Origin of the sequence: Rhizobium sp. NZLR1 (assembly GCF_017357385.1) — a bacterium.
GTDB lineage: Bacteria > Pseudomonadota > Alphaproteobacteria > Rhizobiales > Rhizobiaceae > Rhizobium.
This window is the reverse complement of record NZ_CP071634.1, coordinates 1-456,845: the sequence shown is the minus strand read 5'-3', so window position 1 is coordinate 456,845 and position 456,845 is coordinate 1. Positions and strand designations below refer to the sequence as shown.

415 protein-coding genes, 12 pseudogenes and 1 riboswitch (1 of these 428 running past the window's edge) are annotated in these 456,845 nt (G+C 61.8%); of the genes and pseudogenes, 221 read left to right on the top strand and 206 right to left on the bottom strand.

Features of this window, described 5'->3' with window-relative positions; all coding sequences use genetic code 11:
- The 9 genes from J3O30_RS28765 to J3O30_RS28725 form a co-directional block, all read left to right on the top strand.
- Nucleotides 1-715: the 3' portion of an ABC transporter substrate-binding protein gene (locus J3O30_RS28765; RefSeq protein ID WP_207585388.1), read on the top strand. The gene continues 620 nt to the left of window position 1, outside the view; 715 of the gene's 1,335 nt are visible here — the last part of the coding sequence; its start codon lies beyond the left edge, outside the window; the stop codon is at nt 713-715.
- A gap of 126 nt (nt 716-841) precedes the next feature.
- Nucleotides 842-1,573, top strand: coding sequence for an ABC transporter ATP-binding protein (locus J3O30_RS28760; protein ID WP_207585387.1), 732 nt, complete (start codon nt 842-844; stop codon nt 1,571-1,573).
- Complete coding sequence (locus J3O30_RS28755) at nt 1,570-2,298, top strand: ABC transporter ATP-binding protein (protein WP_207585386.1); 729 nt, start codon at nt 1,570-1,572, stop codon at nt 2,296-2,298. The genes J3O30_RS28760 and J3O30_RS28755 overlap by 4 nt, the downstream gene beginning before the upstream one ends.
- Entirely contained in the window at nt 2,285-3,142 is an 858-nt protein-coding gene (locus J3O30_RS28750) for a branched-chain amino acid ABC transporter permease (RefSeq protein WP_207585385.1), read from the top strand. The genes J3O30_RS28755 and J3O30_RS28750 overlap by 14 nt, the downstream gene beginning before the upstream one ends.
- Nucleotides 3,143-3,146: 4 nt before the next feature.
- Nucleotides 3,147-4,196, top strand: a complete 1,050-nt coding sequence (locus J3O30_RS28745) for a branched-chain amino acid ABC transporter permease (protein WP_311043793.1) — start codon at nt 3,147-3,149, stop codon at nt 4,194-4,196.
- Complete coding sequence (locus J3O30_RS28740) at nt 4,193-5,206, top strand: alcohol dehydrogenase catalytic domain-containing protein (protein ID WP_207585384.1); 1,014 nt, start codon at nt 4,193-4,195, stop codon at nt 5,204-5,206. The genes J3O30_RS28745 and J3O30_RS28740 overlap by 4 nt, the downstream gene beginning before the upstream one ends.
- A gap of 24 nt (nt 5,207-5,230) precedes the next feature.
- Nucleotides 5,231-6,010 carry an alpha/beta hydrolase gene (locus tag J3O30_RS28735; protein WP_207585383.1) on the top strand — a complete coding sequence of 260 codons (780 nt, stop codon included), beginning with the start codon at nt 5,231-5,233 and terminating at the stop codon, nt 6,008-6,010.
- Nucleotides 6,011-6,071: 61 nt separating this feature from the next.
- The gene (locus J3O30_RS28730) at nt 6,072-7,298 is read left to right on the top strand and encodes an acyl-CoA dehydrogenase family protein (protein WP_207585382.1); all 1,227 of its coding nucleotides are present in this window, start codon (nt 6,072-6,074) and stop codon (nt 7,296-7,298) included.
- Nucleotides 7,295-7,909, top strand: coding sequence for a flavin reductase family protein (locus J3O30_RS28725; RefSeq protein WP_207585381.1), 615 nt, complete (start codon nt 7,295-7,297; stop codon nt 7,907-7,909). The genes J3O30_RS28730 and J3O30_RS28725 overlap by 4 nt, the downstream gene beginning before the upstream one ends.
- A 36-nt stretch (nt 7,910-7,945) precedes the next feature.
- On the opposite strand, the gene J3O30_RS28720 is transcribed toward J3O30_RS28725, so the two are convergent.
- Complete coding sequence (locus J3O30_RS28720) at nt 7,946-8,896, bottom strand: LysR family transcriptional regulator (RefSeq protein WP_207585380.1); 951 nt, start codon at nt 8,894-8,896, stop codon at nt 7,946-7,948.
- A gap of 80 nt (nt 8,897-8,976) precedes the next feature.
- Between J3O30_RS28720 and J3O30_RS28715 the strand changes: the two genes are divergently transcribed.
- The 9 genes from J3O30_RS28715 (at nt 8,977) to J3O30_RS28675 (ending at nt 18,310) form a co-directional block, all read left to right on the top strand.
- Entirely contained in the window at nt 8,977-9,837 is an 861-nt protein-coding gene (locus J3O30_RS28715) for a dioxygenase (RefSeq protein WP_164012378.1), read from the top strand.
- Nucleotides 9,834-10,898, top strand: a complete 1,065-nt coding sequence (locus J3O30_RS28710) for a maleylacetate reductase (protein WP_207585379.1) — start codon at nt 9,834-9,836, stop codon at nt 10,896-10,898. The genes J3O30_RS28715 and J3O30_RS28710 overlap by 4 nt, the downstream gene beginning before the upstream one ends.
- A 24-nt stretch (nt 10,899-10,922) precedes the next feature.
- Nucleotides 10,923-12,200 carry an ABC transporter substrate-binding protein gene (locus tag J3O30_RS28705; protein WP_207585378.1) on the top strand — a complete coding sequence of 426 codons (1,278 nt, stop codon included), beginning with the start codon at nt 10,923-10,925 and terminating at the stop codon, nt 12,198-12,200.
- Between the two features lie 90 nt (nt 12,201-12,290).
- Nucleotides 12,291-13,010, top strand: coding sequence for an ABC transporter ATP-binding protein (locus J3O30_RS28700; RefSeq protein WP_207585377.1), 720 nt, complete (start codon nt 12,291-12,293; stop codon nt 13,008-13,010).
- The gene (locus tag J3O30_RS28695; RefSeq protein WP_207585376.1) at nt 13,010-13,720 is read left to right on the top strand and encodes an ABC transporter ATP-binding protein; all 711 of its coding nucleotides are present in this window, start codon (nt 13,010-13,012) and stop codon (nt 13,718-13,720) included. Before J3O30_RS28700 ends, J3O30_RS28695 begins: the two co-directional genes overlap by 1 nt.
- On the top strand, nt 13,717-14,580 hold the full coding sequence (locus tag J3O30_RS28690) for a branched-chain amino acid ABC transporter permease (protein ID WP_207585375.1): 864 nt from the start codon (nt 13,717-13,719) through the stop codon (nt 14,578-14,580). Before J3O30_RS28695 ends, J3O30_RS28690 begins: the two co-directional genes overlap by 4 nt.
- Before the next feature lies 1 nt (nt 14,581).
- The gene (locus tag J3O30_RS28685; RefSeq protein WP_207585374.1) at nt 14,582-15,664 is read left to right on the top strand and encodes a branched-chain amino acid ABC transporter permease; all 1,083 of its coding nucleotides are present in this window, start codon (nt 14,582-14,584) and stop codon (nt 15,662-15,664) included.
- Complete coding sequence (locus tag J3O30_RS28680; protein WP_207585373.1) at nt 15,664-17,418, top strand: FAD-dependent monooxygenase; 1,755 nt, start codon at nt 15,664-15,666, stop codon at nt 17,416-17,418. Before J3O30_RS28685 ends, J3O30_RS28680 begins: the two co-directional genes overlap by 1 nt.
- A 7-nt stretch (nt 17,419-17,425) precedes the next feature.
- Nucleotides 17,426-18,310 carry an intradiol ring-cleavage dioxygenase gene (locus tag J3O30_RS28675; protein ID WP_207585372.1) on the top strand — a complete coding sequence of 295 codons (885 nt, stop codon included), beginning with the start codon at nt 17,426-17,428 and terminating at the stop codon, nt 18,308-18,310.
- A 65-nt stretch (nt 18,311-18,375) separates the two neighbouring features.
- Here J3O30_RS28675 and J3O30_RS28670 read toward each other — a convergent pair whose 3' ends face one another.
- A complete protein-coding gene (locus J3O30_RS28670; RefSeq protein WP_207585371.1) occupies nt 18,376-19,368 on the bottom strand; it encodes a LysR family transcriptional regulator in 993 nt (330 codons plus the stop codon).
- A 168-nt stretch (nt 19,369-19,536) separates the two neighbouring features.
- Here J3O30_RS28670 and J3O30_RS28665 point away from each other — a divergent pair, with 168 nt between their 5' ends.
- Complete coding sequence (locus J3O30_RS28665; protein ID WP_207585370.1) at nt 19,537-20,493, top strand: VOC family protein; 957 nt, start codon at nt 19,537-19,539, stop codon at nt 20,491-20,493.
- 10 nt (nt 20,494-20,503) lie between these two features.
- The gene (locus tag J3O30_RS28660; protein WP_207585369.1) at nt 20,504-21,148 is read left to right on the top strand and encodes a dienelactone hydrolase family protein; all 645 of its coding nucleotides are present in this window, start codon (nt 20,504-20,506) and stop codon (nt 21,146-21,148) included.
- A 171-nt stretch (nt 21,149-21,319) separates the two neighbouring features.
- Here J3O30_RS28660 and J3O30_RS33425 read toward each other — a convergent pair.
- Together J3O30_RS33425 and J3O30_RS28655 are read right to left on the bottom strand one after the other, a co-directional pair.
- Nucleotides 21,320-21,415: pseudogene (locus tag J3O30_RS33425) on the bottom strand (restriction endonuclease); the annotation flags it as partial.
- A gap of 19 nt (nt 21,416-21,434) precedes the next feature.
- A complete protein-coding gene (locus tag J3O30_RS28655) occupies nt 21,435-23,075 on the bottom strand; it encodes a hypothetical protein (RefSeq protein ID WP_207585368.1) in 1,641 nt (546 codons plus the stop codon).
- A gap of 180 nt (nt 23,076-23,255) precedes the next feature.
- On the opposite strand from J3O30_RS28655, the gene J3O30_RS28650 reads away from it, so the two are divergent.
- From J3O30_RS28650 to J3O30_RS28615, 8 genes are all read left to right on the top strand, one after another.
- Complete coding sequence (locus tag J3O30_RS28650; RefSeq protein ID WP_207585367.1) at nt 23,256-23,846, top strand: hypothetical protein; 591 nt, start codon at nt 23,256-23,258, stop codon at nt 23,844-23,846.
- 136 nt (nt 23,847-23,982) lie between these two features.
- Nucleotides 23,983-24,360 (top strand): hypothetical protein, encoded by a 378-nt coding sequence (locus J3O30_RS28645; protein WP_207585366.1) that lies wholly within the window; start codon nt 23,983-23,985, stop codon nt 24,358-24,360.
- Between the two features lie 211 nt (nt 24,361-24,571).
- Nucleotides 24,572-26,521 (top strand): DUF4384 domain-containing protein, encoded by a 1,950-nt coding sequence (locus tag J3O30_RS28640; RefSeq protein ID WP_207585365.1) that lies wholly within the window; start codon nt 24,572-24,574, stop codon nt 26,519-26,521.
- 22 nt (nt 26,522-26,543) lie between these two features.
- Complete coding sequence (locus tag J3O30_RS28635) at nt 26,544-28,160, top strand: caspase family protein (protein WP_207585364.1); 1,617 nt, start codon at nt 26,544-26,546, stop codon at nt 28,158-28,160.
- Nucleotides 28,157-30,718 (top strand): trypsin-like serine protease, encoded by a 2,562-nt coding sequence (locus tag J3O30_RS28630; protein WP_207585363.1) that lies wholly within the window; start codon nt 28,157-28,159, stop codon nt 30,716-30,718. Before J3O30_RS28635 ends, J3O30_RS28630 begins: the two co-directional genes overlap by 4 nt.
- 13 nt (nt 30,719-30,731) lie before the next feature.
- On the top strand, nt 30,732-31,919 hold the full coding sequence (locus tag J3O30_RS28625; RefSeq protein WP_207585362.1) for a serpin family protein: 1,188 nt from the start codon (nt 30,732-30,734) through the stop codon (nt 31,917-31,919).
- Nucleotides 31,920-32,015: 96 nt separating this feature from the next.
- Nucleotides 32,016-34,421: a serine/threonine protein kinase gene (locus tag J3O30_RS28620; RefSeq protein ID WP_207585361.1), complete on the top strand. Its 2,406-nt coding sequence runs from the start codon at nt 32,016-32,018 to the stop codon at nt 34,419-34,421.
- A 227-nt stretch (nt 34,422-34,648) separates the two neighbouring features.
- Nucleotides 34,649-34,960, top strand: a complete 312-nt coding sequence (locus J3O30_RS28615; protein ID WP_207585360.1) for a DUF982 domain-containing protein — start codon at nt 34,649-34,651, stop codon at nt 34,958-34,960.
- 144 nt (nt 34,961-35,104) lie between these two features.
- Here the strand turns inward: J3O30_RS28615 and J3O30_RS28610 are convergent, their stop codons facing one another.
- The 6 genes and pseudogenes from J3O30_RS28610 to J3O30_RS28590 form a co-directional block, all read right to left on the bottom strand.
- Nucleotides 35,105-35,716, bottom strand: a complete 612-nt coding sequence (locus tag J3O30_RS28610) for an ATP-dependent Clp protease proteolytic subunit (RefSeq protein WP_207585359.1) — start codon at nt 35,714-35,716, stop codon at nt 35,105-35,107.
- A 45-nt stretch (nt 35,717-35,761) separates the two neighbouring features.
- A complete protein-coding gene (locus J3O30_RS28605; protein ID WP_207585358.1) occupies nt 35,762-36,121 on the bottom strand; it encodes an SRPBCC domain-containing protein in 360 nt (119 codons plus the stop codon).
- Entirely contained in the window at nt 36,118-36,432 is a 315-nt protein-coding gene (locus tag J3O30_RS33420) for a metalloregulator ArsR/SmtB family transcription factor (RefSeq protein WP_246762890.1), read from the bottom strand. Before J3O30_RS33420 ends, J3O30_RS28605 begins: the two co-directional genes overlap by 4 nt.
- 75 nt (nt 36,433-36,507) lie before the next feature.
- Nucleotides 36,508-36,585: pseudogene (locus J3O30_RS33670) on the bottom strand (tautomerase family protein); the annotation flags it as partial.
- A 126-nt stretch (nt 36,586-36,711) separates the two neighbouring features.
- The gene (locus J3O30_RS28595; protein ID WP_207585356.1) at nt 36,712-38,481 is read right to left on the bottom strand and encodes an adenylate/guanylate cyclase domain-containing protein; all 1,770 of its coding nucleotides are present in this window, start codon (nt 38,479-38,481) and stop codon (nt 36,712-36,714) included.
- Between the two features lie 337 nt (nt 38,482-38,818).
- Nucleotides 38,819-39,016, bottom strand: a pseudogene (locus J3O30_RS28590) (4-oxalocrotonate tautomerase); the annotation flags it as partial.
- A gap of 113 nt (nt 39,017-39,129) precedes the next feature.
- On the opposite strand from J3O30_RS28590, the gene J3O30_RS28585 reads away from it, so the two are divergent.
- On the top strand, nt 39,130-40,014 hold the full coding sequence (locus tag J3O30_RS28585; protein ID WP_207585355.1) for a LysR family transcriptional regulator: 885 nt from the start codon (nt 39,130-39,132) through the stop codon (nt 40,012-40,014).
- 148 nt (nt 40,015-40,162) lie between these two features.
- Here the strand turns inward: J3O30_RS28585 and J3O30_RS28580 are convergent, their stop codons facing one another.
- Entirely contained in the window at nt 40,163-40,345 is a 183-nt protein-coding gene (locus tag J3O30_RS28580) for a hypothetical protein (RefSeq protein WP_207585354.1), read from the bottom strand.
- 287 nt (nt 40,346-40,632) lie between these two features.
- On the opposite strand from J3O30_RS28580, the gene J3O30_RS28575 reads away from it, so the two are divergent.
- The gene (locus tag J3O30_RS28575) at nt 40,633-41,079 is read left to right on the top strand and encodes a hypothetical protein (protein WP_207585353.1); all 447 of its coding nucleotides are present in this window, start codon (nt 40,633-40,635) and stop codon (nt 41,077-41,079) included.
- 71 nt (nt 41,080-41,150) lie between these two features.
- Here J3O30_RS28575 and J3O30_RS28570 read toward each other — a convergent pair whose 3' ends face one another.
- A complete protein-coding gene (locus J3O30_RS28570) occupies nt 41,151-41,921 on the bottom strand; it encodes a glucose 1-dehydrogenase (protein WP_207585637.1) in 771 nt (256 codons plus the stop codon).
- A gap of 246 nt (nt 41,922-42,167) precedes the next feature.
- The gene (locus J3O30_RS28565; protein WP_207585352.1) at nt 42,168-43,061 is read right to left on the bottom strand and encodes a LysR family transcriptional regulator; all 894 of its coding nucleotides are present in this window, start codon (nt 43,059-43,061) and stop codon (nt 42,168-42,170) included.
- A 155-nt stretch (nt 43,062-43,216) separates the two neighbouring features.
- Between J3O30_RS28565 and J3O30_RS28560 the strand changes: the two genes are divergently transcribed.
- Complete coding sequence (locus J3O30_RS28560) at nt 43,217-43,870, top strand: hydrolase (protein ID WP_207585351.1); 654 nt, start codon at nt 43,217-43,219, stop codon at nt 43,868-43,870.
- 188 nt (nt 43,871-44,058) lie between these two features.
- On the opposite strand, the gene J3O30_RS28555 is transcribed toward J3O30_RS28560, so the two are convergent.
- A complete protein-coding gene (locus J3O30_RS28555) occupies nt 44,059-44,952 on the bottom strand; it encodes a LysR substrate-binding domain-containing protein (RefSeq protein ID WP_207585350.1) in 894 nt (297 codons plus the stop codon).
- 103 nt (nt 44,953-45,055) lie between these two features.
- Between J3O30_RS28555 and J3O30_RS28550 the strand changes: the two genes are divergently transcribed.
- Entirely contained in the window at nt 45,056-45,925 is an 870-nt protein-coding gene (locus J3O30_RS28550) for an NmrA/HSCARG family protein (RefSeq protein ID WP_207585349.1), read from the top strand.
- Nucleotides 45,926-46,027: 102 nt separating this feature from the next.
- Here the strand turns inward: J3O30_RS28550 and J3O30_RS28545 are convergent, their stop codons facing one another.
- The 11 genes from J3O30_RS28545 to J3O30_RS28495 form a co-directional block, all read right to left on the bottom strand.
- Nucleotides 46,028-46,903: an FHA domain-containing protein gene (locus J3O30_RS28545; RefSeq protein ID WP_207585348.1), complete on the bottom strand. Its 876-nt coding sequence runs from the start codon at nt 46,901-46,903 to the stop codon at nt 46,028-46,030.
- 2 nt (nt 46,904-46,905) lie between these two features.
- Nucleotides 46,906-47,808 carry a type II secretion system F family protein gene (locus J3O30_RS28540; protein WP_207585347.1) on the bottom strand — a complete coding sequence of 301 codons (903 nt, stop codon included), beginning with the start codon at nt 47,806-47,808 and terminating at the stop codon, nt 46,906-46,908.
- Entirely contained in the window at nt 47,808-48,671 is an 864-nt protein-coding gene (locus J3O30_RS28535) for a type II secretion system F family protein (protein WP_207585346.1), read from the bottom strand. The genes J3O30_RS28540 and J3O30_RS28535 overlap by 1 nt, the downstream gene beginning before the upstream one ends.
- Before the next feature lie 134 nt (nt 48,672-48,805).
- Nucleotides 48,806-50,704: an ATPase, T2SS/T4P/T4SS family gene (locus J3O30_RS28530; RefSeq protein WP_207585345.1), complete on the bottom strand. Its 1,899-nt coding sequence runs from the start codon at nt 50,702-50,704 to the stop codon at nt 48,806-48,808.
- Nucleotides 50,705-50,724: 20 nt separating this feature from the next.
- The gene (locus J3O30_RS28525) at nt 50,725-51,663 is read right to left on the bottom strand and encodes an RcpC/CpaB family pilus assembly protein (RefSeq protein WP_207585344.1); all 939 of its coding nucleotides are present in this window, start codon (nt 51,661-51,663) and stop codon (nt 50,725-50,727) included.
- The gene (locus J3O30_RS28520; RefSeq protein WP_207585343.1) at nt 51,660-52,589 is read right to left on the bottom strand and encodes a hypothetical protein; all 930 of its coding nucleotides are present in this window, start codon (nt 52,587-52,589) and stop codon (nt 51,660-51,662) included. Before J3O30_RS28520 ends, J3O30_RS28525 begins: the two co-directional genes overlap by 4 nt.
- A gap of 1 nt (nt 52,590) precedes the next feature.
- Nucleotides 52,591-53,271 (bottom strand): TadE family protein, encoded by a 681-nt coding sequence (locus tag J3O30_RS28515; protein ID WP_207585342.1) that lies wholly within the window; start codon nt 53,269-53,271, stop codon nt 52,591-52,593.
- Entirely contained in the window at nt 53,243-54,886 is a 1,644-nt protein-coding gene (locus J3O30_RS28510) for a pilus assembly protein TadG-related protein (protein WP_207585341.1), read from the bottom strand. Before J3O30_RS28510 ends, J3O30_RS28515 begins: the two co-directional genes overlap by 29 nt.
- On the bottom strand, nt 54,883-55,680 hold the full coding sequence (locus J3O30_RS28505; RefSeq protein ID WP_207585340.1) for a TadE/TadG family type IV pilus assembly protein: 798 nt from the start codon (nt 55,678-55,680) through the stop codon (nt 54,883-54,885). The genes J3O30_RS28510 and J3O30_RS28505 overlap by 4 nt, the downstream gene beginning before the upstream one ends.
- 5 nt (nt 55,681-55,685) lie before the next feature.
- Complete coding sequence (locus J3O30_RS28500; protein ID WP_207585339.1) at nt 55,686-56,249, bottom strand: prepilin peptidase; 564 nt, start codon at nt 56,247-56,249, stop codon at nt 55,686-55,688.
- Between the two features lie 13 nt (nt 56,250-56,262).
- Complete coding sequence (locus tag J3O30_RS28495) at nt 56,263-56,466, bottom strand: hypothetical protein (RefSeq protein ID WP_007628054.1); 204 nt, start codon at nt 56,464-56,466, stop codon at nt 56,263-56,265.
- Between the two features lie 492 nt (nt 56,467-56,958).
- Here J3O30_RS28495 and J3O30_RS28490 point away from each other — a divergent pair, with 492 nt between their 5' ends.
- A complete protein-coding gene (locus J3O30_RS28490; protein ID WP_246762889.1) occupies nt 56,959-58,248 on the top strand; it encodes an ATPase, T2SS/T4P/T4SS family in 1,290 nt (429 codons plus the stop codon).
- Nucleotides 58,249-58,296: 48 nt separating this feature from the next.
- On the opposite strand, the gene J3O30_RS28485 is transcribed toward J3O30_RS28490, so the two are convergent.
- From J3O30_RS28485 to J3O30_RS28460, 6 genes are all read right to left on the bottom strand, one after another.
- Nucleotides 58,297-58,620 (bottom strand): type II toxin-antitoxin system PemK/MazF family toxin, encoded by a 324-nt coding sequence (locus J3O30_RS28485; protein WP_207585338.1) that lies wholly within the window; start codon nt 58,618-58,620, stop codon nt 58,297-58,299.
- Nucleotides 58,617-58,841, bottom strand: a complete 225-nt coding sequence (locus J3O30_RS28480) for an antitoxin MazE family protein (RefSeq protein ID WP_207585337.1) — start codon at nt 58,839-58,841, stop codon at nt 58,617-58,619. Before J3O30_RS28480 ends, J3O30_RS28485 begins: the two co-directional genes overlap by 4 nt.
- A 131-nt stretch (nt 58,842-58,972) precedes the next feature.
- The gene (locus J3O30_RS28475; protein WP_207585336.1) at nt 58,973-59,521 is read right to left on the bottom strand and encodes a sarcosine oxidase subunit gamma family protein; all 549 of its coding nucleotides are present in this window, start codon (nt 59,519-59,521) and stop codon (nt 58,973-58,975) included.
- Nucleotides 59,514-62,471 carry a sarcosine oxidase subunit alpha family protein gene (locus J3O30_RS28470; protein WP_207585335.1) on the bottom strand — a complete coding sequence of 986 codons (2,958 nt, stop codon included), beginning with the start codon at nt 62,469-62,471 and terminating at the stop codon, nt 59,514-59,516. The genes J3O30_RS28475 and J3O30_RS28470 overlap by 8 nt, the downstream gene beginning before the upstream one ends.
- Nucleotides 62,468-62,749: a sarcosine oxidase subunit delta gene (locus J3O30_RS28465; RefSeq protein ID WP_207585334.1), complete on the bottom strand. Its 282-nt coding sequence runs from the start codon at nt 62,747-62,749 to the stop codon at nt 62,468-62,470. Before J3O30_RS28465 ends, J3O30_RS28470 begins: the two co-directional genes overlap by 4 nt.
- 12 nt (nt 62,750-62,761) lie before the next feature.
- Complete coding sequence (locus tag J3O30_RS28460; RefSeq protein ID WP_207585333.1) at nt 62,762-64,012, bottom strand: sarcosine oxidase subunit beta family protein; 1,251 nt, start codon at nt 64,010-64,012, stop codon at nt 62,762-62,764.
- Nucleotides 64,013-64,099: 87 nt separating this feature from the next.
- On the opposite strand from J3O30_RS28460, the gene J3O30_RS28455 reads away from it, so the two are divergent.
- The 16 genes from J3O30_RS28455 to minE all read left to right on the top strand — a co-directional run bounded on the left by J3O30_RS28455 (nt 64,100) and on the right by minE (nt 79,440).
- The gene (locus tag J3O30_RS28455; RefSeq protein ID WP_207585332.1) at nt 64,100-65,059 is read left to right on the top strand and encodes a GlxA family transcriptional regulator; all 960 of its coding nucleotides are present in this window, start codon (nt 64,100-64,102) and stop codon (nt 65,057-65,059) included.
- 70 nt (nt 65,060-65,129) lie between these two features.
- Nucleotides 65,130-65,813, top strand: a complete 684-nt coding sequence (locus J3O30_RS28450; RefSeq protein ID WP_207585331.1) for a helix-turn-helix domain-containing protein — start codon at nt 65,130-65,132, stop codon at nt 65,811-65,813.
- An 89-nt stretch (nt 65,814-65,902) separates the two neighbouring features.
- Nucleotides 65,903-66,808: a glutamine amidotransferase family protein gene (locus J3O30_RS28445; RefSeq protein WP_207585330.1), complete on the top strand. Its 906-nt coding sequence runs from the start codon at nt 65,903-65,905 to the stop codon at nt 66,806-66,808.
- Between the two features lie 55 nt (nt 66,809-66,863).
- Nucleotides 66,864-67,550: a GXGXG domain-containing protein gene (locus tag J3O30_RS28440; protein WP_207585329.1), complete on the top strand. Its 687-nt coding sequence runs from the start codon at nt 66,864-66,866 to the stop codon at nt 67,548-67,550.
- A gap of 14 nt (nt 67,551-67,564) precedes the next feature.
- Nucleotides 67,565-68,893, top strand: coding sequence for an FMN-binding glutamate synthase family protein (locus J3O30_RS28435; protein WP_164015812.1), 1,329 nt, complete (start codon nt 67,565-67,567; stop codon nt 68,891-68,893).
- A 79-nt stretch (nt 68,894-68,972) separates the two neighbouring features.
- Complete coding sequence (gene glnT, locus J3O30_RS28430; RefSeq protein WP_207585328.1) at nt 68,973-70,280, top strand: type III glutamate--ammonia ligase; 1,308 nt, start codon at nt 68,973-68,975, stop codon at nt 70,278-70,280.
- Nucleotides 70,281-70,378: 98 nt separating this feature from the next.
- Entirely contained in the window at nt 70,379-71,263 is an 885-nt protein-coding gene (gene purU, locus J3O30_RS28425) for a formyltetrahydrofolate deformylase (RefSeq protein ID WP_207585327.1), read from the top strand.
- Between the two features lie 136 nt (nt 71,264-71,399).
- Nucleotides 71,400-72,533: an aminomethyltransferase family protein gene (locus tag J3O30_RS28420; RefSeq protein WP_207585326.1), complete on the top strand. Its 1,134-nt coding sequence runs from the start codon at nt 71,400-71,402 to the stop codon at nt 72,531-72,533.
- Nucleotides 72,534-72,544: 11 nt separating this feature from the next.
- A complete protein-coding gene (locus J3O30_RS28415) occupies nt 72,545-73,150 on the top strand; it encodes a dimethylamine monooxygenase subunit DmmA family protein (protein ID WP_207585325.1) in 606 nt (201 codons plus the stop codon).
- Complete coding sequence (locus J3O30_RS28410; RefSeq protein WP_207585324.1) at nt 73,147-74,112, top strand: PDR/VanB family oxidoreductase; 966 nt, start codon at nt 73,147-73,149, stop codon at nt 74,110-74,112. Before J3O30_RS28415 ends, J3O30_RS28410 begins: the two co-directional genes overlap by 4 nt.
- A 33-nt stretch (nt 74,113-74,145) precedes the next feature.
- Nucleotides 74,146-75,186, top strand: coding sequence for a DUF3445 domain-containing protein (locus J3O30_RS28405; protein WP_207585323.1), 1,041 nt, complete (start codon nt 74,146-74,148; stop codon nt 75,184-75,186).
- Nucleotides 75,187-75,295: 109 nt separating this feature from the next.
- Nucleotides 75,296-76,633, top strand: a complete 1,338-nt coding sequence (locus J3O30_RS28400) for an NAD(P)/FAD-dependent oxidoreductase (RefSeq protein ID WP_207585322.1) — start codon at nt 75,296-75,298, stop codon at nt 76,631-76,633.
- Nucleotides 76,634-76,755: 122 nt separating this feature from the next.
- Entirely contained in the window at nt 76,756-77,358 is a 603-nt protein-coding gene (locus J3O30_RS33665) for a PAS domain-containing protein (protein WP_207585321.1), read from the top strand.
- Between the two features lie 210 nt (nt 77,359-77,568).
- The gene (gene minC, locus J3O30_RS28390; RefSeq protein ID WP_207585320.1) at nt 77,569-78,288 is read left to right on the top strand and encodes a septum site-determining protein MinC; all 720 of its coding nucleotides are present in this window, start codon (nt 77,569-77,571) and stop codon (nt 78,286-78,288) included.
- Nucleotides 78,289-78,367: 79 nt separating this feature from the next.
- Nucleotides 78,368-79,183, top strand: coding sequence for a septum site-determining protein MinD (gene minD / locus J3O30_RS28385; protein WP_207585319.1), 816 nt, complete (start codon nt 78,368-78,370; stop codon nt 79,181-79,183).
- The gene (gene minE, locus J3O30_RS28380; protein ID WP_003548116.1) at nt 79,180-79,440 is read left to right on the top strand and encodes a cell division topological specificity factor MinE; all 261 of its coding nucleotides are present in this window, start codon (nt 79,180-79,182) and stop codon (nt 79,438-79,440) included. Before minD ends, minE begins: the two co-directional genes overlap by 4 nt.
- A gap of 41 nt (nt 79,441-79,481) precedes the next feature.
- Here minE and J3O30_RS28375 read toward each other — a convergent pair whose 3' ends face one another.
- The 4 genes from J3O30_RS28375 to J3O30_RS28360 all read right to left on the bottom strand — a co-directional run bounded on the left by J3O30_RS28375 (nt 79,482) and on the right by J3O30_RS28360 (nt 81,783).
- The gene (locus J3O30_RS28375) at nt 79,482-79,862 is read right to left on the bottom strand and encodes a DUF6481 family protein (RefSeq protein ID WP_207585636.1); all 381 of its coding nucleotides are present in this window, start codon (nt 79,860-79,862) and stop codon (nt 79,482-79,484) included.
- A 143-nt stretch (nt 79,863-80,005) separates the two neighbouring features.
- Nucleotides 80,006-80,230 carry a hypothetical protein gene (locus tag J3O30_RS28370; RefSeq protein ID WP_207585635.1) on the bottom strand — a complete coding sequence of 75 codons (225 nt, stop codon included), beginning with the start codon at nt 80,228-80,230 and terminating at the stop codon, nt 80,006-80,008.
- Between the two features lie 222 nt (nt 80,231-80,452).
- Complete coding sequence (locus tag J3O30_RS28365; RefSeq protein WP_003548109.1) at nt 80,453-80,662, bottom strand: cold-shock protein; 210 nt, start codon at nt 80,660-80,662, stop codon at nt 80,453-80,455.
- Nucleotides 80,663-80,994: 332 nt separating this feature from the next.
- The gene (locus J3O30_RS28360) at nt 80,995-81,783 is read right to left on the bottom strand and encodes an enoyl-CoA hydratase/isomerase family protein (protein ID WP_207585318.1); all 789 of its coding nucleotides are present in this window, start codon (nt 81,781-81,783) and stop codon (nt 80,995-80,997) included.
- Nucleotides 81,784-81,920: 137 nt separating this feature from the next.
- Between J3O30_RS28360 and J3O30_RS28355 the strand changes: the two genes are divergently transcribed.
- Nucleotides 81,921-83,153 carry a TetR/AcrR family transcriptional regulator gene (locus J3O30_RS28355; protein ID WP_207585317.1) on the top strand — a complete coding sequence of 411 codons (1,233 nt, stop codon included), beginning with the start codon at nt 81,921-81,923 and terminating at the stop codon, nt 83,151-83,153.
- 109 nt (nt 83,154-83,262) lie between these two features.
- Here the strand turns inward: J3O30_RS28355 and J3O30_RS28350 are convergent, their stop codons facing one another.
- Nucleotides 83,263-85,632 (bottom strand): DUF1989 domain-containing protein, encoded by a 2,370-nt coding sequence (locus J3O30_RS28350; RefSeq protein WP_207585316.1) that lies wholly within the window; start codon nt 85,630-85,632, stop codon nt 83,263-83,265.
- A 248-nt stretch (nt 85,633-85,880) separates the two neighbouring features.
- On the opposite strand from J3O30_RS28350, the gene J3O30_RS28345 reads away from it, so the two are divergent.
- Nucleotides 85,881-87,665, top strand: coding sequence for an APC family permease (locus J3O30_RS28345; RefSeq protein ID WP_207585315.1), 1,785 nt, complete (start codon nt 85,881-85,883; stop codon nt 87,663-87,665).
- A gap of 66 nt (nt 87,666-87,731) precedes the next feature.
- Here J3O30_RS28345 and J3O30_RS28340 read toward each other — a convergent pair whose 3' ends face one another.
- Together J3O30_RS28340 and J3O30_RS28335 are read right to left on the bottom strand one after the other, a co-directional pair.
- Nucleotides 87,732-88,763, bottom strand: coding sequence for an aldo/keto reductase (locus tag J3O30_RS28340; protein ID WP_207585314.1), 1,032 nt, complete (start codon nt 88,761-88,763; stop codon nt 87,732-87,734).
- Between the two features lie 222 nt (nt 88,764-88,985).
- Nucleotides 88,986-90,254: an NAD(P)/FAD-dependent oxidoreductase gene (locus J3O30_RS28335; protein WP_207585313.1), complete on the bottom strand. Its 1,269-nt coding sequence runs from the start codon at nt 90,252-90,254 to the stop codon at nt 88,986-88,988.
- A 113-nt stretch (nt 90,255-90,367) separates the two neighbouring features.
- Between J3O30_RS28335 and J3O30_RS28330 the strand changes: the two genes are divergently transcribed.
- From J3O30_RS28330 to J3O30_RS28310, 5 genes are all read left to right on the top strand, one after another.
- Nucleotides 90,368-91,348 (top strand): 3'-5' exonuclease, encoded by a 981-nt coding sequence (locus J3O30_RS28330; RefSeq protein ID WP_207585312.1) that lies wholly within the window; start codon nt 90,368-90,370, stop codon nt 91,346-91,348.
- Nucleotides 91,349-91,515: 167 nt separating this feature from the next.
- The gene (locus J3O30_RS28325) at nt 91,516-91,662 is read left to right on the top strand and encodes a DUF1127 domain-containing protein (RefSeq protein WP_207585311.1); all 147 of its coding nucleotides are present in this window, start codon (nt 91,516-91,518) and stop codon (nt 91,660-91,662) included.
- 602 nt (nt 91,663-92,264) lie between these two features.
- Nucleotides 92,265-93,101 (top strand): 5-dehydro-4-deoxy-D-glucuronate isomerase, encoded by an 837-nt coding sequence (gene kduI / locus J3O30_RS28320; RefSeq protein ID WP_207585310.1) that lies wholly within the window; start codon nt 92,265-92,267, stop codon nt 93,099-93,101.
- Entirely contained in the window at nt 93,098-93,862 is a 765-nt protein-coding gene (gene kduD, locus J3O30_RS28315) for a 2-dehydro-3-deoxy-D-gluconate 5-dehydrogenase KduD (RefSeq protein WP_281438271.1), read from the top strand. The genes kduI and kduD overlap by 4 nt, the downstream gene beginning before the upstream one ends.
- A 119-nt stretch (nt 93,863-93,981) precedes the next feature.
- The gene (locus J3O30_RS28310) at nt 93,982-94,725 is read left to right on the top strand and encodes a FadR/GntR family transcriptional regulator (protein WP_207585308.1); all 744 of its coding nucleotides are present in this window, start codon (nt 93,982-93,984) and stop codon (nt 94,723-94,725) included.
- Nucleotides 94,726-94,728: 3 nt separating this feature from the next.
- Here J3O30_RS28310 and J3O30_RS28305 read toward each other — a convergent pair whose 3' ends face one another.
- The 3 genes from J3O30_RS28305 to J3O30_RS28295 all read right to left on the bottom strand — a co-directional run bounded on the left by J3O30_RS28305 (nt 94,729) and on the right by J3O30_RS28295 (nt 100,560).
- The gene (locus tag J3O30_RS28305) at nt 94,729-98,016 is read right to left on the bottom strand and encodes a cellobiose phosphorylase (protein ID WP_207585307.1); all 3,288 of its coding nucleotides are present in this window, start codon (nt 98,014-98,016) and stop codon (nt 94,729-94,731) included.
- 280 nt (nt 98,017-98,296) lie between these two features.
- On the bottom strand, nt 98,297-98,905 hold the full coding sequence (locus tag J3O30_RS28300) for a DUF2026 family protein (RefSeq protein ID WP_207585306.1): 609 nt from the start codon (nt 98,903-98,905) through the stop codon (nt 98,297-98,299).
- 113 nt (nt 98,906-99,018) lie between these two features.
- The gene (locus tag J3O30_RS28295; RefSeq protein WP_207585305.1) at nt 99,019-100,560 is read right to left on the bottom strand and encodes a DHA2 family efflux MFS transporter permease subunit; all 1,542 of its coding nucleotides are present in this window, start codon (nt 100,558-100,560) and stop codon (nt 99,019-99,021) included.
- Between the two features lie 371 nt (nt 100,561-100,931).
- On the opposite strand from J3O30_RS28295, the gene J3O30_RS28290 reads away from it, so the two are divergent.
- A complete protein-coding gene (locus J3O30_RS28290) occupies nt 100,932-102,953 on the top strand; it encodes a beta-N-acetylhexosaminidase (RefSeq protein ID WP_207585304.1) in 2,022 nt (673 codons plus the stop codon).
- Nucleotides 102,954-103,267: 314 nt separating this feature from the next.
- Nucleotides 103,268-104,290, top strand: coding sequence for a class I SAM-dependent methyltransferase (locus tag J3O30_RS28285; RefSeq protein ID WP_207585303.1), 1,023 nt, complete (start codon nt 103,268-103,270; stop codon nt 104,288-104,290).
- A 77-nt stretch (nt 104,291-104,367) separates the two neighbouring features.
- Here J3O30_RS28285 and J3O30_RS28280 read toward each other — a convergent pair whose 3' ends face one another.
- From J3O30_RS28280 to J3O30_RS28260, 5 genes are all read right to left on the bottom strand, one after another.
- Complete coding sequence (locus J3O30_RS28280) at nt 104,368-105,570, bottom strand: ROK family transcriptional regulator (protein ID WP_207585302.1); 1,203 nt, start codon at nt 105,568-105,570, stop codon at nt 104,368-104,370.
- 75 nt (nt 105,571-105,645) lie between these two features.
- Complete coding sequence (locus tag J3O30_RS28275) at nt 105,646-106,869, bottom strand: MFS transporter (RefSeq protein WP_207585301.1); 1,224 nt, start codon at nt 106,867-106,869, stop codon at nt 105,646-105,648.
- Nucleotides 106,870-106,884: 15 nt separating this feature from the next.
- The gene (locus tag J3O30_RS28270; RefSeq protein ID WP_207585300.1) at nt 106,885-107,661 is read right to left on the bottom strand and encodes an SDR family oxidoreductase; all 777 of its coding nucleotides are present in this window, start codon (nt 107,659-107,661) and stop codon (nt 106,885-106,887) included.
- A gap of 25 nt (nt 107,662-107,686) precedes the next feature.
- On the bottom strand, nt 107,687-108,550 hold the full coding sequence (locus J3O30_RS28265; protein WP_207585299.1) for a MurR/RpiR family transcriptional regulator: 864 nt from the start codon (nt 108,548-108,550) through the stop codon (nt 107,687-107,689).
- Between the two features lie 21 nt (nt 108,551-108,571).
- Nucleotides 108,572-108,961, bottom strand: a complete 390-nt coding sequence (locus J3O30_RS28260; protein ID WP_207585298.1) for a RidA family protein — start codon at nt 108,959-108,961, stop codon at nt 108,572-108,574.
- 111 nt (nt 108,962-109,072) lie between these two features.
- Here J3O30_RS28260 and J3O30_RS28255 point away from each other — a divergent pair, with 111 nt between their 5' ends.
- The 5 genes from J3O30_RS28255 to J3O30_RS28235 all read left to right on the top strand — a co-directional run bounded on the left by J3O30_RS28255 (nt 109,073) and on the right by J3O30_RS28235 (nt 117,419).
- On the top strand, nt 109,073-109,555 hold the full coding sequence (locus J3O30_RS28255) for a hypothetical protein (protein WP_207585297.1): 483 nt from the start codon (nt 109,073-109,075) through the stop codon (nt 109,553-109,555).
- Nucleotides 109,556-109,584: 29 nt separating this feature from the next.
- Nucleotides 109,585-111,060 carry a M81 family metallopeptidase gene (locus J3O30_RS28250; protein WP_207585296.1) on the top strand — a complete coding sequence of 492 codons (1,476 nt, stop codon included), beginning with the start codon at nt 109,585-109,587 and terminating at the stop codon, nt 111,058-111,060.
- Nucleotides 111,061-112,161, top strand: a complete 1,101-nt coding sequence (locus tag J3O30_RS28245; protein WP_207585295.1) for a D-TA family PLP-dependent enzyme — start codon at nt 111,061-111,063, stop codon at nt 112,159-112,161.
- Nucleotides 112,162-112,661: 500 nt separating this feature from the next.
- Nucleotides 112,662-113,546, top strand: a complete 885-nt coding sequence (locus tag J3O30_RS28240; RefSeq protein ID WP_207585294.1) for a DUF2971 domain-containing protein — start codon at nt 112,662-112,664, stop codon at nt 113,544-113,546.
- 48 nt (nt 113,547-113,594) lie between these two features.
- Complete coding sequence (locus J3O30_RS28235; RefSeq protein ID WP_207585293.1) at nt 113,595-117,419, top strand: hypothetical protein; 3,825 nt, start codon at nt 113,595-113,597, stop codon at nt 117,417-117,419.
- 196 nt (nt 117,420-117,615) lie between these two features.
- On the opposite strand, the gene ugpC (J3O30_RS28230) is transcribed toward J3O30_RS28235, so the two are convergent.
- The 5 genes from ugpC (J3O30_RS28230) to J3O30_RS28210 all read right to left on the bottom strand — a co-directional run bounded on the left by ugpC (J3O30_RS28230) (nt 117,616) and on the right by J3O30_RS28210 (nt 123,027).
- A complete protein-coding gene (gene ugpC / locus J3O30_RS28230) occupies nt 117,616-118,749 on the bottom strand; it encodes a sn-glycerol-3-phosphate ABC transporter ATP-binding protein UgpC (protein WP_207585292.1) in 1,134 nt (377 codons plus the stop codon).
- A gap of 88 nt (nt 118,750-118,837) precedes the next feature.
- The gene (locus J3O30_RS28225; RefSeq protein WP_207585634.1) at nt 118,838-120,043 is read right to left on the bottom strand and encodes an extracellular solute-binding protein; all 1,206 of its coding nucleotides are present in this window, start codon (nt 120,041-120,043) and stop codon (nt 118,838-118,840) included.
- Nucleotides 120,044-120,117: 74 nt separating this feature from the next.
- Complete coding sequence (locus J3O30_RS28220; protein ID WP_207585291.1) at nt 120,118-120,975, bottom strand: carbohydrate ABC transporter permease; 858 nt, start codon at nt 120,973-120,975, stop codon at nt 120,118-120,120.
- Nucleotides 120,972-121,856, bottom strand: a complete 885-nt coding sequence (locus J3O30_RS28215; protein WP_207585290.1) for a sugar ABC transporter permease — start codon at nt 121,854-121,856, stop codon at nt 120,972-120,974. Before J3O30_RS28215 ends, J3O30_RS28220 begins: the two co-directional genes overlap by 4 nt.
- A gap of 13 nt (nt 121,857-121,869) precedes the next feature.
- Complete coding sequence (locus J3O30_RS28210) at nt 121,870-123,027, bottom strand: Gfo/Idh/MocA family oxidoreductase (RefSeq protein WP_207585289.1); 1,158 nt, start codon at nt 123,025-123,027, stop codon at nt 121,870-121,872.
- 329 nt (nt 123,028-123,356) lie between these two features.
- On the opposite strand from J3O30_RS28210, the gene yghX reads away from it, so the two are divergent.
- The 3 genes from yghX to J3O30_RS28195 all read left to right on the top strand — a co-directional run bounded on the left by yghX (nt 123,357) and on the right by J3O30_RS28195 (nt 126,953).
- Nucleotides 123,357-124,244: a YghX family hydrolase gene (yghX, locus tag J3O30_RS28205; protein WP_207585288.1), complete on the top strand. Its 888-nt coding sequence runs from the start codon at nt 123,357-123,359 to the stop codon at nt 124,242-124,244.
- Between the two features lie 322 nt (nt 124,245-124,566).
- On the top strand, nt 124,567-126,327 hold the full coding sequence (locus J3O30_RS28200) for an MOSC and FAD-binding oxidoreductase domain-containing protein (protein ID WP_207585287.1): 1,761 nt from the start codon (nt 124,567-124,569) through the stop codon (nt 126,325-126,327).
- A 401-nt stretch (nt 126,328-126,728) separates the two neighbouring features.
- Nucleotides 126,729-126,953: a hypothetical protein gene (locus J3O30_RS28195; protein WP_207585286.1), complete on the top strand. Its 225-nt coding sequence runs from the start codon at nt 126,729-126,731 to the stop codon at nt 126,951-126,953.
- A 66-nt stretch (nt 126,954-127,019) separates the two neighbouring features.
- Here the strand turns inward: J3O30_RS28195 and J3O30_RS28190 are convergent, their stop codons facing one another.
- Nucleotides 127,020-127,460 carry a DMT family transporter gene (locus J3O30_RS28190; RefSeq protein WP_207585285.1) on the bottom strand — a complete coding sequence of 147 codons (441 nt, stop codon included), beginning with the start codon at nt 127,458-127,460 and terminating at the stop codon, nt 127,020-127,022.
- Entirely contained in the window at nt 127,457-127,942 is a 486-nt protein-coding gene (locus J3O30_RS28185; protein ID WP_207585284.1) for a DMT family transporter, read from the bottom strand. The genes J3O30_RS28190 and J3O30_RS28185 overlap by 4 nt, the downstream gene beginning before the upstream one ends.
- 138 nt (nt 127,943-128,080) lie before the next feature.
- On the opposite strand from J3O30_RS28185, the gene J3O30_RS28180 reads away from it, so the two are divergent.
- On the top strand, nt 128,081-128,320 hold the full coding sequence (locus J3O30_RS28180) for a hypothetical protein (protein WP_207585283.1): 240 nt from the start codon (nt 128,081-128,083) through the stop codon (nt 128,318-128,320).
- Between the two features lie 64 nt (nt 128,321-128,384).
- Here the strand turns inward: J3O30_RS28180 and J3O30_RS28175 are convergent, their stop codons facing one another.
- Nucleotides 128,385-130,151 carry an SLC13 family permease gene (locus J3O30_RS28175; RefSeq protein WP_207585282.1) on the bottom strand — a complete coding sequence of 589 codons (1,767 nt, stop codon included), beginning with the start codon at nt 130,149-130,151 and terminating at the stop codon, nt 128,385-128,387.
- Between the two features lie 293 nt (nt 130,152-130,444).
- Here J3O30_RS28175 and ligD (J3O30_RS28170) point away from each other — a divergent pair, with 293 nt between their 5' ends.
- The 8 genes from ligD (J3O30_RS28170) to J3O30_RS28135 all read left to right on the top strand — a co-directional run bounded on the left by ligD (J3O30_RS28170) (nt 130,445) and on the right by J3O30_RS28135 (nt 140,431).
- Nucleotides 130,445-133,090 (top strand): DNA ligase D, encoded by a 2,646-nt coding sequence (gene ligD / locus J3O30_RS28170; RefSeq protein ID WP_207585281.1) that lies wholly within the window; start codon nt 130,445-130,447, stop codon nt 133,088-133,090.
- 195 nt (nt 133,091-133,285) lie between these two features.
- A complete protein-coding gene (locus J3O30_RS28165) occupies nt 133,286-134,014 on the top strand; it encodes an FCD domain-containing protein (RefSeq protein WP_207585633.1) in 729 nt (242 codons plus the stop codon).
- A 50-nt stretch (nt 134,015-134,064) separates the two neighbouring features.
- A complete protein-coding gene (gene denD / locus J3O30_RS28160) occupies nt 134,065-135,057 on the top strand; it encodes a D-erythronate dehydrogenase (RefSeq protein ID WP_207585280.1) in 993 nt (330 codons plus the stop codon).
- Between the two features lie 77 nt (nt 135,058-135,134).
- Nucleotides 135,135-136,202 carry a sn-glycerol-3-phosphate ABC transporter ATP-binding protein UgpC gene (gene ugpC / locus J3O30_RS28155; protein ID WP_207585279.1) on the top strand — a complete coding sequence of 356 codons (1,068 nt, stop codon included), beginning with the start codon at nt 135,135-135,137 and terminating at the stop codon, nt 136,200-136,202.
- A 145-nt stretch (nt 136,203-136,347) separates the two neighbouring features.
- Nucleotides 136,348-137,652 (top strand): ABC transporter substrate-binding protein, encoded by a 1,305-nt coding sequence (locus J3O30_RS28150; protein ID WP_207585278.1) that lies wholly within the window; start codon nt 136,348-136,350, stop codon nt 137,650-137,652.
- Between the two features lie 117 nt (nt 137,653-137,769).
- Nucleotides 137,770-138,702 (top strand): sugar ABC transporter permease, encoded by a 933-nt coding sequence (locus J3O30_RS28145; RefSeq protein WP_207585277.1) that lies wholly within the window; start codon nt 137,770-137,772, stop codon nt 138,700-138,702.
- Between the two features lie 23 nt (nt 138,703-138,725).
- A complete protein-coding gene (locus tag J3O30_RS28140) occupies nt 138,726-139,625 on the top strand; it encodes a carbohydrate ABC transporter permease (RefSeq protein ID WP_207585276.1) in 900 nt (299 codons plus the stop codon).
- Between the two features lie 125 nt (nt 139,626-139,750).
- Entirely contained in the window at nt 139,751-140,431 is a 681-nt protein-coding gene (locus J3O30_RS28135; RefSeq protein WP_207585275.1) for a redoxin domain-containing protein, read from the top strand.
- A gap of 14 nt (nt 140,432-140,445) precedes the next feature.
- Here J3O30_RS28135 and J3O30_RS28130 read toward each other — a convergent pair whose 3' ends face one another.
- Complete coding sequence (locus J3O30_RS28130) at nt 140,446-141,057, bottom strand: TetR/AcrR family transcriptional regulator (RefSeq protein WP_207585274.1); 612 nt, start codon at nt 141,055-141,057, stop codon at nt 140,446-140,448.
- Nucleotides 141,058-141,194: 137 nt separating this feature from the next.
- Between J3O30_RS28130 and J3O30_RS28125 the strand changes: the two genes are divergently transcribed.
- The 3 genes from J3O30_RS28125 to J3O30_RS28115 all read left to right on the top strand — a co-directional run bounded on the left by J3O30_RS28125 (nt 141,195) and on the right by J3O30_RS28115 (nt 142,839).
- The gene (locus J3O30_RS28125) at nt 141,195-141,593 is read left to right on the top strand and encodes a RidA family protein (protein ID WP_207585632.1); all 399 of its coding nucleotides are present in this window, start codon (nt 141,195-141,197) and stop codon (nt 141,591-141,593) included.
- Between the two features lie 325 nt (nt 141,594-141,918).
- Entirely contained in the window at nt 141,919-142,383 is a 465-nt protein-coding gene (locus tag J3O30_RS28120; RefSeq protein WP_207585273.1) for an NUDIX domain-containing protein, read from the top strand.
- A 174-nt stretch (nt 142,384-142,557) separates the two neighbouring features.
- Nucleotides 142,558-142,839 (top strand): hypothetical protein, encoded by a 282-nt coding sequence (locus tag J3O30_RS28115; protein ID WP_207585272.1) that lies wholly within the window; start codon nt 142,558-142,560, stop codon nt 142,837-142,839.
- A gap of 112 nt (nt 142,840-142,951) precedes the next feature.
- Here J3O30_RS28115 and J3O30_RS28110 read toward each other — a convergent pair whose 3' ends face one another.
- Nucleotides 142,952-144,277 (bottom strand): PLP-dependent aminotransferase family protein, encoded by a 1,326-nt coding sequence (locus J3O30_RS28110; RefSeq protein ID WP_207585271.1) that lies wholly within the window; start codon nt 144,275-144,277, stop codon nt 142,952-142,954.
- 100 nt (nt 144,278-144,377) lie between these two features.
- Between J3O30_RS28110 and J3O30_RS28105 the strand changes: the two genes are divergently transcribed.
- The 5 genes from J3O30_RS28105 (at nt 144,378) to J3O30_RS28085 (ending at nt 149,255) form a co-directional block, all read left to right on the top strand.
- Complete coding sequence (locus J3O30_RS28105) at nt 144,378-145,340, top strand: nitrate ABC transporter substrate-binding protein (RefSeq protein ID WP_207585270.1); 963 nt, start codon at nt 144,378-144,380, stop codon at nt 145,338-145,340.
- Nucleotides 145,341-145,400: 60 nt separating this feature from the next.
- The gene (locus tag J3O30_RS28100) at nt 145,401-146,291 is read left to right on the top strand and encodes an ABC transporter substrate-binding protein (RefSeq protein ID WP_207585269.1); all 891 of its coding nucleotides are present in this window, start codon (nt 145,401-145,403) and stop codon (nt 146,289-146,291) included.
- A complete protein-coding gene (locus J3O30_RS28095; protein WP_207585268.1) occupies nt 146,288-147,217 on the top strand; it encodes an amino acid ABC transporter permease in 930 nt (309 codons plus the stop codon). Before J3O30_RS28100 ends, J3O30_RS28095 begins: the two co-directional genes overlap by 4 nt.
- Nucleotides 147,214-147,993, top strand: a complete 780-nt coding sequence (locus tag J3O30_RS28090; RefSeq protein WP_207585267.1) for an amino acid ABC transporter ATP-binding protein — start codon at nt 147,214-147,216, stop codon at nt 147,991-147,993. Before J3O30_RS28095 ends, J3O30_RS28090 begins: the two co-directional genes overlap by 4 nt.
- Before the next feature lie 71 nt (nt 147,994-148,064).
- Nucleotides 148,065-149,255, top strand: a complete 1,191-nt coding sequence (locus J3O30_RS28085; RefSeq protein ID WP_207585266.1) for a M20 aminoacylase family protein — start codon at nt 148,065-148,067, stop codon at nt 149,253-149,255.
- 57 nt (nt 149,256-149,312) lie between these two features.
- Here the strand turns inward: J3O30_RS28085 and ligD (J3O30_RS28080) are convergent, their stop codons facing one another.
- Genes ligD (J3O30_RS28080) through J3O30_RS28070 form a run of 3 tightly spaced genes read right to left on the bottom strand, consistent with a single transcriptional unit; the run spans nt 149,313 to nt 152,106 of the window.
- A complete protein-coding gene (ligD, locus tag J3O30_RS28080) occupies nt 149,313-150,368 on the bottom strand; it encodes a non-homologous end-joining DNA ligase (protein WP_207585265.1) in 1,056 nt (351 codons plus the stop codon).
- On the bottom strand, nt 150,365-151,195 hold the full coding sequence (locus J3O30_RS28075; RefSeq protein ID WP_207585631.1) for a Ku protein: 831 nt from the start codon (nt 151,193-151,195) through the stop codon (nt 150,365-150,367). Before J3O30_RS28075 ends, ligD (J3O30_RS28080) begins: the two co-directional genes overlap by 4 nt.
- A gap of 14 nt (nt 151,196-151,209) precedes the next feature.
- Nucleotides 151,210-152,106 (bottom strand): Ku protein, encoded by an 897-nt coding sequence (locus J3O30_RS28070; protein ID WP_207585264.1) that lies wholly within the window; start codon nt 152,104-152,106, stop codon nt 151,210-151,212.
- Between the two features lie 300 nt (nt 152,107-152,406).
- Between J3O30_RS28070 and J3O30_RS28065 the strand changes: the two genes are divergently transcribed.
- On the top strand, nt 152,407-152,586 hold the full coding sequence (locus J3O30_RS28065; RefSeq protein ID WP_207585263.1) for a hypothetical protein: 180 nt from the start codon (nt 152,407-152,409) through the stop codon (nt 152,584-152,586).
- Here J3O30_RS28065 and J3O30_RS28060 read toward each other — a convergent pair.
- The 5 genes from J3O30_RS28060 to J3O30_RS28040 form a co-directional block, all read right to left on the bottom strand.
- Nucleotides 152,564-153,478 (bottom strand): SMP-30/gluconolactonase/LRE family protein, encoded by a 915-nt coding sequence (locus J3O30_RS28060; RefSeq protein WP_207585262.1) that lies wholly within the window; start codon nt 153,476-153,478, stop codon nt 152,564-152,566. The two genes, J3O30_RS28065 and J3O30_RS28060, sit on opposite strands and share 23 nt — an antisense overlap.
- A 14-nt stretch (nt 153,479-153,492) precedes the next feature.
- Entirely contained in the window at nt 153,493-154,443 is a 951-nt protein-coding gene (locus tag J3O30_RS28055) for an ABC transporter permease (protein ID WP_207585261.1), read from the bottom strand.
- Nucleotides 154,440-155,387, bottom strand: a complete 948-nt coding sequence (locus J3O30_RS28050; RefSeq protein WP_207585260.1) for an ABC transporter permease — start codon at nt 155,385-155,387, stop codon at nt 154,440-154,442. Before J3O30_RS28050 ends, J3O30_RS28055 begins: the two co-directional genes overlap by 4 nt.
- Nucleotides 155,384-156,835, bottom strand: coding sequence for a sugar ABC transporter ATP-binding protein (locus tag J3O30_RS28045; protein WP_207585259.1), 1,452 nt, complete (start codon nt 156,833-156,835; stop codon nt 155,384-155,386). Before J3O30_RS28045 ends, J3O30_RS28050 begins: the two co-directional genes overlap by 4 nt.
- 71 nt (nt 156,836-156,906) lie before the next feature.
- Entirely contained in the window at nt 156,907-157,923 is a 1,017-nt protein-coding gene (locus J3O30_RS28040) for an ABC transporter substrate-binding protein (RefSeq protein WP_207585258.1), read from the bottom strand.
- A 280-nt stretch (nt 157,924-158,203) separates the two neighbouring features.
- Between J3O30_RS28040 and J3O30_RS28035 the strand changes: the two genes are divergently transcribed.
- Both J3O30_RS28035 and J3O30_RS28030 read left to right on the top strand, forming a co-directional pair.
- Nucleotides 158,204-159,457, top strand: a complete 1,254-nt coding sequence (locus J3O30_RS28035) for a sensor histidine kinase (protein ID WP_207585257.1) — start codon at nt 158,204-158,206, stop codon at nt 159,455-159,457.
- The gene (locus J3O30_RS28030) at nt 159,454-160,176 is read left to right on the top strand and encodes a response regulator transcription factor (protein WP_207585256.1); all 723 of its coding nucleotides are present in this window, start codon (nt 159,454-159,456) and stop codon (nt 160,174-160,176) included. The genes J3O30_RS28035 and J3O30_RS28030 overlap by 4 nt, the downstream gene beginning before the upstream one ends.
- Before the next feature lie 41 nt (nt 160,177-160,217).
- Here the strand turns inward: J3O30_RS28030 and J3O30_RS28025 are convergent, their stop codons facing one another.
- A complete protein-coding gene (locus J3O30_RS28025) occupies nt 160,218-162,542 on the bottom strand; it encodes an EAL domain-containing protein (protein WP_207585255.1) in 2,325 nt (774 codons plus the stop codon).
- A gap of 568 nt (nt 162,543-163,110) precedes the next feature.
- Here J3O30_RS28025 and J3O30_RS28020 point away from each other — a divergent pair.
- Nucleotides 163,111-163,254: pseudogene (locus tag J3O30_RS28020) on the top strand (helix-turn-helix domain-containing protein); the annotation flags it as partial.
- Here J3O30_RS28020 and J3O30_RS33660 read toward each other — a convergent pair.
- From J3O30_RS33660 to J3O30_RS27985, 9 genes are all read right to left on the bottom strand, one after another.
- Nucleotides 163,220-163,348: a hypothetical protein gene (locus J3O30_RS33660; protein ID WP_259673798.1), complete on the bottom strand. Its 129-nt coding sequence runs from the start codon at nt 163,346-163,348 to the stop codon at nt 163,220-163,222. The pseudogene J3O30_RS28020 and the gene J3O30_RS33660 sit on opposite strands and share 35 nt — an antisense overlap.
- 51 nt (nt 163,349-163,399) lie before the next feature.
- A complete protein-coding gene (locus tag J3O30_RS28015; RefSeq protein WP_207585254.1) occupies nt 163,400-164,077 on the bottom strand; it encodes a YoaK family protein in 678 nt (225 codons plus the stop codon).
- Nucleotides 164,078-164,244: 167 nt separating this feature from the next.
- Nucleotides 164,245-165,843 (bottom strand): MFS transporter, encoded by a 1,599-nt coding sequence (locus J3O30_RS28010; RefSeq protein WP_207585253.1) that lies wholly within the window; start codon nt 165,841-165,843, stop codon nt 164,245-164,247.
- Nucleotides 165,840-166,283, bottom strand: a complete 444-nt coding sequence (locus J3O30_RS28005; RefSeq protein ID WP_207585252.1) for a DoxX family protein — start codon at nt 166,281-166,283, stop codon at nt 165,840-165,842. Before J3O30_RS28005 ends, J3O30_RS28010 begins: the two co-directional genes overlap by 4 nt.
- A gap of 175 nt (nt 166,284-166,458) precedes the next feature.
- The gene (locus J3O30_RS28000) at nt 166,459-168,441 is read right to left on the bottom strand and encodes an amidohydrolase (RefSeq protein ID WP_207585251.1); all 1,983 of its coding nucleotides are present in this window, start codon (nt 168,439-168,441) and stop codon (nt 166,459-166,461) included.
- Nucleotides 168,441-168,728, bottom strand: a complete 288-nt coding sequence (locus J3O30_RS27995) for a XapX domain-containing protein (protein WP_207585250.1) — start codon at nt 168,726-168,728, stop codon at nt 168,441-168,443. Before J3O30_RS27995 ends, J3O30_RS28000 begins: the two co-directional genes overlap by 1 nt.
- A 65-nt stretch (nt 168,729-168,793) precedes the next feature.
- Nucleotides 168,794-169,483 carry a hydrolase gene (locus J3O30_RS27990; RefSeq protein WP_207585249.1) on the bottom strand — a complete coding sequence of 230 codons (690 nt, stop codon included), beginning with the start codon at nt 169,481-169,483 and terminating at the stop codon, nt 168,794-168,796.
- 894 nt (nt 169,484-170,377) lie between these two features.
- On the bottom strand, nt 170,378-170,506 hold the full coding sequence (locus J3O30_RS33655; RefSeq protein WP_259669602.1) for a hypothetical protein: 129 nt from the start codon (nt 170,504-170,506) through the stop codon (nt 170,378-170,380).
- A gap of 128 nt (nt 170,507-170,634) precedes the next feature.
- The gene (locus J3O30_RS27985; RefSeq protein WP_207585248.1) at nt 170,635-171,567 is read right to left on the bottom strand and encodes a VOC family protein; all 933 of its coding nucleotides are present in this window, start codon (nt 171,565-171,567) and stop codon (nt 170,635-170,637) included.
- A gap of 117 nt (nt 171,568-171,684) precedes the next feature.
- Between J3O30_RS27985 and J3O30_RS27980 the strand changes: the two genes are divergently transcribed.
- Nucleotides 171,685-172,584 carry a LysR family transcriptional regulator gene (locus J3O30_RS27980; RefSeq protein WP_207585247.1) on the top strand — a complete coding sequence of 300 codons (900 nt, stop codon included), beginning with the start codon at nt 171,685-171,687 and terminating at the stop codon, nt 172,582-172,584.
- 19 nt (nt 172,585-172,603) lie between these two features.
- Here the strand turns inward: J3O30_RS27980 and J3O30_RS27975 are convergent, their stop codons facing one another.
- The 3 genes from J3O30_RS27975 to J3O30_RS27965 all read right to left on the bottom strand — a co-directional run bounded on the left by J3O30_RS27975 (nt 172,604) and on the right by J3O30_RS27965 (nt 175,192).
- Complete coding sequence (locus J3O30_RS27975; protein ID WP_207585630.1) at nt 172,604-173,281, bottom strand: gamma-glutamylcyclotransferase; 678 nt, start codon at nt 173,279-173,281, stop codon at nt 172,604-172,606.
- An 83-nt stretch (nt 173,282-173,364) separates the two neighbouring features.
- A complete protein-coding gene (locus J3O30_RS27970; RefSeq protein WP_207585246.1) occupies nt 173,365-174,201 on the bottom strand; it encodes an alpha/beta hydrolase in 837 nt (278 codons plus the stop codon).
- A gap of 583 nt (nt 174,202-174,784) precedes the next feature.
- A complete protein-coding gene (locus tag J3O30_RS27965; RefSeq protein WP_207585245.1) occupies nt 174,785-175,192 on the bottom strand; it encodes a carboxymuconolactone decarboxylase family protein in 408 nt (135 codons plus the stop codon).
- Between the two features lie 317 nt (nt 175,193-175,509).
- Here J3O30_RS27965 and J3O30_RS27960 point away from each other — a divergent pair, with 317 nt between their 5' ends.
- Nucleotides 175,510-176,439, top strand: coding sequence for a TauD/TfdA family dioxygenase (locus tag J3O30_RS27960; protein WP_207585244.1), 930 nt, complete (start codon nt 175,510-175,512; stop codon nt 176,437-176,439).
- Nucleotides 176,440-176,472: 33 nt separating this feature from the next.
- On the opposite strand, the gene J3O30_RS27955 is transcribed toward J3O30_RS27960, so the two are convergent.
- The 7 genes from J3O30_RS27955 to J3O30_RS27925 all read right to left on the bottom strand — a co-directional run bounded on the left by J3O30_RS27955 (nt 176,473) and on the right by J3O30_RS27925 (nt 184,467).
- The gene (locus J3O30_RS27955; protein ID WP_207585243.1) at nt 176,473-177,294 is read right to left on the bottom strand and encodes a bifunctional allantoicase/(S)-ureidoglycine aminohydrolase; all 822 of its coding nucleotides are present in this window, start codon (nt 177,292-177,294) and stop codon (nt 176,473-176,475) included.
- Between the two features lie 84 nt (nt 177,295-177,378).
- Nucleotides 177,379-179,214, bottom strand: coding sequence for an ABC transporter ATP-binding protein (locus J3O30_RS27950; RefSeq protein WP_207585242.1), 1,836 nt, complete (start codon nt 179,212-179,214; stop codon nt 177,379-177,381).
- Nucleotides 179,215-179,231: 17 nt separating this feature from the next.
- Nucleotides 179,232-180,428 carry an aminotransferase class V-fold PLP-dependent enzyme gene (locus J3O30_RS27945; protein ID WP_207585241.1) on the bottom strand — a complete coding sequence of 399 codons (1,197 nt, stop codon included), beginning with the start codon at nt 180,426-180,428 and terminating at the stop codon, nt 179,232-179,234.
- A gap of 70 nt (nt 180,429-180,498) precedes the next feature.
- A complete protein-coding gene (locus tag J3O30_RS27940; RefSeq protein WP_207585240.1) occupies nt 180,499-181,011 on the bottom strand; it encodes a RidA family protein in 513 nt (170 codons plus the stop codon).
- 35 nt (nt 181,012-181,046) lie between these two features.
- Nucleotides 181,047-181,916 (bottom strand): ABC transporter permease, encoded by an 870-nt coding sequence (locus tag J3O30_RS27935; RefSeq protein ID WP_207585239.1) that lies wholly within the window; start codon nt 181,914-181,916, stop codon nt 181,047-181,049.
- Complete coding sequence (locus J3O30_RS27930) at nt 181,916-182,857, bottom strand: ABC transporter permease (RefSeq protein ID WP_207585238.1); 942 nt, start codon at nt 182,855-182,857, stop codon at nt 181,916-181,918. The genes J3O30_RS27935 and J3O30_RS27930 overlap by 1 nt, the downstream gene beginning before the upstream one ends.
- Before the next feature lie 83 nt (nt 182,858-182,940).
- On the bottom strand, nt 182,941-184,467 hold the full coding sequence (locus J3O30_RS27925) for an ABC transporter substrate-binding protein (protein WP_207585237.1): 1,527 nt from the start codon (nt 184,465-184,467) through the stop codon (nt 182,941-182,943).
- Nucleotides 184,468-184,681: 214 nt separating this feature from the next.
- Here J3O30_RS27925 and J3O30_RS27920 point away from each other — a divergent pair, with 214 nt between their 5' ends.
- From J3O30_RS27920 to J3O30_RS27870, 11 genes are all read left to right on the top strand, one after another.
- The gene (locus J3O30_RS27920) at nt 184,682-185,266 is read left to right on the top strand and encodes a DUF1349 domain-containing protein (protein WP_207585236.1); all 585 of its coding nucleotides are present in this window, start codon (nt 184,682-184,684) and stop codon (nt 185,264-185,266) included.
- Between the two features lie 147 nt (nt 185,267-185,413).
- Nucleotides 185,414-185,510: riboswitch (TPP riboswitch) on the top strand.
- A gap of 49 nt (nt 185,511-185,559) precedes the next feature.
- On the top strand, nt 185,560-186,363 hold the full coding sequence (thiM, locus tag J3O30_RS27915) for a hydroxyethylthiazole kinase (protein WP_207585235.1): 804 nt from the start codon (nt 185,560-185,562) through the stop codon (nt 186,361-186,363).
- The gene (gene thiE / locus J3O30_RS27910) at nt 186,360-186,995 is read left to right on the top strand and encodes a thiamine phosphate synthase (RefSeq protein WP_207585234.1); all 636 of its coding nucleotides are present in this window, start codon (nt 186,360-186,362) and stop codon (nt 186,993-186,995) included. Before thiM ends, thiE begins: the two co-directional genes overlap by 4 nt.
- The gene (gene thiD, locus J3O30_RS27905) at nt 186,992-187,813 is read left to right on the top strand and encodes a bifunctional hydroxymethylpyrimidine kinase/phosphomethylpyrimidine kinase (RefSeq protein ID WP_207585233.1); all 822 of its coding nucleotides are present in this window, start codon (nt 186,992-186,994) and stop codon (nt 187,811-187,813) included. Before thiE ends, thiD begins: the two co-directional genes overlap by 4 nt.
- A 221-nt stretch (nt 187,814-188,034) precedes the next feature.
- On the top strand, nt 188,035-188,514 hold the full coding sequence (locus J3O30_RS27900; protein WP_207585232.1) for a GNAT family N-acetyltransferase: 480 nt from the start codon (nt 188,035-188,037) through the stop codon (nt 188,512-188,514).
- A gap of 24 nt (nt 188,515-188,538) precedes the next feature.
- Complete coding sequence (locus J3O30_RS27895) at nt 188,539-189,561, top strand: glycoside hydrolase family 3 N-terminal domain-containing protein (RefSeq protein ID WP_207585231.1); 1,023 nt, start codon at nt 188,539-188,541, stop codon at nt 189,559-189,561.
- A 39-nt stretch (nt 189,562-189,600) separates the two neighbouring features.
- Entirely contained in the window at nt 189,601-191,247 is a 1,647-nt protein-coding gene (locus J3O30_RS27890) for an ABC transporter substrate-binding protein (RefSeq protein WP_207585230.1), read from the top strand.
- A 102-nt stretch (nt 191,248-191,349) separates the two neighbouring features.
- The gene (locus tag J3O30_RS27885) at nt 191,350-192,327 is read left to right on the top strand and encodes an ABC transporter permease (protein WP_207585229.1); all 978 of its coding nucleotides are present in this window, start codon (nt 191,350-191,352) and stop codon (nt 192,325-192,327) included.
- Nucleotide 192,328: 1 nt separating this feature from the next.
- Nucleotides 192,329-193,207, top strand: coding sequence for an ABC transporter permease (locus J3O30_RS27880; protein WP_207585228.1), 879 nt, complete (start codon nt 192,329-192,331; stop codon nt 193,205-193,207).
- Entirely contained in the window at nt 193,204-194,007 is an 804-nt protein-coding gene (locus J3O30_RS27875) for an ABC transporter ATP-binding protein (RefSeq protein WP_207585227.1), read from the top strand. Before J3O30_RS27880 ends, J3O30_RS27875 begins: the two co-directional genes overlap by 4 nt.
- Nucleotides 194,004-194,903, top strand: coding sequence for an ABC transporter ATP-binding protein (locus J3O30_RS27870; RefSeq protein ID WP_207585226.1), 900 nt, complete (start codon nt 194,004-194,006; stop codon nt 194,901-194,903). The genes J3O30_RS27875 and J3O30_RS27870 overlap by 4 nt, the downstream gene beginning before the upstream one ends.
- 19 nt (nt 194,904-194,922) lie before the next feature.
- Here the strand turns inward: J3O30_RS27870 and J3O30_RS27865 are convergent, their stop codons facing one another.
- Nucleotides 194,923-195,360, bottom strand: coding sequence for a VOC family protein (locus J3O30_RS27865; protein ID WP_207585225.1), 438 nt, complete (start codon nt 195,358-195,360; stop codon nt 194,923-194,925).
- A 244-nt stretch (nt 195,361-195,604) separates the two neighbouring features.
- Between J3O30_RS27865 and J3O30_RS27860 the strand changes: the two genes are divergently transcribed.
- The 3 genes from J3O30_RS27860 (at nt 195,605) to J3O30_RS33645 (ending at nt 196,943) form a co-directional block, all read left to right on the top strand.
- Nucleotides 195,605-196,285, top strand: a complete 681-nt coding sequence (locus J3O30_RS27860) for a hypothetical protein (protein WP_207585224.1) — start codon at nt 195,605-195,607, stop codon at nt 196,283-196,285.
- A gap of 126 nt (nt 196,286-196,411) precedes the next feature.
- On the top strand, nt 196,412-196,699 hold the full coding sequence (locus J3O30_RS33650) for a hypothetical protein (protein WP_207585223.1): 288 nt from the start codon (nt 196,412-196,414) through the stop codon (nt 196,697-196,699).
- Complete coding sequence (locus tag J3O30_RS33645; protein WP_207585222.1) at nt 196,686-196,943, top strand: hypothetical protein; 258 nt, start codon at nt 196,686-196,688, stop codon at nt 196,941-196,943. The genes J3O30_RS33650 and J3O30_RS33645 overlap by 14 nt, the downstream gene beginning before the upstream one ends.
- A gap of 20 nt (nt 196,944-196,963) precedes the next feature.
- Here the strand turns inward: J3O30_RS33645 and J3O30_RS27845 are convergent, their stop codons facing one another.
- The 9 genes from J3O30_RS27845 to J3O30_RS27805 all read right to left on the bottom strand — a co-directional run bounded on the left by J3O30_RS27845 (nt 196,964) and on the right by J3O30_RS27805 (nt 204,630).
- A complete protein-coding gene (locus J3O30_RS27845) occupies nt 196,964-197,692 on the bottom strand; it encodes an amino acid ABC transporter ATP-binding protein (protein WP_207585221.1) in 729 nt (242 codons plus the stop codon).
- Between the two features lie 32 nt (nt 197,693-197,724).
- Nucleotides 197,725-198,399 carry an amino acid ABC transporter permease gene (locus J3O30_RS27840; RefSeq protein ID WP_207585220.1) on the bottom strand — a complete coding sequence of 225 codons (675 nt, stop codon included), beginning with the start codon at nt 198,397-198,399 and terminating at the stop codon, nt 197,725-197,727.
- Entirely contained in the window at nt 198,396-199,073 is a 678-nt protein-coding gene (locus J3O30_RS27835; RefSeq protein WP_207585219.1) for an amino acid ABC transporter permease, read from the bottom strand. Before J3O30_RS27835 ends, J3O30_RS27840 begins: the two co-directional genes overlap by 4 nt.
- 131 nt (nt 199,074-199,204) lie before the next feature.
- Nucleotides 199,205-199,993: an ABC transporter substrate-binding protein gene (locus J3O30_RS27830; RefSeq protein ID WP_207585218.1), complete on the bottom strand. Its 789-nt coding sequence runs from the start codon at nt 199,991-199,993 to the stop codon at nt 199,205-199,207.
- A 93-nt stretch (nt 199,994-200,086) separates the two neighbouring features.
- On the bottom strand, nt 200,087-201,250 hold the full coding sequence (locus J3O30_RS27825; RefSeq protein WP_207585217.1) for a saccharopine dehydrogenase C-terminal domain-containing protein: 1,164 nt from the start codon (nt 201,248-201,250) through the stop codon (nt 200,087-200,089).
- Entirely contained in the window at nt 201,247-201,753 is a 507-nt protein-coding gene (locus J3O30_RS27820) for an Lrp/AsnC family transcriptional regulator (RefSeq protein WP_207585216.1), read from the bottom strand. Before J3O30_RS27820 ends, J3O30_RS27825 begins: the two co-directional genes overlap by 4 nt.
- A gap of 766 nt (nt 201,754-202,519) precedes the next feature.
- Nucleotides 202,520-203,314 carry an aldolase/citrate lyase family protein gene (locus J3O30_RS27815; protein ID WP_207585215.1) on the bottom strand — a complete coding sequence of 265 codons (795 nt, stop codon included), beginning with the start codon at nt 203,312-203,314 and terminating at the stop codon, nt 202,520-202,522.
- A 99-nt stretch (nt 203,315-203,413) separates the two neighbouring features.
- Nucleotides 203,414-203,617, bottom strand: coding sequence for a hypothetical protein (locus J3O30_RS27810; RefSeq protein WP_207585214.1), 204 nt, complete (start codon nt 203,615-203,617; stop codon nt 203,414-203,416).
- A 110-nt stretch (nt 203,618-203,727) separates the two neighbouring features.
- A complete protein-coding gene (locus J3O30_RS27805) occupies nt 203,728-204,630 on the bottom strand; it encodes a LysR family transcriptional regulator (RefSeq protein ID WP_207585213.1) in 903 nt (300 codons plus the stop codon).
- A gap of 96 nt (nt 204,631-204,726) precedes the next feature.
- Here J3O30_RS27805 and betC point away from each other — a divergent pair, with 96 nt between their 5' ends.
- The gene (betC, locus tag J3O30_RS27800) at nt 204,727-206,241 is read left to right on the top strand and encodes a choline-sulfatase (protein ID WP_207585212.1); all 1,515 of its coding nucleotides are present in this window, start codon (nt 204,727-204,729) and stop codon (nt 206,239-206,241) included.
- A gap of 18 nt (nt 206,242-206,259) precedes the next feature.
- On the opposite strand, the gene J3O30_RS27795 is transcribed toward betC, so the two are convergent.
- The gene (locus tag J3O30_RS27795) at nt 206,260-207,120 is read right to left on the bottom strand and encodes a TIM barrel protein (protein WP_207585211.1); all 861 of its coding nucleotides are present in this window, start codon (nt 207,118-207,120) and stop codon (nt 206,260-206,262) included.
- Nucleotides 207,121-207,186: 66 nt separating this feature from the next.
- Entirely contained in the window at nt 207,187-208,557 is a 1,371-nt protein-coding gene (locus tag J3O30_RS27790; protein WP_207585210.1) for an amidase, read from the bottom strand.
- Nucleotides 208,558-208,819: 262 nt separating this feature from the next.
- On the opposite strand from J3O30_RS27790, the gene J3O30_RS27785 reads away from it, so the two are divergent.
- On the top strand, nt 208,820-209,098 hold the full coding sequence (locus tag J3O30_RS27785; protein WP_207585629.1) for a hypothetical protein: 279 nt from the start codon (nt 208,820-208,822) through the stop codon (nt 209,096-209,098).
- Between the two features lie 93 nt (nt 209,099-209,191).
- A complete protein-coding gene (locus J3O30_RS27780; RefSeq protein ID WP_207585209.1) occupies nt 209,192-209,623 on the top strand; it encodes a DUF1810 domain-containing protein in 432 nt (143 codons plus the stop codon).
- Nucleotides 209,624-209,744: 121 nt separating this feature from the next.
- Here the strand turns inward: J3O30_RS27780 and J3O30_RS27775 are convergent, their stop codons facing one another.
- Both J3O30_RS27775 and J3O30_RS27770 read right to left on the bottom strand, forming a co-directional pair.
- Nucleotides 209,745-209,942, bottom strand: a complete 198-nt coding sequence (locus J3O30_RS27775; RefSeq protein WP_207585208.1) for a hypothetical protein — start codon at nt 209,940-209,942, stop codon at nt 209,745-209,747.
- Nucleotides 209,943-210,012: 70 nt separating this feature from the next.
- Nucleotides 210,013-210,636, bottom strand: a complete 624-nt coding sequence (locus J3O30_RS27770; RefSeq protein WP_207585619.1) for a TetR/AcrR family transcriptional regulator — start codon at nt 210,634-210,636, stop codon at nt 210,013-210,015.
- 127 nt (nt 210,637-210,763) lie between these two features.
- Here J3O30_RS27770 and J3O30_RS27765 point away from each other — a divergent pair, with 127 nt between their 5' ends.
- Complete coding sequence (locus tag J3O30_RS27765; protein ID WP_007627616.1) at nt 210,764-210,979, top strand: hypothetical protein; 216 nt, start codon at nt 210,764-210,766, stop codon at nt 210,977-210,979.
- 55 nt (nt 210,980-211,034) lie between these two features.
- Here the strand turns inward: J3O30_RS27765 and J3O30_RS27760 are convergent, their stop codons facing one another.
- Entirely contained in the window at nt 211,035-211,562 is a 528-nt protein-coding gene (locus tag J3O30_RS27760; RefSeq protein WP_207585618.1) for a winged helix DNA-binding protein, read from the bottom strand.
- Nucleotides 211,563-211,649: 87 nt separating this feature from the next.
- Between J3O30_RS27760 and J3O30_RS27755 the strand changes: the two genes are divergently transcribed.
- Nucleotides 211,650-215,258: a hydantoinase B/oxoprolinase family protein gene (locus tag J3O30_RS27755; RefSeq protein ID WP_207585628.1), complete on the top strand. Its 3,609-nt coding sequence runs from the start codon at nt 211,650-211,652 to the stop codon at nt 215,256-215,258.
- Nucleotides 215,259-215,464: 206 nt separating this feature from the next.
- Here J3O30_RS27755 and J3O30_RS27750 read toward each other — a convergent pair whose 3' ends face one another.
- Together J3O30_RS27750 and J3O30_RS27745 are read right to left on the bottom strand one after the other, a co-directional pair.
- Nucleotides 215,465-216,328, bottom strand: a complete 864-nt coding sequence (locus J3O30_RS27750; protein ID WP_207585617.1) for a DUF1989 domain-containing protein — start codon at nt 216,326-216,328, stop codon at nt 215,465-215,467.
- A 521-nt stretch (nt 216,329-216,849) separates the two neighbouring features.
- On the bottom strand, nt 216,850-217,707 hold the full coding sequence (locus J3O30_RS27745) for an SDR family oxidoreductase (RefSeq protein ID WP_207585616.1): 858 nt from the start codon (nt 217,705-217,707) through the stop codon (nt 216,850-216,852).
- Nucleotides 217,708-217,889: 182 nt separating this feature from the next.
- On the opposite strand from J3O30_RS27745, the gene J3O30_RS27740 reads away from it, so the two are divergent.
- On the top strand, nt 217,890-218,729 hold the full coding sequence (locus J3O30_RS27740; RefSeq protein WP_207585615.1) for an IclR family transcriptional regulator: 840 nt from the start codon (nt 217,890-217,892) through the stop codon (nt 218,727-218,729).
- Nucleotides 218,730-218,751: 22 nt separating this feature from the next.
- Here J3O30_RS27740 and J3O30_RS27735 read toward each other — a convergent pair whose 3' ends face one another.
- Entirely contained in the window at nt 218,752-219,960 is a 1,209-nt protein-coding gene (locus J3O30_RS27735) for an amidohydrolase/deacetylase family metallohydrolase (RefSeq protein WP_207585627.1), read from the bottom strand.
- A 171-nt stretch (nt 219,961-220,131) separates the two neighbouring features.
- Nucleotides 220,132-221,001 (bottom strand): sigma-70 family RNA polymerase sigma factor, encoded by an 870-nt coding sequence (locus J3O30_RS27730; RefSeq protein WP_207585614.1) that lies wholly within the window; start codon nt 220,999-221,001, stop codon nt 220,132-220,134.
- 127 nt (nt 221,002-221,128) lie between these two features.
- On the opposite strand from J3O30_RS27730, the gene J3O30_RS27725 reads away from it, so the two are divergent.
- Nucleotides 221,129-221,587, top strand: coding sequence for a carboxymuconolactone decarboxylase family protein (locus J3O30_RS27725; RefSeq protein ID WP_207585613.1), 459 nt, complete (start codon nt 221,129-221,131; stop codon nt 221,585-221,587).
- 58 nt (nt 221,588-221,645) lie between these two features.
- Here J3O30_RS27725 and rhaI read toward each other — a convergent pair whose 3' ends face one another.
- Nucleotides 221,646-222,941, bottom strand: a complete 1,296-nt coding sequence (rhaI, locus tag J3O30_RS27720; RefSeq protein ID WP_207585612.1) for an L-rhamnose catabolism isomerase — start codon at nt 222,939-222,941, stop codon at nt 221,646-221,648.
- A gap of 194 nt (nt 222,942-223,135) precedes the next feature.
- Entirely contained in the window at nt 223,136-225,232 is a 2,097-nt protein-coding gene (locus J3O30_RS27715) for a bifunctional rhamnulose-1-phosphate aldolase/short-chain dehydrogenase (RefSeq protein ID WP_207585611.1), read from the bottom strand.
- 197 nt (nt 225,233-225,429) lie between these two features.
- On the opposite strand from J3O30_RS27715, the gene J3O30_RS27710 reads away from it, so the two are divergent.
- From J3O30_RS27710 to J3O30_RS27670, 9 genes are all read left to right on the top strand, one after another.
- Nucleotides 225,430-226,242 (top strand): DeoR/GlpR family DNA-binding transcription regulator, encoded by an 813-nt coding sequence (locus tag J3O30_RS27710; RefSeq protein ID WP_207585610.1) that lies wholly within the window; start codon nt 225,430-225,432, stop codon nt 226,240-226,242.
- A 46-nt stretch (nt 226,243-226,288) separates the two neighbouring features.
- A complete protein-coding gene (gene rhaS / locus J3O30_RS27705) occupies nt 226,289-227,284 on the top strand; it encodes a rhamnose ABC transporter substrate-binding protein (RefSeq protein ID WP_207585609.1) in 996 nt (331 codons plus the stop codon).
- 74 nt (nt 227,285-227,358) lie between these two features.
- Nucleotides 227,359-228,894 (top strand): sugar ABC transporter ATP-binding protein, encoded by a 1,536-nt coding sequence (locus J3O30_RS27700; RefSeq protein ID WP_207585608.1) that lies wholly within the window; start codon nt 227,359-227,361, stop codon nt 228,892-228,894.
- Nucleotides 228,895-228,918: 24 nt separating this feature from the next.
- A complete protein-coding gene (locus J3O30_RS27695; RefSeq protein WP_207585607.1) occupies nt 228,919-229,920 on the top strand; it encodes an ABC transporter permease in 1,002 nt (333 codons plus the stop codon).
- The gene (locus J3O30_RS27690) at nt 229,917-230,924 is read left to right on the top strand and encodes an ABC transporter permease (RefSeq protein ID WP_207585606.1); all 1,008 of its coding nucleotides are present in this window, start codon (nt 229,917-229,919) and stop codon (nt 230,922-230,924) included. Before J3O30_RS27695 ends, J3O30_RS27690 begins: the two co-directional genes overlap by 4 nt.
- The gene (gene rhaM / locus J3O30_RS27685; RefSeq protein ID WP_207585605.1) at nt 230,921-231,241 is read left to right on the top strand and encodes an L-rhamnose mutarotase; all 321 of its coding nucleotides are present in this window, start codon (nt 230,921-230,923) and stop codon (nt 231,239-231,241) included. The genes J3O30_RS27690 and rhaM overlap by 4 nt, the downstream gene beginning before the upstream one ends.
- Nucleotides 231,238-232,617, top strand: coding sequence for an FGGY-family carbohydrate kinase (locus J3O30_RS27680; RefSeq protein ID WP_207585604.1), 1,380 nt, complete (start codon nt 231,238-231,240; stop codon nt 232,615-232,617). Before rhaM ends, J3O30_RS27680 begins: the two co-directional genes overlap by 4 nt.
- 89 nt (nt 232,618-232,706) lie before the next feature.
- On the top strand, nt 232,707-233,465 hold the full coding sequence (locus J3O30_RS27675) for a fumarylacetoacetate hydrolase family protein (protein WP_207585603.1): 759 nt from the start codon (nt 232,707-232,709) through the stop codon (nt 233,463-233,465).
- Nucleotides 233,466-233,616: 151 nt separating this feature from the next.
- Nucleotides 233,617-234,396 (top strand): ATP-binding cassette domain-containing protein, encoded by a 780-nt coding sequence (locus tag J3O30_RS27670; RefSeq protein WP_207585602.1) that lies wholly within the window; start codon nt 233,617-233,619, stop codon nt 234,394-234,396.
- Between the two features lie 110 nt (nt 234,397-234,506).
- Here J3O30_RS27670 and mmsB read toward each other — a convergent pair whose 3' ends face one another.
- The 7 genes from mmsB to J3O30_RS27635 form a co-directional block, all read right to left on the bottom strand.
- Entirely contained in the window at nt 234,507-235,388 is an 882-nt protein-coding gene (mmsB, locus tag J3O30_RS27665; RefSeq protein ID WP_207585601.1) for a 3-hydroxyisobutyrate dehydrogenase, read from the bottom strand.
- Between the two features lie 9 nt (nt 235,389-235,397).
- Complete coding sequence (locus tag J3O30_RS27660; protein ID WP_207585600.1) at nt 235,398-236,993, bottom strand: GMC family oxidoreductase N-terminal domain-containing protein; 1,596 nt, start codon at nt 236,991-236,993, stop codon at nt 235,398-235,400.
- Between the two features lie 70 nt (nt 236,994-237,063).
- Nucleotides 237,064-238,053: a branched-chain amino acid ABC transporter permease gene (locus J3O30_RS27655; RefSeq protein WP_207585599.1), complete on the bottom strand. Its 990-nt coding sequence runs from the start codon at nt 238,051-238,053 to the stop codon at nt 237,064-237,066.
- Between the two features lies 1 nt (nt 238,054).
- Entirely contained in the window at nt 238,055-238,942 is an 888-nt protein-coding gene (locus J3O30_RS27650) for a branched-chain amino acid ABC transporter permease (protein ID WP_183697712.1), read from the bottom strand.
- A 4-nt stretch (nt 238,943-238,946) separates the two neighbouring features.
- The gene (locus J3O30_RS27645) at nt 238,947-239,648 is read right to left on the bottom strand and encodes an ABC transporter ATP-binding protein (RefSeq protein ID WP_207585598.1); all 702 of its coding nucleotides are present in this window, start codon (nt 239,646-239,648) and stop codon (nt 238,947-238,949) included.
- Nucleotides 239,648-240,430, bottom strand: coding sequence for an ABC transporter ATP-binding protein (locus J3O30_RS27640; RefSeq protein ID WP_207585597.1), 783 nt, complete (start codon nt 240,428-240,430; stop codon nt 239,648-239,650). Before J3O30_RS27640 ends, J3O30_RS27645 begins: the two co-directional genes overlap by 1 nt.
- A 5-nt stretch (nt 240,431-240,435) precedes the next feature.
- The gene (locus J3O30_RS27635) at nt 240,436-241,641 is read right to left on the bottom strand and encodes an ABC transporter substrate-binding protein (RefSeq protein ID WP_207585596.1); all 1,206 of its coding nucleotides are present in this window, start codon (nt 241,639-241,641) and stop codon (nt 240,436-240,438) included.
- Between the two features lie 174 nt (nt 241,642-241,815).
- Between J3O30_RS27635 and J3O30_RS27630 the strand changes: the two genes are divergently transcribed.
- On the top strand, nt 241,816-242,769 hold the full coding sequence (locus tag J3O30_RS27630) for a LysR family transcriptional regulator (protein WP_207585595.1): 954 nt from the start codon (nt 241,816-241,818) through the stop codon (nt 242,767-242,769).
- Here J3O30_RS27630 and J3O30_RS27625 read toward each other — a convergent pair whose 3' ends face one another.
- Entirely contained in the window at nt 242,770-243,108 is a 339-nt protein-coding gene (locus J3O30_RS27625; RefSeq protein WP_183834382.1) for a cupin domain-containing protein, read from the bottom strand.
- A gap of 175 nt (nt 243,109-243,283) precedes the next feature.
- Here J3O30_RS27625 and J3O30_RS27620 point away from each other — a divergent pair, with 175 nt between their 5' ends.
- From J3O30_RS27620 to J3O30_RS27605, 4 genes are all read left to right on the top strand, one after another.
- Nucleotides 243,284-244,471 carry an acyl-CoA dehydrogenase gene (locus J3O30_RS27620; protein WP_207585594.1) on the top strand — a complete coding sequence of 396 codons (1,188 nt, stop codon included), beginning with the start codon at nt 243,284-243,286 and terminating at the stop codon, nt 244,469-244,471.
- Nucleotides 244,472-244,560: 89 nt separating this feature from the next.
- A complete protein-coding gene (locus J3O30_RS27615; protein WP_207585593.1) occupies nt 244,561-245,022 on the top strand; it encodes a DUF4126 family protein in 462 nt (153 codons plus the stop codon).
- Nucleotides 245,019-246,380: an FAD-containing oxidoreductase gene (locus J3O30_RS27610; protein ID WP_207585592.1), complete on the top strand. Its 1,362-nt coding sequence runs from the start codon at nt 245,019-245,021 to the stop codon at nt 246,378-246,380. Before J3O30_RS27615 ends, J3O30_RS27610 begins: the two co-directional genes overlap by 4 nt.
- Before the next feature lie 40 nt (nt 246,381-246,420).
- Nucleotides 246,421-246,990 carry a DedA family protein gene (locus J3O30_RS27605; protein ID WP_207585591.1) on the top strand — a complete coding sequence of 190 codons (570 nt, stop codon included), beginning with the start codon at nt 246,421-246,423 and terminating at the stop codon, nt 246,988-246,990.
- A gap of 15 nt (nt 246,991-247,005) precedes the next feature.
- Here the strand turns inward: J3O30_RS27605 and J3O30_RS27600 are convergent, their stop codons facing one another.
- The gene (locus J3O30_RS27600; protein WP_207585590.1) at nt 247,006-248,049 is read right to left on the bottom strand and encodes an NAD(P)-dependent alcohol dehydrogenase; all 1,044 of its coding nucleotides are present in this window, start codon (nt 248,047-248,049) and stop codon (nt 247,006-247,008) included.
- A gap of 495 nt (nt 248,050-248,544) precedes the next feature.
- Between J3O30_RS27600 and J3O30_RS27595 the strand changes: the two genes are divergently transcribed.
- The 8 genes from J3O30_RS27595 to J3O30_RS27560 all read left to right on the top strand — a co-directional run bounded on the left by J3O30_RS27595 (nt 248,545) and on the right by J3O30_RS27560 (nt 257,814).
- Complete coding sequence (locus tag J3O30_RS27595; protein ID WP_207585589.1) at nt 248,545-248,904, top strand: copper resistance protein CopC; 360 nt, start codon at nt 248,545-248,547, stop codon at nt 248,902-248,904.
- A 299-nt stretch (nt 248,905-249,203) separates the two neighbouring features.
- The gene (locus tag J3O30_RS27590) at nt 249,204-249,293 is read left to right on the top strand and encodes a K(+)-transporting ATPase subunit F (protein WP_003547774.1); all 90 of its coding nucleotides are present in this window, start codon (nt 249,204-249,206) and stop codon (nt 249,291-249,293) included.
- A gap of 67 nt (nt 249,294-249,360) precedes the next feature.
- Complete coding sequence (gene kdpA, locus J3O30_RS27585) at nt 249,361-251,064, top strand: potassium-transporting ATPase subunit KdpA (RefSeq protein ID WP_207585588.1); 1,704 nt, start codon at nt 249,361-249,363, stop codon at nt 251,062-251,064.
- A gap of 82 nt (nt 251,065-251,146) precedes the next feature.
- Nucleotides 251,147-253,207 carry a potassium-transporting ATPase subunit KdpB gene (gene kdpB, locus J3O30_RS27580; protein WP_207585587.1) on the top strand — a complete coding sequence of 687 codons (2,061 nt, stop codon included), beginning with the start codon at nt 251,147-251,149 and terminating at the stop codon, nt 253,205-253,207.
- Between the two features lie 22 nt (nt 253,208-253,229).
- Nucleotides 253,230-253,799 carry a potassium-transporting ATPase subunit KdpC gene (kdpC, locus tag J3O30_RS27575; RefSeq protein WP_207585586.1) on the top strand — a complete coding sequence of 190 codons (570 nt, stop codon included), beginning with the start codon at nt 253,230-253,232 and terminating at the stop codon, nt 253,797-253,799.
- A 94-nt stretch (nt 253,800-253,893) separates the two neighbouring features.
- Nucleotides 253,894-256,599 carry a sensor histidine kinase KdpD gene (locus J3O30_RS27570; RefSeq protein ID WP_207585585.1) on the top strand — a complete coding sequence of 902 codons (2,706 nt, stop codon included), beginning with the start codon at nt 253,894-253,896 and terminating at the stop codon, nt 256,597-256,599.
- A complete protein-coding gene (locus J3O30_RS27565; RefSeq protein ID WP_207585584.1) occupies nt 256,599-257,291 on the top strand; it encodes a response regulator transcription factor in 693 nt (230 codons plus the stop codon). Before J3O30_RS27570 ends, J3O30_RS27565 begins: the two co-directional genes overlap by 1 nt.
- A gap of 67 nt (nt 257,292-257,358) precedes the next feature.
- A complete protein-coding gene (locus tag J3O30_RS27560) occupies nt 257,359-257,814 on the top strand; it encodes a PTS sugar transporter subunit IIA (RefSeq protein WP_207585583.1) in 456 nt (151 codons plus the stop codon).
- 152 nt (nt 257,815-257,966) lie between these two features.
- Here the strand turns inward: J3O30_RS27560 and J3O30_RS27555 are convergent, their stop codons facing one another.
- Nucleotides 257,967-258,983: a porin gene (locus tag J3O30_RS27555; RefSeq protein WP_207585582.1), complete on the bottom strand. Its 1,017-nt coding sequence runs from the start codon at nt 258,981-258,983 to the stop codon at nt 257,967-257,969.
- A gap of 359 nt (nt 258,984-259,342) precedes the next feature.
- Here J3O30_RS27555 and J3O30_RS27550 point away from each other — a divergent pair, with 359 nt between their 5' ends.
- The 5 genes from J3O30_RS27550 (at nt 259,343) to J3O30_RS27530 (ending at nt 264,176) form a co-directional block, all read left to right on the top strand.
- Nucleotides 259,343-260,368: a sulfate ABC transporter substrate-binding protein gene (locus J3O30_RS27550; protein WP_207585581.1), complete on the top strand. Its 1,026-nt coding sequence runs from the start codon at nt 259,343-259,345 to the stop codon at nt 260,366-260,368.
- Between the two features lie 8 nt (nt 260,369-260,376).
- The gene (gene cysT, locus J3O30_RS27545) at nt 260,377-261,234 is read left to right on the top strand and encodes a sulfate ABC transporter permease subunit CysT (RefSeq protein ID WP_207585580.1); all 858 of its coding nucleotides are present in this window, start codon (nt 260,377-260,379) and stop codon (nt 261,232-261,234) included.
- A complete protein-coding gene (gene cysW / locus J3O30_RS27540) occupies nt 261,224-262,096 on the top strand; it encodes a sulfate ABC transporter permease subunit CysW (protein ID WP_207585579.1) in 873 nt (290 codons plus the stop codon). Before cysT ends, cysW begins: the two co-directional genes overlap by 11 nt.
- A 10-nt stretch (nt 262,097-262,106) precedes the next feature.
- Nucleotides 262,107-263,147, top strand: coding sequence for a sulfate/molybdate ABC transporter ATP-binding protein (locus J3O30_RS27535; protein WP_207585578.1), 1,041 nt, complete (start codon nt 262,107-262,109; stop codon nt 263,145-263,147).
- Nucleotides 263,148-263,306: 159 nt separating this feature from the next.
- Entirely contained in the window at nt 263,307-264,176 is an 870-nt protein-coding gene (locus J3O30_RS27530) for a cell wall hydrolase (RefSeq protein WP_207585577.1), read from the top strand.
- A 31-nt stretch (nt 264,177-264,207) separates the two neighbouring features.
- On the opposite strand, the gene pepT is transcribed toward J3O30_RS27530, so the two are convergent.
- From pepT to J3O30_RS27485, 9 genes are all read right to left on the bottom strand, one after another.
- The gene (gene pepT / locus J3O30_RS27525; RefSeq protein ID WP_207585576.1) at nt 264,208-265,440 is read right to left on the bottom strand and encodes a peptidase T; all 1,233 of its coding nucleotides are present in this window, start codon (nt 265,438-265,440) and stop codon (nt 264,208-264,210) included.
- A gap of 93 nt (nt 265,441-265,533) precedes the next feature.
- Nucleotides 265,534-266,592 (bottom strand): sn-glycerol-3-phosphate ABC transporter ATP-binding protein UgpC, encoded by a 1,059-nt coding sequence (ugpC, locus tag J3O30_RS27520; RefSeq protein WP_207585575.1) that lies wholly within the window; start codon nt 266,590-266,592, stop codon nt 265,534-265,536.
- A gap of 4 nt (nt 266,593-266,596) precedes the next feature.
- Entirely contained in the window at nt 266,597-267,427 is an 831-nt protein-coding gene (locus J3O30_RS27515) for a carbohydrate ABC transporter permease (RefSeq protein ID WP_207585574.1), read from the bottom strand.
- 4 nt (nt 267,428-267,431) lie between these two features.
- The gene (locus J3O30_RS27510) at nt 267,432-268,367 is read right to left on the bottom strand and encodes a sugar ABC transporter permease (RefSeq protein WP_207585573.1); all 936 of its coding nucleotides are present in this window, start codon (nt 268,365-268,367) and stop codon (nt 267,432-267,434) included.
- 208 nt (nt 268,368-268,575) lie between these two features.
- Nucleotides 268,576-269,835: a sugar ABC transporter substrate-binding protein gene (locus tag J3O30_RS27505; RefSeq protein ID WP_207585572.1), complete on the bottom strand. Its 1,260-nt coding sequence runs from the start codon at nt 269,833-269,835 to the stop codon at nt 268,576-268,578.
- Between the two features lie 34 nt (nt 269,836-269,869).
- Nucleotides 269,870-271,042, bottom strand: a complete 1,173-nt coding sequence (locus J3O30_RS27500) for a PLP-dependent transferase (RefSeq protein ID WP_207585571.1) — start codon at nt 271,040-271,042, stop codon at nt 269,870-269,872.
- A complete protein-coding gene (locus J3O30_RS27495) occupies nt 271,039-271,761 on the bottom strand; it encodes a FadR/GntR family transcriptional regulator (RefSeq protein WP_207585570.1) in 723 nt (240 codons plus the stop codon). The genes J3O30_RS27500 and J3O30_RS27495 overlap by 4 nt, the downstream gene beginning before the upstream one ends.
- Before the next feature lie 298 nt (nt 271,762-272,059).
- Nucleotides 272,060-273,040: an NADP-dependent oxidoreductase gene (locus tag J3O30_RS27490; protein ID WP_207585569.1), complete on the bottom strand. Its 981-nt coding sequence runs from the start codon at nt 273,038-273,040 to the stop codon at nt 272,060-272,062.
- 344 nt (nt 273,041-273,384) lie between these two features.
- Nucleotides 273,385-274,275, bottom strand: coding sequence for a LysR family transcriptional regulator (locus J3O30_RS27485; RefSeq protein ID WP_207585568.1), 891 nt, complete (start codon nt 274,273-274,275; stop codon nt 273,385-273,387).
- A 103-nt stretch (nt 274,276-274,378) separates the two neighbouring features.
- On the opposite strand from J3O30_RS27485, the gene J3O30_RS27480 reads away from it, so the two are divergent.
- Nucleotides 274,379-275,254: an NmrA/HSCARG family protein gene (locus J3O30_RS27480; protein WP_207585567.1), complete on the top strand. Its 876-nt coding sequence runs from the start codon at nt 274,379-274,381 to the stop codon at nt 275,252-275,254.
- A 26-nt stretch (nt 275,255-275,280) separates the two neighbouring features.
- Here the strand turns inward: J3O30_RS27480 and J3O30_RS27475 are convergent, their stop codons facing one another.
- Both J3O30_RS27475 and J3O30_RS27470 read right to left on the bottom strand, forming a co-directional pair.
- Entirely contained in the window at nt 275,281-276,099 is an 819-nt protein-coding gene (locus tag J3O30_RS27475; protein WP_207585566.1) for an endonuclease/exonuclease/phosphatase family protein, read from the bottom strand.
- Between the two features lie 94 nt (nt 276,100-276,193).
- Complete coding sequence (locus J3O30_RS27470) at nt 276,194-277,657, bottom strand: phosphatidylserine/phosphatidylglycerophosphate/cardiolipin synthase family protein (RefSeq protein WP_207585626.1); 1,464 nt, start codon at nt 277,655-277,657, stop codon at nt 276,194-276,196.
- A gap of 166 nt (nt 277,658-277,823) precedes the next feature.
- Between J3O30_RS27470 and J3O30_RS27465 the strand changes: the two genes are divergently transcribed.
- The 4 genes from J3O30_RS27465 to J3O30_RS27450 all read left to right on the top strand — a co-directional run bounded on the left by J3O30_RS27465 (nt 277,824) and on the right by J3O30_RS27450 (nt 279,364).
- Entirely contained in the window at nt 277,824-278,465 is a 642-nt protein-coding gene (locus tag J3O30_RS27465; RefSeq protein ID WP_207585565.1) for a UdgX family uracil-DNA binding protein, read from the top strand.
- Nucleotides 278,466-278,608: 143 nt separating this feature from the next.
- Complete coding sequence (locus J3O30_RS27460; protein ID WP_003574663.1) at nt 278,609-278,863, top strand: DUF2934 domain-containing protein; 255 nt, start codon at nt 278,609-278,611, stop codon at nt 278,861-278,863.
- A gap of 134 nt (nt 278,864-278,997) precedes the next feature.
- The gene (locus J3O30_RS27455) at nt 278,998-279,180 is read left to right on the top strand and encodes a hypothetical protein (RefSeq protein ID WP_207585564.1); all 183 of its coding nucleotides are present in this window, start codon (nt 278,998-279,000) and stop codon (nt 279,178-279,180) included.
- 10 nt (nt 279,181-279,190) lie between these two features.
- Nucleotides 279,191-279,364 (top strand): hypothetical protein, encoded by a 174-nt coding sequence (locus J3O30_RS27450; protein ID WP_207585563.1) that lies wholly within the window; start codon nt 279,191-279,193, stop codon nt 279,362-279,364.
- Between the two features lie 28 nt (nt 279,365-279,392).
- On the opposite strand, the gene J3O30_RS27445 is transcribed toward J3O30_RS27450, so the two are convergent.
- A complete protein-coding gene (locus J3O30_RS27445; protein WP_207585562.1) occupies nt 279,393-279,746 on the bottom strand; it encodes a hypothetical protein in 354 nt (117 codons plus the stop codon).
- Between the two features lie 142 nt (nt 279,747-279,888).
- On the opposite strand from J3O30_RS27445, the gene J3O30_RS27440 reads away from it, so the two are divergent.
- The 3 genes from J3O30_RS27440 to J3O30_RS27430 are packed head-to-tail and all read left to right on the top strand — an operon-like array spanning nt 279,889 to nt 281,283.
- Nucleotides 279,889-280,203: a plasmid stabilization protein gene (locus tag J3O30_RS27440; RefSeq protein WP_207585561.1), complete on the top strand. Its 315-nt coding sequence runs from the start codon at nt 279,889-279,891 to the stop codon at nt 280,201-280,203.
- Between the two features lie 58 nt (nt 280,204-280,261).
- Complete coding sequence (locus tag J3O30_RS27435; RefSeq protein ID WP_207585560.1) at nt 280,262-280,552, top strand: DUF3175 domain-containing protein; 291 nt, start codon at nt 280,262-280,264, stop codon at nt 280,550-280,552.
- 5 nt (nt 280,553-280,557) lie between these two features.
- The gene (locus J3O30_RS27430) at nt 280,558-281,283 is read left to right on the top strand and encodes a glutathione S-transferase (RefSeq protein ID WP_207585559.1); all 726 of its coding nucleotides are present in this window, start codon (nt 280,558-280,560) and stop codon (nt 281,281-281,283) included.
- Nucleotides 281,284-281,295: 12 nt separating this feature from the next.
- On the opposite strand, the gene ligD (J3O30_RS27425) is transcribed toward J3O30_RS27430, so the two are convergent.
- The 9 genes from ligD (J3O30_RS27425) to J3O30_RS27385 form a co-directional block, all read right to left on the bottom strand.
- Nucleotides 281,296-282,174, bottom strand: coding sequence for a non-homologous end-joining DNA ligase (gene ligD / locus J3O30_RS27425; RefSeq protein ID WP_207585558.1), 879 nt, complete (start codon nt 282,172-282,174; stop codon nt 281,296-281,298).
- The gene (locus J3O30_RS27420) at nt 282,171-283,178 is read right to left on the bottom strand and encodes a DNA topoisomerase IB (RefSeq protein ID WP_207585557.1); all 1,008 of its coding nucleotides are present in this window, start codon (nt 283,176-283,178) and stop codon (nt 282,171-282,173) included. Before J3O30_RS27420 ends, ligD (J3O30_RS27425) begins: the two co-directional genes overlap by 4 nt.
- A gap of 15 nt (nt 283,179-283,193) precedes the next feature.
- Nucleotides 283,194-285,350 carry a glycogen debranching protein GlgX gene (gene glgX, locus J3O30_RS27415; protein ID WP_207585556.1) on the bottom strand — a complete coding sequence of 719 codons (2,157 nt, stop codon included), beginning with the start codon at nt 285,348-285,350 and terminating at the stop codon, nt 283,194-283,196.
- A gap of 103 nt (nt 285,351-285,453) precedes the next feature.
- Nucleotides 285,454-286,248: an SDR family NAD(P)-dependent oxidoreductase gene (locus J3O30_RS27410; protein ID WP_207585555.1), complete on the bottom strand. Its 795-nt coding sequence runs from the start codon at nt 286,246-286,248 to the stop codon at nt 285,454-285,456.
- A gap of 177 nt (nt 286,249-286,425) precedes the next feature.
- A complete protein-coding gene (locus J3O30_RS27405) occupies nt 286,426-287,640 on the bottom strand; it encodes an MFS transporter (RefSeq protein WP_207585554.1) in 1,215 nt (404 codons plus the stop codon).
- 136 nt (nt 287,641-287,776) lie between these two features.
- Complete coding sequence (locus J3O30_RS27400; RefSeq protein ID WP_207585553.1) at nt 287,777-288,259, bottom strand: GNAT family N-acetyltransferase; 483 nt, start codon at nt 288,257-288,259, stop codon at nt 287,777-287,779.
- An 85-nt stretch (nt 288,260-288,344) separates the two neighbouring features.
- Nucleotides 288,345-289,550, bottom strand: a complete 1,206-nt coding sequence (gene pcaF / locus J3O30_RS27395) for a 3-oxoadipyl-CoA thiolase (RefSeq protein ID WP_207585552.1) — start codon at nt 289,548-289,550, stop codon at nt 288,345-288,347.
- Nucleotides 289,551-289,559: 9 nt separating this feature from the next.
- A complete protein-coding gene (locus J3O30_RS27390) occupies nt 289,560-290,264 on the bottom strand; it encodes a CoA transferase subunit B (protein ID WP_207585551.1) in 705 nt (234 codons plus the stop codon).
- Entirely contained in the window at nt 290,261-290,968 is a 708-nt protein-coding gene (locus J3O30_RS27385) for a 3-oxoacid CoA-transferase subunit A (RefSeq protein ID WP_207585550.1), read from the bottom strand. The genes J3O30_RS27390 and J3O30_RS27385 overlap by 4 nt, the downstream gene beginning before the upstream one ends.
- Nucleotides 290,969-291,109: 141 nt before the next feature.
- On the opposite strand from J3O30_RS27385, the gene J3O30_RS27380 reads away from it, so the two are divergent.
- The gene (locus tag J3O30_RS27380; protein WP_207585549.1) at nt 291,110-291,868 is read left to right on the top strand and encodes an IclR family transcriptional regulator C-terminal domain-containing protein; all 759 of its coding nucleotides are present in this window, start codon (nt 291,110-291,112) and stop codon (nt 291,866-291,868) included.
- A 55-nt stretch (nt 291,869-291,923) separates the two neighbouring features.
- Here J3O30_RS27380 and J3O30_RS27375 read toward each other — a convergent pair.
- Nucleotides 291,924-293,468 (bottom strand): annotated as a pseudogene (locus tag J3O30_RS27375) (acid phosphatase).
- Between the two features lie 193 nt (nt 293,469-293,661).
- Here J3O30_RS27375 and J3O30_RS27370 point away from each other — a divergent pair.
- The 9 genes from J3O30_RS27370 (at nt 293,662) to J3O30_RS27330 (ending at nt 305,144) form a co-directional block, all read left to right on the top strand.
- Nucleotides 293,662-294,951, top strand: a complete 1,290-nt coding sequence (locus J3O30_RS27370; RefSeq protein ID WP_207585548.1) for a cytochrome c peroxidase — start codon at nt 293,662-293,664, stop codon at nt 294,949-294,951.
- A gap of 419 nt (nt 294,952-295,370) precedes the next feature.
- Entirely contained in the window at nt 295,371-296,486 is a 1,116-nt protein-coding gene (locus J3O30_RS27365) for an acyltransferase (protein ID WP_207585547.1), read from the top strand.
- Nucleotides 296,487-296,603: 117 nt separating this feature from the next.
- Nucleotides 296,604-297,530 carry an ArsR family transcriptional regulator gene (locus tag J3O30_RS27360; protein WP_207585546.1) on the top strand — a complete coding sequence of 309 codons (927 nt, stop codon included), beginning with the start codon at nt 296,604-296,606 and terminating at the stop codon, nt 297,528-297,530.
- A 210-nt stretch (nt 297,531-297,740) separates the two neighbouring features.
- Nucleotides 297,741-299,249, top strand: a complete 1,509-nt coding sequence (locus tag J3O30_RS27355; protein ID WP_207585545.1) for an alpha-N-arabinofuranosidase — start codon at nt 297,741-297,743, stop codon at nt 299,247-299,249.
- A 203-nt stretch (nt 299,250-299,452) separates the two neighbouring features.
- Nucleotides 299,453-301,357 (top strand): ABC transporter substrate-binding protein, encoded by a 1,905-nt coding sequence (locus J3O30_RS27350; protein WP_207585544.1) that lies wholly within the window; start codon nt 299,453-299,455, stop codon nt 301,355-301,357.
- 121 nt (nt 301,358-301,478) lie between these two features.
- Nucleotides 301,479-302,483, top strand: coding sequence for an ABC transporter permease (locus tag J3O30_RS27345; protein WP_207585543.1), 1,005 nt, complete (start codon nt 301,479-301,481; stop codon nt 302,481-302,483).
- Between the two features lie 3 nt (nt 302,484-302,486).
- A complete protein-coding gene (locus J3O30_RS27340; RefSeq protein ID WP_207585542.1) occupies nt 302,487-303,344 on the top strand; it encodes an ABC transporter permease in 858 nt (285 codons plus the stop codon).
- A gap of 1 nt (nt 303,345) precedes the next feature.
- Entirely contained in the window at nt 303,346-304,335 is a 990-nt protein-coding gene (locus J3O30_RS27335) for an ABC transporter ATP-binding protein (RefSeq protein ID WP_207585541.1), read from the top strand.
- Nucleotides 304,332-305,144 carry an ABC transporter ATP-binding protein gene (locus J3O30_RS27330; RefSeq protein ID WP_207585540.1) on the top strand — a complete coding sequence of 271 codons (813 nt, stop codon included), beginning with the start codon at nt 304,332-304,334 and terminating at the stop codon, nt 305,142-305,144. The genes J3O30_RS27335 and J3O30_RS27330 overlap by 4 nt, the downstream gene beginning before the upstream one ends.
- Before the next feature lie 69 nt (nt 305,145-305,213).
- On the opposite strand, the gene J3O30_RS27325 is transcribed toward J3O30_RS27330, so the two are convergent.
- The 4 genes and pseudogenes from J3O30_RS27325 to J3O30_RS27310 form a co-directional block, all read right to left on the bottom strand.
- Entirely contained in the window at nt 305,214-306,110 is an 897-nt protein-coding gene (locus J3O30_RS27325; protein WP_207585625.1) for a GGDEF domain-containing protein, read from the bottom strand.
- A gap of 131 nt (nt 306,111-306,241) precedes the next feature.
- A pseudogene (locus tag J3O30_RS27320) lies at nt 306,242-306,446 on the bottom strand (GNAT family N-acetyltransferase); the annotation flags it as partial.
- 101 nt (nt 306,447-306,547) lie between these two features.
- A pseudogene (locus tag J3O30_RS27315) lies at nt 306,548-306,733 on the bottom strand (DUF1778 domain-containing protein); the annotation flags it as partial.
- Nucleotides 306,734-306,837: 104 nt separating this feature from the next.
- Nucleotides 306,838-308,955 (bottom strand): carboxy terminal-processing peptidase, encoded by a 2,118-nt coding sequence (locus J3O30_RS27310; protein ID WP_207585538.1) that lies wholly within the window; start codon nt 308,953-308,955, stop codon nt 306,838-306,840.
- Between the two features lie 1,047 nt (nt 308,956-310,002).
- Here J3O30_RS27310 and J3O30_RS27305 point away from each other — a divergent pair.
- From J3O30_RS27305 to J3O30_RS27290, 4 genes are all read left to right on the top strand, one after another.
- Nucleotides 310,003-310,857 carry a transglutaminase family protein gene (locus J3O30_RS27305; RefSeq protein ID WP_207585537.1) on the top strand — a complete coding sequence of 285 codons (855 nt, stop codon included), beginning with the start codon at nt 310,003-310,005 and terminating at the stop codon, nt 310,855-310,857.
- Between the two features lie 923 nt (nt 310,858-311,780).
- Complete coding sequence (locus J3O30_RS27300; RefSeq protein WP_207585536.1) at nt 311,781-311,924, top strand: hypothetical protein; 144 nt, start codon at nt 311,781-311,783, stop codon at nt 311,922-311,924.
- A 95-nt stretch (nt 311,925-312,019) separates the two neighbouring features.
- A complete protein-coding gene (locus tag J3O30_RS27295; protein WP_207585535.1) occupies nt 312,020-312,241 on the top strand; it encodes a hypothetical protein in 222 nt (73 codons plus the stop codon).
- Nucleotides 312,242-312,325: 84 nt separating this feature from the next.
- Nucleotides 312,326-312,517 (top strand): hypothetical protein, encoded by a 192-nt coding sequence (locus tag J3O30_RS27290; RefSeq protein WP_207585534.1) that lies wholly within the window; start codon nt 312,326-312,328, stop codon nt 312,515-312,517.
- 363 nt (nt 312,518-312,880) lie between these two features.
- Here the strand turns inward: J3O30_RS27290 and J3O30_RS27285 are convergent.
- A pseudogene (locus J3O30_RS27285) lies at nt 312,881-313,126 on the bottom strand (GntR family transcriptional regulator); the annotation flags it as partial.
- On the opposite strand from J3O30_RS27285, the pseudogene J3O30_RS27280 reads away from it, so the two are divergent.
- Together J3O30_RS27280 and J3O30_RS27275 are read left to right on the top strand one after the other, a co-directional pair.
- Nucleotides 313,125-313,328 (top strand): annotated as a pseudogene (locus J3O30_RS27280) (M20/M25/M40 family metallo-hydrolase); the annotation flags it as partial. The pseudogenes J3O30_RS27285 and J3O30_RS27280 overlap by 2 nt on opposite strands.
- A gap of 90 nt (nt 313,329-313,418) precedes the next feature.
- Nucleotides 313,419-313,994: a hypothetical protein gene (locus J3O30_RS27275; protein WP_207585533.1), complete on the top strand. Its 576-nt coding sequence runs from the start codon at nt 313,419-313,421 to the stop codon at nt 313,992-313,994.
- A gap of 888 nt (nt 313,995-314,882) precedes the next feature.
- On the opposite strand, the gene J3O30_RS27270 is transcribed toward J3O30_RS27275, so the two are convergent.
- The 6 genes from J3O30_RS27270 to J3O30_RS27245 form a co-directional block, all read right to left on the bottom strand.
- The gene (locus J3O30_RS27270; RefSeq protein WP_207585532.1) at nt 314,883-316,253 is read right to left on the bottom strand and encodes an alpha-glucosidase/alpha-galactosidase; all 1,371 of its coding nucleotides are present in this window, start codon (nt 316,251-316,253) and stop codon (nt 314,883-314,885) included.
- 22 nt (nt 316,254-316,275) lie between these two features.
- Nucleotides 316,276-317,943: an ABC transporter ATP-binding protein gene (locus J3O30_RS27265; protein WP_207585531.1), complete on the bottom strand. Its 1,668-nt coding sequence runs from the start codon at nt 317,941-317,943 to the stop codon at nt 316,276-316,278.
- A 10-nt stretch (nt 317,944-317,953) separates the two neighbouring features.
- A complete protein-coding gene (locus tag J3O30_RS27260) occupies nt 317,954-319,093 on the bottom strand; it encodes an ABC transporter permease (RefSeq protein WP_207585530.1) in 1,140 nt (379 codons plus the stop codon).
- A 1-nt stretch (nt 319,094) separates the two neighbouring features.
- A complete protein-coding gene (locus J3O30_RS27255; protein WP_207585529.1) occupies nt 319,095-320,102 on the bottom strand; it encodes an ABC transporter permease in 1,008 nt (335 codons plus the stop codon).
- 114 nt (nt 320,103-320,216) lie between these two features.
- Nucleotides 320,217-322,307, bottom strand: a complete 2,091-nt coding sequence (locus tag J3O30_RS27250; protein WP_207585528.1) for an ABC transporter substrate-binding protein — start codon at nt 322,305-322,307, stop codon at nt 320,217-320,219.
- Between the two features lie 124 nt (nt 322,308-322,431).
- Nucleotides 322,432-323,898, bottom strand: a complete 1,467-nt coding sequence (locus tag J3O30_RS27245) for an alpha-glucosidase/alpha-galactosidase (protein WP_207585527.1) — start codon at nt 323,896-323,898, stop codon at nt 322,432-322,434.
- Between the two features lie 245 nt (nt 323,899-324,143).
- On the opposite strand from J3O30_RS27245, the gene J3O30_RS27240 reads away from it, so the two are divergent.
- The gene (locus J3O30_RS27240; protein WP_207585624.1) at nt 324,144-324,986 is read left to right on the top strand and encodes an AraC family transcriptional regulator; all 843 of its coding nucleotides are present in this window, start codon (nt 324,144-324,146) and stop codon (nt 324,984-324,986) included.
- A gap of 24 nt (nt 324,987-325,010) precedes the next feature.
- On the opposite strand, the gene J3O30_RS27235 is transcribed toward J3O30_RS27240, so the two are convergent.
- A complete protein-coding gene (locus J3O30_RS27235) occupies nt 325,011-326,072 on the bottom strand; it encodes a class I SAM-dependent methyltransferase (protein WP_207585526.1) in 1,062 nt (353 codons plus the stop codon).
- Nucleotides 326,073-326,331: 259 nt separating this feature from the next.
- On the opposite strand from J3O30_RS27235, the gene J3O30_RS27230 reads away from it, so the two are divergent.
- The 6 genes from J3O30_RS27230 (at nt 326,332) to J3O30_RS27200 (ending at nt 334,294) form a co-directional block, all read left to right on the top strand.
- A complete protein-coding gene (locus J3O30_RS27230; RefSeq protein ID WP_207585525.1) occupies nt 326,332-326,649 on the top strand; it encodes a helix-turn-helix transcriptional regulator in 318 nt (105 codons plus the stop codon).
- Complete coding sequence (locus J3O30_RS27225) at nt 326,650-327,552, top strand: HlyD family secretion protein (RefSeq protein WP_246762888.1); 903 nt, start codon at nt 326,650-326,652, stop codon at nt 327,550-327,552.
- 1 nt (nt 327,553) lies between these two features.
- The gene (locus tag J3O30_RS27220) at nt 327,554-328,762 is read left to right on the top strand and encodes an ABC transporter permease (protein WP_207585524.1); all 1,209 of its coding nucleotides are present in this window, start codon (nt 327,554-327,556) and stop codon (nt 328,760-328,762) included.
- The gene (locus tag J3O30_RS27215; protein WP_207585523.1) at nt 328,759-329,916 is read left to right on the top strand and encodes an ABC transporter permease; all 1,158 of its coding nucleotides are present in this window, start codon (nt 328,759-328,761) and stop codon (nt 329,914-329,916) included. Before J3O30_RS27220 ends, J3O30_RS27215 begins: the two co-directional genes overlap by 4 nt.
- Before the next feature lie 5 nt (nt 329,917-329,921).
- A complete protein-coding gene (locus J3O30_RS27210) occupies nt 329,922-331,439 on the top strand; it encodes a mechanosensitive ion channel family protein (RefSeq protein WP_207585522.1) in 1,518 nt (505 codons plus the stop codon).
- A gap of 293 nt (nt 331,440-331,732) precedes the next feature.
- Nucleotides 331,733-334,294: an FAD-dependent oxidoreductase gene (locus J3O30_RS27200; RefSeq protein WP_207585520.1), complete on the top strand. Its 2,562-nt coding sequence runs from the start codon at nt 331,733-331,735 to the stop codon at nt 334,292-334,294.
- Between the two features lie 46 nt (nt 334,295-334,340).
- Here the strand turns inward: J3O30_RS27200 and J3O30_RS27195 are convergent, their stop codons facing one another.
- Complete coding sequence (locus tag J3O30_RS27195; protein ID WP_207585519.1) at nt 334,341-335,078, bottom strand: phosphatase PAP2 family protein; 738 nt, start codon at nt 335,076-335,078, stop codon at nt 334,341-334,343.
- 191 nt (nt 335,079-335,269) lie between these two features.
- Between J3O30_RS27195 and J3O30_RS27190 the strand changes: the two genes are divergently transcribed.
- Complete coding sequence (locus J3O30_RS27190; RefSeq protein WP_207585518.1) at nt 335,270-335,812, top strand: hypothetical protein; 543 nt, start codon at nt 335,270-335,272, stop codon at nt 335,810-335,812.
- A gap of 13 nt (nt 335,813-335,825) precedes the next feature.
- Here the strand turns inward: J3O30_RS27190 and hutH (J3O30_RS27185) are convergent, their stop codons facing one another.
- The 5 genes from hutH (J3O30_RS27185) to J3O30_RS27165 all read right to left on the bottom strand — a co-directional run bounded on the left by hutH (J3O30_RS27185) (nt 335,826) and on the right by J3O30_RS27165 (nt 340,508).
- Complete coding sequence (gene hutH, locus J3O30_RS27185; protein ID WP_207585517.1) at nt 335,826-337,319, bottom strand: histidine ammonia-lyase; 1,494 nt, start codon at nt 337,317-337,319, stop codon at nt 335,826-335,828.
- Nucleotides 337,316-338,092: an ATP-binding cassette domain-containing protein gene (locus tag J3O30_RS27180; RefSeq protein WP_207585516.1), complete on the bottom strand. Its 777-nt coding sequence runs from the start codon at nt 338,090-338,092 to the stop codon at nt 337,316-337,318. Before J3O30_RS27180 ends, hutH (J3O30_RS27185) begins: the two co-directional genes overlap by 4 nt.
- A gap of 27 nt (nt 338,093-338,119) precedes the next feature.
- A complete protein-coding gene (locus J3O30_RS27175; RefSeq protein ID WP_207585515.1) occupies nt 338,120-338,824 on the bottom strand; it encodes an ABC transporter permease subunit in 705 nt (234 codons plus the stop codon).
- A gap of 10 nt (nt 338,825-338,834) precedes the next feature.
- Entirely contained in the window at nt 338,835-339,560 is a 726-nt protein-coding gene (locus J3O30_RS27170) for an ABC transporter permease subunit (RefSeq protein ID WP_207585514.1), read from the bottom strand.
- Nucleotides 339,561-339,665: 105 nt separating this feature from the next.
- Nucleotides 339,666-340,508, bottom strand: coding sequence for a transporter substrate-binding domain-containing protein (locus J3O30_RS27165; RefSeq protein WP_207585513.1), 843 nt, complete (start codon nt 340,506-340,508; stop codon nt 339,666-339,668).
- A gap of 194 nt (nt 340,509-340,702) precedes the next feature.
- Between J3O30_RS27165 and hutC (J3O30_RS27160) the strand changes: the two genes are divergently transcribed.
- Nucleotides 340,703-341,458, top strand: coding sequence for a histidine utilization repressor (gene hutC / locus J3O30_RS27160; RefSeq protein ID WP_207585512.1), 756 nt, complete (start codon nt 340,703-340,705; stop codon nt 341,456-341,458).
- Between the two features lie 33 nt (nt 341,459-341,491).
- Here hutC (J3O30_RS27160) and hutC (J3O30_RS27155) read toward each other — a convergent pair whose 3' ends face one another.
- Both hutC (J3O30_RS27155) and J3O30_RS27150 read right to left on the bottom strand, forming a co-directional pair.
- The gene (gene hutC, locus J3O30_RS27155) at nt 341,492-342,214 is read right to left on the bottom strand and encodes a histidine utilization repressor (protein WP_207585511.1); all 723 of its coding nucleotides are present in this window, start codon (nt 342,212-342,214) and stop codon (nt 341,492-341,494) included.
- Between the two features lie 60 nt (nt 342,215-342,274).
- The gene (locus J3O30_RS27150) at nt 342,275-343,621 is read right to left on the bottom strand and encodes a formimidoylglutamate deiminase (protein WP_207585510.1); all 1,347 of its coding nucleotides are present in this window, start codon (nt 343,619-343,621) and stop codon (nt 342,275-342,277) included.
- A gap of 122 nt (nt 343,622-343,743) precedes the next feature.
- Between J3O30_RS27150 and hutI the strand changes: the two genes are divergently transcribed.
- The 6 genes from hutI (at nt 343,744) to J3O30_RS27120 (ending at nt 350,427) form a co-directional block, all read left to right on the top strand.
- Nucleotides 343,744-345,006 (top strand): imidazolonepropionase, encoded by a 1,263-nt coding sequence (gene hutI, locus J3O30_RS27145; RefSeq protein ID WP_207585509.1) that lies wholly within the window; start codon nt 343,744-343,746, stop codon nt 345,004-345,006.
- The gene (gene hutH, locus J3O30_RS27140) at nt 345,003-346,538 is read left to right on the top strand and encodes a histidine ammonia-lyase (protein WP_207585508.1); all 1,536 of its coding nucleotides are present in this window, start codon (nt 345,003-345,005) and stop codon (nt 346,536-346,538) included. Before hutI ends, hutH (J3O30_RS27140) begins: the two co-directional genes overlap by 4 nt.
- 1 nt (nt 346,539) lies before the next feature.
- On the top strand, nt 346,540-347,343 hold the full coding sequence (hutG, locus tag J3O30_RS27135) for an N-formylglutamate deformylase (protein ID WP_207585507.1): 804 nt from the start codon (nt 346,540-346,542) through the stop codon (nt 347,341-347,343).
- Between the two features lie 24 nt (nt 347,344-347,367).
- The gene (gene hutU / locus J3O30_RS27130) at nt 347,368-349,041 is read left to right on the top strand and encodes a urocanate hydratase (protein WP_207585506.1); all 1,674 of its coding nucleotides are present in this window, start codon (nt 347,368-347,370) and stop codon (nt 349,039-349,041) included.
- 5 nt (nt 349,042-349,046) lie between these two features.
- Nucleotides 349,047-349,622 (top strand): HutD family protein, encoded by a 576-nt coding sequence (locus J3O30_RS27125; RefSeq protein WP_207585505.1) that lies wholly within the window; start codon nt 349,047-349,049, stop codon nt 349,620-349,622.
- A 175-nt stretch (nt 349,623-349,797) separates the two neighbouring features.
- A complete protein-coding gene (locus J3O30_RS27120; protein WP_207585504.1) occupies nt 349,798-350,427 on the top strand; it encodes a J domain-containing protein in 630 nt (209 codons plus the stop codon).
- An 18-nt stretch (nt 350,428-350,445) separates the two neighbouring features.
- Here the strand turns inward: J3O30_RS27120 and J3O30_RS27115 are convergent, their stop codons facing one another.
- Nucleotides 350,446-351,147, bottom strand: a complete 702-nt coding sequence (locus J3O30_RS27115) for a DUF899 family protein (RefSeq protein WP_207585503.1) — start codon at nt 351,145-351,147, stop codon at nt 350,446-350,448.
- Nucleotides 351,148-351,651: 504 nt separating this feature from the next.
- Nucleotides 351,652-351,834, bottom strand: coding sequence for a hypothetical protein (locus tag J3O30_RS27110; RefSeq protein ID WP_207585502.1), 183 nt, complete (start codon nt 351,832-351,834; stop codon nt 351,652-351,654).
- Nucleotides 351,835-351,904: 70 nt separating this feature from the next.
- On the opposite strand from J3O30_RS27110, the gene J3O30_RS27105 reads away from it, so the two are divergent.
- Nucleotides 351,905-352,543 (top strand): alpha/beta family hydrolase, encoded by a 639-nt coding sequence (locus tag J3O30_RS27105; RefSeq protein ID WP_207585501.1) that lies wholly within the window; start codon nt 351,905-351,907, stop codon nt 352,541-352,543.
- On the opposite strand, the gene J3O30_RS27100 is transcribed toward J3O30_RS27105, so the two are convergent.
- The 4 genes from J3O30_RS27100 to pcaQ all read right to left on the bottom strand — a co-directional run bounded on the left by J3O30_RS27100 (nt 352,540) and on the right by pcaQ (nt 355,451).
- Nucleotides 352,540-353,211 carry an RES family NAD+ phosphorylase gene (locus J3O30_RS27100; RefSeq protein ID WP_207585500.1) on the bottom strand — a complete coding sequence of 224 codons (672 nt, stop codon included), beginning with the start codon at nt 353,209-353,211 and terminating at the stop codon, nt 352,540-352,542. The two genes, J3O30_RS27105 and J3O30_RS27100, sit on opposite strands and share 4 nt — an antisense overlap.
- The gene (locus tag J3O30_RS27095) at nt 353,208-353,732 is read right to left on the bottom strand and encodes an MbcA/ParS/Xre antitoxin family protein (protein WP_207585499.1); all 525 of its coding nucleotides are present in this window, start codon (nt 353,730-353,732) and stop codon (nt 353,208-353,210) included. The genes J3O30_RS27100 and J3O30_RS27095 overlap by 4 nt, the downstream gene beginning before the upstream one ends.
- A 93-nt stretch (nt 353,733-353,825) precedes the next feature.
- Nucleotides 353,826-354,515, bottom strand: coding sequence for an isoprenylcysteine carboxylmethyltransferase family protein (locus tag J3O30_RS27090; RefSeq protein ID WP_207585498.1), 690 nt, complete (start codon nt 354,513-354,515; stop codon nt 353,826-353,828).
- An 18-nt stretch (nt 354,516-354,533) separates the two neighbouring features.
- Nucleotides 354,534-355,451 carry a pca operon transcription factor PcaQ gene (pcaQ, locus tag J3O30_RS27085; RefSeq protein WP_207585497.1) on the bottom strand — a complete coding sequence of 306 codons (918 nt, stop codon included), beginning with the start codon at nt 355,449-355,451 and terminating at the stop codon, nt 354,534-354,536.
- 95 nt (nt 355,452-355,546) lie between these two features.
- Between pcaQ and pcaD the strand changes: the two genes are divergently transcribed.
- From pcaD to J3O30_RS27060, 5 genes are all read left to right on the top strand, one after another.
- Complete coding sequence (pcaD, locus tag J3O30_RS27080; RefSeq protein WP_207585496.1) at nt 355,547-356,356, top strand: 3-oxoadipate enol-lactonase; 810 nt, start codon at nt 355,547-355,549, stop codon at nt 356,354-356,356.
- Entirely contained in the window at nt 356,353-356,757 is a 405-nt protein-coding gene (gene pcaC / locus J3O30_RS27075; RefSeq protein ID WP_207585495.1) for a 4-carboxymuconolactone decarboxylase, read from the top strand. Before pcaD ends, pcaC begins: the two co-directional genes overlap by 4 nt.
- A gap of 9 nt (nt 356,758-356,766) precedes the next feature.
- Entirely contained in the window at nt 356,767-357,516 is a 750-nt protein-coding gene (pcaH, locus tag J3O30_RS27070) for a protocatechuate 3,4-dioxygenase subunit beta (RefSeq protein ID WP_207585494.1), read from the top strand.
- A gap of 2 nt (nt 357,517-357,518) precedes the next feature.
- On the top strand, nt 357,519-358,130 hold the full coding sequence (gene pcaG / locus J3O30_RS27065; RefSeq protein ID WP_207585493.1) for a protocatechuate 3,4-dioxygenase subunit alpha: 612 nt from the start codon (nt 357,519-357,521) through the stop codon (nt 358,128-358,130).
- 160 nt (nt 358,131-358,290) lie between these two features.
- The gene (locus J3O30_RS27060; RefSeq protein ID WP_207585492.1) at nt 358,291-359,337 is read left to right on the top strand and encodes a 3-carboxy-cis,cis-muconate cycloisomerase; all 1,047 of its coding nucleotides are present in this window, start codon (nt 358,291-358,293) and stop codon (nt 359,335-359,337) included.
- 37 nt (nt 359,338-359,374) lie between these two features.
- Here J3O30_RS27060 and J3O30_RS27055 read toward each other — a convergent pair whose 3' ends face one another.
- From J3O30_RS27055 to J3O30_RS27025, 7 genes are all read right to left on the bottom strand, one after another.
- Nucleotides 359,375-360,205: a shikimate dehydrogenase gene (locus tag J3O30_RS27055; protein WP_207585491.1), complete on the bottom strand. Its 831-nt coding sequence runs from the start codon at nt 360,203-360,205 to the stop codon at nt 359,375-359,377.
- A 4-nt stretch (nt 360,206-360,209) separates the two neighbouring features.
- A complete protein-coding gene (locus J3O30_RS27050; RefSeq protein WP_207585490.1) occupies nt 360,210-361,277 on the bottom strand; it encodes a Gfo/Idh/MocA family oxidoreductase in 1,068 nt (355 codons plus the stop codon).
- A gap of 40 nt (nt 361,278-361,317) precedes the next feature.
- Nucleotides 361,318-362,082: an amino acid ABC transporter ATP-binding protein gene (locus tag J3O30_RS27045; protein ID WP_281438274.1), complete on the bottom strand. Its 765-nt coding sequence runs from the start codon at nt 362,080-362,082 to the stop codon at nt 361,318-361,320.
- A gap of 55 nt (nt 362,083-362,137) precedes the next feature.
- The gene (locus J3O30_RS27040) at nt 362,138-362,779 is read right to left on the bottom strand and encodes an amino acid ABC transporter permease (protein ID WP_207585489.1); all 642 of its coding nucleotides are present in this window, start codon (nt 362,777-362,779) and stop codon (nt 362,138-362,140) included.
- Between the two features lie 10 nt (nt 362,780-362,789).
- On the bottom strand, nt 362,790-363,458 hold the full coding sequence (locus J3O30_RS27035; RefSeq protein WP_207585488.1) for an amino acid ABC transporter permease: 669 nt from the start codon (nt 363,456-363,458) through the stop codon (nt 362,790-362,792).
- Nucleotides 363,455-363,904, bottom strand: coding sequence for a type II 3-dehydroquinate dehydratase (locus J3O30_RS27030; RefSeq protein WP_207585487.1), 450 nt, complete (start codon nt 363,902-363,904; stop codon nt 363,455-363,457). The genes J3O30_RS27035 and J3O30_RS27030 overlap by 4 nt, the downstream gene beginning before the upstream one ends.
- A gap of 223 nt (nt 363,905-364,127) precedes the next feature.
- Nucleotides 364,128-364,958: a transporter substrate-binding domain-containing protein gene (locus J3O30_RS27025; protein WP_207585486.1), complete on the bottom strand. Its 831-nt coding sequence runs from the start codon at nt 364,956-364,958 to the stop codon at nt 364,128-364,130.
- Between the two features lie 220 nt (nt 364,959-365,178).
- Between J3O30_RS27025 and J3O30_RS27020 the strand changes: the two genes are divergently transcribed.
- Entirely contained in the window at nt 365,179-367,074 is a 1,896-nt protein-coding gene (locus J3O30_RS27020) for a sugar phosphate isomerase/epimerase and 4-hydroxyphenylpyruvate domain-containing protein (RefSeq protein ID WP_207585485.1), read from the top strand.
- A gap of 1 nt (nt 367,075) precedes the next feature.
- Here the strand turns inward: J3O30_RS27020 and J3O30_RS27015 are convergent, their stop codons facing one another.
- From J3O30_RS27015 to J3O30_RS27005, 3 genes are all read right to left on the bottom strand, one after another.
- On the bottom strand, nt 367,076-367,750 hold the full coding sequence (locus J3O30_RS27015; protein WP_207585484.1) for a GntR family transcriptional regulator: 675 nt from the start codon (nt 367,748-367,750) through the stop codon (nt 367,076-367,078).
- A gap of 60 nt (nt 367,751-367,810) precedes the next feature.
- Nucleotides 367,811-368,479 (bottom strand): GntR family transcriptional regulator, encoded by a 669-nt coding sequence (locus J3O30_RS27010; RefSeq protein WP_207585483.1) that lies wholly within the window; start codon nt 368,477-368,479, stop codon nt 367,811-367,813.
- A 290-nt stretch (nt 368,480-368,769) separates the two neighbouring features.
- Complete coding sequence (locus tag J3O30_RS27005; RefSeq protein WP_246762887.1) at nt 368,770-369,171, bottom strand: hypothetical protein; 402 nt, start codon at nt 369,169-369,171, stop codon at nt 368,770-368,772.
- 416 nt (nt 369,172-369,587) lie between these two features.
- Between J3O30_RS27005 and J3O30_RS27000 the strand changes: the two genes are divergently transcribed.
- On the top strand, nt 369,588-370,418 hold the full coding sequence (locus J3O30_RS27000) for an MBL fold metallo-hydrolase (protein ID WP_207585482.1): 831 nt from the start codon (nt 369,588-369,590) through the stop codon (nt 370,416-370,418).
- A gap of 72 nt (nt 370,419-370,490) precedes the next feature.
- Here J3O30_RS27000 and J3O30_RS26995 read toward each other — a convergent pair whose 3' ends face one another.
- Nucleotides 370,491-371,435: a dienelactone hydrolase gene (locus tag J3O30_RS26995; RefSeq protein ID WP_207585481.1), complete on the bottom strand. Its 945-nt coding sequence runs from the start codon at nt 371,433-371,435 to the stop codon at nt 370,491-370,493.
- Between the two features lie 39 nt (nt 371,436-371,474).
- Nucleotides 371,475-372,233, bottom strand: coding sequence for an SDR family oxidoreductase (locus tag J3O30_RS26990; protein WP_207585480.1), 759 nt, complete (start codon nt 372,231-372,233; stop codon nt 371,475-371,477).
- A 98-nt stretch (nt 372,234-372,331) separates the two neighbouring features.
- Here J3O30_RS26990 and J3O30_RS26985 point away from each other — a divergent pair, with 98 nt between their 5' ends.
- The 3 genes and pseudogenes from J3O30_RS26985 (at nt 372,332) to J3O30_RS26980 (ending at nt 374,228) form a co-directional block, all read left to right on the top strand.
- Nucleotides 372,332-373,231 (top strand): AraC family transcriptional regulator, encoded by a 900-nt coding sequence (locus J3O30_RS26985; RefSeq protein ID WP_207585479.1) that lies wholly within the window; start codon nt 372,332-372,334, stop codon nt 373,229-373,231.
- Between the two features lie 182 nt (nt 373,232-373,413).
- Nucleotides 373,414-373,704 (top strand): annotated as a pseudogene (locus tag J3O30_RS33395) (Tn3 family transposase); the annotation flags it as partial.
- A gap of 149 nt (nt 373,705-373,853) precedes the next feature.
- A complete protein-coding gene (locus J3O30_RS26980; RefSeq protein ID WP_207585478.1) occupies nt 373,854-374,228 on the top strand; it encodes a GFA family protein in 375 nt (124 codons plus the stop codon).
- 75 nt (nt 374,229-374,303) lie between these two features.
- Here J3O30_RS26980 and J3O30_RS26975 read toward each other — a convergent pair whose 3' ends face one another.
- Both J3O30_RS26975 and J3O30_RS26970 read right to left on the bottom strand, forming a co-directional pair.
- Nucleotides 374,304-375,056 carry a polysaccharide deacetylase family protein gene (locus J3O30_RS26975; protein WP_207585477.1) on the bottom strand — a complete coding sequence of 251 codons (753 nt, stop codon included), beginning with the start codon at nt 375,054-375,056 and terminating at the stop codon, nt 374,304-374,306.
- Nucleotides 375,053-376,147, bottom strand: a complete 1,095-nt coding sequence (locus tag J3O30_RS26970) for a glycosyltransferase family 4 protein (protein ID WP_207585476.1) — start codon at nt 376,145-376,147, stop codon at nt 375,053-375,055. Before J3O30_RS26970 ends, J3O30_RS26975 begins: the two co-directional genes overlap by 4 nt.
- 180 nt (nt 376,148-376,327) lie before the next feature.
- Between J3O30_RS26970 and J3O30_RS26965 the strand changes: the two genes are divergently transcribed.
- Together J3O30_RS26965 and J3O30_RS26960 are read left to right on the top strand one after the other, a co-directional pair.
- Nucleotides 376,328-378,046, top strand: a complete 1,719-nt coding sequence (locus J3O30_RS26965) for an adenylate/guanylate cyclase domain-containing protein (protein ID WP_207585475.1) — start codon at nt 376,328-376,330, stop codon at nt 378,044-378,046.
- Nucleotides 378,046-378,930 carry an FkbM family methyltransferase gene (locus J3O30_RS26960; protein ID WP_207585474.1) on the top strand — a complete coding sequence of 295 codons (885 nt, stop codon included), beginning with the start codon at nt 378,046-378,048 and terminating at the stop codon, nt 378,928-378,930. Before J3O30_RS26965 ends, J3O30_RS26960 begins: the two co-directional genes overlap by 1 nt.
- 116 nt (nt 378,931-379,046) lie before the next feature.
- Here J3O30_RS26960 and J3O30_RS26955 read toward each other — a convergent pair whose 3' ends face one another.
- The 4 genes from J3O30_RS26955 to J3O30_RS26940 all read right to left on the bottom strand — a co-directional run bounded on the left by J3O30_RS26955 (nt 379,047) and on the right by J3O30_RS26940 (nt 383,735).
- Nucleotides 379,047-380,117 carry a lipocalin-like domain-containing protein gene (locus J3O30_RS26955; protein ID WP_207585473.1) on the bottom strand — a complete coding sequence of 357 codons (1,071 nt, stop codon included), beginning with the start codon at nt 380,115-380,117 and terminating at the stop codon, nt 379,047-379,049.
- Nucleotides 380,107-382,515 carry an ABC transporter permease gene (locus J3O30_RS26950; RefSeq protein WP_207585472.1) on the bottom strand — a complete coding sequence of 803 codons (2,409 nt, stop codon included), beginning with the start codon at nt 382,513-382,515 and terminating at the stop codon, nt 380,107-380,109. Before J3O30_RS26950 ends, J3O30_RS26955 begins: the two co-directional genes overlap by 11 nt.
- Nucleotides 382,512-383,171, bottom strand: coding sequence for an ABC transporter ATP-binding protein (locus tag J3O30_RS26945; RefSeq protein WP_207585621.1), 660 nt, complete (start codon nt 383,169-383,171; stop codon nt 382,512-382,514). Before J3O30_RS26945 ends, J3O30_RS26950 begins: the two co-directional genes overlap by 4 nt.
- A 225-nt stretch (nt 383,172-383,396) precedes the next feature.
- Complete coding sequence (locus tag J3O30_RS26940) at nt 383,397-383,735, bottom strand: copper resistance protein CopC (protein ID WP_207585471.1); 339 nt, start codon at nt 383,733-383,735, stop codon at nt 383,397-383,399.
- Nucleotides 383,736-384,047: 312 nt separating this feature from the next.
- Here J3O30_RS26940 and J3O30_RS26935 point away from each other — a divergent pair, with 312 nt between their 5' ends.
- Nucleotides 384,048-384,482: an Rrf2 family transcriptional regulator gene (locus J3O30_RS26935; RefSeq protein ID WP_259669607.1), complete on the top strand. Its 435-nt coding sequence runs from the start codon at nt 384,048-384,050 to the stop codon at nt 384,480-384,482.
- A 55-nt stretch (nt 384,483-384,537) separates the two neighbouring features.
- On the opposite strand, the gene J3O30_RS26930 is transcribed toward J3O30_RS26935, so the two are convergent.
- The 9 genes and pseudogenes from J3O30_RS26930 to J3O30_RS26890 all read right to left on the bottom strand — a co-directional run bounded on the left by J3O30_RS26930 (nt 384,538) and on the right by J3O30_RS26890 (nt 392,709).
- Entirely contained in the window at nt 384,538-385,437 is a 900-nt protein-coding gene (locus J3O30_RS26930) for an RDD family protein (RefSeq protein ID WP_207585469.1), read from the bottom strand.
- Nucleotides 385,434-386,510, bottom strand: a complete 1,077-nt coding sequence (locus J3O30_RS26925) for a stage II sporulation protein M (protein WP_207585468.1) — start codon at nt 386,508-386,510, stop codon at nt 385,434-385,436. Before J3O30_RS26925 ends, J3O30_RS26930 begins: the two co-directional genes overlap by 4 nt.
- Nucleotides 386,510-387,829, bottom strand: coding sequence for a DUF58 domain-containing protein (locus J3O30_RS26920; RefSeq protein WP_207585467.1), 1,320 nt, complete (start codon nt 387,827-387,829; stop codon nt 386,510-386,512). The genes J3O30_RS26925 and J3O30_RS26920 overlap by 1 nt, the downstream gene beginning before the upstream one ends.
- A complete protein-coding gene (locus J3O30_RS26915; RefSeq protein ID WP_207585466.1) occupies nt 387,830-388,786 on the bottom strand; it encodes a MoxR family ATPase in 957 nt (318 codons plus the stop codon). It lies immediately after the preceding gene.
- On the bottom strand, nt 388,773-390,047 hold the full coding sequence (locus tag J3O30_RS26910; protein ID WP_207585465.1) for a hypothetical protein: 1,275 nt from the start codon (nt 390,045-390,047) through the stop codon (nt 388,773-388,775). The genes J3O30_RS26915 and J3O30_RS26910 overlap by 14 nt, the downstream gene beginning before the upstream one ends.
- Complete coding sequence (locus J3O30_RS26905) at nt 390,040-390,795, bottom strand: hypothetical protein (RefSeq protein WP_207585464.1); 756 nt, start codon at nt 390,793-390,795, stop codon at nt 390,040-390,042. Before J3O30_RS26905 ends, J3O30_RS26910 begins: the two co-directional genes overlap by 8 nt.
- Before the next feature lie 3 nt (nt 390,796-390,798).
- Nucleotides 390,799-391,245 (bottom strand): DUF805 domain-containing protein, encoded by a 447-nt coding sequence (locus J3O30_RS26900; RefSeq protein WP_207585620.1) that lies wholly within the window; start codon nt 391,243-391,245, stop codon nt 390,799-390,801.
- 202 nt (nt 391,246-391,447) lie between these two features.
- Nucleotides 391,448-391,893, bottom strand: a pseudogene (locus J3O30_RS26895) (DUF805 domain-containing protein).
- Between the two features lie 336 nt (nt 391,894-392,229).
- Nucleotides 392,230-392,709 carry a class I SAM-dependent methyltransferase gene (locus J3O30_RS26890; protein WP_207585463.1) on the bottom strand — a complete coding sequence of 160 codons (480 nt, stop codon included), beginning with the start codon at nt 392,707-392,709 and terminating at the stop codon, nt 392,230-392,232.
- 124 nt (nt 392,710-392,833) lie between these two features.
- Here J3O30_RS26890 and J3O30_RS26885 point away from each other — a divergent pair, with 124 nt between their 5' ends.
- Nucleotides 392,834-394,009: a DUF3095 domain-containing protein gene (locus J3O30_RS26885; protein ID WP_207585462.1), complete on the top strand. Its 1,176-nt coding sequence runs from the start codon at nt 392,834-392,836 to the stop codon at nt 394,007-394,009.
- A 174-nt stretch (nt 394,010-394,183) separates the two neighbouring features.
- Here J3O30_RS26885 and J3O30_RS26880 read toward each other — a convergent pair whose 3' ends face one another.
- On the bottom strand, nt 394,184-395,521 hold the full coding sequence (locus tag J3O30_RS26880; RefSeq protein WP_207585461.1) for a nucleotide sugar dehydrogenase: 1,338 nt from the start codon (nt 395,519-395,521) through the stop codon (nt 394,184-394,186).
- 569 nt (nt 395,522-396,090) lie between these two features.
- Here J3O30_RS26880 and J3O30_RS26875 point away from each other — a divergent pair.
- The 10 genes from J3O30_RS26875 (at nt 396,091) to J3O30_RS26830 (ending at nt 410,715) form a co-directional block, all read left to right on the top strand.
- Nucleotides 396,091-397,434 (top strand): adenylate/guanylate cyclase domain-containing protein, encoded by a 1,344-nt coding sequence (locus tag J3O30_RS26875; RefSeq protein WP_207585460.1) that lies wholly within the window; start codon nt 396,091-396,093, stop codon nt 397,432-397,434.
- Nucleotides 397,435-397,590: 156 nt separating this feature from the next.
- Nucleotides 397,591-399,486, top strand: a complete 1,896-nt coding sequence (locus tag J3O30_RS26870; RefSeq protein WP_207585459.1) for an ABC transporter ATP-binding protein — start codon at nt 397,591-397,593, stop codon at nt 399,484-399,486.
- Nucleotides 399,480-401,387, top strand: a complete 1,908-nt coding sequence (locus J3O30_RS26865; RefSeq protein ID WP_207585458.1) for an ABC transporter substrate-binding protein — start codon at nt 399,480-399,482, stop codon at nt 401,385-401,387. The genes J3O30_RS26870 and J3O30_RS26865 overlap by 7 nt, the downstream gene beginning before the upstream one ends.
- Nucleotides 401,388-401,390: 3 nt before the next feature.
- Nucleotides 401,391-402,389, top strand: coding sequence for an ABC transporter permease (locus tag J3O30_RS26860; protein ID WP_007628233.1), 999 nt, complete (start codon nt 401,391-401,393; stop codon nt 402,387-402,389).
- Entirely contained in the window at nt 402,389-403,561 is a 1,173-nt protein-coding gene (locus J3O30_RS26855) for an ABC transporter permease (protein WP_207585457.1), read from the top strand. Before J3O30_RS26860 ends, J3O30_RS26855 begins: the two co-directional genes overlap by 1 nt.
- A 96-nt stretch (nt 403,562-403,657) precedes the next feature.
- On the top strand, nt 403,658-404,866 hold the full coding sequence (locus tag J3O30_RS26850) for a glycosyltransferase family protein (RefSeq protein ID WP_207585456.1): 1,209 nt from the start codon (nt 403,658-403,660) through the stop codon (nt 404,864-404,866).
- Between the two features lie 9 nt (nt 404,867-404,875).
- Nucleotides 404,876-406,123: a glycosyltransferase gene (locus J3O30_RS26845; protein ID WP_207585455.1), complete on the top strand. Its 1,248-nt coding sequence runs from the start codon at nt 404,876-404,878 to the stop codon at nt 406,121-406,123.
- Nucleotides 406,120-407,265 (top strand): glycosyltransferase, encoded by a 1,146-nt coding sequence (locus tag J3O30_RS26840; protein ID WP_207585454.1) that lies wholly within the window; start codon nt 406,120-406,122, stop codon nt 407,263-407,265. Before J3O30_RS26845 ends, J3O30_RS26840 begins: the two co-directional genes overlap by 4 nt.
- Before the next feature lie 169 nt (nt 407,266-407,434).
- Nucleotides 407,435-410,149: an ABC transporter ATP-binding protein gene (locus J3O30_RS26835; protein ID WP_207585453.1), complete on the top strand. Its 2,715-nt coding sequence runs from the start codon at nt 407,435-407,437 to the stop codon at nt 410,147-410,149.
- A 98-nt stretch (nt 410,150-410,247) separates the two neighbouring features.
- Complete coding sequence (locus tag J3O30_RS26830) at nt 410,248-410,715, top strand: cyclic nucleotide-binding domain-containing protein (protein ID WP_003563501.1); 468 nt, start codon at nt 410,248-410,250, stop codon at nt 410,713-410,715.
- A gap of 9 nt (nt 410,716-410,724) precedes the next feature.
- On the opposite strand, the gene J3O30_RS26825 is transcribed toward J3O30_RS26830, so the two are convergent.
- From J3O30_RS26825 to J3O30_RS26815, 3 genes are all read right to left on the bottom strand, one after another.
- A complete protein-coding gene (locus J3O30_RS26825; RefSeq protein ID WP_207585452.1) occupies nt 410,725-411,015 on the bottom strand; it encodes a type II toxin-antitoxin system RelE/ParE family toxin in 291 nt (96 codons plus the stop codon).
- Nucleotides 411,012-411,473: a hypothetical protein gene (locus tag J3O30_RS26820; protein ID WP_207585451.1), complete on the bottom strand. Its 462-nt coding sequence runs from the start codon at nt 411,471-411,473 to the stop codon at nt 411,012-411,014. The genes J3O30_RS26825 and J3O30_RS26820 overlap by 4 nt, the downstream gene beginning before the upstream one ends.
- Nucleotides 411,474-411,771: 298 nt before the next feature.
- Nucleotides 411,772-413,103 (bottom strand): MFS transporter, encoded by a 1,332-nt coding sequence (locus tag J3O30_RS26815; protein ID WP_207585450.1) that lies wholly within the window; start codon nt 413,101-413,103, stop codon nt 411,772-411,774.
- Between the two features lie 380 nt (nt 413,104-413,483).
- Between J3O30_RS26815 and cyoA the strand changes: the two genes are divergently transcribed.
- The 6 genes from cyoA to J3O30_RS26785 all read left to right on the top strand — a co-directional run bounded on the left by cyoA (nt 413,484) and on the right by J3O30_RS26785 (nt 419,835).
- Complete coding sequence (cyoA, locus tag J3O30_RS26810; protein WP_207585449.1) at nt 413,484-414,668, top strand: ubiquinol oxidase subunit II; 1,185 nt, start codon at nt 413,484-413,486, stop codon at nt 414,666-414,668.
- Between the two features lie 42 nt (nt 414,669-414,710).
- On the top strand, nt 414,711-416,714 hold the full coding sequence (cyoB, locus tag J3O30_RS26805) for a cytochrome o ubiquinol oxidase subunit I (RefSeq protein ID WP_207585448.1): 2,004 nt from the start codon (nt 414,711-414,713) through the stop codon (nt 416,712-416,714).
- A 5-nt stretch (nt 416,715-416,719) separates the two neighbouring features.
- On the top strand, nt 416,720-417,340 hold the full coding sequence (cyoC, locus tag J3O30_RS26800; protein WP_207585447.1) for a cytochrome o ubiquinol oxidase subunit III: 621 nt from the start codon (nt 416,720-416,722) through the stop codon (nt 417,338-417,340).
- Complete coding sequence (gene cyoD / locus J3O30_RS26795; protein WP_207585446.1) at nt 417,337-417,738, top strand: cytochrome o ubiquinol oxidase subunit IV; 402 nt, start codon at nt 417,337-417,339, stop codon at nt 417,736-417,738. Before cyoC ends, cyoD begins: the two co-directional genes overlap by 4 nt.
- A gap of 46 nt (nt 417,739-417,784) precedes the next feature.
- Entirely contained in the window at nt 417,785-418,543 is a 759-nt protein-coding gene (locus J3O30_RS26790; RefSeq protein ID WP_207585445.1) for an SURF1 family protein, read from the top strand.
- A gap of 131 nt (nt 418,544-418,674) precedes the next feature.
- Complete coding sequence (locus tag J3O30_RS26785) at nt 418,675-419,835, top strand: acyltransferase (protein WP_207585444.1); 1,161 nt, start codon at nt 418,675-418,677, stop codon at nt 419,833-419,835.
- Between the two features lie 73 nt (nt 419,836-419,908).
- Here the strand turns inward: J3O30_RS26785 and J3O30_RS26780 are convergent, their stop codons facing one another.
- From J3O30_RS26780 to J3O30_RS26770, 3 genes are all read right to left on the bottom strand, one after another.
- The gene (locus J3O30_RS26780) at nt 419,909-421,837 is read right to left on the bottom strand and encodes a PAS domain-containing sensor histidine kinase (RefSeq protein ID WP_207585443.1); all 1,929 of its coding nucleotides are present in this window, start codon (nt 421,835-421,837) and stop codon (nt 419,909-419,911) included.
- Nucleotides 421,838-421,906: 69 nt separating this feature from the next.
- Nucleotides 421,907-423,313, bottom strand: coding sequence for an FAD/NAD(P)-binding protein (locus J3O30_RS26775; RefSeq protein WP_207585442.1), 1,407 nt, complete (start codon nt 423,311-423,313; stop codon nt 421,907-421,909).
- A 292-nt stretch (nt 423,314-423,605) separates the two neighbouring features.
- Nucleotides 423,606-424,223 carry an NAD(P)H-dependent oxidoreductase gene (locus tag J3O30_RS26770; protein ID WP_207585441.1) on the bottom strand — a complete coding sequence of 206 codons (618 nt, stop codon included), beginning with the start codon at nt 424,221-424,223 and terminating at the stop codon, nt 423,606-423,608.
- Between the two features lie 123 nt (nt 424,224-424,346).
- Between J3O30_RS26770 and J3O30_RS26765 the strand changes: the two genes are divergently transcribed.
- The 4 genes from J3O30_RS26765 to J3O30_RS26750 all read left to right on the top strand — a co-directional run bounded on the left by J3O30_RS26765 (nt 424,347) and on the right by J3O30_RS26750 (nt 430,205).
- A complete protein-coding gene (locus J3O30_RS26765) occupies nt 424,347-426,308 on the top strand; it encodes an ABC transporter ATP-binding protein (RefSeq protein ID WP_207585440.1) in 1,962 nt (653 codons plus the stop codon).
- A gap of 83 nt (nt 426,309-426,391) precedes the next feature.
- Nucleotides 426,392-428,290, top strand: a complete 1,899-nt coding sequence (locus tag J3O30_RS26760) for an ABC transporter ATP-binding protein (RefSeq protein WP_207585439.1) — start codon at nt 426,392-426,394, stop codon at nt 428,288-428,290.
- A 130-nt stretch (nt 428,291-428,420) separates the two neighbouring features.
- Nucleotides 428,421-428,741: a hypothetical protein gene (locus J3O30_RS26755; RefSeq protein WP_207585438.1), complete on the top strand. Its 321-nt coding sequence runs from the start codon at nt 428,421-428,423 to the stop codon at nt 428,739-428,741.
- A gap of 426 nt (nt 428,742-429,167) precedes the next feature.
- On the top strand, nt 429,168-430,205 hold the full coding sequence (locus J3O30_RS26750; RefSeq protein ID WP_207585437.1) for a LacI family DNA-binding transcriptional regulator: 1,038 nt from the start codon (nt 429,168-429,170) through the stop codon (nt 430,203-430,205).
- 7 nt (nt 430,206-430,212) lie between these two features.
- Here J3O30_RS26750 and J3O30_RS26745 read toward each other — a convergent pair whose 3' ends face one another.
- On the bottom strand, nt 430,213-431,505 hold the full coding sequence (locus J3O30_RS26745) for an MFS transporter (protein ID WP_207585436.1): 1,293 nt from the start codon (nt 431,503-431,505) through the stop codon (nt 430,213-430,215).
- A 140-nt stretch (nt 431,506-431,645) separates the two neighbouring features.
- Nucleotides 431,646-432,845, bottom strand: a complete 1,200-nt coding sequence (locus J3O30_RS26740) for a multidrug effflux MFS transporter (protein WP_207585435.1) — start codon at nt 432,843-432,845, stop codon at nt 431,646-431,648.
- Nucleotides 432,846-433,065: 220 nt separating this feature from the next.
- On the opposite strand from J3O30_RS26740, the gene J3O30_RS26735 reads away from it, so the two are divergent.
- Nucleotides 433,066-433,809, top strand: coding sequence for a TetR/AcrR family transcriptional regulator (locus tag J3O30_RS26735; protein ID WP_207585434.1), 744 nt, complete (start codon nt 433,066-433,068; stop codon nt 433,807-433,809).
- Nucleotides 433,810-433,833: 24 nt separating this feature from the next.
- Here the strand turns inward: J3O30_RS26735 and J3O30_RS26730 are convergent, their stop codons facing one another.
- Complete coding sequence (locus J3O30_RS26730) at nt 433,834-434,274, bottom strand: response regulator (RefSeq protein ID WP_207585433.1); 441 nt, start codon at nt 434,272-434,274, stop codon at nt 433,834-433,836.
- Between the two features lie 282 nt (nt 434,275-434,556).
- On the opposite strand from J3O30_RS26730, the gene J3O30_RS26725 reads away from it, so the two are divergent.
- Nucleotides 434,557-435,096 carry a L,D-transpeptidase family protein gene (locus J3O30_RS26725; RefSeq protein ID WP_207585432.1) on the top strand — a complete coding sequence of 180 codons (540 nt, stop codon included), beginning with the start codon at nt 434,557-434,559 and terminating at the stop codon, nt 435,094-435,096.
- Nucleotides 435,097-435,103: 7 nt separating this feature from the next.
- Here J3O30_RS26725 and msrA read toward each other — a convergent pair whose 3' ends face one another.
- Complete coding sequence (msrA, locus tag J3O30_RS26720) at nt 435,104-435,808, bottom strand: peptide-methionine (S)-S-oxide reductase MsrA (protein WP_207585431.1); 705 nt, start codon at nt 435,806-435,808, stop codon at nt 435,104-435,106.
- Nucleotides 435,809-436,007: 199 nt separating this feature from the next.
- On the opposite strand from msrA, the gene J3O30_RS26715 reads away from it, so the two are divergent.
- The 5 genes and pseudogenes from J3O30_RS26715 (at nt 436,008) to cueR (ending at nt 449,254) form a co-directional block, all read left to right on the top strand.
- Nucleotides 436,008-441,479, top strand: a complete 5,472-nt coding sequence (locus J3O30_RS26715) for an alpha-2-macroglobulin family protein (RefSeq protein ID WP_207585430.1) — start codon at nt 436,008-436,010, stop codon at nt 441,477-441,479.
- A pseudogene (gene pbpC, locus J3O30_RS26710) lies at nt 441,476-443,556 on the top strand (penicillin-binding protein 1C). The gene J3O30_RS26715 and the pseudogene pbpC overlap by 4 nt, the downstream one beginning before the upstream one ends.
- Before the next feature lie 60 nt (nt 443,557-443,616).
- Nucleotides 443,617-446,226, top strand: coding sequence for a malto-oligosyltrehalose synthase (gene treY / locus J3O30_RS26705; protein ID WP_207585429.1), 2,610 nt, complete (start codon nt 443,617-443,619; stop codon nt 446,224-446,226).
- A 109-nt stretch (nt 446,227-446,335) separates the two neighbouring features.
- A complete protein-coding gene (locus J3O30_RS26700; protein ID WP_207585428.1) occupies nt 446,336-448,855 on the top strand; it encodes a heavy metal translocating P-type ATPase in 2,520 nt (839 codons plus the stop codon).
- Between the two features lie 9 nt (nt 448,856-448,864).
- Nucleotides 448,865-449,254 (top strand): Cu(I)-responsive transcriptional regulator, encoded by a 390-nt coding sequence (cueR, locus tag J3O30_RS26695; RefSeq protein ID WP_207585427.1) that lies wholly within the window; start codon nt 448,865-448,867, stop codon nt 449,252-449,254.
- Nucleotides 449,255-449,280: 26 nt separating this feature from the next.
- Here cueR and J3O30_RS26690 read toward each other — a convergent pair whose 3' ends face one another.
- Nucleotides 449,281-449,589, bottom strand: a complete 309-nt coding sequence (locus J3O30_RS26690) for a hypothetical protein (RefSeq protein ID WP_207585426.1) — start codon at nt 449,587-449,589, stop codon at nt 449,281-449,283.
- A 177-nt stretch (nt 449,590-449,766) separates the two neighbouring features.
- On the opposite strand from J3O30_RS26690, the gene J3O30_RS26685 reads away from it, so the two are divergent.
- Genes J3O30_RS26685 through J3O30_RS26675 form a run of 3 tightly spaced genes read left to right on the top strand, consistent with a single transcriptional unit; the run spans nt 449,767 to nt 451,791 of the window.
- The gene (locus J3O30_RS26685) at nt 449,767-450,306 is read left to right on the top strand and encodes a sigma-70 family RNA polymerase sigma factor (protein ID WP_207585425.1); all 540 of its coding nucleotides are present in this window, start codon (nt 449,767-449,769) and stop codon (nt 450,304-450,306) included.
- Entirely contained in the window at nt 450,293-451,060 is a 768-nt protein-coding gene (locus J3O30_RS26680; RefSeq protein ID WP_207585424.1) for an anti-sigma factor, read from the top strand. Before J3O30_RS26685 ends, J3O30_RS26680 begins: the two co-directional genes overlap by 14 nt.
- Nucleotides 451,061-451,080: 20 nt before the next feature.
- Nucleotides 451,081-451,791, top strand: coding sequence for a Bax inhibitor-1/YccA family protein (locus J3O30_RS26675; protein WP_207585423.1), 711 nt, complete (start codon nt 451,081-451,083; stop codon nt 451,789-451,791).
- Nucleotides 451,792-451,966: 175 nt separating this feature from the next.
- Here J3O30_RS26675 and J3O30_RS26670 read toward each other — a convergent pair whose 3' ends face one another.
- The 4 genes from J3O30_RS26670 to repA all read right to left on the bottom strand — a co-directional run bounded on the left by J3O30_RS26670 (nt 451,967) and on the right by repA (nt 456,836).
- Nucleotides 451,967-453,100 carry an RHE_PE00001 family protein gene (locus tag J3O30_RS26670; protein WP_207585422.1) on the bottom strand — a complete coding sequence of 378 codons (1,134 nt, stop codon included), beginning with the start codon at nt 453,098-453,100 and terminating at the stop codon, nt 451,967-451,969.
- A 179-nt stretch (nt 453,101-453,279) separates the two neighbouring features.
- On the bottom strand, nt 453,280-454,494 hold the full coding sequence (repC, locus tag J3O30_RS26665) for a plasmid replication protein RepC (RefSeq protein WP_207585421.1): 1,215 nt from the start codon (nt 454,492-454,494) through the stop codon (nt 453,280-453,282).
- 153 nt (nt 454,495-454,647) lie between these two features.
- Complete coding sequence (gene repB, locus J3O30_RS26660) at nt 454,648-455,643, bottom strand: plasmid partitioning protein RepB (protein WP_207585420.1); 996 nt, start codon at nt 455,641-455,643, stop codon at nt 454,648-454,650.
- On the bottom strand, nt 455,640-456,836 hold the full coding sequence (gene repA / locus J3O30_RS26655; protein ID WP_164012453.1) for a plasmid partitioning protein RepA: 1,197 nt from the start codon (nt 456,834-456,836) through the stop codon (nt 455,640-455,642). Before repA ends, repB begins: the two co-directional genes overlap by 4 nt.
- Between the last annotated feature and the right edge of the window lie 9 nt (nt 456,837-456,845).

Sequence of the window (456,845 nt, the reverse complement as noted above, 5' to 3'; positions counted from 1 at the left end):
GAATGCGGACGGCGAGACCTGGGGTAACAACGATTACGGTCTGCCAGTGCCGACCAAGAAGGCCGGCTTCGAGATCACCGTCCCGGGCTTTTTCCAGCCGCGCACCAACGACTATTCCGCACAAATCGCCGCCTTCAAGGCTGCCGGATGCGAGATCGTCGGCGGCATCACCTATCCTGACGACCTCAAGACCTTCATCAACCAGTGCGCCCAGCAAGGATACAAGCCCAAGGCCGTCACCGTCGCGGCGGCACTCCTTTTCCCGGGCGGCGTGCAGGCACTCGGCCCGCTCGGCGACGGCATGTCGTCGGAAGTGTGGTGGACGCCTGCCTTCCCCTTCAAATCGACGTTGACCGGACAAGTGAGCCGCGACATCGCCGACCAATGGGAGAGCGAAACCAAGAAGCAGTGGACGCAGCCGCTCGGCTACAGCCATGCGATCTGGGAAGTCGCGATCGATATTCTCAAACGCTCGTCCAACCCCCTCGACCGCACCGCCAACCGTGATGCCATGGTGGCAACGAAACTCGACACGCTGATCGGCAAGGTCGATTTCTCCAGCGGCCCGCACAAGAACGTCTCGACGACGCCGATCTTCGGCGGCCAGTGGGTCAAGGGTGAGAAATGGCCCTATGACCTGAAGATCGTCGACAACACCGTCAACAAACTGTTCGAACCCGAACAGAAAATAAAGGTGATCCCCTGGGCGAGCTAAGCCTGGACACGTCGGGCGGGCCACATTGACCAACGAGGTCGCCCGGCGACCTGCAAGACCAGGCCGAATGCATGAAAACCGGAGGGGCGGGCGTGTTTCTACGCCTGCTCCAACCGGGAGCGGAGGATGCTATTGGACGGCGTATTGCTAGAAGCGAGAGGATTGAGCAAATCCTTCGGCGCCTTGCGCGTCCTGCAGGACATCAGCTTCGATGTCCGGCGTGGCGAGGTGCTGGGCATCCTCGGCCCCAACGGGGCGGGAAAGACCACGCTTTTCAATCTGATCAGCGGTGACCTTAGGAACGATGCCGGCGAGCTCGTGTTCGCCGGACAGCGCCTCGTCGGCCAGCCGCCTCATGTGCGCTGCAAGATCGGCATCGGCCGCACATATCAGATCCCACGCCCCTATGTCGGCATGTCGACATTCGAAAATCTGCTCGTCGCGGCGACATTTGGCGGCGGCCGCAGCGAGGCCCAGAGCTATGCACTCTGTGCCCGGATTCTCGGCGACTGCGAGCTTTCCGACAAGGCCAACCGCTCGGCGGGCTCGCTGACGCTGCTCGACCGCAAGCGGCTGGAGCTGGCCCGCGCGCTGGCGTCGAGTCCGAGTTTGCTGCTGCTCGACGAAATCGCCGGCGGGTTGACCGACGAGGAGGGCAAGGCGCTGGTGCAACTGATCCGACGCATCCGCGACCGTGGCGTGACGATCGTCTGGATCGAGCATGTGCTGCATGCGCTACTCGCGGTGGCAGACCGGATCATGGTGCTGAATTTCGGCGAGAAAATCGCTGAGGGCCTGCCAGACGAGGTCATCAAGAACCCCGAAGTACGACGTGTCTACATGGGGATCGAGGCATGACCAAAACGCTTCTGTCCACGCACCAGCTCAAGGCCCGCTATGGTGATTTCCAGGCGCTCTACGGCGTGGATCTCGAAATCGCCGAGGGAGAGATCGTGGCCCTGATCGGCGCAAACGGCGCCGGCAAATCCACCCTGCTGAAATCGATCATGGGCCTCATCAAAGTGGCACCCGACATGGTGTGTCTCGACGGCCGCCCGGTTGGTGGCAGCAAGCCGCATAGCATGGTGGCCGATGGCGTGGCGATCGTGCCAGAGGGTCGCCGGCTCTTCGCCGGGATGTCCGTCCTCGACAATCTGCGCGTGGCGATCGACCATGCCGCCCCGGGACATGGCGAGGTCTGGACGATCGAGCGCGTCTACGCGCTGTTTCCGATCCTCAAGGAAAAGCAGGCAGTGCCTGTGCAATCCCTGTCCGGCGGTCAGCAGCAGATGGTCGCCATCGGGCGTGCGCTGCTCAACCAACCTCGCTTGCTGCTTTGCGACGAGATCAGTCTTGGCCTGGCGCCGAAGGTCGTCAAGGAAATCTATCAATCCATCCCCGCGATCTCGAGGAATGGCACCGCCGTCGTGCTGGTCGAGCAGGACGTCGGTCTCGCCAAATCGGCCTCCGACCGGCTCTACTGCATGCTGGAAGGCCGCGTGACCCTGACCGGCCGGTCGGCGGACATGTCCCGCGAGGAGATCGGCGAAGCCTATTTCGGAGCATCCCATGCAGTGGCTTGACGGACTGGTCCAGGGCATTCTGCTCGGCGGCCTCTATGCGCAATATGCGCTCGGCATGGCGCTGATGTTCGGCGTTATGCGCGTGGTGAACATCACGCATGGCGATCTGATGATCCTGCTGGCATTGATCGGGATCAGCCTCGCCTCGACCTTCGGGCTCGGCCCGTGGGCGGTGCTGGTGGTGCTGGTGGCGCTCGGCGGCATCATCGGCATAATCCTGCAGCGGCTCATTCTCGATCGAGTGGTCGGCGCAGACCCGCTGCCGTCGCTAATCGCGACCTTCGGCCTGTCGACCGCGCTGCAGAATGCGATGTTGCAGGTGTGGTCGGCGGACACCCGCTCGCTGCCGAGCGGCGGCATTGCCCAGGCTTCCTTCCAACTCGGGCCGCTCTTCGTCGGCGTGCTGCCCGTTATCGTGCTGATCACCGCGACCGTACTGACGGCGGGGTTGGCAACGACGATGCAATATACCCGCTTCGGCCGTTCGTTGCGCGCAGCGTCGGCCGATGTCGAGGCAGCGGCAATGACCGGCGTCAACCCAAAAAACGTTTATGCCGGCGCCACCGCGCTGGCGGTCGCCATACTTGGCTTTGCCGCCGTGTTTCAGTCGATGCGCTCAACGGTGTCGCCCGCCGATGGCGCCTTCCAACTGATCTACGCCTTCGAAGCGGTGATCATCGGCGGCATGGGCTCGATCTGGGGTGCCTTCATCGGTGCCATGGTGCTCGGCATCAGCCAGTCGTTCGGCTTCCGCATCGATCCCGGCTTCGGCATCCTGGCCGGCCATCTCGTTTTCCTGCTCATTCTCGCGTTGCGGCCGCAGGGCCTTCTCGGAAAGGATTGAGACCGTGACCCAAGCGATCGCAACCGCTCCCGCTCCAGGCCCGACCGATGCCATGGATCTTCCGCCGGTCCGGGTCCAGCGCCAGACCATGTCGGGCATCATCGCAATGGGCCTCGGCATCGTATTGCTCTTTGCTGTTGCCTCGATGCCGCTTTGGGCCAGCCAGGGCCTGATCCGAGACGTGGTGGAACTGTGCTGCTACATTGCCGTGGCGCAGATGTGGAACTTGCTGGGAGGGTATGCCGGCCTGGTGTCGGTCGGCCAACAAGTCTTCGTCGGCGTCGCCGCCTACATGATGTTCGTGATGGCCCAGCTCTGGGGCATCAATCCCTTTGTTGCCGTTGTGCTGGCGATGATCGCGCCGGCCTTGCTCGCCATCCCCACCTATGGCCTGCTGCACCGGCTCGACGGACCCTATTTCGCGATCGGCACGTGGGTCGTGGCCGAGGTGGTGCGGCTGGCGACCTCCGTATTCGGCTACGTCAATGCCGGCGCTGGCATGAGCCTGCGCGTCATGACCACCTATTCCCCGACCGAACGCGCCGTGGGTGTATCCCTGCTCTGCGCGCTGATGCTGCTGATGACGGTCGGCGGCAGCTACCTACTGCTGCGCTCGCGTTACGGCTTGGCCTTGATCGCCATGCGCGACAATCCTGTCGCCGCAGCAAGCCAGGGCGTCAATGTCAGCCGGTTGCGCTTCCTGATCTGGGTGGCTGCAGCCGTCGGTACGGGCCTTGCGGGCGCCATCTATTTCATGGCCCAGCTGCGCATAACACCACCCTCAGCCTATGATCCTAACTGGGCCAATATCGCAATTTTCATCGTCATGGTCGGCGGGCTGGGATCGCTGGAAGGCGTGCTGATCGGCGCGCTGATCTACTTCTTCGCCGAGCGTTGGTTCGGCGAATATGGCGCGACCTATCTCGTGGTCCTCGGCCTTATGACCCTGTTCATGGCGCTCTTCGCCCGCGGCGGCATCTGGGGCCTGATCTGCAAGGTCGTCGACGCCCCCTGGTTCCCAACACGACGGCGCCTGATGGAGGACCGGACATGAAGGCTGTGCTTTTCGATAGTGTCGGACTGCCTTTAACAGTCGGCGAACGCCCGGTGCCGGAGCCGGCTGATGATGAGGTCCTGCTCAAGATCGCCGCCTGCGGCATCTGCGGCTCCGATCTCCACATGACCGAGGACCCCAAAACCTTCGGCCTCAAGCAATATGACGTACTCGGCCATGAATTTGCCGGCGAGGTCGTAAGCTGCGGCAGCGCCGTCGCCACGCTCAGGCCGGGCGACCGGGTGGCCGTGACGCCGATGCGTGGTTGCGGCCATTGCGACAGCTGCAAGCGTGGCGAGCCGGCCTGGTGCGCCGAGATGCGGCTGATCGGCGGCGGCTATGCCGAATTCACCACCGTGGCGGCGCGCCAGTGCCGCATACTTCCCGACGACCTGCCGATATCGGAGGGCGCGCTGGCCGAGCCGGTCGCCGTGGCGCTTCATTGCGTCATGCGCTCTGGCCTGAAACCCGGCGACCGCGTGCTGATCCTTGGCGCGGGGCCGATCGGCCTGCTCGTCGCCTTCTGGGCGCGCCGGCATGGTGCGCGCGAGGTCATCGTCGCCGATATCAACCGACATCAGGAAGAGCGCGCGGCGGCCATCGGCGCGACTGGTTTTGCCCTGTCTGGTCCCGGTCTCGCGGAGGAGTTCCGGAGCAAGAGCAGCGGCGAGCCCGACATTGTCTTCGAATGCGTGGGCAAACGCGGCCTGATCGATTTCGCCTGCAAACTGGTCCGGGTCCACGGAACCGTGGTCGGCGTCGGCCTCTGCGTCGGCGGTGACGACTGGGATCCGTTCGCGGCGCTGTCGAAGGAAATCCAGCTCATCTTCGCGGTGTTCTTCAACATGACCGAGTTCGAGACCGCGCTCGCGGCACTCGAGCCGGGCCGCTATCGCCCGCAAGCGTTGATCACCGACCGGATCGGTTTCGGCGAAGTGCCCGAGACCTTCGAGGCACTCAAGCGCCGGACGACGCAGTGCAAGGTGCTGATCGCCGCCGACGCGGCCTGACAGATTGTATGAGGAGGATATTCAATGGAATTTGAAACTCTGACCCAGGATATAGACGGCGTCCGAACGGTGGTGAAGGCGATCGGTCGCGGCCCCGCGGTGCTAGCGCTGCATGGCGCGGCCACGCTCGAGGGCCATGAATGGGCGCGCGGGCTGGCGGATCGGTTCCGCGTTTACCTTCCCTTCCATCCCGGATTCGGCGAGAGCGGCGAGGCGCCGCATATTGCCGGCATGCAGGACATGGTGGTCCATAACCTCCATCTCGTCAAAGCGCTCGGCCTCGACCGGCCGCATCTGGTCGGACATTCCATGGGTGGCTGGATGGCGGCCGAAATCGCCGCCGTCTCTGGCGAGCAGTTTGGCAAGCTGGTGCTGAACGCCCCGGCCGGCCTCAATCACACGGACCATCCCGGCACCGATCTTGGCGCGGTCCCGCCGCAGGAATTGCCTGGATATCTGGCCCACAATGTCGAAGTCGCGGCGCGCTATTTCCCCGGCGGTTCGGAATGCCCCTCGGTCGAGGATTTCGTCGCGGCACGCGAAAAGGAAGGCCCGGCGCTCGGCAACATTCTCAAGGGGCATGGTTTCGGTCACCCCAACCTCGGCCGTTGGTTGAGCCGGATTCCGAATGAGACACTTATCGTCTGGGGCGACAAGGACCGCATGCTGCCGGCCTCGCAGGCGCCGATCTGGGAAAAGAGCATTCCCAATGCGCTGACGCTCATCATCAAGGAGGTCGGCCATTTCGCTATGCAGGAAGATCCGCGCACCGTCACTGCCATCGGCGACTTCCTCGCCGGGTGAAACCAAAGGAGCGGCGCCGTCAGGCGGGCTTTATGATCAGGTCTATCAAGGAGGAATTGTCATGAATGCACTAATCAAGCACGCATCAGGCTACTGGGGCACGAAGACGGACTTCGCGTCCCTCCTGGCCCATGTCGACAAGGTCGGCCCGATCCTCGACAAGAATTCCGAGGAAAATGAAAAGCTCGGCCGCCTCAACGAGGAGACCTTCGAGGCGCTCAAGCCGCTGAGGATGAGCCATGTCTTCGCCGGCGAGGATATCGGTGGTGCGCAGCTGTCGCCGACCCAGGGACTTCAGCTCATTGAAGCCATCACCTATCACAGCGGCGCGGCCGGCTGGATCTCGATGGTGCACACCTGCATCGGCGCGATGTCGGCGGCCTTCCTGCCCGATACGGCGATCGGCCGCCTGTTCGACGGCAAGACCGATAACCGGTTTTCCGGCCAGGGCACGCCGACGGGCATGCTGAAGAAGGTTGATGGCGGTTATCGGCTGAACGGCAAATGGGCCTATGCCAGCGGCATCTACCACGCTACCTATACCCATACGGCAGCGCTGCTCGACGATGGAAACGGTCACCCGGCGAAGGACGAGAAGGGCAACGTGATCGTGCTCTGCGCCCATGCGCCAGTCGGAGAGCACGAGTTGCTCGGGAACTGGAATTCACTCGGCCTACAGGCGACGGGCAGCATCGACTATGCCGCCAACGATGTCTTCATTCCTGACGACATGGTGTTCCCGATCCTGACCGCCGAGCCGCAGCGTATGAAGGAATTCTTCAGCCTCGGCGTCGTCGGCCTCGCTGCCATAGGCCATTCCGGGTGGGCGATCGGTGCGGCACGTCGCATGCTTGATGAAGCCGCCAAATATGCCAAGACCAAGACTGGCCGTGCCGGCATGCTCGGCGAGAGCGATAAGTTCTGGTTCGATTTCGGCCGCGCGGAAGCCCGAGTCCGCGCCGCCCGCGCCCTCCTGTTCGAGGTCTGGCGCGACGTGGAGGCCTCGATCGAAGCCGGCAACCGCATGACGACCCGCCAGATAAGCCTTGTGCATCTCGCCAAGTCCGAAGTGCATGAGGGCGGCGTCGATGCCTGCCATTTCGTCTACCGCGCGCTCGGCGGCGCTTCGTTGCGTTACGGCGTGATGCAGCGGATCTATCGCGAGATGCTGACGGCGGCGAACCATTTCACGATCAATCCCAACATCGTCGCCGCCGCCGGCCGCGACATTGCCGGCGTGTGGAGCGATCGCGTCTGGCAGTTCTACGACCTGATCGAGAAGAAATGAGCGCGGCCGCGAGAGGCATGCCGGGCAAGGTGGCGGCCGCCGAAACGGGTGCCGCTGGCGGTGGCCAAGGCATCACCGAAGCCTTCATGGCAGCGTTCCGGCATCACCCGTCGGGCGTGGCGATCATCACGGCCGATGCGGGCGAAGGTCCGGTGGCGCTGACGGTGAGCTCACTGATCTCGATCAGCGCGGTGCCGCCCATGGTGGCCTTTTCGCTCTCGGCATCCTCGTCGAGTGCGAAAGTGGTGGAGCGGGCGGCATCGGTGGTCGTCCACTTCGTTCGCCGCGCCGACATGCAGCTCGCCCGGCTCTGTGCGACATCGGGCAGAGATCGCTTCGGGCCAGATGTTCAATGGGCTCGGCTCGAAGGCGGCGAGCCCTATTATCCTCAGGTCGAGCTCTGGTTCCGGGCCGAACTTCGAGGTCGGCTGGAGACGCCGGGGGCATGTCTGGTCACGGCTGAGCTGACATCGGTCTCGCCCGGTGCACATGCCACGCGGCAGGCCGAGGCCCTGGTCTACGCCAACCGTGCCTGGCACGGCCTCGGTCCGGTGGTCGACACCGTCGCGGCACCGGTCATGCTGTGGCCGGACGATTCGGCGACATTCTGATATTCGGCGTGGCGGCACCCGCCGCCAGCCACGAATTCACATCCCCCAGATCACGGACTGTTCGTGGCGCTTGATCAGATGCCTCAGATTCTCAAAACTTTTGCGAATATGCGTCGAGAACGCCTCGATAGCCGGTGCGCCCACGTCTCCTGTGCGCCTGAGCAAGCCGAGCGCGCGTTCCGGATGCGGGATGTTGACCGGCAGGGCGGTGATCGCCTTGTCGTTGCGATAGGCGAAAACCACGCTGTGCGGCAGGATGGTGAGCGCGTCACTCTCCTTCATGTAGTTGATCGCGCTGGTCAGCGACCCGCCAGCATAGCGGATCTTGGTCTCCGTTGCGCCGAGCGAGAGAACGAGGCTGCGCAGGTCGGCAAGCAGCGGACTGCCGGGCGGCGGCGCTATCCAGGGATACTCAAGCAAATCGGACCCGGTCAGCTTGCGCTTGAGCAAAAGCGGATGGGTAAGTCGGCAGGCCACGACGTTCCGGCCCGGCAGCAATTCCTGGAAACGCATCCCCGATCCCTCGTCGAGCATATCGATCGGGCAGATGGCGAGGTCGATGCGGTCGGCGACGATCGCCGCGCGCAACTCGGGAAGATAGTCATAACTCTGTTCGATACGGACTTCGGGAAAATCGTTCTGGAAACCGGCGATCATGCCTGCGATGAGCGCGTCCATGAAGAACGGCGTGCCGCCAACGCGCACGAGCCCTGTCCGGCCGTGCCGGAAGCCTTCGACCAACGCGGACGCCTTGCGCGACGCCATGAGCATGGCCTGGCCGTGGTCTGCCAGGGCCCGGCCGAGCGGCGTCGGCTGAAGTGGCCTTCGGCCTTTGATGAACAATGGCTCGCCGAGCCGCTTTTCCAGCATAGCAAGCGTGCGCGACACTCCCGGCTGGCTAAGCCCCAGCAGCGTCGCACCTTCGGTCACGCCTCCTGCCTGGACGACCGCCGCAAGTTGCACCAGATGTCGCTCGTCGATCTTCATAACAAATACGCATACAAATCACGAAAAAAATTATCAAGCATTCAGTTCCGGGCTGCTAAGTTATCGTCATGGGAGGAGTCATGCCAGATATAACGTTCAGCGAGCGCAATTCTGCGCAGCTTGTGGCCGAGCGGCTCGACAAGCATGCGGAGGGGCCTCTGCAAGCTTTCATGGTATCCTTCATAGAACACCTGCACGAGCTCATCCGCGAGACGCGTCCGACCCATGCCGACTGGCGACGGACGGTGGAATTCCTCACCGAGGTTGGTCACGCCAGTGATGGACGGCGGCAGGAATGGGTGCTGCTTTCGGACCTTTTGGGGGTCACCGCGCTCATCGAGGAGATCAATACCCGCCGGCCGAAGAGCGCAACGCCCAATACGGTGCGCGGGCCGTTCTATCGTGCCGACGCACCCCGATTAGCGCTCGACTCCAATATCTCGCTCGACGGCGTCGGCCCCGTTCTGGCGGTGGCCGGCCATGTACAGGATCTCGATGGGCAGCCCGTCGCGGGTGCCACGATCGAGACCTGGCAAGCCAACAATGAAGGCTACTACGAGAACCAGCAACCGGACCAACAACCCGAATTCAATCTTCGCGGCGTGTTCACAGCCGACACCAAAGGCGATTTCCGCTACAAGACAGTCCGGCCGGGCGGCTATGCCGTGCCCTGCGACGGGCCGGTTGGCCAGATGCTTGGCGGCCTTGGCTTTCCACTCCGGCGCCCCGCACATCTGCACTTCCTGATCAAGGCGGATGGCTTCGAGACGATCAGCACGCATGTCTATGACGGCGGCGATGCAAACCTCGCCCGTGATGCCCTGTTTGGCGTCAAGGAAGAGCTGATCGGCGAGTTCAAGCCATCAGGCAAAGGCGAGAGTTCAACACTCGACTTTACCTTCGTCATGGTGAGGGCGAAGAAAGGACGTGGCGCGACATGACGCTGTCGTTCAGCTACCAGGGAAGTCCTGCACGCATTGTCTTCGGCAACGGAGCGAGCGCGGATGTGGGCAAATGGGTCGAGGCGCTAAATTGCCGGCGCGCGCTGGTGCTCTCGACGTCGCATCAGGCGGCGGATGCGCAGGCCCTGTCGACGCGGCTGGGTTCGCTCTCGGTCGGCACGTTCACCGATGCGGCCATGCATACGCCGGTCGAGGTTACCGAGCGCGCCGTCGCGCGCGCGGCCGAGGCCGCCGCGGATTGCATCGTATCGCTCGGCGGCGGTTCGACCACCGGGCTCGGCAAGGCGATTGCCTATCGCACCGATATCCAGCAAATCGTCGTGCCGACGACGTATGCCGGTTCCGAAGTGACGCCGATCCTTGGCCAGACGGAGAACGGCGTCAAGACCACCGTGCGCAGCCCGAAAATCACACCCGAGGTCGTCATCTACGACCCGGAGCTAACACTCGGCTTGCCCGTCGGCATGAGCATCACCAGCGGCCTGAACGCCATCGCGCACGCCGCCGAAGGGCTCTATGCGCCGGACCGCAACCCGATCACGTCAATGATGGCCATCGACGGGATGCGGGCGCTCAAGGAAGCGCTGCCTGCTATTATCGAAAGCCCGCGTGACAGTTCAGCCCGCGAGAAAGCACTTTACGGTGCGTGGCTTTGCGGCACTGTGCTCGGCCAGATCTCGATGTCGCTACATCACAAGATCTGCCACACATTGGGCGGCAGTTTCGACACGCCGCATGCGGAGACGCATTCGATCATGCTGCCGCACACGATCGGCTTCAATGCATCAGCCGTGCCGGAACTGATGAAGCCGATCTCGGACATTTTCGGTGGCGGCACGCCCGGGCAGGCGCTTTACGACTTCGCGAAATCAATCGGCTCGCCGAAGGCGCTCAGGGATTTCGGCCTCAGCGAGGCTGATCTGGACCGCGCGGCCGAGATCGCCACCAGAAGTCCCTACTCGAACCCGCGGCCGATCGATCATGGATCGATCCGCGCGCTCTTGCAGGACGCATGGAGCGGACACCGTCCGCCATATTGAATTCTTTTGGGAGGAGGAAGGCATATGTTTACGAGACGTGATCTGCTGAAGTCTGCCGCCGCAACTGGAGCAGTGGCGGCGACCTCAGGGCTGACCATGCCGGCCATCGCACAGGGTGCCCCCATCAAGCTTGGCTATGTCAGCCCGCAGAGCGGCCCGCTGGCCGCCTTCGCCGAAGCCGACAAGTTCATCATTGACGGCTTCATGGCGGCGACCAAGGCCGCCGGACTGAATTACGAAGTCGTGGTAAAGGACAGCCAGTCCAACCCGAACCGCGCCGCCGAAGTCGCTAAGGAACTGATCGTCACCGACGAGGTGCATGCGGTGCTGGTCGCGTCGACGCCCGAGACGACCAACCCGGTGGCGACGACCTGCGAGGCCGAGGAAGTGCCCTGCATCTCGACCATGGCGCCGTGGCAGCCCTGGTTCATCGGCCAGCAGGCCAATCCGGGTGACCCGTCGTCGTGGAAGCCGTTCAACAGCGCCTTCCACTTCTTCTGGGGCCTTGAAGACGTCATCGCCGTCTATACCAACATGTGGGGCCAGGTGACGACCAACAAGAAGGTCGGTGGCCTATTCCCCAATGACGGCGACGGCAATGCCTGGGGTGACAAGCAGGTTGGCTTCCCGCCGGTCCTGGACAAGCTCGGCTATACGCTCAACGACCCCGGCCGCTACCAGAACCTGACTGACGATTTTTCCGCGCAGATCAACGCCTTCAAGTCGGATGGCGACGAGATCATCACCGGCGTGATGATCCCGCCGGACTTCACCACTTTCTGGAACCAGGCGCAGCAGCAGGGCTTCAAGCCGAAGGTCGCCTCCATCGGTAAGGCTATCCTGTTCCCTCAGGCGGTCGAGGCGCTCGGCAAGAACGGCCACAACCTCTCGAGCGAAGTCTGGTGGTCGGCAAGTCATCCGTTCAAGTCATCGCTGACCGGCCAGAGCTCCAAGGATCTTGCGGACGGCTTCACAGCGGCGACAAGTCGTCCCTGGACCCAGCCAATCGGCTTCATCCATGCGCTGTTCGAAGTGGCGGCTGACGTGATGAAGCGGGCCGATCCGAACGACAGCGCGGCCGTGATTTCGGCCATCGCCGCCACGAACCTCGAGACGATCGTCGGCAGGGTCGCCTGGGACGGCGCAAACGTACCGCCTTTCGCGACCAAGAACATCGCCAAGACTCCGCTTGTCGGCGGCCAGTGGCGCCTAAAGGACGGCGGCGGCTACGACCTCATCATCGTCGACAACCAGACGGCGCCGAATATCCCGATGGGCGGCAAGATGGAAGCCATCGCCTGAGCCAACGCCCAGGCGGTGGACCTACCGCGCGATGGCTCGGCGCTCAACCCCGGCCGCCAGTGCAACGGATGCCTGAAACCCGAGACCCTGATGCCCTTACTCGTGCTCGACCAGCTATCGAAAAGCTTCGGCGCCCTGAAAGTCGCCGACCGGGTTTCGTTTGCGCTGGAAAGTGGCGAGGCGCTCGGAGTGATCGGGCCGAACGGAGCCGGCAAATCTACCCTCTTCAACCTGATAACAGGCAACATTCGTGTCGACGCAGGCAGCATCCAGCTTGATGGCGTCGACGTGACGCGGCAGCCGCCGATGGCGCGATGTCTTGCCGGCATCGGCCGGACATTCCAGATCCCGCAGCCGTTCGAAAAGCTGACGGTCTTCGAGAACCTGCTGGTCGCAGCGGCCTTCGGCTCACGCAAGACCGAGCGCGAAGTCAGCGATCGATGCGTCGACATTCTCGTCAAGATCGGGCTTTACCCGAAGGCGAACCAGCCGGCGGGGACGCTTGGGCTGCTGCAGCGCAAGCGACTCGAACTCGCCCGGGCGCTAGCCACCGACCCCAAGATCCTGCTGCTCGACGAGATCGCCGGCGGCCTGACGGAAGGAGAATGTCAGGAGCTCGTCGAGACGATTCGGGAGATCCACGGCCGTGGCGTGTCGATCATCTGGGTCGAACATGTGCTGCATGCTCTGACTTCCGTGGTCAGCCGGCTCGTCGTGCTGCATTTCGGTCGGGTGATCGGCATCGGCGATCCCGACACCATCATGGCTTCGAAAGAGGTACGCGAAATCTATCTCGGGATCGAGGTCTAATGGCGGTGCTCGAGACACACGGCCTGACGGCCTTCTATGGCGACTTCCAGGCGCTGTTCGGTGTCGACATGATGCTGAACGAAGGCGAGACGGTGGCCGTGATCGGCGCCAATGGCGCCGGCAAGTCGACGCTACTGCGCTCGATCTCCGGGCTGATCCGCAATGCGCCAAACCATATCCGCTTTGCCGGCGCCGAGATCGGCGCGCTGTCCGCGCCCGACGTCGTGCGGCTCGGCATAGCCATGGTGCCGGAAGGCAGGCGCCTCTTTCCCTCGCTGTCGGTCGAGGAGAATTTGCTGATCGGCAAATACGGCCGCAGCGGCGACGGCACTTGGACACTGGATGCAATCTACGAGCTCTTTCCCGTGCTGAAGGAGCGGCGGCACAAGCCCGGCATGGCGCTTTCGGGCGGCCAGCAGCAAATGGTGGCGATCGGCCGGGGACTGATGTCCAATCCGCGGGTCCTGCTCTGTGACGAGGTGAGCCTTGGCCTCGCGCCCGTCGTGGTCAAGGACATCTATGCGGCCTTTCCCAAGATCCGCGCGACCGGCGCGGCAATCGTCATTGTCGAGCAGGATATCGGCCAGGCTCTGAAGGTGGCCGACCGGGTCTATTGCATGATGGAGGGACGGGTGACGCTGACGGGCACGCCGGCAACACTCAGCCGCGAGGATATCCACGCGGCCTATTTCGGAGCGCATGCGCGATGAGCTGGCTCGACACGATCATCCAGGGCATTCTGCTCGGCGGCCTGTACGCGCTCTTCGCGGCGGGACTGAGCCTCGTCTTCGGCATCATGCGGCTGGTAAATCTCGCGCATGGTGATCTGATCGTGCTGGCCGCTTTCCTGGTGCTGTTGCTGGTCTCTGCGCTTGGGCTCAATCCATTCCTTGCCGCCTTGGTGGCGCTGCCCGTGATGTTCGCACTCGGCTGGGCGCTGCAATTCCTCGTACTCAACCGCACACTTGGCGACGATATTCTGCCGCCGCTGCTGGTGACTTTCGGCTTTTCGATCGTCATCCAGAACGGGCTTCTCCAAGGCTTTTCGGCCGACAGCCGTCGCATCTCGGCGGGCGCGCTGGAAACGGCCTCGTTGCAGGTCGGGCCGATCAGCATCGGCACGATGCCGCTGCTCACCTTCCTTTCCGCCGTTGGCGTCATCGTGGCGCTCAACCTGCTGTTCTATCGCACCTCGCTCGGCCGCGCCTTCCGCGCCACGTCCGACGACAGCGCCACTGCTGGTCTGATGGGCATCCGGGCCGAACGGATTTTCGCGACCGCAACCGGCATCGCGATGATGGTCGTGACAATCGCCGCGCTCTATCTTGGCACTCGTGCGAATTTCGATCCGACCATGGGGCCGGCGCGGTTGATCTATGCCTTCGAGGCCGTGATCATCGGCGGGCTGGGGTCGTTCTGGGGTACGCTGGCCGGTGGCATCATCATCGGCGTGGCGCAGACGGTGGGTGCGGCGGTCAATCCGGAATGGCAGATTCTCGCCGGGCATGTCGCCTTCCTGCTGGTGTTGATCGTCCGGCCCCGCGGCCTCTTCCCTCGGGCGGTGGACTGAGATGGCAGGCAACGTTTCCACATCCTGGTCCGTCTCGACGCGCACGCGCGGTTCCTTGGTTTCCATCCTGCTGATCCTCGCGGTGGTGGCTCTCGCCTCCGCAACGCCGCTCTTCGCGCCGCGTGCCGTGATCCAGGGCCTGTTCTCCATCCTGACCATGCTGGTGCTGGCGCAGTGCTGGAACCTGCTCGCGGGGTATGCCGGCCTCGTCTCCGTCGGCCAGCAAGCTTTCGTCGGCTTCGGCGCTTATGCGATGTTCGGCGGCGTCAGCCTGCTTGGAATGGATCCGATGGCGGCCATCGTGCTCGGAGGGCTTGCGGCGCTCGCGCTCTCCGTACCGACCGCCTTCTTCGTGTTCCGCCTGCACGGAGCCTATTTCGCGATCGGCACCTGGGTGATCGCCGAGATCGTGCGGCTCTCGCTCGCACAGTGGAAGGCACTGGGCGGCGGCACCGGCACCTCGCTGCCCTCGGGTGCTGCGCGTGATATGTTCGGCGTCCGCTTCGTCGCCGATCTGCTGGGCATGCGTGGGCCGCAGGCGACCGACATCGTCTGCTACTGGCTGGCGCTGCTCCTGGCGGTGGTTACCATCGGCTCGATCTACAAGCTGCTGCGATCCAAGCGGGGACTTGGCCTCGCTGCCGTACGCGACAACCGCGAGGCGGCGCGCTCCGTCGGCGTCGACCCGCTCTGGACCAAATCCTTCGTCTATCTGGTCGCAGCGCTGGCGACCGGCCTCACCGGTGCGCTGATCTACGTGCAGAAGGCGCGCATCTCGCCGGACGCCGCCTTCTCGGTACCGGACTGGACGGCTTACGTGATCTTCATCGTCGTGATCGGCGGCATCGGCACGATCGAAGGGCCGATCGTCGGGGTGATCGTCTTCTACATCCTGCAGAACCTGCTTGCCGACTACGGCTCCTGGTATCTGCTGATCCTCGGCCTGATCGGCATTCTGATCATGCTGTTTGCGCCGCGCGGCCTGTGGGGCCTATTCACCGACCGCACCGGAATCCAGCTCTTTCCCGTCCGCCGCATCCTGGCGGGCCAGCCCAAAAACAAAGACGAACGAGGGAGTGCCTGATGGCTGACATCGAAACCGACGTATTGATCATTGGAACCGGCCCGGCGGGCTCGGCCACTGCGGCGCTGCTCGCCACCTATGGCGTCGAGAACATGGCGATCAACCGCTATCGCTGGCTCGCCAACACGCCGCGTGCCCACATCACCAACCAACGGGCCATGGAGGTGTTGCGCGACCTCGGCCGCGAGGTCGAGGCCGAGGCCTATCTCCATTGCAGCCCGCAGGAGATCATGGGCGAGAACGTGTTCTGCACGTCCATTGCCGGCGAGGAGCTGGGCCGGCTTAAGACCTGGGGTAACCATCCGAAGTCCAAGGCGGAGCATCTGCTGTCTTCGCCGACAGAGATGAACGACTTGCCGCAGACCTTCATGGAGCCGCTTTTGTTCAAGACCGCCTGCTCGCGTGGCACGCAGGCCAGGATGTCGACGGAATATGTCAGCCACGTGCAGGATGCCGATGGCGTGACGGCGACCTGCCGCGACCGGCTGACCGGCAAGGACTTCACCATCCGCTCGAAATATCTTGTTGGAGCCGATGGCGGCAACTCGCTGGTGGCGCAGCATATCGGCCTGCCGTTCGAGGGCAAGATGGGCGTCGCCGGCTCGATGAACATCGTGTTTAAGGCCGATCTTACGCGCTATGTGGCCCACCGTCCCTCGGTGCTCTATTGGGTGCTGCAGCCGGGCTCGAATGTCGGCGGCATCGGCATGGGTCTCGTCCGCATGATCCGGCCGTGGAACGAGTGGCTGATCAACTGGGGTTACGATATCACCCAGGGCGTGCCCGATGTCGACAATGCCTTTGCCGAGGGCGTGGCCCGCGACCTGATCGGCGATCCCGATATCGACATCGAAGTCACCTCGGTCTCGACCTGGACGGTCAACAATTGTTATGCCGCGCGCGCCCACAAGGGCCGGGTCTTCTGCATAGGTGACGCGATCCACCGCCATCCGCCGTCGAACGGGCTCGGCTCCAACACCTCGATCCAGGACGGCTTCAACCTCGCCTGGAAGCTCGCCATGGTCGTCAGGGGCCAGGCCGGCCCCGGCCTGCTCGAGACCTATACCGAGGAGCGCGCGCCTGTCGCCAAGCAGATCGTCACCCGTGCCAACCAGTCGATCGAAGAATTCGGCCCGATCTTCGGCGCGCTCGGCCTGCTCGATTCCATCGATCCGGTGAAGATGCAGGAGAATATGGACCGTCGCTGCGACGACACGCCCGCGGCCGAGACCCAGCGGGCTGCTCTGCGCGAGGCGATCGCCTTCAAGGTCTACGAATTCGACGCCCACGGCGTCGAGATGAATCATCGTTACAAGTCAGCGGCAGTCGCAGTTGAGGACCAGCCCGAGCCCGCCTTCACGCAGGACAACGAACTGCATTTCGAGCAGACGACCTGGCCCGGCGCGCGTCTGCCGCATGCCTGGCTGTTCGGCGACGGCAACAAGAAAGCCTCGACGCTCGATCTCTGTGGCCATGGCAGGTTCACCATCCTGACCGGCATCGGCGGCCGCGGCTGGGTTGATGCGGCTGAGGCCTTGTCCGCCGAACTCAATCTGCCGATCGCCACCCATATCATCGGGCCTCGGCAACAATGGCAGGATCACTATGGCGATTGGGCCCGCGCCCGCGAAGTCGGCGATGCCGGCGTCATCCTGGTGCGGCCCGACCACCACGTCGCCTGGCGTTCGGAAGGCCTGGCGGCCGATCCCGCCGGCGAACTGCGCCGCGTGTTGAAAACAATCCTGGACCGGTGAGGCGAACATGGAAGCGCATGAGAAGGGCTATTTCACCGAGGAGAACTCGGTCGAGGTCGTGACCGGCCGCAATGCCGGCGCCAAGGACGAGCGGCTGAAGCAAGTGATGGAAGTCATCACCCGCAAGCTGCACGAGACGGTGAAGGAACTGGAGCCGACGCAGGACGAATGGATGCAGGCCATCCTGTTCCTCACCCGCACCGGCCAGATGTGCAACGAATGGCGGCAGGAGTTCATCCTGCTGTCCGACGTGCTTGGTGTTTCGATGCTGGTCGACGCGATCAACAACAGAAAACCCTCGGGCGCCTCCGAGAGCACGGTGCTCGGCCCCTTCCACGTGGCCGATGCGCCGGAATTGCCGATGGGTGCCAATATCTGCCTCGACAGCAAGGGCGAGGACATGGTGATCGAGGGCCGCATCCTCGACACGGAAGGCAGGCCGATCGCCAATGCCGTGATCGATGTCTGGCAGGCCAATGACGAGGGTTTCTACGACGTGCAGCAGAAGGGTATCCAGCCCGAGTTTAACCTGCGCGGCATTTTCCGAACTGGGCCGGACGGACATTACTGGTTCCGTGCCGTGAAGCCGAAATACTACCCGATCCCGGACGATGGCCCTGTCGGCCAGTTGCTCGGCAATCTCGGCCGCCACCCCTATCGTCCGGCGCATCTTCATTACATCGTCAGCGCCGGTGGCTTCGAGACGCTGACGACGCATATCTTCGACCCCGACGATCCCTATATCCATTCGGACGCGGTCTTCGGGGTCAAGGAAAGCCTGCTCGCCAAGTTTGATAAGGTGCATGATCCCGGGCGTGCCAGGACCTATGAATTCGCCGACGACTTCTGGGATGTGACGCACGATTTCGTGCTGTCCCGCTGCAAGGCTTGATAGCTTTAGACATAGGGCATCGTAGGAGGACGCGGTCGCCGCGTCCTTGTTTTTGCGCGCGAATCCTATTCCGTGGCGGTCTTGCGCTCGCGCTCGCCCATGAACGGTCCCTGGACCCAGTGAATCGTCTTTTCATGCTTCTCGACCGCACGGCGTAGTTCGGAGAACTCCCGCCTGAGATGGCCCAGGAACTTGCGGCCGGCGGGGTTCGAATAGGGCTTCTTGCGGGTCATGATCCCCAGGACCCTTTCGGGCTGCGGAATGTCGAGCGGAATGATAGTGATCTTGTTTTCGCCGCGAAAGGCATAGGCCACGGAATGCGGCAGGATCGCCAGCGCGTCGGTGCCGGCAAGATAGTTCACGACGCTGAATAGCGAGCCGCCGGCATAGCGCAGGCCGACTTCCTCGAGCCCGAGGGTCAGCAGGATATTGTGCAGGTCGAGCACCAGAGGCGAGCCTGGCAGCGGTGCGACCCAGGGGTAGCTGACGATATCCTCCGTCGCGACGCTGCGCTTGCGTACCAGCGGATGGCCGGCGCCGCAGGCGAGCACGTTGCGTGCCGGCAGGATCGACTCAAAATGAAGATCGGCTCGCATGTCGACCGACCCGGTCGGCGTGACCGCGAGATCGATCTGGCCAGAATCCAGTTCGGCGACGAGGTCGGGATAATTGCCGTAGGACTGGTGCACCATGATACCCGGCTCGCCGCGCTGGAACGAGGCGATCATCGGCGAGACGACGGCATCCATGAAGAAGGGCACGCCGCCGATGCGCACCCGGCCGGACGATCCCGACTTGAAGCTGCGGATGATCTCCATCGCCTTGCGCGACGATGCCAGGATCGACTTGCCCTGCTGGCCCAGTTGCTCGCCGAGCGGGGTGGGCTGCATCGGCCGGCGGCCAGAGACGAAAAGCGGCTCGCCGATGCGCTTTTCCAGGATGGAGATGGTGCGTGACACCGCCGACTGTGTCATGCCGAGCATCGCGGCGGCTTCGGTCACGCCACCGGTTTCGATAACGGCGGCCAGCTGGACGAGATGAGCTTCGACGATCTTCATAGCAATTTGCTATAACTCCTATGAATAATGTCAATCAACAGGCGATTGCATCGGCTATAGTTGTGACGATCACGACGCGCGGCTCGCTCTGCCGGCAACCGTGGCTCCGGATGAACGCGGGGGAGGACCCGCGTCCGGAATTGGAGACCGTTTCCGGAGGAGGAAAACATGGCCCTTATCAGCGGATATCATCATCTGACGCTTTGCACCGACGGTGCGCAGGAAGATTACGACTTCTACACCAAAGTGCTCGGCCTCCATTCGGTCAAGCGCACCGTGCTATTTGACGGCACGATCCCCGTCTACCACCTCTATTACGGCTCTCGGAACGGCGATGCCTCCACCATCATCACCACCTTCCCGTTCCGGAAACCCGGTGTTTTCGGCCGGCGTGGCACCAATCAGTCCAAGATCATCCAGATGGCCATTCCCGTCGGCTCCGCCGGCTACTGGATCGACCGGCTGAACGGCAAGGGCGTCGAGGCAGCCAAGATTTCGCGCTTCGGCATCACCCGCGTTGCCTTCAAGCATCCCTGCGGCATTCCGCACGAACTGGTCGAGAGCCCTGCGGACAACCGCGCCTCGATCGTCAACGAGGCACAGGGCGTTGTTGCGGTGCATGGCATCAAGGGCATCTACGGCGCGGCGATCGCCGTTTTCGACCGCACCGCGATGGATGACTTCCTCGGCGTCGGAATGTCGATGACGAAGGAAGCAGACAGCGACGAAGGCCTGATGTTCTCGGTGCCGAATCCCGGCGGACCGACCAGCATGGTCGAAGTGCTGCACGAGTCGAACGGCCCCCAGGGCACTTGGACGCTGGCGGGTGGAACGATCCACCATCTCGCACTCAACACCGGCAACGAGGAAAACCAGCTCAAGCTCAAGGCGCATATCGAAGGCCTGGGCTTCACCGACGTGTCGGACCAGAAGGACCGCAATTATTTCAAGTCTTGCTATGTCCGTTCGCCGGGCGGCGCGCTGTTCGAAATCGCATGGTCCGTCGAGGGTGGCTGGGCACTCGACGAACCCGCCGACCAGATCGGCACCACGCTGGTTTTCCCGCCGTGGTTCGAAGGCCGCAAGCAGGAACTGATCGCCGGACTAGAACCGGCGAATTTTTGAGCCAATGCCGATGTCGCACCACGACGCACCGCTCCTCCTCGGCGTGCCACCCGAGGAGGCCTTGGTTCACTGCGTCTTCATCCATGGGCGAACCCAGTCGCCCGAGGACATGCAGGAGCAGGTGATTTCCAGGCTGAGGACGAAGGGCATCGCCTACCTTCTGCCCCGCGCGCGCGCCAACAGCTGGTACGACGCCCGCGCCACCGACGTGCTGACGGACTGGACCCGCAAGCAGCTGGAGCAGTCCATCGGCTATATCAGGGATCTGGTCCAAGGACTGTCGAACGGCCAGGCCCATCCGAAGCCGCTCGTTATCGGCGGCTTCAGCCAAGGCGCCTGCCTGGCGCTGGAATATGCCATGCAGCACGGGCCCTGGCATGGCGCAATGGCAGCCCTGACCGGTTGCCGCGTCGGCACGCAGACATGCGACCGCCCCTTCGCCGACCTCGACAGGCTGCCGGTCTATCTGACGGGCTCCGACAAGGATCCATGGATCCCCGTCGATGCCTTCGCCCATACGGCGGAGGCACTGGCACGGGCGCGCGCTCGGCTGCATTGCGACATCCTGCCCGACAGGTCCCACGAAGTTTCCGCGACCGAGATCGCGCAGCTGGAGAAGATAATGTGTGGGCTGGCGAATCAAAGCTGGTGGTAGGCCTACCGGCGGCGCAAGAGACCGGATCTGGAAGGACACCCACATCATTTCCGCGTCGAAAAATGCCCAAAGCCCGAAATCGCAGATGGGAGCAAAACCGCAGACGAATCAATCGATCGATCGCCGCCTTGATGAGAATCGAACAGCCGGCACTGTATCCATCGTCAAGAATTAGAATTTGAAGCAGTTCTCTCGGTGCCACTGAAGAAATCGAGGAGGTGGCCGCTCAAATGGTCGCGACGGGACGATCGCTTTTCCCGTCCTGTTACAGCCGGCATGAGGCCTTTCACCCATCCAGCCCCTTGAAGCGCACCGGTTGGTAGCCGCGCATCAACAGGCTGCCGAGCGAATAGGTGTTGCGGCAGACGCGGCCCTTGCAGGCGTTTGGCGACGCCTCCATCACCTCAACCTTGCGGTCGTCGGTGAAGCGCATGAACAGCAGCACATGCGAGCCGGGCTTGTTCAACGCGTCGCCCGGCCGCATCGACCAGGGGTCGGAGACGCGCTTGGTGATATCGGGAATGGCACGCGTCGAGACATGCATCTTCAGGCCCCAGGCGTCGCTGACGAAGCCGGAGCAATCGACGCCGAGGATGTTGGATTGCGGCGCGCTCTTGGTGCAGACATTGCCGGCGGTCTGGCCCTTCTCGACGCCGTCCATAAAATCCTCGAGCCGCGTCTTGCAGCCCCAGCAATAGGGAACGCCCTTGACCGTCTGTCCCTGCTTGCCGATCAGATAGATCGGCCGGCGCAGCCGGTTCATGTTGATGCAGCCGGGGCCTGGATCCTTGCCATAGGCGGTCGATGTGACCAGCCAGTTCAGCGTCTCGAAGCCGATCGCCCGCTCGATGACGTCGCTGCGAGACTTCGGCACGATCGCCACCTTCGGCCCCTTGCCCGGCTTGCCGGCATTCGGCTGCTTTGCCGGCCGGGCGACGGCAAGCTTGCCGCCAGGGTCGCGGCCGTCGAGCCGCAGCACCTGCGCCCGGCTTTCCTGCGATCTTAAATAGAGCACATCGCCGCGCGGGCCGATCGCCACGAAGCGTCTCGAAAACACCGTACCGGGGTCGATCGGCAGGTCGTAGACCCGGTCCATCGCCCCGTTCGGCGTGAAGCGCACCACCAGCATGCCGGTGCGCTCCGGCCGGTCGGCCGGCACCAGTTCGACCAGCGCATAGGGCCTGCCCGTCGTGTCGATGTCGAGAAGTTCGACGGTGCCGATCCTTGTCTCCGAGGTCAGCGGCAGCGACAGGAAATTCTCCTCCGAGCTGCTGCGCCGCAGCAGGATTTCGGCCTTGTCGTTTGCAGCCGAGACCTCGGCAACGATATCGCCGAGCCCGCGGCTCGGCACATATTGAATGACCGGCGGGCGGGCCTCGGGCCGGCTGGTGCTGCGGCCGATCTCGTCGACTATGCTGTTCAGCGGACCCGGCGGCACCGAGCCCATCGAGGCGAAGACCGAACGGGTGTAATCGTCGGCATCGCCGCCATCGACGGCGCGCAGCGTCTGCGACCTTCCGTCGGCCTCGGTGGAGCGCTCGAGCGGCACGACGCCGTCCGACCAGAGGTAGAGTTCGTTGTGGACGACGGCGAGATCTTCGGGCGTCGCATTTTCCGGCAAAGGCAGGATTTCGGGCTCAGCCTGCGAGCGTTCGGCGTCGACAGCGAGCACGCGGCCGTTATTCTGGTCGAGAATATAGATGGTGCCGTCGTCGCCGACGGTGATCGCCGCCGGACCGGATGCCTCGACTTCTTCGCTGGCGGAAATGATGCCGACCGAGCGGCCGCCGTCGCCGCTGCGAAGCTCGATCATCACAGTGTCTTTGGCAAAAACTGGGTCTTTGGCTAAAACCGGGTCTTTGGCAAAAACCGGCGAAGCGACCGCAAGTGCCGCGGCAATCAGAATATGCGACCCAAAACTACGCATGTCCTCGACCCCCGAACAGGACGATGTCAGGCCGGCTCGGCCCTCTGTGACCGTCAAGTCTTCGAAATGGTAAGATAGATGCGCCTCGTCAGCAAGCTGTTGCTTTCCAAACGATTTGGAGATCGGCGCCGGCGATAGTACAAGATCATCGTCTCGAAGATTTGCCGGCGGGAAATGCTTATGCTGGAATGGAATGGTGACGAACTGGCGCTCGACATAAGCTTGCTGGAGCAGGTGCGCGCCGCCCGGATAGGCTTCTCCGATCGCGTCTGCGCGGCCTCGCAAAGCACCGACGACAAACATCTGGCGCAGCTGCGCTCCGAGCCGACCTATCTGATGGCCGAGTTCCTCTATTCGATGAAAGTGTTCGGCATCAACACGGCTGAAGATATCGAGCGCTTCGCCGATCTGCACAATGATTACGTGGTGTCGCTCACCCGCGATCCGGCCAAGCTTCAGCGGCTCGGGCTGTCGCAGGATCGGGCGCTCGCCTCGATGTTCACCGCCGACACCAAGCCGCGGCTGATCCAGAACTGGGCCGATAAACCAGGCGCGATCGACCAGTCCAACCTCGCCCGTTTTCTGGTGGCGGTGATGTCGAGCGAGACCTGCCGCAAGACGCTGATCGATTTCGAGACGGCCGGCTTCATGCAGCGCAAGCGCTCGCCCTACGGCACCATGGTCGTCTGGTCCACAGGACAGATCGAGGAGATCTTCGGCGAGATGCTGCGGGATCTCCGCCTCGGCCTACAGCAGTTGAAGATCCTCTAGCCAGCCAATTTCGCCCCTCCCAATCGATTGGCACTGAGCGCCGTTGCCATCTTTCCGGCCTCTGCCTATTGTCGGGATGCCAGTTATCCAAGCACTGGTCGCGCGCAGTGGCGCCCATAAGACGGATGTGACGACGATGACGAAATTCCGGCTCATAACCCTGTCGATCGGCCTCCTCATAGTGCTGCAGATGCCTGAACTCGCCCATGCCGGCCCGGCCGAGGATGCGCTGGCGGCGCGCAACCCTTCGCTTGCGGCACTCCGCCAGCATGACGGAAAGGCCTTTGCCGCGGCGACCGCGATCATTGCCGAGCACGAACGCGAGAAGGGGCTGACACCCGGTCAAACCAAGCTGCCGGATGCGACCTCGCCAGGGCGCGACATGGGCTCGGTGCCCGGCAAGGAATTGACGGTCGACAATCCGGATATTCTCTGGCTCTACAATTCCTCGCCCGAGGGCATGAGCGACCTGATCTCGATTTTGAAATCAGCTGGACAGAAACCCAAGAACTAAGCGCAATTCCGAAGTGGAAAAGACGACATCGGACGGCGAATATTGCCGATCCCGAGTCTTGCTCACGGCTTTTTCGGGACGGTTTCTTGCAGGTTCCAAATAATTTGTAACCCTCCCTCAAGCAAGACAGGCAAAGCCATCCCAATTTCGCCGGTCGGTGCTATTCTCATCTTCAACACAGTGTGAGATTGTTCGAAGAGGAGGTTTTCCAATGCTCAACCGCAAAGCCATCCTGGCCGCCGCCACCTTTCTTTCGTTCTTTTCGGTGGTTCCCGCCGTCGAGGCGCAGAACGAACGCACACTGACCGAAGCGCCGGCACAGACCGGGCCTGTCAGCATCACCTTCGATCGCGCCGAGGCCAAATACGCCATCGGCGAAGTTGTCGGCCTGTTCATTCAATCGACCGAGAATAGCTATGTCACGGTGCTGAACGTCTCGCCGAACGGCTCCGTCGTAAAGCTTTTTCCCAACAAGTATCAGACCGACGCCCTAGTCGGGGCCGGCAAGCGCGTGCAGGTGCCGGATCCGGCCAGCGGCGCCCGGCTGCAGGTGTCCGGCCCTGTGGGACAGGAGCAGATCAAGGTCTTCTATTCTTCCAAGCCGCTGAACATCTTCGCCGATCTCGGCGGCAGCGGCAGCGGCATGTTCCGCTCGGTTGACGGCGGCATGGATGCCGTTTCGCGCAGCCTTGAAGAAGCCCGCAGCCTCGGCACCAAGATCAGCAGCAAGACGCTGATGCTGACGACGGTCGACAGCCCGGCGGCGCTGCCGACCCCTGCCGCACCACCTGTTGCAGCTGCCCCCGCAGCAAAACCCGCACCGGTCGAACAGGCGGCAAAGCCGCCCGTTGCACCGAAACCGAAGCCGGTGATCAAACAGGAAGTCGCCAAGAAGCCGGAAACGGTGGTGGAAAAACCGAAGGCTGCCCCAAAGCCTGTGGCGCCGAAGCCGGTCGAGCAGGCCGCACAACAGCCGCCGAAGAAATACAAGATCGTCACCAATCTGGCGCCCGGCCAGGAGCTTGCCGCCGATGAGCTGCAATTGATCGGCCCCGCCGACACCACCTCGTCCACCCGGCCGACCCAATACACACAGCCAAAGCAGTATAAGCAGCCGGCCCAATCGTCGCAGACCACGATGCCGAAACTGCCGATGCCGCAGCTCAAGATGCCGCAGTTCAAGCTTCCCGGCGGTTTCAGCATCAAGATGCCGCAGCTGAACCTCGGCCGCTCGGCCGAACCCAGCCAGGCCGGCGAAGAGATCGAGGTCGCGAACGCCGATACGCCTGCCTGCACCGCGCTTCTCGACAAGCTCAACACCGCCGTTGCCGCCAAGGATATCACAGCCGCCGCGACTGAGGCCGATACGATCGCCGTCAGCGCCGATTGCGGCCAGTTCCAGGTGAATGCCCAGCGCCGCGTTGCAGCCCTCAGGCTTGCCGCTGCCCAGGAAATGATGGCCGCCAACCAGCCGGTCACCGATTACGAACCGCTGCTTGTCGCCGCCGATAGCCCGCAGGTGCTCTGGCAGGCCTCCGCCACGCTCGGCGAGATCTATTTCTCCGCCCGCCGCTTCGCCGATGCCGCCGCCGATTACCAGCAGGCGATCGAGATCATCAAGAACGAGACCCGCACGCCGAAGGCGCCGCCGGCAGACACGATCTCCGATCTGATCCAGCGTGCCGCCCAGGCCCGCATCCTTGCCGCCAACCCGACGAGCGACAATCCCCAAGGCAGCTTCGTGCCGGCCGAGAAGGATCACCGCAGCGGTGTGCTCGGCGGCATCTATTCCGAGAATGTCCGCGGCATCGTGCCGGTCTCCATTCCCGTGCCGATCACCTTCGACTTCAACAAGTCGAGCTTCACCTCGATCGGCACCGAGGCCGCCCAGGAATTGCTCGAAGCCCTGAAGGAGCAGAAGCCCGGCCGCGTCATCCTGATCGGCCACACCGACCGGCGCGGCGGTGACGATTATAATCAGAAGCTGTCCGAGCGCCGTGCCCAAGCCGTCGCCGATTTCCTCAAGAGCCACGGCATCGACGCTTCGATCGACGCTGAAGGCCGTGGCGCCTCCGAGCCGGTGGATGTGACGGCAACCGCAAACCTCACCGAAGACGATGTCGATGCGCTGAACCGCCGCGTCGAATGGCGCCGCGAATAGCCGGGGCGAGGGGAGTTTGGCCATGTCCGCATCCGTTTCCATGGCCGCCGCATTTGCCCTCCTCAGCCTGGCGGCCACCAACAGCCTGGCAAGGACGATCGAAGCGCCCGATCGCGGCGCCGTCCGAGCCGTGCTGATCGGCATCGACCTCTACCGCAACGTTCCACCGCTGCATGGCGCCGTCGCCGATGCCGAGGATCTTTCGCTTTCGCTGCGCTCGGTCGGCGTCGAGGACATGACGCTGCTGAAGAACGGCGAGGCCGACCGCGAGGGCATCTTCCATGCGATCGAAGCCGTCACCGAGCGGGCAGGGGCCGGCGATCTCGTCGTGCTCGGCATCGCCGGCCACGGGTCGAGCGAGCCGGAGCGCGTCAAGGGCTCGAAGCCGAGCGGCCGCGACGAGGTCTATGTGCTCGCCGGCTTCGATACCCGGCTGCCGGGATCGCGCGAACGCATCTTCGGCGACGAATTCAAGGTGCTGATCCGCAACCTCGAGGCCAAGGGCGCCGATGTCGTCTTCATCGCCGATACCTGCCATGCCGGCGGCCTGACCCGCGATGTCGATCCGCGCGGCGCCGCGATCACCTGGCGCCAGGCGCCGTCCTATACGATCGAGGAGGACGATCTCGCGCCGATCTCGACGACGGCGGATGCGCTTTCCACCGGCTTCGATTTCAAACGGCTGACCTTCCTCGCCGCCGTCGACGACAACACCAAATCGCCGGAGATATCCATTCCCGGCATTCCGCAGAAACGCGGCGCGCTGAGTTATGCCACCGCCCGCGCCTTCGAAGGGGCGGCCGACCGCAACGGCGACGGCGCCGTCAGCCGCCGCGAACTCTTCGAATATGTGCGCCAGTCGGTCTATCAGTTCACCGATCAGCGACAGAACATTTTTACCGAAAGCCCGCCGGGAACCGATCTCGACCGCGCGGTGGTCTACCATTACGAAGGGGCGGGAACGACGACAGAAGTAGCGAAATCAAGCACTCCGCCGCCCGCCGAGCCCGCGCCGATCGGCGTTGCCGCCCTCGGCGCCGCACCGGTGCTGCAGGGCATTGGACCGGCCATCACGCCGTTCAAGCTGACAGAGGGTGCGAATGCCGACATTGTCTTCGATCCGGAAAAGCGCGAGGCGATTGCCGGCGGCGATGTCGTCGCCTCCGGCATCGGTGCCGGCGACATGCCTTTCGTCGTCGACCGGATGGCCGCGCTCGACACGCTGAAGCGGCTGTCGGAGGTTAATCCGCAGACCGTGCGCGTCACCCCGTCCGACACCGTCCATCGCGAGGGCGAGCGTGTCGGCGTCGCGATTTCCGATCTAGCGGGCCGCAAGCTGGTGCTCTTCGACGTCACCGGCGATGGCACCGTGCAGTTCCTCTATCCCGGCGAGAAGGATGGCGATGCGCAGATGCCGGCGAGCTTCGATCTCGATCTTTCCGTCGTCGCCCCGTTCGGCACCGATCTCTTGGTTGCCGTCACCTCGGAAAAGCCAATGCCCGAGCTCGTCGAGTTCCTGAAACAGAACGACAGGCGCCGCACCGCCGGCAACATCGCCAGGCGGCTCGGCGAATTCCTGCCCGAGGGCGCCCGCCTCGGATTTACGGTCCTCTATACCTCCGCCGGAGCCAAGCTATGAGCGCGTCGATCAGCAAGGTCCTGACTATTGCCTCCGTCATGCTGCTCCTGGCTGCGCCTGCGCTGGGCCAGCAGGATACCGATTTCGCCGGCGAGGATGGCGGCCGTGTCATCGGCGGCCAGGCTGCGAAGAAGGGCGAATGGCCCTGGCAGGTCAAGATCCTGGCGCCCGATCCCGAACAGCGCGGTCGCTTCGGCGGCCATTGCGGCGGCTCGCTGATTGCGCCGCGCTGGATCTTGACCGCCGCCCATTGCGTCACCAGCGGCCGCTCCGGCAAGCAGGATCTGTTCGCCCGCGACCTGTTGATCGTCGAGGGCAAGTCGAAGATCGACAAGGTCATATCCGTCGACGGACCGGATAAACCCGGCCTTGCCGTCGAAGACGTGGTCATCCATGAGGATTTCGACCGCAAGGTCTTTGCCAACGACATCGCCCTGATCAAGCTTGCCGAACCCGCCGTCTCCAGGCCTGCAGTCCTCGCCTCGGCGGGGGATGACGAGGTCGAGGCCGCCGGTCACATGGCTGTCGTCACAGGCTGGGGTTATACCAAGGCCGATCACGGCTGGGACGACAAATACCTGCCGACCGAGCTGCAGGAAGTCGAGCTGCCGATCGTTCCGCGCGAGGATTGCCGCGCCGCCTATCGCGACAGCTCGATGCGGATGAACCCGATCGACGAGCGCAATGTCTGCGCCGGTTATGCCGAAGGCGGCAAGGATGCCTGCCAGGGCGACAGCGGCGGCCCGCTGGTTGCGCAGCGCCCCGACAAGAGCTGGATCCAGCTCGGCATCGTCAGCTGGGGTGCCGGCTGCGCCGAGGCTAAACATTACGGCGTCTATACCCGCGTCGCCGCCTTCCGCGACTGGATCGCCGCCAAGACCGAGGGCGATGTGCCGAATGTCGAAGCTTCAGCCGCCGGCGATCAGGTCGCCTCGACCACCACCAGCGCCGGCGCTGGGACGAAGCTGAGACAGTCCGGCCAGAAACTCGCCAACCTCGCCATCACCACCCCTCCCGCCGGCGATAGCGCGCCTGCCGCCACGACCGAAACGCCAGACGCCCCCACCGGCGAACCCGCCGCCCAGCCGCCTGCAGTCCAGACACCCGCCGTCCAGCCGCCTGTGGTCCAGACGCCTGCTGCCCAAACACCCGTTGCTCAGGCGCCCGCGATCGAAAGCTCTCCCGGCGACCGCGTGCTGCTGATCGGCATCGACGATTATGAGATGCGCGAGGCGAAACTGACCGGTTCTGCCAGCGATGTGAAGTCGATGCAGCTCTTCCTCGTGAAGACGCTCGCCTACCGCCCGGAACAGATCCACACGCTGACCAACCGCAAGGCCAGCCGCGAGGCGATCCTTGCCGAAATCGACGACTGGCTGGTGCGCCAGTCGACACCTGGAAGCCGGGTCTTCCTTTATTTCAGTGGGCAAGGTTCCGAGGAAATGGGCGCCGAGGCGACGACCAGCCCGACGCTTGTTGCAGCCGACGCCAAGCTGGTGCGCGAGGCCGGCAAGGTAACGGTCACCAATCAGATCCGCGAAACCGAAATCGCCGCACGGCTGAACAGCCTCAAGGACCGCCGCGTCACGCTGCTGATCGATGCCTGCCATGTCGGGCCGGGCAGCCGCAGCGCGGTGGCGGCGCCAAGCGGCGGCAACGTCCGTTGCCTCGGTCCGGCGCTGGCTGCGCTCGAACCGCCGAACAAATCAGGCACGGAAGCGAAATTCTCGTTCGGCGGCGAAAACGCCATGGTCTGGTCGGCGGTCAATTCAGGCCAATGGGCGCTCGTCGACCGCGAGGCCAAGCCGCCGGGCGGCGTCTTCACCCGCCGCTTCATCGAAGGCGTTGAGGATGGCGTGGCGCGCGCCGCCGACAAGCCGAATGTCAGCAATGCCGCCCTGCTTGATTATGTCCGGCGCAAATCCGACGAATATTGCCGAACCCATGCCGACGATTGCCGCTTCACGCCGGTCCCACAGTTTTATGGCCAGCCGGATGCGCTCGGCCGCGATGTCATCACCGGCGAGGAGGCAAAAACCCCGCTCGCCGCCGTCGAGAACACGCTGAAAAGCGACAATGAGGCCGGCGTTGCCGTCGACGTGTTGCCTGGCACCTCGGTCGGCATCGGCGACAAGGTGGCGATGCGGGTGTCGACCAAGAAGTCCGGCTATCTGATCCTGGTCGATATCGATGCCTCCGGCAAGCTGACGCAGCTTTACCCGAACAAGCGCTCGATGGGGCTGAAACCATCAGCCAAGAGCGGCGACAACCGGCTCGATCCGGCCCGGCCGGTCGTCGTGCCCGATGCGCGCAATCCCTATACCGGCTTCGAATATGTGGTGGAGGGACCTTCCGGCGTCGGCATGGTCGTCGCCATCCTCAGCGACAAGCCGATCGAAGTGCTCGACCTGCCGGATGTGCCGACCCCGCTGGTCGGCCAGCGCGCCGCCTTCAACTATGTCTACGACCTCGCCCGCAGCCTGAGGATCGTCGGCGACGACGAGACTGGCGGCCAAGGCAAATGGTCGTTCGATTCCAAATTCTATCGCATCCGCTGAAGAGGAGGGAAGCATGCCGAAATCCACGCTGCTGGCGGGTCTTGCCGCTTCCCTGCTGACGCTCGCCTCAGCCGCCCATGCCGACAACTCCGGCGACGGCAAATCGATGCTCGCCGCCCAGGCCGGGCTCGCCGCCGAGCTGATCGACCGCACGCTGGCAAAGGAGGGTGCGGCTAATATCATGGTGTCGCCGGCAAGCCTTGCAGCAGCCCTCGGCCTTGCCAGCCTCGGCGCCTCCGCCGAAGGCAAGGCCGCAATCGCCAAAGGCCTCGGCTTCGGCAGCGAGGTGAAGGGGCCGGAGACGGTGCTTGACGCGATGTCACAGGAGAAGCCGGCCGCCGCGGATGCGTCTTTGGCGACGGCTGTTGCGATCGTCTTCGACGATAAGCTGGTGCTCGTCCCCGACGCGCTCTCGATGCTCGCCACCCACCGCATCAAGCCCTCGATCGAGGATCTCGACGGACCGGCATCGGTCGAGCACATCAACCTCTGGGTCAAAGAGACGACGCGCGGCGCCATTCCCGTCATGCTCGACGCGCCGCCCGGCGGCGGTTTCGTCAGCCTCGGCGCGCTGTCCTTCAAGGCGCGTTGGAAGACCTCTTTCGAGCGGGAAAGCCCGGCGAGCCCCTTTCAGCGGCCGGACGGTTCGACGATTTCGGTGCCGATGATGCATCTTGCCGGCGATGGGCAGAAATTCCGCTTCGACGATAAATTTGCCGCCGTCGACCTTGCTTATGCCGGCGAAAGCTACAGCATGGTCGTGGTGGCGGCGCGCTCCGGCAAAGGTGTCGCCGGCGCCGACCTGAAGGCGCTTACCTCCTGGCTGCAGGGCGAAAAATTCGAAGCGGCCAAGGGTGAAATCTTCCTGCCCCGCTTTTCCCTGAACGACGGGCGTGATTTGATGCCGATACTGAATGCGATGGGACTGACGCCCGAAAAGGCCAAGCATGCCACCTTCCCGGGTTTCACCAAGGAAAACATTCGCTTGTCGCGCGTTCTTCAGAAGACGATGATCAAGGTTGACGAAAACGGCACGGAGGCGGCGGCAGCCACGGCAGCGATCACAGAACGCAGCATCGATCCCAAGCTCGTTCGCGTCGTCGCCGATGCCCGTTTTGCCTTCGCACTTCGCGATACGAAAAGCGGCCTGCTGCTGGCCGCCGGCCTGATCGGCGATCCGCTTCTGGAACAGGATGATTGAAGGCCGATTGGCCTGAAATCTGAATCCTGTTCTGCATGAAAGAGTCAGAGCATGGCCGGCGAATAGAAATGCCAATGATTGCAGGGGGACACGTGCATGAGAAGTGATCTGATCGCCCGCTACACGATCGGCGAGCCGGTCTATGAGAACGAGTTCATCGTCTATCCCGCCCAGGACAAGCGGATGGACCATGCGGTCTTTATCGTCGCCCCCGATGTGGCGTTAAAATTGGACAAGGCGCGTTTCGAGCGGGTCTGGACCTCCATCAACGAGGCCAAATCGCTGACCGCCCGCCGCTTCGTCGAAATCGAGGACCTCATCCCGCCGTCGCCGGAAGACGACAATTTTTATATCGTCGAGAAACGGCCGTCGAAGACGCTGCACCAATATCTCGACGAAACCGAAATGGTGGCCTACGAGCGCGCCGCCGAGATCGGCCGCCACATCCTCGAAGGCCTGGCGACGCTGCACGGCGCCGGTTATGCCCACAACGCGCTGACGGACCAGTGCATCTACGTCTCGGAGGATTATTCCGGCCTGTCGGTCCGGATCGGCAACCTGCACCTGATCTCGAAGATCGGCGAGCACATCATCCCGCCCTATGTGCCCGAATTCGGCGCGCCGGAGATCTATGCCAGCGGCACCTTCTCCGCCTCATCAGCTCTCGACATCTACGCAATGGGCATGATCGCCTACAAGCTTTTCCTGCCGCGGCAGACCTATAACAGCGTCTTCGATAGCGTCATGGTCTGGGAAGACGAACACCAGCGCGAGCAGAGTTGGAAGAACATCCATCTCGATCCTTCCAACATCTTTCCCCGCCTCGACGTGCTGATCCCCGGCTTTCCCGAGGGTCTGGCAAGCCTGATCGAGCGGATGCTGAGCCGCGACCCGGCCCAGCGGCCGCGCACCGGCGCCGATGCGCTCGGCGAATACACAAGGGTGACGACCGGCATCCAGCCGATGTCGTGGGATCCGCGCGGCGGCATGCAGCAGCAACAGGAGGCGCCGAAACCGAAAAAGTGGACGCCTGTCAAAATCTCCATGATCGCAGCCCTGCTGTTGATCTGCATCGGCGTCGGCGTCGTCACTATTCCGAAGCTGCTGCGCCCGGATCCGAAACTCGTTGCCGATGTCGGCGTCTGGAAGAAGGAGGCCGAAAGCCGCAAACAGCAGGCGATCGCCGCCAAGGCGCCGGAGCGGCCGGCCAGTGACCAGGCGAAGCTCTCCTATGACACCGGCGCCTCGGCACTGACCTCTGCCGATGCCCTGCTGAAGGATGAAGACTACGAAAAGGCCCTTCCGGGTTACCAGTCTGCCGCGATCAATCTCGGCAATGCGCTGATCGCCATCTCAAAGGAGAACGCCGAAAAGGCGAAAGCCGCCGCTTCGACTGCCGGCGGCGACAAGGCGCCGGCTTTTGCCGACGCCGATGCCAAGATGAAGGCTGCTGCCGACAGCGCTACGGCCAAGCAAATGCATGCGGCCGTCGACGGCTACGACGCATCGAAGACCGGTTTTAACGATCTCGCCAAGGCACTCACGGCGCTGACGGCGGCCGAAAAAGACGCGGCGGCGAAGCGCGAGACGGTCAATCGCATCGGCGCCGGCGATAGTCCGGATGTCGCCAAGGCGAGCGGGTTGATGACCGAGGCAAAGGCCAAGGCTGAACAATGGCAGATGCCGGCGGCGACATCAGGCTATGGCGACGCCGCCAAACTCCTTGCCGCCATCATCGCCGACGTCATGGCGTCGAAGGACGAGGCGACGGCGCTAAAGCAAAAGGTCGCCGATCTCAACGCCTCGATCACGACGCGCGCCGGTGCAGCCGATCCGACGCTTGTATCACTCGCGCCGAAGATCAGCGAGGCCGATGGCCGATATAGCGCCGAGGCCTATAAAATAGCGGTGGTCGCCTACAAACCGATCCTTGCCGATCTCGAGGCGCTGTCGGCGCGCGGCTTCTGCCCGGTTTCGCCGACCCTGGCCTTCGAGACTGTGCCGGCGGGAAGCTATTCGCTCGACAATGTGCGGCTGATGACCGCTTCGATGAAAGAGCTTGGCGGCATGCTCGGCGTTGCCAATGGCGCCGTCAAAGTCGAAAAATCCTTCTGCATGCAGGCGAAGGCCGTCACTCGCGCCGAGATGGCGGCATATTACACCGCCAATTCCGATCCCGCCTCAGCGCAGGCATACAGCGACAATCCGCAGCAGCCGGCCGACGACGTGCCGCTTGCCGTGGCTCAGACCTATACTGCCTGGTTGTCGAAGCAGCTGAACACGCCCGTTCACCTGCCGTCGGCAACCGAGTGGATGGCCAGTGCGACGAAGCTCGCGACGGAAAAACTGCCCGACAATGGCGACATCATCCTGCAATGGAGCGCCACCCCCTGCGAGGCCGGCGGCAATGTCGCCTTCATGGCGCAGGAGGGCTCGACCTTCGTCGTCTGCTCGGACGCTTCGGCCGGCGGCATTTTCAGGGTGACTGCGGAATTACGGTGAGTGAACCGGAGCGTCGAGATCGAAAAGGAAAAAATCCCGCATGCCTCCATCGGTGCAACACGTGTCGATGCAGCGCTTGAAAATAGGTCGCAGAGCGCCTTTTTTCTTCATTCGGCAGCCTCGCGCTCAAGCGGTACTCTTCACCAAATTTCAATTCCAACTTTCATAAAATGTGCGTATATTAGAGGTGGGGACTGCAGTATCCCCGCCTTGAGGGGTCGAGGACAATGTGCTGGAATACATCAGCAGCATTCACGCCGGTCGGTTTTGCTTTGCGGGGTCCGGCGTCTCGCAAGATCGTATGGACGCTGGGCGACGCGGCACGTCTCCTGATGAACGACTGGCCTTTCGATGACGGCGAGGAATATGTCGCTGCCGTGAAAGCCTGCGTCGACGCAATCAGCGGGAAAATTGCCCCGGAACAATTCCGGGAAGCGCTTCTGCGTGCGGCCGAAGAGGCGGGCATCGCGGCTCTCTGTCTCGTCCCGCAGGGCGTGGCAGCGCGACGACCGGACCTGCCGTCGAAGGCGCAAAGATAGTCCCAATTTCGAGAAGCTGACGCAGGTTTGCGCCACAAGCGATCATTGCTGGCATCGCGAAACTGTCTATTCTGCGGCGTTGCAAAAGACAGGAAAACAAGTGTCGCGTTAATCGGGATTTTTGCGACAACGGGGCCATATCCCTTACTGATCGGCCGGGGCTTCGCGGACCTGCATGATCTTGTCGATCAAGCCCCATTCCAATGCTTCTTGCGGCGTCATGAAGCGGTCGCGGTCCATGGCGCGTTCAAAATCCTCATAGGAGCGCCCGCAATGTTCCGCGTAGAGCCGTGTCATACGCTGCTTTGTTTTCAGGATTTCCTCGGCGTGAATTTGCATATCCGACGCCTGCCCCTGAAAGCCGCCTGATGGCTGGTGGATCAGGATGCTTGCATTTGGTAGGGTGGCCCGCTCGCCCGGCTCGCCCGCCATCAGTAGAAACGATCCCATAGAGCGGGCCGTACCCATGCAGAGCGTGTGAACCGGTGCGCGGATGTAGCGCATGGTGTCATACATGGCGAGGCCGCTGGTCACGACGCCGCCCGGCGAATTGATATAGAGGTTGATGGGCTTTTTGGGGTTTTCTGCTTCCAGAAACAGCAGCTGCGCGCAGACGAGGGCCGAAACGGTGTCGTTCACCTCGCCATTGAGAAAGATAATCCGCTCACGAAGAAGCCGGGAATAAATATCGAATGATCGTTCCCCCCGGCTGGACTGTTCTATGACCATAGGGACGAGCTGCATCGCTTCGCGCATCGGCGACCTCCAAACTTCCAGAGTTTTAGGGTGAGGCTCGCCGCGTCAGGCGGCGAGCATGAGGGGCGGGCTGTTGCTGTTTACGGCCGTCCTCGCCATTCGGTCGAATCTTGCATCCGTCAGTTCGTGGACGATCCGAAGGCAGGTTCCGCCCGTCGCGTTCGGTGTGATCGTGAACGTCACGGTGCTTTCAAGGAATGGTGGGCTGTCGTCGCGCAGCTTGTAGCGGACTTCTTGGCCGGGGGTGACGGCGATCGCATCGGGATCGGCCAATGCCTCCTTTGGCAACCACCTTTCCCGAAATTCGGGAACGGTGACAGCGCGCCAGACCTTTTGCGGCGGATCGCTCAAGTCAAATTCCTGCTCGACGCTGCTATCCTGCTCCTTGGTCTTCCCTTCGTTCATTGATCCATGTCCTTCAGCAAGACTTTGAGTGCTGCGATACGCTCCGGCCAATAGGCGCGGTATTTTGCGAGCCACTGGGCGATGAGAGCCAACCCATCGGGATCGACTTCGTAATTCACGAAACGCCCCTGTCGTTGTTCCCTCACGAGCTTTGCACTCCGCAGAACTGCAAGGTGTTGCGACATTGCCGGCTGGCTGATCTCCATGCCTTCACGCAAGGCGCTGGCGTTCATGCTCCCCGCCGCCAGCTTCTCGAAAATCGCGCGGCGGGTCGGGTCTGCCAGAGCTCGGAAAAAGTCATTCTCGATCATGCCAACACATAAGCATACACTTATCTGATTCGCAAGCCTGTTTTCGAGACGACTTTCTGGTGTCGCTGGCGGGCATGCCAGCGTTTCGACGGCGGCCTTGGTCGCTTCGCGGGCGAAGGCGCGTTTCTGATCGTCGGTTCGGCCGGGATGCATCTGCAGGTGAAGAATATGCATGTTTTCTCGATGTTCGTTCGCACAATCTGAGGCGAACCAGATACAAGGCGGCGTGCTCTAGAGCCGTACGGAAGCTGTGGGACGACTGCCGGCGATGGAATGCAATCACTCGGTGAGGCCAGCTTTGCGCAGTCCGTCCACAATGCGCTCGAAATCGGCAGGGTTCTTGTAGGGCAGCACTTTGCGCCTGTGCTCCAGGGAATAATCGGGATTGATCCGGAACACTTCCTCCCACTGCCCCCGCGCCTCCGCCAAGCAGCCCAAGTGACCATAGCTCGCCGCCAGCAACACACGTGAGATGTCGGTGGCTGGATTGCGGACTAGTCGTCGCTTCAGGAAGACAACGGCCTCCTCGTACCTGCCCAACTGGAACATCGCCTGCGCGTGGAAGTGCAGAAAAATGTCTGGATAATATGGATTCAGGGCCATCGCCCGCTCGAAGGAGACGAGGGCCTCGTCGGATCTGCCCGCATAGTGCAGCGCGTTTCCGAGGCTCTCGTGGCCCTCGACAAGATTGGGAGCAAGCGCGATCGCGCGTTCAGCCTCGCGGATGGCCACGTCAAGTCGTCGCAGGTACAAGTTGACGACGGCCAGCGCCCAATGTGCGTACGGATACCGATCGTCGAGCGCCACCGCCAGCGTCGCAGCCTCGGTCGCCTGTTCCAGCGATTTCGACGGCGATCGGCTCCACTGGTTAACGTAGGCCAGCCCGTGCGTGACGGCGAGGAAGGCGTGCGCCGGGGCGAATTTCGGGTCCAGATCGACGGCGCGCTGCAGCAATTGCCGGCCCTGAATGTTCTGCTCTCTCGTCAGCCGCCACATGTGTTCACGGCCCCGCAGGAAGCAGTCATAGGCTTCCAGATTTTGAGTTTGCTCGGTCGCGAGCCGCTGCTGGTCCCCGGCCGTCAGCTTGAGTTCCAGAGCGCCGACGATCTGCTGCGTGACGTCATCCTGCACTGCGAAGATATCGGTCAGGTCGCGATCGAAACGCTCCGCCCACTGATGCCCGCCGGTAGTGGCATCAATCAGCTGCGCGGTGATCCTCACCTTGTTGCCTGATTTGCGGACGCTTCCTTCCAGCACGTAGCGCACCTTGAGGCTGTCGCCCACTTCCTGCACGTTCACGTTCCGGCCCTTGAAGGTAAACGACGAGTTGCGAGCGATGACAAACAGCTGCGACAGCTTCGATAGAGCTGTGATGATATCTTCGGAGATGCCGTCAGCGAAGTACTCCTGCTCGGCATCGCCGCTCATGTTGACGAATGGCAGCACGGCAATCGAGAGGTCCAACGGCAATGCGGCCGGCGCAGGAGCAACGGCGGCGGTCACTCCTGGCTTTACCTCCGCGGCGGTGCCGACCTGGAGCGAATAGATCCGGATCGGCTCGGCAATGTTCTTGAGTTGCGTGTTGCCGAGATCGCTGACGGAGAGATCGAGTCTCGCCCTGACCTGGCGATAGGCGTCCTCGGACAGGCAAATAGCGCCGGGGGCCGCGATACCCTCGAGACGCGAGGCGATGTTGACGCCGTCGCCCATCAGGTCGCCATCGAATTCCTCTACTACGTCCCCCAGATGGATGCCGATCCGGAACTCGATGCGCCGATCCTGCTGAACACCGGCGTTGCGCTCGACCATGCCGTTCTGCACCTCGATGGCGCAGCGCACGGCATCGACAACGCTGCGGAATTCGACCAGCGCTCCGTCACCAGTGCGCTTGATGACACGGCCGTTGTGCACTGCGATGGTTGGATCGATCAGGTCGCTGCGCAGTGCCCGCAACCTTGCCAGGGTGCGATCTTCGTCCTCGCTGGCGAGCCGGCTGTATCCAACTACGTCCGCGGCCAGAATTGCGGCCAGCTTGCGATTCTCGCTCATAGAGCCGTCCCCCATCTCCACGATAGCAGGAAGACAGAGACAGGGGAACTTCTGCCCAGGGCGATCTCGGCTGAGATCAAGTTCTCTGGTGCATCTGCGACCTACAGCGTGTTCGTCGACGATGTCTGCTTTCAGGCAGACTCCGCCATGGCTCAAATGCGCGGAAAGCCTAAGTCCGGGCGAAGCCAGGTGCCCCCAGCTTGCGGGCGGTGGATTCGCAGCAGCCAGTAAGTCAACCGGTCGCTCGACGCGGTCAACACGGGAGCCGCGTGCCGGCTCCCTGTCCAACAGCATGGCGGCGTCCCGCAGCTCGAGCTTCGATGCTGCGGGACGTCTCTCAGGCCTCGGATTTCAGCTTGCCGCCTACCGCCCAGGAATCCTTGGCGATCTCCGTTATGAGGATTTCCACCGATTCCGGCGGGCATGCCAGCGTCTCGACGGCGGCCTTCGTCGCTTCCCGGGCGAAGGCGCGTTTCTGATCGTCGGTGCGGCCGGGATGCATCTGCAGATGAAGAATAGGCATGTTTTCTCCTTGGTCATGTTGGTTATATCAGTCGCCTTGGCTCGGGCGTGACCACTATCTTGCAAATGCTGAGGTTGATAAATAAGCTGCCGGTATCGTCATTCGAAACCAACAGGTAGGCAATCATGGACAAGCTGGCCGGCATGGCGATGTTTGTCAGGGTCATCGACAACGGCAGTTTCGCGGCCGCCGCGGAGATCGCGCAAGTGTCGCCTGCCATGGTCGCCAAGCACATCAAGACCATCGAGACCCGGCTCGGGGCGAAGCTGATCCATCGCACCACCCGACGCCATCAGCTCACAGAGGTTGGCCAGCTCTATTACGAGCGCTGCAAACGCGCGCTTTCCGAAGTGGCGCTGGCCGAGGCTTCGGCGAGCGAGCTGCAATCGGCGCCGCGCGGCCGGCTTCGGTTGGTGGCACCGGTCAGCTTCGGGACGCAGATCCTGGTGCCGGCGCTGATCGATTACCAGAACGCCTATCCCGACGTCAGCATCGAGCTGTCGCTCGACAACAATGTCCATGACCTCGTCGGCGAGGGGTTCGAGCTCGGCATCCACATCGGACCGTTATCCGACGACAGCCTGGTCGCCCGCCCGCTCACGCCCTACCGGCGGATTCTCGCTGCCGCGCCGGATTATCTCGCCCGCCATGGCCGGCCGGCCTCGCCTGAGGCTCTGACGAACCATCTCTGCCTCGGCCACTCCTATTGGCGCATGCAGGATCGCTGGCACCTGGTCGGGCCGGGAGGCGAAATGCGTGACGTGTTGATTTCCGGAAAATTCTCCACCAACCAGGGGGCAGCACTTCGCATGGCAGCGCTCAGCGGCGCGGGAATTGTGCTTCAGCCGGAACTGCTGCTCGCCGCTGATATCGTCGAAGGACGGCTTGAGCAGGTGCTGCCGGAATGGTCCTACAAGCCCGTTCCGATGTCCCTCGTCTATCCGCCGAACCGCCGGCCGACAGCGATGTTGCGGACGGTGATCGATTTCCTGGTGGAACGGTTTGGCTAGCGACACTCGGGACGCCAACGGTCGCTACTTAGCGGACGCGTATAAGCTCGCGCTCGCAGTCTACAGTAACCGGTGTTCCAGTCCCACTTTGCTTGAATTGTTCTTGAAGTAGAATGGCGCGAAAATAGGCCACGTGGAGTCGCCCGGTTTATTTATCGGATACGTCATAGGAGCTGTAGAAGCTCGGGTCCTTATCAAACACGTCGTAGTTATCGGCCGATTTCGTGGTCGACTTGTTGGTGACCTTGCGACGAAAAGCAAAGAGAAAAACCGCTGCCAATAAGGCGATGCCTAATGCCACCCCGATAAGAGCCGAAACTATCATCGTCATGATCCACTCCTCCGATACGAGGACAGTAAGGCACACTCCTTAAAAGACAACTTATCGCTGAAGGAGTTTAGGCATGCGATAGAGTTCGGCGATCCGCCTTCTTCCAACCGGCGCTGGCCGGCGCGAGATGTCGCTAAGTTTCGGGATATCGCCTAACAGCCCCACAACCCGATAGATGGATTATTAACTTCGAAATTAACTCAGGCGTGCAAGCCCATGGCAGCGGAGCCAGTTGATCGTATGATTGCCGCAATTGTCGAAGGTCGGTTTAGCTTGGGAGCGGACCCGTGCGTGTTCGCATTATCTGTGTTCTGATCCTGTCAATCGCCTTTGCGCGCTTCATGCCTGTGGTGATGGAGTTTGGCCGGGCGCTTTACGTAGACGACGACTTCGGAGCACCCGCTTCACCTGACCTCGTCTTCATCGCCATGTCGGTCATCCCAGGTATTCTCGCGGCAGCGGGCCTCTGGCTGGCGGATGTCCGGCAGCGCAGGTTACCGCTGCTCGCCTTGCCGCTCGGCATCATCATGTCGATCGGTGTGGGTTATGGCAGCACATTTTTCGCATTTCGCTACGCGACGGCCCGCTACGACATCCTGACCAACGACTGCTATTACACAAACGCCCTGGCTTTTCAGGGTAGGACTGGCGTCTTCATCTCATGGGGTGGACGAACGGCTTTTCATCCACTCGAAAAAGTTCGATCGATGATTCTTGTACCAGCCGGAGCCTAGTCAGCATGGCCAGCGGGACGCGATGAGCCACCTCTATGTCAGATTGTCCGAGGCGTGTAGCAGCCTCGGCCTCATGCGACGGACCATCCACCGTCCACCAGCAGGTTGGCACCGGTGATCAGGCTCGAAGCCGGCGATGCCAGGAAGACGACGGCACCCACCACATCATCGGTTTCACCGATCCGGCCGAGTGGAATGTGACCGAGCGTCGCTTTGCGATTGTCGGCATCGGATAGAAAAGGTGCTGTACCATCCGTGTGGATGAACGTCGGCGATACGGTGTTCACGGTGACATTATAGGCTGCCCATTCGGCTGCAAGGCAGCGCGTGAGGTGATTGATTGCCGCCTTGCTCATGCAATAGATTGCCTCGCCGCGCAGGGCCACGGTGCCGGCCTGTGAGCTGATGTTGATGATCCGGCCCCCATTGCGCTTGATCATGTGACGCCCCACTGCCTGCGTCATCAGAAAGGTGCCCTTAATGTTGACATCGAGGATCTCGTCAAGGTCCTTCTCCTCGACGAGTTCCGCGAGATTGCCGGGAGCCACGCCGACATTGTTGATGAGCACGTCGACCCGACCGAATGTAGCAAGCGCTGCATCGACGGCTTGTGCGATATGGGCCTTGTTGGGAATGTCCAGTTCAACAGTGATGACTTTTCGTCCCGTCCCCTCGAGTTCGGCCACCAGGCCTGCCGACGCTGCGACATCGCGGACCCCCAAAACAATATCGGAGCCTGCTGCGGCACAGGCAAGCGCGCAAGCTCGACCGATGCCACGGCTCGCTCCCGTCACCAAAGTCACCTTGCCCTCAAGGCTGAAGTCCGGCGCTTTCTTCTGCATCATGGTGCCTCCCTCGATGAAATCAATTTATGGCAGGGTCGGCGGGCGGATGCCAGAAATTCCACGCATTCTGAGGAGCGTCCCTTTGGCACGCGTCAGGTCTGCTTCGGGCCGGCAGCATCCGAAACCCGTCACACAAGCGGTCATTGAGGGATCGCTGCGCGCATACTCGCCCGAGGCGCTGGCGAACCTCGCCAAGCCCTGACATCGGATGAGACCGTGCCCGGCCTCCGCGCCCTTCGGGGGTTAGCGATCGAAGCCCGCTGGCTGCGGGGCCTGTTCGAAACACTCGATCAGCATTTCGGAGAGGACCCGTACCTTGCGGGCGGGATGCTGGCCCGGCGGGCGGATGACGTAGATGCCTGCCGGAGGCGGAGGATAGCGTGTCATGACCGGAACCAGCGCGCCGGAGGCCACGTATTGATGGGTGATGCCGTCGGGGATCCAGGCGATGCCGAGCCCTGCCAATGCGGCGGCGGCAAGTGCCGTGGCGTTGTCCGCCTTGAATCGCCCCCGCGGATGAACCGTGACGATCCTGTCGCCATCCATGAATTGCCAGGTTTCCGTTCCCTGCATGAGGGCCTGATGGGCGGCGAGGTCCTCCGGCCTCGCAGGTGAACCATTGCCTTTGATATAGTCCGGGCTCGCGACGAGCTTGCCATAAATCGGTCCGACGCGCTTTGCGATCAGGTTGGAGTCCGGAAGGAAACCAACCCGGATCGCACAATCGAAACCCTCTGCAATGAGATCGACGAAGCGATCGCTGTAGGAGGTGTCGATGTGAAGCTGGGGGTGGCGTCGCGCCATGTCCGCGAGCACGGGCGCGAAGTGGGTCGGGCCGAAGGAAAGCGGCAGTGCAACTCTCAGGCGGCCGCAAAGGTCACCGGCGGGCAGGATCGTCTCCCTGGCCGCGTCGATCTCGGCGCAGACCCTGGCCGCATAGTCCCGAAACGTGATCCCGGCCTCGGTGAGCGCCGCGCCGCGGGTGGTTCGTGCAAGAAGCTGGACGCCGAGATCCGCTTCAAGCCGGACGAGCCGCCGGCTGACGATTGACTTGGAGATGCCGAGCCGGCGCGCGGCTGATGTAACGCCACCCGCATCCGCAACTTCCACGAATGTCCTGAGCTCTTCAATATCCACTTCGGCGTTCCCCATTTCGCAACACAGCTTGGCACGAGTGAGCACTACCGTATCGCAAATGGGAATGACAGTGTCCGTTTCGGAGGCAGCGCCGCTGCTGGCGCGTGTCACCCGGCATACCAACCTCCCACACAACGGCAGCAGAGGATGTATTCATGACTTTTCGCAATGGCCTTGCTTCGCTTCTTCGTCCCGAGGATTCGGTCCTCGTTCTGATCGATCACCAGCCTTACCAGCTCGCGAATGTGAACAGCCACGAGCCGCAGATGGTGATCAACAATACGACGGGGCTGGCGAAGGCCGCCAAGGCCTTCGGTGTTCCGACAATCCTGACCACGGTGATCGCCGCGCGAGGCGGTCTCCTCTTCCCCCAGATCACGGATGTGTTTCCTGGTCAGGAGGTGATCGACCGGACGTTCATCAATACCTGGGAGGATCGCAAAGTGGTGGACGCGGTCAAGGCGACCGGCCGCAAGCAGCTGATCATTGCCGGTCTGTGGACCGAGGTCTGCGTCGCGATGCCGACGATCCAGGCCCTCGGCGAAGGCTGGGATGTGACTGTCATCACCGACGCGTCCGGCGCTGTATCGGTCGAAGCCCATGAGGTCGCCATCCAGCGCATGATCGCGGCTGGCGCAAACATGATGACGTGGATGGCACTGGCGTCCGAATGGCAGCGCGACTGGGCCCGGACCGACCAGGCCGCCGCCTTGACCGAGGTGATTACCCAGCATGCCGGCGGTAGCGGGATCGCATTCCTGTGGGAACAGCAACTGCTCAACACGCCGGTGCCGAACGCTGCAGGCTGATCCGAGCGGGGATGACGACAATCCTGACCGAGGCGTTGCGAAAGCGCGTCGTCTATCGGCTCGTCATCCCCTTCAACGAGACGCGAAGGGTGCGATGTCTCGTTCGGGCGGTCGATGGTCATGATGTTGCTCACACACAAGAGAGAGCTAACCTTTTCATGCACTCGGTCGCTTCGAGAGATCAGAACCTATCCCTCGACATAGGCTGCCAGCTCTTCCGCCGTACCCATGGGAAAGGCCACTTTCAAATAGTCGAGGAAGGCGGACACACGCGCGCTGAGTAGCCGTCGCGATGGATAGAGAGCCCAGAGCCGCGTTTCAGGCCCATCGACATCTCCCCAACGGACCAGTGTGCCGGCAGCAAGATCACGGCTGACCAGGGATACAGGAAGACGCGCCGCGCCGATGCCCATCCGGACGGCATCTCGGACCATGGTCAGCGAAGATAGGCAAAGAACTGGATCAACGACAATCTTGGATTGCCCGGTCGGCGTCATCATCGTCCAGGACCCGCCTTGATCCAGCGAGCCGCGGACGACCACGGGCACCACTGCCCCCTTCGCCGGGTGCGGAACGCTCGGGCTTGCTACAATCACCAGTCCATCACGCAGGAAAACCCGTCCGACAAGGCTCTCATCCGGGTCTGGATTGACACGGATCACCACGTCGTATCCTTCCTCCACCATGTCGACGGCACGGTCCTCTGTCGTGATCTCCAGGCGGACCTCCGGATATCTAAGGGCGAATCCCGCGGCCAGTTTGCCCATCGCCGTCTGGGAAAACAGCAATGGTGCACTGATCCGCAACCTGCCCCGCGGGCTGTTGCCGCCGAATGCGATGGCTGCGGCCGTTTCGTCGAGTTCCGTCAGCAGCGCGCCAGCCCTCTCATGAAGCGCTCGCCCCTCCTCCGTCAGCTTGAGCATACGCGCACCGCGCTCGAATAGCCGGAGCCCGAGGCTGGCTTCGAGTTCCGCTACCCGGCGCGAGAGCGTGGCTTTGGGACGGCCGGCAGCGCGTGCGGCGCGGCCGAAGCCGCCGTGGCGGGCGACGGTGACGAAATCGGCGAGGGCAAGCAAATCCATCTGTTCCATCCATGAGACGCGGCGTCCAGATTCAGCGTCTATTGGATCATCTGTGAGCCATCCATATTCGGGTTGTCAACAATGACTACCCCGGAGAAATCACATGACTATCCTTGTTACAGGCGCAACCGGCCGCGTGGGCCGCCAGGTTGTCAGCCAACTTCTCAAGCGCAAAGCCTCGGTTCGCGTTCTCGTCCGCGATCCCTCAAAGGCCAACCTCCCGGCCGACGTGGAGGTCGTGCAGGGCGACATGCTCGACATCGACGCATTGCGCGCCGCCTTCGACGGCATCAGAACCCTCTTCCTTCTGAACGCGGTGGCGGGCGACGAATTTACGCAAGCGCTCATCGCTCTCAACATTGCGCGCGAGTCAGGCGTCGAGCGTGTCGTCTACCTGTCCGTCATCCATAGCGAGCGGTTCGTGAACGTGCCCCACTTCGCGGTGAAGTCGGGTGCCGAACGGATGATCGAAGCGATGGGTTTTAGCGCCACTATCTTGCGTCCGGCCTACTTCATCGACAATGAGCTCATGATCAAAGACGTCATCTTCAATCATGGCGTCTATCCGATGCCGATTGGCAGCAAGGGGGTGGCCATGGTCGACACCCGAGACATCGCCGAGGTCGCGGCGATCGAGCTGATCCGGCGGGATCGAGCACCCGGCAAGCTGCCGGTCGAGACCATCAACCTGGTTGGCCCGAATACGCTGACCGGCTCGGACCTCGCCGCCATCTGGTCGGAGGTCCTGGGTCGCCCGGTCATCTATGGCGGCGACGACCCCACGGCGTTCGAGCAGAATCTCGCCACCTTCATGCCGAAATGGATGGCCTACGAGATGAGGCTGATGGCCGAACGCTATGTCAGCGACGGCATGGTGCCGGAAGCGGGCGATGTCGAGCGTCTCACTCAACTGCTGGGACGCCCGCTCCATAGCTATCGCGCCTTCGCTTCCGACCTCGTCGCGTCAGCCTGAACTCTCTTACGTCCAACGTCCCGAACAAAGAGCAATTCCAGCAAAAATGCGTAGCGGTTTCGCGTTCTATCTCTTTGTTTTCACGCAATTCCGGACCTGCGATCAACGCTTGGCAGGCGGCTTCACGGCCGCTCGCCGCTGCAGCGCAAAACGCGCCGCCGAGCAGTTAATGTCGGGCACGAGATCATAGGTCTGCTGGTAGAGGCTCAGCGCCAGCGTTTTGTTGCCGCGGGTTTCCGAGGCAAGGGCGGCAATTGCGGTGCGTTTGTAGGCCTCGACGATCGGCTCGGCGGCCTTTGCCAGCGCCGCGTCGTCCGACGGTTCGGCCGCCAGCGAAAGGGCAGCATAGGTTGCATCGCCATCGCGGCCGACACGGCCGCCGACGGCGCCGTTGAAGCTTGGTTCGGAGACCTGGCGCATGCGCCGGGCGTTCTTGATGCAGGTCGGGATGCGGGCGGCCTCGGCGTTGATACGCTCGGCGGTCGGTCCGCCCTCGGTGCTGCCGCTATCGGACAAGATCACGTAGCCGATGATGCCGACGATGGCGAGATAGACGACACCCATGCCGGCGAGGAAAGCCGGCTGCTTGAGCAGCGGCTTCTTCGGCTTGTCGTCACCAGTCTTGGATGCCTCCTTCTTCGGCGCCTCCTTGGCCGGCGCCTTCTCCAGAAACTGGAATTCGACATCCTTGCCGAGGCGGAAGCTGTCGCCTGTCTTCAGCGAGGCAGTCTGCAAGAGGGCTTCGCCGCGCAGCATAATCGGGTTCAGCCCCATGCGGCGAATGATGAAGCCGCCGTCGTTCTGTTTTTCGATGCGCGCATGGATCGGCGCCAGAAACGGATCGTCGACGACGATATCGGCATTCGAAGCCCGGCCGATCGACATCTCAGGCCGGTCGAGCACATGGCTGCGGCTCTGGCCGCCGGGTCCGGTCTGCAGAAGGCTGGGTTTGTTTCCGCGAAAGAAGGAAAAGGCCATGATCAGAACATCCCACTCGACATCATCTCGACAATTGCCGGCGCCAGCACCAGAAGCAGGATCGACACGACGATCATCATCGCCGGCATGACGATCTTGGCTTTCAGCTTTTCACTGGCCCTGTCGGCCTTTTCCCAGCGGCGGAAGCGCAGGTCGCGCGCATGTTCGCGCAGAAGCTCGACGCGGTTGCTGCCCTCGACCTCGCCCTGGATCACCGCACGGATGACCCGGATGACCTCCTCGGCAGTCATGCGCCGCTCCAGGCGCTGCAGCGCCTCGACCATGCCGGTGCCGAGCGCCACGTCCTTCAGCGTCTGATCGATCTCTTCGCTCATCACCGTGCCGGGTGCCGCCTCGGCATAAAGCCGCAGGCTTTCCGGCAGGGTCGCCTGCGCCTGCTGCGTCATGACGACGAGATCGAGGAAATAGGGAAATTCGCGCGAAATGCGTTCCTTGCGATCCTGCATCTTGTCGTCGGCGACCACCCAGAAATAGATGGCGGGGATCAGCCCGAGGATCAGACCGGCGACCAGGCCGCCGATGATGCTGCCGCTGGCAATGCCGAACAGCACGCCGAGCAGGACGAAGCCGAAGAGGCTGAGGACAACGAGAAGCGCGATATATTCCCGCCCGGTGACGCCGCCGAACGGCCGGCCGCCATAGATCAGCTTCTGCTCGAGCTGGACGCCGTAATCTTCCAGCAGCGGCTCGAAGTGCAGCAGCACGAATTCGACCGGCGTGCGCATGCCGATGCTGTCGACGATATTCGGCGGCGGGCCATCGCCGCCGCGGGATCGGCGCACCACCTGGATGCTGCCGAGCAGATCGCCGATCCACCAGACGAAGAGGGCCGCGGTAATGCCGGCAAAAACCACCGCAATCGGGGCGAGAGGAATTTGAGACATCAGACCGACACCTTCATCATCGAGCGCATCCAGAAGAAGCCGGTGGCATAGAGAATGGCGCCGACGATCGCGATGACGATGCCGATGGCGTTGCCGAACACCTTGTCGATCAATTCAGGCTGCCCGAAGAAGATCATCAGGATCATGAACAGCGCGCCGCCGTTGACGACGCGGAAATTCATGCGCGCCTGCGACGACGAGGTGGTGATCTTCTGATCGAGCTTCCAGATTTCCTTGAAGGATTTCGACATTTCGGTCAGCGGCTCGGAAATATCGCCGCCTTGGCGGGCAAACAGACCGAGGGCCGCATCGACCATCTTGAAGTGCAGGCTCGGCACGGTGCGGGCGTGGCGGTCGAGCGCCTCGACCAGGCCGATGCCGAGCTTCTGTTCGCGGGCGATGCGCTCGAATTCGCGCGAGCCCGGCATCTGGCCGGTATCGGCCACCGCATTGACGGCCACGGCGAGCGGCTTGCCGGTGCGCACCGCCGAGACGATCTGGTCGACGGCATAGGGAAGCTGCGATTCGATCTGCAGCCAGCGCCGGTGCAGGAAGTGGCGGATCACCGCCTTAGGCAGGAACAAGGCGACCGGGATGGCAACGACGATGCCGAAGATCGGCCCGAAGATCAGCGAGACGACGATGAAGACGACGATCGCCGTGATGGCGTAGGCAAGGATCATCGTATACGGCGGAACGGCATCACGCCCAAAGACCTGTGCTGCCTCGCTGGCCAGCGCAATATCACGTTCGGTGGCGCGCAGCAGCGGCGCCGGCCAGTGCACCGGCGCGCCCCAGACGAGCAGCCCCGCCGTCACCGCGCCAAGGGCGACCGTAAAAATCTGCAGAATGCTGATATACATTGCTTCCCCCTCAGAGCAATTCCAGGAAAAGTGCGAAGCGGTTTTCCCAGGCAAACCGCAAAGCCCTTTTGCCGGGAATTGCGTAAAAACAAAAGCTTAGAGCGGTTCTGCGCTTCCGCAAAACCTGAACCGCTCTAAACGAACATATCGAGTTTTTCGATTTCGCCGTCTTCCCCGAACTCGACGAGTTCGGCGACGAAGCTCGGCAGGTAGCCTGTAAAGGCATGCACCGCCTGGCCGCCGGCGCGGCCGACCAGATGGAAGATCGGCTCGACGATGACCAGACCGGTATCCGGATCGATGCCGATCACCTCGGAAATCTCGGTCACCGCACGCCGGCCATTCGCCAGACGGTTGAGCTGGACGACGAGTTCGACGGCGGCGACGATCTGCTGGCGGATCGCCATGACCGGCAGCGAGCTCTGACCCTGCAGCACCATCACCTCAAGCCGGGTCATCATGTCCTGCGGCGTATTGGCATGCGCCGTCGTCATCGAGCCGGCATGGCCGGTGTTCATCGCCTGCAGCATGTCGATCGCCTCGGCACCCCGGCACTCGCCGACGATGATGCGGTCGGGGCGCATGCGCAGCGCGTTGCGCACCAGGTCGCGGATGGTAACGCTGGTTTCGGATTCCGCCGTCTTCGGCCGCGATTGCAGATAGACCACATGGATGCCGTCGAGCTGCAGTTCCGACGTGTCCTCGACGGCAACGACGCGTTCGCCGATCGGGATGAACTGCGACAGGCTGTTCAACAGCGTCGTCTTGCCGGAGCCGGTGCCGCCGGAGACGACGATGTTCTTGCGCGAGCGGACGGCCGCCTCAAGAAAGGCGCGCATCGGCTCGCTGAGCGCGCCGGCGGTAACCAGCTTGCTGATATCGAGACGCGACTTGCCGCCGAACTTGCGGATGGTCAGGCAGGCGCCCTTGACCGCCAGCGGCGGGATCACGGCGTTGACGCGCGATCCATCCGGCATGCGGAAGTCGGCCATCGCCTCGCTCTCGTTGATCGAGCGGTTGGAATCGACGGCGATGCGCTCGATCACCTTCATCAACTGCCGCTCATTGGCAAAGGCGAAGGGATACCGTTCCAGCAGGCCGAATTTTTCGACATAGATCTCGTCATAACGCGTCACCATGATTTCCGAGATGACGTCGAGATCCATCAGCTCCGAGATCGTCCCCCAGCGGTACATCAGCTCCTCGATATTGGAGCGCAGATGCATATGGGCGATCTCGTAGCGGTCGCCGGCGTTGAAGAGGGCCTGGCGGGACTGGAAGGCGGCGCTGAACCGCGTGTCGAGCTGGGCGAAGTCGGCGCGGGTGGATTCGAAATTCAGCTTCAGCTGCAGCGCCGAGATCAGCGCCTTGCCGACGTCGAACAGCCGGCGATTGTCCTGCTCCTCGCGCGATAGGCTTGCGGCATTCGACGAAGCATCGCGCCGCCCGGTGCGGGCAATGCGTTTTGCCAGCCACCGATAGACGGCGTTCTTGATGACGAGAATGACCAGATCCTGCGGCGCACTGTCGAGCGCCTCCTTGATGAACATGTCGAGCCGTTCGCGGATGCGGTTTCGCGTGTCCTCGCGGCCGAAATCGGAGGATTTCACCAGCCGGTCATATTGCGTGTCTTTTAGCAATCGCTCATGGACTTCCATCTGCAGCGCCAGCACCCGCTCCTGGTCCGGAAACTGCGTCACGACTTCGGCGGCCGCGGTCGGCTCGACGAGTTCGATCGTGACGTTCGGCACCCAGATCGACATGCCGGCCGAGATCGCAACCGGCGTGCCGGCCCGAAGCGGCTGGTCGTCGACACGCGTCGGATTGCGGCCGTGATGCTGCACCGACCAGCCCTGACCGGACTTGCGCAGCACGAATTGCGGCGAAGAGACGTGGCTGCCGCGCAGCCGCACGACCCCGGCGCCGGCCGGCAGCGTCAGCGTGCTGCTTTCGCCGACGAAATAGGTCTCATTCGAAGAAAGCGGGATCACCTCCCGGCCGCTGCCATCCTCATAGGAAATCTTCAACAGCATGGCTCACTCCTCCGCGACGGTCACATACGCGTCCAGTTGATGCTCGGCAGTTCCTCGACGGTATTGTCGGCGGGATTGCGCAGCACGAGGTTCAGACTGCCGTTCGACTGGCCCATGGCAAAAATCAGCATTTCGGCTTCCGACGGTGTCACTTCGACGGTCACGTTATTGTACGTGCTGTTGGCCTTGGTAATGGCACCTTCCGCCGTCGTCGCCGCGCCGACGGCCAGCACTTTGACATTCTGCAGGAAGGTGCGGGTGACGACGCGGGTGCGCGAGCTCATGCCGAGTTTATAGTCTTGCGCCTGTTTGCGGTAGGCGTTGACGTCATTCTCGTCGGCCCCTGGATATTGGTTGAGATAGTTCTTCAGCATCTGCTCGGCCGGCGACTGCGGCTGGGCCGGAGCCTGCGGCTGTCCGGCCACAGTCGGGGCTTGTCCGGGCGCGGCAGGCGCCTGGCCGGGGGTTCCCGGCTGGGCTGCAGCGGCAGGTGCGACGGGTTCGACCGGTTCATCGACCGTGCCGAGGATATCGACATAGCTGCCCGGCTCGACGAAGTGGCCGACGGCTGCGGCCGCATTGACGGGAAGGGTGAGCGCCCGCTTGCCGGGCGCGATCATCGTCGTCAGGCGTCCGCCGTCATTATCGTCGAAATACTGGAACAGCAGCACCGAGCCGGCGGGAATGTCGGCGGCGGCCGTCCTGTCCTTCAGCCATTCCTGGTAAGCGCTGGCCGCGGGAACCGCGAGCTTGGCGAGCGCCCCGAAGCTTTCCGGCAGCATGACCGGTTCGGCGAGCATGTCGGGCGTGATCGCTTGACCTCGCGTCACCTTCCTGTCGGGCTGGAGCCGCATGAAGGCATAGGCTACCTGCTCGTTCTTGACGCTCTCGGTCCAGAAGTAGAGCAGAACGCCGGTGATGAGCCCGACGATGACAGCCGCGATGAGCTTCCAGTTCATGGTGTTGTTCCTTCGAGGAAGGGTTGCCTGATTTGAATGACCTCGACGGTCCGGCCGTCGGTCTTGCTGCTGGTGTAGAGAACATTGGCCTCGACGCTGCCGCGCCGGCCATAAAGGGCGGTGACCCCGCCGCGCTCAGCCGGCGGCGCCTCGATGGTGAAGCCGTCACGGGCCAGCAGCTCGGCGCGCGCATCGGCCCAGCGTACGGCCGATAGCCGGCCTTTCGACACGACCGTGCGCGACGTGTGGCCCTTGTCGCGGTCGCCGATATCGCTCAGCACCTCGACGCCGGCCGGCGGACGCAGCGACGGCGGCAGCTTGCTGACATCGGCCGAAGCCGCGAAGGCCGGCAGGGACGAAGCGACGTCCTCGAAGCGGCTCATCAGCACCTCTGTCACCGGCGCATCGGCGGGCCGGCGGATCATGATCGAGACGCCGGGGATCGGTGCTCTCGCCGAGGGATTTGCCGGGTCCTGCCGTCTGAGATAATCGAGGGCTGCCTCGCCGTCGCCGTCGAAGAACCGAACCACTACGGCGAGATCGTCTCGGATGCGGCTGGTCTTCGGGACGATCAGCATGTTGGCGGCAATGACCGCGGTCAGTTCTTGGCTGTCGTTGCTTTTCGGCAGGGCAGGCCGGGTATTGACGGCCAGCACCCGCAGCCATTCGTCGGTGATATCGGAAATGCTGCGATCGCTCTGATAGGGCGTGAATTCGAGCGGCTGGCCGTTAATGACGAGATCGCGCGGCGAACGTTCCGGTGCGCCGAGAATGCCGGCCAGCATCGAATTCAGCGTCGCCCGGAAATCCTTGTAGACCTCCGCATGGCCTGGTTTGGCCACGACCATGGCAGCGAGCCCGATGACGAGCGCCAAACCAGTGAGATGGCCGGCGAAACGGATGGAGATGCGCGCTCCCTGTCTCATCCTATTTCGCTCCCGGAAAGACGCCGTCGAAGAGATCGCCGGAATCGTCGGCCACATCGCGGATTTCCCGGCGCAGTGTCGGGTCATAGCCTCGGCGCGTCGTATTGTTGTTGTGCGAGGCAAACAGCGTTGCGTCGTCCACCGTGAACGCATCCTTCCAGCGGATGCTCCTGATCGTATCGAGGTCGTCGGAATCCCTGAACTTGTAGACCCGGTCGGCCGTCGCGGTGACCAGCTGCGGCTTCTCATTGGCGAGGTCGCCGACCATATCGCCGAAATCGCGACCGTCGCTCTTCAGCGTGTTCTGGACGTCGTCCCAGACAAAGGTGCGCTGAGGGTCGCCGTCGCCTTCATGCGAGGGGGTGCGCGAGCAGCTCATGGCGTCACTTCCGGGCAACGCCGGCAAGGACGGGATTGGAAAGACGTTCGAGAAATCCGACGTACAGTCCAGCCCATTCGCCTCGGCGAAAGCGGCGTTGCGCATGGCAAGCATGGTTCCCACCTTCTTGGTGGAAATCCGGTTTGCGTGGATCATGAAGATCACGATCAGCAGGATGACCGGTGCTGCGAGCACGAATTCGATCGAGGCCAGGCCGCGCCTGTCGCGATGCAGCCGCATCAGCAGGCCGCCGGCCGGCGCGCCGCCGACATGCTCAGTGTGTGTTGACGGCAGCCCAGGCATTGGCTCCTCCCTTGTCGAAGACGCGGGTCAGGCCGGTGAAACTATCGGCGGCCGGGCTCTGCTTGATGGTGTTCGAAACCTCGCCGGTGTCGTCGGCGAGCGTGTCGGGTGCAAGCGATGCGAGCCAGTCCTGGGTGTAGAGATCGAAGGCCGTATAGTTGTGAACCCAGCTCTGCGCGAGCGCATAGGCGGATGGTGTCTTGTCCTTGAAGATGCGGATCTGCAGCCTGGCGCGCGGGGCGCGTGAAACGATCGCCAGCGTCTGGTAGTCGTCGAGTTGTTCGCCGCCAAACGGCGTGAAGTTGAAGGGTATGCGTCCCTTCAGCCAGTAAGGCTTGGGGAAGGAGATGACCGGCAGGTCAACACCCGCCACAGAGATCGCGCCACCCGCCGGGCCGCAGACCTGGTTCCAGATCATGTCGAACTTGCGGGTGAAATCGTTCTCGTCTTTTGTCTGTGAGTCCGAATAGCGCGGCGGCACGTCGATCGGCAGCTGGAAGGGGTTCACGATGCCGAACCCGACACCGAAGACCTTGTCTGCGAGCCAGAAGCTGACATCGAGCGCTGCTTCTTCCAGCCAGCTCAGATCGCCGGCATATTGTTCGACAATCGCTTTGAACGGCACCTTGCTCAGGTAGGCCGGGCCGAAGGCTTCGTAAAAGATGTAGAAGTTCACCAGTGCATTGTCGATGCCACTCTTGTGGTTGACAAAGTCGCGAATATGGCTGCCGTCGACTCCGCCCGCGGTCAGCGGGCCTTTGCCGTTGGGGAAGCCGCGGTTGGCATACTCGCCACGCATCAGAAACGGGTCCTGTCCCTCCGTACCCCTGCTCATCGCAAGGCACATTTCAGCATAGGCCGAGGCGGGATTGATGCCATCGCGATCGACCGGCAGGTTACCGCCCGCACCTTCTCCGGCCTGGTCGCAGGATTCGCACGGCGGATGGAAGACGACATGATCCGACTTGTTCAGGCGCACCAGATGCAGGGCCTCATTGCCGACCCGCTGCGGAAAGCTCTCGACCAGGTAGTCGTTGAGGTCGTTCATCGCGTCGATGATGTCGCTAGACTTCACGATCAGGCCCCAGGGATCATAATCGATCTGTGCTTTTACCGTGTATGCAATCGCAAGACTGGCCTCCGTCGCCCGGAACCCCTGGAAAGCCAGGCAAGCGCCGTAGATGATGCCGCCGACGATCGGGACCTTTTCCCAGCCGGGGCAATAGGGCATCGGCGGAAGCGGCGGCAGAAGCGACGCCGGTCCGAAGCCGTCCGTGAAAGAGTATTCGGCGAGTTTCGCCAGAATGACGCCCGAGCGCAGCGCCAGTTCCGCCGAGGTGAGCTGGAAGGCGACCGAGGTCGCCATGACCACGGTTGCCTGCGAGGAGGCGACGTTGTTCATCGCCATGATGTTGAGATAGCGCGCTTCCCAGTCGGCATGGACCATAGCGGCAGCGTCTGCCGTGTCCTGGGTGCGCTGCTTGTCGTAGATCAACTGTCCCGTATTCAGGATCCATACGATCATCAGGGCGAGCGCGATCGTCATGTAGAGGATGATCGGCGACAGGAAGCCGCGTTCGTCGCGGTGCAGGCGTTTGATCAGGGTCGGCGTCATAGCAGGTTCACCTCCGCCGTCGAGATCGTGTAGTAGCGGCCGTCTTTCCTCTGGCCGCGGGCAAAGACCCAGCCGGCATATTCGAGCAGCAGGAAGCGCGCTTCGACCCTGGCGGTCACCGGCACATGCGGCGAGCGGTTGATGGCGGCATAGAGCGCCATAGGCGCGCGGTCGACGGTCACCGTGACGTTCTGCGGGTCGAACATGTAGCGAGCCTGGTTGCGCATTGCGCGCCAGTTCTTCGAAAGGCCGGAGGCATCGGCAAGGCTTTTCAGCGCCTCTTCCGGCGGCTGACAGGCGCCGACACATTTCAGCTGGTCGTAGGGGGCGGCCGGGATCAATGCCAGGCGGGCGGCAAGATCGGCCTTCCCCGGGGCAGCGTCGTCATCGCAGGTCTTGGCGTCGATGAAGCTCCGGAGGGTGATCGGCAGGGCCGGGCAGAAATAGACCCGGGCACTGCGGGCCGCCGCATAAGCGGCATAATGGGTGAAGAGGTGGTTTTTGGCCAGGATCGCGAATTGGAACACCACGAACATGAAGAAGACGAAGACCGGGGTGACGAGCACGAAATCCATCATCGTCGTGCTGCCGGAGATATCGCCGTGCAGCTCCGATATCCGGCGCCGGCGGGCGGAAAGCCGCGGCAGCAGCAGCATCGAGGCAAGCAAAATCATCGCAATCGCAAAGGTCCCGAAGAGCGCGCCGTGATCCTCAGGGATCCAGAAGGTCCGTGAGTGCAGGATCGAACTCCAGAAGGCACCGTCGAAGATGGGGCGTTCGAGTTCAGCGCGCATTGCCGTTACCTCACGAGTGAAAGAGGGGTGAAATCAGGCATGAAAAGGCACCAGAGAAGTCCGAGAGCGGCAGCAACGCCGAAGCGGACGGTATGATGTGTCTCGCGTGGCTTCAGCACCGAAGCGGCATCGCGGAAACCGGCAGGCAGAAGCAGGGCGAACAATCCGACGGTCCTGGCCAGCACGCTCCACTGAACACGCCGCGCCATCGAGAAGACGGCGATCACGCCGCCGACCATCAGCGATGCAAGCGTCACGTCGATGGCCGGCCAGAGGCCGAGAATGGCGCCGAGCGCCGCCATCAGCTTGACATCGCCGCCGCCGCAGCTTCCGGCTGCGAAGGCGATGATGAAGATCATGCCGGCCGCAATGAGGCCGGCGAAGGCAAGGCCGATCCCGGCCAGACCGCCGCTGACTGCCGCCAGCATGAAGCCGGCAAGCAAGCAGGGATAGGTCACGGCGTTCGGGATGTGACCCTGGCGGTGATCGAGCACCGCCGCGGTCGTGGCGCAGGCGACGGCAAGAGCCGCCGCCGCAGGCATCAGGGTCAGATCATAGGTCGTATCCATGATCCCGGCCCACTTATTGACCCGGCTCGGGAATTCTCTCGGCATCCGAGAGCGCCGTGTTCTTTTCGTTGAACCATTCGCCGATCTGTTTGCCGAATGCGAGCAGGATCAGCATCAGCGGAATGACGATCAGGGCGACGGCGAGAACGATCTGGGCCATGTCGCCGCGCTCGTCCTGGTGAAGTGCAATTGCGAGTGTCTTGAGTTTTCCAAACATCTGCGTATTCCTCGTTCCTAGGGTTGTTTCGGATCGAAGACCTGAGAGAAGATTACCAAGCATACGGTATCGATCCGAACGAGCACGTTGCTCGTTCCAATGATATGTTCTGCTTCAGCTTTTCTTCCCCGGCGGCCAACGCTTGTTGAGCAACACCATTAAGACCCAAGAGTGCGCCCAAGGCCAGCCCTCCGTCAAGCAAACGAAACGAAGGGTTCCAATTGCCTTGGAGGCATGGCGTGGGAAAACGGAGTTGACGCCGGAATTTCGCAACTAACCGATTGAATACGCTGCAGTTTTACCTCAAGAAGGGAAGTCTGCGACGATCTTGTGGCGACTTGTCTACTGCTCCATAATTGGTCAATTCTTTCAAGGTGATAGAAGAAGGCGCCTGCAGGGGTCATCTGGGCTGTCTCAGCGCGACGCGGCCATGGCGTTGCTTGACGATCTGGATTAAGCTTTCCTGCAATGGCGGGTATGATCCGCTAGTCGATCCGGAGAGAAAACGATGGAAACGATGAGCAGCATCTTGATACTTGCATTGGTCCTCATTCCACTGATGATGTTCTTTCCGACCGCGGTCCAGATGATGGCGACATTGTTCGGCATGAGCACGGTTCTTGTGGGGATGCCGCTCTGATGAAGGCCGTTTCCGACGACGCCGCCGAACAGGCGACCTTCCAGGTCCTGACCCGGGCACTGGACAAGCTCTTGGGCCCGATCCGCTTCCTGCTCGATGATCCGAGCGTTTCCGAAATCCTGATCAATGGGACATCCAACATCTTCGTCGAAAGGCGCGGCAAGCTCGAACGCGCCGATACGCGTTTTGCCAGCCGCGAGGACCTGGAATCGGCTGCGCGCAGCATCGCGCAATTCTCCGGCAAGCGACTGACGCCGGAGGAGCCGAGCGTCGAAGCGCGTTTGCCGGATGGCTCGCGCGTGCAGATGATTCAGCCGCCCGCGTCCCGCACCGGGCTCTGCATCTCCATTCGCCGCTTTTTGAAAGAACATCGCAGCATCCGCGACCTCGTCACCCAGGGCAGCCTGACCGAGGGGTCGCTATCGCTGCTGCAGGCGGCCGTCGGGCTGCAGAAGAACGTCATCATTTCCGGCGGCACCGGCACCGGCAAAACGACGATGCTGAACGCGCTGTCGGAGGCCTTTGCCGACCACGAGCGCATCATCGTCATCGAAGACACGTCCGAATTGCAGATCCGCAAGGAACACGTCGTCTATCTCGAAGTCACCAAGCCCGACCGTTTCGGCCGCGGCGGCGCCAGCATCCGCGACCTGTTCCGCTCATCGCTGCGCATGCGGCCCGACCGCGTCATCGTCGGCGAGTGCCGCGGCGGCGAGGCGCTGGATATGATCCAGGCGATGACATCAGGCCATAGCGGCAGCCTTTCGACGGTTCACGCGAACACGCCCTACGACTCCCTGCACCGGCTGGAGACGCTGGCGCTGATGTCGGATATCGACATGCCGCTCCGGCCGCTGCGCGCCCAGATCGCCTCGGCGGTCGACGTCGTCGTGCAGATCGCCCGTTTCAAGCGCACCGGGAGACGCCGGGTGATCGAGATTTCCGAGATCAAGGGCCTGAACAATGACGGCCAATATATCGTCGAGAGCATCTACAAGCTCGAGGGCGACGGCCATTCCAATCCCGACGGCGCATTGCTGTGGACCGGTGTCGTGCCGAGCTTTGCCGCCGATGCGATCGAAGAGCTGCAAGGCGCAGAACGCCCCGAATGGATAGGTGCCGCCGCGCGGGAAACGGCTTGAAGTCCATCGGCGGACGCCGCCTGGTGGAAAGCGAGTTAGGATTTACGGTTAGGCGATACCCAAAAACACGGCGAGCGATCTTGTGACTGCCAAGAGAGCATCGTCTTCCAGGCGACCGATTATCGGCCCAATTCGTTCCCGTTTCACCGACATGCTTTTGTCCACCTTCACCTGCGAGGCTTTGCGCAAACCGCTGAGCGCTGTCGGCTCGATTGTCGGCCGAATGAGCGGCGCGTCGATGAGGGTGCCGGAAATCGGCAGCACGGTAACCGTGCCGGTTGCGTCAAACTGATCCGCCTGGATGATGAGCGCCGGACGCGGTTTGCCGAAATCGCCGGTGATGGCAACGGTTACGATGTCACCGCGCCTCACGCTTCACCATCATGGTCCATGTCGGCGAGAGCGGCATCGAGGAAATCCTGCAAATCGCGATCGCCTGCATCGGCAAGAGCTGTCTGAACGGACTGACGATGGCATTCGTCGGCAAAACCAGGGCGACGGGTATCCGGAACCCATATTTGCACGGGACGCAGTCCAGCGGCCCGCAAAGCCTCGCGGCGCTTTTGAACTCTTTCGTTGACCGGCGTTGCCATGACGAACTCCATTGCCGCGTTACATGTAACATAAGAACCCGGTATTGCGATGTCAATCTGCCGGCGGTCAGGGCTGCGCGGACATCTGGAGAGAGATGCAATGCGCTCGGTATTGGCGGGAAGGACGGCCCTTATACGCCGCCATCCTTTTCGGCACTCGCCGCCATATGGGTGAGTTCGTCCCAGAGACTTTCGGCGAAGCTGCGCAGAACCGTCAGCTCGAAGCTGTCATCGCCGGTGCGGGCGATCTGCACCGAGAGATGACCGACCATCGCCATCGCCGAACGACCTTCCGGGAAGATGGCAGGATCGAGATCGACGGCGGTGCCCTTTGCAAGAAGCAGCTGCGAAGACCGGCCGGAAACGCCGATGCGGACACGTCCGTGGCTTTGGTCCATGACGAAGGCTTTTCCGGCAAGCGCTGCCGTAAGAGTATCGAGACCGGCGGGCGTAAGCGGCTCGTCGCCGGCGACGAACCATTGCCGGAAGCCGGCCTTGCGGATCGAACTGTTTGCAAAGCCGGCTTTGACCAGTTCGGCGGCAAGTGCCGCCGGCTCGATCGTTCCCAGTACGTGTAGCAGATGGCCTTCCGGCAAGGCTTCCAGCCGGATGTCTGCCGCTGAGATACCGGCATATGCTGCCCCGGCGAGAACCGGTCTGTGCTGAGGAAGATCAAGCATGGAGCTTCTCGTTTTCAGGATCGACGAAGACAGGATGGCAGAGCACCGCATCGGTATATTCGTTGCGCAGGCCGTTCCAGACCGTCACCTTTTCACCGATGCGCTCCGGCCCGCGCCTGACCAGAGCCAGGCCGATCGTATGGCCGAGCGTCGGCGAGAATGCGCTTGATGTGACGTAGCCCTGGTCGTTTTCGAGCGTCGCTGCATCAGCCTCGACAAGGATATGCGAGCCGGTGCGAAAGCCGCTTGCCGGATTGAGCGGCTTGACGCCGACGAGGCGCGGCCGTTCCGGGTCCTGCAGGCCTTCGCGGGCGAGCATCGCCTTGCCGATGAAATCCGGCTTGGTCGATGACACCATGCGGCCGAAGCCAAGATCGCCTGGTGTGACCGTGCCGTTGATCTCGGCATGGGTGACATGGCCTTTCTCGATGCGCAGAACGCCGAGCGCTTCGGTGCCATAGGCGCAGATGCCGTGTTTCTCGCCCGCCGCCATGATCGCGTCGGCAACGTCCTCGCCGTAACCGGCCGGCACCGCAAGCTCGTAGGCGAGTTCGCCCGAGAAGGAGATGCGGAAGAGCCGGCCTTCGAGGCGGCCGCCGAACAGCGAAACCTTTCGGGCGCTCATGAACGGGAAGGCCGCATCCGATAGATCCTCGTCGACGATCTCCGAAAGGATGGCGCGCGACTTCGGCCCGGCAACGGCCATCTGCGCCCATTGATCGGTCGACGAGGCGAAGCAGACGTCGAGTTCCGGCCATAGCGTCTGGGCGCAAAATTCGAGATGGGTGAGCACGCCGGCGGCAAGCGCCGTCGTCGTCGTCATGAAGAAATGCTCGTCGCTGAAGCGGCTGGTGGTGCCGTCGTCATAGATGAAGCCGTCCTCGCGTAGCATGATGCCATAACGCGCCTTGCCGACGGCAAGCTTGGCGAAGCCGTTGCAATAGATGCGGTCGAGGAAGGCCGCGGCATCGCGGCCGAAGATTTCGATCTTGCCGAGGGTCGAGACGTCGCAGAGGCCGGCATTCCTCCGGATGTTCAGCACTTCGCGATCGACGCTGTCGCGCCATGTCGTTTCGCCGGCGCGCGGGAACCAGGAGGAACGGTACCAGAGGCCGGTTTCGACGAAGACCGCGCCGTTCTTCTCAGCCCAGCCATGCAGCGGCGATTTGCGCCCCGGCTGGAAATGTTTGCCGCGCGATGTCCCGGTCAAAGCACCGAAGGAGACCGGCGTATAGAAGGGCCGGAAGGTTGTCGTTCCCACCTCGGCCGGCGACACGCCGCGCGCCTCGGCCAGGATGCCGATGGCGTTGATGTGGGAAAGCTTGCCCTGGTCGGTCGCCATGCCGCTCGTCGTATAACGCTTGGCGAGCTCGACATGGCCGTAGCCTTCGCGCACGGCAAGGCCGAGATCCTTGAGATGCACGTCGTTCTGATAATCGACGAAAGCCTTGCCCTTCGAACCCTTGACCGACCAGAGCGGCTTTGCCGGGGCAACCGTCTCGGAAGCTACGGCAAAGGCCGGTTCCGCCGCTGTGAAGCCAATCGCCTTCAACGCGGCAGCTGCCTTTGCGGCGCCATCACCGAGGCAGGCCGCGGTTTCGGCAAGACCGGCAGCCGAGCCGGCAACGGCAAGACCGTCCTGTCCGGCCGGCGCCAGAAACGCCGCGGTCTCGTCCGACCATTGCGGCTTGCCGCCGCGATGGCAGGCAAGATGGATGATCGGGCTCCAGCCGCCCGACATGGCAAGCGCATCGGCGTCGATGCGGCGGGTGCCGTTTGCGGTTTCGACGCTGACGCCGTTGAGGCGCTGGCCACCAAACGCGTCGATCACCCGGGCGCCCTTCAGCACCTCGGCGCGGCCCTGCCAGCCCTTGCCCGCATCGGCGCGGCTGTCGACGATCGCCGCGACCTGAAGGCCGGCGGCTTCAAGGTCGGCGGCGGTGCGGTAACCAGAATCGTCGGTGGTGAAGATTACCGTGCTTTTGCCTGGGGCCACTGCCTGCCGGTTGAGATAGCTGCGCATGGCGCCGGCCATCATCACGCCGGGAATATCGTTGCCGCCGAAGACCAGGGGCCGCTCCTCGGCGCCTGTCGCCAGGATCGCCTGGCGGGCGACGATGCGCCACAAGCGTTCGACCGGACGGTCCGGATCGGGCATCGCCACATGCTTCTGCACCCGTTCGACGGCGCCGAAAACATTATCGTCGTACCAGCCGAACACGGTCATGCGCGGCAGGCGGCGCACATTCGAAAGCCCTTCCAGCTCTGCCAGCAGCTCGCCGAGAAGCATGTCTGCCGGCTTGCCCTCGATCGTGCCGCTATCGGAAAGCAGGCTGCCGCCGAGTTCGGGCCCTTCGTCGGCGAGGATGACGCGGGCGCCGGCGCGGCCGGCGGTGAGTGCCGCGGCAAGGCCGGCAGCACCGGCGCCGATCACCAGCAGATCGCAATGCGCCCAGCATTTCTCGTAGGCATCGGGATCGGCCTCATAGGAGGCTCTGCCGAGGCCCGCCGCTTTGCGGATCACCGGCTCGTAGAGCTTTTCCCACAGCGCCGCCGGCCACATGAAGGTCTTGTAGTAGAAGCCGGCGCTGAGGAAGGGCGAGAGCAGCCCGTTGACGGCGCCGACATCGAAACCGAGCGAGGGCCAGCGGTTCTGGCTCTTGGCCGCCAGCCCCTGGTGAAGCTCGATCATCGTCGCGCGCGTATTGGGCTCGGTTCGGCCGCCGCTGCCTGTCGTGACCAGCGCGTTCGGTTCGGCAGCCCCGGCCGTCAGGATACCGCGCGGGCGGTGGTATTTGAAACTGCGGCCGACGAGTTGGATGCCGTTGGCAAGCAGCGCCGAGGCGAGCGTATCACCCGGATGGCCTGCGAGCGCCTTGCCGTCGAAAGTGAAGCCGAGTGTCGTGGCGCGGTCGATGCGCCCGCCGGAGGAAAGACGGAAGCTCGTCATGCCAGGTCCCCGCCAAGCTTCGAAAGCGCGGCATCCCTGACGCCATGAACCACATGGGTGACGGTATCACGTTCGACGATCAGCCAGCGGCGGCATCCAGAGGAATGGTGCCAGTATTCGCTGTGGCTGCCACGCGGATTGTCGCGCAGATAGACATAGTCGAACCAGGCCTCCACGCCGGCATCCGGCGCCGGTCTGATAAGGCCGGCATCGCCGCGGATCGAGAATTCCTCCTTGGGCCGGGCGCCGCAATGGGGACATGAAATCAGGCTTGCCATCGTCAAATGTCCTCAGTGCAGATTGGGCTGGGCGCCGACGCCCTTTTCGTCGATCGGATAGCCGCGGGCGAACCGGTCGAGCCGGAAGGCGCGGGCCGTCTGATGCGGCGTGTTGCGGGCGATCAGATGGGCGTAGCAGAAGCCGGAGGCGGGCGTCGCCTTGAAGCCGCCGTAACACCAGCCGGCATTGAGATAGAGATTGTCGATATGGGTGCGGTCGATGATCGGCGAGCCATCCATGCTCATGTCCATCACCCCGCCCCATGAGCGCAGGTAACGCACCCGCGACAGGGAAGGGATCATCGCCAGCCCGGCTTCGGCGACATGCTCGACCGAGGCCAGATTGCCGCGCTGGGCATAGGAATTATAACCGTCGATATCGCCGCCGAAGACGAGCCCGCCCTTGTCCGACTGGGAGACGTAGAAATGGCCGGCGCCGAAGGTGACGACATTGTCTATGAAGGGTTTCAGCCCTTCGGAGACGAAGGCCTGCAGCACATGGCTTTCGATCGGCAGGCGAAGGCCGGCCATGTCGGCGACGACGGTGGAATTGCCGGCCGCCGCCAGCGCCAACTTGCCGCAGCCGATGAAGCCCCTGCTGGTCTCGACGCCGGTAACCTTACCGTTTTCGCTGCGGATGCCGGTCACCTCGCACTGGGTGATAATATCGACGCCGCGGCTGTCGGCGCCGCGCGCATAACCCCAGGCGACCGCATCGTGGCGTACCGTGCCGCCGCGCGGTTGGTACAAAGCGCCCATCAGCGGGAAACGGGCATTGTCGAAATCGAGGAAGGGCAGTTTTTTGCGCACCGCCTGTCGGTCGAGAAGCTCGGCATCGACGCCGTGCAGCCGCATGGCGTTGCCGCGGCGCGTATAGGCATCCCGCTGCGCGTCGGAATGGAAGAGGTTGAGGACGCCGCGCTGCGAGACCATGGCGTTGAAGTTGAAGTCCTGCTCCAAGCCTTCCCACAGCTTCATCGACAGTTCGTAGAAGGGATTGTTGCCGGGCAGCAGGTAGTTCGAGCGAATGATCGTCGTGTTCCTGCCGACGTTGCCGGAGCCGAGATACCCCTTTTCAAGGACGGCGACATTGGTGATGCCGAATTCCTTGGCAAGATAATAGGCGGTGGCAAGGCCGTGACCGCCGCCGCCGACGATGATGACGTCGTAATGCGGCTTCGGCGCCGGATCGCGCCACGCGGGCGCCCAGCTTTTGTTGCCGCGAAGGCCGTTGAGAAAGATCGAAAGAGCGGAATAGCGCATGGGTCAATCCGATAAGAACCGCTGCATGATGCCAGAAAGAGCACGATCGACTTGCGCAATAAGGACATGAATGGTTAGAAAAGAGACATGTCCTCCACCGATAGTAAAAATGTCCAGGAGATCGGCTTCATCCTGATCCCCGGATTCGCGCTGATGTCCTATGCCTCGGCGACCGAGCCGTTGCGGGCGGCAAACCTTCTGGCCGGGCGCGAAATCTATCGCCTGTCGATCTTTTCGCCGGACGGGGAGCCGGCGCGCTCCTCCTCGGGCGTCAGCGTGCCCGCAGAACCGCTTCCGGCCAGGGGTTCCGGCCTCGGCACGGCCTTCGTCTGCGCCGGCGGCTTGCCGCGCGACTGGCGTTATCCCGGCGTGCTTGCCTGTCTGCGGCAGTTATCGCGCGAAGGTGTGAGGATCGGCGGCATTTCGGGCGGGCCCTATCTGATGGCCGCGGCCGGACTGCTGGCCGGCCGCGATTTTACCATCCACTGGGAACATGCGGCCGCCCTTCTCGAGGCTTTTCCCGATCTGTCGCCGCGCCAGGCGCGCTTCATGATCGACGGCAACCGGATCACCTGCGGCGGCGGTATCGCGCCGCTCGACATGATGCATGTGCTGATCGCCGAGCGCATGGGACCGGATTTTGCCCGCCGCGTCAGCGACTGGTATCTTCACACAGAGGTCAACGAGCCCGCCGCCCCCCAGCGCGCGTCGCTCGCCGAACGCTACGGCGTCCACCATCCCGGTCTGCTCAGCGTTCTCGAACGGATGGAGGAGACGATCGAGATGCCGCTCGACCGCGCCGCCATGGCGCGCATCGCCGGCGTCACCGTCCGCCATCTCGACCGGCTCTTTTCCGCCCATCTTAAGACCAGCTTCCTCGATCAGTATCATAGGATCAGGCTGCAGCATGCCCATCGCCTGCTGAAGCAGAGCCCGCTTTCCGTCTCGGAGATCGCTGTCGCCACCGGCTTTTCCAGTCTTAGCCACTTTTCCCGGATGTTCCGCACAGTCTACGGCATCGCGCCGCGTGAGGCGCGGCGCGAATAGGTTTTCTTCACGGTTGAGAAAATTTCACTAGGGCGATAGGGTTGCCTCTGAACAACGCGAAGGCGGCAGCATGAAATCCAAGCTTGAAGCGGCGAAGCAACTGGAACAGGCGCAGAGCGAACGCGCTCCCTTTTCCCAGGATCCACACGCTGTTCGCGAGCCGAAGGAAAACAACCTCGAAATGGCGATCGGCCATGAGGTGCGCGCCTACCGCAAGAAACTCGGCATCACGGTCACCGATCTGGCGGCCGCGACCGGCATTTCGCTCGGCATGCTGTCGAAGATCGAGAACGGCAACATCTCGCCGTCGCTGACGACGCTGCAATCGCTGTCGCGGGCGCTGGGCGTGCCGATGACCGCCTTTTTCCGCCGCTTTGAGGAACCGCGCAATGCCGTCTTCGTCAAGGCGGGGCAGGGCATCGAGCTCGAACGGCGCGGCACGCGCGCCGGCCATCAATATAATCTGCTCGGCCATATCGACAATAATACCAGCGGCGTCATCGTCGAACCCTATCTCATCACCCTGACGGCCGATTCCGACACCTTCCCAACCTTCCAGCACGAGGGCATGGAATTTCTCTACATGCTCGAAGGCGAGGTCATCTACCGCCATGGCGATCAGCTTTTCCAGATGCAGCCGGGCGACAGCCTGTTCTTCGATGCCGATGCGCCGCATGGGCCGGAACAACTGGTGGAACTGCCGAGCAAATACCTCTCGATCATCAGCTATCCACAGCAGAACTCCAGAAGCTGAATTGCCTTAAAAGAAAAATTTATTCTTCCTAGTTGAAGTCGACAAATAGTCCTGCTAGTCCTTTCTCACCATGAACGGAGGCACACGCTATGTGCGGCATTGTTGGATTGTTCCTCAAGGACAAGAGCCTTGAACCTCAACTGGGAAATCTGCTCTCGGATATGCTGATCACCATGACGGATCGCGGACCGGACTCAGCCGGCATCGCAATCTATGGCGGCTCCACCGAGGGAAAAGCGAAAATTACCATCCAGTCCGCCAATCCCAGCGTGGACTTCGAAGGCCTCGCCGGTGACCTTGCGAAGGCCGGCATCAAAGCCGAGGTGTCGATCAAGAGCACACATGCGGTCATCGAGCTTGATGCCTCCAAGCTTGGAACCGTGCGCAAGGCGCTCGAAGAGATCCGCCCGACGGTCCGTCTGATGGGATCGGGCGAAAGCGTCGAGATTTACAAGGAAATCGGTCTTCCGAAAGATGTCGTGAAGCGGTTCGATGTCCGCGCCATGAGCGGCACCCATGGCATCGGCCATACCCGCATGGCGACGGAATCCGCGGTCACCACGCTCGGCGCCCATCCGTTCTCGACCGGCGCCGACCAGTGCCTGGTGCACAACGGCTCGCTGTCCAACCACAACAACCTGCGCCGCGAACTGGTTCGTGAAGGCATGACCTTCGAGACGCAGAACGATTCCGAAGTCGCCGCCGCCTATCTGACGGCCGAAATGGCCAAGGGCAAGGATCTCGGCCAGGCACTGACCGGCGCGCTCGATGATCTCGACGGCTTCTTCACCTTCGTCGTCGGCACCAAGTCCGGCTTCGGGGTGGTGCGCGACCCGATCGCCTGCAAGCCCGCCGTCATGGCCGAGACCGACCAGTATGTCGCCTTCGGCTCGGAATACCGCGCGCTGGTCAACCTTCCCGGCATCGAGAACGCCCGTGTCTGGGAGCCGGAGCCGGCCACCGTTTACTTCTGGGATCACGACAAGGCCGCCTGAGGGGCGCCTGAATGCAGGAGCGGCTCAAACCGTCTCCCGGACCAACGAGGATGCAATGCCGACATTCGATCTTTCCAACACCCCTCTTCGCGAACTGAACAGCGCGCTGCACGCCCTTTCCAAGGGTGCCAACGACACTGAATTCGAAGTCATCAACCCGCGCGGCAGTCATTCCGTTGCCGTTGGTATCGACAGCCCCGTCACGGTCGCCGTCAAAGGATCGGTCGGTTATTACTGCGCCGGCATGAATGACGGCGGCAGGGTCACGGTCCACGGTTCGGCCGGTCCGGGTGTTGCCGAAAACATGATGTCCGGCACCGTCGTCATCGAGGGCGACGCCAGCCAGTATGCCGGCGCCACCGGCCGCGGCGGCCTGCTCGTCATCAAGGGCAATGCAGCATCGCGCTGCGGCATTTCGATGAAGGGCATCGACATCGTCGTTCACGGCAGCATCGGCCACATGTCGGCCTTCATGGGCCAGTCCGGCCATCTCGTCGTGCTCGGCGACGCCGGCGATGCGTTGGGGGATTCGCTCTACGAAGCCAAGCTTTTTGTCCGCGGCGAGGTCAAGAGCCTCGGCTCCGACTGCATCGAGAAAGAGATGCGGCCGGAGCATCTGGAAAAGCTTGCCGAGTTGCTCGACAAAGCAGGCGTGACGGACGTCAGGCCCGAAGAGTTCAAGCGCTACGGCTCGGCTCGCAAGCTCTACAATTTCAACATCGACAACGCCGACGCGTACTGAAGCGAGGGACACCCATGAGCTATCACAATCCTTATACCCCGCCACGCAAGTCCGCGACGTTCGACGACTATACGCTTGCCGAAATCCGCCGCGCCGCGGCGACCGGTATCTATGACATTCGCGGTGCCGGCACCAAGCGCAAGGTTCCGCATTTCGACGATCTGCTGTTTCTCGGCGCCTCGATCTCGCGCTATCCGCTCGAAGGTTATCGGGAAAAGTGCGACACGACAGTCGTCCTCGGCTCACGTTTCGCTAAGAAGCCGATCACGCTCAAGACGCCGATCACCATTGCCGGCATGAGCTTCGGCGCGTTGTCCGGCAATGCCAAGGAAGCGCTCGGTCGCGGTGCGACCATCGCCGGCACCTCGACCACGACAGGCGACGGTGGCATGACCGATGAGGAACGCGGCCATTCGCAGACGCTGGTCTACCAATATCTGCCCTCCCGCTACGGTATGAACCCGAAAGACCTGCGCCGCGCCGATGCCATCGAAGTCGTAGTCGGCCAGGGCGCCAAACCCGGCGGCGGGGGCATGTTGCTCGGCCAGAAGATCTCCGACCGCGTTGCCAATATGCGCAACCTGCCGAAGGGCATCGACCAGCGCTCGGCCTGCCGCCATCCCGACTGGACCGGCCCCGATGATCTGGAAATCAAGATCATGGAGCTGCGCGAAATCACCGATTGGGAAAAGCCGATCTACGTCAAGGTCGGTGGCGCGCGTCCCTATTACGACACCGCCCTTGCCGTGAAGGCGGGTGCCGACGTCGTCGTGCTCGACGGTATGCAGGGCGGCACGGCGGCGACGCAGGACGTCTTCATCGAGAATGTCGGCATGCCGACACTCGCCTGTATTCGTCCGGCCGTCCAGGCGCTGCAGGATCTCGGCATGCATCGCAAGGTGCAGCTGATCGTTTCGGGCGGCATCCGTTCCGGCGCCGACGTCGCCAAGGCGCTGGCGCTCGGCGCCGACGCGGTCGCCATCGGCACGGCGGCACTCGTCGCCATCGGCGATAATGATCCGCACTGGGAAGAGGAATATCAAAAGCTCGGCACGACGGCCGGCGCCTATGACGACTGGCATGAAGGGAAGGATCCGGCCGGCATCACCACCCAGGATCCGGAGCTCGCAAAACGCCTCGACCCGATTGCGGCCGGTCGCCGCCTTGCCAACTATCTCAAGGTCATGACGCTCGAGGCGCAGACGATCGCGCGTGCCTGCGGCAAGAACCACCTGCATAACCTCGAGCCGGAAGACCTCGTTGCATTGACGATCGAGGCATCGGCCATGGCGCAAGTGCCGCTCGCCGGCACCAACTGGATCCCCGGCAAGACCGGTTTCTAAAAAACACCGGCCGGGCGCGTTTGGGAGGATGCGACCGGCTTCATCATCAAGTGTCTAAGATCAATACAAGGGGACAAACGTGACACTGGACCTCTCGCAATACGCCTCCGAAAAAGGCATCAAATATTTCATGATCAGCTACACCGACCTGTTCGGCGGCCAACGCGCCAAGCTGGTCCCGGCGCAAGCCATTGCCGATATGCAGAAAGACGGCGCCGGCTTCGCGGGCTTTGCAACCTGGCTCGATCTGACGCCGGCCCATCCCGACCTGTTCGCGGTTCCCGATGCGTCCTCCGTCATCCAGCTCCCATGGAAGAAAGACGTCGCATGGGTCGCAGCCGACTGCGTGATGGACGATCAGCCTGTCGAACAGGCACCACGTGTGCTCTTGAAAAGGCTGGTTGCTGAGGCTGCGAAAGAAGGGCTGCGGGTAAAAACCGGTGTAGAGCCCGAGTTCTTTCTGATCTCTGCGGATGGTTCGGTGATTTCGGACCAGTTCGATACCGCCGAAAAGCCCTGCTACGATCAGCAGGCAGTGATGCGTCGCTACGATGTGATCGCCGAGATCTGCGACTACATGCTCGAGCTCGGCTGGAAGCCCTATCAGAACGACCACGAGGATGCCAACGGCCAGTTCGAGATGAACTGGGAATATGACGACGCGCTTCAGACCGCAGACAAGCACTCCTTCTTCAAGTTCATGGTCAAGTCGGTCGCCGAAAAGCATGGCCTTCGCGCCACCTTCATGCCGAAGCCCTTCAAGGGCCTGACCGGAAATGGCTGCCACGCCCACATCTCGGTTTGGGACATCGATGGCAAGGTCAACGCCTTCGCCGACAAGGAAATGGCCTTTGGGCTCTCGGCTCAGGGTAAGACGTTCCTCGGCGGCATCATGAAACATGCCTCTGCGCTTGCCGCGGTCACCAATCCGACGGTCAATTCCTACAAGCGCATCAACGCGCCGCGCACCACATCGGGCGCCACCTGGTCGCCGAACACCGTGACCTGGACCGGCAACAACCGCACCCACATGGTGCGCGTGCCGGGACCGGGACGTTTCGAGCTGCGCCTGCCGGACGGGGCTGTTAATCCCTACCTGCTGCAGGCGATCATCATCGCCGCCGGCCTTAACGGCATCCGCAGTCAGGCAGACCCCGGCCGCCACTACGATATCGACATGTATGCCGAGGGGCATCTGGTGAAGGACGCGCCGCGCCTGCCCCTCAACCTGCTCGATGCGCTACGCGCCTACGATGCCGACGAGGGCCTGAAGCAGGCGATGGGGGCAGAATTTTCCTCCGCCTACCTGAAGCTCAAGCATCGAGAATGGAATGCCTACTGCTCGCATTTCACCCAGTGGGAACGCGACAGCACGCTCGACATCTGAGCGGCCGACCGATGTCTTCGAAGACCGCCGACACGCCGGGCTGACAAGCTCGGCGTGATCGCATCCTCGGCACCTGATCTCGTGAAGGAAAAGACAGCATGAAAAACGTCGTACTCACCGTATCCTGCAAGTCGACGCGCGGCATCGTGGCGGCGATTTCGAGTTATCTGGCCGACAAGGGCTGCAACATCATCGACAGCTCACAGTTCGACGATCTCGATACCGGCAAGTTCTTCATGCGCGTCTCGTTCATCTCGGAAGAGGGTCTTTCGGGCACCGAGATCGGCGCCGATTTTCCACCGGTCGCCGCCCCCTTTTCGATGGATTACGAATTTCACGACAGCGAGAAGCGCATGAAGGTGCTGCTGATGGTGTCGCGCTTCGGCCATTGTCTCAACGACCTGCTCTATCGCTGGAAGATCGGCGCGCTGCCGATCGACATCGTCGGCGTCGTCTCCAACCATTTCGACTACCAGAAGGTCGTGGTCAACCACGACATTCCCTTCCACCATATTCCGGTCACCAAGGCCAACAAGGTTCAGGCCGAAGCCCGTATCATGGAGGTGGCCGAGCAGACCGGCACCGAGCTGATCGTGCTCGCCCGCTACATGCAGATCCTGTCGGACGAGATGTGCCAGAAGATGTCGGGCAAGATCATCAACATCCACCATTCCTTCCTGCCGAGCTTCAAGGGCGCCAACCCCTACAAGCAGGCCTACGGCCGCGGCGTCAAGCTGATCGGGGCGACGGCGCATTACGTCACCGCCGATCTCGACGAAGGCCCGATCATCGAGCAGGACACGGCGCGCATCACCCATGCGCAGTCGCCCGACGACTACGTCTCGATCGGCCGCGATGTCGAAAGCCAGGTGCTGGCCCGCGCCATCCACGCCCATATCCATCACCGCACCTTCATCAACGGCAACCGCACCGTGGTCTTCCCGGCAAGCCCCGGCAGCTACGCCTCCGAACGCATGGGTTGATCGCGGGGATCAATCGGCGGCGCGCAGAGGCTACAGAAGTTTTGGGGAAATGCATGGCGGGCGGGGTTGCCATGGCGCGAAAGACTTATATACTCAGGAAATAAATATTCCGTAGAAGAAATAAGAGGGAACGGGAATGGCTCTATCATGGCGTTTCTCAGTGCTAGCGGATCGGCATCGCGCTCTGGGATCGAAGCTTGAGGACTGGAGCGGCATGGGAACCGCCTGGACCTACGACAAGGACATGTCGGAAGAGCATGTCGCCGTCCGCACCAAGGCCGGCATCATGGATGTCTCGGGCCTGAAGAAGGTGCACCTGGTCGGCCCGCACGCCATCGCCGTCCTCGACGCCATGGCCACCCGCGACCTGACCAAGATCTATCCCGGCCGCTCGGTCTATGCGACCATGCTGAACGAGCGCGGCCACTTCACCGACGATTGCATCGTCTATCGTACCGGCCCGAACTCCTGGATGCTGGTGCACGGCTCCGGCTCCGGCCACGAGGAGATCGTCAGGCAGGCGGCAGGCCGAAATTGCGCCGTGCTCTTCGACGACGACCTGCATGACCTGTCGCTGCAGGGTCCGCTCGCGGTCGACTATCTCGCCAAATACGTCCCGGGCATCCGCGATCTCAAATATTTCCACCACATGCAGACGACACTGTTCGGCGCACCGGTGATGATCTCGCGCACCGGCTATACCGGCGAACGCGGCTACGAGATCTTCGTGCGCGGCCAGGACGCCGTCATGGTCTGGGACCGGATCGTCGAGGAAGGCAAGGAGATGGGCATCATCCCCTGCTGCTTCTCCGTGCTCGACATGCTGCGCGTCGAAAGCTACCTGCTGTTCTACCCCTACGACAATTCGCAGATGTATCCCTTCGCCGACCAGCCGCCCGGCGACAGCCTCTGGGAACTCGGCCTCGACTTCACCGTCAGCCCCGGCAAGACGGGCTTCCGCGGCGCCGAGGAACATGCCCGCCTCAAGGGCAAGGAACGCTTCAAGATCTTCGGCATGCTGATCGATGCCGATGGACCGGCCGATCTCGGCGACGACGTTTTTGCCGATGGCAAGAAAGTTGGCGTCATTACCTGCCCGAGCTATTCGTCGCTGACGAAGAAATCCATGGCGATTGCCCGTCTTGACGTTGACAAGGCGGTGCATGGGACGAAACTCGAAGTCCGCGGCAAGACCGTGAAGGCAAACGCCACCGCCCACACGCTCCCCTTCGACGATCCGGAGAAGAAGAAGAGGACTGCCGTAGGTTAAGGAGCACGCAAATGCTCGTTGCAGGCATCAAGAGCCGACCAGTCTACACGGGCCTGACCATCCAGCCGCACGCCCGGCGGCACATTTTCGCACTCGAAGGGGAGGGTGCCAAGGCTCTCCTCGACCAGCGGCCGGCGCTTGACGAAACCGCCCTTTCCCGCAGCGAAATCCTCTATGTCGCCCGCGGCTCGCAAGGTTCCGGCCTGGACGAGGCACTGCGCCAGCTCGGCGCCGACATGTTTTTCACGGCCCCGACGATCGCAACACTGCTCTTCCGATTGAAGGGCTCGCTTGCCACCGCCCATATGGGCACGCGGCTTTATATTGCGGGCACCGAAGGCTTCATCGGCCAGTCAATGCTGGTGGCGCTCGACTACGGCATGGACCACGCCTCCGTCATCACCGAGCACCGCGGGTCGCTCGCCAGACGCGTGCAATGCGTTCATTGCAAGGGCATTACCGACGACGTCACCGCCAGTCCCTTTACCTGCAGCCATTGCGGGTTGACGCTTCTGGTGCGCGATCATTATTCGCGCCGGCTCGCCGCCTTCCAGGGCGTCAATATCGATGCGGAAGAACCGGGCAGCGCGCCCGACCCCGAGGAGTTGTTCCTTTGAGCGGCGGCACAGAAATTCCCGTCCGCGTGGCGCGGATCACCCCGATCGCCGAACGCGTCAAACGTTTCCGCTTCGAGCGCCTCGACGGCAAGCCGATGCCTTATTTTTCCGGCGGCGCGCATATCATCGTCTCGATGAACGATGGCGGCCATATGCGCCGCAACGCCTATTCGCTGATGTCGCCGCCGCATGATTGCGCAGCCTATGAGATCAGCGTGCTGCATGTCGAGGATTCACGCGGCGGCTCCACGTTCATGCATGAGAAGGTGAGCGAAGGCGACGAGCTGAGGGTCAGCTACCCCGTCAATCTCTTCCAGCCGGACTGGCGCGGACGCAAGCATCTTCTGATCGCCGGCGGCATCGGCATTACCCCCTTCATCGCGATGATGGAGCAGTTCTCCCGCGAGGGCGCCAATTTCGAGCTGCATTATGCCATCCGCACGCGCGATCGCGGCGCCTATTGGCGGCAACTGCTGGAGCGCTACGGTTCCCATCGCATCAAGATCCATTGCGACGCCGAAGGCGCCGCCATCCCCCTGACGCGCCTGCTCGACAGCCAGCCGCTCGGTACGCATCTCTATGTCTGCGGCCCGTCCGGGATGATCGATGGCGTGCTGAAAACCGGCGTCAATGCCGGCTGGCCGGAACAGAATCTGCATTCGGAACGGTTTCTGTCGTCGCTGCCCGGCAAGCCTTTCACGATGGAGCTGATCCGCTCCGGCAAGAGCGTGAAGGTCGGCCATCACGAAAGCATGCTGGAGGCGATCGAAGCGGCGGGCGTCGACGCACCCTTCCTCTGTCGCGGCGGCGCCTGCGGTCAATGCGAGACTGGGGTCGTCACCTGCGAGGGCAAGCTGCTGCACAATGACGTCTATCTGACGAGCGAAGAAAAGGCCTCCGGCCGCAAGGTGATGATCTGCGTTTCCCGCTTCGAGGGAAACAGGCTGCATCTCGATCTTTGACGGCATCGGATGAAGCGGAACAAGGAGACCGATATGGCAATAGCCTTCAAGCAGGAAACCTTCCGGAATGATTTCAGCTACGGCAACAGCCCCGAAAACATCCGGCGCTTCCCGTTTCCCTTCGAGCGCGACGAATACATGTATTCCGTCAACATGGAGCCGCATGTGCGTGGCCGGGCGGGCACCGTCTTCGAAAACCTGATCGACGTCGACGAACATTATGTCGCCGAGATGCACGACCGGGCACTTGTTTTGAAGGAGGATCCGCTTCGCTATCAGGCCCTGCCGCACATGATGAGCGCGCAATGGGATACGCTGGAACTGCTGATGGAAGAGCAGGCGGCGGGTAATCCCGACCATTTCACGCTGATCCGCAACGGCGACCAGTGGCGCTGGATCAACCGCCCGCTCGGCATCGACGACAGCTTCACCTTCGGCGATGCCTCGACGCTGCCCTATGAGCCGTTCGAATACATCACCCGCCAGGCCCAGGGCGATTTCTGCATCGTCGACCAACGCGACGGCAATCTGTGGATGGATGCCGGCATGGTAACGACGCAGGCCGACTGGTCGCTCGATTTCGATATCGGCATGAATTTCATGGAATGGCATGGGCCGGTGCCGCTCGCCCACCAGATCGGCGTCTTCGACCGGGCGCTGAAATTCCTGTTGAACCTGCAGCAAGGCAAGCCGACACGGCGGTTCAACTGGACGATGACGATCAATCCGCGGCTCGACACCAGCCCCGAGAATTATCACAAATGGGGTCCAGATCGCACCACCGTGACATCGGGCAATGTCGGCGAGAAGGTGTATCTGCGCGTCGAGCTGCAGAGCCTCTGGCGCCTGCCGCGTTCCAACGCCATCCTTTTCGTCATCCGTTGCTACCTGATGAACATGGAAGAACTCGTCACCGTGCCGAAGTGGGCGCGGCGCTTCCCGCGCGTGCTGAAGACACTGCCGCCAGAGCTCATCGATTATAAGGGCCTCACCCGTTTCCGCGAGACGACGATCGACTGGCTATCCAAATATGACGATGGCGCTCCGACCAGCCCCGGCATCTTTCCCGACTGAGGCGCCGCGATGCACACCAGCACCGCGCATCTCTCAGGCGCGGAAAACACCGTAACGATTTGAATTTCTTTCGTAAATCGATATCGCATAATCAAGAGGGGAATGCTTCATGACAAGAGTAGCCGTCATCGGTGCCGGTCCTTCCGGGCTGGCGCAGCTGCGCGCCTTTCAATCGGCTGCCCAGAAGGGCGCCGAGATCCCGGAGATCGTCTGCTTCGAAAAGCAGTCGGACTGGGGCGGGCTCTGGAACTATACCTGGCGCACCGGCCTCGACGAATATGGTGAGCCGGTCCATGGCAGCATGTATCGTTACCTCTGGTCGAACGGTCCGAAGGAATGCCTCGAATTCGCCGACTATTCCTTCGAGGAGCATTTCGGCAAGCCGATCGCCTCCTATCCGCCGCGCGCCGTGCTCTGGGATTATATCAAGGGCCGCGTCGAGAAGGCGAATGTCCGCCATTGGGTACGCTTCAGCACGCCGGTGCGTATGGTCCGCTTCGACGAAGCGACGAAGAAATTCACGGTGACGGCGCATAACCGCGTCGAGGACCGGATGTATGACGAGGAATTCGACTATGTCGTCGTGGCATCAGGTCATTTCTCGACGCCGAACGTGCCCTATTTCGAGGGCGTGAAGGCCTTCAACGGCCGCGTACTGCATGCCCACGACTTCCGCGACGCGCTGGAGTTCAAGGGCAAGGACATCCTACTCGTCGGCCGCAGCTATTCGGCCGAGGACATCGGCTCGCAATGCTGGAAATACGGCGCGAAATCGGTGACGACGAGTTACCGCTCGAAGCCGATGGGCTTCAAATGGCCGGAGAATTTCGAGGAGCGGCCGCTGCTGACCAGGCTCGAAAACCGCACGGCGCATTTCCTCGACGGCTCGACCAAGGAGGTCGATGCGGTAATCCTCTGCACCGGATACCAGCATCACTTCCCCTTCCTGCCTGACGACCTCCGGCTGAAGACCGCCAACCGCCTTTGGGCGGACAGTCTCTACAAGGGGGTGATCTTCGATAAGAACCCGCAGCTCTTCTATATCGGTATGCAGGACCAGTTCTATACTTTCAACATGTTCGACGTACAGGCCTGGTGGGCGCGCGACGTGATGATGGGCCGCATCACGCTGCCGCCGCAAGAGGAGCTGAAAGCCAATTTCGACATGTGGCGCGCCCGCGAGGAGACGCTCGAGGATGCCGAACAGATGATCTGGTATCAGGGCGATTATGTGAAAGAACTGCTTGCCGAGACCGATTATCCCTCCTTCGACATCGAAGGCACCAACCGGACCTTCATGGAGTGGGAACATCACAAGGCCCACAATATCATGGGCTTTCGCGACCATGCCTATCGATCGCTGATGACCGGCAACATGTCGCCGAAGCACCACACGCCCTGGGTCGACGCGCTCGACGATTCCAAGGAGGAATATCTGCGCAACTGATCGGGCGAAGACTGCCGCGGGACAAGGTGTTCGCACACCTTCGTCCCGCATATTGCGGCCCACGCCTTTGGAACGTGACGACATAAATCCATCTGCAACTCTTCTCTTCGGACGTGGTCTTCATGGATTTTCAAACGAGCATTCTCGGACGCATGAGCGGCTTTCTCTATCGCTGCCGTGCCGATGAAAACTACACGATGCTTGAGATGACCGACGGCATCGAGCGCATCTTCGGTTATCCCCCCGACCAAATCGTCGGCAACCGCACGCGAACCTTCACCTCGATCATGTACGAGGAAGACGTGCCTTTGATGGACGAAATCGTCGGCCGGGCGCTGGAGAAGCGCGTGGACTGGACGATGGAATACCGCATCCGCCATGCAATGGGTCATCTCATCTGGGTGACAGAGACCGGCGGCGGCATCTGGGATCAAAAGGGCGAGCTTCTCTACCTCGAAGGCAGCATCATCAACATCGAATCGCTCTATCAGCGAATCGATGAACGGACCGCCGACATGCGCGTCACCGCTTCGAAGACCAACGAGATCCTGCAATCGCTGCGCTACCTGAAGCTGCTCGCCGTCAATGCCGGCATCGAGGCGGCCCGCGCCGGCACCGCCGGATCGGGCTTTGCCGTGCTTGCCGCCGAGATGCGCTCGCTCGCCAACTCCTCCGAAGAGGCCGCGCGCGCCATTTCCGAGGCACAACGCAAGGCGGAAGGCTGAGCGTTTCCCCGGCCAGCGAAATAATTATGGCTCGGGTCGAAGGCTGGATCGTTAACCGCTCTACGCCTGCTGATATTACAACACATTTTCAAGGACTTGCCGCAGTTTTGCGGTTGAAGTATCTTATCTCATTGTGGGGAATGTTAAGGCCGCGTTAACTTTTTGTTAACCATAGCCGCGCTAGACATGGTCAACGATTTCTTCACATAGATGACCAAAGTGCTAACAGACGCTCGCTCTATCCGCATCAAGGGCCGCTCTTTCCTCGCGGTCATGCTGTCCCCGGATCTTCCCATCGATGATTGGTTGATCAGGCTGGACGATCTGGCCGCGCGCTCGGCCGGCTTCTTCCTCGGACGGCCTGTCGTGCTCGACCTGACGGACCTGCAAATCGACCGGCCGCAGCTGAAGGACCTGATTGCCGAACTTGCCAAGCGCAATGTCAGCATCATGGGTATCGAAGGCGCACGGCCTTCCATGCTCGGCACGGGCATGCCCCCGGCGCTCAAAGGCGGCCGCTCGGCTTCCGACATCGAGGTTCAGGCGAATGAGCCTGTCGATCCGGTCGGGAAACAGGCAGCCGCCGAACCCCGTCCGGCGATGCAATCGATCGTCATCAGGGAGCCCGTGCGCTCGGGACAATCGGTGATCTTCCCGGAAGGCGACGTCACGGTCATCGGATCGGTCGCCTCCGGCGCGGAGGTCATTGCGGGAGGATCGGTCCATATCTACGGGGCGCTGCGCGGTCGCGCCATGGCAGGATCCATCGGCAACGCATCGGCGCGGATTTTCTGCCGCAAGCTCGAGGCCGAGCTGGTTGCAATCGACGGCATCTACAAAATGGCCGAGGACATGGCCTCCAATCTTCGCGGACAAGCTGTTCAGCTTTGGCTGGAAGACGACGCGATCATGGCAGAGAAACTGATCTGACGACAGCGCCGCGCGCTTTCATAAGATGCGCAAAGGACGTTGAAACACTTTGAATTGCGCCACGGCAAAGGAGAGAGACATGGGGAAAGTGATCGTCGTCACGTCAGGCAAGGGCGGGGTCGGAAAGACGACCTCGACCGCCGCATTGGGAGCGGCGCTGGCGCAACGCAATGAAAAAGTCGTCGTCGTCGATTTCGACGTCGGCTTGCGCAATCTCGACCTGATCATGGGCGCCGAGCGCAGGGTCGTCTACGACCTGATCAATGTCATCCAGGGCGACGCCAAGCTCACCCAGGCGCTCATCCGCGACAAACGGCTTGAGACGTTGTTCCTGCTGCCGGCCTCGCAAACGCGCGACAAGGATAATTTGACGGCCGAGGGCGTGGAGCGCGTCATCACTGACCTGAGGCGTTATTTCGACTGGATCATTTGCGACAGCCCCGCCGGGATCGAACGCGGCGCAACGCTTGCCATGCGCCATGCCGATGCTGCCGTTGTTGTCACCAACCCGGAAGTCTCGTCGGTACGCGATTCCGATCGCATCATCGGCCTGCTGGATTCCAAGACCGCCAAGGCCGAACGCGGCGAGCGGATGGAAAAGCACCTGCTTCTCACCCGCTACGACGCCAACCGCGCCGAGCGCGGCGACATGCTCAAGGTTGACGACGTCCTGGAGATCCTGTCCATCCCGCTGCTCGGCATCGTGCCCGAAAGCATGGATGTTCTGCGTGCATCGAACATCGGCGCGCCGGTCACGCTGGCAGACAGCCGCAGCGCGGCTGCGATGGCCTATTTCGATGCGGCCCGCCGGCTCGCCGGCGAGACCCTGCCGATGGCGATCCCTGAGGAAAAGCGGAATATTTTCGGCAAGATCTTCGGACGGAGGGCGGCATGAATATTTTCCGTCTTTTCAACAAGCAGAGAACCGCACCGGCCGCTCGCGAACGCCTGCAGGTGCTTCTTGCCCACGAGCGCTCTTCAGCCGGGTCGGACCTGGTCACGCTGCTGCGCGAGGAAATTCTCGCGGTAATCGCCAAGCATGTACAGCTCGACCACGACAAGGTGCAGGTGACGATCGATCGCAACGAATACGTCTCGACGCTCGAGATCGATGTCGAAATCCCGTTGAATGCAGCCGTGCAGGCCGCTTGAAAGAGGGCGCTGCCTGTTCAGACGACAGGCAGCGCTGACAATCACGACTTTCTGGCTTTTCGATTGGCGTAACGCAGGTCGCGTGCGGCCTTTCGGGCGGCTTCATCGGCAATCACGCGAGCGATCCGGTCTTTGTCGGCCGCTTCGCGCGCGTCGGCATCAGCACGTGCTTCGGCCTCGGCGGCCGCCTGACGTTCAGCTTCTGCGGCTTGAGCCCGCTCCAGTTCCTCACGCTTTACCCGCTCCCGCTCGGCGCGCCGTTCTTCCCGGGCTTCGGCGACGGCTTGACGCTCCGCCTGCTTTGCGATCCGCGTGGGTTCGGCCGTATCCTTGGCGGTACGAAACGCATTGAGGAGAGCCGCCTTGGCTTCGGCAGCGGCGCTGCGACGATCGGAAAGCTCGTTGTTTTTGGCGTGTTTCAAATCTGTTACCTGACTGTTTGACTGCGACACTAGAGCATGACGCCGAAACCGGTGGGGCTCTTCGGATGACCCTATGCTCTATTTCTCGATTTGGATCTGGACAGTATTATGCCAATCCGGCGTGTAATCATCTAGATCTTGAATCAAATTTTCTTTTTTCGCTTCACGGCAGGGCCGGCGGCCGCGCTCGCGCGATCCTGCAATTCCTTCGCTTCACGGGCTTCGCGCAGTCTCAAGGTCTTTTCCTCGCGGGCGCGAACGGTCTGATCGATCTCTTCCACCGCGCGGCTTCTCGCCAAGAATTGCGATTGTGCGTTTCCGAAAGCGATCTCCGCCTGTTGGCGTGATTTGCTGTGTGTATCTGACATATTCGTCCTGGATTTCATTTAAGCGCCGCGCGTCTTTTTAGCAAAGGACGGTGGAACGCTTGGAATTGCTGCGTCATTCCTTAAACCGATTCCGATTTAAGGAATGATGCAGTGTTCGCTCAGCGAACGCAACAAAAAGGCCAGGCAACTTGCCTGACCTCGCCGGTATCACGCTTTCAACAGTGCCAGTACATCCGTGGTCAAAGGAAAGCAGATATCAATTTAAGCAGCTTGAAGATTGCAAGCGGACATTTTGCCCGACTTGTTATCGCGCTCAAGCTCGTAACCGATCTTCTGGCCTTCGACGATCTCACGCATGCCGGCGCGCTCAACGGCCGAGATGTGAACGAAGGCGTCAGCGCCACCGTCGTCAGGCTGAATGAAGCCGAAGCCCTTGGTGGAATTGAACCATTTAACTGTGCCAGTGGTCATAACAAACCCTTTCATAGCAATTGACAGGCCGCACGTGCGAGATGCACGACGGATGATAATCTCGATTTTGAAGAGGGAAGTTCGTCCAGGGCACGTTGTCGGCGTGCGATAACAAAAGTCAAACAAGCAATATCGACTATCCGGATATAATCATTGAACTCGAATTTGTCAACTTTTAGTTCTTTGAAACTCGCTATTCTCTAAATGGTTGTATCTCGGCGGCTTTACACACCGCCGCAGAGCCCGCTCTTCCCCCGTGGTGTCGGGCCGATGTTAGGCAGCAGACGAGCCGCTGCCGAACTCGGAGGAATGATGATCAAAGTTTGATGCAGCTACCGTCCGGAAAACTGGATCTGTGGGATCGACTCACCTTTCCGGATAGCCGCAGTTGCAGCGGCCATTCCCTCTGCGCCATCTCTGGTGTCGAGGATACCAGCGGTGACTTGGAGGGTAATGACGTCTGCGGCCGACACACCGCCCGACGACCAGGCCCGGATGAGCGAGCGCATCTTCCCGTAGGCGAGGGTCGGTCCGTTCGCGAGGCGCTGCAGGAGATCTTCCGTGACCTTCTCCAGTTCGGCGTCAGGAGCAAGGTGGGTTGCCACACCCAGATCCAACGCGGCCTTGCCGGATATCATCTCCGAGAGCAGGACCAGGCGCGTGGCGCGCGCACTGCCGACGCGATCGGCAAGTCGCTGCACTCCGCCGGTCATGGGAACTCCACCGACCATTCCCTCCGGGAAGAAAAGGTGTGCCGACTCTGCCGCCACGAGAAAATCGCATGCGAGAAGGAGTTCAAAACCACCGCCCAGCGCCATTCCGCTTACAGAGGCAACCGTCGGTATCGGCAATTCCTCAATCGCGCGCAACGAAGCCAAAACATCGGCGGCGAACGCTTCCAGGAATTTCGATCCCTTGCCTCCAATGTCACCTGGGTTATCTGCTATGGCGAAGCTGCCGGACGCGGAAGTCACATGAAGAACGCGGATGTCGCTTTCGTATGCCTGACGCACGCCAGCCCTCAGCGACGAGGGATAATCGGCTCCCGGCTCGCTGGCCGCGTCACCGAGCAAGATCAGCTTGCCCACCATACCATGCTGCTCGAAACGGAACGAACTCATGTCTTATCTCCTAATTTACTGACACTTATAGCCAGGCAGGCAGAACGCCTGCTACAAAACGGCTGGTACCGCACGCCGCACTTGGCGTCGGCTACCGAGCCTGTTATGTTACGTACATTACAGAATTGTGGTTGGCAATGGCCCGTCCTCGCACGTTCGAAGAAAGTGAAGTGCTGGATCGCGCGGCGGACGTGTTCGGCCGCCATGGCTATGACGGCTCAACCATGGTGGAGCTGACGGCCGCGATGGGCCTGAACTCACCCAGCATCTACGCCGCCTTTGGAAGCAAACGCGGGCTCTTCGACGCCGTTCTCAGGCGCTGCAGCGCTCGCGAGGACGAGCACTGGGCATGGGCGCTCGCCGCGCCGACGGCCGAAGGAGTCGTCAAACGCTTGCTGACGACCTCGCCGGAGCAGACGTCGAGCCGCGTTCTCGTCCATGCGGGTTTGGCGATGGGAGCGGAGAATGCAGACATCCCGCCTGCGCTGCTGCATCGCCGCCAATCAGCAGAGCTGAAACTACGAGACCGGTTCGAAGAAGCGAAGCGGGCGGGCGACCTCCCGGCAGAGGCTGATACCTCACGGTTGGCGAGCTACGTAACGGCGGTGCTCGGCGGTCTCGCCATGAAGGCCGCCGGCGGGGCACCGCACGGCGACCTGCGAGAGGCTGCCGAGCAGGCGGTAGCGGCGTGGCGGGCAATCAGGGACGTCGCAGCCGCTACGAACATTCGTACAGGGGGTTCGCCGCCGGCGGGGGAGCGAAGCCGCGACCCGCGAAGGTTTAGTGCAGATGCGGCACTCGATGCTGCCATGAAGCTCTTCTGGACCAGGGGTTTTACCGGCGCGTCGCTCAGTGATCTCACCGAGGCGATGGGGATCACCCGCCCAAGTCTCTATGCCGCGTTCGGCAACAAGGAAGCGCTCTTTTTCAAGGCTCTCGACCTCTACCAGTCTCTTCGGAAAGACTACATGACGGAGGCACTCCAGACCCCGACGGCGCGGGGCGTTTTCGAGGCACTCCTCAGGGGGGCGCTACGCGACCAGTTGGACGAGGAACAACCGCGCGGCTGCCTGATGGTTCTTAACGCGATGCAGGGAGGTGACGAGGCGCAGGCGATCCGCATCGAGGTCCTCAGGCGCCAGGCCATCGGGCGCGACCTGCTCGCCGCAAGGTTTGAGCGGGCCAAACGCGAGGGCGACCTGTTGCCGACGGTCAATGTCGACGGTCTCGTGCGTTTCGTCCAATCCCTGATGCACGGCATTCTCGCGCAGGGAGGGGCCGGCGCAAGCCCAAGCGAGCTGGAGGCGCTCGTTGAGAGCAGCCTGACCATGTGGACCGCGTCGGCAGATTTATCGATCGGTAAAGATTAGGCCTATCGAAGGGCTGTTGGTATCTTTACCGATCGGTATAAAGCCCTTAGGCGGAGACATCATCGCTTTCCCAGGAACCAATCTGCGACACCACCGTCGAACGCATGCATTACGAGCGCGGGCGCGTCTTCTGCGGGTCGTAGTGCGAAAGCGGCACGATTGTCGCCGGCAGGCGTTTCTGGTGGCCGTCGAGCTTGCCGATTTCGACCTCGGTGCCGGGACTTGCATGCATGACGTCGATGCGGGCGAGCGCGATCGTCTTGCCGAGGATCGGCGAGCGGGTGGCACTGGTGACGACGCCGACCTGAGCCCGGCCGATATGGATGCAATCGCCATGGCCGACCGCCTCGTTGGCCTTGACGTCGAGGCCGACAAGCAGATGGCGCGGATGCTCCTTGCGCCGGATCAGCGCCTCGCGGCCGATGAAATCGTCCTGCTTGGATTTCAGCGGCACGGTGAAGCCGATGCCGGCCTCGAACGGGTCCGTCTGGTCGGTGAATTCGTGATGGGCAAAGATCAGACCTGCCTCGATGCGAACCATGTCGAGCGCCTCCAGCCCCATCGGCTTCAACCCGTGCGGCTGCCCCGCCTCCCAGACCGCGTCGAACACCGCCAGCGCATCCTTCGGATGACAGAAGATCTCGTAGCCGAGCTCGCCGGTGTAGCCCGTGCGCGAGACGACGACGGGCGCGCCCTCGAAACCACCGATGCGGCCGACAGTGAAGCGGAACCATTCGAGCTCACCGATCGTCGGCTGGCGCGGCGCCGTCCAGATGATCTCCTTCAGGATATCGCGGCTCTTCGGCCCTTGCAGGGCGATATTGTGCATCTGGTCGGTCGAAGAGCGAACCCAGGCCTTGAAGCCTTTTTCTTCGGCCTGCTGACGCAGCCATATGCCACTGAAATCATCGCCGCCGATCCAGCGGAAATTCTTGTCGCCGAGGCGGAAGAGCGTGCCGTCATCGATCATGCCGCCGTTTTCGTAGCACATGGCGGAATAGACGACCTGACCTGTCGACAGTTTGCGCACGTCGCGTGTCAGGCAATATTGTAAGAGCTCCTCGGCATCCGGCCCAGTCACCTCGAACTTCCGCAGGGGCGAAAGGTCGATGACGGCGGCGCGCTCGCGGCAGGCCCAATATTCCTCGACCGGTCCCTCGGCGGAAAAGCGGTTCGGCAGCCAGTAGCCGCGATATTCGGTGTAATCGCGCGTCAGGGTCGAGAGGCGTGGATGGAAGGCGGTTTCGCGCGTCAGTTCGGCGTCGGCATCTGGGGTCATGCGATAGGCCACCGCTCGTGAGAATTTTTCTTTTCCGGAAAAGGTGCGGACATGGATATCCGTCGGATCCCAGCCGTTCGCCGCGTCGATATCGTCGGGGCAGGACGATGAGACGCAGACAAGATCGGTGAGCGCCCGCATCAGCACGTAATCGCCGGGGCGCGACCAGGGCTCGTCGAGATAGAGCTGGTTGTTGTGTTCGATATTGGTGTTGTAGAAATAGTTCAGCGCTTCCCAACCCTTGCGGCCGGCAATGCCGTAAGGCGCCAGCGCCGCGTTGAAATTGTCCGTGCAGTTGACGTGGCCAGGATAACCCATGTCGTCGTAGTAGCGCGAATTGCAGGCGGTCGCGAAAGCATCGTGGCGCCCGACCGTATCCTGGACGATTTCGACCAGCGGCTCGAAGTCCCGGTCGAAGGCCTTAGAGGGCAGGCCCGGCATAGGATAGCTGCGGCTGAGCAGTGTGCGGGTAACCGTCGAATCAAGCGCGAGATCGAGGCCCTTGTCGACCTTGCGGGCGGCGAAAGCTTGGAAATCGGTGCACTGGCGCCCATAAACATCGATGATCTGGATGAATTCGCCGGCACGCACGAAATAGGCCGCGGCGGTCGCCGCCCGGATGCGGATATCCTCGATGGGGTCGGCGGCCGGTTCCGGCAGGGCGGAGGCGTAGTCGCGGATCAACAGGCTGCGCTTGATCCTGATCTCGATCGGCGTCGCCGTATCCTGGGCCTCCGGCAACATGGCGCCGGCCGGTGCCGCGACGATCAGCAGGCCCTTCATGGAAATCGTGAAATCCGCCCGGCTGCCCGGGCTCGATCCCGCCCCGAAGATGCGGAGCGCTCCGGCCGCGGCAAGATCGGCGCCGCGCCGCTCAAGCGCTGCGCGGGTGCGGGCAGCACTCTCATCCTCCCCTTGAAGAATGGCCTTCAAACCTTCGGCTGAATTGCTGAATGCCGTTCCGAGACCCGCCGCCAGGAAGCGTCCCTTTTCGTTGAGGAAAGAGACCTCGCAAACCTGTCCGCCCTCGCTGTCGATGACAGTGACGCAGTCGCCCGGCTCGACACGCACCACGACCGATCCGCCGCCTTTTGCCCTGTAGCGCTCCGTTCCCTCCGGCAAGGTGGGAATGCCGGGATAACGCACGAGGCTCGCAGCCGCCGGCCGCAGGCCCGTCATAGCAGGATGAAGTTCTCGCATTCTGCCCTCATGGGAGGATCGGCATGCCCTCGGGCACCACCCATACAGGTTACAAAATGTCTCGCGAAAGTAAAGTCATGTTGACTAAAAAGAAAATATCTTCACTATGCATCAAGGGCTGAGACTCGGGAATCCGTCGGGAACACGGATCGCCAAAATCATCCGGGCGGGCTTGAGACTGTCAGGGAGACACGTTCAGGGAGACGTACAAAGATACGTCCGGAACAATCGAATGGGGAATTTCACTGATGACAGACGTTGTGGAGGCCGGGATTTCATCCGGCACCGAAGGTAAGCTTGTACGCGCGCTCGACTGGAAGGGCGCATTCTGGGTGGCTGCGGGCGTGCCGCCGCTCGTTCTTTTCTCCATCGGCGGCATTGCGGGCACGACGGGCAAGCTCGCCTTCCTCGTCTGGATCATTTCGATGGTGATGGGTTTCTTGCAATCCTTCACCTATGCCGAAATCGCCGGCATGTTCGCCAACAAATCCGGCGGTGCCTCGGTCTATGGCGCCACCGCCTGGCTGCGGTATTCGAAATTCATCGCGCCACTATCCGTCTGGTGCAACTGGTTTGCCTGGTCGCCCGTGCTGTCGCTCGGCTGCGCCATCGCCGCCGGTTATATCCTCAATTCATTCTTCCCCATCCCGGCGGCGGATTCGCAGATGGTCCTCGACTGGATCTCCGCGCATGCCGCTTCCATCACGGCCGATAGCCCCCGCGTCGCCGAATATATCGCGGCTCATGCCGGCACGACGCCGGATGACGCCGTCAAGGCGTTGCTCGGCACCGACGGCGTCGCCGCGCTGACGCCGTGGATCCGCAGCTGGTCGCTCGTCAGCTTCGGCATTCCCTTTCTTGCCACCGCCAACGTCAATGCTACCTTCTTCATCGGCGGCATCCTGATGCTGATCATCTTCGCGATCCAGCATCGCGGCATTTCGGAAACCGCCAGCGTGCAGAAGTGGCTGGCCATCATCGTGCTCGTGCCGCTGCTTATCATCGGCCTCTACCCCATTGTCAGCGGCCATATCCTTGCCGCCAACGTCACCGGCCTGGTGCCGCCGACGGCCGCCTATTCCGGCGCCGACGGCACCTGGAGCAATGGCGGCTGGACGCTCTTCCTCGGCGGACTCTATATCGCCGCCTGGTCGACCTATGGCTTCGAGACGGCCGTCTGCTACACCCGCGAGCTCAAGAATCCGAAGGCCGACACCTTCAAGGCGATCTTCTATTCCGGCCTTGCCTGCTGCCTGTTCTTCTTCCTGGTGCCCTTCGCCTTCCAGGGCGTTCTCGGCCATGCAGGCATGCTCGCCCCCGGTATTGTCGACGGCACCGGCGTTGCCGAAGCGCTCGGCGGCCTGATCGGCGCCGGCCGGGTCGTCACCCAGTTGCTCGTCGTGTTGATGATCATGGCGCTCTTCCTCGCCATCATGACGGCGATGGCCGGTTCCTCGCGCACGCTCTACCAGGGCTCGAAGGACGGCTGGCTGCCGAAATATCTCGACCACGTCAACGAAAACGGCGCCCCGACACGGGCGATGTGGACCGATTTCGCCTTCAACCTCTTCCTTTTGGCCATCGCCTCGGATACCGGCGGCTACTTCTTCGTGCTCGCCGTGTCGAATGTCGGATACATCATCTTCAACTTCCTGAACCTCAATTCCGGTTGGATACACCGGATGGACTCCGGCCATATCGAACGCCCCTGGAAGGCGCCGACCTGGCTGATCGGTCTCAACACAGCGCTTGCCTTCGTCAATGCTCTGTTCCTCGGCGCCGGCGCCAAGGTCTGGGGTTATTCCAATGCGCTCTGGGTCGGCTTCATCTTCGCCGCCCTGATCCTGCCGGTCTTTGCCTATCGCCACTATGTGCGCGACGGCGGAAAATTCCCGGCAGGTGCGATGGAAGATCTCGGCCTCGTCGGCCAGGATCTTGGCGTCAAGAAGGCCGGCATGCTGCCCTATCTCGCGCTCGCCGCCGGTCTGGCGATCGTCCTGATCGCCAACGTGATCTTTCAGCTTCCGGCTTAAAGTGCCTCCCAAGCAAAAAAGCCGCCATGAAAAAACATGGCGGCTTTTTGCATTTGTGGGCGAAGCTTAGCGGCCGCCTTCGATCTTGCGGTGGCGCTGATTGATACCGCCCTTGCCGTAGGGGTAATCGAAAGGCTGAGGCGCGCTTACCTCATCCAATCTCGCCAGGTCATCGTCGGAGAGCTTGAGCTTCATGGCGCCAAGATTGTCGGCCAGTTGCTCCGGCGTGCGGGCGCCGAGGATGACCGAGGTGATCGCCGGCTGCGCCGCCGTCCAGCCGAGCGCCACCTGCGCCATGCTGACGCCATGCGCCCTGGCGATCTCCTCGACAACGCCGATAATCGCCCAGGTTCGCTCCATCGCATTGCGCGGCGCATAGGACTCACCGCCGCGATTGGGATTTTCGCCGAGGCGGGTGGCGCCAGTCGGCATCTCGTCGCGCTTGTACTTGCCGGTCAGCCAGCCGCCGCCGAGCGGCGACCAGGGCAACAGGCCCATGCCGGCATCCTGGCAGGCGGCGACGATTTCGAGTTCGATGTCGCGCACCAACAGGTTATATTGCGGCTGCAGCGTCACCGGGCGGGTATAACCCCGCGCCTTGGCGATTTCGGATGCCTTGGCGATATGCCAGCCGACATAGTTGGAGAAGCCGTAATAGCCGATCTTGCCTGATGATACCGCATCGTCGAGGAAGCGCAGCGTCTCTTCGATCGGCGTCAGCGCGTCCCAAGCATGCATCTGGTAGAGATCGATCTGCTCGAGGCCGAGGCGGCGGAGAGAATCGTCGAGCGCCTGACCGAGATGCCGGCGCGACAGGCCGATGTCATTCGGTCCGTTGCCCATCGGAAAACGTCCCTTGGTGGCGACGATCGCCTGGCGGGCTTCGGTCGGGCGGGCCTTCAGCCAGCGTCCGATGATCTCTTCCGACTTGCCGGCGCTATAGACATCGGCAGTATCGATGAAATTGCCGCCCCAGGCGAAATAATCGTCGAGCAGCTTGTGCGAGGCCGCCTCGTCGGCCTCCGCGCCGAAGGTCATGGTGCCGAGGCAATAGGCAGTGACGACGGTCCCGCTGGAACCGAGCTTGCGATAATCCATTTTTCCTCCTCATGCGGAGACCCACAGCCGACGTGCAAAACCGTCGGGGTAGAAGCCGGGGCTCCCGCAATCAATGTCAATATCGTGCTTGAGGCGGCCACTTGCCGCCGGATGACGTCTGGCGCCCTGGGCTCAATCTGGCGCAGGGGCGAGGGCAGCATAACCAATCCGACCGGTGCCACAAGTGGGAAAAAATATTCCCGCGGGCGCCACCGGCGACGGTTACGCTTTTCTCGAGAACGACCCGTCGATCAGATCGGCTGCAGCGACCCCGGTCTCATAGGCGCCGTGCGCCGTCGAGTAACGCGAGCGAGAACAGGCCTCGCCCGCAAAGAAGATCCGCTGGTCATGCGGTGCAGCGAGACGGCTGCGCAGATCGGAGGCGCCCGGCTCGGCATAGGAATAGGAGCCGCCGATATGGGGTGCAGCGGCCCAGGCCGACATTGCCGCCACCGACAATTCCTTGCGGATATCGGCGCCGAATGCTGCCGCCAGTTCATCCCCAGCGAAGGCAAAGGCGGCCTCTTTTCCCTCCCGCTCCAGATCATGCGCGAGGTCGCCGGCAAAATAGGCTTCGACGACGGCAGCGCCGAGTGGCCGGAGCTGATAGGTGCCGGTCGCGCCGCGGCTGATGGAGCCGAGCATATGGGTATCAGCCGGCAGCGCCTGCTGATTTGCGAGCCTGAGGAAGAGCTTGTCGGCGAGCCCGAGCGGCAACCGCGCCGCTGCCTCGATCTTCTCGGGCAAAGGCGGGTCGAAAACAATCTTGCCAGCGGCAAGCACATTCGTCGAAACCGTCACCAGCACCGCACGGGCACTGAGCCCACCCTGGTTCGTCTGAATGTCGATGCGGCCGGCATGGCGGTGATTTACGCGCGTCACTTCGACGCCGAGCCTCGTCGCAACCGGCCTGCCGTAACGGCAGATCAACGTCCCATAGCCCTGGCGCACCCGCCAATCGGGGCCAGGACCGGGGTCGTATCGGTTGTAGTCGAGGACCGACGAGCGTTCCAGCTCGGCGCCGGTGATATAGGTGCCGATCGCCCGGATCTGCCCGTTCCAGGAATTGCCGGGTTCGAGCATCTCGGCCAGATCGGTGTCATCGCCTTCATGGCTTTCAAGGCGTTCGAAATAGTCACCGATCGCCGCTCGCGCGGCGTGGGTCTCCGCATCGTCCCGCTGCAGCCGCCGGCCGCCGTTCCAGGGCGCCGGTGTATGGTCGACCGCCAGTCCGACCTCACCGGCGATCGCGGTCCAGGCGTTGGTCCGCGCCCCATGCAGCCAGCCGCAACCGAGATCGAGTGCGATATCGCCGGCTTCAGGCAGCCCGACGCTCCAGGCGCGGCCGCCGAGACGATCGCCCGCTTCAAGCAGCAGGATGGAAAGATCCGGGCGGATTGCCTGCAGGCGACGAGCAGCGGCAATGCCGGCGGCGCCAGCGCCGATGATGACGACATCCTTCTCGGCGCCCCTGCCGTTGTCACCAGGCATGCATTCTCCTCCCGCCGCTCACCGCTCAGCTAAGCCTCCGTGTCCCCGAAACGCAAGGGTGTATAGCGCCGCGCGCGATGGATTAAACTGCGTCTCCATGACATATAGATCCGATGAGCGTGAACAGAGATTCGCAACTCGACATGTTTGCCAAGGCATCGCCCGCGGTGGTCCAGCTACGCGACCCGTCGCGCCGGCGGCTATCGCAGCCGGCCGCCTATTCCGACGAAGAGATGGCGCGGGCGCTTGAAGAGAGCGGCAACTACCGCATCCTCAGGAAACTGACTGCCCGGCCGGTCGCAGCCGCCAGACGGCCGGAGTTTTCGCGGCTCGGCGTCATTCTCGATACGGAGACCACAGGTCTCAATCACCGCAGCGACGAGATCATCGAAATCGGCGCCGTCGCTTTCACATTCGACGACGGCGGTGCGATCGGCGACATCGTCGGCATCTATGGCGGCCTGCAACAGCCATCGCGGCCGATACCGCCGGAAATTACCCGGTTGACCGGCATCACCGATGCGATGGTCGAAGGCCAGGTCATCGATATAAGATCGCTAAGCGATCTGATCGAGCCGGCGGATCTGATCATCGCCCACAATGCCGGGTTCGACCGGCCGTTCTGCGAAGCCTTCTCGAAGGTTTTCGCCGGCAAGGCCTGGGCCTGCTCGGTTTCGGAAATCGACTGGAGCGCCCGCGGTTTCGAAGGCACCAAGCTCGGCTATCTCGTCGGCCAGGCCGGTTATTTCCATGACGGCCATCGTGCCGTGGACGACTGCCACGCGCTGCTGGAAATCCTCGATCGGGAACAAGGCGACGGCGAAAGCCCGTTCGCGGAGCTTTACAGCGCCAGCCAGTGCTGCCGCATCCGTCTCTTTGCCGAACACAGCCCGTTCGAGATGAAGGACCATCTGAAGGCGAGGGGTTATCGCTGGTCTGATGGAAGCGACGGCCGCCTGAAGTCCTGGTGGATCGAAGTCGGCGAAGACGATCTCGGCGACGAACTGTCCTATCTGCGCTCGGAAATTTACCGATGGAAAGAGGCGGAGCCGCCGATCGTCCGGCTGACGGCCTTCGATCGTTTCAAATCTTGAGCAGAAACAACTCCCAAATCTGACGACCCATGCAAGCGTCGCATAGGTGCAGTGATGCATTGGCGCTGCAACAATCGATCGGCTCGTATTATATACAAGTCATCGAAGCGAACGAAGCGCCAAGGACTGGCAGCTAGGCTTCGAAAGCCCATCGAAAGGGGATCATCATGAACGTAGCACGCTCTTTCAATAACTGGCGCAAGTACCGTCAGACGGTCGCTGAACTGGGCCGTATGTCCACGCGCGAACTGAACGACCTCGGCATCGGCCGCAGCGACATCAGCAACATCGCTCGCGCTGCCATCGCCCGCTAACGGCCCGCAGACTAAGCATTATCGACACTTGGCCAGCGCCTGCTTTCTCTAGAAGCGGGCGCTTTGCTTTTGGGCTCCCGGTTGATGGAACCACGGCGAGGGAGCCGCCCGCTTTTCGCATAGCGCATAGCTGCCTTGCAAAAAAATGCCTACCAACTAAGCACGAAATAAGTATGATTATTTCTATCAAAGCGATGCACCTCCTCCCGCATCCCTTCGACATGCGGGCGCCCCATCCTCCTCCCAGGGTCGTCTGCGGGAACGGCAGCACTCCTCCTCCCAGCTGTCGTTCGGTTTTTTCGAAAGCCTGCCGCACCTCCTCCCGCGGCAGGCTTTTTCGTTTTTGGCCGATCGCGCCAAAACCGCCGCTCGCGATCCGTCGCCCGGCATTGGTGACTTTTTCCTGCTTATCGCTGATTTTACTTCCGATTCCTGCGGCCACCGCCCACTGCGAGCCGGTGCTGCAGAAACATATTGACTTCGAATTTGTCGTACAACTATGTAACCATTCGGTTCATTGCGGAGTGAAACGGCCGCCGAGCTGATCCGGCTCTCGCGGGAGCAACGACGCTTGACGACAACGAAACTGAAGGAATTTTGACATGCAGATCGACGTGAGGCACGCCTCCCATCCCGAGGCCGTGCGCGAATACGACACGGAGACGCTGCGGCGTCACTTTCTGGTGGAAACCGTCTTTGCGGGCGGCGAGATCCGGCTGACTTATTCCCACTACGACCGCATGGTCATCGGCGGCGCGACGCCGCTGGCCGATGGACTGGCGCTGACGGCGCCGACGGCGATCGGCCAGGAAACCTTCCTAGCCGAGCGCGAACTCGGCGCGCTCAACATCGGCGGCGCCGGCCGCATCGTCGTCGACGGCACCCGCTACGATCTTGCCAAGTATGATTGCCTCTATGCCGGTAAGGGCGCCAAGGACGTCCGGTTCGAGAGCGCGGATGCCGCCAATCCGGCAAAGTTCTATCTGGTCTCGACGCCGGCACATCAAGCGCACCCGACGGTGCTGCTCACCCGCGAGAAAGCCCGCCACCTGACGCCCGGCGACGCGGCAACGGCCAACAAGCGATCGATCTACCAGTTCATCCATCCTGAGGTTTGCCAGTCCTGCCAACTGACCCTCGGCTTCACCATGATCGAGCCGGGCAGCGTCTGGAACACCATGCCGGCCCATACGCATGACCGCCGCATGGAGGCCTATCTCTATTTCGATCTCGAAGCCGAGCAGCGCGTCTTCCACTTCATGGGCGAGCCGCAGCAGACCCGGCATATGCTTGTCGCCAACGAACAGGCGGTCATCTCGCCGCCGTGGTCGATCCATTCCGGCGCCGGCACCAAGAATTACAGCTTCATCTGGGCAATGGCCGGCGACAACAAGAGCTTCACCGACATGGACCATATCGCCATTGCGGATCTGAGGTGATCGTGGTGGCGAACCCCTTCGACCTTTCCGGCAGGACTGCCGTCGTCACCGGCGCCAATACCGGCATCGGCCAAGCCATCGCGGCAGCGCTGGCCGAGGCCGGCGCCTCGATCGTCGCCGTCGGGCGCTCCTCGATGGACGAAACCGAGGCGCTGGTGAAGCAGGCGGGAAGCCGCTTCCATGTCGTCAAGGCCGATCTAGGCACGATCGAACCAGTCAAGGGGATCGTCGCTGAGACCATCCAGACCTTTGGCGGCCTCGACATCCTCGTCAACAATGCCGGCATCATCCGCCGCGCCGATGCGCTCGACTTCACCGAGGAAGACTGGGACGCGGTGATCGACGTCAACCTGAAGACCGCCTTTTTCCTGTCGCAGGCGGCCGGTCGCCATATGGTCGACAAGGGCAGAGGCAAGATCATCAACATCGCCTCGCTGCTCTCCTTCCAGGGCGGCATCCGCATCCCCTCCTATACCGCCTCGAAAAGCGGTCTTGCCGGCCTGACCAAGCTGCTCGCCTGCGAATGGGCCGGCAAGGGCGTCAACGTCAACGCCATCGCGCCCGGTTATTTCGTCACCAACAACACCACGGCGCTGCGCGAGGATGCCGACCGCAATTCCGCCATCCTTGCCCGCATTCCGGCCGGGCGCTGGGGAACGCCGGATGAACTCGGCGGTGCCGCGGTGTTCCTGGCATCGTCGGCCTCCGATTACGTGCACGGCACGGTGCTGCCTGTCGACGGCGGGTGGCTGGCACGTTGAGCGGTGATCCGCATCATCCGGAGCTGCCGTGACTTACGTCGTTTTGCCTTTCCTGCCGGCATGCGTTAGCAAAAGGAAATGAGGCTGGCGCAGCCGCATCGGGGCAGGATCGACACAAGATGACGGATAGGGACAACGCGGTTACCACCACTCGGCAGCCGCCGAACCTGCGCAGCGGCCTTGCCGATACGCTGATGGCACAGATCGAATCCGGCGATCTGAAGCCCGGCCAGCGCCTGCCGACCGAACAGGCGATCATGAGGACGACCGGCGTCAGCCGGACGATCGTCCGCGAGGCGCTCGCCACCCTGCGCGCCAAGGGCCTGATCACCACGCGGCAAGGGCTTGGGGCGTTCGTCGCGAACGATCCGACCCCCAGATCCTTCTCGATCATTCCCAACGACCTGCAGTCGATCGACGAGGTTCTGCACGTGCTGGAGCTGCGCATGGGGGTCGAATACGAAGCCGCCGGTCTTGCCGCGCTGCGGCGCACGCCTGAGGATCTCGACCGCATGCAGGATCGGCTCGATGCGCTCGACAAGGCGCTGGAGGAGGGCGGATACGGGGCGCAGGAAGACTACGCCTTTCACAGGTCCATTCTGGTCGCGACGCAGAACTCCTATTACGGCCGCCTCTTCGATACGTTCGGCGACCTCATGGTGCCGCGGCAATGGGCACGCTTGGACAAAATGACGGCGGCCGAGCGCAAGCGCCATGCGGCGCGCATGCGCCGGGAACACCATGCCATATTCGCGGCGATCCGCGACGGCGAAGAGGCCGCCGCCCGCCGCGCCATTCGAACCCACCTCTCGAAGAGTGCCGCCCGCTTCGAAGAACTGCGCGACGCCAGCACTTCGTCGTGAATATTACGCGTCGGGCTTCGGCTTCATTAGCCGCCGCCAAGCGGCATGATCCGTCCGCAACTCGACGGAGGCGTGAACCTCAGGCAACAGCGGTTTGCGTCTGCGCCGGCCGAAGCGCCGTTTGAAGCCGAGGATATTTTCGACAACGCTCCTGGTGTAGAGCCCGGGGCCGCTTGAATAGATCCGCCACCCGCCGTCGACGGCTATCTCTCCCGCCTTGACGCGCTCCCATTCGGCCGCGGCCTGATAACGGTCATGAAAGGCCGCATCGCTGCTGCTGAAATAGCTGTTGCGCTGGCGCAGCGAAGCATGCGGCAGCACTGTCGTGACCGAGATCGGGTTGACGACTGAAATCGCCTTCCAGAGTTCGTCGGCTTCGGCGTCCAGCGCCAGCGTTTCGCAATAGCGCAGATGCGCATGCACATACATCAGCCCGATCTCGCGACCGACGAAGGAGGAGGATTCGGCGCGGCGAAACAGCGTCTCCGGTCCGCCGGCATAGGTCGCGGGTTTCTCCATCAGCCGCACGCCGTCGGGGAAGCGCAGATGCTTGTCGATCAGCTTCATATGAGCGCGTCGCTGATCGGGTGTGAACAGGCCGCCGAGCATTGCCTGCGTCATCGAGATAAGCGAGTAGGACAGGCCGGTGCGCTTATCGCTCGGGTGCAGCAGCAATTCGACGCCGTCATGGGCGGGATCGAAGATGCCGTAGCCGGCAACGATGCCATCCCGCATCAGATGACGGTTGAAATCCCGGCGCATCGCCGTTGCTACCTTCCTCAACCCCTTGGCCTCGACGCCGTGGCCGAGTCGGCGCAGGATTGCGGAGTAACGGACAATCTGCTCGTAGAGCAGGGCAACGGTCCAACTGCTGACCATCCAGTCGCGCAGATGTGGATCGGCCGGCTGCAGGGAATCGTTCCAGTCTCCCTCGCCATAGCGGATCAGATGCGTTCCGGGGATGAAAGCTTCGCGGACGGTGTCGAGCAGTTTCTCGACATGGATCGCGATAGTGTCGGTTTGGGCCGCCCTCTGCATGGTTTTTTCATCGCGCCAGGAGAGCTTCTCGTCAAGGATGGCGAGATCACCCGTCGCTTCGATATAGTCGCAGAGCGCCTTCAGCGGCCAGACGACGATATCGCCGTGGCTGTCGCCCGCCCTGATGTTGGCATAGGGCTCCAGCATGAACCACTGCGGCCAGTCGCCCTTCTCAAGGTATTGTTCGCTGAAAACGGTCTTTAGCACCTCCTTGGCTTCGCGATCATGCTCATAGGCAAGCAGGAACTCGATCGGCCCCTGGCAGGCGTCGCGTGTGCCCCAGGCCGCACCGGTATATTGCTCGAGGCCGTGCGGCACGCTCACATGCACGATGGCATCATGCGCGAGCCAGGGCAGCAGGGTCGTCTGCGCGGCAAGGTCGGGCGAAGGGTCGCCGATCGCCAGGCCGCGCACGGTGTTGCGCCAGAATGTCGAGGCCGGCGCCAGCATGGCCTCATCGGTGACGCCGGCCTGATAACGCTCTGCCAGCCGCTCGGCTTCTTCGGCATCGGTCATCGAACCGACGACGGCCAGGGAGAGCGCCTGCGTCGGCCGGGATCTGAGCGCGACGAAGGCGCCGTTGCGCGTGACGCCATCGCCATAGAGCAGTTCGTCGCCGCCGATCTCCTCGATGGCATCGGGGGTCGCGCTCACCAGCCAATAGGCGGCCTCGGGATAACGTTCGCCCCAGAGCCAGGCCGGATCCGGCCGAAACAGGATGCGCTTGCCTGAGGTATCGAATTCGATCTGGCCGCCCGCGTCATATTCACGCTCGCCGAGCACGACATGGCCGAACACCAGGAAGCGGCACGGCTTGCCCTCGACCGAGACGGCCCACTGCATCGCCGCTTCCTCGCCGGAGGCGACCGCCGTTACAATGATGGTGCGGTCGGCGCACTTGTAGATCCAGCGGCAATCGCTGAGCCCCATTTCGAAAGCCGACGGCACCGCCAGCAGCTGCCAGCCGGCGCCAACATCCACCATGATGCGCAGCCCGCTGGCGCGCGTCAGGTTGTAGGGATCGCGGGAGACGGAAAACAGCTTGTGAAAGGAAGTGTTGCCGATCGTCAGCTGCGCGGCGAAAATGCCCTGCATCCAACAGGTGGCGGCAAGGGTCGAATCGTCGAGCAGCATATTCTGGCCGCTTCTGACGATCGCGCCGTGGCGGCGCGCCACCAAAAATTCCTTTTCGCGCAAGACGACATGGCGGTTGAGGACGCCGTCCGGCACGAAGAACGACAGCAGCTTTCCGTCGACGCGTTCCTCCAGGCTGCGCTGGGGATAGAGCCGGCCTATCGCCTTTTTGTCGAGCGGCTCGACCTCCAACAGTGACGCGTCCTGCAGCAGGCTGCGGGCCGGCGCCGTCTCCTCGATATCGGCGATCGCACCGTCTGCCGCCGCGAGCCCGCCGAGCCGCGCAAGATCGGCATCGCTCGACGCCTCGAGATGATCGGCGGCAAAGAGGGCGAAGAAGGTCGCGGTCGCGCCGCTTGCGGTGACAGACAGCAATTTCGACTGGATGGCGGAGCAGGCCGTTTCCTGCTGGCGCCGTTTGCTCGGCAGGCTGGTGCCGAAGCGGCCGACCAGCCGGTCGTCGAGACGGTCTCTCGCCTGCACCAGCTGGATCGCATCCGTGGCATAGGCAACTGCCCCGTCGAGGCAACCCTGCGCCAGCCAAGGATTGCGGCCACCTCCCTGTTTGAGATTTTGCCGGTTCATCACCACAGGTCCGAATGCCTGGTGATCGGCGATATGGTGATCGACATATTGCGAGGCATAGGCTTCGCTGTTCATCAGGAAGCCGCGATCGCCGAGACCGACATCCTGGATCAGCACCAGATCGACCGGCAACGTTCCATCCTTCAGATGCCGGATGGCGACACGCCAGAACCAGGCCGTCTCGGAAGGATGCAGCTCGAGCCGGACGTTATAGTGAATATCCCCGGCCTCACCACTCCAGGAGAAGCTGGTGGCCTTATGTCCGAAGCTGCCATTGGCGCGCGGCCCGACGATTTCGACGACATCGGGCCGAGCGCCGCCGACCCGCAGGTAAAGGCGGCCGATACCACCGATGAGCGGCGAGCCCTGGATCTGGTTGACCTGCACCGATCCCTTGTCGTCGGCATATTCGATGGCAAACAGCGTGCCGTTCGGCAGCGCCGATATCGACAGGCCGGAGCCGTTGCTGATCGCAAGGAGGCCAAGGTCGTCGCGGCGGGGCATTTGAAGACTGCGGTCAAGGTCCGGGGCCATTGAGATCTCGTCGATTGGCTTCAGAGGGGAACTGGAGGATGACGCAAAATGATTGAGAGAAATCTTACCGGCAGCCGGTCGATCGGGCAACCTGTCGTCCTATGTCACGTAGACGCCGGCCGCCTGGCGAAGGGCACGCAGAGCAGGGCGCAACTCGTGAGGACGGCGACGACCATCCAGGCTTCGTTGATCGCCTGCGCGCTTGCCGCGGTCGTGCCTTCCTGTGCCCCTTGCGGCGAGAAAGGCAGTAGACAATTCCGCTAGAGCCGTGGCGCGTCGCTCACCAACTGCCGACAAGAGGATTGCCGACAAGAGGAACGCTTGTGGTCTTGCCTGACCGATCGTCCACGGAAATAGCGGCAGCCATATTTTTAGGAGTCTTTCGAAACCACGTTGCTGCAACACTTGCAAGATCGCCGATCATCGCAAGTTTGTGCCAATCCTGAAAACGAGCGGCGGTCGCGGCAGGTTCGGACAAATAGAAGAAGTCTCCGGAGTGATCCAAACCATTGATGCTGGACGCCATGGATGACAAGGGCCGTTGAAACATCTTTGACGGGACCTGGAGACCTGCCGCTGTCTCTGAAAACGCAGGGGCCATGAAATCAATGGCCCAACCCTCTGCTTCGACCCAGCAATGGAAATTCTCACCAGCTCCTGTGACGTAACCATCCTCACGGTGGTCGGCAAATAGGATCATTGTCCCATCCAGATTGTATGCCGCAAGGCCGCCTTTGGGCGTCGCTTTCACCTTATAGTGCCGTTCGAGAATGAACGAGCCGAATGTAGCAAAGTACATGCAGGCGTGCGCGGGATTTCCGTTCTCATTTAGGATCAAGCTATTTATAACTCGATAAATCCGATGATAGTCGGTTTGCTTGATCAGCATTTCTGTTTACCTGTTTTCTTTCAGTCAGCCGAGGTCAGAGCGTGGTGAATGTGCAAATTCAGCTTGTTGACTGATTCTCTTTAAAGTTAGAGCGGGTTCGTCAGCGACGGTCTTCACGCCGGCGCCGACCGTCTGGCGAAGGGCACGCAAAGCAGAGCGCAGCCAGTGAGGACGGCGATGACCATCCAGGCTTCGTTGATCGCCTGCGCGCTTGCCGCAGTCTGGATCAGCGGATCGAGCAGCGCCGTGGTATCGGCGTCGAAACTGCCGCTATGTCCCGATATGGCCGCAAGCGGAGCGCCGACGAAGGTCGCAGCCTCGATGTCGCCGGCCTGAAGGCGCGCCCAGAGGGCTTGGCCCAGTGGTTCCGAGCGGGTGTAGATGATGGTGTCGATCAGCGCGATGCCGATCGCCCCGCCGAGATTGCGCATCAGATTGAAAAGACCGCTGGCATCGGGAATGCGATCGGCCGGGAGCGTGCCGAGCGCCAGCCGCGTCGGCGGCAACAGACAGAACATGATGGCGACGCCGCGCACGACCTGCGGCCAGAACATCGCGTCGTAATCCGAACGCGGATCCTGAAAGGCGCTCATGCCGACGCCGATGGCAAACAGGGCGAAACCGGCGGCCGACAGCAGCCGCGCATCCAAACGCTTCTCCAGCGCGACGGCGACCGGCGCCGTGATCAGCTGGGCGATGCCGGTGACCAGCATCGTCATGCCGATCTCAAGGGCGTCGTGGCCCCTGACAAAAGCGAGAAAGACCGGCATCAGGTAGACCGAGCCGAACAGGCCGATACCAAGCACGAAGCTCAGAACCGAGCCGACGAGAAAATTCCGGTCAGTGAAATTGCCGAGATCGACGATCGGCCGGCTGCGGCGCAGCGTTCGCCGGATGAAAACGCCCCCAGACGCCAGGCAGACCGTGAGCAGGCTGAGCACATAGGCAGAGGCCCAGCCGCTGGTCGGCGCCTCTTTCAAGCTGAGTTCCAGCGTCGTCAGCGCTGTCGCCATCAAGAAAAGAGACAGGCCGTCGAGATGCCTGAGCTCCGACGGATCGGCCGCCTGTCGCGGCAGGAAGCGAGCCGCCAGGATTGCCGAGGCAATGCCCGGAAGGATGTTGATCAGGAACAGCCAGTGCCAGGAATAGGTCTCGGTCAGCCATCCGCCGACGATCGGCCCGACGGTCGGCGCCAGCACCGCAAGCACGCCGGCGATCGTCGTCGCCAGCGCCTGCCGCTCGTTGGGGAAAAGAATGAACACGGCCGAAAACACCGAGGGGATCAAGGTTCCGCCGGAAAAGCCCTGCAGCACCCGCCAGGCCACCAGCTCACCGAAGCTGCCGCTGGCAGCGCAGCCGGCGGAAGCTGCGACGAACAGGCTGATGGCGGTAACGAACAGCCACCGCATCGTCAAAAGCCGCGTCAGCAGGCCGGTCAGCGGGATCGCCACCACTTCGGCGATAAGATAGGCCGTCTGTATCCAGCTCATCTGATCCGGATCGATACCCAGCGCCGACTGGATGGTCGGCAGCGAGGTCGCCACCACCTGGACGTCGAGGATCGCCATGAACATGCCGATGCACATGGCGATGAAGCCGAGCCACACGATGGCGGGCGTTTCACCGGGACGGGCAGATTGGCGTCGTTGCGACATGCGATGATCCCGGTGACAATACCGATCATGTTTGCGATCGAGACGATCGACAGTCAACAGGCATATCGGGGCAAAGAGCCATCTTTGGCCGGATGTCCGGCAGTTGCCGCGAAGGTGTCTGCTACGCACGGATTGGCTGCTTCGTCACCAAATGCGATCGCTCTGCGCCTTCGGTCCACCGGCCAATTTCTGAATGAAGCTCATCAAGACCCACCCGACGGTGACTTGCGGAAGATTTGAGATCGGCAATTGACGCGCCGGCGAAAAATTGGCTATCGATATTAAATCAATTTGATTGACTTCAAACTCCAATTCGCTTCCGGCACTGCGCTGGAATGTTCAAGCCCTGATTTTCAAGAGGAAGAGAGACCATGTCCACACCGCGACCGAAAAACCTGCGGCTCGAAACCCTTTGGAACCCGGCTGCGGATGGCAAGGATTTTTCCTACGTCCTGCGCCTCAAAAATCTCGGCGCCGAGCCGCTTTCGAATTTCTCGCTCTGCGTCAGCGGTCCGGGCCGCGTCGATCCGGCCGGACGCGTCGAGGGCGCAACGGTCTCACAGCGGATCTCGAATTTCACCGAATTCCAGCCGCCGGCCAATTTCATACTCGGCGCCGGCGAGACGTGGACGATATCGGTCTACGCGCTGAGCCGGGATTTCCGTCATTGGACGGACGGCGCGACGAGCGCCTATCTCGCGCTTTCCGACGGCAGCACCATCGTGCTCGGTATCGAGCCGACGCGCTCTTCGGTCAGCAATGCGCCGCTGAAACGCGGCGCCGAGATCTATCCGGTACCCGTCAATGCGCCCGTCCAGGTGTCGATCATCCCTTGGCCGAACCATGTGGCCGTCACCTCGCGCCAGCCGCTGCCGGCCGGTTTTGCGCCGCAGGCACGGAGCGGGGAAGGGGAGGAGGCGGCGCGAAGCTTCGCGGCGCTGGTGGAGCATCTCTTCGCCGTCGAAGGCATCGTGCGGACTGAGGCGGAAGGCGCGGTCCCGGTTGCCCTGAAAGATGCCGCAGGGCTCAGTCCGGAGGCCTATCGGCTGAGCTTCGAGGGTGAGACGATCACGATCGAGGCAAGCAGCCGGACCGGCTTTCTCTATGGCCTCGTGACACTTGGCCAGATCTGGCGCGGTGCAAGGCTGCATCCCGGTGTCTTCCGGTTTCCGGCCTCGGGCGAAATTGTCGACGAGCCGTCGATGAGCTGGCGCGGCCTGCATCTCGATGTCGCCCGCCAATTTTACGGCGAAGCCGAGATCAAGAAGCTGCTGGCGGTGCTGGCCTGGAACAAGCTCAATCGTTTCCACTGGCATCTTTCCGACGACGAGGCCTGGCGCGTCGAGATCGACGCCTATCCCGCCCTGACCGAGATCGGCGCCTGGCGCGGCCACGGCCTTGCCGTTCCGCCGCTGCTCGGTTCCAGCCCGGCCCGTACAGGCGGCTATTACACCAAAGCCTCTATCCGCGAGATCGTCGCCCACGCAAAGAGCTTCGGCATCGAGATCGTGCCGGAGATCGATGTGCCCGGTCACTGCTACGCGATGCTGCAGGCGATACCGGAGCTGCGCGATCCGGCCGAGGTCGGCAGCTATTATTCGGTTCAGGGCTTTCCAGACAATTGCATCAATCCGGCCCGCGAGAAGACCTACGAGATCGTCGAGACCATCCTTACGGAACTCATCGAGCTCTTTCCGTTCAAGACCATCCATCTCGGCGCCGACGAAGTTCCCCTCGGCGCGTGGTCCGGCTCGCCGGAAGCACTCGAGCGCCTGCGCACAGTCGCCGGCGGCGAGGTTGCCGATGCGCATGCCAAGCGGCTGAACGTCGTGACCAACACCCACGGCGCCGACGATATCCACGGCTCGGGTGCGGCCGTCCTGCAGGCGGAATTCCTGAACCGAGTCCAGCGCTTCCTGGCGAGCAAGGGCTGCATCACCGGCGGATGGGAAGAGGCGGCGCACGGCGATGTCATCGACAAAGCGAAGAGCTATCTCTGCAGCTGGCGCAATGTCGAGGTCTCGGCCGAACTCGCCGAACGCGGCTACGAGATGGTCGTCTGCCCCGGGCAGGTCTATTACCTCGATATGGCGCTCAGGCCCGACTGGGATGAGCCCGGCGCCAGTTGGGCGGGGACTTCGGATGCGGAAAAGCTCTACACCTTCGATCCCATCGGCGGCTGGACAGCGAGCCAGAAACAAAAACTGCTCGGCATCCAGGCCTGCATCTGGTCGGAACCGATGACGGATCGCGCCGTTTTCGACCGTCTGGTTTTCCCGCGCCTTTCGGCACTGGCCGAAACCGGCTGGACGAAACCGTCATCCAAGTCGTGGGAGCGTTTCAAGGCGCTGGCAGGGCTGATGCCGCTGCTTTATGGGCTGCAGGAATCCTAAAGCGCGTCGCATCAAACTTGATTCATGCGACGCGCTTTAGGCCTTTGTTTTTATGCGTGTCGTTATCCCGGAACCGCTGCACACTTCCGGGCGACATGCATTAAGGCGAGGATTGGGACCGTGATAGAATGTTCCTGGTCGGCGCCACCGAGCCGTCTTTCATACGCTTTGAGTAGGTCTGCGAGGTTGGCGGTCGGCCGTTGGGGCACCCGATCGGGTTAGCGTGGTAAGTATTGTAGAATATGCGAATGTGCGCATAATTTCTGCGGCTGGAGCTGCCAGGCAAGAACGATCGAGGGCTCTGGGAGATCCCAATGGAAACAATCGTCGAAGACGCCCATGTTGGCGTCGTGTCGCCCGAACTCGTGGTCGATGCCCTGTTTGCATGCCGAAAGACGGCGGCGATCAAGGCGGCCATCGAGCTTGATCTCTTTACTCATATCGGCGAGGGCAAAACGGCAGCCTTGTTGGCCTCGGCAACAAGCGCCTCGGAACGTGGAGTGCGCATCCTGTGCGACTACCTCGTGGTACATGGTTTCCTGACAAAGGAGAGCGGACAGTACCGGATGACTCCCGCGACCAGAATGTTCCTCGATCGCAATTCGCCGGCCTATATGGGCTCCGCTGTCGAGTTCGTCGCCGCACCCGAAATACTGGATAATTTTCTGCGCGATCCGGCCGCCGTCGTGCGAAACGGCGGTTCGGCCGGGCTTGCGAACATGTCGTCAGACAATCCCGTCTGGTTGAAGTTTGCGCGCGGCATGGGCTCCTTTACCGGGCTCAGCGCCAAAATACTGGCCGGCGAAATCTCCGGCTGGCCGAGGTCTCCCAAAAAGGTCTTGGACATCGCTGCAGGTCCAGGCATTTTCGGGATCGAAATTGCGAAAGCCTTTCCATCAGCGGAGATCGTCGCCATCGATTGGGCCGCCGTATTGGAGCTGTCGCGGCAGAATGCGGAAAAAGCCGGCGTGGCTGACCGGTACCGGACGATCGCCGGCAGCGCCTTCGATGTCGATTGGGGCACGGGTTATGATCTCGTCCTGCTTCCAAATTTTCTGCACCACTTCGATCTGCCGACATGCGCCCAGCTGTTGCGAAAGATCATCGCCGGCCTTGCAGAGGATGGTCGGATCGTCGCGGTAGATTTCGTGCCGAACGAAGATCGCGTGTCGCCGCCTTTTCCGGCAGCTTTCTCCTGGGAGATGCTCGCCAGCACCCCGGCGGGCCAGGCTTATACACAAAGTGAGCTGACTGAGATGGCAAGACAGGCCGGTCTTGCCGACGTCACAGTCAAACCGATGCCGCCGACTCCTTCAAGTATCATTCTGTTTGAATAGCCGGTCGACCGTCGCTGTGTCGCCGCGCGCGCCGTAGCCCGGCTCTACGACCAAGCCGGCTATCGGCTAAACTCAATTTAGCCGACCGGCTTTTGCAGAACGTCGAAGCGCGGATTGGTTTCGGAAAAGATCGGCAGGGCGGCGGCGCCGAGGATGGCGGTATCCTTGCCGGTCATGCCGATCATGACGCGGGGGATGGTCCGCTTCTGGCCGGGATCGATCGGGACGTGCAGCGGCTCCAGCCGTTCTGCGAGCCGGCGCATCAGCAAGGTCGATACGCTGCCGCCGAGCACGATGGTCTGCGGGTCGAAGGCAAGTTCGAGGAAGTCGAGCGTCTGCCGCAGCGGCTGGACGGCCTGATCGAGCCAGGCGTCCAGGCCTTCGCCGCCCTTGGCGATCCGCGCGTCGAGATCGTCTGAAGACAGCTCCTCGGCATTGGCAATGCCCATGAATTCGTAGGCGACGGTCGGCGAGATGTAGCGGTCCAGGCAGCCGCGCTTGCCGCAGCTGCAGAGCTTGCCGTGCGGCTCGACGATGATATGGCCGATCTCGCCGGCATTGTTGCGGCTGCCCTTGTAGAGGTGGCCGTCGAGGAACATTCCGGCGCCGATGCCGCCGCCGCCGGCAAGAAACAGATAGACGAAGCTGCCCAAGCCGCGGGCGACGCCATGAAGACGCTCGCCGATCGCCGCCGCCGTCGCATCGTTTTCGACCAGCACCGGCACCTTGACCCGCTGTTCCAGCTCATGCCCGACGGGAAAATCCTGCCAGCCGGGCAGGTTCTGCGGGCTGAGAGAGGTGATGCCGCCATCGGCATAGCGGCCGGGCAGGGCCATGCCGACGCCGAGCAGCCGGTTTCGGTCGAAGGCGAAGGCCTGCTGCAGATCCTCGACGATCGCCTGCAGGGCGGGCATTGCCCTTTGCGGATCGGCATGTTCGACGTGGCGCTCGATGCGCGCACAGACGGCACCGGAGAGATCCGTCAGAACCCCGCTTGCCCGTTGACGGCCAAGTTCGAGGCCGATCGAATAGGCGCCGGCGGGATTGATCGAATAGGGGATGATCGGCTGGCCGCGCGCCAGCTTCTGTGCCTCGGCCGGGACGAGAAGATGCGACTTCTCCAGCTCCTCGACGATGTTGGATACGGTCTGGGCAGTCAGCGCCGTCATCCGCGCGATCGCCGCGCGCGACAACGGACCGTTCGTCCGCACGGCCTCGATCACCACACGCCGGTTGTGAGATTTGGCCTGCTCGAGATTGGTGCCGGAGATCGCCTTCATGTCGCCTTCAAAGCAAATGGTGCCCCACCCTTGTCACAAGATGGAAAACGATGAAAGCCGCATTCTTCGTCAGGCCTATTGAACCCCGGCGTCAACCGGCGCAACGGCATTGCGTCTCTGCAGCAGGCCGAGGATCGTTATGCCCGACAGGCCGGTGACAGCGCTCATGATGGCGGTCCCGGAATAACCTGTCATCCACGTGCCGGCGGCAAAGACCAGCGCGCCGATCCCGGCGCTGGCAAAGATATTGACGGAGATCAGCGCGCTGCCGAGGCCCGGCCGATCGGCGATCAGATCCTGCAGATAGGTGATCGGAATGCTGATGATCGCCGCGGCGCCGATGCCGGCGATCAAGGTCAGCGCGTAGAGGTGCCACGGCTGCGAGGCAAAGCCGAGAAGGCTGAGGAACACCGCATAGATGATGGTGCCGGCCGCAAGCGCCGTCATCTGCCCCGTCTTCCGTGCAATCCGCGACCAGACGATGATGAAGACGATTTCCAGCAAGGCGACGATGCCGACAAGAATGCCGACATCGCTGAGCGCGCCATGGGCAGCACCGGTGGCGATCAACGGCAGAAGGGCGTCGTTCAGATGCAGCGTGCTGGTGATCAGCGCCACACCGGCGATATGCGCCGAAATCCGCGGCGAAATCACCTGCCGCAGGGCGCCGAGATAGGTGAGATGATGAACCGCGGCCATCTCCGTTCCCACCCGTTTCGGCAAGGCGAAGAGGATGATGCCCTGGCAGAGAAGGCAGGAGATGGCGGCAAAGAGATAGGCCGGCAGCATGCTAGATGCGCCCGAAAGCAGCAGGCCGGTGATCCCCGGAATCAGCACCCAGGAGAGCGAGATCATGGCGCGCGCGCCGGAGTTGGCCGTCACCATCTCGCTCCGGTTCATGCCGTGCATCGCCGCGCGTGCATTGGCAAACAGCAGCGAATTCAAAGCCCCGTAGATCGGCAGCGGCAGCAACCCGCTGATGATGAAGACCGCCGCGCTCGGAAAGGTATAGACCATGCCGTAGCCGACGATGCCGAAGATGCAGGCGCCGATCATCGCCGAACGGTACTCGCCGAGCCGATCGGCGAGATTGCCGAGCAGGATGCTGATGACCACGTTCACGGCCGCCGAGGCGAAGCTCAGCACGGAATAGAGGCCGTCGCTCAAGCCCAATTCGCGGATGCCCACGATCGAACGATAGGGCGCGGTCATTGCGCCTGCCATTCCGAAGGTGAAAATGGCGATCATGCTGGCGCGGATCGCCGGATTGCGGAAGACGTCGGGGAAAAGGCGGCTCATGCGCTCATCTGAATGTCAGTAATGTTCCGATTGGGAAAAGGTCCGCGCCAGCTCGGCCTGGCCGGCCGTCAGGCCGCAATCGACGGGCAGGCAGACGCCCGTGATCGCTGCGGCGAGCGGACCGGCAAGGAAGCCAACGGCATTGGCGACATCCTGGGGATCGACGACCCGCTGCAGCGGATACCAGCGGCGGGCTTCCTCGAAAACATTCGGATTGGCGGCGGCGCGTTTCTCCCAGGCCTGCGTCTTCACCGTGCCGGGGGCGACGGCGTTGGAGCGGATGCCGAACTTGCCGTATTCGACGGCGACCAGCCGGGTGAAATGCAGAAGCCCGGCCTTGGCGGCGCTATAGGCCGGGTGTCCGAAGACATTCATGCCGTTGACCGAGGCGATGTTGACGACGGACCCTTTCGACGCCTTCAGCATCGGCTCGACGGCGCGAAAACACAGGAATGCCGCTTCGAGATTGAGCGCAATGTCCGCTCGCCAGATTTCGGGCGTCGTCTCGTGAAGGCTTGTCGCACGGGCAGCCCCGGCATTATTGACCAGCGTTCGCACCACGCCGGCGTCGGCGGCGCGTCTGACCAGTTCCGCAATGCTCGCCTCGCTGGTCACGTCACATCCGACGGCCACGAAGCGATTGTCCGGCCCGAGCTTTGAGGCCACGGCAGCCGCAGCGGCAGCATCGATATCGGCGAGCAACACGACATCGTGGTCATCGGCGAGCCGCGCGGCGATCGCAGCACCGATATCGCCCGCAGCACCGGTGACGATCGCTATCGACTTCGTCATTTTCTGTCGCTCCCGTTCATGAACCTCAATCTCCAAGCAATTGCCGGTCGTCGCCGTCGCGGTGGAGGACGAGCTGCTGCTTGATGCGCCGCAGCGTGGTCGTCGCCTTCGGCTGCACCGCATAGGCGACCAGGCTCGACAGAATATCGACCGTCGCGATGTAGGCGATGCGTGTCGAGGTCGGGCGATAGATGTTGTTACCTTCGGGAAGGTCGATCGGCACGACGATTTCGGCAGCCTTGGCAACCGGGCTTGCCGTCTGGGTCAGGGCAATGGTCTTCACCTTGGCCCCGCGGGCAAGCTCGAAGGCCCGCACCAGTTCCATATTGCGCCCTGAGAAGGACGAGCCGATCAGCACGTCGCCCGGCTTCGCCGCGGCCGCCATCATCAGCTGCATGCTGTGATCGGAACTGGCGGTGATGCGAAGCCCGAGACGGAACAGCCGGTTCTGCAGCTCGTCGGCGATCATCGACGAATTGCCGCCCGAGCCGAAGGCATAGATCATATCGGCCTTGGCGATGTGAGAAACGGCGGCTTCGATCGCCGCAAGATCAAGCGACCGGTGCAGCAGAAACAGCGCGTTCTGGGCCTTGGTGATGATATCCTGGGCGACATCGGCCGGATCGGTGCTTTTCGATTCCGGTTTCAGATAACGAACGCCGATATGGGCGGTCCGGGCGAGCTGCACCTTGAAGTCGGAAAAACTCTCGCAGCCCAGCCGCCGGCAAAAGCGGGTGACGGTCGGCGGCGATACCTCGGCCCGTTCCGCGAGCTCGATGATCGAGGCGTTCACGGCGAACTCGAAGTCGTTGACGATGATCTCCGCGATGCGGCTCTCGGAGGGGGAGAGCTTGCTCTTGTCTTCCTGCAATGTCGAAAAGATATCCAAGCCCGTTCCCACCCTTATTCCTCAAGCATCCTTCTTCTTATAGGCCACGCAGTCGATCTCAACCTTGCAATCGACCATCATCGACGATTGCACACAGGCACGCGCCGGCGGGTGTTGCCCGAAATACTCCTGATAGATCTTGTTGAAGGTCCAGAAGTCGCGCGGATCGTCGAGCCAGACGCCGACGCGCACGACATCCTCGACGCCGTATCCGGCCTCCTCGAGAATCTCAAGAACATTGGCGATCGTCTTATGGGTCTGGGCGATGATATTGCCGTCGATGATTTCGCCGTCTTCCATCGCAACCTGGCCGGAAACATAGAGCCATCCGTCGGCTTCGACCGCACGCGCGAAAGGCAGCGCCTTGCCGCCGGCGCCCGTTTGAACAGTGCCATAGCGCTTGATGGGCATGCCGATGTCCTTGCAAATTATTTTCTTGATAAGTTGACAAATGACCATAGAAAGCAGAATTTGACCAGTGAAAAACGCGAATTATGAAAAGAATTTCAATCCGGGGCAGATATGCGCGATCCTTTCCTGAATCCTTTTCCCTCCGACAGCGCCCGGCAGGCGATCTGGGAAATGCTCGTTCTGCGCGATATCGATGCTTTTCTCGCCGCCGATTGGTCGATGGTGGAGCATGACTTCGTCGAAGAGGGCTTCATCGGCATCGATGCCCAGAAGCAGGTCAGCCCCGACAGGTGGCGGCTGGCATTTCCGACGCTATCGGCCTATCGCCAGGAATGGCTGAGGCAGGCGCAGGATTTCGCCACGCAGAGCTTTGCGGAAGATCCGCGCACCGCGATCTTCACCACCACGACGCTCGAGGATATCGAGATCGAAGGCGAGATGGCGCTCGTCCGCAAGAAGTTCGACGGCGGCATTTCCAAGTCCGACGGCACCCGAGACGTCCTGCAATGGCAGACGCTCTATTATTGCAGGCTGCACCAAGGGCGCTGGAAGATCTCAGGTTTCACCGGCTACCTGCCGAACCCGATGGGGTAAAGCAGGCCGACAACACGAAGGCCACTTTCTTGCGCATTTTCACGGCAGCTCTGGCGACCGAAACCAACACCTTTTCCCCGATCTGCGTGGATCGCCGCGCATTCGAAGCCTCTCTTTATGCGCCGCCCGGCCAGCATCCGGAAACGCCGACGCTCTGCACAGCGCCGATCACCGTCGGAAGGCGCGTCACCCGACAGAAAGGTTGGCAGTTGATCGAGGGAACCGCCGCCTGGGCCGACCCCGCCGGCCTCGTCAACCGGGCAACTTACGAGGAATTGCGTGACGAAATCCTCGGGCAGCTCAGCGCCGCAATGCCTGTTGATGCCGTCGTCATGGGCCTGCATGGCGCCATGGTGGCCGCCGGATACGAGGATACCGAAGGCGATCTTCTCCAGCGCATGCGCGAGATCGTCGGGCCGGATGTGCTCATCTGCGCCGAGCTCGACCCGCACAGCCATCTGACTGCCAAGCGCGTCGCGGCGCTTAATTTCGCCGTCTATTTCAAGGAATTTCCGCATACGGATTTCGTCGACCGCGCCGAGGATCTCTGGCGCATCGCCGTCGACACGCTCGAAGGCCGGGTCAAGCCTCAAATCTCGGTGTTCGACTGCCGGATGATCGACGTCTTCCCGACATCGCGCGAGCCGATGCGCTCCTTCGTCGACAAGATCATGCAAATCGAGAAGGATGATCCCGATATCCTGTCGATCTCGGTGGTCCACGGTTTCATGGTCGGCGACGTTCCCGAAATGGGGACGAAGCTGCTTGTCGTCACCGACAACAAGCCGGAAAAGGGCGCGGCTCTGGCGCGTGAGCTCGGCCTCGAGCTGTTTTCGAAGCGCGGCACCTTCATGGTCCCGCAGATCGACGAGAAGCAAGCCGTCTCGCGCGCGATCACTGCTACCGCATGGCCCGTCGTCATCGCCGATGTCTGGGACAATCCGGGCGGTGGCACGGCCGGGGATGCGACGGTTATTCTTGGGGAACTGCTGGCCCGCGGCGTCAGCAGCGCGGCGATCGGCACCATCTGGGATCCGATGGCCGTGCAGATCTGTTTTGCGGCGGGCGAGGGGGCTGAGATTCCATTGCGCTTCGGCGCCAAGTCGGCGCCCGGCACCGGCAATCCGATCGACGGCACGGTGAAGGTCGTCAAGCTGGTGAAGAATGCCGAGATGCAGTTCGGCGAAAGTCTCGCGCCTTTCGGCGATGCCGCCCATATCGTGCTTGACGGCATCGACATCATCCTCAATTCGACGCGCGCCCAGAGCTTCGATCCGAGCCTGTTTTCGGCGATGGGCATCGATCCCATGAGGCAGAAGATCCTGGTGATCAAATCCACCAACCACTTCTTCGCATCCTTCTCGAAGATCGCGGCGGAGATCCTTTACTGCTCGGCCGGAACGCCCTATCCCAATAATCCGGCGACGACGCCGTACCGGCGGGCGCCGAAGACCATATGGCCGATCGTCGCCGATCCACATGGTAGAGAACGCGGAGCCGCCTAGATGCATGATGCCCGGTTTGCCGTCGTCGCCAAGGCAGGAGACAGGATCGCCGATCTCTCGACGCCGCGTCCTGTCATCGACGAAGACCGGCTGGCTGCCAACATCACCCGCGTCCAGTCCTATATGGATCAGCACGGGCTGAACTTCCGCCCGCACATCAAGACGCACAAGATCCCGGCATTGGCCGTGGCGCAGCTTGCCGCAGGCGCCAGGGGCATCAATTGCCAGAAGGTCACGGAAGCCGAGGTCTTCGCCGAAGCCGGCTTCGGCGATATCCTGATCACCTTCAACATCCTCGGACAGCAGAAGCTCGAGCGCCTGGCCAGGTTGAACGAGAAAATCCCGGCGCTGAAGGTCGTCGCCGACAGCGAAACGACGGTCGACGGGCTGGCGGCGCATTTTTCCGGCCACAAGCCGATCACCGTGCTGGTGGAATGCGACACCGGCGGCGGCCGCTGCGGCGTGCAGACGCCGGAGGAGGCCGCCTCGCTCGCCAAGCGCATCGCCGCTGCCGACGGCCTCACCTTCGGCGGCATCGTCACCTACCCCAAGCCGCAATCGGCCGCCGCCGTCGAAGCCTTCATCGTCGAAACGCTGGACCACCTGAAACCGGAAGGCATAACCTGCCCGATCGTCAGCAATGGCGGAACGCCAAGCCTGTTCGAAGCGCATCTGGTCACATCGGCGACGGAACACCGCGCAGGCACCTATATCTACAACGACCGCCAGATGGTGCGCATGGGCCATTGCACCGAGGAGGATTGCGCCATGCATGTGCTGGCGACCGTCGTGTCACGGCCAACCGCCGACCGCGCCGTCATCGATGCCGGCTCGAAGGCGCTGACCTCGGATCTTCAGGGTTTTGGCGATTACGGCCTGATCGTCGGCTATCCCCAAACGCGGATCAGCAGCCTCTCGGAAGAACATGGCGTGATCGACCTATCGAACTGCACCACCCCCCGGCCGCAGATCGGCGAGAAGCTCTTCATCATCCCGAACCACACCTGCGTGGTGTCCAACCTGTTCGACACGATGGTCTTCCATCGGGGTGGCGTTGTGACCCGCGTCGAGCAAGTCGCGGCCCGCGGTCTCGTCTGGTAGGAGTCGGTTCCGGCTGAGGGCGAATGGCCCATCGAAGGCCACAGTTACCGGTGGATCGCTCACGATCTCAGTATCAGCAAGAATGCAGTCGATGATATCGCAAGACGTGCGCGGCGGATGACCTCTTTGCGCCAGTGGCGGACATAGGCTCTACGGGCGGGTGTCCGCTTTGGGGCCGAAAGCAGACTGTCCGCTATCGGGTGAGGAAGTCTCAAAGGCGGACATATGAGATTCGGTCGGCTTAGCAGACTTAGAGTAGCGTCACCCCGTACGATCGCGTCACCCCCGCACTGCTTGATCGCCAAGAATAGTTTGGCGCGGACACAAGTGACCTGCGACTTGCAGCAAAAATTGAGCAACCTCTGGATTAACCGCAGCCATCCAGCGAGCAGTATTGAAACGCGTGCCGGACTGTAGTTTGACTGCTAACGCAATGACATTTCGAGTCTTCAACCTTTCCCTCCCGCGCTTGCAGTGAAATCCAGCATCGAGATCGAAGCATGGCCATCTCCAGGAAAACGAAGACGTCAGGCGACATAACAGTCAAAAAATCCAGCCCTGACACGAAGACGCCTACACACCTCACGCATTACACCGATCTCTCAGGTCTGAAGGGGATCATTGAAAATAACGAGCTATGGCTCAGCCACGCTGCGTTTCTCAACGATCCGCAAGAGCTTGAACACGGCGTCGAGCAGACCAAAAGGGTTTTGAACAACCTCCTGGACGGCAAGGCCGTCGGGTCGACCGCAAAAGCGCGACAGAAGCTGATCAAGGACATTGCGGATGATATGGAGAACTTTGAACGGCCGGCAGCCTATATCGCGTGCCTTTGCGAGCGCTCCGACATTTTGAGTCAATGGCGAGGATACGCCTCACGCCAAGGCGTCAGTGTCACCTTTAGAATGTCCGGCCTAAGGAGTTGCTTTAGCGACCTCGATGCTGAGCTGTTGCAGGTTGCCTACGGTATAAACGAGGCAAAACGGCACCTGAGAACCGCGATAGCGGAAAAGTTTCCGGATATTGTCGATGATTTTGATTACATGCTTGGGACTGAGGAGGACGATGCAATCCGACGAAAATTCAAAGATCTGCTTGCGACACTGGTACCCAGATTCAAGCATTATGGATTCCGGGAAGAGCAAGAGTGGCGTCTGGTTGTCCGGAACCCTCCGATCGACAAACTCAAGTTTCGGCCACGCGGGCAGCTGATGCTGCCCTATCTCGAATTGAAATCAAAAAAGAAGAAGCTGCCGATCAGCGCCGTGAGGATCGGCCCCGGCGTCAATGACGAAGCCGTGCAAAAGAGCATCAGATTCTTTCTTGAGGCCCGCGGTTACGATCCTGATCTGGTAGAGATGAGCTCGACCCCCTACAGAACCTGACGCCTTTTGCCCTCACACTTCGCCAACCGACATTGCCGCGGAATCCCGATGCATCCTCTTTTCTCGATCACCAAAGCCGACATCAAGGCCCTCAACGATGAGCAAGCACGCGAACTGGTTGCTCGTCTGAGCATGGCAGAGCTGGAAGGGCAAGGTTGCTCCCGCGCGGCAATCACCTGGGGAGGAAATCAACGTGCAGCAGACGACGGCGTGGATGTCGAGGTCGCCAGCGTCAATCCAGTGAAGGCGGGAGGCTACATCCTTGCCCCTTTGACCGCATTCCAGGTCAAAGCTGAGAAGTTCCCTGCATCGAAGATCACTGACGAGATGAAACCGGAGCCCACATATACGCTGCGCAAGGTTTTTGACGAAATCGCTGCGGCTAGTGGTGCATATGTGATCGTTTCCACACAGGATGACGTCTCCAAGAAGTTCATGGCGGAACGAGCAAAGGCGATGACTGATGCTCTTGTTGGCTCGCCGCATGTCGGCAAGATAAAGCTGGGATTTTACGATGCTCAGAAAATGGCCGATTGGGCGTCAGCCCACCCGGCGGTCGCTGTTTGGCTTAGATCGATTCTTGGGAAGCCGCTCAGGGGCTGGAAGCCATATGGTGCGTGGGCACATGGCGAAACGGACGAATCCTCTGAATTCCTTTTCGATGATGGAGTCCGGATTTTTCGATCTGGCAGAGATGGCGACCTTTCCGCGTTGGATGCTGTGAACGAATTGCGAGAGGATTTGCCTGCCAACCGAAACATTCGGATCGTCGGGTTGTCGGGGGTCGGAAAAACGCGCCTTGTCCAGGCCCTTTTCGATGAGCGTTTGACCACGGTTAACAGGACTCTGGACCCAAATCGCGTCATATATTGCGATTTCCAAGGTGACGTGGACCCACCGCCGGCGGTCATGCTGGACGCGTTGGCGGCATCCGACCAGGGTAGCGTCCTCGTTGTCGATAATTGCTCCTCCGCGCTTCACAGCCGTCTTGCGACGGAAAACGCGAGGCCAAAGCATATCCGCCTCATAACCGTGGAATACGATATCCGAGACGACGATCCCGAGGGCACCAACTTCTACAGGCTTGATGGCGTGTCTGCCGACATCATCCAAAAGATACTTGAGCGGCGGTTCCCGGTCCTGACGTCGATCGACATATCGACGATTGTGAATTTTTCTGATGGGAATTCCCGGGTAGCGCTTGCGCTGGCATCGACGGCGACAAAGGGAGGTGAGCTTGCCGCCCTCGGGGACGAAACGCTCTTTCGACGGCTGTTCGATCAAAATCAGGCAAGGAGCGATGAATTGATGCGGGCAGCGGAAGCGATGAGCCTGCTCTATTCGTTTAACGGTGCAGACACGGGCTCAGCGTCGGAGCTTTCAGTCCTAGCAAGGCTCGCTGATCTGAGTATGAAAGCCATCACGCGGCAGATGTCGGAGCTTAAAAACAGGGGGCTGCTCCAGTCGAGAGCGGAATGGAGAGCCGTCCTGCCCCATGCGGTCGCCAACCGCCTTGCCGGACAAGCCGTCGAGGCCGTTCCCATTTCGGACCTCACGACGGAACTTTTACATGGCCCGGAAAGAATGGCTCGCTCGTTCTCCCGTAGGCTTGGTTATCTTCACGATTCTGCGGTTGTTCAATCGTTGGCCAGCGGGCTCCTTGCTGATGGCGCCTGGCTGAGTGATATTTATGATTTGGACGACCTCCGTTTCGAGATGTTCGAGAACCTCGCTCCTGTCGTCCCGGCGCAAGCGCTTGCATCTTTCGAGAGGGCTTTTCGGGTTGCGAGTGAAGCACAGCTTCGTTCGTACCGATCTCAAGCCATCGCCACGATCCTGCGCGCCATCGCCTATGAAGCGGCACTGTTCGATCGCGCCAGTCGCTTGCTGATACGGCTCGTCGAGGCCGAGGAAGAAAACTCCAAGTCAGATTCGCACACAGCGACGCTGGCATCGCTGTTTCATTGTTATCATTCAGGTACGCAGGCGTCGATCGATCAGCGATATCAAATCATTGAGCAGTTGATCCGAAGCCCCGAGGAGTCAAAGCAGAAAATTGGCCTCTCCTTGCTCGCGACATCTTTGTCTGACTGGAATGCTTTTCAGTCCCTTGAGCCGGAGTTTGGCGCGCATAAGCGAGATCACGGCTGGTGGCCACAGTCGTTTAGCGAAATGGCGGAATGGTATCGCCCATTCCTCTCACTCGCGATCCGGCTGCTGAATGAAAACGGCGACGTCGCCCCACAAATCGAGTTGATGCTTGCGGAAGCGATGAGAGGGCTTTGGACCCAGCGAGGGCTTTGGCGCGTTCTTCAGTCGGAGATCGACAATATCGAGCCTTCGAGGCAATGGCCGGAAGGGTGGCTTGCGCTGCGGACGATCAGAACACTGGACGAAAAGCATTTCGAGGAAGGCGAACGCGAAGCTTTGGATGCACTTTGCGCCAAACTGAGGCCTACGGATCTTGCGGGAAACATCCGTTCAAAGATTCTGGCGCGTGGTTCGTTCGGCGCAGAGGATTATTCCGACGATGAAACGATCGATGATGTCCACGCCCGCCACCGTCGTAGTCAGGAGGAAGCGGTGGCGCTGGGTCGGGCAGCCGCTGACGATCTGGCAACGGTCTCAGCGCTCATGCCTCAATTTCTGACCAACTCCTCTGGCGGGCTGAAGGTCTTGTATTTCGGAAAGGGGCTCGGCGAAGCTTTTGACACCCCTGACCAGGTCATAGGCATGTTCCGGGAGGAACTTGCAAAGGTCGACCGGGCTTCCGTCGGGTTGGTCACGGGCTTCCTTCAGGGGTGGAAACAGAAAGATGCCGAGGCCGTGGAAGCATTCTTCGACGCGGCCGTAGAAGACGATGTATGGGGGCGGTGGTTCACCTATCTTCAGTGCGGGGTCGGTCTTGATAGCAGAGCCTGCCAGCGTCTGGTGGCGGTCCTGGGACGAGCGCCCGTCGAGACCTACACCGCTCTGATGTGGGGCCGGGCCACCGATCCTCTCACCATCCCGGAAATCGTCGGGCTGATCCAGGCGATCTCAGCGATCCGCGCCGGTGTACCGATTGCCGTTGAAGTCTTGCGCATGGTAATATTTTTAACGACGGAGAAGCCGAAAGAGTATGTCGATGAGCTGGCAATCGCGGTCTGCGCGTTTCTGCAACAGATGGACTGGACCGATGTTGCAAATAAGGGAAGCAATTTTGATGCCGAACTGCAGGCCGTCATCATGTTCGCCGTGAGGCGCGCCGGTGTATTCGACGCTGTTCGGCAAAGCTTCATCAATCTGTTCGCCTTCGGGCGATCGTCTGCCGGCAAATACCGAGAGTTTGGGCATTATGCTGGGCCCTACTTTCGCTTTTACCCGAAAGACGCCTTGGATCTCGTCTTTCAGCCGGATGAAAACGGCAGGTACACGACCAGCCTGCGGTTGGTCGGAAATTCGCTCGGCCGGCGAAGTGAGACACCCATCAAAAACATCGAAGACAGCGTTCTGATCGAGTGGTGTGACGGGTCTGAAGACAGGCGCCAATTCATCGCAAACACCTGTAAACTGTATGAAAAAGTTGAGAGCGACGACGAGGACGGGGGTGTGGAACTGTCGGCGATCATGGTCGCCCTTGCGGTCGGCTCCATTAACAAATCTGTTTTCTTGAACATACTCTTCGATCGGGTCGAGCGCTCATCGGTCAACGGGCCTTATTCTTCCAATCTGATCCGCGCCCGAGAGATCTTCCTTCGAACTAGGACTGGAAGCGATGAGGTTGACCAGCTTTTGGCCGCCCGGGCGCGACAGCTCACGAGCGCAATCGATGCCCAGCTTGCTGCGGAAAGAGCCGCGGAAGAAAGCGACGGTCGCAACAGTTTCGAATAGCCATTTCAGTTCTCGAGCTCTCGAATTTTCAACCAATTGTCGGACCACCCCAGGCCCGACTCCCCTACCGGTGATCTCGCGAAGTTTGAGTTCCAAAACGATCCGCCGCGACGCAAATCCTGTCGCTCTATAGATCATTGCGGCCTTGGTGCGCTGACCCCTGGCAGGACGAATCTCTGAAACAGCACCAGTCGGCTCAAGCCGCCGTCGGGTTGATCACGTTCATGTCGATTTCCGTCAGTTCCACGCGCCGCTCGAAGGCAATGCCCGCCTCGTCGAAGAGATGGCAATCGGCGGCATTGATGCCCGTTGCAACCGGTGCGTCGGCGCGGATACCGACGCTGCCGGGCAGCATGGCGCAGAAATTCTCGCCCTCGCCGTTGAGCGAGGCGTAAGCGACCGTATTGGCGCCAAGCCGTTCGATGACCGTCGGCGTCACGGTAAAGACGATATCGCCGCCATTGAGCTGGATATGTTCCGGGCGGATGCCGAGCGTCAAAGCCTTACCGGCCATGCCGTCGCGCGGGGTCACCGGCAGAACGGCCGTCTGGCCGAGATAATCCACCTCGACGCCGCTGCCGCTGACGCCTTTGCAGGTCACCGGCAGGAAATTCATTTTCGGGTTGCCGATGAAGCCGGCGACGAACTGGTTTGCCGGCTTGTGATAAAGTTCCAGCGGCGCGCCCGTCTGGGAGATGTCGCCGGCGTCGAGCACGACGATACGGTCGGCCATGGTCATCGCTTCGACCTGGTCGTGCGTCACATAGATCATCGTCGCCTTCAACGCCCTGTGCAGCTTGGCAAGCTCGATGCGCATGTCGGAGCGCAGCGCGGCGTCGAGGTTGGACAGCGGCTCGTCGAACAGGAAGATCTTCGGTTCGCGCACGATGGCGCGGCCGATTGCGACGCGCTGGCGCTGGCCGCCGGAAAGCACGCCGGGTTTCTGCTGCAGCCGCTGTTCAAGGTGCAGGATGCGCGCCGCATTTTCCACCCTGGCCTTGAGCTTTGCCTCTTCCATCTTTTCGACGCGAAGCGGGAAGGCGATGTTTTCGAAGACCGTCATGTGCGGGTAGAGCGCGTAGGACTGGAACACCATGGCGATGCCGCGCTTGACCGGCGGCAGGTCGTTGACCCTGACGCCGTCGATGACGATATCGCCAGCCGTCGTCGCGTCGAGACCGGCGATCATCCGCAGCAGGGTGGACTTGCCGCAGCCGGACGGGCCGACGAAGACGACGAACTCGCCGTTCTTCACATCGAGCTGCACGCCCTTCAGAACTTCGTAGTCGCCATAGAATTTCTGAACTTTGTTGAGAAGAAGCTGTCCCAAAAATCTGTCTCCGCCGGCGGCCTGGTCGCATGTTCGATCATGGTAGGGGAGGGGCCGCGGCTGATGCCGCCGCGACCCCAGGAGAGGCTTACTTGAAGGCTTCGATTTCGCCGGCAGCCTTCTTGAGCGCTGCTTCCGGCTCGGCCTTGCCTGTTACCACCGACTGGATCATCTCGATTATCGAGTTCTGGAAGCCCTTATAGTCGGTGAAGAGCGGCTCGGGACCACCGTAGCTGATGCCGTCGATCAAAGGCTTCCAATTGGCATCCTTGGCGACGAACTCGTCGACCTTGGCGGAGGGGCGCAGCGGGGTGAGGCCGGCGCCGCCCTGCAGCTCGTATTCCGGCTGGACATCAGGCGAGGTGATGAACTTGGCGAATTCTATCGCCTTGTCCTCGACTCCAGAACCCTTGAAGATCGCCAGGCTGTCGGTGATCAACAGCGTGCCTGGGCCTTTGGCGTCGGGGCCGAGCGGCAGCGTCGTGATGCCCCAGCTGATCTGCGTCTTCTTCAGACGGTCGGCGGCACCCGAGCCGGCCTGGATCATCGCCACCTTGCCGTCGAGGAAGATGGCGCGGACTTCGTTCTGCTCGTAGGCCGTCGGGCCTTCTTCGGAGTAGGGGACGATGTCCTTATAGGCCTTCAGCGCGGCGAGAATCTGCGGGCTGTCGAGCGTGACCTTGCCATCGGCATCGGTCACCGCGCCGTTGTTGGTGTAAACCCAATGCATGAACTGGTGCATGGTATTGTCGAAGGTCTTGGCGGAGAGACCGAAGCCCGGAATGCCGGTCTTCTCCTTGATGGTCTTGGCCATCTCGATTTCTTCGGCCCAGGTCTTCGGCGGCGTCTCGGGGTCAAGGCCGGCCTGCTTGAAGAGATCCTTGTTCCAGTAAAGCGCCTTGGTGGAGAAGGCGATCGGAACGCCCCACTGGTTACCCTCGAACGTCACCGTGTCGACGATGTGGGGATAATAGGCCTTCTTCTCGTCATCGGTCATCGGCACCGGCACGATAAGATCGTTCTGGGCGAATTCCTTCAGCGTGCGCGAACCGACATAGGCCATGGCGACCGGCGTGCCGGCGGCGGCAAGTGTCGTTGCCTTGTCCTGGCACTGCGCCCAGCCGACCACCTCGGGGGCGATCTTCCAGCCCGCGTTCTTTTCTTCCCACTGCTTGATGTATTTGGTGTGAACCGGGTCGATCGTGTCTCCGCAATAGATCCAGCTGATTTCCTTGTCGGCTGCATGGGCAGTGACCGCGGTCAGTGCGGTCGAACCGAGCAAAGCGAGCGCCATAAGGCCTGTCTTGATTGTTATGCTCACGTCGTGACTCCCGTTTCTTGTGTTAGCTGTTCACTCGTTTTTTGATCTTATTGTTTCACCGCACCGGCGGTCAGCCCGCCGACAAGGTAGCGCTGAAGGAAGAAGATGACGACCATCGCCGGCGCGATGCCGACGAAGGAAGCCGCCATCAGTTCGTTCCAGATGACCTCCTGCTTGCCGAAGTAAGCAAAGAGACCCACCGGCAAGGGCATGTATTCGGTCTTCGAGTTGAAGGTCAGCGCGAAGATGAATTGCTGGGCGTAAGCGCCGATGAAGGTGGTGATGGCGACGACGATGATGCCCGGCATCGCAATCGGCAGGATGACGCGGCGAAGCGTGTAGAAATGGCTGGCGCCATCCATATAGGCCGCCTCGTTGAGCTCCTGGGGGATGCGGATCATATAGGTGCGCAGCAGCCAGATCGCCGACGGGATCAGGAAGGCGACTCCCGGCACGATCATGGCGAGATAGGTGTTGAGCACGCCCATGCTGCGCATCAGCCGGAAGAGCGGGATCAGAAGCACGGCGCCGGAAAACATGTTCACCGTCAGGAAGGCGCCGAGCAGGATCCCCATGCCCTTGAATTCGAACTTGGCGAAGGCATAGGCCGCCGGAATGACGAGGCAGAGCACGACCAGCGTGACGATGATCGAGATGAAGAACGAGTTGAAGATATAGCGTCCGAAGCCGGGAACGCTGACCCACATCGTCCGGTAAGCCTCGAACGAGCCGTTCTCCGGCCAGAAGCGGTAGGGCGAGGAGAAGAGCTGGCTGAGCGGCTTCAGCGACACCATGAAACCTTCGAAGAAAGGCGCCAGCACGAAGAACAGAAACAGCGCGATGCCGCAATAGATCAGGATGATTTCCCACCAGCGGTAACGGTCGATCATGGCTGCATTGCTCATGCGCGCTTCTCCGGGTTGAGGCGGCGGGTGACGCGGAAATAGGCAAAGCAGAAGAGCGACAAGAAGATGCAGATCAACACGGCGCGCGCCGCCCCCTCACCGTATTTCTTCGAACCGATCGCTGTCTGATAGGTATCGATGATCATCGTCGTCGTCTCGCCGCTCGGGCCGCCCTGCGTCAGGATCCAGATGATGTCGAAGGAATTGAAGGTGGCGATCAGCGACAGCATCGACATGGTGATGATCGCCGGCACCATCAGCGGCAGGGTGATGCGGCGGAAGCGATACCAGCGGCCGGCGCCGTCGGTCCAGGCGGCCTCGTAGAGATCCTTCGGAATGGATTGGATCGCCGCCAGGAAATAGATCGTCACCAGCGGCACGCCGATCCACACATCGGTGATGATCGTTGCCCAGAAGGCGGTGCTTCCATAGGCGAGGAAGGCGACCGGACCGTCGACCAGACCGAGGCGCTGCAAAACGCCCGATATCATCCCGAACTGGCCATTATACATCCAGCCCCACATGAAGATGCCGATTGCCATCGGCACGATCCATGGCGGCATGGTCAAGAGCCGGAACAGCGAGCGGCCGGGAACCGCGGCATTCAGCATGCATGCGCCGAAGGTGCCGATCACCATTTTCAGCGCGACCGAGAAGAACGTCCAGATGAAGGTGCGGATGATGACTTCGGCAAACCGCTCGTTGAAGATCTTCTCGTAATTGATCCAGCCCACCCAGTTGGTGGTCTTCCTCAGCGATGCGTCGGTGAAGGAGAGAATGAACGTGTCGACGAGGGGATAGGCGACGATGGCGAGAACATAGAGCACGGCCGGAAGAAGCAGGATGCAGGCGAAGATGAAGGTGCTTCGTTGAACACTCATCCTGCCGCCCCCCTCAAGCCGCTCTTGCGTGAAGGGCTTCGTCGAAGCGGTCCCAGACGGGACGCAGGTCGACGACCGTTTTCTTCATCCTCGCTTCGTCCATCGCCAAGGCGAGGATGCCGGCTTCCAGCGCATTCAGCGTGGAGACGGGAAGTTCGAGCCCGGTGCGCACACTTTCGAGCAGATCGCTCGCCATCTGCTCATCGGCCCCGTAGTGCTGGGAGAGCTCGGTGGCAGCGTATTTGTTTTCGACCACCTTATTGCCGGTCAATTGTTCGTGCACGTCGAGATAGCCACGAACGAAATCGCCTTCGGCCATGCCGCGCGAACCCATGATGGCGAAACGGCGGAATTGGTCGGGCACGTTCAGATTGGTGTGGAAGTTCATGCCGACGCCATTTTCATATTCGACGATCGCCACCTGATAGTCGATGATATCGGCATCGCTGTCGAAGACCTTGTCCGTTCCCATCCAGCCGCTCGGCTTGCGGTGGAAAAGCTCGAGGTCGTTGATGCCCTCGCGCGCCGGGTCGTTGGCCGGAATGAAGCTCTTGCGGCCGCCGAAACTTGCAACGCGCTCGGGCCGCGCGCCGACGACGCCATTATAAAGGTCGAGGTCGTGGCAGCATTTCTCCAGCATGAAGCTGCCGGAATAGCGCTCATAGCGGCGCCAGTCGCGCATGAAGAAGGCGCCGTGATAGGGCTCGATATGTTCGGAGGCCTCGATCGACACGATCTGGCCGAGTGTGCCCTCGGCCTGGATGGCGCGCAGATCCTTATAGAGTGGAGAATAACGCAGCACGAGGCCGACCATCAGTCGCTCATGGCCGAATTTCGCCATCAGATGGGCAAGCTCGATGCTTTCAGCGATCGTCGTAACGATCGGCTTTTCACAGAAGACTTTGAGACCGGCTTGCAGTCCGAGCCTGATATGATCGAGATGCAGGTGATTGGGGGAGCCGATCATCAGCAGATCGAGCTTTTCGGAAGCCAGCAGCTCCTCCGGCGAAGCATAGGCCTTGCCGACCGAGACTCCCTTTTCCGTCAATCCGGGAAGTCCGGCGGGTTCCGGATCCACATAGCCGACAATGTCGAAGCTGCTATCGATCGCTTTGAACACATATCCGAGATAGCCGAGCCGGAATCCTAGCCCGATGATTCCCACTTTCATGCCGATCAAGTTCCCAATTAAGTAATTTATTTTCTTTAAGTTGGGACAAAAATCGAGAGGCGTCAATAGAAAACGGGCCTCAAAGCGCGGGCATGAAATTAATTTTCATAGATCGGTAGGCGGCTGCCGATTGTTGGCTTCAACCGGCCGGACGCGGATTGCCGAATGGAATAGCGCGCACAGCTTGAAGCAGCGGCGGCGAATTCATCGTATTTTGCCCAGGCGGCGATCGTCCCGACAACCACACGCGGGACTCGCGAAATGTTGAAAAGACACGTGAGTTTACGTGTGTAGGATGGCACGAGACCCGAAGGCAAGGAGGAGCCATCATGACCCGCATGACAGCCAAGGATTTCCCTCAGGAACTTCTCGAACTCTACGATTATTACGCGCACGGGAAGATTACCAAGCGCGAATTTCTCGACCGGGCCGGCAAATTTGCGGTCGGCGGGCTGACCGCAGCCGCCATTCTTTCGTCGCTGAGCCCCGACTATGCGCTGGCGACCCAGGTCGAGTTCACCGATCCCGACATCGTGGCCGAATACATCACCTATCCGTCGCCGAAAGGAAATGGAGATGTCCGCGGTTATCTCGTGCGCCCTAAAAACGCCGCCGGCAAAGTAGCGGCCGTGGTGGTCGTTCACGAAAACAGAGGCCTGAACCCCTATATCGAGGATGTGGCGCGACGCGTGGCAAAGGCGGGTTTCATCGCACTGGCGCCTGATGGACTCACTTCGGTCGGAGGTTATCCCGGCAACGACGAAAAGGGGCGTGACCTGCAGCAGAAGGTCGACCCGGAAAAGCTGATGAACGACTTCTTCGCGGCGGTCGAATTTCTGATGAAGAGCGACCTCACCACCGGCAAGGTCGGCATCACCGGCTTCTGCTACGGCGGCGGCGTCGCCAATGCTGCGGCGGTCGCCTATCCCGAACTTGCCGCAGCCGTGCCCTTTTACGGCAGACAGCCGCGCGCCGAGGACGTGCCGAAGATCAAGGCCCCCTTGCTTCTCCATTATGCCGGGCTGGACAAGGGCATCAACGAAGGCTGGCCGGCCTATGAAGCTGCGCTGAAATCCTCGCAAAAAATCTACGAAGCCTATGTCTATCCCGACGTCAATCACGGCTTCCACAACGACACCACGCCGCGCTACGACGAAGCAGCCGCCAAGCTCGCCTGGCAGCGCACGGTCGACTGGTTTACGAAATACCTAGCCTGAGGAGGCAGTGGCTTGAACGATGCTGCGGCGGGGAGCCATTCCCCGCCGCCTGGGGCGGTCCTGCGACAACCCTATGATTTCCGTTCACATCTAGATTGCTCTGCGGTTCGACCCGCGCGGGCTCGCGGACTGGAAGGGACCCCGGCGGGGACACCATGGTATGATCGATCGAAAAGCCCTTCTGTGGTTCTATGGGCAAGCCTATGATCGCGAGAGCCACCGGAGGACGTCACTGGAGCACCCTCGCGAAGAGACGGGCTCATCATGCAGCCATCCTCTATCGATCTCGAAATTGCGGTGATGATCATTCGGGAGAAATGTCATGGTACGCTTGCTTTCCGTCAATGTGGGCCTGCCGCGCGACATCACTTGGCAAGGCAAGATCGTCAACACCGCCATTTGGAAAACGCCGGTCGATGGCCCGCGCATGGTGCGGCGGTTGAACGTGGACGGCGATGGACAAGCCGACCTCGCCGGCCATGGCGGTGAAGGCCGTGCGGTCTTTGTCTATCAGATCGATTCCTACCGGTACTGGCAGGAGCAGTTGCGCCGCGACGACTTTGTCTACGGGCAGTTCGGAGAGAATTTTACCATCGATGGTTTGCCTGACGCAGAAGTCTGCATTGGAGACCGTTATCGGATCGGCGCCGCGCTGTTCGAGGTGACGCAGCCGCGCGTCACTTGCTACCGGCTTGGTATACGCATGGACGAGCCGCAGATGGCCGCGTTGCTGGTCAAACATGGCCGTCCCGGCTTCTATTTGCGTGTGCTCGAAGAAGGAGACGTGCGGGCAGGCGACGAGATCACGAAGGTTGCGTCCGGCCCCGAAGGCATGAGCATTTTTGCGATCAACGCGCTGCTTTACATGCCCGGCCATCCTCGTGACCAGTTGGAGCGCGCGCTGCGCATCCCGGCGCTGAGCGCCGGCTGGCGTGGTTCATTCGAGGCGCTGCTCAAGCAGAGGCGGGAGGAGGGGGCAACGACGGGAAATGCCGGGCTCGCCGCCGCATCCGGCCCGCCGCCGGCATGGCGCGGTTTCCGCCCTATGCGTGTGTCGCGCAAGGTGCGGGAAAGCGGCAACGTGACCTCCCTCCTGCTCGAACCGACGGATGGCCAACCCGTTACCGCGGCACTGCCTGGGCAGTTCGTGGTGCTGCGGTTCGGGCCAGCTTCTGCGCCGGCGATGATGCGTAGCTATTCGCTGTCAGGCGAGCCCAGCGCCAGCCATTATCGCGTCAGCGTCAAGCGGGAGCCCCATGGCCTTGCCGGCTGTTACATCGATGACGAACTGCAGATTGGAGACATCGTGCAGGCAAGCGCCGCACGCGGCAGTTTCACGTTGCGGCCGGGCGCCTCGCCAATAGTTCTCTTGAGTGCGGGTATCGGCGTGACACCGGTGCTGGCGATGCTTCACGTTCTGGCGGCCGAAGCGTCGACCCGGCAAGTCTGGTGGTTATACGCTACCCGCAACGGCCGCGAACATCCGTTTGCCGAGGAGGCGCGCGGGCTGCTCGGGACGCTTGCTCACCATCGCAGCCACATTCGCTACAGTTTGCCCGACCCCGAGGATCGGCCGAAGCTGGATTTCGACGCTTACGGCCGTCTGGATGTGCAGTCGCTAAGAGCACTCGACCTGCCGCGCGATTGTGATGTCTATATCTGCGGGCCCTCGACATTCATGAGCGATCTGACCGTCGGACTGATAGCCCTGGGCATCGCCCCGGATCGCATCCACAGCGAGATGTTCGGCGCCGGTCCGTCGATAACCCCCGGAATGTCTGCTTCGCCGCCTCGTCCACCACATTCACCGGCGGGGTCTCCAGGCTCGGGGCCGCTGGTGTCGTTTGCGCGCACCGGTCTTAATGTGCGCTGGGAGCCGACATTCCAGAGCCTGCTCGAACTGGCGGAGGCCTGCGACGTGCCGGTGCGATGGTCGTGCCGAACCGGCGTCTGTCACACCTGCGAGACCGGGCTTGTAGCAGGGAGCGTCGACTACCGGCCCGACCCGGTCGATGCGCCGGCGGACGGCAACGTGCTGATCTGCTGCTCGAAGCCTAAGGGCGACATCGTGATCGATTTGTAGAGGCAGGATTCTTAGTGGTCTTTCTGGCGGATGCCTGATTGTCCCTACCTTGCAAGCATGGCGATGCGATGCTGCCCAAAGGCGAACGAACATTCGTGGCGGAGGATACGGAAGGCTTCCTCGCCTCTTCATGACGCGCAAAGAGCGCTGCAACAGCTTGAATCGCGGCACAATCCTCAAGTCGCTTCCGATTTAAGCAATTATGCGGTAGCCTGCCCGCTGGCTTTCATCGAGCGAAGGTTTTCGCTCGACGCTGGAGACGGCTTCAGACGACGAAGTATCGACCGTCGGGATTGCAGAATACGTTCTGTCATCGATGATCAGGCCAAAATGCGATGTGCACGGAACAAGGATGCCTGTCATTGGGTTTCGAACCTTAGCGTTCAAAAGGAGGAGCATTCATGCCTACGGTTGCTGCGACACCCATCACCCCACCTGACCAGCACGTCGTCACCGCGCGCGAAGCCATCGAGCCGCTTTATGAGAAGCTCGAGCTCCAAACGGAATCGCTGGTTCTATCCGCGGCACTGGAAGCGGGATGGTCTCCGGATGAGGCAACGAGGGCACTTGCGGCGCTGAGACTGCAGGACGCTCTTTCCACCTTGGACGAACGAACCAGCCGTTAAACTCCGAGAATATCCACTGCCTCCGACAACTCCGACAGGGGTTGCCGTGCTGTTCGACTCGCACAGCTATTGCGAGCCGCCGGCTTTGCGTCGCCGCCGGCTGACCATCATTCCGCCGACGATGAGAACAATTCCGGTGGCGTTCGCCCAGAACGACGTCGGCACGGCGCGCAGATAATCAAACGCCACCCCCGTTACCATCTGGCCGCCAATGATCAGCAGAGCCGCATTGACCGCGCCTATCCGAGCAATCGCCCAGCTGCCTGCCGCCACGAAAACGACGCCGATCGGACCACCCAAAAAGACATACCAAGGCGCCTCGGCGGCTTCAGCTGGAAGCAGGCCTCCGACAACGAGACCAAGGCATGTAAGAACCGCAAAGCCTACGGCGTGATTCCAGAAGGATGCGATCAGCGGCGTTGTGGATATGCTCAACCGCCCATTGAGCTGACGACTGAGGCCGACGAGCACGCCGCCGAGGCAAGCCAGGAGAACGAACACTGTCACGCCGCACCTCGCCCAAACAGGATAATGAGTGCGCCGCCGGTGACGACCAGGCCGAGCGCGGCGATGTCCCGCATGTCCGGGCGCCGCTTGGGCAGTCCGAATAGACCCCAACTGTCGGCCGCCAGGCTGAAGGCGACCTGGCCTGCCAAACCCAAAGCCAAGGTGCCGGAGAGCCCGAGCGGCGAGTTGACCGCGGTCGAGGTCAGAATAACCGTTGCGGCCCCGGATACACCACCGAGATAGGCCCATAAGGGCGCTCTGTCGGTTTTACCCACCATCGGAGCGCGGCGGCGGTTGAGCGCTAAAAGAAGAATGACGGCGGCGACCATGCCTGTGCCGTGAGCGGTCCAAGATGAGAACAGGGGATTGCCGACCCGTGCCAACTCACCGTTGAGATGCACCATGAACGTTAAGAGCCCACCCGTCGCAAAAGCTCCGATGAAGTAGATGGGATGCGAATTACGTGCTGCTTCGATGGTCATTGCAGATCCCGTCAAAGAATCGATTGCGCCGGATATTTTTCAAACTGCCATTACCGAACGCGCGTCTTGCACCTGGCCGGAGCTATCAGCATCGACATGGGAGTGCTAAACGGCGACCTTTGCATATAAGGAAATATCGTGAAAAAATTAGTTCGCCTGCTGCTGACGATCGCTCTTGCTCTCGTCGTTTTTACCGGTTTCCGCTGGTATCGCTATATCTCCAACACCGATAGCCCCTATGACGAAATCGGCATCACCCTCAACAATTCCATGCCCGGTCCGATCAACAGCTGGGGCTGCGCCAAGCTGAAAATCACCTTTGCCGGTTCCCTGCCGCCATATGGCTGCGCTGCCGCCGACGCGACGCAGTGGAAATAACGCACCAAGGCTGCGCCGATGGCCCAGCCTGAATTGCCTCGCGGAGTAGGCCGACCCCGCCGGCTCAGATCGGCCAGACCGCCAGCAGGGCGGGCACACTGACCAGCACGACAATGAGCGAGAGCGGCAGGCCCAATCTCGCATAGTCGCCAAATCGATATCCGCCCGGCCCCATAACCAGCGTATTGCACTGATGCCCGATGGGCGTGAGGAAATCACAGCCGGCACCAATGGCCACCGCCATCAGAAAAGCATCGGGCCGAAAGCCCAGCTTGGCGGCAAAAGTCGCGGCGATCGGCGCCATGACCAGAACAGTTGCTGCGTTGTTCAAAAATGGGGTCACGGCCATGGCCGCAACCAGGATCAGAGCCAGAGCGCCGAACGGCGGGAGCATCTCGGCGATCCGCGACAGGAGGTCCGCGATGATGTCGGTGGTTCCCGTGGTTCTCAGCGAGTCACTGATCGGGATGAGAGCGGCCAGCATGATCAAAATGGGCGCATCAAGATGATGATAGACTTCGCGCAAGGGAATAGATCCGGTGACCACCATCAGAAAGGCGGCGGCAAAAAATGCTGTCGCGACAGGAATGCCGCCGAAGGCTGTCGCCCCCATGGTGGCCAAGAGGATGATGACGGGGATCATGCCGTTGCGGGCGTTGCCGAGCTTCAAATCCCGTACGACCAGCGGCAAACATCCCCATTCGCGTAAAAGATCCGGCAGCTTCTGCAAGTCGCCCTGCAAGACCACGACGTCGCCGTTGCGGATCTTGATCTCGCCCAGACGCTCGGTGAAGCGCCTGTCCCGGCGGCTGACGGCAAGAAGGTTGAGGCCGGTATTGTGGAAGAGAGAGACGTCTTTTGCGCTGACGCCGATCAAACGGGAATGTTCGCCGACGATGGCTTCAACGGAACTGATGTCCTGGCGTGTCTCCGGCTCGTGTTTACGATCGGACAGTTGAAGCCTGGCTTCACTGACGATCTTGTCGAGAGCGCTCTGCTCGCCCTCGATGATAAGACGGTCGCCATCCTTGAGCACTGTGTCGGGAAGCGGCGTTCGTCTTTGGCCGCTGCCACCGATAATTGCGGTCACCATCGCATCGCCGCCGGCGGGCTTCTGCAGCCAGCTGACGGACCGGCCAATCGCCGCCGACGGCGTGACGACCTTGGCCTCGGTCGTGTAGTTTTTGATCGCCACCGCCTCATCCATCGAGGTTTCTGCCCGGGTTCTTTCCGGAAGCAGCTTGTAGAACAGCCCCAGAAAGACAACGCCGGTGACCGCGAGCGCCAGGCCGACGGGCGTATAGTCGAACATCGTGAACGGCTGCCCGGTGATTTCCTCACGCACCCGGGAAACGATGATATTCGGTGATGTGCCGATCTGCGTCATAAGCCCTCCGAGCAGAGAGGCGAAAGACATCGGCATCAGGAACATCGACGGCGATACGCGTGATTTCCGCGCCATTTGCACGGCAACCGGGATCATGATTGCCAGCGCCCCGATATTTTTGACGAAAGCTGACAGGGCGGCGACAATGGCAACCAAAATGATCAGCTGCATCCGCGGCCCGCGTCTTTCGGGAGAAAATCGGCGCAACGCGACATCCATGATCCCCGATCTGGATATCGCCGCACTGACGATGAGCGCGCTGCCAACGATGATAACAATGTCATCGGCAAAACCGGAAAAGGCAGCTTTGGCAGGCACGATGCCGGCAATGATGGCAACGAGCAGCGAACTCACGGCGACGATATCGTATCGATAACGACCCCATACGAAGGCGCCCATCATGAGCGCGATGATGAGAAGGGAAAGCCATTGGTCAACGCGCATGTTTGCATCCCGGTGGTAGCAATTAACGTTTGAGGCATGAGAACGATACGACGCGACGGCGAATTTTTTTCATCGCCTCGCCGCTTCCTGTGGCCGACAATCGGTGGGTACCGGTTTGTTCGGCCCGGTCGGCACGCCTGGCCGTCATTCGAAGTATCGAAGGCCACGTTCGCGATGCGGTGAGGCTTGGAATAGACGCGCGTGTTGCCAATATTCAGCAAGAGCAGGCCACCATGGAACTTCCAGCCGCCAGCCGGCATTCCATGCTCGGATATGCTGTTTGGGGAACGACCATGGCCAGTGACAACCTCTCGACATATCGATCGAAGCGCGACTTTCAAAAGACGACGGAGCCGAGCGGCGATAAGCAGAGCGCGCGCAGCAATCGCCGTCGCTTCATCATCCAGAAACATGATGCCACCCGGCTGCATTACGACCTGCGGCTCGAACTCGACGGCGTCTTCAAATCATGGGCGGTCACCAAGGGCCCATCGCTCGATCCGCACGACAAGCGGCTGGCTGTCGAGGTCGAGGATCACCCGCTCGATTATGGCGATTTCGAAGGCACGATCCCGAAAGGGCAGTATGGCGGCGGCACGGTGATGTTGTGGGACCGCGGCTATTGGGAGCCGGAGGGAAAGAAAAGTCCGGAGCAGGCGCTCGCCAAGGGTGACTTCAAATTCACCCTGGAAGGCGAAAGGCTGCACGGAAGCTTCGTGCTGGTGCGCATGCGTAATGACCGCGATCGCGGCAAGCGAACCAACTGGCTGTTAATCAAGCACCACGACGAATTCTCGGTCGATGAGAATGGCGCAGCGATCCTGGAAGAGAACGACACCTCGGTCGCCTCCGGCCGAGCGATGGATATGATCGCGGCCGGCAAAGGCCGCAAGCCAAAGCCATTCATGATCAAGGGGGGTGATGTTCAAGCGAATGCCGTCTGGGACAGCAATCACGGGCTGGCCGCCGAAGAGCGAAAAGAGGACGCCCGAGCCGACAGGAAGCCCAAGACGGCAGCAAGGGTCGACCTTCCAGACTTCATTGAGCCGCAACTTTGCCAGGCCCTGGAGCGGCCGCCGGCCGGCACCGGCTGGATTCACGAGATCAAGTTTGACGGCTACCGCATCCAGATGCGCACGCTCGAGGGCGAGGTGACGCTGAAGACGAGGAAAGGCCTGGATTGGACCGGCAAATACCCACAGATCGCCGAGGCGGCATCGGTGCTGCCTGATGCCATCATCGACGGCGAGATCTGCGCGCTCGACGACCATGGCGCACCGGATTTCGCAGCCCTACAGGCAGCCATTTCGGAGGGCAGGACCGGCGATCTCGTCTATTTCGCCTTCGATCTTCTTTATGAGGGTGGCGAGGATTTGAGATCTCTGCCTCTCATCGAGCGCAAGGCGCGGCTTCGAAGCTTTCTGTCGGATGCCGGCAGTGATCCCCGCCTGCGTTTCGTCGAACATTTCGAGACCGACGGCGATGCGGTCCTTCGCTCTGCCTGCAAGCTCTCACTGGAAGGCATCGTCTCCAAACAGGGCGATGCACCCTATCAATCGGGCCGCACCGAAAGCTGGGCGAAATCGAAATGCCGCGCCGGCCACGAAGTGGTGATCGGCGCCTATGCCAAGACCAATGGCAAATTCCGATCCCTGCTGGTCGGCGTCTATCGCGGCGACCACTTCGTCTATGTCGGCCGCGTCGGCACGGGCTATGGCGCGAAAAAGGTGGAAACGCTGCTTCCGAAGCTGAAGGCGCTCGAGACGGCAAAATCGCCCTTTACCGGGATCGGCGCGCCGAAAAGGGAGGCCGAGGTCACCTGGTTGAAGCCGGAACTCGTCGCCGAAATCGAATTCGCAGGCTGGACCGCCGACGGTCAGGCCCGCCAGGCCGCCTTCAAGGGTCTGCGCGAGGACAAGCCGGCCAGGGAAGTCACGGCCGAACGGCCGGCGAAGCCCGCACAGACTGAAGTGCCGGAGCCCGCGGTGGCGGCGAAGACCAGACCCATCCGCCGCAAAGGCGCCAAGGCCGAGGTGATGGGCGTACTGATCTCCAATCCCGACAAGTCGCTGTGGCCGGATGCCAATGATGGCAAAGCCGTGACCAAGGAGGATCTGGCCCAATATTATGAAGCCGTCGGCACCTGGATGATCGAGCACATCAAGGGTCGCCCCTGTTCGATCATCCGAACGCCCGACGGGGTTGGCGGCGAGCAGTTTTTCCAGCGCCATGCGATGCCCGGCACCTCGAACCTTCTCGAACTGGTCAAGGTCTTCGGTGACAAAAAGCCCTATCTGCAGATCGACCGGGTCGAGGGTCTGGCTGCCGTCGCGCAGATCGGCGCTGTCGAGCTGCATCCCTGGAATTGCGAACCGCATAAGCCGGAGGTGCCCGGCCGGCTGGTGTTCGACCTCGACCCCGGCCCCGACGTGCCGTTCTCCACAGTCGTTTCCGCCGCCCGCGAAATGTGCGATCGTCTCGACGCGCTGGGTCTGATCAGCTTTTGCAAGACGACCGGCGGCAAGGGCCTGCACGTCGTCACGCCGCTTGCGATCAACAAGCGCAAGCCGCTTTCCTGGGCAGAAGCGAAGAGCTTCGCGCACGACGTCTGCCAGCAGATGGCGCGCGACCATCCGGAACTTTATCTGATCAAGATGACGAAGAGCCTGAGGAACGGCCGCATCTTCCTCGACTATCTCCGCAATGACCGGATGGCGACGGCCGTGGCACCTTTATCGCCCCGTGCGCGCCCGGGCGCAACCGTCTCGATGCCGCTGACCTGGAGCCAGGTCAAATCGGATCTGGACCCCAAACGCTTCACCATCCGCACCGTGCCGGCACTGCTGTCGAAATCGTCAGCCTGGGAGGATTACTGCGACGGCCAGCGCCCGCTGGAGCAGGCAATCAAACGCCTTGGCAAAGTCTCGAACGCGGCCTGAACGCGAATAACAGTCCGCCCGTGGTCAGCTGTCCCTGTCGGAATGAATTTTCTCTGAGGGCCGATATTGCCCTTCGCAAAACCGCTCCAAATTACAGCGGAGTGGATCGTGGACATCAAGCGTTGACAATCCTTTGCCCTCGAGGTCTACTGGCCCACTTATCGGACCAGCAGACCTCAGGGGGAGGGCATGGCGATGGATGTTCGAGCCATGCTCGAAGACGACGTTGCGACGCTTGGTGGAGCGCCGAAGAAGTCGATGAAAGACTTCGTCGTCCAGAAGATTGCGACCTTCATCGCCACCGGCATCCTCAAGACAGGTGACCCGCTTCCGAGCGAACGTGAACTGGCTGCCGCGCTCTCGGTCAGCCGCGAGACCGTCCGCGGGGCGATCCTGATCCTTTCCACGCATGGAATTCTCTCGGTTGCGCAGGGAACGCGCACGGTGGTGGCGTCTGAAGATGTCGGCGAATTGGCTGTTCAGGCGGCGCGCTATCGCGACATTGCGGCCTACAGTCTCGACAATGTTCATGAGGCGCGGCTGCTGATCGAAGCGCAGGTCGTCAGGGCTGCCGCGGTCAGGATGGAACCTTCAACGCTTGATTATCTCCGCCAGTCGATCGCAGCACAGGAAGCCGCCTGTGACGATCCTGTTCGCTTCTTGATCTGTGACCGGGAATTTCACACCGCCATCTATCGCTCCAGCGGCAACGCGGTGCTGGCTGACATGGCCGCCGACCTCTATTCCTACCTTCTCAGCCACCGAAGGCGCGTTGTATCGCAGCCCGGGACGATCGCCACCAGCATCGCCGATCACCGGTTGATCCTCGCCGGTTTGGAGACTGGGGATCCGGACGCCGCATGCGCGGCCTTCGCGCTCCACGAAACCCGCATTTATACGACAACCAAGCTGCTCCTAGCCTAGGCCGCAGGCGAAGAGCAGGAGAGACAGAAGTCGAAGACAGGGGGAATACGATGCATATTCTCATTATCGGGGCGGGAGGCATGATCGGCCGGAAGCTCGCTGCCAGCTTGGCGCGCAGCGGTTTCCTCGGCGCCGATACGATCACCCGCATGACGCTCGCCGATATCGCCCCTCCGCCTGTGCCAGCCGGCGTCGTTGCGTCGGTGGAAGCCCTAGCCGCCGATATTTCCGCAGGCGATGCCGCGGAAGCCCTGGCGGCTCGCCGGGCCGACGTGATCTTTCATCTCGCCGCGATCGTTTCCGGCGAGGCCGAGCGCGATTTCGAACTGGGCTACCGGGTCAATCTCGATGGCACGCGAGCTTTGTTGGAAGCGATCCGTCGTGAAGGAAGCCGGCAAGCCTATGTTCCCCGGTTCGTCTTCTCCTCGTCGATTGCGGTCTATGGCTCGCCGTTTCCCGATCCGATCCCCGACGATTACGTCCAGGCGCCTCTCACCAGCTACGGCGTGCAGAAGGCGATATCGGAGCTGTTGCTCGCCGACTATTCGCGGCGCGGCTTCATCGACGGCGTGGGAATTCGATTGCCGACCATCGTGATCCGGCCGGGTGCCCCGAATGCCGCCGCATCCGGCTTCTTTTCCGGAATTCTGCGGGAACCGCTCGCCGGCCAGCGGGCTGTTCTTCCCGTGGAGGAAACGGTCAAGCACTGGCTGGCAAGCCCACGTTCCGCCGTCAAATTTCTGATCCACGCCGCGACGCTCGACACATCGTCGCTGGGTGCGCGGCGCACGCTGACCATGCCGGGGGTTGCAGCCACCGTTGCCGACCAGATTGCCGCGTTGCGCCGGGTTGCCGGCCCCGAGGCGGTTGAGTTGATCGACCGTCGCCGCGACGAGGTCATTGAAGCGATCGTCGCCGGATGGCCGAAATCCTTTGCGCCTGATCGTGCGACGCAACTGGGTTTCACCGCCGAAACCAGCGTCGACGAGCTGATCGAGGTCTACCTCGCCGAAGACGCTCCGGGTGCGTCGCGAGGAGATTGAGGAGAGGGGCGGGAGCCTCATTATAACGACAAGACGAAGACACAGCATGTAGCGCTCGATTTCTGGGAGGAGTGAGTATGGCAGGCGTTCAATTCGCGGATGTGCGGAAATCATTCGGGGCATTTCCGGTCATCAAAGGCGTCGATATCGACATCGCCGATGGTGAGTTCGTGATCCTGGTCGGCCCGTCGGGTTGTGGTAAATCCACGCTGCTGCGGATGCTGGCGGGACTTGAGAACATTTCCGGCGGCGAGATCAAGATCGGCGGGCGCGTGGTCAACACGCTGCCGCCGAAGGACCGCGACATCGCCATGGTGTTTCAGAACTATGCGCTCTATCCGCATATGACGGTGGAGCAGAACATGGGCTTCTCGCTGATGCTGAACAAGGCGCCGAAGGCCGAGGCCGAGAAGCGGGTGAAATACGCCGCCGGCATCCTCGGTCTCGACAAATTGCTCGACCGTTATCCGCGCCAGCTTTCCGGCGGCCAGCGCCAGCGTGTCGCCATGGGCCGGGCGATCGTGCGCGATCCGGAGGTCTTCCTGTTCGATGAACCGCTGTCCAACCTCGATGCCAAGCTGCGCGTCGCCATGCGCGCCGAAATCAAGGAGCTGCATCAGCGACTGAAAACCACTACCGTCTACGTCACCCACGACCAGATCGAGGCGATGACCATGGCCGACAAGATCGTCGTCATGCATGACGGTGTCGTCGAGCAGATCGGCACGCCGCTCGAGCTTTACGACACGCCGGCCAATCTCTTCGTCGGCGGCTTCATCGGCTCGCCGGCGATGAATATGATCAAGGGCAGGCTCGATCCGGAAAACCCGACGCAATTCAGGGCATCCGACGGCACGACGCTGCCGGTCGCCCATCCGCCGGCCGGCGCCATCGGCCGCGACCTCGTCTACGGACTTCGCCCGGAATACATCTTGCTCGACGCCAATGGCCTGCCCGGCGAAATCGTGGTGATCGAGCCGACCGGCTATGAGACCCATCTCACCCTCAAGCTCGGCGGCAGCGATGTCAGCTGCGTCTTCCGCGAACGCGTCAACGCGCGGCCGGGCGAAATTCTGCGCGTTGCGATCGACGCCGCGCATGTTCATCTCTTCGATGCCGAGAGCGGCCGGAGATTAACCGACTGACGCCGTCCGGCAGCGGCGGGGCGGAGGAGCTCTCGCAGCCAGCAGGTTGGTCGCATCCCCTCTCAGGGATGCAAGGACCGTCGTTCACCAAGCGGGAGGTGAGCGCCGGGGAGTTCGCACCCGCGTTTTGATGAGGAGGAATCTCATGAGGATCAAAAGACGTGACTTTCTTGCCGCCTCGGCTGCCGTCGCCGGCGCCGCCGGCCTCGGCATTCGGCCATCTCTCGCCCAGGCCGAACCGAGCTACACGCCGGAAAGCGGTGCCAGCCTTCGTCTGCTGCGCTGGACACCCTTCGTCAAGGGCGACGAGGAGGCCTGGATCGCCAACACCAAGAAGTTTACCGAAGCGACCGGCGTCGAAGTGCGCATCGACAAGGAAAGCTGGGAGGACATCCGTCCGAAGGCCGCCGTTGCCGCCAATGTCGGCTCCGGCCCCGATCTCATCATGTGCTGGTTCGACGACGCGCATCAGTATCCGGACAAGCTGGTCGATCTCACCGAACTCGGCAATTATCTCGGCAATAAATATGAGGGCTGGTACGACGGTGTGAAGGGTTATGCGACCCGCGGCGACACCTTCATCGCCATGCCGCTGACGGCGATCGGCAACGCCGTCGTCTATCGCGACAGCCACGTCAAGGCCGCCGGTTTCAACGAATTCCCGAACGATACCGCAGGCTTCCTCGAACTCTGCAAGGCCATGAAGGCAAAGGGCACACCGGCCGGCTTCCCGCATGGCAAGGCCGTCGGCGACGGCAACAACTACGCCCACTGGCTGCTGTGGAGCCATAACGGCATGATGGTTGACGAAGGCGGCAAGGTAACGATCAACAGCCCCGAGACGCTGGCTTCGATCAACTATGCCAAGGAGCTCTACGCGACCTTCATTCCGGGCACGGAGAGCTGGCAGGACGTCAACAACAACCGCGCCTTCCTGGCCGGCCAGGTCTCGCTGATCGCCAACGGCGTCTCGGTCTATTACACCGCCAAGAACGACCCGAAGCTCGCCGAGATCGCCAAGGACATCCGCACGACGAACTTCCCGATCGGACCTGTCGGCAAGAGCGTCGAACTTTGCCAGACGAGCTCGCTGCTTCTCTTCAAGCACACCAAATATTCAGAAGCGGCCAAGGCCTACATCAAGTTCATGATGGAAGCCGATCAGATGAATGCCTGGATCCAGGGCTCCAGCGCCTATTGCTGCCAGCCGCTCAAGGCCTTCGCCAAGAACCCGATCTGGACCGCCGATCCGGTGCACGCGCCCTATGCGCGCGCCTCGGAGAAGCTGCGCCCGAACGGCTATGCCGGCCCGCTCGGCTATGCCTCAGCAGCGACCATGGCCGACTATGTTCTGGTCGACATGTATGCCGCCGCCGTCACCGGTCAGATGTCGCCGGAAGATGCGATGAAGGAAGCTGAACGCCGGGCAAACCGCTACTATCGCGTCTGACCCGCGCGTCGGAGCATGATGCCATCATGCTCTGACTATTCCTAAAGCAAGCGGGGTGCCGGCCTTCGGCATGCCGCAGCCTCCTCCGGGAGTTCAAACGCGATCTGGAGATAAGCAATGTCGATGGCAAATTCGAGGGATAGACGTGGGCCGGTCTCTTCGCTCCTGCAGAACAACAATGTGCTCGGCTTCCTGTTCATGCTGCCGGCGGCAGTGTTCCTTGTCTGCTTTCTTACCTACCCGCTGGGGCTCGGCGTCTGGCTCGGCTTCACCGATACCAGGATCGGCCGCGACGGCGTCTTCATCGGGCTGGAAAACTACCAGTTCCTGATGGACGACTCGGTCTTCTGGCTGTCGGTCTTCAACACCATCCTCTATACCTCCGTCGCCTCGGTGCTGAAATTCGCGCTCGGCCTCTGGCTGGCGATGCTGCTCAACCAGCACCTGCCCTACAAATCCTTTTTCCGGGCCATAGTCCTGCTTCCTTGGGTGGTGCCGACGGTGCTGTCGGCGCTGGCCTTCTGGTGGATCTACGATGCGCAGTTCTCGATCATCTCCTGGTCGCTGATGAAGCTGGGGCTGATCAGCGGACCGATCAACTTCCTCGGCGACCCGATCAATGCGCGCATATCCGTCATCGTCGCCAATGTCTGGCGCGGCATTCCCTTCGTGGCGATCTCGCTGCTTGCCGGGCTGCAGACGATCCCAGCCTCGCTGCAGGAGGCAGCCTCCCTCGACGGCGCCACGAGTTGGCAGCGTTTCCGCTATGTGACGCTGCCGATGCTGACGCCGATCATCGCCGTCGTGATGACCTTCTCGGTGCTTTTCACCTTCACCGATTTCCAGCTGATCTACGTGTTGACCAAGGGCGGCCCTGTCAACGCGACGCATCTGATGGCGACACTCTCGTTCCAGCGCGGCATTCCCGGCGGCCAGCTTGGCGAGGGTGCGGCGATCGCGGTTGCAATGGTGCCCTTCCTGCTCGGCGCGATCATGTTCAGCTTCTTCGGCCTGCAACGGCGCAAATGGCAGCAGGGCGGCCAGGATTAAGGCCAAGGTTTAGGAGAGTGACGATGTCGACAAATTCAAACACCGCCGATCAGGTCGTGACCGACAACGCCGAAGGCATGAGCTATCTGAACCGCCTGCCGCGGCGGATCGTGATGCTCTACCTGCCGATGGCCGTCTTCGTCTTCGTCCTGCTCTTCCCGTTCTACTGGATGGCGGTCACCGCGGTGAAACCCAACGACCAGCTGACCGACTACAACAATTACAGCCCGTTCTGGGTGGTGGGACCGACGCTTGCGCACATCAAATACCTGTTCCTCGAGACATCCTATCCGGGCTGGCTGTGGAACACGATGCTGGTGGCGGTCTGCTCCACCTTTCTCTCGCTTGTGGCTTCGGTCTTGGGCGCCTATGCCATCGAGCGCGTCCGCTTCACCGGTTCGCGTTCGGTCGGCCTGGTGATCTTCCTCGCCTATCTCGTGCCGCCCTCGATCCTCTTCATCCCGCTTGCCTTCATCGTCTTCAAGCTCGGGATCTACGACTCCCGGCTGGCGCTGATCTTCACCTATCCGACCTTCCTCATTCCCTTCTGCACCTGGCTGCTGATGGGTTATTTCCGCTCGATCCCGTTCGAGCTGGAGGAAAGCGCGCTCGTGGACGGCGCCAACCGGTGGCAGATTCTCACCAAGATCATCCTGCCGCTCGCCGTGCCGGGGCTGATTTCGGCCGGGATCTTCGCCTTCACACTGTCCTGGAACGAATTCATCTATGCTCTTACGTTCATTCAGTCCTCGGAGAATAAAACTATTCCCGTCGGCGTGCTGACCGAACTGGTGCGCGGCGATGTCTTCGAATGGGGGGCGCTGATGGCGGGAGCCCTGTTCGGCTCACTCCCGGTGGTCATCCTCTACTCGTTCTTCGTGGATTATTACGTGTCCTCGATGACCGGGGCGGTGAAGGAGTGACAGCGGCAAATGGGATGCCGAACCACATTCGGCGGTCTCAATGTCGAGCACTGGGCCTTCTTGCGACACGTGGTATAGTTAAATGTCGGTCATCCATCTGGACGATACGATAAAGGAATTATTCCATGGGAGACCAGAAACGCCCGCTGCAACCTGGAGAAGCCGCGCCCGGGTTTGCACTAGCCACGGCCAACTTCGACGGAACAGTCTCTTTCGCCGACTTGAGCGGTCGCCCGTTCCTGATCGGCTTCTTTCGCGGGCTCCACTGCCCGTTCTGCCGGCGTCAGCTGGAACAGCTTGCCGGCGTAGAGCCGACCCTGCGTGCCGCCGGGGTGGAGACCGTGGCCGTTATCAACACGCCGGTGGAACGTGCCCGCCTGTATTTCCGCCACCGGCCGACGCCGGTAACGCTTCTATGTGACCCGGACTGCCGCACGCATCGGGCCTACGGTGTGCCGCATGCCGGGTTCCTGCCCGATGGGAGTGGCGAGCAGCCCGAATGGCCCTATAGCGCGACGATGGCGCAGTTCCAGGCGGCACGCATCAACCCTACCGGCGAACTGCCGGAACCGCGGCATCCGATGGAAGCCAACACCATACTCAACGCCAAGGACCGCTTCGAGCTTACGGAAGCCGATCATGCGATCTTCGCGAATCACGCTACCCAACTCGTCGGGCACTTCATGGTCAATGCGAACGGCACCGTCGGCTGGGCACGAATCGAGGCGCTCGACGGACCGAACAGCCTCTCCATCTTCCCGACCGCGGCGGAGATCATCGCCGCCGCCGGCAGCCTTGCACGCTGACCTGCAGCGAACGATCACAAACGCTGCAAAAGCAGACCTGCCGCCAAGGCATGAAAGGCGTCGACCGCTTTCGGCAGCACGTTTTGCGGATTTTCGCTGGCGGCAATCCAGAGAGCAGCATTGAGAGCCGCGCCGCTCAGCAACCGGGCCGTTGCCTCTGCGTCAAGCGGCTTGAGGACGCCCTGTGCGATCAGGCGCTCGACGGTGCTCTTGGTCACCTGCAGACAGGTGTTCTGGCTTGGCCACTGCGAGGGATCGCCTAACACCGCAGGTCCGTCGAGCAGAACGATGCGTTGGACTTCCGGATTGAGCGCCATCTGGATATAGGCCGCACCCTCGGCGAGCAGGCCCCGCCAATCGTTACCCGCCAGAGCCCCGATCTCTTTGGCGCGCGCCGCCATTTCCATGTCGATCTGATCGACAACCGCTGCCAGCAGCCCGCGCTTGTCTCCAAAATTGTGGTAAAGCGCGCCCCGTGTCAGACCGGCGTCAGCGGTCAGCTCGTCCATCGATGCGGCGGAGTACCCCTTTTCCGCAAAAGCCTTTCGCGCTGCCGCGATCAACTTGGCGCGGTTTTCCTGCATCGTTTCGCCGCGTGTTTTCGCCATTGACCCTCTCAAATTCATATACGTAGCGTATATTAACTTGACATACGCCGCGTATGTCGATAGCACGCATACGTTCCGTATATCAAATAATGAGCGAGCTTGTGAAGCGCTATGCCGCGCTGATCGGTCGCTGCCAACAAGAAAGAGAGATCATAATGACCCAACGCGAAGCAATCTTTCCTGCCGACCGACACGCTCTTTACGAGCAGCACGGCTATTCCGCCGCGATCCGATCCGGTGATCTGCTGTTCGTGTCCGGACAGGTCGGCAGCCGTTCGGATGGAACAGCCGAACCCGATTTCGAACGCCAGGTCCGGCTGGCCTTTGAAAACCTGAAGGCCACGCTCAGCGCAGCCGGCTGCACGGTCGATGATATCGTCGATGTCACCACCTTCCACACGGATCCTGAAAACCAGTTCGCAACCATCATGGCCGTCAAACAACAGATTTTCAGCAAGCCGCCCTATCCGAATTGGACCGCACTCGGCGTCAACTGGCTCGCCGGCTTCGACTTCGAGATAAAGGTCATCGCCCGTATTCCAGCAAGCAACTGATATCGCCAGGTTCCGGCGGCACGGGACGCCCTCAAGGTGAAAGCGCGCAACTTTCATTGCGCCGCTGGTCGAGAACTTGCCGACATCGGGAGTCGCTCCTATCTCATGTCCAATAGACTGATGGAGCGACGAGATGGTGGAACTTGTGGCTGACACTCAATTCGATACGACGATCGAGATCATTCCTCCGGAAGACACAAAAGACCAGTCCGATGGCCGTATTTGCCTTTGCTGTAAACGCCGGTGTCGATGGATGGACGACGACGGCTGCGGCATCTGCGAGGAATGTCTGGCCTCGTGATGAAAGCAGGAAGGGCACAACGCGATGGCAATCCGCAGCGCCGGACTTCTGATTTATCGGCGCGTGTCCAATGACCTCGAAGTTCTCCTCGTCCATCCCGGCGGTCCCTTCTGGGCTGGGAAAGACGAGTCTGCCTGGTCGATCCCGAAGGGATTGGTCGAGCCGGAAGAGGATGAACTGGCGGCGGCAATGAGGGAGACTGCCGAAGAACTGGGTGTTGCAGTCGACGGCATAGTCACACCGCTGGGCGAATACCGGCAGCCTGGCGGCAAGATCGTCGTCGCGTGGGCGATCGAAGCCAATCCGGCATTGGACGTGAACGCCATACGGAGCTCTGAATTTCAAATAGAATGGCCCCCGAAATCGGGCCAGCTAAAGAGCTTTCCGGAGGTTGACCGCGCGGGTTGGTTTTCCCTAGGCGACGCGGGAACAAAGCTTTTGAAAGGCCAGCGCCCGATGCTTGCCGACCTCCTGAAGCATCAGGAATGATCGGTGGGAAATGATGAATTGAGCCACCCCGCTCGCCGCACGCATGCGTGAAGCGCGCAGCAGCTATGAGTTGTTTCTACAGACGTCCATCTCCATCTGACAGTCAAAGCCCTCTGACTCAAATCGAGAAAATCGGCGCTCCGACCCGGCTTGGGCACGCGCGAGGAGACAATCATGAACGAGATTTCGAAAACCCTGAACGACATGACGCTTGTCGAACGGTCGAGCCTGCTCGACACCGTCGCCGACGCCCTTGAGGCAACCGCTGAGGAGGCAGGAGGGGAGGGCGACGCCCGCTTCGTCGCCAACTCCATCTGCATCGCCAATACGATCCGGGGACTATCGGGGAAGCTTGCGCCCCGCGATCTGCGGGCGGCCGAATTGCTCCTGGAGCAGGGTATCATGCTCGTCCACCAATTTTCCAACAGGACGAAACCAGGCGGAATGGTCCACTAGCCGTAGCGCTTGGCTACGACGCGCGCCGGCCGGTCGACCATCCGACTCCGTTTGAGCCAACAGAATGCTTTAATCTAACCAGGAAAGGCTCTAGGTGTTTAGTCCCGGCCCTTCATGGTGCATGGGCCAGAGCGATGGCATCGGCGACTTCCTCGCAGCGATCGCTGAGCGTGCTGGTCGCGACACGAATATGGCTGCTTGGCAGGACGGAGAACTTGCTGCCCGGATTGACGGCGATATTGCGTGCGGCGAGCGTCACCATTGCGAATGGTTCGGACACAACGGGCACCCAGAGGCACAGGCCCTGGCCTGCGGGTATCGGTATTCCCCGCTCGCGGAGCGCATCGGCAAGAGCGTCGCGCCTCTGCTGATAGCGGTCGCGCGCCTCGGCGATGAGCCGCCAGCTTGCCGGATCGCGCAATAGCCAGGCGGCGGCCCCTTGCAGGATGCGGCTGGTCCAGCCGGCGCTGAAGGAGCGGTAGGACTGGATCTGGTCGACGATAGGCGCAGAACTCGACAAGACGGCGAGACGCAGATCCGGTCCGAGGCTTTTCGAGTGTGACAGGATATGGATCGTCCGTTCCGCAAATCGACCACCCAGGGAATGCGGAGGTGCTGCCGACACGTCGCCGACGCCGTCGTCCTCGATAATCAGCGTATCGCTGTCCTCCAGCACGGCTCCGAGCTGGTCGAGGCGGGATGCACTGACGGTAACCCCTGTCACGGAATGCAGCCGCGGCTGAAACAGGAAGGCTGCCGGGCGCTGTCGCAATGCATCGCGAAGCAAATCCGGCAAGGGACCGTCGTTGTCGCAGGCGACGGGAATGATCCTGACGCCGAGATCTTCCAGGATATCGAGCAGCCGCATCGCGGTCGGATGTTCGATCGCCACCGACGAACCCGGAGAGACCAGCGCATGCAACACCGTATAGACGGCATTGTAGCCGCCATTGGTGGCAAGAAACGCCTCCGCCTCATAGGGCCATCGCTCCGAAATGGCATCCTTCAGCTCCGGCACGATACGGCTGCGCTCATAGCTGTTGAGGTCGGCGGCTGACGCGCCATGGGCCATTGCTTTGGCCAGACCGGGAAGAAGCGCTGCATCCGGCCCGGCAGAGGTAAGGTCGAGTACACCCGCCGCATAATTTCCCGAACTCGCAAGACGCTCCGGCTTGGCGACAAAGCGGTCGCCGCTGACCCAGGTACCGTTGCGCCCCCGGCCGCTGATGATCTTCTGGCGCCGCAATTCACTCCAGGCTTCCGAGATCGTTGCCGGGCTGATGCGCAATTCATAGGCGATATCGCGGATCGCCGGCAGACGCGTGCCGACGGGCAAGGCGCCGGCACGGATCAGTGCACTCGTTTCGAGAGCGATCCCGCGGATGCTGCGGTCGGTTATTTTTTCGGCAAACCAGGAGGCTTCGACCGCGTCACCCATTTTGTTCTCACTTTAAATGTTCAATAACGTAATAACATTTGTACTCATCAATTTGAACATTTAATTTGCCCTTCGTCGAGCAATTTCGTGAGTTCTTCGCATGCCTGTAACGCTTCGCATCGCCCTCAGAGACTGGGATTACATGACACCGCTGGTGCTCGGTGATGTCAGGTCTTCCCGTCTCGAAATCAAAGTGGATCGTGTGGGCACGCTGGTCTCCAGTCTCGCCGATGACGAGGCTCATGATGCCGCAGAAATGTCCTTCAGCCGCTATTCGCAGATGCGGCTTGATGGCGATGCTCGGGTCGTCGGCATTCCGAACTTCATCATGCGCGGCTTCCGCCATCGCTGCATCATCACTGCCAAGGGCAGTCCGATCCGCAAGCTGTCCGATCTGGGCGGCAAGAATATCGGCGTGACCGGTTGGCGCGATTCCGGAAACACCTGGACCCGCGCTGCGTTGCGCCGCGAAGGCGTCGGTGTCGAGGACGCCACATGGTATGCCGGGCGCCTGACGGAGGCTCATCCGATCGTCGACCGGCTCGATGGCTTTGGACGGTCCGGCCGTATCGAAGCTGCTCCCGGCGAACGCCCTATGGTCGATCTGTTGTTGGATGGTCGGCTGGACGCCGTTTTCACGCCTTTCATGCCGAAGGGCTTTTTCGATCAGGGTTCGCCGCTGCGTCAGGTGCTGGATGATTTCCGCTCCGCTGAAGTCGCTTACTTCCACGCGGTCGGCTATATTCCGGGCATGCACCTGATCGGCTTCAAGGCGGAAATCGTCATGGAGCATCCCTGGATCATGGATGAACTCAGCGAGCTGATCGACGAATCCCAGCGTATCTGGCTGGAGAAGCGCGAGAAATACGCCGACACCACGCCGTGGATGATCGACGAATTGCGCCGCTGCGCAGCCGACCTGCCGCCGACCTGGAACGTCAGCGGGCTTGCCGAGAACGAGGCAATGATCGCCGGCTTCGCCGAGGAACTTTACGAACAGAAGATCATGCCGCGCCTTTTGACACCCGCCGACCTGTTTCCGTGGCACGCCAAAGCCCGGTGAAACTCCTCGCAGGCCTCATCGTTGAGCCACCATTTTCGCAAGACCAAAAAGGGGAATGACATGCATTCGAAACTGATCGCTTCCGCCGCCCTGTTGGGCCTGATGATGACGACGTCGGTATTCGCCCAGGAAGCCGCCGTTCCGAAACAGACCGTCAACGACGCGCTTCGCGCCCGCTTGCCGGAGAAGATCCGCACAGACGGCAAGATGATCTCCGTCAATAATGGTTCATTTCCCCCTTATGAGATCGTCACCGGCACGGAACTGACCGGCGCCAGCGCCGATCTTACCGATGCGATCGGCCAGATGCTCGGCGTCAAGATCGAGCACGAAACCGTTAGCGGATTGACCGCGTTGCTCGCCGGCATCAACTCCGGCCGATACCAGTTCGCCTTTGGCCCGATCGGTGACTTCAAGACCCGCGAAGAGGCCAATGATTTCGTCGACTGGGTTCAGGAATACGTGGTCTTTTCCGTCCAGAAGGGCAATCCGAAGGCCATCGGTTCACTCGACAGCGCCTGCGGCAATCGCATTGCTGTCATGGCCGGCGGCTCCGCCGAAAAGGTGATCCAGGCTCAGGTCGAAAAGTGCAAGACGGACGGCAAGCCCGCGCTTGAAGTGCAGTCCTACACCGACCAGCCGAGCTCGATCCTGGCGGTCCGCTCCAAACGCGCCGATGCCTTCTTCTCCTCGCAGGCGCCGCTGACCTATTTCGTGTCTCAGGCAAACGGCCAGCTGGAACTGAGCGGCGTCGGCCAGAAGAATGGGTTCGACGATCTCTATCAGGGCGCCGTCGTGCCGAAAGGCTCGCCGCTCGGCCCCGTTCTGCTCGACGCGATCAAGTCGTTGATGGATAACGGCGCCTATGCCGCCATCATGAAAAAGTGGGGTCTTGAGAACAACATGATCAAGCAGCCCGGCCTCAATCTTGGTGGAGCCCTGCCGAAATGAGCAATGACCGCACGACTGCCACACCGCCTTCGGGCGGTGCGGATTTTCGGGATGTCGCCAACGCCCATAAGCCCTTTCGAACCGGCCGGCTCGTCCTGTGGGTGGTCGTGCTCCTCGTTGCCGCGAACTTCCTGTGGATCGTCGCCCACAACGAGAATTTCGGCTGGCCTGTTGTCGCGGCCTATTTCTTCGATCCGACAGTCATCAAAGGCCTTTACGTCAGCCTGGGCCTCACCGTGGTCGCGATGGCCATCGGCATCGTTCTCGGCCTCGGCCTGGCGATCGCCCGGCTGTCGAATGACCGGCTCGCAAGGTCGCTGGCATCGCTGTTCATCTGGTTCTTTCGCGGCACGCCGCTCTTGGTACAGCTGATCCTCTGGTACAATCTCTCGACCCTTTTTCCCGAACTTTCGATCGCCATTCCGTTCGGCCCGACGCTGGCGAGCTGGGAGACCAATTCGGTGATCACGCCAATGACGGCGGCGATCGGCGGCTTGGCTCTGAACGAAGCGGCCTACATGGCCGAGATCATTCGCGGCGGCCTTCTCTCCGTCGATCGCGGCCAGTTCGAGACGGCGGAAGCCTTCGGCATGACCAAGGGCAGGGCGCTGTGGCGGATCATCATTCCGCAGGCGATGCGCTCGATCGTGCCGCCGACGGGCAACCAGCTGATCAGCATGATCAAAGCGACGTCGCTCGTCAGCGTCATCGCCATGGCCGATCTGCTCTATTCCGTCCAGTCGATCTACAACCGTACGTTCGAGATCGTGCCGATGCTGCTTGTCGCGGTCCTCTGGTACCTCTTCATCACCTCGATCCTCAATCTCGGCCAGAGTTATATCGAGGCCTATTACGGCCGCAGCGAACGGCGCAGCAATACCGCAGCCGCCAAATCCGAGACCCGTGTCGAGGAGGCAAGCCATTGACCGCCGCCGCAACCACAAAGCCTCTCGTCAGGGCCCGCAACGTCCACAAGTCCTTCGACCAGCTCGACGTGCTGAAGGGGATCGACCTCGACGTCATGCCGGGTGAAGTCGTCGTGGTGCTCGGCCCGTCCGGATCGGGAAAATCGACCTTCCTGCGCTGCATCAACCATCTCGAAGCGATCAATCAGGGGTTCATCGAAGTCGATGGCGAACAGATCGGCTATCGCATCCGCAAGGACCGGCTGGAAAAGCTGTCCAGCAACGGGATCGCCCGCCAGCGGCGCAAGATCGGCATGGTGTTCCAGCAGTTCAATCTCTATCCGCATATGACGGTGCTGCAGAACATCACCGAGGCCCCAGTCGGCGTGCACGGAGAAAGTCGCAAGGCTGCGACGGAGAATGCCCTGCGGCTTTTGGAGCGGGTCGGTCTGTCGGAAAAGGCGGCCAGCTATCCTCGCCAGCTCTCCGGCGGTCAGCAGCAGCGCGTCGCCATCGCCCGCGCCCTGGCGATCAAGCCGAAGCTGATGCTGTTCGATGAGCCCACCTCTGCGCTCGACCCGGAGCTGGTCGGCGAAGTGCTTGCCACCATGCGCGATCTCGCCAAACAGGGCCTAACGATGATCGTCGTGACCCACGAGATCGGTTTTGCCCGTGAGGCGGCCGATCGGGTCGTGTTCATGGACGACGGCAATGTCGTTGAGATGGGCAAGCCTGAGGATGTCATCGGAAATCCGCAACATCCTCGCACCCAGGCCTTTCTCGCCCGATTTCTCTGACTGGCACCACTCAGCTGCTTCGACCCGCAGGCCGGAGCAATGGTTCTTTTCGATCACGACTGGATGTGTTCATGCCCACGCTCGATAATGCCTATGCCCGCGTTTCCGATTTCGAAGCTATGGAGGCGGAGCTGAAGGCGACCCGCCAGTATCTGCATGCTCGTCCGGAACTCTCTTTCGAAGAAGCGGAAACGGCACGTTATGTCGCCGAAAAGCTGGAAGGCTGGGGTTATGACGTGACCCGCAATGTCGGGGGCCATGGCGTTGTCGCGCGGCTCAGCGCAGGCAAGGGTGACAAGAGTATCGCCATCCGCGCCGATATGGATGCTCTGCCGATCGTCGAGGCAACGGGGCTTTCCTATGCCAGCAACACTCCCGGTAAGATGCATGCCTGCGGCCATGACGGCCACACGACCGTCTTGCTCGGCGCAGCCGAATATCTCGCCCGCACCCGCCGCTTCAGCGGCACGGTGACACTGATCTTCCAACCGGCGGAAGAGGCGGGCAAGAATAGCGGCGCCCAGGCGATGATCGCCGACGGCCTGTTCGAGCGGTTTCCGTTCGACGCAATCTTTGGTCTGCACAACCACCCCGGCGCTCCCGAAGGCACCCTGCTGCTGCGATCAGGCCCGATGATGGCGGCCTCGGATACCGTCAATATCACCATCAAGGGCAAAGGCGGCCATGCCTCGCGCCCGCACCTGACCATCGATCCCGTGGTCGTGGCATGCAACCTCGTCGTCTCGCTGCAGACGATCATCTCGCGCAACCTCGATCCGACCCAGACGGCGGTCGTTACCGTCGGCACGATCCATGCCGGCGATGCGGTCAACGTCATTCCGGAATATGCCAAGCTCGCATTGAGCGTGCGCTCTTTCGAGCCGCGCATCCGCGATCTTCTGCAGCAGCGCATCACCAAGCTAGCCCGCTCAGTGGCCGAAGGTCACGATGCTTCCATCGAGATCGACTACGATCGCGGTAATCCTGTCGTCGTCAATTCGCCTGTTGAGACGGATTTTGCCCGGATCGTAGCCGTTGAACTGATCGGCGAAGACAGGGTCGCGACTTGCCCGCTCATTCCCGGCAGCGAGGATTTTTCACACTTTCTCGAGCACAAGCCGGGCAGCTTCCTGCGTCTCGGCAATGGCATGAATTCCGCCATGCTGCATAGCACCAAATACGACTTCGCCGATGCCAGCCTGACGGTTGGCGCGGCAATGTGGGCAAGGCTCGCGGAGCGCTACCTTCAGGACGACGTCTGAGGCTGCTGCCGCTTCGGATTTGGAGCTTCCCAAGGGGACCACAGGCGATCGTGATCCTCAACTGCCGAAGCCGGTCATATCGAACACGGCCGCGTTGTCCTGAACCTCGCGCAGCCCTTTATACGAAGCGTGGCGGAGACTGCCGTCATCGGTCCAACCGCGAAACTCGATCTCGGCGATCAGTGTCGGCTGCACGAAGACGTAGCGCTTGCCCTTCAGGGGAACGACCGGCCGGGTCGTCTTCAATCGGTCGAGCGTCTTTTTCAGGTGCTCGGCATCGCTAGTGCTAAAACCGGTTCCGACCGACCCCACGGAAATCCAGTCAAAACCCTTCTTGCCGGCGAGCAGCAGGCTGCCGATGCCGCCGCGCGCGGATGCCGACTGTTCGTAACCGACGATCATGAAGCTCTCGCTCTCAACGCATTTGATCTTCAGCCAGTCGCCTGTTCGGCCACTGCGGTAGGGCCGGTCGCGATGCTTGGCGATGATGCCCTCCAGCCGATGATGGCAGGCATGCTCGAGGAGGTCTTCGGCCGGCTGGTCTATCTCTTCGGAAAAGCGGATCTGCCCATTGCCGCCTTCTGGTATCAGGTCTTCAAGAAGGTGCCGACGCACGGCGAGTTCGGTGCCGGTCAGGTCATGTCCGTCAAGATACAAAAGGTCGAAGGCGTAGAGCATCGACTCGGACGAGACCCGCTTGCCGCCTCGACCGCCGAGCGAACGTTGCAATGCGCCGAAATCCGATCGGCCGTGCTCGTCCATAACCACCGCTTCCCCGTCCAGTATGGCGGTGGCCACACCCAGTTCTTTGGCCGCCGCGGCGATGGTGGGAAAGCGGTCGGTCCAGTCATGGCCACCACGCGTAATGACACGAACGCTCTTCGGCTCGATATGGATCGCCAGCCGGTAGCCATCCCACTTCGCCTCGTAGAGCCAATCCGAACCCAGCGGCACGGTGGGTTTCAGCAGCGCAAGGCAGGGCTCGATCCTCGCCGGCATTGGATCGAAGGGCAGGCCTGGCTGGTCGGGATCGCGCTTGCGGATCGGACGAGACTGCAGCGTTGTGTTGGACTCGTTGAGAAATGGTAATGAGGGGCGGCGCGAACGCGTCATGATGGATGTTTGCCCTTCCCGGACCGGTTTTCCGCTTCGACCGACTTGCGAAGCGCATCCATGATGTTAATGACGTTGCTCGGCGCCGGCTCTTCCCTTTCGCTCGCCTTGGGCTTCGCCTTGCCCGGCTTTTTCATCTGCTTCCGCTTCGCATCGATGATATCGAGAAGCTTGTCCTGAACCGGATCGGAGACCATTTTCGGGCTCCAGTGCTGCGTCTGCTTTTTGATCAGCTGTTGAACCAGCGGCATCATCTCGCTGTCGGCTGCGTCATCGTCAACCGTCTCGAAATAGGTCTTGGCGTCGCGAACCTCGTCACCGTAACGCAGCGTCCAGAGCACGATACCCTTGCCGCGTGGCTCGAGCATGACGGCGCGTTCCCGCCTCGAGATCACCAGCCTGGAAATACCGACCATATTCTCGGCTGCCATGGCGTCGCGGATAACCGTGAACGCCTCCTCACCGACCGGGTCGTCCGGAGAGAGGTAATAGGGCGTATCGAGCCAGATCCATTCGACACCGTCGCGCGGTGCGAAGACCTCGATGTCGATGGTCTTGGTACTATCCAGCGCGACGTTTTCCAGTTCCTCGTCTTCGAGGATCACATACTCGTTCTCATCGCGCTGATAGCCCTTGACCTCGTCCTCCTCCTTGACCTCCTTGCCGGTGACGGAATCGACATAGTGGCTCACGACGCGGTTCCGGGTTTCCCGGTTCAAAGTGTGGAAGCGTACCTTTTCGTTTTCCGACGTGGCCGGCGTCATCTGGACGGGGCAGGTCACCAGCGACAGCTTCAGATAGCCTTTCCAGTGGGGGCGGGGCACTATCACTTCCTCCTCGATCAGCCGGCACGGCGCTGGTGGGCGCCGGTGCTGCGGCCCTTGGATCCGGACGCTCGAGTGGCTTTTTGCCTGCTCTTGCCGGCATTGGCGTTGGCCGCGGTGCGTTTGGTCTTGGCAGGCGCGGACATTCCCGCACTTTCACGCAGCGCCTGCAGAAGATCGCTCGGCTTGGACGCGGCGACCGCCTTTTTCTTCGGCAGAGTCCGGCCCTCTATCTTGGCCTTCACCAGCTCCGCCACCGCCTTTTCATACCGGTCTTCGAACTGCTTGGGATCGAACTGGCCTTTTTTCGTGTTGATGATGTGTTTGGCAAGCTCCAGCATCTCGCCCTCGATCTTCAGATCCGGCATCTCCTCGAAAGCCTTTTCCGACGAGCGGACCTCATAGTCGTAGTTCAAGGTGGAGCCAATGAGGCCGCTGCCATGCGGCCGAATGAGAACGGTGCGCAGGCGCCTGAACAGAACCGTGCGGGCAATTGCGGCGACCTTGGCTTTCGTCATGCCGTCGCGCAGCAGCTTGTAGGCATCGCTGCCCATCTTGTCAGGAGCAAGATAATAAGGCTTGTCGAAATAGACGTCGTCGACCTCGTCAATGGGAATGAACGCTTCGACCTTCAGCGTCTTGTCGCTGTTTGGAATTGCGGCCGCGACTTCATCGGGTTCGAGGACGACGTATCGCCCATCCTCAATCTCGAAGCCTTTGACCTGATCGTCGCGCTCGACGGCATCGCCGGTTTCGCTATCGACGAACTCGCGCCGGACACGATTGCCGGTCTTTCGATTCAAGGTATTGAAGGCGATCCGTTCGGAAGAGGATGCCGCCGTGTAGAGCGCAACGGGAAACGCGACTTCTCCGAACTTGATATAGCCCTTCCAATTCGCTCGCGGCGCAACCATCGACCCGACTCCCTCACGCAACCAACGCGAGTCAACGGCTGACCCCGCCATTTGTTCCGAGTCAAAACGAATCTAAATTCAAGCACTTAACACGCCTAAGTTTCTCGTTTTGCGAGTCGCGAGATGCTTTTGATTCCATGCGCCTTTTTGCCGTGGCGTGCGTTCTAAAGCATGTCGCGCAAAAGCGTGCAGCGGTTTTGCGGCAACGACATGCGCAAAAGCAAAGAGCTAACGCGCGAGGAGCGAATCTGAAAGATCGCGACGCACTTTAACGAGACGGCAACCACAGGGATGAACGACATGACCAAGCGCGAACTCATCGATACCGCCACCGACAAACGCTACGTCCGCCGCAATGGCCGCTCGCTGTCAGCCGACCGCCGCCAAACGGCGAAGACCAAAGCCAAGTCGGGGGAGGGTTCGAGGCGATGGGAACGTCAAGCACTGACGATCGCTCTTACGGCATCTGAGCACCGCTGAGTGCGACATAGACCGAATACACCGAACGCGTCGCCGCAATAAACAGCCGGTTGCGCCTCGGCCCGCCGAAGGTGAGGTTGGCGACGGTTTGCGGCACGCGGATCTTGCCGATCAGTTTTCCCATCGGATCGAAGCAATGCACGCCATCACCGGCACTCGACCAGAGGTTTCCGTTCACATCGGTGCGGATGCCGTCCGGAATGCCGCTGTCGATCAGGCAGAAGACGCGGCCGTTTTGAAGCCTGAGGCCGTCGACCACGTCGAAAGCCCTTATATGGCGCGGCAGGCTCTCATCATGGCTTGCGGCTGAATCCGCCACATAGAGAATCGTCTCGTCGGGGGAGAAGGCAAGGCCGTTCGGCTGGATGAAATCGGTGGCGACAGTCGCAAGCCCCCCGGTCGCCGGATCGAGCCGGTAGACGTTGCGGGTCGGCTGCTCCGGTACGGCGCGATAGCCTTCATAGTCCGACATGATGCCGTAGGTGGGGTCGGTGAACCAGATCGTGCCGTCGGATTTCACCACCACGTCGTTCGGCGAATTCAGCTTGGCGCCCTCGAAACGATCGGCGAGCACGGTGATCGAGCCATCGACCTCGGTGCGCGTGACGCGGCGGGCGCCATGTTCGCAGGAGATCAGCCGCCCCTGCCGGTCGCGTGTATGGCCGTTGGCGAAGTTGGAGGGTTGCCGGTAGACGGAGACACCACTCTCGGGCGTCCATCGCAGCATGCGCTGATTGGGAATGTCGCTCCACAGCAGCTGGTTCGCATCGTTGAACCAGACGGGACCCTCCGCCCAGCGGCAACCGGAATAAAGTTCGTCGAGAGCGGCGCTCGTCACGATCAGCTGCCGGAAGCGCGGGTCGTGGATTTCGTAGATGCTGGCCTCGGCCATGGCGGTCTTTCCGTTTATCGCATGCCGGCCCGGCGACCGCCGGCGAGCATGATGACGCTGATGATGATGAGGCCGGTCATGATGAGGCGGATGCCCGCGCCGACCCCGTAAGTGTTGAGCATCGAGACGACCAGGAACATGAAGAGCGATGCACCCCAGATACCCGGCACGTTGGAATCGCCGCCGGCAACCGCCGTGCCGCCGATCACGACGACGGCGATCGACATCAGCAGATATTCCGAGCCCATATTGAGCGCCGCGCCGCCGGAGAAACAGGCAAGCAAATAGCCTGCGACCGCGGCGAGCACAGCGCAGAACAGATAGGTGACGAAGCGTGTGCCGTCCACCGGTATGCCGGCCATGCGCGCCGCCGGCATGCTCTGGCCGATCGCCGAGATCCAGCGCCCGTAGATCGTCTTCTCGAGCAGGAACCAGGCAAGCAGCGAGATGACAAGCGCGACGATCGCCACATTCGGCACGCCGAGCGTGTTCGAGGTGGTGAACTCCGCAAGCATGCTCGGAGGCTTGATGCGCAATCCCCGGTTCGTCCAGATCGCGGCGGACTGGACGATGAAGCTCATGGACAGCGTGGCGATGATCGGCGGAATGCGCAGCGCCTTGATCAGCGCATAATTGCCGAGGCCGACGACAAGGCCGATGACGACGGCACCGAGAAGGCCGGGCAGGATCATGCCGTTTTCGACATTCATCAGCTTCAGCGCCACCGTGCCGGCAAGCGTCATCGTGGCGGGAACCGAGAGATCGATATTGCCGGGACCGAGAGTGATGACGAACATCTGGCCGATGCCGACGATGACCGAGAAGGCAGCGAAGGTGAGTGCTGCCTGCGACAGGCCGAGCGTGCTGGCGCCGAGCGTCACCATGATCGTCAGGAACCAGACGATGAACGCGGCAAGCCACGACCAGATCCAGGGTTTGCCGAAAAGGCTGAGGAGTGCGGTCATCGGCGTTTCTCCCGCTTCTCCAAGCGGTTCAGCATCAGGCGAAGCGCGAGCACGATGATCAGGATCGCGCCCTGAGCCCCGATCTGCCAGTCCGGCGAGATGCGCAGGAAGGATAGGAACGAGCCGGCAAGCGTCAGGGTCAACGCGCCGATGACGGCGCCGACAGGGGAGACGCGGCCGCCGATGAACTCGCCGCCGCCGAGGATGACGCCGGCGATCGACAGCAACGTGTAGCGCAGCGCGATATTGGCATCGGCGGAGGTCGTCAGGCCGACGAGGGCGATGCCGGCAAGCACCGCAAACAAGCCGGCAAGACCGTAGGCGCTGGCGCGCGCTGCGACAATCGACCAGCCGGCGCGCTCGACCGAGCGCTGGTTGCCGCCGATGCCGCGGATCAGCACGCCAAGCGAGGAGCGCATAACGAGAAGATGAGCGACAGCGGCGATGATAATACTGGCGACGATCGCCATCGGCACCAGTGGCGGTTTGACGGTCATCAGCCAGCGCACCCAGTCCGGCGCCTGACCGCCGGGTGCCGGCAGCAACAGCACGGCAAGGCCGCCCCAGACGAAGCTCATACCGAGGGTGACGACAATGGACGGCAGGTTGCGCAAATGGATGACGACACCGAGGCCCGCATAGATGGCGATCGCGCCGGCAAGGATCAGGATGCCGGTCAGTGGAGCATCCCGCAGAAAGGTTGCGGTTACGCAGGCGACGAAGCTGACGAAGGTGCCCATCGAGAGATCGAGATCGTTGACCGCCATCACCAGCATCTGGGCGATCGTCGCCAGCGCGATGGGCACAGCCAGATTGAACAGCAGGTTGAGCCCGACATAGCTCATGGCGCGCGGCTGCAGCCAGAAGACGGCGGCGAGCAGCAGCGTCAGCGACAGAGCGGGGATGGCAAGACGCATGGCGTCGGACGACAGCCGGAACGTCATGCGGCGAGCCCTTCGAAGGAGGCGGCGATGATATTCTTCTCGTTGACCGCGTCGCCCGCAAGTTCGGCGGTGATGCGGCCTTCGCGGAAGACGTAGACGCGGTCACAGAGGCTCACTTCGTCCATTTCGGTCGAGTACCAGATGAAGGTGCGGCCACGCGCCGCTTCGTCGCGGATGATGGCGTAGACCTCCTGCTTGGTCCCGACGTCGACGCCGCGCATCGGATCGTCCATCAGCACGATCGGCGCGCGCGTTGAAAGTGCGCGGGCGAAGAGCACCTTCTGCTGGTTGCCGCCGGAAAGCGACAGGATGCGATTGGCCATATCGGGCGTGCGGATTTCGATCCGCCGCCTCCAGTCGGCGCCCTTCATCTCCTCTTCGCCGGAAAGGATCAGGCCGCGCCGGGTGAGGTCACCGAGCGAGGCGATGGAGAAGTTGCGCAGGATGCTCCAGAGTTCGAAGACGCCGTTAAGGCGGCGGTCGCCGGCGACGAAGGTGACGAGCGGATCGCGCTCAGGCAGCCAGTTGCCGGACTGGGCGGCATGCAGGGCAAGCAGCAGTTCGGTCTGCCCGTGGCCGGCCAGTCCCGCCAGTCCGATGATTTCTCCCTTGCGGGCAGCGAAGGGCAGGCCTTTCGTCTGATGGGACAGAATGAGCGGAGCGGTGGATTGTTCGCGCCCCGGGCGCTGCTTGGTTTCCTCCTTGGCGACGGTGCCCATCGCTTCCACAAGGCCGTGATGGTCGAAGCCCTGCGCCGGACGCTCGGCGACGACGCGGCCGTCCTTCATGACGACGATGCGGTCGGAGGTTTCGAGGATCTCGTGCAGAATATGCGAGATGAAGATGACCGATCCGCCGGCGGCGATGAAGCGGCGGACATGATCGAGCATCTGGCGGGCAAGGCTTGCATCGAGTGACGAGGTCGGTTCGTCGAGGATCACCAGCCGCGGCGCAACACCGGCGTCGGAAAAGGCCATTGATATCTCGACCATCTGCCGCTCGGCGATCGAAAGATCGCCCACGGCCCGGCTGCTGTCGATACCATGGCCGGGAAAGACGGCATCGAGGCTCTTCTCGATGATTTTTTCGGCGCGCCTGCGCCAGCCGAAACCGCCGAGATGACGATGCATGATGCGCGTGTTCTCGACGATGGAGAGGTTGGGACAGAGCGAAAGCTCCTGGAAGACGCAGCGCACGCCGCGGGCTCGCGCCACGTTGATGCCATAGCGCTCCAGCCGCTCGCCGTCGCTTGCCACACTTCCTTCGTGCGGTGTGAGGCCGCCGTTGATCACGCTGACGATCGTCGATTTGCCGGCTCCGTTATGTCCGACGAGCCCGACGCATTCGCCCGGCATGACGCGGAGTGTGACGCCGTCGAGCGCCCTGACCGCGCCGAAGCTCACCTTGGCGCCATCGACGGCGATCACCGCCTTCAAAACCTCATCCATGCTGCCCGCCATGCCTGCTTGCAAAGAATGCCGCGCGGCCATTTGCGGGCGCGCGGCGGTCGCCGGGAGATTTACTTTGCCGACTCGATGACCTTGATCGCGTCTGCCTGCGTGTATTCCACGTTGGCAACGCCGCCGGCCTGGGTATTGGCAAGGTTGGTTTCGAGATTGTCCTGGTCGATGCGCAGGAAGGGCACGACGAGGTCCTTCTTGACTTGCTTGCCGTCGAGGATCTGCTGGGCGACCCAGAAGGCGAGCGTGGAGACACCCGGCGCGATGGACACGGACATGGTCTCGTAGCTCTTCGCCTCTTTCTGCTCCTTCCACCACTTCAGTTCGTCTTCACGGTTGCCCATGATAATGATCGGCATCTTCCGGTCTGTCGCCGCAATCGCCTGTGCGGCGCCATAACCGTCGCCGCCCTGCGTTACCACGCCGGCGATGTCGGGCAAGCTCGGCAGGATGCCGGCAACAGCCTTCTGCGCCACGTCTTGCGCCCAGTCTCCATGAACGGAGCCGACAATCTTGAACTGCGGGAACTGCTTGACGCCGTCGTGGATGCCTGCCGAGATCTCGTCGTCGACGAAGACACCGGCAAGGCCGCGGATTTCGAGCAGGTTGCCGCCATCAGGCAGTTTCTTCGACAGGTACTCGACTTCGCTGCGGCCCATTTCCTTGAAGTTGACGGCGATGCGCCAGGCGCAGGGCTCGGTCACGATGCCATCAAAGGAAACGACGGTGATGCCGGCGTCGCAGGCCTCCTTGACCGCGCCGTTCAGCGCCGTCGGCGAGGCTGCGTTCAGCACGATGGCGTCATAGCCCTGCAGGATCATGTTCTGGATCTGCGCGGCCTGTTCCGTCGCCTGGTTCTCGGCGGTGGTGAAAGGGTCGGCTGCGGCAACGGCGCCGGCCTTCACGGCTTCACCCGTCACCTTTCCCCAGCTCGTCAGCATGGCTTGGCGCCACGAATTGCCGGCATAGTTGTTGGAAAGGGCGATTTTCTTGGCCGCTGTGTCGGCAAAGGCGGAAACGGGCATCGCGGCGCAAGCAATAGCGGCCGATGCCAGAAGCATCTTGCGGATTGTCATGTCTTCCTCCCTGATGATCGCGCTGGTCGGCGGATCGCTTCACTCCTGCCAACCCAATCGGGCTCGAGTGAAAATTGTTCTTGCACTGAGCTTCCTCCTCTCAGTAAGGGCAGGATGCGGGAGATCGACCGGCCTGTACAGGGGCAAGGCAGCAAGTCGTTTGCGGGTTTTGCGCAATTAGCTGCGGGTTTACGCAAGACGGCGGCGCTTCCGTGGGCGCTTACTGCAAGGGGATCGCCGCGGGTTGAGGAGCCTGCTGCCGTCTCGGGGAGGAACTACCATGCTGCATCTCGCACCCGCAGCCATGTTCGACCACTATCTCGGTATTTCTCGGCTGCTCGCGGGCCAGCTCGACTTCCGCTCGGCTATCCGTTCGGTTGCGGCCGAAGTCGCTCATATCATCCCGCACGACCATCTCGATGTCTGTGTGCTTCTTGAGGGAGGCAACTACCATACGGCCTACGAGACGGGCATCGAAACCGCCTGGGGCAACCTTGCCGGCGCGCCCGTGGTCAACAGCCCGATCCGTTCGCTGCTCTGGGGCGAGGTGGACTTTCTGCTGGCGGACGACGCCATGACGGACCCGCGTTTCCACTTCGAGGGCGCCTTCAAGCGGCCGATCGTCGAAGAGTCGCTGAGGAGCCGCCTGCATGTGCCGATGAAGGTGCAGGGCACGATCATCGCCGCGCTCTCCTGTTCGTCGCGAACGGCGGGCGTCTACACGATGGAGGATATCGAACGCGCCCGCATCATCGCCGACCTGCTGACCCCCTATTTCTTCGCGCTGCAGGCTGCCGAGCAGGCGCAACGCTCGGCCATCGTCGAGGCGGAGGCTCGCGCCCGCGAGGAGGGATTGCGGCAGGGGGCGCTGAAGCTGACCGAGGCACTGGAGCAGGAACGCCAGCGGATCGGCATGGACCTGCACGACCAGACGCTTGCCGACCTGACGCGGCTTGCCCGCCGGATCGACCGGCTGTCGCGCAACGGCGAGGTGGCGCCCGAGGCGCTGGAGCCGGTCTCCCGTTCCCTGCAGCATTGCATGCAGGATCTGCGGCAGATCATCGAACAGGCAAAGCCCTCGGTGCTCCAGCTCTTCGGTCTCGCGCAGGCGATCGAGCATCATCTCGACCGATCGACCCGCGACACGGGATCGGCCATCGAATGGGGCCTCGTCGACGAAACGCATGGTGCACTGGAGCGGTTGGAACCGACCGTCAGCGTCGCGCTATTCCGGATCGCCCAGGAGGCGATCAACAATGCGGTGCGCCATGCCGCCCCGCTGGCCGTGACCGTGCGGCTTGAGGCCGACGGGGAGCGGCTGTCGATCGAAATCTTCGACGATGGGACCGGGCTCGCCAAGGCGCGGGGACGGATCGGCGGCGGCATCGACAATATGAAGACCCGTGCGCGGCTGATCTCAGCGCGCTTCGCCACCGGCCCCGGCCACAACAATCGCGGGACTGTGGTGCGCGTCGTGCTACCGCTAACCCCGCACGACCCGGCGAGCGGCCCGGACCGAGGAGAGACACGATGAAGGTTCTGATCGTCGAGGACGACCCGCTGCACCGTTCCTATCTGCATGAGGCTGTCAACGCCGCCCTGCCGGAATGCGATACGGTGATCGAGGCTGAGAACGGCACCGTCGGCGAGAAGCTCGCCCGCGACCACAAGTCGGCGCATATCGTCATGGACCTGCAGATGGTCAGCCGCAACGGCATCGAGGCGGCACGCACCATCTGGAAGGAGCGGCCGGAGACCCGCATCCTGTTCTGGTCGAATTATTCGGACGAGGCCTATGTGCGCGGCGTCTCGCGCATCGTGCCGGATGGCGCAGCCTACGGCTATGTGCTGAAATCCGCCTCCGACGAGCGGCTGAAGCTGGCGCTGCGCTCGATCTTCATCGAGAGCCAGTGCGTCATCGACCGCGAGGTGCGCGGCCTGCAGCAAAAGAGCCTCGGCCAGGCGAACGGCTTTACCGATTCCGAATACGAGATCCTCGTCGATATCGCGCTCGGTCTCACCGACCGGGCCATTGCCAAACGCCGCAGCCTGTCGCTGCGTAGCGTGCAGAACCGCCTGCAGCAGCTCTACGACAAGCTCGACGTCTACCAGAGCGCCGGCGACGACCACGAGGACGGCCGCTTCAATCTCCGCGCCCGCGCCATTACGGTGGCTTTCCTGCGCAAGCTGCTGAACTACAGCGCTCTGGAGCGGGCCGAGGCAGAGCTGCAGGAGTGGCTAGACGGAAAGTAGTCCGGAGCTTGCTGGAAAGCCCATAATTCTGCCCAGGCGGATCAGGCGATGGCTTTCAACGGCGCGCGGCTGCTCGGTGCTGCCTCGGGCTTGCCGAACAGGAAGCCCTGCATCTGCGCCGGATGGCTTGCATGAAGGATCGCAAGCTGTTCCTGCGTCTCGACCCCTTCGGCAATTACCGGCAGGTTGAGCGTCGACGCCATCTCGATGACATTCTCAAACAGCGCCCTGATGGTGGGATCGACGCCGATGCCGGCAAGGAAGCGTCTATCGATTTTCAGCTTGTCGAACGGAAAATCGCGGAGGTTGCTGAGCGAGGAATAACCGGTCCCGAAGTCGTCCAGGACGATCCGGATCCCCATCGAGCGCAGCTGACCGAGCGTGGAAAGGACGGCAGCCCGATCGTGAAACAGCGCCGACTCGGTGATCTCAAGCTCCAGGCGGTCAGGCTGCAGTCCGGTTTTCGCAAGAATTTGCGAGAACTGCTCCACCAGGTTCGGCATCAGAAACTGAACCGGCGAGATGTTGACCGCGATCGTCAGCGGGGTTTTCCACGAGGCTGCTTCGCTGCAAGCTTCTTCCAGGACCCAGATCCCGATGGGGATGATGCAGCCGGTTTCTTCGGCGACAGTGATGAAGTCTGCCGGTGCAAGGATGCCTCTGCTTGCATGACGCCATCGCAACAATGCCTCGTAACCGCACGGCTCTTGCGAGGATGTGTCAACGATCCTCTGGTAGACGAGGAACAGATCACCTTTGCCGAGTGCGTGCCGCAGATCATGCTCGAGCTGCCGCTTGGCATGCAATTCAATGTCCATCGCCTGCTCGAATGTGCAGGCTCTGCCGCGGCCGCCGCTCTTGGCCCGGTAAAGCGCCATGTCGGCATTGTTTCTGAGGCGCCGATCGGTAACGCCGTGCTCCGGGTACAAGGCAATGCCGATGCTGGCGCCGAATCCCGAAGAGGTTGCGAGATCTGCGAACTCGCCGGCGAAAGTCTTCAGCAGATCGGCCGACAACGCTTCCGTCTGTTGGCGGGACGTATTTGCGAGGATGATGCAGAATTCGTCTCCGCCCATGCGAGCGATCGTGACATGCGGTGGCAAGGTGCGGACCAAGACCTGCGCAACCCGCTGAAGAACTGCGTCCCCCTCGGCATGGCCGAACGTGTCGTTGACGAGTTTGAAACGGTCCAGATCGAGGGCAAGAAGCGCCAGCCCGCTTGGTGTTTCTGCAGCGCCGGCAATCGCCATCTCGAAACGCCGGTCAAACTCGCGACGGTTCGCGAGGCCGGTCAATGGGTCATGGCGCGCCATATGCTCGATCCTGCGGCTCGCCTCACGGCGCTCGGTCAGATCGCGTACGGCTATGACCTGGCACTCGCGCCCACGATATTCGATCGTTCGAGCAAGGATCTCGACCGGAATCCTGTCCTGGCCCTCTCGGAACACGGCGCCTTGGCAGGTGTCGATGCCAAGGCGTCTTTCGATCGCAAGCACCGCCTCGACCGGTTGCCCTTTCAGAAGCGCAGCTGCCTTACCGGCCATCGCCGCGAATTTCTCGTTGAGATCGATGACGACATTCTCCTGGGCAATGACGAGCCCCTCGAACGAGGCGTTCGCCAGCCCGCGCAGATCGGTCAAATGACGGTCAAGAAACAGGGCTGCGGCGGCTCCGAGCAGGATCAATGTCGAGATGATCGATACAGCGATGGCGATGGCGATCCGATCGACCGATGACAAATCGGCATGGACGGGCTCGGCGGAAGGGGTGATCTGGACACCGCTCATCGACACGGTATGCAGGCTGCAGATCGCCAGGACGATACACGCCGCGCTGGCGAAAATGTAGGAACGGCTGCCTGCGCTCCGCCGTAGGACGGCAACCGCAACCATGCCGAACACGATTGCCAACATACACGCAACGATCGATTTATCTACGGCGAGTGAGACCATGCTGAAAGGCGTGATCGCGAGCAGCCCCACGAAGTGCATCGCCGCAATGGCAATGCCGACCAAGACGCCACCAGACGCCTGGACAAGCCGGCTAGCATTCATGAAAGCGATTTCAACCGCTACCGCAAACAGAACGACGGCGGCGATAATCGACAGAACGATCAGAGGGCCGTCGTAGCCGATGGGCACCGGACCGGCATAGGCCAGCATCGCGATAAAATGGGTTGCCCAGGTGCTGGCGCCGAGAACGACGGCAGCGGCGATGAGCCAGTAGTGGTGGTGGTGCCGCACGCATTCCTGCGCACGCGTCAGCATGAAGACTGCCGTCAGGCTGCCGAAGCAGCAGATCGCCAGGGCAACGAAAAGCAACGTCCAGTCATGCTGGTCGGCGATACATGAAAGCACAGTGAACATGGCATCTCCCGAAGGTGGGGGAGGGTGCCAAAGCGGACCTAACGAAATCATATAGGCATCATTAAAATGCAACTAATCCATGCATAAACCACAACGAAAAGACGAGAAAAAGCGTCACCTGGCAAGCCGCGAATAAAGGTGGCCACAAACCGCAGCTTCGGCCGAAGCAAGCCGACCTCTGACAAAGTGGTATTCAGGAGCTCCCCAGCGGGAGTGAACGCTTTGGCGTCTGCCAATGACGGACCGGAAATGACGCGGTACCGCGCCGCGACAAGGTTGTATATTCCGAAGGCTGCCAATCCGGCGGCAACCGCGATCCCCTAAGTTCCATAAGACAGATTACGCCACATTGTGATGTAGGAGGGTACATTCTATTTAGTAATGCGACAGTTGGGCCAGTTAGAGATGCGACAGTCTCGCCTCTTGATATGCTGGTCAATGTCAACTTACTGCTTGGACTCATGCTGCAGGCTTATGACCATGCCGGTGCAGCCGGTCTGGTTTCGCTGAAGCGATCGCGGCCATGCAATCGTCGCCATAGCGAGAATCTTCGCAGCGCGGCGCATGTGTGCTTGAGTTGAGCGAGCGCCAGGTTTGCCGACTGCTGAACCGTATCGGCACTGGCGGCGCGGCGTCGGTGCGGCACAAGGCGATCGGCCGGCCGTCGAACAGCCGGATCAGCGATGGCGTTCGGGGTTATGCGGTAACGCTAGGATTTCGAGCCCCAGCAATATTCCGCGACCGAGATATTTCAGAATGGGGGCTATCAGGCTGGCGACGCCGCCTGCTTCACTGCCGATGTCCATAGTGGTGTCCTTTTCGATTCGACGGATCAATATCGAAGGGGCTGTCGGGTTTCAGGACTCGGCACCTGCGCTGCTTGCAAAGAGCGCGACCGTGGCAATTACCGCAGGCAGGCTGAACGCCGCTGCGGGAGCGTACATGTAACCGACAGCGCCGACACCGCAGCCGAGGGCGAAGGTCGCGACGGCTGCTGCCATCTTTTTAACCCGTGCTTTCGCTGTCACGACTTCGTCGGCTTTCGGATCGGCCAGAATGTCCGCGAGATCGAGCATGATCTGCGTGGTCGTGCCGGTCATCAGCGTGGAAGGCGGCGCTTTCGACAGATGCGCCTTGTGAAGCCCATTCTGAATAGCCATCGCCGAAACCAGGGCCATGCCGACCGCCAGTGTGACGGCCCCTTCTTCAGCCCGAAACGGGCCATGAAAGAGTGCGTAGGCAGCAACTCCCACAAACAGCAGCAGCTTGACGACAAGCATTGGCCGGATGGGTGAGCGATCCCGACTTTGAAGTTTCAGGCAGACCAGACGTGATACAAAAACGACCAGACAAAACATCGGTAGTGCCAGGAGTTTTGACAATGCTCCGTCCAGACCGTGCGCCAACGTGGCACCTAGCGTCACGAAGTTTCCAGTGACATGGGCGGTGAACAGCCCGGAAAGCGACAGGAAGCCGAGTGTGTCGACATAGCCGCCATTAAAGCTCAGGAGTGTGGGAAGGGAAGGAAGTTTCATGATCGTGACCTCGACTGATGCTGTTGCCGTAATTTCGTGTCTCGCACGGCACCTGAGTTTTGCCGCTGATCGTCGGCTCTCGCAATTGCATCAATTGTTTCGAATTCATTGCGCCAGGCGACATAATGGAAAGGGCGGCCGAAGCCGCCCTGCCCTTTGCGTTTTCGTTATGCGGCATCAGGCCGATTGATGGTCAAGAAGTGACGGACGACGGGCTTCTCCGGGCCGACGTGGTAGGTCAGAACTTTGCCCTGAAGGTCGGCGTCTGCATTGGAAACCCGCCGGTGCTGGCGAAGGTGTTCGGCCCAGGATTCCACCATGAACCACTCGACGATCTTCTCCGGGTCAGCCGAGTCTTCGGTAACGCCCCAGCCATATGCTCCATCGCGGCGACGCTCCTTGGACAGATAATCGATTGCGTGCAGGAACGCACTGCGGTGCTGCTTCTCGACCTTGTACTCGATCAGGATCAGAACCGGACCACGGTCATGGGCGATCGGCTCGGCGACAAGCGGTTCGGGCCAGTGGTTGGACGGCACCATGTCGGCATCGCCTGCAGGAAGCTTCACGCGATGCATGATGAAACCGGCAACGAGAAGACCAGCCGCTCCAATGAGCAAGGTAGACTGGATGCCAACAGCTTCGCCGACAGCACCCCAGCCGAGGCTTCCGGCAGTCATCGCACCATTGAATACGGTCAGGTAGACGGCAAGACCACGACCGCGCACCCAGTTGGGTAGAACAGCCTGCGCTGCGCCGTTGAGCGTGGTCAGGGCGGTGATCCATGCGCCCCCGAGGAACATAAGAACGATGATGGCGACGATCTTCGGCGGGGCAAGCGACAGGACACCCAAGACGACTGCGGTGATCAGTGCTGCGCCAAGAAGCAGACCGTCCGAGCTCAGGCGTTCGCGCAGCCTCGGCATGACCAAGGCTCCACCGATCGCACCAGCTCCGACCGCACCAAGCAGGATGCCGTAGAAGCTGGCATCCCCACCGAGCAGTTGCCGGGCGACGAGCGGGAGGAGCGCCCAGACGGCGCTGGCGAAGGCGAAGAAGATGGCGGCCCGCAGGAGGACGACATGCATCGGTCTGCTGGAGCGGGTGTAGCGAAGTCCGGCGCGGAAGGCACCGAAGAAGTTCTCCTGAAGCGCGTCGTTTGCATCCTTCGCCCGTGGCCACCAGACCAGAGCTGCGATCACCACGATGTAGCTTGCGACATCCGCGCCATAGGTGATCCCGGCTCCAAAGGCTGCGAGAAGCAGGCCGCCCGCAGCAGGCCCGATGGAGCGGGCGATATTGATGCCGAGCGAGTTGAGCGCCACCGCGCTCTTCACGTCCTCGCGCTTCACCAGTTCCGGAACGATCGCCTGCCAGGTCGGCCCCATCAACGCGGCGCCAATGCCGCCGAGGAAGGTCAGGCCGATCAGCGCGCTGACCGAAAGCATGCCTGTCTGGGACAGAACCACCAGGGATATACTGACGGATGCCAGCAGGAGCTGGACAGCGATCAGGAACTTGCGGCGATCGAGGATGTCGGTGAGAACGCCTGCCGGGATGGCAAGCAGGAAGATCGGCAGGGTTCCGGCCGCCTGAACCATGGCGACTGCGGCGGGCGATGCGGACAGATCCGTCATCAGCCAGGAGCTGGCGACGTCGCGCATGAAACTTCCGGTGTTGCCAACGACGGTGGCGATCCACAGAACAGCGAAGACTGGCTGTGCGAGGGGCCCGAAGGTTCCCCCGGATGATTTTGCGGCACTCATTTGCCTGCTCCCTTGGTGAGGTCAAATGCTGCAACGAAGACGAATGCGCCTGCGAGGCCCAGGTGCTCGAAGAAGGCGTTGGCCGCCATCATACGGTCCATGCCCGGGGCCATTTCCCAGAAGCGGAGCGCGATGAAGGTCGCGAGAAGCGTGAAGCCAGCCAGCGCCAGGGCGCCTGTCCAGCGCAGGAAGCCCGAGACCACCATGGCGGAAGCCGTGAGTTCGAAGACGATGACGGCGACTGCGAAGAAGGCCGCTGGATGGAGGTCGAAATGATCCATCTCGGCCAATGCGCCGTTGAAATCGAAGATCTTGGTGAGCGGTCCCTGGATATAGGCGGCGCAGAGCGCCAGCAGCGACACCGTTCGCGTGACAGGAGAGCCGACGACGCGGGCCAGACTGCTCCGAACTGGATTCGACATATGTGATTGGTTGGTCATATCTGCTCCCTGCAGGTTCGCCGGTCTGAACGAGCGGCTGCGTTTGATGGAGCGATATTGGCTGGTTACCGCCCTGCCAACAATTGCAGCAATCGTTTCGATTCAATTGCGATTTTTGAAATTATGAAATGGATTGCTCGGGCGGCGGCGTGGCCGCCCAAGCGTGAAGCCGAGATCAGACTGCCCAGCAGGAGCAGCCGAGAGCGCCGAAGAATCCCTTGAGGTCGGCGATCGGAAGTTTGGACGTCCAAGCACCGGCATGATCATGCCCATGCACGCCGCAATCGCTGGCACATCCGCATGTGGAGATTGCCGTGCGGCGTAACGAACGGGCACCGGCACCTTCCGGCTCGCCCCAGGCGGCATAGCCGCCGAATTTGCGGACAGGAGACCAGTCGGGCATCGCGGGCGGGATGTCGTTCTCGTCGAGCGTCTTGAAGTCGCCCGCGCCGTAGACGATCTTGCCACCGACCATGGTCAGCTCCGAAACGAGGAACGAGATTTCGTCCTCGGCGCAGGAGAAGAAGTCCTTGTCCGGCACGACCAGATCAGCGAACTGGCCCTTTTCGATACGGCCCTTCTTGCCCTCTTCGTTCGAGAACCAGGTGACCATTTCGGTCCACATGCGAAGCGCCGTCTCGCGATCAAGGCAGTTGGCACGCGGGTAGAGTTGCATTCCGCCAACTGTCTTGCCGGTCACCATCCACGAGAGCGAGACCCACGGATTGTAGGAGGCGACACGGGTGGCATCCGTACCTGCCGAGACATTCACGCCCTTGTCGAGCATGCGCTTGATCGGCGGCGTGGCTTCCGCCACGCCATGGCCGTAGCGCTCGACGAAATATTCGCCCTGATAGGCCATGCGATGCTGAGTGGCGATGCCGCCGCCAAGTGCCGCAATGCGGTCGATCGACCGTTCCGATATGGTCTCCGCGTGATCGAAGAACCAGTTGAGGCCTTTGAGCGGGATGTCCCTGTTGACCTTCTCGAACACGTCGAGCGAGCGGGAGATGGTCTCGTCATAGGTGGCGTGCATGCGCCACGGCCAACGGTTTTCGGCAAGAACCCGGACCACCACTTCCAGCTCGCCTTCCATCTCCGGAGCCATTTCAGGACGTGGCTGTCGAAAATCCTCGAAATCGGCGGCGGAGAAGACAAGCATTTCGCCGGCACCGTTGTGACGGAAATAGTCGTTGCCCTGCTTGTATTTGACCGACTGCGTCCAGTTCAGAAAATCCTGCTTTTCTTCCTTCGGTTTCTGCGTGAAGAGATTGTAGGCCAGACGAACCGTCATCTGGTTCTCGTCCGACAGCTTCTGGATGACCTCGTAATCGTCCGGATAGTTCTGGAAGCCGCCGCCCGCGTCGATCACTCCGGTCACGCCAAGGCGGTTCAGTTCGCGCATAAAGTGGCGGGTCGAGTTTACCTGATAGTCCAGAGGAAGCTTCGGCCCCTTGGCGAGCGTCGAGTAGAGAATGCCTGCATTCGGCTTGGCCAGCAGCATGCCAGTCGGATTGCCATTGGCATCACGGGTGATTTCACCACCCGGCGGGTTCGGCGTATCGCGGGTGTAGCCGACGGCGCGCAGGGCCGCGCCATTCAGGAGTGCCCGATCGTATAGATGCAACAGGAAGACCGGGGTATCGGGAGCGATCGCATTGATCTCCTCGATCGTCGGCAGACGCTTTTCGGCGAACTGATGTTCGGTGAACCCGCCGACAACGCGCACCCATTGCGGCGCGGGCGTGATCGCCACCTGGCGCTTCAGCATGTCCATGGCATCTGCGAGCGAGCGCACGCCGTCCCAGCGCAGTTCCATGTTGTAGTTCAGGCCACCGCGAATAACGTGGGTATGGTTGTCAATCAGGCCCGGCAGGACGCGCTTGCCCTTGAGGTCGACGATCCTGGTGTCGGGGCCAGCCAACACCATGATCTCGCTGTCGGATCCGACCTCCAAGAACAGCCCGTCCTTGATGGCGATCGCCGTCGCGTTCGGATTGGTCCGGTCAAGTGTGGTGATGCGGCCGTTGTGAAGGATCAGGTCGGGATGCATGGTGTCTACTCGGGTCTGGTTGAGATCGGCGGCTTTCGCCGGTGAGAAGAGGTTCGAAAACGCCAGGCTTGATGCTCCTCCAAGGAAGGTTCGCCGCGTCGTCATCAGCTCCGCTCCTCTACTTGGCCGTCTGCGCGATGAGCAACGTCGATACGATCGCCGCCCTTGGGTAGGTGACCGAACATGTGCGGCTTGATCTGATGAAGCCATGAGACGGCTACCGGCTCCTTGCTCCACAAGGTCTTTGCGAGCGGTATGATCTGTTCGCCGACAAGAATTCCGAGAAGGCCGACTAGAGCGATGACCGGCGGTGCGGGTGAGCGGACGTTGAGCAGGCTGTAGACGATGCCGACAAGCAGGCCTGCACCGAGCGACAGGAGATAGATTTTCATGGGATGTCCTCCAGAATGACGGAAAGACCGCCCCGACGGGGTTATCGGAGCGGGCCGAGCAGGCCTTACTTGGCGGGGTTCGGGCCGATGCGCTTGCCGTGGGCGACGCGTTCGGCGGCCTTGTGGACGTGGGTGTAGGCATAGTCGATGCCCATGCCATAGGCGCCGGAGTGTTCCTTCACAAGCGTGGTGACCGCGTCGTAGGTCTCCTTGCGGGCCCAGTCGCGCTGCCACTCGAGCAGAACCTGCTGCCAGGTGACCGGGATCACGCCTGCCTGCACCATGCGATCCATCGCGTATTTGTGTGCGTCGGACGAAGTCCCGCCCGAAGCGTCGGCGACCATGTAGATCTCGTATTCCGGAACGTCGTGGAGGGCGGAGAGTGCGAAGGTCGTGTTGCAGACTTCCGTCCAGAGCCCCGAGACGACGATCTTCTTGCGTGCGTTGGCGGCATTCTTCGCCAGCGCGTCACGGACGTTCTGGTCGTCCCAGGAGTTCATAGAGGTCCGCTCGAGAATATCGTTCTCCGGGTAGACGGCGAGCAGTTCCGGAAAAGTATTGCCCGAGAAGGATTCGGTTTCGACCGTGGTGATCGTGGTGGGGACGTTGAAGATCTTGGCGGCCTTGGCAAGGCCGACGACATTGTTCTTCAGTGTCTGGCGATCAATCGACTGCACACCGAACGCCATCTGCGGCTGCTGGTCGATGAAGATGAGCTGGCTGTTTGCCGGGGTCAGGACTTCGAGCTTGGACATAGTCAATTCCTCTTCGGTTGTTTGGACCGCCTGTGCGGTGTCAGAATGGGCAGCAGCATCGGATGCCGCGGCACGACGCTCGTTCTGCAATCCTTGGAGTGTTGCGGGTTCCCTTTGAGAGCCGCTCACTCGTTGTCTTGGCTGCTGAATAGAAATCTATTGCGTCGGCTCTCGACACGGAATTGCAATATTACTTGCGAATGAATTACACATTTCGCAACAATGGACATCAAGCCTCAGCTTCCGCCGTTCCGTAGTGGGGAAGCGCCCGCCGCTCGCCCGATCAGGGGAGTCGGAACCACGCCTGGAATCTGGCGCCGAAACGCCTGGGCCGCTCCAGCGCGCGCGGCCAGATTTGCCTGTCTTTCGTTCCATGGATCTGACTATTCGACAAGACCTGCGGCGAACTTCGCGCGAGAAACTATCCTAATATGACCCGACGCGCCACAACGGTGGATTGAGCGGAAATTTGCAAACCAGCGGCTCGGGAAGTCTGTTCGACCTCCACGCCCTCTTCATAAGAGTTCATTGTGAGGGAGCATCGGCGGTCGCCAACAATATGGGCGAATGGGTCCAGGCGGGCAGTGCACGCACTCTCGTGACGAGGCCTCTTCGGGAAGCCGAGATGACAATGGCCTATGTCGCCAGAGGTTACACCGAGCGGGATCCTGCCGTGGTCATATCCGGCCGACGACGCGTTTCTCATCGTGCTCCATCTGATCGAGTCGAGCATTCCGACATATGGCAGAACAGACCGCCCTCTCCTCCGAAGATCTTATCCCAAAGGATCCGTCTGTCTCATAAGTCTGCGCAGGGCGCGGCAATCGCCGTCCGCGGAAAGTTCGAAGCATTCGTCATACATCTCCCGCGGAAGCATCTGACCGAACTCGCGGATCAGACAGGTGAGGGCTGAATGATCTGGCTGTCTGTCGCGGCATGGATGATCCTACGGTGCGGGATATCGGCGCTGCCCTCCTGCCCCTGATCGGTCAGGATGGCGCGGACCGCTCTCTCGTCGCGCATATCGCCCTCGCCCTCAACGCCCACATAGCTCATCGCTGCGGGCGTTCGCGCAGGACGCACTGAAGCGCCGCGATTCAGGGATCCGCGACGCTTCAAGTTCTTCGTCACATGACGATCAATGCTGGGCATCAGGCCGCCAGCGGCACGAGGTTGGCCTGGATCTCATCCCGGAATTCCTCGTATCGGCTCGGGAGCTTGAGTGCTTCGCCGAGATGCGCGGTGTCCTCGTCTCGGTTGAAGCCCGGCTCGTTCGTGGCAACCTCGAACAGAACGCCACCCGGCGTGCGGAAGTAGATCGCCCAGAAATAGTCGCGGTCGATGACGGGCGTGACCTGATATCCGGTATCCATCAGCGCCTTGCGCACCTCAAGCTGCTTCTCGCGGTTGTCGACCGCAAACGCGATATGGTGGACCGAACCCGCACCCTGACGGGCAAAAGGCGTCTTCGGCAGTGCTGCAAGATCGATCGTGTCCGCTCCGTTTCCGTTTGGAATGATGAAGCGAGTCACATCGCCCTCCTTTTCGGCGCGTTGGTAGCCCATGAAGCCGAGCAGTTCTTCAGTCGCTGCGATATCGTGCAGGCTGAAGCGAGCGCCGGCGAAACCGCGGATGGCAGCATCGCTAGGGATACCGTCGCCCAGCCATGGGGCGCGGGTATCGTCGGCGGACTCGATAAGCGCAAGGCTGTCGCCATCCGGTCCCATGAAACGAAGACGGTTGGCACCAAAGACGGTGTCCGTTTCCAGCCCGTCGACACCTTGAGCGGTGAAGCGATCCTGCCAGAACTTCAGCGAACCCTTCGGCACGGAGAACTGCGTTTCACCGACCTCGCCCACGCCTGGACGCCCCAGCATCATGTTCTGGAACGGGAAGTAGGTCATGACCGTCCCGGCTGAGCCGTTCTCGTCGCCGTAATACAGATGATAGACGCTTGGGTCGTCAAAGTTGACTGTCTGCTTGACGCGGCGCAGGCCCAACGTGTCGGTGAAGAAGCGGTTGTTCTGCCGCGCATCCGATGCCATCGAGGTCACGTGATGCAGTCCCTTGATATCCTTGATCATGTCGATGCCTTTCAATGGGCGTTGATGTTCGTGTGTTGATATGAATGTAGGCCGGTTGATCGCCGCCGAGAATTGCAATATTCCTTGTGATTGAATTGCAATTTTTGAAACAATGATATGAACGATTACAAAGCTCTCCGAACCTTCCTCCTCGCCGCCGAGAAGCGGAATTTCGCCCAGGTAGCCCGCGAACTGGACATGACACCCGCAGCCGTCACGCGTGCCATCGCCGCGCTCGAGGCAGAACTCGGCGTTCAGCTCTTTGTGCGCACTACGAGGCAGGTTTCCCTCACGACCGATGGCGCGATCTTTGCCGCGCAGATCCAGCCTGCGGTGAAGACGCTCGAAGACGCACGGCGCGAGGTGATGAACACTCACAAGGCTGACGAAGGGCGGCTCCGGATCAGCGCGCCGACATGGTTCGGAAAGGCAGTGCTGCCGCCGATCCTTTCAGGATTCAAGGAACGATATCCAAAGATGAGCTTCGAGATCTCGCTGTCCGATGGATTGGTGAACATTGTCGATGACGACTACGACCTGGCGATCCGCATCTCATCCCAACCATCGGACAAGTTCACGATCTGGCGCAAGATCCGTGCCGTTCCTCGGATACTCATCGCGGCGCCCGGGAGTCGGTTCGCCGAAATGCAGCACCCGAACGAACTGACACCTGACGACTGTCTCGCCTATAGCGGTGAGAGCCGGCGCGAGAACTGGGTGCTATCGGATGGTGGATCCAGCATGACGATTTCGGCAGGTCGGGCCTTCAGCGCCAACAGTGGCGAGGTTCTGGCGGACATGGCCGCCGACGGTGTGGGCGTTGCCATGCTACCGGGGTTCAATATTGCCGACCACATCCGCAGCGGTCGTCTTGTCCATGTCTTCAAGGGATGGGCTCCGCCCGACCTGTGGTTGACGCTCTACTACCCGCCATATCAGGCCCTGCCGCCCCGGATCGCATCCTTCTCGAAGTTCTTCGAAGAGCAAGTCCCGGCGCACATGGTCATGCTGGATTGACGTTCAGTTAGGACGACGATCAGGCTGCTTGCTTTGCCTTGATCTGCTCGGCCACGAGCGCCTGCAGATGCCAGAGATTTCGGTCTCGGATCCCCTCGGCCTCAAGATCAACGATCGTGTTGTGCAGATATTGCGCGCACGATCCGCCCTGCCCGCAGGCGTTTGCGATTAGCTCCGCGGTGGTCTGCCTCGGCAATGGCTTGGTGAGGCCGGATCGTCTGGTACTTGCCCAGAAGGTCAGGGCGTTCTTCATGCCTTCAGGCGTCTGCACGCGAACCCACCGGACCATGGCGGCGACTTCGTGGTACTTGATTTCGCGCGCCACGAGCGCACCGAGATCCTGGCGGCGACGCTCTTCGGATAAACGGAGTACCACACCATCACAACGCCCGCCGCGTTCGAGAACCATCATCAGACCTGGTTGTTCGCTGGTTGCCCGCCAACGTTCGATCCTCAGCGAAAACGATCGATGCCATCCATATGCGAATGCTGGCATTCGGGCTGCCGGCTCGAACTCAGGGTTCCAGATAAGGGACCCGTAAGCGAAGACCCAAATCGGTTCGCCACCTGCCTCTCGTTCAATCCTGTCGACGAGACAGTCAAGTTCCGCCTCGGAGAGTGGTGTCCAGCCCGGTTCTGGGCCATCGTCCAGGACGTCTCGCAACGTCAGGGCAACAAGCTCTGGGGTCAACAGCATCATGGTCCCGTTCCGAATTTCGTGCTGTGTTCAATAAAAGATCGGAGCCGCGATTGCTTTCACATCGCGGCTCCGGGTCTTGTTTAGGACTGCACGAAGGCCAGAAGATCGGCGTTCAGGACATCGGCATTGACGGTCAGCATGCCGTGCGAGAAGCCGGGATAGGTCTTGAGTGAACCATTCTTCAACAGCTTTGCCGACTTCAGGGCCGAATCCGCGATCGGAACGATCTGGTCATCTTCGCCGTGCAGTACGAGCGTCGGAACCGTGATCGCCTTCAGGTCTTCCGTTTGGTCCGTTTCGGAGAAGGCCTTGATGCCGTCGTAGTGGGCCTTGGCTCCGCCCATCATTCCCTGCCGCCACCAGTTCTGGATCACACCTTCCTGAACTGTCGCGCTATCACGATTGAAGCCGTAGAACGGACCGGCCGGAACGTCGCGGAAGAACTGGGCGCGGTTCGTCGCGAGCGCCGAACGGAAACCATCGAAGACTTCGATCGGCAGGCCTTCCGGGTTGTTCTCGGTCTTCAGCATCAGCGGCGGCACAGCCGAGACGAGAACCGCCTTGGCGACGCGGCCGGCGGGCTGGCCGTGCTTGGCGACATAGCGGGCAACCTCGCCGCCGCCCGTCGAGTGGCCGATATGCACGGCATTCTTCAGGTCGAGCGCTTCTGCGACGGCGAAGGCATCGGCGGCGTAATGGTCCATATCGTGTCCGTCGGCAACCTGGGCGGAGCGACCGTGACCGCGGCGGTCATGGGCGACGACGCGGTATCCCTTCGAAAGGAAGAAAAGCATCTGGGCGTCCCAGTCGTCCGATGACAGCGGCCAGCCGTGATGGAAGACGATCGGCTGCGCATCCTTCGGACCCCAGTCCTTGTAAAAGATCTCAACGCCGTCGTTGGTGGTTATATATGCCATTGTCTTGGTTCCTTCGATTGGGTTGGTGGCGGGAGCAGCATTGGCTGCGAAGCTGAGAGAGGGTGAAATTGCCATGGCCGCTGCGGCGGCGCCTGCGGAGAGTAGTACGCCCCTGCGTGTTCATGGAAGAAAGGTTCTGAGCCATCTCGCGTCTTGCGATTTCATCATTGAAAACTTCAGGCGACGCTGTGTTCGTCTGACGGATGGATATTGCCGTCAGATCCTCACACCCACAATTGCGTGAATAGTTTCTATTTTATTGCCGGGTCTGCAATAATGAGACGCGCCTTCGCAGAAGTGAAGGTCCGATCTTGAAGCCGCCCCCGAAATCGAGCAAGGCGGCGTTCATATCCGGACGTTTCATCAGGACGAAGAACGATCTCTTTGAGATGCCTGCAGCATCCCTCGCGGCCCGCAAGGCGCCGAGGAAAGGATCCTTGGAGGGTATTTAGCAGAAGGCGGGTGTCTGGTTCCCAGAGCCAACGGCCAATTTAACGTTGCATTATATCACTCCCGTATCTGGAGGTGGAGATTGCAGATGGCGGCAGCTGCGCATGTGATGCCAGCGCCAAGTCCCTTGTTTCTATCGCACCTCAAATTCCGGATCGGGCGGAACCTGCATGGCGAGAGCGAGATGGTTTGTCTGGCCGGCAAGTCCGATGATCGTCAGGAGTTCGCCGTGTTGGGCATCGGTCATTCCCCGCGCACGGGCGGCAGCGGTATGGGATTGAACGCAGTACTGGCAAGCATTGGCTGTTGACACCGCTATGTAGATCATCTCGCGCGTCAACGGATCGATCGCGCCCTCGACCGTCATGACCGATTTGAGCGTTTCCCGTACGCGTTTGAGGTTTGCGGGATCGATTGCAAGGGCACGCCAGAAGTTGTTGATGAAGTCGGTCTTGCGTGTCGCTCGGATGTCGTCGAACACGGCTTGCACGGCCGGAATGGCTGCGGCCTCTTGGTCCGACAGGAGTTTGACTGTTGTCATCGAAAGTTCCTCTCCGGGCGCCGATTTACGGCCTCTGAAATTGCCGGGACATCCGGCGCAGCCTGCGGACGATACGAAGAAACGACAGGCGCCGCCAGTCTCCCCGTCGGCGAGGAAACCATCGGCAAGAAAGAACGATCGAAGTCGGTTGTTTTTACGAAAACACGCAAAATTAGAAATTATTGTCTATATCTTTTATAGATTATTTTGTTCGATGACCCTGTCGATTTCAGCGATGAGATTTTCGAACGCCCTTTGAACGCTTCTTCGGGCGCATGTGACCTGCCGACTTCTTCCCATATCAACAGGAGATTTCCATGAGCAATCCGGTTCTCGTCAATCAGATCATTCCCGACACCGATGTCGTGCCGCTGACCGGCCGTGTCGGAGCCGAAATCAAAGGTATCCGCCTCGGCGGAGAACTTTCGGATGCAACGGTGGCGGCCATCAATCAGCTTCTCCTGAAGCACAAGGTCATCTTCTTCCGCGACCAGGGACATCTTGACGATTCCGAACAGGAATCCTTCGCACGCCGCCTGGGCGACCTCGTGCCGCATCCAACCCAGGGACCGGTCGCCGGCACCGCTTCCATCCTCAACCTCGATTCCAGCCGCGGCGGCGGCAGAGCGGACCAGTGGCACACCGACGTTACCTTCGTCGACGCCTACCCCAAATTTTCTGTCCTTCGCGGCGTCGTCATTCCGGCAGCCGGCGGTGACACGATCTGGTCCAACACCCATGCGGCATACGAAAGTCTGCCGGCGCCGCTCAAATTGCTGGCGGATAATTTATGGGCCATTCACAGCAATGCCTATGACTATGCCGCCGTGCGCCCTCGCGCCACGGATGCAGAGAAGAAGCATTTCGAGGAGATTTTCACCTCGACCATCTACGAGACCGAGCATCCGGTCGTGCGTGTTCATCCGGAAACCGGCGAAAGATCGCTGCTGCTTGGGAATTTCGTTCAGCGCCTGATCGGCGTATCGAAGGCCGATTCCGCCAAACTCTACGAGGTCTTCCAGTCCTACGTCACCGCGCCGGAAAATACCGTGCGCTGGCGCTGGAGAGCCGGAGATGTCGCGATCTGGGATAATCGCGCCACCCAGCATTATGCTGTCAACGATTATGGCGACCAGCACCGGGTGGTGCGCCGCGCCACTGTTGACGGCGACGTCCCCGTCAGCGTCGACGGTCGCCGCAGCACAACCCATGTGAAGGCTGCCAAGCGACAAGCAACGGCGGCGTGATCACGGCCGCATGGATGTCGCCCGGCGCAGGTTCTACCAGAGTTTCATGTGCCGGTTGACGTCCTTGTAGAGCAGGTAGCGGAACCGGCCGGGGCCGCCGGCGTAACAGGCTTGCGGGCAGAAGGAGCGCAGCCACATGAAGTCGCCGGCCTCGACCTCGACCCAATCCTGGTTGAGGCGATAGACCGCCTTTCCCTCAAGCACATAAAGGCCATGCTCCATGACATGGGTTTCCATGAAGGGGATCACCGCACCTGGCTCCAGGGTCACGATATTGACGTGCATGTCGTAGCGCACATCGGCTGGATCGATGAAGCGGGTCGTGCCCCAGCGCCCATCGGTGTCGGGCATCGCCCGGATCGGATGGTCATCCTCATGCGTGACGATGGCCGGCGGCAGCTCCAGCCCCTCGACCTCCTGAAAGGCCTTGCGGATCCAATGGAAGATCGCCGCGGTCGAGCCATCGTTTTTCAGGCGCCAGGCCGAACCGGCCGGGATATAGACGAAGGAGCCGGCGCGCAGCGCGTGGCTGACGCCTTCAAGCTCCACCGTCATGCCGCCTTCGACGACGAAGAGGACCGCCTCGGCCCGCTTGTCCGGCTCCGGCCGGTCGCTTCCGCCGCCCGGCTGAACTTCCATAACATATTGCGAGAAGGTCTCGGAGAAGCCGGAAAGCGGCCGGGACAGAACCCATGCCCGCGTTCCCGTCCAATGCGGAAGGACGCTCGTGACGATATCGCTCATGACGCCGCGCGGGATGACCGCGTAAGCCGTGGTGAAAACGGCCTTGCCGGAAAGCAATTGGGTCTGCGGCGGCAGACCGCCAAGCTTCGAATAATACTCTGTCTTGTCCATTGATGCGGCTTTCCAGGCAGGTGTCACTACATCTGCTTTATGCGCCGCCAGCCCGTTAGGCAACTGCCATTGGGCCAAGCGAACCTACCGATCGGCCATCACCAGATGGCCCGGTCCGACTTCACGATAGAAGGTGGCCGGAGGCTGGTAGTCGACCGAGCGCATCGGGCTCTTGATCTCGTCATTGGCCACCATCCGCTTTTCGTGGCGGCGGTCCGGATCGGGCACCGGCACGGCGGCGATGAGTTTCCTGGTGTAGGGATGCTGCGGATTTTCGAAGACGGCGGCCCGTGGGCCGATCTCGACGATCTCGCCGAGATACATCACCGCCACCCGGTGGCTGACGCGCTCGACCACCGCCATGTCGTGCGAAATGAACAGGAATGCGAGGTTGAGGCTCTGCTGCAGGTCCAGCATCAGGTTGATCACCTGCGCCTTGATCGAAACGTCGAGCGCCGAGACGCTTTCGTCGGCAACGATGACCTTCGGCTGCAAGGCAAGCGCCCGGGCAATACAGATGCGCTGGCGCTGGCCGCCGGAAAATTCATGCGGATACCGCGCCGCCATATCCGCAGACAGGCCGACCTTCACCAACAGGTCGGCGACCACGTCCCTTGCCTGCTTTGCATTGCCCATCCTGTGTTCGAGATAGGGTTCGGCGATCGCCGCACCCACCGTCATGCGCGGATTGAGGCTGGCAAAGGGATCCTGGAAGATCATCTGCACGGATTTTCGCATCTCGCGCAGCTCCCTCCTGTCGAGGCCGAGCACCTCCCTGCCCTCGACGAGAACGGAACCGGCTTGCGGCTCGATGAGCCGCAAGATGGCGCGCCCCGTCGTCGATTTACCGCAGCCGGACTCGCCGACGAGCGACAGCGTCTCCCCGGCATGGAGATCGAAGGAGACGTTCTCGACCGCGTGCACGCGGCTGGTCAGCCGGCCGAACAGGCCGGAGTGAATGTCGAAACGCTTGGTGAGGTTCTTCACCTCAAGGACCGGCGCCATCGCGACCGTATCGGCGGCTTCGGCCGGAATGTCGGATTCCCCCGTCGCCGTATTGACCACGGGGAAACGCAGAGGCCGCTGGCGGCCCTGCATTGAGCCGAGCACCGGCACGGCCGATAGCAGCGCCCTGGTATAGGGATGTCTGCCGCGGTGGAAAATATCGGCGGTGAGCCCGCTTTCCACCTGTTCGCCGCGATACATCACCACCGTCCGGTCGGCGATCTCGGCGACGACGCCCATGTCATGGGTGATGAACAGAACCGAGGTCCCCTCCTCCTCCTGCAGCATCTTGATGAGATCGAGGATCTGGCCCTGGATCGTCACGTCGAGCGCCGTCGTCGGCTCGTCGGCGATCAGCAGTTTCGGCCGGCTGGCAAGGGCCATGGCGATCATGACCCGCTGGCGCATGCCGCCGGAAAAACGATGCGGATATTCGCCGAAACGCGAGGCGGCAGAGGGGATGCGGACTTTTTCCAGCAGCCTAATCGTCTCGGCTTTGGCATCGGCTCGGCTCATATCGGAATGGCAAAGCAGCGCCTCGGAGATCTGGTCGCCGATGGTGAAGAGCGGATTGAGCGATGTCATCGGCTCCTGGAAGATCATCGCCACCTCGTTGCCGCGCACCTGCCGCATGGCATGTTCCGGCAAGGCCAGCAGGTCGCGGCCGCCGAGCAGCACGCGGCCGTCGACGCGGCTCGTATCCGCCTGCAGCAGCCGCATGATGGAGAGCGAGGTGACGCTCTTGCCCGAGCCGGATTCGCCGACGATCGCCACCGTCTCGCCGGGTGCGACGGTGAACGAGACATCGCGCACCACCGGCTTCCAGGCGCCATCCACCAGAAAGGAGGTGGTTAGCCTGTCGACGGAAAGAACGGGTGCGCTCGTCTCGATCGGTTGCGCTTGAACCTCAGCCATATCGCTCCCCTTGCGGCTTAATCCGGCCAGCGCAGCGCGGCATCGAAGCGGTGCCGGCTGCGGTTTTCGATCGGCGTCGCGATGATTTCGTTGGAAGCGCGCGCCTTGTCGAGTTCCTCGGCCAGGCGGTTTGCGACGATGACGTCCTGGCCCGGATGCAGGTTGCACGGGTCGAGATAGAAATAACGGTGCTCCACCTCATGGTCGCGCACGATGATCGGCGGGTTGCCCCTCGCCAGCGCATCGGCCAAGTCCCAGGCGGTGATATGGGCCTCTTCGGGATCGACGATCAGGCGCAGCCGCTCGAGCGGATTGTTGGTCGGGTCAGGCTCGATCAGCGAGGTCAGGCCGGGGCGGCCATCGAGTGTGCGCTTCCACAGGTTGAGATAACCGGTCTCGCGTTCGCGGATGCCGGCATGGTCACGGTTTTCCCAGGCTTCCAGCGCTGCCATGACGCCGAAGATGCTTTCCTTGCCGACCTTCATGCCGCGGCCGATGCCCATGTTCTGCAGGAAGGCATGGCGCACCAGTTCCTTCCGGCCGGCAACGATGCCGGAGGTCGGGCCGCCGAGGAACTTGTGGCCGGAATAGAGGGCGATATCGGCCCCCTGCTCCAGGAAAATCCGGAGATCGTATTCCGAGGCGGCATCGACGATCACAGGCACGCCCTTGGCATGGGCGACCTCGACGAATTCCTTGAGGTTCAACAGGCCGTAATCGACGACATGGTGGGAGACGACATAGACGGCGGCGGCTGTTTTGTCGGTGATCGCCTTTTCCATGTGGAAGCGATGCGTCGAGGTCGCCTGGCCGATCAGCACGGCCTTGCCGCCGGCAAGCCGGATTGCCTGGTCGACCGGCGCGCCGTAGCTCACCACATGGCCCATCTGCACCAGCACTTCGTTCTTCTCGGGCACGGCATCCGGCAGCTTTTCGATCGCCAGCAGATTGTCGGCGGTGATGGCGCCGGCGACCGCCAGCGAAATGCCGGCCGAGCAGGAGGCGGTGACGAAGCCCGCCTCACCGCCGGTCAGCCGGGCAATAATGGCGCTTGCCTTGCGCTGCAGGTCGTTGATCTCGACGAAATGCGGCAGGATCGATGCCATCGCCTCGATCGCCTCCGGCACGACGATCGACGCGCCGAGGCTGGTCATCGTGCCGGATACGTTGATGACGGGTCGAAGGCCGAGCGAAGGTCTGATATCATTGGGCATGAAGGTCTCCAGAAGTCTGGGTCGAGGAACGGGCCCTGGGTGGACCCTTCTCCAAATATGAAAGCTCTCGTCAGCCATTCAAGGCAACGATCGCCTCGATCTCGACGGTGATGTTGCCCGGCAGCGAGCCGAAGCCGACGGCTGAGCGGGCATGTTCGCCGGCCGCGCCGAAGACCGCGATCAGCAGATCCGAGCAGCCGTTGATGACGCTCGGATGATCCTCGAACTCAGGCACGGCATTGACCATGCCGAGCAGCTTGACCACCCGCTTGACGCGGGAGAGATCGCCGAGCGCATCATGCATGACAGCGAGCAGATTGATGCCGGTCAGCCGTGCATGCCGATAGGCCTCCTCGACACTGACGCCGGCGCCGACCTTGCCGGCATGCAGGAAGCCATCGGCCTCGCGCGGCCCCTGGCCGGAGAGGTAGAGCATATTGCCCTCCACCACATGCGTCACGAAATTGGCGATCGGCGGCGGCGGCGGCGGAAGCTTGATGCCGAGGGCGGCTAACCGTTGGTAAGGCGAGTTCTCGACCTTGCCGGCGGCGGTGGGAAACTGATTCACGCAAACTCCTGTCATGCAAATTTGGATTGGGCCGACGTCTGGTCGGCGGATTAAAGGTCCTTGCGAAGTCTTGGATCGAGCATGTCCCTGAGGCCGTCGCCGACCATCTGCAGCGACAGTACCGAGAGGATGATGGCGACACCCGGAAACAGCGTCATCCAGTCGGCCTGGCCGATATATTGGCGGCCGGCGGCGATCATCGTTCCCCAGGTCGGGATTTCGGGGCTGACACCGAGGCCGAGGAAGGAGAGCCCGGCTTCGGCGAGCATGGCGCTGGCAAAGAGGAAGGTGGCCTGCACCAGGATCGGCGAGAGCAGATTGCGCAGCACATGCCGGGTCATGATGTGGAAGGTCGAAATGCCGAGCGCCCTTGCCGCCTCGACATAGGGCAGCTCGCGAATGACCAGCGTCGACGCACGGACGATGCGGGCAAGGCGGGGCGCATAAACGATCGACAGCGCGATGATAACCGTGGTCAAGGAGGGACCGAGGGCGGCGACAAGCGCGATCGCCAGCAGAATATCGGGAAAGGCCATCATCGCGTCGATCAGCCGGGCGATCGGCGTATCGAGCTTCTGGAAAAAACCGGCAAGCAGGCCGAGTGTCACGCCGATCACGGCTGACAGGCTGACGACCGCCACCCCGACGAGCAGCGACAGGCGGCCGGCAAAGATCGTGCGCGAGAAGACGTCGCGGCCGAACTCGTCGGTGCCGAAGAAAAAGGTGCCGCTCGGCGGTTTCAGCCGGTTGACGATGGAAAGTTTGGACGGCGAATAGGGCGCGACGACAGGGGCGAAGACAGCCAGCAGCACGAAGATCGTCAGGATCAGCAGGCCGAAAGCCACCGTCTTGCGCTTCAGCAGGCGGCGGACGAATTTGCTGCCTTCGCTCTCGGCGGGCTTGATCGCGATATCGGCCATCAGTAGCGCACCCTCGGATCGACCAGCAGATAGAGCATGTCGATTGCAAAATTGATCAGCACGTAGAGGGCGGCGATGACGAGCAGCGCCCCCTGGATGACGGGGTAATCGCGGCGCAGCACCGCCGAGACGACGAGATTGCCGACACCCGGCAGGCCGAAGACGGTCTCGGTGACGACGGCGCCCGAAATCAGCACCGCCGCCGTCAGGCCGAGCACCGTCAGGATCGGGATCAGCGCATTCTTCAGCGCGTGCTTGAGGATGACCTTGCGCTCGACCAGCCCCTTGGCGCGCGCCGTGCGGATATAATCATCGCCGAGCACATCGAGCATCGACGCGCGGGTGAAACGCAGGATCAGCGCCGAGGAGACGATGCCGAGCGCGAAGGCCGGCAGGGTCAGATGATACATCCGCTCAAGGAAGGTCGAGCCGGGGCCGCCATAACCCGAGACCGGGAAAAGGTTGAGCCGAACGGCGAAGAACTGCATCAGGATGAGGCCGAGCCAGAAGCTTGGGATGCTGGCGGCAAACATCGCCAGCGTCGTTGCCGCCTGGTCGACGAAGGAGCCGCGCCGATAGGCCGCATAGATGCCGATCGGCAGCGCGATGACGCCGGCAATGGCCAGCGAAAACAGCGTCAGGAAGAAGGTCGGCTCGGCGCGGTCGAGCAGAGCCGAGGTGACCGGCATGTTGAGGAAGATCGACTGGCCGAGATCGCCCCTCAGCAGCTGACCGATATAATAGACGTACTGCAGGCCGAGCGACTGATCGAGGCCGAGGCGGGCCCGAAGATCGGCAACATCCTGCGGCGTCGCATCTGGCCCGAGCATGACGGCAGCCGGGTCCCCCGGCGTCACGCGCACGATGACGAAGACGATCGTGACGACGAGAAACATCACGACGATCATGCCGAACAGGCGCTGGAGGATGTAGCGGATCATGAATGCTGGCCTTCAAGCCCTTGCAGATGCGGCAGAAAAGAAGACCGGCACCGGCCACGAAGGGCCGGCGCCGACGGCGATGTTTACTTCTTGATCGAAGCGTTCCAGAAATACGGCCATGGGGCCGGATCGACACCTTCGAGCTTGACCGATTTCGCCGAGACGGCGTTGAAATCGCCGATCTTCATAAAGGGCGCATCTGTATAGATAGCCTTCTGGACATCGGCCCAGAGCGCGACGCGCTTCTTCGGGTCGACCTCGGCGGTGAAGGCATCGACGGCGGCCTTGCGGGCCGGCGTATCCCACCAGCCGGGCGAGCTGGTCGAAAGCGAGCCGATCAGGGCCGGCTCCGGCAGGAACGGGCTGTGGGTGATGTAGACATCCCAGAGCTTCGGATCGGTGCGGCGCTGGGTCAGCGTCGCCCAGTCCACCACCTGCATATCGACGGTGAAGCCGGCAAGCTTCAGATATTCTGCGGCGACCTGCGCCATCTTATAGTGGAATTCGTACTGCCGGCTGGTCAGGATGCGGATCGGCTCGCCATTATAACCGGCCTTCTTGGCAGCAGCGGCCGCCCCTTCCGGATCCGCGAGATTATAGGCGCCTTCGACGCCGGCATCGGTCGACCAGGAAAAGGACTTCGGATAGATGGCGCCGTCGAGCGCATAGAAATCCTTGCTGCCGAAAGCGGCGGCGAGCATGTCTTCCATGCTGAGCGCCTGGCGGATCGCCTTGCGGACCTCGACATTCCCAGCAACACCTTCCTTCGTGTTGAAGACGAAGACCGGATAGCCGAAGGGCTTCAACATGACCGGCTGCGAGGCAGTCGACGCCTTCACCTTGTCGTAGGATTCGACGGCGATCGAATCGACATAATCATACTGGCCGGAGACGGCGGCTTCGACACGGGTGTTCGGATCGGGCACCGGCACGAAGCGGATTTCATCGAGATATTGATGGCGGGCGCCGCCATAGCCATTGCTGTCGCCGTCACGGGACTTGTAGCCATCGAAGCGGACGAGCTGGATATACTGGTCGGCCTTGCGCTCCTTCAGCATATAGGGACCGGTGCCGATGAACTCCTTCATCGGCTCGTCCTGTTTTTCCGAGGGAATGATGATCGCCGCCGAATTATTGAAGGCAAGCAGCGAAGTCAGCGGCGCATAGGGCTGCTTCAGCGTGATTGTGACGGTCGAAGGATCGACAGCAGTGATCTTGTCGATGAAGCCCGACACCTGCTTGCCGCGCGAGGCGATCTTCATCCAGCGGGTCAGCGAGGCGACCACATCGTCCGAGGTCATGTCGCTATTGTCGTGGAACTTGATGCCGGTCCTGAGCTTGATCGTATAAGTTTTGCCATCGGCGCTGATCTCAGGCAGGCTTTCGGCCAGCAGCGGCGTGACGTTCCAGCTCTTGTCGAAAGTGTAGAGCGTTTCGAAAATATGCTGGGTGACAATGCCGACGAGATCGGCCGTCGACGACATCGGATCAAGCGTCGGCGGCTCGCCGATCGTCGCGACATTGATGACGCCGCCCTTTTCCTGGGCAAGCAGGGTCGAGGGCAGGGCGACAAGCGCGGTGCCAAGGAGAAATGCGACAAGTGTTTTCATGTGAGGGCTCCCGGTCAAGTTCCACAATTATGTAATCAATCTTTTTGTAACAGAATAAGAGCTGGATTGATCCTGTCAAGCGTGGGTGACCGATTATGCCTCTGCCGGGATACCAGAACGCGAGAAAACACAATCTTCGGCTGCGCCCTGCACGAAGGCTGCGCATTATGCCAAGCACACGGATGGTCAGGCTTCAGCGGAACGGGAGAAAAGAATGAACATCAATTTCAAGGGCGGAAAATGGCTGAACGAACCGGCCAGCTGGCACGCCGACGACACCGCCCTCACCCTGACGACCGATGAAAAAACCGATTTCTGGCGGGAAACCCATTACGGCTTCACCCGCGACAGCGGCCATTTCCTCGCCTTTCCCACGGCAGAGAGCTTCACCGCCCAGATCCGCATCCAGGGCGAATTCCGCACCCTCTACGACCAGGCTGGCCTGATGGTGCGCCTCGACGGGAAACGCTGGGTAAAAACAGGCGTGGAATTCACCGACGGCGAAGCTTTCCTCAGCACCGTCGTCACCGACGGCAGGTCCGACTGGTCGGTGTCACAACCCTTCAAGGGACTCGAAGATTTCCACATCCGCGTCACCCTCGCCAACGGCGCCCTGCGCATCCAGACCTCTTGCGACGGGAGCCGCTGGCCGCTGCTGCGGCTAGCGCCCTTCCCGGCCGCCGACGGTTACGAGGTCGGGCCGATGGCCTGCACGCCGGAGCGCAGCGGGTTGACGGTGCGCTTTTCGGAGTTCTCGATCGGGTTGGCGATTGCGACGGATCTTCATGATTTGAGTTAGACGCTATTATAAGATTCTCTGCGGACACGATCTGGGGTGATCCACGAATGTTGGCCGTTCTATTCGTTGCCCCTGCTGTAAATGCCACACAAATAGGACTGTCATTTTCGAGATGACATCCGCCTCATTCTCTGCGAAAAAGAGCGCGATGAGAGACAGGGGCGCCCGTCGACAGACGGGCTGAGAAGCACCCTTCGAACCTGAACCGGATAATGCCGGCGGAGGGAGTCGCTCGGGGTCGCGGCACTGCCGTACGAATGACCCCGTGCCCGCCCCCGCCTGAAAGGGGCCACATGCAGACCAGGACCACACCAGGAGCCATGCTGAAGGCGATGCGCGAAAAGCCGCCGCTCGTTCAGTGCATCACCAATTACGTCGCCATGAACATTGCCGCAAATGTTCTGCTGGCCGCCGGCGCCTCGCCCGCCATGGTGCATGCCGCAGAGGAAGCCGGCGAATTCGCCGACATCGCCAATGCGCTGACGGTCAACATCGGCACGCTGTCGCCGCAATGGATCGACGGCATGCAGGCGGCGGCGAAGGCAGCGACCTCAGCCGGCAAACCCTGGGTGCTCGATCCGGTCGCCCATTATGCCACGGCTTTCCGCCGCGATGCGGTCGCCGGTCTGCTGGCGCTCAAGCCCACGATCATCCGTGGCAATGCCTCCGAGATCATCGCGCTCGCCGGCGGCGAGAGCCGCGGCCAGGGCGTCGACAGCCGCGATCCGGTTGAACAGGCGGAAGGTTCGGCGCGATGGCTCGCCGAGCGCCAGCAGGCGGTCGTCGCCGTCACCGGTGCAGTCGATTTCGTCACCGATGGGGAGCGGGCGGTGCGGATCACAGGCGGATCGGCCTTGATGCCGCAGGTCACCGCCCTCGGCTGCTCGCTCACCTGCCTCGTCGGCGCCTTTGCCGCCACAGTGCCCGAGGATATGTTCGGGGCGACGGTCGCAGCCCTTGCAACCTTCGCCATCGCCGGCGAAGAGGCAGCACTCGGTGCGGCCGGTCCCGGCTCCTTCGCCTGGCGCTTCCTCGATGCGCTGAACGCGCTTGACGCCGAAACGCTCGATGCCAGGGCCAGGATATGGGCCGCATGAAGACCTTCGATCTTTCGCTCTATCTCGTCCTCGACCCCGATCTCTGCGCCGGGATCGGCATGGTCGAGACCGCCCGCCTTGCCGTTGCCGGCGGTGCGACAATGGTGCAACTGCGCGACAAACATGCCGGCACGACCGGGATGATCGAGACCGGACGCGCGTTGAAACAGGCGCTTGATGGCACCGGCGCCCTGCTCATCGTCAACGACGATGTCGAGGCGGCTATCGCCATCGGCGCCGACGGCCTGCATATCGGCCAGGAAGACATGGATGCGGCGAGAGCGCGCAAGATGATCGGCCCCGGAATGATCCTCGGCCTGTCGGTCGAGACCGAGGCGCTCGCCGCTGCCGTCGATCCCAGCCTCGTCGATTATACCGGCGTCGGCCCGGTGTTTGCGACGCCGACCAAGGCCGACCACAAGCAGCCGATCGGCTTTGAGGGCCTGGCAAGGCTGGTGGCGGCTTCGCCGGTGCCGTCGGTTGCGATCGGCGGCCTGAAGGCAGAGCATGTGGCCGAAGTCTTTGACGCGGGCGCCAAGGGGCTTGCCGTCGTCTCCGCCATCTGCGGCACGCCGGACCCTGAAGCCGCCGCTCGCCGCATCGCCGGAGAAATCCGAAAGGCCCGCGCATGATCCGCAACGTCCTCTCTATCGCCGGCTCCGATCCCTCGGGCGGCGCCGGCATCCAGGCCGATCTCAAGGCCTTTTCCGCTCGCGGCGTCTACGGCATGGCGGTACTGACCGCGCTGACGGCGCAGAACACTCAAGGTGTCACCGGGGTGCATCTGGTGCCGCCGCAATTCGTCGCCGACCAGATCAACGCCGTCTTTGCCGATGTGCGCGTCGATGCCGTCAAGATCGGCATGATCGCCAATGCCGGCATCGCCGATGCCGTCGCCAACGCGCTTGTTGCCGCACTGGCCGACCGGCGCAGCATCCCCATCGTCATCGACCCCGTCATGATCGCCAAGGGCGGCGCCGCCCTGCTGGCACCCGAAGCGGTCGACGTGCTGACCAGCCGGCTGCTGCCGCTGGCGACACTTCTGACCCCGAACCTGCCGGAGGCCGCCGCCCTGCTGCACCAGCCGGTGGCGACAAACCGGTCTCACATGGCGGCGCAGGCCGAGCAGCTGCGCGCGCTCGGCCCGGCGGCCGTGCTGGTCAAGGGCGGTCATCTCGACAGCGACGACAGCCCCGACGTGCTTGCCACAGCCGACGGCCTGCACTGGTTCGAAGCCAGACGCGAGCCGACCAAGAACACCCACGGCACCGGCTGCACGCTGTCGAGCGCGCTGGCGGCAGAGCTTGCCAAGGGCGCCTCGGTGTCTGAGGCCGTCGCCATCGCCAAGGATTACCTCGCCGGCGCGGTCGCGGCATCAGGAAGCCTCACCGTCGGCTCCGGCCACGGCCCGGTGCAGCATTTTCATGCGCTCTGGAGAGTCGAGGGATAAGCGCGCACATCGACGCACGCTTCCATCGAAACGGCTCGGGCTCGCGCCCCGAGCCGTTTTTGCGTTCGGCAACTACCTTGCTTTGAAAGCAGGAGCGTAACGGCGAGCAGCGTTGCGACCCATCTGAAAAATCCCTGTTGACAAGCCCAGCCAGATCGCCAAATCTATGTCATTAAAAGGGGATATATTCCGTAATAGAGGAATATCAGGAGGAGTGACGGGTGCCAGACCTGCTTGTGAGCTTATACTCCACACAGCTTGCCGATCTGAAGCGGAAAGCCGACGATGTCAGCGTTTCCATCCGCCCGGCCCTTCCCCCGGAATTGCATCTCGTCGTCAACTGGGTTCGCGAAAACTTCAGCGAAAACTGGGCGAGCGAAGTTGCAATCGCCTTCGCGCGTCAGCCTGTTGCCTGCCTGATCGCCGTCGACGGCGGCAAGCTCAAGGGCTTTGCCTGCTATGACACGACGGCGCGCGGCTTCTTCGGCCCGACCGGCGTCGACCGCCAAGCGCGCGGCAAGGGCATCGGGCTCGCCCTTTTTTCCGCCTGCCTTCAGGCGATGAAGACGCTCGGTCACGCCTATGCCTTCATCGGCGATGCCGGCCCGGTCGATTTCTACGCCGGGACCGCCGGCGCCATCGTCATCCCCGCCCCCGACAAGGGCATTTACGAAGGCATGCTGAGAAGCATGCCGAAATGACCATCTGATCCCGGAGTTACAGAATTGTCCTCGACCCCGCTCGCCCTTTTCGTCGGCCTTCCGAATCCCGCGATTTCGGATGATGAATTCGCCCTCTTCCGCGAGACCAATCCGCTCGGCCTCTTCGTCGGCCGGCGCAACCAGCGCGAGCCGGAACAGACCAGGCGCCTGATCGAACGCTTTCGGCAAGCCGTCGGCCGCGACGATGCGCCTGTCTTCACCGACCAGGAAGGCGGCCGCGTCCAGCATCTCGATGCCGGGCCTTGGCCGCTTTTCCGCAGCTTCGGCCAGTTTGCCGAACTTGCCCGCCGCGATTTCGATCTCGGCAAAAAAGCACTGCGCCTTTCCTCCCAGGCCATGGGCGCGATGATGACGGAACTCGGTCTTTCCAGCGGCTGCTCGCCCGTTCTCGATCTCGTCTTCGAGACGACGAGCGCGGTCATCGGCGCCCGCTCTTTCGGCCCGGATCCCGATGTCATCGCCGCCCTCGGCCGCGAGGTGGTCAATGGCCTGCTCGAGACCGGCAACATGCCTGTGATCAAGCACATTCCCGGCCATGGCCGTGCGACGCTTGACTCCCACAAGGAGCGCCCGGTGGTCGACGCCTCCCGCGCGACGCTCACTGCGACCGATTTCAAGCCCTTCGTCGCGCTGAAGGATACGCCCTGGGCGATGGTCGCCCATGTCGTCTACTCGGCCTATGACGCGGAGCTGCCGGCCTCCGTCTCACCTGTCATGCACGACGTCATCCGCAACGACATCGGCTATGACGGCGTGCTGATTTCCGACTGCATCTTCATGGAGTCGCTCGCCGGCACCCTGCCGGAACGCGTCAGGCAGGTGCTCGACGCCGGCTTCGACATCGCCCTCCACAGCCATGGCGACATTGCCGAAAGCGAGGCCGCCGCCAAGGCCGCCCGGCCGCTGACGGACGCCGCGCTGCAACGGATCGCCGCCGGCAAGGGCCGCCTCGGCAATCTCAAGGTCGACGTCCGCGCCGCCCATGCTGAAGTCGAAGACATGTTTGCAAGCGCGCTGGTCTCCTGACCGGCGCATCTCTCATCGTATAAAAAAGGGGAATAAGACATGAAAAAATATCTTCTTGCCGCCGCTGCGCTGACGCTGCTTTCGGGCTCTGCCCTGGCGCAGACGATCCTGACGGTAAATATCGAACCGGCGACGACCTGGGTTCGCAACTTCAATCCGTTCAACCAGACCTCGTCGCGCCAGTCGACGCTCGATTTCATCTACGAGCCGCTGGTTATCTTCAATCGCTTCGACAGCAACAAACCGGTTTATCGCCTGGCCGAAAGCTTCAAGCTCTCCGACAATCTGAAGAGCATCGATTTCAAGCTGCGTCCGAACCTGAAATGGTCGGACGGTAAGCCGCTGACCGCAGCCGACGTCAAGTTCACCTATGATTATCTAAAGAAATTCCCGGCGCTCGACTTCGTCAGCATCTGGACCTTCATCACCGACGTGCAAGCCGTCGACGGCCAGACGGTGCGCTTCACGCTCGCCAATCCGAGCTCGCTCGCCGCCGAGCAGATCTCGCAACTGCCGATCGTTCCCGAATATGTCTGGAAGGACGTCGCCGATCCGGTCACTTTCGCCAACGAGACGCCGGTCGGCAGCGGCCCGCTGACTGAGGTGCCGCGCTTCACCGGCCAGACTTACGACCAGTGCCGCAATCCGAATTACTGGGACAACGCGCATCTGAAGGTCGATTGCATGCGCTTCCCGCAGCTTGCCGACAACAACCAGATGCTGACGGCGACGGCCGACGGCACGCTCGACTGGGGCGTCTCCTTCATTCCCGATATCGACAATGTCTACGTCTCCAAGGACCCGGCGCATTTCCACTACTGGTATTCGCCGAGCAGCATGGTCGCCTTCCTGTTCAACCTGGACACGGCGAACGAGAACAACAAGAAGGCCTTCAACGATCTGAAGTTCCGTCGTGCCGTCTCGATGGCACTCGACCGCAAGACGATGATCGATGTCGCCGGCTACGGCTATCCGACGCTGAACGAAGACCCCGGCCTGATGGGCGAGCTTTACAAGAGCTGGGCGGATCCATCGGTCAAGGCCGACTTCGGCAAGTTCGCGACTTATGACGCCGATGCCGCCAAGGCGCTGCTCGACGAAGCGGGCTATAAGGACAAGGACGGCGACGGCCTCCGCGACAATCCCGATGGCAGCAAGATCTCCTTCTCGATCATCGTCCCGAGCGCCTGGACCGACTGGATCGACACCGTCAACCTCGCCGTCGAAGGCATGCAGGCAGTCGGCATCGACGCCAAGATCGAAACGCCTGAAGAAGCCGTCTGGACCGGCAACCTCATCAACGGCACCTTCGATGCGGCGATCAACAGCTTGCCGGCATCGGCCTCGCCCTATTATCCCTACAAGCGCGCCTTCAGCGCTTCGGACAAGGGCAAGACCCGCTTCACCGCGCAGCGCTGGTTCAATCCTGATGTCGAGAAGCTCGTCACCGAGTTCACCCAGACCGCCGATCTTGCCGAGCAGAAGGATGCGATGAACAAGGCGCAGCGCATCGTCGCCGAAAATATGCCCGTCATTCCGGTGTTCAACAATCCGAACTGGTATCAGTACAACACCAAGCGTTTCACAGGCTGGTCGACCAAGGAAAACCCCTTCGTCAATCCGTCGATCTCGCGGACCAACCCGGCACGCCTGCTCAACCTCTTGGCCCTCGAACCCGTCAAGTAAGCATCATCATCCCGGGAGCGGCGTCAGAGCATGATGCCGAAAACTGTAAGCGGTTTTCGGATGCTCATCTAGACGCGCCGCTCCCGTCACGACGGAGTTCCCATGGCTTTCCTGCTTCGCCGCCTCGTCTTTTACATGGCAGCCTTCATCGCGGCAGCGACGATCAATTTCTTCCTGCCGCGGCTGATGCCGGGCGATCCGGTGCAGATCATGTTCTCCAGCGCCGGCACCGAATTGCCACCGGAAAGCCTGCAGGCGCTGAAGCTCACCTTCGGCTTCGTCGACGGCCCGCTCTGGCAACAGTATCTCACCTATCTCGGCAGCATCTTCACCGGCGATCTCGGCCGCTCGATCAAGTATTTCCCGCTGCCGGTCACATCGGTGCTCGGCCATGCTCTCATCTGGACCGTCGGCCTGATGGGCACAGCGACGATCATCAGTTTTGCACTTGGCACCCTGCTCGGCATCGCCGCCGCCTGGCGCCGCGGCAGCAGGTTCGACGTTATCGTCTCCGTCGGCGCGATTTTCGCGACCTCGGTGCCGGCCGTCGTCACCTCGCTGATCGTGCTCTTCATTTTCGGCTTCACGCTCGGCTGGTTTCCGAACGGCTACGCCGCCGATCCATCGCTCGATCCAGCCTTCAGCCTGCAATATCTCGGCAGCGTCGCCTATCACGGCATCCTGCCGATGGTGACGCTCTGCACGGTGCTGATCGGCGGCTTCACCGTCACCATGCGCAACAACATGATCAACCTGCTCGGTGAGGACTATATCGTTATGGCCCGCGCCAAGGGACTTTCCGACCGACATGTGATGCTCTGGTACGCCGCCCGCAACGCCCTGCTGCCGACCGTCTCCAGTCTCGCCATCGCCATCGGCACCATCCTCGGCGGCTCGCTGGTGACGGAGGTCGTCTATAACTATCCCGGCCTCGGCAACATTCTCTACCAGGCGATCCTCGCCCGCGATTACCCTGTCATCCAGGGCCAGCTCCTCATCATGACTGCGACCATGCTGATTGCCAATTTCATCGTCGACGTCAGCTATATGCTGCTTGACCCGCGGCTGAAGGGAGCGTGAGATGATGACCCTACTTCGAAACCGCAAGGCGCTCACCGGCCTCGTCATCATCGCCGTCATCATCATCATCGCGATCGCCGCACCGCTGCTGACGCAATATGATCCCGCCGCCCGCACCGGGCGGCCGCACCAGCCGCCGTCGCTCGACCATATCCTCGGCACCACCCGCATCGGCCAGGATGTCTTTGCCCGGCTGATTTACGGCGCCCGCACCTCGCTTGCCGTCGGCTTCGGCGCCGGCCTGCTGATCACCCTTGTCGGCACCGCGCTCGGCATCATCTCCGGTTATCGCGGCGGCAGAACCGACGAGGTGATCAGCTTCTTCACCAATATGGTGCTGGTCGTTCCCAACCTGCCGCTGCTGCTGGTGCTGGCCGCCTTCATCGGCCAGGCAAGCCCGCTCGTCATCGCCCTCATCCTTGGCGCCACCTCCTGGGCCTGGGGCGCACGCGTCACCCGCGCCGAAACGCTCTCCGTCAAGCACAAGGATTTCATCAAATCGGCCGAGATGATGGGCGAGCCGCAATGGCGGATCATGACCTTCGAGATCTTTCCCAACGTGATTTCGATCGTCGGCATCAATTTCATCGGCAGCGTCATCTTCGCGATCATCACCGAGGCGACACTGGAGTTTCTCGGCCTCGGCGATCCCCGCGCGATCTCGTGGGGTACAATGCTCTACAATGCCCAGAAGGCCTCGGCCCTTTCGGTCGGTGCATGGTGGGATATTCTCACCCCCTGCTTCGCGCTCGCCTTCCTCGGCATCGGCATGTCGCTGTTGAACTTCGCCGTCGACGAGATCGCCAATCCGCGGCTGCGCACCGGCAATCACCTGAAGCGCTGGTCCCTGCTCGTCCGTTCCGGGGAGGGCCGCCTGTGACGCAGCCGTTGCTTTCGGTGAGGAACCTCACCATCGACTATATCGGCGAGGAGAAGGATTTCCGCGCCGTCGACGATGTCAGCTTCGACGTGGCGCCGGGCGAGGTCTTCGGCCTTGCGGGCGAATCCGGCTGTGGCAAAAGCACCATCGCCTTTGCCATCAGCCGCCTGCACAAACCGCCGGCCCTGATCCGCAAAGAGAGCCGCATCCTGCTCGACGGCCGCGACGTGCTCGGGCTCGACCGGCAGGCGCTTGCCGCATTCCGTTGGCGCGAGGTCGCCATGGTCTTCCAGAGCGCCATGAACTCGCTGAACCCGGTGCTGCGCATCGAGGCGCAATTCTACGATATGCTGCGCACCCACAAGGGCATGAGCCGTGCGGCGGCCCGCGAGCGCACCGCCGAGATGCTGAGGCTCGTCGACATCGCGCCGGACCGCATGCGTGACTATCCGCATCAGTTTTCCGGCGGCATGCGCCAGCGCATCGTCATCGCCATCTGCATGGCGCTCGATCCGAAGCTCGTCGTCATGGACGAGCCGACGACGGCGCTCGACGTGGTCGTCCAGCGCGAGATCCTGCAGCGCATCAACGAGCTGCGCCGCAATTTCGGCTTCTCCGTGCTGTTCATCACCCATGATCTCGGGCTGATGGTGCAGTTCTGCGACCGCATTGGCATCATGCTGTCAGGCAGGCTGGTGGAGCAGAACACGGCCGCGGCGATCTACCGGACGCCGCAGCACGACTACACCAAAAAGCTCTGGGCCTCCTTCCCCTCGCTGCATGGAGGAGTGCTGTTATGAGCGATGCCATACTCGCGCTCGACGCGGTGACGAAGACTTTCGGCCACGGCACCGGCACCGTGCATGCGGCGCGCGTCATCTCGTTTTCGCTGCATGCCGGCAGGGCGCTGGCGCTCGTCGGCGAATCCGGCAGCGGCAAGACCACCTGCGCCCGCATGGCGATGCGCGAATATCTGCCGACATCGGGCCGGATTCTCTACAAGGGCCGGCCGGTCGAAGCGGCGAACTCCGCCGAGATCGCCCGCTACCGCCGCTCGGTACAGATGATCTTCCAGGATCCCTTCGCCTCGCTGAACCCCGCCCACACCATCGCCCATCATCTGAGGCGGCCGCTGAAGCTGCATCGCCCGGAGATCAAAGGAAGCGAGATCGACGGCGCGGTCCGCGAACTGCTTCACCGTGTCAGGCTCGATCCCGATCTTCTCGCCCCGAAATATCCGCATGAACTCTCCGGCGGCCAGCGCCAGCGCGTCAACATCGCTCGCGCACTCGCCGTGAAGCCGGAGGTGATCGTCGCGGACGAACCGACCTCGATGCTCGATGTCTCGGTGCGCCTCGGTGTATTGAATCTGTTGAACGAGATGAAACAGGAGATGAACCTCGGCCTGCTCTACATCACCCATGACATAGCCACCGCCCGTTATGTCGCAGAAGACATCGCCGTGATGTATGCCGGTCAGATCGTCGAATGGGGCAGTACCGCCCGGGTGATCGACAATCCGCTGCATCCCTATACAAGGCTGCTGCTCTCGGCCGTGCCCGATCCCGACATCCGCTTCGAGGATCCGAAGGCCCGTCTCCGGCCCGACGAGGTCGAGGATATCCGCCGCCGTTCGGCCGCGCCGCAGGACGAGATCGTCGAAGTGGAGCCGGAGCATTTCATGCGGATGATCTGACAGCCCGTTTGATTGCGCCTCAGCTGAGTTCTTGCGCAAGCCCGAGGAGAAGCCCTTCGGGCCCACGGATGTAGCAGAGCCGATACGCGTCCTTATACTGGACGACCTCGCCTACGAGCTGCGCGCCCCGCGCGCTGAGCCTTTCCAGCGTCATGTCGATGTCATCCACGGTGAACATGACGCGGAGATAGCCGAGCGCGTTGACCGGAGCGTTGCGGTGATCTGCGACGATATCAGGCATGAGGAAGCGGGAAAGCTCGAGCCGGCTGTGGCCATCAGGTGTGCGCATCATGGCAATCTCGACGCGTTGATCGCCCAGTCCAGTGATACGTCCGGCCCATTCTCCTTCGATCGTGGCCCGTCCTTCGAGCTCGAGGCCGAGTTCGCCAAAGAAATCAACCGCTGCTGCGAGGTCTTCGACGACGATGCCTACATTGTCCATCCGCTTGAGCGCCATGTTTCCAATCTCCAAAGTGTCGTTGCAATCTACGAGGTGCCGCCTCGTCTGACAAAGGACGTTTGAGGCGCCCCAACACCGACAGCCGTCCGAACCCAATTCGCTGCTGTCCACATCAGAAGCTTGAATCATGGACCGCCTCAAACCACCGCGCCGTTTTCAAACGGTCTCCGAGGCCTGCTGACTGGCCCGGCTCATCGCCGCATGCTAGGGGACGGTTCCTTTCAAACGAGGCAAAGCCGTCATGCTGCCCTGGATACAGCTCGATTCCGCGACCATTCCCGGTGAAAACGGCGAACTGCGATTGAAGCGGCGCGGCGGCGAATTCTCGATCATGCTCGGCGCCAATGAGCTGATGAACAGCCGCCTCAGCGGCTCGGAGGAAGCGCTGGCGACACTTTCCTGGGAGCGGATCAAGGCGCATCCGAAGCCGAGAATCTTGATCGGCGGGCTCGGCATGGGTTTTACCCTGCGCGCCGCCCTGGCAGTTCTTCCCGAAGATGCCGGCGTCACCGTCGCCGAACTGGTGCCTGCTGTCGTTGCCTGGGCCCGCGGCCCGATGACCGAGGTCTTCAAGGGCTGTCTCGACGATCCGCGCGTCGGCATCCATCAGGGCGATGTCGGCGAGGCGATCCGCGCCGGCAAGGCCGCCTATGACGCGATCCTGCTCGACGTCGACAACGGCCCGGATGGGTTGACCCGAAAATCCAACGATCGGCTCTACGATTTCGCCGGCCTTCGCGCCGCCCGCGACGCACTTCGCCCCGGCGGCGCGCTTGCCGTCTGGTCGTCCGGTCCGGATCCGGATTTCACCAGCCGCCTCAAGGACAGCGGTTTTTCCGTCGATGCAGTCAACACCCGCGCCAACGGCAAACGCGGCGGCGCCCGTCACGTCATCTGGCTGGCGGTCAAAGCGACGAGCTGACGGGAGGCCCTGAAGTATTCCTCAGGCGGCGTCCGTCTGCAATTCGCCCTCTTCGCCCTGGCCGCGGAAAGCCTGCAGCATCAGGTTGAGAAGCTCCTTGGTGGGCTCACTACAGGCGAAAAGGTCGTGCCGTATGGCGTCTATGATGTGACGGCCAACACCGGCTTCGTCAGCCTCGGCATAACGAGCGACACGGCCGAGTTCGCGCTGCAGGCAATCCGATGTTGGCGCGAGCGAATGGGATGCGAGCGCTATCCAACAGCAAGCGACCTGACTATTACCGCAGACTGCGGCGGCTCGAATGGTGCGCGCGTGCGGCTGTGGAGGCTCGAGCTGCAAAGGCTCGCCGACGAGACCGGCCTCACCCTCACGTCCACCATTATCCGCCGGGCACATCCAAGTGGAACAGAATAGAGCACCGCCTGTTCTGCATACCACGCAGAACTGGCGCGGCCGACCGCTGACGGATCGTGTCGCAGTGGTGGAGCTGATCGGCGCGACAACGACGAAATCCGGCCTCAAGGTCGAATGCGCACTCGACACCCGCATCGACCAAAAGGGCATCAAGGTCAGCGATGCAGACATGGGGGTTCTCGACATCACCGGCGACCCGTTCCATCCTGAATCGAACTACACAATCAAGCCCCGACGGTCGTAGCAGTTATTGCGCGGAGTGTCCTAATGGCGCAGGATCTTGCTCAGGAAGGCGCGGCTGCGGTCGGTTTTCGGGTTGGCGAAGAATTCATCCGGCGTGCCGCTCTCGACGATCGTGCCGGCATCCATGAACACCACGCGCTGGGCGACCTTGCGGGCAAAACCCATCTCGTGGGTCACCACCATCATGGTCATGCCTTCCTCGGCGACGGCGACCATGACGTCGAGCACTTCCGAGATCATCTCGGGATCGAGCGCCGAGGTCGGCTCGTCGAACAGCATGATTTTGGGGCGCATGGCGAGGCAGCGCGCGATCGCCACACGCTGCTGCTGGCCGCCGGAAAGCTGTGCGGGATAGGCATCGAGCTTGTCGGCAAGGCCGACCTTGGCAAGCAGTTCGCGGCCGGCCTTCTCGGCCTCGGCACGCGGGATCTTGCGCACGTGGATCGGCGCCAGCGTGACGTTCTCCAATGCTGTCTTGTGCGGGTAGAGGTTGAACGACTGAAAAACGAAGCCGATCTCGGTGCGCAGCCGTGTCATGTTGGTAGCGGGATCGCCGAGGCGCTGGCCGTCGACGATCAAATCGCCGTCACGGATCGTCTCCAGACCGTTGATGCAGCGGATCAAGGTGCTCTTTCCCGACCCGGACGGGCCGCAGACGACGACAACTTCGCGCGGCTCGACGCTCAGCGTGATATCCTTGAGCACATTCAGTGGGCCGAACCATTTGTTGACGCCGCGAAACTCGATCATGCTGGTTCAACCTTTCGGATTTTGCGGCGACGTCACAATTGCACCTCGCCATGGCCGGTTCCCATCCGGTGCTCCAGACGGCGGGCGAGCATGATCAGCGGATAGCAAACGATGAAATAGCCGAAGCCGACCAGGAAGAAGACCAGCAGGCCGTTCGGCACTCGCTGCACCACCAGCCAGCCGACCCGGGTGAGGTCGGTGAGCCCGATGGCCGAGACGACGGAAGAATCTTTGATCAGCAGCACATACTGCCCGACCAACGGCGGCAGCACGATGCGCATCGCCTGCGGCAGCACCACCTGACGCATCCGCTGCCAGCGTGACAGACCGGACGCCAGTGCCGCCTCGATCTGACCGATTGGTACCGCGCGGATGCCGGCGGCGACGATCTCGCAGATGAAGCAGGCGGCCAGGTTTGTCAGCGCAATGATGCCGGCGGTGAAGGCGTCGAGCTCGATGCCGAATTCCGGCAGAATGAAGAATATCAGGAAGATCTGGACCAAGAACGGCGTGCCGCGGATCAGGTCGACCCAGGTGCCGATCGCCCCGCTGACCAGCCGGTTGCTGCCGGTTCGAAGGATGCCGAGGCAAAAGCCGATCAACGTACCCAGCACCAAGCTGATCAGCGACAGCATGATGGTCATGCTGAGGCCGCGCAACGCGAGGGGATAGCTGCCGGCGAGGCTTTGCAGCTGCTGCCAAATCATGTCCGCGCTCCTGTTGGTGCCATTCCGAGCCGACGTCCGGACAGCGCCGCCAGCCCCTTAAGAGCGTAATAGAGCAGGAGGTAAAACGCCGCGATGGTGATGAAACCTTCCGCCGGCATGAACCGATCAGAGGCGAGCAGTTGCCCGGCACGCGTCAGTTCGGCGACTGAGATCAACGATAACAACGCCGAATCCTTGACCAGCACGATCGCTTGGCCCAGCAACGGCGGGATCGTTACCTTGAACGCTTGTGGCAGAACGACGAAGCGCATGCGTTGGATATAGGTCATGCCAGAAGCGACGCCCGCCTCCACCTGGCCGCGGGGGATCGACAGGATGCCGGCACGGATGATCTCGGCGACATAGGCGCCGCTATTCAGCGACAAAGCGAGAATGCCGACAACGAGTTCCGGCAGGATGAAGCCGAGCCGGGGCAGGCCGAAATAGAGGAAATAGAGCTGCGCCAGCAATGGCGTGGCACGCACCATGTCGATATAGGCCTTGGTCGGAAGACGAAAAAGCCGGGCGCGCTGCAGGTTCATGGCGGCCAGCACGATGCCAATGGCGAGCGCGCCGGCAAAGGAGAGGAGCGACAGCCACACGGTCGTAATGAGGCCCTGCCCGAACAGGGGCAGATATTCAACGATGGTGCGGAAGCTGAAGTTCTCGAGCATTGCGGGCGGACTACCTCAGGCGGCAAGGGGACGAATTGTCCAGACGGTTCCGCAACGCCGAGGCGCATGCGAAACCGTCCGGGCCATAAAGATGCCTAGATCATGATCCGGATCGATCAGGAGGGTCGAACCTAGTGATCCTTCTTCCAGTCGTCGGAATTGACCCAGTAGTCGAGGTTTTTCTGCAGGCGGCCATCGAGGCTTACCTGGTCCAGAAACTGGTTCATCCAGATCAGGAGGTCCTGCTCGTCATAGCGTGTGGCAAACGCCAGCGGCTCCTTTGACAGCATGTCGGGCATGATGGTGAAGCTGCCGGCCGGATAGGCCGTTGACTGGCCCTTCACTGCCGAGACGTCATTGACGCCGCAATCGGCCTGGCCGTTATTGACAGCATCAAGCAGCAGCGGGCCGCCGCCCTTGTAGCTCTTGATCTCGGCGTCGGGGAAGGCGGCCTTGGCCTCTTTCTCGCCGGTAGCACCCAGGAGCACAGCGATCTTGGTGCCCTTGGCCTTGCAGTCGTTGGTCGAGCCGAACTTGCCACCGGCCTTGGTGAAAACGGTGCTGCCGGTGAACATATATGGTTTGGTGAAGGCGACTTTCATCCCCCGCGCCAGCGTCGGCGTCATGTCGGCAACCAGAAGATCAGCTTTGCCGGATAGCAGCGCCGGAATCAGGCCGTCCCAGTCGAAATCAAGGAAGGTGATCTTCACGCCCATTTCCTTGGCCATCAATTCGGCAAGTTCGACCGAACTGCCGGTCCGTTCACCGGCCTTCCCGACCAGGGAGAAGGGAGGGCCTTGTGTCTGCACCGCAACCCGCAACTCACCGCGCTTGGTGATGTCGTCGAGCGTCCCGGCGTTTGCAGCGGCCGCGATACTTGCGAGCGCAAGTGTTGTGATAAAAAGCTTGGCAATCTTCATCTGGCATTCCTCCCTGTTATCGTTGTCGTTCCCACCCTTGGGTGCCTTTTGAACGGCGGTGCCGTTGCCGGCGGCGACCGCGTTCGAAAATCCTCAATCCCAGCTAACCGTCTCGGAAACCCGGATGCCGCGCCTGGCCAATTCGTCGAAGAAGTGGCCGTCCGGCACATGCATCAGCGGGTTGAGCAGGCCGGGCTCGGCGATTTCGCCGCGCGCCAGCATCTGCGCCACGATGCTGGCGGGATAGCCGACGCCGCGGCTCATGCCGAACAGTCCAGAGGTCAGGTCGCGCGCTATGCTCAGGTCCGATGTCACTGTTTTGCGGCGGCCGCCTTTGCTGCCGGAAAAGACATTGCGCATCACGCAAAGATCCTTCTCGTCGGCGCCATACTGCAATTGGGGACCGAGCATCCGGCCGAGAAATTCGCGCGGGCTGGCGCCAAGGCCAGGCACTTTGTCTTCAGAGAGGAAGCCGAGTTCCTTCAGCGGAGCCCAGAACGCCGACCAGCCCGGCCAGCGCAGCGAATAGCGGCCACTGCGCTGCAGCCCCTTGGCAGAGCCGAGCATGCCGGCATAATGGAGCGCATCGCCATTCGGGAAGGCCTCCAGCCTGCCGAGGCCTGCGACCTCGATCTGATGGATGAAGCGATTGTCGTGTTGCCGGCGGGCCGGCACCTCGACCCGCTCGCCGTCCTCGATCAGCACGCTGTCGCGATTCTGGCTCATCAAAACCATGTCGAAGTTCCAGCTCACCTTGTAGCATAGCGGCTTGGTCATCGCTTTCGGCTCGGGGACGCCGCCGCAATAGGAATCGATGGAGGTGATGGTTTCGAATTGCCGGGCGGCCCGCGCATAGAGCACAAGGTCGATGCCGGGGTCGAGCCCGCATTCGGTCATGATCGAAACGCCCGCTGCCGTAGCCGCGGGAGCGAGATCGGCAATGGCCTTGCCGTAATTGGTGGTGACCAGCGGCGTGCACGTGGCGATCGCCGCCAGCACCGCCTCGCGCATCAGCGGCTGTGGCAAGAGGTCGATGACGGCGTCGGCATCCCTGATCACATCCGCCAGCACCGGACCGATCGGACCTTCCGGCACGACGAAACGTATGCGGGTAAGGTCGGTCAGGCCGCCAAGCCGGGCCGCGCCATCCGGCGCGATATCGACACAGACCACTTGCTCGACACCGTCGCTGGCGACGAGATCGGCGATCGCCGCCCGGCCTTGTAGGCCGAGGCCGCCGAGGACCGCGATCTTCATGCGGTTTCCTTTCGCATATTCTCGTCGGACCAGCAGCCTTCCGGCAGGCTGACCCACTTGTTGCATGCGGCCATGACGACGAAGGTCTCGCTGCGCACGATTTCGCCCGGCTCGCCCGCGCCGGGGATCAGCTCGCTGGTGACACGGTAGAGATCGTCAACATCACCGGCCACGGTCACGTCGACGATAATGTCGAAACGTCCGGTGACCACGCAGGCCGAGTTCACGAAAGGCAGCTCGGAGATGCGCTGCGCCAGTTCCCGTGCGCGGCCGCGTCCCTGCGCATTGATGCCGACGATGGCTGAAATCAATTCGGGGCGCTCGGTCAGGTTCAGCAATCCGACGATCTTGAGCAGGTTGCGGCCCACGAGACCGCGCAGCCGCACGCGCACGGTCGGAACCGAGATCGCCATCTTCTCGGCGAGGCGATTGACGCCAAGCTGCGCATCCTGCGACAGCAGCTTGACCAGTCGCCGGTCGGTCTGATCGAGATGTTCGCGCAAAGGCTCTGTCTTTCATAAATGGAAAGAATTTATGGCTCTTTCTTTCTAATATGAAAAAGAGTTTACGAGATTTCGATCTAAATGCAAGTGTATCGTTGATGCATGAAAAGACAATTGGGGCGATTGCGAAGGGTTGGCCAATGCGTTCCTTTTCGCGCTGTTTAGTCATGCAATAAAATCGAAATACCCATTGAGGGCTTGTGCGTTGGAGTAACCAGCCGAAACTTCGACACGGGAGTCGCGTGATATTTAGTTAAACCGCCTGCTATGACGCTCCCCTTCGTGAACCCTCCGAAAAGCGAAGCGAGGGCCCCGGCGGCTACGAGCTCGAAATCAAGCCGCGCTGAAGGCACTATGCAGCGCGATGGCCGGAAAGCTTTTTTGCGGGAACTGTCAATGAACTCCGAAAATGGATGCTCGTGGCGACCTTTCGATTGTGTCCGTCATTGCGGGACAGGTGCATCGAAACCAACACTGAGCTGACATGAGAGGAGTTTCAGCTGATCGCAGTCTTTACCGGTCCGTGAATTATCGGCTTCCATGTTGGGCTCGCGAAGTTCATAATCGCGAAAGAGCCGTTGGCATTGGAGGCGGTAAATACCCTCTATCCCATAACCCATATGGTCGATCATGTTCAGTTCATGGCGGCGTGAGAAACGGGTTGCAGTAGCGGCGAGGCACCCCTCATGCAGCACATAATCTACGGGCTGGCCCAAGCGCAAAAATACGTGCCCGGAGAGGAACTGTGCAATGGGGGGCGCTCGGATCAGCTGCCCGAAGCGATCCTGCGGGCAGCATTGATGGCGCGGCGGGCGCCGGAGCGCAGTTGCGTGGTCTCGGCGCCGGCAATGACCAGATCGAAGCCGAATTTAAGCAATTCGCCGGCCCGCTCGCCGTCGGCGGCATAGGCGCAGGCGAATTTGCCGTGGGCGCGGCAGCGCGAGACGGCATGCTGCATGGCGCTATCGATCTCCGCGGCGTTCGGCGCCACCTGGTCGCCGTTCGACAGCGCGATCGAAAGGTCGGACGGACCGACGAAGATACCGTCGATGCCGGCAACGCCGAGAATGCCGTCGATCGCCTCGAGCGCCGCCCGGGTTTCGACCATGGCGATGGCGACGGTCAGCGCGTTGGCGTTTTTCAGATAATCGTCGGCGGACAGGCCGGTGTGGTTCAGCGCCAGCGACGGTCCCCAGCTGCGCTCGCCGAGCGGCGGATATTTCGTGGTCCTGACGAAGGCTTGCGCGTCTTCGGCCGAATTGATCATTGGCGCGATGATGCCGGAGGCGCCGGCGTCGAGCAGGCGCGAGGCGGAGGCGAAATCGCCGACCGGTATGCGCGCCAAGGCTGGTTTGCCGGCGAGGCGCACCTGGCCGACGGCGTTTGCTGCCGCCGGCATGTCCCACATACCGTGCTGCATATCCAGTACGACGGCGTCGAAAGCCTCCTGCGCCAGGTGGTTGGCGAGCGTGGCGTCCGGAATACCCACCCAGGCGGAGATCATGCCGCCCTGGTGGTTCCTGATCCGTGCCGCGAAACCGTCGATATCAGCTGCGCTCATGCCATTCTCCTCGATTTCGACAGGCCGCCAACGGCCCTATTTTCACTTCGAGGAATTCTTCGATGCCGAATTCCTGCGAAGCCCTGCACGGTTGCCGGCTCATCCTCGCCGGCGCAGCCGTGAAATCGTTATTGTCACGGCGAGCCCGGCCGCAGCCAGGATGGCTCCCCAGACGATCCAGATGCTTTGGTTGATCATGAAACTGGACGACGGATAGGGAAAATAGCCGCTTCCCTGTGCGACCCAGATCAGTCCCAGGAGGATCATCAGTAGCCCAACGACATATCCGGCAGTTCGCAACATGCTTCGGCCCTTCCGTGTGAATCGATGCCACAATGTCGATCGGCTTCGTTCATGACAAGGCTTCTTTCCCCGCCCGCACATATTCCGGATGCAATACGGCGTCTGGAAGGTCAGGGCCCGTCGGCTTCCTTCACCAGCCAGCTGCTGAGCCTCTCGCTATCGACATTGGCCGATTGCGGCGGGATCAGCCAGTAACCGCGGTCGCGGGACTCGAGCGGCGGCCCGGCTTGCACCAGCATGCGGGCGGAGAGCAGCGTATCGACGAGACCCATCCAGCCGATCGCCACGCCCTGCCCGCTCAGCGCAGCCTGAACGACCAGCGAATAAGTATTGAAGCTTATATCGCCGCGGCCGGCATGGGCGTCGCGAAGGACGGAGAATTCGGTCAGATAACTGCGCCAGTCGAACCAGGGCGATGGCATCGGCGTGTCGAGATGGATTAGAACCGCCTTGGCAAGCTGCCCCGGATCGTCGAACGGGCCATTGCGATCGAGAAAGCCCTGCGTGCAGACCGGCACGACCTTTTCCCGCAGCAGAAGCGTGCCGATGGCGCCGAATTCCGCCCGCGTGCCGAAAACGACCGCAACATCCGCCTCGTCGCGAAAGCCCGCAGCAAACCGCTGCGTCGCGACGATCTGTATATCCGTTTCCGGATGAAGAAGCCGGAAGCCGTCCATGCGCGGGATCAGCCAGAGCGACGAAAAGGCATAGTCGGTTCTCAGCCGGGCGACCGGTCTTTGGGCTTCGGCACGGAAGTTGCGGGCGAGTGCATCGATGTCAGCGACCGCCTTGGCGGCGACCACAAAAAGCCGCTCCCCCGCCGCGGTCAGCTCGACACCGCGATGCTGGCGGCGCAGCAGGTTGACGCCGAATTGCTCTTCCCGCCGGCGGATCTGATAGCTGACGGCAGGCTGCGTGAGGCCAAGGGCGCCGGCCGCCGCCGAAAAGCTGCCGAGCCTTGCGACCTCGACGAAGATGCGCATCCATCCAAGTTCCGGCAGACGATCTGACATAAAGAATCCTTTTGGCATCCATCGAAAAATGTCGCCTTTACAAGCGTAATGATAGAAGCTTTGATAAAACCTTCAAATGACAAAAAGGGAAGCCGCATGGCGCGTCCGAATATTCTCATCCTGATGGTCGATCAGTTGAACGGCACCTTGTTTCCCGATGGGCCTGCCGATTTTCTTCATGCGCCGCACCTGAAATCGTTGGCGGAACGTTCCGTTCGTTTCGCCAATGCCTATACCGCAAGCCCGCTCTGCGCACCGGCACGGGCGTCTTTCATGTCCGGGCAATTGCCGAGCCGAACGCGGGTCTATGACAATGCCGCGGAATTCGCCTCCGACATTCCGACCTACGCGCATCATCTGCGCGCCGCCGGATACCAGACGGCGCTTTCCGGCAAGATGCATTTCGTCGGCCCCGACCAGTTGCATGGCTTCGAGGAGCGCCTGACGACAGACATCTATCCGGCCGACTTCGGCTGGACGCCCGACTACAGCAAGCCCGGCGAGCGCATAGACTGGTGGTATCACAATTTGGGTTCAGTGACCGGCGCCGGCGTTGCCGAGATTACCAACCAGATGGAATATGACGACGAGGTCGCCTACCACGCCAGCCGCAAGCTGTTCGACCTCTCACGCGCCCACGACGGACGCCCCTGGTGCCTGACCGTCAGCTTCACCCATCCGCACGATCCCTATGTCGCGCGCCGCAAATTCTGGGACCTCTACGAGGATTGCCCGGTCCTTGACCCGGCGGTGGCGCCGATTGCCTTCGAGCGACAGGACCCGCACTCGCAGCGCCTGATGAAAGCCTGCGACCATGATGCTTTCGACATCAGCCGCGAACAGATCAGGCGGGCAAGGCAGGGCTATTTCGCCAATATCTCCTATGTCGACGAGAAGATCGGCGAGATTCTCGGTGTGCTGGAACGCAGCCGTATGGCCGAGAACACGATCATCCTGTTCGTTTCCGACCATGGCGACATGCTCGGGGACCGCGGCCTCTGGTTCAAGATGAACTTTTTCGAAGGATCGGCCCGCGTTCCGCTGATGATCTCAGTCCCCGGCTGGACACCCAAGCGCATCGATCAGCCTGTCTCCACTCTCGACGTGACGCCGACGCTGGCGGCTCTTGCCGGCATCGATATCGCCTCATTGAAACCATGGACCGAGGGCGAGGATCTGACGGCACTGGCCGAGGGCATCGGCAGCCGTGGGCCGGTACCGATGGAATATGCCGCCGAAGGTTCCGAAGCACCGCTCGTCTGCATCAGGGACGGTCGATACAAGCTTTCGCTCTGCGATAAAGACCCGCCGATGCTGTTCGATCTCGAAGCCGACCCGAGGGAATTGGACAATCTGGCAGCCGACCCGGTCCATGCCGAAACCTTGGCAGGGCTTGCCGACCAGGCCAGGCGGCGTTGGAACCTTGCCGAATTCGACGCCGCCGTGCGTGAAAGCCAAGCGCGCCGCTGGGTGGTCTACGCAGCGCTGCGCAACGGCGCCTATTATCCCTGGGACTATCAACCGCTGCAGAAGGCCTCGGAACGCTATATGCGCAATCACATGGACCTGAACGTGCTGGAGGAAAGCCAGAGGTTTCCGCGTGAGGAATGAGCGAAAACTGCTTCGGGATCAGGCCGTCCTGCGGGCCGGCGCCTCGCGAAGGAAATCCTCGATGAACTGCTTTTGCAGCAGGATGCCGTCCCATTCGTCGGGAAAAAACGGTGAGTCGTAGATTAGCGTGAAGGGGCCGGCGTAACCGGCCCTTTCGCACATTTCCAGGCACTTGCGGTAATCGTCGGCATCGAGGCCGCCAACACTGTAGTCGGCCTTAGCGTGGCAGATCTCGGCACGGCGCATGATGTCGGCCAGGCCTTCATATTTCGCGGGCGCTGCCCAATTGCCGAGGTCGCCGTTGAGGCCGACCTTGCCGTCCAGCCGGTCCAGCAGCCAGTTCATCTCGACCGGCGACGGCAGCAGGTCGAACCAGTTCTCGACGACGACACGCACGCCGCTGCCTTCCGCTTCGTCTGCCAGCCAGTTCAGGTGTCGGGCGGCGCGGCTAAGATTTTCGTCCGTCGGCGTCTGTTTGCCGGCGATGACGCGCATCCGCTGCGCCCCGAGGGAAGCGGCAGTGTCGATCCACTCCGCCATCCATTTGACGTCGCGTTCGGCTGTCTCGGCATGGCTCGGATCGCCATCCTCGACGAGCAGCGTCTGAAACAGCACGTTCGACGACGCCAGCGCATCGCGCAATTCGCCGAGATAGCCGGCGTCGAGGCTCGGCAGATGGAAGGAACATACCTCAAGCCGGTTGATGCCGCGCGCCGCCAGCGCCGCAGGCATGTCGATCAAGGCCGCCGCGCCAGGGCCATAGGGTTCCCTGGGCGCCGCGCTTTTGTCAGGATCGGGGCTATAGCCGTGGACGGCACCGAGCAGCCGATGCAATGACCACGTCGAAACCGCGAAGCGTCCGTTTTGCATATCCTGCACGTACTTTCCTCCAGCATCTCCTGAGGCCATCAATCGCAACAAAAACCCGGTAGTTCAATGGCCATTTCAGGCGAAATCGCCACGCACGACCGGTTCGGCGGCAAGGGTAACGCCGAGCAGCACCTCATCGCGACGGGCGGTGGCCGAGAGCAGCAGGCCGACCGGCATGCCCGCCTCGCCGGTACCGCAAGGAATGGAAACGCCGCACCAGTCGAGGAAATTGCCGAGCGCGGTGTTGCGCAACGTCTTGTTGTTCGTCGCGAAGAACAGTTCGTCGTCCTGCTCCAACGGACCAATCGGCGGAGCGATATGGGCGACGGTCGGAAAAGCGAGCAGCCGGTGGCCGACAAGGCGCTCGACTTCCGCGATCAGGCGGCTGCGCGCCTCGAGGATCGCCAGGTAATCGGCCAGTGTCGTCCTGCTTCCCAAGCGGGTGCGCATGACGACACGGTGATCCATCCTGTCCGCGTCCGGCCCGGCCAAGCGTTCACGGTGAAGCGCGAAAGCCTCCGCCGTCACCAGCGGACCATATCTCGTCATCAGATCGAAAATCTCGTCGAAGGCGGGAATGACGGCGCGGGCGACATGGACTCCGGCCTTTTGAAGACGTTCCAAAGCTGCCTCGAACGCGGCAATCACGCCCGGTTCGGCCCCGTCGAAAACGACATTCTCGGGCACGAGCAATTCCAGTCCTTGCAGCGGGCGCTCAGCGGCGTCAGGTGCCGTCAGCCCGCGCATCGCCGCATCGATCCAGACTGCGTCCCTGACGGTGCGGCAGAGCGGTCCCAACGAATCCAGGCTCTTTGCCAGCGGATAGACGCCCTCCATCGCGTGACGGCCCCGGGTTGCCTTGTAGCCGACGATGCCGTTCAGGGCGGCGGGAATACGCACTGAGCCGCCGGTATCCGTGCCCATGGCGACCGGCACCAGCCCGGCGGCGACCGCAACACCGGCGCCGGAAGACGAGCCGCCCGGAATGCGCCGGAGGTCGGTGCCGCGTGGATTGACCGGCGTGCCGTAATGCGGATTGATGCCGAGGCCCGAAAAGGCGAATTCGCTCATATTGGTGCGGCCGATAGCGACCATGCCCGCCTGCCTGAGGAAAGCGACGACGGCCGCATCGCGCTCGGCCGGCGCCTCCCCGCCCAGCACGACGGAACCCGCGGTTGTCGGCAGGCCTTCGATGTCGAAAAGATCCTTCCAGGCGATCGGAATGCCATCCAGCAATCCGAGCGAGCGCCCTTCCCGCAAACGCCTGGAGGCGGCGCGCGCCTCATCCATCCCCCGGCTTTCCAGCAGCGTGGTGAAAACGGCTTTGTCGGCGTAATCGGCGATGGATTCGAAGACAGCCTCGGCCACATCGACCGGATCGGCAGCACCACTTTGGATGAGGACGGAAAGCTGCGCGACCGACATCGCGCCGAAAGATTTACTCATGGGACGATCCACAGAAAGATGACCCCCTGGATTACCCCGGATCATTCCGGCGAACCAGAGCTTCACGTTATTTTGCATTTTATTAGTGCGATTTTCTGAACACTGAGTTTGCAGAATGCCCCTTCAATTGCCGCGATCGAAGACACACATGATGCACGCATGCAGAGCAGGTCCATAGTTTACTCTCGAGAGACCGGCGCCGCATGTGTTGCAGGAGTATTTAGAAATGACAGATTGTGAAGCTTTGAGCCGTCGCCAGGATATGGTGACCCATCATGTGAAAGAGGACGAAACCGCCGGCGCAGGCGAGCGCGACTATGTTGACCATGTCAGCGCTCAGAAGCTGTCGGCCTTCGAGCGCCTGGTCGTCGTCGGCGCATTGGTTCTGTTGAGCTTTGCGGGTTTTGCCGCATACTCTTCCGGCAATACGGACCCAATGACGACATCGGCCATTGCCGCCCCCGCGGACGACAACACGCCGCATCATCAGCCTTACGGCCATTGCCGTGAGAGCAGCCCCTATGCTGAGAGGGTCTGCTGACAGCAGGCCTATTTCGCCGGGCAAAAACGCGTTTCGCCGGGCATGGAGACCTTGGCCCAGGCTGCATCGACAGCAGAAAAAGGGAAAAGGACCATGGCCGGTGATATCGATTACAATCTCGACCGCTTCATCGATGCCCAGAACGGCATTTACGAACAAGCGCTCTCCGAGCTGAAAGCCGGGCGCAAAACGTCCCATTGGATGTGGTTCATCTTCCCGCAGATCGCCGGTCTCGGCACGTCGGCAATGGCCGAAAAATATGCGATCCGCTCGGCTGAGGAAGCCGCCGCCTATCTTGCCGACCCCATTCTCTCAAGCCGGCTGCTGCGCTGCGTCGAGGCGATTTTGTCGGTCGACGGCCGATCGGCGCATGAGATCCTCGGTTCACCCGACGACCTGAAGCTGCGATCCTCGATGACCTTGTTTTCCGCGATCAGCGACCATGGCTCGCCCTTTCACCGAATGATCGAGCATTTCTATCAAGGGAAATTCGACGAACGGACGATGGAAATCCTCCGGACTTAGAACAGGTAGATTTTAGGCCCGGTCGGCCCAATGTCGTCCGAGACCGCCCACAGTTTCGGCATCATGCTCTAGCTCTCTAATTTAGAACAGGATTCAGATTTTAGGCCGACCGGGCCTGAAATCATCCTGTTCTAGCGGCCCGGCCTGCTTCCAGCGCAGCTATCTCGTCGGAGATTTCGCTCAGCCGCTGACGCAGATCGTTGTCGGTGCCGTCATCGACTTCTTCCTCGCCGAAACAATAGCGGGCGTCGTGAAGCTCCAGCTTGGCCTCGAGCTCGGCGCGTTTGGCATATAGGCGCTTGAGATAGACGTAGTTCATCTCCCGGTCTCCACTTGTCCTCCGGTTATGGATGAACGGTGTGAGAGCGGTAAGGTTCCCGAAGGATTGTTCAGGCGAAAGAAGCGATCGCCGCGTTGCAGGCCTTGGCGAAATGACCGCAGCAGCCGGCAGCACCCATGGCCTGGCGGCTGACACGCGCCCCCTCGAGCAGCAACGTCAACGTATCGGCAAGAAGCTCAGGCTCGCGCGCATCGGCCGCCGAACAGAGGGCGGCCAGGCGATCGCGCTGTTCGGCTTTGTGCCGTTCGATCATCTCGTGGGCGGGATGGCCCTCGCCCTTCAGCTCGATGGCGGCATTGGCGAGATCGCAACCGGCGGGCTCGCCGTTCAGACATTGCGCCCGCGTTTCCACCCAAGCATACAGCTGAGCGCGCGGATTGCCGGGACAGGCCGTCTCCAGCTCGCGCCAGATCGCACCCGCCTTTTCCGAGGCGCGGCGCAGCGTCTCGCAGACGAGTTCGTCCTTCGAGCCAAAATGCCGGTAGAGCGTCATCTTGTTGGTCAGAGCCGCGTCGGCGATGGCATCGACGCCGATGCCGCGGATGCCGCGCTCGCGGAAAAGCTCCGACGCGGTCGAGACGATACGCTCCCGCGGCGGGATGCGATCTTCTGGAACGGCTGCGGAGGTTTCATTCGAAGTTTCTGATTTTTTTGCGGACGTAGTCCTTGACATCAATGTGACCGATCGGTAACAAATGCATTGTTACTTACCGGTAACACCACGAAACGCGAAAGTCAATGTCGAGAACACGGCAGCGGAAAGTGGAACACGGGCGACCGCCCACGAAAGGAGGACAACCATGAGAAAGACCAGAGACGACCTGACGATATCCGAAGCCCTTCGCGACCCCCTGATCGCCATGGTGTTGCGCGCCGACGGCGTGAAGCTTGAAGATTTCAAGCAACTCCTGGAGACGGCCGCCGGTAAACGCGAACCGCGCTCGACCTCAGTGGGCAACATGATCGGAGCGCTCGCAAGCCGCGCCAATCTTCCGGCGATGCCCTGCTTCGGCTGAACAATCCGCTTGAAAATTTCGGGGGATCTTTCCCTGCCCCCGTCAAGGGCTGCCGTCATAAAGAGGCGGCGGCCCTTGCTGCTTGATCGTAATGCCCGGAAAGCGCCCGGAGCGTCGCCGCCACGGCCGATGTCGCCGCGGCATCGAGCCCGACCCCCTTCATAGACTCCACCAGCAGCGCCTCTCGCACCGCCCGGTATTTCAGGCAGGTTTCAACGCCCTTTTCGGTGGCGGCGATCAGTTTCTCCTTGCCTGCCCGAGCGCTTGTCACGAGGCCGCGCCTTTCCAGCTTCTTGATCGCGTAGATCACCAGATGTGTATCCTCGACGCCGAGCACACTGCAGAGATCGCCGAGCCGCTTCGGCCGCTGCCTGTGGGCCACCGAATGCAGCACCAGCACGTCGATTGCAGCACAGCCGGGCTCGCCCGCCGCCGTCATGCAGCGGACCATCCAGCGATCGAAGGCATTGCCGGCGAGGATCAGGCCGAATTCCAGCTCCGAAAGAGCCGGCAGCGCTCCATCTGCCAGATGTGCGGAGGAGACGATCGGCCCGATTTCCTGTCGCCCGCGCTGATCTGCCATGTCGCCCCTCCATGATTTCGAGAAGATAACGTTGACATTTTATCGATAAATCGTCAATAAATTTTCAGTTCAATGGGAGGCCGGATGATGGGCAGACAGTGGGATTTCTGGGTCGATCGCGGCGGCACTTTCACCGATATCGTCGCGCGCCGTCCCGACGGTTCGCTCACCGCCCACAAGCTGCTCTCGGAAAATCCGGAAGCCTATCGCGACCCGGCGGTGCACGGGATCCGTGAGCTGCTTGGTGTGACAGCCGGCCAGCCAATCCCTTCCGAGCTTATCGGTGCGGTGAAAATGGGAACGACGGTCGCCACCAATGCGCTTTTGGAACGCAAGGGCGATCCGACCCTGCTGGTGACGACGAAGGGCTTTCGCGATGCGCTGGAGATCGGCTACCAGGCCCGCGCCGATATCTTCGCCAAGAAGATCGTCAAACCAGAACTGCTCTATGCCGACGTTATCGAGGCCGAGGAGCGCGTGCTGGCGGACGGCACGGTGGAACGCGTCCTCGATGAACATGTCTTGCGGCAAGCACTGGAAGCCGCCTATACCAACGGCCTGCGCGCCGTTGCCATCGTCTTCATGCATGCCTACCGCTACCCCCAGCATGAGCAGCAGGCCGCCGCCATCGCGCACGCGATCGGCTTCACGCAGATCTCGCCGTCGCACGTGGTTTCACCGCTAATCAAGCTCGTCGGCCGCGGCGACACTGCCGTCGTCGACGCCTATCTGTCACCGGTTCTTCGGCGCTATGTCGATCAGGTCGCCGCCGAACTCGGCACCGTCGAGGGAGAAGGTCCGAAGCTGATGTTCATGCAGTCCTCCGGCGGGCTGACCGATGCGCATCTCTTCCAGGGAAAGGACGCGATCCTCTCGGGCCCCGCCGGCGGGGTGGTGGGCGCGGTCGAGGTCTCGCGCATCGCCGGTTTCATCAAGATGATCGGCTTCGACATGGGCGGCACCTCAACCGACGTCTCGCATTACGACGGTGAACTGGAACGCGCCTTCGAGACCGAAGTCGCCGGCGTGCGGATGCGCGCGCCGATGATGAAGATCCATACCGTCGCTGCCGGCGGCGGTTCGATCTTGAGCTATGACGGTTCGCGCTTCCGCGTCGGCCCTGAATCGGCCGGTGCGACACCCGGCCCGATATCCTATCGGCGCGGCGGCCCGCTCACCGTTACCGATGCCAACATCATGGCCGGCAAGCTGCTGCCGGAATTCTTCCCTGAAATCTTCGGCCCGTTGCAGGACCTGCCGCTCGATGCCGAGACAGTGCGCGCCGCCTTCGCCGAAATGGCGCAGACGATCGGCGGCGGGCGGACGGCGGAAGATGTCGCCGACGGTTTTCTCGCCATCGCCGTCGAGAACATGGCCAACGCCATCAAGAAGATCTCCGTCCAGCGCGGTTATGACGTTTCGGACTATGCGCTCACCTGCTTCGGCGGTGCCGGCGGCCAGCATGCCTGCCTCGTCGCCGACAGCCTCGGCATGAAGACCGTGCTGATCCACCCCTTCTCCGGCATTCTCTCGGCCTATGGCATGGGTCTTGCCGATATCCGCGCCACGCGCCAGCGCGCGGTGCTGACGGAACTCGCCGCAGCGTTGATGACGATCGCCGACGTCCGGGCCGGGTTGGCCGAGGAGGTGCGCGAGGAGTTGACGCTGCAGGGTGTCGAGGCTGCCGACATGGAGATCGTCACCCGGCTGCACCTGCAATACAAAGGCACCGACACCGCCCTGCCCGTCGCCTTCGGGCCGCAGGAGGAAATGGCGCAGGCCTTTGCCGCCGCCCATAAGAAGCAGTTCGGCTTCATCTTCGAAGACCGGCCTGTTGTCGTCGATTCCATCGAGGTCGAGGGCATTGGCGGCGGCGCCGACATCGAGGAGGCGGACATACAGGCGGAAGCCTTCGAGCCGGAAGCCCTGCGCACAACCCGCTTCTATTCCGGCGGAACATGGCGCGAAGCCGGCATTTTCAGGCGCGACGGGCTGAAGCCGGGCGCCGTCCTCAAGGGCCCCGCCCTCATCATCGAACCGCATCAGACGATCGTTGTCGAAGCCGGCTGGCAGGCACGGCTTACCGGCCACGACCATATCGTGCTCACCCGCGAGATCCCGCTGTCGCGCAATGCGGCGATCGGCACCAGCGCCGATCCGGTCATGCTCGAAGTCTTCAACAATCTGTTCATGGCGATCGCCGAGCAGATGGGGGTGACGCTGCAGAACACTGCTCATTCGGTCAACATCAAGGAGCGGCTCGATTTCTCCTGCGCCGTCTTCGACCGCACCGGCGCGCTCGTCGCCAATGCGCCGCATATGCCGGTGCATCTCGGCTCGATGGACCGGTCGGTCGAAACGATCATCCGCCTCAATGAAGGCCGCATCCGCCCGGGCGACGTCTTCGCGCTCAACGCTCCCTACAATGGCGGCACGCATCTGCCCGACATCACCGTCGTCACGCCTGTTTTCGACGATCCGGGCGAAGTCATCCTCTTCTACGTCGCCTCGCGCGGTCATCATGCCGATATCGGCGGCAAGGCGCCGGGCTCGATGACGCCGAGGGCGACGAAGGTCGACGAGGAAGGCGTGCTGATCGACAATTTCCTGCTGGTCGACGAAGGCCGTTTCCGTGAGGGCGACTTCGCAGCGATGCTGCAGGACCATCCCTACCCTGCCCGCAATCCGGCCCAGAACGTCGCCGACGTCAAGGCGCAGATCGCCGCCAACGAAAAGGGCGTGCAGGAATTGCGCAAGATGGTCTCCCATTTCGGGCTCGACGTCGTCGAGGCGTATATGGGCCATGTGCAGGACAATGCCGAAGAGAGCGTCCGCCGGGTGATCGCCCGTCTGAGCGACAGCGAATTCACCTATCCCACCGACCAGGGCGCCGTCATCAAGGTGAAGATCACCGTCGACAGAAAAGCGCGTGAGGCGACGGTCGATTTCACCGGCACGAGCGAGCAGCAGCCGACCAATTTCAATGCGCCGGAACCAGTGACGCGCGCCGCCGTGCTTTATGTCTTCCGGGTCATGGTCGAGCAGCCGATCCCGATGAATGCCGGCTGCCTGCGGCCGATCCGGATCATCGTGCCCGATGGCTCGATGCTGCGTCCGGCCTATCCGGCCGCCGTCGTCGCCGGCAATGTCGAGACCAGCCAGCATGTGACCAATGCGCTGTTCGGGGCGCTCGGAACGCTGGCGGCAGCGCAGGGCTCGATGAACAACCTGACCTTCGGCAACGCCGTTTATCAATATTACGAGACGATCTGCGCCGGCGGACCAGCCGGTCTGCTCAACGACGGCACCGGCTTCAGCGGCGCCGATGGTGTGCACACCCATATGACCAACTCACGGCTGACCGATCCTGAGGTGCTGGAATTCCGTTTTCCCGTCGTGCTCGAAGATTTCCACATCCGCCGCGGCTCCGGCGGCAAGGGAAAGTATAGCTCCGGCGGCGGAACTGAGCGCAGCATCCGCTTCCTTGAGATGATGGATTGCAGCATTCTCTCCTCGCATCGCATGATCCGGCCGTTCGGCCTCTTCGGCGGGGAAGACGGGCAATTGGGAAAAACCGAGATCCGTCGCGCGGACGGCAATGTCGAAAGGCTGGAGGGCGCTGACCAGGCAATGCTCGCCGCCGGCGACGCCGTGATCGTCACGACACCGACCGGCGGTGGCTACGGCAAGACATAGGTGCACTTGACGCCACAGCCAACTTTTGCCGCGTGCAGGACTGTAAGATCGTTTGGCTGTTCTCCTCCGACCCCAAGCAAGAAGACACTTTCTGGGGCAAATAAGGCGCCGAGCCGCGACCAACGGACCGAAAGCGTCGCTGCCCGTACCACGTTCACTTTCAAGGAAATAGTGAGCTCGGCACGCTGCCGCGACAGGAGAGGCCCTCAATCAAGCCCGTGGCTTCGGTCATATCCATTCAACGCGCGCGTCTTCCAATTCAATGGATAGCCTGCTGGTTTGAAGACTTCAACGATTAGGGGATAGCAGGCGGCCATGTCAGAGGAATGGACGGTAGAGCAGTCGCCTCCGGGGCATGCGGATATGCAGCCTAAAAGATCGATCTCGGCGAAGAATTCGAGGTAATCATTCGGCCGCACAGGGCTTGCCTTCATGAAGTACTGTCCGGTGTCGCGCGAAAATCCGGTGCACATGAAGACGTTCAGAACATCATGAACATGCAGTTCCGCTTCATTGATCGGAAGACCAGTTCTCTGTGCTAAGGCGCGGGTCAGGTTGGAGTGGCAGCAATAATGGTACTGCCCGCCGTCGCTCAGTAGGTTGTGGGTGTAAGGGTCACAACGTGTACCGATGACGTCGTGGACTGACCCGCCGAATTCGTCAAAACCATACCAATCGAGGGTATCGTGAGTTATGGTTGCGATCGGCCGGAGGTAGGGGAAGTTGGAAAAAAGCTGATCGCCAACGCCCACATGCGTCCCATTCAGGGCGCGCGTCTTGCCGCTGTAAAAGCGCTCGCCAATGTTCTTCAGGTTGAACAGGTTCAGATCGCCAACCTGCGCGCCCTCGGAACAAATGATCCTGCAGAAATGACCAGCGGGGACCTCCCACGTTGCAGCATCGCGCGGTGGGACGGTCACTCGATCAACGAGCTCCAACGCATCACGAAGCGTCCGATAGGCAGATAAGTCGGGGCGTGGCAGCGTGTCTGTCGGATAGCAGATGACGGGTTTAATCGCTTTCCGTACATCGGCATCGGCGGGAGCGGTGGTCATCGAGGTGGTTTTCATGTTGACGATCTCATACGGCTGAATTGTTTGGCAGGGACGATGGCAAGTCAGCACCGTCTAGACCAGTCGTTCATAGCTATGAAGTGACAAAGTCGGATCCGAAGCGGATTTCCCCACGCTGAAACTGAATAGCCCTCGCCAAGCGCCAGAGTTGGCAATTGCGAGGGCGAATTGAAGCAGGCCGACTAATGGGTGTCGGCCGGAATGTAATCGATTCCATTCGGATAATAGACGAAAAACACGCAGTCTTCGGGACCCATACACTTGTTGACGCCTTTGCCGGCCGGCACCAGGTCGAGCCCGGTTGTATCGTCATAAGAGCTTCTGCCCCTCCAGCATTTCGAACCATTGCTCTGACGTGGTAACCTGCCTCGACAAGTTTTTGAGCGACAGGGCACCCTGCGGGCCGGAGAGTTTATCCGCAAATCCTACCGAAGGTGGAACCGAACTCGGACGGGCTGGCGCTCCCGGCCAATGATTCCGCAGCGTAAGCGATGCAGATGGCGGATCGGGGTTCCGTCCTAGAGAATTGGTTTGCCGCCGGTGACCGCGATTGTCGCGCCGGAGACATAGCTCGACAAGGGATCGGCCAGCATCACATAGGTCGTCGCCAGTTCGGCCGGCTGGCCGGGCCGTTTCATCGGCACCTGCTTGCCGAAACTGCTGACGCTTTCCTCTGGCAGGGTCGACGGAATGAGCGGCGTCCAGATTGGGCCCGGCGCCACCGCATTGGCGCGAATGCCTTTCTCCGCCAGAAGCTGGGCGAGCCCGGCCGTGAAATTCTGGATCGCGCCCTTGGTCGTCGCATATGCAAGCAGGGTCGGGTTCGGGCTGTCCGAATTGATCGACGCGGTGTTGATGATGGAACTGCCGGGCTTCATATGGGGAACGGCCGCCTTGGTCAGGTAGAACATCGCATGGATATTGACCCTGAAGGTCAGTTCCCACTCCTCATCGCTGATCTCGTCGATACTCTTGAAGCTCGCCTGATGCGCCGCATTGTTGACCAGAATGTCGATCCCACCAAGCTCCTTAACCGCCGTTTCGACGATCTGCCGGCAGTGGGCGGGATCCTGAATGTCGCCACTGACGAGCAAAGCCTTGCGCCCGGCCTGCTCGACCAGCCGTTTGGTCTCGTCGGCGTCCTCGTCCTCATCGAGATAGGAGATCAAAAGGTCGGCGCCTTCCCGGGCATAGGCGATCGCCACCGCCCGGCCGATACCGCTATCGCCGCCGGTGATGATCGCCCGCTTGCCCTTCAGCCGCTCGGACCCGCGATAGCTTTTTTCGCCGTGGTCGGGAACGGGGTCCATCTGTGCGGTGAAACCCGGCATCGGCTGCTTCTGGGATGGGAAAGGCGGTGTTGGATAATTCGTCATGATGATCTCCTGGTTCGGGATCAAACTCAGGCTGCGGCTTGTTGTTCCAAGTTTATGGCGGAGGTCCAGACGACCCCCCGCTGTGACATCCGCCCACACGATCAACCTACAAAATTTTGCGATTTGCCACAGCGACCGCTATGCCATAGTAATGTAACAGAATAGCAGTTTTAACGAGGTGCATGGAATTGGACGGAAAGACATCACCCGCAGTTTACACCGAAGACGAGGCCCATGCCGACGACGTCGCCAGCAAGGGTGCGCGGCGCGCCCGCGTCAGCGGCATCGATCGTGCGCTCCAAGTAATCGATCATCTTTATGAGACCGGCTCGCCTGCCGGCGTCTATGCGATCGCCAAGGCGGTGAAAGCGCCGCTGTCGACCGTTTACGTCATCGTCGACGATCTGGTCGAGAAGAACATGCTGACGCGCCAGGCGGACGGCTCGATCTGGCTCGGCGCCCGGCTCTATCATTACGGCCTCGCCTATGCCCGCTCGCTGGATTTCATGAGCATCGCCACCCACGAGATGCACGATCTCTGTCGCCAGGCCGGCGAAACCGTGCAGGTCTGCGGCCGCGACGGCGACTATATGCTGGTGCTTGCCATGGCCGACGGCCCGAGCCATTTCCAGGTGGCGTCCCGCGTCGGTACCCGCGTGCCGCTGAACTGGACGGCGTCTGGCCGCCTGCTCACCGGCCACCTGCCGGAGGAGGAGCGCATCGAGCTATTCAAGCGCTGCGCCCGCTCGTCACCGACCGGCCGCGCCGAGATCGATCCGAGCACCCTGTCGGAAGCCGCCGGCAAGGCCTTCGAGGCGCGCCTGTCGATCCAGGCGGGAGAATCGGATTATGCGGTTGCCTGCATCGCCTCGCCGATCTGCGACCGCGACGGCCAATGCGTCGCCACCATTTCCATCGTGCTGCCGGAACAGAAGGCCTTTTCCGACGAAAATCACTATACCACGCATGTGCGCAGTTCGGCGGAGCGGATCGAAAAGCTGATGGGCTGGCGCAACCGCTGAGCGCTTCGCTCATCGGCGGATCCTACCGGTAGGAGTAACCGTGGCTGTGGCGCACGAGCTTGCGTGCCCGCGGCACATAGCGGCTGGCGGTAAAGGCATCGGCGCCAATCACCGCATACCGCGGCTCGAACAGCTTGTTGAGGACGGAGACATCGCCGTTGGAATCCGTCGCCTCAAGGTCGGAATCGACGAGGTCGAATATGGTGAATTCGGCCTGCGCGCCAACCGAAAGCCGGTTTTCCATCGACAGCTTGATGACCGATGCCGGCGCGTGGGTGACGGCCTCCACCACCTTGTCGAAGGGCATGCCGACGCTGAGCAGCTTCGACATCGTCGTCGCCAGGTCCCAGACCGGGAAATTCATCGAATGGCCGTGCAGGTCGGTCGAGATCGAGAACGGCAGAAGCCCGCGCGCGATCGCCGCTTCCGCCACCTTGAAGGAGAAGGAGGCGCCGCCATGGCCGATGTCGAGGCGGATACCCTCGGAGGCGCAGCGCTCGGCGAGATTGAAGAGATCCTCGTCCTCCATAATGCTCGAGCCGGCCTTGCCGTTGAAGCAATGGGTGACGACGTCGCCGGGGCCGAGAATCTCCAGCACTTCGTCATAGAGCGCCGGCGGCTCGCCGACATGCACCATCATCGGCACTTTCAGGATCTTGGCGATCTTCTTGCCGAGCTTGACGGGGGTGACGCCCCAGGAGCCGGTGATGACATGGCTCGCGCGCACCTTGATGCCGACGATGTGCTCGCTGTTTTCGGCATAGACTTCGAGGATGCGGTCGAGATCGATATCTCTTATATCCCTGAGTTCGGCGACGCGGTTGCAGGCGACGAGGCCGATCGAGCCGAGGTTCAGGAAGGCCTTGATGCGCTCACGCGCGGGCTCGATGATATATTCGCGGAAACCATGGAAGTTCGCCTCACCGGCCGAACCGGCGTCGACCAGCGTGGTGACGCCGCGCTCGACGCCGCATTCGGAGGGGCGGATGGAAATGTCGGTGCCGCCGTGCCAGATATGCACGTGAAGGTCGACCCAGCCCGGCGAGACGAAGGCGCCCTTGCCGTCGATGCGCGTCACATCCTCAGAGACCGCGAGCGACGGACCGATTTTGGCGATCCTGCCATCGGCATTGACGAGAATGTCGATCACCCCCTCGGCTGTGCCCGCGCCGAAAGCCATCGGTTTGACATTGGTGAGGAGAAGCGGCTTCTGAGGCTGGTCGCCGGACATGGTCATATTGTTGAATTCCATAGTTATGCTATATAAATCTTTATAATAGAATAAGACTGAGGACGCCGCTGTCAAGGACAATGACGCGGGATCCGCCGCTGAGGAAACGTCGATGGCGCGCTCGTTCCAAAGCGCGCCAGTCGCGAAGATCCGGTAAATCAGCGTTTACTTTCAATCCCGAAGGATCGAGTAGTCAAGCCGTTGGAGGTGATCCGGATCGGCAATGGCGTCGATCGCGGTGATCCTGCCGTCGGCGATCGTCAGCGCCACGACGACGCGGAGCTGGCCGGCGATCTGCACGACAAATCCGAGCTCGCCGTCGACAACGGCAATCTCTGCCGCCTGCGCCCGACCCTTGAAGGCTTCGGCTACCCCAGCTGCGCCGCGCATTTCGCCAATGCTGCCGAATCGGGCCGCCGTCGCATCCGGCCGGAAGACGACATCGGGGGCAAGCACGGCAAGCAAGGCCTCAAGATCGCCATTGCGCGATGCCGCCAAGAAAGCCTCCGCGATCGTCCGCTTGCGGCCGAAATCAACATCCGGCGCTTCGTCTGCCCCTTGCACCCGGCGGCGGGCGCGGCTTGCAAGCTGACGGGCAGCGGCAGACGAGCGGCCGATGATCGGCGCGATCTCGTCGAAGGGCAGATCGAACATGTCGTGCAGCACGAAGGCGACACGTTCGGCGGGCGCCAGCGTCTGCAGCACGACGAGCAACGCCACGCCGACCGATTCGGCAAGGGCTGCATCGCGCTCCGGATCGTTTGCCGGATCGGCGATCGCGGCATGGACCGGCATCTCCAGCGGTTCCTCGCGGCGGGTCTTGCGCGTGCGCAGCATGTCGAGGCAGATTCGCGCCACCACCGTCGTCAGCCAGCCGCCGAGATTACCGACATCGGTAGTATCCGTACGGCTGAGCCGCAGCCAGGCCTCCTGGACGGCGTCTTCCGCCTCGCTGCGCGAGCCAAGCATGCGATAGGCAGCGGCCTTCAGATGCGCCCTGTTCGCTTCGAATTCGTCGGCCAGCCAGTTTTTCTCGCCCATTTGTCACATTCCTCCGCTGCGTTCCGTCAAGGCCATGACGAATGAAACCCGGCCGATGTGACAGCGCCGGCGGATCGTCGAAAAGTAAACCGCATCAAGGAGACATACCATGCAGGAAAAACCGGTTATGCAAGAGAGAATGGGAAATCCCGCCCTCGTCCTGCCCGAGGCCATGCAGGCGCTCGCTGCCCTCAGCAAAGTGCCGACCGAGACCGGCCTTTCACTGAGGCTGCTTGAACTCGTCAATCTGCGCGCCAGCCAGATCAACGGCTGCAGCGTCTGCGTCGACGGTCATCCTCGCATCGCAAAGAAACTTGGCGAGACGGATGAAAGGCTCTTTGCCGTCAGCGCCTGGCGCGACTCGCCCTATTTCAGCGACGCCGAACGCGCAGCCCTTTCGCTGACCGAGGCGGTGACCCGCGTCAGCGACCGCGCCGACCCGGTGCCTGACGATATCTGGGACGAGGCGACCCGGCATTATGACGGAAGGAGCCTTGCGGCACTCGTCATCGCCATCGCCAATATCAATGTCTGGAACCGGCTGAACATCGCCACCCGCCAGATCGCCGGCGCCTGGAAGCCGTAAACAGCAATTGCCGGCAGCGCGTCACCCCACTGCCGGCAAATCTATTCAGTTTAGAAGCTCAGATGATGCCGCCGCCGCCGCCGGCAGCGGAGGCCGGGCGCTCGGCAGCCACCTTCTTGCGGTAGCCGCTGGCGCGATAGGCGGCGATCGGTTCGATCGCGCCGCCGGCCCGGCGCCGGGCTTCGGCGAGGATCGGCTCGACATCGGCGCGATAGGCGCGCTTCAAGGTTTCCGACGCCATCAACGCATCATTGTCGTCCTGGTAGGCAGACAGCGCCTTGCGGTCGACGATCAGCGCCTGCGCATAGGCGCGGCGGATTTCGTTGGCGCTGTTGATCAGGCTCTCGATCGGGTCGGTGACATTGTGTGACTGATCGATCATATGAGCCGGGTTGAAGTCGTTGACGCCACGCTGCTCGGCATCGACCAGCTCATTGAAGACGAGGAACAGCCGGTAGGGATCGATCGCGCCGGCATCGAGATCGTCATCGCCATATTTGGAATCGTTAAAGTGGAAGCCGCCGAGCTTGCCGAACTGGATCAGCCGGGCGACGATCATCTCGATATTGGTGTTCGGTGCATGGTGGCCGAGATCGACGAGGCAATGGGCCTTCGGGCCGAGCGTCTGGGCGATAAGGTAATTGGTGCCCCAATCCTGGACGATCGTCGAATAGAAGGCCGGCTCATACATCTTGTGCTCGGAGAACAGCTTCCAATCGTCGGGCAGCGCTTTGTAAATGTCAGCCATCGAGGCGAGGTAACGTTCGAAAGCCTTGGTGAAATTGCTCTGGCCGGGGAAGTTCGAGCCGTCGCCGATCCAGACCGTCAGTGCCTTGGAGCCAAGCGCCTGTCCGATCTCGATGCATTCGAGATTGTGCTCGACCGCCTGCGCCCGCGTTGCCGCATCGGTATGGCTGAGCGAACCATATTTGTAGGAATGGGCCTGGCCCGGCGCATCGGAAAAGGTGTTCGAATTCATCGCATCGAAGCCGAGGCCGAGCGCATTGCCCCTGGCCTTCAATTCGCTCACATCCGCCTTGTCCCAGGGAATATGCAGCGAGACGTTCGGAGTCGCCTGCGTCAGCTGGTTGATGACGGCGCAATCGTCGAGCTTGTCGAAGATGCCGCGCGGCTCGCCGGTGCCGGGAAAGCGGGCAAAGCGCGTGCCGCCGGTGCCGACACCCCAAGAGGGAACGGCGACGAAGAATTCCGCCACCCTGCGGGTAACCGCTTCGATATCGATGCCGCGGCGGTCGAGGTTCGCACCCAGCGCCTCGTAATCGGCTTTCAGTGCGGTTGCCCGCTTGTCGTTATCAGTTGCGACCAGATCCTGCGCGATCCTGAACTCGGCCATTTCTACCTCCCACATTTGTAATTGCTCCCCTTCTCCCCAGCGGGGAGAAGGTGGCCCGAAGGGTCGGATAAGGGGCGACACGGCATGACGCCCATAGTTCTTCGCTTCCCGCTCAGAACACGCAACGCTTCGCTCAGCGTCCCCCTCATCTGCCTGCCGGCATCTTCTCCCCGCTGGGGAGAAGAGACCAAGCCTTACCGCGTAAAACTCTGTACGTTGCCGGCATCGACGTTGATAATGTTGCCGGTCGATTTCGCCGAAAGGTCCGAGGCCAGGAAGTAGATCGCCTCGGCGATATCCTCCGGAAACACGTTCAGTTTCAGCATCGAACGCTTGCGGTAATGTTCCTCGAGATCGTCAACCTCGATCTTGGAGGAGGCGGCGCGCTGTTCGCGCCATTCGCCGCTCCAGATCTTCGAACCACGCAGCACCGCATCCGGGTTGACGGTGTTGACGCGGATGCCGGCATCCGCACCCTCCAGCGCCAGGCAACGGGCGAGATGGATTTCGGCAGCCTTTGCGGCGCAATAGGCAGACGCATTCGGCGAGGCGGCAAGGCCGTTTTTCGAGGCGACGAAAACGATGTTGCCGCCGAGCGCCTGACGGCGGAACAGGCGGAAGGCTTCGCGCGAAACCAGGAAATAGCCGGTCGCGAGAATATCGATATTGCGGTTCCACGTCGCAAGCTCGGTGGCTTCGATCGGCGCAGACGAGGCAATGCCGGCATTCGAGACGAGAATATCGATGCCGCCGAATTCGACACAGGCTTCCGTGAAGGAGGCGATCACCGCATCTTCCTTGGTGACGTCGAGGCGAACGCTGCGCACCGCATCGGCGCCAAACTTCTTGACGAAATCGGCTTCGGTGCCCTCGAGCGCCGCCTGGTCGATATCGGCAAGCACGACGCAAGCGCCTTCGCCGACGAGACGTGCGGCCGTCGCCCGGCCGATGCCGCCGGCGCCACCGGTGACGAAGGCCACCCGGCCGGCAAGGCTCTTCGGCTTCGGCATGCGCTGCAGCTTGGCCTCTTCGAGCAGCCAGTATTCGATATCGAAGGCTTCCTGTTCCGGCAGGCCCTGATATTCCGAGACCGTCGAGGCGCCGCGCATGACGTTGATGGCGTTGACGTAGAATTCGCTGGCAATGCGGGCCGTCGCCTTGTCGCGGGCAAAGGACAGCATGCCGACGCCGGGAACGAGAAAGATGACCGGATTGGCGTCGCGCATGGCGGGCGAATTGTCATGCTTGCAGTCGTTATAATAGCGGGCGTAATCGGCGCGGTAATCCTCCAGCGCCTGGTCGAGACCGGCAACGATCGCTTCGACATCCGGCTTTTCAGGGTCGAAATCGACGATCAGCGGGCGGATCTTGGTGCGCAGAAAATGATCCGGGCAGCTGGTGCCGAGCGCGCCGAGCGGCCGCAGATCCCGGGAATTGACGAATTCCAGCACGGCGTCCTGATCGTCGAAATGTCCGAGCTTGCGCTCCTGCTTGCCGATGCGACCGCGGATTTCCGGCATCAGCCGGGCGGCGATGGCGCGGCGCTCGGAGACGGCCAGGCTCTGGGCGACGGCACCGCCGAAAATCGTCTTGCCCTCGGTCTTTTCGGCAAACCAGACGATCGCCTTGTTGATGATATCGAGGGTCAGCTCGTAGCAGGCCTTGGCATCATCAGCCCAGGTGAACAGGCCGTGGCTTTCGAGCACGACACCCTTGGCATTCGGGTTGGCGGCGACGAAAGCGCCAAGGTCGAGGCCGAGCTGGAAGCCCGGGCGACGCCATGGCAGCCAGCCGATCTCGTCACCGAACACCTGCTGCGTCAATTCTCTGGAATTCTTCGAGGCGGCAATCGCGATGATCGCATCGGGATGCATGTGGTCGACATGGGTAAAAGGTACGAAACCGTGCAGCGGCGTGTCGATCGAGGCGGCGCGACCATTCAGATTGAAGGTGCAGTGCGGCAAGAAACCGACCATGCGGTCTTCGTCCTCGACACCCTTGTAGATGCCTTTCAGCGATTCCAGCTTGTCCTGGTAGAGGGTGGCGAAACCGTCGAGCTTGATCGTGCCGACGTCGCCGCCCGAACCCTTGACCCAGAGAATCTTCGCCTTGCCGCCGGTCAGCGGGTCGGTTTCCATCACCTTCGCAGAGGTGTTGCCGCCGCCGTAATTGGTGATGCGCTTGTCGGCGCCGAGCAGGTTGGAGCGATAGAGCAGCTTGCCGGGCTCATCGAGGCCTGCCGCATAAGCATCATCCCACCGGTTATCCAGAAGCCGGACGTTCGCCGCCATATCATCCTCCCATATAGGCTCGTGAGGCGCCGCGATCAGCGGGCCCTTTCGCTCACGGTATCGCGCATCAAAAGTGCGCTTGTCAATCGAAAACGATCATAATCGATTATGCTGCATCGCAATATGAAAATTTATGATCGTTTGTGATTGACAGGCATTAACGGATGCGAAATAAATATGACCAGAGGAGGAGCCCCATGCATGAACGCGAACGCCACCGCATTATCTTAAGCGCCGTTCAGGAAAAGTCCGTCGTGACGATCCAGGACATTTCCGAGCTGACGGAAGCTTCTGAAGCGACAATCCGGCGCGACATTGCGGCCCTTCATGTTCAGGGCAAGATCCGCCGCGTCCGCGGCGGTGCGGAGGCTGTGCATCCGCCGCAGCTCGGCAATCTTGCCGGCCGGCCCTTCCGGGTGTCAGAATCAGTCAACATCGATAAAAAACGTGCAATTGCCCGCGCAGCCGTCGAACTCTGCGAAGCCGGCGACGCCATCATTATCAATGGCGGCACGACCACCTTCCAGATGGTGCATTACATGGCCGGCCATCGCTTGCAGGTCATGACCAATTCTTTCGCGATCGCCGAACATCTGGTGAAGCATTCCAAAAACACGGTGACGGTGCCGGGCGGCGCGATCTATCGCGAGCAAAGCCTGATCCTGTCGCCTTTCGACAATGACGCGATCCGCAATTTTTATGCGCGGCGCATGTTCATCGGCGCCCAAGGCGTCGGCCCGCTTGGCATCATGGAGGCGGATGCGCTCATCATTCAGAGTGAGCAGAAGCTGATGCACCAGGCCGACGAACTCGTCGTCATGGCCGATTCAAGCAAATTCAATCGCCGGTCGAGCCTCATTCTCTGCGCGCTCGACCGCGTTTCTGTGATCATCACTGATGACGCGATTTCGGACGAGGCAGCTCGCATGGTCGAGAATGCCGGCGTCCGGCTCGTTGTCGCCAGCCCGGTGGCCCAGGGTGTGAGGGAGGATTCCTCGTCGGTCGCATGAGGCGCCGCCGAGGTGTGGAAGTCTAATCTTTAAGGGAGGAAAGTACATGAAACTCGCAAAGACACTTGCGCTCAGTGTAGCGCTCGCCGTCGCCATGATGGCCGGCACTGCAAGCGCCAAGGACATCAAGATCGGCCTGGTCGTGAAGTCGCTCGGCAACGGCTTCTTCGACGCCGCCAACAAGGGCGCCCAGGAAGCCGCCAAGGAACTCGGCGGCGTTGAGGTCATCTACACCGGTCCGACGTCGACGACGGCCGAAGGCCAGATCGAAGTCATCAACTCGCTGATCGCCCAGGGAGTCGACGCCATCGCCGTCTCTGCCAACGATCCCGATGCGCTCGTTCCGGCGCTGAAGAAGGCTGCCCAGCGCGGCATCAAGGTCATCTCCTGGGATTCCGGCGTCGCGCCGGAAGGCCGTATCCTGCAGCTGAACCCGTCGTCCAACGAGCTGATCGGCAAGATGTGCCTGACGCTCGTCAAGGACCACCTCGACGGCGGCAGGGGTGACTTCGCCATCCTGTCGGCAACGACCACCTCGACCAACCAGAACATCTGGATCGACCAGATGAAGAAGCAGCTCAAGGATTTCCCGGGCCTCAACCTCGTCACCACGGTTTATGGCGACGATCTCTCGGACAAGTCCTATCGTGAAGCCGAAGGCCTGCTGAAATCGAACCCGAACGTCAAGGTCATCGTCGCTCCGACGACAGTCGGCGTTCTCGCCGCCTCCAAGGTCGTCGAAGACAAGGGCCTTGTCGGCAAGGTCTACGTCACCGGTCTCGGCCTGCCGTCCGAAATGGCCGGCGCGATCAAGTCGGGCGCCACCAAGGAATTCGCCATCTGGAACCCGATCGACCTCGGCTATTCCGCAGCCCAGATCGCCTATCACCTCGTCAAGGGTGACGCCGACGGCAAGCCGGGCAGCGAAATCACTGCCGGCCGCATGGGCAAAATCAAGATCGGCGACAACGGCGAAGCCGCCATGGCTGATCCCTTCGTCTACAATGCCTCGAACATCGACCAGTTCTCCAAGGTCTTCTGATCCGGAGCAAACACAGAAAAACCCGGCGGCCTTCAAGCCGCCGGGATTTCCCATTCGACACTGGTAGAAATCTGATGAACGCCGCCTTTCAACAAACCGCCACGGACAGCAAAACCGGCGATGCGCCCGCCATTCTGGAAATGCGCGGCATCTCCCAGATCTTTCCGGGCGTGAAGGCGCTCGACAATGTCAGCATCGCGCTCCACCCCGGCACGGTGACGGCGCTGATCGGCGAAAACGGCGCCGGCAAATCGACGCTCGTCAAGATCCTGACCGGCATCTACCGGCCGAACGAAGGCGAGATCCTGGTCGACGGCCGGCCGGTGACCTTTGCCAGCGCCCAGGCGGCGATCGATGCCGGCGTCACCGCCATCCATCAGGAAACCGTGCTTTTCGACGAGCTGACGGTTGCCGAAAACATCTTCCTCGGCCACGCGCCGAGCACCCGTTTTCGAACCATCGACTGGCAGGCGATGAACAGCCGCTCGAAGGCGCTGCTCACCGCGCTCGAAAGCAATATCGACCCGACGATCCGGCTCAAAGACCTCTCCATTGCGCAGCGCCACCTGGTGGCGATCGCCCGCGCTCTGTCGATCGAGGCCCGCATCGTCATCATGGACGAGCCGACGGCCGCTCTTTCCCGCAAGGAGATCGACGATCTCTTCCGCATCGTCCGGAGCCTGAAGGAACAGGGCAAGGCGATCCTCTTCATCAGCCACAAATTCGACGAGGTTTACGAAATCGCCGATGATTTCGTCGTCTTCCGCGACGGCCGCGCCATCGGCCAGGGCCGGCTCAAGGAAACGCCGCAGGACGAGATCGTCCGGATGATGGTCGGCCGCGACGTCGAGAACGCCTTTCCGAAGATCGATGTCGCTATCGGCGGCCCGGTTCTGGAGATCCGCAATTACAGCCATCGCACCGAATTCCGCGACATTTCCTTCACCCTGCGCAAGGGCGAGATTCTCGGCGTATACGGTCTGATCGGCGCCGGCCGTTCGGAACTGTCGCAATCGCTGTTCGGCATCACCAGGCCGCTCTCCGGCACGATGATTCTCGAAGGCCGTGAGGTCGCCATCCATTCGCCGCAGGACGCCATCCGGGCCGGCATCGTCTACGTGCCGGAGGAGCGCGGCCGCCACGGGCTGGCGCTGCCGATGCCGATCTTCCAGAACATGACGCTGCCTTCGCTCGCCCGCACCTCACGCCGCGGCTTCCTCAGAGCGGCAGAAGAATTTGCGCTGGCGCGCAAATATGCCGAGCGGCTGGATCTGCGTGCCGCCGCCCTTTCCGTGCCTGTCGGCACGCTGTCGGGCGGCAACCAGCAGAAGGTGGTCATCGGCAAGTGGCTGGCGACGTCGCCGAAGGTGATCATCCTCGATGAACCCACCAAGGGCATCGACATCGGCTCGAAGGCCGCCGTGCACGGCTTTATCAGCGAACTCGCTGCCGAAGGCCTGTCGATCATCATGGTCTCGTCGGAACTGCCGGAGATCATCGGCATGTCGGACCGCGTTCTGGTGATGAAGGAAGGGCTGGCCGCCGGCATTTTCGAACGCGCCGAGCTGTCGCCGGAAGCGCTGGTGCGCGCCGCCACCGGCAATGCGTGAGGCCACAATGCATAAGGTAAGAGCATGGCAAGACTGATCAGAAAACGCGAAACCCTGCTGTTCCTCATCATTGTGGTGATGATTGCGATCTTTTCGACGCGGGCTACGGATTTCGCAACGCCGGACAATCTCGCCGGCATTTTCAACGATACCTCGATCCTGATCATCCTGGCGCTGGCGCAGATGACGGTCATTCTGACGAAATCGATCGATCTGTCGGTCGCCGCCAATCTCGCCTTCACCGGTATGGCGATCGCGATGATGAATGCCGCCTATCCCGATCTGCCGCTCGTCGTCCTCATCCTTGCGGCGATCGTCATCGGCGCCTGTCTCGGCGCCATCAACGGCTTTCTCGTCTGGGCGCTGGAAATCCCGCCGATCGTCGTCACACTCGGCACGCTGACTATCTATCGCGGTATGGCTTTCGTGCTCTCGGGCGGCGCCTGGGTCAACGCCCATCAGATGACGCCGGTCTTCCTGTCGGTGCCGCGCACGCCGATCCTCGGCCTGCCCGTCCTCGGCTGGGTCGGCATCATCATCGTACTGTTGATGTATGTGTTGCTCAGATATACCCAGTTCGGCCGCTCGGCCTATGCGACCGGCGGCAATCCTACCGCGGCCGTCTATGCCGGCATCGATACCGGCTGGACCAAATTCCTCGCCTTCGTCCTGTCAGGCGCGCTCGCCGGGCTTTCAAGCTATCTCTGGGTGTCTCGTTATGCCGTCGCCTATGTGGATATCGCCAACGGTTTCGAGCTCGACAGCGTCGCGGCCTGCGTCATCGGCGGCATCTCGATTGCCGGCGGCGTCGGCTCGGTCGCCGGCACCGTGCTCGGCGCACTCTTCCTCGGCGTCATCAAGAATGCGCTGCCGGTCATCGGTATTTCACCCTTCACCCAGATGGCGATCTCCGGAACCGTCATCATTCTCGCCGTCGTCTTCAACGCCCGGCGCGAGCGCAACCGCGGCCGCATCATCCTGCGCGACCGCGCCGCAGCCGAGATCAGAACGGAGGCCGCAGCATGAGCACCGTGCCCACGCGCGAAAAGCGGGTCATCCCCGACCGGCTCGGCACGCCCTTCCGCCGCATCGCCGCGAGCTGGGAAGTGCTGCTCTTTGCCGTCGCGATCCTGATCTTCATCTTCAATTCCCTGGCCTCGCCCTATTTCCTCGACGCCTGGAATCTTTCGGACGCCACCTTCAACTTCACCGAAAAGGCAATGATCGCCTTTGCCATGGCGCTGCTCGTCATATCGGGCGAGATCGACCTCTCGGTCGCCGCGATCATCGCGCTCGCCTCGACGGCGATGGGGGCCGCAGCGCAAGCCGGCATCGGCACACCGGGCCTGGTTCTGATCGGCATCGGTACCGGCCTTGCCTGCGGCACCTTTAACGGCGTGCTGGTCTCGGTACTGAAACTGCCGTCTATCGTCGTCACCATCGGCACGATGAGCCTTTTCCGCGGCATTTCCTATATCGTGCTTGGCGACCAGGCCTATGGCAAATACCCGGCCGACTTTGCCTATTTCGGCCAGGGCTATGTCGTCTGGGTATTCTCTTTCGAATTCGTGCTGTTCTTCGTGCTGGCGATCCTGTTCGCCATCCTGCTGCACGCGACGAATTTCGGCCGGCAGGTCTATGCGATCGGCAACAATGATTTCGCTGCCCGCTTCTCCGGCATCCCGGTCGAGCGCGTCAAATTCATCCTTTTCCTGCTGACCGGCGTCATGAGCGGGGTGGCCGCCGTCTGCCTGACCTCGCGCCTCGGCTCGACCCGGCCGTCGATTGCCCAAGGCTGGGAGCTCGAAGTCGTCACCATGGTCGTGCTCGGCGGTATCTCGATCCTCGGCGGCTCCGGCACGATAGGCGGCGTCGTCATCGCCGCCTTCGTCATGGGTCTCGTCACCTTCGGCCTTGGCCTGTTGAACGTGCCCGGCATCGTCATGTCGATCTTCATCGGCCTGCTTTTGATCATCACCATCGCCATCCCGATCATCGCCCGCCGCGTCAAGCTCATGAGCTCCCGATGACCAGAGAAAAACACGCCTTCAAGATGCAGCTCAATCCCGGCATGGAAGCCGAATACCGCAAGCGGCATGACGAAATCTGGCCGGAATTGGTCGATCTCCTGCATAGGTCGGGCGCCAGCGACTATTCCATCCATCTTGACCGCGAGACCAACACGCTGTTTGGCGTGTTGACGCGGCCCGCCGATCACACCATGGCAAGCCTGCCGGAGCATCCCGTCATGAAGAAATGGTGGGCGCACATGGCCGATATCATGGCGACCAACCCGGACAATTCGCCGGTGCAAAGCGACCTCGTCACGCTCTTCCATATGCCATGAACGCCACCTCCTATCGCCGCATCGCCGTTCTCGACATCGGCAAGACCAATGCCAAGGTCGTCGTGCTCGACAGCGAAACCGGCGCCGAGATCGCCGTCCTGAAGCGCCCGAACATCGCTATCAAAACCGGTCCCTACCCGCATTACGACATTGAGGCGCTTTGGTCCTTTGCGCTCGATGCGCTGAAGAGGCTTGCGGGGGAAACGGGTTTCGATGCCATCTCGGTCACCACCCACGGCGCCGCCGCCGCGCTGCTTGGCGGGGACGGCACGCTCGCCATGCCTGTGATCGACTACGAACACGAATATCCGCAGGAAATCCGTGATGCCTATACGGCCTTGCGTCCCGCCTTCGACGAAACCTTCTCCCCACGCCTCGCGATGGGCCTCAATATCGGCGCGCAGCTGCACCATCAGAAGACCGCCTTTCCCGAGGAATTCGCCAGGGTGGCGACCATCCTCACCTATGCGCAATATTGGACGGCGCGGCTGACCGGTATCGCCGCCAATGAGCTGACCTCGCTCGGCTGCCATACCGACCTCTGGAACCCGAAGGCCGGCGACTATTCCTCGCTGGTCGACAGGCTCGGCATTCGCGCGCTGATGGCGCCGATCCGCTCCGCCTTCGATGCGCTCGGCCCGGTCCTGCCCGAGATCGCCACCGAGCTCGGCCTTGCAGCACCCGTGCCGGTCTATTGCGGCATTCACGATTCCAATGCCTCGCTGCTGCCGCATCTGGTCCATCGGGAAGCACCCTTCGCCGTCGTCTCCACAGGCACCTGGGTCATCAATTTCGGCGTCGGCGGCGACCTCGATCATCTCGATCAAAAACGCGACGCGCTCGCCAATGTCGATGCCTATGGCCGGGCCGTTCCCTCCTCGCGTTTCATGGGCGGGCGGGAATTCGAAATCCTTTCGGCCGAGATCGGTCCTGTCGACGAAAAGGCGGCCCAGGCGGCGATCGGCCCTGTCATCGGTAAAGGCATGATGCTGTTGCCCAATATCGGCCCCGGTTCCGGGCCGTTTCCGGGAAAGGTGAGCCGCTGGATCGGCGCCGAGCAGCCAAGCCGCGAGGAGCGTTATGCCACGGCCTGCCTCTATCTCGCTTTGATGACCGATGCCTGCCTCGGGCTGATTGGCGCCAAGGGCCCCGTCATCGTCGAAGGGCCTTTTGCCCTGAACGAGACCTATCTCAAGCTGCTTGCCGCCCTTACCGGCCGCGAGGTCATGGCCGTTCCTGGTACAACCGGCACCAGCCAGGGCGCGGCCCTTCTCACCGGCATCCGGCCGTTATCGGGTGCCGAGACGCATGTTCCGCCGACCGAGATCCCAGGGCTCTCGGCGTATCGCGATCACTGGTACGCGGCGATGGAATAAGAGCTTTTCCAAATACGGCCCAAGAACGGTCTTGCTCGCCCCTGCCTTGCGGTTAGTGTGCCCCTCGAAAACCAAGTCGAGGAGACAGCATGACAGAGACATTCGATCCGCGCGGGCTCGCAGTCAGGTTTCACAGCCTGCGCCAGGCCGGCAGGCAGGAGGAAACCGGCAGTTTCACCCTGCCGGCCGATCTGCATCAGGCGATGGAAGCGCAGAATTTCCTTGCCGCCCCAGATGGCATCTCCAGCAATGCCTGGAAAGTGACGGTCTCGCCGCAGGGCCAGGCGGTTACTGCTCCCCTGCATCCCTATGCCGAGGCTGCCGCCGGCGCCAGCATCCCCTGGTATCCGGGCCTGAAATTCGAGACCGAGATCGCCGTCCGTCTCGGCAAGGACCTGCCGATCCGCCCGGGTGCTCCCTACAGCCGCGCCGACGTGGTCGAAGCGATCTCCGCTGCCTATCTCGGCGCCGAACTGCTGGTCAGCGCCCTCAGGGAAAGCGGCGGCGTTTCCTTCCTGCTGTTCGTCGCCGACCGGCTCGGCAATAGCGGTTATGTGCTCGGCCCGAAGCTCGAAAAAAGCTTTGTCGACAAAGCCGGTGGCACGCCGCTCAAGGTCACCCATGCCGGCCGCACGATCTATGATGGCCCGGCGCAGCATCCGAAGGGCGACGTTCTCACCTGGCTAGTCGATTACGCCAATGATGGCTTGCGCCCAGAGACATCGCTGAAGGCAGGCGCGCTGATCACGACCGGCACGTTGAGCGGCGCGGTCGAACTGACCGAACCCGGCGAGATCGATATCCTGTTCGGCGACAGCAGGCTAAGTTTCTCGGTGTCGAAGCGTTGATTTGAAGCCCACGGGAGGATGTCACCGCATCCGGTCGGCGCGCGGAACCGTGTCGGACAGAAAGCATAAGTTGACAATTCAGGTTAAGTTTTGCAGGGAAAGGGAGGGCTTGCCCTCTCGAACCCGTGCGACACCGAACCCGGAGCAGACCATGCCTTCGCCTTTCCTTGACCTGTCGGGAGTCGATTATGCCATCGGGCCGAAATCCATCTTGCATGGCATCGACCTGACGCTCGAGCAGGGCCGCATCTACGGTCTGGTGGGGCCGAACGGTTCCGGCAAGAGCACGCTTTTGAAGATCATCGCCCGCCAGGTCGCGCCGAAATCCGGCGCCATCGCCTTCAACGGCAAACGGGCGGGCGATTGGGGCGCCCGGGAATTTGCCCGGCACGTCGCCTACATGCCGCAATTCACGCCGGCGACCGACGGCATGACCGTGCGGGGACTCGTGGCGCTCGGCCGTTTTCCCTGGCACGGCACGCTTGGCCGCTTCACCGCGACGGATCGCAACATGGTCGAGGAGGCAATTGCCCGCACCGAGCTTGACGATTTTGCCGATCGTCTCGTCGCCAACATGTCCGGCGGCGAGCGCCAGCGTGCCTGGATCGCCATGATGCTCGCCCAGGACGCCCGCTGCCTGTTGCTCGACGAGCCGACCTCGGCGCTCGACCTTGCCCATCAGGCAAGCGTCCTCTCGCTGGTGCAGGAACTCAGCCATGAACGCGGGCTGACCGTCATCATCGTGTTGCACGACATCAACCTTGCCGCACGCTACTGCGACGCGATCATCGCGCTCAATCGCGGCCGGATCACCGCCGAGGGCACGCCCATGGAGATCATGCAGGCCGAGACGCTGCAGTCGATTTTCGGCGTCGGTATGGGTGTCTTTCCCCATCCGGTTCGAAACGAGCCGGTCAGCTATCTCTTATAAAGCAATTCCAGGAAAAGTGCGAAGCGGTTTTCCGTCCGGAGTTGCGTTAAAACAAAAGGTTAGAGTGGTTCTGCGCTTCCATCAAAAGCTGAACCGCTCTAGCGCGTCGCTTACAGCTTCTCGCGGAACATCTCGATAATGGCGGAAAAATCCCTTCCGCCATGTCCGAGTTTCTCGAACAGCGCATAAAGCTGGGCTGCTTCCGCGCCGAGCGGCGTCGAGGCGCCGCTTGCCAGCGCCGCCTCCTGCGAGAGCCTCAGATCCTTCAGCATCAGTGCCGCGGCAAAGCCCGGCCTGTAGTCGTTGTTGGCGGGCGAGGTCGGCACCGGTCCGGGCACCGGGCAATAGGTATTGATCGACCAGCACTGGCCGGATGAGGTCGAGGCGACATCGAACAGCGCCTGGTGCGAGAGGCCGAGTTTTTCGGCGAGCACGAAGGCTTCGCAGACGCCGACCATCGAGATGCCTAATATCATGTTGTTGCAGATCTTCGCCGCCTGACCGGCGCCCGCCTCGCCGCAATGGACGATCTTTTTTCCCATGGCCTCGAGGATCGGCTTCGCCCTGGCGAAGGCCTCGTCCGAGCCGCCCGCCATGAAGGTCAGCGTGCCCGCGGTCGCCCCGCCGGTGCCGCCGGAGACCGGGGCGTCGAGCGACAGGCAGCTTGCCGCCCTGGCCATCTCATGCGCCTTGCGGCTGCTTTCGACGTCGATGGTGGAGCAATCGATGACCAGCGTGTCCTGCGCCGCGGTCTGCAGGATATCGGTCCAGGCCGTCAGCACGTGTCTGCCCTGCGGCAGCATTGATATGACGATCCCGGCGTCCTTGACCGCCTGGCTGGCATGGCTTGCCGGTTTGACGCCGCTTTCCTCGGCCGCCTTCAGCACCGAAGCCGCGAGATCGAAGCCGAGGACTTCGTGACCTGATTTGACCAGATTGGCCGCCATCGGCCCGCCCATGTTGCCAAGCCCGATGAATGCGATCCTTGCCATGGTCTTCTCCTATCGATTGTCTTCGAGGATCATCGCCGCCGCCTTTTCGGCGATCATGATCGTCGGCGAATTGGTGTTGCCCGAGGTGATCGACGGCATCACCGAGGCGTCGGCGATCCTGAGCTTGCCGAGCGCCCGGAATCTCAGCCGGGGATCGACGACGCTGTCTCTGTCGGCGCCCATGCGGCAGGTGCCGACAGGATGGAAGATCGTCGTGCCGATATCGGCCGCCGCCCGCTCCAGATCGGCCTCCGTCTGATAGCTGGGCCCGGGCTTGAATTCCTCCGGCCTGAAACGGGCAAACGACGGCTGCGCGACGATCTTGCGCGTCAAGCGTATAGAACGGACAGCTATGTCACGATCGCGCTGCGTCGAGAGGTATTTCGGGCTGATCGTCGGCTGGGCAGCAAAATCCGGGCTGGACAGGTGGACCGAACCGCGGCTTTCCGGCCTGAGATTGCAGACGCTCGCGGTGATCGCCGGGAAAGGATGGACGGGATCGCCGAACTTCTCCAACGATACCGGCTGCACGTGATATTGCAGGTCGGGGGTTTCCCGGTCCGGGCCCGAGCGGGTGAAGATGCCGAGCTGGCTCGGCGCCATCGCCATCGGCCCGGAGCGGCGGACGAGATATTCGAGCCCGATCGCCGCCTTGCCGATCAGCTTCGTCGCCTTCTCGTTCAGTGTCGGCACGCCGGTCACTTTATAGGCCAGACGCAGTTGCAGATGGTCTTGCAGGTTCTCGCCGATACCCTTTACCTCTTTGACGACATCGACGCCCGCCTGGCTGAGAACTTCGCCCCTGCCGATGCCCGACAGCTCCAGGATATGCGGCGAACCGATCGACCCGGCTGAAAGGACGGTTTCCTTTGCCGCATAGGCGCGTTTCGCCACGCCATCATGCTGGAATTCGACGCCGGCAACGGCCCCCTCCTCCACCAGCAGCCGGCGGACCTGCGCCTTGGTCAGCACGGTCAGATTGGAGCGTTTCATCGCCGGGCGCAGAAAAGCCTTCGAGGTGTTCCAGCGAATACCGGAACGCTGGTTGACGTCAAAATAACCGGATCCTTCATTGCTGCCGCGGTTGAAATCCGCAGTCTCCGGGATGCCGGCTTCCCTCGCCGCCTGCTGGAAGGCATCGAGCACGGCCCAGCGCACGCGCGCCCTCTCGATGCGCCATTCGCCGCCGGCACCATGCATCTCGTCTTCGCCGCGATAAAAATCCTCGGACTTGCGGAAGAAGGGCAGAACATCGTCCCAGCCCCAGCCGCTGCAGCCCATCTGCCGCCAGAGGTCGTAGTCACGCGCCTGACCGCGCATGTAGATCATGCCGTTGATCGACGAAGAGCCGCCGAGCACCTTGCCGCGCGGATAGCTCAGCGCCCGGCCGTTCAATCCCGCTTCCGGCGCCGTGGTGAAACACCAGTCGGTGCGCGGATTGTTGATGCAATAGAGATAACCGACCGGGATATGGATCCAGTGATAATTGTCGCTGCCGCCGGCTTCCAATAGCAGCACCCGGCTCCTGCCATCGGCCGACAGCCGGTTGGCAAGTACGCAGCCGGCGCTGCCTGCCCCGATAATGATGTAGTCGTAACGATCCATGTGCCTTGCGCGAACTCCAAATGCCCCTGTTCTCTCCCCCCGCAGCGCGGGGTGAAGAGAGGTCCGCCCGTTAGCGGCGATAGACGAAGCCCAGTTTCCGCCCCAGCCGCGAGGCGTAGAATTCGCCGATGATGCCGCGGCGGAAGATCAGCACGCAGACCATGAAGACGATGCCGGTGATGATCGTCACCGGGAATTCCGAGGTGGCGAGGTAGTTTTCCAGCGCCACCACCAGCCCGGCGCCGAAGAGCGGGCCGATCAGCGTGCCGATGCCGCCGAGCAGCGTCATCAGGATCACTTCGCCTGACATCTGCCAGGCAACGTCGGTCAAGGTCGCGAACTGGAAGACAATCGATTTTACCGCGCCCGCCAGCCCCGCAAGCGCTGCCGACATGACGAAGGCGCCGAGCTTGTAGCGCGCCACGGAATAACCGAGCGAGATCGCCCGTTGCTCGTTTTCGCGGATCGATTTCAGGATCATGCCGAAGGGCGAATTGATGAAACGCCAGATGATCAGGATGCCTACAAGGAAGACGGCCAGCACGAAATAATACATGTTGGTCGAGCTGTTCAGATCGATGAAGCCGAAGAGATGGCCGCGCGGCACGGACTGGATGCCGTCCTCGCCTTCGGTGAACTTCGCCTGCAGGCAGAAGAAGAAGAACATTTGCGACAGCGCCAGCGTGATCATCGCGAAATAAATGCCCTGGCGGCGGATGGCGAAGAAGCCCATGACGAGGCCGAGGAATGCTGCGCCTACCACGCCGATCAGGATGCCGAGTTCCGGCGGCAGGCCCCACTCCTTCACCGTATAGGCGGTGAAATAGGCAGCCCCCCCGAAGAAGGTGGCGTGGCCAAAGGAAAGCAGGCCGGTATAACCGAGCAGCAGGTTGAAGGCGCAGGCAAAGAGCGCGAAGCAGAGCAGCTTCATCAGGAAGATCGGATAGAAGAAAAACGGCGCCAAGAGCAGGAGCAGCAACCCCGCCAGCAGGAAGCCCGCCTGCACCGAAAAGGCGGTTCGGCTTTTTTCCGTTCGAATGGTTTCGGTAATGTCGGCCATGTCAGGCGTCCCTTCCGAAGAGGCCCGCGGGCCTGATGAGAAGCACGATTGCCATAATGACGAAGATCACGATGTTGGACGCCTCGGGATAGAAGACCTTGGTCAGGCCCTCGGCGATGCCGAGCAGATAACCGGTGATGATCGCGCCCATGATCGATCCCATGCCGCCGACGACGACCACGGCGAAGACGACGATGATCATGTTCGAGCCCATCAGCGGCGAGACCTGGTAGATCGGCGCCGCCAGCACGCCGGCAAAGGCCGCAAGGCCCGCGCCGAGCGCGTAGGTGAGCGTCAGGAGCACCGGCACGTTGACGCCGAAGACCTGCACCAGAACGGCGTTTTCAGTGGCGGCGCGCAGATACGCCCCGAGCTTGGTCTTCTCGATCAGCAGCCAGGTGCCGAGGCAGACGACGAGCGAGACGACGACCACCCAGCCGCGATAGATCGGCAGGAACATGAAGCCGAGATTGGCCCCGCCGGCGAGCGCCGCCGGCGTCGCATAGGGCTGGCCGGACGAGCCGTAGAGATAGCGGAAGGTGCCTTCGACCGCGAGCGCCAGCCCGAAGGTGAAGAGCAGGCCGTAGAGCGGATCGAGGTCGTAGAGCCTGCGCAGAAACAGCCGCTCGATGATTGCGCCGGCAAGGCCGACGATCACGGGCGCCAGGATCAGCGACGGCCAGTAGCCGATGCCGGCATAGGTCAGCAGCAGGTAGGCGACGAAGGCGCCGAGCATATATTGCGCGCCATGGGCGAAGTTGATCACCCTGAGCAGGCCGAAGATGATGGCGAGGCCGAGGCTGAGCAGCGCATAGAACGAGCCGTTGATCAGGCCGATCAGCAGCTGGCCGAGCAGCGCCTGCAGGGGAATGCCGAAGATCATCGTCATCTGGTCATACTCCCAGAACTTTGTGCAGCGTATCCATGCGCTGCGGCAGTTCACCGACCGGGAATTCCGACACCATCTGCCCATGATCCATCAGATAGAAGCGATCGGCAATACGGCTGGCGAAACGGAAGTTCTGCTCGACCAGCAGGATCGTCATGCCGCGTCCTTTCAGGGTCTGCAGCACCTCGCCGATACGCTGGACGATGACGGGGGCAAGTCCCTCCGTCGGTTCGTCGAGAATAAGCAACCTGACGCCGGTGCGCAGTATCCGGGCGATCGCCAGCATCTGCTGTTCGCCGCCGGAAAGTTTAGTGCCGGGGCTGCTGCGGCGTTCGTAGAGATTGGGGAAGAGTTCGTAGATCTCGTCAAGCGTCATGCCGCCCTTCGCCACGACCGGCGGCAGCAGCAGGTTTTCCGAGACCGTCAGCGTCGAGAAGATGCCGCGCTCCTCCGGCACGAAGCCGATGCCGCGGTGGGCCGTCCTGTGCAGCGGCACCTGCATCATGTCGCTGCCGGCAAAGCTGATCCTGCCCTTGCGGGACCGCACGATGCCGGTGATGGTGCGCAATGTCGTCGTCTTGCCGACGCCGTTGCGGCCGAGAATGGTGATCGTCTCGCCTTCGGCCACTCGCATGTCGACACCGTGCAGGACGTGGCTTTCGCCGTACCAGGCGTTCAGTCCCTGGACTTCGAGGAGAGCGACCATCAATGCTCCTCCGTGCCCATATAGGCGACGCGCACGCGCTCGTCCTGGCTGACTGTGGCGTAGTCGCCCTCGGCGAGGATTTCGCCGCGCTGCAGCACGGTGACATGCTGGCAGATATTGGCGACGACGGAGAGATTGTGCTCGACCATCAGCACCGCCCGGTCGCGGGCGACGTCGCGGATGATGGATGAGACGACGGCGACATCCTCAAGCCCCATGCCGGCCATCGGTTCGTCGAGCAGCAGCACCTTGGGATCGAGCGCCAGCGTGGTGGCGATCTCCAGCACGCGCTTGCGGCCATAGGAGAGATCGGCGGCGATCTGATCGCGCTCCTTGGAAAGCCCGACGCTGGCAAGCAGTTGCTCGGCGCGCGCGTTCAGCCGGTCGAGCGCCGAGAGCGGCCGCCAGAACTGGGTGGAAAGATTGTTCGGCCGCTGCAGCGCCACCCGCACATTGTCGAGAACGCTTAAGTGCGGGAAGACCGCCGAGATCTGGAAGGACCGCACCAACCCCATGCGCGCCACCCTGTCTGGCGGCGTCTTGGTGATATCGGTGCCCATCAGCGTGATCGTGCCCGATGTCGGCTGCAGGAACTTGGTCAGCAGGTTGAACACCGTCGTCTTGCCGGCGCCGTTTGGGCCGATCAGCGCATGCACGCTCGCATCATGCACGTCGAGATCGACGTTCTTGACGGCCGTGAAGCCGCCGAAATCGCGGCGCAGGCCGCGGGCGGACAATACCACCCGCGGCTTTTCCTGCGTTTCAATTGCGGAAACCGCCATTGCGCTCACTTCACCAGATCGCAACCGCTCTTGGCGGGATCGATATAGGCTTCCTTGCCGGGAATGGTGGCAAGCACGTTGAAATAATCCCACGGCTCCTTGCTTTCAGCCGGCTTCTTGACCTGCAGCAGGTACATGTCGTGGATCATCCGGCCATTGGCGCCGACCGTGCCACCGCGGCCGAAGACGTCGTCGACCGGCATTTCATGCAGCTGCTTGGCGACGGCTTCCGTTTCGTCGGTGCCGGCCTTCTGCACCGCCTTCAGATATTGCGTCACTGCCGAATAGGTGCCGGTGTGGATCATGTTCGGCATCTTGCCGGTGCGGGCGAAGAACTTCTTGGCGAAGGCGCGGCTTTCGTCGTCGCGGTTCCAGTAAAAACCTTCCGTCAGCGTCAGCCCCTGTGCCGCCTCGAGGCCAAGACCATGCACTTCGGCGAGCGTGAAGAGCAGCGCCGCCAGATGCTGGCCGCCCTGGGTGATGCCGAATTCGGCCGCCTGCTTGATGGCATTCGAGGTGTCGAGGCCGGCATTGGCGAGACCGATCACCTTGGCGCCGGATGATTGCGCCTGCAGCAGGAAGGACGAGAAGTCCTGGGTCGACAGCGGATGGCGGACGGCGCCGACGACTTTGCCGCCGCTCGCCTTGACGTAATCGCTGGTCTGCTGTTCCAGCGAATAACCGAAGGCATAGTCGGCGGTCAGGAAGAACCAGCTGTCGCCGCCCTGCTTGACGAGGGCGCCGCCGGTGCCGACGGCAAGCGCATGCGTGTCGTAGGCCCAATGGAACCCGTAAGGCGAGCAGGCCTTGCCGGTGAGATCGGTCGTCGCCGCACCGGTGACGATGTCGATCTTCTTCTTCTCCTTGGCGATAGCCTGCACGGCGAGCGCCACCGACGAGGTCGTCAATTCCATGATCGCATCCACCTGCTCGGTGTCGTACCATTGGCGGGCGATGTTGGAGGCAATATCCGGTTTGTTCTGGTGGTCGGCATCGACAATCTCGATCGGCACATTAAGCACCTTGCCGCCGAAATCCTCGACCGCCATCTTGGCAGCCTCGACGGAAGACTTGCCGCCGAAATCGGCATAGACACCCGACTGGTCGTTCAGGATGCCGATCTTGACCTTGCCGTCGGTCGCGCTCTGCGCGAGCACCGCAGTGCTGCTTGCAAGCAGAAATGCAACTGATGCAATGAGATTCTTACGCATATTCTCTCCTCCCAGAGATTGGCCAGATTGCGGATCTGTTCAGATTTGGCCAGCCGCACTCCTCGGAGCGGCCGACCCTTAGCCTACGATCAAGGAAATTCCGCCTTGAGGCAACGGGTGATTTACAACTAATTCCAAACAGTATCTGTTCATTTTTGAACAGAGGGGATCGCCATGAACAATCCACCGCAGTTTACTTGGGACGATCTGCAGTTTTTTCTAGCCGTAGCCCGCACTGGACAGCTCTCGACGGCGGCCCGGCAGTTGCGCTCTAGCCATGCCACGGTCTCGCGCCGCATCGACCGGCTGGAATTCACCCTCAAGGTCAAGCTCTTCGAGCGCAATCCGCGCGGCTATGTGCTGACCGCCATGGGCACGCGTTTCATCGAGACAGCCGAGCGGATGGAGCAGGAGACCGAGCGGCTGCGCGCCGATCTCGCCGACGGCTCGATGGCGCAGCGCGGCCTCGTGCGCCTCAGCGCGCCTGAAGGTTTTGCCAATTTCTTCTTCGCGACCGTGCTGCCGCGGTTTGCCGCCCAGCATCCGCACTTGGCGCTGGAACTGGTGACGATCCAGCAGATCATGTCGCTGTCGCGCAAGGACGCCGATCTTTCCGTCGTGCTCGACGAGCCGAAGGGCGGGCCTTATTTTGCCGAGAAGCTGACCGATTATCACCTGCAGATCTACGGCTCGCGCGACTATCTGGCAAAGGCGCCTGAGATCACCTGCCGCGAGGACCTGCTCGGCCATCCCTTCGTCAGCTATATCGAGGAAATGATCTTCGCGCCGGGCCTGGATTATCTGAGCGATGTGCATCCGCGCATCAAGCCGCAATTCCAGAGTTCCAGCATCTTCGCGCAGCTCACCGCCACCCGAAACGGCCTCGGCCTCTGCATCCTGCCCTACTTCTTCGCCAGCCGTTATCCCGAGCTCGTGCGCGTGCTGCCCGACGAAATCGACCTCAAGCGCCAATACTGGATCACCTGCCATCGCGACCTGAAACAGGCGCCGCGCGTTCGCGCCGTCATCGATTTCCTGCGCGAGGCGGTGCGCGGCGAGGATGTGCGCTTCGTGCCGCCCTACGTCACCGCCGCAGGCGCGCCGCGCCGGTCCGAAGCCGAAACCTGATTATTTGAGAAACTCGGCCCGGTGCGGGGTGAATGCATCGATCAGCCGACCCTTTTCCAGCGCCTTGACGCCGTGGACGAGATTGGGGGGCACGATGAAGCTGCCGCCCTGGCGCAGCACCTCAGTCCGGCCGTCGATCGTCACTTCGAAGCTGCCCTCGGCGACATAACTTGCCTGGATGTGCGGATGCGAATGAGCAGCACCGACAGCGCCGCTTTCGAAGGCCACTTCCACCATCATCATCTCAGGCAGATAGGTCATGATGCGCCTGACGACGCCGGGCTCGGGGTTGACCCATTCGGCGCCTTCGGCCGATACGAACAGATCGCTTGACGACATTTCCGTCTCCTCATTCCAGAATCGATCGCCGGCAAAGTGGATCATGCCGACGCTTTTGAAAAGATGGCGGGCGCTGTCTTTTCGATACGGCCGCCTTCTGTTGACGCGGTCGGCTGGCGGGTCTATGCGAGCTTGAGCGAGGCAAGCCTGAGTTCAAGGGTGAGGAGACGCCGACATGCAGCATACGCGCGAGGTTTTCGACTGGGCCGACCCGTTCCGCCTGGTGGAGCAGCTCACCAGCGAGGAGCGCATGGTGCAGGATACGGCCCATGCCTATGCGCAGGAAAAACTTGCGCCCCGCGTTCTCGACGCCTTCCGCAATGAAAAGACCGATCCTCAGATCTTCCGCGAAATGGGCGAACTCGGCCTGCTCGGCCCGACGATCTCGCCTGAGTATGGCGGCGCCGGTCTCGGTTACGTCGCCTACGGCCTGATCGCCCGCGAAGTCGAACGGGTCGATAGCGGTTACCGCTCGATGATGAGCGTGCAGTCCTCGCTGGTCATGGTGCCGATCGAAACATTCGGCTCCGAAGCACAGAAGCTGAAATACCTGCCGAAACTCGCCATCGGCGAATGGATCGGCTGCTTCGGCCTGACCGAACCCGATCACGGCTCCGACCCCGGCTCGATGGCGACACGCGCGAAAAAAGTCGACGGCGGCTACAGCCTCACCGGCTCTAAGACCTGGATCTCCAATGCGCCGATCGCCGATATCTTCGTCGTCTGGGCCAAGACCGAGGACGGCCTTATCCGCGGCTTCATCCTTGAAAAGGGCTGGAAGGGGCTCTCGGCGCCCGCCATTCACGGCAAGGTGGGCTTGCGCGCCTCGATCACCGGCGAAGTGGTGATGGACGGGGTCTTCGTGCCCGAGGAAAATCTTCTGCCCGGCGTCACCGGCCTCAAGGGGCCATTCACCTGCCTCAACTCAGCGCGTTTTGGCATCGCCTGGGGCGCGCTTGGTGCTGCCGAGGATTGTTATGCCAGAGCACGGCAGTATACGCTCGAGCGCAAGCAGTTCAGCCGACCGCTCGCCGCCAACCAACTGATCCAGAAGAAGCTCGCCGACATGGCGGCGGAGATCTCGCTCGGCCTGCAGGGCTGCCTGCGGCTTGGCCGCATGAAGGAGGAAGGCCATCCGCCCGTGGAACTGACCTCGATCCTCAAGCGCAACAGCTGCGGCAAGGCGCTGGAGATCGCGCGCGCCGCCCGCGACATGCTCGGCGGCAACGGCATTTCCGACGAATTCGGCATCGCCCGCCATCTCGTCAACCTCGAAGTGGTCAACACCTATGAGGGAACGCACGACATCCATGCGCTGATCATCGGCCGGGCGATCACCGGCATCGCGGCTTTCGCGAACTAATTCACAGGCCCGTCAAGGCGAATTGCCAGGCGCCTGACAATGTGCAACCTTTCCTCTCGCGGCACAAAGCCGGCAAAGAGGGGGATCGCATGTTTCTGCTTCTTGCATTGCTGATCGGTGTCGTTGCCGGCCTTCGCACCATGACGGCGCCGGCCGCCGTCGCCTGGGGCGCGGCACTTGGCTGGTTCGACGTCTCACAGACGCCGCTTGCCTTCATGGGTTACCAGTGGACGCCGTGGATCTTTACGGTTCTCGCCGTCGTCGAACTGATTGCCGACCAGTTGCCGTCGACGCCGTCGCGCAAGGTGCCGATGCAGTTCGGCGCCCGTATCGTCGCCGGCGCGCTGGCAGGCGCAACCATCGGGGCAGCCAGCAGCCTGCTGTTCGGCGGGCTGATCGCCGGTGTGATTGGCGCCGTCATCGGCACTTATGGTGGCGCCGCCGTCCGCAGCCGGCTTGCCGCCTCCTTTGGCAAGGATCTGCCTGCGGCCCTCATCGAGGATGCCGTCGCCGTCATCGGCGCGCTGGTGATCGTGGGGGCCGTCGCATGAAAAGCTTCGACGCTATCGTGATCGGCGCCGGCCAGGCCGGCCCGTCGCTTGCCGCCCGGATGGTCGAAAAGGGCATGAAAGTGGCGCTGATCGAGCGAAAATTCCTCGGCGGCACCTGCGTCAATGCCGGCTGCATGCCGACGAAGACGCTGGTCGCCAGCGCCCGCGCCGCCCATGTCGCAAGAAGCGGCGCCGCCTATGGCGTCAGGATCCCCGGCGCGATCGCCGTCGACATGAAGGTGGTCAGAGCCCGCGCCGAAAAGGTGACGATGGATGCCCGCAACGGCCTGATCGATTGGTTGGGCAGCATGGACGGCATGAGCATCATCTACGGCCATGCCCGCTTCGAGGGCCCCAACACCGTCAGCGTCGATGGCGAGACGCTGACCGCGCCGCGCATCTTCCTCAATGTCGGCGCGCGGCCCGTCATCCCCGAGCTCCCAGGCATCAATGATATCGATTACCTCACCAGCACCTCGATCATCCATCTCGACACGCTGCCCCGGCATCTCGTGGTGATCGGCGGCAGCTATATCGGGTTGGAATTCGCGCAGATGTATCGCCGCTTCGGCACTGACGTCAGCGTCATCGAGCATGGCCCGAAGCTCGCATCGCGCGAGGACGAGGATATATCGGATGCGATCGCCGACATCCTGCGCTCGGAAGGCATCGGCATCCACACCGACGCCGGCAATATCGCCTTCGCCAGAAACGGCAGCGGGGTGAGCGTCACCGCCGGCCCGGCGAAGATCGATGCGAGCCATGTGCTGATCGCCACCGGCCGCAAGCCGAACACCGACGATCTCGGCCTCGATGCCGCCGGCGTCATCACCGACAAACGCGGCTTCATCGCGGTCGACGACAGGCTCGCCACCAATGTCGAGGGCATCTGGGCGCTCGGCGACTGCAACGGCCACGGCGCTTTCACCCACACCTCCTACAATGATTTCGAGATCGCCGCCGCCAACCTCCTCGACGGCGATGATCGCAAGGTTTCAAGCCGCATCCCGGCCTATGCGCTCTATATCGACCCGCCACTCGGCCGCGTCGGCATGACGGAGAAGCAGGCGCGCGCCTCCGGCCGCAAGATCATGGTCTCGACCCGGCCGATGAGCCGCGTCGGCCGGGCCAACGAGCGCGGCGAAACCAAGGGCTTCATGAAGGTGATCGCCGATGCCGAGACCAAGCAGATTCTCGGCGCGGCGATCCTCGGCATCGAGGGCGACGAGGTGATCCACGGCTTGATCGATGCGATGAATGCGGGAACGACCTATCCGGCATTGCAATGGTCGGTGCCGATCCATCCGACGGTATCGGAGTTGATCCCAACGCTGCTTGGCGATCTGAAGCCGGTTTAGCTGTGATGCTTGGAAATCGACAGCTGGAGGCGGACCCCGCGTGTCTATCGAACTGCTGATCGAGAATTACGGCCTGCTGGCGATCTTTCTGGGCGCCGCCTTTGAAGGCGAAACGGCCGCGTTCCTTGGCGGCGTGATTTCCCACCGCGGGCTGCTGCCCTATTGGTCGGCGTCGCTCGCGGCCACGGCCGGATCTTTCGCCGGCGATCAACTATGGTTCCTCGTCGGTCGTTACGCGGCTAGCTGGAGCCTCGTCCGCCGGCTGAAGGAAAAGCCGGCGCTGGCGCGCGCAACCGCGCTTTTGGAAAAATATCCCACCGGTTTCATTCTTGCATTTCGTTTTCTGGTTGGGCTGCGGACGATCAGCCCCATCGTCATCGGCACGACACGGATACCGACCGGAAAATTCGTCCTCCTGAATGCCGCGGCCGCACTGGTGTGGGGGCAGCTTTTCACGGCGCTCGGTTACCTGTTCGGACACGGCATCGAACAGATATTAGGCCACCTTCCCCTTCACCGCCATCTGCTGGTCGCAGCCGGAGCCGCGGCTGTCGTCGCAGGCGCGGCTCTGGTCTTTCGCAAAATGAAACTCAGCGCCAGGCGCTCGTAAAGGCGATGGGACGGCCTATTCCATCACGATCTGCAGCTTTACGTCGCTCGGCCGCGCCTCGACGGCGCGATCAAACGCCTTGATCGAATCCTCGAATATGAAGGTCTCGGAAATTAGCGGTTTCAGGTCGACGCGACCCGAGCCGAGCAGGGCGATCGAGCGCTCATACTGATGCGCGTAGCGGAACACCGTCTCGATGCGGATCTCCTTGGTGGATGCCGTCGAAACGTCGAAGCCGATCGGGTTGACCGGCAGGCCAACGACGACGATGACGCCGCCCGGGCGCGGCAACGCCATGATCGTCTCCCAGGCCTTCGGTGAGCCGGAGCATTCAAAGACGACATCGGCGCCCCAGCCGTCCGTCAGCCGGCCGACCTCTTCGCTCAGGTTCTTTTCGCGGATATTGACCGGAATGACGCCCTGATATTGCGCGGCGATATCAAGTTTCGGCTGGGCGAGATCGGCGACGATCGCCCGGGCGCAGCCGCCGGCAAGGGCAGCAATCGCCACCATCGTGCCGATCGGCCCGGCGCCGAGGACGACGGCGGTATCGCCGGGTGTAATCTTCGCTTTACCAGCCGCCTGCATGCCGACGGCGAAGGGTTCGACCATGGCGCCCTCGGCGAAGCTGACATTGTCAGGCAGCTTGAAGGTGTAGTTGGCGGGATGCACGACCTCCGGCGTCAACACGCCATGGACCGGCGGCGTCGCCCAGAAGGTCACCGCCGGATCGATATTGTACATGCCGAGCCGGCTTGCCTTGGAATTCGGATCGGGAATGCCGGGCTCCATGCAGACGCGGTCGCCAACTTTCAGATGCGTGGCGCCGGCCCCGACCTCGACGACCGTGCCTGCTGCTTCATGGCCGAGCACCATCGGCGCGTTGACCACGAAGGGGCCGATCTTGCCGTGCGTGTAATAATGCACGTCGGAACCGCAGACACCGACGGTGTGGATCCTGATCTTCACCTCGCCCGGGCCGGTTTCGAGCGGCAGATCGATATCACGAAGCGCAAGCTCATGCTGGCGCTCGAGGACAAGCGCACGGACTTTGGTCATCGTCGGTTTCCTTCCCTATGGCCCCTCGGTTCATCGAGTGCCGTTGAAGCGACTATAAGACGGGAAGGGGCGGCAATTCAATCTTAGAGATTAAGCTTTTGCTCAACATGCGATGAAATGCCCGCCTCTATAATCCGAAAGATTTGTGTTCCAAGACCTCTGTATGATTCCAGCCGAGACCGTCGGAGAGTACATTCTCCATACGAGATCCCGACCATGAGGACAGGCAGAGAGATGAAGAAAGATCCCGATAATGTCGGCGGAAATCGGTCTTGCGGCCTGACGATATCAAGGTCATTGCGGGAATTCTGGCGCCGGTTTGTGGACCCGATTGTCGAACTGCCGAAGGGCCGCCAGCCGCGGCCGGTGCGTGTTGTCGTCGAGACGAGGGATCGAAATCGCCACCGACAGCGTTATTAGCCATGAGCCGGCACGGCGCCACGGAAGCATGATGACTCCGGGCAGATGCGGATCAGCAAGATAAGGAAGACCATCATGAAATCGATCGTGTCATTCTGTCTGTTCGCATCCCTGCTCTTTGCCGCAAGTGGGGCGTCTGCGGCCCTCGAACAAGCATCGCTCCCGCCGCAGCAGGAAGAAAGGGTGGTGCCGGCCAATCTCGCGCTCACCTTCACCGGCCCGGTCAATCTTGCCCGCTCGACGGCCATCCTGTTCGATGCTGAGGGTTTGGCGCTTCCCACCGGCAAGCCATTTCTCTCCGGTCCTGAAGGATCGATCTTCAAGGTCCCGCTCGACCCTGCCATGGCGCCCGGCCTCTATACCATCGACTGGCGTGTCCTCTCGATGGACGGCCGCAGCGCCCAAGGCCAATACCGGTTCCGGATCGATCCTTAGCTCGCTCGCTGAAAAGCATTTATGAGATTTTTATATTGACGGCTCCTTGCTCGTCTCGAACCTTTATGCCCTTCGGTTCCATATTGATCTCCGAGAGATCGAAAAGATCATCTCCACGCCAGAAAGCATGAAAGGCGACCCCCCCAGGGTGTGCGCCCTTTGTCTTGTCTGACTCCAACAAGAACAACAGGAGTCACGATCATGATGGATATCATTCTGCTTGGCACCGCGATCATATTCTTCGCGCTGTGCTTTGCCTACACAAGAGCCTGCGACAGGCTTTGACAGGAGAAACGACGATGACCCTCGATTATGTCTTGAGCGGTGCCGTAACCGTGTTTCTCACTGTCTACCTCACCTACGCTCTGCTTCGCCCGGAACGCTTCTGAAAAGAACTGGCGCTTCTGAGGTCGCGCATGCGACCGAGAAGCAGCCGGGTATTGAAAGTTTACCTCCATGACCCTCAACGGATGGCTTCAGATCCTGCTTTACTGCGGGATCATCCTGGTGCTCGTCAAACCGCTCGGCGGCTACATGACGCGTGTATTCAGCGGCGAGCGCACTTTCCTGTCACCCGTCCTCGTTCCGATCGAACGGCGACTTTACCGCATGGCCGGCACGGGCGAACGCGAGGAACAGCATTGGACCTCCTATGCCTTTGCCATGCTGCTCTTCAACCTTCTCGGCGTCATCGTGCTTTATGCGCTGCAGCGCCTGCAGGCCGGCCTTCCCTATAATCCGGCCGGCATGGCGGCCGTCCCGCCGGAGCTTTCGTTCAACACCGCCGTCAGTTTCGTCAGCAACACCAACTGGCAGAACTACGGCGGCGAAAGCACGATGTCCTATCTGACCCAGATGGCTGGCTTCACCGTCCAGAACTTCGCCTCCGCGGCGACGGGCATCGCCATCGCACTTGCCTTCATCCGCGCCTTCGCGCGCACGTCGGGCAAGGCCATCGGCAATTTCTGGGTCGATATGACGAGGGCCACCTTCTATGTGCTGCTGCCGATCTGCATCGTGCTGACGCTCATCTATGTCTATCTCGGCGTGCCGCAGACGCTCGGACCCTATGTCAATGCGACGACGCTCGAAGGCGCGCAGCAGACGATCGCCGTCGGCCCCGTCGCCTCGCAGCTTGCGATCAAGATGCTCGGCACCAATGGCGGCGGCTTCTTCAACGCCAATTCGGCCCATCCCTTCGAAAACCCCGATGCGGTCTCCAACCTCATCCAGATGGTTTCGATCTTCGCAATCGGCGCGGCGCTGACCAACGTCTTCGGCCGCATGGTCGGCAACCAGCGCCAGGGCTGGGCGATCCTCGCGACGATGGGCGTGCTGTTCCTCGCCGGCGTCACCGTCACCTATTGGGCGGAAGCCGCTGGTAACCCATTGATGCACGCCTTCGGTCTTGGCGGCGGCAACATGGAAGGCAAGGAAGTCCGCTTCGGCGTCGCCCTGTCTTCGCTGTTTGCGGTCATCACCACCGCCGCCTCCTGCGGCGCGGTCAACGCCATGCATGGCAGTTTCACCGCGCTCGGCGGCCTCGTTCCGTTGATCAACATGCAGCTCGGCGAAGTCATCGTCGGCGGTGTCGGCGCCGGCTTTTACGGTATCCTGCTGTTCATCATCGTCGCCGTCTTCGTCGCCGGCCTGATGGTCGGCCGCACGCCGGAATATCTCGGCAAGAAGATCGAGGCGAAGGAAATGAAGATGGCCGTTCTCGCCATCCTCTGCTTGCCGCTTGCCATGCTGGTTTTCACCGCGATCGCCACGGTGCTGCCGTCCGCCGTCGCCTCGATCGGCACGGCCGGCCCGCATGGCTTCTCCGAAATCCTCTACGCCTATACCTCGGCTGCGGCCAATAACGGCTCGGCTTTCGGCGGGCTGACAGGCAATACACCCTGGTACAACGTGACGCTCGGCATCGGCATGCTCGCCGGCCGCTTCCTGGTCATCATCCCGGCACTGGCCATCGCCGGCTCGCTGATCGGCAAGAAGACGGTTCCGGCCTCGGCAGGCACTTTCCCCACGGATGGTCCACTCTTCGTCGGGCTGCTCGTCGGCACGATCCTGATCGTCGGCGGCCTGACCTTCTTCCCGGCCTTGGCGCTCGGCCCCGTCGTCGAGCACCTGGTGATGATCGCCGGCCAGACCTTTTGAGGTGATGCCGCAGCGATCCTCACGATTTGACAGGGCTGACCGGCATCCGGTTCGCCATCCTCTTTCCAAGCTGGAGCCTCTTATGAGCCAGGCAAAATCCGCGAGTATCGTCGATAGTCGCATTCTCATTCCGGCCGTGGGCCCCGCCTTCAAGAAGCTCGACCCACGGGCACTTGCCAGAAATCCGGTCATGTTTGTGGTGGCCACGGTCTCGGTGCTGACCACCGTGCTTTTCCTGCGCGATCTCGCGGCCGGCAACTGCAATCTCGGTTTCTCCTTCCAGATCAATCTCTGGCTCTGGTTCACCGTGCTGTTTGCCAATTTCGCCGAGGCGGTTGCCGAGGGCCGCGGCAAGGCGCAGGCGGATTCGCTGCGCAAGGCGCGCACCGAGACCCAAGCCAAGCTGCTGACTGCCAACAATGGCAGCGACTACCGCATGGTGCCCGGCACCAGCCTCAAGGTCGGCGACGTCGTGCTCGTCGAGGCTGGCGACATCATTCCCTCGGACGGCGAAGTCATCGAAGGTGTGGCCTCCGTCAACGAGGCGGCGATCACCGGCGAATCCGCTCCCGTCATCCGCGAATCCGGCGGCGACCGCTCGGCAGTGACCGGCGGCACCCAGGTGCTGTCCGACTGGATCCGCGTGCGCATCACCGCAGCGGCCGGCTCGACCTTCATCGACCGGATGATTGCGCTAGTCGAAGGTGCTGAACGCCAAAAGACGCCGAACGAGATCGCGCTCAACATCCTGCTGGCCGGCATGACGCTGATCTTCGTGCTCGCCACCGCGACGATCCCGAGCTTTGCCATCTATGCCGGCGGCTCGATCCCGATCATCGTGCTCGTCGCGCTCTTCGTCACGCTGATCCCCACGACGATCGGCGCGCTGCTGTCGGCAATCGGCATTGCCGGCATGGACCGCCTGGTCCGCTTCAACGTGCTCGCCATGTCCGGCCGCGCCGTCGAGGCCGCCGGCGATGTCGACACGCTGCTGCTCGACAAAACAGGCACGATCACCCTCGGCAATCGCCAGGCGACGAGCTTCCGCCCGGTTCGCGGCGTCTCCGAACAGGATCTCGCCGATGCCGCCCAGCTCGCCTCGCTGGCCGACGAAACGCCTGAGGGACGCTCCATCGTCGTGCTCGCCAAGGAGAAATATGCGATCCGCGGCCGCGACATGGCGAGCCTCAAGGCGACCTTCGTGCCCTTCACCGCCCAGACCCGCATGAGCGGCGTCGATCTTGAAGGCGCCTCGATCCGCAAGGGTGCGGTCGATGCCGTGCTGACCTATGTCAATGGCGACGCGTCTTCAAAGAATGGCAGCGAGGTCGTGCGCGAACTGCAGTCGACCGCCGACGAGGTCGCCAAATCGGGCGGCACGCCGCTGGCCGTTGCCCGCGACGGCAGGCTGCTCGGCGTCATCCAGCTGAAGGACATCGTCAAGGGCGGCATCCGCGAGCGCTTCACCGAGCTGCGCCGCATGGGCATCCGCACCGTGATGATCACAGGCGACAACCCGCTGACGGCAGCCGCCATCGCTGCCGAGGCCGGCGTCGACGACTTCCTTGCCCAGGCGACGCCGGAGATGAAGCTGGCGCTGATGCGCGAGGAACAGGCCAAGGGCAAGCTCGTCGCCATGTGCGGCGACGGCACCAACGATGCGCCGGCGCTTGCCCAGGCCGATGTCGGCGTCGCCATGAACACCGGCACGGTCGCCGCCCGCGAGGCCGGCAACATGGTCGATCTCGACAGCGACCCGACGAAGCTGATCGAGATCGTCGAGATCGGCAAGCAGTTGTTGATGACGCGCGGCGCGCTGACGACGTTTTCGATCGCCAACGACATCGCCAAGTACTTCGCCATCATCCCGGCGATGTTCCTGACCTTCTATCCGCAGCTCGGCGTCCTGAACGTCATGGGGCTTTCGACGCCGCAAAGCGCCATTCTCTCGGCGATCATCTTCAACGCACTGATCATCGTCGCGCTGATCCCGCTGTCGCTGAAAGGTGTGCGCTACCGTCCGATCGGCGCAGGCGCGCTCTTATCGCGCAACCTGCTGATCTACGGCCTCGGCGGCATCATCGTCCCGTTCATCGGCATCAAGGCGATCGACATGGCCGTCGCAGCCCTCGGCCTCGCCTGAAACACTCCAAGGAGTAACAACAATGTTGAAAGAATTTCGCCCGGCCGTCGTCATGATTGTCGCCACCACCGCCATCACCGGGCTTCTTTATCCGCTCGCCATGACCGGTGCTGCCCAAGCCCTCTTTCCCAGCCAGGCGAACGGCAGCCTGATCGAGAAGAACGGTGAGGTGATCGGCTCGGCGCTGATCGGCCAGGCCTTTAGCAGCGACAAGTATTTCCACGGCCGCCCTTCGGCTACCGGCGACGGCTATAATGCCGCTGCCTCCAGCGGCTCGAACCTCGGCCCGACCAGCAAGAAACTGATCGACCGCGTCAAAGACGATTACGAGACCGCCAAGGCGGCGAGCCCGAATTCGGAGGTGCCCGCCGACCTCGTCACCGCGTCGGGCAGCGGCCTCGATCCCGATATTTCGCCGGAGGCGGCCTACTTCCAGGTGACCCGCGTCGCCAAGGCGCGAAGCCTGGACGAGGCCAAGGTCAAGGCGCTGGTCGACGGCGTCGTTCAGGCCCGTGAACTCGGCCTTCTCGGCGAGCCCACCGTCAATGTTCTGGCGTTGAACCAGCGGCTTGATGCTTCTATGACTGAGTGAAGGTAGGCGGGCCACAGCCTTTCCCTCATTGCTGTGCTCGTCACAGCAATGAGGGAAAGTGGAGCAAGCCTCGCCGACATGAAAGACCACACCCATGCCAGACGACAATCGCGACCAGGCCGGCAGGCCATCGCCCGATGCGCTTCTCGAAAAAGCCCGGGCGGAAACGCGCGGCCGTCTGAAGATCTTTCTCGGTGCCGCCCCGGGCGTCGGCAAGACTTACGAGATGCTGATCTCCGGCCGCGCCAAGATCGCCGATGGCCTCGATGTCGTCATCGGCGTCGTCGAGACCCACGGCCGCAAGGAGACCGAGGCGCTCGTCGCCGGTTTCGAAATCATTCCCAGCGTCGAAATCGACTATAGGGGCCGGCTGCTCCAGGAGATGGATCTCGACGGAATCCTCGCCCGCCGGCCTGATCTCGTGCTGGTCGACGAACTCGCCCATAGCAATGCCGAGGGCAGCCGCCATCCGAAACGTTACCTCGACGTCAGGGAATTGCTCGATCGCGGCATCGACGTTTATACGACGCTGAACATCCAGCATGTCGAAAGCCTGAACGACGTCGTCTCGCAAATCACCCGCATCCGCGTGCGCGAGACGGTGCCGGACTCCATCATCGACATTGCCGATGACGTCGAGATCATCGATCTGACGCCGGACGATCTCATTAAGCGTCTGCACGACGGCAAGGTCTACATGCCGCGCACCGCCGAGCGGGCGCTGACCAACTACTTTACCCCCGGCAACCTGACGGCGCTCAGGGAACTGGCGCTGCGCAAGACGGCGCAGCGCGTCGACGACCAACTGCTGACCCACATGCAGGCCCACGCCATCTCAGGCCCCTGGGCGGCGGGCGAACGTGTCCTCGTCTCGGTCGACCATCACCCGCGCTCCGCCTCGCTGGTGCGTTACGCCGCCCGCATGGCCTCGCGGCTGCGCGCCCCCTGGGCGGCCGTCTATATCGAGACCAACCGCTCGATCAATCTCAGCGAAGCCGAGCGCGATACCGTCGCCGCCACCCTGCGCCTTGCTGAACAGCTCGGCGGCGAGGCGATCACCCTTCCCGGCCGCGAGGTGGCCGAAGAACTCGTCCGCCACGCCACCGCCAACAACGTCACCCACATCGTCATCGGCGCCCCGAAGAAGCCGACCTGGCGCGACTGGTGGAACCGCTCGATCACCGACGAACTGATCCGCAAGACAGGCGAGATCAGCGTCCATGTCATCTCAGGCAGCGAGAAGGATGGCACGACCGCGCGCGGGGTCAGGGCGGCCGCCATCGCACCGCCACTGGATTTCAGAGCCTACCTGCTGGCGACCGTCTATGTCGCTATTGCGCTCGGCGTCGGCGTCGTGCTCGACCAGGTGCTTGACGTCCGCAACCTCGCCCTGGTCTTCCTGATGGCGGTGCTGACCTCCGCCGTGCTTCACGGCCTGCGGCCGGCACTTTACAGCTGCATCCTCAGCGCACTGTCCTTCAATTTCTTTTTCCTGCCGCCGCGCTACACGCTGACGATCAGCGATCCGGAAAGCGTGCTGGCCCTGTTCTTCTTCCTCGGCGTCGCCATCATCGCTAGCAACCTGACCGCGACCGTGCAGCGCCAGGCCGCCGCCGCGAGGCAGCGGGCGCGCACGACCGAAGACCTCTATCTCTTCTCGAAAAAGCTCGCCGGCACCGGCACGCTCGACGACGTCCTCTGGGCGACCGCCTTCCAGCTCGCTTCGATGCTGAAGGTCCGCGTCGTGCTGCTGCTGCCGGAAGAGGGCGGCATCGCCGTCAAGGCCGGCTACCCACCCGACGATACGCTCGACGATGCCGATATCGCCGCCGCTCGCTGGGCCTGGGAACACAATCACGCCGCCGGTCGCGGCGCCGATACCCTGCCCGGCGCCAAACGCCTCTACGTACCGCTCAGAACCGGGCGCACCGCCGTCGGCGTCATCGGCCTCGACAGCGACCGCCGCGACGGGCCGCTGCTGACACCCGAGCAGCAGCGGCTGCTCGATGCACTGGCCGACCAGGCGGCCCTTGCCATCGAGCGTGTCCAGCTTGTCGCCGATGTCGATCGGGCAAGGCTCGCGGCCGAAGCCGACCGGCTGCGCTCGGCGCTGCTCACCTCGATCTCGCACGACTTGAAGACACCGCTTGCCGCCATCCTCGGCGCCGCCGGCACGCTGCGCGACTATTTTGCCTCGATGCCGGAGGAGGATCGTAGCGACCTGCTTGCCACCGTCGTCGACGAATCCGAGCGCCTCAACCGCTTCATCGCCAATCTGCTCGATATGACCAAGATCGAATCCGGCGCGATGGAACCGAACCATGCGCTGCATTATGCCGGCGATATCGCCGGCAGCGCACTCCGTCGCGCCGCAAAGATCCTCGAGCGCCACAAAACCGAGATGCATATCCCCGCCGACCTGCCGATGGTGCGTGTCGATCCTGTCCTGTTCGAGCAGGTGATGTTCAACCTGCTCGACAATGCCGCAAAATACGCGCCCGAGGGATCGGTGATCGACATCGGGGGCTGGGCGGATGCCGATTACGTCGTTCTGCAGGTCGTGGACGAAGGCCTGGGCATCCCGCCGGCCGATCTCAACCGTGTGTTCGACACCTTCTATCGTGTGCGCAAGGGCGATCAGGTGCGCGCCGGCACCGGCCTCGGCCTTTCCATCTGCCGCGGCTTCATCGAGGCGATGGGCGGCACGATTACCGCCAGCAACCGGCCGGGCCGCCCAGGCGCGGTCTTCACCATCCGCCTGCCAAAACCCACCGACATTCCGAAACTGGATGAACTTTGATGAGCGGCTCAACCGTCAAAATCCTTGTCGTCGACGATGAGCCTCCGATCCGCAAGCTGCTCCGCGTCGGCCTGACCGCGCAGGGTTACGAGGTACAGGAGGCGGCCAACGCGGCCAACGCCCGTCAGTCGGTCGCCGACGCCATGCCCGACCTCATCGTGCTCGACCTCGGCCTGCCCGATACATCGGGCCACGACCTGCTGCAGGAGTGGCGCGACCAAGGGCATTCCATGCCCATCGTCATCCTTTCCAGCCGCACAGACGAGGCCGGCATCGTCAAGGCGCTGGAAAGCGGGGCCGACGATTACGTCACCAAACCCTTCGGCGTCAACGAACTCGGCGCCCGCATTCGCGTGGCGCTGCGCCACCGCCTGCAGCAGCAGGGCGAAAAGGCGATCTTTCAGACGGGCGGGCTGTCGATCGATCTGGTCAAGCGTATCGTTAAGGTCGACGGCCAGGACATAAAGCTGTCGCCGAAGGAATACGACATCCTGCGGGTGCTCGCCCAGCACGCGGGCAAGGTGCTGACACACCAGTTTCTTCTAAAGCAGGTATGGGGACCGGCAGCGGATGTGCAGTATCTGCGCGTCTACATCAGGCAGCTGCGGCAAAAAGTCGAGCAGATTCCCGACCAGCCGCACTATATCACCACCGAGACCGGCGTCGGCTACCGGCTCAGGGAACCGGACTGAACGCCCTTCCCTCCCGCTGCCCGAACGAACCAGAACAGCATCGAGCCCAGACAGCATAGAGAATGACATGAACCTTCCCAACATCATCCGACCGGAACACACCTTCATCGGCGTGTCGGCGCCGACGAAATGGCGCGCGCTGCAGGGTATAGCGGATAAGGCGGCCAAGGCCTTCTCTGTCGACGGCCAGACCATCCTGAAAGCGCTTGAAACGCGCGAGAAGCTCGGCTCCACGGGGATCGGCAACGGTATCGCCATTCCGCATGCGGCGATCGACGGCATGACCAGCCCGCGCGGCCTTCTCCTCCGCTTCGCCCAGCCGCTGGATTTCGAGGCGATCGACGATATCCCGACCGACATCGCCTTCGTGCTGCTCTTCGGGGAAAACAATCGCGGTGAATATCTGAACGTGCTTTCCGCCATCGCCCGGCGGCTGCAATCGGACGGCGTGCTTGCCGCCATGCGCAAGGCAAGGACGGTCGACGAATTCTATTCCGATTTCATCGCCGATTCCAGGGTATGAAAAAGGCGCGGCCCAAAGGTCGCGCCTCCTCGTCTGCAATCAGACTATCTTAGAGCGCCGCGCGTCCGAAAGGACGCGCTAAGGACGCTCTAACGCTTTGAACTGGCGCATAATCCTTTCCGAAAATCGATGACGATTTTCGGGGTTATGCGCTAGAAGTCGCGCTGGAAGCGCAGGAAGCCGAACACTTCGTCGTCGCCTTCGTCCTCATCGTGATATTGCACGCTGAGCTTCGTCCTGAGGTCGTCAACGATACGGTAGTCGATCGTGACGCCGGTGGTGTAGGCGCTGCCGCCGCTGAAGCCGTTGCCGTCAGCGTCGAGAGCGATATTTTCGAAGTACTGGAAGCCGGGGGTGACCGACCACTTATCATTGATCTTCAAGGCGTATTCTGCTGCGATCGTCCATTCGGACTCTTCGTAGTAGTAGTTGGCGCCGCTTGCCCATACGCCGGCAATGCCGAGCGTGCCCGGGCCGATGTCGGCATAAACGATGCCACGGACCGCGACTTCGCTGGTGTCGGTGTCATAACCGGCAAGCAGGTAAGCACTGATGGCGCCGGCCTTGTAGGAGACCTGGCCTGCGACACCAAAATTGTTCGGACCGTCGCCCGGCTTGGTGGCGTAGTCGTCTTCCAGTTCGTCGACCGAGATGCCGGCGGCGAAAGCGCCGGACTCGTACTGATAACGGATCGAGTTGTGGGTCGTCTCGTTGCTGGCGAGCGTATCGGTCTCGCCGCTCATGTCGTCATCCCACCAGCTGTACAGCTTACCGACGCGGAATCCGGCAATATCGATATAGCCTTCATCCAGCAATGCTTCCTGGTCGGTGGCATTGTCGACATTGTAACGCAGCGTGATGACACCGGTGAGCGTACCGTACTCGGTGTCGTTCTTGGCCTGGAAGGTGACCTGACCGCGAGTCCAGAAGTCTACGTCGGAATCGCCGGAGATCTGCTTACCGAAGCGCACTTCGGTACGAATGTAGCCGCCGATCGAAAGGCATGTTTCCGTCCCCGGAATATAAAAATAGCCGGTACCGTAGGCGTCGCAAACGCGAACATATTCCACGGGCTCGGGTTCCGCCGCCACGATGGCGTCGGCTGCGCGGGCTCCGGAGGCCGCGGCAAGGGCGGCAACGGAGGCAAAAAGGATAGTTCTGATATTCATTTTGAATGGCCCTAACAGGTTTGGAATGCGAGGCGCATTTCAAGGGATGCCCCCACGTAGCGGTCGGAGAATACGACCGCACGGGGGCCATATAGGAATCCGCAAGTGTCATCGCGGCAAAATCTGGGCAAAAATCAGCAGCACCACGGCGCTTTAGTGGAGGAACTGTGGCGAAAAAAACACGGTCCCGCGGCCGACGGCGGCGGCAACGAATTGGCCGCGGCCAACTTCGACACGTCTATTTCAAAATCACCCCTCAAATGGAATGACATTCTAACGGCAGGGCCGGAACCGGAAGAACCTTTGTTTCATTATACGACTGACTTGATAGAGTTAAGACAGAAAACAGGAGGGTTCCCATGCAGACACAACGGCTCACCCGGCTCCTCGCGGCCGCGGTCATGGCGGGCAGCTTCGCGATCGGGAGCATTGCTCCCGCTTTCGCGGATCAGACGCTGCTCAACGTTTCCTATGATCCGACTCGCGAATTGTATAAGGATTTCAATGCTGCCTTTGCTGCCAAGTGGCAAAAGGACAGCGGTGAAACCGTGACGATCCAAGCCTCGCATGGCGGTTCCGGCGCCCAGGCCCGCTCCGTCATCGACGGTCTCGACGCCGACGTCGTCACCCTGGCGCTCGAAGGTGATATCGACGCCATCGCCAAGGCGACCGGCAAGATCCCGGCCGACTGGAAGACAAAATTCCCCAATAATTCGACGCCCTATACGTCGACGATCGTCTTCCTCGTGCGCAAGGGCAACCCGAAGGGCATCAAGGATTGGGGCGACCTGGTCAAGGACGACGTGCAGGTCATCACCCCGAACCCGAAGACATCGGGCGGCGCCCGCTGGAACTTCCTCGCTGCCTGGGCATGGGCCAAGCAGGCGAATGGCGGCGACGAAGCCAAGGCGCAGGATTATGTTGCGAAACTGCTGCAGCACGTTCCAGTTCTCGACACCGGCGCGCGCGGCGCCACGACCACCTTCGTCCAGCGCGGCCTCGGCGACGTGCTGCTTGCCTGGGAAAATGAAGCCTATCTTTCGCTCGAAGAACTCGGTCCCGACCAGTTCGAGATCGTGACGCCGAGCTTCTCGATCCGCGCCGACCCGCCGGTTGCCATCGTCGACGGCAATGTCGACAAGAAGGGTACACGGAAGGTCGCCGAAGCCTATCTCAACTACCTTTATTCGGACGAAGGCCAGAAGATCGCCGCCAAGCACTATTACCGGCCGATCAAGCCGGAAGCCGCCGATCCGGCCGACATAGCCCGCTTCCCGAAGCTGACGCTCGCGACCATCGACGACTTCGGCGGCTGGAAAGAAGCGCAGCCGAAATTCTTCGGCGACGGCGGGGTATTTGACCAGATCTACAAGCCGGCCCAATAATAGACTTCATGAAAGCACATAGCCCCACGCGGTGGCGGTTCAGGCGGCCGAGCGTCATTCCGGGTTTCGGAATGACGCTCGGCTTTACCTTGACCTGGCTCACCCTTCTGATCCTCATCCCGCTCTCGGGCCTTGCCGTCCGGTCGAGCGCGCTCGGCTGGGAGAAATTCTGGTCGATCGCGCTCGATCCGCGCACGCTGAACGCGCTGCGCATCAGCTTCGGCAGCGCCTTCATCGCCGCGATCGTCAATGCCGTCTTCGGCGTCCTGCTTGCCTGGGTGCTGGTGCGCTACCGCTTTCCCGGCAAACGCATCATCGATGCCATGGTCGACCTTCCCTTCGCGCTGCCGACCGCCGTTGCCGGCATCGCACTGACGACGCTTTATGCGCCGAATGGCTGGATCGGCCAGTTTCTGACGCCGCTCGGCATCAAGATCGCCTTCACCCCGGCCGGCATCGTCGTGGCGCTGATCTTCGTCGGCCTGCCGTTCGTGGTGCGCACGGTGCAACCGGTCATGGAGGAAATCGACAAGGAGGTCGAGGAAGCAGCCGCAACGCTCGGCGCCAATCGCTTCCAGACGATTTTCCGCGTGCTGCTGCCGGGGCTGGCGCCTGCCGCGCTCACCGGCTTTGCGCTCGCCTTTGCCCGCGGCGTCGGCGAATACGGCTCGGTCATCTTCATCGCCGGCAACCTGCCGTTCAAATCGGAGATCGCACCGCTTTTGATCATCATCAAACTCGAAGAGTATAATTACGCGGCAGCGACCGGCATTGCGGCGATCATGCTGATCATCTCGTTCGCCATGCTGCTCGTCATCAACCTCATCCAGAGCTGGAGCAGGCGGAGGTACGGCTATGGCGCTTGAGTCAACCGTTCAACCGGTCAAGCTGCGTTCGGTGACCACCGAAAACCGGATCGCGCGCCGCACGCTGATCATCGTCTCGATGGTCTTCCTGCTGCTGATACTGCTGCTGCCGCTCGCGGCCGTCTTCGTCGAGGCCTTCCGCAAGGGTGCCGGCCCGTTCCTCCAGGCGCTCGCAGACGCCGAGACCTTCTCGGCGATCCGCCTGACACTGATCGTTGCCGGCGTCAGCGTTCCCCTCAACCTCGTCTTCGGGGTCACCGCCGCCTGGGCGATCGCCAAGTTCGAGTTCAAGGGCAAGGCCTTTCTGACGACGCTGATCGACATGCCCTTCTCGGTCTCACCCGTCATATCGGGCCTGGTCTTCGTGCTGTTGTTCGGCGCCAATACCTGGCTCGGCCAGTGGCTCAGCGCTCATGACATCAAGATCCTGTTTGCGGTGCCGGGGTTGATCCTCGCCACCATGTTCGTCACCTTCCCCTTCGTCGCCCGCGAGCTGATCCCGCTGATGCAGGAACAAGGAACGGCCGACGAAGAGGCAGCCCTTTCGCTCGGCGCCAGCGGCTGGCAGACCTTCTGGCACGTGACGCTGCCGAATATCAAATGGGGCCTGCTCTACGGGGTGCTGCTCTGCAACGCCCGCGCCATGGGCGAGTTCGGCGCCGTCTCGGTGGTGTCAGGCCACATCCGCGGCCAGACAAACACCATGCCGCTGCAGGTGGAGATCCTCTATAACGAGTATAATTTCACCGGCGCTTTTGCCGTCGCCACACTTTTGGCCTTGCTGGCGCTCGTCACTCTTGTTTTGAAGACGCTGCTGGAAATGCGCTATAGCGCTGAAATCGCCGCCAGCCGGCGGCACTGAAGGATTTGGAATGGAAGTACGCGTTCAAAACATCCGCAAGGAATTCGATCGTTTTCCGGCGCTGCACGATGTCTCGCTCGACATCCGCTCCGGCGAGCTCATCGCACTGCTCGGCCCTTCGGGCTCCGGCAAGACGACATTGCTGCGGCTGATCGCCGGCCTCGAAAGCCCAACGGAGGGTCTGATCTTCTTCGGCGACGAGGACGCCTCGAAGAAAACCGTTCAGCAGCGCAATATCGGCTTCGTCTTCCAGCACTATGCTCTGTTCCGCTACATGACGGTGCTCGACAATGTCTCCTTCGGCCTGAAGGTCAGGAACAGCGCACGGCGGCCCGCCAAGGCCGATATCCGCAAGCGAGCGCTGGAACTGCTCGACCTCGTCCAGCTTTCCGGTCTCGAAAAACGCTACCCCGCCCAGCTTTCCGGCGGTCAGCGCCAGCGTGTGGCGCTTGCCCGCGCCATGGCCGTCGAGCCGAACGTGCTGCTGCTCGACGAGCCCTTCGGGGCGCTCGACGCCCAGGTGCGCAGGGATCTGCGTAAATGGCTGCGCGATATCCATGACCGCACCGGTCACACCACCGTCTTCGTTACCCACGACCAGGACGAGGCCCTGGAGCTTGCCGACCGCGTCGTCGTCATGAGCCAGGGGGCGATCGAACAGGTCGGCACGCCGGATGAGGTCTACGACAACCCGAATTCTCCCTTCGTCTTCGGCTTCATCGGCCAGTCGAACTGCCTGCAGGTCGAAATCTCCGATGGTGACATCCGCTTTGAAGGCCGTTCGCTCGGCCTCAATGCCGATAGTGAGCCGGAGGGCCCTGCGCAGCTCTACTTCCGCCCGCATGACGTCAGGCTCTGCGAATCGGCTGAAAACTGCATTGCCGGCCAGCCGGTTTCCAGCCGCCGCGTGGCCGGTACCCGCCATATCGAATTGGATATCGGCAATGACCGCCCGCATATCGAGATCGAGCTGCCGCCGAGCGAGGCCGACAGGCTCGACCGCAACCGCGTGGCCTTCAAGCCGACCCGCTGGAAGCTGTTCCGCAGCTGATGGAGGTTGTCGCCAATGACCCGGCTCCTTGCAGGACTCTCATGTCGCGAGAGTCCATTTGGCTTTTTGTGATCTATGGTTGTTTGTATTTTAGTCACATGACGAGTAAAAGATTTTCACGATAAAAAGTAGGACTAATCCCACAGGAGGCACCTGGCGTTGAGGGCGGAGATTTCCTTTGGAAAATCCCTGATCGGGATTTTGTTCGCAGGGCTGGCGGCCGCAGGCTGCACGACGACATCGAAACCGGCGGCAACGTCGGCGAAGACCAAGCAGGTTCACGCGGCGAAGGTCACTTTCAATTATACGACCAAGGATCGCGACTGCCTGCAGCGCGCGATGTATTTTGAATCGCAGCATTCGGATGAGGACGGCTATATGGCTGTCGGAACCGTCGTCATGAACCGGCTCACCTCCGGCGCCTATCCTCCTTCGATCTGCGGCGTCGTCGCCCAGGAAAAACAGTTTGCGCCCGGCGTGATGACGCGCGAAGTCAAGCCGCAGGCCGAAACCGAGCTGGCGACCGCCGCCGACGCGATCCTGAAGGGCGCACGCCATCCGGCAGTGAAGGATGCAATGTTCTTCCACACCGACGGGCTGAAATTCCCCTACAACAACATGCATTATGTGACGGTCGCCGGCGGTAACGCCTTCTACGAGAAGCGCGACTCCGATGGCATGCTCGAGACACCGCCGCCGCTGCCCGCCTACGAGGTGGCGATGAATTATGTGCCGGGCGAAAGCATGCTGCCGCCGCAATTCGAGGCGCTGATCCCCTCGGCTGTTCCCGTTCCTCTCCCGGCTCCGGATCCGTTGGCGACGGCGAGCACGATGTCGGCGATAAATATGGCGCCTACGGCACGTATGGCGCCCATCGCTAATCCCATGCCGATGCAGATCACGGCACCGGTGACTTCGCCGGAAACCTCAATCGAACCCGACCCGGGAATGCCGATCGCGATCCCCATTCCCCGCCCCGCCTATGACAGCGTCATGCTGCGCGGCAGCATTGCAGCGAACGGCGGCTAAACCAGTTTCGGTTTTGAAGTGAACGCGCGCCTTAAGCGCGCTCTTCCCAGACCCTGGCAAGCTCGACGATCGTCTTGACTGCCTTTTCCATATCCTGGCGGCTGACCCATTCGAGCGGCGAGTGGAAGGCGTGGCCGCCGGCGAATATGTTTGGGCACGGCAGACCCATGAAGGAGAGGCGCGAGCCGTCGGTGCCGCCGCGGATGCTGCCGCGCACCGGCGTCATGTCGGCCCGGCGCACCGCTTCGATGGCGTTGTCGACGATTTGCGGGTGCCGGTCGAGCACCACCTTCATGTTGCGATACTGCTCCTTGACCTGGAAATAATAGGTCGAGCCGGGATAGCCAGCCATGACCTCCTTGACGATGGCTTCGAGCATGGCTTCCTTTTCCACCAGCCCCTTATCGGTGAAGTCGCGGATGATGAGGCTGAGCGACGCCTTCTCCATCGAGCCGGTCACCCCTGTCGCATGGATGAAACCCTGCTTTCCCTCGGTGGTCTCGGGCGCCATCTCCCTCGGCAGCCGGTCGATGATGGCGCCGGCGATCTTGATGGCGTTCTCCATACGATCCTTGGCGAAACCCGGATGGATCGCCACGCCTGCTATGCCGATCTCCACACCATCGGCCGAGAAGGTCTCGTCCTCGATATGGCCGGCGGTCTCGCCGTCCATCGTATAGGCAAAGTCGGCGCCGAGTTTCCTGAGGTCGACCTTGTTGACGCCGCGCCCGACCTCTTCGTCGGGCGTGAACAGGATTTTGATCGTCCCGTGCCGGAGAGCTGGATTGTCGACAAGGAACTGGGCCGCGGTCATGATTTCCGCCAATCCCGCCTTGTCGTCGGCGCCGAGCAATGTCGTGCCATCGGTCGTGACGATGTCGTTGCCGATCTGATTGTTCAGCTCGGGATGCTCGGAAACGCGGATGACCCGGCTTGCATCGCCGGCAAGCCTGATATCCCCACCGGCATAGTTCCGGATGATCTGCGGCTTGACATTCGTGCCGCTGAAATCGGGCGCCGTATCCATGTGCGAGCAGAAACAGATGACCGGCACCGTCTTGTCGCTATTTCCAGGAATGGTCGCGTAGACATAACCGTGTTCATCGAGATGCGCGTCGGCAAGGCCGATCTTCAGCAGTTCATCGACCAGAATCCGGCCGAGATCCTTCTGTTTTTCGGTGGTCGGCTGCGTCGACGAGGCAGGATCGGATTGCGTGTCGATAACGGTATAACGGAGAAAGCGGTCGAGAACGGTATCGGTCATGGCATCCAATCCAGAAAGATCACCCGAGAGATATAATCCTCGCGGAGGATGCGGCAAAAGATTTTTCCGCTCGCGACGCGAGAGAATTGCCGTTCAGTCGATGCGCTTTCCCTCGCCGTCGAAGACGTGCAGATACTGGGCCGGGAAGGCCACGTTCACCTTCGGGCCTGCCTTCAGCGCTTCGCGATCGAGCGTGAAGATCTTGAACGGCAGGCCGTGCAGGGCAAGGTGCAGGATGATGCCGAAACCGGTGGGTTCGACGAGTTCGACATCGGTGGCAAGTCCTGCCCCATCATTGGTCATCAGCACGTGCTCCGGCCGGATGCCGAGCGTCACCTTGGCGCCGTCTCCCAGCGGCAGCGGCTTTGCCAGCGGCACGATCGTGCCGTCCTGCAGCTTGACGCCGCCTTCGACATAGCTCGCCTCGAGGAAATTCATTCCCGGCGAGCCGATGAAGCCGGCGACAAAAAGATTGGCAGGGCGGTCATAAAGTTCCAGGGGACTGCCGACCTGCTGGACGACGCCGCCATGCATGGCGACGATCCGGTCCGCCAGCGTCATCGCCTCGATCTGGTCGTGGGTGACGTAGATCGAGGTCGCCTTCAGGTCGCCATGCAGTTTCTTGATTTCGGCGCGCATCTGTTCGCGCAGGCGCGCATCGAGGTTGGAAAGCGGTTCGTCGAACAGGAAGGCCTTCGGTTGGCGCACGATGGCGCGGCCCATGGCGACGCGCTGGCGCTGGCCGCCGGAAAGCGCCTTCGGCCGCCGTTCGAGCAGCGGATCGAGGCCAAGCTTGGCGGCGGCCGAAGCCACAGCGCTCGCGATCTTCTCCTTCGCCGTCTTCCGCAGCTTGAGGCTGTAGCTCATATTGCCGGCGACGTTCATATGCGGATAGAGCGCATAGGACTGGAACACCATGGCGATGTCGCGGTCCTTGGGATGAAGCTCGTTCACTCTGGCGCCTGCAATGCGGATCTCGCCTGATGTGACCTCCTCCAGCCCGGCGATCATGCGCAGCAGCGTGGACTTGCCGCAGCCGGACGGACCGACGAGCACGACGAACTCGCCATCCTTGATTTCGAGGTCGACGCCGTGCAGCACCTGCACATGGCCATAGGCTTTGCGGATATTCTGGATATCGATCGATGCCATTTGTTTAACCCTTGACCGCGCCGGCCGTCAGGCCCTGGACGAGATAACGCTGGATGAGCAGGAAGAAGAGGCCGGCCGGAATGAGCGCCATGACGCCCGCCGCCATCATCTGCCCGAAATCCACCGAGAATTTCGAAACGAAGGTGAGAAGGCCGACCGGGAAAGTCGCCGCGTCATTGCCGTTGATCAGCATCAGCGCAAACAACAACTCGCTCCAGGCGGCGGTGAAGACGAAGCCGAGCGTGGCGGCGATCCCCGGCAGCGTCAGCGGCAGGATGATCTGGCGAAACGCCGTGAACTGCGTCGCCCCGTCGATCATCGCCGCCTCTTCGAGATCCCTCGGGATGCCGTCGAAGAAGGACTGCATCAGGAAGGTGGCAAACGGCACGTTGAAGGCGGTGTAGACAATGACGAGACCGGTCAGGCTGTTGGTCAGATGCAGCGGCGACAGGATCTTGAAGATCGGCGCCACCAGCATGACCAGCGGAAACATCTGGGTCAGCAGCATCAGCGCGACGATCCAGTATTTGGCCCGGAAATTGAACCGCGACAGCGCGTAGCCGGAGAGTGAGGCGCAGATCGTCACCGTCACCGCCGTCGACGTCGAGACGATCAGGCTGTTCTTGAAGAAGGTCGGAAAGGCGCTGTGCTGCAGCACGAAGGCATAGTGCTCCCAGGTCGTGCGCGACGGCCACATCCGCACGCCTTCGCTATAGAGCAGGTCGTTCGGCGTCACCGAGACCTTGAGCAGCCAGAACAGCGGGAAGAGCGCGAAAGCGATATAGCAGAGGATTGCCAGACGGTGCGCGATGGTGGGAATGAGGGATCGTCTCATTGGCTCAATCCTTGTTCAGCAGCGTCTGCCGCAGCAGGATGATCAGCATCGAATAGGCAAGCAGCAGCCCGAGCAGCACCAGGGCGATCGCCGAGGCATAACCGAAATCGAGCCGCTTGAACGCCGTCGTGAAGATGTAGCTCGCAACGATCTGCGTGCGGTCGGCCGGCCCGCCATTGGTCATGACGACGATGAGATCGGCGAAGTTGGAGATCCAGACGGTGCGCAGCAGCACGGTGATGGCGATCGTCGGCGCCAGAAACGGCAGGGTGATCGAGCCGAAACGCTGGAACCAGCCGGCGCCGTCGATCGACGCCGCCTCGTAGAGATCGCGCGGGATTGCCTGCAGGGCGGCAAGCAGCGTGATGGCGAAGAAGGGAATGCCCCACCAGACATTGGCGACGATCGGCCCCCACATCGCATAATTGGGATCGGAAAGGATATTGCCCGGCTCATGCATCAGCCCGAGGGCGAAGAGCCAGTGCGGGATCGGCCCGATGACCGGATTGAACAGCCAGGCCCAGTTGAGGCCGGCGAGAAAGGACGGCACCGCCCACGGCAGGAAGACCAGCGCCTGGGCGATTGCCCGGCCTGGGAATGGCTTGTCGAGCAGCAGCGCCAGGATGAGCCCGAAAGTAAACTGCAGGACAACGGAGGCACCGGTCCACCAGAGCGTGTTCCGCAGCGCCCCATAGAAGGCAGGATCCGTGGAAAGCTCGCGGAAATGATCGAGCCCGATGAAGCCGCCGGAAAACGGATTGAGCAGCTGGATATCGCGGAAGGCATAGGAAACGCCGACCGTCAGCGGCACCAGCATCACCGCGATGATCAGGATCAGCGACGGCGCGCTGTAGAGATAGGGCTCCGAAGCATCGGCAAGACGACGCAGCCATGGCCTGCGGTCGCGACGCATGTCGAGCGTATCGGCGGAAGTGGTCATCAGATTGCAGTTTCCATTGTCTTTACCGGTCGGGAATTGGTGACGTTTCCGAATGGAGAGACCGGAGCCCCCTCATCCGACCCTACGGGCCACCTTCTCCCCGCTGGGGGAGAAGGGGAATGAGGCGCCGCCACGCGTCCCTTCTCCCCAGCGGGGAGAAGGTGCCGGCAGGCGGATGAGGGGGCTTCTGCCACAAAGCCCTCTATCCTTATTTCTTAGTCAGGAACTTCTGCTGCGCCTTGGTCAGGTATTCCGCCCACTGGTTGGCCAGATCCTTCGCCGAGATGTCGCCCAGCATTGCCTGCTGCGAGGTCTTGATCGCCAGCGAATCCTTGAAGAAGGCAAATTCTTCGAGGTAGGTCGGCATCACCGTCGGTACCGTGTTCGGGTCCGCCAGTTCCTCGAACCAGCCCTTGAACTGGTCACCGGCATAGAAGGGATCCTTCTCGGCCGCAGTATAAGCCGGCAGGGCGCCGATGCGCTTGTTCCACTCGATATTGCCTTCCGGCCCTTCGAGGGTGGCGATCAGCTTCCAGGAGAGATCCTTGTTGCCGCTGGTCGAAAACATCGACCAGCCGCCATAACCGATGGTCGGGAAGGACTTGCCGTCCGGGCCCTTCGGCAGCGGCATGACGCCGAAATCGTCTTTTTTCATGCGTTCGGCGATGGCGATCAGCGCATCCGGATCCTGGTCGAGGAAGGCGCAGGTGCCGGAATAGAAACCGGCGACGACTTCGTTGAAGCCCCAGTTGATGCTGTCCTTCGGCGCATAACCCTTCTTGTAGAGATCGACCATCCATTCGATGCCCTTGGCCCAGCCGGGGCTGTTCATCGTCGAGGTGCCGTCGTCGTTGAAGTATTTGTTCGAACCGGCCATCGAGGCGGCAAAGATCATCCAGCCGTTGAGGCCGCCCGCTCCACCGCGCATGCAGTAGCCGTATTTGCCGGACAGTTTGGAGATCTTTTCGGACGCAGCGGTGAATTCCTCCAGCGTCTTCGGTGGTGCTGCGACACCGGCTTCGGAAAGCAGCTTCTTGTTGTAGAACATCGCCCGGAGATAGAAGCCGTAGGGCAGCATATAGGCGGTCTTCTTGACGTCGCGGCCAAGTTCGAGCGCGCGCGGCGTCAGTTCCTTGGTGTGCTCCCACTTTGCGAGATAGGGCTCGAGGCTTTCGAGCATGCCGTTATTGGCATAGAGCGACAGCCAGGTATCGGGCATTTCCATCACATCGGGCACATCGCCGGCCGATACCATGGTCGCAAACTTCTGGAACGCTTCGTTCCAGGGCAGCGAAATGATGTCGACCTTGGTGCCGGGATTGGCGGCTTCGAACTTGCCGACGATCGATTTCAGCGTTTCGGTGCGCTCCGGGCTGGTGATGACTTCGACGAGCTTCAGCGTCGTGTCGGCAAAGGCCGTGCCCGCCATCATCGAAGCAAAGAGCGTTGAGATTATTAGCTTTTTCATGCTCGGTTCCCCCTTGTTAGGTTTCTCTCAGGTTTCAGGATTGTGAGGCGGCGGCGAGCGCCTCCTCGATGTCTCTCCACAGGGCCTCGGTTCCTTCGAGGCCGACATGGAGGCGTACGGATCGCGCATGGATGCCGAAGGCATGTGCGGAATTCGGCTGTGCCTTCTGCTGAAGCACCACCTCGCCCGGTACGATCAGGCTTTCATGTCCACCCCAGCTTACACCCAATTTGAAGAGCTTGAGGTGATCGGCAAAGGCGCGGATATCGACACCCTCGCGGAAGATGAACGAAAACAGGCCCGAGGTGCCATTGAGCCCGGCGGGCAGACGGTTGGCGAGGCCGGGATGGCAGACCGTCTCCACGACCTCGAGCTTCTGCAGGCGCCTGGCGATTTCAAGCGCCGATGCCTCATGCGCCCGCATGCGTAGCGGCAGCGTGCGCAGGCCGCGGATCAGGAGCCAGGCGTCGAACGGCGATAGCTTGCCGCCGAGATAGGGATAGGCTTCGGCCTTGATGCGGGCGATCATCGCCTTCGAGCCGGCAACGATCCCCGCCACCACATCACTGTGGCCGCCGAGGTATTTCGAGGCGGAATGGATGACCAGATCGACGCCGAGCGTTAGCGGCCGCTGGAAGAACGGGCTTGCCCAGCTGTTGTCGATCATCGAGACGATGCCATGTTGCCTGGCGAGGGCCGCGAGCGCACCGATATCATGCGCCTCCATCACCCAGCTCGTTGGGCTTTCCAAGTAGAGGAGCTTGGCGCCGGGCAGCGCCCTGGCGACCGCTTCCTCGTCGCGCCCATCGACATAGGTCACCTCGATCTTCATCCGCTTGAGGATCGTGCCGAACAGGCGGAAGGCATCGGGATAGACGTGTTTGACGGCGACGATGCGGTCGCCCGGTTCGACAAAGCTCAGCACCGCAGACGAGATCGCCGCCATGCCGCTGGCAAAACCCAGCGCATCCTCGGCACCCTCGAGCTTGGCCAGCATTTCCTCGAAGGCGCGCACCGTCGGGTTCAGCCCGCGCGTATAGGTCGGCCGCACCTTCTCGCCGCGATAGACGGTGATCATCTCGTCGTAATCGGAAAAGGTGAAAAGCGAGGTCTGGAAGATCGGCGGCACGACGGCGTCGGCAAAATTGCCGTCGTCGTGGGCGGTGATGAGGGAAGCAAGATCGAACGGGTCTGCGCCGCTGCTCATTTGGACATTTCCTTGATGTCTTCCTCGACGATATCGAGAATTTTCAATGTTTCCACGCGCGCCGCCTCGGCATCCCCGGCCGCGATCGCGTTGAAAAGGGTGCGGTGAAAAGGGAAGGACCGGCGGGCGAAATCCTGCCGGTCGAAGGGATGTTCCCAGAAGCGCTCGAAGGTCTCGCGCATCTGCTCGAGCAACTGGCGAAACAGCGGATTGTGGGTGGCGTCGTAGACGGCGAGATGGAAGGCCAGATCCTCCGGCCCGGAGGTGCCCTTCTCCAGGTGCACGTGCTCCATGGCGTTCAGTTTCTCTTCGATGACGACCAGATCCTTCGCCGTGCGCCGGCGGGCCGCGACCATGCCCGCTTCGCATTCGATGCCGCGGCGAACTTCCAGCGTCTGCAGCAGCGCATCGCGCAGATGCACTGCATCGAACGACAGCGGCATATGGATCGTCGCTCTGGACACCGGCTTCAGCAGATAGGTGCCGCTGCCCTTGCGCGTCTCGATAACGCCCAGCGCCTGAAAGTGACGGATCGCCTCGCGAATGGTCGAACGCCCGACGGCAAGAGCCGCCATCAGCTCACGCTCGGTCGGCAGCCGGTCTCCCGCCTGCAGCCGCGCTTCCTCAACATAATCCGCCAGCGCGTCGGTCACCTGACGCGCGCGGTCCATGGCGGGAAGCGGCCGGATCACCGGCCTATCGCTACGATTTGCCTTCATGGTTCCCCATTTTCTTATCAGGCAGTCAGGCTCTTGAATTGGTCTGACATCTTAGCATTTCTCAAAGTGGGGGAGGCGTCAAGGGGTGTTGTTGGTGTCGAGTTGCTCAGAATTTCCGGACAATATTGGAGAACTTTCGAAAAAACCCTCGTAAGATATTCGGAGATCGGGAGAATCACCCAGAAGGGGGCAGCCATGCAGCAGGTAGAGGATGGGCTTGAACACGGCGTCGCTCATGAGAACGCCTTCCGGTAAGGATGTAGGGCCTCAGTCGGAATGAAGAGCGCGAGAATAGTAATCAGCGGGTGAGGTCTGCGACGATCTTACCCGGCGCGTGGCCGGTACGATTGCGCTCGATTGCAGAGGCAAGATCATCGAACCCGACTACCTCGGCGATTGTCGATTGCAAAGTGCCCGCGTCGACCTGCTGAGCGATGGCAGCCAGACGCGAGGTGTCGGGCTTATTCGACAGAAAGACGCCCCGCCGACCATCCGGCGCACGCGATGCGACGTCTGGTGCCGCGATGCTCACGAGCAGGCCGTTAGATGACAACAGCGCCCAAGATGGGTCCAGAACCTTGCCGCCGACCAGATCGACGACGAAGTCGATCTTGCCTGTGAGGTGCTCCAGGGTCTGATGGCGGTAATCGATCACCTCGTCTGCACCCAGGGCTTCCACATGCAGAAGGCTTGTGGTCGAGGCAGTGGCATAGACGAACGCTCCCGCCGATTTGGCGAACTGAACGGCAAAGCCGCCCACCCCGCCAGCCGCACCCTGAATCAGCACCCGCTGTCCAGACAGGTCGAGATCCGCGGCCTGAATGACATGCCAAGCCGTCATAGAGGCCACTGGGATAGCTGCAGCCTGGACGTCAGACAGGCCCTCCGGGGTCTGGACGAGTTTGCCGGCCTCGATGACAAGATGGTCGGCGTAGGCTCCGACGCCACCGAGGGCGGCCATGACCCGATCCCCAGCCTTCACGCCTGTGACGCCGTGGCCGGTCCGAAGCACGACGCCGGCCATTTCGATGCCAAGCGTCGCGGGCAGGGTTAGCTTGAAGCGCTCGCGGAGATAGCCTTCACGGATTTTCCAGTCGATGCCGTTTACTGCGGCGGCCTTGACCGACACCAAGACCTCGCCCGGGCCCGGCTCGGGCGAGGATACCCTATCGACTGTCAGGGATTCGGGCCCGCCATAGGCTTGAAGACGTAAGGCCCGGCCGGTGGCAAGCGGTGTAGTGTTTGGATCGGTGGGTTCGAAATCAGGCGAATTGTTCATGTGGATCTCCTTCTGGGGTGAAAGATATGAGTCCAAAATTTGAGCCACAAGTCGTCGCAATGGGACAGTCCGTCTCGCAGAAGAGACACATCGTCTTCAGGCGTGCCTTTGATTCGGCAGACCGTGGCGCTAGCCACCAGTTGGCATGCTCGACATTGTCTGATTATCTGCTGGTGAAGTGTGCCCCCTTAGGGGATAGGATTCGGGACGAAGTACGCCTCTGAAAGTCTCACTCAGATTGGACGATGTCTGTATTAACCGCTTCTGCAACGCGTTTAGTCTTATTATTAAGCAGTGGGCAATTATGGTCTGAACGACATTCAGGCCCGAAAGCTGCCCTCTCATCATCTGGCGATAAAGGCGGCCAGTTCGTCAGGTGTTCCGTTTGGAAAAGCCTGTTTTAGAAAATCCAGGAACGCGGAGACTTTTGGGCTTAGCAGTCGGCGAGAGGGATACAACGTCCATAAGGCTATCTCGGGACCGTCGAAATCGCCCCAATTCACCAACCTCCCGTCAGTGATATCTTGCGCCACCAACGAGATAGGAAGACGTGCCGCACCGACACCGATACGTGCCGCATCCCTGACCATGATAAGAGATGCGAGACCGAGTACAGGATCGATTGAAATCGAGGAGAGACCATTGGGTGTCTTCAGGCGCCATGTTTGTTGCTCGCCCGCCCCACGTATGACGCCAGGAGCGACAGAATCTTTTGTTGGACGCGGCAGGTCGGGGCTTGCTACGACGACAAGCCGATCCCGAAGAAATGCTCGCCCGATCAGGCTTTCATCAGAATCTGGATTGACCCGAATGACCAGATCGTAACCTTCCTCGATCATGTCGACAGGTCGATCCTCGGATGTGACCTCCAGCCGTACCTCGGGATATTTCAGTGCGAATTGAGCTGCGATTTTACCCATCGCGCTCTGAGAAAAAAGCACAGGCGCACTAATGCGCAGCTTTCCTTTGGGTGTTTGGCCGCCGGATGCGATCGCCGACGTGGTCTCGTCGAGTTCGGCGAGCAATCTCCCTGTCCGCTCGAAAAGCGCACGCCCCTCTTCGGTCAGTTTGAGGTTCCGCGCGCCCCGCTCAAACAGCCGAAGGTCAAGGCTGCTTTCCAACTCTGCGACGCGGCGGGACAGTGTTGCTTTGGGCCTTCCGGTCGCTCTTGCGGCTTTGCCGACCCCCCCGTGGCGGGCGACTAAATTAAAATCAGCAAGCGCAAGAAGATCCATAGGTGTCCCATCAGTGAGATAGTGTGTCCAAATTATCCGTCTATCGCACCGTCAGTGAACCACACACATTGGACATGTCAATCAATTTAACAGGAGAAACCCTATGACTATTCTCGTTACCGGCGCTACAGGCAACATTGGCCGTCAAGTCGTCGAACACCTTGTCAAGCGCGGTGCGGATGTTCGCGCCCTCGCTCGCGACCCATCGAAAGCCACGTTTCCGGACGGTGTGTCCGTCGTCCAGGGTGACTTTCTCGATGTCGATTCGCTACGCACCGCCATGTCCGGCGTTTCCACCTTGTTCCTTTTGAACGCGGTCGTGCCGGACGAATTCACGCAGGCCCTCATCGCGCTGAACGTCGCCCGATCGGCTGGCATCGAGCGCATCGTCTACCTCTCCGTGATCCATGCCGACGTCTACGTGAACGTACCGCATTTCGCTGGCAAGTTCAGCGTCGAGCGAATGATCGAGCAGATGGATTTCAAGGCCACAATCCTCCGTCCGGCCTACTTCATGCAGAACGATCTGATGGTGAAGGACGTCATTACCGGGTACGGCGCTTACACGATGCCGATCGGCCCCAAAGGCCTTGCCATGATCGACGTTCGTGATATCGCCGAAATTGCTGCCCTTGAGCTGCTGCGTCGTGAAAATGCCTCAGAGCCGCTCCCAATCGACCGGATTAACCTTGTCGGCCCACAGGTGTTGACCGGAACGGATATTGCCGCCATCTGGTCAGACGTGCTTGCCCGCTCGATCAACTACGGCGGCGACAACACTGAAGGCTTCGAGCAGAATCTGAAGCAGTTCGTACCAGCCTGGATGGCCTACGACATGCGTCTGATGGGCGAACGATTTATGACCGACGGGATGCTTCCCGAGGCCGGCGATGTGGCGCGCCTGACTGCATTGCTTGGCCGACCTCTGCACCAATACCGCGACTTTGCGCTGGAAACAACTACAACGCAGCGCCGGTAGCGGATTCTGCTGCGGGAATTTCGCACTTAGCCGCCGGCTGCCGGCCCCAGATCGATCAGCGCCTTGATCGGCAGATGATCCGAGGCAATACGCGCCAGCGGCGTGTCATGCGCTTCCACCTCCGAGATGATCCCCTTGCGGTTGGCGATGATGCGGTCGAGGGCGAGGAGCGGCAGGCCGGCGGGGAAGCTGGGGACGGCAGGCGGCAGTTCTCCGAAGGCGGATTGGAAGGTGTTGAGGGACGAGCGGTCGCCGAGCCGCCATTCGTTGAGGTCGCCGAGCAGGATGGTCGGCATCTCCTGCCTGTCGTTGATGAGGTCGACCAGCATTCGGGCCTGCTGGGCTCTGTTATGGCGCAGCAGGCCGAAATGCGCGGCGATGATGCGCAGCACCCCGCCCTCTTCGAGCTCGATTTCGGCGACCAGCGCGCCGCGCGGCTCCAGCCCCGGCAGCTTGACCTGGTGCACGTCATGCACCAGCCCCTTCTTGAAGAGCACGACATTGCCGTGCCAGCCATGCGCCTTGGCCATGCCCGCAATCGGCACCGGGATCAGCCCGGTTTCCCGTTCCAGCCGGCCGAGATCGAGAATGCCGGTGCGCTCGCCGAAGCGCGTATCGGCCTCCTGCAGGGCGATGACGTCGGCACCGATTTCATGAATCACCCGGCTGGTACGCTCCGGATCGAAGCGACGGTCGGTGCCGATGCACTTGTGCACGTTATAGGAGGCGATCAGCGTTCCGGCGCTGCGCGGTCTTGTCTCCGTATAGGCCGGGTCGAGCCGCTTTTTCCTGCTCCTGATCGAAGCGAGAATGCTGGCGGGAAGATTGACTTTTCTGGCGTGCATCGGAAGGCGCAGTCATTCCGTTGATCAAAAAGGGCTTCTCTCCGCAGTATAGGAGGGCAACGGGAACTTGCCATGTCCGATCACAAATAATCCTTCAGAGATAGGGTGAGCCCAGCCATAGCACCTTCTCGAGCAACCGCACCGGGAAGGGTCGCGCCCGCAAACCGTCCAGCGTCACCAGCGTTGCCGATTTCAGGGTTTCCTCGATATGCTCGTCGATCTCGCCGGCAAAACCCTCGTTCAGCACTTCGAGATCGACCTCGAAATTCAGCCTCAGCGAACGCGGATCGAGATTGGAAGAGCCGACATAGGCCCAGGTGCCGTCGATCGTCAGCAGCTTCGAATGGCTGAAGTTGCCGGTCGAGCGCCAGATGCGGCAGTAATTCTTGAGGATCTGATCGAATTGCGCCGTCATCGCCCGGTCGACCAGCACCAGGTTGTTGACTGAGGGAACGACGATATCGACTTCGACGCCGCGCCGCGCAGCCGTCACCAGGGCGCTGATCAGTTCGCGGTCCGGCAGGAAATAGGGCGACATGATGCGGATCGATTGGCGCGCCACGGAAAAGGCGCCCATCAGCATCTTGTGGTTGGTCTCGACGCTGCGATCCGGCCCGGAGGCGACGACGCGCATCAGGATCGGATCGCCGGGGCTGCGCTGCGGCGGTTCGATGCGCCAGGCCTCGCCGTTCAACAGCTCCTGCGTGGAAAAGCGCCAGTCTTCGGCGGCAAGATCGAAAAGGTCGGCAACCACTGGGCCGGTGACGCTGAAATGCGTGTCGTGAGCAAAACTCTCACCCGTCGCCTCCTCGCTGAAACCCGCGCGGATGTTCATTCCGCCTGTCAGCGCGATCTTCCCGTCTCCGATCAGGATCTTGCGGTGGGTGCGCAGATTGGCATAGGGCAGCCGCAAGCCCATGATGACGTTGCCGTTGAAGACGGCGACGGTGACGCCGCCCTCCCGGAGATGGCCGAGAATGCTCGGCACCGAATAACGCGCTCCGACCGCATCGATCAGCACCCGGACCTCGACGCCGCGCTTTACCGCCGCAATCAGCGCATCGGCGATGCGAAGGCCGACGACGTCGCGGTCGAAAATATAGGTTTCAAGCAGGATGCTGCGCGCCGCCTCGTCGATGATCGATTTCATCGCCGCATAGGCCTCGTCGCCGGTCTCCAGCACGTCGATCGTATTGCCTGAGGTCAGCGGATTGCGCGTCACCCGGTCACCGAGCGTCTGCAGCGCCGCAAAGCGGCGGCCGAACTGGCTGATCACCGTCTCGGCCTCGGCATCGAACGTCTCCAACTCGTCGATTTCGGCCGCAAGCAGCAGCGCGTCGCGGCGGATGCTCAGCGATTTGCGGCGGATACGGTTGATGCCGGCAATCGCATAGAGCACCGCACCGATGATCGGCGACAGGATGATGACGCCGACCCAGCCGATCGCCGCACGCACCTCCTCCTTGGTCATGGCAGCATGGATCGCCGCCGCGGCCCCCATGGCGATCGAAACAACAAAGAGGATATGCGGCCAGTAGGTCGACAGGAGATAGAACATCGCTGGCCAATATAGCCGCGAAACGGCAGCGTTCAATCGCGCCGGCTCTCTCCCATGACGCGAAATTTTTCGCGGTGATCATTTTCCAGGCTGGCGAGATCAATCGCGAGGGCAGGAACCATCCCGGCACAGATCGATTGATCCCAAGGAGATGAGGATCGCCATCATGAACATAGCCGCAACCGTCGGTCCTGCCCTGGCGCTCGATGTCGCCGATGCCGACAGCATTGCCGAACTGCGGCATCAGGCCGAAGGCTGCACCCGCTGTGATCTCTACAGGAACGCCACGCAGATCGTCTTCGGCGAAGGGCCAGGGAAAGCCGAGATCGTCCTCGTCGGCGAACAGCCGGGCGATCGGGAGGATCTGACCGGAAAGCCCTTTGTCGGTCCCGCCGGCCAGTTGCTCGATCACTGTCTGGAAGAGGCGGGTCTCGACCGCCAGCGCTGCTATGTCACCAATGCCGTCAAGCACTTCAAGTTCACGCCGCGGGGCAAACGGCGGCTGCATGCAAAACCCAATGCCGGCGAGATCCGGCGTTGCGCCTGGTGGCTCGGCGCCGAGCTCAACATCCTGCAACCGAAACTCGTCGTGGCGCTCGGCGCAAGCGCGGTTTATGCGCTGCTCGGGCCGAAGGTGAAGCTGACGCCGGCGCGCGGCCATATTCTGCAGCCGGCAAACCATTCGCCTGTGCTGGTCACCATCCACCCCTCCTATCTCTTGCGCATTCGCGACGAGGCAGAACGGCACAGGCTGCGGCTGGAGTTCGTGTCAGATCTGCACAAGGCGGCGGAGTTTGGGGCGCGCTGAGCGCCTCTTCTCAACCCTATTATGCTGCATTGCGAAATATTTCCGGTTGTGGGGGCGATTTCGCTTGAAACAGCTCCGTTCATCTGGAACCATCCAGGCAGTATCGCGTTCGAACGACCGCATCATGTGACTGGAGATCAGCGATGGCAGAAACTCGAGACGAGTGGATCAAAAAGCGTGCATATGCCCTCTGGGAAGAAGAGGGCTATCCGACCGGGCGAGAATCCATCCATTGGGAACAGGCACGACACGAGCGCGAAGCGCTCGAAGGCTCTGCTGCCTCTTCCGATGGGAAGGAAGTCAAGCCCAAGGCGAAGCGCAGCGTCGCCGGCAGCAAGACCAACGGCGTCGTGACACCGGCGCCGAAACGGACCGCGAGCCGCAAAACGGCGCTCTGAACCTGAATACCGAGCACTTGGATTAAAAAAGGGCGTCGTCGCGGCGCCCTTTGATGGTTTTCGTCATAAGATTGAATTAGTTGCGCTATATGGAATTGGAAGGTGGGCTTCCACGCGGGGTGAACAGAGGCCGGATGACGCTGCAAGTTTTGAAGCTTCCCAAAAAAGTTGAGCCCTCGCCCGTTAACCGGGAACCAGAACATACACCGGTTGTTTATGGCGAAACCGGGGAAGTTGCCATGAACGACGGCCAGTCCGATATCCTCTCCGTCCCGCTCGTCGCAGCCAGCGGCCGCTCTTCGACCGCGCTCGTCTAGAGGGATGGAGATGTCGCTCCTCATCATCGCCGCACTGCTCTACCTCGGTCTCGCGCTCGGCTTCATCCTTGTCGTCGACAATCTCGTCGGGCTGATTTTCCGCGATCCCCGCGCACCGGTGCAGCCGCGCTCCTTCGACATTGGCCGTGCCTTCGCTGCATCGCAAAAGCTCTATCGAAAATAACAGGTCGCAGGCATCCTCCCAGCTCGTTTTACGCAAGAGCGGCGCCGTCGAATTCGGGATATTTGCGCATCAGATCCACCTCACTGGTGCAGCTGTCGTCGCGCGCCGTCAGTTCGATCGAGATCGTGTCGGCGGGATCAAGGCGGCCGCTGTCGTGATGGTTGGCACCATCGTGATAGACGGGAATACGCGCGCCGCTCTGGCTGACCAGAACGGCATCCCGCTCGAAACCTCTTTGCAGCAACCAGTCACGCGGCGCCATCAGGCGGATGTCGACCTCGTAGGAGTGCTCCTTGAGGCTGACGGTATAGGTAACCGGTGACACTTGGCCGTTGACGTCGATCGCGCCGTTTCCATCGGCTTTGACGATGTGGTTTTCCATGTTCTCGGCTCCTGTTTGTGGGCGGTTTTCCCATCTGGAATGGAGCGAACGCGGCTTTCGTTCCGATATCCGAGCCACCCTACCGCCGGAACTTTCGGCCTCAGCACCAGTTTGATCCCTGTGCACACCAGAGGAGGCGACGATGCCGAGAGGTGACAAATCCGCCTATACCGACACGCAGAAGCGCAAGGCCGAGCACATCGAGGAGGGCTACGAAGATCGCGGCGTCTCCGAGAGAGAGGCTGAGCGGCGTGCCTGGGCGACGGTCAACAAGGAAAGCGGCGGCGGCAATAAATCCGGTTCCGGCCGCGGCAAGACGGATACGCACGGCTCCGCCCAAAAGGGTGGTCACATCGGCGGCGCTGCATCCGCCGCGCGCTCGAAGGAGGAACGGTCAGCTTCGGCGAAGAAGGCGGCCGCGACGCGCGAGCGTCATGAACACCACAGCCACCACTAACAAAAGGTGCGACTGGCGGTGATCTGCCGCCGGCCGCATCCGACAAAGGATTTTAGACATGGCCAAGTCGAAGAAAAAATGGTCGCGAGATGTCACTGAACACAGCGATGCCATGGACCTGAAGGAAGGCGTGTTCAAATCGGACGATCCGAAGAAGATCGCCCGCTCCGTCAAGCACTCGTCCGAGGAGAGCCATCGGCGCAAGTCGAGCCCGTTCCGGGCGGCCATGTCGATGCTGACCTTCTACATCAACCGCGCCGGCGACCAGCTGACGAAAAAGCGGCGCGGCACCCTTGAAAAAGCCAAGGACGAACTGCGAAAAGACTTCGATCGTCAACCGAAGAAATGAGCACCATGGCATACGAGCTTTATTATTGGGACGGCCTGCAAGGCCGCGGCGAATTCGTCCGGCTGGCGCTTGAGGAAGCCGGCGCCGACTATGTCGACGTCACCCGCGAGCCTACGCGGGGGACGGACGCCATGTTCGCCCTCATGGATAGCGAAAGCGAACCGCATATTCCCTTCGCCCCGCCTTTCCTGAAGGACGGCGACCTGATTATCCCGCATGTCGCCAACATCCTGTTTTACCTCGGCCCGAAACTCGGCCTTGCGCCTGAGGACGAAGGCCTTCGCCATGTCGCCAACGGGTTGCAGCTCACCATCACCGATTTCGTCGCCGAGGTGCATGATACGCATCACCCGATCGACACGTCGCTTTACTACGAGGATCAGAAGCAAGAGGCGAAAGCCCGCTCCGCCGCCTTCATCCGCGATCGCATTCCGAAATTCCTTGGTTATTTCGAGCGTGTTCTGCGGCAGAACCCTGACGGCCTCGACCATATTGTGGGAAATGCGCTCACCTATGTCGACCTCTCGCTCTTCCAGATAATCGAGGGCCTGATCTATGCGTTTCCGAAAGCCATGGCGAAGCGCAAGGCGGAATACCCGGCGCTGCTGGCCCTGCATGATCGAGTGGAAAAGCGTCCGAACATCGCCCGCTATCTCGCTTCGCCTCGCCGCTTGGCCTTCAACGAGGACGGGATTTTCCGGCATTATCCCGAGCTCGACAGCGCGGGGTGAGTGAAGAGCGGTTCATTCCAGCGGCATGGCCGCATCGAAGAAATCGCCCCATGGGTCCTTCGGCCGGGTCTTCATTTGCTGCGGCACGTTGGCAAGCGTGAAGGCGGCCGGGCCGCTGACTTCGTTCAAATCAGACCAATCGAGCGGCATCGAAACCGGAGCCCCCAGTCGTGCCCGCGTCGAATAGGCCGCGACCGCCGTGCTGCCGCGGCCGTTGCGAAGATAATCGATATAGATGTGCCCGCCGCGTTTGGCCTTCGTCGCGGTCGACAGATATTTTTCCGGCGCGTCAGCCGACATGCTTTCTGCAAGTGAATGGGCAAAATCCTTCACCTCGGCCCAGCCGGCCTTCGCCGCGAGCGGCGACACAACATGCAGTCCCTTGCCGCCTGATGTCTTGACGAAGGCGGCAAGGCCCCGCGCTTCCAGTCGCGCCTTCACGTCAAGCGCTGCCGAAATCACCGCGCTCCAGGCGACGTCCTCGCCGGGATCGAGGTCCATGGTGATCATATCCGGCTTTTCCCAATGATCGGTCGTTACGCCCCAGGGATGAATTTCGAGCGCGGCCGATTGCACCAGCGCCACCAGGCCGTTGAAATCGGCGATGCGCAACAGCTTTTCGCCGTCCGTTTCCTGCGGATCGGCGATCTCCTCGATATGAGGATTCATGCCCTTCCAGGCATGTTTCTGGAAAAACCGCTGGTGGCCCTTTATTCCGTCCGGCAAACGCAGCAGCGCCAGGGGCCGATTGACGAGATAAGGCGCCATGAATGGCCAGACCGCCGCATAATAGTCCGCGAGCGCCTGCTTGGTCACACCCTCGTCCGGCCAGTACAGCCGGTCGGGATGGGTCAGCACGACGTCGGATGCGGATGGATTTTTCGGGCTCATTCCTCAATCTCGCGTGTGAGAAAATCAAGTAGCCTGTTTTCCTCGGCCCGCAAGCCCCGCAGCGGCTCGTTGCTGCTCTCGATCAGCGGATGATCATTGCCGGCGAGCGCGATGATCGCCGGATGGATATAGCTCGAGCGCGAGATCGCCGGCGTGTTGTGCAGTGCCTCTGCCGAGGCCTCCGACATCTGCTTTACCGTCGGCCTGGAACCACAGACAATCGCCTCGCGCGCCGCTCCGAAGGCCGCCAGCGACCCTGCCCAGGTGCGGAAGGTTTTCGCGGAAATCGGGATTCCCGATATCTCGGCCAGATAGGCGTTCAGCCGGCCGGAATCGATCGGCTTCAGCGCAGCGTTTTCATCCTTCCAGACGAAAAGCTGGCGGCCGGGCAGGTCCGCGATCTCCTCCAGGATCTTCTGCAGCCTGGGATGTTTGAGACTGCGCTGGACGCGCTTGCCGCCCTTGGCGCGGAATTTCAGCTCGATCTGCCCGTCGACGATCTTCAAGTGCCGCTTGAGCAGCGTCGTTGCGCCATAGGTGCCGTTTTCCCTGACATAGGCCTGGTTGCCGACGCGCAAGTGCGCCTCGTCGAGCAGCGTCGTCAGGGCCGCCAGCACGCCGTTGACATCCTCGGTGCCGGTGTCGAGATGGCGCAGCACAGTGCGGCGTATCTTCGGCAGCGCCCGGCCGAACTCGATCAGCTGATGGAATTTCCCGGCACTGCGGAAAGACTGCCATTCCTTGTGATAGCGATATTGCTTACGCCCGCGCGCATCAATGCCCGTCGCCTGCAGATGGCCGTTTTCGTAGAGGCAGATCCAGACATTCTCATAGGCCGGCGGCAGACCAAGCGCGCCGATGCGCGCCCGCTGCAATTCATCGGCAAGCGTCGTGCCGTCGGGCATCACATAGCTGAAGCCCTTGCCCTTCCTTCGTCTGCGGATGCCTGGTTCGGTATCGCTGACATAGACGAGACCAAGTTCGGTGATGGCTTCGGCATTCATCTTCTCTGCGACCTGCTACTTGCTCCTGCGACCGAACTGGAACCAGCGGCGGCGCTGGGCCTTGGTCGCCCCCTCCGGCGGTTGGGTCTGGCCTGTCGGCGCAAAGACGGCGACGCTCTGGGCATAGACGATGACCGGATTGTCCTGCTCGTGCACCTCGAAAGCGTTGGTCTCTGTCCCGGTGTCGAGGATCCGCGACCAGTGTTCCAGCCCGTTCACCTCGGGCAGGTGTATTTCGCAATCGCCGCCGGCATTGAAGACGAGGAAAAGGTCGTCCATCACCTCGGTTTCCGGTGCAAGTGCGCTCCTTGAGAGATAGACGCCGAGCACTTGCAATCCGTCGTCGTTCCAGGCGTCGTCGTCCATGAAGTTGCCGTCCGGCTTGTACCATGCGATCTCGATGCGCCCGTCCTCGCTGGTCTCGCCGGTCAGGAACCGCTCCTGCCGCAGGACCGGATGCGCCTTGCGGAAGGCGACGGCCTGCCGGCAGAAATCGAGGAAGGGATCGTCGAGCCCTTCCCAGCCCGTCCAGCCGATTTCATTGTCCTGGCAATAGGCGTTGTTGTTGCCGCCCTGGCTGTTGCCGAGCTCGTCACCGGCGAGAATCATCGGCACGCCTTGGGAAAGCATCAGCGTCGCAATCATGTTGCGCCGACGCCGCGTCCGCGCGGCATTGATTTCGGCATTGTCGGTTGCGCCTTCGGCGCCCATATTGTCGGAATGATTGTCCGAATGGCCGTCGCGGTTGTCCTCGCCATTCGCCTCATTGTGCTTGTCGTCGAAGGACACCGTATCCGTCAGCGTGAAGCCGTCATGGGCCGACAGGAGATTGATCGAAGAGGTGGCGCCCCGATCGGAATGATTGAACTGCGGCGCCGAGCCGGTGACGCGCGCCGCCACCTCCGACACCATGCCGCCATCGCCCTTCCAGAAACGGCGCACGTCGTCGCGAAACTTGTCGTTCCACTCACGGAAGGGATGCGGGAAGCCCCCGACCTGGTAGCCGCCCTCGCCGATATCCCAGGGTTCGGCGATCAGCTTGACGCCTGAGAGAATCGGATCCTGCCGGATGGCGCCGAAGAAGCCGCCCTGGCGGTCGAATTCCAGGTCCTGCCTCCCGAGCGTGCTGGCAAGATCGAAGCGGAAGCCGTCGATATGCATGACGCCAACCCAGTAGCGCAGGCTGTCGAGCACCATGCGCATCACCATCGGATGGGCGACATTCAGCGTATTGCCGGTGCCAGTCGTATCGAAAGTATGGCGGGGATCGTCGGGCGAGAGAATGTAGTAGCTGGCGTTGTCGAGCCCGCGGAAGGACAATGTCGGCCCTTTCTCGCTGCCCTCGGCGGTGTGGTTGTAGACCACATCCATGATGACCTCGATGCCGGCGGCATGGAACTTCCGCACCATGGTCTTGATCTCGGTGATCTTGTCGCCGGACATGTAGCGCGATTGCGGCGCGAAGAAGCCGAGCGTCTGGTAGCCCCAATAGTTCTTGAGGTTGTTTTCGAGGAGATAACGATCATCGAGGAAATACTGGATCGGCAGCAGCTCGATCGCCGAGATGCCGAGCTTGACGAGGTGGTCGATGATCGGATCGCTGCACATGCCGAGAAAGGTGCCGCGCAGTCGGTCGGGCACCTTCGGATGCGTCATCGTCAGGCCGCGCACATGCGCCTCGTAGATGATGGTGTCGGGCCAGGGTCGGCGGATCGCCTCTTCACCCGCCCAATCGAAGTCCGGATCCTGGACCACGCCCTTGACCGTGAAAGGCGCGCTGTCGCGATCGTCGAAGGAAAGGTCGTCCTCGCCGATCTGATAGCCGAACAGCGCGTCGTCCCATTGCAAGTCGCCCGTTACCTGCTTGGCATAGGGGTCGAGCAGAAGCTTGTTGGCATTGAAACGATGGCCGGCGTTGGGGTCATAGGGGCCATGGGCGCGATAGCCGTAGACGGTGCCCGGCCCGACCCCGGCGACATACCCGGACCAGATGTCGCCCTCGCGTTTCGGTAGCGGCATCCGGGCGATTTCATTTTTTCCATCGGGGGAGAAGAGGCAGAGCTCTATCTGTTCCGCATGAGCCGAGAAAACGGCGAAATGGGTACCGGAACCCGTATACTCTGCCCCCAGCTCCGGCTTGAGGAAGTCGAGTTCCGAAAATGAAAAGCTCATGATGCCCCGCTCAATGAAAAGACCAAGCGGGAAACGTAATGGCGGTTCTAAAGTTCCCTCATGAATGGGAAAAGGCAACGGTGTTGCCGGCCGGAGGGTGCGCTTACGGCATCAACTGGCCGCCATTCACCTCGATGATCTGGCCGGTGATGTAGCCGGACAGCGTCGGCGAGGCGAGGAAGAGATAGGCGCCGACGCAATTCTCCGATGTGCCGACGAAACCCATCGGGATCGACTTGCGCTGCAGTTCCATCTGCTCGTCATTGGTATAACGCTCGTGGAACGGCGTGGCGATGACTCCAGGCGCCACGGCATTGACGCGGATCCTGTCGGCGACGAATTCCTTGGCGTGGCCGCGGGTGATCGTCGAGACGAAGCCCTTCGATGCCGCATAGAGGATCGCCCCGTTGCCGCCGCCATTGCGGGCGGCGATCGAGGTGGTGTTGATGATGAAGCCACCCTGTTTTTTCAGCCAGGGATGGGCGGCGCGCGTTGCCGCCAGCACCGAGCGGGCGTTGAGATCCATCACCGCCGCATAATGCGCGTCGGTATATTCCGACGTCGGCTTGCGCCCCAACATGCCGCCGGCATTGTTGATAAGGCCGTCGAGGTGGCCGAAGGTCTTTGCCGTCTCCTCGACGACGCGCTCGGTCTCACCCTCGCGCGACACGTCGCCCTGGATCAGATGCACGGTGCCGCCGGCAGCGCGGATCTCCTCGCCAAGCGCCTCCGCCGGCTCGCGGCTGGCATTGTAGTGGATGCCAACCTTGGCCCCTTGAGCCGCAAAAGCGCGGGCGAGCGCCGCCCCGATGCCGGTCGAGGCGCCGGTGATCAGCACGGCCTTGCCGGCGAGATCCGGCAATTTGATCGATGCGAGCGATTGCGCAAGTTCTACCATGGCTAAGACAGCCTCCCGAAAAACCAAGGACATAGGTGATGAAACAGATTGGGGAAGTCTATCAGCCGAAATCGGCGAAGGGCAATGCACGAAATCAGGAGATCTGATTTGCCCTGGCGGCGGGCGGGCGTCACCGACGGCCGCCCGAAGTTGCTGTGAGAGCCGATCAGGATCTTGTCACGGAGCCAGACCTAAGGCCGGCTGCGGCTTTTGGCGCACGAGAGGCGGGAATGCCAGGGCGATGGCCGCGGCCCCGAGCCCGACCATCGCCGAGCCGATGAACAGCCAGGAATAATTGGCGAACGTGTCGAATATCCAGCCGCCGATGAGGGGGCCGAAGGCCATGCCGAGGCTGGAAAGCATCGTCGCTGCGCCGAAGACGGTGCCGAGGATGCGCGGCCCGAAATAGTCCCGCGCCAGCACCGCATAGAGCGGCATCACACCGCCATAAGCGCTGCCGAAGACGATGGCGAGCGCATAGAATTCGGTCAGCTGGCTGACGAAAAGATAGGTCGCAAGGGCTGCCGCCTGCACCAGCAGGCCGGCGACCAGAACCGGCTTCACCCCGATCCTGTCGGCAAGGCTGCCATAGAGCAGCCGGCCGCCGAGGCCCGCCAGACCCTCGACGCTGTAGATGCTGACGGCCGCCATCGGGGCGACGCCGCAGATCGTCGCATAATTCACCATGTGGAAGATCGGCCCGGAATGCGCCGCGCAGCAGGCAAAGAAGGTCAGGCCGAGCACGATGAATTGCGGCGACCGGAAGACTTTCGAGAGCTGCGGCTGGGCGCCGTCAACAGTGAATTCGGCGCCGGTATCGGCGGCCTCGGCCGGTGGGCGCCTGACCAGCAGGGCGGCCGGCACGAGCAGCACCCACGCTGCAATGCCGATGATTAACATCGCCGGCCGCCATTCATAGGCCGAGATCAGCCAGCGCGCGAAAGGCGAGATCGTCATCGGCGCGACGCCCATGCCGGCGGAAACGAGCGATACCGCAAGCCCACGATTTTCGTCGAACCAGCCGATGGTCGCCGCGATCATCGGTGCGAAGAAGGTGCTGGCGGCCAATCCGACGAGGATGCCATAGGTCAGCTGAAACTGCAGCAGCGTCTCGGCGCGGCTGGCCAGCACCAGCGCCAGGCCAAGCAGCACCGAGCCGATCATCACGACGATGCGCGGACCGAAGCGGTCGCTGGCCGCACCCCAGAGGAAACCGCCGAAGCCCATGACGATAAAATTCAGCGTCATCGCGCTGGCGATGCCGACATGCGACCAGCCGGTCGCTGTCGCGATCGGTTCCTGAAAAATCGCCAGCGAGAACATCGCGCCGATGGCCACGCACGACATCAATGCGCCCAAGGCGACGATGACCCAACGATAGGAAACACTCATGGCTTCATAACCTCCATGCCGACAGAGTGATCGCGACGCATGCGGCAAGCTTACCGCACTTCGCGTCTGCGATCTAAAGACGTTTGAACCGCTGCGATTTCGACAGCGCGCTCACATCTTTTTTCGGCGGGCAGTTCTACAGAGTACGAAACATCACCAGTGCTTCGACATACCCCTCTGTGGGATGAAGGAAGACGCCGGGAAGGCGGCCGACGATGTCGAAGCCGAGGGATTGCCAGAGCTGGACGGCGCGGCGGTTGCTGCTGACGACGAAATTGAACTGCATGGCGCGAAAGCCCCGGGCGCGGGCGTGCTGCAGGGAATGTTCATGCATCAGGCGCGCGACGCCGCGGCCGCTGGCGGCAGCATCGGTCATGTAGCCGCAATTGCAGACATGGCGCCCGCCGCCGGACTGATTGGCCTTGATGTAATAGGTGCCGAGGATCACGCCATCCTCCTCGGCGACGAAGGTCTCGCGGTCCGGCCCCATCCAGTAGGCGAGCGCATCGGCTTCGGGGAGATCGCGATCGAGCGCATAGGTCTCGCCGGCTCGGATCGTCGGGCCGATGATCCTCCAGATGGCGTTTCGATCGTCTTGGTCTGCGGGTCGGATCAGCATGGCCGATTTCTACAGAAGGCTGATATGGCGCGCAACTGGTCGAGGGTTGCCGGTGAACCGCCACAAGCCCCCTCTTCGACCGGCCTCAAACCCTTTCGAGCGCGATCGCAATCCCCTGGCCGACGCCGATGCACATCGTCGACAGCGAATATTTTCCGCCGGTCTCCAGGAGCTCCAGCGCCGCCGTGCCGGTGATGCGGGCACCCGACATGCCGAGGGGATGGCCGAGCGCGATCGCGCCGCCATTGCGATTGACCCGCCGATCGTCATCGGCAATGCCGAGCGCCCGCAGCACCGCCAGCCCCTGACTTGCGAAGGCCTCGTTGAGTTCGATGACGTCGAACTGTTCCTGGCTCATGCCAAGCCGGGCCATCAGCTTGCGCGAGGCCGGAATCGGTCCGACGCCCATCAACCGTGGCGGAACGGCTGCGGCCGCGCCGCCGAGGATGCGGGCGATTGGCGTCAGGCCATATTTTCGCGCCGCCGCTTCCGAAGCGACGATCAGCGCCGCCGCGCCGTCATTGACGCCGGAGGCATTGCCGGCGGTCACCGTGCCGCCTTCCCTCTTGAAAGGGGTGGCGAGTTTCGCCAGCGTCTCGATCGTCGTCGCCCGCGGATGTTCGTCCTTGTCGACGATGACGGCTTCGCCCTTGCGCTGCGGGATGGTCACCGGGACGATCTCTTTGGCCAGCCGGCCGCTCGCCTGGGCGGCGGCGGCCTTCGCCTGACTGCGCACCGCAAAGGCATCCTGGTCCTCGCGGCTGACATGATAATCCTCGGCGACGTTCTCGCCGGTCTCCGGCATCGAATCGACGCCATACTGCTTCTTCATCAGCGGGTTGACGAAGCGCCATCCGATGGTCGTGTCGTGGAGTTCGGCGGCGCGCGAAAAGGCCGTCTCGGCCTTCGGCATGACGAAGGGCGCCCGCGACATGCTCTCGACGCCGCCTGCAATCATCAGCTCGGCCTCGCCGGCGCGGATGGCGCGTGCAGCTGTCATCACCGCATCCATGCCGGAGCCGCAGAGCCGGTTGATCGTGGTGCCCGGGACAGCGATCGGCAGGCCGGCCAAGAGCGCCGACATGCGGGCGACATTGCGGTTGTCTTCGCCCGCCTGGTTGGCACAACCGAAAATCACGTCGTCGACGGCTTCCCAATCGACGGCGGTATTGCGTTCCATCAGCGCCTTCAGCGGGATGGCGCCGAGATCATCGGCCCGCACCGGCGACAGCGCGCCGGCGAAGCGGCCGATCGGCGTCCTGATATAGTCGCAGATAAAGGCTTCGGTCATGGCTTTTCCTCATAGTTCCGGGACGACGAGATCGGCAACCGGCCCGTCGATATGGAGCGGCGCACCGGTCATCGCCTGCAATTCCTCCTGCGACATCGCAGCCAGCTTTTCGCGCAGGACGAAGCGTCCGTCGACAATGTCGATGACGGCATGGCTGGTATAGACGCGGGTGATGCAGGCCACACCGGTCAGCGGGAAGGTGCATTTCTCCACCAGCTTCGGCTCGCCGGTCTTGGTGACGTGCTCGGTGATGACGCAGACCTGCTTGGCGCCGTGCACCAGATCCATGGCGCCGCCAACGGCCGGCACGCCCTTGCTGCCGACCCGCCAATTGGCAAGATCGCCGCTTTGGGCGACCTGGTAGGCGCCGAGGATCGCGACGTCGAGATGGCCGCCGCGCACCATGGCGAAGCTGTCGGCATGATGGAAGAAGGCCGCCCCCGGCTTCAGCGTCACCGCCTTCTTGCCGGCGTTGATCAGGTCCCAATCCTCCTCGCCTTCAGGCGGCGGCTCGCCAAAATTCAGGATGCCGTTTTCGGTATGAAAGATCGCCTGGCGGCCGGGCGGCTGATACCGGGCGACCATTTCGGGAAAGCCGATGCCGAGGTTGACATAGGCGCCGTCGGCGATGTCCTGTGCGGCGCGCCAGGCGATCTGCGCATTGGAAAGCTTGATGTCTTCCCTTGTATTGATGGGATGGGTGTTGACGGTCATACGTAGGCCACTCCGGCTCGAATGAGCTCTTCTTCCTGCTTTGGACTGATAACAGCGACGACGCGGTCGACGAAGATGCCGGGGGTGACCACATGCTCGGGATCGATGCCGCCGGCCGGCACGATCGATGAGACCTGGACGATGGTCTTCGCCGCCGCCATGCACATCAGCGGATTGAAGTTGCGGCCGGCCTTGTTGTAGGTGAGATTGCCCTGGATATCGCCGATCTCAGCCTTGACGATGGCGAAGTCGGCCTTCAGCCAGCGCTCCTGCACGTAATGGCGGCCATCGAATTCGGCGATGACCTTGCCCTCGGCAAGTTCGGTGCCATAGCCCGTCGGCGTATAAAAAGCCGGAATGCCGGCCCCGCCGGCGCGGATACGTTCGGCCAGCGTTCCCTGCGGCACCAGCTCGAGCTCGATTTGACCGGCCAGATATCTGTCGGTGAAGGCGCGTGGGTCCGACGAACGCGGAAAAGAGCAGATCATCTTTCTGACCATGCCGGCGTCGATCATCGCAGCGATACCGATGCGCCCGTTGCCGGCATTGTTGTTGATCACGGTGAGGCCCTTGGCGCCCTTGTCGATCAGGGCATGAATGAGCTCGATCGGCGCGCCCGAACCACCAAAACCACCAATCATGACGGTCGCGCCATCACCGATCTCGGAGACGGCCTCCGCCGTGCTCCTGACTGTCTTGTCCATGCGGGATTTCTCCTTGGCTAGATCAGGTTCTCCAGCGTCAGCCATAAAGCCCGAGGCGACGGACGGCAAGAAATTTGTGCGTTATTTGACTTTTGTTCGTATATCGCACAGAATGGATGGATCGATTGGAGAACTCGCCCGATGCGCGAAACGGATTTTGTCAGCGGCTTTGCCCGCGGCCTGAAAGTCATCGAGGCCTTCGGCGAAACGCGCCAGCGGCTGTCGATCGCCGAGGCCGCCAAGCTGACGGAGCTCGACCGCGCCACCGTGCGCCGCTCGCTGCTGACGCTAGCCGAGCTCGGTTATGCCGATTATGACGGCAAGTTCTTCACGCTAACGCCGAAGATCCTGCGGCTTGGACATGCCTATCTCGCCGCCACGCCACTGCCGGCGCTGTTGCAGCCGCATCTCGATCATCTTTCGGAAAGGGCCGGCCAGAGCGCCTCGGCCTCGGTGCTCGATGGCACCGACATCGTCTATATCGCCCGCGCCGCGCAGCGCCGTGTCATGTCAATCAATCTCACTCCCGGCAGCCGCCTGCCGGCCTACTGTGCCTCGATGGGCCGCGTGCTGCTGGCCGCCCTTAGCGAAAACGAGGCGCGTGCCATCCTAGCCCGCAGCGAGTTAAAGCAGAACACGGTGAATACCAGGACCGATCCGGACGAGCTGATCGCCGAGTTCCGCCGAGTGCGGACAGAGGGTTACGCCATCATCGACCAGGAACTGGAGATCGGCCTCTGCTCGATTGCCGTGCCGATCGACAACGACAGCGGCGCAACGGTTGCGGCGATCAATATCGGCGCGCCGGCCGCGCTCGTCCCGGCCGCGGAGATGAAGGAGCGGTACCTACCGCTGCTGAAGGAAACGCAGGCCGCCTTGCGGCCGCTGCTGCGCCGGTAACAGCAAACATGCAGAGGGAGCGGTCCCGGTGGAAGCCGGGGCCGCTCGCGACAGATCAATGCGTCAGGTCGAGCGCGGCCGTGAGATCACCCATCGGCGGCTTGCCGTTGTCGCGCAACGCCTAGTCGCGGGTGACGATGCCGGGCAGCACCGGCAAATCGTAGCGCGCCGTGATCAGCCGGAGGATCGACGTCGTGTCGTACTGGCTGTGATCGACGGTGCCGCCCTTGGCGAAGGGCGAGATGATGAAGGCCGGAATGCGGTTGCCGGGTCCCCAGCGGTCGGCTTTCGGCGGCGCGACGTGATCCCAGAAACCGCCATTCTCGTCATAGGTGACGACAACCAGCATATGGCCCCATTGCGGACTCTTCTCGAGGTGGGAGACGATATCGGCAAGATGCTGGTCGCCGCTCGAGACATCGGCATAACCACCATGTTCGTTGAGGTTGCCCTGCGGCTTGTAGAAGGAAACCGCCGGCAGCTTGCCGTCGTCGATATCCTTGAGGAAGGTCTCGCCGCCAAGGCCGCCGTCTTTCAGATGTTCAGCGCGCGCTGGCGTGCCGGGCGCGAAATTGGCGAAATAGTTGAAGGGCTGGTGGTGGAACTGGAAGTTCGGCACCGGCGTGGCATTCTTGCCGTCGAGCGCTGCCTGCCAGGCGCCGCCATACCAGGCCCAGCTGACGCCTTTCAGCGACAAGAGGTCGCCGATGGTAATCGCATGCTGCGGCGGCAGCGTCGTGGCCGCCGCGGGATCGGCATAGGCCGGATCGCCATCTTTGGCCGGCGGATTGGCGCTCGGCTGGTAGGGCGGCTGCATGGTGTTGACGGCGTAGAAATCGGGCGTCAGCGCGCCATCCGAGACGAATTTCGGTGCGCCTTCCAGCGCCGACTTCGGGGCGTTGTCGGCCACAACAAGCAATGTGCCATCGGCATCAACCTTGGCGATGGTCGGCTTGGCCGGGCTCTTGTCGGCGTCCGGGTAATAGGGCGCGCAGGCGCAGACCAGCGCGAAGTGATTGAGGAACGAACCGCCGAAGGCGCCCTGGAAGAAATTGTCGGCAATGACGTATTTCTTCGCCACCTGCCACATCGGCAGGATGGAGCCGTCATAATGGCCCATGACCAGGCCGCCGGAATCGGCCCAGGCGACGAATTTGTCGTTCTTGCCGCCGTCGATCTGCATCTGCTCCTGGTAGAAACGGTGCCAGAGGTCGCGGGTGACGACCGAAGGCGTCTGCGCAAAGCCCTTGGGATCGTCGATCGCGAAGCTGGCATTGGCCAAATGGGCCGACTGTGCTTCGGTGACGGCAGGCGTCACGCCCTTGGCTGTCAGGCCGCCCCAGGCCGGCGGCAGTTCGGCGAGCGGCTGGCCGTTGCGGTCGAGCTGGCGGGCCTGCTCGGCACTGACATTGGCAAGGCCATCGGCGCCGGGAAAGCTGCCATAGAGATTATCGAAGCTGCGGTTTTCGGCATAGATGACGACGATGTTGTCGATCTTATCGTAACCGGCGGGCGCCGCATGGGCGGCCGTCGCCATGGCAAGCGGCAGCATCGCCGATCCGGCGAGACAGATGGAGTGAAGGAGTTTCAGTCTTTTCACGGGGGTACCTCATGGCTGGCGGCGTTGGCTAGAGGGAGCGGGGGCGCTCGGGGCGACCCGAAGCTATTCCCGCCATCTATCAACTTTGTGACAAGCGCCTGTCACAAGGCGGCGGGGAAACGACCGTCATCAATTTGTTGCAGCGAGGTTCGATCATGAAGGAAACGAATGCCAAGTCATTGGAATCCTTATCATGACGACGAATACCATCTGGCTTGCGCGGTCCGCCTTGGCGGTCGGAATCGTTGCTGCAGCGCTCTCTCTGGCCATTCTGCCGCTGCGGCAAAGCAGCGCGGCGGCGGCTTTCCGCGTACATCCCGGCCCGATGTCCCGCGCCGAGGCCTTCGCCCGGGCCGAGGCACTGACCGCGCTTGGCCGCAAGATGTTCTCAGACGCCTCGCTGTCGGCCTCCGGCCTGCAGGCCTGTGCCTCCTGCCATGATCCCGCTCACGCCTTCGGCCCGGCATCGGCCAAGCCGGTCGAGATGGGCGGCAAGGAAATGAACCAGCCAGGCCTGCGCGCCGTTCCGGCGCTGCGCTATCTGCAAGCGGTGCCGGCGTTCACCGAGCATTACTACGATTCCGAGGACGAGGGCGACGAAAGCGTCGACAACGGCCCCACCGGCGGCCTGACCTGGGATGGCCGGGTCGATCACGGCGCCGAGCAGGCGAAGATCCCGCTGCTCTCGCCCTTCGAGATGGGCAACAAGGATGCAGCCGAGGTGGCGGCCAAGCTGCGCAAGACGGCCTGCGCCGATGCCATCAAGGCAGCGTTCGGCGAGACGGTGTTCGGCAATCCTGAGGATACCTTCGATGCCGTCGCCGAGGCGCTCGCCACCTTCGAACAAAGCGGCCCGGATTTTTATCCCTATTCCAGCCGCTACGACGCCTTTCTCGCCGGCAAGGCGACGCTGACTGCGCAGGAATTGCACGGGCGGCAGCTGTTCGAGGATCCGGAAAAAGGCAATTGTTCGAGCTGCCATCTGAGCGAACCGGCCAATGACGGCGAGCCGCCGCTCTTTTCCGATTTCGGCTTCCTCGGGCTCGCCGCCCCCCGCAACATGGCAATCCCGGCGAACGCCGATCCCGACTATCACGACCTCGGCCTCTGCGGCCCGCTGCGTAGCGATCTCGCCGGACACAACGAATATTGCGGCCTGTTCCGCACGCCGACGCTGCGCAATGTCGCGCTGAAAAAGAGCTTCTTCCACAACGGCTATTTCCACACGCTGCGCGACGTCGTCTCCTTCTACGCGAGCCGCGACAGCGATCCCGGCCGCTGGTATCCGAAAAATTCAGACGGCACGATCCGTAAGTATGACGACCTGCAGCAAGCCTACTGGGCCAATCTCAACCAGGACCGGCCTTTCGGCAGGAAGCCGGGCGATGCACCTGCCCTCACCGATCCGGAGATCGACGATATCGTTGCCTTCTTGGGGACACTGACGGATGCCGACTTGCAGCCGAAGGCGAGCGGGCACTGACGCAATCGCCGAACAGGCTGAAGATTACCACAATCTCAGGCCGCCTCTTTACTAGTTCAATCCGGCCGCCAGATCGCATTATCTGATTTCTTCAACTCGTTTCGTATCCCACATGCCCGGATCCTGCGCTGCCGGTATCTCTTCTAACCGCTCCCGCTGATAAGCGAAGCTTTGCTCTCGTTGTGAAAAGCTCGAGCCAAGCATTCTCATCAGAACCCAACCGCCAAGTATAATGCAGTGCCCGTTGTATATGCCGTGTCAGGCCAGGAGAGATCATTCGTAGAACAACAAGGGTTTGTGAGAGGCGCATTTTGGCGGATCGGAGATTATCTCGGCTCAACCCCGTTTCACTACGGCGCGTGACAACATTCAAAACTTATCTTAATGAATAGTTAAACTGCAAAAGTGCGGGAGGCTCCATGCACGAGCGCGAAATCAAGAAGGCATTTTACCCGAACTTCAATATGATCAGGCTCGTGGCAGCCTCCACGGTAATCTTCTCGCATGCCTTCCTTATCTCGGAAAAGACCTCGGCGAACGAGCCCTTTGAGCGTTTGCTCGGAGAGGGCAATATCCTTGGCCTCTTCGGCGTCTATGTGTTTTTCATCAGCAGCGGCTTCCTCGTCACGCAGAGCGCGCAGTTCGGCAGCGCGGGTGGTTTTCTCTGGAGGCGGGCGCTGAGAATATACCCGGCATTTATCGTCTGTACGCTGCTCAGCGTCTATGTCTTGGGCGCCTTGTACAGCCCGTTGGGCGTCAGTGGTTACTTGCTCAAGTCGCTTCATATGAAGACGACACTGCATTCGTTGCTCGACCCGAACTTTGGCATGACCCTGCCGCATGTGCAGTTTTATGACCCCGCCATCTCTTGGCTTGCCACCTCGGTCAACGGCTCTCTTTGGACGATCGGGCAGGAAATCTTCTGCTACCTCATCGTCGCCGGATTAATGGTAATCGGGCTTCTGCGAGCCCCGCTGATGGCACTTGCCCTCGCCGTAGGCGTGACCTGGCAGCTTTTCTTCGATCATCCGTGGCCAAAGATACGGTTCCTGACGGATTTTACTTTTATCGCTCCCTACTTCTTCTGCGGTTCGCTTCTGAGGTTCGTGATGGAAAAGCGGCAGCCCAATATAGTCCTGGCATTGATCTTCGTAGCGCTCGGTATGCTCTGCCTCGTCTTCTGGCCCGGCTATCTTTACGGCCGCATGTTGTTCGCCTATCCGCTTATCTACATCGCAACCTCGCCGGTGATACGCCTGCCGACTCTCGAACGCTTGGGCGACGCCTCCTACGGGACCTATCTCTATGGCTGGCCAGTGGAGCAGACGATGAACCATGCCCTCGGCGAGTACAGCACGTGGTGGGCGGTCTTAGCGCTTTCCCTGCCGACAGCGTGGTTGCTCGGCTGGCTTTCATGGCATCTGCTGGAAAAGCATGCGCTGCGGTTAAAACGAATCTCATTCCTCCAGCGACAGCCTGCATCCCCTGAGAAAGGCGACTTCGACCCACGTCGCAGTGACGTCTGGCGCTCTTGATCGTCACAGCCGGACTTTGACGCGTGACTGTTCTCGGATACCAACACCATTCGGCACTGCTCCCCTTGATGTATCACAATTTCCGATATACATCATTTCATCGGAAATAGTGGGGGAATGATGGAACGTTCGTTTTTGACGATTACCGCCGGTGAGAATCATGAGGCGGTTCGGGCGCTTTCGGCGCCGGCGCGGGTGGAGATGTTAAAGCTGCTTTGCGCCAAGGGGCCGCTGAATATCAACGACATCGCCCAGGCGCTTTCCCTCCCGCAATCCACCGTCGCCACCGGTATCCAGATTTTGGAAGAAGCCGGGCTCGTCGAGTCGCGGCTGGCCAAGGCCCGCAAGGGAAACCAGAAGATCTGCTCGGCGGTCTATAGCGAAATCCTGATCAGCTTTGAGGAAAGTGCCGCTCAACGGGCCAACAATATCATCGAAGTTGAGATGCCGGTGGGTCTCTACACCAGCTGCGACGTGCATGCGCCCTGCGGTCTCTGCTCGACCGAGAGCGTCATCGGGCCGCTCGATGTGCCCGACTATTTCCTGGATCCGCAGCGCATGCAGGCCGGGCTCGTCTGGTTCGGCCGGGGTTATGTCGAGTATAAATTCCCCAACAATGCCAAGGTGTTGAACAAGGATATTCGCGCCATCGAGTTTTCGCTGGAGCTGTCGTCGGAGGTGCCCGGCACCAATGTGGACTGGCCGTCCGATATTACCCTGTGGGTCAACGGCATGGCGATCGGCACCTGGACCTCGCCCGGCGACTACGGCGACAAGCGCGGCGCCTTCACGCCGGCCTGGTGGAAGCTCGAGGGTTCGCAATATGGGGCAATGAAGACCTGGCGCATCTCGACGCGCGGCACCTTCATCGACGGCATCGCCGCATCGAATGTCACGCTCACCGATCTGGCGCTGACCCAGCACTCCTCCATCCGGCTCCGGGTCGGCATCGCGGAAAACGCCGGCCATACCGGCGGTGTCAATATTTTTGGCCGCGGCTTCGGAAATCACGGCCGCGATATCACCATGCGCCTGCATGTCTGATTCAATCAATATCGGAAACTTTGATTTTAATATCGTACTTCTTTTCCACATTAGCAATGCATGAAATAGGCCAACACGATGTAAATAAATGATTTTCTGAAAATTTCCATTAGTATGATTAAATATGCAGCTCGGTTGACAAAACGACATTCCTGATATCAAGTTAGAGGCAAGAAAACAAAAATCTTGATACATAAACGGGAGGATCCGTTGAAAACCAATGTCGTTGCCCACCGCGATTTCCGCATCGCGACCATTGACGCCAGGCTCTACAGTTCATTTCTCGAGCATCTCGGCAGAGCGATCTACGGCGGCATTTACGAGCCCGGACATCCCACCGCCGACGAGGACGGCTTCCGCCGCGATGTGCTCGATCTGGTGCGTGATCTCGACACGCCCTACTGCCGCTATCCCGGCGGCAACTTCGTCTCGGCCTATAATTGGGAAGACGGCGTCGGCCCACGGTCGGAACGCCCGGTTCGCCTCGACCTTGCCTGGCGCACCCGTGAAGCCAATCAGATCGGCGTCAACGAATTCGTCGATTGGTGCAAGAAGGCGAACACCAAGCCGATGCTCGCCGTCAATCTCGGCTCGCGCGGCCTGGATGCCGCCCGCAATTTCCTCGAATATTGCAATCATCCCGGCGGCACCTATTATTCCGATCTGCGCCGCAAGCACGGCTGGGCCGATCCGCACGACGTCAAATTGTGGTGTCTCGGCAATGAGATGGACGGCCCCTGGCAGGTTGGCCACAAGTCGGCCTATGAATATGGCCGGTTGGCCGACGAGACGGCGAAAGCCATGCGCGGCTTCGACAAGTCGCTCGAACTGGTGGTCTGCGGCTCGTCCAATTCCGATATGCAGACCTATCCGGATTGGGAGGCTCAAGTCCTCGAGCAGTGCTACGACAGCGCCGACCATATCTCGCTGCACATGTATTTTGCCAACCGCGAGAAGAATACCCTCAACTATCTCGCCCGGGCGACGAAGCTCGACCGCTACATCACCACGATCGGCGGCGTGATCGACTACATCAAGGCGAAGAAGCGCTCGAAGAAGACGATCGGCATTTCCTTCGACGAATGGAACGTCTGGTATCATTCCAACCAGCAGGACAAGGAAATCCTGGCGCGCGACGAATGGCCGGATGCGCCGCATCTGCTTGAAGACGTCTATAATTTCGAAGACGTGCTGCAGGTCGGCGGCATCCTGAATACCTTCATCCGCCGTTCCGACCGGGTGCGCATCGCCTGCATCGCCCAGCTCGTCAACGTTATTGCCCCGATCATGACCGATGACGGCGGGGCCGCCTGGCGCCAGACGATCTACTACCCCTTCTACTACGCCTCAAGATATGGCCGTGGATCGGCACTGCAGCTGGTCGTCGATGGCCCGACCTATGACAGCGACGAGGAGAACGACGTCCCCTATCTCGACGTCTCCGCCGTCCATTCCGAGGATGGCAAGACGCTGACCTTCTTTGCCGTCAACCGTCATCCGCAGACGGCACTGGATTTCGACGTGCGCCTGGAAGGTTTTGGGACCGCCAGCGTCATCGAGCAGGTGGAGATGACCCATAGCGATCTGCTAGCCGTCAACACGGCTGCGCGGCAGGATACGGTCGCGCCGGTCAATGTCCAGACTGCGAAGATCGAGGACGGCAGGTTGCGGGCGGCGCTGAAGCCGCTGTCCTACAACGTCATTCGGCTGTCGGTCTGACAGCCGCCGCCGGGTAAGGCCCATTGGCCCCCGGCTAAAGAGATTCGGCTCGACTGCGAGGAGGCAGGCGGGTTGGAGGGATGGTTGGCTAGAGCCTTGGACCTTGAGTGTTTCAAGTCCTGATGCTTTCGCGAACCGACAACCGCGACGTGCCCATGCGTGCCTTTGCGGCCGCCGTATCGTCGCTTTCTAGGGAGGAGTTCATGCAACAGTGGAAGAGGCTCGCATTTGGCGTCGCGCTGGCCGCACTCGGCCTGACAGCGGCGGCCAAGGCCGATGACTATACCTCCTTGCCCCGCAAGGAGACGCTCATCGTCGAAAATCCGGAAGGGACGATCAAGAATCCGGGCTGGTTCAATATCTGGGTCAATGGCGGCGGCGGTGTTTCCACCGGCCTGCAGCAGCTGACCATGGATACGCTCTGGTATATCGACCCCGAACAAGGGCTTGGCGGCTCGACCTGGGACAGTTCCCTGGCCGCCGACAAGCCGCAATATAATGCCGACTTCACCGAGATGACCGTGAAACTGCGCAAGGGGCTCTTCTGGAGCGACGGCGTCGAGTTCACGGCCGACGACGTGGTCTATACCGTCAAGACGCAGATGGATCATCCCGGCATGGTCTGGAGTGCTGCCTTCTCGGTTCAGGTGGCAAGCGTCGAGGCGACCGATCCCCAGACGGTGGTGTTCAAGCTGAAGAAGCCCAATTCGCGCTTCCATGCCCTGTTCACCGTGCGCTGGAACGGCGCCTGGATCATGCCCAAGCATGTGTTCGAGAAAGTCGCCGATCCGATCCGCTACGATTTCGCCAACCCCGTCTCGCTCGGCGCCTACAAGCTCAAGGCTTACGATCCCCAGGGCAAATGGTACACCTGGGAAAAGCGTGAGGACTGGCAGAAAACATCGCTTGCGCGCTTCGGCGAGCCGGCCCCGAAATATGTGACCTACACCGATCCCGGCCCGCCGGATAAACGCACCATCGCTCAGCTCGAGCACAATCTCGATATCATCCACGACAACACCCCTGAGGGCATGTTCACCCTCAAGGAAAAATCCAAGTCGATCGAGACCTGGTTCCCGGGCTTCCCCTTCGCCCATCCGGATCCGACCCTTCCGGCGGTGATTTTCAACACCCAGGACCCGACCTTCAACAATCCTGATGTGCGCTGGGCGCTGGCCCTGCTGATCGACATCAAGGCCGTCGACATGGCGAGCTATCGCGGCGCTGCGACGCTCTCGGCGCTCGGCGTACCGCCGACGGCAATCGCCATGAAAGACTATCAGGCGCCGATGCAGGATTGGCTGAAGGATTTCGAGGTCGACACCGGCAAGCAGAAGATCAAGCCCTATGACCCCAGCATCGGCCAGCAGATCGCCGATCTGCTGCGCAAGCAGCCGAAGTTCAAGGACCAGATCCCGACCGACCCTGAGGCAATCAGCACGGCCTTCGGCTATGGCTGGTGGAAGCCGGATCCGAAGGCTGCCGGCGAACTGCTGGAGAAGGCAGGCTTCAAGAAGGCCGGCGGCAAATGGATGACCCCGGACGGCAAGCCGTTCAGGATCCGGATGACCGTGGAGGGCGATTCGCGCTCCGTCTTCACCCGAGCAGGCACGCTGATCGCGCAGCAATGGGCCGCCTTCGGCATCGACGCCAAAGCCGTGCCGACGACCAGCCTATGGCAGGTGGCACTCCAGCCCGGCGATTTCCAGGTGGCGATTGCCTGGAGCGTCGAGACCTGGGGCGGCGATCCCGACCTGTCGTTCTTCCTCGACAGCTGGCACTCGCAGTTCGTGGCCAAGAAGGGTGACGTTCAGCCGCCGCGCAACTGGCAGCGCTGGAGCAATCCGGAGCTCGACAAGATCATCGAGACCATTCGCGGCATCAGCGCCGACGATCCCAAGGGCATCGAGCTCGGCAAGGATTATCTGAAGCTGGCCGCCCGCGAAATGCCGACGATCCCGCTGATGTCCTATAACGTCTTCACCTCGATGGACACGACCTATTGGACCGGTTATCCGACCATCAAAGACCCCTATACCGACCCGGTGCCGAACTGGGCCAACTCCAGGCTGATGATGGTCAAACTGAAGCCGGCTCAACCGAAATAATCCTCCCAACGCCGGCGCGCAGCCATCGCGCCGGCCCCTTATCGGCGGGCTCTGCCCGCCGATCCTTTCCCGTCGATGCTGTCCCATCGATGAAAGGAAACCAGAGAGGAACCACTGCTCTATGACGTCCTATCTGATCTTTGTACTGAAGCGGTTCGGTCAGTTTCTGCTCGTCGTCTTTCTGGGCGTCAGCATCACATTCTTCGTCACCCACCTGACCCCGATCGATCCGGTCGAAGAAAGCATCGGCGCCATTACCCAGATGGGGCAGTCCGATCCGAATGCGATCGAACTGATGCGCCAGTCACTGCGCGAGCTTTACGGCATGGAGGGCTCGATCTGGCAGCAATATCTGCATTTCTGGCTGCGGCTTGCGACCGGTGATCTCGGCCCCTCGCTGTCGGCTTTTCCCACACCCGTTTCCACCATCATTCTGCGGTCCCTGCCCTGGACGATCGGGCTGATGACGGTCTCCACCCTGATCACCTTCGTGCTCGGCAATGCGATCGGCGCGCTCGCCGGTTATTACCGGAAGAATACGGTGCTGAAGGCCGTCAGCCTCGTCTGCATCGCCCTGCTTCCCATTCCCTATTATATTCTCGCCTTCGTGCTGCTCATCCTGTTCGGCTATCTCTGGCCGGTGCTGCCGATCAATGGCGGCTATGAGATGAACGCCAATCTCAACCTGTCGTTTTCCCTGGTCCTCGATATCCTCGAACATTCGATCCTGCCGGCCATGTCGTTGATCCTTGTCGGAACCGGCAGTTGGCTGATCGGCATGCGCGCGCTGGTATCCAACATCATCACCGATGACTACGTTGTCTTCGCCGAGCTCGGCGGCGTTCCGAAGCGGAAAATTCTCCGCTCCTACATCGCCCGCAATGCCATGGTGCCGCAGTTCACCGGGCTTGCCATGTCGCTCGGTGCGATCTTCAACGGCACCGTCATCACCGAAATCGTCTTCGGCTATCCCGGCATCGGCAACCTTTTGATTTCGGCGGTGCATGCCGGCGACTACAGCCTGGTGCTCGGCCTCAGCGCCTTGTCGATCGTCGGCGTCGCCGCCGCGGTGTTCATCATCGACATTCTGAGCCCGCTGATCGACCCGCGTATCAAGGTGGAATAGAGCATGTTTACCATTATCCGTGACCTCGCCCGCCAGAATATGGAATTCCTCTGCGGCCTGCTGCTCTTTGCCGTCATCGTCGGATTGATCATCCTGTCCTATTTCTCGCCCTACGCCCCGACGGACATCTATCTCCTGCCACCAGACATGCCGCCCGATGGCGATTACTGGCTCGGCACGACATCGCGCGGCCAGGACGTTTTCTGGCAGTTGACGACCGCCCTTCGCAACACCTTGTATTTCGGCATCGGCGTCGCTTTTATTTCACGCATCATCTCGCTGGTCGTCGGCCTCGTCGCCGGTTATGCCGGCGGTGCGGTCGACCGGGTGCTGATGGCGATCAACGACAGCGTCATGGTCATCCCCCAATTTCCGCTGCTGATCCTTTTCTATTTCGTGCTGAAGGACAGCATGACCTGGACCGCGCTGATCGTCATCATGGCCTCGCTCGGCTGGTCCTACGATGCGCGCCTCATCCGCTCGGTGGCGATCGGCCTCAAGACAAGGCCGTTCACCACCCAGAGCGTCTATTCCGGCATGAGCATGCGCAAGATCCTCGCCGAGGAGCACCTGCCCTACGTTCTGCCGATCGTCTTTGCCACCACGATGAACAACATGATCTGGTCGATCGGCATGGAGATCACCCTGTCGGTGCTCGGCTTCACCGATATCGAGACGCCGACCATGGGCATGATGATCTACTGGGCCAATGCGCATTCGGCGCTGATATCAGGCGTATGGTGGTGGGTGGCGGCACCCGTCGCCGCGATCGTCGTTCTCTTCCTGGCGCTCTTCCTGCTGTCGATGTCGATGAACGAATACAATGATCCGCGCAGCCGGCTGAACCGGATGGGAAGTTAGCATGGACCCTTTGGTCGAAATCGAGAATCTGAAAGCCTATTACCGTGCCTTCCTTTATGGCGTCGATCGCGAGGTGCGCGCCGTCGACGATATCAGCCTGACGATCGGCCGCGGCGAGGTTTATGGCGTTGCCGGTGAATCGAGCAGCGGCAAGACCACCCTGATCAAAACCATTGCCGGCGCCATCCGGCCGCCGCTGCGGGTCGTGTCGGGGAGCGTGAAATTCCATTTCGCCGGCGGCACCCAGGATATTTATGCGATGAAGCCGGAGGAGCGCATGGCGCTGCGCTGGAAGCATCTGTCCTATATCATGCAGGGGTCGATGAATGTGCTCAATCCGGTGCGCCGGATCCGCCATTCCTTCACCGATTTCGCCTTTCGCCACATGCCCGTCGGCAAACAAGTTTTCTTCGAAAAAGTCGCCGCCCATCTGCAGCGGCTGAAGCTCGATCCGCAGCTGCTCGACGCCTATCCGCACGAGCTCTCCGGCGGCATGCGCCAGCGCATGACCATTGCGCTTGCCACCATCCTGACGCCGGAATTCATCATCGCCGACGAACCAACGACGGCGCTCGACGTGATCGTTCAGCGCGACGTGCTGTCGATGATCCGCGAAATCCAGCGCGAGATGGGCTCGTCCTTTCTGTTCGTCACCCATGATATGGGGGTTCACGCGACGGTCTCCGACCGCATTGGCATCGTCTATGCCGGGCGTCTCGTCGAGGAAGCGCCGACCGCCAAGCTCTTCAGCAGGCCGCTGCACCCCTATACGCAGCACCTTGTCGGCAGCCTGCCGCGGATCGGCGATGCGACGACCAGGCCTTCGCTGGAGGGGCGTCCACCCAACCTTGCCATGCCGCCGGAAGGCTGCCGGTTTCACCCGCGCTGTCCGAAGCGGATGGATATCTGCTCGCAGAAGGTGCCGCCGCTCGTCACCGTCGAGCCAGGGCGGCGCGTCGCCTGTTTCGCAGTTACGGGAGATCAGCTTTGACCGCTCTGCTCAGCCTCTCGCATGTCACGAAAATCTACCGGCAGGGCGGCATGCTCGGCCGGCGCCTGGTCACGGCGGTCAAGGATGTCAGCTTCGAACTTGGCGAGGAGCCGGAGATCCTGTCGATCGTCGGCGAATCCGGCTCGGGCAAATCGACGATCGCGGCGATGATCCTGGGGCAGACCGAACCGACGGAAGGGCAGCTGGAATTCTCCGGCAAAACCGTCTCCATCCATAGCCGATCCGAACGCAAGGCCTTCATGAAGGAGGTCCAGCCGGTTCTGCAGAACCCGTTCGAAGCCTTCAATCCGCTGAAGCGGGTCGACCGTTACCTGTTTGAGACGGCCCGCAATCTGTCGGGCCCGGGAAAACGGATAGACCGGAAAGAAGCGGAGCGGATGGCCGATGCCGCGCTTACGCATGTCGGCCTGACGCTTGAAGAGGTGAAAGGCCGGTTTCCCCACGAACTATCAGGCGGCCAGCTTCAGCGCGTCGCCATTGCCCGCGCGCTGATCCCGCAACCCCGCCTGCTGGTCGCCGATGAACCGGTCTCGATGGTCGACGCATCGCTGCGCATGGCCATCGTCAACCTCTTCGGCCGCCTGAAAAGCGAACTCGGCCTGTCGATCATCTACATCACCCATGATCTGGCCACCGCCTATTACGTCAGCGACAACATCATCATCATGCGCAAAGGCGAAATCGTCGAACGAGGACAGGCCCGCCCCGTGCTGGATAATCCGCAGCATCCCTATTCGCGTGCGCTCAAGGAGGCGGTGCTGGCGGCGGATTTCAGCCCAGTAGCGTAGCTGGGGAGGCCCGCCCGCGCCGCGGCAGAGATCTTCGAATCACTGCGGAAAACCAGCCAGCATCTTTCCCTACGCCGCGCGCACCCTGTCGCGGCCGCTCAGCTTGGCGGCATAGAGCGCCTGATCGGCGCGCCGGTAAAGCTCCGAGGCGCTGTCTGACGGCAGACAGGCGGCAATGCCGGCGGAGCAGGTGTAGCTGAAGTCGGGCGAGTCAGCGAGCGGCCGGGAGAAGCGGATCACCGTCAGCATGCGCTCGATAATGGCGATGGCGTCTTCCGGGCCGGTTGCCGGCATGACGAGAAGAAATTCTTCGCCGCCGACCCGGCCGAAACAATCGCTGCGGCGAACGCTCTGATGAATGCGATGGGCGAAATCGCGCAGGACGAGATCGCCGGCGTGGTGGCCGAGCCGATCGTTGATGTGCTTGAAATTGTCGATGTCGAAGACGGCAAGGCAGCCGCTGCTTCCATTGTGGGCGGCGGCCAGCATGTCTTCGACCCTCGCCATGACGAAGCGGCGGTTGGCGACGCCGGTGAGTTCGTCGGTGTAGGACGCCTTGATCGCCTGATCGCGATCCTGCCGGACTGTCCTGCCATGCGCCCTGAGCCTGGTGATATCGCTTGCGATGCACAACATCCAACCGTTCTGCTGCACCGCCTCGGTCATCCACAGCCATCGGCCGTCGCACAAGTCCGTCTCGAAGGCGCGATAGCCGATCTTGCCGCGGCGCGACTGGGTTGAGCGCAGCCACGCCTCGAAATTACCAGTCCGAATGACGGTGCCACGGCTCAGCTCGAAATTGCGCCGCATGAGATCCGGCCAGAGCGGCGCCTCATCCGGCTCGATGAAATAGGCCGAACGAAAGGCGCTGTTGGCATATTGCAGCTGGTCATCGCTGTCATAGACCGCAATCAGCGTTTCGGTGTGCGCGGAAAGGTTGAGAAGCTTTTTGGCTAGCGCGTCCATATCGAACCCTGTCTGGTTGCCCTGGCATGACATGGCGCAGTAATCCTATGAGGAAAGGGCCGGCTGCGGCAAGCAAGGGCGCCTCCCGTGATTACGGGAACGTCAACGAGAACAGCTCGTCGCGGGCGGCTTCACCGCAGCGCGCTACTGAGATCATGCAACCCGACCATCAGCATCATGGGGTCGGATGGCGAGGGCAGGAAGCCGACCGCTTCATAGAAGGCGCGCGCCGTCCGAAATCGCATGCACCAGCATACCGCGGATTCCGAGGATTTCTGCGGCGTTGAGCAGGCGCAGGCCCGCATCGCGCACCAATGCCCTGCCGATACCCCGCCCCTGGTAGGATAGATCGCAGCCAGTCATCGAGTTCAGGCACACGGCGGAACAGAATTCGGCCAGTTCGTGATGATCGGCCAGGGGTGCCGGCGCGCTGAGGGTCACGCCTCGTCCCATGGCGCTTTGGTCGACATGGTCCGTTTCAGGCAGTCATTGGGATGCGCTGGCGCGTCGAGGCGGGCAAGATATTCGGCATGGATTTCGGGGCTGACCGTGAATGTGGTCCGGTCGAGCAGCACTTCCGGACTTTTGTTCGTGAGTGAGGAAGGCATGGGAAACTCCTGTCTGGGCACGACAGAGCGTAACGACGTCATCTTACAAAGTATCGTAAAAATATCATCGTTACGCAATCCGTCATGTGCGCAACCGGGCGGCGCTGTAGTCGGTCTGACTATTTCCCGTCCGTCTTTCCCGATGGTTTCGTGGCTGCATTCAGGAAGCCGCCCTGCAGATCCACCGCGTCTGCAAGAATGTCGGCGGCCTCGTCGAGCAACACGTCTTTTGCGTTCTTGCGGGCATTTTCGATGGCAATATCGGCGCTCAGGCTGCGCTCGCCTGACTCCAGGCCATCATCGCCACCGGGATCGTCGCCACCGCTTTCCTGCGCACGAGCCTTGAACCGTTCGGCGCGCGCCGTCGCTTCCTTGCGACGTTCGGCTTCATTCAGGGAAACAATCCCCTTCTCGCGCTGCGCCTTCAGGTCGGCAATGTCCTTCAACAGGCGCTGGAAATCCGGATCGCCCTTCACCCGCGCATCATGGCGGCTTTGCAATGTCGGCAGCAGTTTCGCAAGCGCCTCGTCGCGCGAGTATTTCGCAGGCTTGATCTCAGCCCATGGCAGGGCATTGTCATAACTGGTCTCGCCGAAGCTTGTCGGATCGGACAGTCCCGGCAGGCTGATATCCGGCGTCACGCCACGCAGCTGCGTCGTGCCGCCATTGACCCGGAAAAACTGGGCGATCGTCACTTTCAGCTCGCCGAATTCGGGTTTGCTATTGTGAACCACCTGGTCGAGATCGACGACGGTCTGCACCGTGCCCTTGCCGAAGCTCGGTTCGCCGACAATCACGCCTCGACCGTAATCCTGGATTGCCGCGGCAAAAATCTCCGAAGCCGAGGCCGAGCCGCGATTGATCAGCACACCCATCGGGCCTGCCCAGACAGGCTCTGGGAAATCCGAATCCTTGACCTCGATCTTGCCGTTGCCGGCACGCTGCTGAACGACCGGGCCATTGCCGATGAAGAGGCCGGTCAGATCAATCGCCTCATCCAATGAACCACCGCCATTGTTGCGCAGGTCCATCAGAACGCTGTCGACATTCTCTTCTTTCAGCTCGCCGAGAAGCTTGGCGACATCGCGGCTTGCACTTTTATAATCCTTGTCGCCTTTGCCCTTGGCTTCGAAATCCTCATAGAAGACCGGCAGGGTAATGATCCCGATTTTTCGCTCGATATCGCCCACTTTCACCGACAGCACAGTCTTCCGGGCAGCCTGCTTATCGAGACTGATTTTATCGCGCACCAGGTTGACGACGCGATGTGTGGCATCGGCGCCGGCATCGGCCGGCAGAATGTCCAGCCGCACGACGGAGCCTTTTTTGCCGCGGATCATCTGCACGACTTCATCAAGGCGCGTTCCCACAACTTCCTTGATCGCCCCATCCTTGCCCTGGCCAACGCCGGTGATGCGGTCTCCGACGGCGAGCTTGCCGGAAAGCTGCGCCGGCCCGCCGGGCACGAGTTCACGGATCGTCGTGTAATCGTCGCGCTCCTGCAGCACCGCGCCGATCCCGAACAGCGACAGCTTCATCGAGACATTGAAATCGGCGGAAGCGGCCGCGCCGAAATAATCCGTGTGCGGATCGACCGAGTTTGAATAGGCATCCATGAACGACTGGAAAACGTCGTCGCTTTTGAATTTGTAAACGCGCTCGAGCGTGTTGTCATACCGCTTGTCAAGCGTGTCGCGAATAGCCGCATCGGTTTTGCCGCCGAGCTTCAGCCGCAGCCAATCGCTCTTGACGCGCTTGCGCCACAGCTCATCGCTCTCGGCTTGCGACTGCGGCCAGGGCGCCTTTTCGCGCAGCACCGAATAGTCTTCCTTTGTACTGAAATCGAAACCCTGCTTCAGCAGGCCGCGCGCATAGGTCATCCGATCGACAACGCGCTGTTCATAGGCGTTGAAAATCGCAAACGGGATCTTCAAATCCTTCCGTTCGATCGCATCGTCGATCTCGCTGCGGTCAGCCATGAACTTGTCGATGTCGGCCTGCTGGAAGAGCATGCGGTCCGGATCAAGCGACTTGATGAACTGATCCATGACCCTCGCCGACAAGGCGTCGTCGAGCGGAACCGGCTTGTAGCTATAGCGCGAGAGAAATTGTGCGCTCAACTGAGCAGCTTGCGCCTGTCGCTCCAGCGGCGCCAAAACCGGCGGCGATGCGACTTCAGCAGAGGCGGACTGTACGATTGCAAGAAATGCACCGAGAAAAACGAAAGCTATGCGCATGCAGCGTTGATCCAATTCTTCATGCCGAGGGTGGATGTGTGATCTAAGTGAGGCAATTGTGGTTTTTTGGCAAGCAGGAGGCAAATTGGATTAGTCTGCGAGGCCTGAGAAAAATGGCCCGGCACGATCGATCGCGAGAAAGTGCTCCGCGTCAATCCGCTGGACGGGTGATCGATACGTCTTCGAAACTTCCTGCATTTTCTCGGATTCGAAGAACCAGTGGGACCACAGCAAGCGGATCGGGCGGCGGATATATCTCGCTAGTGCAGTCGGATCGAGCCTGGAGGAAGTGAGGGGTTTCGCAAAATTCCCGCCGCCAGCTCTTGGCACGATGCCCATCGCCCGCGCCGATACTGTGTTTAGACGAGAGCCTGTTGGCTGCGCACCGAGCCAGCGGTCAGGTTAATTAACCGTGCAATTGTGTCGGAGAACGGTCGCAAGGCTAATATCTCCGTGCGGCCGACAAGACGAAGGGTCAGCAGTCTGCAACGCACCAGAATCGGTATGGTTGCTGCGCCGTACAATATGCAGCACTCCGGGTCTATCGCGGGAAAAGAATGTTCACCCACCTAAGAATGTGCTGCATATCATTGGACCGCGCAGCATGTTAGAAGGGCTGCGACTCCGGAAAGGAGCACGCATGCCGCTGGACATTCTTCCCAATCGTTTCGAAATATGGCCGGCGACAATGCCATCATGGTTATGGGCAACGGCTCCTCCAAGCAGGCCGTCGTCGTGACCAAGGCGGCACTCAAAGATGCTCCGCCTGCCCCCATAGTTTACGGCTCAGTTCCGCTACCCGACCTCGCCACGATCGGAGCGATTGCCAGCTCAAAATTCGACAAAGGCATGATCGCCGTCGATGGCCGGATTTGGGTCACAGCAGAGGATCTTCGAGAGGGGCGACGTGTAATTGGATAGGATCGGCCGCGCGTGGGGAGCTCCATGGCCACGATCGCGCCCGCAACGCGAGAACCCGGTTGCGGGTGCCGTTTCGATAGCGCATGCCTTCGCTGAACGGAACGATCTTGCGTTCGGGAGACCACAATGAAACTTCAGATCAAGCATCGAACGAGCTACCGTTACGCGCGACCCGTCTGGCTGCTTGCACACCGATTGATGCTGTCGCCCCGAACCGCCCAACAGCTGCGGACCTTGTCTTTCGGGATCGACTGCTCTGCCCGGGGATCGATCGACTGGGCGCAGGACGTCTTCGGCAACACAATAGCCACGGTGACGTTTTCTGAACAAACCTCGGAGTTGACGATCTCCAGTGATGCCGTTGTCGAGCAGACCGCCGATCCGTGGCCTGTTTTCAATATCGACATTTCGGCCCACACCTATCCCTTCACCTATTCAAGCGAAGACAAGACCGACCTTGGCGCATTTGCTGTTGCGACATCTTCCCGTGGCGCGGTGTCGGATTGGGCAGGAGCGTTCGTGCGCAGCCGCCCGACCGACACGCTGTCACTCCTCAAGGATTTGAACGCCGGCATTCTCACAAATGTCACCTACCGTATCCGAGATGAAGAAGGCACGCAGTCGCCCGAACAAACACTGGAACTCGCAAGCGGCTCATGCAGGGACATTGCGGCGCTCTTCATCGAGGCGGTGCGCTGCCTGGGCTTCGGTGCCCGTGCTGTCTCCGGCTATCTCTACGACCCTCAGGCCTCGGTCGATGACGGCGGATCAACGCATGCCTGGGCGGAAGTCTATCTTCCCGGAGCAGGCTGGATCGCGTTTGATCCCACCCACCGACGGGTGGGAGCAGCCTGTCTCATTCCCGTGGCGTTTGCTCGCAACGATGGCCAGATCATGCCTGTGACCGGCGGATATGCTGGAACGCCGGAAGATTTCGTGGAAATGGACGTGTCGGTCAAGGTCATCGAGATACGAGAATAGCGTGGGAGATGGGCGCTCGGCTGCCCTATTCCTTTCAAATCATCGACCCGTTTAAGAGATTTCGAAATTGAAACTATTGCGTATCTGAAATACGCGAAAGTTACATCATGTTTATCTCGTCGGCGAAAACATAGATAAAACGCGTGGCCACCGCCAGGCGCAGGCCGGCAAATTGGTCCATCTCACGCGCGGTATCTACGTCGGCGCGGCCGTCAGCCGAAGCGGACAATCCGCTATGCAAAACGAAACAACTGTTGATCGCTCCTTAGGCATAGCACGCCCTCTGATCGTGTCTTTGAGAAACTTCCAGCCGGCGGACCAATATCCGGTATCAGTCTGGCTAGCGATGCAAAATCCCCTAGTCGGCACGCATTCTTTTCATTTGCTTTGCCGCCTCAAGAGGCGCACGGTCCGAACTTCAGTAAGCCATGTTCAGGGCGCTGCTGTTTTAGGGTCACCATACCCTAGCCCCGACTGAAAGGAGGACGTTATGTCTTCCAACATTTCCCTTCGGTTCCTGACGGCCATGGATCGCAACATTCGTCGGGAAGTGCGCTTCCGCAGGCACCGCTGCTAGGCTTTCGATTTTGAGCCTGGCGGAGCGTTTGAGTACCGGTTGGGCCGCTCGGAAAAGACAATCATCCCTCTCAGCATCGCGCATCATCAATCTGCTATCCGCGGTTTGCCCCGTGGCAATCTGCAGACCGCGCATTAACGCCCTACGTGACTGACTTCTCACCATGGGCGTGTGAATATGCATAAGCAGATTTTGGTTCAACGTGGACACCCGCGCGCTCGGCATGGCTGTAGGTGAGATGGGCCTACCCTTCGCCGTTCCGTGCTTTAGCAGTTTCACACTGCGTTCCCAAGACCTTGGTCGACACCGCCAGCTTGCTCTCTTCCAACCATCAGGAAAGGCTCCAATGTCCAAGACATCAATGCTCTATTTATGGAAGAGCACATCAGTCTATCTTAGCCGGTTTCGATACATCGAATTCCTGATCAAGTCGGCCCCTGCTTTCAGCCTAGCCTTCATCGCTTACGTCGCACTGATCCACCCTCGCTGAACGACGCGCGACTGCTTCAGGCACCGAGCAAGATCTGCCTAACCGATGTTGGTTCTGTTTCGACGCAGACCTCATCTCAACCAAGGAGTTTTTCTATGCCTTCCGATGAAGCAGCACCGATCCGCCGAACAATTCGCATGTTTCCCGCCGAGAAGACTGCCTTTACCGAGATTGCGTTCACTAAGATTGTGGCCACGGAAAAAGGGGGGCAGGATGAGAAATCAGCGTTGCTCAAAGCCCTAAGGATCAGCCGATTGCAGGTGATACATCTCAGCGACAACGAGCAGGGCCAAGACCCGAGCAAATTCCCCCACTAACCGTTCACAAGTGGCTATCGCCCACAAATCTTCGCGGGTGAAAATCCCCGCCGAAAGACTAACTCACTCTCAAAGGAGATACCCATGATCGAATTTAAATCGTCGGACGGTAACGCCGAAAGATCAGCAGAAATCGACCTGCACCTTAAAAAACTGGATGCCGAAATGGCGTCGCCGAATATCAAGGAGATAAGGCACGCTGAACTCAACGCGCTTTATCGCCAGCTAAGCGCCGAAAGAGTCTTGCTTACCTCGGCAATGGGTTCAAAGCATTGACGATTAACCTGGCGCCAGGCCCGCTTAGGTGAGACCAGCCAAATTCCTGCTTTGGGAAAGTGCCGATAGGCGCTCTCCAACATGGCATGACCGACCCTATTGATCTTGCGGGTAAACCGGAAACGCGCCTTGGCCAGGCGGGGTCGAACTTCGCAGCCTTGGCGATATTGCTGGATCGACCTCGACCGACCAAGTGCCGGACGAGAAGCTTTCGACAGTACGGATGGCGAGCAGAAGGGCGCGGACAGATCGCTGATAAAGTTACGCTTGGGACACGGATCGCGGTTATCGGAGTCTTGCGCATAATGGTGCCTCGCAAGATGGAACTCGCCACCGGCCGCTCCCCCGGCGAAAAACGCCCCATCACCGATGCACGGCCGCGAGCGCAATTCCGTCGGCGACTTCCTGGCAGCGATCGGTCAAATTGGCGGTCGCCACACGCAGGTGGCTACTCGGCAGAACCGAGAATTTCGCTCCCGGATGAACCGCGATGCCCCTCGCCGCGAGCGTGACCAGCGCAAATGGTTCCGAGGACACTGGGATCCAGGCGCAAAGACCACCGCCATGGGCGGCCTCGACGCCGCGCTCGGCGAGCGCATTGATGAGTGACAAGGTGACGACCTGCCCTCTCATACCCGGCAGTGAAGACTTCTCACATTTCCTCGAGCACAAACCTGGCGCCTTTCTGCGTCTCGGTAATGGTGTCAACTCGGCGATCCTGCATAGCGCCAAATATGACTTCGCGGACGAAAGTCTGACGGCAGGTGCTGCCATGTGGGCGCGGTTGACCGAACGCTACCTCGACGAATAGGCTGCCTTTCGAAAGCGCATTGCGCTCGCAAAGCTCTCACTCAAGGCGCGACAAATCGAACGACTAAACTAAGCGCTCCTAGCATTATCTGTGGGAAACTCATACAACCACGGCAACAAGTTCGAAGCGGAGGTGGAAAAGCTCGCGCAGGCACTCGCGCTCATCGATGACGGCGATCCTAGGCAGGCGGAAGCCGGCGTCCGTGCCCTCGGGGAGCTACTCGGCTTCACCGCGACAAGGCCCGACAATGACGGAGACACCGGACCCGACGTGTTGTGGCGCGATGACGCGAATCCGCGCCAGTTCGGTTTCGAATTGAAGACGGACAAAAATGATCCGGCGACCTATTTCAAGAAAGACATTTCGCAGGGTCATGACCATCTCGAATGGATGGCGCAGACCTATCCCGGCCACACCATCCTCGGCCTCGCCTTTGTCGGTCCGGCGGGCAAGGCGCATGCCCAGGCCAACCCCTCGGCCGACATGAGCCTGTGTCTGCCATCGGCCCTGGCGGCGCTGCGCGACGAACTGCTGGCGCTGATCGAGGATCTGCGCAAGCACACGCCGATGGAGCGCCTCATCGCGATTGCAAAGGAGACGGAAAAAGATCGCTGGGACATCGAATCCCTGCTGGCGCGTATCGATCCAAAACCCATGAGCAAATGAAACCACGCTGTCCGCCCGCGCTGGTCCGCGACAGGATGTTGCGCGGGGGAAATCGGCATTGCCTTTGAATTTCTCGGGCATCCCGGAAGTAGCGGTAGATTTTGTTCGCGGTCGGTCATCATAGCAAATGCCAAGGTCACGCGCCCGCGAAACCCAGCCTTCGATGTATGAGGAAACGCCCGATCATCCGCCGACCGCTTCGCCGCCAGTCTTTGGCTGCCGAGCGGATCGGTCTTTCGATCGAAAGCCATTGCCGAGCGATGGCGGCAGAGCTTGAGATCGAACCCGCCGCGCCGCGCCAATCCATCAGAATTCCGATAAAAAGCGTAAGCCTTGTTGAATTCCTGATCGGCCCGGCCGCCGGCCCCGCGCAGCAGAATTGTGGGCAGCGGCACGCCCGACCGGTCGGCTTTGCTACCTCTTCCCGCACGGGCGCTTTATGGCTGCGCCACCGCAACGTGAGCGGAAATTATTGCCGATCGACCGAGGGGTTGACTGAGGCCTAAAGCCAGGGCTCAAAGGTGGCATCCACGGTCGCTCGCGGCGGGAAAACATAGGGAATTATAAGGTTTTTCGCTACGCCATTGAAATCATGTGAGAATCCAGCTTCCCCAGCCAAATCTCCCTAAATTCCCTTGATTGCTTGATTTTCCAGTCGTGCCGTCGACCTGACCGTTGGCCGTGAAGCCCTTCCTGGCGACGTCGTGCGGTCCTTGATGTCGGCCCCATGAACCGCATTCCCAGGCGCACCGCGTCGGATACGCGATCAGATCGCCACAGCGCGTCGCCGTCGGTTCCTCAACCGGTCGCTGTACCCGGCGTCCGCAAAAAACCCCGCGGTTGTTGCAACACCGCGGGGCTCTTTGACGCCTGACCAGGGAGAGTAGGTCAGGCAGCCTTGACTTTACTGGATGTGCGGGCCCATTCGGGCAGCCAGTTGCCGTGGGTGGCGAGCAGGTCGTCGACCAGCGACCAGATCTGGTCGAGGTCGAGTTCGGCCGCCGTGTGTGGGTCCATCATCGCGGCGTGGTAGATGTGCTCGCGATTTTCGGTCATCAGCGCCTGCACCGTCAGTTCCTGGACGTTGATATTGGTGCGGATCAGCGCGGTCAGCTGCGGCGGCAGGTCGCCGATGAAGGTCGGCTGGATGCCGGAGGCATCGACCAGGCAGGGCACTTCGGCGGCGCAGTTGTTCGGCAGCGAGGTGATGCAGCCATTGTTGCGGACATTGCCGTAGATCACCGAGGGTTCGCCGGTCCAGACCGAGTTGATGATCGAGGAAGCATATTCCTTCGACGGCTGAATCTCGATCTTGTCGGCGCTGCGATAGGCCTCCGCCTGGCCCTTCCAGCGCTCGATCTGCTCGATGCAGCGTTTTGGATATTCATCAAGCGGAATGCCGAATTTCTCGATCAGGTCCTCGCGACCCTCCTTGATGAAATAGGGCGTGTATTCGGCAAAATGCTCCGAGCTTTCGGTAACGAAATAGCCAAGACGCGTCAGCATTTCGTAGCGCACCTTGTTCGGGCAGCGCGGGTTCCAGCCGGGCTTCGGCGCCCTGCCCTCGCGATAGGCGCGCAGCAGATCGGGATAGAGGTTGCGGTAGGAACCATCGGCCTGGCGATGCTCGAATTTGAGATAGAAGGCCATGTGGTTGATGCCGGCCGCCCGGTAACGGATTTCCTCGTAGGGAATGTCGAGGTCATGGGCCAGCTCCATCGCCGTGCCCTGCACCGAATGGCAGAGGCCGACCTGGCGAATGGTCGGGTATTTCTCCGATATCGCCCAGGTGTTGATCGCCATCGGGTTGACATATTGCAGCATGATCGCCTCGGGGCAGATGGCGAGCATGTCCTCGCAGATCTTCCAGAGATGCGGCACGGTGCGAAGCCCGCGCATGATGCCGCCGACGCCGAGCGTATCGGCAATCGTCTGGCGCAGCCCGTATTTCTTCGGCACTTCGAAGTCGGTGACGGTGCAGGGTTCATAGCCGCCGATCTGGAAGGCGACGACGACGAAATCGGCGCCGGCAAGCGCCTTGCGTTGGTCGGAATAGGTCTCGGCCTTGGCCTTGACGCCGAGCGTCGAGATCAGCTTGTTGACGACGACGGCGCTTTCTTCCAACCGTTGCGGATTGAGATCCATCAAGGCGATCGTCGCACCCGACAGGGCCGGACGCTGCAACACGTCGCCGACGATGTTCTTCATGAAAACGGTGGAGCCTGCTCCGATGAATGTGATTTTGGGATTTGCTGCCATTATAACCTCCGGCATTCGATAGTCATGCTACCTCGAAAGCGGCTTTGACGAGCCGTTCGGTGTAGGCGGTCTTGGGATGGGATAGTACTTCGTTGACGGGACCCTCTTCGACGATCTTGCCATGCTGCATAACGATGACGCGATGGCAGAGGGCTCTGACGACCTTGAGATCGTGGGAGATGAAGAGGTAGCTCAGGCCGCGCTCGTCCTGCAGCTTGCGCAGCAGTTCGATGATCTGCGCCTGGACGGAAAGGTCGAGTGCGGATGTCGGCTCGTCGAGCAGGATGAACTCCGGCTCGAGCGCGATGGCGCGGGCAATGGCGATACGCTGGCGCTGGCCGCCGGAAAATTCATGCGGGAAACGCGACAGGATATTGCCGGGCATGCCGGCTGAGATCAGTGCCTCGCGCACCCGGTCCTGCCGTTCGGCCCGGGTGGCGCCCAGCCGGTTGACGACGAGGCCTTCCTCGATGATCTGGCCGATCGTCATGCGCGGGTTGAGGGATGAGAACGGGTCCTGGAACACCACCTGCATGCGGGCCCGGAATGGCCGCATCCCGGCCCTGGAAAGCCCGTGGATCGGTTGATGGTCGAAGTGGATCTCGCCGCTGTCGGGCGTGTTCAGCCGCAGGATCGCCTGGCCGAATGTCGTCTTGCCGGAGCCGGATTCGCCGACGAGACCGAGCGTCTCGTGACGGCGCAGCGTCAGGCTCAGGCTGTCGACGGCGACAAGCTCGCGCATCGCCGGCTTGAAGAAGGTGCCGTGGCGCATCATGAAGGAGACGCGCACGCCCTTGGCATCGAGGATGACATCCGATCCCTCCGGCAGCGGATTGGCCTGGCCGCGCGGCTCGGAGGCAAGCAGATGCCTGGTATAGGCGTGCTGCGGATTGGCAAACAGGGCTTCGGTGGTGTTGTGCTCGCGCACTTCGCCATGCTGCATCACATAGACGTAATCCGAAAACTGCCGCACCACGGTCAGGTCGTGGGTGATGAGGATGACGGCCATCCCCATTTCCTTCTGCAGGTTGCGGATCAGGTTGAGGATCTGCGCCTGCACGGTAACGTCGAGCGCCGTCGTCGGCTCGTCGGCGATCAAGACATCCGGATCGTTGGCAAGCGCCATGGCGATCATTACGCGCTGGCGCTGGCCGCCGGAAAGCTGATGCGGATATTGCATCAGCCGCGCGGCCGGATCGGGGATCTGCACATGTTCGAGCAGTTCGAGCGCACGTTTTTGCGCGTCCCGTTTGCTGATCCGGCGATGGACGCGGATCGCCTCGACGATCTGGCTGCCGATCGTATAGATCGGGTTCAGCGAGCTCATGGGCTCCTGGAAGATCATCGAGATGCGGTCGCCGCGCAGCTTGCGGCGGGCCCGCTCGGAAAATGTCAGGATATTGCTGCCGTCATAGGCGACCGTCGATTTCTCCGAAACCACGGCGCGCTTCGACAGCAGCCCCATCACCGTTCGCGCCGTCACCGATTTGCCGGAGCCGGATTCGCCGACGATGGCGATCGTCTCGCCGCGATAGAGCTGGAAGGAGACGTCCTTGACGGCTTCGACCATGCCGTCCTCGACCTTGAAATTCACCGCCACATTGCGAGCGTCGATGATTGGCGTGTCCGAGCGGCCATCATGGTCGTGGCGGACGGGCGGGGCGAAGGAATTGACCAGTGCAAGAGCCATATCAATCACCTCAATAAGGATCGACTGCGTCGCGCAGTCCATCGCCCAGCGCATTGAAGGCGAAGACGGTGACGAGCACGAAGCCGACGGGGGAGAGAATCCAGGGATAGGAGCCGATCACCGAATAGGTCGCGGTATCCTGCAGCATCAGCCCCCAGGAGATCAGCGGCGGCTTGACGGCAAAGCCCAGGAAGCCGAGGAAGGATTCCAGCAGCACGACACTTGGTATGGCGAGCGTCACCGCAACGATGACGTGGCTCATCACGTTCGGGAAGATATGCTGCAGGATGATGCGCCGGTCGGTGGCGCCGACAGCCATTGCCGCCCTGACGTAATCGATGCGGGCGAGCGCCAGGGTCTTGCCGCGCACCTCGCGCGACATCTGCGCCCAGCCGAGCGCCGACATCACGACGATGACGAAGCCGAGGAAGACATTGGTCGGCGCCGTCACCGGGATCAGCGAGGTCAGCGCCAGATAGAGCGGCAATTGCGGGAAGGCGAGCACCAGCTCGACGAAACGCTGCAGCCAGACATCGAAGGCGCCGCCGAAATAACCGGAGACCATGCCGACCGTCGTGCCGATGACGGTGACGATGAAGACGACGGTCAGTGCGATCGTCAGCGAGATGCGCGAGCCGATGATGGCGCGCGACAGCACGTCGCGGCCGAATTTATCGGTGCCGAGGAAATGCACCGGCTCGCCAGCGGTCGAGCCGAAGAAGTGGCGCTTAGCCGGGATCAGGCCGAAAAGCTGATATTCGGCGCCCTTGACGAAGAAGCCGAGCAGCCGCGGATTGTCATAATCGACGCCGACGATCGGCTGGAAGGTGACCGGGTCGAGCGCATCGGAATCGGCCAGGCCATAGACGCGCGGCTGGAAGACGAAATTGCCGTCCTTGTCGTGAAAGCTCATCATCTGCGGCGGCGCGAAGCCGATATCGGTCGCCTTCGGGTCCATCGGCGCGACGAAATCGGCAAAGATCGCCATGAGCAGCAACAGCCCGACGAGGATAAGCCCGGCCATGCCGGTCCAGGAACGCCGCAGCCGGCGCCAGACCAGGGCGATATAGCTCTCATGGCCACGCGATGGCTTGTTGACCGAAGGTTCGGTCGTTGTCGGCGGTGGCGGCGAGGAGTCGAAAGCCAGCATCTCAGGCTCCTTGAAATTGGCGGACACGCGGGTCGAGCAGCGCCAGCAGCAGGTCGGCAATGATGTTGCCGACGATCAGCGTCGCCGACAGCACCATCATGAAGGTGGCGGTGACATAGACGTCGCCGATCGCCATCGAGCCGACGATCGCCGGGCCGACGGTCGGCAGCGCGAAGATGATGGCGGTTTCGATCTCGCCGGTCAGCATGTAGGGCAGCACGACGCCCTGGTACATTACCAATGGATGAAGCGCATTGGGCACCGCATGGCGCATCACCACCGCCGCGCCGGAAAGCCCCTTGGCCTTGGCCGTCTCGACATATTGGGCGTTCAGCGTGTCGAGCAGATTGCCGCGCATCACCCGCATATTGTAGGCGAGCCCGCCGAAGGTGGCGATCGCCACGACCGGCCAGACATGATGGACGAGATCGACGAATTTCGCCCACGACCAAGGCGCTCCGCCATATTGCGGCGAGAAGAAACTGCCGATTTCGGCAACGTTGAATTGGAAGACCAGCAGATAGACGATGATCAGCGCCATCAGGAACCGCGGCACCGTCATGCCGAGGAAGGAAATCGCCGAAAGCGTGCTGTCGATCCAGCTGTATTGCCGCGTCGCCGCCCAGATGCCGAAGCCGATGCCGAGCACCGAAGCGAGGATGTGGCAGACAAGCGCCAGAAGCAGGGTCCGCGGCAGCCGCTCTGCGACGACGTCGGCGACCGGCTTGTTGTAGAACATGCTGTAGCCGAAATCCCCGCGGGTGACGATGCCGCCGATCCAGTTGACGTATTGGACGACCATCGGTTTATCCAAACCGTGTTCGACCCGGTAGGCCTGGGCCTGCTCTTCGGCCTGGGCATAGGATGCGCCGCCCTGGTTGATCAGCTGGGATCTTATATAATCGGCATAGTCACCGGGCGGGGCCTGGATGATCGCGAAAGTCACCACGCTCAGAATGAACAGGACGGGGATCGCGGAAGCTATGCGCACGAGCAGGAATCGTAACATCGGACGGTCCGCTTTTCCTTGCCGCCAGTCGCTCCTTGTCAGCGCGGCCGGCTTGTTGGTCATATCAGGCCGCGCGCCACGCGCGGCCTGAATCTCGCTTCAGCTGGGAGGGAACTAGTTCTTAACAGGGCCCTTGTCGCCAGGCTTGCCGGGCAGCTGTTCTGGGAACAGCTCGTATTTGCCCTGCTTGTCGGCGGCCACCCACAGGCGTTCGCGGATCACCGAATCTTCAGCCCAGTTGAACATGAAGATCGGCGTGCCCTGCGGCACATTCGAGAACCGCTTGTTGATGATCAGGGCGCCAGGATATTCCGTCAGACCCACGGTGTTGACGTGCTCTGTCGAGATCTTCTGGTACTGTTTCATCAGCGCAACGCGGGCATCATTGTCCGGGCTGGTCGTGAACTTGGCGACGACATCGTTCAGTTCCTTTTCGAACGGCATCAGATCGAGCTGATCGTCCTTGCCGGCGCGATGGTGCCAGCTGGTGCGTGGACCGATCGGCGCAAGCTGCTCGGTATTCTGCACCACCGACGACAGTTCCGTCGTGTTGCGCTGGATCAGCCAGTCGAAACGGCCGCCATAATGCGCGTCGTCACGCTTCGGGCCGTCGAGCGCATTGATGACGATCTTCAGACCGAGCTTCTCCATCTGAGCGACGACACCTTCGGCAAGGCTCTTGTCGGTCGTGTACTGATTGTTGATCAGCATGACGATTTCGACATCCTTGCCGCCGAGCGTGCCGGCCGGGAAGTTCACGATGCCGTTGCCATCGGTATCCTTGAGGCCTGCCTTGGCGAGTTCCGCCTTGGCGCCCTTGAGATCAAAGGGATAGTAGACGGTGGAGTTGCGGTCGTAAAAGCTGGTGCCGGAGGAGAGCCCGCCCGCATAGATCGCGGTGAACGGTCCCTTGACCAGCGAGTCGCCGATCGCCTTGCGATCGAGCGCCATGGTGACGGCCTTGCGGAAATCCTCGTTGCGGTTCAGCTCGCGGATCGCCTGGCCGCGTTCGTCCGGGTTGCCCCAGCCGTTGGCGGAGAAGTTCATGCGCAAGTTATAGCCGATGAGGCGCGGACCGAAAGCCAGGCGGGCCGGCGCGGTCTTTTCTGCGGCGCGCTTCAGCGACGCGACGAAGTTTTCCGGCTGCTCGAGGTTGGAGATATCGGCGGCCCCGGCCACGGCCTGAACGTCGCGGTCGGCCCAGGTCGAGAGCTTATAGTGCAGCTCGTTCAGATAGGGCAGCTGATTGCCCTTCTCGTCGACCTTCCAGTAATAGGGGTTGCGGCGCATGACGATGATGTCGTCGGAACGATATTCCACAGGCACCCAGGCGCCCATGACCGGTATGTTCATGAACTCCGGCGGGAAGGCGTTCTTGAACTGGTCGTAGGTGTTCTTCGAATATTTCGGATGTTGGGGTTTGAGGATATGCGATGGACCCGGGCAGAAGTTCGGGTAGGACATCGTGTAGAGATATTGCTTCGGGAAGGCTTCCTTGAAGGTCCATTCGACGGTGTAGTCGTCGATCTTCTTCAACGTCGTGCCGACGCCGAAAGCCTCAGGCGAGGCGCCGCCGCCGAGCGGCGAGACGTTCGGATCGACGACTTCGTCATCCCAGTAGAACATGATGTCGTCGGCATTGAACGGCGCGCCGTCCGACCATTTGGCGCCTTCGACCAGGTGCATGGTCAGCTTGTGGCCGTCTGTGGACCAATCCCAGCTCTTGGCAAGGTTCGGCAACGGCTCGGTGTCCTTGGCTTCCACCTGGAACAGCGGCGCGGTGCGGGTCAGGCACTCGGAGAGACCGATATCGATGCCGCCCCAGCCCTGCGTCTGGCCGGCGCCGTAGTTCCAGCCTTCCGGCCGGCCGCCGATGACGTGGCGCATCGTATCGCCGTAGACACCGATACCATCAGGCATATTGCCTGTCTTGAAGACCATCGGCTCCTTCGGCAGGCGATCCTTGACCGGCGGCAGCTTGCCGGCTGAGACGAAATTCTTCGTGACCCAGTCGGGCTCGTGATATTCGGGCAGCGCCTTGAACTCCAGGATGGAGTCGCGCGCCACATATTTGATCTTGCCTTCGGCCGGGAAGTCCGCCGGCGCCGGCGGAACGGTGGCCTCGGAGGCGTATGCATTCAGCGCCAGGACTGAGACGCCAAGCGCCAGTCCGGCCAGAATGCCAAGGTTGCGGAATTTCATCATCGTTTCTCCCTCTTGTTCCGGAGCGCGGGGCACGCGGCTCCTTTTCCTCAAACGGCATGAAAGCGGGCCGGCGGCCCAAGGATTTCCCTCCCGGAAATCCATGGCGACCCCTCTTTCACGAAAATCAGACGGCCTGTTTCAGCGCCGCCTTTTCCGCGCGCAGCTCCTCGATCGAGCGAACGTTGCGGCGTGCGGCACCCGCCCAGTCGCGGGTCTGCACCTTGGATTTCGACAGCCGCTCCTTGGCGGCCGGCACGGCATCGGCATATTGCGGCAACCAGCGCGCCTGGGCAACGACCATTTCGTCGACCATCTGCCAGACTTCCTCAGGCGTCGACACGGCGCCGACCAGCGGATCGTGCAGCACGGCAAGCTTCAGAAGATCGATGTCGCCGGATATGGCGGCATGTACCGACATGCGCTGGACGTTGATCGAGGCGATGCAGGTGGCCGCACAGGCTTCCGGCAGGGTGACGCCCGAGACCATGTTGATGCCGAAGCGGTCGACGAAGCCCGGCGATTCGATGATCGCATCGGATGGCAGGTTGGTGATGACGCCGTTGTTCTTGACGTTGAAATGGCCGCGATAGACCCGGTTCGTCTCCAGCGCCTCGAGAATGTGGCTGGCATGTTCGTTCGAGCGCTTGGTAGGGTCGAGCGGCTTTCCGGCGGATTCCAGGAATTGCGGGAATTCGGTCTCGAACCAGTTGCGGGTTTCGGTGGAATGGCGGAGATAACCGCCGGTCTCGCCGTGGATCCAGTCGGACATATCGATCCAGCGGGTGATTTCCTCCGGCCGCTTGCGGTACCAGGGCAGGTATTCCGAAAGATGGCCGTTGCTCTCGGTGGAATAGACGCCGAAACGCTTCAGCACGTCGATGCGCAGCTTCTCCTGCTGCGAATAGACCGGATGCGCCTCGAAGGCGGCGACCAGCTCGTCCTTGCCGATCTTGCGGCCGTTGAGGCGCAGGTCGATGAACCAGGTCTGATGGTTGATGCCGGAGCAGACATAGTCGAGCTCACCAAGCGACTTGGCGCCGAGCACCTCGGCAATCTGTTCGGCGCCGTGCTGGACGCCGTGGCAGAGGCCGACGGTATCGACCTTGCCATATTCGATCGCCGCCCAGGTGTTCATCGCCATCGGGTTGGCATAGTTCAGGAATTTCGCGCCGGGCTCGGCGACCTCTCTGATATCCTTGCAGAAATCGAGGATAACCGGGATGTTGCGCTGGCCGTAAAGGATGCCGCCGGCGCAGATCGTATCGCCGACGCATTGATCGATGCCGTACTTCAACGGGATGCGGATATCGTCGGCATAGGCCTCGAGCCCGCCGACCCGCACGCAGCTGATGATATAACGGGCGCCGGACAGCGCCTGGCGCCGGTCGGTCGTCGCCGTCACCTTGGTCGGCAAACCGTTCGCTTCGACGATCCGGTCGAGGATCGCCTTGATCATCTCGAGATTATGCTCGCTGAGATCGGTCAGCGCGAATTCGACGTCGCGAAACTCGGGAACGCACAATATGTCGGTGAACAGCTTCTTGGTGAAACCGACGCTGCCCGCACCGATGATAGCGATTTTGAAACTCATGATCTTCACCTCGACCCAATCAAATGCTACAGAAAAGATGGTTATGGAGGATCAGCCCTCATGCCGGAACATGAGGCTGAAAAAGCCGAAAAACTGCCTGTTTTCCTCCCGGCCGCTCCATCGGCCGTGGTCTCTTCCCTGTTTGTCGAGCGGGATTATGCCCGAAATCAGCAGGGCTGCCAGAGAAGGATTATGCTTTCAGGGGTAATTTTGTGCTGCAGAATTTGATTGCCAACGGACAGTCGATGAGGACGGTTTCGCTGCCCCGCGGCCGGGAGCGATTGCATGCGATGCCGACGAGCTCCGGCTATGAAGTGCGCGAGAACGAGCCCTATGACTGGGATGGCCGAAGGCGCGGCCAGACCCCCTTCACCGTGCTGCAGCACACGATCAGCGGCACCGGCCGGCTGCGCTACCAGAACCGCAATTATCGTCTTCAGGGTGGCGACACACTGCTGGTGCTGGTGCCGCACAATCATCGATACTGGCTGGAGAAGGGCGACCGCTGGGAATATTTCTGGATTTCGATGAATGGCGAGGAAACGCTGCGCATCCACCAAATGGTGCTGTCCACCGCCGGGCCGGTGCTGAAACTGCAGCCTTCGACCATCGATCATCTCGCCGATTGCAGCCTGCGCCTCGTCACCGGTGCGACGTCGCCGGGGGCTGCCTCGGCGATTGCCTATGAAGCGGCGATGGCGCTCTACGACGACGTCTTCGGCTCGCCGGCGTTTGCCGCCGAGCTCAGCCTGATGCAGCCGGTGATCGACCATATCAATGCCAATCTCGAAAAGCCGCTGCCGGTCAGCGACCTCGCCGGCATCGTCGGCCTCAGCCGCGCGCATTTCTCCCGCAGCTTCGCCGAGAGCGAGGGCATGCCGCCGGCCGAATTCGTGCTGCAGCAGCGGCTGCAGCGCGCCGTCAAGCTTCTGACCAAGGCGGACTTTCTGCCGGTCAAGGAAGTCGCCATCATGTGCGGCTTCGAGGATCCGAACTATTTCTCCAAGGTCTTCCGCCGGGTCTACGGCACCAACCCGACGGAATTCCGCACCACCGGCATGTATGCCAGCATCGGCAAGCTGCGATAGCGGCCGCCAGCTAGGCCAATTCCGTCAGGCCCGCACCTCGAACACCATGTTGAACGGCGTTTCCGTCGCACGACGGAAATGCGTGAACCCGGCGTCGAGCGCCACCTTTCGAAGCTTCATTTCGCCTGCCTGCGCGCCAAGCCCCAGCCCCACCTCCTGCGAGAGCGATGCCGGCGTGCAGATCATCGTCGAGGCGCCGTAATAGACGCGGCCGACGGGATTGAGATTGTCCTTGAGATGGTCATGGGCAAAGGGCTCGACGATCAGCCACGTGCCGTTCGGCCCGAGCGTTTCCTTGACGTGCTGGCCGGCGCCGACCGGATCGCCCATGTCGTGAAGGCAGTCGAACATGGCAACCATGTCATAACCGCGCCCGGGAAATTCCGCTGCTCGGGCCTGCTCGAACGTCACACGGTCGGCGACGCCGGCATCCTCGGCGGCGGCCCTGGCCTTTTCGATCGACGGGCCGTGATAATCGAAGCCGGTAAAGCGGGAGGCGGGATAGGCCTGCGCCATCAGGATGGTCGATGCCCCGTGACCGCAACCGACGTCGGCGACGCTGGCGCCGGCCTTGAGCTTTTCTTCCACCCCGGCAAGGGCTGGAATCCATTCGGCGACGAGATGGCTGTTATAGCCTGGACGAAAGAACCGCTCGGTTCCCCTGAACAGACAGGTGCTGTGCTCATGCCAGCCGAGACCCTTGCCGGTGCGGAAGGCGTCGGCGACCTTGGGCTCGTCCATCCACATCGATTGCACGACCTCGAAGGCGCCGACGAAGAAGGCCGGGCTGTTTTCCTCGGCAAAGACCATCGCCTGCTCCGGCGTCAGGCTGAAACGATCGGTTTTTTCGTCATAGCTGACATAGTCCGCTGCTGCCTGGGCGCTGAGCCATTCCCTGACATAGCGCTCCTTCACTCCGGTTTTTGCAGAAAGTTGCTGGACGGTCATCGGCGTTCCGTCGGCCATCGCCTTGAACAGCCCCACCTTGTCCCCCAGCACGACCAAGGCGCCCGACATGGCGGCGCCGACATCGCCGACAAGCCGGCCGACGAGTGCATCGAGTTTCTGCATATCTGGCTCACGCATTGTTTCCTCCCGAGCGCGTGATTAAGGGACTTCAAAATTAGACTTTAATAATATTCCGTCAATCACCTTCCCTTTCAGCGGACGCGCGGCCGTATTAGAGGTCGAAAGTTTCCGGGAGATTTCACCGGAAACGACGTGTCTACCGGAGATCTCAACTTGCGCGAGAAAACGAACTCATGAGGCCCTGCGCGTGTTTCGTCATTGCCTGGTCCGGAATCTCCCCGAGGCAGAAACACACTTTTGATGTAGGGTTATCATTATGTCTCTATCTTCCGCTCAATGCCGCGCCGCCCGCGCCCTCTTGGCCTGGTCGCAGGACGATCTCTCGTCAGCCGCAAACGTCGCCAAGGCGACGATCGCCAATTTCGAGGCCGGCAAACGCTCTCCCTATGACCGAACCCTCCAGGATATGAAGCACGCCCTGGAAGGCGGCGGCGTCGTTTTCATCCCTGAAAACGGTGGAGGAGCCGGCGTTCGCCTTGCAAAACGTGCAAATTCGATCGACACCAACGAGACCGAAACGGTTCAATATGAAGAATATCTCGAAAACGACGCACCGCCTGGTGCGGGTGGCTGAATGATGACAAAGAAGCAGAAGCTCGAACACTCGGAACTGGCCGGAGGCGTCGACATCAGCCCGCGTGTCTCCGGCCGCATCGCCAAACTCATTGTCGACGTCGGCGATAATGTCGAGGCCAGCACGGTGATCGCCGAGCTCGAAAGCCCGGAGCTGACAGCGGCGCTGCACATGGCTCAAGCCGCCCTTGCTGTTTCCGAGGCGGATCTTACCCGCGTCAACAGCACACGCCCTGAGACGATCGATGCTGCGAATGCCGAGCTTGCCGCCGCGACTGCCGATGTCACGCTCTATCAGGAAGAATCTACGCGCCAGGCAAGGCTGATTACCACAGGCGCCTCGACACAGGCGCAGGTCGACCAAACGGCCCGCAATCTCGAAGCGGCGATCCGCAAGCGGGAATCCGCCGAGGCCAATGTGCGGCTGGCCGTTGCCGGCTCCAGCAAAGAGGAGAAGGCGCTTGCCGCCGCGCAGGTGGAGCAGGCGCGCGCCTCGCTCAATCAGCAGCAGGTCAACGTTTCCGAGCTGACCATCCATGCGCCGATCTCCGGTCAGGTGACAACAAGGGTTGCCGAACTCGGCGAGAATTTCAGCGCCGGCGCACCGCTCTTTTCGATCATCGACATCCGGAATCCCTGGTTCACCTTCAATCTGCGCGAAGACCTGCTGAAGGGCCTGAAGATCGACGACGGTTTCGACATCGTCGTACCGGCGATCGGCCCGGACAGGATCGCGGTCAAGGTCACCATGATCAATACGCAGGGGCAATATGCCACCTGGCGGGCGACACGGGCGACCGGCGATTTCGATCTCCGGACATTCGAGGTGCGCGCCGTCCCTGTAAAATCCGTGGACGGCCTGCGCCCCGGCATGAGCGCCATCGCCGCCTGGTCGGAGCGTTGAGATGACGCCGCGCCCGCGCGTGCGCCCAGGTTTCCTCCTCGTCTTCGCACGGGAGTTCAACTGGTTTCGCCGCCGGCCGTTTCTGCTGTTCCTGACGACCGCTCTGCCGTTGCTGCTGATGGGCCTTCTCGCTGCCGTTTTCAGTGCGGGGCTGGCCACCCGCCTGTCGATTGCCGTGCTCGACCAAGACAGTACCGATCTGTCGCGGCGGATCATACGGATGGTCGACGCGACCCAGGACACATCGGTCGCGCTTGCCGTCAGCGACCTCGCCGAAGGGCGCCAGCTCATCCTCTCCGGCGAGGTCCACGGCCTGCTCCTGCTGCCACGCAATCTCGAGCGCGACGTCCTCTCCGCCCGGCGGCCGGAGGTGGTGTTCTTCTACAATACCCAGACGATGACAACGGGAAATCTGGTGCTGCGCGGCATCAATTCCGCCATTCCGAGCGTGGCTGCGGGCATCAGATTGTCGCTGCGCACCGCCCAGGGAGAGCCTGTCGATGCCGCTCAGGCCGCTCTCGCCCCCGTTCCGGTCCAGGTGAACCCGCTCTTCAACCCCAGCCTCAACTATGCTCATTTCCTCCTTGCCGCCCTGATGCCCAGCATACTGCAGGTGGTGATCGTCACGACGATGGCCTATTCGCTCGGACTCGACGTCGAGACCCGCCACCGGCTGCGAATTCTCCGGCGGCTCGGCGGCGGCCTGTGGCCGGCGCTCGCAGGCAAGATCCTGCCCTATACGCTGATCTTTCTTGCGGTGCTCGCCATTGCGGACCTGGTCCTCTTCGGCCTTCTCGACATGCCGCTACGCGGTGATCGCTGGCTGCTGCTGCTGGCTGGCACCCTGTTCATCCTGGCGAACCAGTTCATCGGCGTGCTGCTCGCGCTGCTTCTGCGGCCGATGGCAAGCGCAATCAGCATCGGCTCCCTGTTCGTCGTGCCCGCCTTCGGCTTCATGGGCATCGGTTTCCCGAGGATCGGCATGAACGGCTTTGCCTATCACTACGGCCAGTTGATCCCCGGCACATGGTATCTGATGGCAAGGATCGACCAGACAATCCGCGGCACGCCACTCGATCTGTCGTGGAAGCCGATCCTGGTGTTGCTTTTCTTCGTCATCCTGCTTGCATCCCTCGCAGCGCTCCGGCTGGAAGCGATGAGATCCCGGAACCGGCGTCAGGCATCGGCACTGCGGGAGGCGGCTCGATGATCGGCCTCCTCACCGCCTGCCGAATCGAACTCATGCGCATCCTGTCGCTGCGGCCGGCATTTTCCGTACTCATTCTGGCAGTCTGCATTTACGCGGCCCTCTATCCTCAGCCCTATCGGAACGAGGCCCTGCGCGACGTGCCGATCGCCCTCGTCGATCTCGACGGCACCGACAGCAGCCGCCAGTTCGCCCGCCGCATCGACGCCTCGGCCGACGTCGCCATCGGTGCCGAACTGCCCGACGAGCCAAGCGCCGAGCGCGAGGTCTTCGCCCGTCAGCTCTATGGCATTCTCGTCATCCCGAAATATTTCGAGCGCGATCTCCTGCATGGGCGCCAGTCGCCCGTGGCGCTTTATGCCGATGCCAGTTACTTCCTGATCTATTCGCGCATCGCCGGCGGCGTTTCGGCCGTCGCCAAGACCTTCGGCGTCGAGGTCGAGACCGCGCGGCTGATCGCCGCGCATGTCGATCCCGCCATCGCCGCCGCGGCCTCCGACCCGATGCCGCTGACGACAGTCCCACTCTTCAACCCGCAGGGCGGCTACGCCACCTATCTTCTTCCCGCCGCCTTCGTTCTCATCCTGCAACAGACACTGTTGATCGGGGTCGGCTTGCTTGGAACGCTCAGGGACGAGGGTCCAGCCAGTTCGCCGGCCGGCGCGCTGGCGACCGTGCTCGGCAAACTGCTTGCCTATCTTATCCTGCAGACGGCGGTACTGCCTTTCTATCTGATCGTCCTGCCTTATCTTTACGATATTCCGAGACTCGGGAACCCTCTCGTCATCTTCGTTTTCTCGCTACCCTTCGTGGTCTCCGTCAGCGCGCTTGGCATGGTCGTCGCAGCTTTGTTCCGCAGCCCCCTCACAGTCCAGCTGGTGTTTGCAGCGATCGGCATCCCCTTCCTGTTTCTCGCCGGCTTTTCCTGGCCGACCGAGGCGATGCCGAAGGCGCTGCATTATCTGGCGCTCCTGGTTCCCAGCAGCTCAGCCATCAACGGCATCGTGTCCGTTTCGCAGCTCGGGGCCTCACTCAGCGACGTCCGCACCCCGTTTCTGACGCTCTGGGCGCTGGCGTTATTCTACGGTTGCCTCGCAGTCGGATTGGAGGCCAGGATGCGCCGGTCCTACGAAGCGCGATCTTCCCTCGCGAGTTGATGTCGATGATAGATAATCTCACCTGGTCCGGGGTACTTGCCGATCCTGTCGTACAGGCCGGAACGCTGGCCGTCGTCGGCGCCATCGTCACCCGAGTAGCGCTTCGCCCCTTCCCAAGCTGGAAGCTGGCGGGCCAGGTGTTCTTCTTCGCGGCGCTGAGCGTCCTGCTGCTCTATCACGACATCGTGCCCTACGAAGTCGGGCCGACGCCGGATTCGACCTTCGAACGGGTCTTCATCGCCCTTGCCAAAGTGGTCTGGTGGATCAATGCCGCCTGGGCGCTGATCGCCTTCGTCCGCGTCTTCCTGATCTTCGAGCGCCAGCCGAGAGAGGGGCGCCTCGTCCAGGATCTGGTGATCGGCCTCATCTATCTCGGCGCCATCCTCTCGGTGGTCGCCTATGTCTTCAGCTTTCCCGTCGGCACGCTGATCGCCACATCAGGCGTGTTTGCCATCATCCTCGGCCTTGCGTTGCAAAGCACGTTGAGCGACGTCTTTTCCGGCATCGCCCTTAATCTCGGCCGGCCTTATACGATCGGCGACTGGATCGTACTGAACGACGGTGTCGAAGGCCGTGTCCTCGAAACCAATTGGCGCTCCACCCATCTCCTGAACGGCTCGAACGACCTGGTAGTGCTGCCCAACAGCTTCCTCGCCAAAGTCGGGCTGACCAATCTCAGCAGTCCCGACCGCAGCCATGGGGTGTCGCTGACGGTGCGGGTCGTTCCGACGACCGGACCGTCGGTGATCGCCGAGGTCATGCGCACCGTGCTGCTGAGCAGCGGTTCGATCCTGAGCGAACCGAAACCCGGTGTGCAGATCAAATCGCTGAATGCCGATGCGGTGGAGGTGGAGCTTTCCTTCCGCGTCAGGGATATCGGCCAGGCGGGGCCGGCGAAGAACGAGATCTTCGACCTCATCTACCGCCATCTCAAGGCCGCGGGCCTTACTTTGGCGCGGCCGATCGATGCGGCCGGCCCACCCGGCCAGGTGCAGTCAGAGGAGATGGTAAACCCGCACCGGCCGACGCCGCTCAAGCTCCTCGATGCCATCCCGCTGTTTTCCTCGCTGACCGAGGACGAGAAGGAGACGCTCGCAGCCTCGATGACGCGGCGCACCTACAAGAAGGATTCCATCCTGATCGAACAGGGCGATACCGTTGCATCGCTGATGATCGTGCGCAGCGGCGCACTCGTCGCGACACGACAGGAAGGCCGCAAAGAAATCGAACTGGGCCGGCTGGCGCCGGGCGATTATTTCGGAGAAAGCGGACTGCTGATCGGGATCGGCGAGGCGGCGAGCCTGCGCGCGCTCACCTTCGTCGTGGTCTACGAAATCGCTCAAGCGAGCCTGACGCCGCTCCTGCACGATCGGCCCGGCATCGCCGAAGAGCTTGCCGCCACCCTGTCACGCCGCATCGAGACCAGCCAGCACTCCCTGGCGACCGAAGGCGCCACGCTGAACGGCGGCTCGATGAACTCGCTGGTGACGCGAATCCGTCATCTGTTCCAGGTGCCGCCGTAGGCTGTCCGCCAATTGCAAGGGCTCGCCTTATAAGATCGTCGCCAGTCATTGCCTGACCGCTCGATCCGGGCTGACGCAATCACGCCGATACTCGGCGGCGTAGGAGCAATGACGATCGTGAGCCTGAGGCATAATACCCCCGTTGCAGTTTCCACGCGAAGAGGTCTGGGGTTCCGCAGCTTCGGTAAATGTGACACGTTTACGAGGCTGACATGGCTCCTGCATTTCACGCGCGAGGCGTAAGTCAACCGCGGCTAAATTTTAATTCGTCGGATAAGTAGAAGGAACAGCACGTGGCAGCATTTCCGGAAAAGGCAAAGGTCGTCATCATCGGCCTCGGCGGTATCGTCGGCGCCTCGATCGCGCATCATCTCGTCGAGCGCGGATGGGACGATATCGTCGGCATCGACAAGTCGGGCATACCGACCGATATCGGCTCGACAGCCCATGCCTCGGACTTCTGTTACACCACGAGCCACGACTATCTGTCGGTCTGGACCACGCAATATTCGATCGATTTCTACGAGAAGATGGGCCATTACGCCCGCATCGGCGGCCTCGAAGTGGCGCGCACCGGCGACCATGCCTGGATGGAAGAAATCAAGCGCAAGCTATCCTCGGCACGCGCTTTCGGCACCCGCGCCCATTATGTCAGCCCTTCCGAGATCAAGGAGAAGTTCCCGCTGATCGAGGAAGATCAGGTGATGGGCGGTCTTTACGATCCGGATGCCGGCCTCGTCATTCCGCGCTCGCAGACCGTTGCCGGCAAGCTCGTCGATGCCGCCGAAAAGGCCGGCAAGCTGCAGGTGTTCGGCAACACGCCGGCGAAATCGCTGATCGTCGAAGGCGGCCGCATCAAGGGCGTCGTCACCCATCGCGGCACGATCATGGCCGACCACGTCATCGTCTGCGCCGGCCTCTGGGGGCGCCTGATCGCGGAGATGGTCGGCGAAGACCTGCCGGTCATGCCGGTCGACCACCCGCTCACCTTCTTCGGTCCCTATAACGAGTTTGAAGGCACCGGCAAGGAAATCGGCTTCCCGTTGCTGCGCGACCAGGGCAACTCCGCCTATATGCGCGATACCGGCGACCCGGCGACGACCGAGGGCGGTCAGATCGAGTGGGGCTATTACGAAGCCACCAATCCGCGCATGTGCCATCCGCGCGATATTCTCGAAAAACACGAAGCGCGCCTTTCGCCGTCGCAGCGCGATCTCGAGATGGAACAGATCATCGAGCCGCTCGAGCGCGCTATGGAACTGACGCCGATCCTCGGCGAACTCGGCTATAACGAAGGTCACTCCTTCAACGGCCTGCTGCAGGTTTCCGCCGGCGGCGGCGCATCCTGCGGCGAGAGCCAGAAGGTCAGGGGTCTCTGGTATTGCGTTGCCATCTGGGTCAAGGACGGCCCGGGCTATGGCAAGCTCATCGCCGACTGGATGACCGATGGCCGTACTGAAATCGATCACAACAGCATCGACTACGCCCGCTTCTATCCGCATCAGTTGACCGAAGAGTTCATCGAGGGCCGGTGCTTCGAAGCCGCCCAGAAGATCTATTTCCCGGCCGTTCACACCCGCGAACCCTATGCCTCCGCCCGCAACGCCAAGCGCTCGCCCTTCCACGAGCGCGAAAAGGAGCTTGGTGGCTACTTCATGGAACTTGGCGGCTGGGAGCGTGCCCACGGCTACGCCGCCAACGAGCACCTTCTGGAGAAATACGCCGACCGCGTCCCGGTTCGCGAGAACGAATGGGACAGCCGCCATTTCTGGCGCGTGTCGAATGCCGAGCATCTGGCGATGAGCGAGGATTGCGGCATCGTCAACCTCAGCCACTTCCACATGGTCGATATCGAGGGACCCGACCATGTCGAACTGATGGAATGGCTGTGCGCCGCCAAGGTCGGCGGCGATGCAAACATCGGCAAGGGCGTTTACACCCACTTCCTCGACGACGAAGGCATGGTGCGCGCTGACTTCACCGTCTTCCGCATGGCCGACCGCTGCCGTCTCGTCAACGGCGCCGATGCCGGCCCGCGCGACCTGCACTATATGAAGCGTGTCGCCGAAGACCGTGGCCTTGACGTGACCATCACAGACGTCTCGGAAAAATTCGTGACGATCGGCATCTGGGGTCCGAACGCGCGCGACACGCTGAAGAAGGTCGTGGCCGATCCGGCCGGGCTCGATCAGGAAAACTTCGCCTTTGCAGCGATCAAGCCGATCGAAATCGCCGGTAAGCCTGTCACCGCCTTCCGCATCTCCTATGTCGGCGAGCAGGGCTGGGAACTGCACATGAAATACGAAGACGGCCTCGCCGTCTGGGATGCGCTGCGCTCGACCGGTGTGATGGCCTTCGGCGTAGAGACCTATGCCAACTCGCGCCGCATGGAAAAGAGCCTGCGACTGCAGAACGCCGATCTCCTGACCCAGTACAACCTGATCGAAGCCGATCTCGCCCGTCCGAAGGTCAAGGAAGCCGATTTCCGCGGCAAGGCAAAACATTTGGAATACAAGGCGCGCGAACACCAGCCGGCCATGCTCTGCACCCTTGTGATGACCGAGAATACCGACAAATCGGGCGTGAAGCGTTATCCCCTCGGCAACCTGCCGGTCGTCGATCCCGCGACCGGAGAGGTCCTGGTCGATGAGCTCGGCCGCCGGTCCTACACGACCTCGATCGCCTACGGCCCAACGGTCGGAAAGAACATCGCTTTGGCCTATTTGCCCTGGTCGCATTGCCAGGTCGGACGCAAGCTGAGTGTCGAGTATTTTGCCGAGACTTATCCGGTGGAGGTTGTCGGCGTCGGGTACAAGCCGATCTATGACCCGGAAAATCTGAAGCCACGCACCTAAGCGCTTGTGGCGCCGCAAGCACGCGGCGCCACTCTGCCACTCCGTGCTACCGCCTGTCGCCATTTCCGGCTTCAGCGGTATCATCGGGCGCGCGGCTCGGAATGAACCGTTTCGAGATCAGCCAGCAGCCGAGCGCCCAGAGCGCACCGGCGCACCATCCGGCGAGGACATCCGTCGGGTAATGGACGCCGAGATAGATCCGGCTCAGACCGATGATGACGGCCAGGAAGACGCCGGCAAACATGACGAAAATCCGCGTCGAGGGATAACGCTGCGTCCGGGCCAGCAGCGCCCCGAGCGTCAGATAGGTCACCGCCGAGACCATCGCGTGGCCAGAGGGAAAGCTGAGATCGCTGACCTCGGCGAGATGTGGCACGATGTCGGGGCGCGGCCGCGCAACGAGGATCTTCAAGAGTGTGCTCGCCAGCCAGCCGGTCAGCACCGAGGAGAAGACGAAGATCGCGATCGGCCAGCGCCGGTCGAGCAGAAGATAGACTGTGACGAGGATCGTCATCAGCGAGAGAACAGTGACGCCGCCGAGGCTGGTGATGTCGGCGACGGCATGCGTCATCCAGCCAGGCCCGATCGGCACGCCAAGCTCACCCGGCCGCCTCAGCGCCAGCAGGATCGTTTCATCGAAACGGAAGGTCTCGCCTTCGAGAACCTCGCTCGTCAGCCGCTGCAGCACGAACAGTCCCCCGGCCACTGATGCCAGCATGATCAGCGTCAGCGGCTCATATGCGGTGAGCCTCGCCAAAAATCCGCGTCGTTGAACCTCACTCATGCCTGCCGTCGAGCTCCCTTAACTTCATGTCGATCTACGCCACATCGGCAAGGCCAGCCGCAAAATCAAGACCGTGCGGCATTCGGAGACATTTCGGTGGGCGCCACCACCCCTCGCGGAAGGCTCGGTAGCAAAAGCTCAACCTTCTTTTGCTATGGCTGGAGCCGATTGTCCTGGAGATGGTTTCGGCGATGAAAATTCTGACCTCGATGGTTCTGATGGCGGCCGTCCTGCAGCCGGTCGCCGCCTTGGGCGAGACCGAATGGATGGGCGACGCAAGACAATGGTCGGTCGGCTTTGCCGGCGAGCGCCCTGCCTATTGCCGGCTGCTGTGGAACAGCGAGCTCGGCAAGACCGTGGAATTCCGCCAGAGCGCCACCGAGACTTTCTGGCTGGTCACCAAGGACACCTGGGACATTCCGGCCGGCACCACGACCGAGGTGACGCTGACCGATCGTTCGATGACGAAAGTGGTCGCCGCCGAATTCTTCGACAAGACCACGCTTCGCCTCTGGCCACCGGCCAGCAAAGGAAGCGGCGGACTGAAGAAGATCATCAAGAATTCCTTTGCCGGAACTCCTGACGTGCAGCTGACCTTTGCCGGCGACGAAGGCGACTGGACGCTGCCGCTCTCGCGGGTGGATCAGCTCTACCCCACCTTCGCCCAGTGCCTCAAGCGGCTCGGCGCCGGCGAAAAGGCCAAGCAGGATTCGGCAACCAGCAAGCCGTTCTGACAATCTTCCCGGTTCAGCCGATCGGCGGCGGCACCGTCTCGCGGATCAGGTTGCGCACGGCCTCGATATCGCCGTTGAGCGGCCGTTCGTCGCCATAATGGGAGATACGCTGGCGCACGACTTGGTAAACCAGATCCGTGCCCGCCGCCCGCGGCGCCGTCGCAGTCAGGAAATCATGCGCCTGGGCAGCGGCCATCAGCTCGATCGCCAGGATATATTCGGCATTGTCGATGACCGTGAGCAGCTTGCCGGCGGCAGCTGTCGGATGGGCGAGGAAATCCTCCTGCAGGCCGGAGGTGAGGCCGCCGTCCATGGCCGCGGGGGCGGCAAGCCGGCGGTTGTCGTTGCTGAGTGCGGCTGCGGTATATTGCGCGATCATGAAGCCGGAATGGCTGCCGGCGTCACTCGCCAGAAACGGCGGCAGGCCGCTCACCAGCGGATTGACCAGCCGGTCCATGCGCCGTTCGCTGATCGCGCCGATCTGCGCCAGCGCAATGGCGAGGCTATCGGCCGCCTGCCCGAGCGCCGCGGCGACCGCATGCGCCTCGGAGGAGACGATCGGATGTTCGGGCGTGCCGGAGACGGCGGGATTGTCCGTTACCGAGGCAAGTTCCTGATCGACGATACGGGCGGAATTGTCGAAAACGTCACGGGCGGCGCCATGCGCATGCGGCACCGAACGAAGGCTGAGCGCATCCTGGGTGCGCCCGCCGAAGGCGGCGGCGACAAGGCCGCTGCCGAAAAGCCGGGCCCGCAGCGTCGCGCCCACCTTTTCGATCCCCGCCGACGGGCGCAGCGCCAGCACCGCCTCGTCGAAAGCGGCGATCTGGCAGCCTGCCGCTTCGAGCGTCAGCGCCGCGATCGCATCGGCCCAGTCGAGCAGCCGTTCGGCGCGAGAAAGTGCTGTGGCGGTCAGCCCCGTGGCGCAGGCCGTGCCGTTGACGAGGCTCAAGCCCTCCTTGGCACCGAGCACCAGCGGCTGAAGGCCGATCGCCGCCAGCGCCTCGCGGCCGCTCATGCGCCGGCCGGCAAGCGTGGCGCTGCCTTCGCCGATCAGAACAAGCGCAATATGGGCATTGTGGACGAGATAACCGGCGGAGCCCTTGGACGGCACGTCGGGAATGCAGTCATGCTCCAGCATGGCTGTGAGGTGCTCGACGACATCACGCCGTACGCCGGAATGGCCGTGGGCGAAATTGGCAATCTGAGCGGCGATGATGGCCCGCACTTCGCGACCGCCCAGCAACGGCCCCACGCCGCACGCATGGCTGAGCACGATGCTGCGCGACAAAAGGCTCTGCGAGACCCGATCGACCACCGTATCCGCCAGCGCCCCGACGCCGGTGTTGACGCCGTAGGCACGCATGCCGGTCTCGACGATTGCGGCGACGATGCGGCTTGCCTGCTCGACGCGCGCCCAGGCGGCGGGCGATAGTGCCAGCGCCTCCCCTGCCCCGACGCGGGCAACATCGCACCAGGTCAGCAGGGTCTCGATGGTTTTGGTCATTGACCGCTTCCGAAATGGCCGATGAACTGGCGGAAGGCGGGTGTGGCGCCGCCGGTGAACATGTCGTCCGGCTTGCCGCTGCTTTCGATCAGCCCTTCGCGCATGAAGACGACGCGGTTGGAAACATTGCGGGCAAAGCTCATCTCATGGGTGACGACGAGCATGGTCATGCCTTCCTCGGCAAGCGCGCGCATGACGCGCAGCACCTCGCCGACGAGTTCCGGATCAAGGGCCGAGGTCGGCTCGTCGAAGAGCATCACCTTCGGCTTCATCGCCAGCGCGCGGGCGATCGCGGCGCGCTGCTGCTGGCCGCCGGAGAGATGGGCGGGATAGGCATGGCGCTTGTCTGCGATGCCGACCTTTTCGAGCAGCGCTTCGGCCTCGGCGATGCAGTCGGCACGTGGTCGTTTGAGCACATGGATCGGCCCTTCAATGACGTTCTGCAGGATCGTCATATGGGACCAGAGATTGAAGGACTGGAACACCATACCGAGTTCGGAGCGGATGTGGTCCACCTGCTTCTGGCTCGCCGGTTTGCTGCGCCCGTTTTTGTGCACCATCTCGATGTGCTCGCCATCGACCCAGATCTCGCCATCGCTTGCGGTTTCGAGCATGTTGATGCAGCGCAGAAAGGTCGATTTGCCGGAGCCTGAGGCGCCGAGCAGCGAAATCACATCGCCGTCCTCAGCATTGAGGGAAATGCCGCGCAGCACCTCGTGCGTGCCGAAGCTCTTGCGGATATTGCGGACCGAAAGTCGGGTGACGCCTGGCATGGTTGCTCCAATCGGTTCAAAGACCGCTTACGCTTTCAGCGCCTGCGGGGCCGCGCGGCGGTGTCGGGACAGCGAATATTCGAGCAGGGCCATGCCCTGCAGGATGATGAAGTTCAAAACGAGATAGATGATCGCCGCGCAGAGAAAGACCTCCATCGTCCGGTAGGTCTGCGAAATCAGCCGCTGGGCCACACCGGTGACCTCCCAGACGGTGACGAGGCTTGCGAGCGCCGTCGACTTCATCATCAGCACGATCTCGGTGGAATAGGCCGGCAGCGCATGGCGGAAGGCAATCGGCGCCAGGATGCGGCGCACCAGCAGGGGGCCGGACATGCCGATCGAGCGGGCCGCCTCGATCTCCTTCGGCGAAACGGCGCGGATGCCGCCGCGAAAAATCTCCGCCGTGTAGCCGGCGGTGCAGAGCGCCAGCGACAGCACGGCGCAGACCATCGGCTCGCGCAGGAACGGCCACAGGAAGGAATAGCGGATGACGCCGAACTGGCCGAGGCCGTAAAACACCAGGAACATCTGGATCAGCAGCGGCGAGCCGCGGAAGATGAAGATATAACCCTTGGCGAACCCCGAAAGCAGCGGGTTGCCGCTGACCCGCATCGAGACGATGACGAGCGCCAGCAGGCCGCCAAAGAAGATCGACAGCGAAAACAGGATCAGCGTCGTCGGCACCGCCTTGAGCAGGGTGACCATGGTCGAAGCTAGAAAGGTGAAATCCATCATCGCCTCCTTACGTCTGGCCCATGGCGGCTGCCGGCATGCTGCGGTTGGCGCGGCGTTCCGCACCGTTGAAGATCCGGTCGGAAAGGCTGGTCAGGATCAGATAGAGGCAGCCGCCGGCGATGAAGAACAGGAAATATTGCCGGGTCGAGCCCGCCGCGACCTGGCTGGTGCGCATCAGTTCGGCAAGGCCGGTGACGGAAATCAGTGCGGAATCCTTGAGGCTGAGCTGCCAGACATTGCCGAGGCCGGGAATGGCGAGGCGAAACACCTGCGGCATGATGATACGGCGCAGCCGCATGCCGCGATGCATGCCGATTGCCGAGGCCGCCTCAAGTTCGCCTTTGGAAATGGCGTGGAAAGCGCCGCGAAACACCTCCGCCTGATAGGAGCCGGAGATGATGCCGACGGCAAGCGCGCCAGCGATGAAGGAGGGCAGGCCGAGGAAACCCTCGTAACCCATCGCCTTGCCGATCGAGGTGACGGCCGAGGAGCCGCCGAAATAGATGAGATAGATGATCAGCAGCTCGGGCACGCCGCGAAACACGGTCGTATAGATGTTGCCGAGGGTGACGAGGGCAAGATTGCTGGAGAGTTTCGCCGCCGCGACGATTGCGCCCAGTACCGCGCCGATTGCCAGCGCCGTCGCCGTGACAGCCAGCGTCATCAAGGTAGCGGCAATGAGCAACGCGCCCCATCCGGTCGAGCCGAAGCCGAGCAGTTCCAAGCTTGCCATAGCGTCCGTTCCCCGTCCGTGGCAGTGTTTTGCGGATTGACAATAGCATGCTGTCTCCGGCGATAAAGCCGGAGACAGGCGTTTGCGGCCGCAAGGCCGAAACGCTTATTGCTGCGGGCTGACGTCGACCTTGAACCACTTCATCGAGAGGTTCTTGACGGTGCCGTCGGCGAGCGCGGACTTGATCGCCTCGCTGAACTTGTCGCGTAGGTCGGTGTCAGCCTTGCGGACGCCGAGGCCTTCGCCCTCGCCCCAGATCGAACCGACGATCTCCGGACCGGTGAAGTCGAGTGCGCCATTGGCGCTCTGGAAGGCGTTGGCGAAATAGACGGCGTCGTCAAAGCCGAGGTCGATGCGGCCGTTCTGCAGGTCGAGATCACGGTCGGCGCCGGTCTTGTATTCGCGGATCTCGGCAATGTCGCCGAAATTGTCATAGACGAACTTGGCGTAGACGGTCGCCGCCTGAATGCCGATCGTCTTGCCCTTGAAAGCGGCCTTCAGCGCATCGATCTCCTTCACGCCAGTCTGGCCGGGCGTCATCTTGATCGTGGCGCCGGTGCCGGCAGCCTTGGCCAGCGGGCTGTCCTTGGCGGTGGCGAATGCGGCAGGTGTGGCAGCATAGGGAATGGTGAAGTCGATGACCTGCTTGCGCTCTTCGGTGATCGACAGCGCATCCATGATGACGTCGAACTTACCGGCATTGAGCGCCGGGATCATACCGTCCCAGTCGGAAGCGACCAGCGTGCATTCGATCTTGGCGCGTTCGCAGAGCACTTTGGCAAGCTCCGGCTCGAAGCCGCCGAGCGTGCCGTCGGCATTGGTGAGGTTCCACGGCGCATAGGCGCCTTCAAGCGTGATGGTCGCCTTCGTCCAGTCCTTGGAAAAGGCGGGCGCAGCGAAGGCGGAAAAAGCCGCCACGCCGCAAAATAGGATTGCGCTGAATTTCATTGATGAATTCTCCTCTGGAGTTGAAACAGACCTTGCGGCACCACGGCCGATCTTCGTCGGCTTGCCCTTTCCTGTCCTTTTAATGTTTCGGACCGATTGGGAGGTTGTATATGGTACCATATGAGATATTTTGTGATATGCAAGAGGAAAGTCGATTTAGGTGGCGAATTCCATTCGTGCAAAAGGAATAGGCAATGAAGCGTTCCGGCGAGATGAAGCGCGAGTTGGCGGAAAATGATAGCACGCCGCTTTATGCCGGCGTCAAGCAGGTGATCCTCGACCGCATCCACAGCGGCGAATGGCCGCCGAAATACCGGGTGCCATCGGAAAACGAGCTGGTGGTCGAGCTCGGCGTCAGCAAGATGACCGCCAACCGGGCGCTGCGCGAACTTGCCAATGAAGGCGAACTCGTCCGCATCCAGGGGGTCGGTTCCTTCGTCGCCGAGCGCAAGGGCTATTCGGCGCTGTTCGAGGTGCGCAACATCGCCGAGGAAATCGCCGAACGCGGCCATGTCCACGAGGCTTCGGTCATCGTTCTCGCCCAGGAAACAGCCTCTCCGGAGATCGCCGACGCATTGGAGCTTGCGATCGGCGCGGCGGTCTTCCACTCGCTGATCGTCCACAGCGAAAACGGCGTTCCGGTGCAGATCGAGGACCGTTTCGTCCATCCGGAGGCTGCTCCCGAATATCTCGGCCAGGATTTCACGACGCTGACGCCGAATGCCTATCTGACCGCCGCAGCCCCGCTTAGCGGCTCCGAGCACGTCGTCGAGGCGGCGATGCCGCAGGCCTGGGAATGCAAGCTCCTGACCATCCTGAAGACCGAACCGTGCTTGACGATCCGTCGACGCACATGGTCGGCAAAGCAGGTGGTGTCGACCGCCCGCCTTGTCTATCCGGGCTATCGCTACCGGCTCGAAGCGCGCAGCGGCAAGATGTTCGAGGAATGAGAACACTCGCCATGTTGTATATGGAACATGGAATTACTGTGATGCCGGGGTGAAACGCGCCACCAGCGCGTGACGATCGCCCGGATAGGTGAAGCGCACATGCGTCACCGGGCCGGCGCCGCTCCAGGTGCGGCGTTCGACGACGAGACAGGCGGTATTGCGCGCGATGTCGAGGACCGCGGCCACTTCGGCATTGGCCGAGACGGCGTGGATCCGGTGTTCGGCCGTGCTCCACGGCACCTGGTTGAGCAACCAGGGCCCCGGCGCCATCATCAGGAAATCGGCATCGGCGGCTTCCGGTACGGTCGCCAGACTGATCAACCGCTCCTCCAGGCAGAAGGGCCGCGCGCCGGCATTGTGGATGCAGACCACCTCGACGACCGAAGAGGCGACCGGCAGTTCCAGCCGGCGGCTGTCTTCCACCTTCGCCTTGCGGCTGGTCTTCTTCGAAACCGCATAGGAATAGGGCAGGTTCAGCGACTGCACCTCGGCCTTGATGTCGTGGATTTCGAGGACGGCCGATTGCGCCTGCGGCTGGGTGACGAAGCTGCCGGATTTCTTGCGGCGCTCGATGAGACCGGCCTTGGCGAGCTGAGTCAGCACCTTGTTCACCGTCATCCGCGAGACGTCATATTGGGTGGCGAGATCCACTTCGAAGGGAATGCGATGCCCCGGCGGCCATTCGCCCGAGACGATACGGCCCTCGATGTCGCCAAGGATGCGCTGATGCAAGGTGGGATCCCTGCTTTGATTCATCGCCACGTTCCGATTGATCCCCCGCTCTAATTCGAATGCTTGCTCATGAAAAGCGCTTTTTCAGGCAGCCAGCAATTCACCCATCGCGGCCAGGAAACGCCGGTCGATGGCGTCACGTTTGAGATGGCGCCCGCCCTCCACCTGCTTGCGGCCGCGCGCCCAGACGCAATCGACGGAAATACCGCCGGCAAACAGCCAGTGATCGAGAATCTGGTCGCCGGAGAGATAGGAAACGGCCGCAGTATCGAGCGAAACGAGATCGGCGTGATGGCCTTCAACAAGACCTGCGGGCGCCTTCAAAGCGGCACCGCCGCCGGCAAGCGCCTGGGTGAACAGGCAAAGTGCCGTCGATCCGCCGGGTGCTGCAACGACATTGCGGGCGCGCAGAGCCAGGCGCTGCGAATATTCGAGCTGGCGCAGTTCTTCCGGCACCGAGATCAGCACATTGGAATCCGAACCGATGCCGTAACGCCCGCCCTCTTCGAGGAAGAGTGGCGCGGCAAAGGCGCCGTCGCCGAGATTGGCTTCGGTGATCGGGCAGAGGCCGGCAATCGCCCCGCTTTTCGCCATCCGCCGCGTTTCGTCGTCGGTCATGTGCGTCGCGTGGATCAAGCACCAGCGCTCATCCACAGGCGCATGATCGAGCAGCCATTCCACCGGCCGCGCGCCCGACCAGGCGATGCAATCCTCGACCTCCTTGACCTGCTCGGCGACATGGATATGGATGGGGCCGTCGCCCGCCATCGGCACAAGCTTCGCCAATTCCTCAGGCGTTGCGGCGCGCAGGCTGTGCGGCGCCAGCCCGAGTTCGGCGCCGTCGAGCCGGCTGGTTACCGCCCGGCATCCCTCCATCAGCCTTTCGAAGCTTTCCAGCGAATTGATGAAACGCCGCTGGCCGTCGATCGGCTGAGCGCCGCCGAAGCCGGAATGAGCGTAGAAGACCGGCAGCAAGGTCAGGCCGAGGCCGGTCTCTTCGCTGGCAGCACCAATGCGTTCGGCAAGCTCGGCGATATTGGCGTAAATGCCGCCATCCCTGTCATGGTGGAGATAATGGAATTCGCCGACCCGGGAAAAGCCCGCCTCCAGCATTTCCGCATAGAGCTTGGCGGCGACCGCCTCGACATGTTCAGGGGTCATTGCCAGCGCGAACTTGTACATGACGGTGCGCCAGCTCCAAAAGCTGTCATTGGCCGGGCCGCGTACCTCGGCAAGGCCGGCCATCGCCCGCTGGAAGGCATGGCTGTGCAGATTTCCCATGGCCGGAACGATAAGAGCGTGGCGTTCATCGCCGGGCTGAGGCGAAACCCCGATCTCGACCCGGGCAATGCGACCGGCTTCGAGCGTCAGCCGCACGTCCTTCTGCCAGCCTTTCGGCGTCAGTGCCGTGCCTGCGTGAAGTGTGGTCATGGCCGTCCCTCTCCTCTTACCGCGCCGCTGCTCTTTCTTTTCCAGAAAAGCGCGCAAAATTTCTCTTGTCACCTGCTTATTATGTATATACATGTTTCGACATAAGGAAAGGCGCAAAGCTGATGACCGGGAACAATTTTTCAGAGGAAGCCTCATCCCCAGACGTCCGGCCAGTGCTGTGGCGCAATGCGCGCCTGGCCACGCTTGCGCCTGAAAAGGACGGGCTCGGTATCGTCGAAAAGGGCGCCGTGCTCACCGAAAACGGCGGCATCACCTTTGCCGGTGCCGAAAGCGAGTTGCCGGCTTCCGCCATCGAACGCTCCGACATCGTCGATCTCGAAGGCCGCTGGGTCACGCCCGGCCTCGTAGACTGCCACACCCATATCGTCCACGGCGGCAACCGAGCCCGCGAGTTCGAGATGCGCCTTCAAGGCGCCACCTATGAGGAAATTGCGCGTGCCGGCGGTGGCATCGTCTCCTCGGTCAAAGCGACCAATGCGCTGTCGGTCGAGGAACTCGTCAGCGCGGCGCTGCCGCGGCTCGATACGCTGCTTGCCGAAGGCGTGACGACGATCGAGATCAAATCCGGCTACGGGCTGAACCGGACCGGCGAAGTGAAGATGTTGCAGAGCGCCCGTCTGCTCGGCCATCTGAGACCGGTCCGCGTCGCCACCAGCTATCTCGGCGCCCATGCGACGCCGGTGGAATACAAGGGCCGCAACGGCGATTATCTCGATGATGTCGTGCTGCCCGGCCTCGACGACATGTATAATCTCGGCCTTGCCGATGCGGTCGACGGCTTCTGCGAGGGCATTGCCTTTTCCAGAGCCGAGATCGCCCGCGTCTTCGACAAGGCGAAGGCGCTTGGCCTGCCGGTCAAGCTGCATGCCGAGCAACTTTCCAATCTCGGCGGCGCCCGGCTCGCCGCGTCATATGGCGCGCTTTCGGCCGATCATCTGGAATATCTCGACGAAGAAGGTGTTGCCGCGATGGCCGCTGCCGGCACCGTGGCCGTGCTTCTGCCCGGCGCCTTCTACGCCATCCACGAGAAGCAGAAGCCACCGGTGGAGGCGCTACGCCAGGCCGGCGTGCCGATTGCGATTGCCACCGATTGCAATCCCGGCACCTCGCCGCTCACCTCGATGCTGCTGACCATGAACATGTCGGCGACGCTTTTCGGCCTCACCGTCGAAGAATGCATCGCCGGCGCCACTCGCGAAGGTGCGCGCGCGCTCGGCCTCATCGGCGAGACCGGAACGCTCGAGCCCGGCAAATCAGCCGATTTTGCCGTCTGGAATATTGAGAGCCTCGCCGAGCTCGTCTACCGCATCGGCTTCAACCCGCTTCACACACGCGTCTTCAAGGGCGAAAGGAACGGTCGATGACCATCACGCTCCACCCGGGCTCCGTCTCCCTCAGGGATTTGGAAATCATCTATTGGACCGGCGAGCCGGCAAGGCTCGATCCCGCCTTCGATGCCGGCATCGCTAAGGCCGCCGCCCGGATCGCCGAGATCGCCGCCGGCAATGCGCCGGTCTACGGCATCAATACCGGCTTCGGCAAACTCGCCTCGATCAAGATCGACAGCGCCGACGTCGCAACCTTGCAGCGCAATCTCATCCTGTCGCATTGCTGTGGCGTCGGCGCGCCGCTGCCTGAAAATATCGTCCGGTTGATCATGGCGCTGAAACTGGTCTCGCTCGGGCGCGGCGCCTCCGGCGTACGGCTGGAGCTGGTGCGGCTGATCGAGGGCATGCTGGAAAAGGGCGTCATTCCGCTGATCCCGGAAAAAGGCTCGGTCGGCGCCTCCGGCGATCTTGCACCGCTCGCCCATATGGCCGCGGTGATGATGGGCGAAGCCGAAGCCTTCTTCGCCGGCGAACGTCTTTCGGGCGCTGAAGCCCTCGAAAGGGCAGGTCTCAAACCGGTAGTGCTCGCCGCCAAGGAGGGCCTGGCGCTGATCAACGGCACCCAGACCTCGACGGCCTTGGCGCTTGCCGGTCTCTTCCGCGCCCACCGCGCCGCGCAGTCGGCGCTGATCACCGGCGCCATGTCGACCGACGCCGCCATGGGCTCTTCGGCGCCCTTCCATCCGGATATTCACACCTTGCGCGGCCACAAGGGCCAGATCGACACGGCATCAGCACTTCGCGCCCTGCTCGAACAATCCGTCATCCGCCAGAGCCATATCGAGGGCGACGAGCGTGTGCAGGATCCCTATTGCATCCGCTGCCAACCCCAGGTCGATGGCGCCTGCCTTGACCTGCTGCGCTCGGTTGCCCGCACGCTGGAGATCGAGGCCAATGCGGTCACAGACAATCCGCTGGTGCTGTCGGACAATTCCGTCGTCTCCGGCGGCAATTTCCACGCCGAACCCGTCGCCTTTGCCGCCGACCAGATCGCGCTTGCCGTCTGCGAGATCGGCGCGATTTCGCAGCGCCGCATCGCCCTGCTGGTCGATCCCACCCTTTCCTACGGCCTGCCGGCCTTCCTCGCCAAGAAGCCGGGCCTGAATTCCGGCCTGATGATCGCCGAGGTCACCTCGGCGGCGCTGATGTCGGAGAACAAGCAGATGTCGCATCCGGCCTCGGTCGATTCGACCCCGACCTCAGCCAACCAGGAAGACCATGTCTCGATGGCCTGCCACGGCGCCCGCCGCCTGCTCGGGATGACCGAGAACCTGTTCGCCATCATCGGCATCGAGGCGCTGACCGCCGCCCAAGGCGTCGAACTGCGCGCGCCGCTGTCGACAAGCCCGGAACTCGCCAAGGCGATCACCGCGATCCGCAGCAAGGTTCCGACCCTCGATACCGACCGCTACATGGCCAACGACCTCGCCGCCGCCGCCGAGCTGGTGGCGACCGGCGCACTGAACGCCTCGGTTTCATCTGGCATCTTGCCGGTTTTGGAGGGTTGAGATGACCGCACCATACGAAATCCGTCAGGGCACCTCCCCCATAATCCTCGCCTTTCCCCACACCGGCACCGACGTGCCGGCGGAGATTGCCGACCGTCTCAACGACAATGGCAGGATTCTGGCCGATACCGACTGGCACATCCACCAGCTCTATGACGGCCTGCTCGACAATGTCACGACCGTGCGCGCCACCTTCCACCGCTACGTGATCGACGCCAACCGCGATCCGCAGGGCGTCAGCCTTTATCCCGGCCAGAACACCACCGGCCTCATCCCGGAAACGGACTTCGACGGCCAGCCGATCTGGAAGGATGGGCAGGCGCCTGACGAAGCCGATATCGCGGCGCGGCTGCGGGATTTTCATGCGCCCTATCACGCGGCACTTGCCGCCGAGATCGAGCGCGTCAGGGCAAGCCATGGCGTGGCGATCCTTTACGACTGCCACTCGATCCGCTCTCACATTCCCTTCCTGTTCGAAGGCAAGCTGCCGGATTTCAATATCGGCACCGATATGGGCAAAACCTGCGACGGCGCCATCGAGCAAGCGACGCTGACCGTCGTCGAAGCCGCAGAAGGTTATGACAGCGTGCTCAACGGTCGCTTCAAGGGTGGCTGGACGACCCGCCATTACGGCCGGCCCGAGACCGGCGTGCACGCGATCCAGATGGAGCTTGCGCAGTCGACGCATCTGCAGACCGAGACACCGCCCTTTGCCTACGACACCGCGAGGGCAGACCGACTTCGCGTCCATCTCAAAAACATTCTGGTGCGCATCGAACAAATTGCGCCAGACCTGAAACGATAACGATCACTCGACAGGGGAACCGCCATGACCAACCCACGCCACAATATCCGCGAAATCCGCGCGCCCCGCGGCAATGATCTCAATGCCAAGAGCTGGATGACCGAAGCGCCGCTGCGCATGTTGATGAACAATCTTGATCCTGATGTCGCCGAGAACCCGAACGAACTCGTCGTTTACGGCGGCATCGGCCGCGCCACCCGCACCTGGGAGGATTTCGACCGCATCGTCGCGACGCTGAAGACGCTGACCGAAGAAGAAACGCTGCTCGTCCAATCCGGCAAGCCGGTCGGCGTCTTCCGCACCCACAAGGATGCGCCGCGGGTGCTGATCGCCAATTCCAACCTGGTGCCGCATTGGGCGACCTGGGACCATTTCAATGAGCTGGATAAGAAAGGCCTTGCCATGTACGGCCAGATGACGGCCGGCTCGTGGATCTATATCGGCACGCAGGGCATCGTCCAGGGCACCTACGAGACCTTCGTCGAGGCCGGCCGTCAGCATTATGGCGGCAATCTCAAGGGCAAATGGATCCTGACCGGCGGCCTCGGCGGCATGGGCGGCGCCCAGCCGCTCGCCGCGGTGATGGCCGGCGCCTGCTGCCTCGCCATCGAATGCAATCCAGACTCGATCGATTTCCGGCTGCGCACCCGCTATGTCGACGCCAAGGCCGAGACGCTCGACGAAGCGCTCGAGATGATCGACCGCTGGACCAAGGCCGGTGAAGCCAAATCCGTCGGCCTGCTCGGCAATGCCGCCGAAATCCTGCCGGAAATGGTCCGCCGCGGCATCCGCCCCGACATGGTCACCGACCAGACCTCGGCGCACGACCCGATCAACGGCTACCTGCCGAAGGGCTGGACGATGGCCGAGTGGAAGGCCAAGCGCGAAAGCGATCCGAAAGCAGTGGAAAAAGCGGCGCGCGCCTCGATGCGCGAGCATGTCGAAGCGATGATCGCCTTCTGGAATGCCGGTATTCCGACGCTCGATTACGGCAACAATATCCGCCAGGTCGCCAAGGACGAAGGCCTCGAAAACGCCTTCGCCTTCCCCGGCTTCGTGCCGGCCTATATCCGCCCGCTGTTTTGCCGCGGCATCGGCCCCTTCCGCTGGGCAGCCCTTTCCGGCGACCCGGAGGATATCTACAAGACCGATGCCAAGGTGAAAGAATTGCTGCCCGACAACAAGCACCTGCACAATTGGCTGGATATGGCCAGGGAGCGCATCGCCTTCCAGGGCCTGCCGGCGCGCATCTGCTGGGTAGGCCTCGGCGACCGCCACAAGCTTGGCCTCGCCTTCAACGAGATGGTGAAATCAGGCGAACTCTCCGCCCCGATCGTCATCGGCCGCGACCACCTGGATTCGGGTTCCGTCGCCTCGCCGAACCGGGAGACGGAGGCCATGAAGGACGGCTCCGACGCCGTTTCCGACTGGCCGCTACTCAACGCCCTGCTCAACACGGCGTCGGGCGCCACCTGGGTGTCGCTGCACCACGGCGGCGGCGTCGGCATGGGCTTCTCGCAGCATTCCGGCATGGTCATCTGCGCCGATGGTACGGACGACGCGGCAAGGCGGCTGGAGCGCGTGCTCTGGAACGACCCGGCGACCGGCGTCATGCGCCACGCCGATGCCGGCTATGACATCGCTCTAGACTGCGCCAGGGAAAAGGGCCTGCGCCTGCCCGGCATTCTCGGGAACTGAGCCCGGTGAGGATCCTGCGCGCCGGCGATCACAAGCGCATGCCGTGGAAGAACGGCGGCGGCGAAACGGTGGAGATCGCCGTTTCGCCCGAAGATGCTGGCCTTGGCGGTTTCGACTGGCGCGTCAGCATGGCGACCGTCGCGACAGACGGCCCGTTTTCGATCTTTCCCGGCATCGACCGCACGCTGGCGATCCTCGACGGCAACGGCATGGTGCTCGATATCGAAGGCCGGACGCCGGCGCTACTGACGACGGCAGACGATCCGCTTGCCTTCCCGGCCGATATCCCCGTCGCCGCCAGGCTCGAGGACGGCGCCATCACCGATCTCAACGTCATGACCCGCCGCAACGGGTTTACCCATACGCTGATCCGGCTCGACATCGCTGGCGGCAAGACCCTGCCGCTGCCGTCGTCGACATGCCTGCTGCTCTGCCATCGCGGCACGCTGTCATTCCGGCGGGACGGCGAGACCGGCGCGCTTGCGGCCGGCGATGCGCTGCTGATCAACGACGCGGTCGGGACCGCGTTGGAAATCGACGGCGAAGCCAAATGTTATCTTGCCATGATCGCCACACGCTGATCTTAGCCCAAGATTTTGAAGCAATTGGACAATCCTCGATTTTTCGACACATCCGCATCGACCATTCCAATCTCAGGCCATGGACGTCTTTCCTGCTTTCGGTCTAAACTTCGCCCTTCTGATGCGGAAGAAGACCTAGACCGCCCACGACGTGCTGGGTGGCAAGGGAGCAGGCGTGACGGATCCATACGATATTCTCGGCGTTGAACGCGATGCAAACGAGGCTCAGCTGAAGGCTGCCTATCGGCGCCTGGCGAAGGTCGCCCACCCCGATTCGGGTGGTGATTCGCAAGCCTTCGCCCATCTGCAGAAAGCCTATGGGCTGCTTCTCGATCCGGTCCGCCGCAAAGTCTACGACGATACCGGCTACGACGTCGAATTCGCCGATGCCGCCGAGCTGCAGGCGCTTGTGATGATCGAGAAGCTGGTCACCGACGCGGTGCTCGACGAGCGCGCGCCTGGGAGCTTCGATCCCGTCGCCGTCATGCAGGACAGTCTCTCCGAAGAGCTGCGCAAGGCGCGGTTCAGCAAGAGCGAGCTGGAGCGCCATGCCTCGCGCATCGGACTGCATCTGGAGCGGCTCGGCAAACACTCCGGCCGCGATGTGCTCGCCCACATGTTCCGCGCCCGCATCGAGGCGATCTCCAAGGCGGTGGCGGAAACCGAGGCGAAGATCAAGGCGACGGAACGCGCCGCCGACATGCTCACCGGCTATATCTACGACATCGACCCGCCGCCGCTGCCGGAAGCTGCGGTCGCCAACCTCGAATGGGCCGAGGCGTCGAGAAACCGCTCCACCGGCTGAGGGCCTGGGACGCCTGCCCTAATAAGACAGCTTCGGATACCAGTCCGGCGCCCGGCCTTCGGGCGTGCAATCGAGCACGGTCCAGAGCGGCATCAGGTCGGGCGCGCCGCGCGGATCTTCGCCCGGATCGGCGGTCACCCCGCCCATCTCCCCGCTCCAGAAATGGCGGATGCTGCCGTCGCGCCGGGTGAAGACGTTGAAGGCGGCGTCATCGCCACCGCCTCTGCCGATGGCGTGATAGTCGCGGCTGTAATCTCCCGTCGGGTCGGAATAGAGCGGCAGATGGTGCCAGCCGCGTTCCGTCTTGAAGGCAAGCAGCTTGCCGATCGGCGACAGCGCGACGACCGCCAGCGCAGCGCGCTGCTGGATGTCAGGCACCTCGCCGTCCCAGGCCGACAGCAGCGAGGTGCACATCGGGCATGGGCGCTCGCGCTCCGGGCCGAACATATAGCTGTAGACGATCAGCGTGTCCTTGTCGGCGAAGAGTTCGGTAAAGGATATCGGCCCGTTAGCGCCTTCGAAACGGTAATCCTTCGTCACCTCGCCGCCCGGGGGCAGCGCTCGGCGCTGTACCGCCACCCGCTCGATGTGCCGGCGCAATTCGATCTCTTCGGCCAGCAGCGCATCGCGGGCGCTGCGATAAACCTCGCTCTCATTGGGAAACCGGACGCCGTTCTTTGCCGCAAGCACGGCGGCGGGTACCAGATGCTGATTATCCATGACGATATCCTCCTTCTGTTGCCACGCATCGTTTCGGACGCGCAAGGGACGTGCTGCAGCACATCGTGAGAATGACGAACGGCGGATGCGAAAATCGACAGTGCCGCCGCGAAAAAACGGCAGGACGGAAAAAATCCCACTTCGGAATCCCGAAATTCGCCGCTTCGGGATTCCGAAATCCGCGGGGTTTTCGCGCGGTGTCGTCGCAAAGAATACGCAATGATTTCAATCCGGCAACCAATTTCGGGATTCCGAAGTGCTATATAGAGTATGGTGGCAGGTCCTCACGATTGCCACCACAGCGAAACAAAAGCCTCGGTCCGCGCGATGTCTGAAAAGCAAAAAGGGCGCTCGACCCTTGCGGGGAGCGCCCTTATCCTGTCGGACAGCGAACGGCTCGACGGCGTCGATACCATACGCATCCGTTTTTCAGGCAGGAGCGGTATATGGACCCTTTGGGCCTGGGTTTCAAGGGACTGTCCCGCACGGCAATAGAGTCAGCCGTTAGAAGGCCACTCCGGTCACGGGATTGACCACCGGCCGTTCGCTTTTATCGCTCGCTCCAGCCGGCTGCACTGTCGGTGGCGCCAGCGATTCTGCGTCGGCGGGCTCCGGCTTTTCGGGAACGGCGCCGACATCCTTGGGTCGCCGCTGCTCGGGCTTTACGTTTTCGTCATTCGTCGACATTGTCTGTCTCCTTTCAAGGACAAAGTCACGGCCGCCGACATGGTTCCGATGACGGAATGGAGGATTGCCGATGCTGGACAGATTTCTGCTGCAGGGGCCGCAGGATGCGCGCTTCACCATCCTTCTGGCGCATGGCGCCGGCGCGCCGATGGATTCCGCATCGATGACATCCGCGGCAGAGGCGCTGGCCGCCGTCGGCTTCCGCGTCGCCCGTTTCGAATTCGCCTATATGGCCGCCCGCCGCACCGGAGGCCGCAAGCCGCCGCCGCGCGCCGAAACGCTCAATCCCGAATATGAGGCGGCCATTGCCGAGCTCGGGACCAGCGGCCCGCTGATCATCGGCGGCAAGTCGATGGGCGGCCGGGTTGCCAGCATGGTGGCAGACGACCTCTATCGTCAGCAAAAGATCGCCGGGTTGCTTTGCCTCGGCTATCCCTTTCATCCGCCCGGCCAGCCGGAAAAGCTGCGCACCGGCCATCTCACGGGGCTGGCGACGCCCGCGCTGATCTGCCAGGGGACGCGCGATGAATTCGGCACACGCGACGAGGTGCCGGGCTACGATCTCTCAAGCAGGATCGAGCTCTTCTGGCTCGAAGACGGCGACCACGACCTCAAGCCGCGCAAGACAGTCTCCGGCTTCTCCGCTGCCGATCACCTCGCCACGATGGCGAAGACGGCCAAGGCCTGGGCCGAGCGCCTCGTCGTCTAGGGTGCCAGCTTCCTGACATCGATGCTCCGGTCGGTGGCGGAGACGGTGATTTCGAAGTGATCGGCCTGCACCACGTCGCGGATGTTGCGCGGCCGGTGCGCGGCGATATTCACCCCGCCTCTCAGCCGGACGCTGTCATAGAGGATACCGGCGCCGCCGCTCGAACGCACCTCTTCGCCCAACACCTGCGACGCAGCATAACTCGTGCCGTCATAGACATGGGGCCGCAGCGCCTGTTCGCCGCGAATGTCGAGATAGTCGCCAATGAGGGTAGCGGCGTAGCTTCGATAGGTGCGGGCCATCGTCGCGACACCGCGCGCGACAGTTTCGCGCCGGAGATGATGGCCGACCTCGGCGGCGGCCGTGCGGAGATGGTCGGCGGCATACCAGGCGCCGAGATCCGGGCCGTTGAAACGCATTCCTCCCGGCGCGACATGCAGGAATGCCGCCATCACGATACTGGCGTTCGGCGTCCCGTAGACCCATTCATCCTCGGGAAGCCTGCGGATGCGGTCGGCGACGAGACGGTCGTTGGTCCAGCCGACGAGTTCCATCACCGCGTCGAGATCAGCCGCCCGCGCCACCGTCTCAAAAAGCCCGATGGGCGGAAATTGCGACGGGATCAGCCGGCAGGACGGACGCGGCGCCTCGGCAAAACGATCGCTCACCGGAAGACGATGTCCGTATCTTCGTAAGGCGTGAATGCCTCGTCGAGCACATTCGGCTGCATATAGAGACCGCCGCGCGCGCCATCGAGAAACCGGCGTACGGTCATCAACCCGTCCTGGGTTCCGTTGGTGACGATCTCAAGCGGCCGATGCCCGCCGAAAACCGGCGCCTGATGCGGCGTACGCAGCCAGGCGATGCCGGCGCGTTCGTCGGCAAACAGCACGCCGAGCGCCTGATGGATGCCGAGCACGGCGGAGATCCGCGTCAGCGTATCGACATCGAGCGTGAAAGCGCCGTGCTCGCGGGCCTGCTTGGCCCAATTGTGGTAGGTCGAGCGGGAGGGATAACCAAGCATTAGCAGGCGCTGCTCTTCGCTCAACCCCCAGAGATCGGCGATCGCCAGAAAGGTTCGTAGCGCCGGAGCGCTGAGCCTTTTGCGATTTACAGGGGCAAAGCGGTCGGTTTCCAGCCGCTGCGGCCCCTGGCCTTCTCGTTGCTCGGTGCGTCGCGCATGCCGCATAGAAGCCTCCTGTCTTGAATTAGACATAGTCCAAATCTGGGCGTACATCAACCAGATTTCAAGAGGTTGTCATTCCGCCTACCGGTTCGGGCGTCACCATAATCCCGGCAGTAGCCGGTAGCGGACCTTGCGGCGGTATTCGGCATAACCCGGCAGGTCTCTTACCAGATGCTTCTCCTCGTCCAGCAGCCGCGCGACGAGTCCGCCTAAGGCAGGAGGGATGGCAAGCAAGCCCCAATACGAGCCGAGCGACAGCGTTATGCCAACGAAGAGCACAAGCGCCGCCGCATACATCGGATGACGCACGATGCTGTAGAGCCCGCTTGAAATGACCCGCTGATCCCTGCGGATCTCGACCGTCGCCGAGGCGAAGTTGTTCTGCCGCAGGACCAGGAAGCAGCCGTAAAAGCCAGCTGCGACCAGGATGTTGCCGAAAATCACAACCGACGCCGGAACGGCCGACCCGCCGAACCGATAATCGAGTGCCGAGCCGATGAAGAGCGCAATCAGCACGATGCCGTTGAAAAGCTGAATGCGCTTCTGTGCCGGCTCCCGCTCCGCAGCCGGCCCGACATGCAGCCGCTGTTCCAGCAAGGCGCGGTCATATTTCAGAAAATAGGCTGTCGTCGCAACGATCCAGGCGGAAAAATTGAGAAAGAACAGCCAGCCCTGCCAATAGGACAGCGAACCTGCAGCGACGAAGATCATCACCGCGAGCACGGCGACGAATTTCACCGTCGCTTCCGTCGCCCGCCTGCCGAGGTTCTTCTTTTGATCCTCCATCGGCCCACCTCCATTATGTCAGGAAACCTCTCCTGCCGCCTCGCGGATCGTCTGCATCAGGATCGATTGCGGCACGGACGGCGCGGAATCGGCGCGCATCGTCAGCCCGACCGGCCCCTTGGTCTCGCCGGTATCGACCGGCAGAAGCGCCAGTCGTCCGTCGGCGACATCGTCGGCCACCACGCCGTTGGAAATGATCCAGATCGCATCGCTTGAGCGAAGGAAGGCGCGGCCGAAGGCATCCGAGACCGTCTCGATCTGGTTCGGCAGGCTGGAGACGCCGTTGGCGATGAGGAAATTTTCGACCACCGGCCGGATAATCGAACCCCGCGTCGGCATCAGCACCGTGTAATCGCCGAAACCTGAGAAGGGCGATTGCCCGCCGCTCAGCAGCGGATGGCCGGCGCGCACGGCAAACACCACCTGCTCGGAGTAGAGATGTTCGAAGGAAAAGCCCGCCATCTTCTCCGCCCCCGCCAAACGTCCGACGACGACATCGAGATCGCCGACGCGAAGCTGCTCCAGCAGCACCGCGTTCTCGCCGGTGACGATCTTCACCCGGCTCCAGGTCCTCTCCTTGAGGAAGAGTCCCATCGCCCGCGGCATGATGCGCGACGACACCGTCGGCAGGGCGCCGATCCGGATCGGCGGTGCATCGGCAAACTGCTCCTGTGCGACGGAATCGAGACCCTGGCGCAGCGCCGTCAGCGCCGCCCCGGCATGGCGGAGGAAGACTTCGCCATAACGGGTGATCTTGATGCCGCGGCCATCGCGCTCGAAGACGGCAACGCCCAGCGCTTGTTCCAGCTCGCGGATCGTCTTGGTGACCGCCGGCTGGCTGACATGCAGCAATTCAGCCGCCTTCATGACGCTTTTCTGCCGCGCCACCTCGACAAAGGTCTGCAGATGGCGAAACTTGACGCGGCTGTCGATCATCGCTCACATAACTCCATGGTTATTGAAAAGCAGAAAAATATCATTTTACTTAACCGGATCAACCATTCAATTTTACTATTCAGGAGGAGAGTGACGTGCAATTTGCCCGCATCAACGACGTGACGATCCATTATCAGGTGATCGGTGCGCCGGCCGACCGGCCGGTGATCGTCTTTGTCAATTCGCTCGGAACGGATTTCCGTATCTGGCGCGACGTCGTGGTGCGGCTTGCCGGCGACTGCGCCATCGTGCTTTACGACAAGCGCGGCCATGGGCTTTCCGATGTCGGCCAGCTCCCCGCTTCGATCGAGGATCATGCAACGGATCTCGCCGGGCTGCTCGATCTGCTTTCCGTCAAGGATGCGGTTATTTTAGGCCTCTCCGTCGGCGGCCTCGTCGCCCAGTCGCTCTATCAGCGCCGGCCGGATCTGGTCCGCGCGCTGATCCTCTGCGACACCGCCCATAAGATCGGCACCTCGGAAAGCTGGAACGCCCGCATCGCCGCGGTCGAGCAAAACGGCATCGCCAGCATTGTCGACGCCATTATGGAGCGCTGGTTCACGCCAGCCTTCCGTCGGCCCGAACGCACCGCCTATGCCGGTTACTGCAACATGCTGACGCGCCAGCCGGTCGAGGGTTATATCGCCGCCTGCGAAGCGATCCGCGATGCCGATTTCACCGAGGCGGCAAAGAAGATCACTGTCCCGACCATCTGTATCGTCGGCGACCAGGACGGCTCGACACCGCCCGATCTCGTGTTTTCGACCGCGAAGCTGATCCCAGGCGCCCGATACGAGGTGATCGCCGATTGCGCCCATATTCCCTGCGTCGAGCAGCCGGAAGCGCTGACGGCGATCATCCGCGCCTTCCTGACATCTCTTCCGCCTGGAGAAACCAACCGATGAACGAAACCGCCTCCTCCTCGGAGCGCCACCGGCAGGGCATGGCGACCCGCCGCGCCGTGCTTGGGGACGCCCATGTCGATCGCGCCACAGCCGCGGCGACCGAATTCGACCGGCCCTTCCAGGAACTGATCACCGAAGCCGCCTGGGGTCATGTCTGGTCGCGCCCGGGGCTGACCAAGCGCGAGCGCTCGATCGTCACCATCGCGCTGCTGGCGGCGCTCGGCCAGGATGACGAGGTCGCCATGCATGTGCGCGCCACCGCCAATACCGGCGCCACCCGCGAGGATGTCTGCGAAGCGCTGCTGCATGTGGCGATCTATGCCGGCGTTCCCGCCGCCAATCACGCGATCAAGATTGCCAAGCAGGCCTTTGAACAGATGGACGCCGAAAAGGCGGCCTGAGGGGGAGAGATGTCCGAATTACCGAACCGCAAGCCCGAGACCGGCGCCTTCTTCGCCCGCGACCGCGCCTGGCATGCGCCGGCGCTGACCCCCGGCTATAAAACATCCGTGCTGCGCGCGCCGCAGCGTGCGCTGCTCTCGCTCGACGGCACGATCTCCGAAACGACAGGCCCGGTCTTCGGCCATTCGATCATCGGCGATCTCGACAACGACCTGATCCTGAACTATGCGCGCCCCGGTGAAAGCGCCATCGGCGAGCGCATCATCGTCCATGGTCGTGTGCTCGACGAGCGAGCAAAACCGGTTGCCGGTGCACTGGTCGAGTTCTGGCAGGCCAATGCCGGCGGCCGCTATCGCCACAAGAAGGAATCCTATCTCGCGGCGATCGACCCGAATTTCGGCGGCTGCGGCCGCACGATCACCGACGAGGAAGGCCGCTACCATTTCCGCACCGTCCGCCCCGGCGCCTATCCCTGGCCGAACGGCGTCAACGACTGGCGCCCCGCCCATATCCACTTTTCGATCTTCGGCCACGGCTTTGCCCAGCGCCTGATCACCCAGATGTATTTCGAAGGCGATCCGATGATCTGGAAATGTCCGATCGTCGGCACGATCCCCGACAAGGCGGCGATCGAGCAGCTGATCGCGCCGCTCGACTGGGGCAACACCATCCCGATGGATTCACGCGCCTATAAATTCGATATCGTGCTGCGCGGCCGCCGCTCGACGATGTTCGAAAACAGGCTGGAGGGCAACTGACCATGCAGCAGCTCGGCTATCTCAAGGAAACTCCGTCGCAGACGGCAGGTCCCTATGTCCATATCGGCCTGACACCGAATTTCTGCGACATAGCGGGCGTCTACGATACCGATCTCGGCACCGAGATGATCAACGACAAGACGCTCGGCGAACGCATCACCGTGACCGGCCGCATCTTCGACGGCGCCGGCGCGCTGGTGCGCGATGCCGTCGTCGAAATCTGGCAGGCCGACAGCGCCGGCCTTTACAACAGCCCGTCGGAAATGCGCGGCACAGCCGATCCCAATTTCACCGGCTGGGGCCGCTGCCCGACCCGCGCCGCGGATGGCGTCTACAGCTTCGAAACCATCAAGCCGGGCCGCGTCCCGTTCAAGGACAGCCGCAAGATGGCGCCGCACATCACAGTTTGGATCGTCGCCCGCGGCATCAATATCGGCCTGCACACCCGCGTGTATTTTCCGGAGGAGACGGAGGCCAACGGCGCCGACCCGCTGCTTCAGCGCATCGAACATCGCGAGCGTGTCGCAACCATGGTCGCCATCCGCGACGGCGCGACCTGCCATTTCGACATCCATCTGCAGGGTCCGAAGGAAACGGTGTTTCTGGATATTTAAGAGCCGGCAAGTAACTTGCCGATAGGGCCTAGTGCAAGTAGCGTCCCCTCACCTTACCCTTTCCCGAGAGGAGACGGGACAATGCCTCAAAACCCCTTCTCCCCTCGGGGAGAAGGTGGCGGCAGCCGGATGAGGGGCCTCCATCACAAACGAGCAATTCATGACCGCATCGCCCTTCGACCATCCCTTCCTCTCCGGCCTGCTCGGCGACGATGAAATCGCGCCCTACTTCTCCGCCGAGGCCGACATTCGCGCCATGCTCGCCTTCGAGGCCGCGCTGGCGAGGGCCGAAGCCACCCATGGCCTCATCCCTGCCGAAGCCGCAAGGCGGATCGCCGAAATCTGCGCCGGCTTTTCTCCCGACCTGCCCCGTTTGCGAGCGGCCACGGCACGCGACGGCGTCGTCGTTCCCGAGCTCATCAAGCAGCTGCGCACCGACGTCGGCGAGGAAGCGGCGAAAAGCCTGCATCTCGGCGCCACCAGCCAGGATGTCATCGACACCAGTCTGATGATCCGGCTGAAGGCCGTCGTCTTCCTGTTTGCCGGCCGGCTTTCCGCCATCGTCGCAGAGCTCGATGGGCTCGATCGCCAGTTCGGCCGCAACCGGCTGATGGGTCATACCCGCATGCAGGCGGCGATCCCGATCAGCGTCTCCGACCGTCTCACTGCGTGGCGCGCGCCGCTGACGACCTATCGCGACCGCCTGACCGAGCAGAGTTTTCCCGTCCAGCTCGGTGGGGCCGCCGGCACGCTCGACAAGCTCGGGCCGCACGCCGCAACCGTCCGTGCCTCGCTCGCCCAGGAACTCGGCCTCACCGACACCACGCAATGGCAGAGCGGCCGTCTGCCGATCGCCGATATTGCCGGCCTGTTTGCGTCGATCTCGGGCAGCCTCGGCAAAATCGGCCAGGATATCGCCCTGCTCGCCCAGTCAGGCCAGGAGATAGAAATATCAGGCGGCGGCACTTCGTCGGCGATGGCCCACAAACAGAACCCCGTTGCCGCCGAGGTGCTGGTCTCGCTTGCCCGCTTCAACGCCACGGCGCTGTCGGGCATTCACCAATCCCTCGTCCATGAACAGGAACGCTCCGGCGCCGCCTGGACGCTCGAATGGCTGCTGCTGCCGCAAATGGCGATGGCAACCGCCGCCAGCTTGCGGCTGGCGGGGGAGTTAGTGGGGAATATCAGGCGGCTTGGGGTGGTCTAAAGCCCGTCGCGATCTTTTACCTCAGGCGAAACGAGCATCAAACGAGCCTGGCTATGGCCCGCAGATTGTCGGCCGTCGTTGTTGGGAATTCGAAGAATTCGAGATAGGCGGGGATTTGTTCGAACAGCATATCCGTGCCGACTTGAAAGGCGCAGCCCCGAGCCCGTGCTGCCTCCAGCAACGGGGTGATCTCCTTGCTCAGCACCACCTCGCCGACGAAGGTCGATGGGGAGATGCGGTCGACATCGATCGGCAGAGGGTCACCCCGCCGCATTCCAAGCGGTGTCGCGTTCACGACGATATCGAACCCTGCCGGATCGAGAGAGCCGGTCGTGACGTGCAGATGCGGATAATATGTCTTCAACCGGCCGAGCAGCGCGGTCGCGGCTGTCTCGCTGGCGTCGAAGATTGCGAGATGGCCCACACCTGCCTGCGCCAGCGACGCCGCGATCGCCGAGCCGACGCCGCCGGCGCCGACGACGAGCGCATGGGCGCCGTCGACCTTTCTGCCTTTGCGCAGAACGCCCCGCACGAAGCCCTCGCCATCGAACATGTCACCAATCAGCCTGCCATCGGCATCGAGACGCACCGCATTACACGAGCCCGCGACTTTGGCGTTGGTCGAGGCTTCGTCGAGCAGTGCCATCGTCGCAATCTTGTGCGGCATCGTGATCAGCGCACCGTGGATATTGGAGAGCCGGAAGACAAGCTTCAGGAACGCCGGATAGTCCTCCGGCCGGCAGCCCATCGGCACGACGACCGCATCGATGCCGGTCTTTTCGAAATACGGATTGTAGATCAGAGGCGCCTTGAACGACTCGGTGGGATAACCGAGGTGAGCGATGAGTTTGGTCGTGCCGGTGATCATGTGGCTAGACTTTCTGGGGATCGGCAGAGGCAACGGCGTCAGAGAGGCGGACCATCTGCCCCGAGCACGCCGATCTCTTGATCGCTTCGACGACCCTGAGGGTGGCGAGTCCCTCGCGCCCGCTTACGAGGGGCGCGGCATCGCCACGTATCACATCGCAAAAATGGCGGAGCTGACGGCAAAGCGGATCGGCTGCTTCAAAGGGTACGCGCTCCTCGGCAAGCGGCTCCAGCCAATTCGGCTTCGACGTCGCTGTCCAAAGCGTCAGATCGGGAATTGCGAGCGAACCCTTGGTGCCGCCGATCTGGTAACAATGGCTGCTGTAGCGTGGAAATGCCGGGTTCTCGCCGGTGGTCGCCTCCCAGCTCCAGGGCGCCGCCACCGCATCGCTGCCGTTAAGCGTGGCGAGAACGCCGTTTGCAAACCGCAACGAGACAACGGCCGTATCCTCGACGGCGTGGTGGCGCACGGCGTGCGATTCCATCGCCTGCACGGCTTCGACCTCGCCGAACAGAAATCGGAAGAGGTCGACATCATGGATCAGGTTGACGAAGATTGGGCCGGCGCCGGCTTCCCGCCGCCAGGAGATGTCGAAATAGTCGTCGGGCTTGGCGACCCAGAAGGTGCCATGCACCGCGATGATCCGGCCAAGCCGGCCGCCGTCGACGATTTGTTTGGCCGCCTGGATCATCGGGTTGTAACGCCGGTGATGGCCGACCAGGATCGGGATCCCGGCCTTCTCGCCGGCCGCAACCAGCGCCGCGGCGGCATCGACATCGTCGGCGATCGGTTTTTCGACCAGAACCGGGATGCCAGCGGCGATGATCTCCATAGCGTTCTCGACGTGGAGCTGGTTCGGTGTTGCCACGATGACGCCGTAAGGCCTGTCTTCCTCACTGATATCCCGGAAGTTCGCATACCATCGGGCGCCGGCATTGCGGGCAAAGTCGTGACCGGCCGAAGACGGATCGATCACGGCGGAGAGAAGCGTTCCGGGCTCGGATATGATGCGCTCGGCATGGCGTCTGCCGATCAGGCCGGCTCCCATGACTGCAATCTTCAATGGCTTCATGATCGGCTCCCAGAATTTGGCGAGGTATCGGCCCTGCCCCCTACTTCCGCAGGATTTCTCCGAGAAATTTCCGGGTGCGCTCGTGCTGCGGGTTAGTGAAGAATTCGGCGGGCGGGGCTTCCTCGACGATCGCGCCGCTGGCCATGAAGATCACCCGGTCGGCGACCTGGCGGGCAAAGCCCATCTCATGGGTGACACAGATCATCGTCATGCCCTCGTCGGCCAATGCGATCATCGTATCCAGCACCTCCTTGACCATCTCCGGGTCGAGCGCCGACGTCGGCTCGTCGAACAGCATCACTTTCGGCCGCATGCAAAGCGCGCGGGCAATGGCGACGCGCTGCTGCTGGCCGCCTGAGAGCTGGACCGGGTATTTGTCGGCCTGCTCCAGGATCTTGACCCGCTCAAGCAGCCCGCGTGCCCGTTCCTCGGCTTCCGCCCTGCCGACGCCGATCGCCTTCATCGGCGCCAGCATGCAGTTCTGCAGCACGGTCAGGTGCGGAAACAGATTGAACTGCTGGAAGACCATGCCGACCTCCCGGCGGATCGCATCGACGGTCTTGGCCTGGTCACTCAGAACGATGCCGCCAACCCGGATTTCACCTTTCTGGTAGGTCTCGAGATGGTTGATACAGCGAATGAGCGTCGACTTGCCGCTGCCGGAAGGCCCGCACAGGACGATCCTCTCGCCGCTGCGGACCGTCATGTTGATATCGTGAAGGGCTTGAAACGAGCCGTACCACTTTTCCACCTGCGCCATGGAGATCATGGTTTCTGCGGCCTGGGCGGGAATGGGACTGGTCATCGGTAGAACTCCGGGATTGGCGGGCAGGGCCGCATCGAGGAACAGGGGACGCGGATCAGCGCGCGGAGGCGGCGAACCTTCGCTCGAGACGCGCCCCGAGAATCGTCAACGGGCAGCACATCAGGAAGTACAGGATGCCGACGACGCCGAAGACCGTCAGCGGTTGGAAGATCTGATTGGAGATGATGTTGCCGGCGCGGGTCAGCTCGGTGAAGCCGACGATCGAGGCAAGAGAGGTGCCTTTGATCAACTGCACGAGGAAGCCGACCGTGGCAGGCAGCGAGATGCGCAGCGCCTGCGGCAGGATGACATCCTTCATGCGGGAGATATAACGAAGGCTCAAAGCCTTCGCCGCTTCCGTCTGGCCGCGCGGAACCGCCTCGATCGATCCGCGCCAGATCTCGCCGAGATAGGCGCTGGCATGAAGCGTCAGTCCGATGGCGACGGCCACCCAGGCATCGAGCATCAGCCCGACCAGAGCGAGACCGTAATAGGTCACGAAAAGCTGCATCAGAAGCGGCGTTCCCTGGAAGACGGCGATGTAGCCGGCGGTCAGGCGTTCCAACAGCGGGATGCCCGAGACGCGGGCGAGAGCGACACCGAGCCCGGCAATGCAGCCGCAGACAAAGCCGACTGCGGAGAGGACGACGGTCCATTTCAGGCCGATCAGGAGGAAGACGAACTCGTCGTGACCCATGGAATTCCTCCTACTTGACGGGATATTTGAAGTAGCGGGCCGAAAACAGCGCAAACAGGCGCATCATCAGCCAGGAAATCACGAAATAGAAAACCGTGACGGTGAAGTAGACTTCGAAGCTCCGAAAGCTCTCCGATTCGATCCGCTGGGAAACGGAGGTCAGCTCGTAGGCCGAGATCGCCGAGGCAATGCTGGTGGTCAGTGTCAACAGCACGAACTGGCTGGTCAGAGACGGGTAGATCGCCCGCAACGCCGGCTTGAGGATGATCAGCCGGAAGACCTGCGCCTTGTGCAGGCCAAGCGCCAGGCCGGCTTCCATCTGCCCCTTCGGGATCGACTGGACGCCGCCGCGAATGATCTCGATTGCATAGGCGCCACCATTGATGCCGAGCGCGATGATCGCCGTCGGCGTTGGATCCAGCCTGATGCCGGTGAGCGGAAGCGCGAAGTAGATGAAAAAGATCTGGACCAGGAACGGCGTGTTGCGGATCAACTCGACGAAGGCGATGACCAGCCACCGCACCGGCTTCAGCGGAGAATCGCGCAGGGCAACTCCGCCAATTCCGATGACGATCGCCAGCAGCATTCCACAAATGGCAAGCAGGAATGTCCCGAGACAGCCGAGCAGCAGACTTGGCAGCCCATCGATAACCGGGGTGAAATCCAACTTATAATTCATGCCTTCGCTGCTCCCGCCATGTCGGCCATAGCTTCTATCGCGAGCTCATAACCGCGGGCGCCAAAGCCGATCATGATCGCCGTGGCGACGCGCGAGATCAGCGAATTGTGGTAGATGCTTTCGCGCGCATGAACATTCGAGATGTGCAGCTCGATCTTCGGCGGATCGAACATCTTCAGCGCATCGAGAAGCGCGATTGAGGTGAAGGTATAGCCGGCCGGATTGATGATGATACCGCAGGCCCCTTTGCGGGCCTGGTGCACGCTTTCGACCAACTCGCCCTCGAAATTGGTCTGGCGGAAGTCGATGGCAAAGCCGAGACTCCCAGCCTTTGCGAGGCACTTGTCCTTGATATCTGCCAGCGTCGTCGACCCGTAGATGGCAGGCTCGCGCTCACCCAGCAGGTTCAGGTTCGGTCCGTTGAGCACAAAGATGGTTCTGGTCATGTCGCGCACCTCGGGGCCTTGGGCATGGCGGTTGCGTTGATGGGCAGGGCATGCCCGCCGTCCTAAATAAGGACTTCACTTCTCTCTGGACGTCATCCTCGACCTTGTGCCGAGGATCTGCCGCCGAAGATGCTCGGGACGAGCCCGAGCATGACGGAGGAGTGGTTAGCGGGCCTTATCATCAGCCGGAAGGCCCGGGCCTCGTCCCGCCTTTAGCGTTGGCTCAGTTCACCGCAAACGGAATGCCTTCCAGCGTTTCCGGGAATTGCGGGACCGGGACCTTCATCCACTTGTCGTAGACGGTCTTGAGCTCGCCGTTTGCCTTGATCTTGTCGATGAAGGTGTTCAGCGCCGCGTTGATTTCCTTCTCGCCGAGACGCGTGCAAGCGCCGTTGTAGAGTTTCTGGAATTCAAGCTTGTTTTCGAATTCGCCCGGACGGGCCTTCTCGACGCGGTCCATATAGAAGATGTTGCCGCCCAGCGTATCGACCTGGCCGGAAACGAGGGATTGGACGCTCGCAGCGTCTCCGTCATAGCGCCGGATCGTCGTGCCCTCAGGCGCGTTCTTCGTCACCTGCGTGTCCTGCGCTGCACCCTTGGCGACGCCGACGCTGAATTTGGCCATGTCGGCATTCGTCTTGATCTCTGCCGATTTGGGACCGATCAGAACGATGGCATTGGCCACATAGGGCTTGCTGAACTGCACGGCCTTTGCGCGATCCGGCAGCATCGCCATGGTTGCAAACAGAACGTCGACGCGGCCGGCCGTGAGGGCCGGAATGCGGTTGTTGACTTCAAGCGGCACGAACTCGACGGTAACACCCAATTCCTTGGCAAACAGCGTCGCGATGTCGGCGTCGAGGCCGTCCTGTTTGCCGCCGCTGGTCACAAAACCCCAAGGCGGGTTGTCACCCTGAATTCCGACGATGATCTTACCGCGAGCCTTGATTTCATCAGGCGTAATCGCGGCGGCCGGTTGCGCCAAGGTGACGGCAGCCACAAAGGCTGCGGCTCCGAGCATGGCGTTTCGGCGCGTCAGCATAGACTTGAACATTATGTTTCCTCCTCTTTGACGGTCATTCGACCGGACAGCCACCTCACCTTTTGACTGTGGGAGGAATGATTGCCAGAGACGGACGGCTAAATCAACAGAGTTTTTCAAAATCATATGAGATTTTATAATGCCTCTATCTATTTTAATTCCTCACGAGATTTGCAATAATAGGTGAGAGCGAGTTTTCGCGGCTGGCGGTGGATGCCGAAAGGGCTTTGATATGAAGACCTCGATTGCGACTGTGACGATCAGCGGCGAACTGCCGGAAAAGCTCGAGGCAATCGCCCGAGCGGGCTTCGACGGCGTCGAGATTTTCGAAAATGATTTCCTGGCATTCGACGGAAGCCCGGCCGATGTCGGAAAACTCGTGCGCGACCATGGCCTGGAGATCACGCTGTTTCAGCCGTTTCGAGATTTCGAGGGCATGCCGGAGCCGCTGCGAAGCCGCACCTTCGATCGCGCCGAACGGAAGTTCGACGTGATGCAGCAGCTTGGAACAGATTTGGTGCTGGTCTGCTCGAACGTCTCGCCGGCGGCCATCGGCGGCATCGACCGTGCGGCTGAGGATTTCCGGGAACTCGGCGAGCGTGCCGCCCGGCGTGGACTGAGAGTGGGCTACGAGGCGCTCGCCTGGGGTCGCCATATCAGCGACCACCGCGACGCCTGGGAAATCGTGCGACGCGCCGATCATCCGAATGTCGGCCTCATCCTCGACAGCTTCCACACCTTGTCGCGCAAGATCGACGTCAATTCCATCCGCTCGCTTCCCAAAGAGAAGATCTTTATCGTCCAGCTTGCCGATGCGCCGCTGATCGACATGGACCTGCTCTATTGGAGCCGTCACTTCCGAAATATGCCTGGAGAAGGCGATCTTCCCGTCACGGCGTTCACCGAAGCCGTCGCTGCCACAGGTTATGACGGGTATTTCTCGCTGGAGATTTTCAACGACCAGTTTCGAGGCGGCCTGTCGCGGGCAATCGCCGCCGACGGCCACCGCTCACTGATCTATCTCGGCGACCAGGTGCGGCGCCATCTCGGCGCCGACAGCATGACCGGGGCGGCGATGCCGCAAAGGGCTGCCGTGAAAGGTGTCGGCTTCGTGGAGTTTGCCACGGACGAACAAGATGAAGTCGAGCTGGTGGCTTTGCTGCGCACCCTCGGGTTCAAGCAGACTGCCGTCCACCGCACCAAGAAAGTCTCTCTGTTCGAGCAGGGCGAGATCCGGATCCTCGTCAATGTCGATCAGGCGGGATTCGCCAATGCGGCCTACGCCGTTCATGGCACGTTTGCCTATGCGATCGCCTTGGTCGTCGACGATGCCGCAAAGGCGTATGCGCGCGCCCTTGCCCTGGATGCGGAGGCATTCAGCCAGCCGGTCGCGGCGGGCGAGCTTGAACTGCCGGCCATTCGGGGTGTGGGCGGCGGCATCGTCTATCTGATCGACGACAAGAGCGCCTTGGGGCGCTTTTCCGAAATCGACTTTCGGCCGGTCACCGACGACGCCCAGACGGCGGACGGCGGCCTTTTTCGCGTCGATCACGTCGCCCAGACGGTCGGCTATGATGAAATGCTCACCTGGCTTCTGTTCTACACGTCGATCTTCGAGACCCATAAGACCCCGATGGTCGACATCATCGATCCAGCCGGGGTGGTGCGCAGCCAAGTCGTCGAGAACCAGTCGGGCGAGTTGCGCATTACCATGAACGGAGCCGAAAATCGCCGCACCCTGGCCGGACATTTCATTGCGGAGAAGTTCGGGTCCGGCATCCAGCATCTGGCATTTTCAACCGACGACATCTTTGCAACCGCCGAAAAACTTCGTGGCTGCGGCTTCAGGTCCCTGCACATTTCGCCGAACTATTACGACGACGTCGAAGCCCGCTTCGGGCTCGATCCTGTCATGACCGAGCGGCTGAAAGCAGAGAACATCCTCTATGACCGAGACGAGCATGGCGAATATTTCCAGCTCTATAGCGGAACCTATGGCGAGGGTTTCTTTTTCGAGATCGTCGAGCGCCGCGGCTATCGCGGATATGGCGCGCCAAATGCAATTTTCCGGATCGCCGCGCTGAAAAGGCAGATGCGTCCGGAAGGAATTCCGAAAGACGCTTATTAAATCAGAGAATGCGGCCGCTCTTCAGCACATGCTCTACGCCGCTTTGTACATGCCGTCTGACCACCTCGGTCGCGCCGGCGACGTCACGTTGAATGGACAGTTCGAACAAAAGCCTGTGGTCATCGACAACAGGCTTTCCGCGAAAGCTTTCGGCCAGCATATGGTAACGAAGGAAGCGGTCGAACACCGACGACAATGTCGCCATCAGCGTCGCTGAATTGCAGGCCGAGACGATCGCCTGATGGAACTCCCAATCGTATCGGACCCAGTCGACCGTGCGCGAGACGTCGCCCGCCAGCAGCTTGCGCTCAGCGGCAGCCAGCCGGTGATGGGCAGCGACGATGCGCCCTTCCCATTCGAGATTTCCGGCTGCGAATGCAGGGCCGATCGCATGCGTTTCAAGAACGATCCTCAGGTCGGCAAGCTCCAGCAACTCCCGCCGCGAAGCAGGGCTCACTTCAAAACCACGCTGCCCCTCGGCGACGACGAGGTTCTCCGTGGTCAGGCGGCTCAGAATTTCGCGCAGCGACGAAATGCCGATCGAGTAGCGCTCCTTTGCCTGCTCCAGTTTGATCTTGGCCCCCGGCGCCAATATGCCTGATATGATATCCTCGCGGATCTGCCGGAAGACGACATCGCTTACTGTTTCAGCCGGGTCGTGGACTTGCTTGAGCATGGCTTTTCCTGGTTTCGCCGAGAAGTGTGATGGCCTTAAATCTTGAAAAGACCTCCGTTGTTATTTCAATGTCCCTTTGGCCAGCGCATGTTCCACCCCGCCCTGGATATGAAACGCAAGCACTCGCTTGGCCGTCTCTGCATCCCGTCGCAGGGCCGCATCCAGAAGCTGCTGGTGTTCATCGGCGGCGACGTCACCCCGGTAGGACAAAGCGACCATCTGATACCTTAGATATTTGTCGAAGATCCCCGAGTGGGTCTGCATCAGCAGTTTCGACCCGCATGCGGAAATCAAGGCCTGGTGGAATTCCCAATCATAGCGCTTCCAGTCCTCGGCCCTGCTGGTGTCGCCGGTTGCCATCACCTGCTCCATCCGCGCCAGTTTGTAGTGGGCCGATACCAGCGGCGCCTCCCATTCCACGTCTCCATGCGCGAATGACTGCTCCAAGGCATGCGTCTCGAGCAGAAGCCGCATTGCCGCCGTCTCCTTGAGGTCGGAGACGGATACCGGAGAAACTTCAAACCCCTTCTGTCCCTCGGCAACGACCAGACCCTCGGAGGAGAGCCGGTTCAGCACCTCTCTGAGCGTACTGATGCTGGTATCGTAGGCCTCCTTCAGGCTTTCCAGTCTCAATTTTTGCCCGGGCGCCAGCCGCCCGAAAATGATGTCGGCCCGAATGCGCCGGTAGCTGCTCTCGGCGATGGTCTCGTTTACAACAGGCTGGAGCATCACGAGTCTCTTATATTTCTCATATCATCTGATATATCGCTTTTCGGCAATGCCAAGCAAGGAAGCATTCACGCAATACCGAACCCAATTTTCTCATACGATGGAGGTTTCCGCGGACACTGAATGTGCGCGGATCCACATACCCCTTTAGTTTGGTCAGGCTTGCGCTCTCTATTCGGTCACAGATGCGAGTCACACCGACCTCGGCGGAGATGCCTGTCGTGTCCAGCCTCAGGAATTGCGGCGGCAGAAATCAACGCCCGCTGGATGATCCAACAATTGTCGGCGGTTTATGCACTTTCTGGCAAATGCACAGGAAGATAGCTCAGGGGAACAAGCTGGGTATCGAGATCGGGACCTTCCCATTGGCCTGGGTCATAGAAAATGCCGTTATCAGCGTCATACAGGATAAAGTGGTCTCCTTCGACATGGACGACCGCCACCCCGATGACGTCACTCCAGCTCTCCACCTTGCGTACCTCGCCAATACGCCACCCCAACTCGCTTAGGACACAGCTTAGTTCTTTCCACGTGGTGTAATGATTGGTCTGTGCTCCCCAATCGATCATGCCGGCAAGTTGGCCGTAGGGTCTGCCGGTGAGCATCTGCAAGACAAAAACGCCGCAACCATCATCCCGCGGGCGTTGCGTTACAAATTGAAAGCGGACCTTGGCGGGGTTGGGTTGCGCCAATGCTCAGTTCTCCAATTCATTCGGTAGTGCCCGCTCAACCGGGCGATGAGCGCGGGACGACTGGCAAAAACAGCTTCCATTGCGCGGGGTGCTTGATTTCTCGGGCGTGGAATTCGTGATGCTGGCAGGCTGAATTCTGGCGCGAGGTGACAGCAATTGTTTTTTCAATCGTGCGCAACCATCTAATAGGCATGACTTACGGGAAAATGTCCCCGCCCAGCAGCCCGTTTACCGAAAACCAACCATACTGGCTTGCTTTCCGGCGCAAAAGCCGATTGCTTAGGAAAATCTACTCCTTCTTCCGCTAGCGGTTAGGAGAATGAGAGGGGCACAGGCAAACCCGTGGAATTCTACTGCTTCGCATCGGGATAAACTATGATTACGATGGCGATGCGGGAAGGCCGGTTTGAAGAACGATGACGACAGAACTGTTTCAGGTAAAATTTTGGGGCGTCCGGGGCAGTATTCCCGTATCGGGCCCCGAGTTCGACCGCTACGGCGGTAATACGTCCTGCATCGAAATTCGCTGCGGAAAACATCGGATGATCTTCGACGCGGGCTCCGGCCTGCGCGAGGCGGGGCTGTCATTGCTCGCCGACGGCGTCAGCGACGTCGATCTGTTCTTCAGCCATTGCCATTACGACCACATCATCGGCCTGCCGTTTTTCAAGGCGATCTATTATCCCTCGATCAACGTCAACATCTGGTCCGGCCATCTCGACGGCAAGATGAGCACGCGGGAAATGGTCGAGCAGTTCATCAGCCCGCCCTGGTTTCCGGTCAAGACCGACATCTGTCAGGCGACGATGAACTTCCGAGATTTCCATTCCGGACAGGTGCTGACGCCTCACGAGGGCATCGAGATCAAGACCTTCATGCTCAACCACCCGGGCGGCGCCATCGGCTACCGCATCGAATGGCAGGGCCGTTCGGTCGCACTGATCTATGATATCGAGCATATTCCAGGCGCTTACGACCCGGTCTCGCTGGAGATGATGAAGGGTGCCGATCTCGTCGTCTACGACTGCACCTACAATGAAGACGAGATGCAGCGTTTCAAGGGCTTCGGCCATTCGACCTGGGAGCATGGCACCGAGCTTGCAAAGATAGCCGGCGCCAAACGTTTCGCCCTGTTCCACCACGCCCCCTCCCGCACCGACGAACAGCTGGCGCAGATGGAAACGCAGGCGCAGGCCGCATTCCCTGAATCCTTTGCCGCCCGCGACAACCAGATCGTGGTGATCTAGGTGCGCAAGAACACCCCTTCCGCTTCAGCAGCCAGAAGGTGACTTGCTAGCAGCCGGGGCGCCGGATGTGGCTTAGTGTGTACGGCGCGTGACGTGCCCAATCGGAGCCGCAAGACCCTCAAGCGCGCCGCACGCGCCAACCCACGCATGTTCATCGACTGCAAGTGCCGTCTGAAGCCAGGCGAGGGTCAAACGTTTCGTGGCTTCCAGTACATCTGGAGCCTCGGTTTCGGTCTCGCGCGCGTCAAGGCCGGCAATCCCGCCAAGCCCGTGTCCAACCTCGCGCAACATCAACAGTGCCTCCGCGCCCGGGCCATCCTGAAAAGCATCCGCATGCCATTCGGGACCGCGCGGGGTGAAATGCGGATCATCCTGATCACCACAGACAACAAGGCTGAGGGTTGTCAGACTGGAAAAATCCACATCGAAGAAGGGAAACCGGCTTGCGTTCTCCTCGGTCATGTCCTTTCCGCCGCGCCCAGGAGCAGCCAGCAGAATTCCCGCCGAAATTCGAGGATCGGAAAAATCCTCACCGTCCACGCGCGCGCCCAACAGAAGCCCAACGGTGTGGCCGCCAAAGGAATGACCGGCCGCCGCGATTCGGGAATGATCCAGCCGCCCGGAGACAGCGGGCGCCTGATGTTCCACCTCAACCAATTGCTCGATGACCGCCTTCAGCTCCTCCACGCGCTCGCGCCAGAAGAAAGGCGCGCCAGGTGCGCCTGCAGGCAAACCGCCGACGCGCGAGCTTGCATGCGTTGGCTGAATGACAGCGAAACCGCGTTCCGCCCAAAACTGAGCCAATGGAGCGTAGCCGTCCTTCGATGGAAGGTAATTTGAGGGGCCGAAACCGTGCGAAACGAGCACGATGGGCAGGTGGCTGCCCGTTGCAGGTGCGGTTAAACGCAGTTCAAGCGGCTGGCGGCCTTCCATTGGCAAACGGATTGGGGTGTAGGCTACAGTGAGAGTGGCATCAGGCGTGGGAATGTGGCTGGCGAGATTGATCAGATTGTTCATGGTCGAATATCCTGAGCTTGGGTTTCCGAGTAGTCGCCTTCACGCCACAGGATGACCTGTCTCGCGGAACCAGGTCTGCGCATCCGCCCCGGCAGGGCTCCGCATCGGCGCGTCCGGCTCCGTTACGGCACGCCAGACGGCCTGGGCCACATCTTCCGGCGTCGTCACCTCGGTCCCCGTGCGCAAGGCCGTGAGATAGTCGTGAACGAATGCGCTGTAAGGTTGGGGGATCTCCATTCCCATGCGTGCCACTGCATTCTTCCCGAAGGCGGTCGTCGGAGCCGAGCCGGGCAGCACCAGCCGCGTGCGCACGCCGAAGAGCGCGGCCTCAAGGGCAAGGCTTTCGGTGAAAGCGTTCAAAGCCGCCTTACTGGCGCTATAAATGGATAGTGCAGGCAGCGGCTTGATGGTGACGCTGGAACTGACATTCACGATGACGCCCGCACCTCGTACCCGCATCTGCGGAAGGACCGCTTTGGTCAGTGCGATCGCGCCGAAGACATTTGTTTCGAAGAGGTCGCGGACATTCGACATCTCAGCGCCTTCCAGCACGTTCAGCATGCCAACACCGGCATTGTTGACCAGAGCATCGATCGGCCCGGCGGTTTCGACAGCCCTTATGATGCTTTCCGCATTGGTAACATCCAACGCAATCACTCTAAGGCTTTCAGTATCCGGTAGCAGGTCGGTCCGCGGGGTGCGCATGGTCGCGGCCACGTCCCATCCAGCCTGCAGGAAGGTGTGCGCGATGGCGAGCCCGAATCCGGAAGAGCAACCGGTGACGAGGATCTTTGGCATGTGTCTGTCTCCTGACGATTACGCTGCCAAGAGATGGACTACTTGTACCGGACTATCTATATTCGTTTGTCCGAATTCGTTTAGCACAAGTCCAATTCATGACCGACCCAATTGCAGAAGTCGTTTCCCTGCTGAAGCCAATCCCGTCGATATCCAAATTGGTGACAGGCGGCGGCCGCTGGCTCGTCGAGCGCACTGAGCTCGGAAGCCCCTTCTATTGCGCCGTGGTCGAAGGGTGTTGTCGGATGACCATCACAGGTGGTGAGCCGATGCTGCTGACGGCCGGTGACTTCGTGCTGGTTCCGGAAGTCTTCTCGTTCACAATGAGCAGCTTGGAACCACCGCATCGCGGAGCGCTTGCGCAGCGTCTTGAGACTAGTCCGGGTGTATTCCGGTTGGGAGACCCTGATGCGCCGGCCGAGATCAAGGCAATGGTTGGACATTGTGCTTTCGGCTCGGATGACAAGGCTCTTCTCGTCTCGCTATTGCCGGAGGTCATTCATGTCCGCGGTGAAGACCGCCTAACCATGCTGGTCCGGATGATAAACGACGAAACGCGACACGACCGGACTGCCCGAGAAATGGTGCTTCGCCGGTTGTTGGAGGTGATGTTGATTGAGGCGTTACGCTCAACGAGCGGTGCGGCTGCGCCACCGGGCCTCTTGCGCGGCATGGCCGATCCGCAGCTGGCGCCCACATTGCGCCGGATTCACGAACATCCAGGTCGCAGTATAACCGTGGAAGCGCTGGCGCAGGATTCAGCCATGTCACGTTCAACTTTCTTTGAGCGGTTCCGGAGAGAGGTTGGTGTAGCCCCCATGGAATACGCAACTGGCTGGCGGATGGCACTGGCAAAGCAACTCCTTCGCAGTGATGTTGCAACCGCAGAGATTGCACAACGCGTTGGCTATGGCTCGGCAAGCGCGTTTAGCGTGGCATTTAGCCGGCACGTGGGAACATCGCCCGGGGCCTATGCGCGATCAAATCCTCTTGGGTAACGGGTAGCTCGATCGCGAAGGCGCGGGCAGACCGGTTTTGGACTTCCCCTGCCGATATAAAGGTCGGAACTGTTCCTGGTGACACGCGGCTTTATCAACCAAAGACAGCGAGTGCTGATTTGACGATAATCCCACCATCCGGACGTCTTTGACGGCCGGTAGCTGCGCGAAAAACTTGCTGCGATGCCGCCCACAAACTCAAACGCGCCTTCCACAAGCGTGGCGAAATCCGTGACCGGTCCTTCGGCAGCCAGGCATTCTGCGCCTCGGCCCTCAAATCTGGTCGTCAGCGCCCATCGTCCACTGGAACGCGGTCTATCTCAGCCGGGCGACAGCCCATCTGCGCCAGCAGGGCCGAACATCCCCGACGATCTGCTCAAACACGTCTCGCCGCTCAGTTGGGCGCATATAACCTCACCGGCATCTACTTCAGGCCATTGCCGCCTCCAGGCAGAATCCTCCGGGCTGCGTGATGTTCACAATACGTTCGATCTTAGCGCCGGATTTTGAACTGCTCTTGTCCTGCCCCCAAGCGCGCTGCAGGCCGCTTTCGCGCTAACGGAACAGATGCCGGTCCTGACCGTTTCCTCGGCATCGCAAGATCGATGAAGCGGATATCCCTATGACCAACCTTTCCGGAAAGTGCCTTTGCGGGCAGGTGCACATCTCTGTTCGCGGCGAACCCATTCGCGTTGGAATCTGTCATTGCATGGACTGCAGGAAGGAAAGCGGTTCGGCCTTTACCTTCTACGGGATCTGGCCCGCCGGCCAGTTTGAGCATTCTGGGGAAACCGGCGAATTCCAAGGCCGGCATTTCTGCAGCGGCTGTGGTTCGCGGCTATTTTCCGTCGATGACGAGGAGGCAGAAATCAAGCTCGGCATTCTGTCCGAAGCCCCGACGCCCCTGGTGCCCGGCTACGAACTCTGGATCAAGCGCCGCGAACCGTGGCTGCGGCCGGTGGAGGACGCCGAGCAGTTCGAGGAAGACCGTAGATGAGCGGGGCCATCGGAGGCCTTCCGATGGCCAGCCTCGTCCGGCATCGCCGGATCATCGTCGCAGGCGTCGAGACTCTCACCGCTTGAGAAGCGCCAATGCCGCCGACCAGTGGACGGCAGGATGTCGGCCTGTCGCCGCGAATAAGGCTGACAGAAAGTTCCATGCGGCCGCGTCGTGCACCAGATGGTGGGTGAGCACGCCGATCGGCTCGTCGCTGCCGGCAAACCGGTCGTCAAGCTCGGCCACCAGCTCGGCCACCAATTCCGCCTCGCTGCGTCCGCCGCGCGTGCCGTGCCAATCGATGATGTCGACATGGGTGTTGAGAAGCGGCACCGGGCCGTCCTGCTGTGCCCGCCCATAAACCGAAAGTGCCGTAAACCCAAGCGCGGGCAATGCCGGGATGAGGGCGGCATCGATCCGGTTCCACGGCGGCACCAGCACCGGCAGGAAACGGGTGGGATGGAGCCGCTGCAGCAACCGCAGCCCTTCGCCCAATTCGCCGAGCACGACGTCTGCCGGCCGATCGCCGCCGAGTTCCTGCTTCTTGCCCTCCGGCCTCGCATGGTTCGTATGCGACCAGCCATGCACGGCGACAGTGACGCCTGCTTCCCCCGCCAGCCGCGCGGCCAATGCCCCGCCGGTCAGGCCGGGAATGACGGCAAGCGTCAGCGGCACCGCGCTCTCGCCCGTCAGCGCCAGCTGCATCTCCAACGCCAGCGTCGGCTCGACGGCATCGTCATCCCGCAGCCAGAAGCGGGCTACGCGGCCGGCGGCTTGCCAGCGGTCAAGCTCGCGGCGCAGCGGCTCCCAGATCGTCTTGTCGGTCATCGCCTTACTCCTGTTGCAGCATTGTCCTGCAAAATTCCGTCCAATATCTCAGCCGCCCTCGCCAGCGAGCGTTGCCCGAGCACGAAGCGCCGCGCCGCCTTCCCCACGGCGTCGCGCCTCTCCCCGTCGTCGAGCAGGGCAGCGATGGCCGCGGCATAGGCGGCGAGGTCGCCATCCGGCGTCAGCAGGCCGGTCACCCCGGCCTCGACCACATCAGGCACCCCCGCCGTTTCCTGCGCCACGACCGGCAGGCCGGCGGCCTGGGCTTCCAGATAGGCAAGACCATAGGCCTCGCCGCAGCCGGGCCAGACATAGATACCGCCGCGTCCAAGCAATTCGGCGATATCGGCCGCGTCCCGCTCGCCCAGCCATTCGATGCGGTCCGTGGAAAAACCGGCAAACAGCGCCTGAACCGCGTGGCGCATCGGCCCATCGCCGATGACGGCAAGCGTCCACGGCCGGTCTTCGATCAGCAGCAGCGCTTTTGCAAGCATCGTATAACTCTCCATCTTGTCACCCGCACGCATCATCGCCACCACCATCAGCCGCAGCGGATCGGGCGCCGGTGAGACCCTCTCGAACAGCCCCGTGTCGATGAAGGGTTGGAGACCGGCAAGACGCGCCTGCGGAAAGGCGGCCGAAAGCCCGGCCCGGTCACGCGCGGTGAAGCTGATATTGACTGCTGCCTGCAGGATCGCCTCGCCGACTGACTTCTGTACGCCTGCCCAGCCGGTCCTGTCGCGTTTGCCCGCATAGGAGGCTTCGACGGTGACATAGGGGATGACCAATTCGGCTGAAATCACCGGCCCGAACGGGTCGGGCGATTTGTAATAGGGGTGGTAGCAGAACCACAGCTCGGGTCGCGGCGCCGAAGTCCATTTTTCCCGCAGCCGCTGCAGTTCGGTACGGATCGCCGGTTCGAGCGCCGCTGCCGCCTCGGGTGTCGCGGCATAGGTGCGGAATTCTGAAATGATCTCGACTTCATGGCCGGCGTGCTCCAGCGCCCGGATCAACAGCCGCGCCATCAGCCGGTCGCCTGACGGCACCGGATGGTTCGGCGATTTCATCGGCGCGTAGAAAGCCACCCGCATGCACAACCCTCACGTAAGGACACACTGTTTCCAACCGGCATGCCCGGTGGCGAAACTCCGCTATTGTCCATTTCTCTAAAACTTGCGCATAAGCATATGGAATGTGATGGCGATGGAAGCAATTCCGCCTCTTTCTCAATTTCTATGGGCCTGCGGTTGCATCGACAAGAACGGGAATGCATGACGACGGTCTCGGCCACAGGGATTTTTTCGGAGCGTACGATCAGAAGGGCGAGACTTGGTTCCGGCCTCGTCATGTTCATTTTCGTCCTGCTGCATTTGTCGAACCATGCGATCGGTTTGATTTCAGTCTCCGCCGCCGATAAAGCCGCCCGCCTGTTCATGGCGATCTGGCGCAATCCCGTCGGGACGACCATCTTCTATTCGTCGGTTCTGATCCACATCGCGCTGGTGCTGCGCGCCATCTATATGCGCCGCAGCCTGGTGATGCCAAAGGGCGAAATGGCGCAGATTGTGCTCGGCCTTCTGATCCCGCTGCTGCTCATCGATCACGTCATCGGCACGCGCATCGCCCATGAGCTCTATGGCTATATCGATGATTACGAGACGGTCGTCGGGTCGCTGTGGATCAGGGCTCCGGGGAATGGTCTGCGGCAGGCGCTCGGTGTCGTCGCAGTCTGGATCCATGGCTGCATCGGCCTGCATTTCTGGCTGCGCTACCGCCCCTGGTACCCGAGTTTCGCGCCGCTGCTGCTGGCGCTGGCGATCCTCGTGCCCGTGCTCTCGCTGCTCGGCTTCGTCGAAATGGGCCGGACGCTCGCCGACCCCTCCTATCAGCAGGCGATTGCCAACAGCCCCTACAAAGCGACCGTCAACACCCGTTACGCCTCGAACCCGGAGGTTATCCGTCAGGTCTCGACGATCCGCGCCGGCCTCTACGGCGCTTTCTCGGCCTCGCTGCTGATCGTCGTCGCCGCCCGCGCCCGGCGCAAGCTGAAGGAGCGCCTCGACCAGGTGGCCGTGCATTATCCGGGCGGCGAGGTGATCCGGGTGCCGCGCGGCTTCTCGGTGCTGGAAGCAAGCCGGCTCGGCGGCCTGCCGCATTATTCCGTCTGCGGCGGCAAGGGCCAGTGCTCCACCTGCCGCGTGCAGATCCTCGGCGATTACGGGAACCTGCCGGTCCCCGACAAGATGGAACAGACGACGCTGAGGCGTATCAATGCCGGCCCGGATGTGCGGCTCGCCTGCCAGCTTCGCCCGAACCGCGATGTCGCGGTGGCGCCGCTGCTCGTGCCGGCGCTCGAAGCGGCCCTTCCCGCCAACAGCCAGGAGACGAGCCCCGGCCGCGAACGCGAGATCGCCGTGCTCTTCGTCGATATCCGCCATTTCACCACGCTGACGGAAACGCGCCTGCCCTTCGACGTCGTCTTCCTGCTGAACCGTTATTTCGCCATCATCGGCAAGGCGGTGGAGCAGGCGGGCGGGCGCCTCGACAAGTTCATCGGCGATGGCGCCATGGCGCTCTTCGGCCTCAACACCGCGCCGGAGGAAGCTTGCCGCCAGGCGCTCAGCGCTGCCGCGGCGATCGTCGCCGAGATCGAGAAACTCGCCGCAGAGCTCGCCGACGAACTGGCGCTGCCGCTGCGCATCGCGATCGGCATTCACACCGGCCCGGCCGTCGTCGGCACGATGGGCTATGGCCGGGTGCGCAGCCTGACGGCGATCGGCGATACCGTCAATGTGGCGAGCCGGCTGGAAAGTGCTGCCAAAGAGTTCGAAGCGGCGATCGTCATCTCCGAACCGGTGGCGGCCCTCTCCGGCGCCGATCTCGCCGGCATCGAAAGCCGTGAAATCAGCGTGCGCGGCCGGGCTCTGCCCTTGAAAGTCTACGTCATTCCGAGAGAGAAAGCGGCAGAACCGCTCGAAGGAAGAGACTGATGCCCGGCAAACCGTGGCTCACCGCCAAATATTGGAGCCGCCGACTGCGCAAGGCGCGCAATGCCGCCGCCTCGCGCCTCTTCGACACCCGCTTCGGCCGCCGCCTGCTGATCGAGACTATCGGCCCGCGCGTCGTCTCGATGACGGTCGATGCCGGCGACCATCTGATGACTTTTTCGCCGTCGGACTATATCGGCCGCAAGGTCTTCCGGAAGGGCCATTTCGAGCGCGACGCCGTCGACCGGCTGATCGTCATCCTGCGCGAGCGCGGCCTCTTGCGAAAGGATGCGACGCTGCTCGAGATCGGCGGCAATATCGGCACCCAGACCGTCTACTTTGCCTTGAGCGGCACTTACGCCCATATCGTCAGCATCGAGCCCGATCCGCGCAATTTCCCGCTGCTTGCCCTCAACATCCGCCAGAACCGGCTGGAGGAAAAGGTCCGCCTCGTCAACTGCGCCGCCGGCGAGAGTGAAGGCGAGATCGACTTTTTTCTCAACCGCAACAATCACGGCAAGAGCAGCGCCATCCGCCAAAGCTCGACGGACAAGAAGATCATCGTGCCGGTGAAACCGGTTCCCGAGATCCTCGCCGGCCTTTCGATCGACCCAGCCGAAATTGGCCTCGTTTGGATGGATATCGAGGGTTACGAACCGGTCGCCTGCCGCTCAATGCAGCCACTGCTTGCCCGCCGGGTGCCGCTCTATATGGAGTTCACCCCGCTCTTCTACGGAGCGGAGGGAACCAAAGCCTTCACAACGATGCTGTCCGGCTTCTATGAGGATTGCGTCGTCATCTTCGAGGACCGCGAGCAAGAGATGAAGGTTTGCGACCTGCCGGGCGATTACGATCAGTACAACGTGCTGTTTCTGCCGACCACGTGACTTCCTGCACGACGTGGAGCACTGAAAGAGTGCAAGTCGGAGGCGAGCGGACGGTCGCTCGCCTGGCGAAGACAGCTAACCGGAAAAATCTCGTCAACGATGAGAGAGGTGAGTGCTTAATACCCGGTCATTTCGAGATATCCGACACCTGACGTGGTGCCCGTGAAGTTTACCGGCCCTTCCCAATAAGGCGTCGAAGTCGCCATCCAGGACTGGTCGTTCAACGGTTTGGTCGTGATATCGAGTGACTTACCCGGCACGCGGATACGCCACTCTACCGGCATCTGGTGCCCATTGACCGTTGCCTCTCGTGTTGGCTCCAACTGAACGTCGTCTTGCGACAGAGGTGTGGTTTGCCCATCCGCGGATATCCAGTTTGCGGAGATGAACCCGTCCATGTTGTCACGCAGGCGAAAAGCCATCAGCTTATCGCCGGATTCCATATGCAGTGAGAACCAGTCCCAGCCTGTCTGATTGGACGCAAGCGGCTGCGACGACCACTCTCGATCCAGCCAAGCCTCACCCGTGACATCAACCGGCGCCCCGGAGATCGAAATAGCGCCTGAGACCTCATAGAAAGGCTGCGAGTAGTAATAACTCGCCTGCCCGTCAGCCGACTTCACGGAAAAGCCGTTGTCGCCCTGCAGCACCAGCGGGCCGTCAGCCTTGAGGTGCAAGCCATAGCTGAAATCCGGCCCGTTTGCGGAGAGCGAAAGGTTGCCAAGAGCAAGCGAGCCTGCTCCATCAGCAGCTGTCGTCTGCCAGTCGTCGATCCACGCCCGAAACGGCATTGACTCAACGCCCGCTTGTCCAACTCCTCCCCGGCCAAAGCGCTCCGCGACATACTGGTGGGTTTGAGTGGTGATAGCCGCATGTCCGATCCAGACCTGCGGATCCGCGAAGCCTTCTTTGTTTCCCGGGGCCAGTGCGGATCGGAAGAGCGTCCATTGCGCGCCGTACTGCTTTTTATCCTCGCCTGTGAGGTTGGCAGTCACATACCACCATTCAATCCGGTAATCAGGATGAGCGCCGTGATCGGCGGGAAACGAGAGAGTGCCGCCATGTTTCGGGATCGCAAATCCCTGCGCATCTGACCCCAGCCCGGCAAAGCCCTGTGCGAAGGCATGTGCGCTTGCGCAGCTCATAACAACAGCCATCAGGACAACTGCCTGCATTCTAACGTTCATTGGCAAAGATCCTCAACAGATCGACCGGATTGACCGAGGCCAGACGCCGAACGGGAACCAACACCGACAGCAATGATGCCAGGAGGGCGATTGCTCCCAGCCGAAGCCAGTCCATTGGAAACACCATCATTGGCAACCGCCATCCAAAGGCCTCGACGTTCACAATCGCCAGCAGCACCCAGGCCAGGGCGAGACCAACCGGGATCGCCGCCAGAAATGTTGCAAGCCAGAGCGCAAGTGTTCGCGCCACTTCATAGAGCGCCAAGTTTCGTCGCCGCACGCCCATTGCCCATAACGGCGCGAGCTGAGGAAGCCGAATACCTGACAGCGTCAAAAGACTTGAGAACATGGCAAATCCTGCCACAGCTAGCGTGAGGACGTTCAGCGCACCCGTCACCTTGAATGTCTGGTCGAAGATGGCTCTCGATTGTCGCTTGAGGGAGGCCTGGTCAACGATCGCGGTATCCGGCAGACCGAAATCTTCTACCAGCTGACGCTTAAGATCCGAGGCTCGCTCGGGAGGCACTCGGACGCCGTAACGAAGTTTGGGTACATCGGGATAGTGATCGACCAGGCCATTGATCCCCACGATCACTTGACCATTTGGATTGCCATAGTCCGAATACACGCCGACGACAGTCGCGCTCCAGCCACCAGGCATCACCAATGGCTGGCCGATCTTAGCTTCGCCGCGACGCCACATCTGCTCATTGATCAGAGCGCCCTGCCCCGCGGCGACCTTTTCCCAGACCTCCTTGTCTGAAGCAATCAAGGGCCAATGCTCACGATAGGTGGGATCATCCGCAACGCCGAAAATCTGGATCTGCTCACCGAAGACTTCACCGTCGACGCTCCAGATTGGAAGGACTGCTGTCGCGCGCTGCGGAAGCCACGCCCGTAGCCGGGCAGCTTGATCCTCATCCTTGGCAGTCACGTAAAGTTCTGCGGCCAGGCGTTGATCCAGCCACCCGATAAACGTCAACCGGAAACTGGCAACCATCGTGCCGACGCCGATGTTCGCCGACAATGCGAGCAGCAGAGCAATCAAAGCCAGCGACAAGCCAGGGAGTTGCATGCGGGTGTCTGCCCAGAACCATTCTACCAGGGCGCTTCCTGCCAATCGATGAGATGCGGTCAGGATGAGGGCAAGAAGTCCAGGTAACATAAGAGCTGTTCCGAGCAGCAGGCAGCCCAGCACCGCAAAGCCCGCCACGAGGCCGGATGCCGTGATCGCAACGACGACGGCCAGGACAAGCAAAACTCCGCCAGCTCCGGCCTGATAAGCCAGTGATCTGGCCGACTCTCTTGCCCACGCCCGCGGTTGAGCGGCAGCCAAGATCGGCAGCTTCCAAACCCGCCAAAGGCTCTGCGCTGACGAGACAGCGGTTCCGCCAAGGGCAATCGCCAGTCCCGCCAACCACCACTCCGGCCGAATGGAAAGCGAACCCGATACATTGGCACCATACAAGCCCCGGAGCGTGGCAGCCACACCCGGCATTAGCAGCGAAGCGATCATGTATCCAAGGATGACGCCGATCAAACCCGATACCAGCGCGAGCACCGAGAGTTCGGCCACAAGCATGAGGGACAGCGCCCGAAGAGAGACACCAAGGGACCGCAGCGTTCGGAAGGTGCCACGACGCTGCTCGAAGGTCAGGCCTGTGGCCGAATAAACGATGAAAAGCCCAACGACGAATGAGAGAAAGCCGAAAGCAGTCAGGTTGAGATGGAAACTATCGGTAATGCGGGCAACGTCTGGCTGGTCAGCCGGTTCGCGAATCGTCAGTCCGGGTGCAATCCGGTCGAGAGCTTGGGCTTTGAGCTCTTGATTGGCAGCAACCACCAGGCGGTCAATCCTCCCGTACTTTTCGAGCAACCTGTCGGCGACGGATATATCGACGAAGGCGGCGCCATCGGGGACATTGTCGTCGACTTTGACAGGCATGTCCGGGCCCCCGCGCAGCCGTTCGGCGGTCGCGCTCGATACCAGAAGCTGTCCGCCGGCTGAAAAGAAGCCCGAGAGATCCGAGCCGCTGACGATCGCCGCACCCGGAGTGTCCCTTGGCATCGTCAGAGGTTCGATGCCAACCAGCCTTATTCGCGTGGTTCCAAGACGGTAAATTCCCTCAATGACCGGCGAAACCTGCAAACCCGCTCGACGCAGGTTTCCATAGATTTCGGTCGTGATACCGCCACCGTTGTTGGCGACGATCTGTCGAAGACTGCCCTGCTCCAAAACGGATGACGCCCGTGCGTAACTTGCCCTGGCCTCGGCGTTGATTGCCTGGACACCAGACCAAAGAGCCGTAGCGAGCGCAATTCCCATTACCAGGGTGAGCAACTGAAGCGGTTTTCGGCGCCAATGAGAAAGAAGCGCTGCGAACGCGACAACCTTCATCCGACAATCTTCCCGCCGCGAAGGACCACTGTTCGGTCCAGACGCTCTGCAAGCCTCGCAGAGTGAGTGACAAGCAGGAGAGCCGATCCCGCTGTCCGCGCCAGACTGACCATCAGGTCAAGGACGACATCCCCGGACTGCTCATCTAGATTGCCCGTTGGTTCGTCGGCGAGAATGAGTGGCGGTCGAGCGGCCAAGGTTCGTCCGATTGCGACGCGCTGCTGTTGCCCTCCAGAAAGCTGCTCGGGGTATCTTGCGGTGTAATCGCCCAGCCCCAATCTATCGACCAACTCTTTTTCCCAAGCGCGGTCGTACCGGTTCGCGAGTTTGGCGTGGAATGAGATATTGGCCGCGACAGCCAGTGACGGAATGAGATTGAACTGTTGGAAGATGAGTCCGACCTTGGTCCTGCGGTAATGTGCGCGTTCGTTTTCACTGAATTGCTTAAGATCTCGGCCGTTCATGACGACGGAGCCACCATCTGCATGGTCCAGCCCTCCCGCCAGATGCAGCAGCGTACTTTTGCCACTGCCGGACTCTCCCGTCAGGGCGACGCTTTCGGCAGCCGCTACGTCCAGATCGACGCCCCTCAGTATCTCAATCGGGCCTTCGGCGGTCGAATAGGATTTTTTGACGCCGGACAGCGTTAGGATCATCATGAACTCTGGAAGCGGCATTGATCGGCGCGTTATCCTCAACTAGGTGAGGTTCTCCTTCACGACAAGGTCCGAAAACCGGCTGATCGATGATAGTTCCTCGCCGCCAGAGCCCTCCAAAGTTCTCGAAGAATGGATCGCAGCGGTCTTCGCTGGCACCGTCGTCCTTCAAGCTCTCGTATCGCCCATAAATTCGGGCACGAGCATGGTAGCTCTACGGCGATTTCATTGGCCAACTTCAATGGAAACGAAGCCTTCTTCGGTATCGCCATCAGTCGTCGGTGTGCTCCACCTGAGCGTATAATTGCCTGGCCGCAGCCTGTCGCGAGTAGAAACAATGACCTCTCCTTGAGCAGGGCCTTCCTTGGCGCCTGCGCAGGCGACCAGATGGTTCCGTTCATCGCGCAGCTCGAAGACAGAGCGGGACAAATCGATCTGATAGGAAAAGGACAGTGAGACGCCAGAGCCTGTTGCAGGCAAGATCTGGGCAACACCTGCAAAGGCGGCATGCGGCACCAGCGAGACACCGGCAATGATTGCCCAGATCGTAATTCTCCGCAGCATGGGCGATATCCTCAGAGCTAAGAGATTGAATGCGCAACCAGCCACCGGGTTCCAGGCGGCAAAGGTCGCGCACGGCCGACACGCTATCGAGGGCGTGATTCGACAATGGCATCAGGTCACCAACGCGCGTCACATTTGTCGACCGGAGGAGGACTGTCTGCCGCGAAATCCACAACTTACGAACTCGTTGAGCGCGCCCCAAAGACAGCCTGCGCGTCTTCGAACAGCGCCCTGATCAACTCGCCCGATGGCAGATGCTGCGTCAGGCGAGTGCCTGTCCCGACGACAGGTTGGTGAAGTCGTCCTGCCCTTTTGCTTCCACTGCACCTGCTGATCCATATGGACCGGCATGAGCAGTCGGCGACCTCCGACATGATTGCGAAGATGCTCAACACGAATCCCGTCGTCGTCCGCCGCACCATGGCCGGCCTTCGCGAACAGGGCTATGTCCGCTCCGAAAAGGGCCACGGCGGCGGCTGGACGCTGCTGCGTCCGTTGTCGGAAATCACGCTGCTTAATGTCTACAACGCGCTCGGCGAGCCACATCTCTTCGCTATCGGCCCCGCCGATGATCGGCCGAAATGCCTTATGGAACAGGCGGTGAATACCGTCCTCCGAGATGCGATGAAGGAGGCGGAGGCCCTGCTCCTGCGGCGGTTGGGCAGCGTAACCCTGGAAGAAATCGCCGCCGACTTCGAAGCAAAACTGACCTCGCGCTCAGCGACGTCCTATTCCTGCGCCTCATGAGGGTTATGTTCCGCAGCAGAGGACATAACGGCTTTCCTTGCATGGCGAAGCCGCTTCAAACCAGCCTCTTCGCCTCTGTCCTCGTATGCTCATGGTACTTGTTTTCGCGCAGCGTTCCGAAAAGCTTCAGGCTCTCCAGATGCTCGCGCTGGGCGCGGTAGAATTCGTTGAGAAAGAACAGTTCCTGGCCGGGCTTCACGGTCTCGGGATACTGGATCCTTCGGGTAATGGTGCGGACGATCTGAGCGATCTCCACGCTGTTGCGGCTCTTCGTCGTGTCGCGGAGCACATCTTCCAGCGTCTGCAGCTCATATTTGCCGTAGATATCGAGATGCTCGGGTGAAAATTCGAATGCCGGCTGCGAGTCGGCGGCGGCAATCGCAGACAGTGCGAGGTCGGACAGCAGCACCGAGCGCGGATTGTCGACCACCAGCGTGCCGGCGATGATGTCGCCGAGCCGTTGCCGGCGCCGGTTGGCGAGCGGAACGATCACGACCACCAGAAGCCAGGCGCACGTTAAAGCGTTTTCCAATCCCGACTTGGTGGCAATCGATGCCAAAAGGGTCATGGGAGCGAAGATCTCCACCTCTTTCATCAGGTTGCGCGCGGTAACCTGATGGGGCGTCAGCCGTCGTCCGTTGGCGTTGATGACGCGGATGCCGGTTATCTTTTTCCCGAGTGTGCGTCCGTTCCAGATCAGCTCCGATAAAATGTAATAGGGGGTCCGCACCAAGAAACCCAGCAAGATGATCAGCATCATCTCGACGTTCGAAGGCAGTATCCCTGTGAAGGCGATAACGAAGGAGCAGATGACGATGAGGATACCGGTGAAGATGATGTCGAGGATTTGCGCGCCGAGGCGGCTGCCGATAGAGCCGATCGCGAAACTGATCGGAACACCCTCCGGCGGGATGAACTGTTCGACGCGGCTGCCGTCCTGAACTGACTGGTTCATCGCACAGACTCACGCGAAACTTTGCTGTCGCGGCCGCCAAACAGCAGCCAGCCCACCCAGAAGAGGCCCATCCCCCAGCCGATGGTGAGGCGCCAGATCGGATCCTGTATCAGCTGGCGAAGGAAACCTTCGATGAAGGCGGCCACGATCAGCATCAGCGCCGCAAGAATCGCGAGCTTGACGGCGTCACGTCCCTGGTGGCGCAACGCCTCCCGGCGGGTTCGTGCCCCCGGCAGAAGAACGGCAAGTCCGAGCCTTGCTCCCCCCGCGCAAGCAATGGCGATCGCCGCAAGCTCGGTTACGCCGTGGATCGAGAGCCAGCCGAAGACGTCGTATCCCAAGCCCTTGCGCGCAAACATCGCGAAGAACGCGCCCAGGATCAGGCCATTGTAAAAGGTCAGGATGAAGCTCGGCACCGACACGAAAATGCCGAGTGTGAAAATCAGCACGACGATGGTGGTGTTGTGGGAAAAGAGAAATGCGGAAAAGGCGGAGAGCCGGTCGCTGTCATGCCCTTCACCGCCATAGATCGTCGAGCGGAGATAATCGGCCGATGCATCCGGGGTGCGCTGGTCGGCCAGTCCCGGCGGCACCAAAGTATAGAACCAGCTGGGGTCGCTGGTGCAGAGCTTATAGCCCGCAAGCGCCCCCAGCACGAGCGCCAGGAAACCGATGAACAGAGGCAAAGCCGATCGGCGCACCGCCTGCGGAATGCCCTGCACCAGCAGGCGGGTGAACAGGCCGCCGAGGCTTTCCTGCGGCGCATAGACCACCAGATAGGCCCGGGCGCAGAGGCTCTCCAGATAGGCGATCAGCGCACGATCGAGGGAAATGTCGCGGGCCACGCTCAGCGAGTTCATCGCCTGCCTGTAGCCGGCGGTAAGATTGCGGACCTCATCATAACCGAGGGCGGCTGCGCCACCTTTCTCGGCCCGCGTCACGAGGTCGTCCAGCTGACGCCAGTGCATTTCGCGCTCCACCCGGAAGCGCGCCGAGCGAAGCATATCGGTCTGGATGGCGCCGACGTTGACCTTGCCGCCCGTATCTCTCCTGTCGCCGATACCGATATCCATCATATCATCTCACGGGATTTGATTTCGACGTAACGCGCAATAAGATCCGAGGTCAGTGCCTCCGGTGTGCTGTCGAGGCAGAGTACGCCGAGACGCGCCAGCTTTTCCATCACCGTGCGCCTCTCCTGAAGGATCTGGCGCGCTGCGACGGAGCGGGCGATAGCGTCCAGCGTCACCTCCTCGGGTTCCACCAGCTTTGCCAGCATCGGATCGCGCAAGGCGACGTAGACAATGAAATGATGCCGGGCGAGCACCTGAATGTTCTCGATCATCAGCTCCGCCGTGATACTGTCGACGAAATCGGAGAATATCACGATCAGCGAACGTCGTTTCAGGCGCCCCGACAGATGCGTTAATCCCAGCGTATGGTTGCTCTCCTGGGTTTCATAACGCAGCTCGGCGCACATCGTCTGCAGTCGCGGAAAGGCTGCTCTTCCAGGCAAGGCCGGCACGAACAGGCGCGGGCGGCTGTCGAAACTGTAGAAACCCACGAGATCGCCGGCAAGGCCACCGGCCCAGCACATTGCCAATGCCGCGTTGATGGCGCGATCGAGCTTGGTGAAGCCGCCGAGCTGTTCGGCCATGAGCCGTCCGGAATCGATGCACAAGATGATCTGGTGGTTTCGTTCGGCCCGCATCTCGCGCACCACTAGATTGCGCATCCGGGCGGACCGCTTCCAATCGATGCTGCGCGGATCCATGCCGCTTACAAATTCACGCAGCTGATGGAACTCCGATCCTTCGCCACGCAGCCGCAGATCTTTCTGACCGGCTTCCAGCGGCAGGATCTGCGTCCTTATCGCACCTGACAGCACCGGCGATATGTCGGGCAGAACGGCGATCTCTTTTCCCACCGGCATGCGCGCGATCATCTCGAGCAGCTTCAGCCGCGACGGCCACTTCAGCCACAGGTCATGGATGGCGTATCGTCCCCGTCGTGTCAGGTGAAGATCCAAAGAGGCCCCGGCAGATTTCTCTCCAGAGACTGACAAGGCGCTCGCCAATCTGCTTTCGCCGACGACAAGCTGGGGAGCGCAATCGAGCCGGATCTCGGTATCGTCAGGCACTGCGCCCTTCCGCGGCCGGATAGTGGCCATAAACGTGGCGGTGTGGCCGACAAAACCTTGCGGTGGGAGATCGAATTCCACCGTCATCCGGCCCGACAAGGCCGACATGACCAGATCGCCTGCCGTCAACGCCGCAAGCGCGACCCAAAGGCCGAGTAACAGGTAGCCCATATCGCGCCACCACACGCTGACGAAAACCGTCACCGCCGCCAAAATCAGAACAAGTGCGATCAGATACCGGGATGGCCGCATTTAACGGGGCGCATCCACGCGGTTCATGATGTTGCGGAGCACCTCGTCCGGTGTGCGGCCGTCGATTTCCGCCGAAGGCGAGAGAATGATGCGGTGGCGAAGCGCCGGCACCAGCAATGCTTGAACATCATCCGGCAAGCCGTAATCCCGGCCCTCGAATGCCGCACGCACACGCACGGCCGAGGCCAGAGCGTCGGCGGCGCGCGTCGATGCGCCGTAGAGAATATCGGCATCGGAGCGCGTGGCGCGCACCAGGTCGACGACATAGGTCAGGATCGTGCTGTCCAGATGGATCGCATCGATCAGCGCCCGTCCCTCGGCGAGCGTCGCACTGGTGACGAGCGGGCGGATGCCGGCATTGCGCATATCCGATTGCAGCGCCTGCTTGGCGTGTTTGGAAAGGATGGCAATTTCCGTATCTCGGTCGGGAAATTCGACGACGAGCTTGAACAGGAAGCGGTCGAGCTGGGCTTCGGGCAGGGGATAGGTGCCCTGCTGCTCGATCGGGTTCTGGGTGGCAAGCACGAAGAAATCCGGTCCCAGGGAATAATCGGTTCCGTCGAGCGTGACCATCCGCTCGTTCATCGCCTGGAGGAGCGCGGATTGCGTCTTCGGCGGAGCGCGATTGATCTCGTCGGCGAGAAGGATATCGGTAAAGACCGGACCCTTGGTCAGGTGGAACTGATTGGTCTGGAAGTTGAAGAGATTAACACCCAGGACATCACCGGGCATCAGGTCGGGCGTGAACTGGATGCGACGATAGACCAGTGCCATAGCGGCGGAAACCGAGCGCGCAAGCAGGGTTTTGGCCGTACCGGGAGGGCCCTCGACGAGACAGTGGCCGCCGGCAAAGATCGAGATCAGGACGAGATCGATGATCGCATCCTGCCCCTGCACCACTTTGCCGATTTCGCCACGAACCGTGGCGATAAGATTGCGAAATTCACCTAGATCCAAGCTCAATGCTCCCTAGCAATTTTCTGAATATCTCGAGATGGCGGTGGAGGTCCGCCCGCGTCATCACATGTCCGCGTTCGATCAGCGCCTCGGCTGTAGCGTGCAAGGCGTGCGCCCCTGCCTTGTCGCTGCGCGCCAGACGTTGAAACAGCCGCGTAATACCTGCCTGATTGCCGGCTCCAGAGCCGAAGAGCAGCTGCGCTTTATCGGCCAGCAGATGCAGCGCGAACTGGCCGGCCATCCGCCCGTCATTGCCCGACAAACGAAGCAGCCGCGCCGTAGCTTCGATCGCAGCGGTCTTCGACAGCTCGATGTTTGCAGATGCCTCACGCAAAGGCGGCCCGAAGCGATACGCGCCGCGCCAGAAGCAGATCGCTGCGACGACGAGCAGTGTTCCCCAGATGACCGACAGCGGATAGGCGAAAAACCGCTTGAGATCGGAGGCAGAGCGCTCATAGGACTTGCCCTCGTCCACCGGTTTCTCGCTGTCCAGAGGCAGGCCGACCGTATCCAGATAGACCGGCCGCGTCTCGCCGGCGCCGCGCAGCAGCGCGACGAGCGACGCGGCGAAGGAGGCGTTATCGGCCAGGGCCATCCCATGATTGTTCAACAGGTCGGGATCCGACAGAAGATAAGCGTGATGATAGTTCTCGCAATGGATGAGCAGCGCACCGGTCAGCGTGCCCGCAAGCTCCCTGCACGAGGACGGCAGGCTCGCCAGATCGAAGGTTTGCGCTCGATACAAGGCAATGCTGATTGGCTGGTCCGGCTTGAGGCGCGGATGTGCCTCTTCAAGTCCCTTCCCGCTGCGATCGAGACCCAAATCTGAATAACCGATCCTGTCGAGTTCGCCGCGGATGTCGGCGAGATCAACCAGTCCCGCTGCGCTGGCGACACCATCGGTCGACACGCTGCCACGCCATTTCGGCAAAATGATCAGCGTCGGCAGCGCGTAGCGACTTGATTCCTGGACTGAGCTTTCCGGACCCGCCTCATCCGTTTCTTCGCCCGCCTGAGGGGCAACAGTCTCGCCTCGGCGTATCGACAGGGGAACGATGCGCAGCGAGATTTCCGAACTCGCTCGGGCGACATGCGGGTCGGATCGGATGACAGGGATTCCCTTGGCCTGCAGCCACAATTCCAATCCCTTGTTGCCGAGCGGCGAGCGGTCGAAATCGCTGCCCCGCGGCAGCCAGAAGAGTGCCAGCGCTACCAGCACAAGCACCATAACCAGGATTAAAACGGGGGCCGACTTACGCATGGGTCAATCTACCGATCGACAGAAGGTCGCGCGCCGCGGCGAGAAGGGTGCTGAAATGGTTTTCCGCAACGCTGCGACCGCCGTAATGAACGAGTTCCACCGCAGTCAGGAAATTTGCAAGCCGCTCGCGGTCGGGCATATTTTTCGGCAGGCGGGCGAAAACGGCGCGTTCCGTATCGGCACGGAAAAGACGGGTTCCGGTAATATCCGCCGCGTGCAGCAGGCAATGCCTGAGCAGCAGGACAAGCGCCTGCCGTCGATCCGCCATGGCCGCAATGCGCTGCAGGAAATCGCTCGGCTTCTCCTCAGCCTCCGCGGCCGATGTGCGCCAGCTTTCCGGCGCCTCCCCCTGCCGCTTCATTTCGCGAGGAGCAGAGGAGAGCAAGACACCGCCATTTCCGAAGCGGATCCACAAGCCGATGACCGCGATGAGACCGACAAGCACGACGGCAACCGCCAGAGGACCGCTGACGACCGACTCCCGCGGGACAAACAACGGCTTGCGTTGCGGTGGCGATGTCGTCGTATTCGATGCCGGTGCGCCTTTTGCGGAGGCGTCGCCATAGACCAGCGTACAGCGCAATCCGTTCTGCAAGCACTGCGAGGCATATTCGGCTCCGGCGGCGCTCCTTTGATGAGCATCGCCCTCGGCCTGCGGACTGCTGCTGTCCTGCGCTTGCGCAGGCGGAAAGGGAGCCGAGGTGGCCAGGATCAAAGCCACCAGCAGGCCGGCGTTGCGGATGGTCATGCTCTAGGCAAAGACCTCTGCTCGCGCTTCAGGACGCAACGGATCCGGACCGAACTTGTTCGGACCTTCGGTGCCCTTCATCACGGAAATAATGGTAATCGCGAGCCCGGTAACAGTACCGACATAGGGAACCATGCCCAAGACGATCACCGCGAGATACCACCAACCGGAAATGTTGCGATCATGGAAGCGGCGAACCTGAAGGGATAGGATGGGCAAAACGAGGGCAAGCGCCAACAATCCGCCAATAATCATAAGGACGACCACCAGTGAAGATGTTCCGCCCTGCTGACCGGAAAAAGCGCCTGCCGCGAAGGCCAAAATTACTATTGCGAGAGCCAACAATGCATAGAACAGCTGAAACCACCAATATTCCGACCGGGGGGCCCTGCCGGAAAAGGTTGCGTATTTCTGCGTCAGAACAGTCCGAACAGCTTCAGTAAACCCCATTTGAAACGCTCTCATTGTGCCTGCTGCAAGCAAGGCGCCTACAGTCTTATCAACGTCCTGCTTAATAGTCGTTTTTCGGATAAAACAGCTACAATTCAAACGCAGAAATTGCAATAAGCCGGTTGCTTCAAAACAGGCGCTAACTCATGTGGAAACTAACCGCAGAAACGGAGCTACCAGCAGGCTGCGGATGCCCATGCTGTTAGGCAAAGACTTCTGCGCGCGCTTCAGGACGCAGCGGATCGCGTCCGAACTTGTTCGGACCTTCGGTGCCCGGAAGCACGTTGATCACCAGGATCGCAATAACTGCAATGAGACCATGTAGGGAACGAAATTAGCAACGCACAGCGCGAGATACCACCAGCCGGAAATGTTGCGATCATGGAAGCGGCGAACTTGAACTGCTATCGCTGGCAAAAACATCGCCAGCCAAATCAATCCGCCGAGGAAGAAGAGAAGGCCGAGCGGTGGCGGAACTCCGTCCCGGAAGTCGGAAAAGCCGGCGACCAAACTGCACAGGATGCCCATCGCAAGCAGCACTAGAACATAGAATAAGACATACCACCAATATTCGGCGCGGGACGCCCTGCCGGAGAAAGTTGCATATTTCTGCACCAGAACCGTGCCGGCAGCTTCAGTAAACCCCACTTCGATGCCCCATCTGTGCTAGCGGCGAGTCTGGTGATCGCTCGCCTTTCGGCTCGGACCTACAGCCCGACGAAAAACAGCTACAATTCAAACGCATAAATTGCAATGAGGCAGCTGCATCGCGTCAGCATCCAAACGCGATGCTTGGGCGGAAAGATTTTTTAACTTCGTTGCCCGGGGAATTCGATCGTATAATGTGGTGGTTTACACGCCTCCCCGTGCCGCGTAGCCCCCTCATCCGCCTGCCGGCACCTTTTCCCTGCGGCTGAGAAGAGAATCGTGGCAACGCCTCGCTTCTGTTGAAACCTCGGTCGCCACAGTCGCCGCTACCACGGCTTATGTCCTCCGATAAAGAAAATACCGCCCTTCCTTGATTCCCTCCGGCAGCGGCAGCGCCGCCAGTTCGGCATGCTCCAGCGGCAGGCCGCTGACGGCGATGCCGTTTGGGGCGATGACGCCGGCCATCAGCTGCGGCAGCCAGGTCAGCGTCACCGCGTCGATCTCGTCATGGCCGGTGCCGATGTCGGCATGGGCAAGGGCCGCGCCGATGCCGAGGAAGGCCTGGCCGGATTCGCGGATATTGCCGGTCACCATATCTTCCGCCGCGGGTGTCGAGGCTGAATAGGAGCGGACCTCCCAGTCGAAGGCGACGATGCGGCGGCCGGGGAAATTCTCGCGCAGGTGATCATAGGTGCGGCCATTGCCGAGGCCGAATTCCAGCACCGGACCCTCTGTTTCGCCGACCAGATCGATGATCGCGTTCAAAATGTCGCGTTGGGCCGTCAACCGGCGAATGAAGCTGTCGAGGCGGCTCATCTAATCCGTATCCGTCATGAAAAATCGTGCTCGGGTGCTAACACATGAAACCTTGCCAAGTCGATTGCCGTAAATGGGAAATGGCGTTGCAGTGGCAACATGGGTCTGTGCTAAGCTGGATGACATGAAAACCGTGACCGACGAAGAATTCTTTGCCGCCGTGCCGCTGTTCAGCGTCTTCGAGGGCGTGACCGATGCCGCCAATTATCGGCCGCTGCCGGACGGATGGGTGCTGGCGCTCGCCGACATCGTCGGCTCGACGCAGGCAATCGCCGGCGGCCGTTACAAGGACGTCAACATGGCGGGCGCCAGCGTCATTTCGGCGGTGTTGAATGCCGTCGGCAAGGGCGATTATCCCTTCGTCTTCGGCGGCGACGGTGCGCTGATCGCGCTTCCGGGTTCGCTGGAGCAGGCGGCGCGCGATGCCCTTGCCGCGGTGCAGGTCTGGGTCGAGGAAGATCTCAGCCTGATGCTGCGCATCGCCATCGTTCCCGTCGCCGACACCCGCGCCGAGGGTCTCGACGTCCGCGTCGCACGTTACTCGGCAAGCCCGCACGTCACCTATGCGATGTTCTGGGGCGGTGGCACCAGCTGGGCGGAAAGACAGATGAAGCTCGGCCGTTACGCCGTCGACCGCGCCGCCCCGGAAACCCGCCCAGATCTCACCGGCCTCTCCTGCCGCTGGAGCCCGATCGATGCGCAAAACGGCGAGATCGTCTCGATCATCGCGGTTCCCGGCGAAGGCCGCCCGGGCGAAGAATTCCGCGAGCTCGTCAACGGTATCGTCGCCATCACCACCGAACAGAACCGCGATAGCCATCCGGTGCCGGCCGGCGGCCCAAACTTCGCCTTTTCGCTGCACGGCATCAATCGCGAGGCCAAGGCCACCGCGCCGGCCGGTCGGCGGTTGCGGCAGAAGCTCTTCATCTTCCTGCAGCTCGCCGTTACCGTATTGTTCTACAGGCTCGGCATTCCGCTCGGCCGCTTCGACGCGCGCCGCTACAAAAGCGACGTCGCCGGCAATTCCGATTTCCGCAAGTTCGACGACGGGCTGAAGATGACGGTCGACGTCGATGCCGAACATCTGAAACGGATCGAGACGTTGCTGGAAGCGGCGCGGGCCAGGGGCATTGCCCGCTACGGCCTGCATCGGCAGGCCTCGGCGCTGATGACCTGCTTCGTGCCGACGCCGATTTCGCGCGACCACATGCATTTCATCGACGGTGCATCAGGCGGTTATGCGGTGGCCGCCAGCCGGATGACCGGCAAGTCGCTTTCTGCAACGCCGCCCGTCATCTGAGACGCGCACCGAAGAAAGGCAACCCGCCGCTTTGACGGCGACGGGCTGATCTCATCCTGGTTTACGCAACGACTTAGCGGGAACGGCAACGACCGGTTCGGGTAGTTTCCTTGTCGCCGTCATCGTAGGCAATGCCGACGGGTGCCATCGAGCCTCCCTTCTTAGCTGTGGCCGTCACGCCTTGATGATGTGACCGGCAGAAAGCCCGAGCCGGTTGAAGACGTTGCGCGTGTCGATGATCAGCGCAGCACTTTTTGCGAGCGTCGCATAATCCACGCTGTCATGGTCGGTCGCGACCAGCACCGCATCGTAACCGGCGACCGCTTCCGGCGTCAGCGCCACCGATTGGCGGCCCTTCAGCGCCTGGTATTCGCGTGTCGGCGGGATCTCGGTGACGAAGGGATCGTGATAATCGGCCCGTCCGCCGCGTTCCTCAATGATCTCGATCAGCCGCAGCGATGGGCTCTCGCGGATATCGGCAACGTTCTTCTTGTAGGCGAGCCCGATCACCAGCACCTTGCTGCGGCTCAGCGCCTTGCCGGCGCGGATGTCGAGGGCTTCGGCAAGCTTGCCGACGACATAACGCGGCATTGCCGAATTGATCTCGCCGGCGAGCTCGATGAAGCGGGTGGGCAGCTCGTATTCGCGCGATTTCCAGGTGAGGTAGAAGGGATCGATCGGGATGCAATGGCCGCCGAGGCCGGGGCCAGGATAGAAGGGCATATAGCCGAAGGGCTTGGTCTTGGCCGCGTCGATCACTTCCCAGACATCGATGCCCATCGCCGCATAGACGGTCTTCAGCTCGTTGACGAGGGCGATGTTGACCGAGCGGAAGATGTTTTCGGTAAGCTTCACCGCCTCGGCCGTCGCGTTCGAGGAGACCGGAACGACGGTCGAGACCGCCGCACCGTAGAAGGCCTTCATCAAGGACAGCGCCTCAGTGCCGTCGCCGGCGACGACCTTCGGGATGGTGGCGGTATGATAATTCTGGTTGCCGGGATCCTCCCGCTCCGGCGAGAAGCCGACGAAGAAGTCCGAACCGGACTTCAGCCCGGTGCCTTCGAGAATGACCTTGACGATATCATCGGTCGTGCCGGGATAGGTGGTCGATTCCAGCACGACGAGCTGGCCGGGGCGCAGATGCGCGGCGATCGAGCGCGACGTCGCCTCGACGAAGGAAAGGTCGGGATCGCGGTGTTTGGTCAGCGGCGTCGGCACGCAGATGATGATGACGTCGCAGGCGGCAAGCCCGGCGAAATCGGTCGTCGCCTCGAAGCGTCCTGCTTTGATCTCGGTGGCAAGCGCTGCGTCGCTGACCGCGTCGATATAGGAGCGGCGGGCATCGAGCGCCACCATCTTGGAGGGATCGATGTCGAAGCCGGTGACCGCAAAGCCGCTGCGCGCCACCGCCATCGCCAGCGGCAGGCCGACATAACCGAGCCCGATGATGCCGGCACGCGCCGCGCGGGTGTCGATCTTCTGCAAAAGCGTATCGAAGGTGGAGAGAGCCAAGGCGGGATCTTTCAAACGGGGAAATTCAGGAAGCTGATCTAATGCATGATTGCGGTGAATTAAACCCGGGGGCGGATGTTCCTCTTTTCCCGGCGGCATGCCGTCCTGTCGATGCCAGTGGCTTCCCCTCACCCTAGCCCTCTCCCCGTAAAAACGGGGAGAGGGGACGTGCCCTGCGCGAGGTGGGTGGGAACGGAGAGGTCGCGGCTCGGCAGGCGGATGAGGGGCAGGTCTCGCCGACATATTTGAAAACCCCTTAGCCGGGGTGTGGCCAAAATGCCCCGCCGCCATCCTTTGCTGCAACTTCAGGGCACAAAAAATGCCGATCCCATTGTTTCGCATTTGCAGCATCCCTATTTTGACTTTTGATAATGAACCGCCGTGAAAGGACCGCCCCTCCGATCCCCCGATAGGGAGCAAAGGGGTGCCGCTGCCGGGCTCTCGGCAGATCGTTGACAAATAATACCGCTCGTACATCCTGATTTCCTTGTGACCTGCGCATGAAAATGTGCCGGCCGGGGGATTTTTGGCTCTTGAGGATGGCGTGGCTTATGAGGATCATACCGAGAATGAGCACGATCGAATCCAGCGTCTCCTCCATCCTGTTGGACCGGGTCGCCGAATGGCTGACGAACTCTTCGCTGGCCGGAGACGAGCTGGAAAACATTGTGCGCGGTTTCTGCGAACGGCTCGCCTCCGCCGGCCTGCCGATTGCGCGCGTGCATCTGACCTTTTCGATGCTGCATCCGCTCTACGACGCGCTGAGCTTCACCTGGCGGCGCGCCAGTGGCGTCACCATCGAGGGCTTCCGCATGCCGGCCGGGCAGAAGCCGGACCGCTTCCTGCAGAGCCCTTATTATTACCTGCTCGACAACAATCTGCAGCACATCCGCCGCCGGCTGATGCAGGAAGGGCCGGCCGAATTCCCGATCTTCGAGGACCTGCGCAAGGACGCTATCACCGATTACCTGGCCTTCGTGCAGCCCTTCGGCGACGGTTCGGTGCAGGGCATGATGGGCTCCTGGTCGACCGACCACCATAACGGCTTTTCCGACGACATGATCGATGCGCTGCTGAGAATGCAGAACCATCTGGCCGTCGCCGCCAAGATGGCCGTGCTCGGCAAGCTCGCCAACAACATGCTGACCACCTATCTCGGCGGCGATGCCGGTAAGCGGGTGCTGAACGGCCAGATCCGCCGCGGCGACGGCGAGACGATCCGCGCCGCCCTGGTCATGGGCGACATGCGCGAATCCACCGTGTATGCCGAAAAGGAAGGCCGCCAGGCCTATATCGACACGCTGAACCAGTTCTTCGACGCGATCGCCGCGCCGTTCAACCGCAATGGCGGCGAGATACTGAGTTTCCTCGGCGACGGCTTCCTCGCCGTCTACCCCTGCGGGCGCCACAAGGACCCGTCGAAAATCGCCTGCGAGGCAGCACTTTCCGCCGTCCATCAAGCGCAGGCGCGGGTTGCCGAACTCAACAGGGATCGCGAGCAGAAAGGCCTCAGCAAGGTCGGCTACGGCATCGGCCTGCACGTCGGCAACGTCATGTTCGGCAATGTCGGCCTCAAGGATCGGCTGACCTTCTCGGCCTTCGGCTCGGCGGTCAACGAGGTGCAGCGCCTGCAGATCCTGACGAAGAAATACGGCCGCGAGGTCGTCGCCAGCCAGGCCTTCGCCGGTTATTGCGGCGGCGAATGGACGACGCTCGGCGAAGAAAAGCTGCGCGGCATCCGCCAGAAGGTGACGGTGCTGCAGCCGCGTGCGCCCACCCCCGAGATCAACGTCGACGAGAGCTTCCGCGAGGCCGTCCAGAACGGACTTTCAGAAGCCGAGCAGGTCATTCTCCTGCACCGTGACGCGAAGAAACAAGTCGAGCGCACAACCATGGAGAAGTTCATCCAGTAAAGCCACGAAACTCCTGCCATAAATCTGCGCATCCCGCCTGGGGAACTTCGGCGGGACGTGGCAGTTTTCCCTTGATTGTCATCTGCTAGACACCCCGTTTGCGGTACGATAGTGTTGCCTCAACGGGAACATAGAAGACTGGGGAATTTCATTGGTATGGCGTCTGCAGCCGATTTGTTGCGTATTGAAAATCTCGACGTTTCCTTCTCGGTTTTCGGCGACCGGCTGCGCGTCGTAAAGGAAGCCAATCTTCGCATCCTTCCGGGCAAGGTCACCGCTCTCGTCGGCGAATCCGGCTCCGGCAAATCGGTGATCAGCCAGTCGGTCATGGGCATTCTGCCCAACCCGGCCAGCGCCTCCGGCCGCATCCTCTTCACCGATCCGCTCGACGGCACCGCGACCGATATTCTGTCGCTCTCGCGCGACAGCGAGGAAATGCGCGACCTGCGCGGCCGGCGCATGGCGACGATTTTCCAGGAGCCGATGACCTCGCTCTCGCCGCTGCACACCGTCGGCAACCAGATCGGCGAAGCGCTGCTGATCCATACCGAAGCCGACAAGCAGGAAGCACGGGAGAAGACCGAGGAAATGCTCGGCCTCGTCGGCTTTTCCAATCCCCACCGCACCTACGACATGTATCCGTTCGAACTGTCCGGCGGCATGCGCCAGCGCGCGATGATCGCCATGGCGCTGATCTGCAAGCCGGCGCTGCTGATCGCCGACGAGCCGACAACGGCGCTCGACGTGACGATCCAGGCGCAGATCCTCGAGCTGCTGCGCGATCTGCAGGCCAAGCTCGGCATGGCGATGCTGCTCATCACCCACGATCTCGGCATCGTCGCCAATATGGCCGACGAGGTGGTCGTCATCTATCACGGCGAGATCATGGAGGCCGGGCCGGTAGAGGCAATCTTCCGCAATCCGCAGCATCCCTATCTCAAGGCGCTGATGGCCGCCGTTCCGCATTTCGACATGAAACCCGGCGAGCGGCTGAAGGCGCTGCGCGACGTGCCGGTCAATCTCGAGACCCTCGTCGGCAAGAAGAAGCCGTTGCAGGCGGAGGCGCCGGGCACACTGCTTTCGGTCGCCAACCTCTCGAAAACCTATAAGACGCGCAAGCGCAGTTTCCTCGGCAAGCACGAAGCCGCCGTCGTGCACGCCGTCGACGACGTCAGCTTCGACATCCGCCGCGGTGAATGCCTCGGCCTGGTCGGCGAATCCGGTTGCGGCAAGACGACGCTCAGCAAGATCCTGATGCGCGCCATCACACCCGACAGCGGCGCGGTGGTGTTCAACGACGGCAAGGACGTAATCGACGTGCTTTCGGTGCGCGGCGAAGCGTTGCAGGATATGCGCACCAAGATCCAGATGGTGTTCCAGGATCCGGTCTCCTCGCTCTCGCCGCGCATGACGGTGCGCAACATCCTCAGCGAACCGCTGGAGATCCACGACCGCGGCGACAGTGACGAGCGCAAGCGCAAGGTCGAAGGCTTGATGGCGGCGATCGGCCTCGACAAGCGTTATCTCAGCCGCTACCCGCATAGTTTTTCGGGCGGCCAGCGCCAGCGCATCGGCATCGCCCGCGCCCTGGCGCTCGGCCCGAAGCTCGTCATCCTCGACGAGCCGGTCTCGGCTCTCGACGTTTCCGTCCAGGCGCAGATCCTCAATCTGCTGAAGGATCTGCAAAAAGAGCTGGGGCTGACCTATCTCTTCATCTCGCATAATCTCGCCGTCGTCGATTACATGGCCGACCGCATCGCGGTGATGTGCAAGGGCCGCATCGTCGAGATCGCGCCGCGCGAGATCATCCTGCGCGACCCGGTGCACCCCTATACGAAATCGCTGCTCGCCGCCGTCCCCTTCCCCGATCTCGACCGGCCGCTCGATTTCAAGGCGCTCCGGGAAAACGGCGCTGCCGACAAGCAGAACTGGGGCGCGACCTTCACCGCCGCGCATGACGACGCCTCCGAGCTTGCCTATGCCGATCTCGGCGACGGCCATCTGGTGCGCGCCCGCAAAGGCGCCGATGCCAAGGAGTTGCGCGGATGGTGACGCGTCGCATTTTTCTGGGCGGCCTTGTCGGCGCAGCGATCGCGCCGGCGGTGCTTCGGGCGCAACAGGCCGGCGAGCCGGAATTCCTCAAGGACCAGCTCACATCCGGCAGCCTGCCGCCGATGGCCGAGCGCATTCCCGCTCGCCCTCGCATCGTCAACCTGAAGGAAATGGGGCTTGCACCCGGCAGCTACGGCGGCACGGTGCGCACCATCATCGGCAGCCAGCGCGACATCCGCTTCATGACGATCTACGGCTATGCCCGCATGGTCGGCTACAACAAGCACCTGCAGTTCCAGCCGGATATCCTCGCCGATTTCCGCTCGGAGGACGACACCGTCTTCACCTTCACGCTGCGCGAGGGCCATAAATGGTCAGACGGCCAGCCGTTCACGGCCGACGATTTCCGCTACTGGTGGGAAGACGTCATCCTGAACGACAAGCTGACGCCCGGCGGCGGTGCGCTGGAGCTTCGCCCTCATGGCAGCCTGCCGCGCTTCGAGATGCTCGATCCGCTGACGGTGCGCTACACCTGGGATAAACCCAACCCGATGTTCCTGCCGACGCTGGCCGGCCCCATCCCGCTGGTCATCGTCGGGCCTGCGCATTATCTCAAGCAGTTCCATAAGAAGTTCCAGCCTGACCAGGCGAAGATGGACCAGATGATGCAGGCCAACCGCGTCAAGAAGTGGCAGGACCTGCACATCAAGATGGCCCGCTCCTACCGGCCTGAGAATCCCAACCTGCCGACGCTCGATCCCTGGCGCAATACGACGCCGCTGCCGGCCGAACAATTCGTCTTCGATCGCAATCCGTTCTTCCACCGCGTCGACGAGACCGGCAGGCAGCTTCCCTATCTCGACCGGTTCATTCTCAACGTCTCCTCCTCGTCGATCATCGCCGCCAAGGCGGGTGCCGGCGAGGCCGACCTGCAGGCGACCGGCATCGATTTCAACGACTACACCTTCCTGAAGGAGGCCGAGAAGCGCTTCCCGGTGAAGGTCAATCTCTGGAAGGTGGCGCGCGGCTCGCGCATCACGCTGTTGCCGAACCTCAACTGCGCCGACGAGGTGTGGCGCGGCCTTTTCCGCGACGTGCGCCTGCGCCGCGCCTTGTCGCTGGCGATCGACCGGCACGAGATCAACATGGTCGCCTTCTACGGCCTCGGCACGCCGAGTGCCGATACCGTCCTACCCGACAGTCCGCTGTTCAAACAGGAATATGCCGATGCCTTCGTGAAGTTCGATGTCGACGAGGCCAACCGCCTGCTCGATGAGCTCGGCCTGACCCAGCGCGGCGATGACGGCATCCGGCTGTTGCCGGACGGGCGGCGCGCCGAGATCACCGTCGAAACCGCCGGCGAGAGCAATCTCGATACCGACGTGCTGGAGCTGGTCCACGATCACTGGGCCAATATCGGCCTTGCGCTCTATACCCGCACCTCGCAGCGCGACGTCTTCCGCAACCGCGCCATGAGCGGCTCGATCATGATGTCGATCTGGTACGGGCTCGACAATGGCGTGCCGACGGCCGACATGTCGCCCTCAGGGCTGGCGCCGACGCTCGACGATCAGCTGCAATGGCCGCTCTGGGGCATGCATTACCTCTCCGCCGGCCAGGAGGGCGCCGCACCGGACTTGCCGGAAGCAGCCGAACTGGTCGACCTGCTCGGCCAATGGGGCTCGACGGCGAAATTCGAGGAGCGCCAGGTGATCTGGCACAAGATGCTGTCGCTCTATACGCAGCAGGTGTTCTCGATCGGGCTGATCAACAGCACGCTGCAGCCGGTCCTTTGCGCCGCCAAGCTGCAGAACCTGCCGGAGAAAGCCCTCTACGGCTTCGATCCCACCTCCTATCTCGGCATCTACATGCCGGATACATTCTGGTACAAGGAGGCCTGAGGCGTGCTCAGATACATTCTCTGGCGCATCGCCGCCATGGTGCCGACGCTCTTCGTCATTTCAGCGCTGGTTTTCACCATCATCGAGCTGCCGCCGGGCGACTTCTTCGAAAGCCAGATCGCCGAACTGCGCGCCTCCGGCGAGACCGCCAACCTCCAGGAAATCGAGGAGATGCGCCAGCAATACGGCTTCGACAAGCCGGAGATCGTGCGCTATTTCTACTGGGTCGGCGGCATGCTGCACGGCGATTTCGGCTATTCCTTCGAATACCAGCTGCCGGTCTCCGACGTCGTCGGCGAGCGCCTGTGGCTGACGATCCTCGTCTCCTTCACCACTATCCTGCTTACCTGGCTGATCGCCTTTCCAATCGGCATCTATTCGGCCACGCACCAGTATAGCTGGAGCGATTACGGGCTGACCTTCTTCGGCCTGCTCGGCATCGCCATACCGAACTTCATGCTGGCGCTGATCCTGATGTATTTCGCCAATATCTGGTTCGGCATCTCGATCGGCCATCTGATGGACCAGCAATATATCTCGGCGCCGATGAGCTGGGAGAAGGCGCGGTCGATCCTCTCCCATCTCTGGATCCCCGTCATCATCGTCGGCACGGCCGGCACCGCCGGCATGATCCGCCGCTTGCGCGCCAACCTGCTCGACGAGATGCAGAAGCAATATGTGACGACAGCGCGCGCCAAGGGTCTGCATCCGATGCGGGCGCTGCTCAAATATCCGCTGCGCATGGCGCTCAACTTCTTCGTCGCCGACATCGGCTCGATCCTGCCGTCGATCATCTCGGGCGCCGAGATCGTTGCAATCGTCCTGTCGCTGGAGACGACGGGACCGATGCTCATCAAGGCGCTGCAGAGCCAGGACATGTATCTCGCCGGCTCGTTCCTGATGTTTTTGGCCTTCCTCAACGTCATCGGCGTTTTGATCTCCGACATCGCCCTCGGCTTTCTCGATCCCCGCATCCGTCTGCAAGGCAGGAGCACCAAATAATGTCGCCCCTTCCCGCACCCGGCGCGCCGCTTCCGCATTATGTCTCGACCGCGCCTTTCGACCCCTTGGCGACCGAGACCATGACGGCGGCGCAATCGCGCATCCATCTCGCCTCGCAAAAGCAGCTGATGTGGTGGAAGTTCAAGCAGCACAAGCTGGCCTTGATCTCCGGCATCTTTCTCGCCCTCGTCTACCTGATGATCCTGATCGTCGAATTCCTGGCGCCCTACGGTCTGCACACGCGCAACGTCGATTTCATCCATGCGCCGCCGCAAAGCATCCATTTCTTCGACAAGGGCAGCTTCGTCGGTCCGTTCGTCTACGGCCGCAGCATGACGCTCGATCTCGACACTCTGCACCGCGTCTATGCCGACAAGACGAACGACGTGCAGCCGATCCGTTTCTTCTGCCGCGGCGATGCCTATAAATTCTGGGGAATTGCCGCCTCGAACTATCATCTGGTCTGCCCGGCAATCGGCGGGCAGATGTTCCTGCTCGGCACTGACCGGCTCGGCCGTGACGTGCTGTCGCGCATTCTCTACGGCGCACGGATATCGCTGACGATCGGTCTGATCGGCATTTCGATCAGCTTCGTGCTCGGCATCGTCATCGGCGGCCTTGCCGGTTATCGCGGCGGCATTTTCGATCTCATCGTCCAGCGCCTGATCGAAGTGCTGCAATCGCTGCCGAGCCTGCCGCTGTGGATGGCGCTGGCGGCGATCATGCCGGTGACCTGGAGCCCGATCGTCATCTATTTCGGCATCACCGTCATCCTCGGCATCATCGACTGGACGGGGCTTGCCCGCGCGGTGCGCTCCAAGCTGCTGGCGTTGCGCGAGGAGGACTACGTCCAGGCGGCACAGCTGATGGGCGCCAGCACGCCGCGCATCATCGGCCGGCATCTGGTGCCGGGTTTCATGTCGCATCTCATTGCCTCGGCGACGATTTCAATCCCCGGCATGATCCTCGGCGAGACCGCACTCTCCTTCTTGGGCCTCGGTCTTCGCCCGCCGATCACCAGCTGGGGTATTCTGCTGACCGAGGCAAAAAGCGTCAGCGTCATCGCCTTTTATCCTTGGTTGCTCTATCCGATCATTCCTGTTGTTCTTGTCATTTTGGCGTTCAACTTTCTGGGAGACGGCTTGCGTGATGCGGCAGATCCCTACAAATAGCAGGAAGTTCCGCGGCGCCTCACGGCACCGCCCCCATCTCCTGGCCTCCGGACGGTGGGGGTACTAACCATGTTGCTCAGCCCAGAAGGGATGCCCATGTCCAGACGACTCGAAGATGCGCGCATCCTCATGTACAGCCACGACACCTTCGGTCTCGGCCACCTGCGCCGCTGTCGCGCCATCGCCCATGCGCTGGTCGAGGATTATCGCGGCCTCAACATCCTGATCATTTCAGGGGCGACGATCGCCGGCGCCTTCGATTACCGCGCCCGCGTCGACTTCGTGAAGATCCCGAGCGTCATCAAGCTCCGCAACGGCGAATATACGTCGCTCGCCAGCCATATCGACCTGCACGAGACGCTGAAAATGCGCGAATCGAGCATCCGCCATACGGCCGAGACCTTCCAGCCCGATATTTTCATCGTCGACAAGGAGCCGATGGGACTGAAAGGGGAGGTCGAGGATACTCTGGCCTATCTCAAGGCCCGCGGCACCGTGCTGGTGCTCGGCCTGCGCGAAGTCATGGACGCGCCGCATCTGCTCGACGCCGAGTGGAAGAGGAACGGCATCATGCAGAAGATCGACCAATATTACGACAGCGTCTGGGTCTATGGCCCGCCTGATTTCTACGATCCGCTTGTTGGTCTCGACGTGCCGGCCAGCCTGCGCCGGAAGATGGATTTCGTCGGTTTTCTGCAGCGCAGCGTCTCCAAGGGCAAGACCTCGGTCAACGCCCGCAAGGACAATTACCTCCTGGTCACCACAGGCGGCGGCGGCGACGGCTCCGATCTCGTCCACGACGTCATGAACGCCTACGAGGCCGATCCGACGCTGACGCAGAAGGCGCTCGTCGTGCTCGGACCCTATATGCCGGCCGCCGAGCGCGCCAAGCTGGTGCAGAAGGGCGAAGCCATCCCGTATATCGAGGTGATCGAGTTCGACAACCACATGGAAGAGCTGATCGACGGCGCCACCGGCGTCGTCGCGATGGGCGGCTACAACACCTATTGCGAGATCCTCTCCTTCGACAAGCCGGCCCTCATTGTGCCGCGCGTCAAGCCGCGCGAGGAACAGTTGCTGCGCGCCCAGCGGGCAAGCGAGCTCGGACTCGTCGACATGCTGCTGCCGGAACAATCGGTCGATCCGACCATCATGGCCGAGGCTCTGAAGCGTCTTCCCTCCCGGCTGCCGCCATCAAAGAGCGGCAGCAATATGCATCTCGAGGGGCTGGACCACATCTCGCAGACCGTCGGCCGATGGATCGACGGCCGCGGCAGCCACCTTTCCCTCGTCGGCGCGGAATAGGGAACAGCCTTGCCGCCACGCCGCAAGATCCTCGTCGTGCTGAAAGGCTATCCCCGCCTTTCGGAAACCTTCATCGCCCAGGAGCTGCTCGGCCTCGAAAAGGCCGGCTTCGACCTCACGCTGATTTCGATGCGCCGGCCGACCGACAAGAAGCGCCATCCCGTGCATGACGAGATCAGGGCGCGGGTCGTCTACCTGCCGGAATATCTGCATGAAGAGCCGATCCGCGTGCTGAAGGGCCTGGTCGCCGGTTTTTCCAAACCGGGCTTCAAGGCGCTGATCAAACGCTTCCTCGCCGACCTCACGCGCGACCTCTCCCGCAACCGCTTCCGCCGTCTTGGCCAGGCACTGGTGCTGGGACGAGAATGGCCGGACGGCGGGCAATGGCTGCATGCCCATTTCATCCACACACCGGCTTCGGTGACGGAATATGCGAGCATCCTCACCGGCACGCCCTGGACCTGTTCGGCGCATGCCAAGGACATATGGACGTCACCCGACTGGGAGTTGCACGAGAAACTCGGCAGTGCCCGCTGGGCCGTCACCTGCACCAGGACGGGCTATGAGCACATGCGCGCACTGACGTCCCGCAAGGATGCGGTGCACCTAAGTTACCACGGGCTCGATCTTGCCCGTTTCGGCCATTTTGCCGGCGAGCGTTCGGACAGGACCGGCAGCGACCCCGCCGATCCCGCCTTCATCCTTAGCGTCGGCCGCGCCGTCGAAAAGAAGGGCTACGACGTGCTGCTGCGCGCGCTGGCCCTGTTGCCCGCCGACCTCCACTGGCGCATGGAGCATATCGGCGGCGGCGAGGAGCTTGCGAGGCTGAAGGCGCTGGCAGCCGAACTCGGCCTTGCCGACCGCATCGTCTGGAAGGGCGCCATGGCGCAGGAAGACGTGCTCGATCATTATCGCCGCGCCGACCTCTTCGCGCTTGCCTGCCGGATCGCCGCCAACGGCGACCGCGACGGCCTGCCGAACGTGCTTGTGGAAGCCGCGAGCCAGCGGCTCGCCTGCCTCTCGACCGACGTATCCGGCGTGCCGGAGCTGCTGACGGACGGTGAAAACGGCCTGGTGGTGCCGCCAGAGGATCCGGCGCTGCTTGCCAAAGCGCTGGAGGCGGCAATCCGCGACCCGGCCCTGCGCAAGCGCCTCGGCGACGCCGCCGAAAAGCGGGTGCGCGAAGATTTCGACTATCACTCCAGCATCAGACAGCTCACCGGCCTGTTCGAGGCCGAATGGCAGAAGGCGTCATGACGGCACCGCGCATCTTCTTCTACGTCCAGCACCTGCTCGGCATCGGCCACATAGCCCGCGCCAGCCGCATCGCCAGTGCGCTTGCCAAGGATGGTTTCGACGTCACCGTCATCACCGGCGGCCTGCCGGTTCCGGGTTTTCCGGGCGAGGGTGTGAAGACCGTGGCCTTGCCGGCGGTCGTTGCCAGCAATGCCGGTTTCTCCGGTCTCGCCGATGCCGATGGCCGGCCAGCGGGCGAGGATTTCCTCCATGCCCGCCGCGATCTGCTACTTAACGCCTTTCATGCAGCAAGGCCCGATGTCGTCATCATCGAAGCCTTTCCCTTCGGCCGCCGGCAGATGCGCTTCGAACTGCTGCCTTTGCTTGCCGCAATCGACAAGGCCGAGCCCCGACCGAAACTCTTGAGCTCGGTGCGCGACATCCTGCAGGAAAACCGCAAGGCCGGCCGCGACGCGGAAACCGCCGCCCTGGTCAAAGCGCATTTCGATGCCGTGCTGGTCCACGGCGATCCGAGCTTCGTCAGGCTCGAAGACACGTTCCCGCTGACAGGGGAGATCGCCGACAGGCTGCGTTATACCGGCCTCGTCGCAGCGCCGCCGGCGCCGGAACCGACCGAGATATTCGATATCATCGCATCGGCGGGCGGCGGCGCGGTCGGCGCCGCGCTGATCGGTGCGGCGAAAGAGGCGGCGGCGATGCTGCCCGCCGATCTCCGCTGGCTGCTGATATCGGGTCCCAACCTGCCGGAAGCCGATTTCGCCGCGCTGTCGCAGGACGCGCCTGCGAATGTGACGCTGGTGCGCTTCCGCAAGGATTTTCCCTCGCTACTGCGCGGCGCCAAGGTTTCGATCTCGCAGGCCGGCTATAACACGGTCGGCGACCTCCTGCGCACCGAATGCCGGGCGATCCTCATCCCCTTCGTTGTCGGCGGCGAGACCGAGCAGACGGTGCGCGCCGAGCGGCTGCAGGCGCTTGATCTGGCCGATATCCTGCCGGAAACCGGACTGACGGCTGGCCATGTGAAAGAGGCCGTCGAAAAGGCGCTCGCCACGGCGCGCCGCGAGCCGGTATTGCTCGATCTCGACGGCGCCGAGAAAACCGCTGGCATCATTCGCTCCATGCTGGCCGAATCGCTCGCCTAATCCAAAATTCCTGTGATATAAGCAATGTTCCGGCGAGAATCGGCGTTTCTGCAGCCGGTCGCTTCGCCTTGTTTTCATTGCGATATCGGCGGTCCGGCTGCATGGTCCTGTTCTCAACATTCCTCCCCATCCCGGCCCCCGGAATTTCCCAGCAAGCTGACGGTTAGCCATGGAAAAAAGCCTCGCCCGCTACATCTGGAAAAACACGCGGCTGCAGCAGCTGTGGATTCTGGCTGTCGTCGCCGCCTCGATGGTGCCCTACTTCCTGTCCTTCGACCTGCCGAAGCAGATCGTCAACGGACCGATCCAGGGTGACGGCTTCGAAGGTCCGGGCGCACGGCAGACCTTCATGCACATTGCCTACGACATCCCGCTGATCGGCCATGTCGAGTTCTTTCAAGGCTTGCAGCTCAACCGCTTCCAGATGCTGATGGCCCTTAGCCTGGTGTTCCTGGCGCTGGTGGTGCTGAACGGCCTCTTCAAGTTCTATATCAACACCTATAAGGGCCGGCTTGGCGAGCGCATGCTGCGCCGTATCCGCTTCGAGCTGGTCGACCGGGTGCTGCGTTTTCCGCCCATTCATTTCAAGCGGGTAAAATCCGCCGAGATCGCCACCATGATCAAGGACGAGGTGGAGCCGATGGGCGGTTTCACCGGCGATGCCTTCGTCTCGCCTGCCCTTCTCGGCGGCCAGGCGATCACCGCACTCGCCTTCATCATCGTCCAGAATTTCTGGCTCGGCATGATCGCCGCCGGCATCGTCGGCGTCCAGGCCATCATCATCCCTCGCATGCGCAAGCGGCTGCTGGAGCTCGGCCGCCAGCGGCAGCTGACGGCACGCGAGCTTTCCGGCCGCGTCGGCGAAATCGTCGACGGCATTGGCACGATCCACGGCAACGACACCTCCAACCTCGAACGCGCCGACATCGCCTCGCGGCTTGGCCGGATCTTTTCGATCCGCTACGACCTTTACCAGTGGAAGTTCCTGGTGAAGTTCATCAACAACTTCCTCGCCCAGGTCACGCCTTTCCTGTTCTACGCGATCGGCGGCTACCTGGCGCTGCAGGGCAGGCTCGATATCGGCCAGCTCGTCGCCGTCATATCAGCCTATAAGGACCTGCCCGGGCCGCTGAAGGAACTGATCGACTGGGACCAGATGCGCCAGGACGTGCAGGTGAAGTACCAGCAGGTCTATGAGCAGTTCAATGTCGAGCCGCTGATCGACAGCCGCATCCAGGAGCTCGCCACTGCCCCGGTGGGTCCGCTGACGCATGCGTTCGTTGTCACCAACCTCTCACTCTCCGATGACAGCGGCGCCCGCCTGGTCGACCACGTCTCCGTCGAGATCAAGCCGAACGAGACAGTTGCGATCGTCGGCCCGAACGGCAGCGGCGCGGAAGCCTTCGCCGAAGCGCTCGGACGCATGGTCTGGCCGGATTCCGGCCGCATCACCATCGACGGGCAGGACCTGTTGGCTATGCCGGAATCGATCACCGGCCGGCGCATCTCCTACGCCTCGGCCGACACCTTCTTCTTCCATGGCACGCTTGCCAGCAATCTGCTCTACGGCCTCAAGCACGCGCCGATGACCGATCCGGTCTACGACGAGCAGGAAGCGCTGGAATACAAATGGCATTCCATCGAGGCGGTGAAGGCCGGCAATCCGACGCTCGACCTCAACAGCGACTGGGTGGACTATAAGGCAGCCGGCGCCAGCGGGCCGGAAGACCTTTTGAAAGCGATCCGCCCGGTGCTCGACGCCGTGATGATCTCGCAGGACATTCTGGATCTGGCGCTGCGATCGACCGTCAACACCGACGTGCATGTGGCCGTCAGCGATCACGTCGTCGCACTGCGTGCCTCGCTCCGGGACCGGCTGCGCGACGAAGGGCTCGACACGATCGTCGTGCCTTTCGATTTCGACGCCTATAACGGCCAGGCGACGGTTGGCGAGAACCTGCTCTTCGGCACGATGAAGCGGCCGCTGATGACCAATCGCAGGCTGGCCGCGCATCCCTATTTCCAGCAGCTGTTCCGCGAAACCGGCCTCAGCACCGATCTCTATGCCATGGGCCTGGAGATCGCCGAGAATGCGGTGGAACTCTTCCATGATCTGCCGCCGGACCATCCGTTCTTCCAGCAGCTGACCTTCATGACGGCGGATGACATTCCGACCTATCAGGCGCTGCTGCAGAAACTGCAAAGCCGCCGCTTCGAAGACGCGACGCCCGAGGAACGTTCGGCCATCATCCGGCTGAGTTTTGCCTATATCGAGCCGCGCCACCGCTTCGGCTTGCTGACGGACGAGCTGATGGGCAAGATCGTCAACGCCCGCAAGCAGTTTCACGAGCATATTCCGGCCGATCTCGCCGAGCTGATCGAGCGCTACGACGCCGAGCGTTTCACCCCGTCTGCAAGCCTGATGGACAATGTGCTCTTCGGCCGCATCGCCTATCAGCAGGCCGACGCCTCCGATCGCATCCGCGGCATCATGGGCGAGCTCTTCGACGCGCTCGACCTTTATGACGATGTTCTGTCGATCGGCCTCGAATTCGACGTCGGCTCCGGCGGCAAGCGGCTGACTATGGTGCAGCGGCAGAAGCTGAACCTTGCCCGCGCGCTGTTGAAACGCTCGGACTATTTCATCTTCAATCGGCCGCTATCGGCGCTAGACCAGCGCGTTCAGGATCAGATCACCCGCAACATCGTCGAAGACCTTCACGAAGAAGGCCAGCGGCCGGCAATCATCTGGGTGCTTTCCAATGCCCGGATGGCAGAGGTGTTCGACCGGATCCTGCTCTTCGACCGCGGCGGACTGGCGGAAGCCGGAAACTATCCGGAACTTTCCGAGAAAAACGGGATGTTCAAGGAACTGTTATCGTAATATTCTATAGGGGCGGCGATGGTAGGTGTTCCCGATGGGACGCCCGGAATTGAAGACATCTGGTTCGAAGAACCCGGCGTCAGGGGATTGAAACGCTCATGCTGTTGAGAGACGAAGTCGAAATGCTGCGACGGGTGCCGATCTTTTCGAGGATTGCGCCAGCAAAGCTCAAGCTTTTGGCCTTCACCTCCGACCGCATGACCTACAAGGCCGGTCAGAACCTCTTCCATCAGGGCGATGTCGGCGACGCCGCCTATGTGATTCTTTCCGGCACCGCCGACATCATCGTCTCCTCACCGGCCGGCGAGATCAAGGTTGCCGATGTCGAGCTCAATTCCATCGTCGGCGAAATCGCCATCCTCTGCGATGTCTCGCGCACGGCAACGGTGCGCGCCACCTCCCCGCTCGAAGTGCTGCGCATCAGCAAGGAGCACTTCCTGAAGCTGCTCAGCGACTTCCCCGAAATGGCCGTGGAAATCATGCGCGTTCTCGCCGACCGCCTGAACCACACGACGGCGGAATTGACCGCGGCCCGCGCGGCAAAGCAGCCGCAGATGGCGCAGTAAAATGCGCATTCAGCCTTTCGGCGGCCATTGCTGGGCGCCATGAAGAAGGCGCAGTATTTCCACCCTCTGGACTTTTCTGTCGATGCGATAGATCAGCAGAAATGCAGTGCGCGGGATGACCAATTCCCGCGTTCCATCGAGACGGCCGCCGCGTCCTGCTTCGGGGTGATCGGCGAGCATTTTGGCCTGATGTCGGATAACATCATCCAACGCAATTGCAGCCTGCGGATTTTGAGCGAAGATGTGCCGAATCTGGCCTTCCCGATTCAGGAGAGCCTGCTGCAGCCATTTGACGATCAAGCCTTATCTCCGGATTCCAGCTGCGCCAGCAGTTCGGCCCGAAGCTTGTCCATTCGCTCTTCGGCGTCCTGCGCACTAATCCAGACGGCGTTCGGATCATCGGCTTCCCGGATCGCTTCCTCGACCTGTTCGCGGAACCACTTGTCGTATTCGGCCGCCTCATGGGTCCGACGCAGAGCCGCGGCCCGATCCGGCCGCGACGCCGTCTGAGGGGCGTAATCGGCCGCATCGACATCGAACTGCGAGATGCCGACATCCTTGAGATAGGAGACCAAGGTGTCCATGCGCTTGAACACACGCACCTGCCGGCTGCGTTGAGCCGCGAGCGGGCGCTCTGCCTTGCCGTAGCGGATAACGACGGACCAGCCGCCGGTTTTGCCGACCACATGCGCGCCATCGACCGCTCCTGCGTCGACAAGGCGGGAAAGGGTCGAATGATCGATGGTTTCCGCAGCCATGGCATATCCTCTTTCAGGCCGATAAGGATATGCATTTAATTATAGATTGCAATGCATTCAATAATTGAAATTGCGCAATTCGAAAACGCGGCCTGCATGATTCCCGTGGATGCTCGGACGACTGACAAAGCCGGCCACCTCTCTTTCTCGGGCTTGTCCCTAGCATCTGCAGCCGGTTCATATGTAGCACATCCTCGGCACAAGGCCGAGGATGACGACGAGTGAACAGCGAAGTTTGAAATTTATCAGCAAACCGAGCCTGCACGGTTTCCCATGCAGGCCGTGTCTTCAGGCCCGCCTATTCGCGCTGTTCCAGCGCCCTGCTGAAGGCAAGTGCGGCAAGCGTGCAGATGGCGCCGGACAGCAGATAGTAGCCGACGAAGGTCAAGCCGAAGCGGCTGGAGAGGCTGAGCGCCACCAGCGGCGCGAAACCGGCGCCGATCAGCCAGGCAAGGTCCGAGGTGAAGGCGGCGCCGGTGTAGCGATAGCCGCGGCCGAAGCGCGACGAGATCGAGCCGGTCGCCTGGCCGAAGGACAGGCCAAGCACGCCGAAGCCGATGATGACGAAGGCATCGTGGCCGCTGTTGCCGGAGGCGATCAGGATCGGCCCGACGAAGCTGAAGACGGCGATCAAGACAGCGCAGATGGCAAGCTGGGCGCGCCGGCCGATGCGATCGGCAATCAGGCCCGAGGCGATGATCGTGACGATGCCGACCATGGCGCCGACCACCTGCACTACCATGAAGGCGCCGATCGGCTGGTTGCCGTAAAGGCTCATCCAGCCGAGCGGGAAGATGGTGACGAGGTGGAACATGGCGAAACTGGCGAGCGGCACGAAGGCGCCGATCAAGATATCGCGGCCGTGAACGCGCAGCACGTCGAAGATTGGTGCTGCCTCCAGCTCGTGCTGCTCCAGCAGCGTGCCGAATTCCTTGGTCATCACCAGCCGCAGGCGCGCAAAGAGCGCCACGACATTGATCGCGAAGGCGACGAAGAACGGATAACGCCAGCCCCATGAGAGGAAATCCTCACTGGAAAGATTGGCGACGAAATAACCGAACAGCGTGCTTGCCAGCGCAAAGCCGATCGGCGCGCCGAGCTGCGGGATCATCGCATACCAGCCGCGGTGATTGGCCGGCGCATTGAGCGCGAGCAGCGAGGCAAGCCCGTCCCAGGCGCCGCCAAGCGCAAAACCCTGGCCGAGACGGAAAAGCGCCAGCAGCGCGATCGACCAGACGCCGATCTCGTCGTACCCCGGCAGGAAGGCGATCGAAGCCGTAGAGCCGCCGAGCAGGAAGAGCGCGATCGTCAGCTTGGTGCCGCGCCCGTACATCCGGTCGATGGTCATGAAGACGACGGATCCGACGGGGCGGGCGAGGAAGGCGAGCGAAAAAATGGCGAAGGAATAGAGGGTGCCCGTCAGCCTGTCCGGCGCGAAGGGGAAGACGAGCTGTGGAAACACCAGCACGGAGGCGAGACCGTAGACGAAGAAATCGAAGAATTCCGACATGCGGCCAATGACCACGCCGACGGCGATGCTGCCTGGCGAAACCGGTTTGTCGTCGTGAATGCGCCGCGCGTCGCGTTCCAGCGACGACGATGACGGTCCGTAATGCGATGTTGTTGCCATAAACGCCTCCTCGTTAAGGCGCTTCCGGCAAGGCGCCCCACGCGTGATCTTGATCAAACCCGCAGGCTTATCAAGTCCGTAAGACTGAAATAGTTCATCATCACCGCTCAAATGAAGCCTGGATGAAAAAAACTGCGTGATCGGGACGGTGATATTTCTCCTGCAAACGCTGGCCCGGCCGGTTCTTGCGGATATATTGGAGCTGAAACATGCGCTGGCGAAAAAATCCTTCTGGATTTCATCAGGATTTCGAAGCTATAGAGCAGCATGATTTACGCCGCAGCGCGGCATGCTTGCTGCACTGCGACCAAACACCTCATGTCGCGATCGGGTTCAGTGCTTTAGTCGCGGAACAAACGAAACAACAAGAGCTTAGAGACGTGCAAAAACTCACGAAGTTTTCCCGCCTTCTATCCGTCTTGCCGCTGTTTTTTCTGGCAGGATGCAACATGGTAGTCATGGCGCCCTCCGGCGACATCGCCGTGCAACAGCGCGATCTCATCATCATCTCGACGGTGCTGATGCTTTTGATCATCATACCGGTGATCTTCCTGACGCTGCTCTTCGCCTGGCGCTACCGCCACTCCAATACGGCTGCGACTTATGCGCCGGAATGGCACCATTCGACCCGCCTCGAAATCATCATCTGGGCAGCGCCGCTGGCGATCATCATTGCGCTCGGCGCCGTCACCTGGATTTCCACCCATAAGCTCGACCCCTACCGGCCACTCGACCGCCTCGATGCGGAGCGCGCCATTCCGGCTGATACCAAACCGCTAACCGTCGAGGTCGTGGCGCTCGACTGGAAGTGGCTGTTCTTCTATCCCGAGCTCGGCATTGCGACGGTCAACGAGCTCGCTGCCCCGGTGGATATGCCGATCAGTTTCAAAATCACCGCCTCCTCGGTTATGAACTCCTTCTACATTCCCGCCCTTGCCGGCCAGATCTACGCCATGCCGGGCATGGAGACGAAGCTGCACGCCGTTATCAACAAGGAAGGCGAGTATGAGGGCTTCTCTGCCAATTACAGCGGCTCAGGCTTCTCGCATATGCGCTTCAAGTTCCACGGTCTCAACCGCGAAGGCTTCGATGCCTGGGTGGCTAACGTCAAGCAGCAGGGCACGATGCTCAACCGCGACGCCTATCTGAAGCTCGAGAAGCCGAGCGAGAAGGAACCGGTGCGTTATTATGCCGGCGCCGATGCCGATCTCTACAACGCCGTCCTCAACATGTGCGCCAAGCCGGGCAAGATGTGCATGAACGAGATGATGCACATCGACATGAAGGGCGGCGGCGGCAAGGAAAGTGCGGAAAACCGCGACAAGCTGCAATACGACAATCGCCATGCCGACGAAGGCATCGTCGCGCCTGCGGCCACCGTGCCGGCAACGGGCGCTCCGGCGCGCAGCGAACCGGCCAACACCAGCGACGGCAACAGCATGCAGCACGACATGCCCGGCATGGACAGCACGCCCGGCATGGACATGCAGCATGACGGCCATTCCATGCCGGGCATGAGCAATGGCGCCGATCCTGCGCCGGCGCAGCTCAACAACAACAATTAACCTGGCGCTTTGCGTCGCAAGACATAATGAACGGGTTGTTCCATGTTTTCCAATCCTGACCTCCTGAAGTTCGTCTTCGGCCGGTTGACCCTCGATGCCATCCCCTATCACGAGCCGATCCTGGTCGTGACCTTCATCGGCGTCGTCATCGGCGCCATCGCAGTGCTTGGCCTCATCACCTATTTCAAGTTCTGGGGTCCGCTCTGGAACGACTGGATCTGCAGTGTCGATCACAAGAAGATCGGCATCATGTATGTGATCTTGGCGGTCATTATGCTGCTGCGCGGTTTTTCCGACGCGATCCTGATGCGCGTGCAGCAGGCGATCGCCTTCAATGGTTCGGAGGGTTATCTGCCGCCGCACCATTACGACCAGGTGTTCACCGCCCACGGCGTCATCATGATCTTCTTCGTGGCGATGCCCTTCGTCACCGGCCTGATGAACTTCGTGGTGCCGTTGCAGATCGGCGCGCGCGACGTCTCCTTCCCCTTCTTGAACAATTTCTCCTTCTGGATGACCACCGCCGGCGCGATCATCATCATGCTGTCGCTGTTCATCGGCGAATTCGCCCAGACCGGCTGGCTCGCCTACCCGCCACTGTCGGGGGCCGCCTACAGTCCGGGCGTCGGCGTCGACTATTATATCTGGGGCCTGCAGGTGGCCGGCGTCGGGACGACGCTGTCGGGCATCAACCTGATCGCCACCATCGTCAAGATGCGCGCGCCGGGCATGACCTTCATGAAGATGCCGGTCTTCACCTGGACGGCGCTCTGCACCAACGTGCTGATCGTCGCCTCCTTCCCGATCCTGACGGCAACGCTCGCTTTGCTGTCGCTCGACCGCTATGCGGGGACGAACTTCTTCACCAATGACCTCGGCGGCAATCCGATGATGTATATCAACCTCATCTGGATCTGGGGCCATCCGGAGGTCTACATTCTGGTGCTGCCGGCCTTCGGCATCTTCTCGGAGGTCGTCGCCACCTTCTCCGGCAAGCGCCTCTTCGGTTACGCCTCGATGGTCTACGCGACTTGCGTGATCATGATCCTGTCCTACATCGTCTGGCTGCACCACTTCTTCACGATGGGCTCGGGCGCCAGCGTCAATTCCTTCTTCGGCATCACCACGATGATCATCTCGATCCCGACCGGGGCGAAGATCTTCAACTGGCTGTTCACCATGTATCGCGGCCGCATCCGCTTTGAGGTGCCGATGCTATGGACGGTCGGCTTCATGGTGACCTTCGTCATCGGCGGCATGACCGGCGTCATGCTCGCCGTGCCGCCGGCCGACTTCGTGCTGCACAATTCGCTGTTCCTCATCGCCCACTTCCACAACGTCATCATCGGCGGCGTTCTCTTCGGCATGTTCGCTGGCGTGAACTACTGGTTCCCGAAAGCCTTCGGCTTCAAGCTCGATCCCTTCTGGGGCAAGATGAGCTTCTGGTTCTGGCAGATCGGCTTCTGGTTCGCCTTCATGCCGCTCTATGTGCTCGGCCTGATGGGCGTTACCCGCCGCATGAACCAGTTCGACGACCCGTCGCTGCAGATCTGGTTCATCATCGCGGCCTTCGGCGTCGGCCTGATCGCGCTTGGGATTGCCGCCTTCCTGATCCAGATCGTCGTCAGCTTCATGAAACGCGAGGAATTGCGCGACGACAGCGGCGATCCGTGGGATGGCCGTACATTGGAATGGTCGACCTCTTCGCCGCCGCCGGATTACAACTTCGCCTTCACGCCCGTCGTCCACGACCATGACAGCTGGTACGACATGAAGAACCGTGGTTATGGGCGTCCGCTGGAAGGCTTCCGGCCGATCCACATGCCGAAGAACACCGGCACCGGCGCCATCCTCTCAGGCATCAGCGTCGCCCTCGCCTTCGGCCTGATCTGGTACATGTGGTGGCTGGTCGTCGTCTCCTTCGTCGGTCTGCTGGTCGTGGCGATCGGTCATACCTTCAACTACCGGCGCGACTTCCACATCTCCGCCGACGAGGTGACCGAAACGGAAGGCAAGCGCACCGCGCTGCTTGCCGAGCAGGTGTAGTGACCATGAGCGATCAGACCATCGACACGGCCGAAAAGCCTGAATTCTACCTGACTGAAGACCATCATCCGGAAAACAGCACCAATCTCGGCTTCTGGCTCTACCTGATGAGCGACTGCCTGATCTTCGCGGTGCTGTTTGCCACGCACGGCGTGCTCGGCCGCAACTATGCCGCCGGTCCGTCGCCGGCCGATCTCTTCGATCTGCCGATCGTTGCCCTCAACACCTCGATGCTGCTGCTCTCGTCGATCACCTACGGCTTCGCCATGCTGCAGATGGAGCGCAACGCCAAGGCGGAAATGCTTTTCTGGCTCGCCGTCACCGGCCTGTTCGGCGCCGCCTTCATCGGGCTCGAGCTTTATGAATTCATCCACCTGATCCATGAAGGCGCCGGGCCGACGCGCAGCGCCTTCCTCTCCTCCTTCTTCACCCTGGTCGGCACGCACGGCCTGCACGTCACCTTCGGCATCATCTGGCTGATCACGCTGATGGTGCAAGTGTCGATGCACGGGCTGGTCGAGGCCAACCGCCGCCGCCTGATGTGCCTTTCGATGTTCTGGCACTTCCTCGACGTCGTCTGGATCGGCGTCTTTTCCTTCGTCTATCTGCTGGGAGTCCTCGGATGAGTTCGCAAGTACCCGCACACGAGGACGCGCACGAGGCGCATCACGGCCACAGCCACGGCCATCAGGCCGGCCACGGCACCTTCCGGAGCTACATGACGGGCTTCGTGCTGTCCGTCATCCTCACCGCCATTCCCTTCTGGCTGGTCATGTCAGGCGTGTTCGATAGCCCGGCGGTGACGGCGGTGCTGGTGATGGGCCTCGCCGCCATCCAGATCGTCGTGCATATGGTCTTCTTCCTGCACATGAACCCTCGTAGCGAGGGCGGCTGGACGATGATGGCGCTGATCTTCACCATCATCATCGTCGCCATCGCGCTCTCCGGTTCGCTCTGGGTCATGCATCATCTCAACGCCAACATGATGCCGATGAGCCCCGAGATGATGAAGAACATGCCGTGATCGGCAGGAAAGGCCGGCGGCAGCGCCGCCGGCATCGACCCGGCCGATGAGCAAGGCTCCCTCGGACAAATCGGAACGACCGCCTTCTCGAGCAAAACGCGCGATTTTCTGCGTCTGCCTGGTGCTGCTTGCCGCAGGTCTCGCAGCCCTCGGCACCTGGCAGGTGCAGCGGCTCGCCTGGAAGCGTGATCTCATCGCCCAGGTCGATCAGCGTGTGCATGCCGCCCCCCTGCCCGCCCCGACCCAAGCCGACTGGGCCAAGGTCAATGCCGCCGATGACGAATATCGGCGGGTGAGCGCAGCTGGGACGCTGGCGAACGACAAGGAGACGCTGGTCTATGCGTCGACGGCGCTCGGCCCCGGCTATTGGGTGATGACGCCGCTAACGCTTGCCGACGGCACCGCCGTTCTCGTCAATCGCGGCTTCGTTCCGACAGACCGGCGCGATCCGGCCACGCGCCGCGACGGCGAATTGTCGGGCATCGTTGAGATCACCGGGCTGATGCGGATGAGCGAGCCGAAGGGATCGCTGCTGCAATCCAATGACCTCGCCGCCGACCGATGGTATTCCCGCGATGTCGCGGCGATCGCGCAAAAGCGCGGTCTCAGTGCGGTCGCGCCCTATTTCATCGATGCGGATGCCGCCGCCAATCCGGGCGGCCTGCCTGTCGGCGGCCTGACGATCATCCATTTCCCCAATAACCATCTCGTCTATGCAATCACCTGGTACGGGCTGGCGGCGATGGTGCTGGCCTTGCTGGTGTTCATCCTTCGCGGCGAGACCGGCAGAGGCCGCCGGGAGTAGCCCGGGCTCACTGTCGCTTGCGGTACGAGCTCCGGCAGCGGTTGCGCCCGGTGGCCTGAGCGCAACCGGATTAATACCGTGTAAAGTGATGTCCGATAGTTCTTACGAGAACAGAACATATAAAGCTGCACATGAACCGGCCGGATTACATTCCCAGTCTCGATGGCCTGCGCGGTGTCGCCGCGCTGCTGGTCGTTCAAGCCCATGTCGGACTTATCTTTCCGGGTGCATCCGTGCATGTAACGACCATGGGCAGCGAAGCCGTCGGCTTGTTCTTTGCCCTCAGCGGCTTTCTGATGGCCCATCTCTACGGTTCCCGGCCGGTGACCAAAGAAAACGTCCTGGATTTTCTGGTGAGCCGCTTTGCCCGCATCTATCCGGTTTATCTGGCTGCCGTTCTGCTCGTGGCGATGTTATCTGGCATACCAAATCTGGACTTCGTTCAGCCGATCATGGGCGGGATGGACTTTGTGCGCCATGTGTTTCTGCTGGGCTCGAGTGGCGTTTTCTGGTCGATTCCACCCGAAATTCAATTCTATCTGCTCTTCCCAATCCTATGGCTTTGCTTAGCCCGGCCGCACCGCTATAGCGGCGTGATCGTCGGCTTCGCAGTGGTCATCGTCGTGGATGGCCTGCTTGAATTGCCAGGGCCTGGAATCATGCTCGTTTCCAAGCTCCCGTACTTTCTTTTCGGCGCACTTGCCGGGGCGATGCATTCTTACTGGGATCGATGGACGCCTTCCGCCCTCACGGGAATTTTCACGCTGTTCCTTCTGGCGGTGTTCTTCGCTTACAGGCATCTCGCGCCTGGTTTTTCGCCCGAATTCTGGAGCCTGCAAAGTGCGGTCGCCGCGGCCGTCATCGTGGCACTCGTCGCACGACAACCTCCCATCGCAGCAAATGTCCTGGCAGCTGCACCGATAAGGTTTCTGGGGACGATCAGCTTCTCCCTCTATCTTTTCCACGTCCCCATAATGTTCCTGGTGCATCGGACTTTTGAGACTGTGATGCCGGAACCGGCGCTCATCGCGGTAGCGCTGTTCGTTGCGGTGGGGGGAGCGTGGTTCCTTCATGAGACGATCGAAGTCCCGAGCCGACGCCTGCTCGTCGGCTTGTGGCAGCAGCACCGGTGGCGCGTAACCGCACGCGATTCTTCGGCTGAGCGGATCGAACGCGCGATCCTTGACCTGCAAGAGACCGAAAAGCGCCTCCTCAGCGGCGCAACTTCAGCCACGGCCGGGGCCGACCGCGCCGTCATCCAAGATAATGGCGACGAGACGCGTAGCGCGTAGCGCCGCCGGTCACGCTTTTTGTTTTTGCGCAATTCCGGGCGGAAAACCGCTTCACACTTTTCCTGGAATTGCTCTAAGAAGCGACCCGGCTGATCGCATCGGCGAGCTGGGTCTGCGAGAAGGGCTTGCCGAGGCGGGGCAGATTGGCGATGCCGGTTCCTTCGGGGAGTTCGGCGTAACCGGTTGCGAGAATGATCGGCATCTCAGGCCATTCCTCGCGGATCGCCTCGGCGAGTTCAGCCCCCGTCATGCGCGGCATGGCATGGTCGCAAATCACCAGATCGACCGGCTGCCTGCGCAGGATCTCAAGCGCATCGGGGCCGGCCATGGCCTCGAACACGGTGTGACCGAGATCCTCCAGCATCAGCGTCGTATTCATCAGCACCAGACCATCGTCATCAACGGCGACGATGCGCAGCCGGCGCGACGCATTTTCAGCGCGTTGCGTCAGGCCTAAAGCGACCTCGGCTGTCCGCTCGACAGTGACGACCGGGAACCACAATTCAGCCGTGGTGCCTTCGCCAAGACTGCTCTTCAGCATGAGGCGGCCGCCGGACTGGGACGCAAGGCCTTGCACCATGGAAAGCCCGAGACCGGTACCCTTGCCGACGCCCTTGGTGGTGAAGAACGGCGTCGTTGCCTGCTCCACCGTCTTTGCATCCATGCCCTCGCCTTCATCGATCACCGCTATTCTTATATAGCGGCCAGGCGGCAGCGGAGCCTTGCCTGATGGCGCGGATTCCTCGGACGCGCGAAGCACGATCCGGCCGCCGGACGGCATGGCGTCGCGGGCGTTGACGACGAGGTTGAGGATCGCCATCTCCAGCTGGTTCGGATCGGTCAGGATCGTCGGCAGCCTGACGGGGAAAGAGGTCTCGATCCTGGTAAGCGGGCCGAGCGAACGGCTCAGCATGTCCATCATGCCGCGCATCAGGCCGGAGACGTCGATCGGCTCCATGTGCAGTTCCTGCCGGCGGGAAAAAGCCAGCATGCGCTGCGTCAATGCCGCGCCGCGCTGGGCACCCTGCATCGCATTATCAACAAGCGATGTCAGCGACAGATCCTGCGGCATGCGCTTCTTCAGGATTTCGAGACTGCCGAGCACAGCCATCAGCAGATTGTTGAAATCATGGGCGATACCGCCGGTCAATTGGCCGATCGCCTCCATTTTCTGCGATTGGAAAAGTTCTTCGCGGGCCTGCTCCAGCGCGCGCTGGGTTTCCATCTTTTCGGTGATATCGCGGGTGATCTTGGCAAAACCGATCACATCGCCTTCATCATCCCGGATGGCGTCGATGACAACGCTGGCCCAGAAGCGGGTGCCGTCCTTGCGGACGCGCCAGCCTTCCCTCTCGAACCGGCCTTCGCCGCGCGCAACGCCGAGCGCGGTCTCCGGCACGCCGGCGGCTCGGTCCTCGGGGGTATAGAAGGTCGAGAAATGCCGGCCGATGATTTCTTTCGGGCGATAACCCTTGATCCGCTCGGCGCCGAAATTCCAGCTGCTGACATTGCCGTCGGGATCGAGCATATAGATCGCATAATCCGAGACGCCCTGGACGAGCCGGCGGAACTGTTCCTCGCTCTGGCGGATCGCCTTTTCGGCGGCTCTGCGTTCGGTCAGGTCCCGGGTGATCTTGGCATAGCCGATGAGCTCGCCGGAGGGACGGCGGATCGGATCGATGATCACATGCGCCCAGAAGCGGCTGCCATCCTTGCGCTGGCGCCAGCCTTCCCCCTCGAACCGGCCGTGTTCCTTGGCGGTCGCAAGCGCCCGCTCCGGAACTCCCGCGGCGCGGTCCTCTTCCAGATAGAAACGGGAAAAATGCTCGCCGAGGATTTCGGACGGCTTGTAACCTTTGAAGCGCTGAGCGCCAGTATTCCAGCTGGTGACGATGCCTTCGGGGCTGAGCATATAGATGGCGTAGTCGGTGATGGCATCGACCAGAAGACGAAAGCGCCCCTCGTCGTCAAGAGACGTATCATGTCGATTCAGCACTTCCATCGGCCCCTCTGAGTCACCAGCGCTTTATAACGCAAACGCAGACGGATGGTTCCGAAGCAGCCTCAATTTTCAGACGGCCTTAACCTGTGGGTAGAACCGCTCGCCGACCCGTTCGGCAGCGGCATAAGCCTGCGAGACGATCTCCGGCACCAGATCGATGTCGGGCAGGCTGCCGAGGCCGAGCGGGCCGACGGCAAAGAGCCCGGCGACGGTCGAACCGTCCTCCAGGAATGGCTCGCCGCGCGCATTGACCGCCAGCCCGAGCGACAGTTCGTCGGGCATGGCGAGGCCGGCGGAAAACAGGCTCTCAATCAGCGGCGCCGAAAGATCCGGCGCCTGACAGCGGCAATCGATGATGCGCTCGGCATGGATGACCTCTTCCGCAGAGGAACCGGCCGGCGTGAAGAACAGGCCGCTCAGGCCCCGGCGACCGGCCCGCCCGCGGCGCAGCACCGTGCGGCCTTCGGCCAGCTCGCGTTTCAGGCGCAGGTGCATGGCTTCCGGCAGGCGGTTGCGGTGGCTGTCGTAGATTGCCCGGAGGTGCCGGTTGAACTGATGTTTGTCGCGTGCCGGCAGCGAGCGCCAGAGCGAGCGGGCATGTTTCCTGAGGCCGTTCATCACCGATTGCCAGCTTCGGCCCTCTTCTTCAGCCTCGCGACAGGCCTGGCGGATGAAGCGCACGATCTCCGGCAGGCTCTCAGGCAGCGCTTCGGCCGGGAACAGCGGATCGGCGGAATTCGGCGTATGGCTCTGGGGCAGGAAACCGCGGCGGGAAATGATCGTCACCTGGCCGGCATAACCGGCATCGCGCAGCTGCAGCAGCTGGTCGACGACGCGAATGCCGCTGCCGAGCAACACCGCATGTGGCCGTGCCACGAGGCGCTGCGCCCTGACCGGCGAAACCTCCTCACCGCCGGTATCCTGATCGTTCAGGCCGTAGCCGGTGGCCAGCATCACGGTATCGAACAGCGGATTGGCGGGATTGGCGCTTTCGAGCAGGAAACGGTTGCCGTGGCTCCTGCGGATCGCCACCACCGGATCGTTGCAGACCTGGACGGTAATGTCTCGGCGCGCGGCGAGCGCTTCCGAAAACCGCTGGTAGACATAATCGCTGAAGATTTCCTTCGGCACGAAGATCTGCCGGAAACCGGGAATGGCGGCCGGCACGGCGGCGCGAAAGGCGGCATTGCTGCAGAGCCAATCGTTGAAATCGTCACTGTCGCCGACAGACACCGAGAGATCGCGCACGCGGGTGTTGAGGATCGTCGAGGCGCGCACTGACGCCAGCGCCTGCCCGCCGCTGACCGACGAATTCGGATCGAACAGTTGCAGGTGGAAGGGCGCGCGCAGCGTCTTCATCAGCGCGATCGCCGTCATCATCCCGGAAAAGCCGCGCCCGACGATGGCAATACGCGGCACCGCCGATATCAGCGCCGCCGCATTGGCGCGCGCCGAAAAAAGTCCCTGAACCGTCATCGCAACTCCTTTGCGGTTTCATCCGCACCGTGGGTCGATCGAGGTTTCAACGCATAAAACAGCGGATCATGCGTTAATGAGGTTCATGCGGCCATTCACGACAGCTGCCGCAGGATCGAGGTCCGAGCCGGAAGCCCCGGAAATGCACAAGCGGACCAATCACGCTCGCCTATAGTCTATTAAACTAGTAGTGTATGAAAGCGCGAAATGGCGCATATGGCAAGAGGTTTATTGCCACGGCAATTCAAGCCATTGAAAGATAACTTGGTTTAGAACGTCGATGCGGCGCGCTTCAGTCACCCTCGCCCGGATATTGCTTCGCCTTCAGCAGGCCGGCCAGATGCGCGGTATTGCGCGCCAGCGTGTCGACGGCTGTCGTCACCACCTTCGGAACCTTGTCGAGGTCGACGAAATTGGTGGAACCCAACGCCTCGCCCACCCAATAGGCGACGGCGCTGGCCGGAATGGTGAAGCCGACATCGTTCAGCGCCTGGAAAAGCTCGGCCGACACATGATGGGCGCCGTCCTCATTGCCGACGACGGCGACGGCCGCGACCCTGCCATAGGAAACCATGCGGCCCTGATCGTCGGTCTCATCGAGGAAGGCGTCCATACGCTCCAGCGCCCGCTTGCAGACGCTGGAGGGCTGACCGAGCCAGATCGGCGTCGCCATCAGCAGGATATCGGCGGCGAGCACCTTGGTGCGAATATCAGGCCAGTCATCGCCTGCGCCTTCATCCGATGTGACGCCCGGCTTGACGTTGAAATCGGCAAGCCGGAGCACTTCGGTCTTGACGTCATAGGTCGACAACGCCTTGTCGATGAGAGCGATCATCCGGTCGGTCGAGGACGCCTCCTTGGCATCGCTGGTCTTCAGTGTGGCGTTAAGAGCGAGGGCTTTCAGCGGCATGGTCTCTCTCCGGTAATGATTGCCTGACAGGGTTTGCCTGCTGCAACCAACCCACAATGCGATTGTTCCCGCCAGCTCGCGAGGAGACCTCACGTAAAAATAACCAGTTGGTGAATTCTTTACTTGAACCCCCAAATGGAATCGGCAAAAGTGAAGGCGCAATCAATCCCTTCATGGATTTGCCGTCTTTTCGGGCCAGCGTCCGACCACACATCTATTGGAAAAAATACCGTGAGCAGCGATGCGTTAACACGCGCGACGAAGCCTTCGGCTTCGATGGCGCTTGCAACTGCGGCAGGCTGGGGCCGAGGCCTCTTCACATTGGTGCGTATCACCATGATGGCCTTCCGCCACCCCTGGCAATCGGGCTTTGCGATCGGCGCCACGCTGGTCGCTTCCACCTTCCAGCTGATGATCCCCCGCCTTCTCGGCCAGGCGGTCGACCACACACAGATGGCGATGAGCGGCGGCGCGGCGGGCCAGGCGGCGCAGGACGCGCTTTTGACCACGGCGCTGCTCCTGCTCGGCGCCAGCGTGTTGCGCGGCCTCTTCACCATGGTCCAGAACTATTACAGCGAAGCCGTCGGCCATCACATCGGCTACGAGTTGCGGCTGGCCTGCTATGAGAAGATCCAGCGGCTGTCTTTCAGCTTTCACGACACGGTGCATTCCGGCGATCTGATCACCATCGGCCTGCTCGATCTCGAAGGCGTGCGGATGTATTTTTCCACGGCGCTCGTCCGAATGATCCTGCTGTCGATCCTGATCGGCATCGGCGCCTATATGCTGCTGTCGACCGATATCGTGCTCGGCCTCCTGGCGCTCTCTTTCGTGCCCTTCGTCGGCTGGCGCTCCTCGGCGACGCAGCTCAGGCTGCGGGCCACCTGGCTCGATCTGCAGGAGCGGCTTTCGGTGCTGACCCGCATCATGGAGGAGAATCTCGGCGGCATCCGCGTCGTGCGCGCCTTTGCCGCACAGGATCATGAGCTGTCGAAATTCGAGGCGGCCTCGAAGAATGCTCTGGCGCTCGCGCATCAACGCGTCGGCATCCGCGTCCTCAATACCAGCGCCATGACCTTCTCCTTCTTCCTGGCGATGGGCCTGGTGCTCTTCGTCGGCGGCGGCAAGGTGACGTCGGGCGAGATCACCGTCGGCACGCTCGCCTCCTTCCTGACCTTCATGACCATTTTGCAGATGCCGGTGCGCCAGCTCGGCCTGATGGTCAATGCCTTTGCCCGCGCCTCCACCTGCGGCTCGCGCCTCTTCAGCCTGCTCGACCTCGACATCGCGATCAAGGACGCACCGGATGCCAAGGAATTGGCGGTGACCGACGGCGTGCTGCGCTTCGAGAATGTCAGCTTCGCCTATCCCGGTTCGGAAAAGCGCACCGTGCTCCACGATGTCTCCTTCGAAGCCAGACGCGGCCAGACGATCGGCATCGTCGGCCCTCCCGGCAGCGGCAAGTCGACGATCGCCCATCTCATTCCCCGCTTCTACGACGTTAGCGGCGGCAAGATCACCATTGATGGCCAGGACATCCGCAAGGCAACGCTGCAATCGCTGCGCCGGGCGGTTGCCGTCGTGCAGCAGGATTCCTTCCTGTTCACGACGACGATCGAAAACAACATCGCCTATGGCGACCCCTGGGCAAAGGAAGGTCGCATCGAACGCGCCAGTGAAAGCGCCCAGCTGCATAATTACGTGCTCGGCCTGCCCACCGGTTACGACACCGTCGTCGGCGAGCGCGGCGTTTCACTGTCCGGCGGCCAGCGGCAGCGTCTTTCGATCGCCCGGGCGCTGATGCTGAAGCCGGCGGTGATGGTGTTCGACGATTCGACGGCGGCAATCGACGCGGCCACCGAGCAGCGCATCCGCAGCGCCATGCGCCGCTATGCCGCCGACCGGGTGACGATCATCGTCGCCCATCGCCTCAGCTCGCTGATGCATGCCGACCAGATACTGTTCGTCGAAGACGGCCGGATCGTCGAGCGCGGAACACATCAGGCGCTGCTGTCGCTCGGCGGCCGCTACAAGGCGCTCTACGACCTGCAGGTTCGGCCAGGCGACGAGGTGCTGAGCGCCTAACTCGCCTCTCCCCCGCTGGGGGAAGAGCAAACAAGCAGTGAATATTGCGGGCCATCCCATGTAATGGCCGCAGGAGGAACGAGATGGCCGAGGAACTGGAAACCGAGCGTCCCGACGTTCGCGAGGATGGGCGCCGCCCGCCGCGGGCGGTGGTCGGTTCGCATCGCGTCGAGGAGGAGATGTTCGGCAAGGCCTTCGACGGCAATATCGTCAAGCGCATCTGGGTTTTCGTTCGTCCCTATCGCCGCCAGGTCCTCTGGTCGGTCGTTGCCGTCCTGACCTTCACGATGATGCAGCTGCTGATCCCGCTGATCATCCGTTATGCCATCGACCACGGCATGTCGCCGGGCGGCAACTCTTCGGCACTGGTCTGGTCGATCGCCGCTTTCGCCATCGCCATATCAATCAACTATGCGGCAAGCTACGCGCAGGAGACTCTGGTCGGTGGCGTGGCGGAAGACGTGCTCTTCGATATCCGCCGGGCGATGTTTTCGCATCTCCAGCGCGTCTCGCTCTCCTTCATGGACAAGACCGAGGTGGGCCGGCTGATGTCGCGCCTGCAGGGCGACGTCAACTCGATGCAGGAATTCCTCGAAACCTCGGTTCTCTCGGTCGGCGACATCGTGCTGCTCTTCGGCATCGTCGTCGTCATGCTTTATCTCGATTTCAAGCTGGGGCTGCTGACGCTCTCGGTGCTGCCAGTGCTGTTCATCGTCCGCTTGTTCTGGCTGCCGCTCGCCCGCAAATCCTTCATGGCCGCGCACGAGACCAATTCGGTTGCCAACGGTGCCCTTGCCGAAGCCATCCACGGCGTGCGCGCCGTCCAGAGCATGGACCGGCAGGGCGTCAACTTCACGCTTTATGACGACAAGGCGCATGCGAACTTGCGGACGCATCTGACGGCGGCACGTTATGCGCAGGTGATGGTGCCGATCGTCGATAGCCTGACCGGCGTGGCGATGGCGCTGGTCATCGTCGTCGGCGGCGCCCGCGTTCTCAACCAGGCGCTCGATGTCGGCGTTCTCGTCGCCTTCCTGTTTTACATCCAGCGCTTCTTCGACCCGATCCGTTCGCTGACGCTGCAATATTCGGTGATGCAGCGCGCCATGGCCTCCGGCCAGCGGCTGACCGAAGTGCTCGATGTGCCGGTCGACATCAAGGACGCGCCGAATGCCAAAGCGCTATCGCGCGACATGGACGGCTCGGTCGAATTCAACGACGTCGTCTTCGGCTACAATCCGAAACATCCAGTGCTGAAACATGTAAGTTTCAAGGTCAATCCCGGCGAGACGGTGGCGCTGGTCGGGCCGACCGGGTCCGGCAAATCCAGCTGCATGTCGCTGATCCACCGCTTTTACGATGTGCAGCAAGGCCAGGTGCTAGTCGGCGGCCACGATGTGCGTGACCTGACGCAGGATTCGCTCGGGGCACAGATCGCCATGGTGCTGCAGGAGCCTTTTCTCTTCACCGGTACCGTCTTCGAAAACATCCGCTACCACAAGGCGGAAGCGACACGCGAACAGGTGATCGAGGCGGCAAAGGCCGTCGGCGCGCATGAATTCGTCATGCGCCTGGCCGATGGCTACGACAGCATTCTCGGCGAGCGCGGCGGCAATCTTTCGCTCGGCCAGCGCCAGCTTTTGAGCTTTGCCCGCGCATTGGTGGCAGATGCGAAGATCCTCGTGCTCGACGAGGCAACCGCCAACATCGACAGCTATACCGAGATGCTGATTCAGAAGGCGCTGGTGAAGCTGCTCGAAAATCGCACCGGCCTCGTCATCGCCCATCGCTTGGCGACGATCCGCGAGGCCGACCGCATCATCGTGCTGCAGAACGGCGAAATTATCGAGAGCGGCAACCACCGCCAGCTGATGAAAAACGGCAAGCTCTATTCCAAGCTCTATAACCTCAACTACTCGTCTTTCGACGATATTCCCGAAGACGTGCTGGAGGAGACGACGGCGACGCAGTCGGCGACCTGACCGCGACCCCCATGGCGACCCCGCTGAGAAAATGACATGAATTAACGCCTGTCGCAAAGTTTGATCGAACAAACGATTTGCTGCCGCATTTCCCTTTTATCGGGGGACGAGTGCCACTGAGGAGAATGACATGAAGAGAATCATTAGCAGCCTGTTGATCGCGACGGCCCTTGTTGGATCGGCTATTCAGCCTGCTGCCGCGCGTGACCACCATCATCACGACAATACCGGCCGCATCATCGCCGGCGGCGTTGCCGCAGGTGTCGTCGGCGGCCTTATCGGCGGCGCACTCGTCAATGGCGGTGGCCCTCGCTACGTTGATGAAGGCCCTCGTTATGTCGAGAGCCCCCGTTATGTCGAACCCCAGCCGAGATGCTGGTATGAGGACCGGGACGTGCGCAACCGCTATGACGGCGGCTACCACGCCGAAACCGTCCGGGTCTGCGAATAGGCCTGAGCATTTGCAGCGGCTTTGACCTCGTCATCGCCGCTCGACCCCTCAGCCGAGGTTGTGTTTCGCAGCCTCGGTTTTGGTTTATATCAGCGACATCCCAAGAATCGGCCCCTCATCCGGCTGCCGCCACCTTCTCCCCGTCAACGGGGCGAAGGGTATGTGCAGCGACCTCTCCGTCCCCACTAACCTCTCGCGGGGCACGTCCCCTCTGCCTGTTTTTTACGGGGAGAGGTTAGGAGGGGCAGCCTTCACCGAAGGGCGGTACCAACGCACAGTCTGAACTTCGCTCAAGCGAGTCATCCCGAACTGGTCATGCGCCGGAGCTTCCAGCCGTAACCTCTACCCACGGCTTTTCGCAGGCGCTGTCCTGTGGCAAGAAGGGCCACTGACGCGTGGCGCTTTCAGAGAGGAAGATCGACAAAGATGAAGGGAATTCGCCAGCTCGCCGAGCATCTCGACATTTCGATCGGGACGGTGTCCCGTGCGCTGAACGGCAAGCCCGACGTCAACGAAGAAACGCGCCGGCGCGTGCTCGCCGCCGCCGAGGAGCTTGGTTACGTCGCCAACCAATCGGGCCGCAGCCTCCGCCAGGGCATGACCAACGTCATCGGGCTGATGCTCGAGGTCAGCCGCGAGACAGTCGAAAACAGCGACGACTTCTTCCTGGGCGTCACCGACGGGCTGCAGAGCGTCTTTTCCCGTCACAAGCTCGATCTGGTCATGCTGCCCTGCCCCGATGACGAGGATCCGCACGAATATCTGAAGCGCATGGTGGCGCGCCGCCTGGTCGATGCGATGATCATCTCGGCGACCCGACGCACCGACCGACGCATTGAGCTGTTGGAAAAGGTCCGAATCCCGTTTGTGGCGCTCGGCCGCAGCGCGTCCGGCGGCAGCTATACCTGGATGGATCTCGATTTCGAAGGCGTGGCGGCGCGCGGCGTCGACCGGCTGGTCGCAAAAGGCCACCGGCGGATCGCGGTGGCGGCCCCCTCCTCCGACATCAATCTCGGCTATATCTTCCTCGAGAGTTACCGCCAGGCGCTGAAACGCCACGGTATTGCCTTCGACCCGGCCCTCGTTATCCGTGTCAAGTCGAGCGAACAGGGCGGTTATCAGGCTGGCCACGAACTGCTGATGATCGAAGAACGGCCGACGGCGATCATCCTGATCCACGAACTGATGGCGATCGGGCTTTACCGGCGGCTTGCCGAGGCCGGCATCGTTCCCGGCCGAGACCTCGCCGTCGTCGGTTTCCGCGAGGAGCCGCGCACGCATTTCCTGCAGCCGTCACTGACCTCCTTCCGCATGTCGCTGCGCGATCTCGGCGCCCAGCTCGGCGAAACCCTGCTTGCCACCATGCCGGCCTATGCCGATCATTATCCGCAGGGAGCCCGCAGCCGGATCTGGCCGCTGGAACTCGTTCCTGGCGAAAGCGACGCGTTCACGCTGACGGGCTGAGTTCCCCTCACACCCGGCTCGGCGCCGCCGGAGGCTCCCGGCTCGACAGTTGCCGCGTGACGAAGAAGACCAGCAGAGCGCCGACAGCAAGGCAGGCGGCGAGGAAGAACATCGGCGCAGTCGTGCTGCCGCTCGCCTCCTTGATCCAGGGCACGACGTTCTGGGCGACGAAACCGCCGAGATTTCCGACCGAATTGATGGCGGCAAGCCCCGCAGCGGCACCCGCCCCTTTGAGGAAACGCGAGGGCAGGCTCCAGAACACCGGCTGCGGCGCGAAGATGCCGGCAGCGGCGACGCAGAGGAAGGCGAATTGCAAGGCGTGGTTCGGGATCAGCGCCGACAGCAGCAGGCAGGCGGCGCCGATCAAGGCCGGAACGACGATATAGGGCGTCTTCGATTGGGCCTTGTCGGCCATCGTGGGAACGGCATAGAGCGCGACCGCAACCAGCAGCCAGGGAATGATGTTGAGGAAACCGTTCACCGTATTGCTGACGCCGAAGGCCTGGACGATGGTCGGCAGCCAATAGCTCAGGCCATAGGCCGAGAGCGGAAAGGCGATATAGCAAAGCGCCATCAGCAGGACGCGCGGGTCGATCAGCGCCTTGAAGCCGTTTCCGGCATTTTCGCCCATGCCGGCATTTTCCGATGCGAGCCTCCGTTCAAGCCAGTCCTTCTCCTCGCCAGTCAGGAAACTTGCGTTTTCAGGCCGGCCGGGAAGATAGAAGAAGGTGACGATGCCGGCGATGACGGCTGGAATACCGGTCGCCAGGAAGACCCACTCCCAGCCGGCAAGGCCGTAAAGACCATCGAGATCGAGCAGCACGCCGCCGAGCGGTGCGCCGACGGCATTGGCGATGGCGCTGAAGATCATGAACAGCCCGACCATCCGGCCGCGATAGGCAGAGGGGAACCATAGCGTCAGCAGATAGAGCACGCCTGGAAAGAAGCCGGCTTCGCAGACGCCGAGCAGGAAGCGCAGGATATAGAACATCGTTGCGTTCTGCGTGAAGGCGAGCGCGACGGTGACGAGGCCCCAGGACACCAGGATGCGGGCGAACCAGACACGGGCGCCGAGCCTTTCGAGGAAGAGGTTGCTCGGCACCTCGAAGAGAAAATAGCCGATGAAGAACAGCGAAGCGCCGAGGCCGTAGGCATATTCGCTCATCCCCAAGGCATCGACCATCTGCAGTTTGGCAAAGCTGACATTCTGCCGGTCGATATAGGCGATGAGATAAAGGATGCCGAGAAACGGCATCAGCTTCCAGGTGATTTTCGAGATCAGCCGCTTCTCATCGACCATGCGTATCCTCCGGAATGATCATGTTGCGTCATGGCGTAAATAGTGCTGGCCGCCAATATTCAATCGCGCGAGGTATTTTCTGCGGTATCGCAACCCTGATTGGTGGCCGCACCCGGGGGATGGGTGCGGCCTGTGCTTGACTATTCGGCAGCGGCGACGGCGGCGCGGCGGCCGATCGTTGCCTGGGTCAGCGCGAAGGCTAAGAAGGCGCAGAGCGCAATGCCGGCAGCCATCGGAACGGCCGTGCCGTCGAAGAAAAGGCTCGATATCACCATGGCGACGGCGGCAATGACGAAATGCAGCGTGCCCATCAGCGACGAGGCGGTGCCGGCAATCGCGCCGTGATCCTCGAGAGCAAGAACGGCGCTGGTCGGGATGACGAGGCCGAGGAAGCCGTAGCCGATGAACAAGAAGGTCGCCATGACGGGCAGCTGGTTGAAGCCTGAAGCCATCACCACCGCCATGACAACCATGGCTAGCGCAAAGGCGCTGACCGCAATCCGCATGACGCGCACCAGGCCGAAACGCTCGCCGAGCCAGCCGGTCGCCTGCGACACCGCGAAGAAGGACACGGCGTTGATCGAGAAGGCGAAGCTGTATTCGGTCGGCGTCAGCCCGTAGTGCTGGATCAGCACGAAGGGCGAGTTGGCGAGATAGACGAGAAAGCTCGAAATGCCGAGACCGCCGATGAAGGTCAGCGTCAGGAAATTGCGGTCGGCCAGCAGCAGCCGGTAGGCCGCCATGGCGCTCTTGAGGCCGCTGCCGCTGCGCTCCTTGGCAGGGCGGGTTTCGTCAAGCTGGGTGGCAAGCAGGACGAGGCCGATGAAGGCGGCGATCATCACCGCCCAGAACACCCCGCGCCAGCCGTAGAATTCGATGACGGCGCTGCCGGTCAGCGGCGCCAGGATCGGCGAGATCGAGAAGACCAGCATCAGCAGCGACATCAGGCGCGCGGCCTGCACGCCGGTATGCATGTCGCGGACGATGGCGCGCGGAATGACCATGCCGGCGGCACCGCCGATGCCCTGGACGAAACGGAAGGCGATCAGCGTTTCGATATCGGTCGAAAGTGCGCAGCCGATCGAGGCGACCGCGAAGACGCCGATGCCGAGATAGAGCGGCAGCTTGCGACCCCACATGTCCGAAAGCGGACCATAGACGAGCTGGGCGAGGGCAAAGGAGATGAAGAAGGCGAGAAGCGTCAGCTGGGTGACGTTGTTATCCGCATGCAAGTCCTGGCCGATGGACGGCAGCGCAGGCAGATACATGTCAATGGCGAAGGGGCCGATGGCCGAGAGAAGGCCAAGAATGAGAGCAATGCGAAAGAAGGAAGCCGTCATAATGGTGATCTTTCATAAAAGCGCAGCGGAAGCATCGAATCGTCGCTCCGCCGCAGTGCTCTTAGAACAGGATGGCGCCCGAAAACTCCTCACACTTTTCGGCATCATGTTCTGGGGTTCAATGATGATCGTTCGCGCGAAGACGAAGTTGGGAGCTCATATCTTCAGCAAGGAACCAATAGTGTCAACAAATTTGGACACGGCTGTAAACTAGACGCCATTGTCTAAATCGTCAAGACGTCTTATCTTCGCCTTCATGAAAGATCGCATGACACCGGCAGTCCGGATGGGGGGGCATACGCAGCGCGGACAATGCGCAAAGCGCATGTCGATCCTCGATGCCGCCGCCGACGTCTTCTGCCGCGAGGGTTTTGCCGGCGCCAGCATCGACGAGATTGCCGCCGTCGCCTGTGTCTCTCGCCAGACGATCTACAATCACTACCGCGAGAAGGAAACGCTGTTCGTCGCCGTCGTCGAGGACGTCATGAACCGCGCCAACGCCATGCTCTTCTCGGTGCTGGCGAGCTTTCCCGAGAACGCCGACAATCTGGAGGACGGGCTGACGGCCTTCGCCGTGCGCCTCAACAAGAACTGCATCTGCAATCACGACGGAAAATTCCTGCGCAAGCTGGTGCAGACGGAGGGTGAGCGATATCCGCACCTGTTCGAAAGCTGGCGCCAGCAGGGACCGGGCAAGCTGACCACTGCCCTTTCCGCGCTTCTTGCGCGGGTCGCTCATAAGGGCGCGCTCGTCATCGACGATTTCGACGTCGCCGCCCGGCAGTTCGTGGCGCTCGCCAATGCTGACCTGCAGATGATGACGCTTTTCGGTGGAACGCCCACCGATGAAGAGCTTGATAAGGCGGCGCGCAATGCCGTCCGTACCTTTCTCAAGGCCTATGGCGGGCCGGCGGCTGATAAGGTCGGTCGCCCGCCGCAGCTTGCGGCCATAGCGGGCGGATAAGGCCTCCCGATCAGGCCCTTTCAATCAGGCGAAGACGGTCATCTGCGAGGGCACGACCGCAAACATGCCGACGCGGCGCGCGGCAAGATATTTCACCAGCTGCTGGACGACAGAAGGCATGACCGGCTTCTGCACCACGCCGACCGCGCCCTTGACGCCATTAGCGACAACTTCGGGATTGCCGGTCATGAACACGACGGCAATGCCGTGTTCTTCTGCCAGCCGCCGGCCGATCTCGGGCCCGGTCTGGCCGTCGGCGAGATTGACGTCGACGAAGGCGATATCGGCAAGCGGCGCCAGCCGCAGCGCCTGTTCGCGATCACTCGCAAGACCTGCGACCTGCATACCCATATCTTCCACCGTCGCCCCGAGATCCAGGGCGATGAGGAATTCATCTTCGACGATCAATACTCTCTGTCTCATGAGATCATCTCGTTGCCAGCGCCGCACGACATTGGTGGCCATGATACGTCCCCTTGTTACGCATATACTTCGGAAGAGGTATCCGCTCCGGCAGCTGTCCCTGCACGAAACTCCCTGCTGAAACGGCCAACTTGAAGATATGTTCCGCGGTGGAACGCGATTTTTGATATTTAAGATATTGTTAACGTTGATAGATTCTTAACAAGAAAGCCGGCGAAGCAAAAACGGGCGCTAAATTGTGCTCAATCTCAAGCGCGCACCTTCTGGATGAAGGCACGATGACACGATATGATTATTCCGTTGGCATGAAGATCGAGGCTCACGTTGAAAACCAAACTTATCGTCTTGGCCACGGTCGTGGTCAGCCTTTTCGCCTATACCAAATTGATGGCCAGGATCGGCTCGGGCTCGCCACCTCCGGATGCGCCGCTCGCGCAACAGGCCGACCTCATCCGTGTTTATAAATCCGAACGCCGCATGGTCCTTCTCAAAGGGGATGTTCCGATCTCGACATATCGGATTTCACTGGGGCAGGCTGCCGATGCCGGTCCCAAGCAACAGGAAGGTGACGAAAAAACGCCGGAAGGGCGCTATGAGATCGACTGGCGAAATCCCAAGTCCATGGCGCATCTCAGCCTCCACATTTCCTATCCGAACCCGGATGACCGACGCAACGCCGGATCCAACGGCTTTCCGCCCGGCGGCAATATCATGATCCACGGGCTTCCCAATGGCTGGGGCCTGTTCCAGGAAGCCCATCAGCTATGGGATTGGACGGATGGCTGTATTGCCGTCACCAATGCGGAGATGCGCGATATCTGGGCCCGCGTTCCCAATCACACGCCTATCGACATCATCCCCTGAGGGTTAATCACCCCTTGGCCTTCCTGACGAGGACCGGCTGGCTGCGGTAATCGGCGGGAAACAGCGACTTCAGATTCTCGATTTTCGGCAGGTCGTTGTAGACGATATAGGGGTAGGTCGGATTGAGCGTCAGAAAATCCTGATGATAGGCCTCGGCGGAATAAAAGCCGGTGGTGTCGGAGACCCTGGTGACGATCGGCTGGGCGAAGACATGCGCCTTGTCGAGCTGAGTGATATAGCGCTCGGCGACCTTGCGCTGCTCGGGGTCGGCGACGAATAGCGCCGAACGATACTGCGTTCCCTGATCCGGGCCCTGGAAATTCAGCTGCGTCGGGTTGTGCGCCACCGAGAAGAAGATCTGCAGCAATTTGCCGTAGCTCACTTGTTTCGGATCGAACTTCACCTCGACGGCTTCGGCGTGACCTGTCGAGCCGGTGCTGACGGTCTCGTACTGGGCCGTCCCAGCCTCACCGCCGGCATAGCCGGAGACGGCGCTCTGGACGCCCTTGACGTGCTGGAAGACGCCCTGGACACCCCAGAAACAACCGCCGGCGAAAATCGCGCTCTCGGTGCCCGGCCGGGCAGCCTCGTCAACGGCCGGCGGCGGAATGACGACGGCATCTTCAGCCGCACTTGCGGCACACGCACCGAGCGAGACAATGGTGGCGGCTAGGAGCCCGGCAAGGCTCCTGCGGTGAGAAAATATGGACATGGCGCTACCTCCTGCGATGGCCCAAATCCTTGCTCATCCTTGCAAAAGGCGCAAATCACAACCCGATCACTCACGCCGATGTGACAGGCAGACGAAAGCGCCTGTGTGAAGATGAAACAGCATGCAACCTGAGTTGACAATCTCGCGAGGAGTGAGGAGAGTGCCCGCCGGTCAGAGCCTGCATTTCCGGGGGGAACCTATGTCCGTGCGCTCGTTCTTTGCTTTCGCGACAATCGCATTTTTTTCCACGATCGCCGTCAGTTTTCCCGCCGCCGCTGCGGAGACCAAGCGCGACATCCAGACGATCAAGGACGCCGATTTCTTCGGCTTCGATCTTCGCACCGAGCAGAACGTCTCACTCGATCAGTGCAAGACCTCGTGCATCGGCGACAAGAGCTGCAAGGCCTTCACCTACAATCCCAAGGTGAAATGGTGCTTCCTGAAATCCGATTTCAAGACGATGAACGCCTTCCCCGGCGCCATCGCCGGCAAGATTGTCGAGACGACCGGCCAGAAGGAGCAGGATCTCGGTGCTGCGCCGCGCCTGACCTTCCTGTCGAACGACCTCATCCAGCAAGCCCGCGACTTCAAGGACAATCTGGCGCTTGCCGACGACCAGCAGGGCCAGGGCGCCGACAGCCTGACGGCCAATGCCCGCATCGACCTCACCGGCAACAATCTGGCCGACGCGCTGAAGTCCTTCCATGGCGCGCTGTCGATCACCCCTGACGACGCCGATCTCTGGCTCGAAACCGCCCGCGCCGCAGCTTCGCTCGGCAGCGCCGAGAGTGGCACGAGCGGTCAGGCCGTGCTCGACGCGCTGAACGGCTACGAGCTGACGCGCACCAAGCCCAAGCGCGCCGAAGCGCTCGCCGTCCTCGCCGACGCCCTGGACCGAAACGCCAATTACCGCCCGGCGCTCGACGCCTACAAGGCGAGCCTGGCGCTGGTTGCCTCCGAGGATGTGCAGGCGGCCTACCTGCAGCTGAAGGCGACGCAGGGCTTCCGCATCACCGAACACACGGTCGACGCCGACAGCGCCACGCCGCGCGCCTGCGTCACCTTCTCCGAAGCTCTCATCAAGACCACCGACTATACGCCCTTCGTGACGCTGAACGGTGCGGCGCCCAAGGCGCTGGAAACCAAGGACAAGCAGATCTGCGTCGAGGGGCTGACGCATGGCGAAACCTACAAGCTCGGCTTCCGCACCGGCCTGCCGTCATCCGTCGACGAGGCGCTCGAAGCGCCCGTCAGCATCGACGTCTATATCAAGGACCGCAGCCAGATAGTGCGTTTCACCGGCGACAGCTTCGTGCTGCCCTCGACGGCGCGCCGCGGCATTCCGATCGTCTCGGTCAACATGACGTCTGCCAACCTCAAACTCTACCGCATCGGCGATCGCGCCATCGCGCCGCTGTTGACCAACTCGCAATTCCTGACCCAGCTCGACGGCTACAGCGCCCAGAACATCCAGGATCAGAACGGCGAACTCGTCTGGCAGGGTTCGATCGAGATCGCCGACGAGCTCAACAAGGACATCGTCACCAGCTTCCCCGTCGATGAGGCGCTGCCCGAGCGCAAGCCCGGAGTCTACGTGATGACCGCAACGGGGCCGAATGGCCCGGCGCAGGAGTGGGACTCGCAGGCGACGCAATGGTTCCTCGTCTCCGATATCGGCATCACCACCTATGCCGGCACGGACGGGCTCAACGTCTTCACCCGTTCGCTTGCCTCGGCAAAGCCGATATCAGGCGTCGAGCTGCAGCTGCTTGCCAAGAACAATGAAGTGCTCGGCACCGCCAAGACCGACGAAAACGGCCGCGCCACCTTCACCGCCGGCCTGATCCGCGGCACGGCGGCGCTGACACCCGCCGTCATTACCGCCAGGAACGGCACGTCGGACTACGTTTTCCTCGACATGACGCGGGCCGGCTTCGATCTCTCCGACCGCGGCGTGACCGGCCGCGCCGCACCCGGCGCGATCGACGTCTTGACCTTTACCGAACGCGGCATCTATCGCGCCGGCGAAACGGTGCATGCACAGGCGCTCGCCCGCGACACCGATGGCAACGCCATCGAGAACCTGCCGCTGACTTTCATCTTCAGCCGCCCCGACGGTGTCGAAGACCGGCGGATCGTCAGCCAGACCAGCAATCTCGGCGGTTACAGCGTCGATTTCCCGACCCAGGAAAACGCCATGCGCGGCACCTGGACGATGAACATCTACACCGATCCCAAGGGCAGTGCGATCGCCAGCAAGAGTTTCCTGGTCGACGATTTCGTGCCGGATCGCACCGACCTGGAGATCAAGACCGAGGCCAAGGAAATCGGCCCGGATATGCCCGCGAAGATTAATGTTTTCGGCAAATATCTCTATGGCGCCCCGGCCGCCGGCCTGACGCTCGAGGGCAATGTCGTCGTCAAGCCGACGCGCGAGAGCGCCGCCTATAAGGGCTTCCTCTTCGGCCTCGCCGACGAGGAGGCGAGCGAGGATTCGCGCCTGCCGATCGACGGCCTGCCGGAACTCGACGAGAACGGCGAAGCCTCGACCGATCTCACCGTCAGCGAGCTGCCGGCAACGACGCAACTGCTCAACGCCACCGTCTATATCAGCATGCAGGAGGCCGGCGGCCGCGCCATCGAGCGTTCGCTGACCATTCCGGTGAAGAATCAGGGCGCTTCGATCGGCATCAAGCCGGAATTTTCCGACGATCTGCCTGAGAACGCCATCGCCAACTTCACGGTGATCGGCGTCAATGCCGAGGGACAGAAGCAGGAGACCAAGGGCCTGCGCTGGAAATTCTACAGCCTCAACCGCGAGTACCAATGGTATCGCGAGGGGACGGCATGGAAATACGAGCCGGTCTACACCGCCGAGCAAATCGCCAATGGCAGCGTCGACGCGACGACGGACGGCGGCAAGATCTCCGTGCCGGTGAAATTGGGCCGCTATCGCCTCGAAGTGGAAAGCCCGGATGCCGACGGCCCGACCTCCAGCGTCGAATTCGACGCCGGCTGGTTCGTGGCCTCGACCTCGACCGAAACACCGGATGGGCTGGAAATCGCCCTCGACAAGGACAGCTACAAGGTCGGCGACACCGCCAAGCTGAAAATCACCTCGCGCTATGGCGGCGAGCTGATGGTCATGGCCGGAACCGAAAAGCTGGTTGCCGTGCAAAATGCGACGATGGGCGAGACCGGCGGCGAGGTCGACATCCCCGTCACCGCAGACTGGGGTGCCGGCGCTTATGTGACCGCGACGCTCTTCCGCCCCGGCGACGCCCAGGACAGCCACATGCCGATGCGTTCGATCGGCATCAAATGGCTGAAGGTCGATCCCGAACAGCGGGCGCTGCAAGTCAAGCTCGACACGCCGGAAAAGATGCTGCCGCGCGGACCGTTGAACATCGGCCTGCAGGTGGCCGGTGCCGGCGCCAACGAGGATGCCTATGTCACGGTTGCCGCCGTCGATGTCGGCATTCTCAACCTGACACGTTACGAGCCGCCGAACCCGGAAGACTGGTATTTCGGCCAGCGGCAGCTCGGCCTTGAAATCCGCGACCTCTATGGCCGGCTGATCGACGGCTCGCTGGGTGCGACCGGCAAGCTCAGGACCGGTGGCGACGGCGGTGCCATTGCGCTGCAGGCAAGCCCGCCGACACAGAAGCTCGTCGCCTTCTTCTCCGGGCCGGTGAAGCTCGACGCCGAAGGCAAGGCCAATATCTCCTTCGACATTCCGCAATTCAACGGCACGGCGCGCGTCATGGCGGTTGCCTGGTCGAAGACCGGTGTCGGGCACGGCGTCAAGGACGTCATCATCCGCGATCCGGTCGTCGTCACCGCGAGCTTGCCGAAATTCCTCGCCCCCGGCGACAAGGCCAATCTGCGCCTCGACATCGCCAATACCGATGCGCCGGCCGGCGACTACAAGCTGCAGCTGACCGGCAATGATGCGGTCGGCATCGACCAAGCCTCTGCCGACCAGACGATCCGGCTGGAGGCCGGCGCCAAGTCCGCGCTGACGCTTTCGCTCATCGGCAAACAGCCGGGCGCCGGCAGCGTCTCGATCAACCTCTCCGACGCCTCCGGCCTTTCGCTCGACCAGACCGTCGACGTGCCGGTGCGCCCGTCATCCCTGCCGATCACCGAACGCAGGGTGCTGGCGCTGAAGCCCGGAGCAAAGCTCACCGTCGATAAGAACCTGCTTGCCGACAGCGTCCTGCCGGGTGCTTCGATCAGCGTCAACGTCACCCGTTCGGCCGCCTTCGACATCCCGGCACTGCTGATGACGCTCGACCGCTATCCCTTGGGCTGCGCCGAGCAGACCATCAGCCGGGCGCTGCCGCTGCTCTACCTCGCCGAAGTGGCGAAGCAGGCCGGCATCGAAAATGACGACGACGTGCACAAGCGCGTCCAGGATGCGATCTACCGCGTGCTCTCCTACCAGGCCTCGGCCGGCAGCTTCGGCCTCTGGGGACCGGATTCGGGCGATGTCTGGCTCGATTCCTACGTCACCGACTTCCTGACGCGGGCCCGCGAAATGAAATATGACGTGCCGGAAAGGGCCTTCGTGCAGGCGCTGGAAAACCTGCAGAACACCCTGTCCTACACCACCGACATCAAGGGCCAGGGCGATCAGATCGCCTATGCCATCTATGTCCTTGCCCGCAACAAGAAGGCGGCGATCAGCGATCTGCGCTACTACGCCGATACGATGATCAACGACTTCCCGACGCCGCTCGCCAAGGCGCATATCGCCGCCGCACTGGCGCTCTATGGCGATGCCCAGCGCTCGAAGAACATCTTCCTCGACGCGCTGCAAATGTCCGAGCAGTCGATGGTCTCACGCGTGAACCTGTCGCGCACCGACTACGGCACGATCCTGCGCGATGGCGCGGCGATCCTGGCGCTCGCTGCCGAAAGCCGGCCGGTGCCGCCTGTCGTCCCGGAACTCGCCAAGGCCGTCGCCAAGGAATGGCAGCGCAGCAAATACAAGAGCACCCAGGAAGAGGCCTGGATGCTGCTTGCCGCACGCGCCATCCAGGGCGGTGACGACGGGTTGAAGGTCGACGTCAACGGCGCCGCCCACACCGGCGCCTATATGGCCCGGATGACCGGCGATGCGCTCACCGATCATCCGCTGACCTTGACCAACCAGACGAACGACCCGGTATCGGCGGTTGTTACCACCGTTGCCGCACCGACCGTGCCGTTGCCGGCCGGCGGCGACGGCTTCCTCATCGAGCGCAGCTATTACACGCTCGACGGCGAGGAGGCGAATGTCAGCGAAGCCCAGCAGAACGAACGCTATGTCGTCGTCATCCATGTACGCGAAAGCAACGACTGGCCGTCGCGCATCGTCGTCACCGATCTTCTGCCGGCCGGCTTCGAGATCGACAATCCAAACCTCGTCGACAGCGCCCAGATGACGAATTTCGACTGGATCGGCGAAATTTCCGCCGCCCATACCGAATTCCGCTACGACCGTTTCGTCGCCGCCTTCAACCGCGCTCAGGGCGACGAGCGCGAATTCAACGTCGCCTATGTCGTGCGCGCCGTCACCCCCGGCATCTACGACCATCCGGCCGCAAGCGTCGAGGACATGTACCGGCCGGAGCTTTCGGCCCGCACGGCGACCGGCAAGATGGAGGTCGTGGCAGCACAAGAATGAGGCTGTGGCACAAGTTTGCGATCGGGTCCGTCGCCGGCATCCTTCTTGCCGGCGCGGCTCTTCTTGCGCTCGACGCCGCCGACAAGGCTTTTCCGCCGCCGTTGGATAGAGCGGACGTGGTTTCCGCCGAGGTGCTCGATGCCGACGGCCAGTTGCTGCGCGCCTTTGCAACGACGGAAGGCCGCTGGCGGCTGAAGACGACGGTTGCCGACGTCGATCCACAGTTCCTGCGCATGCTGATTGCCTATGAGGATCAGCGTTTCTACGATCACAATGGCGTCGATGCCTGGGCGCTCGGGCGGGCAGCCACGCAATTCGTCCGCAACGGCCGCATCGTTTCCGGCGCCTCGACGCTTTCGATGCAGGTGGCGCGGCTGATCGAGCCGCGGGCGGGACGCTCGCTTTCGGCAAAACTGCTGCAGCTCGCGCGTGCCGTGCAGATCGAGCGGCGGCTGTCGAAGGAACAGATCCTCGATCTTTATCTGACGCATGCGCCTTACGGCGGCAATCTGGAAGGCGTGCGCGCCGCAAGTCTTGCCTATTTCGGCAAGGAGCCGCGCCGCCTGACGGTCGCCGAGGCAGCCCTGCTCGTCGCCCTGCCGCAATTGCCCGAACGGCGCCGGCCGGACCGCAATCTGAAGGCGTCGCAAGAGGCGCGCAAGCGTGTGCTTGAGCGTGTCGCCGTGGCTGAGGCCGTCGGCGACGGCGAGGCGGAGCGAGCCGAGGGTGTCGCTGTCCCCATGCGACGCATGCAATTGCCGGCGCTGGCCGCCCATGTCGCCGAAGCAGCACTGCGCAAGGAGCCGGCAGTCCTCAAGCACCAGACGACGCTGAAGAAACAGGTGCAGCAGGGGCTGGAATCGGTCGCCCGGGCAGCGGCGATGAAGCTCGGGCCAAAACTGTCGCTGGCCATGGTGATGGCCGATGCCCAGACGGGCGCGATCGTCGGCGAGGTCGGCTCGGCCGATTATTTCGACGCCAGCCGCTCCGGCTGGATCGACATGACGCGCGTCAACCGCTCGCCGGGCTCGACGCTGAAGCCCTTCATCTATGGGCTCGCCTTCGAGCAGGGCCTCGTCTCCCAGGAGACGATCATCGAGGACCGGCCGGCTGATTTCTTCGGCTACCGGCCACGCAATTTCGACATGAGCTATCAGGGCGACGTCACCGTGCGCGAGGCCTTGCAACTCTCCTTGAATGTGCCGGCCGTCAAGCTGCTCGACGCCGTCGGGCCGTCGCGGCTGCTGGTCCGCTTCCGCCGCGCCGAGGTGCGCCCGGCCCTGCCGCCGAACGAGACGCCGGGACTGGCGATCGGTCTTGGCGGCGTCGGTCTCACGCTGAAAGATCTGGTGCAGCTCTATACCGCGCTCGCCAATCGCGGCCAGCCGGCAAGGCTCGGCGACGGTGTCACCGGCGCACCGGGCAAGCTCGACGGCGAACCGCTGTTGGAGCCGGTCGCGGTCTGGAACGTCGCCGATATTCTCTCCGGCGTCATTCCCCCGCCGGCGCACCGCAGCGCGGCATCGCCTACAAGACCGGCACCAGTTACGGTTATCGCGACGCCTGGTCGGTCGGCTATGACGGGCGTTATGTGCTCGGCGTCTGGGTCGGACGGCCGGATAACAGCGCCGTGCCGGGACTGACCGGCTATGGCACCGCAGCACCCATCCTGTTTGAGGGTTTCGCCAAATCCGGCATCGCGACGACGCCCTTGCCCCGCCCGCCGGCCGGGGCGGTGCGCATCGCCCGGTCCGAACTGCCGATCAGCCAGCGGCGTTTCGCGTTCAATGCCAGTGGCCTGCTGGTCGCCTCCGGCCGCGAGGCCGCCCCTCAGATCGTCTATCCGCCCGAGGGCGCCCATATCGATCTCGGCGCCGGCGCCGGCGCGCTGTCGCCGCTCATGCTGAAGCTGCAGGGCGGCCGCGCGCCCTTCCGCTGGCTTGCCAATGGCAGGCCGCTGCCCGACCTCTCCCGCCGGCGCACCCAGCAATGGCTGCCCGATGGCGGCGGCTACTCGAAATTGACCGTCATCGACTCGGCCGGACGCGCCGCAAGTGTGGGCGTTTTCATCGACTGAGGGAACCAAAACCCGACTACAACCGTTGGAAAGGGTCTCCCTCCAACGTCAGACGGCCTCATGACACTTCCGACCGCGACCTACCGGATACAATTCCGCAACGGCATGACCTTCGATCGCGTCTGCGACCTCGTTCCCTATCTCAAGACGCTCGGCATCAGCCATCTCTACGCCTCGCCAATCTTCACCGCCGTCAGCGGCTCCGCCCACGGTTATGACGTCACCGACGCCAACGAGATCGACCCGGCGCTCGGCGGCCGCGCGGGGTTCGACCGGCTGACGGAGAGCCTCGCTTCGGCCGGCATGGGACTGATCCTCGACATCGTCCCGAACCACATGGCCGCTTCGCCGGAAAACGGCTGGTGGCGCGACGTACTGGCATTCGGCCATCAAAGCGCCTATGCGGGCCACTTCGACATCGACTGGAGCGAGCCGCTGACCCTGCCGCAGCTCGGCCAGGATTTCGAGCGCGCGCTCGCTGATGGCGAGCTGCGCATTACGCTGGACGAAACGCATGGCACCTTCGCCTTCGGTTATTTCGAGACGCTGTTGCCGCTCAACCCCAGCTGTTACGGCGCGATCGCAAACCGGCTCGACGATCCGGTGGCAACGAGAATAGCAGAGGCTGCGGAGGTCACCTCCGGCGAGAACCTCGCCCGGGCGATGCGCGACATCCTCTTCGAAGGCGGCGATCGGGCGATCCTCCGGCAAAAACTCGACGACGTCTCGTCCGACCGCGATTTCCTTAAAAGCCTGCATGAGGGACAGCACTGGCGGCTCACCCATTGGCATGAAGCGGCACGGCATCTGAGCTATCGCCGTTTTTTCGAGGTCACCGGACTGGTCGGTACCCGCGTCGAAAATCCCCCGGTGTTCGAGGACATGCATTGCCTGACGATCGAGCTGGTGCGCCACGGCAAGGTGCAGGGGCTGCGCATCGACCATGTCGACGGGCTCGCCGAACCCAAGGCCTATCTCGACCGGCTGCGGGAAGCGGTCGGGCCCGATACCTATATCGTCGTGGAAAAGATCCTTGGGGCTGGCGAGGTCCTGCCGGAAAGCTGGCCGGTGGCGGGCACCACCGGATATGAATTCATCGCGGCGCTGAGCGAACTCTTCGTCGACGGCGGCGGCCTGCGCAGATTGGACGATGCCTATCGTGGCGTCGCCCGAGAGACAGGCGATCTCGAGGAGGGCCGGCGGCTTGCCAAGCGACAGATGGTCGAGCGCAATTTCGCCGGCGAGACCGGCAGGCTGGTATCGATCGCGGCAGGGGTCTTCCCCGAGATAAACAGAGACGAGATCGCCAAGGCGCTCAGCGAACTGCTGATCGCCTTTCCCGTCTACCGCACCTATGGCGATGGCGGCCCGCTCGCCTGGCAGGATTCAGCCGTCCTTGCCGCGACCGCATCGCAAGCCATAGCAGAGCTCGATGATCGTCGCGCCCTCGACCATGTGCTGAAGCTTCTCGAAGGCAAGGTCGACGGTGATCCAGCCCACGAATTCCGTATCCGCTTCCAGCAGTTGAGCGGGCCTGTGATGGCGAAGGCGACGGAGGATACGCTATTTTACCGCTATAACAGGTTGCTTGCCGCCAACGAGGTCGGCAGCGAACCCGGCAAGGCGCCCGACGGTCCGGACGGATTCCATCGTCGCATGGCCGAGCGGGCGCGGCTGCAGCCGCACGGGCTGTCGGCAACCGCCACCCACGATACCAAACGCGGCGAGGATGCGCGCGCAAGGCTCTATGCGCTGAGCGAGGGCGCGGATGTGTTCGTGCAGGCGCTGGCGCGCTGGCGTGAGATGAACCGGCCGTGGCTGAAGGACCTGCCGGATGGCGTAGCGCCGGAGCCGAATATCGAATGGATGCTCTATCAGGCGCTGGCCGGCATCTGGCCGGAAGATTTCGACAGAGGACAGATGGAAGAGCTTCGTCAGCGCTTGACCGATTACGCGGTCAAGGCAGTGCGCGAGGCGAAACTCCACACTGATTGGGTGGAACAGGATTCCGCTTACGAAGAAGCGGTGACGACCTATGCAGCGGCGCTGGTGTCGCCCGAGAATGACGCCTTCCTTGAGGATTTCGAAAGGGTGCTGCAGCCCTTCATCGCAGCCGGCTACCTCAACAGCCTGTCGCAGACGCTGCTCAAGCTGACGGCGCCGGGCATTCCCGACATCTACCAGGGCACGGAAGGCTTCGATTTCAGTCTTGTCGATCCCGACAACCGACGCCTGGTCGATCATGCACGGCTGACCGCCTGGCTTGATGAAGCCGGACCGATCGCCAAGCTACAGGCGGCGGCGTTAAAGCAGCGCATCGTCGGGATCGGCCTGCAGCTGCGCCAGCGGCATCCGGACCTCTTTATAAGAGGCGACTATCTGCCGCTGAAGGTGACGGGCAGCCGGCGCGATCATGTGCTGGCTTTTGCCCGGGTGCATGCCAGTGATTTTGCCATCGTCGCCGCACCCCGGCTGATGTTCGGCTGGCTCGACCCGGGCGTGCTGTTTGCCGGCCCGGAATTTTGGGAGGATACGGCGATCGCCGTCCCCTCCCCTCTTCACGGGCTGAAGGCGGATCTGGTGACCGGAAAGACGATCGAACCCGGCGGCAGCATCTCGGTCGCCGCCCTGCTCGGCAGCCAGCCGGTCGGGTTGATCAGCCCGATCTGAGGATCGGGCTGCAGACAAAAATCATCTCCGTCAAAATTAGCGCTTGACCTTCCAGTCGCTGGAAGGTGGATAAGCCTCTCCAACTGCCCCTCGGGCATAGGAGATGGCAATGAATATCAAACACGATCACGACCATCATCACGGCAACGCCCATAACGGCGATCACAGCTGTTGCGGCCATAGCCCGACTACCCCCGCGCCGGTTCGTGACGCCGTCTGTGGTATGACCGTCGATCCAGAGGCCGGCAAACCCTCGCTTGATCATGCGGGCCGCCTCTATCATTTCTGCTCCGAAGGCTGCCGGACGAAGTTTGCAGCTGCGCCGCAGGATTACCTGACCGCGAAAGATCCGGTTTGCGGCATGGACGTCGATCGTTCGACGGCAAAACATTTTCTGAAAGTCGAGGGTGAGAAATACTACTTCTGCTCGGCCGGCTGCCAGACAAAGTTCGAAGCCGATCCCCCAGTCTATCGCGACGGCAAACGCCCTCCGGCAAAGCCGGCACCGAAAGGCACGCTCTATACCTGCCCGATGCATCCGGAGGTCATCAGCGATCGCCCCGGCGACTGCCCGAAATGCGGCATGGCGCTGGAGCCGGCAGGCATTCCTCCGGCCGACGAAGGTCCAAGTCCGGAACTTGTCGATTTCGTCAGACGGCTTTGGGTCAGCGCCATCCTGGCCGTGCCGCTGCTCGCCCTCGGCATGGGTCCGATGCTCGGCCTGCAGCTCCGGGAAATGATCGGCGAACCGCAGGCGACCTATGTCGAACTGCTGCTGGCAACGCCGGTCGTGCTTTGGGCGGCCCTCCCCTTCTTCCGCCGCGCATGGGCCTCGCTCGTCAACCGCAGCCCGAACATGTGGACGCTGATCGGTCTCGGCGTCGGCACCGCCTATGTCTACAGCCTCGTCGCCACGCTTGCGCCCGGCATTTTCCCGATGAGCTTTCGTGGCCATGGCGCGGCTGTGCCCGTCTATTTCGAGGCGGCGGCCGTCATCGTCGCCCTGGTTTTCGTCGGCCAGGTGCTGGAACTGAAAGCACGCGAACGCACCGGCTCGGCCATCCGCGCTTTGCTCGACCTTGCGCCGAAGACGGCGCGGCGTATCGATGCCGATGGCGGCGAGAGCGACGTGCCGGTCGAGCAAATCCAGACCGGCGACCGGCTGCGGGTGCGCCCCGGCGAGCGGGTTCCGGTGGACGGTTCCGTCCTCGAGGGCCAGTCGACCGTCGACGAATCGATGATCTCAGGCGAACCCTTGCCCATCGAGAAATCGACGGGCGATGCGCTGACTGGCGGCACGATCAACAAGAACGGCTCTCTCGTCATGTCGGCCGAGAAGGTCGGCGCCGACATGGTGTTGTCGCGCATCGTCGACATGGTCGCCAAGGCGCAACGCTCGCGGGCGCCGATCCAGGGTGCGGTCGACCGGGTGTCGGCCTTGTTCGTGCCGGCAGTCGTTGCCGCGGCCATCCTTGCCTTTATCGTCTGGGCAGCGATCGGTCCGGAGCCAAGCTTGGCGAATGGCCTGCTTGCCGCCGTCGCCGTTCTGATCATCGCCTGCCCCTGCGCGCTCGGTCTTGCGACGCCGATGTCGATCATGATCGCCACAGGACGCGGCGCTGGGGAAGGCGTGCTGATCAAGGACGCCGAAGCGCTGGAGCGTTTTTCCAAGGTCGATACGCTGATCGTCGACAAGACCGGTACACTGACCGAGGGAAAGCCGAAGCTTACCGACATCGTCGCTTTCGGCGGAATCGAGGAAACCCGGCTGCTGTCGCTGGCGGCAAGCCTGGAGCGCGGCTCCGAACATCCGCTGGCCGACGCGATCGTTTCCGGCGCCGAAGAGCGCGGTGTCGCCTTCGTCGAGATCACCGGTTTCGAGGCGAAGACCGGCAAAGGTGTTCAGGGCCTCGCCGGCGACACAAACATAGCGCTCGGCAATGCGGCGATGCTCGCCGATCTCGGCATCGATCCGTCGGCGCTTGCCGAGAAGACCGAAGCCCTGCGCCGCGAGGGCAAGACGGTGATGTTCGTGGTATTGGATGGCGCGCTTGCCGGTCTCGTCGCCGTTGCCGACCGGATCAAGCCGACGACATCAGCCGCCATCAAGGCGCTGCATGACAGCGGCCTGAAGATCATCATGGCGACGGGAGACAACGAGCGCACGGCGCGTGCGGTGGCAAAAAGCCTCGGCATCGACGAGGTCCGCGCCGACCTGTTGCCGGAGGGCAAAAGCGCGCTGATCGACGAGCTGCGTGCAAAAGGCGCGGTCATCGCCATGGCCGGAGACGGCGTCAACGACGCGCCGGCGCTTGCTGCCGCCGATGTCGGCATCGCCATGGGCACCGGCGCGGACGTTGCGATGGAAAGCGCCGGCATCACCCTGGTAAGGGGCGATCTCACCGGCATCGTCAGGGCGCGGCGGCTGGCGGAGGCGACGATGCGCAACATCCGCCAGAATCTCGGCTTCGCCTTCGGCTATAATGCGCTCGGCGTGCCGGTCGCAGCCGGCGTGCTCTACCCGATCTTCGGGTTGCTGCTGTCGCCGATGATCGCGGCGGCGGCGATGAGCCTCTCGTCCGTCTCGGTGATTTCAAATGCGCTGAGACTGCGTTTTGCAAAATTATAGGAGATGGCGATGAATATCGGCGAAGCATCGGAACGCTCCGGCCTGCCTTCGAAGACCATCCGCTACTACGAGGATATCGGCCTTATCCGCCCTGAAAGGGGCGGAAACGGCTACCGCGATTATGCCGCGACCGACGTTCACAAGCTGCGCTTCCTGCAGCGCTCGCGCGGCCTCGGCTTTTCCGTCGACGAGTGCCGGCAATTACTGGCGCTCTACGAGGACAAAAGCCGGGCGAGTGCCGACGTCAAGGACATCGCTGAGAGCAAGCTTGCCGAGATCGACCGCAAAATCCGCGATCTCTCGGAATTGCGCCGCACGCTGGAACACCTCGTGCATGCCTGCCATGGCAATGACCGGCCGGACTGTCCGATCCTCGAAGGGCTTTCGGACGGGGGCTGACATTTCAGGAGGGCGGCCGGCGCGCTTCAGGAAAGCTGCGGCATGTTCTGGTTGGCCGCCTGCGCCGATTGAGCCCGCTCGTCGGGCTCCTCGTCTTCGCCGTCATCCAGCACGCCGTCATCCAGCCGATGTTTGATCGCAAGCGCATAGATCACGTCGAGAATATTGCGGTCCCTGAGATGAGGATCGGTCAGGGCGAGAAGCGAGGCCCGGACGATCTTCCTGCTGGTGGCCTTTGGACAACGCGCCTTGACGAAATCATAAAGCGCCTGATCCGTCAGCCCTTCCATGGCGCCGTCTACGAGAGCTTCGTAGACCCGCTTCTTTTCCTTCATTCTTGAATTTCCCCTTCAAATCAGCGGCGTCATGATCTGTCATGTAATTGTCATAAACAACCGCGGATTTCGGGCGCCGGTCCGCTGGAGAGGCTAATTGAAGACGGTATTCTCGACCGGCATGATTTTTTTATTCTCGCCGGGAATAAGATCTGCCGCCCTGACGTATACTCAATCATGGAACGCAAAGAACGCCCCTTCGACGTCATCGGACAGCTTGCAGCGCTCAGGCGCTACGCACGCTCGCTGGTGCGCAATTCGGACGAGGCGGAGGATCTGGTGCATGATGCGCTGGTGCGGGCGCTGGAGAAGAAGAAGAGCTTCCGCAGCGGCGGCAATCTTCGCACCTGGCTGCTCTCCATCCTGCACAACGCTCATATCGACCGTCTGCGCCAGAACCGGTCGCTGACGCGCCGCCACGACGAGGCGGCTGTCGAAGCCGAGCAGTCGCTGCCGGCCGGCCAGGAACATGCCGTGCGCCTGCGGCAGGTGCGCAACGCCTTCTTCGGCCTGCCGGAGGAACAGCGCGAGGCCCTGCATCTCGTTGCGATCGAAGACCTGTCCTACCAGGAAGCCGCCAATGCGCTCGGCATTCCTGTGGGGACGCTGATGTCGCGCATCTCCCGCGCCCGCGCGCAATTGCGCGAATTCGAGGAGAAGACGCCGCGTGTTTCGCATCTGAGAATTATCGGAGGGGACGGCAATGAAAGCAATTGATCCGATCCTCGATGCCGATCTCGACGCCTATGTGGATGGCGAGCTCGATGTCGCCCGCCGCATCCAGGTAGAATCGTATCTTTCCGACCACCCGGCGATTGCCGCCAAGGTCATGGCCGACCTCAGCGTGAAGGGCGAGCTGCGCTTGGCGCTTGCCGGCGAAAGTGCCTTCGGCCGCCCCGAGACCCGCGACGCCGCCCGCCGGCTGGAACGTGGCCTTTCCTACGGCCGCATTTTTCATTCCATGCAGCGCATTGCCGCTGTCGGTATCCTGATTACCGCCGGCTGGGTGGCGCACAATTCCTTCGGCGCTTTTTCGGCAACCGAGGTATCGGCCTCCGTCCCAGCGCCCGCCTATGTCGAGGATGCCGTCCGCGCCTATCAGACCGCCGCATTGCGCCAGTCGATGCCGCCGCAGACGCCGGCCACCTATAGCGCTGACGATATTCGCGCCGCCACCGCGATCGTGATGCCTGAACTGCCGAAGGACTGGAAGGTCGCCGACGTGCAGATCTTCCCGTCCGAATTCGGCCCCAGCGTCGAGATGGCGATCGAGGTGCCGGAGGGAAAGCGGCTGTCGCTTTTCGCCGTCCGTCCAGGCGCCTTCGAGGTCAAGCCGGTCAGCCATCTCGCATTGGCAAAAGCAGAAGCCGCCTATTGGCAGATCGGCGAGGTCGCCTATGCGCTGATCGCCGACGAAAGCGGTCTCAATCTCGACCAGGCGGCCGAACGGCTCGCCCGCTCGCTCTATTAGTTCAAACCGAGGAGATCAGCATGAACCCGATCAATCCCCGCTACGGCGCCGTGGCCCGCACCCAGGCCGTCTTCGACGAAGGCCTGCGCCAGCACATGCTGCGCGTCTACAATTACATGTCTCTTGGCCTGGTCATAACCGGCCTCGTCGCCTTCGTTGTCGGCTCGACGCCGGCCCTATACGTGCCGATCTTCGGCTCGCCGCTGAAGTGGGTGGTGATGCTGGCACCGCTCGCCTTCGTATTCTTCTTCTCGTTCCGCATCCAGACGATGTCGGCCAGCACCGCGCAGATCACCTTCTGGGCCTTCTGCGCCGTGATGGGCCTGTCGCTTGCCTCCGTCTTCCTGGTGTTCACCGGAATGAGCATCGCGCGGACCTTCTTCATCACCGCCACGATGTTCGGCGCCACCAGCCTTTACGGCTATGCGACCAAGCGTGACCTATCGCGCATGGGCTCGTTCCTGATGATGGGCCTGTTCGGCGTTATCATCGCCAGCGTCGTCAATATCTTCCTGGGTTCGAGCGCGCTGCAGTTCGCCATCTCGGTGATCGGCATCGTCGTCTTCGTCGGCCTCACCGCCTACGACACGCAGAACATCAAGGAACAATATTCGGAAAACTTCGATCAGGAATCGAACCAGAAGCTCGCCGTCTTCGGCGCACTCTCGCTCTACCTGAACTTCGTCAACATCTTCCAGCTTCTGCTCAACTTCACGGGCGAGCGGGAATAGGGACCGCGCTTCTGGGGGCAAAGGAAGCGCAAGAGCGCCCGGTCTGCACTCTGTGACAGGATGGCAGACCGGGTGTTCACCTAAATGCCTATCGCCCGGAAGTGTGCAGCGGTTCCGGGCGATAGGCATAAGTAAAGAGCTGGAGCGGCCGGGTCATCCCCGGCCGCTCTTATTTTCAGATGATGCCCCACGCGCGGTAGCGGCCGCGGCCGGTGATTTCACGAATGCCGATCTCGTTGACGAGGTTCAGAGCGCCGCGCGGCGTGATGCGCAAATGGCGGGCAACCATCGCCGCCGAGACCATCGGCCGCGACAGGATGAAATCGGCAAGGTCCGGCAGGCTGCTGTTCGAACGGCGGCCGCGAAAGCGCAGTTCCATCTGTGTACGGGCGAGCGACAACCGGTCGAGTTCCTTGAGTCCGGCCGCAGCACCGAGATGCATCGCCTCCAGGAAGGCCTGCAGCCGTGTGGCCCGGTCGCGCGCCCGGCGACGTTCATGGCGCACCAGCTTCAGCCCACCGTAAAAAGAGAAGAGATGCGAGGTGACCTTGCCGCGGGCGCGCAGATGGCTTGCGACCAGAAGACCGCCGAGCCAGTGCTGACGTCGCAACGGCTCGATCCTTTCCCAGGCTTCGAAAAGGATGACGGCGCCGAGAACCGGCGGCAAACTTTCGGCCAATGGCTGTACGCTCCGCCACTCCGCAAGCCGCTGTTCCTCGTCCCATTCGTCATCACCCAGCAAGCCGAGAGGATCGTCATTGCGCCTCGCCGGGGCAACCGCGGCCGTTTCGCTTGCCGGGGCTTTGCCGGTATGGATATCGAGCAGCTTCTGCGAGCGGGCAAGAAGCGCATCGATCTCCGCCATCTCGGCCGCGAGCGGCCCGTCCTCATCGCCGCCCTCTTCTTCGGTCTCGAGCGTAACGGCGAGGCTGTTTACCTCCGGCACTTTCCCCTCCCCTTCCCCGAGCGTCGCGGTTAGCGTCGCAAGTCCCGAAGCTCCCAGCGCCCAGGTCGGCTCGCCGGTCCAGATGCGCCGACGTGCCCGCAGCACCGAGTGAGCGATCGTCAGTTCGTGGCTGGGTGCCCGGCTATCCATATGCGCATCGTGCAAAACCAGATCCTCGACATGCACGAGTTCGCCGGCCACCCAGAGCGCGCCGGCAGCATCGAAGAAATGGCTGCGTTCGGCAAAGCCCTCACCGACCGGCGCGCGCAACACCCGCTCGTCCAAGCGTGCCACGGCGTCCTCCGCCGCAGCAAGGGACGGAAGCAGGGTTTGAAGCATCACACCGTCGATATCGTAGCGCATTGTTAAGCTTTACGGTTTTTCACAAATGGAAGCAAAACCTATGTTTCCTTCCGCCATCTATGACATGGTTAACGGCGCTTTTCAACAAAAGGCCAGGAGGAAGCGGTCGAGTTTGCCTGGGCGACCGGCAGCATTCCCTTCTAGCTGTTGCACCTGGCGCGAAACGTTTTCAGCCCCCCTCATCCGGTTTTCCTTGCTGCCGGACCACTTGCCCGCATGAGCGCCATCAGCATCGGCCCAAGCGAGAATTCGCCGCGCTCTGCCCGCCGCGTCAGGTCTCGCAGATAGCCGCCGGCCGAGTTGATATGCCCGCCTCTTTCCAGGATGCAGGCGATCACCGTCGCGGCGTTCTCCGGTCCCATGACCTCGCAAGCCAGCTGATAGGCGCTGGGGCTGACGCCGAGCGTCGAGCGGACGATGACGGCAGCCGCCATCAGATCCCGCCAACTGCCGATCCCACCGCCTGGCCCATAAGCGACGATCTCCGGGCAGGCCTGCAGCACCATGGCAAGCGGGAAGGACTTTGGCGTCTCCCGCCACGGCTGCGGTTCTTCCTCCGGTTTTGCGCCCTGCTTCGGTTCGAAGCTTGGTTCAAGTTCAGATAGAGAGTGTGGGTTTGAATTATGTATGTGCCGACCGTTTTGGCCATCATTGGCGTCTGGTTTATGTGATTTCGTCTTCAATTCCAGCGTCTTGATGATCATTTCGCGGAAGGCTTCGAGATCAGTCAGCAGGCTCTCCATCTCGGCGGACGACGGGCGCCGCGGCAGGCTTGCCGAGAGAAGATTGAAATGCTTCTGCATCTCGATCCATTCGCCGGCAATTTCTTCTTCCAGCGCGATCTCGATGAGTTTGGCGATGTCACGCCGGCAAAGTGTCAGACGCTCCCGCAGGCGCTTCCATTCGAGCTTGCCGGCAAGCACCTGAGCCGCCTGCGCCTCGATCTCGCCAGCGCGCACCAGGAGCGGCGCCAGGCTGAAGCCGAAGGCCTCTCCAAGCCCGCCCTGACCGTTACGACGGGCAAAACGTTTACCGTTCGGGCTATCCCGCCGGATAATCAGGCCGGCCTCCACCAGCATCGCCAAGTTCCGCCGCAGCGTCGTGCCGGCCATGCCATGCGTGCGCAGCGACAACTGCTCGTTCGACGGAAAGACGACGAAACCGTTGGCCTCGGCAATCTCGTTCTTCGGATAAAAGGTCAACAGCGCGTTGAGAACAGCGAGCGCACGGTCCGATACGCCGACCATGTCCTTTGCTTCGCAGAGCGCGCGAAAGATCTTCCACTTATCGACCGATGCGTCCGGATCGACCTTACTGGCATTTTCCTGGCTTGCCAGCATGCCAAGCGTCATCGATCGCCGCCCAAAGGGCGTCGATACATATTGAGGCTCCATGTCCCTCACCTTTTCTCAAGGCAAAAGAAATCTGCCACCCAAAAGGATGCCGAAGATGCTTGACAGCGATTCGAGGAAGTGCGATTCTCAGATTGTCCAGATATGAGAAAGGCTTCCGCGACGGCAACGTTCGGAGGCTTTTTCTTTTGCGGCCTACTCTCCTGCTTGCAACTTGCCGGCCCGATAGGCTTCGTAAAGCTCATCGAGACGACGTGAAATGTAAGCGCCGAAATCCGGCGCATCGCCGGTTTTCAACGCAATCGTAAAGGAATTGCCGGCGCTCTTGATTCGGCCGGCAATCTTGCCGCCGCTCTTCGGCTTCCAGTCATATTCCGTGGGTTCGGGCTTCGCCTCTTTCCTGGCGAGCTCGGCAACCAAAAGCTCGAAGCGACGGTCGCTTTCCTCAGCCGTGAACCGTTGCGAACCGATGAGCTTGGCAAGCCGCGCGGCTGTCATTCCGTTCCAGTCCTGGGCAAGCGCCATCCATTTACGACGCCCGATACCGGGTGCGGCTCCGACCGACCTGACGATGTCGGCCGGGATCGCTTTGGCGACGGAGATCAGCTTCGACAGCTCGGTCTTGTCGGTCGACAGTGCCTTCATGATGACGGGACGCTCGAACCCCTTGAGTTCGAGATTGAGGGCAAAGACAGCCCGCTCGATATAGGAAAGGTTCCGGCGCGCTGAATTCTCGATGCCTTGGGCGATGACGACATCGGTATCGTCGAGCTTACGGACGATCGCCTGCACCTTGCGCCCCAGCAGCTTGACGGCCTGCAGGCGGCGGTGACCGTAAGCGATCTGATAGCGCTCGTCGTCATCGGGATGGCGGCGCACAAGAACCGGCACTTCCTGACCGTTCTCGGCAATCGACTGCACCAGCTCGTCCTCGATATCGAGTGGATGATCGGCGAGGCGATCGCGGACGAAGGAGGAATCGATCAGATCTGGATCGAGCTCGACGATGCGTTCGCCGGAGAGCAAAGCCTCCTGCATCGCCCTGCTCTCTTCCTCCATGCGTCCAAGCGTCAAGGCCATCGTCCGAACCGGCCCGGCCGATCCGCGCAAAGACGTCTCTTCGTAGTTGGCCGCGGCCAACTCCTGCGCCGTATCGTCGAAAAGACCTTTCAGGCGATCGCGTCTGCTCATGTGCGGCCCCAGGCTTTGTGAATACCGGCGAGAACTTCGCCGTTGGCGGCATTGACCGATTCCAGCGCCCGATCATAGGTCGAGCGGCGCACCTGCCCCTTCTCGATCTCGAAGAGCGTCTGCTTGGTCAGGCCGGCATCGGCGATCGCCGTCGATTTGAGAATTGTCGCCGTCAACACGTCATCGCTGAACAGGCTGCGCAGCAGCGCGACGATCTGCGACTGCGGGGCATCGAAGGGTTCGTGACGGGTCACGACATATTTGATGAAATCGTGTTGCAGATCGCCGCCCGCCTTGCGCACCACGGAGAGCAGATCCGAGGTCATCAGCAGGAATTGCGACATGGAGGCGACGTCAACCATCTGCGGATGGATGGTGATAAGCAGCGACGTGGCGGCACAGACGGCGCCGAGCGTCAGGTAACCGAGTTGCGGCGGGCAGTCGATCACCACGACATCGTAATCGGCCTCGACCTCGGCAATCGCCATGCCGACGCGGCGGAAGAACAGTTCGCCCGGCCGCTGGCGATCACTGAGCGCCCGCGGCGTCTCATGCTCGAATTCCATCAATTCAAGATTGCCCGGCACCAGATCGAGACCATCGAAATACGTCTTGCGGACAATGTCCTTCAGCGGCTTGCGATCGGCATCGTAGCGAATTGCGCCATAAAGCGTATCACCATCGGAAAGATCGAATTCGGGCTGGACGCCGAGCATCGAAGAGAGTGAGGCCTGCGGATCAAGATCGATGGCCAGCACCCGATAACCCGCCAGCGCCAGATACTGGGCCAGATAAAGCGTGGTCGTGGTCTTGGCCGAGCCGCCCTTGAAATTGGTGACGGCAACCGTCTGCAGCTTCTCGCCGGGGCGCCGCCAGGGAAGGTAGGACAGCGCATCCTTCGGCTTCAGCTTTGCCATATAATGGCGCAATTCATTGATCTGGCCAAGCGTATAGGAACGCCGGCCATTCTGGGAAAGTTCCGGCTGCGGCCCCTTGCCATCCAGCGAAAGCTGGCGAAGATAGCCGTCGGAGACGCCGATCATCTGAGCGGCCTCGCCGGAAGAAAATGTGCGCAGCGTCTTTTGCGACAGCGGCGGAAACAGCTTTTCGCGCAACAGCTTCAGTTGCCGCGAAAGCTGGTTCGCATGCCGCTCGATCCGCACATCTGTCGTCGATACGCTAATGTTGTCCAAAACACTCAA

Excerpts from the sequence above, each read along its gene's own strand:
- J3O30_RS28760 (WP_207585387.1), top strand. The coding sequence starts at position 842 with ATGCTATTGGACGGCGTATTGCTAGAAGCGAGAGGATTGAGCAAATCC.
- J3O30_RS28755 (WP_207585386.1), top strand. The coding sequence starts at position 1,570 with ATGACCAAAACGCTTCTGTCCACGCACCAGCTCAAGGCCCGCTATGGT.
- J3O30_RS28750 (WP_207585385.1), top strand. The coding sequence starts at position 2,285 with ATGCAGTGGCTTGACGGACTGGTCCAGGGCATTCTGCTCGGCGGCCTC.
- J3O30_RS28740 (WP_207585384.1), top strand. The coding sequence starts at position 4,193 with ATGAAGGCTGTGCTTTTCGATAGTGTCGGACTGCCTTTAACAGTCGGC.
- J3O30_RS28735 (WP_207585383.1), top strand. The coding sequence starts at position 5,231 with ATGGAATTTGAAACTCTGACCCAGGATATAGACGGCGTCCGAACGGTG.
- J3O30_RS28730 (WP_207585382.1), top strand. The coding sequence starts at position 6,072 with ATGAATGCACTAATCAAGCACGCATCAGGCTACTGGGGCACGAAGACG.
- J3O30_RS28725 (WP_207585381.1), top strand. The coding sequence starts at position 7,295 with ATGAGCGCGGCCGCGAGAGGCATGCCGGGCAAGGTGGCGGCCGCCGAA.
- J3O30_RS28720 (WP_207585380.1), bottom strand. The coding sequence starts at position 8,896 with ATGAAGATCGACGAGCGACATCTGGTGCAACTTGCGGCGGTCGTCCAG.
- J3O30_RS28715 (WP_164012378.1), top strand. The coding sequence starts at position 8,977 with ATGCCAGATATAACGTTCAGCGAGCGCAATTCTGCGCAGCTTGTGGCC.
- J3O30_RS28710 (WP_207585379.1), top strand. The coding sequence starts at position 9,834 with ATGACGCTGTCGTTCAGCTACCAGGGAAGTCCTGCACGCATTGTCTTC.
- J3O30_RS28705 (WP_207585378.1), top strand. The coding sequence starts at position 10,923 with ATGTTTACGAGACGTGATCTGCTGAAGTCTGCCGCCGCAACTGGAGCA.
- J3O30_RS28700 (WP_207585377.1), top strand. The coding sequence starts at position 12,291 with ATGCCCTTACTCGTGCTCGACCAGCTATCGAAAAGCTTCGGCGCCCTG.
- J3O30_RS28695 (WP_207585376.1), top strand. The coding sequence starts at position 13,010 with ATGGCGGTGCTCGAGACACACGGCCTGACGGCCTTCTATGGCGACTTC.
- J3O30_RS28690 (WP_207585375.1), top strand. The coding sequence starts at position 13,717 with ATGAGCTGGCTCGACACGATCATCCAGGGCATTCTGCTCGGCGGCCTG.
- J3O30_RS28685 (WP_207585374.1), top strand. The coding sequence starts at position 14,582 with ATGGCAGGCAACGTTTCCACATCCTGGTCCGTCTCGACGCGCACGCGC.
- J3O30_RS28680 (WP_207585373.1), top strand. The coding sequence starts at position 15,664 with ATGGCTGACATCGAAACCGACGTATTGATCATTGGAACCGGCCCGGCG.
- J3O30_RS28675 (WP_207585372.1), top strand. The coding sequence starts at position 17,426 with ATGGAAGCGCATGAGAAGGGCTATTTCACCGAGGAGAACTCGGTCGAG.
- J3O30_RS28670 (WP_207585371.1), bottom strand. The coding sequence starts at position 19,368 with ATGAAGATCGTCGAAGCTCATCTCGTCCAGCTGGCCGCCGTTATCGAA.
- J3O30_RS28665 (WP_207585370.1), top strand. The coding sequence starts at position 19,537 with ATGGCCCTTATCAGCGGATATCATCATCTGACGCTTTGCACCGACGGT.
- J3O30_RS28660 (WP_207585369.1), top strand. The coding sequence starts at position 20,504 with ATGTCGCACCACGACGCACCGCTCCTCCTCGGCGTGCCACCCGAGGAG.
- J3O30_RS28655 (WP_207585368.1), bottom strand. The coding sequence starts at position 23,075 with ATGCGTAGTTTTGGGTCGCATATTCTGATTGCCGCGGCACTTGCGGTC.
- J3O30_RS28650 (WP_207585367.1), top strand. The coding sequence starts at position 23,256 with ATGCTGGAATGGAATGGTGACGAACTGGCGCTCGACATAAGCTTGCTG.
- J3O30_RS28645 (WP_207585366.1), top strand. The coding sequence starts at position 23,983 with ATGACGAAATTCCGGCTCATAACCCTGTCGATCGGCCTCCTCATAGTG.
- J3O30_RS28640 (WP_207585365.1), top strand. The coding sequence starts at position 24,572 with ATGCTCAACCGCAAAGCCATCCTGGCCGCCGCCACCTTTCTTTCGTTC.
- J3O30_RS28635 (WP_207585364.1), top strand. The coding sequence starts at position 26,544 with ATGTCCGCATCCGTTTCCATGGCCGCCGCATTTGCCCTCCTCAGCCTG.
- J3O30_RS28630 (WP_207585363.1), top strand. The coding sequence starts at position 28,157 with ATGAGCGCGTCGATCAGCAAGGTCCTGACTATTGCCTCCGTCATGCTG.
- J3O30_RS28625 (WP_207585362.1), top strand. The coding sequence starts at position 30,732 with ATGCCGAAATCCACGCTGCTGGCGGGTCTTGCCGCTTCCCTGCTGACG.
- J3O30_RS28620 (WP_207585361.1), top strand. The coding sequence starts at position 32,016 with ATGAGAAGTGATCTGATCGCCCGCTACACGATCGGCGAGCCGGTCTAT.
- J3O30_RS28615 (WP_207585360.1), top strand. The coding sequence starts at position 34,649 with ATGTGCTGGAATACATCAGCAGCATTCACGCCGGTCGGTTTTGCTTTG.
- J3O30_RS28610 (WP_207585359.1), bottom strand. The coding sequence starts at position 35,716 with ATGCGCGAAGCGATGCAGCTCGTCCCTATGGTCATAGAACAGTCCAGC.
- J3O30_RS28605 (WP_207585358.1), bottom strand. The coding sequence starts at position 36,121 with ATGAACGAAGGGAAGACCAAGGAGCAGGATAGCAGCGTCGAGCAGGAA.
- J3O30_RS33420 (WP_246762890.1), bottom strand. The coding sequence starts at position 36,432 with ATGATCGAGAATGACTTTTTCCGAGCTCTGGCAGACCCGACCCGCCGC.
- J3O30_RS28595 (WP_207585356.1), bottom strand. The coding sequence starts at position 38,481 with ATGAGCGAGAATCGCAAGCTGGCCGCAATTCTGGCCGCGGACGTAGTT.
- J3O30_RS28585 (WP_207585355.1), top strand. The coding sequence starts at position 39,130 with ATGGACAAGCTGGCCGGCATGGCGATGTTTGTCAGGGTCATCGACAAC.
- J3O30_RS28580 (WP_207585354.1), bottom strand. The coding sequence starts at position 40,345 with ATGACGATGATAGTTTCGGCTCTTATCGGGGTGGCATTAGGCATCGCC.
- J3O30_RS28570 (WP_207585637.1), bottom strand. The coding sequence starts at position 41,921 with ATGCAGAAGAAAGCGCCGGACTTCAGCCTTGAGGGCAAGGTGACTTTG.
- J3O30_RS28560 (WP_207585351.1), top strand. The coding sequence starts at position 43,217 with ATGACTTTTCGCAATGGCCTTGCTTCGCTTCTTCGTCCCGAGGATTCG.
- J3O30_RS28555 (WP_207585350.1), bottom strand. The coding sequence starts at position 44,952 with ATGGATTTGCTTGCCCTCGCCGATTTCGTCACCGTCGCCCGCCACGGC.
- J3O30_RS28550 (WP_207585349.1), top strand. The coding sequence starts at position 45,056 with ATGACTATCCTTGTTACAGGCGCAACCGGCCGCGTGGGCCGCCAGGTT.
- J3O30_RS28545 (WP_207585348.1), bottom strand. The coding sequence starts at position 46,903 with ATGGCCTTTTCCTTCTTTCGCGGAAACAAACCCAGCCTTCTGCAGACC.
- J3O30_RS28540 (WP_207585347.1), bottom strand. The coding sequence starts at position 47,808 with ATGTCTCAAATTCCTCTCGCCCCGATTGCGGTGGTTTTTGCCGGCATT.
- J3O30_RS28535 (WP_207585346.1), bottom strand. The coding sequence starts at position 48,671 with ATGTATATCAGCATTCTGCAGATTTTTACGGTCGCCCTTGGCGCGGTG.
- J3O30_RS28530 (WP_207585345.1), bottom strand. The coding sequence starts at position 50,704 with ATGCTGTTGAAGATTTCCTATGAGGATGGCAGCGGCCGGGAGGTGATC.
- J3O30_RS28525 (WP_207585344.1), bottom strand. The coding sequence starts at position 51,663 with ATGAACTGGAAGCTCATCGCGGCTGTCATCGTCGGGCTCATCACCGGC.
- J3O30_RS28520 (WP_207585343.1), bottom strand. The coding sequence starts at position 52,589 with ATGAGACAGGGAGCGCGCATCTCCATCCGTTTCGCCGGCCATCTCACT.
- J3O30_RS28515 (WP_207585342.1), bottom strand. The coding sequence starts at position 53,271 with ATGCCTGGGCTGCCGTCAACACACACTGAGCATGTCGGCGGCGCGCCG.
- J3O30_RS28510 (WP_207585341.1), bottom strand. The coding sequence starts at position 54,886 with ATGACGCCGACCCTGATCAAACGCCTGCACCGCGACGAACGCGGCTTC.
- J3O30_RS28505 (WP_207585340.1), bottom strand. The coding sequence starts at position 55,680 with ATGCGCGCTGAACTCGAACGCCCCATCTTCGACGGTGCCTTCTGGAGT.
- J3O30_RS28500 (WP_207585339.1), bottom strand. The coding sequence starts at position 56,249 with ATGGATACGACCTATGATCTGACCCTGATGCCTGCGGCGGCGGCTCTT.
- J3O30_RS28495 (WP_007628054.1), bottom strand. The coding sequence starts at position 56,466 with ATGTTTGGAAAACTCAAGACACTCGCAATTGCACTTCACCAGGACGAG.
- J3O30_RS28480 (WP_207585337.1), bottom strand. The coding sequence starts at position 58,841 with ATGGCAACGCCGGTCAACGAAAGAGTTCAAAAGCGCCGCGAGGCTTTG.
- J3O30_RS28475 (WP_207585336.1), bottom strand. The coding sequence starts at position 59,521 with ATGCTTGATCTTCCTCAGCACAGACCGGTTCTCGCCGGGGCAGCATAT.
- J3O30_RS28470 (WP_207585335.1), bottom strand. The coding sequence starts at position 62,471 with ATGACGAGCTTCCGTCTTTCCTCCGGCGGGCGCATCGACCGCGCCACG.
- J3O30_RS28465 (WP_207585334.1), bottom strand. The coding sequence starts at position 62,749 with ATGGCAAGCCTGATTTCATGTCCCCATTGCGGCGCCCGGCCCAAGGAG.
- J3O30_RS28460 (WP_207585333.1), bottom strand. The coding sequence starts at position 64,012 with ATGCGCTATTCCGCTCTTTCGATCTTTCTCAACGGCCTTCGCGGCAAC.
- J3O30_RS28455 (WP_207585332.1), top strand. The coding sequence starts at position 64,100 with ATGTCCTCCACCGATAGTAAAAATGTCCAGGAGATCGGCTTCATCCTG.
- J3O30_RS28450 (WP_207585331.1), top strand. The coding sequence starts at position 65,130 with ATGAAATCCAAGCTTGAAGCGGCGAAGCAACTGGAACAGGCGCAGAGC.
- J3O30_RS28445 (WP_207585330.1), top strand. The coding sequence starts at position 65,903 with ATGTGCGGCATTGTTGGATTGTTCCTCAAGGACAAGAGCCTTGAACCT.
- J3O30_RS28440 (WP_207585329.1), top strand. The coding sequence starts at position 66,864 with ATGCCGACATTCGATCTTTCCAACACCCCTCTTCGCGAACTGAACAGC.
- J3O30_RS28435 (WP_164015812.1), top strand. The coding sequence starts at position 67,565 with ATGAGCTATCACAATCCTTATACCCCGCCACGCAAGTCCGCGACGTTC.
- purU (WP_207585327.1), top strand. The coding sequence starts at position 70,379 with ATGAAAAACGTCGTACTCACCGTATCCTGCAAGTCGACGCGCGGCATC.
- J3O30_RS28420 (WP_207585326.1), top strand. The coding sequence starts at position 71,400 with ATGGCTCTATCATGGCGTTTCTCAGTGCTAGCGGATCGGCATCGCGCT.
- J3O30_RS28415 (WP_207585325.1), top strand. The coding sequence starts at position 72,545 with ATGCTCGTTGCAGGCATCAAGAGCCGACCAGTCTACACGGGCCTGACC.
- J3O30_RS28405 (WP_207585323.1), top strand. The coding sequence starts at position 74,146 with ATGGCAATAGCCTTCAAGCAGGAAACCTTCCGGAATGATTTCAGCTAC.
- J3O30_RS28400 (WP_207585322.1), top strand. The coding sequence starts at position 75,296 with ATGACAAGAGTAGCCGTCATCGGTGCCGGTCCTTCCGGGCTGGCGCAG.
- J3O30_RS33665 (WP_207585321.1), top strand. The coding sequence starts at position 76,756 with ATGGATTTTCAAACGAGCATTCTCGGACGCATGAGCGGCTTTCTCTAT.
- minC (WP_207585320.1), top strand. The coding sequence starts at position 77,569 with ATGACCAAAGTGCTAACAGACGCTCGCTCTATCCGCATCAAGGGCCGC.
- minD (WP_207585319.1), top strand. The coding sequence starts at position 78,368 with ATGGGGAAAGTGATCGTCGTCACGTCAGGCAAGGGCGGGGTCGGAAAG.
- minE (WP_003548116.1), top strand. The coding sequence starts at position 79,180 with ATGAATATTTTCCGTCTTTTCAACAAGCAGAGAACCGCACCGGCCGCT.
- J3O30_RS28370 (WP_207585635.1), bottom strand. The coding sequence starts at position 80,230 with ATGTCAGATACACACAGCAAATCACGCCAACAGGCGGAGATCGCTTTC.
- J3O30_RS28365 (WP_003548109.1), bottom strand. The coding sequence starts at position 80,662 with ATGACCACTGGCACAGTTAAATGGTTCAATTCCACCAAGGGCTTCGGC.
- J3O30_RS28360 (WP_207585318.1), bottom strand. The coding sequence starts at position 81,783 with ATGAGTTCGTTCCGTTTCGAGCAGCATGGTATGGTGGGCAAGCTGATC.
- J3O30_RS28355 (WP_207585317.1), top strand. The coding sequence starts at position 81,921 with ATGGCCCGTCCTCGCACGTTCGAAGAAAGTGAAGTGCTGGATCGCGCG.
- J3O30_RS28350 (WP_207585316.1), bottom strand. The coding sequence starts at position 85,632 with ATGCGAGAACTTCATCCTGCTATGACGGGCCTGCGGCCGGCGGCTGCG.
- J3O30_RS28345 (WP_207585315.1), top strand. The coding sequence starts at position 85,881 with ATGACAGACGTTGTGGAGGCCGGGATTTCATCCGGCACCGAAGGTAAG.
- J3O30_RS28340 (WP_207585314.1), bottom strand. The coding sequence starts at position 88,763 with ATGGATTATCGCAAGCTCGGTTCCAGCGGGACCGTCGTCACTGCCTAT.
- J3O30_RS28335 (WP_207585313.1), bottom strand. The coding sequence starts at position 90,254 with ATGCCTGGTGACAACGGCAGGGGCGCCGAGAAGGATGTCGTCATCATC.
- J3O30_RS28330 (WP_207585312.1), top strand. The coding sequence starts at position 90,368 with ATGAGCGTGAACAGAGATTCGCAACTCGACATGTTTGCCAAGGCATCG.
- J3O30_RS28325 (WP_207585311.1), top strand. The coding sequence starts at position 91,516 with ATGAACGTAGCACGCTCTTTCAATAACTGGCGCAAGTACCGTCAGACG.
- kduI (WP_207585310.1), top strand. The coding sequence starts at position 92,265 with ATGCAGATCGACGTGAGGCACGCCTCCCATCCCGAGGCCGTGCGCGAA.
- J3O30_RS28310 (WP_207585308.1), top strand. The coding sequence starts at position 93,982 with ATGACGGATAGGGACAACGCGGTTACCACCACTCGGCAGCCGCCGAAC.
- J3O30_RS28305 (WP_207585307.1), bottom strand. The coding sequence starts at position 98,016 with ATGGCCCCGGACCTTGACCGCAGTCTTCAAATGCCCCGCCGCGACGAC.
- J3O30_RS28300 (WP_207585306.1), bottom strand. The coding sequence starts at position 98,905 with ATGCTGATCAAGCAAACCGACTATCATCGGATTTATCGAGTTATAAAT.
- J3O30_RS28295 (WP_207585305.1), bottom strand. The coding sequence starts at position 100,560 with ATGTCGCAACGACGCCAATCTGCCCGTCCCGGTGAAACGCCCGCCATC.
- J3O30_RS28290 (WP_207585304.1), top strand. The coding sequence starts at position 100,932 with ATGTCCACACCGCGACCGAAAAACCTGCGGCTCGAAACCCTTTGGAAC.
- J3O30_RS28285 (WP_207585303.1), top strand. The coding sequence starts at position 103,268 with ATGGAAACAATCGTCGAAGACGCCCATGTTGGCGTCGTGTCGCCCGAA.
- J3O30_RS28280 (WP_207585302.1), bottom strand. The coding sequence starts at position 105,570 with ATGAAGGCGATCTCCGGCACCAATCTCGAGCAGGCCAAATCTCACAAC.
- J3O30_RS28275 (WP_207585301.1), bottom strand. The coding sequence starts at position 106,869 with ATGAGCCGCCTTTTCCCCGACGTCTTCCGCAATCCGGCGATCCGCGCC.
- J3O30_RS28270 (WP_207585300.1), bottom strand. The coding sequence starts at position 107,661 with ATGACGAAGTCGATAGCGATCGTCACCGGTGCTGCGGGCGATATCGGT.
- J3O30_RS28260 (WP_207585298.1), bottom strand. The coding sequence starts at position 108,961 with ATGCCCATCAAGCGCTATGGCACTGTTCAAACGGGCGCCGGCGGCAAG.
- J3O30_RS28255 (WP_207585297.1), top strand. The coding sequence starts at position 109,073 with ATGCGCGATCCTTTCCTGAATCCTTTTCCCTCCGACAGCGCCCGGCAG.
- J3O30_RS28245 (WP_207585295.1), top strand. The coding sequence starts at position 111,061 with ATGCATGATGCCCGGTTTGCCGTCGTCGCCAAGGCAGGAGACAGGATC.
- J3O30_RS28240 (WP_207585294.1), top strand. The coding sequence starts at position 112,662 with ATGGCCATCTCCAGGAAAACGAAGACGTCAGGCGACATAACAGTCAAA.
- J3O30_RS28235 (WP_207585293.1), top strand. The coding sequence starts at position 113,595 with ATGCATCCTCTTTTCTCGATCACCAAAGCCGACATCAAGGCCCTCAAC.
- J3O30_RS28225 (WP_207585634.1), bottom strand. The coding sequence starts at position 120,043 with ATGGCGCTCGCTTTGCTCGGTTCGACCGCACTGACCGCGGTCACTGCC.
- J3O30_RS28220 (WP_207585291.1), bottom strand. The coding sequence starts at position 120,975 with ATGAGCAATGCAGCCATGATCGACCGTTACCGCTGGTGGGAAATCATC.
- J3O30_RS28215 (WP_207585290.1), bottom strand. The coding sequence starts at position 121,856 with ATGAGTGTTCAACGAAGCACCTTCATCTTCGCCTGCATCCTGCTTCTT.
- J3O30_RS28210 (WP_207585289.1), bottom strand. The coding sequence starts at position 123,027 with ATGAAAGTGGGAATCATCGGGCTAGGATTCCGGCTCGGCTATCTCGGA.
- yghX (WP_207585288.1), top strand. The coding sequence starts at position 123,357 with ATGACCCGCATGACAGCCAAGGATTTCCCTCAGGAACTTCTCGAACTC.
- J3O30_RS28200 (WP_207585287.1), top strand. The coding sequence starts at position 124,567 with ATGGTACGCTTGCTTTCCGTCAATGTGGGCCTGCCGCGCGACATCACT.
- J3O30_RS28195 (WP_207585286.1), top strand. The coding sequence starts at position 126,729 with ATGCCTACGGTTGCTGCGACACCCATCACCCCACCTGACCAGCACGTC.
- J3O30_RS28185 (WP_207585284.1), bottom strand. The coding sequence starts at position 127,942 with ATGACCATCGAAGCAGCACGTAATTCGCATCCCATCTACTTCATCGGA.
- J3O30_RS28175 (WP_207585282.1), bottom strand. The coding sequence starts at position 130,151 with ATGCGCGTTGACCAATGGCTTTCCCTTCTCATCATCGCGCTCATGATG.
- ligD (WP_207585281.1), top strand. The coding sequence starts at position 130,445 with ATGGCCAGTGACAACCTCTCGACATATCGATCGAAGCGCGACTTTCAA.
- J3O30_RS28165 (WP_207585633.1), top strand. The coding sequence starts at position 133,286 with ATGGATGTTCGAGCCATGCTCGAAGACGACGTTGCGACGCTTGGTGGA.
- denD (WP_207585280.1), top strand. The coding sequence starts at position 134,065 with ATGCATATTCTCATTATCGGGGCGGGAGGCATGATCGGCCGGAAGCTC.
- ugpC (WP_207585279.1), top strand. The coding sequence starts at position 135,135 with ATGGCAGGCGTTCAATTCGCGGATGTGCGGAAATCATTCGGGGCATTT.
- J3O30_RS28150 (WP_207585278.1), top strand. The coding sequence starts at position 136,348 with ATGAGGATCAAAAGACGTGACTTTCTTGCCGCCTCGGCTGCCGTCGCC.
- J3O30_RS28145 (WP_207585277.1), top strand. The coding sequence starts at position 137,770 with ATGTCGATGGCAAATTCGAGGGATAGACGTGGGCCGGTCTCTTCGCTC.
- J3O30_RS28140 (WP_207585276.1), top strand. The coding sequence starts at position 138,726 with ATGTCGACAAATTCAAACACCGCCGATCAGGTCGTGACCGACAACGCC.
- J3O30_RS28135 (WP_207585275.1), top strand. The coding sequence starts at position 139,751 with ATGGGAGACCAGAAACGCCCGCTGCAACCTGGAGAAGCCGCGCCCGGG.
- J3O30_RS28130 (WP_207585274.1), bottom strand. The coding sequence starts at position 141,057 with ATGAATTTGAGAGGGTCAATGGCGAAAACACGCGGCGAAACGATGCAG.
- J3O30_RS28125 (WP_207585632.1), top strand. The coding sequence starts at position 141,195 with ATGACCCAACGCGAAGCAATCTTTCCTGCCGACCGACACGCTCTTTAC.
- J3O30_RS28120 (WP_207585273.1), top strand. The coding sequence starts at position 141,919 with ATGGCAATCCGCAGCGCCGGACTTCTGATTTATCGGCGCGTGTCCAAT.
- J3O30_RS28115 (WP_207585272.1), top strand. The coding sequence starts at position 142,558 with ATGAACGAGATTTCGAAAACCCTGAACGACATGACGCTTGTCGAACGG.
- J3O30_RS28110 (WP_207585271.1), bottom strand. The coding sequence starts at position 144,277 with ATGGGTGACGCGGTCGAAGCCTCCTGGTTTGCCGAAAAAATAACCGAC.
- J3O30_RS28105 (WP_207585270.1), top strand. The coding sequence starts at position 144,378 with ATGCCTGTAACGCTTCGCATCGCCCTCAGAGACTGGGATTACATGACA.
- J3O30_RS28100 (WP_207585269.1), top strand. The coding sequence starts at position 145,401 with ATGCATTCGAAACTGATCGCTTCCGCCGCCCTGTTGGGCCTGATGATG.
- J3O30_RS28095 (WP_207585268.1), top strand. The coding sequence starts at position 146,288 with ATGAGCAATGACCGCACGACTGCCACACCGCCTTCGGGCGGTGCGGAT.
- J3O30_RS28085 (WP_207585266.1), top strand. The coding sequence starts at position 148,065 with ATGCCCACGCTCGATAATGCCTATGCCCGCGTTTCCGATTTCGAAGCT.
- ligD (WP_207585265.1), bottom strand. The coding sequence starts at position 150,368 with ATGACGCGTTCGCGCCGCCCCTCATTACCATTTCTCAACGAGTCCAAC.
- J3O30_RS28070 (WP_207585264.1), bottom strand. The coding sequence starts at position 152,106 with ATGGTTGCGCCGCGAGCGAATTGGAAGGGCTATATCAAGTTCGGAGAA.
- J3O30_RS28065 (WP_207585263.1), top strand. The coding sequence starts at position 152,407 with ATGACCAAGCGCGAACTCATCGATACCGCCACCGACAAACGCTACGTC.
- J3O30_RS28060 (WP_207585262.1), bottom strand. The coding sequence starts at position 153,478 with ATGGCCGAGGCCAGCATCTACGAAATCCACGACCCGCGCTTCCGGCAG.
- J3O30_RS28055 (WP_207585261.1), bottom strand. The coding sequence starts at position 154,443 with ATGACCGCACTCCTCAGCCTTTTCGGCAAACCCTGGATCTGGTCGTGG.
- J3O30_RS28050 (WP_207585260.1), bottom strand. The coding sequence starts at position 155,387 with ATGACGTTCCGGCTGTCGTCCGACGCCATGCGTCTTGCCATCCCCGCT.
- J3O30_RS28045 (WP_207585259.1), bottom strand. The coding sequence starts at position 156,835 with ATGGATGAGGTTTTGAAGGCGGTGATCGCCGTCGATGGCGCCAAGGTG.
- J3O30_RS28040 (WP_207585258.1), bottom strand. The coding sequence starts at position 157,923 with ATGACAATCCGCAAGATGCTTCTGGCATCGGCCGCTATTGCTTGCGCC.
- J3O30_RS28035 (WP_207585257.1), top strand. The coding sequence starts at position 158,204 with ATGCTGCATCTCGCACCCGCAGCCATGTTCGACCACTATCTCGGTATT.
- J3O30_RS28030 (WP_207585256.1), top strand. The coding sequence starts at position 159,454 with ATGAAGGTTCTGATCGTCGAGGACGACCCGCTGCACCGTTCCTATCTG.
- J3O30_RS28025 (WP_207585255.1), bottom strand. The coding sequence starts at position 162,542 with ATGTTCACTGTGCTTTCATGTATCGCCGACCAGCATGACTGGACGTTG.
- J3O30_RS33660 (WP_259673798.1), bottom strand. The coding sequence starts at position 163,348 with ATGGACATCGGCAGTGAAGCAGGCGGCGTCGCCAGCCTGATAGCCCCC.
- J3O30_RS28015 (WP_207585254.1), bottom strand. The coding sequence starts at position 164,077 with ATGAAACTTCCTTCCCTTCCCACACTCCTGAGCTTTAATGGCGGCTAT.
- J3O30_RS28010 (WP_207585253.1), bottom strand. The coding sequence starts at position 165,843 with ATGAGTGCCGCAAAATCATCCGGGGGAACCTTCGGGCCCCTCGCACAG.
- J3O30_RS28005 (WP_207585252.1), bottom strand. The coding sequence starts at position 166,283 with ATGACCAACCAATCACATATGTCGAATCCAGTTCGGAGCAGTCTGGCC.
- J3O30_RS28000 (WP_207585251.1), bottom strand. The coding sequence starts at position 168,441 with ATGACGACGCGGCGAACCTTCCTTGGAGGAGCATCAAGCCTGGCGTTT.
- J3O30_RS27995 (WP_207585250.1), bottom strand. The coding sequence starts at position 168,728 with ATGAAAATCTATCTCCTGTCGCTCGGTGCAGGCCTGCTTGTCGGCATC.
- J3O30_RS27990 (WP_207585249.1), bottom strand. The coding sequence starts at position 169,483 with ATGTCCAAGCTCGAAGTCCTGACCCCGGCAAACAGCCAGCTCATCTTC.
- J3O30_RS33655 (WP_259669602.1), bottom strand. The coding sequence starts at position 170,506 with ATGCGCGACGAGAGAGCGGTCCGCGCCATCCTGACCGATCAGGGGCAG.
- J3O30_RS27985 (WP_207585248.1), bottom strand. The coding sequence starts at position 171,567 with ATGATCAAGGATATCAAGGGACTGCATCACGTGACCTCGATGGCATCG.
- J3O30_RS27980 (WP_207585247.1), top strand. The coding sequence starts at position 171,685 with ATGAACGATTACAAAGCTCTCCGAACCTTCCTCCTCGCCGCCGAGAAG.
- J3O30_RS27975 (WP_207585630.1), bottom strand. The coding sequence starts at position 173,281 with ATGCTGTTGACCCCAGAGCTTGTTGCCCTGACGTTGCGAGACGTCCTG.
- J3O30_RS27970 (WP_207585246.1), bottom strand. The coding sequence starts at position 174,201 with ATGGCATATATAACCACCAACGACGGCGTTGAGATCTTTTACAAGGAC.
- J3O30_RS27965 (WP_207585245.1), bottom strand. The coding sequence starts at position 175,192 with ATGACAACAGTCAAACTCCTGTCGGACCAAGAGGCCGCAGCCATTCCG.
- J3O30_RS27960 (WP_207585244.1), top strand. The coding sequence starts at position 175,510 with ATGAGCAATCCGGTTCTCGTCAATCAGATCATTCCCGACACCGATGTC.
- J3O30_RS27955 (WP_207585243.1), bottom strand. The coding sequence starts at position 177,294 with ATGGACAAGACAGAGTATTATTCGAAGCTTGGCGGTCTGCCGCCGCAG.
- J3O30_RS27950 (WP_207585242.1), bottom strand. The coding sequence starts at position 179,214 with ATGGCTGAGGTTCAAGCGCAACCGATCGAGACGAGCGCACCCGTTCTT.
- J3O30_RS27945 (WP_207585241.1), bottom strand. The coding sequence starts at position 180,428 with ATGCCCAATGATATCAGACCTTCGCTCGGCCTTCGACCCGTCATCAAC.
- J3O30_RS27940 (WP_207585240.1), bottom strand. The coding sequence starts at position 181,011 with ATGACAGGAGTTTGCGTGAATCAGTTTCCCACCGCCGCCGGCAAGGTC.
- J3O30_RS27935 (WP_207585239.1), bottom strand. The coding sequence starts at position 181,916 with ATGGCCGATATCGCGATCAAGCCCGCCGAGAGCGAAGGCAGCAAATTC.
- J3O30_RS27930 (WP_207585238.1), bottom strand. The coding sequence starts at position 182,857 with ATGATCCGCTACATCCTCCAGCGCCTGTTCGGCATGATCGTCGTGATG.
- J3O30_RS27925 (WP_207585237.1), bottom strand. The coding sequence starts at position 184,467 with ATGAAAACACTTGTCGCATTTCTCCTTGGCACCGCGCTTGTCGCCCTG.
- J3O30_RS27920 (WP_207585236.1), top strand. The coding sequence starts at position 184,682 with ATGAACATCAATTTCAAGGGCGGAAAATGGCTGAACGAACCGGCCAGC.
- thiM (WP_207585235.1), top strand. The coding sequence starts at position 185,560 with ATGCAGACCAGGACCACACCAGGAGCCATGCTGAAGGCGATGCGCGAA.
- thiE (WP_207585234.1), top strand. The coding sequence starts at position 186,360 with ATGAAGACCTTCGATCTTTCGCTCTATCTCGTCCTCGACCCCGATCTC.
- thiD (WP_207585233.1), top strand. The coding sequence starts at position 186,992 with ATGATCCGCAACGTCCTCTCTATCGCCGGCTCCGATCCCTCGGGCGGC.
- J3O30_RS27890 (WP_207585230.1), top strand. The coding sequence starts at position 189,601 with ATGAAAAAATATCTTCTTGCCGCCGCTGCGCTGACGCTGCTTTCGGGC.
- J3O30_RS27885 (WP_207585229.1), top strand. The coding sequence starts at position 191,350 with ATGGCTTTCCTGCTTCGCCGCCTCGTCTTTTACATGGCAGCCTTCATC.
- J3O30_RS27880 (WP_207585228.1), top strand. The coding sequence starts at position 192,329 with ATGATGACCCTACTTCGAAACCGCAAGGCGCTCACCGGCCTCGTCATC.
- J3O30_RS27870 (WP_207585226.1), top strand. The coding sequence starts at position 194,004 with ATGAGCGATGCCATACTCGCGCTCGACGCGGTGACGAAGACTTTCGGC.
- J3O30_RS27865 (WP_207585225.1), bottom strand. The coding sequence starts at position 195,360 with ATGGCGCTCAAGCGGATGGACAATGTAGGCATCGTCGTCGAAGACCTC.
- J3O30_RS27860 (WP_207585224.1), top strand. The coding sequence starts at position 195,605 with ATGCTGCCCTGGATACAGCTCGATTCCGCGACCATTCCCGGTGAAAAC.
- J3O30_RS27845 (WP_207585221.1), bottom strand. The coding sequence starts at position 197,692 with ATGATCGAGTTTCGCGGCGTCAACAAATGGTTCGGCCCACTGAATGTG.
- J3O30_RS27840 (WP_207585220.1), bottom strand. The coding sequence starts at position 198,399 with ATGATTTGGCAGCAGCTGCAAAGCCTCGCCGGCAGCTATCCCCTCGCG.
- J3O30_RS27835 (WP_207585219.1), bottom strand. The coding sequence starts at position 199,073 with ATGCTCGAGAACTTCAGCTTCCGCACCATCGTTGAATATCTGCCCCTG.
- J3O30_RS27830 (WP_207585218.1), bottom strand. The coding sequence starts at position 199,993 with ATGAAGATTGCCAAGCTTTTTATCACAACACTTGCGCTCGCAAGTATC.
- J3O30_RS27825 (WP_207585217.1), bottom strand. The coding sequence starts at position 201,250 with ATGAAGATCGCGGTCCTCGGCGGCCTCGGCCTACAAGGCCGGGCGGCG.
- J3O30_RS27815 (WP_207585215.1), bottom strand. The coding sequence starts at position 203,314 with ATGAGCGCAGCTGATATCGACGGTTTCGCGGCACGGATCAGGAACCAC.
- J3O30_RS27810 (WP_207585214.1), bottom strand. The coding sequence starts at position 203,617 with ATGTTGCGAACTGCCGGATATGTCGTTGGGCTACTGATGATCCTCCTG.
- J3O30_RS27805 (WP_207585213.1), bottom strand. The coding sequence starts at position 204,630 with ATGTCAGATCGTCTGCCGGAACTTGGATGGATGCGCATCTTCGTCGAG.
- betC (WP_207585212.1), top strand. The coding sequence starts at position 204,727 with ATGGCGCGTCCGAATATTCTCATCCTGATGGTCGATCAGTTGAACGGC.
- J3O30_RS27790 (WP_207585210.1), bottom strand. The coding sequence starts at position 208,557 with ATGAGTAAATCTTTCGGCGCGATGTCGGTCGCGCAGCTTTCCGTCCTC.
- J3O30_RS27785 (WP_207585629.1), top strand. The coding sequence starts at position 208,820 with ATGGTGACCCATCATGTGAAAGAGGACGAAACCGCCGGCGCAGGCGAG.
- J3O30_RS27780 (WP_207585209.1), top strand. The coding sequence starts at position 209,192 with ATGGCCGGTGATATCGATTACAATCTCGACCGCTTCATCGATGCCCAG.
- J3O30_RS27775 (WP_207585208.1), bottom strand. The coding sequence starts at position 209,942 with ATGAACTACGTCTATCTCAAGCGCCTATATGCCAAACGCGCCGAGCTC.
- J3O30_RS27770 (WP_207585619.1), bottom strand. The coding sequence starts at position 210,636 with ATGTCAAGGACTACGTCCGCAAAAAAATCAGAAACTTCGAATGAAACC.
- J3O30_RS27765 (WP_007627616.1), top strand. The coding sequence starts at position 210,764 with ATGAGAAAGACCAGAGACGACCTGACGATATCCGAAGCCCTTCGCGAC.
- J3O30_RS27760 (WP_207585618.1), bottom strand. The coding sequence starts at position 211,562 with ATGGCAGATCAGCGCGGGCGACAGGAAATCGGGCCGATCGTCTCCTCC.
- J3O30_RS27755 (WP_207585628.1), top strand. The coding sequence starts at position 211,650 with ATGGGCAGACAGTGGGATTTCTGGGTCGATCGCGGCGGCACTTTCACC.
- J3O30_RS27750 (WP_207585617.1), bottom strand. The coding sequence starts at position 216,328 with ATGAAAACCACCTCGATGACCACCGCTCCCGCCGATGCCGATGTACGG.
- J3O30_RS27745 (WP_207585616.1), bottom strand. The coding sequence starts at position 217,707 with ATGACGAATTATCCAACACCGCCTTTCCCATCCCAGAAGCAGCCGATG.
- J3O30_RS27740 (WP_207585615.1), top strand. The coding sequence starts at position 217,890 with ATGGAATTGGACGGAAAGACATCACCCGCAGTTTACACCGAAGACGAG.
- J3O30_RS27735 (WP_207585627.1), bottom strand. The coding sequence starts at position 219,960 with ATGTCCGGCGACCAGCCTCAGAAGCCGCTTCTCCTCACCAATGTCAAA.
- J3O30_RS27730 (WP_207585614.1), bottom strand. The coding sequence starts at position 221,001 with ATGGGCGAGAAAAACTGGCTGGCCGACGAATTCGAAGCGAACAGGGCG.
- J3O30_RS27725 (WP_207585613.1), top strand. The coding sequence starts at position 221,129 with ATGCAAGAGAGAATGGGAAATCCCGCCCTCGTCCTGCCCGAGGCCATG.
- rhaI (WP_207585612.1), bottom strand. The coding sequence starts at position 222,941 with ATGGCCGAGTTCAGGATCGCGCAGGATCTGGTCGCAACTGATAACGAC.
- J3O30_RS27715 (WP_207585611.1), bottom strand. The coding sequence starts at position 225,232 with ATGGCGGCGAACGTCCGGCTTCTGGATAACCGGTGGGATGATGCTTAT.
- J3O30_RS27710 (WP_207585610.1), top strand. The coding sequence starts at position 225,430 with ATGCATGAACGCGAACGCCACCGCATTATCTTAAGCGCCGTTCAGGAA.
- rhaS (WP_207585609.1), top strand. The coding sequence starts at position 226,289 with ATGAAACTCGCAAAGACACTTGCGCTCAGTGTAGCGCTCGCCGTCGCC.
- J3O30_RS27700 (WP_207585608.1), top strand. The coding sequence starts at position 227,359 with ATGAACGCCGCCTTTCAACAAACCGCCACGGACAGCAAAACCGGCGAT.
- J3O30_RS27695 (WP_207585607.1), top strand. The coding sequence starts at position 228,919 with ATGGCAAGACTGATCAGAAAACGCGAAACCCTGCTGTTCCTCATCATT.
- J3O30_RS27690 (WP_207585606.1), top strand. The coding sequence starts at position 229,917 with ATGAGCACCGTGCCCACGCGCGAAAAGCGGGTCATCCCCGACCGGCTC.
- rhaM (WP_207585605.1), top strand. The coding sequence starts at position 230,921 with ATGACCAGAGAAAAACACGCCTTCAAGATGCAGCTCAATCCCGGCATG.
- J3O30_RS27680 (WP_207585604.1), top strand. The coding sequence starts at position 231,238 with ATGAACGCCACCTCCTATCGCCGCATCGCCGTTCTCGACATCGGCAAG.
- J3O30_RS27675 (WP_207585603.1), top strand. The coding sequence starts at position 232,707 with ATGACAGAGACATTCGATCCGCGCGGGCTCGCAGTCAGGTTTCACAGC.
- J3O30_RS27670 (WP_207585602.1), top strand. The coding sequence starts at position 233,617 with ATGCCTTCGCCTTTCCTTGACCTGTCGGGAGTCGATTATGCCATCGGG.
- mmsB (WP_207585601.1), bottom strand. The coding sequence starts at position 235,388 with ATGGCAAGGATCGCATTCATCGGGCTTGGCAACATGGGCGGGCCGATG.
- J3O30_RS27660 (WP_207585600.1), bottom strand. The coding sequence starts at position 236,993 with ATGGATCGTTACGACTACATCATTATCGGGGCAGGCAGCGCCGGCTGC.
- J3O30_RS27655 (WP_207585599.1), bottom strand. The coding sequence starts at position 238,053 with ATGGCCGACATTACCGAAACCATTCGAACGGAAAAAAGCCGAACCGCC.
- J3O30_RS27650 (WP_183697712.1), bottom strand. The coding sequence starts at position 238,942 with ATGACGATGATCTTCGGCATTCCCCTGCAGGCGCTGCTCGGCCAGCTG.
- J3O30_RS27645 (WP_207585598.1), bottom strand. The coding sequence starts at position 239,648 with ATGGTCGCTCTCCTCGAAGTCCAGGGACTGAACGCCTGGTACGGCGAA.
- J3O30_RS27640 (WP_207585597.1), bottom strand. The coding sequence starts at position 240,430 with ATGGCGGTTTCCGCAATTGAAACGCAGGAAAAGCCGCGGGTGGTATTG.
- J3O30_RS27635 (WP_207585596.1), bottom strand. The coding sequence starts at position 241,641 with ATGCGTAAGAATCTCATTGCATCAGTTGCATTTCTGCTTGCAAGCAGC.
- J3O30_RS27630 (WP_207585595.1), top strand. The coding sequence starts at position 241,816 with ATGAACAATCCACCGCAGTTTACTTGGGACGATCTGCAGTTTTTTCTA.
- J3O30_RS27625 (WP_183834382.1), bottom strand. The coding sequence starts at position 243,108 with ATGTCGTCAAGCGATCTGTTCGTATCGGCCGAAGGCGCCGAATGGGTC.
- J3O30_RS27620 (WP_207585594.1), top strand. The coding sequence starts at position 243,284 with ATGCAGCATACGCGCGAGGTTTTCGACTGGGCCGACCCGTTCCGCCTG.
- J3O30_RS27615 (WP_207585593.1), top strand. The coding sequence starts at position 244,561 with ATGTTTCTGCTTCTTGCATTGCTGATCGGTGTCGTTGCCGGCCTTCGC.
- J3O30_RS27610 (WP_207585592.1), top strand. The coding sequence starts at position 245,019 with ATGAAAAGCTTCGACGCTATCGTGATCGGCGCCGGCCAGGCCGGCCCG.
- J3O30_RS27600 (WP_207585590.1), bottom strand. The coding sequence starts at position 248,049 with ATGACCAAAGTCCGTGCGCTTGTCCTCGAGCGCCAGCATGAGCTTGCG.
- J3O30_RS27595 (WP_207585589.1), top strand. The coding sequence starts at position 248,545 with ATGAAATCGATCGTGTCATTCTGTCTGTTCGCATCCCTGCTCTTTGCC.
- J3O30_RS27590 (WP_003547774.1), top strand. The coding sequence starts at position 249,204 with ATGACCCTCGATTATGTCTTGAGCGGTGCCGTAACCGTGTTTCTCACT.
- kdpA (WP_207585588.1), top strand. The coding sequence starts at position 249,361 with ATGACCCTCAACGGATGGCTTCAGATCCTGCTTTACTGCGGGATCATC.
- kdpB (WP_207585587.1), top strand. The coding sequence starts at position 251,147 with ATGAGCCAGGCAAAATCCGCGAGTATCGTCGATAGTCGCATTCTCATT.
- kdpC (WP_207585586.1), top strand. The coding sequence starts at position 253,230 with ATGTTGAAAGAATTTCGCCCGGCCGTCGTCATGATTGTCGCCACCACC.
- J3O30_RS27570 (WP_207585585.1), top strand. The coding sequence starts at position 253,894 with ATGCCAGACGACAATCGCGACCAGGCCGGCAGGCCATCGCCCGATGCG.
- J3O30_RS27565 (WP_207585584.1), top strand. The coding sequence starts at position 256,599 with ATGAGCGGCTCAACCGTCAAAATCCTTGTCGTCGACGATGAGCCTCCG.
- J3O30_RS27560 (WP_207585583.1), top strand. The coding sequence starts at position 257,359 with ATGAACCTTCCCAACATCATCCGACCGGAACACACCTTCATCGGCGTG.
- J3O30_RS27555 (WP_207585582.1), bottom strand. The coding sequence starts at position 258,983 with ATGAATATCAGAACTATCCTTTTTGCCTCCGTTGCCGCCCTTGCCGCG.
- J3O30_RS27550 (WP_207585581.1), top strand. The coding sequence starts at position 259,343 with ATGCAGACACAACGGCTCACCCGGCTCCTCGCGGCCGCGGTCATGGCG.
- cysT (WP_207585580.1), top strand. The coding sequence starts at position 260,377 with ATGAAAGCACATAGCCCCACGCGGTGGCGGTTCAGGCGGCCGAGCGTC.
- cysW (WP_207585579.1), top strand. The coding sequence starts at position 261,224 with ATGGCGCTTGAGTCAACCGTTCAACCGGTCAAGCTGCGTTCGGTGACC.
- J3O30_RS27535 (WP_207585578.1), top strand. The coding sequence starts at position 262,107 with ATGGAAGTACGCGTTCAAAACATCCGCAAGGAATTCGATCGTTTTCCG.
- pepT (WP_207585576.1), bottom strand. The coding sequence starts at position 265,440 with ATGACCGATACCGTTCTCGACCGCTTTCTCCGTTATACCGTTATCGAC.
- ugpC (WP_207585575.1), bottom strand. The coding sequence starts at position 266,592 with ATGGCATCGATCGATATCCAGAATATCCGCAAAGCCTATGGCCATGTG.
- J3O30_RS27515 (WP_207585574.1), bottom strand. The coding sequence starts at position 267,427 with ATGAGACGATCCCTCATTCCCACCATCGCGCACCGTCTGGCAATCCTC.
- J3O30_RS27510 (WP_207585573.1), bottom strand. The coding sequence starts at position 268,367 with ATGACCACTTCCGCCGATACGCTCGACATGCGTCGCGACCGCAGGCCA.
- J3O30_RS27505 (WP_207585572.1), bottom strand. The coding sequence starts at position 269,835 with ATGAAAAAGCTAATAATCTCAACGCTCTTTGCTTCGATGATGGCGGGC.
- J3O30_RS27500 (WP_207585571.1), bottom strand. The coding sequence starts at position 271,042 with ATGAGCAGCGGCGCAGACCCGTTCGATCTTGCTTCCCTCATCACCGCC.
- J3O30_RS27495 (WP_207585570.1), bottom strand. The coding sequence starts at position 271,761 with ATGAAGGCAAATCGTAGCGATAGGCCGGTGATCCGGCCGCTTCCCGCC.
- J3O30_RS27490 (WP_207585569.1), bottom strand. The coding sequence starts at position 273,040 with ATGAACAATTCGCCTGATTTCGAACCCACCGATCCAAACACTACACCG.
- J3O30_RS27485 (WP_207585568.1), bottom strand. The coding sequence starts at position 274,275 with ATGGATCTTCTTGCGCTTGCTGATTTTAATTTAGTCGCCCGCCACGGG.
- J3O30_RS27480 (WP_207585567.1), top strand. The coding sequence starts at position 274,379 with ATGACTATTCTCGTTACCGGCGCTACAGGCAACATTGGCCGTCAAGTC.
- J3O30_RS27475 (WP_207585566.1), bottom strand. The coding sequence starts at position 276,099 with ATGCACGCCAGAAAAGTCAATCTTCCCGCCAGCATTCTCGCTTCGATC.
- J3O30_RS27470 (WP_207585626.1), bottom strand. The coding sequence starts at position 277,657 with ATGTTCTATCTCCTGTCGACCTACTGGCCGCATATCCTCTTTGTTGTT.
- J3O30_RS27465 (WP_207585565.1), top strand. The coding sequence starts at position 277,824 with ATGAACATAGCCGCAACCGTCGGTCCTGCCCTGGCGCTCGATGTCGCC.
- J3O30_RS27460 (WP_003574663.1), top strand. The coding sequence starts at position 278,609 with ATGGCAGAAACTCGAGACGAGTGGATCAAAAAGCGTGCATATGCCCTC.
- J3O30_RS27455 (WP_207585564.1), top strand. The coding sequence starts at position 278,998 with ATGACGCTGCAAGTTTTGAAGCTTCCCAAAAAAGTTGAGCCCTCGCCC.
- J3O30_RS27450 (WP_207585563.1), top strand. The coding sequence starts at position 279,191 with ATGTCGCTCCTCATCATCGCCGCACTGCTCTACCTCGGTCTCGCGCTC.
- J3O30_RS27445 (WP_207585562.1), bottom strand. The coding sequence starts at position 279,746 with ATGGAAAACCACATCGTCAAAGCCGATGGAAACGGCGCGATCGACGTC.
- J3O30_RS27440 (WP_207585561.1), top strand. The coding sequence starts at position 279,889 with ATGCCGAGAGGTGACAAATCCGCCTATACCGACACGCAGAAGCGCAAG.
- J3O30_RS27435 (WP_207585560.1), top strand. The coding sequence starts at position 280,262 with ATGGCCAAGTCGAAGAAAAAATGGTCGCGAGATGTCACTGAACACAGC.
- J3O30_RS27430 (WP_207585559.1), top strand. The coding sequence starts at position 280,558 with ATGGCATACGAGCTTTATTATTGGGACGGCCTGCAAGGCCGCGGCGAA.
- ligD (WP_207585558.1), bottom strand. The coding sequence starts at position 282,174 with ATGAGCCCGAAAAATCCATCCGCATCCGACGTCGTGCTGACCCATCCC.
- J3O30_RS27420 (WP_207585557.1), bottom strand. The coding sequence starts at position 283,178 with ATGAATGCCGAAGCCATCACCGAACTTGGTCTCGTCTATGTCAGCGAT.
- glgX (WP_207585556.1), bottom strand. The coding sequence starts at position 285,350 with ATGAGCTTTTCATTTTCGGAACTCGACTTCCTCAAGCCGGAGCTGGGG.
- J3O30_RS27410 (WP_207585555.1), bottom strand. The coding sequence starts at position 286,248 with ATGGTAGAACTTGCGCAATCGCTCGCATCGATCAAATTGCCGGATCTC.
- J3O30_RS27405 (WP_207585554.1), bottom strand. The coding sequence starts at position 287,640 with ATGAGTGTTTCCTATCGTTGGGTCATCGTCGCCTTGGGCGCATTGATG.
- J3O30_RS27400 (WP_207585553.1), bottom strand. The coding sequence starts at position 288,259 with ATGCTGATCCGACCCGCAGACCAAGACGATCGAAACGCCATCTGGAGG.
- pcaF (WP_207585552.1), bottom strand. The coding sequence starts at position 289,550 with ATGACCGAAGCCTTTATCTGCGACTATATCAGGACGCCGATCGGCCGC.
- J3O30_RS27390 (WP_207585551.1), bottom strand. The coding sequence starts at position 290,264 with ATGACCGTCAACACCCATCCCATCAATACAAGGGAAGACATCAAGCTT.
- J3O30_RS27385 (WP_207585550.1), bottom strand. The coding sequence starts at position 290,968 with ATGGACAAGACAGTCAGGAGCACGGCGGAGGCCGTCTCCGAGATCGGT.
- J3O30_RS27380 (WP_207585549.1), top strand. The coding sequence starts at position 291,110 with ATGCGCGAAACGGATTTTGTCAGCGGCTTTGCCCGCGGCCTGAAAGTC.
- J3O30_RS27370 (WP_207585548.1), top strand. The coding sequence starts at position 293,662 with ATGACGACGAATACCATCTGGCTTGCGCGGTCCGCCTTGGCGGTCGGA.
- J3O30_RS27365 (WP_207585547.1), top strand. The coding sequence starts at position 295,371 with ATGCACGAGCGCGAAATCAAGAAGGCATTTTACCCGAACTTCAATATG.
- J3O30_RS27360 (WP_207585546.1), top strand. The coding sequence starts at position 296,604 with ATGATGGAACGTTCGTTTTTGACGATTACCGCCGGTGAGAATCATGAG.
- J3O30_RS27350 (WP_207585544.1), top strand. The coding sequence starts at position 299,453 with ATGCAACAGTGGAAGAGGCTCGCATTTGGCGTCGCGCTGGCCGCACTC.
- J3O30_RS27345 (WP_207585543.1), top strand. The coding sequence starts at position 301,479 with ATGACGTCCTATCTGATCTTTGTACTGAAGCGGTTCGGTCAGTTTCTG.
- J3O30_RS27340 (WP_207585542.1), top strand. The coding sequence starts at position 302,487 with ATGTTTACCATTATCCGTGACCTCGCCCGCCAGAATATGGAATTCCTC.
- J3O30_RS27335 (WP_207585541.1), top strand. The coding sequence starts at position 303,346 with ATGGACCCTTTGGTCGAAATCGAGAATCTGAAAGCCTATTACCGTGCC.
- J3O30_RS27325 (WP_207585625.1), bottom strand. The coding sequence starts at position 306,110 with ATGGACGCGCTAGCCAAAAAGCTTCTCAACCTTTCCGCGCACACCGAA.
- J3O30_RS27310 (WP_207585538.1), bottom strand. The coding sequence starts at position 308,955 with ATGCGCATAGCTTTCGTTTTTCTCGGTGCATTTCTTGCAATCGTACAG.
- J3O30_RS27305 (WP_207585537.1), top strand. The coding sequence starts at position 310,003 with ATGAAACTTCAGATCAAGCATCGAACGAGCTACCGTTACGCGCGACCC.
- J3O30_RS27300 (WP_207585536.1), top strand. The coding sequence starts at position 311,781 with ATGTCCAAGACATCAATGCTCTATTTATGGAAGAGCACATCAGTCTAT.
- J3O30_RS27295 (WP_207585535.1), top strand. The coding sequence starts at position 312,020 with ATGCCTTCCGATGAAGCAGCACCGATCCGCCGAACAATTCGCATGTTT.
- J3O30_RS27290 (WP_207585534.1), top strand. The coding sequence starts at position 312,326 with ATGATCGAATTTAAATCGTCGGACGGTAACGCCGAAAGATCAGCAGAA.
- J3O30_RS27270 (WP_207585532.1), bottom strand. The coding sequence starts at position 316,253 with ATGGCAGCAAATCCCAAAATCACATTCATCGGAGCAGGCTCCACCGTT.
- J3O30_RS27265 (WP_207585531.1), bottom strand. The coding sequence starts at position 317,943 with ATGGCTCTTGCACTGGTCAATTCCTTCGCCCCGCCCGTCCGCCACGAC.
- J3O30_RS27260 (WP_207585530.1), bottom strand. The coding sequence starts at position 319,093 with ATGCTGGCTTTCGACTCCTCGCCGCCACCGCCGACAACGACCGAACCT.
- J3O30_RS27255 (WP_207585529.1), bottom strand. The coding sequence starts at position 320,102 with ATGTTACGATTCCTGCTCGTGCGCATAGCTTCCGCGATCCCCGTCCTG.
- J3O30_RS27250 (WP_207585528.1), bottom strand. The coding sequence starts at position 322,307 with ATGATGAAATTCCGCAACCTTGGCATTCTGGCCGGACTGGCGCTTGGC.
- J3O30_RS27245 (WP_207585527.1), bottom strand. The coding sequence starts at position 323,898 with ATGAGTTTCAAAATCGCTATCATCGGTGCGGGCAGCGTCGGTTTCACC.
- J3O30_RS27240 (WP_207585624.1), top strand. The coding sequence starts at position 324,144 with ATGAGGACGGTTTCGCTGCCCCGCGGCCGGGAGCGATTGCATGCGATG.
- J3O30_RS27235 (WP_207585526.1), bottom strand. The coding sequence starts at position 326,072 with ATGCGTGAGCCAGATATGCAGAAACTCGATGCACTCGTCGGCCGGCTT.
- J3O30_RS27230 (WP_207585525.1), top strand. The coding sequence starts at position 326,332 with ATGTCTCTATCTTCCGCTCAATGCCGCGCCGCCCGCGCCCTCTTGGCC.
- J3O30_RS27225 (WP_246762888.1), top strand. The coding sequence starts at position 326,650 with ATGATGACAAAGAAGCAGAAGCTCGAACACTCGGAACTGGCCGGAGGC.
- J3O30_RS27220 (WP_207585524.1), top strand. The coding sequence starts at position 327,554 with ATGACGCCGCGCCCGCGCGTGCGCCCAGGTTTCCTCCTCGTCTTCGCA.
- J3O30_RS27215 (WP_207585523.1), top strand. The coding sequence starts at position 328,759 with ATGATCGGCCTCCTCACCGCCTGCCGAATCGAACTCATGCGCATCCTG.
- J3O30_RS27210 (WP_207585522.1), top strand. The coding sequence starts at position 329,922 with ATGATAGATAATCTCACCTGGTCCGGGGTACTTGCCGATCCTGTCGTA.
- J3O30_RS27195 (WP_207585519.1), bottom strand. The coding sequence starts at position 335,078 with ATGAGTGAGGTTCAACGACGCGGATTTTTGGCGAGGCTCACCGCATAT.
- J3O30_RS27190 (WP_207585518.1), top strand. The coding sequence starts at position 335,270 with ATGAAAATTCTGACCTCGATGGTTCTGATGGCGGCCGTCCTGCAGCCG.
- hutH (WP_207585517.1), bottom strand. The coding sequence starts at position 337,319 with ATGACCAAAACCATCGAGACCCTGCTGACCTGGTGCGATGTTGCCCGC.
- J3O30_RS27180 (WP_207585516.1), bottom strand. The coding sequence starts at position 338,092 with ATGCCAGGCGTCACCCGACTTTCGGTCCGCAATATCCGCAAGAGCTTC.
- J3O30_RS27175 (WP_207585515.1), bottom strand. The coding sequence starts at position 338,824 with ATGGATTTCACCTTTCTAGCTTCGACCATGGTCACCCTGCTCAAGGCG.
- J3O30_RS27170 (WP_207585514.1), bottom strand. The coding sequence starts at position 339,560 with ATGGCAAGCTTGGAACTGCTCGGCTTCGGCTCGACCGGATGGGGCGCG.
- J3O30_RS27165 (WP_207585513.1), bottom strand. The coding sequence starts at position 340,508 with ATGAAATTCAGCGCAATCCTATTTTGCGGCGTGGCGGCTTTTTCCGCC.
- hutC (WP_207585512.1), top strand. The coding sequence starts at position 340,703 with ATGAAGCGTTCCGGCGAGATGAAGCGCGAGTTGGCGGAAAATGATAGC.
- hutC (WP_207585511.1), bottom strand. The coding sequence starts at position 342,214 with ATGAATCAAAGCAGGGATCCCACCTTGCATCAGCGCATCCTTGGCGAC.
- J3O30_RS27150 (WP_207585510.1), bottom strand. The coding sequence starts at position 343,621 with ATGACCACACTTCACGCAGGCACGGCACTGACGCCGAAAGGCTGGCAG.
- hutI (WP_207585509.1), top strand. The coding sequence starts at position 343,744 with ATGACCGGGAACAATTTTTCAGAGGAAGCCTCATCCCCAGACGTCCGG.
- hutH (WP_207585508.1), top strand. The coding sequence starts at position 345,003 with ATGACCATCACGCTCCACCCGGGCTCCGTCTCCCTCAGGGATTTGGAA.
- hutG (WP_207585507.1), top strand. The coding sequence starts at position 346,540 with ATGACCGCACCATACGAAATCCGTCAGGGCACCTCCCCCATAATCCTC.
- hutU (WP_207585506.1), top strand. The coding sequence starts at position 347,368 with ATGACCAACCCACGCCACAATATCCGCGAAATCCGCGCGCCCCGCGGC.
- J3O30_RS27115 (WP_207585503.1), bottom strand. The coding sequence starts at position 351,147 with ATGGATAATCAGCATCTGGTACCCGCCGCCGTGCTTGCGGCAAAGAAC.
- J3O30_RS27110 (WP_207585502.1), bottom strand. The coding sequence starts at position 351,834 with ATGTCGACGAATGACGAAAACGTAAAGCCCGAGCAGCGGCGACCCAAG.
- J3O30_RS27105 (WP_207585501.1), top strand. The coding sequence starts at position 351,905 with ATGCTGGACAGATTTCTGCTGCAGGGGCCGCAGGATGCGCGCTTCACC.
- J3O30_RS27095 (WP_207585499.1), bottom strand. The coding sequence starts at position 353,732 with ATGCGGCATGCGCGACGCACCGAGCAACGAGAAGGCCAGGGGCCGCAG.
- J3O30_RS27090 (WP_207585498.1), bottom strand. The coding sequence starts at position 354,515 with ATGGAGGATCAAAAGAAGAACCTCGGCAGGCGGGCGACGGAAGCGACG.
- pcaQ (WP_207585497.1), bottom strand. The coding sequence starts at position 355,451 with ATGATCGACAGCCGCGTCAAGTTTCGCCATCTGCAGACCTTTGTCGAG.
- pcaC (WP_207585495.1), top strand. The coding sequence starts at position 356,353 with ATGAACGAAACCGCCTCCTCCTCGGAGCGCCACCGGCAGGGCATGGCG.
- pcaH (WP_207585494.1), top strand. The coding sequence starts at position 356,767 with ATGTCCGAATTACCGAACCGCAAGCCCGAGACCGGCGCCTTCTTCGCC.
- pcaG (WP_207585493.1), top strand. The coding sequence starts at position 357,519 with ATGCAGCAGCTCGGCTATCTCAAGGAAACTCCGTCGCAGACGGCAGGT.
- J3O30_RS27060 (WP_207585492.1), top strand. The coding sequence starts at position 358,291 with ATGACCGCATCGCCCTTCGACCATCCCTTCCTCTCCGGCCTGCTCGGC.
- J3O30_RS27055 (WP_207585491.1), bottom strand. The coding sequence starts at position 360,205 with ATGATCACCGGCACGACCAAACTCATCGCTCACCTCGGTTATCCCACC.
- J3O30_RS27050 (WP_207585490.1), bottom strand. The coding sequence starts at position 361,277 with ATGAAGCCATTGAAGATTGCAGTCATGGGAGCCGGCCTGATCGGCAGA.
- J3O30_RS27045 (WP_281438274.1), bottom strand. The coding sequence starts at position 362,082 with ATGACCAGTCCCATTCCCGCCCAGGCCGCAGAAACCATGATCTCCATG.
- J3O30_RS27040 (WP_207585489.1), bottom strand. The coding sequence starts at position 362,779 with ATGGGTCACGACGAGTTCGTCTTCCTCCTGATCGGCCTGAAATGGACC.
- J3O30_RS27035 (WP_207585488.1), bottom strand. The coding sequence starts at position 363,458 with ATGAATTATAAGTTGGATTTCACCCCGGTTATCGATGGGCTGCCAAGT.
- J3O30_RS27030 (WP_207585487.1), bottom strand. The coding sequence starts at position 363,904 with ATGACCAGAACCATCTTTGTGCTCAACGGACCGAACCTGAACCTGCTG.
- J3O30_RS27025 (WP_207585486.1), bottom strand. The coding sequence starts at position 364,958 with ATGTTCAAGTCTATGCTGACGCGCCGAAACGCCATGCTCGGAGCCGCA.
- J3O30_RS27020 (WP_207585485.1), top strand. The coding sequence starts at position 365,179 with ATGAAGACCTCGATTGCGACTGTGACGATCAGCGGCGAACTGCCGGAA.
- J3O30_RS27015 (WP_207585484.1), bottom strand. The coding sequence starts at position 367,750 with ATGCTCAAGCAAGTCCACGACCCGGCTGAAACAGTAAGCGATGTCGTC.
- J3O30_RS27010 (WP_207585483.1), bottom strand. The coding sequence starts at position 368,479 with ATGCTCCAGCCTGTTGTAAACGAGACCATCGCCGAGAGCAGCTACCGG.
- J3O30_RS27000 (WP_207585482.1), top strand. The coding sequence starts at position 369,588 with ATGACGACAGAACTGTTTCAGGTAAAATTTTGGGGCGTCCGGGGCAGT.
- J3O30_RS26995 (WP_207585481.1), bottom strand. The coding sequence starts at position 371,435 with ATGAACAATCTGATCAATCTCGCCAGCCACATTCCCACGCCTGATGCC.
- J3O30_RS26990 (WP_207585480.1), bottom strand. The coding sequence starts at position 372,233 with ATGCCAAAGATCCTCGTCACCGGTTGCTCTTCCGGATTCGGGCTCGCC.
- J3O30_RS26985 (WP_207585479.1), top strand. The coding sequence starts at position 372,332 with ATGACCGACCCAATTGCAGAAGTCGTTTCCCTGCTGAAGCCAATCCCG.
- J3O30_RS26980 (WP_207585478.1), top strand. The coding sequence starts at position 373,854 with ATGACCAACCTTTCCGGAAAGTGCCTTTGCGGGCAGGTGCACATCTCT.
- J3O30_RS26975 (WP_207585477.1), bottom strand. The coding sequence starts at position 375,056 with ATGACCGACAAGACGATCTGGGAGCCGCTGCGCCGCGAGCTTGACCGC.
- J3O30_RS26970 (WP_207585476.1), bottom strand. The coding sequence starts at position 376,147 with ATGCGGGTGGCTTTCTACGCGCCGATGAAATCGCCGAACCATCCGGTG.
- J3O30_RS26965 (WP_207585475.1), top strand. The coding sequence starts at position 376,328 with ATGACGACGGTCTCGGCCACAGGGATTTTTTCGGAGCGTACGATCAGA.
- J3O30_RS26960 (WP_207585474.1), top strand. The coding sequence starts at position 378,046 with ATGCCCGGCAAACCGTGGCTCACCGCCAAATATTGGAGCCGCCGACTG.
- J3O30_RS26955 (WP_207585473.1), bottom strand. The coding sequence starts at position 380,117 with ATGAACGTTAGAATGCAGGCAGTTGTCCTGATGGCTGTTGTTATGAGC.
- J3O30_RS26950 (WP_207585472.1), bottom strand. The coding sequence starts at position 382,515 with ATGAAGGTTGTCGCGTTCGCAGCGCTTCTTTCTCATTGGCGCCGAAAA.
- J3O30_RS26945 (WP_207585621.1), bottom strand. The coding sequence starts at position 383,171 with ATGATCCTAACGCTGTCCGGCGTCAAAAAATCCTATTCGACCGCCGAA.
- J3O30_RS26940 (WP_207585471.1), bottom strand. The coding sequence starts at position 383,735 with ATGCTGCGGAGAATTACGATCTGGGCAATCATTGCCGGTGTCTCGCTG.
- J3O30_RS26930 (WP_207585469.1), bottom strand. The coding sequence starts at position 385,437 with ATGAACCAGTCAGTTCAGGACGGCAGCCGCGTCGAACAGTTCATCCCG.
- J3O30_RS26925 (WP_207585468.1), bottom strand. The coding sequence starts at position 386,510 with ATGGATATCGGTATCGGCGACAGGAGAGATACGGGCGGCAAGGTCAAC.
- J3O30_RS26920 (WP_207585467.1), bottom strand. The coding sequence starts at position 387,829 with ATGCGGCCATCCCGGTATCTGATCGCACTTGTTCTGATTTTGGCGGCG.
- J3O30_RS26910 (WP_207585465.1), bottom strand. The coding sequence starts at position 390,047 with ATGCGTAAGTCGGCCCCCGTTTTAATCCTGGTTATGGTGCTTGTGCTG.
- J3O30_RS26905 (WP_207585464.1), bottom strand. The coding sequence starts at position 390,795 with ATGACCATCCGCAACGCCGGCCTGCTGGTGGCTTTGATCCTGGCCACC.
- J3O30_RS26900 (WP_207585620.1), bottom strand. The coding sequence starts at position 391,245 with ATGGGGTTTACTGAAGCTGTTCGGACTGTTCTGACGCAGAAATACGCA.
- J3O30_RS26890 (WP_207585463.1), bottom strand. The coding sequence starts at position 392,709 with ATGAGCCGCCTCGACAGCTTCATTCGCCGGTTGACGGCCCAACGCGAC.
- J3O30_RS26885 (WP_207585462.1), top strand. The coding sequence starts at position 392,834 with ATGAAAACCGTGACCGACGAAGAATTCTTTGCCGCCGTGCCGCTGTTC.
- J3O30_RS26875 (WP_207585460.1), top strand. The coding sequence starts at position 396,091 with ATGAGCACGATCGAATCCAGCGTCTCCTCCATCCTGTTGGACCGGGTC.
- J3O30_RS26870 (WP_207585459.1), top strand. The coding sequence starts at position 397,591 with ATGGCGTCTGCAGCCGATTTGTTGCGTATTGAAAATCTCGACGTTTCC.
- J3O30_RS26865 (WP_207585458.1), top strand. The coding sequence starts at position 399,480 with ATGGTGACGCGTCGCATTTTTCTGGGCGGCCTTGTCGGCGCAGCGATC.
- J3O30_RS26855 (WP_207585457.1), top strand. The coding sequence starts at position 402,389 with ATGTCGCCCCTTCCCGCACCCGGCGCGCCGCTTCCGCATTATGTCTCG.
- J3O30_RS26850 (WP_207585456.1), top strand. The coding sequence starts at position 403,658 with ATGTCCAGACGACTCGAAGATGCGCGCATCCTCATGTACAGCCACGAC.
- J3O30_RS26840 (WP_207585454.1), top strand. The coding sequence starts at position 406,120 with ATGACGGCACCGCGCATCTTCTTCTACGTCCAGCACCTGCTCGGCATC.
- J3O30_RS26835 (WP_207585453.1), top strand. The coding sequence starts at position 407,435 with ATGGAAAAAAGCCTCGCCCGCTACATCTGGAAAAACACGCGGCTGCAG.
- J3O30_RS26830 (WP_003563501.1), top strand. The coding sequence starts at position 410,248 with ATGCTGTTGAGAGACGAAGTCGAAATGCTGCGACGGGTGCCGATCTTT.
- J3O30_RS26820 (WP_207585451.1), bottom strand. The coding sequence starts at position 411,473 with ATGGCTGCGGAAACCATCGATCATTCGACCCTTTCCCGCCTTGTCGAC.
- J3O30_RS26815 (WP_207585450.1), bottom strand. The coding sequence starts at position 413,103 with ATGGCAACAACATCGCATTACGGACCGTCATCGTCGTCGCTGGAACGC.
- cyoB (WP_207585448.1), top strand. The coding sequence starts at position 414,711 with ATGTTTTCCAATCCTGACCTCCTGAAGTTCGTCTTCGGCCGGTTGACC.
- cyoC (WP_207585447.1), top strand. The coding sequence starts at position 416,720 with ATGAGCGATCAGACCATCGACACGGCCGAAAAGCCTGAATTCTACCTG.
- cyoD (WP_207585446.1), top strand. The coding sequence starts at position 417,337 with ATGAGTTCGCAAGTACCCGCACACGAGGACGCGCACGAGGCGCATCAC.
- J3O30_RS26790 (WP_207585445.1), top strand. The coding sequence starts at position 417,785 with ATGAGCAAGGCTCCCTCGGACAAATCGGAACGACCGCCTTCTCGAGCA.
- J3O30_RS26785 (WP_207585444.1), top strand. The coding sequence starts at position 418,675 with ATGAACCGGCCGGATTACATTCCCAGTCTCGATGGCCTGCGCGGTGTC.
- J3O30_RS26780 (WP_207585443.1), bottom strand. The coding sequence starts at position 421,837 with ATGGAAGTGCTGAATCGACATGATACGTCTCTTGACGACGAGGGGCGC.
- J3O30_RS26775 (WP_207585442.1), bottom strand. The coding sequence starts at position 423,313 with ATGACGGTTCAGGGACTTTTTTCGGCGCGCGCCAATGCGGCGGCGCTG.
- J3O30_RS26770 (WP_207585441.1), bottom strand. The coding sequence starts at position 424,223 with ATGCCGCTGAAAGCCCTCGCTCTTAACGCCACACTGAAGACCAGCGAT.
- J3O30_RS26760 (WP_207585439.1), top strand. The coding sequence starts at position 426,392 with ATGGCCGAGGAACTGGAAACCGAGCGTCCCGACGTTCGCGAGGATGGG.
- J3O30_RS26755 (WP_207585438.1), top strand. The coding sequence starts at position 428,421 with ATGAAGAGAATCATTAGCAGCCTGTTGATCGCGACGGCCCTTGTTGGA.
- J3O30_RS26750 (WP_207585437.1), top strand. The coding sequence starts at position 429,168 with ATGAAGGGAATTCGCCAGCTCGCCGAGCATCTCGACATTTCGATCGGG.
- J3O30_RS26745 (WP_207585436.1), bottom strand. The coding sequence starts at position 431,505 with ATGGTCGATGAGAAGCGGCTGATCTCGAAAATCACCTGGAAGCTGATG.
- J3O30_RS26740 (WP_207585435.1), bottom strand. The coding sequence starts at position 432,845 with ATGACGGCTTCCTTCTTTCGCATTGCTCTCATTCTTGGCCTTCTCTCG.
- J3O30_RS26730 (WP_207585433.1), bottom strand. The coding sequence starts at position 434,274 with ATGGCCACCAATGTCGTGCGGCGCTGGCAACGAGATGATCTCATGAGA.
- msrA (WP_207585431.1), bottom strand. The coding sequence starts at position 435,808 with ATGTCCATATTTTCTCACCGCAGGAGCCTTGCCGGGCTCCTAGCCGCC.
- J3O30_RS26715 (WP_207585430.1), top strand. The coding sequence starts at position 436,008 with ATGTCCGTGCGCTCGTTCTTTGCTTTCGCGACAATCGCATTTTTTTCC.
- treY (WP_207585429.1), top strand. The coding sequence starts at position 443,617 with ATGACACTTCCGACCGCGACCTACCGGATACAATTCCGCAACGGCATG.
- J3O30_RS26700 (WP_207585428.1), top strand. The coding sequence starts at position 446,336 with ATGAATATCAAACACGATCACGACCATCATCACGGCAACGCCCATAAC.
- cueR (WP_207585427.1), top strand. The coding sequence starts at position 448,865 with ATGAATATCGGCGAAGCATCGGAACGCTCCGGCCTGCCTTCGAAGACC.
- J3O30_RS26690 (WP_207585426.1), bottom strand. The coding sequence starts at position 449,589 with ATGAAGGAAAAGAAGCGGGTCTACGAAGCTCTCGTAGACGGCGCCATG.
- J3O30_RS26685 (WP_207585425.1), top strand. The coding sequence starts at position 449,767 with ATGGAACGCAAAGAACGCCCCTTCGACGTCATCGGACAGCTTGCAGCG.
- J3O30_RS26680 (WP_207585424.1), top strand. The coding sequence starts at position 450,293 with ATGAAAGCAATTGATCCGATCCTCGATGCCGATCTCGACGCCTATGTG.
- J3O30_RS26675 (WP_207585423.1), top strand. The coding sequence starts at position 451,081 with ATGAACCCGATCAATCCCCGCTACGGCGCCGTGGCCCGCACCCAGGCC.
- J3O30_RS26670 (WP_207585422.1), bottom strand. The coding sequence starts at position 453,100 with ATGCGCTACGATATCGACGGTGTGATGCTTCAAACCCTGCTTCCGTCC.
- repC (WP_207585421.1), bottom strand. The coding sequence starts at position 454,494 with ATGGAGCCTCAATATGTATCGACGCCCTTTGGGCGGCGATCGATGACG.
- repB (WP_207585420.1), bottom strand. The coding sequence starts at position 455,643 with ATGAGCAGACGCGATCGCCTGAAAGGTCTTTTCGACGATACGGCGCAG.